This is a genomic window from Vibrio sp. D431a (assembly GCF_030248655.1).
Lineage (GTDB): Bacteria > Pseudomonadota > Gammaproteobacteria > Enterobacterales > Vibrionaceae > Vibrio > Vibrio alginolyticus.
This window is the reverse complement of record NZ_JAHGAP010000002.1, coordinates 112,460-438,751: the sequence shown is the minus strand read 5'-3', so window position 1 is coordinate 438,751 and position 326,292 is coordinate 112,460. Positions and strand designations below refer to the sequence as shown.

Sequence of the window (326,292 nt, the reverse complement as noted above, 5' to 3'; positions counted from 1 at the left end):
AACAGCAACAGCAACAAAAGTCTCAAAACGAAGGGAAAGAAGCGCAAGGACAACAGTCACAAAATCAGCAAGATTCTGAAAATAAAAAAGAAAAACAAAAAACGGAACAACATCAACCGCAACGAGATGACAAGCAAGTGAAGGATCAAGGTGAACCAATACAGGCTAAAGCGCATCCCGAAAAAATGCATCAGGATGATCCTGAGTTCCGTCGACTAGAAGCAGTAGAAAGTGCTCGCGACCCAAGCTTTTTGATCCGTGCGCAAATGCAACTTCAAGCGCAACAAAAACAACCTCCACAACAATCTCAAAAGGAGTGGTAAGCCTGTGATGAACAAAGGCGTAAAACTGGTCTTTATTTTTGTGGCCAGCCTAATATCCAGTTTCTCGGTGATGGCACAGACACTTCAAGCTAGTGTGAATAAAACACAAGTAGCCAAGAATGAAGTGATTAACCTCAGAATCATTTCAGATACTGAGCTCAGCTCAGACTCAATCGACTTCAATGTTCTAGAGAAAGACTTCTTCTTGGGTCAACCTCGTTATGGCCGCTCTAGCAATAACATTAACGGAAGAAAATCAGTGCGTACCGAGTGGAGTATCTCAATTGCACCAATGAAAGAAGGTGTTCTGACTATTCCAAGTTTTTCCGCTGATGGTATGAAAACGGAGCCGATCAAACTACGTGTCAACGCGAGCCAAACAGACCCCAATCTTGATGATCTATTTAGCTTCAATATTACGGTCGACAACAGTACGCTCTACCCTCAGCAATCTGCAACATTACGTATACAGCTTCTAATCAAAGCGGACACTCGACGCCTAGATAACCCACAAATAGTACCTCCGCAAATTGAAGGCATGAAGCTTGAGGCACTGGGTGGCTTACAGCAAAGACAGAAGATCTTAAATGGGTTAGAAGTAGCGGTCATAGAGCAGTCGTTTCGCCTAACGGCCAATCAACCAGGCACTTATACCTTGATAGGTCCTAAACTGACCGGTTCTTATATTTATGGCGACAGCTTGACGGGCTCAACCAAAATAATGCCTATCAACACCAAAGCGGAACGCATGCCAATCACGGTCAAACCGATTCCGAGCGAATTTAAAGGTGAATGGCTTCCTGCTTCAGCGTTAGAAATGACACAGAGCTGGCAAGACGATCAAGGTAATCTATTGTCGACTAACGCAATCAACACAGTAAAACAAGGCTCTTCACTCACTCGAACCATTCAAGTTAAGGCTCGCGGTACACAAGCCGAATATCTGCCACGAGTCAATATTAGTTACCCGAGTTCACTGCGCGTGTATCCCGAACAACCTAAGTTCGATAGCGCGAGAGATGGCACCGTTACCATGACGGTGAAGCAAGTCATTATTCCTACAGAGGCCGGGAAATATACCTTACCAGGATACGACTTGAACTGGTGGGACAGTCAAAATGATGAAGCGAAGAAAACAACGTTACCAGAGCTAACATTAGACGTAGAGAAAAATGACACTGGGCTAATCACGTTGCCGGAATCGCCTCTTTCAGCGCCTTTAGTGTCAGCCCCTAGTCCTGAATCAAGCGGCGATGTAAACAGTCTCTGGCGAACATTAACCTTTGTTTTCTTAGGGCTTTGGATAATGACATTGGGAATCGCTATTTGGGCATGGAAAAAGCGGTCAATAACAGCGAGTGGAACGGTTTCAAATACTGAACAACCACTTTGCATCGACGCGCTAAAAAAAGTCATCGAAGAGGGCGATGCTGCGAAAATTGAACGCTCTGTAAATGAGTATTTAACCACTCATCAAGACAGGTTAAACCCTGGTGACGTACAAGCAATTAAGCAAGAGCTTAATGCCATGAATCAAGCGTATTTTAGTGCCAACCAACAACCTTGGAGCCCTGATTCGCTGCTAGCGAAAATTCAAAACCTTGGCAAAGCAAACGTAACGAAAACCGACCACCAACTCGAAAAGCTATAAATAACTAGATAACAATGGCAGCTCTCATGAGCTGCCCATTCTCTTATCCGGCCAAATTTGCTTTAGCGGTTTTATCTAGAGCACCAACCGCCGCCCCTTCCCTATCAAGTTGCTCTTATGAACATAACTCACTCAACAAACACTTGGGGCTCGTATTCGTATCGCCTTACACAATTTCGCCCATGATTCTTCGCTTGATAGAGTGCCTTATCCGACAACTGATATAAATGGTCGAAATTAAAGTCTTTGCCTTTCGCTTTATAACAGGAGTAACCGACTGAAACGGTAAGTAACTCCCCTTCTGGGTTATGTCGATGCTTTATCCCCTCGCCCTCGATGCACTGACGAATGCACTCTGCTCTCAGTCGGGCCTCCTCTTGCTCAGAACCAATCATGAGCAATGCAAACTCCTCACCTCCGATACGGCAAAAAACTTCATCTTCACCTTTGGTATGATGATCCAAGATATAGCCAATTCGCATCAATGCGATATCGCCTTCGAGATGACCATAGTGATTATTGAATAAGCCAAAATGGTCAATATCAATCAGGATCAGGCCAAACGACATGTCGTCTTCACACTCTAGGGCACAATATTTTTGCATCACATGTTCTAACATGCGGCGATTACCAAGACGCGTCAAAGGATCGAGCTTAGAAAGTACCTCAAGCTGTCGATTGGCTTCCTCCAACTCTTTTGTTCGGTTCTGAACCTCCAGCTCTAAGTTTTCGTTTAATTCGCGAATCGCCTCTTGAGCTTGAGTACGTTGCAATACTTCAGCTAAGCTGGACGCGAACATACGAATCACTTCACGTAACTGAGAAGTTAACGGCGCACGTGTCAGCAAATTATCAACAGCGATAAAGGCGATAGGACCACTGCTATTTGAAGTCAATACCGTCATCGCAGCCCAACCAAAGCCAACAATATTACAGTCATGATAAATAGGCACTGATTCTTCAAATGCGACTTCGTTTGGCATTGAGCGAGCCAAATTTATAAGAGAGAAATCTTGGGTTTCGCCAAAGAAGTAAGATTCATCCACCACGTTACCTTGAATATCGGTACCCCACGTTCCTTGCATGTAAGAGCAATTTTCATCAGTTAAAAACACCGCCATTCGATCAATACCAAGATTTTTAATGGCGAAAGTGACGGCCGATTTGCATACTCCACTGACAGTAGTGCAACGTGATAACTCAACCATGCTTGAATGCAACATGCGTACGTTTTGTTCTTGGCGCTTACGAATGTAAATTTGAGAGAAGAGTGAACCAAACGAGTCCAACATCTGTTTTTGATATGCCGTTATCGGCTTACGATGAATAAAGTTATCTAGCGCGAACCACCCAAACGGTTCATTGCCATCGCGTAAAATCAACATCGCATTCCAGCCCTGCCCGATGACCTTGCCTGCTGTGTATATTGGCGCGTCTTCTACAATCACTAAGTTGCTCTCAAGGCTAGATAACGCGGTGATATACTCCTCGCTAAGTTGATGTAAATCGTATTGTGTGTGAAATTCATCAATCGTAATTCCTGACTCATCCGTGCCGTATGTACCACTGAAGCTGCGCTTTTTCATATCGAGAAGCATCAGTGTAGAGCGATCAAACCCAAGTCGTTCACGTAACGCTTCGACGGCTTTGTAGTACAAGTCCTTTAAAGAATCAGGATTAGAGATTTCGAGTGCAACTTGCTGAACTAACTTCATATTTTCGATAAAGCGCTCGCGTTGGCTAATCTCATCAACATATTGCGCTTCACGAATATCTCTGTGCCTGATCTCTTTCGAGGCATTTTTTTCAGCACGAATACATTGCCAACGCGCCGCTGCGAGCTGCATTGCGTCGTAACTTTCTTCATAGATATTATGTGCTGTGCGAGCATGTACAGATTGAATCAGTAGGTAGGTACGTTTGATAGGTGTGTTGTCGAGCATCATGATGTAACTATCACCGCCTAAATCTCGGGTGTGATTCCAGTTACAAGTGTTGATCGCCAGAGGTATGATGCTTTCAGAGGTATCAAACTGACTTGCCCACTCCCAGAATGTCTCAGGATAGTTTTGGGTTGGGTAAAGCTCTCCGCGAGAGAAGCTCATTGAATGACGAGGGTTAATTGAAGGATCTTCAAAAATAGCGAGGGCTTGAGGGGAGAACAGACTCTCTAAATGATCAAAGATTGCCTCCGCTAGCAACCGATGGTCCCTCGTTGAAGACACTTTTCTTGTAAAACTTCTTAAACTCACCCTACCAACCTAATCTACTTTTTTATCCTCGATAAAAAACTACTTAGGCCATGATATGCAATCAATACGTTCAAATTTGAGCTGTTAAGTCATTCGCAAAATTATCAGACTTAGTGTTACATTCGAGAGCTCTTCAGCACTTTTAAAGCCATGTTTCACATAAGTTACATGCTTTATAAACTGGGGAGGAAAGTTGTACTTATTTACAAGATTTTTGTGTTGGTAGATGTTTTAAGCCTACGACTTAAAAAGAAAAAGGCCCCTCATCAAGAGGGGCAAAGTTACCATCGCTTATAGTTATTTAGTTATGCTTGTAAATACGGTGGATTAACCGAAATCACCATTTACGTAGCCTTGAGTACGGTCGTCTTGAGGGTTGCTAAAGATCACTTGCGTATCGTTGTGCTCAACCAGTTCACCCATTAGGAAAAACGCAGTGCGGTCAGAGATACGACGCGCCTGTTGCATTGAGTGAGTCACGATAACGATGGTGTAGTTCTTCTTTAGCTCTTCCATCAGTTCTTCGATTTTGTGTGTCGCAATTGGGTCAAGTGCCGACGTTGGCTCATCCATCAGAATCACATCCGGCTCCATCGCGATTGTACGTGCAATACATAAACGTTGCTGCTGACCACCAGAAAGACCGAATGCGTGTGATTTAAGGCGATCTTTCACCTCATCCCAAAGTGCAGCACCGCGCAGCGAACGCTCTACCACTTCATCAATTGTCTTTTTGTCTTTGATACCTTGAGCACGTAAGCCGTAAGCCACGTTCTCGTAAATGCTCATCGGGAATGGGTTTGGCTTTTGGAATACCATGCCGACTTTGATGCGAAGGTCAGCAACATCAATGTTGCCGTAAATATCTTCGCCGTCCATCGCCAATTTACCTGTAATTTTCACGCCTTCGATTAGATCATTCATTCGGTTCAAACAGCGTAGAAGCGTTGATTTTCCGCAACCTGACGGGCCGATAAGTGCAGTTACTTGGCGAACTGGAATTGGTAAGTTGATCGATTTCAGTGCTTGGTTGTCACCGTAGAATAGGTCTAGGTTTTCAATATCAAATTTGTTCATTGTCTTAATCTCTTAATTCTTGAATTCGTGTCTTTTAACGTGCGTTCTTAATTAGTGTTGTTAGTAAGTTGCGGTGTTAAAACGTCTAGCAATCAGTTTCGTTACCATGTTGATCAAGAGAACAACCACGATAAGCACTGTTGCCGTACCGTAAGCCTGATTCCATTCTTCAACGGTAAACAGTTCGGTAGTCAGTTTGTATAGGTGAACGGTTAGCGTACGACCTGAATCCAATAAAGAATCCGGAATACGTGCAACCATACCTGCTGTCAGGAATACTGGAGCAGACTCACCAATGACACGACCAATACTTAGAATGACCGAGGTTAAGATACCTGGCATTGCGCTCGGAAGAATCAAACGCCAGATAGTGTAAATCTTAGAAGCACCGAGGCCATAAGAGCCTTCACGGTACGTTTGTGGTACTGCCATCAGCGCTTCTTCCGTTGTACGGATGATCACTGGCAGGATTAGGATACTTAGCGTCAATGCACCCGACAGAATCGAGAAGCCAAGGCCAAGAATCGCCACGAAGAAAGTCATACCAAACAGGCCGAAAATGATCGACGGGATACCCGCCAATGACTCGGTACAGAATCGGATGATTTTCACCAAACGACTGCCCACTTTCGCGTATTCGGTCAAGTAGATTGCCGTCATGATACCGAGTGGCGCTGCCACTGCGATAGAAGCGATAACCATGTAAATGGTCGCCACAATCATTGGGAAGATACCGTGCTCTTCACCTGTGCGCGTATAGTTATCAGTAATGAAGTTCCAATCTACGTGTTGTAGACCGTTTGATAGGATGTACCAGATAATCCAGAACAAAAAACCTACCGTTAGTGCTGCCGAGATCCAGACAAATGCGTTAAAGACATTATCTTTGAACTGGCGTGCTTTTTTCAGTTTTGCGCGATCCATAATAGTCACCTTTAACGAGCGATTACTTCGCTTTTTCTCGGTTTAGGTACAGTAGTACAGCGTTCAACGACATGATGAAGACCAGAAGTACTACACCTGTAGCGTAAAGTGCGTTCGCGTGAACACCACTTGCGTAAGACATTTCAATAGCGATGTTTGCAGTTAGTGTACGAGCCGAATCCAAGATGCCTTCTGGCATTGCCGGCGCGTTACCCATAACCATAATGATCGCCATGGTCTCACCTAATGCACGACCGATACCCAGTATCACACCTGTCATGATGCCTGAGCGAGCCGCTGGAACGAGCAACTTAAAGATGGTGTAGATTTTCGATGCGCCCAGTGCCAAAGAACCTTCTTTATAAGTACGAGGCACAGCGCGGATAGACGTTTCAGATACCGTAATTACCGTTGGTAGAATCATCACACCAAGAACAATGATACCGGCAAGGATAGTATTACCTGCAGGTACATCAAATACCTTCTGAATCAATGGAACGATAATAACCAGACCGAAGAAACCGTAGACCACTGAAGGAATACCGGCTAGCAGCTCAACCGCTGGACGGATGATGTCTGCTAATCGCTTTGGTGCGATTTCAGCGATAAAAATGGCGGTCAGAACACCAATTGGAACCCCAACAATGACAGCACCAGCCGTCGATACGATAGATGCCACAATCATGGTGGCGACACCGTAAAGCGCAGGTGGTAACCAGTTTTGTCCTAAGACAATGCCCGATACGCCTGCTTCTTGGAATGCCGGAATACTCTCTCGAACGATGAAGTATGCAATAACGGCCAATGAAACAATGCCGATTACGGCACTCGTTAGGAACAAGCCGTGGAAGATGCGCTCTTTCCAGTCTACACGACGCTTCTCGCGTAGGCCTGACTTGCTGATAGCTCTAGCGTCAGTATTCATAAGCTTTTCACTATTTGTTGCGATGGTCATTTAAAAATCTCACGGTTCTGGGCAATGCCGTTGAACACAATGGATAGAAAAGGCTCAGCCCGAAACGTTGGGCTGAGCAAACTTTAGAGTCCCGATGGGATTAGTTAACTGAGATGTAACCTTTTTGGTCAACTAGCGCTTGCGCTTCGTCAGTTAGCATCCAGTCTAGGAATTTTTGCGTTTCTGTTGATGGCTTGCCTTCTTTGTAAAGAACAAGGAATGGACGCGCTACTTTGTAAGAACCGTTTTTAACGTTAGCTACCGTTGCATCAACGCCGTCGATTGCTAGCGCATTAACAGTGTTGTCTACAGTACCAAGAGAAATGTAGCCGATTGCGTATGGGTTAGATGCAACCATTGTTTTCAGTGCGCCGTTACCGTTTGCAACTTGAGCACGTTGAGAGATAGCTGATACCTTCTTACCAGAAATCTTCATTTTTAGAGACATGATGTCTTCAAATGCGCCACGAGTACCAGAAGCTGTGTCACGAGTAATGGCTACGATTGGCTTGTCTGCACCACCGACTTCTTTCCAGTTTGATACTTCGCCTTTGTAGATTGCAGTCACTTGCTCGGCTGTTAGACCTGGCAGTTTGTTTTGTGGGTTAACAACCACTGCGATACCATCACGAGCAACCACTTCTTCGATTAGTGTTGATTCTTTTTCAGAGTCTTTTAGATTACGAGAAGACATACCAAGGTCTGCTGAACCATTTTTCGCTGCTTTTACACCAGCTGAAGAACCAGGACCTTGAACTTCGATAAATACGTTAGGGTTCTTCTTCATGTACGTTTCAGAGAAAACTTCCATCAGTGGAGTTACGCTGCTAGAACCCACTGCAGAGATAGTTTCTTTAGCAGAAACAGGAGTCACTGCCATTGCGCCTAGAAGTGCGATTGCACCGATTACTGTCTTTTTCATCACAATTTCCTTAAGTGGCTTTATTGCCGTTGTGTTTCACTTGAACGGTGCTCACTTTAGAATTTGAATATGACAGTTGTGTTTCACTTAGTTGAACCCTCTATGACACGTTGTCATTTCTAACTATTAATTCCGCGACTTATCCCTCTCTCAATTTGAACGTAACGTTTTTATAACGTTGCCTCATGTTCAAGATGATAACCCCATCGATTTTGGTACATTTCATAACAATTAGATATGAGTAACTCATTGATTTGACAAATATAACAATTAAAATCGAAATGCTTATTTATAAAAAAGATAATAATCAAACCGATAGAGGGTCAATCTCATGCGTCAATTTCTTAGTACGCTTTCTATTAAACTTCAGGTTTTTCTGCCTGTTCTATTCACAGTTATATTACTCATCATTGGACTGAGTGTCGGAATCGGTAAACTCGATCAAGCATTCAATAAGGTTTCGGCTTCCACCCATAAGCTAATCATTCACAAAGAGGAACTTAGCGGCATCGTAGACAACACTTACGCCATGCGCATCAAAGCCATTTATAGTCTATTTAGAGCCGAAGATGTTCAGTCTCTCAACCAAGAGCTTTCTGAGCGACAAAACAAAAACCGCGATTTTCTTAACTCCATCGACAATCTCCCTGGCGTTCAAAATGAAGTCAATGCTATGCGTAAGGCCATGAATCACTATGTTGATTTCACTCGCGGTACCATGACACCTCTGCTCACCACTAAACACTCTTCTGATTACACCACCTCTGATTTCAATCAAAAGTACGAATCTGCAATGGCTGAGTATCGATTAGCTGGCGAAGCGATGATCAACGCCATCGACAAACTATCTAAACAATTGAATCAAATCGTCACCGATGAAGTCGAAACGAATGGCGAACAACATTCAACCACGCTCACTTACAGCGCCGTCTCGCTTGCGGTGATCTTGAGTGCCGCTTCACTTATTAGTTGGGTACTCGCCAGCTACATCGTTGCGCCGATTCGTAACCTTCAAGTAACGATGCAGGAAGTCGCGAAGGGAGACCTACTAGTTAAGGCCGAAGCCATCGGGAAAAACGAAGTGTCTCAGCTGGCTCGAGATGTAAACCAGACCATAGAAAAACTGCGTGAAACTGTAAGCGCATTGGTTCGCATTAGTGAAGATGTGGCATCAGCATCAACCGAGTTAGCAACTGTTATGACTCAAAGCAGCGTCAACTCGGATCAAGAAAAGCAAGAAGTTGAGCAAGTAGCCTCGGCGATCAATCAGCTAGAGTCGACCGCAGCTGAAGTATCGACCAATGCACAAGAAGCTGATAGTGCATCAAATCAAGCACGTACGTTAACCTCACAAAGTATAAGCATGTTTGGGGAAAGCACTCGCGCAAGTGAAAAGATGGCGGAACAACTTAACGAAGCCGCTGCCGTCGTAACTTCGCTAAAAGATCAATCAGAACACATTGGTCGCGTGATCGAAGTGATTGAAGGTATTTCTGAGCAAACGAATCTACTTGCACTGAATGCAGCGATTGAAGCTGCACGAGCGGGCGAAAGTGGCAGAGGCTTTGCGGTAGTGGCCGATGAAGTACGTATGCTGGCAGCGCGAACTCAGGAGTCCACCAAAGAGATCCAAACCATTATAGAAGAGCTACAGCAACAATCTGGTCACGCAAATGAAAGTATGCATTTCAGCTTAGCGATGTTGTCAGACAACCAAGCTCTGACACAAGAAGTTAGCCAATCACTTGCTAATATCAGTAATGCTATCGCCGATCTGAACTCAATCAACACTCAAGTTGCGACCGCATCAGAAGAGCAGAAGCAGGTCACGGCTGATATCAACAACAACTTAACGAACATCTATGAACTAGTGAGCCAGAACGTCACTGGTATCACTCAATCAGCCGCGGCAGCGCAAGAGTTGTCTGGTTTAGCAGAAAACCAAAAACATCAGCTTAAGCAGTTCCAAGTTTAAATCTCTGAACAACACGATAAGTTCCAAAGGTTAGAAAAGAAAAAGCTCCGCACTGGCGGAGCTTATTATAAAGGCAAAGCTATCAACCCTTATTAACGTAATAATTATTATTCATCTGTCACTAACAAGAGAGAACTTTTGAAACTTGAGTTTAACGGATCTCTATTGAAAACCTCACCATTAGTCGTATCAAAAGTTGCAACATGCTTACCGTCGCCATTAGGTGTGTTGCTCCAGACATAACGCCCTAGAACATCATCTCCATCTGTCAGACTATAGCCGCTAGCAAACCCTGTACTATTTATGGCTGGGCTGTGGCAAGCTCGCTCAGTTAGAGATACCAGCTCTTTGATATTTGCTAGTCGCCAATTTTTTTTGTCTGCAAAATTGTGAAGAGGATGGTTGCCGTCCTTATTACGAATTTGTTTGGCTGTGGAGAGAGCGAGTTGCCATGACATTGTAGATCGCGTCCCCTGGCATTCTTGATTTCCTACATTCCATGTCATACCAACTGGACAGCGCATCCATGTAAGACCTGTTTTTAAGTCAGTTACGGTACCGTTATCAGAATATGTATAACGCGTGTTAGGTGCCGTTTTAGCAAAGTCAGTAGAACACTCTTGTGCAGCCATTGCAGTTTGAGAAGCCAAAGCAAGAGATAGTACAGTTATTAATTTCTTCATCTTATTGGCCCTTTACTGCTACTAGACGGATTGGGAATTGGTATGAGTCATCGGCGTCTGCACTTGTGTTGCTTGAGCGAATATCGACGAGTGAAATAGTGCCTCTATCTACGCCCCGAGAGATAATTGCAGGAAAATAAACCTCAGCATCAACGAGCTGTGATGATGTATTCACAAACGTAAAGTCGCTATGCCAAAACGCACCATACTCTAAATAAGGACTGCCTATCGTTTGCTGTGGGAAGTATTTAACATTGAAACCATACACGTTGTGTGGCGCATATTCCTCGTTCGGAGCGAACAGTGTTTGTTCACCAAAGTCTAATAAGTCATATGTTTCACGGTAAGTAGGCAAGCGCCAACCAGTGATTCCACATAACGATTGTTTGTTTATGTACTCAACATATTGGCTAGTGGTACAAACTTCATCACCAGCGTCTTTACAACCTGCAAGCTCTACATCTTTGCTAAATGGCTTAAATGTTTCAGACTCAAACGCAAATAGGCGATCTTTAAATTGAACCGAGCTCGCATCCGCACTCTTATTTTCCCAAACAAGACCAGTACGCTCGTCCATAGTACAAGCCCACTCAGTCGCATCTGCAGCTAAAGCTGCACCTTGTGAATCTAGCTTAACGAACTTAAAGCCAGCGCCTGTCGACGTTTGCTTGTCCTCTTTATCGAAGCCGTATTCCGCATCTTGACCAGGGTAAGACGCTTGAACCTCTGCTACGTCTGCTGCTCCTTCAGCAAAATAAAGAACGGCGCCCGTATCGTTACTACCAACCGTTTGTTCAGCAACCGCTACAATTTCTTCAGCAAATGCACTCACTTCCACTTCAGACAGAAGATCAGAGGCCAATGATTTACCCTGGTAGCTAAGGCTTTGAGCAAGCAGCGCTACGCCTTGGGTCATTTGTTGTGGCTGCATTGCAGCTAATAGTGCAACCGTGTTTTGCTCTAGCTTATCTAGCTCGCTGGCTTCTGCGTTAGACATTACCGTTCCAGACAGAGAAACACCGGCATCGGTGAGTTGTGCTTTCACAATCTCCTCAGCTTGAGCAACGGTTTTACCGTCAACCACAAGACCTGCGAGCAACGTTGTTACACCATTGACCGTGTTACCCGTTGCTAAGTTTTGGCCCGGAGCCGCAAGACGCAACGTTTGGTTCGAACCTTGATCAACTTGAGCAAGAATGGTGCTGGTTAGTACGTTTTTGTCGCTTGAAGTCATGCTAAATTTACCGGCATTATCCGTTTTAGCACTCGGCTCGGTCGTATCACAAACGTAGTTTTGGTTTAAATCGATGCACACTGGCGTATCAAGAAGTGTACCTGCAGAAACGATGGTGCCAGCTACATCATAGGTCGGTGCCGACGTGTCACCACCAGAACCTCCGCCACAGCCAGCAAGGGCTAGTGACATAGCAACGAAAGAATATTGAAACTTCATAGATTTTATCTTCTTTTGATTTTAATTAACGAGAGCGAATCACTCTCACCATTGAAAGCAGGAAAAGTCCTAACAAGGTCCAAGGCGAACCACTGCCACCTGAACCACCGCCACTGCTTTCTTTAGTGGTATCAGCACTACACTGATACTGAGCAAAGTGACTCACACCCCACTCTTTCAACACCCCAGAGTTCCCTGACACGCGGTCAGACACTTCGAGACGCCAAGTACCCCAACTCGGTTGACCGACAAGTGCTTGTAACTCCTCGTCATACTGAGCGGTGAAGTAACCTTTAAATCCTTTGGTATTGCTTGATTGATGGCTAAGTAGCACGACCGATTTGCCTTGTGGAGACACTAGCGTCACTTGCAGATCTTGCAGTGAGTCATGTTCGATGTTCAGGTAAACCGCAAACGAATCATCAATCGTGCGTGACTTGTCCGATAGCGTCTGAGAGAACAGTCTGTCGCCCTGCTCCGGTAAAGCGGAATTCACTGATTGAGGCTGGATATCAAGCTCTGGCGTACCATTAACCAGCATCACCTGTTCACTCCACTGGTGAGTCTTTAGGCCTTCAGCAAATTGATAATCCAATGAAATAGAGGAATCGAATTGCGTGCCACATGTTAGACCGCTTGGTAACGCCACCTTCATTGAGGTCAAGTCAGAAAGCGTTTCATCAAAGTCGAAAACAGATGCGTTGTTTAGCTTCCATTGCCCTTTGATGCTCGCTTCACGGCCAGTTTGGCTCAGGCTCAAACCAACGTCTTGACCTTGTGCGATGTATCGAGCGTCATAGCGAACACGAAGAGGCGCTTTAAGTAAGTTGTGTCTGTTGAAGCTGTCCGTCAGGAATTGGGCGTAGTCTTTATTTGGGAACAAGGTGTTTGCGGCAAACACGGTCGACTCCGCCAGATCATGCATTTTCACGCCACGACCAATGCCGTACATGCCTTCAAGAACAATGGCGTCAAACTCGCGGAACACCCTATCGGTATCATCACCGTATCGTTCAACCGATGCTTTAAGCGCTTGAAACAGCGGCGTTGACCATAGCTCGTCACCTAGTTCACCGCCCACACTGACGTGCGCTGGGTACTCTGAGCTCTCGAAGTAACGTGCTCTTTGGTTCCATAAGCTACGAGTTGTTTTGCGTGTTCCGAACACACCGTCCCAGTTGAACACCGTATCTAACTCGAATTCTTGACCACGACGCGAAGCATCCAAATATTGAATGCGGTAGCTCGCGCTGCCCGCCCAGTAATCAGCAAAACCCTCTGCGATAGCACCAGTGTGACCGTACGCCCAATCCGGTACGATTTGGTAATGAATGCCATGCCCAAGCTCGTGTATCACGACATCAGCATCGACTGCATCCGGAGAAACGCCACCGACACCCAGCATGAGTGCTTTCGGACCGTAATAGTAAGTAGAGTTATCTTTTGATAAACCGCGAGCATCAAAACGAAGCGGTTCGTCAAACAAGTCGTAAGTCAGGCTTGTCAGATATTGGATCGAGCTATCAAGATGATAAAAAGCCATCAACTGTGGGAACGCATTGTCACCAAACTCGGTGCTTTGCATCTCATCAACACTGTCAAACGCTTGAACTCCTTCTGCGCTGAGAAAGTCCAACGTATCGAGTACAGGCGCTTCACCAGGTGTTGGGGCTGCAAATAAACCCGTCGCATCCACTTGCTTTAATCTTGGGTTAGAGAGATAGAACTTACCGCCGGACTTTAAAACCTCAATCGACTTGGTTACGTACTCGATCGGCTGAGGGTAATCAGACAGTGCTGACCACGTCGATTCTGGTGCCGCTTGCTGTTGCATGGTGCGCAGATCTGGGTTGAATAAAGAAACCTCAACATCAACCAGACTTCCGGAGCTCAAAGCCGGTGGCTCTTGTGCTTGCAGTTGGCGAGGCGATTCCAATTCCATTGCAACCGTTGGTTTACCGTTGCGAATTATCGTATCTTCAAGGCTCTTAAACACTCGCACAACGTGATGATTTTTATCAGTTGTTACTACTAAGGTGCGCTGTGCTTGATATTCACCGTTTACCCAAACATCAAAATTGTAATGCTCACCAAGCTGAGACTGGGCTTTGTAACGGAACTTAAACTCGCCCGCTTCTGAGTAGTGGCTGTCTAGATAAGTTTTCGCTTGCGCTTCATTGGTCACCACAGAATCCGTTGAGGGATAATCCCACTCTGCAGCCAGCGCCGCAGGGGTACATGCAATAAGCAGTGAAAACGCCAATGGTTTTAGCTTCATGATTTCGTCCTAGAATTCGTATTTTGCAGTCAGCGTGAAGTAGCGCCCTGGCTCAGTTGAGTAACGCTTACTTTCCTCAACGATACCCGCTACGTCTTGGTATCGGATGTATTCTTTGTCGAATAGGTTGATGATGTTTGCGCTAACACGAAGGTCTTTGGAAACGTGGTAAGTTGCGCCAATATCAAACGTATTCCACGCACTTGTCTGCGCGCAATCTGTCGCTAGACCAAGCGTGGTCTGGCATTTAGGAACGCGATCCATTGCCGCGGCCCAGTTCCAAGCCACGTAAGCATTGAAGTCTTGGTTGGCGTATTTCAGTTGAGCGTTACCTTCGAATGGCGTAATGCTTCGAACGTATTCACCTTCCGCGTCTTTGCCATCTACGTAACCAAACTTGGTGCTGATGTTCCATCGCTTAGTGATCGCGTAACCCGCAGAAAGCTCTGCACCATACGTCTCGACACCATCGAGGTTTTGGTATTGTTTAATGTAATTACCATTGCTTGAGTCAAAGCCCGTGGTCACAACGTCGATGAAGTTTTCAAACTTGTTGTAGAACAAAGACGCATAGACATACGCACGACCGTTATCGAACTTGTTACCGATTTCAAATGAGTCGGAAGTTTCAGCTTCTAGATCCATGTTTGGTGCAATGACAAACGGCGTGAGCGGCACAAAGTCGTGGCTTACGAAGCCATACGCTTTATCGTATTCCGGAGCACGGTAACCATGGTTATAAGATACATAAGCAATGTTGTTGGCAAACATTTCACGAGAAACCGACAGGCTTGGAGATACCTCTGAGCTATCCATGTCTTTTAATGGGAAGCCGCCCACTTCACCCGCACCGTCTGGCGTGAGACGGTGCGCATCAAAGCGTAGGCCACCTGTGATGGTCCATTTATCCAGTTCCACCATGTCTCGAACGTACAAACCAATGTTATAAGCACGAGCAGGAGCGAAAGGTTGTTTGGTCGAAGGTGTTACTCCGTTCCAATCAATCTTGGAGTCGCTATCTGTGCGTTCGTAATAGTCAGTAGAAAGCTCGACACCGTAAGCCAATTGGTGCTCAGCATTTGCTCCATAAATCGTATTAGTGAAATCGCCACGGAAGCCAATTGTTTCGTCAATGAAGGTTTTGTGTTCCAGCTCGCGACGCTTGGTGATCAAACCATTGTGATCCACTTGGCGCATTAAACGGTTGGTGTCTTCCACCACTTCGGTGTGACGCCAGTAAACTTTGGTATCCAACTCTTCGAACCAAGTTGGATTAATCGGAGTCACCTCTGCACCAATATAAGCGCTGTACTCTTCTGTGGTTTCATCCTCAGCAAAGTCTTCAATATGCCAAATTCCATCAGGTTGAATGGACGGTGAACCCTCCAAACGCTCTTGGTTCTGGGTGTAGAGTTCCGCTTTGGCTTTCAACATCACCTCTTCATTGAAAAAGTGGTTGATCGTATAAGCACCGCTGTAACCATCGAGATCGCGGTTATACAAATCTTCATCAAAGTTACGTGTCTCTTGTCCTTGCCAGTATGAAACGTTAAACAAACTCTCTGTATCACCGGAACGGAAAGCTAGATTACTCGTGCCTTTGTACTTGTTGCTGATATCGGTGTAAGTACCGGAAACATCGGTGTAGAAGTCTTTGTCTTTTAAGAAATCACCCGGCTGACTGGATTCTAAAATCACCACACCGCCGATCGCGCCAGAGCCATGCACCGAAGAACTTGCCCCTTTAATGATTTGCAGCGATTCAAAATTGGATAAATCAAAAGTATCCCGCCCAACGGCATCATTAATGTCATTCGCACCGAAGCCATCCGCAGAACGAATGCCATCACGAACGATCATAATGCGGTTACCCGTCATACCACGGATGGTAATGTTTTGCGGACGTCCTGCACCGCCCGTCACGCTTACACCAGGTTCGTTACGCAGCACGTCATATAGCTCGGTCTCGCCTCTTTCTTCGATTTGCTCGTTTGTGATAACCGCGACACTACCTGCCACTTTTGACAATGGCTGATCGATTTTATTGGCGGTTACCACCACCTCTTCCATTGAGAAAACCTTAGATTCGGCGTGCACTTGACTGGCAGCAAGTACCGAAAGTACTGCCGCTGACACTGGGGTAAGCTTCATTTACTGCTCCGCTTTAGATGTTTTAATGAGTGATAGTAGAAATGCGTATTCTTTTGCTTGTTGTTCTTGCGCTTGTCGTGGGTCCATTTGGTGGCCCGAATTAAAATCAGTTTGCAACAAGTACGGCCCGTTGCGCTCACTTAACGCTGAAACTTTAGCGAGATACTTTGCGCCTTCCCAATATGGCACGCGCTGATCGATTAAACCGACTTGAACAAACATGGGTGGGTAAGCGTCTTTATGGATATTGAGAATCGGATCGTACGCCTTCATTAACGCCAATTGTTCAGGTTTGGTTGGGTTACCCCATTCGCCATACTGCTGTGTGGTAAGCGGAAGTGAGGTATCCGACATACTTGCAACCACATCAACAAAAGGCACTTTAAGTACGACACCTGAAAACAATTTAGGATCTTGATTAACCGCTCCGGCCACCAACGTGCCACCAGCACTAGAACCGATGGCGAAAACCTCTCTATTGCCACGTTCGAATGTTTGCAGCGCCTTCGCGGCCGCGACAAAATCACCAATAGAATTGGCTTTTCGCACACCACGGCCTTGCTCGTGCCATTCATCGCCAAAGTACCCACCGCCACGGACATGGGCGATAGCGTAAATCACCCCTTGGTCGAGTAAACTGATAACCTGAGGCATAAAGTACGGTTTCATCGTAAAACCATACGCACCGTAACCGTAAATCATCACAGGAGATTGTGGGTGCAATTTGTCTTTGCGATACGCCAAAGAGACAGGGACAGAAACGCCGTCGTGCTTAATAAAAATACGTTGGGATACATAACGCTGACTATCAAAGTCTTGGTAAGCATCTTGAGAGTACAAGGATTTATTCAGCGTTTTTACATCGAACTCTTCCCACTGAGGAGGCGTAGTCATCGACATGCTTCGGATACGAATTTTGTTTGATTCAAAATCGCCCAATGTGCTTAGCCAAGCGACATTACCATCGTGTTCCAATGGCAGTATCACTTTTTCCTGACCTTGGTAAGAATACACCGTCAATGTCGACAAGTTGTTTGGCTTACTAAGTGCCACAACTCCTGCATCATAAAGGTAGAACTGTTCAAGCGGCTCACGAGGATTGGTAAAGCGTTGCCATGTTGCGCCAAGCGGTGCGAGTTCGGCTTGGTAAAGGGCGAACTTTCCTTCCAGGTTGCTTTTAAGATAAATGTAACCTTTCGCCACATCCGCGTAATATTCCACACCCACTTCAGGCTTTCGCAATGAATCTGAGACAGTGCCCGTTTCTAGGTCGACAAGCTTCTGCTCTGTTGTTGACTCGTTGTTGCTTTGCAGCACAGCATAACGGCTATCTGCCGCACGATAGAAAGAAAGTAACCAATCTGACTTGGGTTCATTCCATAGGACTGTTTTTGCCAAAGATTCAGTGGAGATACGTAAGATCTGATGAGGTCGCTGGGTGCGCTTTTCTTTTGCAACGAGGAATGCCACTTTCCCGTTAGGTGACAACAATACGCCACTATCGACGTGCGTCGCCAGTTCCGTAGATTGACCGGAGAGTAAATCAACAACCACAGCACGATATTGTTCGCTGCCGTCGATATCTTCCGTGAAAAGTAGCGTGTCACCATTCACTTGCCATTGACCAAGTTGGTAGTACTGATGCGCAGATTGTCGTTCATCGAAATCGAACACCACGTTTTCTGGTGCATGTTGACTCGCACGGGATAATAGTAAGTAACGACCATCGCGACGCATTAGCGTCCACTCTCTTCCACTCACGATCGACCATGGCTTATCACCTTTGTCTGCCACAATGGTATCCCACTGCGTTAGTAGGTTTTTTGTCAACGTCTGATAACTTTTTTGGTGCTGTTCAGTTTTGTGGTTTTGTTCTGTTAGGTAGGTAAGAACTCGCTCATCTTTACGAGCATCATCTCGAAGCCAGTTGAAATCATCAGCAGCAAAGCCAGAACTAGAGGTAATTATGAGCCCTAAAAAAACATGAGTAAATTTCATATAGAGAGCGAATTCATTTATAGGATTAATACAATGGCGCGTATTCTGCCCTTAAATAAAAATGAGATCAATTATCATTTTCATAATCATGTGAGATTTTTATCTAGTGTGTGAGGAAAAACGTTTGCTTTAACCGAGGTTATAAAACTTAATAACTTCCTAAATTAGCGTTCTATGCTGTTTATATACAACCAGACAGATATAAAAGCTGACTAACGAGTGAGTATGGAAAGACGCTATTTCACCTAGCGACAGACATAAAAAATCCGAGTGCGAACACTCGGATTTTTAAGAACTAAAATCAATGGGAAACTACAGCAGCTTTTACTCTTCAGAGCTCGGTGCCGCTGGTTTTTTCTTAGGGATGAAGACATCATCACCCACAGATACGTTTTTGTAGAAGCTCTTGTCACGCTTAGCTGGTTTTTTCGCCGATTTTTTCGCTTGAGGGCGAGCTTTCTTTGCGGTCGCTTTCTTATTGCGGAAATCTGGTTTAGGTGGCTTAAGGCCTTTAAACTTACCTTTCAAATCTTCGAACAATGAAAACTCAAGATCTTGTTGTAGGTATGCTTCTACACGTTTAAAGCTATCCCAGTCTTTTGGACCAACAAGAGAGATTGCATCCCCTTTATTTCCAGCACGACCAGTACGACCAACTCGGTGTACGTATTCTTCGGTATGCTTTGGCATATCGAAGTTGATGACGTGTGTCACAGTTGCAATATCCAAACCGCGGGAAGCAACATCAGTCGTTACAAGGATCTTAAATACTGCGCGCTCAAACTGACTCATAATGGTGTTACGTTGAGTCTGGTTCAAGTTACCACTTAGTGCTACAGCCTTCAGTTTCTTTTCGTTCAGCTTTTCTGTTAGTCGCTCAGTATCATCACGCGTTGCCGTAAAGATAATAACTTGACGGTATTCAGCCTCAGAAAGAACACGATCTAAAATTGCCTCTTTATGATCTAGGTGATCACACAAGTAAAATTTTTGCGTGATATCTTTATGTTCTTCGTTAGAAACGCCGATAGCAATTCGCTTTGGCGCATTGAGCATTTCAGCCGCGATTTCATTGACGTCTGCATGATCTAATGTCGCAGAGAACATCAACGTTTGACGACGACGATGCTTGGCTGCTTTATGAATGCGACGAAGCTCTGGTGCAAAGCCCAAATCCAACATACGGTCTGCTTCGTCCAGAATTAGCGTTTCCAAACCATCCAGATAAAGCGAACGGTGCTCTAAGTGATCAGCCAAACGTCCTGGTGTCGCCACGATAAATTTCGGGTAACGACGCAGAGCTTTTACTTGATCGTTAAAGTTCTCACCACCCAAAATCAGTGCTGCTTCATAAGATAGGCCAGCTAGCATAGAACGAAGCTCACCATATACTTGTTTCGCTAGCTCACGAGTAGGAGCAAGGATTACCGCGCGAGGGTCTTTCGCAGAAAACGATTTTGTCTTTAAAGACTTATGAAGCATTGGCAATACAAACGCCAAAGTCTTGCCCGAACCTGTTTTCGAAGATGCCAATAGATCCTTGCCTGCAATCGCAACAGGAATCGCCTGCTGCTGAATGTCAGTCGCTTTTTTAAAATCGTAGTGTTTTAGGTTCTTCAACAATCGGTTGTCTAGGCCTAGATCTTTAAATTGCAAAGTATTCTCCAATAAATCAGTCAGCGTCTGAGCGCTCTGTAGTGTCGTTTCCGCTCTAACGCAGCAAAAAATAAAGCTCGGTATAATACCGCAAATCATAGGAGTATAGATAGAGATCACACAAACTAATTCCCTGTGGTAACGGTAAAACATCATTTGTGGCTCAGTTCAGAGTAAAGACTAGCCTTTTTGATGAGCAGCTGGACAGGAAGTTTAGAGAAAAGCCGTTCAAATATGCCTTCTATCCATCAACAAAACGACTTAAATAGCAGTTATTTGGGCCAATAAACTTTCATTTGTGTCAATATCGTCTAAATTATTGATATCAGGAACGTGGCAAATACACCTGCTATGAAAACTGTTGTGAGAACGAAATAAAGGATAGGTAGTTAAACTTTGTTAAGTTCAGGTAAAAGTTGACGTCAGGTACTCCATGAAATTCTTGGGTTTTTTTGACTTTTGCTACATCATGTACTGATAAAATGTAACCACATTTAACCTCGCTACTGTATAAAATAATAGTTAGTGGCGAGACTTTCACTATAAGCAAGGAGTTCTTATATGAACAAAACGTTGATCGCAGCTGCAGCAACTTCAGTACTTCTACTAGCCGGTTGTGCTTCTTCTGATGACGCAGCTACAGCAAATGCAGCAAAATTAGACGAACTAAGCAACCAAGTTAGCCAACTAAGCCAAGACGTACAAGCTCTTCAATCTGACGTTCAAAAATCAGGCGCAGCAGCAATGGCTGCTCAAGAAGAAGCTGAGCGTGCTAACGAGCGTATCGATAACATCGCTCAGTCTTACACTAAGTAAGATTTGATACCGCGTCTTAACGCCCGTTAAGGCGCGGTTATTTCGATAGGAACCCCATTCTGTGCAGCAATTGCTGCTTTAGCCTTCACGTTTTTCATACCGAATTCATCCAACCACCACTTTAACTCTTTCGGCACTTTCAGTTCATCTTTCTCGCCATTACTACGAGTCAAAGGCTCATGTGCTTCTAAGAACACACTTCTGTCAGGCTCAAGTGTCATTTTGATAGGCTGGTTAATGATGTTAACGTCTTCGCCGTTACGAACCTTGTCAAATAACCACTCAATGTCACTTGGGTCCATACGAATACAACCCGCGCTGACTCGCATACCAATCCCAAAGTCCTTGTTGGTACCATGAATTAGGTATTCGCCATTCCCGTAAGCTAAACGCAATGCAAACATACCAAGTGGATTATCAGGCCCCGCAGGAACAACGGCTGGTAGGTCAATGCCCTTTGCTTTGTACTCGGCACGAATAGAGGCTGGAGGAGTCCATGTAGGGTTCGGTCGTTTTTGGCTGATACGCGTTGTCATTACTGGGGTATCGCGCCCTATTCGGCCAATTCCGACAGGAAATACATGGACAATATTCTCTCCTTTCGGAAAGTAATATAAGCGCAGCTCGGCTAGATTAATAACGATACCTTTATAAGGTACGTCTGGGAGGATTAGCTGTGTCGGAATAGTAAGAACATGCCCCTCTTCTGGTAAGAAGGGATCCACGCCTTTGTTTGCGGCCATTAAACCTAGCATACCCACATCGTAGAGCTTAGCGATATTTGCCATGGTTTCGCCTTCTTGCACGACGTGGTTTTCAAGGCGACCAATTAAACGGCTTCCATCCTCTGGTAATTCGTACATCTTAGCGAATGATAGACCACTCACTAAAGATAACGACACAGATAGCAGGGTACGTTTTGCGAAACTCATTGATCGCTTTTTGCTAAGCATTTCACTCTATTCCTTGGCACTTTTAAAGAGCTGTAAGGTTATCTCTCTTTCTGTCTTGTGATCAACCATCGGCTTGTGATATTCCAGTAAAGAAAAGCCCTCCCAAGTCCAAGGTTTATGGATGTATTTGTTCGGTACACTTTTGATTTCTGGTACCCAGTGGCGCACAAATTCACCATTAGCATCGAACTTTTCGCCTTGGCTTATCGGGTTGAAAATACGAAAGTATGGCTGCCCGTCACAGCCCGTAGAAGCAGACCATTGCCAGCCACCATTGTTCGCTGCAAAATCGCCGTCCACCAGCTTACTCATGAAGTACGCTTCTCCCCATCGCCAATCAATATGTAAGTCCTTGGTAAGAAAGCTCGCGACAATCATACGTAATCGGTTGTGCATCCAGCCTGTTTGATTGAGCTGACGCATTGCTGCATCAACGATTGGGTATCCTGTTGTTCCTGTCTTCCATCGCTCAAAGGCTTTCTCATCATAGGACCACTGGATTTTATCCTCCCAATCGATAAATCCTTTGCCTTTGACGAGTTTTGGTTCGAAAACCAATAGGTGCTGATAAAACTCACGCCAAATGATCTCACTTAACCAAGTTGCTTTCCCCTCTGTAAGGTCATTTTGTTGATTTTCAGCATACAAACGAGCAATACACTGCCTGGGTGATAGCGCGCCAATCGCAAGGTATGGAGACAGTTGGCTAGTGCCATCGATAGCTGGAAAGTCTCGCTCGCTTTGGTACGCGTCACTGCGCTCCCGTGCAAATTCCCTAAGCTGTTTCAAAATATCATTAGTCGAAGCCAGCCAGTCTTCACTGGATTCTCGAGGATAGCTAAATGTGAAGCTTGAATTAAATCGAGCCGACTCTAATTGTTCGAGTACCTTTTTATTGAGTGGCGCTTGCTCGTGAGGTTTTACTACCGTCGGCATATGGAACTGCGTTAACCAAGCACGCTTGAATGGCGTAAATACCTTAAAATATTCGCCTTGCTTATTAAGAACCGTCGTTGGCGCGTGCACACATTTGTCATGAAACAGTTCAAATTCGATATCGTGAGAAGCTAACGCTTCACTTACTTGTGTATCGAGCTCTCGTTCGTTCACCTCATAGTGAATGTTTGCCATGACAGACGTAGCTTCAAGTGTTTCCGCCCACCCACTAATCACATCTGTACAAACGGAAAACGACGGCACCTCTTTGTACAAAAAAGGAATATTAAGGCTTTCAAGCTCCTCGTTAAGACAAGCTAAGCGACGAGCAATGAGGTCTGCCTGCATCGGCGCCATGTGATGCTCCCGCCACTGATCTGGCGTCGCGATAAAGCAAGCGACAACAGGCTGACCTGAATCCAATGCCGCTTTGAGTGCCGTGTGGTCTAACGTACGTAAGTCACGTCGAAACCATACTAAAATCATGGTAGCTCCTATCTTTTGTCTACTAAGTTAGGTGTAATTTCTCTATCACTTCAGAGCACCCCATCCGATCACCTAGTTGTGCGTGAAGCATTTTGATGGATGCCACTTGTTTAGCAGCTAGCGCTTTGTTGGAGAAAAGGTAGATAAACGAACCATTTTCAACGACCTCGTGATCTAGTAGACCAGAAACATCATCAACCTTATCGATCAAAGTCGTGTGATACCCTTGTTCACAAAGCTTCGCTGCTTGAATCCAACTCTCAGCTTCTCTGTTTTGTTCAAAGCTAATGAGCAGACACTTTCCTTTGGAAGCGGCTTTGTTTTCAGAATCGATAACAAGGGCAAGTCGAGTGATTAAACAAGTCTGAAATAACCCCACCTGCAAGGATCGCAACGATCCTTTTACCATATCTAGCGCATCAAATACTGGGCTAATAAACTGATCAATAACGAGTTTTAGTGGGTACTCTTTAAGCACAGAGGCAAGTAAACTCTCTGCTTTTCCTCGATTCAGGGTAGACAGCGCAAGCAGCATGTTTTCAACTTCTTCGAGTGTGCGAACCTCGTTTTTGACTTCGACATCGGCGCTTTTTCCTAGCAGCCCCTTCACTTTACCAATCGAAATCCCCTTCGCGAGCCAACTCTGGACTTCGCGAATCGTATCGAGATCTTGCTGGCGATAGAGTCTGTGTCCTTTTTCAGTTCTCTGAGGCTGGATCAAGTTGTATCTTCGTTGCCAAGCTCTCAGCGTAACTGGTTTTACACCCGTGATTTCTGCGACATCTCGGATCGCGTATAGTTTTTCTTCTGAACTACAAACCATAGCGTAATCTCATCTCCTGCGGATACGGTTCTAAAAACTTCTGTTTTGCTAAATACTCGTCTGGGTAAGTATTTAAGTAATGCTTAATCAATGTAAGTGGTGCTAGCAGAGGCAGCATTCCGATGCGGTAGTCGTGAATCACTGTCGCTAACTCTTCTTTTTCTTCTTTAGTTAGTGAGCGTTTGAAGTACCCTTGTAAGTGCATCAACACATTTGTGTTGTTTTTTCGGCTAGCCCGATTCGTTAACGCCTTCATCAGTCCTAAACGATACTCTTGGTAAAAGTCTTCAATTTCATAATTAGCGACATCGGCAACTAAGCGGCCAAGGGAGCGGTATGACTCTGGGTGGTGTGCCATTAACGTCAGTTTGTAGCGCGAATGAAAGTCGATGATTTTGCCACGAGTAGGCTCACCATCCATCGAGTCGTAAAAGTCATTTAGACAAAATACTCGAGTAATAAAATTTTCTTTCAATACAGGGTCGTTAAGTCTGCCATCCTCTTCAACAGGCAACCAAGGCATTTTTTGCATCAATGTTTGTGTATACAAGCCAACACCTTCTTTCGCAGCACTGTTCTTGCTGTAAACCTTGACTCGCTCCATGCCACAAGTTGGTGACTTGGCACAAACGATGTAACCACAAAGCTGCTCGCTTTGAAGTTCATCTACTTTATTGGCCGAGTAAGTGAGCATATTGTCGGTATGATCATTTTCTGGATTTTTGGTTTCAACCAATGCAACACGCTCTTCATTAGAAACAAGACGAATGGTTGGACGGGGTACTGGCATACCTACGCCGACTTCAGGGCATACCGAAATAAAGTCAAAATACGGGCTAAGCTCTTTAGTCACAAAGTTGCTCACCTTATGACCAGAGTCAAAACGCACTCGTTCACCCAAAACACACGAACTGATACCTACTTTGATTGAAGATTCCATGATGACGCATCCCTATACAAAAAGTTTTGTTGTATAACTTATAGCAAGCCTTTCCAGATTGTACAAGAAAATAAGTTGTACAATTTAATCGTTTTACTTCACTCGAAAGTATTTCGATCAACCAGCTTTCAGAAAAAAGTTTGGCCCAAAAACAAAGAATTTGTGCGCGCAATCGACAAACTGCTCAAAAGCAAATCGATTGCTCTTTTGGTTTCAACAGATTTAGTTATCAATAGGAGTTGCAGTTTCTAAATGCGTGGTTTTTGTGACTAAGCTCTCAAGGGGCTACTGTACGTCCCGATATTATTGCCTCAACGAAAACGAACAAGTTCAACAGAATTGGTAATAGCGTTCTATAATAGAGGCGTTTTATCAAAACAAAACTTTGGAGAGCACTTATGGCAACCCCACACATTAACGCACAACCAGGTGATTTCGCTGAAACAGTTCTGATGCCAGGCGACCCGTTGCGCGCTAAATACATCGCTGAAACGTTCCTAGAAGATGTGAAACAAGTTTGTGACGTTCGCAACATGTTCGGCTTTACTGGCACTTACAAAGGCAAAAAAGTTTCTGTAATGGGCCACGGCATGGGTATCCCGTCTTGCTGTATCTACGTACACGAGCTAATCGCTGAATACGGCGTGAAAAACGTTATCCGTGTAGGTAGCTGTGGTGCAGTACGTGACGACGTGAAACTAATGGACGTTGTTATCGGTATGGGTGCTTCTACAGACTCTAAAGTTAACCGTATCCGTTTCAACAACCACGATTTCGCAGCAATCGCTGATTACGGTCTTCTAGAAGAAGCGGTTAACCAAGCACGCGCTCAGGAAGTGCCTGTAAAAGTAGGTAACGTATTCTCTGCAGATCTGTTCTACACACCAGAAGCAGACATCTTCGAGAAGATGGAAAAACTAGGCATCCTAGGTGTAGACATGGAAGCGGCTGGTATCTACGGCGTAGCAGCTGACCTAGGCGCGAAAGCACTGACTATCCTGACAGTTTCTGACCACATCATCCGTGGTGAAAAACTAAGCTCAGAAGAGCGTCAGAAGTCGTTCAACGACATGATGAAAGTTGCACTAGAAACTGCAATCAACATCTAAGAACAAATAGTAAGTAATAATTTGCAGCCAGAGTTATGCTGGCTGCCCGAATTATCCCGAGGGGGCGATTGTGTCTAACGGCGAACTGCCAAAAGACGCAGATGGGTTACAACTCAACTTTTGTAAAACATTGGCGTGTGACAACTTTGGATTGAGTGATGCAAAGCGTTACGTTCTGCAACATGCGAACCCTAAGCGTCCGGCGATGGTATGCCGTGAATGTGGAGCTTTCCCCCCCTTACTTAATAATCGCGATGTCGTGAACGAACTTCATCGCCTGCGGCACGTCCACAGTGACGGGTTGCCTGCTTGCCGTAATGATGATTGCGACAACTTTGGACTCTCTGTCCACACTCACAAACACCTCTATCACGCTTTCGGTTACAGTGGCGATCGCCAACGTTACCGCTGTAAAGTGTGTCAAAGTACCTTTGTCGACAAGTGGTCTGGTGCCAACAAGAAGCTTCAATTTCAAGAGAACTTGATGGGTTTATTGTTTACGGGATATTCCGTACGAGAAATCTGCCGTAAGCTTAGTATTAACCCAAAAACCTTTTACGATCATGTTGACCACATAGCTAGCCGCTGCCGCCGCAAGCTGGCAACCATTGATGCGCGCTGGGTAAACCACGCAACGCATTATGAATTGGCCTCAAACTATATTGCATTGCAACCGAACAGCAATAATGGTGTGTATTGGATTGTTTCTGGCGAAGCGCATTCTGGCTATATTCTTTGCCAGCACGTCAATTATTCCGCTGATGAAGAGCCAATCGCAACGCTCGATCATAATCCTTACGATGAGGTGTCTCGTTTTGTTTCCCAGGAGTACGTAGCGGAAGCAAGTGAGCCGCTTGCGGAACCTTCTCATCACCTCAGAGAGCGAATTGACCAAAAATACCAAACAATTTTGGCTCGCGGTAACGTAGAAGACCCTCTTGGTAATCTATCTGTATTTCATTACCCTTCAAAAGGGGCATTAGTCCGTCCGCCATACACCTCGTATGCACACTATTTGCACGTACTTGATATGTGCTGCCCAAACAAACGTGTATCTCTATACATGCCTCAAGATCCCCTACTACGTTCAGCTGCACTGAGCGTTTGTTTACCTCGTATTAAAGAGAAAAGTGTCGACTTGATGTACGTAGAAGAGGACGCTAGTTGGGACATGAGCACTCCCTTTGGCAAAGTCGATATCGCCTATATGAGTTGGTGGCGCGATCGTTGGGCAATCTCTAGTCAAAACGAAAACCACAAAGGCATTTGCTACCTCGCTGGCGATCAAAATGAGCCTGAAAAATGGTTTAACGTTGCGACAACTCGTCATGTGAAGTTTTATCAAAACCGCTTTCAGATTCTTTTCGAAAGCTTCATTAACGAGCCACGTCGCAAATTACGACCTGCTGGTATTTTACCTCTTTTAGATATATTCAGAGCTTGGCATAATTTGTGCTATCAGGATAAACAAGGTCTTACCGCTGCACAAAGGTTGGAAGTCTCTGATGCACCTTTGACAATCAAACAGCTCCTATCGTAGCTATTCTATTGGTAATTTAGATGTAGTAATTAGGGGTTGTAACGGTATACATTACGGCCCCTGATCGTTTACCAAAACGTTATCCGCATCGCTTTGGTAAAGAAACATGCATCTAACCACTTAATATTAGGTGTGATTTCCAGTTCGATAGTCATGGATGTGAACGTTGGATAAAAACCAAATTCAGCTAGAAGATGATCTCACTAAGCTTAAAGGCCAAATAAAATCGGCCCCTAAACATACCTTTAATATTGCGCAGCAATATCGTATCCGCGCGGAACAAATTTTATTTGTGGACGGAGAGATCAAAGCCTTACTCATCATGGCGCAATGCTGTTGGTGCCTAATGGATTACCGACAAGGCTTAAAACTCGTCAAAAACGCTTACAGCAAACAAACACAGCTTGAAACCGACGATCATCTCCCGGAAATTCTCCATCTTTTTGCACTCCAATATTGGGGCCAAGCAAAGTATTATTCCGCGCAACAATATTGGATTAATGCGCTCGAACAATCTGCTCTTGTTGATGATGTTGAAATTCAAATCGAATCTCTAATTGGGCTTGGTAATGTATGGCGCATCACTAATGAACACCAACTTGCCGCTTCAACTCATGAGTTAGCCGTTAAAGTGGCAAACAATGTTCGTATTGCTTGGTTAGAAGGCAAAGCGCGCATCCTATTAGCTTGGGACTATTACTTACTAAATAAGTTTGTCGAGATGCTTACGGTACTGGATGGAGCAACCGAAGTATTAAAAGATCATGATGACAGTACGTGGCAAGCCGAGATCTGGGACTTTAAAGGGTTAGCACTGCTTGGACTAGAACGCCTTGATGCGGCCGAAGAAGCCACCCAAAAAGCCCACCAGCTCGCCATTGAGCATGACCTCGTTTGGATGAAAGCACACTCTTTTATTAGCCGAGCAAGACTTGAGCTTTTGCGCCAAAATACAGACAGCGCTGCCAAGTTGCTACTTGCAGCAGAAGAGTCTGCACTCAGTTTCGACCACGGTGAGCTACTCAGCCAAATTTGCTTCCAACAATCACGAGTCGCTGAAGAACAAGGTGACTTTGAGTCTGCGTTTAACGCGTTCAAGAAATACCGTAAGCACGCACTCAAAATGCTCAAAGAACAAACTCATCGAATCAGCATGGATAAAGCAAGAGGCTCTAAACGCCAACTAGAGCAGCGAGCACGTAAGCTGATCAATCATATTCGCTCTCAACACGAATACGACCCTGAAAAACAGTTCTCTAATGTCGTTTCTGAGACCTACTGGTGGGAACAGTTAGTTTTGTTTAAAACGGAGCTCAAACGCTCTAACCACGCCATCATTATGATTCAGCATTCAAACCCCGAAGTTCTCGATGTTTGTACCGAGCTCGTTCATGCATTGACAACCTCCAGCGACCTCATCTCGAGAATTTCCAGTAACAGGCTAGCAATGTTAATTGCAGAAAAAGGTCAAGCAGCAGAAGAGGTCTACCGCACTGTCCAAGCGATGTTAGACATCTATCCATGGAAGCGACGCGGAATCAAAGGCCCGAAACCGATACTGTATTTGCAAGATATCCTGACCTTCCCATTCACGTTAGAACAGCTCGAAGAAAGTTATATTGAGGTAATGAAGAATGGAACAACTGCTTAGCAAGGTGACTGACGCAGGTATCGATCCTTCTTCCGTTTCAGGTGAAGAAGCGATTACGCTATGGGAACACATAGGGTTACATATTGCGTCAACAAACCGAGAGAAAGCGCATTGCTATATCATTAGCGCCGAGTATCGAAGAGAGATCAAACAGCTCAACGACAGCATTAGTGAATTGAAACAAGCGCTTGAGTTGCTTGTTTTACCAGAAGATGTAGAAGATATTCTTTCTGTGAAAGCAAGCTTGAGTGAGCGTTTAGTTGAAGTAGGTGACTACAATGCGGCATTAACCGAGTATGTTGCTTCAACCAATATCGCCGTCGAGTACGGCTATATTGATGAGTACGTATTGGCCATTATTGGAATGGGTAATTTATGCGATGCCTATGGGGATCACCAACGTGCATTACGTTATTATCAAAAAATAGATGCTATCGATCACGCTATTGGCAGTCGATCCCTACGCCTTCGTTACAAGCTGTACATGCTTGCCTGTTATATCAGCTTGAACCGTACCGCAGACGCCAAAGAGCTGTTGAGTGAATGTGAAGAACTGAGCATTCTCGTCAGTGATAAAAACCTCGCCGCACAAATTCACCTCTACCGAGCCAAATTACATCGTCTGCAAGAAGACTACCCCAATGCGTTGCTGGCTATTTCGAATGTTCAGTATACAACGGGTAGTGCCACGACATACTGGTTATCCACGATGGTCAAAATTGAGACTGCGTATTGTCTAAACGGTGTAGGGCACACTTCTTTAGCTAATTTAACGTTGGACTCCATCAGTAAAAGGATTCAAAAGCAGCTATCTCCTATCGTTACTCAGCATTTTTATAACGCGATGAGTCAAGTTTACGCCTCTCAAGGGTTGTATCAAGAAGCATTAAATTGTGAAAAAAAAGCGCATAGAATCGAATCTGATCTTGTAAAACATATTCCGATCGGTGAGTTAGGGTCTGCTCAACTACGCCGACTTTCACGCTTTGAGTTACAACTCAAACTCATTTTGTCAGAGCTAGAAAACAAAGAACTAAAAGAAACCACCAAGCAGCATAAAAATACTGTTGCTCAGCTGCAGCAGGACGTCTTTACCGATCCACTTACGTCTTTACACAACCGACGCTGGTTAGAAGTTAAACTAAAAGATCTACTTCTGCACGATACTGCATTTGCATTGATGGTCATCGATATCGATCACTTCAAATCCATCAATGACGAACTAAGCCACTTGGTGGGCGACAAAGCGATCAAAAGTGTGTCACAGGAACTGGCGTCCTACTTCAGATTTAAAGGCGCATCGTGCGTACGATTTGGTGGTGAAGAGTTCCTCGTGATCCTTGAGAATACCCAACTGGAACGCGCAGAAATGCATGCCGAGAATTATCGTGAACGGATTTATCAATATGGTTGGGAGGATATTCTTGGTGAACGGGGGCTGACCGTATCCATAGGGATTACCTTGCATCGAGAAGGCGAGAATACTCAGCGAACTTTTTATCGTGCAGACAAAGCTCTTTATCGCGCCAAAGCCAACGGCAGAAACCAAGTCTGTACCGAACTTTAAACCATGCCCCGGTTGACATCTGGGGCTTTGTTATACTTTTTACTTATCCTTCCTCTATCACTTCACTGTTTGTTTAAATAAGTACTCAGCAACACCTTAACTGCCAATAAACATCAGTGGATACTTACATCGCATAAACATAATTCCTACATAAAAACCGCTTGATTCATCTGTAGTTAAGACAAATACTTAAATTGTTAATTTACGTAGATTTTCCATTTCGCAATAAGCACAGGTAGGTAAGATGTTTCTAGACTATTTTGCACTTGGGTTACTCATCTTCGTTGCTTTAGTGATCTTTTACGGAATCATTGTCATTCATGATATTCCATATGAAATCGCTAAAGAGAGAGAGCACCCGCACCAAGACGCAATTCACTACGCTGGCTGGGTCAGCCTTTTCACTTTGCATGCGCTGTGGCCATTTTTATGGATCTGGGCAACATTATGGCGCAAGGAACGCGGCTGGGGTTTTAAACAACTAGAACAAGAAACACACGACATTCATCACCGCCTTGAAGAACTCATCGATGAAGTCAACGAACTCAAAAACGAAGTATCGATGTTGAAACAACAAAAGATTCAGCAAAAGCCTTTGCCTGAACAAAGTAAAGAGGACGAATAATGGACTTATTGCTGATTCTGACTTACGCCGCTCTTTGTATTGCCATTTTTAAAATTTTCAATATTCCTCTAAACAAATGGACCGTTCCAACCGCCGTACTTGGCGGCGTAGTGTTAGTGGGCACACTCGTGCTGCTTATGAACTACAACCACCCATTTACTCAATTAGGTAACCAAGTGTTCCCGACTACGCCTATCGTCTCTGGCGTGCGTGGCCGCGTGGTGGAAGTGCCAGTCCAGGCCAACCAACCGCTCAAAACGGGCGATATTCTTTTCAAAATCGATCCTGTGCCTTTTGAAGCAGAAGTTGCTCGCCTTAAAGCGAAAGTCAAAGAAGCAAGCCAAGGTGCCCTGGGTTTAGAGTCTGATCTAAGAGAAGCAGAAGCTGCTGTATTGAAAGCGCAAGCGGACAGAGATAAAGCACAAAGGGAATTTAGCCGATATCAAAAGGGCTTTGATCGTGGCGCGTTTACTGAACAAGATTTGGATACTCGACGCCAAGCGTATAAAGCGGCAGAAGCCATGTTAGACGTTGCGATTTTGCAACAAGAACAAGCGCAAATCGCTCTGGACTCTGAAATCGGAGGCGAAAATACCCAAGTCGCGCAACTTCTTGCCGAGCTGCGTAAAGCAGAGTTTAACTTAGAGCAAACCGTCGTTCGTGCGCCAACCGATGGTTACGTTACGCAATTGGCTTTGCGTCCTGGTGTTATGGCTGTGCCGTTGCCACTTGCCCCGGCAATGACCTTCGTACATACCGAAGACATTACGTACACCGCGGCATTCAGACAGAACTCATTACAACGCTTGAAGCCAGGCTTTGAAGCAGAATTTATGTTCCGCGCAATTCCGGGCAAAGTGTTCCGTGGCGAAGTCATTGACGTGATTCCAGCCATTGGTGAAAGCCAAATTCAAGCGCGAGGCGCTCTTCTTGGGACTGATGCCTTGCGCACGAGCGGACGTGTTTTTGCGAAGCTGAAAATTACCGACGACTTGAGTGGATACCACCTACCAATGGGTACTGCGGTTGAAGTTGCAGTTTATTCAGACAGCTTTACTCACGTATCAGTGATGCGCAAAGTGCTTATTCGTATGAAGAGCTGGCAGAACTATTTATACCTCGACCATTAATGAACATATAGCGCATTCATTTATTGGTAAAAATAACATCAAACCGTGTAATCAGGGGCTGACGATCAGCCCCTGATTCATTCTAGCCATCCAGATAGATAGCATTCCCACTTTTATTAATATTCTGTATAATGCGCGCCTTATTTTTAATGCTTGCTAAAACCAAAGCCAGTCAAAGGGATGCGTGAATCAAATCACACATTTCCTGAAGAAAAATAGAGCAAACAATAAGCAGCTTGGTTGTTTTGAATATATGTTACACAATCAAATAACTAACGCTTTCCAACAATATAAATGAACGTTCTTTAAAATCGACTATTGAACTGAGGTTATCTATGAATCTTTCCGCTAAAACTGTTGTGGTTATTGCAATCGGTGCTGCTCTTTACGGTATCGGCGGCTTACCTATGTTTGGCATCCCTGTGTTTGCAAACACAACGCTAAAACCAGCAATGGCAGTATTAGCATTGTTCTCAGTACTATTTGGACCACTTGTTGGCTTCTTGGTTGGTTTTATTGGTCACTGGGTTACTGACCTATTTGCAGGTTGGGGCGTATGGCTCACTTGGGTACTTGGTTCAGGTATTGTTGGTTTGATTATCGGTCTATTCCCTTCTCTAACGCGCTACCGTTTGGAGAAAGGTGATTTCAATATGAAAGACTTCGCGTTATTCGTAGTACTTGCGCTATTAGGCAACGTATTTGGTTACGGTTGCTCTGCATTCCTCGACACGATTTTATACGCAGAACCGTTCACTAAAGTGTTTACCCAGCTTTCTATTATCGCGATCGGTAACACCATTCTTATTGCTATTGTTGGCTTCTTCATTCTTAAGTCTGTCGCTAAACGTAACAAGCAAAGCCGTAACTTAACAGAGGCTTAATGTCGAATGACAATCGAATTTTCTAACTTCTCTTTTAGATATGAGTCGCTGGACAAACCGACGCTAAAAAATATCAATCTAAGGATAGAGAAAGGAGAGAAAATCGTCATTATCGGTCCAAGTGGTAGTGGTAAATCTACCCTTGGGCAATGTCTTAACGGACTGATCCCACACGCAATCAAAGGGGAAACCAGTGGAACATTGACCATCAATGGTCAAGACACCGCCCCTTTCGACATGCACCAATACACTGAGCAAGTTGGCACCGTACTGCAAGATACGGACAGCCAATTTGTCGGTTTGAGCATTGGCGAAGACATTGCATTTGCGCTGGAGAACCAGCTAACTTCAAATATCGACATGTACCCATTGGTCAAAGCCACGGCCAAAATGGTCGACTTGGAACAGATGCTAGAACGCTCACCCCACGATTTATCTGGCGGGCAGAAACAGCGTGTTTCTTTGGCGGGCATTCTCGTCGATGATGTCGATATCCTTTTGTTTGATGAACCACTAGCTGCGCTTGACCCTAAAACGGGTAAAAAAACCATCGAGATCATCGATGATCTACACCGCGAAACGGGCAAAACCATCGTAATCATTGAACATCGTCTTGAAGACGTTCTGCATTGCTCAGTTGACCGTATTATCTTGATGGAAAGCGGCAAAATCATTGCCGATACAACGCCAGATGAAATTTTAGCGTCGCCTTTGCTAGAAGATTACGGCATCCGCGAACCGCTTTATATTTCAGCACTGAAAGAAGCAGGCTGCGCGATTGAGGGCGATGCAAAACCTTCTAGCTTAACTACCTTACCGTTGGAGCAATATAAACCGGCAGTACAAGCATGGTTTGATGGTTCAACAGCACAACCGCCCAAAACGCCAGCCGAGACTTTGCTTGAAGTCCGTGGCCTCACCTATTCTTACGACGGTGAGAAAAACGCGTTAGAAGACGTGAGTTTTGACATCAAGCGTGGCGAGTTTGTCTCTGTACTTGGCAAAAATGGCTCGGGTAAATCGACCATCACCAAACTGATTATGGGCGTTATTGAAGCGGATAGCGGCTCAATGAGTATGAATGGTCAAGATCTTAACGAACTGACCATCTTCGAGCGCAGCCAGAAAGTGGGCGTGGTGATGCAAAACCCGAATCACATGATTTCCCATCACATGATTTTCGACGAAGTGGCCTTCGGCCTCCGTAATCGTGGCGTTGAAGAGAAACAAATCGAAGCTAAAGTACTTGAAGTCCTTGAGCTGTGCGGTTTGAGCAAATACCGCCACTGGCCAATCGAAGCATTGAGCTACGGCCAGAAAAAGCGCGTAACCATTGCGTCAATTTTGGTATTGGAACCAGAGCTTCTGATCCTTGATGAACCGACGGCAGGTCAGGACTATCGAAACTACACGTCTATGCTGAGTTTCATCGAAAAGCTCAATCGCGAGTTGGGCGTAACCGTGATGATCATCTCTCATGACATGCATTTAGTGCTGGAATACACCACGCGCTCTATCGTGATTGCAGACAGTAAATTAGTCGCGGATGCACCAATGACGCAGGTATTCAGCAGTCCAGAGCTACTAGACCAAGCAAACCTCACCACAACAAGTCTGTTTGAGTTGGCTACGAAAGTTGGCATCGAAGACACCAATGGCTTTATGCAGCACTTTATCAATGTAGAAAAAGCGCACCGCCAACAAAAAAGCGACGACGTAAACCAACTAGAGAAAGCGGTGGCATGAAAGACAATAAGATGAAGTTTGGTATCAACTACATCGATACCCAATCACCACTTCATAAGTTGAATGGCATTACTAAGTTCTTGCTTTTCATTGCTTGGGTAACGGTGGTGTTGACCACATTTGACTTGCGAATCATCGCGCTGTTGATCGTGCTTGGTTTAGGCTTACTGAAAATGACCAAAGTGCCCTTTCATGTCTACAAACCGCTGTTATTCGGTACAGGCACGGTATTACTGATCAATGCCCTGTTTATGTTCGCGTTAGCACCGCAACAAGGTACTGAATTCATGGGCTCATCAACGGTTTTACTCTCGTTACCCGGTAATTACTCGCTCACTCAAGAGACGTTGTTTTACCTAGTAACAGTGACGTTGAAATACTTCAGCATGTTTCCAATCGCGTTGGTGTTTGTATTTACCACTCACCCGACGGAGTTTTCAGCCAGCTTGAACCGCTTGGGTGTACCTTACAAAATCGCCTATGCCGTAAGCTTAACGCTGCGCTACTTGCCGGAAGTGAAAAAGGACTTTGTTAACATCATGCACGCGCAACAAGCACGCGGAGTAGAACTGAGCAAGAAGGCTCCGTTGTTCAATCGTATGAAGAACGTCGCGAAGATTCTTGGACCTCTGATTTTCTCTAGTTTAGACAGAGCCGATCAAATCTCAAACGCGATGACGCTACGTGGTTTTGGCCGCCACTCCTCTCGCACTTGGTACAGCTTAAAACCACTGACCAAAGCCGATATGATCTGCATGGCTGGGATTGCGGTGATAGTGATTGCTGCGATCAGCAAGCGTGTGATGGACACACAACTGTTCTGGTATCCGTTTTAAATTCTGAAGCTTCAAACTGAACATAACGTGGTTAGTGTTGTGACCACGTTATCTTCCGTCTTTCCCCTCGATAACTCGCCTGTTGGCTTCTTGCTTGCAAGTATTCAAAAGAAGCGGTAATTTCAGCGGCTCGCTGATGTGCCAGAAAGTTGCTTATTCAAACGACCAACATGAACTAAACTCATCAGTTTTATCAGGGGCTTAATGATCAACTGCGCACTGCCTACAATGAAAAGCCAAGTACCACTTTCAATCAACGAATCATTCAAAAAGAAAAAGCTACCAATTAAAAACCAAATAGCAATGAGTAGGTCGTTTGCAGCACCTAACGCCTCATAGCGGCGCTGAATAACGATGTGACGGCTTCCTAGATCTAAATCCAACTCTCTGCCATGTATCTGCACTGTATAGCTCCCCTCTTATTGTTTCGCGTCAGTTATGCCCAAGTTATTTCGAAATACTTAGTTCTAAACCCTAACGGACGTGGCATGCATTGACAACCATTGGAGGGATTATCTATTTGCAATAAAAAGAAAAGGGCGCATAAGCACCCTTTTTAGCGAGTCTAATTGCAGGTATTCGCTTTAATGATTAGATAGTGAGTACCAACTTAACTCCACTTCAACAAGCGAGTTTCGTTGCCTTCTTCCGGCTTCGCTGGAATATTGAGTGACAACAGCAAGCTCACTGCTGCCATACCAGCGCCGATGTAAAATACGCTAGCAGGTGAAACCAGCCAAATCACACCAAACGTAACAGGTATTACAACCGCCGCAATATGGTTAATCGTAAACGCAACGCCCGCGGTCGACGCCATATCTGCTGGGTCGGCAATTTTCTGGAAGTAGGTTTTAATCGCAAGCGCTAACGCGAAAAATAGATGATCGACAACATACAATGCTGCCGCCCACTCAGCCGTTTGCACCAAACCGTACCCGACAAACACGAAGATCAAACCGACGTATTCAAACATCAACGCTTTGCGCTCACCTACAACGCCGATAAAACGGCCTATTCGCTTCGCAAACAAGAAGTTAAAGACATAGTTAATCAGGAACAGCAACGTAATATCTGCGGCGGAGTAACCAAACTTTTCTACCATCAAGAAACCAGCGAACACCGTAAAAATTTGACGGCGTGCTCCACTCATAAACGTAAGCGCATAGTATAACCAGTAACGTTTACGCAGGATGAGCTTCTTGTTCTGAGGCACTTTTGTCTTAAATTGTGGGAAGGCAAATGCCATCACCAAAATGAGCACAAAACCTAAACCACCAGCCATTAAATAGACCGTTTTAAAATCAAGTTTGAGCTGTTCGAGCGAAACCCAAATGGCGCCGTAGGTAAACAGAGAAGCCAAAGCTCCAACAGAAATAAACTTACCCAGCATTTCTGGCGCTTCTTCTTTAGATAGCCATTGTAAAGACAAAGACTGCTTGAGTGTTTCAAAGTAATGGAAGCCGGTGGACATTAACAAGGTTGTAAAAAGTAGACCGTACAAAGTGGGAAAATAACCTGTTAATGCCGTACCAAGCGTAAGCATCGCCAAAGATACGAGCATAAAGCGTTGCTCTCGGATAAACAGCAATACAAACACGGCGGTAAAGGCCAAAAAACCCGGAATTTCGCGCACACTTTGCAATAGGCCTATGTCGGCACCATCAAAGTTTGCTTTCTCTATAACAAAGTTGTTCAACAACGCCATCCAGGTAGAAAAAGCAATGGGCACGATAATGGAAATTAACAGGAGGAAATTTTGCGGCGTTCTCCAGCCGTGCGATGAGGTAGTCATGATGTTTCCTTGAAATATGAAGGCATCATCATAGCTTTAAATGTAACAAATTCGCAATATCATTATTATTTTCAACCCAGAGCAAGCTGATATGGCTGAGGAATATTGTTATGAAGATAAACATCGCACTCAATTCCTTGGCTAAGCGCGATGTTCAAGTATCAAGAGAACTAAAGCATGAGTAAATGTGCTCAGTGGCTTAATCAATGACTTTTACTGATAGGCGATTTTTAAATTCAAACACATGTTCTGGACACACATCCAAACAACGGCCACAGCTAATGCAGTTTTGATCCATAACTCGACGATCTCCCTCTTTCAAAGGCTGCCGAAGCACTTCTGGTTCTGGGCAAACGTAAAAGCAATCCATGCATTTGGTGCAATCTTCGCGCCGAACAGCAGTAACGCGCAACAGGCTTTTTCGGCCTATCACGCCATAGGTAGCCCCCAGTGGACATAAGTGCCCACACCACCCATGCTCAACCAAGAGTAAATCCAACACAAACACTAGGGCGATTAGCACCCAACCTGCGCCCATACCAAACACCAACCCGCGATGCAGTGCCGCAACTGGATCTAACCATGTCCAAAGAATCGCGCCAGATAGCGCACTGCCCAACATCAAAACAGGGATCAGCCAATAACGAATCACGGGAGACCAACGATAGCTCGCTTTAATGTTGAACTTTCGACGCAACCACGCCGCCAAGTCTGTCACGATGTTCAACGGGCACACCCAAGCACAAAATGCGCGCGGCGCCAAAATCGCGTAAAACACCACGACAATCACTACGCCTAACAACGCATTAAACTCCGGAACATGCCCTGTCGCCAAAGCTTGAAGCACGATTAACGGGCCACTTAACGGCACGGTATCGAGCAACATACTTGATGACAGATTACCAGTTAGAATTCCCAGCGTCGGCCCAGCCATAAATAGCGCAATGATGGTGAACTGACATAGCCGACGTAAAATCAAAAACCGATGCGCGCGCCACCAACCAAGCTTTTCAAGCGCTTCTTTGCCAGCATTTTGAGCTAAATTCTTTGCCATTACTTACCTCCTTTTAGCGATTCAAGCGCACCTTCCGGCACAGGCGTCTCACTAGGGAGGATATTTTCGAGTGGTTTGTCGAGCTCTTTCCAACCAAAATTGTAGTGGCTGCCTACTTTGCCTTTCGCCAAATCCGTCGGGACGACTTTAATAGCAGCGACATCCAACACGCACGCTTGTTCACACTTACCACATCCGGTACACACTTCGGAATTCACTGTAGGGATAAGTTTGGCGTGATAGCCAGTTCGATCGTTGTGAACCATCTCTAACGTGATGGCTTCATCAATCAGCGGACAAACGCGATAACAAACGTCGCATCGTAACCCTTGCCAGTTAAGGCAAGTTTCATGGTCAATAAGAACCGCTGTACCCATTCGAGCATCATCAATATCGGTTAGTTTCGGATCCAGCGCCCCACTCGGACAAGCGACAACACAAGGAATGTCTTCGCACATTTCGCAGGGAATATCGCGTGCAGTAAAGTAAGGTGAGCCAGTCGCGACGGGTGAAAGTAATGTCGCAAGTTTCAAGGTATCGTAAGGACATGCCTGAACACACAAGCCACATCGAATACAAGCTGATTCGAAATCGCCTTCCGGCAGTGCACCAGGCGGACGAATAGGCACACCTTTGGTTTCTCGAGCTTGGCTTTGTAGCGATTGTAAGCCCAATACACACGCAGCTGCGCCAACACCAGCCGCAGTTCGAGCTGTATCACGCAAAAATCGGCGCCGACTTTGCGATATTTTAGACTGAGAGGATTTCATGCTATTTCCTCAACAAAACTCCCTTATCAAGTTAAGCATAAATAGCCCTAAACGTGTCGTTTCCCTATACCTCATAGGAGGTAACCCCATCCTCTATTGATTCAAGTCAACTGACGCACAGTGCCGTCATCACAGTTTGACTAAATGCGTTTATTTACTGCGACATGAAATTCACCACGATACTCTGCAGTACGCACCATTCTCAGTACAATAATTCAACACCTTTGCAATCTATTCGCTCAATTCGATGATAAATCACTACTGAAAATTAAAAAAAAGACATCATAACAAGCTAATTTAAAAGGCATTTATCCATTAAACATAAAAAAATACTATCCAAATAAGAAAACTGTGGTTAGATTAAAAATTAAAACTAAAAAGCGAAGGAGAGAGGCATGGAAATTATCGTACGTCCAACGACCGTCGAAGACGCAGCGGCACTCGTAGAAATCTATTCACAACCAAAAGCACAGCGTGAAACCCTGCAACTCCCAAAGCCTTCGCTCGCGATGTGGGTGGAAAGATTGTCAAACATACCTGATGGTGTTTATAGCTATGTCGCTGAAATTGATGGTAAAGTCGTCGGTAATATTGGCTTTCACCACTCTCTACGTCCAAGAACGATGCACACGGCATCGTTTGGCATCGGAGTACATGATAGTTTCCACGGACTCGGTATTGGTAGCAAATTGATAGAAACAGTCACTGAACTAGCAGATAACTGGTTAAATGTGAGAAGAATTCAGATAGAGGTCAATGCCGATAACGACGCCGCCATTGGGCTTTATAAAAAGCATGGATTTCAAATTGAGGGTGAAGCGATTGACGGTTCCTTCCGTGATGGTGAATTCATCAATACCTATTACATGGCGCGCATCAGACCAGGCCAAAGATAAAACAAAGCCTCCTACTAATTGGAGGCTTTTCTTTTTAAACTTCGACTCACTTTCGTAAGTAAGCCAACGCTCTGCGAGTCAATGCTTCTGTGTAGGGATTGATCTTCCAGTGGTCAGAACTCCAACCTTTCACAAATCGCTGAAAGTCTGCCCAAGCCACAGCAAACAAAGGACGCCATTCACGCTCGACTTCATTAGGGTCAAGATTCGGTTGATAGACCATTAGCGAGTATTGCAACTGAGCAAAATACGTATCCAAAACCCAAACTTCCATCTCTGCACAACGTTCTGGCTTAACGGCGCTACTCATAAACAGTGCCACATCTTTCATTGCACACCCACATCCAACGTATTGAAAGTCAACCGCAGCAACGCTTGATTCTTCTTCATCAAAACAGAAGTTCGCCAATTTGGCATCACCATGTACTAGTGTTTTAAACTTAGCTTGCGAGAGCGTTTGATCAATCAATTGAGCCGCATTTTGTAGCTCAGTGTCTTGCAATGCTTCAAGCTCGTCGGGTCTGGTTGCTAAGTGCCAGTATGTTCCGGTATGCCACAACTTATCCGAACGAACATCGATGTATCGCGCATGAAAGTTCGCCAACCAAGTGAGGCAGGCTTGTAGATGCTCTAGCTGTGCATCTGTGATGACTTTTGGAAAGCCCACCTCGGCGAGATCTTCCATCACAATGAGCCATTCATTCTCCGATTGGAACGTTTTTAGACCTTGTGGTACTCGGCAGCGAGTATCCACCCCTCCGGAAAAATACTCATACCAATTCACTTCCACCTGATAAGAATGCAACTTTCTTTGATGAGAACGGTCCGTATTCCAGCCTCTAGGATGCTCTGAAGGCTTAGGGAGTTTTACATGCTTAATGATCACCGAACCAGTAGAATAAGTAACTCGGACTAACTCCCCATAGCCTCCCCATAGCGATTGTATGACTTCTACAGAGCGGTAATTACCGAGATTGAGTTCCTGGCCAATAGTTTGGTAGCGTTGGTGGTTGTTACTCATCATGCGAGCAGATGTGACCACGTTTGGTTCTTCTCCATATAGTGAATAACATATGGGCAAACTGGTTTGATTTGATAACCGAGTGACTCAATTTCTGGCAACACCGCTTCCATCATCACTTTTCCGTACCCCTTACCTCGCAGTGCTTCAGGAACAACCGTTGATGTAATGTGCATGACATTACCCTTAAGCTGATAAATCACCTTGGCTTTATAACCCTGCTCTAAATCAACCCAGAATGTACTATTCGTGGTCTCATGAGTTACTTTATGCATATCTTGCTCTCTAATTTTTGTTACAGATTGATTGAATCAAACTATATCACTGAATAAAATCGATACCATGCGAGAGTGCTGCTTCGCCTCACGCGATTACCTTCTTACATCAGGTACGACAATTATAATGAGAAATATGAGCCCAATTGCCAGAGACGGCAAGCTACCTCTGCAAAGCAAGAAGGCACCAGAACGTCAGGCAAGTACATTAAATAGCACCGATGCAATGGCAATGGTCGAACATGGCAGTGAAGTGAGCTTAAACGTCACCACCCCCGTTGGTACAAAGTTTATTACAACCAGCACATTTGTTGGCTGTCACTCAAATAATACTGCATTGATAGAGGTTCCGAACATCTCCGATGAAGACTTGAAGTTCTATTTTCAAGAAGGCTTTTGGATCAATGTAAAAGCCTACTCTCATCGAGGTGAAGGGGCCGTTATCCCATTTCGGGCCCAATTACAGCATCGACTAGGCGATCCGTACCCAATTTTGGTGCTAGACCTACCCAACACTATGCAGGTCTTTCAGCTTCGCAAAGAAGTGCGTTACGAAGTAAATTTGAGAGCGCGCGTTTGTTTAGAAGCCTATCGAACTGAATGCGAAATAAGAGATTTATCTCGTAGTGGCTGTCGTTTTGTAACATCACCAATGAGCCGGCCACTTCAGGTTGGTGACCACGTTTCATTGGATCTAACGATGCCCGGAGAGAGTCGTATGCTAGCGCCATTGCGAGGTCGTATTTGTAATTTACAAAAATCAACGCACTATGCTCGCTACGGAATGGAGTTTGATGAGGTTGGTAAAAACAACGCTAAAAACCTCCTCAGTCACCTCAAATTTGATGGTACTAAGCTCACACTAAAAAGATAGATTTGATAACCCCTATCGCTTATCAAGAAGCTTTGAAGTGCTAGAAAACAAGAAACCCCTTACTTTTCAGTAAGGGGTTTTTATTTACTAAGAATAAGGCAGTATCTTAGATAAGAGTCATGACTTAGAAGTCGTAACGTAGACCTAGCGCTAGCTCATCTTTTTCATCAGCGCCTTCGTTATCCATTAGATCGAAGTTGTATGATGCGTAGCCACGGAAGTTAGGCTTGAAGTAGTAAGTTACATCAACAGCTAGGTTTTCTACAGTATCTGCGTCTTCTAGTTCACCTTTGTTGAACGTAGAAGTGAATACAGTTTGACCCATAGTGTAAGCAGCGGCTAGTTCGTAGCCTTTGTAATCAAAAGTCTTACCTGCAACATCCATATCCGCGCCAGTGTAGTTACCAGCGAAGTAGAAGTCACCTACAGAGTATGCAGCTACCAGCATGAACTCATCGCTGTCGTTTTGATCTGCGTAACCAGCACCTAGTTCAAAACCAGTGTTAGCAAACGCGTAAACACCAGATAGAGAGAAGCCATCTTCCTCGTTGTCTGTAAAGCCTTGTGCATCTGTTGTGCGATCAGCAAAACGGTAGCTAGCGCGTACAGCTAGTTGCTCGAATTGGCCTTTGTAAGACAGCATGTTATCTGTACGGTCAGAAACAGGCAGTTTAAGTGCTGCTGTGTTACCGTGGTAAGCCATAATATCAGTAAAGTCAGTAAGAACCACTAGTGCGCCGTCGTTTTTACCGTAAGTTACTTCACCGTATTTGCCACCCAGACCCGCATAAGCGTAACGAGTTTCAAGATCACTATTGTTATCTACGGCACCTTCTTCTTTTGTTTTGAACTCACCTTCCCAAAAACCAACGCCGTATAGGTTTTCATTGATTTCCTGTTTGCCTAGGAAGTTAAGACGGATGCGAGTACGGTCTTCTGCCTTACCATCCATCATAGAAAGACGCGCTTCAGCGCGGCCGCCCATCTCAAGAGAAGTGCCATCTTGGTTGTATAGTTCTGAAGCGACAACTTGAGATCCTGATGCCATTAGCGCCACTGCTACAGCTAAAGTTTTTAATTTCATTGTTATTTTCCATATCATTGTTTTATATGTGTTTTCTCACCAGAAAAACAGGACTTTTCTGTACCAACGAGAAAACTGGCGGCATAGTAGCAGCTGTTATTTTTCACGCAACGTGTTGAATAAACAGCGCTTATAGAAGAAAACACCACTTAAAATGACGATATGAATACCTCTCAACCATCAAGTTATCGGTTGAGTTAAAAAAAATGTTCGCGTCAAAAAAAAATTGACGAAAAAAATGTAAAAACAATATCACAAAACGTGATATTGCCCGCAAAAAAATCTTGTTAACTGACTGTTTTAGATAGACTTATTGATAATAAATCCGATTATTACAAACAAAAAAATCCCTGAGCATTCACTCAGGGATTTAGAGATTTGATAAGTAGATGATGAATTAAAGCTTAAAGAAACTTAATTGCTCTTTCTGCTTCTCTGCAAGTAATGAAAGCTCAGTACTCGCACTTGCACTCTGGCTGATGCCCGCTACGTTTTGGTTTACAAGCTCCGACATGTTAACCACGTTGCGATTGATATCTTGCGTAACTTGAGACTGCTCTTCGGCTGCGGTTGCTACTTGCGTGTTTGAATCGTTGATGTTGGCGACTGACTCGGTAATTCCAACCAACGCTTCATTAGCTTGTTGCGTCAGCTCGTTGTTGCGGCTAAGCATATCAAGGCTGACTTGCATACTGTCATTCGCAAGCCCAGACTGCGCTTGAAGCTCTTCAATGATCGTTTGGATCTCTTGTGTCGAGTCTTGAGTACGCGCTGCTAGCATTCGTACTTCATCAGCTACTACCGCAAAACCACGACCAGACTCACCAGCTCGCGCCGCTTCAATCGCAGCATTCAATGCTAGCAAGTTGGTCTGCTCAGATACGCCGCGAATCACTTCAATAACATCGTTGATCTGTACAGATTGCTCTTTTAGACGCAAAACAACTTGCGCTGCATCGTTCAATGCTTGAGACATTTGCGCACTTGCTTCCGCACTTTCTTGGAAGATAGCCAAACCTGATTGAGCAAGTCCATCAGCTTCACGCGCGGTTGCGTCAGCAGAGGTCGCGTTATCACTCACATTATTCGCAGTGCTTGCAAGCTCGTTAACCGCAGATGCAACTTGCTCGATCTCCGCCAACTCTTGTTGAGCGTTCGCTTCCGCTTGCGTCATTACCGCAGCTAATTCGGTCGATGCAGATGCAACTTCCTCACTAATACGGGTTAACTGGTCCACAGTGTTGTATAACTGCTCTGCGGTTTGGTTTACATCTTTGCTCAGCTTAGAGATCTCATTGTCCCCATCGACATCTGCACGTACTGATAGATTACCCATTGCTAACTGACGCATCACTTCTTGCAGCTTTTGGATTGGTGTAACAATCATGCCAGATAGGAACCAAGCGCCTATCAATGAGAAAGCAAATACCGCTAAAACCGTCAACATAGCGTTATTTTGCACACGTTCATTTTGCTGATGACTTCTGATAGTAGATTGTTCAGCTTGCTCGTTTACATGCTTTGATAGTGTGTTAATTTGTTGGACCATTTCTCGGCCAACATTGCGATACTCTTTGACAAATGCACGGTACTCGCTATCCGATTTCAAACCTTGATCGTATTGGTTGAAGAAAGCAACTGAGCGCTCTGAATATCGCACATAGGATTCAATTGCTTGGCGAACTTTAACGGCATCGTCACGGAATAGGTTTCGGGCTTCAATTGCGCTTAAATCGGCATCAACTTGCTTTAAGCCTTCTTTCAATTCGGTTAGAAAATTCTCACGACGAGAAGCATCGTAAATAGCGTAAACCGCGCTTATGCGCAGAGGGTAAATTTGGTCGTCAATACTCGCCAATGTGTCTTTGTGAAAAACCAAAGATTCTTGGTTGGAAGCAATAACATCTTGCTCTGCTTGAAGATTGTTTTTAGTAATCCAAAGAGCAATAAACAAAACAATCGCGGTAAATAATACCGGAACCAAAATTTGCGTTCGTACTGACAAATTTTTCAGTGATAACTGCATGACAGGGCCTCAGTTGTATGCGTGATGTCTATATCCAAACAAACTCGAGCAGTGCTTATAACAACGTTACTTTTCGGCAGTTTGAATATCTATGCTTCCTTGCGACGGGATAAATCCCAGACGAATAAACAAGTGGCGAATATTAGAGGTCGATCACACTTTTGTCTAGTACAAAAACTCTCCATTTTCAATCTGTTATTGACAATATCCCGACAGTAGCGTCGGGATATTGTCGTTATGATAACTTATGATCACTTATGATGAGATACATTCACATTTAGGACGGTTTCAGCCTATTTTCTCAACGAATTGAGCTTAGCTTGAGCAAGGCCAAAAATGGTATCGATTGGATAAGAACCTTCATCGGTTGGCTCACCAGCAACTTTCCCCGTAAACAATTCGATAGCTTCAGTAACATGGTCAATCGCCCAAATATTAAACTCGCCTTTTTCGACTGCTTTCACGATGTCGGAACGAAGCATTAGATTGTGAACATTAGAGCGCGGAATAATGACTCCCTGCCCGTCATGACGACCTTTAATTACACACACATCATAAAAGCCTTCGATCTTTTCGTTTACGCCACCAATAGGCTGAGCTTGACCAAATTGATTCATCGACCCTGTTATCGCAATGTCTTGTCGGTTTGGTTGCTTTGAAAAAGCAGACACAACCGCACATAACTCAGCCATGCTGGCACTATCACCATCAACACCACCATAAGATTGCTCAAAGGTAATGGTTGTCGTTAATGGCACTCGTGCCGTTTTACCAAATACGGAAGATAAGTAGGCAGACAAAATCATTACGCCCTTAGAGTGAATACTGCCCCCCAAATCCACGCTGCGCTCGATATCGATAACATCCCCATCACCGTAACACGTCGTCGCTGTGATGCGATTCGGTGCACCAAACATGTAGTCACTAGTGCTCAATACCGAAAGTGCGTTCACTTGGCCTACGGCTTCTCCTTCGGTGCGAATCAGCGTTGTGCCGTTAATAAAGGTTTCCATTACGTTATCGCGTAATCGGCTTACTCGCATTTCTTGGTTATTGAGCGCCTCTTCAACATGCCCAATACGGATCATGTTGGAGTTGGCTTGACGAGCAACGTAGTTCGACTCTCGAAGCAAGTTGGCGATATTAGCCGAATGTAGAGATAGCTTGGATTGGTCGCCAGACAAACGTGAGCTGTATTCGATGATCCGAGCAATGGCTTTGCGATCGCAATGCAGCATATTGTTGTCATGCACCACGCTAGAGATAAAGCGCGCGTAATGCAGCTCAGACTCCGGCGTACGTTTCATTTCGTCTTCGAAATCTGCCGTCACACGGAACAACTCGCTGAACTCTGGATCGTAATGTTGGAGTAATTGGTAAGTTCGGTAATCACCAAATAAGATAATTTTGATATCAAGCGGAATCGGTTCAGGATCGAGTGATACCGCTCCCGTCAATGTGACTTCTTTTTCTAGAGACGTAAAACTCAATTGACGAGCACGCAATGCGCGCTTCAAACCATCCCAAACGTAAGGCTGTTCAAGTACTTTCTGAGCATCCATTAATAGAACGCCGCCATTCGCCTTATGCAAGCTCCCTGCACGAATCAGCGAGAAGTCGGTAAACACCGTTCCCTTGAAAGTGGCAGTCTCAATCGACCCGAAGAGTGAATGATAGTTGGGATTTTCTTCAACAACGATAGGAAATTCGCTGCTTTTACGGCTTACCAAGACATTCACTTTATAACGACGTGGCAATTTTTTATCCAAGGATGCCGTCGCAATTTCGCCTTGCTCGCCACTTTGGTCAAGGAAGATATCTGCGTTTTCAACAATATCTTTTTGCAGCTCAGTTAAGTAGGTTTTGATTTCGGAATATTGCGCGTAATCCACTTTGAGTTTTTTGATGAAGTGAGTAATCACATCAAGCGTCACTTCATCATTGAGCTTTTTGATTTTATCGCTGTATGTCTCTTCCCACTCCGTAAGCTCACGAACCATCGAGCGCAATCGCACTTCGAGTTCATCAATAGCATCGCTGAATTGCTCTTGTTCTTTTTTGCTTAGTACATCAAAAGACTCTTCCGTATGAAGCTCATCACCGTTCATGGCGACAAACTGATAATCCCCCTGCGTAGTCAGTGTTAGGCTGATGCCCTTTTCTTTTGCCTCTCGACTAATACGATCCAGCTCGTTTTGTTGCTTAGCTGCCAATTGATTTTTTAATCGCTCAGCGCGGCTAAAGTACATTTCATTGTCGAATGCTAGGGGTAAAGCATTTAATAATTTGCCCATTAAAGCTTCAATATCAACACGTAGCTTATTTCCGATACCACAAGGCAGCTTTAATACCTTTGGTGTACGGGTATCCTCAAAGTTCGCAACGTAACACCAATCAAACAGGGCTGCTGCATCGTGCTGGTGACGATTCAGATAGCGCAAGATCATGGTGCGTTTACCTAGCCCATTCTGACCAATGGCGTAGATGTTATACCCTTTCTCTTTGATGGACATCGCAAACTCGACCGCTTTTTGCGCGCGCTCTTGGCCCACGATTTCATCAATTGGAGGTAACTCCTTGGTCGACTTACATGGCATATTCTCTAGATCTGCTACAGAATATAGCTGCTTAGCTTCCAATCTTAGTATTGCCATATCCACTTCCTTTTTTCTTATTTTCGTTATTTGAGTGTAGAGATTATTTGCTTAATTTTAAGTGATTTACCTTCCACCCTAGATTGATTGGACATTTTATGAACACATAAGTGATATTAACACGCACTTGCAATTGATAATCAATTTCATTTAATATCTAAACAAATCAAATGTTGTGGAGATGGATATGAATATTGAGCAATGCTGGATGCGCTACTTAAAAGCGGAGCAACTGATGGAACAAGGCCATTGGCCAGAAGCTCATCGTTTATATGACGACGTGCTCAACAATCTACCCAACCACATTCATCTAGCGCTAGAAAATGCACAAACTAAACCTTGCCAGTTTGTATGTCTCATTACGGGGCTTAGAGATGCCAGCGTGACGCAATCAGAGATTCTCAACAAACTCGGCTTACAGCATGATGCGTTCTCAATACTCAATCAAACTTACGCGCTATTTCAATTTTTGCAGCTAGAGAGCCATGAACTGATTGAGCGCGTAGGTCACCTACTTGGTCAACAGAGCGAAGACTTGTTAGCTCACATGGCGGCATTTTGCTCTGCCCAACGTAATGCTCAATGGATGATAGAACTCGAGCACGTAACGCGCGCACATGAGCAGTTCTTACATTTGCAAGCAATGAGTTCGGCAAAATCTTCGCCTTCTCACCTGTATAATTAATCTAAAGCTCAAGCATTGAGGACAACTAGGTTTGTGCTGTCCATTACTTGAGTATCATTTGCTTTATCAACCACAAGGATCTGTGATGTCTTCTAAAACCATTCTTTCGGTGAACAACCTATCAGTCAGCTTTACGACAAACGATGGTATCGTCGATGCAGTAAAGAATGTTAGCTTCGATTTAAAAGCAGGCGAGACGCTGTCCATCGTTGGCGAATCTGGCTCTGGCAAGTCAGTATCAACCAATGCACTGATGAAACTACTGCCAGACAACGCTATTTTGCATGAAAGCTCATCCATCATGTTTGAGGGTAGCTCCATCTTGGATAAAACAGAGCGTGAAATGCAAAGTATTCGCGGTGATCGCATTGGCATGATTTTTCAAGAGCCGATGACCTCACTAAACCCGTACATGCGGGTGGGTATCCAAGTCGCTGAGGCCATCATGTGTCACCGCCCGGTCGACAAACGAACAGCAAAAGCAAAGGTGTTAGAGCTGTTTGAATTGGTTCATATGCCAAACCCAGAAAAAGCGTACAACAAGTACCCACACGAATTTTCTGGTGGTCAATTGCAACGTATCATGATTGCGATGGCACTGATTAACGAGCCCGATATTTTGATCGCCGACGAACCAACAACGGCGTTGGATGTCACGGTTCAAGCAGAAGTGTTGCACCTGATTAAAGAAATTCAGGCTCAGATGGGCATGGCAATCCTATTTATTACTCATGACTTAGGCGTCGTAAAACACTTTGCAGATCGTGTCATTGTGATGTGTAAAGGAGAAGTCGTCGAAGAAGGCGAAACGCAAACACTCTTCGAGGACCCAAAGCACGAATACACACGTATGCTAATCAACTCGATTCCTAAAGGCAGTAAGGAGCCTATTAGCGAAAGTGCTACACAGCTTTTAAAGGCCGACGATATACGAGTCAAATTCTTGGTAAAGTCGCATTTTATTGCGAGCAAGAATGAGTACTTCGAAGCGGTAAAAGGCATTTCTCTTGAGCTTAAACAAGGAGAGACCCTCGGGATCGTTGGGGAGTCCGGTTCAGGTAAGTCTACACTCGGCCGAGCTTTGATAGGTCTACTGCCCTCAACTGGCAAAATAGAATATAAAGGCCAAGATATGGCCTTGCTGACAAACAAAGAACGTTTTGAGCTGAAAAAAGACGTTCAGATGGTATTCCAAGACCCTTATGGTTCGCTTTCTCCTCGTATGACTATCGGCGAGATCATCACAGAAGGATTAACTGTCCACCAACCAATGTTGAGTAAAAAAGAACGTATGCAGAAAGCGCGCAACGTGCTCCGTGAGGTCCGCTTAGATCCCGCGTCCATCAACCGTTATCCGCACGAGTTTTCAGGAGGCCAGCGTCAGCGTATTGCTATCGCGCGAGCACTGATCCTTGAACCTTCGTTTATTCTGCTTGATGAGCCAACCTCTGCATTAGACCGCTCGGTGCAACTGACAGTGATTGACCTTCTGAAAGATTTGCAGAAAAAGCATAACATTGGCTACTTGTTTATTAGCCACGATCTATCAGTCGTCAAAGCCCTTTCTGATCGTGTTCTTGTCATGCAAAAAGGCGAGGTCATGGAACAAGGTACAGCCGAAAATATTTTCCAAAACCCTAAAAATGACTACACGAAAAAACTGATAGATGCCTCATTTGATCTTGAAAACAGTGAAAATCAGCACAATGCGGCTTAGGTTCATCACAGTTTCATATTCATAAACTAGGATTAAGAAAAGGTGATAAATTCATCTTGTCTTAAGAATGGCGTAGCTGCCTTTCGGTTTGGCCGCCGAGACTGGTTGGTTCAAGGGTCAGACTTAGTCAACCTGGCTCAAATACTGGCAAACAGTATGAATTGAGTTCCCCCAACCATGAAAAATGCCGCGACACTGTCGCGGCATTTTTTTATTCTCAGAAGTTTCTAACAACTAGGGCATTAAATCGACTCAATACCCATATTATGTAACGTAAATGCATACACGTCTGTGGTGAGGTCAATTTGCTTACTCAGCGGCATTCCTGCACCATGACCGGCATTAACATCAATGCGTATCAATACTGGATTAGCGCCTTGCTGTTTGTCTTGCAGCTCCGCAATAAATTTGTACGAATGTGCTGGCACAACTCGGTCGTCGTGATCAGCAGTTGTCACCAAGGTAGCAGGATATTGCACGCCTTCTTTTACATTGTGAACAGGAGAGTAACCAAGCAAGTATTGGAACATCGCTTCACTTTGCTCCGACGTGCCATAGTCATACTTCCAGCCTTCTCCAGAAGTAAACGTGTGATAACGCAGCATATCAAGCACGCCAACCGCAGGCAGCGCGACTTTGAATAGTTCAGGGCGTTGCGTCATACACGCTCCAACTAACAAACCACCATTAGAACCACCGCGAATCGCTAGGCGATCCGAGCTAGTGTAGTCGTTTTCAATCAGGTATTCCGCCGCCGCAATAAAGTCATCAAACACGTTTTGCTTTTGCTGCTGAGTGCCTGCGTTGTGCCAGGCTTTACCGTATTCACCGCCGCCTCGCATGTTGGCGACAGCGTATATACCCCCCAACTCTAGCCAGTTGGCTACATTGCCAGAAAACATTGGAGTAAGGCTGATGTTAAAACCGCCGTAACCATACAACATGGTTGGTGCTCTACCATCAAGTGCAATGCCCTTCTTGTATGAGATGATCATCGGAACTTGCGTGCCGTCTTTTGAGGTGTAAAACACCTGTTTTGATTCATACTCATTACGATCGAACGGTGCCTTTGATTCCTGAAACAGTGTCGATTCACCAGATTCGACATCAAATGAGAAAATCGTCGGAGGCGTCACGTAGTTAGTGAATGTGTAATAAAGTGTGGTTTCTTCTTTTTTACCCGCCAGACCATAAGCCGTGCCTTCTCCCGGCAATTGTACATCTCGAATCCACTCACCTTGGTAGTTAAACTGCTGCACTTTAGAAAGCACATCTACCATATAAGTCGCAAACAGATAACCGCCACCTTTGCTGATTTCTAACGGCTGTTCTTGTTCAGCAATCACGTCAGCCCATTGTTCTGTCTGAGTGTTGTAGCTGACAACTTTGCCATTCGGCGCGTCTAGGTTGGTGTAAAGCAGCAAGGTTGCGTCTTGGCTATCAATTAAGTAGGTGTCTCCTTGCGTTGTCTCGCGCAGCGTCACAATTGCCTGTAACTCAGACTGTAAATCAATATAAAACAGACGATTACCCGATGTAGATTCTGCGCCAGAGATAATGAGGAAGCGATCATCTGTCGTCGTCGTACCAGACACATAACGATGAACTTGCGTATCCAACTCACCAAAAATCACTTTATCTTCAGATTGAGGGGTACCAAGTTCATGATAATAAAGCTTGTGATGCTCAGTTCGAGCAGACAACTCGCTGCCTTGCGGCTTATCGTAGCTTGAGTAATAGAAGCCTTTGCTGCCCAGCCAAGAAATCGACGTAAACTTCGCATCAACAATCTCAGGCTCTAACTGTTCTTTGGTTTCCATATCAATGACAAAGATCTTACGCCAATCACTACCCCCTTCTGAGATGGAATACGCGACCAAACGGTAGTCTTTAGAGAAGCTGACTTCGCCAAGAGAGGTCGTGCCCTCTTCGGAGAAAGTATTTGGATCAAGGAAAACCTCGGCTTCTCCCTCGCCTTTACGTCGATACAATACGCTTTGGTTTTGCAAACCGTCGTTTTTGTAGAAGTAGGTGTAGTCACCACGTACAAATGGCTGGGAATATTTTTCGTAGTTTTGACTGTTCGCCACTAAGTCACGGATTTGTTGGCGGTACGGTATCTGACCAAGGAAATCGAAGGTGACCGAATTTTGACCCGAAACCCATTGTGCGGTTTCTTCACTGCGATCATCTTCTAACCAGCGATAAGGGTCGGCAATGTCGTGACCAAAATAAGTGTCCACGACAGAATCTTTACGTGTTTTTGGGTAATGCATAACGTCCGTGTTACTCCGTTGTTTTTATTAAGTTGTTTATCTTCAATCGTTTTATTGCGGTGATTACCTTAGAGCACCCAATTTTGATTTCAACGACATTGTTTTAAATCTATGAAGAACCTAGAAATAATGAGATATCGTTAAGTACCGGTCACGAATGTGCTCAATAAGCAGCTTCACTTTGTTCGGTGGTTGACGAGTAAACGGATACACCGCGTAGATACCCAACTTTTTACCTACTAGTTCAGGAAAAATATCCACCAGTTGGCCATTGCGAATATCATGATACACCAAGCATCGCGGGACGTAAGCTATACCATGGCCGCCCAGAGCGGCTTTACGTAATGCGGTCGCGTTATCAGTAGAAAAGCAGCCCGATACTTTGACGATGTAATTGCCATCTTCTCCTTTAAACTCCCAATCCGTTGCACCTGTGGTTTGGTAAGCGTATTGCAGACAATTGTGCGTGGTGAGATCAATCGGCTCGATCGGTTTCCCATTTTTCGCAATATAAGAAGGTGACGCGCATACCACCCATTGGGAATCGAGAATATGTCGTGCGATCAAACTAGAGTCGGCTAGGTAGCCAGTTCGAATGACTAAATCGTAACCATCAGCCACTAAATCGACAAAGCGATTATCCAATGACATGTCCACGGTCAGACCCGGATGAAGGTTACAAAACTCGGCAACAGCATCAGCAAGTATCAAATCTCCAGAGATACACGGCACGGACATTTTTATATGACCGCTCACATTCTCTCCAAAGCCTGCAACAGCATCCATAGCCTCCTGAGTGGCCTGCTTCACATTTTTAGCACTGTGGAGTAACACCTTACCTGCCTCGGTCAAGGTTAATTTGCGCGTTGTTCGATATAATAGCTGAGCCCCTATTTCTTCCTCCAACCTCGCCATTCTTTTGCTAACTACCGAATTTGTAAGGTTATTTGCCTCTGCAACCTTACTAAAGCTGCCAAGTTCGATTACTTGAGAAAATAGGATTAAGTCGTCTGCTCTCATACCATTATGTCACTTTTGGAATTAATTATTTTCATTATTTCCCTATATCAACAAAAAATAAAGGAGTAAATTCACGCCAAATTAACAAAACCATTACAACAAAAAGTCACCTCTACAGCGGATTGACACCGTTCGAGAAGTCAGCGTACGAAGGATGTACAAATGAGTGAAACCCTACTTGCCCTAGTGGCATTTTCGCCAATTGTTGTTGCCGCCATCTTATTGGTTGGTCTCAACTGGCCTGCTAAAAAAGCCATGCCTGTTGCGTTCGGTCTAACCGTCGCTATCGCACTAATGTTTTGGGATATGTCAGCCAATCGCGTACTGGCCTCCGTATTCCAAGGACTGGGCATTACTGTCTCTGTTCTATGGATCGTGTTTGGTGCCATCTTCTTGCTCAACACTTTAAAACACACTGGAGCGATCACCACAATCCGTAATGGATTTACCGATATTTCGGCTGACCGCCGTGTACAAGCCATCATCATTGCTTGGTGCTTTGGCTCGTTCATTGAAGGCGCATCTGGGTTCGGTACCCCGGCAGCAATCGCTGCACCACTACTGGTTGCAATCGGCTTCCCTGCGCTAGCCGCTGTCCTTATGGGCATGATGATTCAGTCTACGCCTGTTTCATTCGGCGCGGTAGGCACGCCTATCATCGTAGGTGTAAACAAAGGTTTAGACACCCATAACATCAGTGAGTCGTTGGCCGCACAAGGTGCAACGTGGGAAATGTACCTGCAAGATATCACAGCACACGTTGCTGTCATTCACGCAGTCGTAGGTACGATGATCCCGGTATTAATGGCGATGATGTTAACACGTTTTTTCGGCAAGAACAGAAGCTGGAGTGAAGGCCTGGATATTCTACCATTTGCGCTATTCGCTGGTGTCTCTTTCACCGTTCCATACGCGTTAACCGGCGTATTCTTGGGCGCAGAGTTTCCTTCACTTATCGGTGGTTTGGTTGGTCTGTCTATCGTTGTTACCGCAGCGAAAAAAGGCTTCTTAGTACCAAAGACTAAGTGGGATTTCGAAAGCGAAGACAAATGGCCTGCAGAGTGGTTAGGTTCGCTAAAAGTCGATCTAAACGACAATCCGGGCAAGCCAATGAGCATCGTAAAAGCTTGGGTTCCATATGTAATGCTGGCAGTTATTCTCGTCGCAAGCCGCGTAAGCCCTGAGCTGAAAGGCTTTGTACAAAGCGTAAGTTTGTCGTTCAGCAACATTCTTGGTGAGACTGGCGTTAGCGCTGCGATTCAGCCGTTATACCTTCCTGGTGGCATTCTGGTGTTTGTCGCACTACTTGCTGCAATGTTACAAAGCGGTAGTGTAAAGCCATTGCGTGAAGCGTTTGGCGAGTCAAGCAAAACACTGATTGGGGCGGGTTTTGTCTTGGTATTTACCATTCCGATGGTTCGTATCTTTATCAACTCAGGCATCAACGGTGCTGACCTAGCAAGTATGCCCGTCACAACCGCAAACTTCGCCTCTGACCTTGTTGGTTCTGCGTTCCCAGCGCTGAGTGCCACCGTTGGTGCACTGGGTGCGTTCATCGCTGGCTCAAACACGGTATCAAATATGATGTTCAGCCAGTTCCAATTCGAAGTGGCACAAACGTTGTCTATTTCGAGTGTGATTGTTGTATCACTCCAAGCCGTCGGTGCTGCCGCAGGTAACATGATTGCGATTCACAACGTTGTTGCCGCATCAGCCACGGTAGGTTTGCTTGGTCGAGAAGGCGCAACATTGCGTAAAACGATTATCCCTACGTTCTACTACATTGTAATGACAGGCATTATTGGATTGGTGCTGATTTATGGCTTCCAAATGACAGATGTCTTAATGAAGTAACGCGAAATGCAGGGTTTACAGCCCTGCCTAATTTGACACAGCTGTCTGCACTACTACCCCGACATGTTGATTTAGCTTGCTACATCAATTCCCCCGACAGCTGTGTCACCCTTTCCAGTTTGCATAACTGATTGAGTGATTTAATAAAATTTTTCAACCAATTATGTAAATGGGTTACCAACATCACCGATTCAAACGTAAGTGAACCATAGGTAACTATACTCATTTTGATGTCTTCACTGCTTTGCGATGAAGGCTCAACGAAAGAGCAAATTGCTCCACAACTTTGCTTAGAATAACCGCTAGGACACCATTATGATTATCTCAGCTTCTACTGACTACCGCGCTGCCGCGAAAGCCAAGCTTCCCCCGTTTCTATTCCATTATATTGATGGCGGCTCTTACGACGAACGCACGCTGAAGCGTAATACTGACGATTTAGGTGATGTCGCTCTTCGCCAACGCGTCCTACGCGATATGACAGATTTGAGCCTCGAAACCGAGATCTTCGGTGAGAAACTGGCAATGCCAATCGCGCTAGCTCCTGTTGGTCTAACTGGTATGTACGCGCGCCGAGGCGAGGTGCAAGCAGCAAAAGCAGCCGAGAAAAAAGGCATCCCATTTACTATGTCGACTGTTTCGGTTTGTCCGATTGAAGAAGTCGCACCTGCAATTGAACGTCCAATGTGGTTCCAGCTTTACGTGCTTAAAGACCGTGGCTTTATGAAAAACGTACTTGAGCGTGCAAAAGCAGCAGGCGTAACAACGCTGGTGTTTACCGTTGATATGCCAGTTCCTGGCGCACGTTACCGTGACATGCACTCAGGTATGAGTGGCCCTAACGCGGCCATGCGTCGTGTATTCCAGGCGATGCGCCACCCAAGCTGGGCGCTGGATGTGGGTCTACTTGGTAAACCGCACGACTTAGGTAACATCTCAACTTATCGTGGCGAACCAACAAAGCTAGAAGATTACATCGGCTGGTTAGGCGCAAACTTCGACCCTTCTATCTCCTGGAAAGATCTTGAGTGGATTCGTGATTTTTGGGATGGCCCAATGGTTATCAAAGGCATTCTAGATGAAGAAGACGCGAAAGATGCGGTACGTTTCGGCGCAGATGGCATTGTGGTATCTAACCATGGTGGCCGTCAGTTAGATGGCGTACTTTCAAGTGCTAAAGCACTGCCAAGCATTGCGGATACGGTAAAAGGTGATCTTAAGATCTTCGTAGACTCTGGTATTCGTACTGGTCTTGATGTCGTTCGTATGCTCGCACTTGGTGCAGACTGTACGCTTCTTGGCCGTTCATTTGTGTACGCATTGGCAGCACAAGGCGGAGCAGGCGTTGAAAACCTACTGGATCTGTACGATAAAGAAATGCGTGTAGCAATGACGCTGACTGGCGCTAAGTCTATCGCGGATCTTTCACGCGATTCGCTAGTGAAAATCCCATAATCTTTGCAAGCGAGCAAAACAGAAACGAAAAAACGAGCCAACAGTGGCTCGTTTTTTATTGCTCTTCAACCCGATAATTTGACGAGCAAGCTAGCTAACTTGGTGGACGTACTCGATCACGACTTGGTTTCCGTCGATAAACACGTTACTGATATCGCCATCCACCGTCACACGATTTTGTAAATAAACGGTACCAGATGCAGATAGGTCACGCTCCGTCAAAGACGGAATCACCTGACCAGGACGTACATGTAGCTGCTCGCATAGCTGTTTTACAAAACCTAGCGTCAGTGGAGAATTACCACGTAACAAGCCAGAAAACTCGTGTAGACTCAAACCAAGGCGCTTCGCCATTTCCATTTGAGTGATGTGCATTTTGGCTTTTTGTGACATCCAGATGTCGTAGAGCGCGTTTCGATCCAGCTCTGTAAATTCCATATCTGCCTCCGCTAATTCAAGAGCCAATACACTCTCACACTTACTTAAGATAAATGTTAGCGATAAGTCAGAGAAGTTATAATTGATCGTCCAAATATCAACCCTCAATCATTGGTAGCGTACCTCTGAACATGCATGAGGCGGTCGCTCAACAGAACATTGAGGTGACTCTCTTGTCATCGGAAGGAAAAGTCCATCTCGGACGGTTTAGACATAAGTAAATGATTTAAAGGAAATCACTGGGGTGAAGGAGTAATATCTGCTACCTTTCCTTCCATGGTTCACTAGAAATAAGTTACATATGCCACAGTGGTTTACCGAATTACAAAGCTACATTGAAACGTCTCATCAAAATTGGAGTGGGAGCGTCCTTTTCATTACGCTCGCTAGCTTTATAGCTTGGATAGCTTGGCGACTGATCCGCTCTCGCCTCGCTGCGCTCGTAGAGAAAACGCCCTTCCACTGGGATGACATGTTGCTTGATGCGCTAAAAGCGCCAGTCAGTACACTCATTTGGTGTTGGCCAGCAACCGTCTCTATCGGCATCATATTAGAGAGCGAGCTCAACGATAAAATAAACTGGTTAAGTACGCTGAAACTGATTTTAATCATCAGCATCTTCGTATGGACCGTTATGCGGCTCATTACCAATGTTGAAGAGCATGTTCTCGAACAAAAGAACCGAGATGAAACAACAGTACAAGCGATAGCTAAGGTCGCGCGCCTGTTCTTTATTACCGTCGGAATTCTAACCGTAATGCAGGCATTTGGTCTGTCACTATCGGGCCTACTTACCTTCGGTGGTGTTGGTGGTTTGATCGTCGGTTTAGCGGCGAAGGATTTGCTGTCTAACTTTTTTGGAGGTCTTATGATCTACTTCGATCGTCCATTTAAAGTTGGCGATTGGATCCGTTCTCCAGACCGACAAATAGAGGGGACGGTAGAACGCATTGGCTGGCGTATGACCATTATCCGAACTTTCGATAAGCGTCCACTGTATGTGCCAAACTCAGTGTTTAGCAGCATTGTCGTAGAAAACCCATCTCGCATGCTGAACCGACGTATCTACGAAAAAATTGGACTTCGTTACGACGATGCTGAAAAAATGCCGCAAATTATCACCGCGGTAAAAGAAATGCTGAAAAATCACAAAGACATTGATGCACGCCAAACACTTATCGTCAACTTCGATACATTCGGTCCATCATCATTGCACTTCTTTATCTATACCTTTACTAAAACCGTGAATTGGGTGAGATACCATGAGGTTAAGCAGGACATACTGCTTAAGGTAATCAACATCATTAAAGAACACGATGCAGATATCGCGTTCCCTACTCAGACGCTTAAGCTTGATCCTATACAAATGGTAAAAGCGGAAGAGCAAGAAGATCACGGCTTCTAGTTCTCACCAATACCCAAATAATCAAGCCCGCTGTGTTTAAGCGGGCTTTTTATTTTTCTTCGCATGAAGTGGTTATTGTTGCGTTAACACTATACGTGCATTCAGCGGTTGGATTGGGCGATTGTTTTTCCCCATTACTTCCGAAAAAGATTTTATCTGCTCAGGAGAAATAGTTTGTGCTTCTTTCATCACGAACCAACGTACACCTTCAGAGCATGGCGGTGTCGTTAGTGAGCCGTTAAAGCGGTAGTAGTCTTTATCACTTGGGATAAGGGCATCAGCATCAAATGGAACCTTGATGGTAACATCTTGATCTTTAGTTGGAATGTTAGCTAGCATCTTAGCTAGATCTGGGTTCGCGTCACCCAGTTTAAAGAACACCGCGACAACAGCTAGATGACCTACTTTGTCGGCATGCACAAAGTGTGCTTCTAGAGGGTATTCTTTACCATCCACATGGTTTTCAGATGGCGTATGGAAGTGGAACTGTTTCAACGTAAACTCTTTACCATCAATGGTGAGTGTGTTTTTACCTTCTAAACCAGTCTGTAAAGTGTGACCGTTGTTCAGCAGTGTGATTGCCTTACCTTCGTAGTCGAAATTCAATTTTTCTAGCTTCGCTTCGGTCGCCGATTCAATGTTGATTGGGCTCTGGTTTTGACCTTTTGCGCACTCAGATGCAAACTCACCCCAATGAGCTGGCCCATGGTTTCCCTCGTAGCCCCAGCTTGCTGCATAAGCTGTTCCTGTAAATACCAGTGCCAAACCTAGTGTTGTTAGTGACTTCTTCATCATTTTCCTTATTTCTGAAAGTTAAATTCCGTGAGAATAAAGCCATACTAATCTCACAAAATTAAGCAGTGACAGAGTGAAAACTATGATTACAAAAGATTTTTGGAATAGAAGCCTCTAATGATGTAATTGACATGATGCTCAAAATTGAACGTCAACGATTATTGAATCGGTGTAAGTACCTGCAGGAGGGGTCGTTTGGCTGGTTAGTATCTGCGCGCGATAATTATAATTCTGTGGAGTGATACCATCCGGAATGGAGCCGCCAGTATCGACGTCACCGTGTTCACGACGTTCAGAACTGGTGCCTCCCCAGCGCTCCATCGTTGATGACTTATAGATTTCATACTCCAAATAGTGACCACTAGAAATCATTCGCCGCTGACCGCCGGACGCATTTAGGCCGTCATTCAAGCCAATGGAGAAGGAACTATTCTTGGTACAAGTTAACGATATAACCTGACTGACTGGTTCAAAACCGGCCACTAATGGGGACGAACCAAAATCAATATCTGGCGCTGTGATCATACAATCAGGGGTCACTTGCAACTCAACCGTAATCACGCTTTGAGCGCTGCCATTGGCGCGGCCAATGCATACCCCTAGAACCCCGATACCCTTACAGTAATCCCAAATCCAGGATACGGTGATTTGGTCTTTATAAGTCCCAGCGGAAAGATTACTACCCACTCCCGTCCGAGCATAGAGCGGAAACTCGGCTTGAGTGCCAAACAACCCGAGTAAATCGAGTAACCCGATTTCAAAAAAATTGTAAGTTTGGCCGAATACATACTCTTGTGAAAGCCCTGGATCGCCAAAAATCTGATAGCTGAGCTCCGAACTCGGATCATCCTCATTTAATAGCAAACCATTATTTATACTGTTAAACGTTGCTGATACGTAGTCGCCACTTAACAAAGACACAAGTGTAGAAAAGTCACACGTAATCCCCGCATGAGGCTGAGCTGAGCTTTGCTGCTGAGAGCTTGAAACAGTAAACGAAGAAACATTGCCAAACAAGATTAAAGGTGCTGCCGCCGTGAGCTGACAAGCCATTGTCGAGCACGAGAAAAAGAGAAGTAGGCTAGCAAACCAGCTGCGCAAAATCATAGTGCGGTCTCTTCTTCGGCTTTGATACAAACCTGCTCAGGCAATGTTTGTATTTTTTGACTGTCACGCTGATACAACCCCTCAATAAACACTTTACATGGCGACTGTCCTTGAGGATAAAACTGAATATAGCGGCCTGGGTCAACGCCTTCAAAGTACGTAAAACCATCCCAACCAATTTGGCTTGTTAAGCCCGTTTCTGAGCGGCCATATGTACCAATCGGAAGGAACAAATGATTTTCGTCTACCACCGTCATGCTCAGTGCAATTTGTAGCTCTATTGGGAACTCTAACAGGTAGCCGTAGCCCGAATGTATCGAAGCAAACTGCTCTGTTGCAGAAAACGCAGCATTGGCAGGTAAATTAAGTGGATCGATTTCATATTTGGCGGTGTAATACGCCGTAGCCCAAGGAACAAGTAAGTAACCTTCATCATCTGTCACTCCGACAATTTGATTTTCATATTTAACCGGAATACCTTCAAAACCACTGGTGCTCACCACAGCGAAGCTGTCATACACTTCATTCGCTGGGAATATTTCTCCATCCAACGTAGAGACCGAACCTGCCATTTCCGCAAAATAATCATAGTCGCCACTGGTGCCATTTAACCCCGCTCTGAACTGCGCCCATGACGCACGGTAGGTCAAATCAGCCTGTTTACGGTTTTCTGGGTGTTCGTTAATATCATGCGCTAAATTGACGCCCCATCCACCTCGTATTGGCGCAAGGCGGCTGTAACCCACTCGCCCTCGCACATCGCCATCATCCTCTCTTTTCAGCGTTAGCCCCGAACTTCCCCCCAAAGAACTGAAAGGTAGAGAGAATTGCGCCAACGTAACACTCTGACCACCAATACTATGGTTGTAAGACAGGGACATATTGATATTAAAAGGCAGAGCGTAGCTATAAGTAAGATTTAGGGTACGTGAATCTGAGTCGGATTGTTGAATATCAAAGTACCCACCAGAAAGTGAGCCCCAATCTCCCAAACGGACTCCCATATTGATTTGTGATAGATGGCGCGACGCGAGTGAAGCGTCCTTGCCGTCATCGAGCATTTCGTAATTTGGTAAATGAGATAAGGTATAAAAGTCGGCTTGTTCTACTTGAGTTCGAGCAGCGAAGCTAAACCGCCGAGACTGATAACTATAACCTAGCGCATATGAGGTAGATTGATCCTGAAAATTACTCACACGAAACGAGGCATCCACCGTACCTAAATTGACAGCATTGGTGACAAAGCCCAGCCCCGCAACGATCAGGTCATCTTTTGCTTCGGCTTGAGCTTCTAATGTTAACCAATCAGTCATGCCATGACGCAGAGCGGTAACCACGCCACCGTCTCCATAGTCGTTAGATGCATTACCGAAATTTTCTCTGATCGCACCAATACTCGCACTGTAAGATGTAAATCCGGTCTTGAGTAGATCGGAAGAGAGAAAAAATGGGCTGGTCATGACCGTTTGCTTACCTTGAGCATCCGTTGCAATTACCGTTGCTTCCCCAGCACCAGAGAGCATTGGAATATCGTTAATAATGAAAGGACCGGGCCCAACATTCATTGAGTCAGTTTTAAAGCCATTGATAAACAAATCTAACGTAGTGGGCGCTGTGACCTCACCGTAAAATGCAGGTAACGGCGTCGTCACGACATCCGGACGCATAGAGAAATCATGCGACAACTGAATACCCGCCAGTCTTACTGGTTGGCTCCAAGATAAAGGGCGAACAATATAGTCCCCTACCTCTATACGAATTCGCTTCTCTTGATTGACGTACTCGTAACTCGTATCAAAACGAGTGTACTGGCTGCTTTGCTGGGACTGAACATCGCGATGAAAGTTAGATTTAAATATCCCGGTAGTAGAAAAAACGCCAAACTCAGAAAAGGCTCTGACTTCATGATTGATAGAAACCTCCTTTTGTCGGCTTTCGTTCTCGTACACACCAAATACGTTGTAGTTAAGCAGGCCACCACGCCCAAACTGAGCCGGGGAAAATCGCCCCATATCCTGCGCTGATAAATTCTGCATCGGTAACCAATTAGGCGGTACGTCAATTGCGAGTTGCAATGACGATTGCAAGTAACGCACGTTAACACCTGGGATAGACGTAACCTCAAGTCTCTCTTCGGTTCCAGGCAACGACTTGGCGGTAACCCCAACTGAAATGAGGTCCTCCCGGAGCAAAAAGAACTGATCGCCAACTCGCTCAACTTTCGCAACAAGCCCGGTTGCTCTTTGATTGATCACCAACTCCAGATTGAGGCTAATATTCTCAAACTTTTCTAATGAGAAATTTTCAGGACTCGGTAGCTCAGAGAAGTGGTTTGCTGAATTTGCACAAAGACCAATACTGCTCCACGTTACGCTAAGTAATACCAACCAAAAGAAAGCATTCATTGTATTAAATCTATTCATTATTGCTTCAATGGTATTTGGTAACGTTTACCTCCAATATTCGCGCTCAAACTCAAGGGTCTGACATTACTATGGGGAATAGACCAAACCTTATACTGTTCAGGAAGAATATAGCCAGCTAGTCCATCGGAAATAACGACAGGATCTTTATTTGGTAGGTTCAATTGTAAATTCACTAAGCGAACATGGTGTTTTCCTGAATTTTTAATGTGAACAAAACGCTGATTATTTTTCTTAATAAACTGTGCCTGTAAATCACCCCATAATTCACTGTCACGGTTTGGTTTTTGAGTATCAGTCAGCCCTTTCCCGTAAATAAACAAAGGTATCGAGTAACGCATTCGGACTTTTACAGCGAGTTCATTTTCCGTCAATTCTGTTTGAGGGTTTTGAGTTGGCGGTAATTCATCTATGATCACTCGGTATGCATACTCCTTACCTGCAGAGGCCTCATCTTGGTTGATGATGCGGATTAACTGCTTTTCACCTGGTTCAATTTTGACAAACGGAGGGGTTGCAATTAACTGGCTTTGACTTGAATAACTATCTTCTCCTTCGTTTTGTTCCCACTTAAAAATTCTCACCTGTAAATAAGAATCAACACTGCCTTTATTTACCATCCAAAGTGATGTTGCATTACTCTCCTCTGATATTTTGGGGTAAATTGGCCAAATTAATAATGAGTTAGCGTTGGCATTTGAGAAAAAAACAAAAAGGAAGGCTATTAATAATAGTTTTTTGAGTATGAATTCCATTTCACCCCTCCAAAGTTCACTTACCACTCTAATGTCAGCGTAAGCGTATCCATATAAATTCCAGCCATTTCATTCCCATTTATTGTCGCCTTTGCCCAGATAGGAAACTGAATATTATCTGGGTCTTGGTCAGTATCGACGGAATATTGCGTGTCAATATCAAGCACCTGCGTGTAATTTAGATCCTGGAACAAAAAGTAATCTACCGTTGTCGCTTCTTCACTGTGCTTTAGCTTACGTACACCATCCGATGCATTCATCCCGCCATTTACGGAAACATTCATCGTAATACCCGGAGTACAGCTTAATGTGAGTGATGAACTGTAAGTGATGCTGCCTTGTACTTCCGTCGCGTAAACTGAAGAATGCTCACCAAAATCTAACGTGCCTATTTGCCCGGCTTGGGTTGCGCTTTCTTCTTGTACTGCGCCGTTAATCAAACAACCTGTATCTACGGTGGCAGACACCTGAAAAGTTTGTGTCGCATCAGCCAGCACAGTTAAAGAGCACAAACTCATCGCGACAAGTGAAAAGCCCCTAACAACCAGCGTCACGTTTTACCAGCTTAGCGTCACACTGATGGTATCGGAGTATGTGCCGGCAATGCTGCTCGTACCGTAAGCTTTCGCAAAAAGCTCAATAGTTTGCGATGTTGCACTAGTAAATTCAGACAGAGCTACCGTCCCACCTTGTATAATTTGTGTGCTTCGGTCTGAGTCGGTAAACAACGTATAATCAATAAATTGCGCGCCATTTGACATCGCGTAGGTACCAACGGTCGCACTTGCATCATACAATCCGGTGCCCAATGTAAACGTCGGTGTCACACCGTTACTACAAAGCACTTCAATACCCGTCGCACTACCACCATTTACCACACCATCTTGTTCACTGAAGATTGCAGGCACGTCTCCAAAGGCAAGTGAGCCAAAGCCAACGCCAGAAGCTGCATCTACCGCATTATTTCCATTAATCACACAACCTTGTACAAGGTTAATTGAAACATCAATCGTACCGCTCACTGACGCTCCATTCGCTTGCCAACTAAATGAGGTTAAGAGCAGAGGCATCATCAGATAAAATCTTTTCATATAAAGCTCCATTTTTACATTCCACTGTATATCGGTAACCTTTTTATTAGTTATAGCTCAATTATGACAAACCAAATGCATATAAAATGTAAAACAATAAAAAGAAGCAGGATAAGGATAAAGACGAACGGAAAATAAAAACATTAAACTTAAAAATGACGATTTTTAAGCATGTAATGCTAAAAAATAACCACTAAAAACAAATGGTTATTATCTTATTCCAAATACAGAATCGACAATGAGTTAGAAGGTAGGGTGAAGTTGAGTGGAAAAAATCTAAAAAAAGTAGCAGAACGATACGAGAAGTTTAGAAAAGATTGGCGACCATTTCTTCCCGAAACAAAAATCTTCATGAAACAAAAATGCGCCCCAAAAAGGAGCGCATTTCTTACTTGAATAAGTTATTCCCAATCAAGAATAACCTTACCTGACATGCCGCTGCGCATTACGTCGAAGCCTTCTTGGAAATCGTCAATCTTGTAGTGGTGCGTGATGATTGGCGATAGATCCAGACCAGATTGGATCAGTGAAGCCATCTTGTACCAAGTTTCGAACATTTCGCGACCGTAGATACCTTTGATCACCAAGCCCTTGAAGATAACTTGGTTCCAGTCGATACCCATGTCTGATGGTGGAATACCGAGTAGTGCAATACGACCACCGTGGTTCATTGTGGTTAGCATTGAGTTGAATGCTGCTGGGTTACCAGACATTTCTAGACCTACGTCGAAGCCTTCTGTCATGCCTAGCTCAGACATTACGTCTTCTAGCTTCTCTTCAGCCACGTTTACTGCGCGTGTTACACCCATCTTACGAGCAAGTTCTAGACGGTATTCGTTCACATCCGTGATCACTACGTGACGAGCACCAACGTGCTTTGCTACTGCCGCTGCCATGATACCGATTGGGCCAGCACCTGTGATAAGCACGTCTTCGCCTACTAGGTCGAAAGAAAGTGCTGTGTGTACTGCGTTACCAAACGGGTCAAAGATAGACGCTAGATCGTCAGAGATACCTTCAGGGATCTTGAACGCGTTGAACGCTGGGATCACTAGGTATTCTGCGAATGCACCTTCACGGTTAACGCCCACACCAATCGTGTTGCGACATAGGTGAGTACGGCCGCCACGACAGTTACGACAGTGACCACACGTGATGTGACCTTCGCCAGATACGCGGTCACCGATTTCAAAGCCACGAACTTCCTGACCAATCGCAACCACTTCCCCCACGTATTCGTGCCCAACAACCATAGGCACTGGAATGGTTTTTTGTGACCATTCGTCCCAGTTGTAGATGTGTACGTCTGTACCACAGATAGCGGTTTTTTTAATTTTGATCAGAATGTCGTTATGGCCAACTTCTGGTTTATCAACCTCAGTCATCCAGATGCCTTCTTCAGGCTTTAGCTTTGATAATGCTTTAATTTTCATAATGTAACCTTAATTAAAGGCCCTATTGTCTAAGGCCTAGAATCTTAAATAAGACCCATGTCCTTACCAACTTGGATGAACGCGTCGATTGCACGGTCTAGTTGCTCGCGAGAGTGCGCCGCAGACATTTGAGTACGGATACGTGCTTGACCTTTTGGTACTACAGGGAATGAGAAGCCGATTACGTAGATGCCTTTCTCCAGCGCACGCTCTGCAAATTCTGCTGCTACTTTTGCGTCGCCAAGCATGATTGGGATGATTGCGTGGTCAGCACCACCCATTGTGAAACCCGCGTCTTCCATACGAGTACGGAAGTGTGCTGCGTTTTCCCATAGACGATCACGTAGGTCACCACTCTCTTCTAGTAGATCTAGAACGCGGAGAGAAGCGCTTACGATTGCTGGTGCAACAGAGTTAGAGAATAGGTATGGACGAGAACGCTGACGTAGCCAGTCAATCACTTCCGCTTTACCAGATGTGTAACCGCCTGAAGCGCCGCCCATTGCTTTGCCTAGCGTACCAGTGATGATGTCGATACGGTCAACCACGTTGTGGTGCTCGTGCGTACCTGCACCTGTTTTGCCCATGAAGCCAACAGCGTGAGAGTCATCAACCATAGTCAACGCGCCGTACTTCTCTGCTAGGTCACAGATAGCCGGAAGGTTTGCTACTACGCCGTCCATTGAGAACACACCGTCCGTTACGATAAGAATGTGGCGAGCACCTGCTTCTTTCGCAGCGATCAGTTGTTGCTCTAGCTCTTCCATGTTGTTGTTTGAGTAGCGGAAACGCATTGCTTTACATAGACGAACACCGTCGATGATTGACGCGTGGTTTAAAGCGTCAGAGATGATTGCGTCTTCTTTGCCTAGAATAGTTTCAAATAGGCCCGCGTTTGCGTCGAAACATGATGTGTAAAGAATCGTATCTTCTTTACCTAGGAACTTAGAAAGCTTCTGCTCAAGCTCTTTGTGGATGTCTTGCGTACCACAGATAAAACGTACTGAAGCCATACCAAAGCCGTGCTCGTCCATGCCTGCTTTACCCGCTTCGATAAGTGCCGGGTGGTTAGCAAGACCAAGGTAGTTGTTCGCACAGAAGTTTAGTACTTCTTCACCAGTAGAGATTTTAACAGCCGCTTGCTGTTGAGACGTGATGACACGCTCTGATTTGTAAAGGCCTTCCGCCTTTACTTCTTCGATTTGCTGCTGAATCTGTTGGTAGAATGCAGAAGACATTTGAAATTCCTTCCTAGTTATTTTGGCGAGTATTTACTCGTTTAGAATTAGGCTTAGCCTTTATGTGACGGGCGTCACGGGCTATCACTCATCAATTAATTGTAGTGTAATTCAAGGAAGGAGGAAGGATTATACCTTAAGGTGGAAAAGCATTAATGAATCCTAGGCACAAATTCGATTAATGCTTTTCTATGAGTTTGTTATAAAAGGAATTATAGCCAGGTAGGCTTAGCCAAAAGTGCTTCAAAGTCCTTAGCAGGTAATGGTCGGCTATAGTGGAAACCTTGTCCGAACTCACAGTTTAGGTTTTTCAGGTAATCCACATGACGCTGTTCTTCGATGCCTTCTGCGACGATCTTAAGATCCAGCGCTTTCGCCATTGCTATGATTACGTTCACAAGCTCGCGGTCTGAGTCGTTCTCGAACATATTTTGCATAAAGCTACGATCAATCTTTAAGCGGTCGAACGGAAACTTCTGCAAGTAACTCAGCGCAGAATAACCAGTACCAAAATCATCAATAGTAAGTTTGGTGCCTAACGCTCGTAAGTTATTAAGCATGTCTAATAGCTCAGAATCGTGATTGAAGAGGAGACTTTCTGTCACTTCAATATCGAACTTATCTGACGGAAGACCAGACTCCTCAACGCTGTGTTTAATAAACGTAAGTAAGCGCTCGCAGTACCTAAATTGAACACTAGAAAAGTTTACAGAAACAAACAACGGAGTCAGACTCTGCCATTGTGCCGCTTGTCGACACGCTTGTTGAATAGCAAACTCACCAATTTGATGAATTAAACCATTTTTCTCTGCAATAGAGATAAACTCTTCAGGGTTTACGAATCCGTACTTGTCATCATTCCAACGCATTAGCGCTTCTGCCCCTACGATTTTACCACTACTCAGCTCAATAATTGGCTGATAATACAGCTCTAACAACTGATTGGAGATCGCACTTCTCAGACGATTTTCCAGATCCAAATAGCGTTGCAAATCTTGGTTCATATTATGGTTATAAAAACAAAAGCCATCACGCCCATCTTGTTTCGCCCGATACATTGCCATATCTGCACATGCAAGAAGCTGCTCAGCGTTGTCTCCGTCATCCGGGAACACAGACATTCCGACGCTACTACTCAAGAAGAATTCATGGTTGTTCCAAACAAACGGATCGTTAAACGCCGAAAGTACACTTGAAGCAACTCGCTTTGCAGTATCATTATCAGGCAAATCAGGGATGACGAGTAAAAACTCATCCCCACCAATTCTCGCCAATAAGTCTGTTTTTCTCGCGACTTGATACAGTCGCTGAGCACTGAGTTTAAGGATTTCATCCCCAACAAAGTGTCCCATTGAATCGTTAATCTGCTTGAAGTGGTCTAAGTCGATGAACATCACCAAAACTTTAGACCCACTACGCGATGCCCTAATTAACTCCAAAGCCAATCGCTCGGAACCATAACTACGATTAGGCAAATTAGTTAATGTGTCATATTTAGCTTGGAAGGCGAGTTCTTTTTCAGACGCTTTTCGACGTTCAATTTCGTTCGTTAATTTTTTATTCTGTTGAGAAAGAATATCTTTACGCTTTTTTTCTTCCTCAAGCTTAATTTTCAATTCAATCCTATTATTGTTCGTGATGAATGCATAACATAAAGCAATGACGATCATAACGGCCAGAATACTCAAACCAATAATAAAGAGCCGTGATGTAAATATATCTCGTTCACTCAAAGGCTCGAACCACGCCATCAATTTAAAGTGATGTTTATCCACAGGCACTTCAAAGTAAATTTTTCCGTCTACAGCCTCAGAAACGAAATAGTTCTCATCCTTATTGTGAGAAGGTGTTTTATTTATGGTATCCCATACAACCATTTCCACGTCTTTTATTTTTAGCACCATTCGGCTATAACTATCTTCGTGTTCTTGGTTAGTAAGTTGGTCAATAACAATATTCTTATTAAGATCGGCAATTAAAAAAGCAACAGGCTTTCCGGAGAACTTAACTTGCTTAATGACTTGAATGCGAACGTCATCATTGTATCGCGTCGCACAAACCTCTTCGGGATGCCCGTGTTGAGTCATTAAGGTTTGTATGTCCATTTTGTGCTCGGCAAGGTTTTCAGATCCAGTGGTGACAATGGTGACTCCATCACTGCCTACCAGCGTGAGCTTCTTATAGATTTGGCTGCTATTAATTAGCTTACTGTCTATCTTCTCATCGAAGCGACGCTTTAAATTAATTAGACTGGCTCCTAATCCATACTCCATTGACATGCCAGAAGCTAAATTACCAAAGAATGTTTGTATTGTTTTATCTGTAGCTAGATTATCAACATCTTCACTCGCTATGGTAAATAAATTATCGAGTGTGCTTGCATAACTTTTTACTTTTAAATCTAGTTCTCTGTATTGAGATTCTTTTAACTTATTTTGACCTACGCTAGTCACAGTAATAAGCATAGCTAAGTAAATTGAAACTAATATTGCGCTTATTGTAATAAATCTTTTACTGGAAAATTTTTTAACGGCCTTATTCATCGGAGTTTCTTTTTATCTTCTATAAAGTAATCGTTATAAAAGTAGTAAATAGATGGATAGTATTTTTTTACTAGTTTTTCGTATGAACCGTCTTGTTTTATCGAGTCTAAATAACGATCAAATGCTTTGCGTAATTCAGGGGAATTTTTACGGAATGCAACAGCCATTTTTTGATTCTCAGATATAGGGCCAATGACTTTTATTTCACCCGGCCATTTTTCGAGGGCAATTAGCGTATCCGCAACATCTAATAATGTGCTTTCCGCATCATTTTTCATTATCGCTGGAACCATCTCATTAAGGAGACGCGCCCCATCAGGTAATATAACTTTTGCACCTGTGTCATATAAGTCATAAAGGTTAGGATCCAAGCAAGAATGTTCTAAAGCTAACACTTCGCGACCATCGATCAGCTGCTTGACGTTTTTAACATCTTCATCGACCGACCCACTTGGTTTAATCGGGCTCAGACTAGAGTCGGATCTGGAAACCAACCATACACCTGAAGGAAAATAATCTTGTGAAAAATCGACAACCTCAGAACGCCAATCAAGAATAGTAACGCCATTTGCGATCAAATCGCCTTCAATTGGAACACTTTCTCCGACAACAGCCTGCTTGTTGTGATATTGCACATTTTGCCCTGTCAACTTACCAACCACGTCGCTCCACTGTGCTGGAACATACTGGTACTGAACACCTAACGACTTGGCAAAACCTTTTATTATCTCTACATCCAAGCCAGTCAAAGTTTCCACTTCACCTTGTTCAATATAGGAGACAAAGTTAGCGTACGGGACACCAATGTGACGCAGTACACCGCGTTCACGGATTTGTTGTAAATCGTCTGACCAAGCGGCAGACGACGCAACAGAGGTAACCATGAGCGCCACCGTCGCTAAAGTTCTTTTGAATGTTATGACTGACATAATAATATCCTTACCTTTCACAAAGCGCCCAATAATGGGCGCTTGAGTGATAAACAACGATGTTAGAACGACGAGTAATACAAATTCGTCATCGCCACTACGAGCCCTTCCACATCTTGTTCGTCATGGAACAAATGCGTAGAGATACGCAGCGCGTAAGTATCAAAGTCATCATCCTTATGCAGCTTAAAGCTAGTCGTACGGATGATGTAACCATACTCTTCACGTAAACGATCTCGGAATTCCGTCAGTATCTCTTCATTAGTTACATCGGAGAACGGGTTAACCGTCGTTAAGCCACTGGTTAAGCCTTCCACGTTTGGTGAATACATTTTGGCTTGTGGCAAGTACTCTTGAAGCAAGGTTTTACATAAACTACCAAGGCTTACAACTCGCTCTTCGATACGGTCTCGACCAATCTCATCCCACATTTTGCAACTATCAACTAGTGCTTGTTTCGCAGGATAGTTATCGTTACCAATGTATTGCATTTGCAGCTGTTTACCTAGGTAATCAGCATGAGAAAGTGAGGAGTTGATCAACCATAACGGGTTCTCTCGGTCACTCCAATACTCATTCAAACGGTTACCGTTATCACGAACATACAGAATACCTGTCGCGCCCGGACCACACTGCCACTTATGACCAGATCCTGCATAGAAATCACAATCCATATCGTGGAAATCAAGGTCAAACATACCGACCGTATGCGCGCCATCAACAAGAGTAGGTACACCATACTCTTTTGCTAAAGCACAAATGGCTTTTGCTGGTAGCGCGGTTCCTGTTTTGTATGTGATATGAGAGAAAACAATTAGGCGAACGTTTTGATTCGCATCAAGCGCGTCTCGGAACGCTTGAATGTAATCTTGCTCAGAAACGTTTTCGGTACCAGTAAATACTGGTAGTTGAATTTCTACCACATCCACACCAAAACGATGTTTCGCTACGTTCATAGGTGATGTTGCAGCAATATGTTCATGGTGTGTCGTTAGAATCACATCACCTGGTTCAAAGTGTAAGCCATTAATGATCGAGCATAAGCCATCAGTAGTGTTGCGGCTGAGAATGATCTCTTCTGGGTTAGCACCAAAACCTGGTGCGACGTCTTTAACCATCTCTGAAACATAAGGCCAAGAGCCAAATTTGCCTTTCATGTCCCAAGGATATTTAGCCACCAGCTTGTTGTTATACTCGTAATCTTCAAGAACATGTTTTGGCATTGAACCTGTTGTACCAATGTTCATGTAAGTGGTTCGTTTGTCCAAAACGAACTGTCTTCGCACTTTACGCCAGAAGCGCTTATCATGTTTTCTACCTAGCCCGCGGCTGCTCCAATCAATTTTCTGTTCTCGTGCTTGAGCTACGCCTGAGAAAGCGGAAGCACTCACACCAGCAACAACAGCTCCTGTTGCGCCTTTCAGAAAATTACGGCGGCTGCTATTAGTCTGAATAGATTCCTTGTCTTTCATCTTTTTCAATCCTTGTCGGAAATTAGCCATATTATTAATTTTAAGTGCGTAACTATCTGTTACTAAAACATTATTACCCATTACAATCAGAGTTTAATTTTTTCCTCTGCCATTAAGTGACTTTAGTTCCAATTTTTTATCTTATTTGATGATATAAGCAACAGTTTGACCACAAATCTATAAACAACAATGTTCACATTAATATATTCGTTAATTTGATTATTCTTTATTGCGGACAATTCCACCAAATTCTTTATAAAACAATTATGAGCTTTGTTATAAAGTCATTAAAAATTTAACTTTGCGTTAATTTAAAAATATTCAGGCTATTTTAAGATTGGCGTCTATTCTTTTTATATCTTAACGATCTCAACATGTTAAGACTAAATAAAAGAAAGCTGATTTCGGATCGAGATATCAGTTTAAGACTATAAAGTGATACACATCACTCTATGACATAAACTCACCGCTCAACAGACATAAGTAAAACAGGTTTTCACTAATATGTGCTTGAGCGTACACCCTAAAAGAAGGAGGTCCCATGTTAAAAGGATTGCTATGCATTTCAGTTGCATCCGCTCTTGTCGCCGCCCCTAACGCGCTAGCAAAAACGGTAGAAATGACTGCTCTCAACACCAATGAGAGCGCTGGTACCATTGAGATTTCACAAAGTGATTATGGCGTTGTTTTTACGCCTCAATTATCAGGTTTGTCAGCAGGTGTGCACGGTTTCCATGTTCACACTAATCCATCTTGCGATAGCATAGAAAAGGATGACAAAACCGTATTAGGCGGCGCAGCAGGTGGCCATTATGATCCTAACAACACAGGGAAGCATGGCTATCCTTGGACCGATGACAATCATTTAGGCGACTTGCCTCCACTCTATGTGGACATGGACGGCAATGCCAATCAGCCCGTTGTCGCTCCTCGCCTAAAATTATCGGATTTAAAAGGTCGAGCGTTAATGATCCATGCAGGTGGTGACAATCACTCCGATCACCCAAATAAGCTAGGTGGTGGTGGCGCTCGCGTCGTATGTGGTGTTATTGAATAAACATTAACTTTATGTCTCACACTTCTCTTTAGATTGCGAGAAGTGTGAACTTCTGTTGATACTGAGAGGAGGTTGCATTGGTCTCAAGATAGCTGTGGTGAAGCATTAAGATCGATTGAACAATCTTCGTCCCGATCCCCAAAGAACCGCCCTCCGCTTCTTCCTCGATGTGATTGACGAAGGTAAAATGGATACGCGACTTATCCTCACTCAAATGCGCTTGGCAATGCACTTCTGAACCGATTGGGCTGTGGCGCAATGCATTTTCAAGCAGGTTCAATACCAATCGCTCCAATAGCCCCTTGTCACCCACGGTTTGGATTTCGCTATCGATATCCACTATCAATACCACTTCTTTACGAGAAAACTGGCTCTGCATCGTTTCAGCACATTCTGCCATCAAAGCGCCCAGATCTACGGGGCGGTACTCGTAATTTGGCATTGGAGCTTCTTTGCGTGCGGCGTCTAATAAAGAATGCAGTTGAGTTGAGAGCTTCTCACAATTTCGGAAAGCAACGTCAATCAAAGGATCGGATTCCGGATGTTGCAAACGCCACGTTTCCAAATAGCCCAGCACGCTCGATAACGGCGTTTTTAAATCATGACTAAGCTGCAACAAGCTTTGACGACGATGAGACGATTGATACTCCAACTGTAAAAACTGTTGCTGAATGTGCTTCGCCATCATCTGATAAGAGTGCGCAATCGGCACGAGCTCCGGCACTTGGTGAGTAAAATCAGGTTGCAGGCGGAAATCATGTTCGGCTTGCTGTTGAAGTTGCTTGGTCACACGCTCAATCGGGTTCAATAGGCTACGTTTCACCAGCACATAAGCCCCAAGAGCAAAGCCTAAAATGGAGACTAAGACCAATCCTGCCAGCGCGATATAAGGAGTATCGACTTGAGCATTGGCAATGGCGTCATGTCGGGTACTGCCAATCACCACGTAGAGATAACCGACCGTAGAGCCTAATTCCTCTATCGCGGCGACAGAAAAGACTTTGTGTTCACCACGATTACGTGGGTCTTCACCCAAAATAGGAAAAGGCTGGTCATTTAAGAATTGCTTAATGGGATTGAGATCCACCTTCCCCATGATCTCCGCCCCTTCCGGTGCTGCATGAGTGGTGATATTGCCTTGGCTATCGAGGAAGTAGATTTCAAAATCAGGGCCGATCAGCATGAGCGTGTGAAAAATCGACTTGAGCGCTTTAGGGTTGTAATCCGTTCCGATCATCAGCGGATTATCATCACGCATGTGGCTGGCTAGCTCTTTATGCAGGCTTTGCTTGGTGCGTAACTCAATGGTTTCTTTTTGCCAATTGTAAGTCAGTGCAATCACCACCGCCGCGAGACAGAACCACAAGCTAGTAAATACCACTAAGCGAGATTTGAAGCTCATCCTATCGCCTCCTTAAACAGCGGTGTTTTTGCAACACCCGTGATGATTGAAAAATGATGGTGAAAACAACTGCCGACTTACTGTCTTGGCTTGATGTTTTGACTTACTTTCTTGCATTAGTGTCTTGGTTGAAACTTATATCCAACACCCCACACGGTTTGGATGAAGTGATGATCAGAATCAGACAACGACAACTTGCTGCGTAAACGATTTATGGTGCTACACACCGTGTGGTGATAACCAGAATGACTGGTGTTCCAAACGTGATCGAGCAATTCATCTTTACTGTAGACTCTGCCCGGACGAGTCGCGAGAAACTGCAGCAAAGTAAACTCTGTCGCGGTGAGCGTGACATCCTTGTCGTTTAAGGATACTTGGTGCAACTCCGGAATGATTCTCAGCGGGCCAAAATCCATCGCATCATCGAGGACTTCATCTGCCACCTTTGCTTCAGCGGTTTGGCTGACTCTGCGCAGCACGTTTCGCACTCGTGCTTGAAATTCTAATACGCTAAATGGCTTAGTGATGTAGTCATCAACGCCTGCTTCTAAACCGTCAACCTTATCCATTTCACCGTCTCTGGCTGTCAGCATAAGCACTGGGCTCCAATCTTGTTGCTGACGCAAATAATGGCAGATGTCTAGACCATCACCATCTGGCAAACCTCGGTCAAGGATCAATAAATCAAAGGGTTGTTGCTGGTATTGCGTTTTAGCATCGGCGACATTTGTGGCTCGCGACACTTGGTGTCCCTGAAACTTAAGATGCATCTGAACCAGTTCTGCCAAATCATCGTCATCTTCCACCAACAAGATGTTCGCGACTAAATTGATTGCCTGTTGTTCCATGGTCCTTTCCTTGCCTTCGAGTATCCTCACTTTGCACATGACCGGAACAAATTAGAAATTCTTTCAAAAAAGGTTCCGATGACGCCATGAGGGATAAAGCGCTCGGCTACAAGCGCTTTGGAAAGGAGACGTCATCGGAGCCTGTGTTACTCGACTCGAGTGATGGTGACTTTCGCACCTGGGTTCAAGAAACGATGGTTCGCAGAAAGTGCTGAGTTTGCTAATCCGTCATCTTGGCTAACAACACCCGCATGGAATGCAACAACGTCATTACTGTCATTACGAGCGGCATTGAAACCCTCACCGCCACCTGCTGGGCCCGGAATGGTTGCAGCAAGTTCATCGTTCAGCTCTGTGCCGGAATCCCAAACGTTCATGCTCATTTCGTAGCTTTCACCCACTGCGAGCGATTTGAGCGATAGCCCCGTTTCGCCAACAAAGGCATCATTGGTATTCACGAACATAGACGCCACAGACAAGTAACCGTAACGACTAGGGTCAACCGTAATGGTGACTTCGTCCGATGCACCCGGCAACACCAATCCATTACCCGAAATACCTTGGTAAACACTGTCATTGCTGTTCATCAATTCAATCAGCTCGGCGTTACTACCGCCTTCAGCAAGATGCTCAAGTTCAACAGATGCGGCTTGTCCAATTTCAAACAATTGGTAGTCAGCATTGTGAGTGAGTACCGCGAGCGGAGACATAGGTTGATTCGCAGTCAAGTTCGCCACGTTGACGGTGTAGCGGTACGATTTCACTACGTCATTATCATCATCGCTTGGACAACCGGCGAGCAAGCCGACTGAAGCTGCTAATAGTAAGATTCTGTATTTCATACATCCCCCTTACTTCACAACGATTGTGATGGTTGCAACTGGGTTTAACCAACGATGGCTGCTGCTGTCTAGGTCACTGATGCCGCCGGTTGGATCGCTATCACCAAGGTTACCCGGATGCACGTGAACTTTGTCGTTAGTTACTGTTGCTTCAACGCCTGTGCCGCCAGTACCAAAGGTAATGAAAGGTGGGTTTGGCATGCTAGACGCAAGTTCATCGTTCGCTTCTGTACCGGCATCGTAACTTCTTAGCGTTGCTCGGTATGTACCCGCTTCCGTTGGGATCTTCCAGCTATCCAGACCGACAAAACCATCATTGGTTGGCAGCAACATCGCGCTCAGAGAAAGATAACCGTGGTCGCCACTGTCCAAGGTGAAGGTGGTTGCCACACCCGGATTCAAAATACCACCAGCAGGGTTCTCAACCACCGCACCACCAGCGTTACCAATCACACTAGCAAGACCAGAGATATCACCGCCTTCTGCCATTGCTTCTAGTTCTGGCGTTGCTGCTTGACCCGTTCTGAACATTTGAAGATCAGAGCCATGTGCAGCAACAATAAGAGGCGTAAAGTAGATGCCTTTGGTTGCGTTTGTCACGGTGATTTCCAATTCCGCCGCATTCACTGATGCAGAGCCTAGTGCCATAGCGACTGAAGTCATGACGAGTCCGAGTTGGGTACGTTTTTTCATTGTGATTCCATCCTTTAATGAGGGTTGAACTACCCAAGCCCATGTATACGGCTTTACTTCTTTGTTCGTGACTTGAGTAGGTTAAGCATTACGTTTCGAACGTTTTGCGTTCTTGCCTCTAAGAATGACGAGCAAATCTATCAGCAACTTCATCGAATTCTCATAAAATTCTCACAAGTTCTGTTCGAATTCTGTCAGCAGCACTTTTTTATTTATACTCAAGTAACCTCGAGATGCTTGGTTCAGCGAGGATGACTTGGTTTGAAGGCGAGGCAACAATTTGAAAATCTAGTGGTTCTAAATCGAAAATTGTTAACGAAGCATGCGAACCAAGGCAACTCGCCCTTCGGGAGCGTGCCACTGAAGCAATTTCTTCGTCAAACAACTTGGAAAGAGCTCGCTATTCCGCTTCGTTGTTTTCCTTGAACTTGAATCAGTGACAACGCTCTGAACCATGTATCTTGAAGTCACTTGAGTATATTCAGATATTTACACTTCGCGCTTTCCCCTCCTACAATGCGGTATTCTCTGTTTAAATCACGATTCTCACCATGATTCATAACGTTCTGTCTGCCTACTATGGCGAAATCTACGGCATCGCTTTTTTCAACCACTACTTGAGCCATTACGCCCAAAGTGAACAACAAACGCTGTGGCAAACCTTGATTGAAGTGGAAGAACTCACCGCAGAAAAGCTCAAACCTGTACTGCTGAAAAATGGGATGGATATAGAAAGTCGATACCAAGAGATGCTGGATAAAGGCTTGGAAGATGCAACCAAATGGATTGATTTACCATGGCAAGAGTTGGTGGCGACTCTTCTGAAATGGGTAGAACCTTATGAGGTCAAGTATCGAGAGTGGCATGAAGAAGTGAAAGCTTCACAGCAGTATTCAATCGCTGAGCGAGAAGCTATCGAGTTGATTGCAGACCACGAAACGGCCATTTATCACTGTTGGCAGCAATACCATACTGGTGAATCTGGCTTGCCTGAACTCAATGCATTTTTGGCAAAATATCGTTAAAGCGAGACAGTGACACTTGAACCTCGTGAAACCGTACCAGACAATATCGTTATTCCGCTGCGCAGAACTGAACAATTATGGTTAATCCAAAACTCATTGCCCTACTTCCTGATCTTGCTTCGTTTATCTTAGTGGTAAACGAAGGCAGTTTTACCGCAGCAGCCAAACAACTCGGCGTGACGCCATCGGCTTTAAGTAAGTTGATCACACGATTAGAGCAAGCGCTTTCGGTCAAATTGTTTGAGCGCACGACTCGTAAGTTGATCATCACTCAAGCAGGACAAAAGGTTTACGACCAAAGCATCGCAATGGTGAATGCCGCGCAGCAAGCCGTTGAGCTATCTGCGGAAGATCATGCCGAGCCAACAGGCGCACTCACAGTGGCAGCCCCTGAAGCATTTCTTAATTCGGTGCTTCAACCGTTTGTATTGCCATTCCTAGAACGTTATCCAAATATTCAGCTTAAGCTGCGTGCAGCAGATGGTGAGATCGATCTGTTCCGCCAAGGCATTGATGTCGCGTTTAAGCTCACCGACAAACCCGATGAGAATCTGGTACTCAAAGAGATCAGCAAGACCAATCTCGTTTTATGTGCCTCTCCAGATTACCTCACCAAACACGGTATGCCTGAGCACCCAACCGAGCTTGAGCAACACGACTGCATTTACCTTGCCGAGAACGACAAAGACAACATCTGGTCATTCTTTAAAGAGGAAGCCTTTCATTCGATTGCCGTGAGTGGGCGCTACGCCGTCAACCATTCTCAAATGCGCTTGAACGGGGTTAAGTCTGGCTTGGGAATTGGGATCTTCCATGACTTCGTGATCAAAGACGCGTTAGAGCAAGGGGAAGTGGTGGAGGTTCTGCCGGATTGGATGATAAAGAGTAACTACCACGGCGCTATCGCGATGCAGTATGCACAAACCAAATACATGCCTGCTCGTCTGCGCGTGTTTATCGACTTCGTTAAGGAGCATTTAGTCTCCGAGGACACTAACCATGCTTGAGGATACGAGCCATGTTTGAAGAGGCTAACCATGTTTAATGCCATTCATCACGTCGCGATCATTTGTAGCGATTACCCAAGGTCAAAACGCTTTTACACTGAAGTGTTGGGGCTAAAAGTCATTGCTGAAAACTATCGTGAAGCCAGAGACTCATACAAGCTTGACCTCGCTTTACCCGACGGCCGCCAAGTTGAACTGTTTAGCTTTCCGGGCGCACCAGAGAGACCGAGCTTTCCCGAAGCACAAGGGCTACGACATCTCGCGTTTTTGGTTGATGATGTTGAACAGGTGAAAGCCTACCTAGAATCGAATGACGTTGAAGTTGAGCCAATTCGTATTGACGAATTCACAGGCAAAGCATTTACCTTCTTCCAAGATCCAGATGGCTTGCCACTGGAGATTTACCAGAAATAAAAAGAGCCAGCACGTCGCTGGCTCTTTTACTATTCCATTCTTTGTCTGTTACTAATTCAACGCTGTTTTCAGCTTCTCAACGCGGTTGAACAACAGCCAATCCAGTGCGAGAACCGTAACAATCGCCAAACCGCCCATCGGAAACGCCAGACACAATATCACCAACGTTACTAAACCAAGTTTCCAAATGCCGTCTTGCTGAAACTTAGGTGGCGCGCCCAATGCGGCACTGCGACTTGGTCTACGAATCCACCACATCACCAAACCTGTGATTGAGATTAAGATGAACGCCAAACAGAACACTACGTTGAGTACTTTGTTCAATATACTCACATCACCTTGATGCAATGACACACCTGCCGCCATGAACTTGGCAAACAAACTGTAATCTTGCCATGTGACGTCCACCAACAAGCGACCGGAATATTGGTCAAAGTGGCTGGTGCGATCTTGTCTTGGGTCGGAGATATCGCCACCCATAGAGTTAGCTGCAACGGTGTAAACGCCCGTCTCAGAGCGCGGCAAAAACAACTTATAACCAGTGAAGCCCAACATTTCAGCCTTGAGGATGATATCATCAACAGAGAGCGCATCATGGCTGCCTGCGTATGCCATCTCTTCCTTCATGTTGGCATGATCATGAGCGGGCTTATCTTTCGATTCTGGCACAGCAGCGAGCTCTAAGTTCCATGGCATGTCTTCTGAAGCACCGTGGTTAAGATCTTTATGTGTCAGTGTGGATTCCGGTTTCTCACCCCATGTGTAATAGGTTGGGAAGGTATTCCAAGCTTGCACCATTTTCGCTCCCCAGATCCCTGCCCACGACAAACCTGAAATCAAAAAGAACAACAGTACAATCGACAGCACACCACCTAAATTCGCATGCAGGTCACGCATCAAAATTCGAGGGCCATTGTTAAGGCGAATTTTCAAAAAGCCGGCGCGGCTGGCGTTGTCTCTAGGTAACCAAAGGTACAAACCAGACACCAACAGCAAAATCCCCAAACTTGCGGCGATTTCAATTAAGCGGTCACCTAGGTCGCCGATGAGCAAGGTGCCGTGAATGCTGTTCATCAGTTCATAGATGCTATCACCACGATTAATGGTGCCTTGTACGTCTCCTGTGTAAGGATTTACTGCAACAATCAGAGAGCTGCCTTCTTGGTTTTGAATCGAGAATCGGTTGGCAATATCGGCCGTTTTAGCAGGTACAAATTGGGTGACATTAAAATCGGGATACGCCTGCTTTACGGTTTCTAATTGTGCAGAGACAGGAACCATTTGCTCTTGTGGTGAAACCTGTAATGTCGCTTCGTATCGAGCCAGTTCGATTTCATCATCAAACAACATCACCAACCCCGTTAGGGAAAGCATCAGCATAAATGGAATGACGAACAAACCTGCGTAGAAGTGCCATCGCCACGTCATAAAGTAGATGGATTTTGCGCGTGAGGCTTCCTTGAGTTGAGGCTTTGCCGAGTTTCTCAACATGTGTATTTTCCTTTTTTCATTGTTGAACACCCAAATTCAGCCAAACGCATCCTGCACATACACATTCGTATGCGGCGTTATTTGACTTAGATTTGGGAGTACCACTGCTCGAAGTGGCAGTGTTGCTAACTATATACCCAAGTGACTTCAAGATGCTGGATTCAGAGCGTTGTCATTGATTCGAGTGCAAAGAAAACAACGCTGTGTAATAGACCACTCTTTCCAAGTTGTTTGAAGCAGCAATCGGAGCAATGACACGCTCCCGAAGGGCGAGTTGTCTTGGCTTGTATACTTTGTTGTCGATATCTTGATTTAGACCCACTAGACCTTTAAATCGCCGCCGCGTCTACAAACCAAGTCATTCTCGCTGAACCAAGCATCTCGAGGTTACTTGGGTATCGTGTAATTGTTTTCGTTATGAGAAAAGGGAAACCGGCGGCGCTCTAGGAACTGGTGTTTCAAATCGCACACTTAGAGCCAAATAAGCGTAGCTGTCAGAAGTCACCAAGCTCTGTCTTGAAAGTATCGGTGTCGTTGGAAGTGTATCGTGATGAAAAGTCGAGAAGTGGCTAAACGGACAAGGCTTACCTTTGTGGCTAACCGAATTGTCGCCCTCTTCTATTTGAACCAATTCAAAACCGTTAAGCGTACATAGCGTCGCCCACACGCCCATGCTGTTACCATGAGCATTGATAACAGGCATCAGCGTCACTAGCACCCAACTGAGAGCACTAGCAAATAACATTGAGCGGTAAAAAGGAATTAATCTACGCATAACGGTGACTTAACAAATTTCACACAGCGTAACCAATTCTGAGTGGTAGCTCAAAAACAGGATCAATAAGTGCTTGCTACCTCACAGGTTTTCTTGAATGCATCGATTGACAGGCGCAAAAAAGCCCGCCGAAATGGCAGGCTGATAATGTGTTCATTCATTACTTAGAAATAACGCGTAACCCACTGCCACGAGCAAATGCTCCGCTCAGCAGATAATTAGCCGAACAACTTGCTCCAAATGCTTGGATTGCGCTTGTCGTGGTACTCTTCACGAAGACTATCGATTTCACGCAGTTGAGCTTTTGCTTCTTGTAGCTTGCCCGCATCAAGATCCGCTTCAATCTTATCTAGCGTTACCGTCAGTTTGTTAAAGCCTTCTAAGTAAGTATCAAACTTCTCTGGTGGGTAATTACCACGCTTAGATTGTTCAACAATCGCTTGCAAGCTATCAATCGCAGATTTCATGGTTTCGACATCAGATGCTTCTGCCGCCTGTTTGAATTCCATCTTCATCTGTTTCATGTTTTGTTTTAAATCAACCGCTTCTGCCATTGCGTATGTTGAGCCAAACGCAATCGCACACCCTAGGACTAAAGGACGTAACATTTTTCACTTCTCCATTTATAGTGCCGAATTCTGTGTCGGCTTTATTTACCCAAATAACCTACGCCATAAAAGGCGAAAAACTAGCTTATTTGAGTATTTCCGGGTCGCAGTGTAAAGCAATCTGGCGTCAGGTGCATACCTTAAATGTAATCAAGTTTATGCGTTGAGAATGCTGTCATATTCTGCAATTGGTTTACGGCCTCTCAAAGCTAAGAAAGACAAAAACTGCTGAGCGGTGTGAGTAATCACTTTCTTGCTATCAATACCCACTTTGTCCATTAACTCTCCAACCAACTCCAGATTACCAACATCGTGACAGAAGTGCGCGTCACTGCCCGTGGTGAAGAAAACACCGAGATCTTTCCCGATTTGTGCAATCTCGTGGCAACGGTCTACGCTGCCTACTCGGCTATTGCCCTTCAGAGTGGTGTTGTTAATTTCAATCGCGACATTGTGCTCTTTCGCGCACGCTAAAACGGTCTGAAAATCAAAGTCGAAATTTGGATTACCAAGATGACCGAGCGCATCAATACGGCCACTCTGAATGACATTAACAAGTGCTTCCGTGTGAGTTTGCTTGTTTGCAGGACGAAAAACGGGTTCATGAAAACTCGCGATCACCCAATCTAAGTTGCGGTCCACACTCAGTGGAATATCAATGTCGCCTTCGGTATTCATAATGTTAGATTCAACGCCACGAATAATCGCAACGCCTTCAAGAAAGCGAGGCAGAATTTTCTGGTTAGAGAAAAACCAGTAATGAGGCGCACCCGGCATTGATTCTGCGTGATCGGTCGTGCAGAACATATCCAGCCCGTTCTCTTTTGCCAACTTTGCATTTTCAAGCAAGGTACTGTACGCGTGACCACTGGCGTACGTATGTGTATGGGTATCAACTTTAAATTCCATCATCCACTCTCTTAGGTGAGCTATCTTGCGTGCTATTGTATACCTTCAGGCAACGCATCGTCAGCCCAAGATAAGCAAGAACCCTAAGCTTGCTCTTCACTAATGGCTTTTATCAAGGGTAAGGCTTTTTCCCATCCGTGATTAAACATAGAAACAAAGTCGTTGTGAGTATGAATGGTAACATTGAGTAGTAAACGATCGTTGTTGGTATCGATCTGGTAGATCTCTCGCGATCCGATCCACCTAGATGCTAGGTCAGCATCGAGTTGTTGACGATTATCCGGATTAAAAATGGCAACATGATGAAATTCAAGTTTTTGAAGCGGTAGCACCGTATCTATGATCGCCGTTGTCCCGCCCATATCTGGATCAAAAAAAGTGATGCCACCTCCTTCTTCCCAAGCTCCTTCAAATTGAGACTGCGGTGAAAAGGCTTGTGCCCAACGTTTATACAACTCAACATCGGTTAGCACTTCCCACACTCGTTGCGGTGTCGCCGAAATTTCGACGTAATAATTTAGCGTAAGCATGATTTCTCTCCCTGAACCTTTCTTGACGCTAGCCCATACTCAGGAAAAATCAAACCACACGACCAATTTATCTACCTGCCCCCTTCATTTTCCGACAGACTAGGAAGTTCTCGCTTGTAAACCGCCACTGCGATGCGCCGTAAAGCGAACCCAACATGTGTTCAGTATGATCGCGAGCACTATTAAACTCATCCCAATAATTTGACTTCGACTCATTCGGTCTTCAAAAAACAGGCTCTGCCAAACCGCAGTGAACAATAAGTTAGTAAAAATGAGTGGCGCAAGTTGAGAGCCACTGCTTGCCAGTTTATATGCTTTGGAGCGAAAAACTTGGGTGTTAATGATCATCAGAGACATCATACCGATACACAGCGTATTTGAAGAAATCTCAGGCGCCATAACACTCATATTAAGTAACACGTCGAAGTCGTTAAACAAAGTTAGCGGCAACAGAAATACGGCAGCAAAACCAAACGCCCAAAAGTTGATTTCTAGCGGCGACATATTTGTTTTACTCACTTTATATAACGTAAGCTGAGAACCAGAATTGAAGAGTCCACCAGCCAAGCCGAGCAATAAATCCGCTCGCCATGTAATCCCACTTCCACCGCCCGCCAACATAACCACACCAGTGAACGCCATTGCTAAAGCCGCCAATGTTGAAACACGAATGCGCCCCCTCATGAACAGCTTTTCGACCAAGGGAATAAATAATGGGCCAGTAGCAAACAACACAACCCCTTCAACGAGCGTTAACGTTTGTAATGACGCGATAAAGCAAAGTTGTGACAAACCGATACAAAGAGCACGCAATAAAATAGGCTTTAGCGTGCCCGCTTTAGGAAAGGTAAGGTTTTTCACACGAAGTAAGATAAGCAAGATAAGCGCAGGCACCAAAAAACGTAAGAAGCTAAATAGTGTGACGGAAAGTTCGCCTGACAACTGCTTTGCTAACAGTCCAGTAACAGATAAGCTTAACGTAGACATTAACATGAAAAGGATAGATTTATTTACAGCATTCATTCAATACTCCTTAATATATGGAGTATTTTAAAAGACATCACTTATAGTAAATAGCGAGTAATATTAACCATTGATGTAAGAAAAACTTACAGTTTAACTTATCTATCACCAGCTACGGTTTTTAAATTATGCGGAAACTAGTCCCCTTAAAGTCCATCTACGCATTTGTTGCAGTAGCTGAGTCTGGCAGCATGACAGAAGCAGCACATATATTAAGTGTGAGCCACTCAGCCGTAAGTCAGGCGATTAAATCGCTGGAGAGTCAAGTCAACAAGCCTTTGTTTGATCGCATAGGCAGACAAGTTCAACTCAATGCGGACGGTAAAAAGTATTACCGAAAGGTGGCACCCGCTTTAGAGCAAATTGTCGATGCAACGGAAGCACTCATCCAAGATCAGAACTTGCAGCGTGTTACGCTCAATATGGTGAATTCATTGGCTCTTCACTGGTGGATTCCTCGAATGTCAGATTTACAAGGGTTTGCTCCTCAATTAGACGTTCGTTTATCAAACCTGTCTGGCAGATTCAATTTAGAACAAGAAGGTATCGACGCGGCCTTGGTGCATGGAAATCCCGAAGAATGGCAGGATTACTACTGCGAAAAGCTCAGTGAAGATGAACTGGTTTTGGTGTGCAGTCCTGAATTGATAGCGAAGACAAAGGACTCAAACATCACTCAACTCTTAAAGCAATATCCCATCATTGAAGTTACTAACGAGCGAAGAAAAAATGACTGGAACGTGTGGCAGGACGCGACGGGTATCCAGCGACCTAAAAATAAAAAACCAATCACTTTTAACATGTCGATACAAGCCGTCCAGGCCACAACTCGTCGTTTGGGGTTATTGGTCACTCATCGCTTGTTTGTGAAGGATGACATCAAATATGGTCAGCTAATCGAGCTGGGTGAACCCGTCATTAACCCTCATCAACAGCTTTACTTTGTATGCCCGCCACACAAGCTAAAGCTTGAATCGTTTCATCTGTTGCGATCTTGGCTACAACAATCATTCAACTATTAGAAACTTTTGTTAAGCACATTCACTGAAAAACTAGTATAAAGTTAGAAGAGCACTTTTCATCCAAGGATGGTTTATGAAGCAGTATCAAATATGGCTAAGCGCACTCTGTTTTGCAGTATCTTTGAGTACGACCGCTGAAGTAGAAAATGATAACCGCCTTTCAGAACAAGGGATCTCCACGGCAATTATTGGGGGTCAGCAGGCTACCCAAAACCAACTTCCTTTTTTTGCACGTCTTATTCTACATAAAACTGGCGCTAATCAGTTTGCCAATATTTGTGGGGGAACCATTGTAAACGACCGCTTCATTTTAACTGCGGCCCACTGCGTAGAACCAAGCGTTTTTACTGATGGCTGGACAATCAACGATCTACGAGTGCTAGTCAAAAACCCTACGATGAATGACGTGTTTGTTGAAGAATTCAAAGATGTTCGCTCTATCACGATTCATCCTGATTATGTGCCTAGCGATTTATGGATTAATGACATCGCTGTCCTTGAATTGACTAGACCTATCACCGATAACGTCCAATCCATCACTTTACCGCAAGACTTTGGAGACTACAGCAGCAAGTCAGTTTATCAGATATTCGGTTTAGGTCAGACCTCAACCAATGATGAAAGCTCCCCTAACTATTTACGCTGGGCAGAAGTAAAACCCCTTACCGACACCCAATGCGCTTCGTTGGTAACAGGGTTTAACGCTCAGGAAAGTTTATGTGCGAATGGATTTCCTGAACGAAGCTACACTGGCATCTGTCGTGGTGACTCAGGCGGTCCTCTCACCTATCAAGACAATAATGGCATGTATCAGCAAATTGGCATTGTGAGCTACGGTTCTTCAGTTTGCGAATCCGCTGCGATTCCAAGTGTGTTTACCGAGATTTTGAACTATGCAACATGGATTGAGACCCAAACCAGCTCAGGTGTAAAAACCAGTTATAACGCCCTCTTAGCAAGTTCGGAAGATTATCATAGCGAAGGGGACTCTGGCTTTGAGCCTGTCGATACCAACACATCTGGCTTTGGTAACAACGGCAGCAGTGGCGGCGGTGCTCTCGGATCAGGGTTGATCATGCTTGGAGGCTGGTTTGGTTGGCTAAGACACCGCAGAAATTATTCGCGCTCCTAGTAGCGTCAACAAGACATCATAATATCTTGCGCTTAACGCGAGAGTTAATGATGTCTTCAATCATCTTTTGCTCTTTTTTCGCTTTTTCATAGTTCTGCTTAGTACGCCAACGTTCAAGCACTTTTTCTAACCCTTGAACGCGTGCGTGCTTGTGTTCTAGCGTTTTCTGTACAGATGCACATTCCGCTTGCATAACGGCTTGCTCTTGCTCGTGGTGACGAAGCATTCTTTGTAGCATTTGGTCAACACGATTAAAGTTCATCAAAGCCGCGCTCGTCAGCGTCGGGCCGGTTCGGGTTGATTGTCCAGCGTGGCCTTTCAACGCCGACAACTGTTCCAATTGCATTGAAAGATGGGAGTGACGCTGACGCATGGCATCAAGTTGTTGACCCACACGGTCACGCTGTTTTTCTTCCATTTGCTGTAACTTGCCTACGGCTTTTAACTTGGATTTCATTTCAGCCTTGTCACTCCCATTTGATTAAGCACTTTGAAAAAGCTGCGCGAGCTCGGTCAAACTGGTTGGGTAATCTACAGACTCGTTGGCAGCTTGTTGTAGATATGCACGCAAATTTGGATACATAGCAACAGATTGATCTAACTCAGGATCTTGTCCTGGTTGATAACCCCCTAATGGCAGTAACTCTTTAACCTGAAGGTAGTTGGAGTACATTTGACGGAAGTTATTCGCAATCGTGCTGTGTGCGTCCTGCGTACAAGTATTCATACAACGGCTAATAGACGCGTTGATATCTATCGCGGGATAATGCCCTTGCTCAGCCAGTTGACGCGATAAAACGACATGCCCATCTAAGATGGCGCGCGCGGAATCCACGACAGGATCTTGTTGGTCGTCCCCTTCTGCCAATACGGTATAAATTGCCGTTAAGCTACCATGTTGATTTTCACTGTTACCCGCTCGCTCTAGGAGTTGAGGTAATACGCTGAAGACTGAGGGCGGATAACCACGAGAAGCTGGAGGCTCACCGAGCGAAAGAGCGATTTCGCGCTGTGCCATGGCGTATCGGGTTAGAGAGTCCATCAGAAGTAGAACGTCTTTGCCTTGGTCTCGGAAATACTCTGAAACGCGATGACAAAGTAGTGTCGCTCTTAACCTCATTAGCGGGGATTCATCAGCAGGAGCCGCGATAATGATCGCTTTCTTGCGCGCTTCTGGGGTTAAGTTTCTCTCGATGAACTCACGTACTTCTCTGCCTCGCTCACCAATAAGCCCGACCACAATTACATCGGCCTCCGTGTTTTTGGTGATCATCCCCATTAACACACTTTTACCGACGCCACTGCCAGCCATCAAACCAATACGTTGGCCTTTGCCTACCGTCAATAGTCCATTAATCGCTCGCACGCCTACGTTGAGTGGTGTATCAACTGGGCGTCGCTTCAGTGGGTTAATCGGTTTTGGTTCAAGTGAAACTCGATCTCCCCCCTTAAGCGGAGCCCCATCATCTAACGGCTCACCTAAACCATTCAGTACGCGTCCTAACCACTGAGAGCTTAGCTGCACGGTACTGTCACCATCAAGAGGGATGACTTTTGCACCTGCAAACAGACCGCCTAAACGGCGGATAGGCATGAGGTAAGCAATAGTGTGTTCAAAGCCCACAACTTGCGCTTCGATCATATCGCCTTCCGCGGTTTCTACGAGACAACGCTGCTCAAGCTTAAACCGACACCCTACGGCTTGTAACATTAAGCCGTTTACTTTTATCAATCGCCCTGTTACGCGAGCAACAGGGATTGAATCGAGCGAAGCCAAGGCTTCGCTCAAACGCTCACTTAATAGTTCATGGCTTAGGGTATTACTCATGCTCAGACTCTACCTGTGGAATACTGACTTCATCCAAAAGGTGTTGCTTTACATTGTCCATACAGGCTTCCAAACGAGAGTCGCAGCTCGCATCCGCTTCTGCGTCATCAGTCACTAACTGACAGCCACCAATAGGAAGCTCCGTATTAGGGACCAGTTTCCAAGATTGCGGCAAATCAGCATTGATGTGAGTAATGCGCTCTAAATCTTGCGGATTTAAATGCACAGTTACTGTTTCCGCTTTACCAGGCATGGCAGACAATGTCTCGTCCACCAAAGCTAGGATCTGCTGAGGCATTAAAGTGAGCTCAGCACGAATCACTTGCTGAGCAACCTTTTGTACCAGTTCACAAATCATATGGCGTTGTTGCTGTTCTTTTTCATCTTGCCAACGAGAAAGGGCGTGAAAAAGTTCATTGACAGGCTTCGCCGCCTCCAAAAAGCCTTGCTTTCCAGACTGCTCACCGGAAACAAAGCCTTTTTGGAAACCTTCTTTTTGACCTTCCAACAGACCTTGTTGCTTGCCCTGTTCGATACCTTGGCGTAAACCTTCCTCATGTCCTTGTTGCAAACCTTGTTGAAAACCTTCTTCAAGTTGCTGTTGGATATCTATTTGAGGTTCTTGCCAGCCTTGGTTATCTAGCCCGAATTCGTCTTCGATAGTCTTAGGTTGCGCTAAAGGCGGAAAACGGTGTAAACGATACCCGCTCGGAGGCAATCGCATAGTACTTGATTTTGTCTCTAGCATGACCTTACTCCACCGTTGGCTCTTCATAGAGAAGCAGCTGAACTTCACCAGATTCATCCAGCTCACGTACCATTTGCATGATGTCTTGACGTGCTTTTTGAACTCGACTTAACGCAACAGCGCCGCGTGCGTCCATGTCATCTTCTAGCGCTTTCACCATACGTTGCGGCATTGAACGCTTAATAGCTTGTTGTAAGGTAATATCGGAACCTTTTAGCGCAACTGCCCACAACTCTAGCGGGATTTGCTGCACCAACATGTCCATAGTTTCTTCGCGTTGTCGGCCAAGAACCATAAAGTCGAACATGTTTTCTTCGATTGCATTAACAACATCTTCATCATGCAACTTCAGCATTTCCATCAATGAACCACGGTCACCTTCAAAGCGGTTAATGATATCTGCTGCTTGCTTAACACCTGATAACGGCGTGCTTTGACTTGCGGATACTTTTTCGATGCAACGCTCAACGAGTTCATGCAAATCAACGGCAACTTGATGATCGATATCTTGCAATTGAGCAATACGGAACAATATTTCGTCATGGTAATCTTGTGGCAAGTGCTTCAATACCGCTGAAGAGCTGTCCGCTGGCAAATACGCTAGAAAAATTGCTTGCATTTGTGGGTGCTCATTCACAATGAAACGAGCGAGAGTTTCTGCTTCCACCCACTGTAAGCGCTGCATATTGTTGCGAATTTCATCGCCATATAAGGTATTTAATAACCCTTTTGCCAAATCGTTACCCAACGCTTTGCGCAATGTATTAGATAGGTATTCCTTAGAGGCTCCTCGAATACCGCTGTGCTCACGGAAATCTTCAAAGAAAGTTTGAATAACACCACGAGCAGAATCGCTCTTAATGCCATTTAACTTCGCCATTGCACGAGTCACACGCTGGGTTTCATCACGGCTAAAGTGTTGCAAAACCTTCGCTGCGGCATCCTCGCCCATGCCTAATAGCACGAGCGCGGTTTGTTCAACATAACTAAGCGTCTGCTTTGATAGAACTGTGTTCATTGATGTTTACCCATTGTTTCAGTATTTCGGCTACGCGCTCTGGCTCTTCATTAGCAATAAGCTGTAGGTGTTTCAATTGAATTTCTAATGGCGAACCTGCTGGTGGTAGCATGTCGCTGTTTACATCTAAACCTGAAGAGGCTGAGATGCCTTTTTCAGATAGGCGGCGATCAAGTACTTCTTCATGCTCGCGTTCTTCACGCGTTTGCAAGTTTTCGTAGTCAGGCTCTTCCTGAGGCTCAGCAAAATTTAGCTCAGGCACAGGTTTATCAACGCCAGTCAGGTGCATGATTAATGGACGCAGTACGAAGAAGATCATCGCCAAGCCTAACAAGCCACCAATAACGTAGCGTATTGGCTGCTGTACTGTAGGGTCTTGCCACCACGGCAGTGCAGGAGGAGCATCAATTTCGATTGGGGTGAAGTTGAAACTCATTAAACTTAAGCTGTCACCTCGTGTGGCAGAGATACCAACAGCATCCATGATCATGTTTGAGATTTGCTCTTTATCGGCTTCACTCCACGCAACACCATCTGGCGAAGCTTTGGAGTTCAACAGAACCGAGACACTAAGCTTTTCTATTTGGCCTTGTTGGTATTGAGTACGACGAACACTACTACCTACAGCATATTGACGATTCACTTCAGATCGCGCATTCGTGTTTTGGCTGTCGTTCGTTTCCACTTCACCAGATCCTGTCACTGGCGGTTGGTTACTTAGAGAACCTGGAACACCCAACGCAATTTGATCAACCGAGTTGTTATGAATGGTGTGCTCATTACGCACAACCGGCGCGTTATCCAAAATTTCTTGTGTTTCTTCAACTTGGCTAAAGTCCAGATCGGCAGCGACTTGTACGCGGAAGTTACTCGGCCCCACAATCGGCGTAAGCATGTCTGCTGCGCGTTGGATGATCTGTTTTTCAACACTCTTCTGGTATTCAAGATATTTCGCGTTTACTTTACCGGCTTCCGCAGAAGCGACATCCGCACTAAGAAGACGGCCGTACTGGTCAATGACAGAAACAAATTCTGGCTTCATTGCCGTGACACTGCCAACCACTAGGTTAATGATCGCTTCAACTTGTTCAGGCTTTAAGTCTTCACCAGGTTTGAGCTCAAGCATGACAGATGCTGATGGATTCTCACTGTTTTGGCGGACGAATAGAGTTTGACGAGGTATTGCTAAATGAACACGCGCGTTCGCTACTGAGTTCAAAGACATGATAGTACGTACTAACTCACCTTCTAAACCATGACGATAACGCGCCGTTTCCATAAATTGGCTCGTACCAAGAGAGCTATCTTCCTTGAGCGAATCCAAACCTGTCGGCAGCTTAGCTTTAACACCTTTTGATGCAAGCAACATGCGTACCTTCGCAACCTCACCTTCTGGTACAAGAACTTGTCCATTTTGCTCTTGCATGCGGTAGCTTACGCCTTCGCTTTCTAATACCGACACAATTTCGCCGATATCAAAACGCTCTTGCTGGCTATAGAGCGGACGAAAGCTCTGCGAGGAACTCCATAGTGCAACCACAATAATCGCTGCAACAATCGCAGCTAACACCGCAGATAGCACTAAGTTTCTCTGACTGCTAGACCAGATTTGCTTCAGCTTCGTTGTCACATCGTCCATGCCGTTGGCAGTAGAAAATGTCTGTGCTGTGCCGGTAGCCATAGCTGTGTTTCCGGCGACTTGGGGGGTTAGTTCTGACATGAATTACACCGGCATCTTCATAATATCTTCAAATGAGGTCACGACTTTGTTGCGCACTTGCATCAAAGCATTAAAGGACAAGCTGGCTTTTTGGCTCGCGACCATTGCACCAACTAGGTCATCACTTTTTCCTGTTTCTACGGCCGTCATTTTTTGACTAGCCACTGATTGATGTTGATTCACTGTATCCAACACATTTGTCATCGCTTGTGAGAACGATAAAGGTGCGTTTAGTGATTGTTGATCTAAAGGATTTGCACTCACGATAAACTCTGGCGGCTGCACTTGTGCCTGCATCGCCTGCATTTTTGACAACATAAGTTGCTCTGCCGAGACCGCATGAGTAGGTTGACTTGCCATCTATTTTTTCTCCTATTAGGCAGCCGAGCCTAGTGCCGACTGTAAATCAATACCATGTTCTCGCATTGCTGCGAGCTTGTAGCGTAGCGCTCGAGTAGAGACTCCAAGCGCGTTTGCGGTTTTCGTTCGGTTTCCACCAAACTGACGTAACTTTTCCAAAATAAACTGATATTCAGCTTGCTTCTTCGCTTCTACATGACCAAAACTTGAAGTTGGCTCTGCTGTAGGAACTGACGCGACAAGCTCAATAGGCAGCATCAGGTCATGGGCTGTAATGTAATCACCATGACGCATGACCAAAGCGCGTTGAATGACATTTTCCAACTCACGAATATTGCCCGGCCAGTGATACTGACTCAGCGCACTAATCGCATCTTGGGATAGGTGACAGCGGCTACTATCTTGATACTTTTCAATAAAGAATTGGCTAATCGGTAGAATGTCCTCTTTTCTTTCACGCAAAGGCGGCCAGTGCAGAGGCAGCACATCTAATCGATAATAAAGATCTTCACGGAACGTGCCTTTTTGAACTTCCTCACGTAAGTCTTTGTTGGTTGCCGCAATAACACGAATATCGAGCTGAACGGCTTTATGGCTACCAACACGTTCTACTTCACGCTCTTGAAGGACGCGTAACAATTTCGCTTGAACCGCAGGTGACATTTCACCAATCTCGTCAAGCAGAATCGTCCCGCCATTTGCTTCTTCAAACTTACCGCTTTGAGAATTTGTCGCTCCGGTGAACGCGCCTTTTACATGACCGAATAGCACAGCCTCTAACATTGACTCTGGAATGGCGGCACAGTTAACCGCCACAAATGGACCATTGATACGCGGAGAGTGCTCATGCACATATCGCGCCAGCACTTCTTTACCCGTTCCCGATTCACCTGTAATAAGCACACTCGCGTTAGTACATGCTGCACGATGCGCCAATTGTAGAACTTGTTTGCTTCTCCAAGACTCTGCAACAATGTTGGCCATTGGCTTACCTAACGCTTCAACACGTTTAAGCAGATTAACCAACTGATTAGATTCAAATGGGCGTAATAGATAATCAGTAGCGCCCGCTTTCATCGTCTCAGCAGCCAAGATGCCTTGTTCTTGGTCGACAATCGCAATAACAACACCCGAATTTCGCTGCTTTTGGTGACACGCGACAAACTCACGAACACACATATCCGGCAGCGTAGAGCTCACTAAAGTGATTTCTGCTCGCTCTTCAAGCAAAGCGCCTCGACCAGTACGAGTGTGTTTCGCGGTGTAACCTGCATTTTGCAACACATCCAATACTGGTTGAGCAAGAGCTTCATTTGGCTCAACCAACAAAATTTTCGTTTTCGTCATCATTGAACCTTAACTTTCGTTTGTTGATTTTGTGATTGTAGATCTGGGTGGTGTTTCGTAGCCGTATACTCGTTGTCCCTCACTAAACGCAGGGTGACACGTCGGTTTTTTGCTTGGCCATTAACCGAGTTATTGCTGGCAATTGGGTAACGTGAACCATGAGCTCGTGTTTCGATCATCGACTCGTCGACCCCAAGCTCAATCAAAGCATTGGTGACTTGCTCTGCTCGAGTACGTGACACAGAAAGGTTCGTTAAACTTGAACCAACGTTATCGGTGTGACCGTCGATGAGGATTTTGGTCACTCGATCATCCACAGATACATAGCTATACAGCGCTTCTAGTGTTGCTTTCTGTCCACGACTTAACGTCTTCTGACCAAACTCAAATGAGAGCGCCATATCCCTTGCCTCTGAAAAAGACAATTTAGGCAATCGCGCGCGACACGCATTAAATGATTTCAATGCGTTTTGAATTTGAAGAGTAGGAATCACAATCTCTGAAACAGAGGAAGCATTACTTCCTTTAAGTGACAGCGTCACCCAACTACCCGAAGCAATTGAATCCATGAATTCTTCAGCGCCTTTATTAAAGATGAAACGCTGAGACGGCTTAGTAAATTCAAGGGAACCAAATTCTTTTCTATAAAGCTCATCACCCCAAGGAGCATTTTGAGTTGTTAAAGCAATCGTTTTCCATTTATTGTTTTCATATTCCATATCGGAAATAAAATAGAATTTATTATTAGGTTCCGCTAGGAAATAAAACTTCCCATAGTCTTTATTTGATTGCAACAAGTTGCATTTGAATTTATTTCCCTCATATGTCCATTTAGAGAGGTCCATAGGGATTGTTAAGACTTCTTCTGAATATGACACTTTTGAAAAAATAAAACTGATAACAATAATTGTGTTACAAATTATCAAACGGACATGATTCATGTATATCTCACATTCCCATGACTTAAACCGTTTAATTAAATATGCCACCAAGCCGAGAGAACTGGCATAGCTAATCATTTTAATTACCTATTCTGAATATTAAAATTGGTTACAAAACGCTCAAGAGAGCACGCTTAGCCTCCAACGGAAGCTTTAAGCATAAAAAACAGTATTTTATAATTTATTTATTTGAAATTGTTGTTACGCCATAAAGGCAATTTAAAAAATCTATAACAACTAAAACGCTCAACATTGTTATTTTATTTATTAAGCGATTTATAAAGAAAACTAACTCTTTTTAAATTTCATTAAAAGATTATGACTATATGAACAAAGCAACATGTGAACTAAAGTCACAATCTTAGAGTTTGGAGCTAAAAGATCATTAAAATTTCTGTGTAGACTACACGCCATTAAGTTAAAACACTTTCGATTGTTAACGCACGGTAAAATATAAATGAAAAATAGAGTTAGCGAGCCTATTTCTGATAGTCAACTACTTGATGTAGAATTATTAGGCAAACCTATTCATATCATTCGTGAGAAGCTCGATAATTTAATTTCAGAATCTTGCTCAAACCTTACGACTGAATTACAAAATTGGCTCAGCACAGGAAAAGTGGAAGCTAGCTTAACCTCAGTAGACTTGCACCGCTTTACATCGGTTGAGATGGACAAAGAGCAAACGTCGACCTATCAACATCAGGAAGGCGGCATGGTATTCATCCATGGTAACCCTCACACGCTAATAAAGTTGGCTGATAGATTTTATGGTGCAAGTGCAGAGCGTTCAGCCGCTACTCTGACGGCCAGTGACTTACGTTTACAAGAGCGCATCAGTCGAATCATCATCGGTTGGCTTGCTCCTGGTGAAATGTGGGACACGGGTGAGTATGAGACCCCTAGAGGAATTGGCATTAACGTTCAATTAAACATTGCGTTTGACGATCATCAAGGCTCAATTCATCTCAAGCTAGATGGTCATCTTATTCAAACGCTGATCGAGCAGCTTGAACTGCAACCTGATACCGATTTGTTTCAACCTTTCTGTCGTTCTTTAGAGACGACCCCCGTTCGACTGAACGTTGTTCTAAGTAAAAAGAAGATGCCTTTAAGTGATGTGGTTGGCTTACAACCCAACGATATTTTACCTATTGAGCTTCTTAACACGGTTCCAGTAAGCATTGGCAACCAATCTCTATTTACAGGTCGTATTGCCGAGCAAGACGGCCAACTTGTTTTGATCTTTAACCCTGATAAGGAACCGCAGCGATGAGCGAAGCGCTAGAAACTAATGCATTCGACGCAGAAGAACTGAACTTTGATGATTTTCAATTAGAAGACTTTGAAGCCGAAGATACGCTCCAACAAGAACCAGCCACTGCGGAACGTGACCTTAGCTTTTTCAAAAGCATTCCTGTCACAGTCACGCTGGAAGTTGCGAGTAAGGAGATCCCACTTGGGGACTTAATGAAAGCGGGTGAAGGCACGGTTATCGAGTTGGAAAAGCTCAATGGCGAGCCTTTAGACGTGAAAGTAAACGGTTCTCTTATGGGCCACGCTGAAGTTGTCGTTGTCAATGATAAGTATGGACTTCGTCTGATCGATGTACATGACTCTGCATTGAGTGGCGTTGGTCAATAATCTTAGGTAGGCATCACAATGAAAAATCTGAGCGCTTGGCACCGTTGGTTACCTCTTTTGGTATTGGTGTCACTTTTGTTTGCTTTCCCAACAATGGCGGCTGACAACGGCTTAACTATCTTGTCCGTTTCTGATGGCGACACACAACAAGAATACAGCGTTAAACTGCAAATTCTGTTGTTGATGACGGCGCTCAGTTTTCTTCCAGCATTTATTTTGATGGCGACGAGCTTTACTCGAATTGTCGTTGTCCTTGCGATTTTGCGCCAAGCTCTTGGTCTTCAACAAAGCCCACCTAACAGAGTGTTGGTCGGGATCGCTCTCGCATTGACGTTACTGATTATGCGCCCTGTCTGGAGCGATATTTATGAAAATGCGTTTCAGCCATACGACAACGGCGAAATCACGCTAATACAGGCTTTTTCTGTTGCAGAGAAACCAGTGAGAGAGTTCATGTTGGCACAGACGCACCAAAGCTCTCTTGAACAAATGTTACGTATTGCCAATGAGCCTCTCGACCAAAACGTTGAGGATATTTCATTTGCCGTTGTCTTGCCTGCATTTGTCATTAGTGAACTGAAAACCGCCTTCCAAATTGGTTTTATGCTTTTCATCCCGTTTTTGGTCATCGACTTGGTTGTCGCCAGTGTCCTGATGGCAATGGGTATGATGATGCTATCACCTTTGATTGTCTCACTTCCCTTTAAGTTGGTGGTATTTGTACTCGTGGATGGTTGGGCAATGACAGTTGGCACCTTATCTGCCAGCTTCGGTTAACTAGGAGCAGTTATGACCCCAGAACTAACCGTAACGTTATTTTCCGATGCAGTATGGCTGATCATTTTGATGGTTGCCGTATTGGTTGTTCCAGGCTTAATTGTCGGTTTGTGTATCGCCGTATTTCAGGCTGCCACACAAATCAACGAGCAAACACTCAGCTTTTTGCCACGTTTGCTCGTTACCTTATTAATGGTGATTTTTGCAGGTCACTGGATGCTACGTAAGATCATGGAACTGTTTGATTTCTTGTTCCACAACATACCAGGGATGATTGGCTAATGGCCATCACATTTGCAGAGCTCTCGGCGATACTCGGTCAACTCTGGTGGCCGTTTTTTCGTGTGGGAGCCGTATTTATTTCAATGCCTTTCTTTGGTGATGCGATTATTCCTGTTTGGGTTCGTACTTTACTGGCCCTCTCGATCGTTGTCATTACTGGACCGTTAATGCCACCCATGCCACAAGTCGAGTTATTCTCTATGACTTCCCTGTTCCTTGCTTTTGAGCAAGCTATTTGGGGAGTAATGTTTGGGTTAATTTTGCACATGCTCTTTAACGTTTTCACCATGCTTGGCCAGGTGATTTCTCTGCAAATGGGCTTAGGTATGGCGATGATGAATGATCCTATTAACGGGCTTTCTGTCGCCATTTTGGGACGCATATTTCTGATTTTCTCAACCTTGTTGTTCCTCGCGCTAGAAGGACACTTACTCGTCATAGATATCGTGATTCAAAGCTTTGTTGTTTGGCCAGTCGGATCTGGTATCACATCGCTTTCTCTGCAAGGTGTTGTCAACATTTTCGGTTGGATGTTTGCCTCTTCACTCGCTTTGGCTTTGCCCGCTATTGTTTCCATGCTTCTAGCCAACATCAGTTTTGGTGTAATGAACCGAGCCGCACCATCACTTAATGTCTATGCGTTAGGTTTTCCTATGACGATGCTGCTGGGTCTATTCAGCGTATTAATCTCAGTTTCTGGTGTTCCTGGTCGCTACACGGCGCTCGTTCACGACACCATTAGACACTTGAGTAACTTTATGTTGGGGGGAGCATGAGCGATCAATCTTCTCAAGACAAAACTGAAAAAGCCTCACCGCAGAAGGTAAAGAAAGCCCGCCAGGAAGGACAAATTCCTCGCGCGAAAGAGTTTACTACTGCGGTGATATTTCTAGCGGTGGCGCTCTACTTTTACTCTCAGCTTAATAGTATTTGGGAAAGCATGTCGGGTATCTTTCGCTACAACATGATGCTGACGCGAGCCGACCTAGAAAATCCTAAACAACTTGTCGAGCAATTGGGACAAAGTTTAGCGGTCATCATAGACATGCTATTACCATTGTTTACCGTCATTATTATCGTGACCTGTGGTAGTAGCCTTGTGCTAGGCGGCTGGATGTTCCGTCCCGCGAACGTAATGCCAAAGCTCAGCAAAATTAATCCTTTGAGCGGGATAAAGCGCATTTTTTCGACCCGCTCAGTGGTTGAGCTCTTAAAGTCGACGTTCAAAGTAGCGGTCATCTTCGGCATCTTATATGGCTACTTAGACAACCACTTACAGCCATTACTTGGCATGCAAAATCTCCCGCTCAGCCAAGGTTTTTCTCTAGTAATGTCAATTCTGTTTGAAGGCTTACTCTTAATGGGCTTTGCATTGTTGTTATTTGGGGTTATCGACATTCCTTATCAGCGTTGGGAACACCTAAAAGAACTCCGCATGACGAAACAAGAATTGAAAGAGGAATTTAAAAATAATGAAGGTCGTCCGGAAGTAAAGCAACGTATTCGTCAAATACAGCAACAGTTTGCGCGCCGTAAGATCGATAAAATGGTGCCGACGGCTGACGTGATCATCACAAACCCAACGCACTACGCAGTCGCACTGAAATACGAGCCTTCGCTTTCTGACGCGCCCTTTGTCGTCGCAAAAGGCGTAGACGAAACTGCTATGCACATTCAACGGATCGCCCGAGAAAACAAAGTGGAAATCATTAACTCCCCGCCACTTACCCGTTCGATTTATCACACGACGGCGATTGAACAAGCAATCCCAAGCCAACTGTACATCGCAGTGGCACATATTCTTACTTACGTTTTGCAATTGAAAGCCTTTCGTAAAGGTGAGGGAAAAGAGCCAATTCCTTTACCTCATTTTTCGATTCCAAAACATTTGCAGCACTGATTAACCCGCGTTTATCCAAGGACACGAAAGTATGCTTAACCGGTTAAAACAACTTCAAACATCAACCAAAGGCTACGTTGGCATTCCAATCGTCTTGCTAATGATATTAGCAATGGTGATTCTTCCTTTGCCTCCTCTGCTACTGGATGCGCTGTTTACCTTTAATATCGTCTTAGCAATCCTAGTATTGCTGGTCAGCACAACCGCAAAGCGACCATTAGATTTCTCTGTTTTTCCAACTATTTTGCTGGTCGCAACATTATTACGTCTCACATTGAACGTGGCTTCTACGCGAATTGTACTCCTAGAAGGACATAATGGTGGTGACGCAGCGGGTAAGGTCATTCAAGCATTCGGTGAAGTCGTCATTGGCGGTAACTACGTCGTTGGTATGGTGGTTTTCGTCATCTTGATGATCATCAACTTCGTCGTAATCACCAAAGGTGGTGAACGTATTTCTGAGGTTTCAGCCCGCTTTACGTTGGATGCTTTACCAGGCAAACAAATGGCAATTGATGCCGACTTAAACGCTGGCCTTATCGATCAGGAAACGGCTCGCTTACGCCGTAAAGAAGTCGCCAACGAAGCCGATTTTCATGGTTCGATGGATGGTGCATCAAAGTTTGTGCGTGGCGATGCCATCGCAGGTTTGTTGATTCTGTTTATCAATATCATTGGTGGTATCAGTATTGGTGTCTTCGAGCATGGACTCGCTGCGTCTGACGCCTTTAAAACTTATGCCCTACTCACAATCGGTGATGGTCTAGTTGCTCAAATTCCTTCACTACTATTGGCAACGGCTGCCGCGATTATCGTTACGCGAATTAATGATAGCGATAATGGCATGTCGGAAACCATGCAAAAGCAATTACTGGCAACTCCTGCAACGCTATTTACTGTCGCAGGTATTATGGCGGTAATCGGTATGGTACCGGGTATGCCACACCTAGCCTTTTTTGCGTTTGCTGGCGCATTAGCGTTCGCAGGGTGGCGTCAAACCAAGAAGCCAGTGCAAGACTCCCAGATCGAAGAGGTCGAAGCACTTTCACAAGCAATGCAAGACGATGATACACCGCTGACATGGGATGATATTCCTCACGTCCAAACATTATCACTTGCGCTTGGTTACCGACTCGTCCATCTAGTCAACAAAGAACAAGGGGCACCCTTATCACAACGAATTCGCGGTGTGCGTCGAAACCTTTCTGAACAAGTTGGCTTTTTATTACCTGAAGTTCGTATTCGTGACAACCTGAGCCTTAAGCCAAACCAATACACAATTTCTCTAAATGGCGAAGTCATTGAGCAAGGCTTTATTGAACCAGAGCGTTTAATGGCGATAGCGGTTGGCGAAACTTACGGTGAGGTAGATGGCATTTTGGGTAGCGATCCTGCTTATCAGTTGCCAGCTGTGTGGATTGAGCATCAAGATAAAGCAAAAGCACTTAATATGGGTTACCAAGTTGTCGATGATGGCACTGTTATTGCCACTCATATTAGTAAAATCATGAAGACAAACCTTGCAGAATTGTTTACGCACGACGATGTGGAAGCAATAACCCAGCGTTTGACACAACAAGCCCCGAAACTAGCAGAAGCATTAGCAGCAGCACTTAATCCAGCGCAGCAGCTGAAAGTATATCGTCAGCTTTTATTAGACCAAGTGCCACTAAAAGATATTCGCACGATTGCCAACACAATGTTGGAATCCGCGGAAAATACAAAGGACCCGATCCTACTTGCATCTGATGTGCGCTGTGCACTAAAGCGTACGCTTGTTAACTTAATTGCAGGACAAAAGAACGAGTTAAATGTCTACGCACTGTCTGATGAGCTAGAACAAATGCTACTAACTTCACTGCAACAAGCACAATCTTCTGGTACGGTAACACTAGATAGCTTCCCAATTGAGCCAAACATTCTTGGTCAGTTCCAACAAAACTTGCCATTGATCAGACAACAGCTTAAGCAACAGGGGCTGCCTCCGATCCTTCTCGTTATGCCACAGCTGCGCCCTCTTCTAGCGCGTTACGCTCGTACATTTACACAAGGGCTGGCAGTATTGTCTTACAACGAAATCCCAGAAAACAAACAAATCAATGTGGTAGGAAACCTTGGTTAATCTTATTTCAACACATGCGATGTACGAACATTTGGTTGGTCTCGCAGTACAACATATCGTCACGGATGACGATCAATTAGTCTTTGATGCTTTAAAACACAATGATGTCCAACACGCATGCCAAGCAATTAGGGAAGCTCAATCAGGAGAAGTAGAATTCCAACACCTGACGTTGAGATTTGGTATGCGTGGAGAACAAAGTGTCTATCAATTCAAACTCTCTGAACAAATGCAGTACTGCCTGGATTTGTTCAGTCTTTACCTTGCACTAAGACAAACACAATTTCAGTTAGAAGCCTTTCATCACGACTTGATTAGTAATGTTGTCGTGCCGATTCGCGTGGATGCATTACTGTGGGAGCCTGGGGTTTATTTCCTCGAACAGACGATTCAATTCCACTCTTCTGCTTTTCAACATGTGATTCCTTCTCTTCAAGCTGATGAAACGTTATGTGATCGTGATAAAGTCGCCACACTCACCAAAAAGTTAAAAGAGAATGCATATTCACTTTGGTTTGAAGTCGCGACATCGCAAGTGAACTTCGAGCGCGTCGCAGACTTTAGTCCCGATATGATCAAATTGTCAGTCACACTAGAGGATAAAGAAGAAAGACACGCTTTCCTACCTATTGCTAAGTTCTTAAGAAAGCATAAATATACTTGGGTTGCCGGACGTGTAGCGAGTCAAACGGAACTTAACCGCTATCGTTTATTGGGTGCCAGTTATTATTTTGGTTATTTCAGCGATATCCCAACCTCTCTCTCCTTTCAGTCTTTTGATGAGGAATAGTTGAAACTCAACCATTTATATTTAAAACAGCACGATTTATTCGTGCTGTTTTTTTATTTATAACGGATAACCACAAGATCATTGGGCAATAGTTTCTTTAACTTAACTAAAAATTTTAGGCTTATATGATGATTTTCCCGGTTTTCATGGAATACAAATCACTAAAAATCATCAATTTTTATCTTTTTTAGAAATTTTTTAATTTTCAAATTAATCATTAAAGCCGACCGACCGCCTCTAGTTAGTGACAAGGGAATATCCCGAGGCCTGAAAGATATAGTGACTAACTAAGGAGACTAAGATGGCTTTATCAATGCACACTAACTACGCTTCGCTTGTAACTCAAAACACAATGAACACAACAAGCGGACTTCTAAACACAGCAATGGAACGTCTAAGCACAGGCTACCGTGTGAACTCAGCTGCTGATGACGCTGCTGGTCTTCAAATTGCTAACCGTCTAGAAGCGCAAACACGCGGCATGTCAGTAGCAATGCGTAACGCACAAGACGGCATCTCTATGATGCAAACTGCTGAAGGTGCAATGGATGAAATGACAAACATCGTTTACCGTATGAACGACCTTGCTACACAATCGTTGAACGGTTCAAACAGTGCAACAGACCGTGCGTCTCTTAACAAAGAGTTCACACAGCTTACTGCAGAACTAAACAACATCGTAGACAACACTAAGTTCGGTGGTCAAAACCTTCTTAAAGGCGGCGGCTTCGGTGCAGGTGACGTAACATTCCAAATCGGTGCATCTTCTGCTGAAACATTGACTGTAAGCGCAAGCGCAGGTATCGGTGAAATCACTACTATCCTTGCTGATGCAGCAATTACAGATGGTATCGATGACGCGACTAAAGCAAAAGCAGCACTAGACAAAATCAGCGGCGCTGACGGTCTAGTAGAAAAAATTGGTAGCTCTCGTGCAGACTTCGGTGCGAACATCAACCGTCTTGAGCACACAATGGCTAACCTTGGTAACATGGTAGAAAACGTTACAGCATCTAAAGGTCGTATCATGGATACAGACTTTGCAGTAGAGTCTTCAAACATGACGAAGAACCAAATGTTGATGCAAGCAGGTACAACTGTTCTGTCTCAAACTAACCAGCTTCCAAGCATGGCAATGTCACTACTACGCTAATTACTTAGTTAATAGTGCGCTTAATTTAAATCGTCTTAATTATAAAGCCTTCCTATGGAAGGCTTTATTTTTATCTACGAATATAAATAGAGCTCGTATTATCTTTGTGAGATTCAGGCACTCTGAATCCGAATTTCAACATAATATTAAATAAAACCTTATTAAACAGTTCTAATTCTATCGTCTCTAATTTGCTTCCTATTTTACTATCTCTAAGTTCAGGAAAATTGAACTTAGCTTCCTTTAAGATACTAGCTATCTCATCAGAATTGATGCTCTGTTTACTTAATAGTTTTTTGTTAATGAACTCTTCATATGCACGAGCACATTTCATCAATCGCAACGCAAATTCATTCATAACTGACATTCTTTGAAACGTAAAAATTTAATTTTTAGTGAGAACACTTGCACATCGCACTATCAAAAATAATATCATAACGCAATTAATGCACTCTGTAAGAATTATCTGAATCAAGCTGAAGTAAAGGCTGAATATAACGTCTAATTAAAACATCTCTCCTAATTAGAACCGTCAATACAATTAAATATTTTCTTTGTTTAGGTCGCCTTTTCTTATAAGTAAATTACTTTTTCCATGGAGGAAGGCGGAACAAACAAGGTGGAAACACCACTTCCTCCCAAGAAAACAAAATAGCTTTAAACCTTTGTTTTAATTGAATTTAATATACGGCACGCATCTTGCCACTGATAATTAAACTAAGGCGTAGCATTCAAAGTATTCAAGCCAATAAGAGATGAGAGGAGCACACCTCATGAGTTCTTTAGACCCAGTAAAAATGGCAACCCAATTCGCACAATTGGACACAAACCCATTCAAAAACCGTTACCAAGCGCAAGCTAATGTGTACCAGTCACAACTGTCAGCTTTTAATAAAGTTGAAAGCGCACTACGTGATTTTCGTACTGCAATGAAAGAGATGAATAACAGCACAAACAGCATCATCAAAAACAGTGCGACACTCTCTCAAGAAGGTAACTTTACTGCAAACGCGGATGCTAAAGCGCTAACGGGTAACTATCAGATTTTTGTAGAAAAAGTGGCAACGGCGCATCAAGTATCTACAGGAATGCCTGCAGACCTTGAGGCGACGACAGAAGTACCAACAACTGGATCTTTAGAATTCACCATCAACGGTGAAACAATGACTCTAGACTTGTCCTCCGTTGATGTTAATGGTGACGGCACTGCAACGATCAGTGATTTAGCCAGTGCGATTAACAATCACACGGATAACCCTGGCGTTAACGCCACTCTAGTTCGCTCGAATGGTCAAACACACTTTATGCTATCGAGCACTGAGACTGGTGTCGAAAATAAGATCAACGTATCTGCAACGGGTACTGGCCAAGCGTGGTTTGAAGACGCCTTCACCAACCTCAAGCAAATTAACGCTCCGCAAGATGCGGTTATGTGGCTAGGTGCAAAAGACTCAGGCCTGAAACTAACCAACGCAAGTAATACTTTTGAAGGTGTCATCGACGGTGTTGACATTACCGTATCTAAACCGCAAGCCGCGGGAGATTCGCCAATCGGTTTAAAAATCGGAGCTGATAGCGAAGGCACTAAAGAACAACTAGATAAGTTTGTGGAAACCTACAATGCCCTTGTTTCGACTATCGATCAGTACACCCAAATTGGCGGTGAAGATCAGAAACGCGGCGTGCTCGCTAGCGACTCGACATTGCGTTCTATTGAGAGTCAGTTAACGGGGTTAATCCGAGGTGAACACAATGGTATGCGCCTAAGCGAAATCGGCGTGAGCCTAGACCGCAACGGTAAAATGAAAGTTGATCAAGAAAAGTTCAAAGAAGCTCAACAAACAAATAGCGCAGGCTTAGAGGCGTTGTTTAATGGGGATGACGCTTTGCTAGATTCTCTTGACGCGATGGTAGAGCCCTTCTTGAAGTTCTCATCAGGTACCTTCAGCACGCGTAAAGACGCAATACAGTCAAGCTTAGACCGAATCAAAGATAAACAAACCAATTTAGAGCGTAAGTACGAAATGTCGTACAACCGCTACCTCAAACAATTCACTCAAATGAATTCAATTATGACCCAAATGAACCAAACCATGTCCATGTTTAATGCTCAAAAATAAGACATTTGGTTCCAAATTTAGGAGAAATATTCATGCTTATGGATTCTGGTTACGATTCGTACCAACAAGTCGATCTCGACGCTCAAGCGGCAGCAGCAAATCCACACCAATTAGTCATCATGTTAATCGATGGCCTACTCGATGAAGTTGAACGTATTCGCGGCCACCTAGCCGCAAATCGTTTGGCCGAGAAAGGGAATGGAATCAACAAATGCATGAACATCTTGATTGGACTAACAAGTGCTCTAGATGATGAAAACGGCGGTGAAATTGCGGAAAACCTACGCCAGCTTTATGACTTCTGCCAAGTCGAACTTTATTACGCTAGCGTGCAAAACGATGCAAATCGCTTGGTTAACGTTGAGCGTGTAATGGGTAACATTCGTGAAGGTTGGATGAATTTTGGACAACAAGCATAAAGTATCGCCAGAGCGATTCCGTCATTTATCTCAGCTCATCCAGTTCGCCGCAAAAACGGCCGATTGGCATGCGCTCAAGCGGTACGACTTGCAGTTGCGAGAGCTTTTGATCAGTCACAAGCCTTTTTTGAAAGATCCTAAGCTTGCACCTGAAATCCAGCGAGCGAAAACAGTGCACGCTAATGCCTTCGCAGTATTAGAGAAGTCGACCAACGAGTTGAAAAAAGAGATGAACATGGTCAATGACCATCAAGAACGCGCTATGGCCTATCAATTAGCAATGACCATGGAGCTAACTCAATGATCATACCTTCTTCAACTCAGCACTCGGGTAATTCGCCAGCTAACAATGAGGGTCACATCAAGCAAGCGAACTCGGTACACGGCTTTTCTCATGGTTTTAAATCAGGGAACAAGCAGAATGGTGAGCAAGACTTTAACTCTGCGTCAGCGGTACCGAGTTTTCACCTTACGGCCTCTACTTTGAACAGCGCAAACAAAGTACAAAGTCATGGTTTTGATACTGATGACCGCTCAGCTTCAGATCCGGATGCCAACTTGACCAGTACACCAGGGTTAACAGAATCGACTGATCTTGCAGCGCAAGCTCAAGCTTTAACCCAGGGTATGATTACCATGGCAGAGAAGCAGGCTGAGAAACTAGGAAAAGCGTCATCTTTAATGACTGCGAGCGAAGTTAAGTCTGTTACTCAAGATTCGTCTAACGCTATGTTAAACACATCATCAAAACAAGATGTGAAGCAAAGTCTGCCGACTTCATCGAGTTCGCGTTTGCCTATCTCCGGTGCTGAGTTTCAAACTCTTTTGAATCAACCTGTTCAAGGGCAACCAACCGCATCTCTACTTCAAGCACAAGCTCCTACAACACAACCTGCACATTCACCGGTTGCGACGAGTCATGTTCAAGCTCAAGGCTCTGAGTGGGCAGCGGTGCGTGTTGATACCACTGCAGGAAAGTGGGGGGAGCAAATGATGCAAGTATTACATGATCGCGTGACGCTCCAAGCTCAACAAAATGTACAAGAAGCAAAAATCCGCCTAGACCCACCAGACTTAGGGAAATTGGATTTACTTGTACGTGTTGAAGGTGACCGATTGAGTGTCCACATCAACGCCAATGCCGCAGCAACACGAGAAGCTTTAATGCAAGTTTCGGAACGATTGCGTACTGAGTTACAAGAGCAAAACTTCGTTCATGTCGATGTCAATGTTGGCTCTGATCAAAACCAAGGTCGAAATGACCCACATGCAAACGAAGAAGACGCCAATATTTTCGCCGCACGAGAATCTGGTGCATTCCAAACCACGACAACAACTAACTATTCAGAACACTGGCTAAGCACTCAAGCTTAGTAAATCTTCGAGGAAAAAGGTTATGACCAAACAACAAATGATCGCCCTGTTTATCGCCATGATCATCACCAGTGCCCTCGTTTCGGCCGTCACAATTATTGGCGGAATCTGGTACTTAAACAAACACGCTCAAGAGTCACCTGACTCTGGTTCACTGATCGAAGACTCTCCACTGTCTTTTTTGGTCACAGAACAACCGACAAGCAAAGGTCCTAGCTTCCATCCTTTGGACAAAGTCGTTTTGACCGTTAAAGGCAAGAAACAGACTCACTTTGTGATGCTAGAACTGGCAATTGAGACACGCCGCCCAGAGCGTATCAAAGAGATCGATGAATACATGCCTATGGTACAAAACTCTCTATTAAAACTGTTTAGCGACAAAACGTTTGATCAGTTACAGCAAGCGGGTGCCATCGATATTCTGCAAGACGAAGTGAAGCAAACGCTTCTACTCGCTTTTGCTAAAACAGACATCGTCCGAGAAATCGACGATGTTTTGTTGACTAAATATGTTGTGCAATAACGGAGCACAACCATGTTAGACATGAATGTACAAGACACTTACACCACAGAAGAGGAAGTGACAACACCGTCACGACCAATTGATGAAAACGCATTGCTACAACGTCATCAGGTCATGGTAAAACGCGTAGTTAACCAGCTGCGCGTTCATGCCACTTCTCACTGTAGTATTGAAGATATGCAGCAGATAGGCCTTATCGCTCTAGTCGAGGCTGGACGCCGATATGGCGATGTTGACGATCCTCACTTTCCTGCTTTCGCCGTTTGTCGAGTTCGGGGAGCTATTTTAGACGAATTACGCCGACTAGATTGGCGTTCACGTAAGACTCGTCAACAAGCCCACGAGCTCAACGACGTGACTCGAGATCTCACTCGAACGTTAGGTCGAATGCCAACGGATGCCGAAATCATCCAGGCTTTAGGGACGAATGAGCAAGATTATTACAACCGTCAAAATGCCGCTCTCGCAGGCGAGATGCAAAGCCTTGATCAACTGATGGAGAGCAGCGGTGATAGCTACATTGGCGGACAATACGATGGCATGGAACATGAACATATTCGTCGTAGTTTAGACAGTGCTTTGGGTAAGTTACCTAAGCGTGATCAACTGCTCCTGACTCTGTTCTATCAACATGAACTCAACTTACACGAAATAGCTCTGGTATTGGATCTGACACCACCTCGTATATGTCAGCTTCACAAACAAGCGCTGAAACAACTCAACCAATTAATGTCCTCTTAGGAGTCACAAGATGCAAAAGTTTTTTGGAGTGCTCACTATCCTGGTGTGCGTCTTCGGTGGATATATGTGGGCCGGTGGTAGCTTAGGTGCTATCTGGCAGCCAGCCGAATTCCTTATCATTATTGGCGCCGCTGCTGGTTCTCTGATCATCGGTAATCCGCCTCATGTACTGAAAGAAATGCGTCGCCAAGTGCCAGCGACCATTAAAGGTCCAACAGAAGAGCATGAGTACTACATGGAATTAATGGCACTACTCAACAACTTGCTAGAGACAGCGAGAAACCGCGGATACAAGTTTCTGGATTCTCATATTGAGGCTCCGGAGCAAAGCTCTATGTTCCTCGCTTACCCGACGATCGCAGAAGATCATCGCCTAATTTCTTTCATTACTGACAATTTACGTTTAATGGCAATGGGACAGATGTCGCCTCATGAATTAGAGGGACTGCTAGAGCAAGAAATCGAAGCAATACAGAACGAAATGCTTTTACCTTCACGCTCACTACAGCGTACAGCAGAAGCACTACCTGGCTTCGGTATTCTTGCAGCAGTTGGTGGCATCATTATCACCATGCAAGCTATTGATGGCTCAATCGCTATGATTGGTTATCACGTTGCGGCAGCTCTCGTTGGTACATTCATTGGTATTTTCGGTTGTTACTGTGGCTTAGATCCACTAAGTAACGCCATGGCTCAGCGAGTAAAACGTAATATGACTGCTTTTGAGTGCGTTCGTGCAACCTTGGTTGCCTACGTAGCGAAAAAGCCGACATTGCTCGCCATTGACGCTGGTCGTAAACATATTCAGCTAGACATCAAACCAACATTCAACCAAATGGAGAAGTGGTTAGCTGAACAGGAGGGATAATGCAAAAACAAGAGCATGTAGTGTTCAAACGTGCCAAAGTATACAGCCATGATGAGTCGTCTCATGGCGGCGCGTGGAAAGTCGCGTTTGCTGACTTCATGATCGCCCTAATGGCGCTGTTTCTTGTACTTTGGGTTATGCAGGTGGTAGACAAAGAAGAGCGTAAAGCGATTGTTGCCCACTTGCATAGTTCAAGCGTATTCGACAAGAGTTACGGCAACCCATTTGATACGTCACAAAGTATTTCTCCTATCGACTTGGCACAGGACTCTTCTGTGCCAAGTAAACACAACTCCAACCATGTGGTAAGCTCCTACTTCAAAGGTGATGGGGATGGACCAGAAATTGATTCTTTGATTCCTGGTAACTTCGATACTCAAGAGCAACTTGCCGCACTAGCGAAAGTAATTGAGCAAATGACTGCCCAAATTAATGCGCAGGGAAATGTAAACGTCACGGTGACACCACAAGGTTTGCGTATCGTCCTTCAAGATGATTACAAACAGCACATGTTCAGCCGTGGTGGTGCAGAACTTACTCCTTTTTTTGAAGATTTACTGCTCGCACTAGCACCTGTATTTCATCGTGTTAACAACCCTCTGATCATCAGCGGACACACAGATGCAATTCCATTTAAAAAGCGTTTTGGTCGTCAATCTAACTGGGCGTTATCAGCCTCTCGAGCAGACGTAGCAAGAAATACGTTAGTTGAAGGCGGTATGCCGGATGATAGAGTAATGCAGGTAACGGGTATGTCAGATAGAGCGCTGCTTAATCCTGATGAGCCAGATTCTAGCGAAAACCGTCGTATTGAGCTGTTTGTTTTAACGACTCCTGCCGCTAAAGTGCTTGAGACCCTTTTTGGCAACCACCAAGAAAGCGAACTGCAAAAAGCGAAAGATAAGGCTGAATTCAACCAACCAGTCATTCGTCAAGAAGTCATCAATTACTCCGGCGATACCGCCACCAGCGAAGTAAAAATTCAAGAATTATAATCTTAAAAGGTCACCACTCTTTTGGTGACCTCTCTAACCAAAGCCTCTGTTACTGTGACTTTTTAGTTGAGTTCTATATGCACATAACATCATCCGAAAAAAGAAAAAGCGACTTACTAAAGAAAGCCTTTTTATGGCTCATTGTCTTCGATTACCTTTTATTGGCGTTTTTCTTAACTCAGCTATCAAGTATGACACTAAACAGCGGAACCATGATCAGCTTGTTACTTGTAGTTTATAACGTCTTACTTGTTTCGCTATGTTTTCAACGAACCAACAAGCAGGACTCTTACATTATCTACCCTGTTTTATCCGCAACGTTATTAGCATTTGTCTGCTTTCTTTACTTCTTTTTTTTAATTTAGCTCCCCGACTCGACCATTGATTTTATTTTTACTGCTTTTTCGAAGTGGTCGAGCTGATGAGTCTGAATCCACCACGTAGCCGCTTCCATCAACAGCTCTGGGTCGTCATTTTTATTAGCGAAAAACGCATAAAATGAGAGACCAACCAATTCACCTTTACTCGCGATCTTTTTGTCACAGACCTCTATAATTTTGTCTCTCAGCGAAGCTCTCATTTCTAATCCCTTAACCTAGTACATACTCACTAACCATACGGTTGAAAGAAATCAAATCAAACGAGCCTTTAATTTCAAAACGCACTCTTCCCACCTCACTCATGAAGAACTCGATTTCACAATCCAAATCAAAAGTACCAGAGGTCTCGATAGAAAATGCATTGATCTTACTGTAAGGCAAAGAAGTGTAATCCACTTTTGAGCCGGTAATCCCTTGCACATTTGCCGCTATCACTCGCTTGTTCGTAAACACCACTTGGTCACGAACTGTTTTAAAAGCAGCGAAAATAGTCTCACCATCAATCAAGAACTTAAGGAAGTCTTCTCTGGCATTAGAAACGTCAATCGGCTTAAGCTTAAATACAGAGGAATTGTCGAAATCAATCATAATTAATCCTTTGAGTGGGCGTTAGAACGAATTATCAACGTATCAGATAGCACCACTTTTGCCTACTCGCAACGCACGTTTCTGCTTGATTCGCCCAACAACAAAGCGTCACTCACTTCCACCCTTGCATCCATTGCTCAGAGTCTTTTAGGTCTTGCCAGTTCATCTCTCGGTCGCGTTTACTCATGACTGCCTCGATGACACATCTCACAACGTTACCATCTTCATCTAGTTCCATTTCTGTCACGACAAAATGCTTCTCTTTGTTTTTAGGTGAAATTGCCGTCCATTTACTGTGCAATAGTTTCTTAGGGTGGATTCTGTTCATCGCATTGTACCAATTTAACTACCATGTTGATGTATACGACTGAATACCAAGAGAGAATCAGATTTAGTTTTTGCAAACCGACAAAAGATAAAACCGCAAAAGAGATCACTCCCTTTCGCGGCTCTAACTACAATCCGACTAGGTCTTCTGACCATTCAGTCGAGGGTTTAGGTACTGATTTTGTAGCAACTGTAACCCTTTACCGACCAGAACAATCACTACCGCGCCAATCAGGACAGGCGTGAAGAGAAAACTCCATCCCTGCCCAGACGCCATGATCAAAATTGGATTTGCCCCCGCAGGTGGATGAGTGGTCTTCGTAATCAGCATCGCAGACACACCTAGCCCCGTCGCAATCGCGAGCGTGACCGGCGTGACGTCAACATACTGGCTAAACGCAATACCGATAGATGCCGTAATGAAGTGACCAATGATCACGTTTTTTGGTTGAGCGAGAGGGCTGCTAGGCACCCCAAACACCAGTACTGCGGTAGCACCAAATGGTGCCATCAGGAGTACAACCTCCGTCAGTGATACCTCAGCGTAGGACAATACGCCAATAGCCAACGTAGCGCCAAGCCCGGCAACCAACGATAAAATTAAATTATTCATAAACACCTCAAAGTAGACCGAATTGTCTACAAAATAAAATAGATAAATCTGTCTACCTTTGTCAATATGTGTTTATGGAACTTTTTGAGGACGTAGTTATGAACAAAAAGAAACAGTTATTGATCGACACAGCTTTGTCACTGTTTTATAAACAAGGCATCAACTCTATTGGCATCAATGAAGTCCTCAATGTTTCCGGCGTGGCTAAACGCACGCTATATAACCATTTTGAGAGCAAAGAAGCGCTTATCATCGCCGCATTAGAACAACGCCACCAAGTATTTATGGAATGGTTGGAGGAAAAGCTTTCTTCAGCACAAACGTGCGCGGAGGTGATCGATCAGTTATTTACAGCACTCAACGGCTGGTTTCATGGCTCTGAAGAAAAGTTGGGCGAGTTTCGCGGTTGCTTTTTCATCAATACGTCCGCGGAATTCAGTGACGACAGTGGCGAGATCGCAACGTATTGCCGCTACCATAAGCAGCAAGTCAGAGAGCTAATTCATCACTATCTCAAATCAGACAACGCTGCATTACTCGATGCCATTTGCATCATGAAAGAGGGCGCGATCACTACCGCTTACATGACGAAAGAGTACGACAACATCACGAAGAAATGCGTGACCATTTTGCACAAGCTTTAATGCGTTCAGGTATAGTCATTTGCGGATTAAGTATGCAAACCAAAGGCACCAATCGGTGCCTTTTGTTTCAGTTAGTCAGTGTACTTATAGCTCGTGCTCGGTACGTGCGATGATGTCGTCTTGAGCATCTGGTGATAGCGCGGTGAAGAAGGCTGAGTAGCCTGCAACTCGCACAACAAGATCACGATATTGTTCAGGGTTCTTCTTCGCAGCTAGCAAGGTCTCGCGAGAGACGATGTTGTACTGCACGTGCCAGCCTTTGTGGTGGTTGAAGAAGGTGCGAATCAACATAGAAAGCTTGAGCTTGTCCCCTTCAGACTCAACCGCTGCCGGGCTCAACTTCTGGTTAAGCAGCACGCCACCAAGGATCTTATTCGCTTGAATCTTACCAACCGAGTTGTATACCGCTGTTGGACCTAAACGGTCTGAGCCAGATGACGGGCTTGCACCTTCTGCCAGTGGTGTTTTCGCTTTACGACCGTCTGGCGTCGCCATGGTTGAAGCACCAAATGGGACGTTTGCCGAGATACTTGATGTACCTGCGTAGTAACCGCCGCCAATTGGACCACGCCCATGACGCGTATTAACGAACTGTTCTAGCTCATCAATGTACACTTGGTAAGCGTCTGCCAGTAGTTGGTCTACTGCGTCATCATCGTTACCGTATTTTGGTGCAAAGTTGATAAGACGTTGGCGAAGCTGTTCGTTCTCCATGCCGTCGAAATCTTCAGCCAATGCTTTTGCTAGCTGTTGTTGTGAGATAAGGGGCTGGGTGATTTGCGCGTCATCGAAAACAAGGTGCTTGATGGCAGCTAGGCTGTTACCCAAGTTTGCGATACCGACTTGCAAACCAGATACCCAATCGTATTTCGCGCCGCCTTCTTTCACGGTTTTACCGCGAGCCAAACAGTCATCCACTAGCGTTGAACAGAAGATGTCTTGTGCCTGCTGTTCAAGCACGCTGTCCACTACCGTATCAATCTCAATCGATTTACGGGTGTAGTAGCGGATTTGCTCTGCCCAAGAAGCTGTCACTTGCTCAAAGTTCTCAAAGTTACCTTTTGCTAATGACTTATCGTGTGGCAAGAAAGCTTTACCCGTTGTTGCATCCACACCTTCGTTCAATGAAGCTAGCAAGATACGAGCGAAGTTAATGAAGCTCATGCCCGTACAACGGTAACCCCATTTGCCCGGAACTGCGGTCTCGATACAGCCGATAGATGCGTAGTTGTAAGCGTCTTCTTTCTCTACACCAAGCTTGATGAATTCAGGAATAACAATCTCATCGTTGTTGAACGCTGGCATACCGAAGCCGCATTTAATCACTTCAATACAGCCCATTAAGAACTCTTGGTTTAAACCTTCATGGTAACGCACACTCAAGTTAGGTTGCGTCGAACGTAACTGACCACAAGATTCCAGAATCGCCCAAGAAAGTGGATTCACTGCATCTTCAGGCTCACCCTTTTCATTCAACTTCTGACCGCCGATACACACGTTTTGATACAGCGGAGAACCTGCCGATGCTTTTGAGTGTGCACCAGAGCGAATCTTGTTTACTTCAAGCAACTTCAACCAGCAGCTTTGTAAAAGCTCTAGTGCAAAGTCTTTTTCAATCGCGCCGTTTTCGATATCGCGAACATAAAATTCGTTTAGGAATTGGTCCATACGACCGAAAGAAACCGAGTGACCATTCGATTCGATTTGTAGCATCAACTGAACAAAGTAGCTCAATTGCAGTGCTTGCCAGAAGTTTTCTGGTGCGTGGCTTGCTACATGACAACAGTTTGCAGCAATGCTTTCTAATTCAGCTTTGCGCAGGGGGCGCGTCTCTTCTAACGCCATTTTTGCTGCTAATTCAGCGTAGCTCACCATGTGATCTTGAGTGGCAAGCAGTACGATTTCGACTGATTTGTAGAACTGCTCTTTCTTCAAGCCTTCAAAGGTCGAAACATCATTGTTAGCACGGTGCTGACGAACATCCTCTAGCAAACCGTTCATGCCTAGCTTCAAGATTTTCTCGTTATCCACCGCAAGGTGCGCGTCACCCGAAGTCATGTTGCCTTCGGCTTTAATGATGGTGCTGGCTAAGATTTCTTGCTGTTCATCAGTAAACAAACCATAACAACGGTCTTGAACGGTTTTACCGCGCCAATACGGTGTGATGCTGTGGATGCTTTGCTTATCTTCTTCAGTAACAGCAAAGCCTGCACCAGGACGGTCAGCTAGCTCATCAATTTCCGCTTCAATCCAACGCACTGTGTATTCTGGGAAAATAGGCGCAGCGCGTACTTTGCTCGCTTGGTTACCGACGATTAGCTCATCGTGTTTAATCCAAATAGTACGAGTGCGTAAGTGCTCTTGCAGTGCTAGCGCACGTTGAACAATAACAGGTTTGTCTTCGTTTGCTTGATAAGCACGAGTGTATGCCTCTGCGCGCTCGGTACAGACAGGTGGCGTTACGATATTTACCAGTGCCGATTTGTGCGCTTTGATACGCTCAGGAAGGTAATTCAGGTCCATAGTTAACCTCTTACAATCACGTTAAGTTGGGTGTTTTCGCTTGCGTATTGCATGGCGCTTTCTAGCAGTTCTGTTTTGTTTAATGGCTTGTCAGAACACTCGTAAGGCATATCGAGCAAACGGTATTTATTGATGCCGAGCGTGTGGTACGGCAGCAAGTGAAGTTCTTGGCAGCTCTCTAGTGAAGCCGCAAAATCGATGATGTCTTTCAACTCTTCGATGGTGTCATTGAACCCCGGCACAACGGGAACGCGAATCACAATGCGTTTCGCGATAGGTGCCAGTTTTCGGAAATTGTCTTTGATGCGTTTTAGTGAACCTTTCGCCCAACTAAGAAACTTTTCTTCATCGGTGTGTTTTAAATCTGCCAACCAACAATCGATATGCGGCGCGGCTTTTTCGACGTTCTTCCACGGCACATGCATGCACGATTCAATAGCGGTAGAGACTTGGTTGTCGTGCAGACGCTGCGCGAGTTCTGCTACCAAATCGGCTTGCATGAGTGGCTCACCACCGGAGAAAGTCACGCCACCTTGGCTTTGGTCGTAGAAAGGTTTGTCCTTCATTAAGGTGTCGAACAACATGTCTGATTTCGCCTCTTCACCGCAGACAGTCAGTGCTTGCGTAGGACAGACGTCTCGCAGCGCGATCAATTGGTCTTCTTTGATGGCTTTGCGATTGATGATGATCTGGTTGTCGATACGTTGAATACCATCACCCATCGTTTCACTACCCTCCGTGGTTAGAGTTGTGGCTTGATAAGCAGAAACGCACAGCTGGCAACCTTCCATACAGCTTCGCTGATCAAACAACAGTGAATGCTTTTCGCTGCGGCTTTCTGGGTTTTGACACCAAGGGCAAGACAAGCTGCATCCTTTAAGAAAAAGAATGGAACGAATGCCATCGCCATCATGGGTAGAGAATCGTTGGATATTGAAATACATCTCTGCTTGCCTCTTGGTCTGTGCTACCGCTGTGTACTTAATCCGTTTCTTACTGGTCAAGTCTTATCAGCGGCTTTTCTTTGTTCGAACTGAAAGCTTCATTTGAGCGTTTACAAGTTTCACTTAACTTTCATTTAATGAAATTATTATAGTTTCAAATGAAATTTCAATTGATCAAAATCAAGATCTCGTTCGATTGTCAGATCTATAGTGATCCCATCATCAAAACGAAGATTTTGTTTAAGGTAGAAACCATGATTGAACTTTATTTAGATACTGCTGATGTGGCAGAAGTAAAACGCTTTAACCAGTGCCTACCGCTAAAAGGCGTGACGACAAACCCAAGCATTTTGGCGAAGTCAAAACAGGGACTGAATGAAACCCTAGCAGGCATGCAAGAAGCACTTGGCGGGACACCTCGCTTTCACGCTCAAGTCGTGAGTTCAACCGTCGAAGGCATGGTGGCAGAAGCACGCCAATTGAATGAATTGCCTTACGATATGGTGGTAAAAGTGCCAGCAACAGAAACCGGCTTAGCGGCAATTAAGCTAATGAAAAAAGAGGGAATTCAGGTTCTTGCTACCGCTATCTATTCAGCTCAACAGGGTTTCCTTGCGGCACTGTGCGGTGCAGACTACCTAGCACCTTACGTAAACCGCATTGATGCGATGAACGGCAACGGTGTTGAAGTGGTCGCGGATCTTCAATTGTTGCTCGATCAAAACCAACTACCAGCGAAGATTTTGGCAGCCAGTTTCAAGAACACTCAACAAGCGATGGAAGTGATGAAACTGGGTATAGAAGCCATCACATTACCGACCGATGTGGCAGCACAAATGTTCACTCACCCAGCAGTAAAACCGGCGGTTGAGCAGTTCGATAAAGACTGGAAAGAGACGTTCGGCGAGAAACTTTCATTTGAAAGCTAATTAAAAGTAACAGCTAGACCTTTCAATGAATAATAAAGGGAATCTTAACTCACCCTGTGCGCCGGTGAGTTTAAGGTTCCCTTTTGTATTTCATATAAAGAGGTGAGGTTTACAGCAGTTCTCTATTGGTCAGTGACCAAAGGTACACGCGCTTGAGTAAACTGATTTTGAACCTCTTACGAATACCTCGTTTGGAATGGCGGAATCGGTTTGGTAGCGCAATGGCTTTCATCTCGGTTTTCATTTCTTTTCCATCCACCAACACAGTAGACCTCCGATGCAGTAAGCCAGCAGATCTTTCCAATCAAATGTGGCGCCCAAAATTACAGCCAGAGGCGATGAAGATTCGATACCAAGCCAAGCTGCGACCTGAAGCAATTGCCCCAACTCGACGGCAAACGCAATCAACACCACCAGTGAAACCATCCAGTTAACGGGCATGGAGAACAAGCTTGCAAGAAAGTAGTAGAGCCAAACCACAACCAGAACATCACCAAATGTCGGACGAATAAAGCTGTCTCGAACATAGAGCGCAATAACGACCAATGCGATAAAACACACCAAGCTTTTCAGTCCATTTTTTGCAGATAATCGCAGGTGGATAGCACACGTTTCTTCCACCATATCGCTTGGCTGCTCAGTGAGAATTGCTCGTTTAAACATCTTCATGATTCGCCTTTGCACTTTCTTCCGCTTTCTTATTTCGTGCGTACCAGTCGATGTTTCGTGTAATGACCATAGTGAAGCTCAAAATCGCGAAACACAGTAATGTCCCCATGACCAATGCGTAGCTTTCTGCTTGTAGCAAGCCAAACAGTAATCCGTAAAGAGTGAGCAAACACGCTCCAAATATCGCGCCGTGTTTGGTGTTGCTCAACATACCGCTCACGTACACACTTAAAAGCCAGGTCGATGCAACTGCCGACACCACATATGCCCAGTTAAAGCCGAGGTGTTCACTCATCGAAATCAGCAACAGATAGAAAAGTGCTAAAGCCAGACCAATAAAGCCGTATTGCACTGGGTGAACCGGACGCGCTTGGAACAGCTCCAGTAAGAAGAAACTCGCAAACACTAATGTGATAACCAACAGTGAATAGTTCACAGCTCGGTGAGACTTCAAATAGTGGTCCACGGGGTCAATCAAATCTACGCCCATTTGTCGCTGTTCAAGCTCGTGACAAGCGTGATTCGATGACAAACAGCTTTGGAACAGCTGCGCGATATTGGTTGAGAAGTTGTTGCTCGCCCACTGTGCATTAAATCCATCTTCAGATACCTCTGACGACACCGGTAAGTAATCACCGATAAAGCTTGGATGCGCCCATTTTGAAGAGAGCTCAACCGTTGTTTGACTGCCGATTGGTGTGACTTGAAGCTGCCCCATCCCTTGCAACAAGAAGTTAAGATCGAATGCCAAAGGTTGTTCTGCGTTTAGGTCTGCAAGTGTCAGAGTACTGTGGAAGCCTTGTGGTAACTGGTCTAACCCCGTTCCCGGTGCGACTTCGATGTTAGCACTCGCCATGGTCATGTCATCCAAACGAATTAATCCGCGGCTGTCTTCAATGCCAACCACTAGGCTCATGTTGTCAATATCAAGCCCATGCAACGCCGCGAGATCGTCTGCATCAAAAGCGCCTTTCAGTGCCACTTGTGCTTTGTATAAACGCGCACGGTAAATGCCTCGGTACTTTTCAAAACTGTCCAGATTCGCGCTCATATCAAAAGTGCTAGGTAAAAGAAATTTACGACGCTCTTTAATCTGTACTTTGTCATCTCGGTAACTGGTTTCGGTGTAGTTAACCATGATGAATGGACCAATGATGCGCTGCTCGCCGCTGCTACTGCGTGCGATGTCGTTTCTGACTTCATCTTGGCGATATGAGCGTTCTGAGATCAGCCCTGTGACCATTGAAAGCGGGATTTGCAGTAAGACAAACAAAAACAGCACGAAGGCGAACTTCGTGCCGAGTTGGTTATTGAGGATCTTTTTCATGTTTCATTCTCCATTTGCTGATGGAAGTAATCTAAATCAGCAATTTGGAGAACGAATGGAGCTAATGTGGAGTTTCTATGGAGTTGGTAAAATCAGGGTCACTTTCACGCCAGAATCGACGTTTTCGACTTGTAACTGACCTTTGTGCAGCTTGATCACTTGCTCAACAAAATTCAGCCCGAGCCCAGTGCTCTTAACGCCATTTTCCCGAGCGAGGGAGTAGAAGCGTTCCGTCAAACGCGACATCGCGTAGTCGGGAATGTGAGGACCTGAATTGAAAATCGACAGGCACATTTTCTCTTTCGCGACCTCAGCTTTCCATTCAATGCATCCCTCCGAATCAACAAAATCCAGCGCATTGTCCATCAAGTTAAAAACGGCTTGTTTCAGTAAGAAGGCATCACCAAGCACGGCGAGATGGTCATCAATTTGGATGTTGGCAATCACCGACTTTGCACTCAAGCGCGCATCCGCCGATTCAACCACTTCATTGACCATTTGTTTTAGCGAGATAGCTTCGACTTGCTCTAGCTCGGGGCGCTTTTCAAGACGAGCCAGTTCGAGCAACTTATCAATCAATGACTGCATGCGGTCGCTTTCTCGCTCAATGTTGCCAGCAAAGCGCGTGACCTTTTCTGCAGGCAACGGCATTTGCAATATTTCACTCGCGCCTTTAATCGCTGATAACGGGCTTTTCAGCTCATGAGTCAGCGTCTGTACGTACTCTTCCACATATTGTTTACCATCGAGTTGATTGCGCATCTTCTCTAATGCGTCGCTTAGCGTGCCGTACTCATAAAAGATACGAAATGTCGGCTTAGAGACCTTTTCACCTTCACCCATTTTGGTCGCGTAGTCTTCTAGCTTGTTCAGTGCTGAGTGAATTCGCCAAGCAAACAATGCCCCTGCCAATAGCACTAAACCACTCATCCACACCATCCAAAACAGCACATTGCGTTTAGAAAGATCGATGAAGGGTTGTACTGAGCGATTGGATTTTGCCACCGTCACGCTGCCAATGATTTCACCTTTGTGGTAAATGGGCGCAGCCACGTGCATAACGGTTGAGAGCGGATCTTTCGGGTCTTCGATGGTACTGCGCGCGCCGTATTGACCACGCAACGTGAGATATACATCGTTCCATTGCGAGTAGTCTTTGCCTACGTCTTGCTGCCAAGAATCCGCAATCACAATGCCTTGTTTATCGGTAATGTAAATTCGATGGTTAATCGCTTTTTTGCCAATTTCCCAAATGCGCGCTTGAGGCTCTCGCTGCCCATAAGCCGCTAGTAGTTTGGAGAAGCGACTTTCAGACAACTTTCCGTTCGCAACATCTTCTTCTGCCAATACTGCAAGCAAGTTCGCCATATCCACCAGCGTCTCTTCGGTGGTTTGACGCACGGTTGGCTTAAGTTCTTGGACGACCGTTTTGCTCACCATGTAAGCCGTCATTCCGACTAAGATGAAGTAGAGAAAAAACAGTCTGAGTCCAAGAGGGATCTTCGGCCAGCGATTCATCATTCACCTTTAATGCAGTAAAAGTAACCAAAGCCACGCTTGGTACAGATGCGTTCAGACATCTCAAACGGCTTCAACTTATGGCGAATGGCTTTGATGTGGGTATCAATATTGCGCTCGTACGCAGCTTCCGGCGCCATGTCAGCAGCGACCATAAGTTGCTCTCGGCTCAATACATTGGAAGAGACAGAAATCAGTTTATCGAGAATCTTAAATTCGACCGCAGTTAACCCAAGCATTTGCCCGCCAACACCGTAGTCGAAGTTCTGCGCAACTAAATCATGGTTCAAATGAGGTTGTTCTGGAACAGCTACAGGCTCTGGTTTGTCCTCCATCATTGGCGCTTTAGCTTTGATTCGAAGTTTAATGCGAGCCAACATTTCGCGCGGGCTAAATGGCTTAGTCACGTAATCATCCGCGCCAATTTCCAAACCGACTACGCGATCAATTTCATCGCTTCTTGCGGTGAGAAAGATTATGGGAATATCAGAAAACTCACGGATGGTTTTGCATAATTCAAAACCATTGCCATCCGGTAAGCCTACGTCTAAGACAAGTAACGCTGCGGAGTTGTGCTGCAAAAAAGCTAAGCCCTCTCCTGCTGTTGTAAACCACTCTGCGTGGTAGCCATCCATCTCTAATACATGAATCAGGTTCTCTGCGATAGCAGATTCATCCTCGATAATAAGGACGGTGGGTTGTTCGCTCAATGTCTTAGCCTCATTGACGGTGTTTATCTTTATGTTGGTATTATCACTTAATTTGGGGCCAAGGCTAGTGGATTGATGCAGCAAAGGCGCAGTTCGTGGATAATACTAATCAAACACACTTCTATTCAGCATAATAAATTTATCACTTAGATTAATGAGTCACCACAATTGTGAATACAATGATTTCAACCATTGATATGAACAGTGTTCATTTTAAACTCAAGTTATCAATTCGATTTTATTTAAAGGACAGTCACTGATGAAAAGAGCGCTAATCCCCCTGGCTTTACTGACTTTGCTCTCAGGTTGCGCCAGCATGTCTCCGGATGAGTGCAAAACGGCAAACTGGTACAACGTAGGTTATCAAGATGGCCGAGACGGCAACGATCCAAACATTATCAATAGCTATACCGAAGACTGTGGTGAAGCGGGTGTGACACCCGACCGAGCGAAATGGAAAGAAGGCTTTGATAAAGGCACTATCCAATATTGCTCACCAGACAATGGGTACACTGTCGGTATCGAAGGCAAAGAATATTACGGTGTATGCAGCAGCAAAGAGTTTATTGAGAACTACCAGTTAGGTCATCAAGAATATCAACGCCAGCAACGCATCCAACAAATCGATACTGAAATCTCGGTCATCGATAATCAGCTTGATGGCAATCCAGACAAAGATAATGCCAAGAGACTGAAAGAGAAGAGAAAGCGATTGGCTGACGAGCGTTCAAGCCTCTTGTCGCCAACCATCAACTTGAATCTGAATTTCTAAATCGATTGGATTTAGCTTCTAAAAATTCATGGCCCTAGCTCAGTTCTAGGGTCATGAATTGACTGTTCGGATCGAGTTCGTAATCCCCGAACGGCTCGCAGTACACAAAGCCATGCTTTTCATACAACAGGCGCGCTGGTTTAAAAAACTCCATCGAGCCCGTTTCTAAACTCAAGCGCTGCAAACCTTTTTGCTTCGCTTGCTCAATCACATGAATCAATAATTGAGATGCCACACCTTGGTTTCTTGCCGTAGGCGTGGTGCGCATGGATTTCAGCTCCGCGTGTTGGTCATCCAACTCTTTAATCGCCGCACACCCAAGCAGTTGCTCACCTTTCCATCCGGTCCAAAATGTCACTTCTGGCGCTTTGAGCTTATCTAAATCTAACGCATGCACGCTTTCTGGTGGTGACGTGGCGTACATGTCCTGTAAATGTCCTTCCAACAGCGCTATCACTTGCGGCCGTTCTAAATTGTCGATTTCAATCCTCATCTTTCCATCCTTGGTTTTTCCTAGCTAAAGCGGCTGTCTCATAATGTGTTGCGGTCCAACGGGGCCGCCGTGGTAAAGCTCATTGGTATCTTCAAACCCTGATTTTAAATAGCACTGATAAGCAGGTATGTTGCGGCAATTCACAGTGAGATAAAGCGCATCAAACTCGGGATAATGGCGTTTGGCGAAATTGGCAAACTGTTGAATGGCTCGCTTGGCGATGCCTTTGCCTTGATGACGATGATCCACCAGCAAAGCACGCACGCCTAAACTGTTTTTCGGGCAAAAATCGTATTTCTCGCTGTAAGCTGCATCAAATAGAAAAAAGCCAACCACGTCATCGTCCGCCAGAATCAGATGCGGAAGCTCTGTAGGTTCAAGACGCGTAAGCATTTCACCCACATCCGCGACCGTAAACTGCGATTGCTCTTCTAGCACGCTAAGTTCGCAAGTTTGTTCATGTCGCTCAGGCGAATACTTTTCAATGGTAATCATAATCTTCCTTGTTGTTTTTATGCTCAATTCATACAGGGTATGTCGTAAATAGAAATACCTGGTGTCGTATTTCCCACTCGCAGGCAAACGTTTAGCACTCTATTATCCTCGCCATTCGATAGAGAGGTTTCCATGTCCCGTTTTTTACTTTGCAGTTTTGCACTCGTCTTACTCTACCCTACTGCCATTGATTTGTATCTTGTTGGTTTGCCTCAAATTGCGTCAGATCTCAACGCCAGTGAATCTCAGTTGCATATTGCGTTTTCGATCTATTTAGCTGGCATGGCTACCACGATGTTATTCGCGGGAAAAATTGCAGACTCTGTGGGACGAAAGCCCGTTGCCGTCGTCGGCGCGATGATCTTCGTGCTCGCATCTTTTCTCGGCGGGATGGCCGAGCAACCAAACACTTTCTTGATTGCTCGCTTTTGCCAAGGCATCGGTGCTGGATCTTGCTATGTCGTTGCGTTCGCGATTTTACGCGACACGTTAGACGATGAACGCCGCGCGAGAGTATTGTCGATGCTCAATGGCATCACCTGTATCATTCCAGTGATCGCACCCGTGATTGGTCACTTGATTATGCTGAAATTTCCTTGGCCGAGTTTGTTTACCACAATGGCAGGAATGGGCATTCTCGTCAGTGTATTGGCCATTTTTGTTCTCAAGGAATCACTACCCAGCCAACAAGGTGAAGAGCAGACAGCGCCAGAGAGCCATCAAGAGACTTTCTTCGAACGATTTTTTATCAGTAGGCTGATCATTACTGCACTTGGAGTGACCACCATTCTGACCTTTGTTAACGCTTCACCAATTGTCGTGATGAGCATGCTTGGTTTTGATCGCGGTGGCTATTCTTCCATCATGGCTGGGACTGCGACGATCAGTATGTTGATTTCGTTCTCGGCGCCATTGGCATTGGGGATTTTTAAGCAGCGAACCTTATTGATGACCTCTCAAGTATTGCTCGCGTGTGCAGGCATCGTGCTCAGTGCTGCCCATTTCCATGATGGACAACCTTTTTACTATGTGTTCGGACTTGGGCTGATTTGCGCTGGCTTCGCTTGTGGCTTTGGCGTGGCCATGAGCCAAGCGCTCAGCCCATTCTCTCAACAAGCTGGCGTGGCGAGCTCACTACTGGGCATTGCTCAAGTTTGTAGTTCCGCGTTCTATATTTGGTTTATAGGTTTCATCGGCGTTAGTGCACTGAATATGTTGGTGTTTATCTTAGTGTTAGGTAGCGTAATCAGCCTTGCTCTAATACTATTGATTCCAAAGCCTGTTCACGATACCCATTATGAAGAAATCCCTAGCGCGACTTGATTTAAACTTACTGTTCACTCTGCAATTATTGCTGCAAGAGCAAAGCGTCTCGAAAGCCTCGAAAAAGCTGAACGTTACGCCCTCTACCGTAAGTAAGTCGCTCAACAAACTTCGTCATTGGTTCGATGATCCTTTGTTTGTCAAAACACCTAAAGGTCTTGCGCCAACGCCTTTGGCACAAAGCATGGAGCAAGATCTCGCAGAATGGCTGCAAATTGGCAGCCAAATTGCAGAAAAACGCAGCGATATTACGCCTAAAGGAGTGCGTTTTGATATCACGATTGAGTCGCCATTAGTGCTCACAGTGCTGGACAGACTCATCGTCGCTATCCACCAGCGATACCCTGAAGCGAAAGTAAAAACCAGTAACTGGGATTACGATTCACTCGACGCCATCATTCGAGGAGAGGCGGATATCGGTTTTACCGGCCGAGAGAGTCACCCGAGATCGAAAGAGTCGTTGGATCTTCTGCCGTATTTCTTGGATTTTGAGATTCTATTTTATGACCTGCCGATGGTGTATTTACATAAAGATCATCCGGCATTACAGCAAGAGTGGAATCTCGAGACCTTTCTGAGCTACCAACACATCAATATTGTTTGGGAAAAAAGTGAAACTTGGGCGTTGGATGAAGTATTAACGGAACTAGGGCTACAGCGCTCTATCGGGCTGACGATGTCCAACTTTGAGCAATCCCTTTTTATGGCAGCGCAGCCGACGCATGACATGATCACCACCGCGCCGCACTATTGCAAAAGTTACACAGAAAAGATGCATCTCGATTTGGTGTGCTTGCCAATTCCATTAGACCAAGCTCAACAAGACAAGTTACTGATTCCATTTACCATGATTTGGCATAAACGCAATGCGTACAATCCCAAATTGCTATGGTTGAAAAACACCATTAAGTCATTGTACAAACAACCTTCCCAACCACAGTAAGACTCAGGCTAAGGTCAGGTTTTCTCTGGTTATTTTTAATGACTTTCTTGCTCTGATAGCTATAACTAATCACTTTATCAACTAATAAAAATGTTCTTTTGGATCTACACTAGCTGTTCATTTACACGCTAAGGATCAAGGATGTCGACCTTTTTACTCACTGCCATTGCAATGCTGGCGTTCGCTGCCAATTCATTATTGTGCCGACTTGCATTGGCCGAAGGGTTAATTGATGCAGGAAGCTTCACTCTCGTTCGATTGATATCTGGCGCTGTTATCTTAATCGCATTGCTTGTCGTGAGAGGTCAGTGGAAAACCGATCGGCCAATGTCTCGCTTTCGCTTTTTTGCTGGCGTGGCGTTATTTGGTTACGCTGCCCTTTTCTCTTTCGCGTACTTACAACTGGCGACAGGAACAGGTGCTTTGCTTTTGTTTGGTGCCGTGCAACTTACGTTACTGGCAATCTATTGGTGGCAAGGTGAGCGCTTTCAGTTTCTCGAAATCATCGGTATCGGCCTTTCAATTGTTGGATTTGTTTGGTTGATGTTGCCATCTGCCACGCGCCCCGATATTAGCTCTGCACTTCTCATGTTGATTTCTGGCGTTTGTTGGGCTGCGTTTACTGCGCTCGGTAAACAAGCGCCTTCTCCAAGTAGTGGAATCACGTGGGGATTCATCGCAGCATCAATAATTGGCGTGCTCCTTTCGCCATTAATCTTGTCCTCAATCCACCTTTCTTTGAGCGGAGTGTTGCTCGCTATCGCATCTGGTGCCATTGCCTCTGGCCTTGGTTATACACTTTGGTACCAAGTCGTACGTAAGCTCTCTTTACTTCAAGCCGCCGTCAGCCAACTTTCCGTGCCAGCCATTGCTTTACTACTCGGCAGCATCGTACTCCACGAGCCTCTTTCACTGCATACTCTTTTAACCAGCGGCATCATTCTTGGTGGGATCGCTTTGGTTTTTTTATCTCGATCCAAAAAAACAAACGAACAATCGGCAAGCCGATAAAAAGTAATAACTTTCCCTCTCAAATACCCATTCATCATCTATGCTTTTTAAAGCAGTAAAGCTCATTGCAGATGGTACAAGTGGTCTGCTTTGGTACCAGGCGAAGAATATAAGGTGAGAATTGGCTCACACAATGCAGCGATTTTGTTTCAAAAGTGAGAATCATCACAGATCGCGAATTTGCTCGTTTTAGGCGTTTCACCAATAACGCCAAGGGCTAGCACGAGATCAAGCCAAATACGCACTTTTTGTTTTGACAAAGGGTTTACAAAGCACACTTTTTCACCCGCTATATTCCGCCCCCCGAATTTATTCAGAACAAGATTCTGATTATTCATATAAGAAATTCATCAACTTATAACGATAAGCCTGAGCAAACTTTGACACTATGAACGACAAAATAAAATTCGCTATTAAAGTATCGCTTAGCCTAACTCTGGCTTATCTGATCCCGTTTGCCATGGGTTGGCCGCAAGCATCGACGGCCGCAACCACAGTGATGCTGATTGCATCCACAGGCAGTCGTCGTGAATCCCTCGCCAAAGGTACCTTACGCGTGTTAGGTACATTGGTTGGTGCCGTGGTTGGCTTGTTACTGGTGGGGTTGTTTGCTCAAGATCGCTTGCTGTACATGCTGAGCGTGTCGGTTGTGGTCTCATTCATTTTTTACTTCCGTAATGCCTATCAAAAAGATCCTACGCTACTCATGCTGACCGGTGTGATGACGTTGATGATGTCCAATGGCGGTGACGCAGAAGGTGCGTTCCTTTATGGCGTTGACCGCGCCTATATGACGGTGTTTGGGGTGGTGGTTTACACACTCGTGGGAACTTTCTTATTCCCGACCAAAACAGAACAAAACCTAAGACAGCCCATCGAACAACTCAACCAAGCACAACGCGCGTTGTTCACCGCTATCTTGCAAAATTTCGAGCAAAAATCGGCAGGGCAAATCTCTCCTCAAGAAGGCGGAGAAGAAAATCCAGAAGCGGAAGAGCCACAACCTAGCGTGGACACTCTCATCGAACAGATGTTTGCCGCTCAAAATGCGCTCGAACAGCGTTTTGCCACGGTCAGTGTGGAATGCAGTGACGTGTCGGCCTACATGAAAGAGTGGCGCTTGGCAGTTCATTTGAACAAGCAGGTAACGCAACAATTGACCGTCGCGGCGCACAGCCACTTTAGCCACCAGCAAGACCGTGAAAGCATCAGCAACTTTGATCAAGCCGTGGCGGAAATTGACGCGCTATTTGATACCTGCCAACAAGTCTGGGACGAAAAAGAACCCGCTTATCGTGCCCAGGAACTCAAAGTCAAATACAACCAAGCGTTGCTTGAAGACGCAGCTCACCTAGAGAAAGGCTCTGCGCTTACGCTTGGTCACCTATTGGAACTGATGCATCAAAACTTGTCGCGTTTAGCGGAGAGCATTAGCTGTATTGACTCTGTGACGAACAATGTCTCCTTTGACGTGCCACTGCCGAAACCGAAAGGCAAGTTTCTATGGTGGGACGCAGAAAACTTTAAAACCGCGGTCAAAACCTTTGTCACTTATTGGGTTGCTGGACTGATTTGGATTTATTTCAATCCACCAGGCGGCTATTCATTCGTGGTCTTCTCGACCATGTTTATGTCTTTGCTGTCGTTCGTGCCTGTGCACCCAATTTTGTTGCTTGTGCTGTTCACTTTCGGCTTCTTGTTCGCGGTGCCTTCTTACGTCTTCATTCTTCCGCAATTGGATCTCGGGTTAGAACTTGGCCTGTTCATCTTTATCTACACCTTTATCGGCTTTTATCTGTTTAACGGGCCAGTGACGATTTTCTATATGATTGGCTTGTTTGTTCTTGGTTTAGACAACAACATGTTTTATCACTTCGGGATCCTCATGACGATCATGCTGTTGTTCTACATGGTGGTGTTCATGATTATTTTCGCGCACTACTTCCCGTTTAGCTCACGACCAGAACACCTCTTTTTGACCATAAAAGAACGCTACTTCCGACATACCCGAGAGCTGTTCACTACCTATCAACAGCAGTCCAGCTCGGTTATTACGCCGCTCAAACGGGCCTTGCACTTGGTGACGCTCAATGTCTCATCGAAAAAGCTCAAAGTCTGGGGTTCGAAAATCAACCACAAACACTTTGATAAAACCACGCCAGAAGCGATTGGCGCGTTTAGCAAAGCGTGTGATGTACTCAGTAATCACATCAACATCTTAATGGCCGCCGAGAAAAAGTTGATGGCCAATCCGCTGATTACTCAGCTTCGTCAACAACACCGCGATTCCATCATTCCTTTGATGGCAGGCGCTTTAGCCAGCCATCAAGCAACACAAGAACTCGACTCCGTATTCGACCAATACAGTCAGGATTACCAAACATTCGAAGATAAACTGGAAGATTTTTTTAGTGAGTTGGATTTATCTGACTACGCTTATTCAGAGATAGCCGGTTTTTATATCTTGCTGAATTTAAAACGGAACGTGTTCGAAGCAATCAAGCATTGCAAGCAAACCTACGAGGATATCGATTGGGTGAACTTACAACAGAAGCGTTTTTAAAGGTGGGGATATGATGCTTCCAAAACTAACCAAACCAAGCCTCGCCATACTTTCTTTGCTCGGACTCAGTGCGTGTACCACGGTAGGACCAGATTATGTTCATCCAAAGCAGGCGCCACTGCCAAGTGACTGGTCGGTGCAAAAAGCAGCCAAAGATACGCAGCAATCAGAGCAACAGCTACAACAATGGTGGCAGCAATTTAATGACTCAACTCTTAATCAGCTAGTTGAGTTGGCGAGCAAACAAAACCTCGATTTAGAAGCCGCAGGGCTACGAATTGTCCAAGCACGTTCATTGCTTGGTATTTCGACTGGCTTGCAATACCCACAAGTTCAAAGCGTGTCAGGAAACCTAGCGCGTGCCTACGTAAATGATCAGGGCGTGAATAACGCCACTTTGTCGTTTGATGCTGCTTGGGAAATGGATGTTTGGGGCAAGTATGCTCGCGGTATTGAGTCGGCAGAAGCGGGTTACTACGCATCCATCGCATCGTATCACGACATCATGGTCACCATAACCGCCGAAGTGGCGCGCAATTACATCAACTATCGCACATTCCAAGAACGTATTTTGCTGTCTCGCCGCAATATCGAGATTCAAGAGCGTGTCGTACGTATTACTCAGGTGCAGTTCGACTCTGGCAACGTTACAGAATTGGACGTTCAACAAGCTAAAAACCAACTCTACACCACCAAAGCAGCGTTACCGAGCCTCGAAGTGGCAATGAAGCAATCACGTACTGTGTTGGCTTTGCTACTGGGTCTGTTACCAGAAGAAGTAGATCGACTGCTACAGTCGGATGGGATGCACAAGCAAATCGCTGAGTACGAAGCCCAGTTCAAAGCGACGGGCAGAAAATCGGCGCTATCGGGCACCGACGAGCGTTCCATTGTGCCACGTCCACCGCTTTTGGATACGCAAGTGGATGCTAACTTAGTGATGCGACGTCCGGATTTGCAAGTCTCTGAGATGCAAGCTCGCGCGCAAAGTGCGCAGATTGGCGTGGCAGAAACCGCTCTGTACCCAAGCTTTTCGTTGTTCGGTTCCATCGGTATCGACAGTACGGTTCCCGATGGCAGCAGTTTCAGTTTTAGCGATTCGCTCACCATGGTGGTTGGCCCAACGTTCAGTTGGAACATTTTCCAATACGGACGCGTGAAAAATAACATTCGTTTCGAAGATGCTCGCTTCCAAGAAACGCTGACGAACTACAACAAAAAGGTACTGCAAGCCGTTAATGAAGTCACCAATGCAATCGAAGCATATGACCTGTATTTGCAGCAAAAAGATTTACGCTTGCAATCGGTCAACTCTTCCATTCGTGCGTTCAACATATCCATGACACAGTACGAAAACGGACAAATTTCATTCGAACGTCTGCTTAACTCGGTAGAAAAAATGACCCGTGCAGAAGACAGCTACGCAACGATCAAAGGTAATGTTGCGAACCAAGTTGTCGCGCTCTACAAAGCCCTCGGTGGAGGCTGGCAAACCCAAACAGGCAAACCTTTCATCAGTGAATCGATTGCCACGCAGATGACAGAGCGCACTGACTGGGGAAGTTATTTAAATGAAGAAAACCGCGTATTGCCGCCTTTGCGACTCGAAACTCCGGCTGAGACCAGTGATGAAAACAAAACGGAGGATCGGTAATGCCTCATGAACTCTCTTGGGGAGACGTTTACTTTTCTCCTACGCTACTCGTGCTCTTTCTCGCCGTCACGGCCACGTGGATAACGGTGATGATATTGAACAAGACACGTTTGTCTCGCTTCATCGCTTTTCCGTCTCTGACGTTTATTGCCATCATGGTCGGTTATGTGGTGGCCATCGACAGCTTTTATATTCAATTTTAGGTGCCAAACAAGATGAAAAAACTATTCGTAATCGCACTCAATCTTGTCATTCTTGGTGGCGCAGCTTGGCTCGGCTATCAAAAGTTTGAGGAATACTTTAATAACCCATGGACACGAGATGGGCAAGTGCGTGCTAACGTCATCAAAGTGGCTCCTCGCGTATCAGGCCCAATTGTAAATGTCGCGGTGCAAGACAACCAAGAAGTAAAAACGGGGGATTTACTGTTTGAAATCGACCCTGCGACTTACCAGGTTGCGTTATCTCAAGCCGAAGTAGCACTGGAGCGCTCCATTGTTAGCTCTCGCGGTAAAAAAATCGAATATGACCGCTTAAAAGACATTCGTGCCAAAGACCGTGGCGCAGTTTCTCATAAGGATCTGATTCGTCGTGAAATCGCTTACGAAGAATCGCTACTGCAAATCAAATCTGCAGAAGAACAACTAAAATCAGCACGCCTTAACCTCAGCTTTACCAAAGTTTATGCGACCGTCGATGGTTTTGTATCTAACCTCGATATTAGAAACGGTACGCAAGCGGTCGCAAACCAACCACTGCTCGCACTGATCGACAAAAACAGCTTTTGGGTATTTGGTTTCTTCCGTGAAAACCAACTTGCGCAAATCGAACCTGGCAGCCAAGCGCGTGTCACTTTGATGTCTCACCCAGACACGCCAATTGACGCGACGGTTGACTCGATTGGTTGGGGTATTGCGCCCAAAGACGGCACGGTCGGCTACAACCTTCTTCCAAACGTAAACCCTGTTTTTCAGTGGATTCGCTTAGCACAACGTATTCCGGTGCGAATCTCCCTACAAGAACTTCCTGAAGATGTTGATCTTCGATTCGGGCTTTCTGCGTCCATCATGGTGATGAAAGAGTCATCCGCAGACAGTGAACAATAACTAAGTGAGAAGAGCCATGGTCATTGGTAAAAACCTCAAAAACATTAATGAAGAAAACAACTTCTTCTATCTAACCTTAGCGCTAGTGATTTTGTTGCTAGGGAGTGCGATGGCACAAGTAGTAGGTGAAGGGACGATTGAACACATACTTCAGGCTTTCACGGTTCTGACGTTTATCGTCTGTTTTGCGAGCCTTCGCTTTGACAAAACCTGGTCTCGTTTCCTCTACAGCCTGTTTGGTGTTTGGGTTCTTGTGATTGTGATCAAGACCGTTTTCGACATCAGAGAGATGAATGTGGTGATGCTTGCCCTCACCTTTGCGTTCTTTTTCGGCACTTTTAAATCCATCGCAAGACAGATTCTTTTCACCGGCCATGTCAACAGCAACAAAGTCATTGGCTCGGTAGCGCTTTTCTTGCTGCTTGGTCTGATGTGGGCGATTGCCTACCTCATTCTGCTTGAGTTTTCGCCTGAAGCCTTTACCGGTATGGAAGCGATTTCTTGGGGGCAGAACTTCTCCAATGCAGCGTATTTCAGTTTCGTTACCTTAACCACGCTCGGTTATGGCGACATTAGTCCTCTAACACCACTGGCTCAAGTCGTGGTGTATTTAGAGGCCATCACAGGTGTTTTTTATATGGCGATTGTTGTTTCAAGTCTCGTCAGTTCTAACATTGATCATCAGGTAAACAAAAATGGATAAACAATCGGTAAAAATCGACAGTAAGCTTTTCATCAGTAATATGGTGGAATCGGCAATACGCATTGGCTTGATCTTTGTCTTGCTGATGTTTACGTACGACATCATCAAACCCTTCATCCTTCCGGTTATTTGGGGCGCTATTATAGCCGTCGCTTTAATGCCGCTTACCCAAAAATTGCAGCGTGTATATGGTGGTCGTAGAGGCTTGGCAGCCACAACCATTGCTTTACTTGGTATTGCCCTCCTTGTCACGCCACTTGTTATGGTATCAGGCTCCATTGTGGATGGTGCAACGCATGCGCTTGAAGTACTACAAAATGGACAAGTGAAAATACCAGGGCCAAAACCTTCCGTAGCGGATTGGCCTATCGTGGGTGATAAGCTCTACGAAGTGTGGACCCTATTCGCTACTAATCTTGAACAAGCTATTCAAACCTTTATGCCACAAATAAAGGCAGGACTCACATCTTTACTGGGTACACTGGGGGGCGTATTGGGAAGTTTACTGCTTTCAATCTTGTCACTTGCGATTGCAGCAGGTTTCATGACGTACTCTGAATCTGCAGCATCAGGCTTAAGAACCATCGCGATTCGAACCGCTGGTGAAAACGCAAAAAGCTGGACCACGCTTATCGCTGCGACAATTAAAAGCGTACTGCTTGGCGTAGTCGGTGTAGCGGCAATTCAAGCACTGTTGATCGGTGCTGGTTTCTTCGTATTTGGCGTTCCGGCAGCAGGTTTACTCACACTGCTTCTAATGATTTTATGTATCGCTCAGCTCCCGGCGTTGCTCGCAGTGCTACCTGTGATTGGCTTCATGTACATGACCCAAGACACCTCAACAGCAACCATGTTTACTGTTTGGGTCGTAGTTGCGGCTCTTTCTGAAAACCTGTTCAAACCAATGTTAATGGGACGTGGCGTCGACGTGCCAATGCCTGTGATTCTGCTCGGTGCCATCGGTGGTATGCTTTTCTACGGCATCGTTGGTCTGTTCTTAGGTGCCGTTATCCTAGCAATTTGGTATGAGTTATTTGTTTGGTGGTTGAGCATTGAGAAAGCACAACAGCAAGAAGAAATGGCAGAACAACAAGGCGCTTCTAATGACCAATCAGAGCCTGGACACGGTGCTGGCATTTAATAAATCAATAAGTTAAAAATAAATTTAATCTATAAGTTATGATATCAAACCGCTGCATTTCAGCGGTTTGATTCTATTTGGATCACAGTTTCGTCGTAATAAATGCGATAAAAATGACGTTCTTGTTAAATTTTCATACTTATTACACTTGGGAGTTGCAATCGGGCAATGAACGATGCACTCTCGATGACCACTAATTTGCTTAGGATAAAAACAATGAAATTGATCAAGCCTTTAACTTGTGCGCTTGCTCTCGCAATGAGTGGCATGGCATTCGCAGATGTAACCGTGAGTGTTCCTGACAACGTTTCAGTATTAGCGGCTAACGGTGAAAAAGCAGATCTTTCGGGTGGTTTTTTCGCCTCTGAGAGAACACTGACGTTACCTGATGGCCTTAACCAAGTCGTATTTCGTTTCGCCCCTTACTTCAACCAAGGTAATGACCGTTTAAGTGTTGAAAGCGATGTTATCGTTACACGATTTGACGCGACCAATGCCGAACTCACTCTACAAATGCCAGAATACCGCAACCTACGTGATGCGGAAGAGAAGATCAAAGACTTAGATTGGAAACTGGTTGATGATTCTGGCAACGCAATCGCGGTTGACCAGGACAAGTTGCTCAAACCGGGTATGCAAATCGGTCGTGATTACGTACGTGAAATCGAAGATTATAACCAAGCTGGCGGTGCAGCAGCCGTGGCTTTTGCTGGCGCAGCAACCATGCAGCCAGTCACGCTTCCTGCAAAGGTTCCTGCGGATATGAAGCAAGTGAGAGCAACTGCGGTTAAAGCGGATTCGACAGCTGAAGAGATGCTGCACTTCTGGTACCAAAAAGCAGACGCAGAAACCAAAGCTCGCTTTAAGAAATATGTTAATCAACAGTAAATCTGGTTAACTTTATCGATATTATAAAAGCCACTTCACGTGGCTTTTTTGATCAAAAATTAGGAAGCTTGGACAACTTTAGTATTGGCGATCAAGTCATGCAACAATCGTCGCTCCGGATGAAAGAACAACAATGCCAAATTTACCAACGGGATCCCCGGAATGAGCATCTCCAGCAAGTAGCTAATAACAAGCCTTAACCCTGCTGTAACTTTCGTTGCCTTACTATCATTTTTCATTACAACTTTAATACCAATCATGCGCATACCAATGGTTTGCCCATGACTCAATGCATTCCAGTTGATCATTAAAACCGTTGGTAAAGAAAGCAAGTAAAACGCCTGAGTTTCACGAACAAGCGTGAGGTTATCTGCTAAAGAGAGCTGAAAGTCGTTAAGAAAAGAGTTAATACTCAATGCGATGATTAACACGACCACCATCGCAAAGAGCAGGTCGATAAAACCAGCAATGATTCTCTGTTGCTTGCTCGCGATAAAAGCATACATGGACTTCAGTCACCTCAATGTAATTGGTTAAGCGAGAATGACTGAGTGTACAGACGCGCAATGGTGAGCGCAGTTTAGGTATTGCCAACATAATATTCAACTAAGAACATACTAAATCGCGATCGTATCTCAAAAGTAATCATTACATCTTGAGCATAACCGTATCAATTTAACAAAACGCTACCAGTAACGTTCGTAAATGATATTTCCCCCAGTTTGATGGCGATACTTTTCCAAGCCTAGCTCTTGTAAAACGGGCACGGTATCTTTGATCATTTGTGGATTCCCACACATCATGACAAAGCTACGCTGAGCTGAGAATGGCGCATCAGCGGCGTTGGACAGTAAACCCGATTCGATGAGTTCAGGAATTCGGCCTTGTAATTTACCGTCAACCACTTCCCTGCTGACTATCGGTATATACTTTAATCGGCCTTCATATCGTTGCTGAAGCTGTTCAATAAGGTATTTATAAACCAGATCTTTTTCGAAACGAACGGCATGAACCAGCACAATGCGCTCATTGTGAGGCGGTAGGTTTATATCATCCAGCAGCGACAAAAACGGTCCAATCCCCGTACCTGTAGATAGCAGCCACAGGTCATGAGCCTGTTTAGGAATAGAGTCATGGATTAAATCGCCATGTGCGGTGGCACCGACATAAATGCTATCACCAGATTTAAGCTTTTGGAGCCGTGGAGAAAGTTGTCCTTGAGGGTCGGCTACTATTAGAAATTCCAACCAATCGAATTGCTCGCTTGGCGCATTAACCACAGAGTAAGCACGGCTGATCGGCTTACCTTCATCATCAAGCAAAGCAAGCTTGGTGAATTGGCCAGCTTTAAATGAAAGAGGCGCGCCAGATATTCTCAAACTGAACAGCTCACCTGTCCAATCAATGCGTTTCTCAACTCTTGCGAGGTTGAAACCTTTGAGTTCAATCATGAGACACCTCCTATCTGGTTACTCTTAGTTAAACTTACGCCTTCAACTCGATTATGTAAAGTTTCTAGTTTACATAATCAAACCACTATTTCATTTCACATTTTAAAAACAATTTTATTACATATTAAATGATTACATCTAGAATAAATGCTCAAAGTGATAAGTCGCGTCGCAATTTGTGGCAAAGCAGATGAAAAAGGAGCAATAGAAATGGACACACTGTTAAAGGACTTTCCCGTTATCACAGAGATAAAAGTCGCATGGGGTGAAATGGATGCTCTGCAACACGTTAATAACGTGGTCTATTTTCGCTACTTCGAGACCGCACGTTTAGATTACTTCAACAAAATTAACCTGCTGGTCGACCTGCAGACCTCGCAAATTGGGCCAGTACTGAGCGAGACTCAATGCCGCTACAAATTGCCTGTTACTTACCCAGACACGCTATTAGTCGGTTCTCGCGTAATCGACATGCAAGAAGATCGCATCACAATGGAGTACCAAGTGCTGAGTAAGAAGTGGGGGAAAATTGCGACCATCGCGACCGCCACTGGTGTGATGTTTGATTTTAAGAACAACGTTAAAGCTGCGATTCCAGATCACGTTCGCCAGTCGATTTTAGACTTGGAAGGAACCGTGGGTAGTACGCATCATTTGGAGTAGCAAGAAACGAGAGATTAAAGGCGAGGTTCCCGACAGCGCTCCTTCATCGCTATCGGGAATGATGCTGAGGTACCATTCCAACTTACGCAATAAGAAAACTAGCGTCATTCTAATGAGCCTAAGTGAATCATTCGAAACCTCGCTAAACGTAACAGCAGCGCGACTCTTCCAGCCTACGCGATAAGAAAGCTACGTCATTCTAGCGAGCCATAGCGAGACTAAGAATCTACTTACCGCTTGCTGCAGACCATAAAGCCATGAATAAACTCAATACAATCTGAGAGTAGATTCTGAATCACGCTCGTTCCTCGCTGTTCAGAATAACAGTTCGAGTTTGGCTCTGAGTTCTACAAAACCATCTAAAAAAGCGATTCCAGACAAGCCTAAGTGACCATCCGGAATCTCGCTTGAGACGCATCAGCAGCGCGACTCTGCCAGCCTACGCGATAAGAAAAGCTACGTCATTCTAGCGAGCCATAGCGAGACTAAGAATCTACTTACCGCTTGCTGCAAACCATAAAGCCATGAATAAACTCAATACAATCTGAGAGTAGATTCTGAATCACGCTCGTTCCTCGCGGTTCAGAATGACGATTCGAGTTTGGCTCTGACCTCTACAAAACCATCTAAAAAAGCGATTCCAGATAAACCTATGTGACCATCCGGAATCTCGCTTTAGACGCATCAGCAGAGCGACTCTTTCAGCCTACGCGATAAGAAAAGCTGCGTCATTCTAGCGAGCCAAAGTGAGACTAAGAATCTACTTGCCGCTTGCTACAGACCATAGAGCCATGAATAAACTCAATACAATCTGAGGGTAAATTCTGAATCACGCTCGTTCCTCTCGGTTCAGAATAACAGTTCGAGTTTGGCTCTGACCTCTACAAAACCATCTAAAAAAGCGATTCCAGATAAGCCTAAGTGACCATCCGGAAAATCACTTTGGACGTATCAGTGGAGCGACTCTTCCAACCTACGCGATAAGAAAAGCTGCGTCATTCTAGCGAGCCAAAGCGAGACTAAGAATCTACCTGCCGCTTGCTGCAGACCATAGAGCGATGAATAAACTCAATACAGTCGTGAGGGTAGATTCTGAATCACGCTCGTTCCTCGCAGTTCAGAATGACGGTTCGAGTTTGGCTCTGAGCTCTACAAAACCATCTAAAAAAGCGATTCCAGATAAGCCTAAGTGACCATCCGAAATCTCGCTTGAGACGCATCAGCAGCGCGACTCTTCCAGCCTACGCGATAAGAAAAGCTGCGTCATTCTAGCGAGCCATAGCGAGACTAAGAATCTGCTTGCCGCTTGCTGCAGACCATAGAGCGGTTAGCAGAATGTCTCGATGTACAGCGCTTCCACCTTATCTCTGGCCCATTGCGTTTTACGCAGGAACTTCAGCGACGATTTGATTGAAGGATCTTTCTTGAAACAGTTCACACGAACGCGCTCATACATGCCATTCCAACCAAAGTGTTCAACTAGTCGGGTGACGATTTTCTCTAAACTCAACCCGTGAAGTGGGTTATTCGGCTGCTGTTGACTCATGCTATTGATCCGGTAAAGTGAAGTTGCGCGCTAATCTAACTCAAACTCGCCGTGCAACCTAATGTTTTAACCTTGAATTGGCCTACGACTCTCCCCTATAGTAGCCCAAACTTCTTAAAAGCCCTTTTCACAATGAAAGCCCTCAACGACCTCAATATTTTTGTCGAAACCGCGCGCCAAGGCAGCTTTTCAAAAGCCGCTAACAGCATGGACATGACACCTGCCGCCATTAGCGCATCGATTAAGCGTCTTGAAGGGCAAATCGGTTTCCCGTTGTTTGTGCGTTCCACCCGAAGCCTGCGTTTAACCTCAGAGGGCGAACTGTTTTTAGACAAAACCACGCAAGCGTTGGCAACATTGCAAGAGGGGTTGGATCAGATCTCAAGTGCGCGCGGGGAGTTGTCTGGTCAGCTGCACATTACTGCACCCTCCGATTTTGGTCGCAATATGTTGCTCGATTGGGTGGATGAGTTCATCGAACTCTACCCAAATGTTTCCATTAAACTAGAGCTGTCCGATAGCTTGACGGATATGTATACCAAGCCTGTCGATATTGCGATTCGCTACGGCGAACCGGCCGACTCCAATCTGGTCGTATTGGCATTGTGTGGGTCAAACGAACGGATATTATGTGCATCGCCAGAGTACGTAGCTACACATCCAGAACTCACCTCTCCTGCCGATTTAACGCAACACAATTGCTTGTGCTACATGGTCGCGGATTCGGTCTACAACAAATGGACGCTCACGCGTGGCAGCGAGAATGAACAAATCGTGGTCAGCGGTAACTTGTTGAGCAACGATAGTGACTTGCCACACCGGTTAGCGATCAAAGGCAAAGGCATTGCGAATAAATCATTGATGGACATCAGCCGAGACTTAATCGAGGGAAGATTGGTGCGAGTGTTACCAGAGTGGGATTGCGGCCCAGTGCCGCTCTACATGGTATGTGCCGATCGTCGATTATTGACGCCAACGATTCGGACTTTCCGCGACTTTATCCAACAAAAATGCTGCCAGCAACGCGCCAACGTGCTGGCAACCTTCTGTCATTAGGCGATAAATCGAAGAGGACGAATCTGGGTATATTCAACCCAATCGTTCTCTTCCAATGTTTCAAGAAACGTCGCCATATGCGGGCTTTGCAAATGCTTATCCAAGGCCTCTTGCGATGCCCAGATTTCTTGGAACATAAATAGGCCATCAACTTTTTCGTCGAGATACAACTCGTATTGGCAACAGCCTTCTTCTTTGCGAGTTGGCTCTAGTAAACCAGCAAGCAAATTCACCACCTGATCCTTACTGTCTGGATAGGCTTTCACTTCTGCGACTAAGTGGATCATCGTTTTATCACTCTTTTCCGATTTATATATTGATTACAAGGTTCTACGTCACCTGCAAGTAAGCTCGAATTAGATCTCGGTGAATACGGTTTCTGCGTCCCAGCGAGACTTTGGCGTTTTCGCGTTGAAGTCATCTTCCGCGTGGTAGCCAAGCGGCACGATTACAACGCTGGTGTAACCTTTTTCACGCAAGCCAAATTCTTCATCCAGCACTTTGGGATCAAACCCTTCAATTGGCACTGCATCGATTTCTAACGTCGAAGCACCCAGCAGCAACGTACCCACGTTAAGGTAAACTTGTTTCTCCATCCAATGGTTCGCATCTTTCAGATCAAAACGGTGCATGTTCACAAAGTAGCTACGACCACCGCGCACAGCCGCTTTCGCTTCTTCGGTTGGGAATCGGCCATCTTTTTCTTCTTGCGCCATTAGCGCTTCAATGTAGTCGTTATCAATGCCTGTTTTTGCACAAAACACCAATACGTGAGATGCGTTGAGAATCTTCGCCGCGTTAAACGCGTAATTCTCTTGCGCCGCTTTAGCGATGCGCTGTTTGCCTTCTTCTGTGCTTGCCAGAATGAAATGCCAAGGCTGGGAGTTCACACTCGATGGACTAAAACGAATCAGCTCTTTAACTGCGTCGATTTTTTCTTGAGGTAGCTTGCGCGTTGGGTCAAACACTTTCGTTGAGTAACGAGATTTTGCAGCTTGTACGATATCCATGAGGCTCTCCAGTTAATGAGTTTAAGCTGAGTAACAGCATAAACTCATGAGATAAAGGGAAAAACCGATTTCGATTAAAAACATTTTCAAAATAAATTTGAAAATAAAACGATAAGAAAGGCTTTGAGCGTTCTCACTGAACTTCTTCATCTTTTCGGCAATAATGCATGTTTGCTCGCAACCAAACTCAACTCATGCTGCCTCAAGATAACGTTATTACATCCTTTCTGTGCAAAAAGCTCGGTCACAATCACCTGAGAATTGCCGGCGAATATTGGCACATTGAGAAGTTGGTGGCCTTGCAATGCATGATGTTGAAAGAAGCGCCTGACCTCCAGGAAGGGCTGCTTTGGTGGAGTAAAAGTGTTTCATTATTCGACCGCCGTTTGTACGTCACATTTCAACATGGTGATGCCCAAATCCATCTGCAAGTCAAATGTAGAACGGCCGATATGCCAAATTGGGCGGAGTCGGTGTTTGGCTTGCTCAAAATGCAATTGGAAATGCTTGAGCTGAGCGAATCAATACAGGTACAAGTTCACGCCAACAATCCACTCGCGGCCGATATTTTTCTAGAGGAAACGCAAGATTCTAAAACGAGTTCAAACGTGTTTGACTTGGTGAAACATGTTTATTTGCTGCTTTCTCACCAGCCAATTGAGCAACCAGAATTACTGAGTGTTTTGAACGCCTTGTTCATCAAAAACAGCAATTACGCGCTCAAGTTAGAGCAAGCGGCAAGGCAACTGGGCGTCTCCAAACGCACCTTGCAACGTCGACTGCAAGAAAAGCAAATGAGCTACTCTCAATGCGTTGATTTCGCTAAAAGAAAGCAAGCACTCACTTTGCTTGCCGACACCCAACTCACAACGCAGCAAATCGCCTATCAACTCGGTTACGAAGAACCATCGAACTTTCACCGCACTTTTCGTCGTTGGTATCCGTTTTCACCTATGCAGTATCGCCAACAATGTTTGGATAACCGAACTCAGCTAAATCAGCAACCGATCCGCTTGTACTACGCCAAAGCCAATACCTTCGACGATAACCACACCGACCAACCTGTCGGCAAAATCTGGATGGAAGTGGACAATATTGCGTTTGAAAAAGTGGTCTCGGTAGAATGCCGTGACCGTGATGGCGCATGGCGGCGCTACCCCGCCTTCTTCGAGCGTTTTTTAAGTCATGGCACCGAACTATGGGCGACAACAGAGCTTCCTGTCGCACATCCACTGACCTTTAGACTGTGTTATGAAGTCGATGGTGAGCGCTACATTGATAACAACCACCAGCGTGATTACGTGGTCTCCAAGGGGCTTTTAATTGGCGCAACGGAATACATTGTCCCGACAAAACAACTTATCCAACTCGGTACACAGTACACCTTGTTTGTGGAACTCGCATGTAGATTAAAAGACGTGGCGAAGATCGATTGCTACGTGGGTGATGCGCCAGCTCCGCACGCAATGAGCCAAACTCAGAATACAGAAGATTACACATGCTGGGTACTGCAACTTCCCCTCCCCCAAACGGCTAAGCAGTGTCGATTCCGGCTCTATGATCATTCTGGTAATGAGTTAGCCAAAGACCATTACCCGATTCAATACCCAATTGTGCAACCACTCAGTTAAATATGTAGCACAGTTCAAATTCAGCACTTCGTGACATCATTTCACGTCTTTTTTGGCGTGAAATGACACTCTAAATCTCAAACCTTTGTTTTATCGTTTCCGCATTGCTGCATAACGGAGACAAAAACCGTGTTTGAAACCTTACCTAACCCTATGAATAAAATAAAAATACTTCCTCTAGCGATCGCCCTAGCTCTTTCTGGCTGTGGTAGCGATGAAACGACGCCAACCGATACAGGAAGCCACGTGGCATCTCCTGATTGGCAAGATCAGATCATTTACTTCTTGATGATCGACCGTTTTAACGACGGCGACAACACGCTTAACGATCAAGGTCAGAATGAGTACGATCCTACCTCAGACAAAAAATTCAGTGGTGGTGACCTTGTTGGTGTCAGCGACAAACTGGGCTACATCGAAGACCTAGGCGCTACCTCTATCTGGATTACACCGCCAGTGGCAAACCAATGGTGGGATGCAGAGCAAAACTACGGCGGCTACCACGGGTACTGGGCGCGCGATTTTCAAAAAGTGGATGAACACTTTGGTGACATGGAAAGCTACCAAGCGTTAGCACGCGAAGTGCATGCGCGTAACATGTTCTTAATTCAGGACATCGTGACCAACCATGTAGGCAACTTCTTCACCTACGATGATCCTTACAGTTATGATCCAAGCCTACCTTGCCAAGGCTTCCGTTTGATTAAAAATGCGCTACCCGCCGGGCAAGAACTGCCGTACCCACTCAACATGAACGAGTGTAAAACAGACGGCACAGGCAGCTACCACTGGACGCCGACCATCACCGACCACAACGATCCAGTACAAGAAAAAACCTGGCAGCTCTCTGATTTGGATGACCTTAATACGTCCGATCCTGAAGTACGCGCTTATCTAAAAGAGAGCTACCGAAAATGGATTCGCGAAGTCGGCGTCGACGGATTCCGTATCGATACGGTGAAGTTTGTTGAACATGATTTCTGGAATGACTTCCTACACGCCGACGATGGTGTGATGACGCAAGCGGTTGATACCGGTCGTGACAACTTCCTCACTTTTGGTGAAGTCTTCGAAACATCTACGCCTTACCACACCGAAGGCGAAGAGAAGATGCTGACTTACATCGGCGAAAGCGGCTCGCCGGAGCAGTTAACCTCGGTGTTGAACTTCCCATTGCAAGCAACCATGACTCGCGTGTTTGCAGCAGGACAACCGACCGATTACCTACGCTTCCGTCTTGAAAAAATGATGGCGATGTTCCCGAATCCATACATCATACCGAACTTCATTGATAACCACGATATGCCACGTTTTCTATCGCAAGGCAGTGTCAACGATATGAAGCAAGCTCTGATCACAATGATGGCGGTACCGGGCATCCCTGTGATTTACCAAGGTACAGAGCAAGCGATGTCAGCGGCGCGTGATGCGATGTTCGCCGGAGGGTACCGTGAAGATGGCAACTACGTAGACTCATTCGACCAAAACAGCGAGATGTACTTGTTCATCCAAGAGCTTGCTAAGTTACGTACCGAAAACAAAGTCATGACACGCGGCGAAATGAAAGTCATTGGCAGCGATAAAGCTGGTGCAGGTGTGTTCGCCTTTACCCGCACTTTGGATAACGACGAAGTCTTAGTGGTAATGAACACATCTAACTCCCCAATGTTGATGAACCAACTCGATGTAGAGCAAGCGGGCGGCACCGTCTTCCAACAACAAATCATGTCGAATTGGGCGGACGCTCCAGAGCAGTTAATCGCCGATGAAAACGGTCACGTAACCCTTGAGTTGCCAGCCAAGTCAGCAGTGATTTACTCAAAAACAAGCAGCAATCAATCTGTAGATACCCCAGACCTCAACATCCAACTAGCGCAGGATTGGGAAGGACAAACCATCACTGGTGATATTGTTATCGCGGGTAGTGCGAACGCCAACGAGAAGTTGAACCTCGTCGTCGATGGTAACTTGGAAACAGCGCAAACCATTACTGTAGGTGCTGATGGTCAGTTTAGTGTCACGCTGTCGACTCGTCATTTTGCGATTGGCGAGCAACAGCACCGCTTCGCGATTTATTCCACCGAGAAAAAAGCAGGCATCGAGGACGTGAATTTTGTCTCCAACCTAAGCTGGTCAAACACGCCGGACGACACCATTGATGACGCAGGCGATGCGCAAGATGGCATGGGCGGTCCTAACGGTAACTACTCGCTACCAACGGATCCAACGTTCGATAAAGATAACAGCCAACTCGCAATCAACAAAGCTGAGGTATTTACCGTTGGCAGTAACGTGCGCTTGACCTTCACTATGGACAAGATCACCGATACTTGGTTGCCACCAAACGGCTTTGACCACGTTGGTTTCACCATCTTCATTGATTTACCGGAAGAAGCGGCAACCAACCTAACGGAACTGCCTAAGATCAACGCTTCTATGCCAAGCGGAACATGGAGTCGCAATGCCGTGGTCTTCGGCTGGCAAAGTTCGATTTACAACACTCAAGGCGCAAACGCGACAACATGGGGTGAAGCGGTGACACCAGCACCAATGGTCACGGTAGACAAAGCCAACAACACCATTTCGATGGACTTTGCTAGCGATGCACTAGGCCGCCCAGATTCGCTCGATGGTATCCGCTTCTATGTCACGACTTGGGACTTAGACGGTCTTTCAGCAACTTACCGTCCGCTAGAGCAAGACAAAGGCCCTTGGAACTTCTCCGGTGGCGCATCGGATGAAAGTAAGATTTGGGACGATTTACCAATCATCACCTTGTCGGAATAAACCGTTAAATAAGACACCGCCCAGCGTTATAGCAGGGCGGTCATCAACAAAAGAATGCAGAAAGACACTTCTGCTCGTTTTTATTCTAGTTAAAGAACGATTTCACCCACAGCACCAGACTGTCCCAAAGCTGACCGAACCACGAGCCCTCTTCTACCGCTTGGCTGCTGACCAAGGGATAACTCGCCACGGTACTGTCATCGCTTTTCCAAACGACCTTACCAATCTCATCCCCTTGCGCTATCGGCGCAATCAACGGTTCATTTAACACCACACTCTTATCAAGCCCAGCCGTCATTGAACGAGGCAGAGTGAGATAGGCATCTTTAGCGAAGATCGCCTCAACTTGATTGGCATTACCCTTCCAAACGCGAACTTTAGACTCAACTTGGCCCTGCTTAGCAACTTGCTTGGTGTCATAAAAACGAAAACCATAGCTGAGTAGATTCTTCGATTGGCTGATCCGAGCCTGTTTACTTGGCGTGCCCATCACCACCGAGATAAGGCGCATTCTTCCTTCTTTGGCCGAGCTCACCAAGCTGTATCCGGCATTGCTGGTGTAGCCGGTTTTTCCCCCGTCGACATCAATGGAATTGTCCCACAACAACTTATTGCGGTTGTACTGCGTAATGTCGTTCCACTTGAAGACTTTCTCGCTGTATAGCGCATACACATCGGGAACATCGCTGATGATCGACTGCATGAGTCTTGCCATATCGGTTGGTGAGGTTTGGATGCCATCACTATCAAGACCATGGGAGTTCACAAAATAGGTGTCTTGCAGTCCTAATTTCTCCGCCCAACCATTCATCAAGGCAACAAAGCCGCGTTCACTGCCTGCAACATGCTCAGCCAGTGCAACGCACGCGTCATTTCCTGATTGGATGATCACGCCGCGCATTAAGTTCGCAACACTAATTTCATCTTTCGGTTTGATGAACATTTTAGAAGAACCGGGAAACTTGGCCGACCACGCGTTTTCGCTCACGGTGACAACATCATCCCATTTCAAACGCCCCGCTTTGATTTCTTGTCCAACTACATAAGCGGTCATCAACTTGGTTAAACTCGCCGGAGCAAGGCCTGCTCGCCCGTTATACTCGGCAATAATGGCACCGGATTGAAAGTCCATTAATACGTAGCCTTTTGCCTGTAACTGAGGTGGGTTGGGCGTAACAACGGCAAAAGTAGGTACGCTTATTAAACAAGTCACAATTGTCCATCGAGCCAGTGACACTTTCATCCGACTTCCTCCATGCTCTTACTTTGTCGCAACTCTATTGAGCATAGCTCACTCAACCAGTTGCACCAGTCGCTAATCGTTTCATTTTCTTGAACTTACATTGATTTGACCAAGGTATAGAACTGAAGAGGCAATTGGGAAATAGCGTTGGTTCTTCGCGCCATTCGCAGTAAAGTAGCGCTACCCCTCAATAAGGAAATAAAGATAACAATGAACGCTCAATCATTTATCGACGCAGGATTGCATTACACTCCCCACAGTTTTACCGTTCCTCTGGATTACCAAGACGCAAGCAAAGGCACCATTAGAGTCTTCGCCCGTTCGGTTTGCCTAGTTGGCGATGAAGAATCGACCAAACCTTGGTTGGTTTACTTTCAGGGCGGGCCTGGCTTTCCCTCTCCACGTCAAAACGGCAATAATGGCTGGGTAAAACGCGCCCTGCAAGAGTACCGAGTTTTGCTTCTCGACCAGCGCGGTACGGGCAACAGCAGCGTAATTAATCACCAGACGCTTGCTCACCTCACGCCAGAGCAACAAGCAGACTACTTGAACCACTTCCGAGCGGATAACATCGTGCGCGACGCGGAATACATTCGTGAGCAATTTGGCGTCGAAAAATGGGCGATCTTAGGTCAAAGCTTTGGTGGTTTTTGTTCCCTCACCTATTTGTCTTTGTTCCCAGACAGCTTGCTGCAAAGCTACATCACGGGTGGCGTGCCATCAGTCTCGCGTCATGCCGACGATGTGTATGAAGCCACCTTCAAACGCACCATGGAGAAAAACCAAGCATTCTTCCAACAATTTCCCAATGCACAGCAACTTTGCCAAAACATTGCGAATCACTTGCTAGAAAATGAAGAGTACCTACCAAATGGTCAACGCTTCACGGTGGAACAATTTCAACAAATCGGCATCAACTTTGGTGTGAGTGATACTTTCTTACCAACTTACTATTGGCTAGAAAGCGCGTTGATTGAAGTGAACGGCAAACCACAACTTCGTTATGAGTTCTTAAACGATATGTTGGCGCAGCAAAACTTCCAAACCAACCCGATCTACGCCATTTTGCATGAATCGATTTACTGTCAAAGCTTCGCGTCGAATTGGAGTGCGCACCGCGTTCGCCAAACCCGATCAGAGTTTAATTATGAATCTGGCAAGCCATTTTACTTTACGGGGGAAATGGTCTTCCCATGGATGTTCGACCAATACGTTAACCTCAAGCCACTAAAAGACACCGCAGAAATATTGGCAGCGAAAGAAGATTGGGCTGCGCTGTACGATCAAACACAATTGGCTCAAAACAAAGTGCCTGTCAGTTGCGCCGTTTACGCCGATGATATGTTTGTTGAAATGGATATCAGTCGAGAGACGCTCGCGTTAATACCAAATTCAAAAGCGTGGATCACCAATGAGTACGAGCACAACGGTTTACGTGCCGACGGTGAACGCATTCTCGATAGGCTCATAGCCATGGGTAAACAGACCGCAGCTGCGTTGAAATAAGCAGGACAGACGTTAGAAATACGCCTTTTTAGTATTTGATGAAAAGGCGTTTATAGCGGTTTATGAACAATGGCGATCAGTCATTCACTCTTTGTCCCTAAACCTTTATCCCTCACCACCTCATGTATAAAACTGCGACATGTCCTTTCCTTGTCAATTACTCCGGTGATTACTTGGTGCTTCTTGCGCCTAACTTTTTTGAAGGGCCCAAAACAGCATAAATTTAAACCAAAAGTATCGGCTCCAACCTACCTAACCCACTATAATTAATGCTTATAATTTGAACACATAGCGGCTTCACCTGCGGACATGCTCCCCCTATCAAAGACCGCCAGGCCCCGCCTACTCATAATATCCGTATAATTTGTCCGTATTTCCGACTGGTTTAGTCAGGTATACTTCGTGCCGCTAAAATTTTAAGGTCGTTGACCACCTGTATTTTTAAAGGAAACCTCATGAGTCAGTATGTAGTTTGTGCGCTGTACAAGTTTGTTGAGCTGAATAACTATCAAGAGCTACGCGAGCCATTATTTGCGTTGATGGAAAAACACCATATTCGCGGAACATTACTACTGGCAAGTGAAGGTATCAACGGTACTGTTGCATCTGATCGTGCAGGTATTGATACGCTACTGGAGTGGCTAAACAACGAACCTCGTTTGACTGGCACCGTATACAAAGAGTCGTATTCTGAGACCCAGCCATTCAATCGCACCAAAGTGAAACTGAAAAAAGAGATCGTAACATTAGGTGTTGAAGGTATAGACCCTCGCCACGTAGTGGGTACTTACGTGAAACCTCAAGAGTGGAACGATCTTATTGCTGATCCTGAAGTGTTTGTTGTCGATACACGTAATGATTACGAAATCGAGATCGGGACATTCAAAGGCGCTGTAAACCCAAATACTGAAACCTTTCGTGAATTCCCAGACTATGTAAAAGAAAACATGGACCCGGCAAAACACAAGAAAGTTGCGATGTTCTGTACCGGTGGTATCCGCTGCGAAAAATCAACGGCTTACATGAAAGAACAGGGCTTTGATGAGGTCTACCACCTAGAAGGCGGCATTCTTAAATATCTTGAAGAAGTTCCTCAAGAAGAGAGCATGTGGGAAGGCGATTGTTACGTATTTGACGGTCGTGTTGCAGTGAACCACCAGCTAGAAAAAGCAGATTACGATTTATGTAACGCTTGTCGTCTACCGATCACTGAAGAAGACAAACAGTCAGAATTGTTCGAGCAAGGCGTGAGCTGTCCAAAATGTCACGGCACACACTCAGAAGAACAAATTGCTCGATTCCGCGAGCGTGAAAAACAAGTTGTTCTTGCAGAGCAGCGAGGCGAGCAGCATGTTGGTGGTGAAAGTGCCAAGCAAAGAGAAGCCCGACGTGCCGCTAAGTACGCGCAAAAAGAAGCGCAGCGTAAACAAGACTAAGCCCAACTCTCCTTATATTTAGCGAGCTGCCGTAAGGTGGCTCGCTTTTACTACGCACCAATACTCTTTCAATACAATTTTGTATCCCTCACCAATACCTCTAGTTGATTGTCTCTTTTGCCTTCGGGTAGCCCCACCATTTCATCATAAGCACTTTGATGCACTAGAACCTGCTTATTTGCTTTGATATTCCTGCACTTCTTTTGCATCTCGATCAGGGAATGAGCCCTCAAAAAGATACCGTTGTCATCAGTGATAAATTGCGCTTCTCCATCAATCACGACAGATGCCTGGTACAATGCGAGATCAAGCGAATGAATGACCAATTTGTCTACATAGAAGTATTTTTGTAACTTACTCAATGGTATTGCCATGTGTCACCTCCCTGAAAGTTACCTCTACGTTTTGTAGAATAAAACCGATCATTGGATGAGATTTCTTCGGTTTACTTGCGTACAACATCGGAAACAAAGAGGATTCCGATGCAAACAATCAATGTCGTGTGGTTAAAGCGAGATTTAAGGCTGACTGACCATCAACCACTAACTCAAGCATTATCAACAAAGCACCCAACTGTGCTTTTGTATATTGTTGAACCATTGCTATTGAACAACCCACACTATTCTGAGCGCCACTGGCGATTTGTTTGGCAATCACTGCAAGACATGGATGAAACGCTCAAAGCGTATGGGCATCGAATCACGGTGCTGTTTGACGATGCCTTAGCATGTTTCCAATCAATTCAAGCGCAATATCAAATCAACGCTGTTTTTTCTCACCAAGAAATAGGACTCAACTGCACCTTTGAGCGCGACAAACAAGTTGCCGCTTGGCTGTATGAGCAGAACATCGACTGGTTTGAGTTCGAACACGGTGCTGTTATCAGAGGTGCAAAAAACCGGCAAGGTTGGGACAAACATTGGGACTCTGTCATGAGAGCCTCAATAAGCCCTATTGAGCTCCAAACCGACTTATTGCATTCATTGGATGCAGAAGCTCTCGGCTGTTCGTTTTCGCCACCATCATCCTGGCTATCAAAATGCAAAGGAATGCAAACGGGAGGAAGCCGGCTCGCTTGGAAAACACTAGAGGACTTTTTCCATCGTCGAGGTCGTGATTACTATCGAAGCATTTCTAGTCCCACAGCCTCACGCACAGCCTGTACTCGACTTTCTCCATATCTCGCTTGGGGTAACATATCTTTGCGTGAAGTGTATCAATACCTTTTGAAACACTGGCAAGTCGCTGGGTTTCGTCGCAGCTTAATTGCATTGTCTTCACGGCTTCATTGGCACTGTCACTTCATCCAAAAATTCGAATCGGAATACGACATGGAGTTTTACTGCGTTAATCGGGCTTACGAACCATTGATTAAACAAAGTAGTACTTTCGATGAAGAAAAGTTAGCAGCATGGAAATCCGGGCATACTGGCGTACCTTTGATTGATGCCTGCATGCGCTGTTTGCACCACACTGGTTACATTAACTTTCGCATGCGTGCCATGCTGGTTAGCTTTCTTACTCACCACATGAACATGGATTGGCGAGTAGGTGTAACGCATTTAGCGCAACTGTTTCTCGACTTTGAGCCCGGAATTCATTACCCACAATTCCAAATGCAAGCAGGAGTAACCGGGACTAACACAATACGTATTTATAATCCGATCAAGCAAGCCCAAGAACATGATCCTAACGGTACGTTCATCTACAAGTGGGTGCCTGAGTTACAAATGGTTCCTCCCCCTCTTTTATTCGAGCCCTGGACAATGACCCAGATGGAAGCTGTCATGTATCAGTTGCAGCCAGATAGCCGTTACCTTGCACCTATTATCGCACCAGACAACGCAGCTAAGGCAGCAAGAGAGCGCTTATGGACGTGGCGGAAACGAGCCGATGTGAAACAAGAAGGCAGACGAATTCTTGCGCGACATGTTAGACCCTCAAAAGAAAGTAGGACGCGATGATCATCTCTCAATCACAATGCGTACAAATGCAAACACACTCCAGGGAACCCGTTGTACCCTCAACTAGTAAGGAACACATTATGTTCAAACGTATCTTAGTTATCGCGGCGACACTGATGGCGACGTTATCTTTTATGCTGCCCGTCAAGGCTCATGAGCATGGCATGATGAAAGCCGATATTGTCGACGTTGCCGCTGAAAATGGCTCTTTCAATACGCTTGTTGCTGCGGTGAAAGCAGCGGGCCTGGTTGACACTCTCAAAGGGGAAGGCCCATTTACTGTTTTTGCACCAACGGATGACGCTTTTGCAAAACTGCCAGACGGCACAGTCGACATGCTCTTAATGCAGGAAAACAAAGACAAGTTAGTATCTGTTTTGACTTATCACGTCGTCCCAGGGAAAGTGATGGCTGCCGATGTTGTTAAGCTAGACAAAGCGACTACGGTTCAGGGGCAAGATGTGATGATTAAAACCATGGGCGATAAAGTCATGGTTAACGATGCAAATGTCATTGCAACCGATGTGAAAGCTAAAAACGGTGTCATTCACGTGATTGATACTGTCATCATGCCGAAATAACACCATTCAAAGGGCGAGACACTCCGCCCTTTAGACAGAACTTCTTCCACCCTTAGCACGATTCCTCTCCACTTATCCCCAACAAACCTCCACCCATTCACCATGACTATAAAAAAGATAAAAACAAAATTAAAATCAATGCCTTGCAAGACGACACTGCACAATATTGACGAGGTTAAGATATCGTTATCTTTCAATTTGAGAACAGGATTCCATGTCAGTGACGTTTACTTTTCCACATGTAAATTCTTAAGCTAAATTTTGGCTGCTCAATCACATTTCGGCAAACCATTCGAAAGGGTGGGACGCAAAGCTTCCGGTCTGTCTGCATTTAAAAATCTAAAAGAATGCTCATGATAGCGGGGTTACCATGACGCAGTGTTACAGAAGTCCAATTTCTGTAGCGTTGCTTTATGCTCAGCATGCGCCGGGGTGTGACACTAGTTTGTCAGCCATAACAGAGGACATGTGATGAAATCATTTCCAACCAAATCCGTACTCGCGTTAGCACTTGCAAGCATTAGCTCAGGTGCTGCGGCTCACGGTTATGTATCAGAAACCAATGGTGGTGTCGCTGCAAGTCGCTCGGCACTATGTAAGTATCCAACGCCAGATACTAACGAAAAAAATAATAACTGCGGTGCGATTCAATATGAACCGCAAAGCGTTGAAGGCCCTGATGGCTTTCCCGAAACAGGGCCTCGCGATGGTAAAATAGCGAGTGCCGAAACCGCTTTAGCAGCTGCCCTTGATGAGCAAACTGCCGACCGTTGGGTAAAACGCACTATTCAAGCAGGTACACAAACTTTTGAATGGACATTTACCGCTAACCACGTGACGCGCGACTGGAAATATTACATCACCAAGCCTGATTGGAACCCAAACGCTTCACTATCACGAGACTCTTTTGATCTAACTCCTTTCTGTGTCGTCGACGGCAATATGGTTCAACCCCCGAAACAGGTAAGCCATCAATGTAATGTGCCTACTCGCGAGGGATACCATGTCATCCTGGCAGTATGGGATGTTGGCGACACTGCAGCCTCATTTTATAACGTGATCGATGTGAAATTTGATGGTGACAGTCCCGTTATTCCAGATTGGAAGCAAGGCGGTCAAATTATTCCTACAATGGATTTAAATATTGGGGATTCAGTTTATACGCGCGTATTTGATCAAGCAGGTGAAAACGTGGCGTATAGAACTGAACTAGAAATTACCGATGCAGCAATGGGCCAAGCGAAAAACTGGTCTTACGCACTCGCGACTAAGCTAAACCAAGAACAAGCAAAACTGCAAGCCGGGCAGTATGCAGAGGACAAATTCACTCCTGTTTATGGTACTAATCCGGTGTATCTGCAAGCAAATAGCGGCCTTGAGCGAGTAGAGATCGGCTATAACATTGAAACTCCTGTTCCAGAATACTCACTCACAGTAGATGGCTTAGCAGACGAATATATCATTGAGTCAACACCGACAACGTTGGATCTGACACTAACTGCTGAAGGCGATTTAAATGCAGAACTCACCGTTTACAATCACCATCGCGAACCACTTGCAAGTTGGGCAAACGAAATGAAAGACGGCTCGGTAGAGGCGATATCGCTCGCTTTAAGTAAATCGGAGCCGGGTCACCATATGCTCGTAACACGTATTAAGGATAAAGATGGCAACTTGGTGGATCAGCAAACACTCGACTTTCACTTAAAAGAAGAGTCAGTTACTCCACCACCATCTGATGAGTACGATTTTGTCTTCCCTGAAGGACTATCTAGCTACACGGCGGGCACAAAAGTGCTTGCCAGCGACGGGGGCATTTATCAATGTAAACCTTTCCCATATTCTGGTTACTGTATGCAGTGGAAAGAAAGCGCAAATCATTACGAGCCTGGAATAGGTTCACACTGGGAGATGGCTTGGGATAAAGTCAACTAAATCACCCTTTGAACGTTACGCAAAAGAGCCTCACTATGAGGCTCTTTTATAATCAAATGCAAAAATGACAATTTTCCCGGTCTAAACCATGAACACCAGATAAACTAGTGAGATGCGCTCGCCCCTCAATCAGTCCCATTTCATACCCTTCTAGTAAAACGGATTGTCGCATTGATAAGCGCTGAACATGAAAATTATCTGGTGGGGCAATCACCCTAACATGTGTTCCTGGTGGAGGGTTACGAATAAACTCTAATGATTGATTATAGTTATCTGCACGTCTTAACATCGCATCCGCCATTTTGGGGTGCTCCGCAAAAAGTTTCTTCATCAGCCATGTGGTCTTAACTGGCTTTTTGGCATAATTCAGTGGGTGAGAGAGTACTACGGTTATGTCGCGAGCCCCTCGACGATAAGCCTCACGCACTGGGATAGAATCAGCGACCCCACCATCGGTATAACAACCGCCAGAAAAACAAGGGGTATGCTTGTAGGCAATCGGTAATGCTGTTGTCGCTTCAATCGCATGGTGAAAATTATCACGTGTCACGCGGTAATAATCTGCCTGCCCTGTATCTACATTTGTTGTCGCTGCGAGAAAAGGAACGCCATTAAACAGTTTATTTTCATCGACGGGATACAAGCGATTAGATTCTTCAAACAGCCACTTCACATCGATGAGGTCCCCACCTTTAACGAAGCGAGTTGGGTCAAAAAAGCGTTTGCTTGTGGCCAGCTTAGTAATGACGTTAATACTGCGATGCGGGTAGTCGGTCAAATACCCAATCAAATTTGATGCACCAGCAGATACACCGATTGCAAAATCAAACGGTTTATAACTCTGCTCTAAAAACGCATCTAACACTCCGCTTGCGAAGACGCCTCGCATCGCGCCACCTTCTACTACAATTGCTTTTGTTGCCATATTTCCCCCATTCTCCTTGCCAAAAGAGTAATGAAATTCGTGCAATCACAACAATTGAATATTCTTATTATTGAAATAGGTGAAGTCTATTTATTTCTCTCTTAGAAAATGAAAACTAAAGTTCAAAAAATCCGTACCCGTTAGAAATGTAATTGCGGGCTTAACCAAGGTGGCAAGGTCTAAGAGAAATCTAGGAGAAAACCGTTTTATAGGCTTCGCCCGCGCCATCAATGAACATTTGAGTACCAATAACCGCTAGAATTAAGCCCATCATTTTAGTCACAACATTTAGAGCACTTGGTCCAACCGCTTTGACCAATTTGTCTCCAAATAAAAACAGTACATAGGTGATCACACAAAGGACAGCGAAAGAAACGATAGTAATAATGGTTTGATCGAAACCACCCGCTGTCGCAAAGTTCATCGCGGTAGCAATCGTTCCAGGCCCAGCTAATATTGGCATCGCCAGTGGAGACACTGCAATACTCAATGCCGCCCGTTGCTGAGCTGGTGAATACGCCTTCTCTTTGGTTTTCTGATGCGTCGAATCACCTTGAAGCATGTTAAAACCTATCAAAAACACCAAAATACCGCCTGTTATTCGCAATGCATAAAGCGTGATACCAAACAAATCAAAAATTAACTTACCGGCAATAGAAAATATCGCGATGATAATAAATGCAATAAAAACCGAGCGAAGCGCAATGGAACGGATGGTTTCTTTATCTTCATCAGCAGTTAAACTCAAAAAGATGGGAATATTGGCGATAGGGTTCATGATGGCAAAGAAGCCCATAAACACCGTAACTGTATGAACAATGAGTTCTTTCATATTTTCCACTGCATTTAAATTATTGATTCTAAAAACAGTATATACGCTCTCAAACAGAACGAGTGGTGTATTCTCGATTCGCCTTCACACTTATGCGCCAAGCATTGTTTTTCTTTTGAGATAGTTTACCGACTCATCAAATGTCGCTAAGGTGAGTCTTCAGCCTTTACACGTAACAGGGGATGTTAAGTCACCATGAACAGCACGATTCAAACAATTCTCAATCACCGCTCAATTCGAAAATTCACCTCACAACCGATTGAGAGCGAACAATTAGATGCCATTCTTCAAGCCGGCCTTGCGGCGTCCTCATCAAGCATGTTGCAAGTCGTTTCAATTATCCGCGTGACCGACAAAGAAAAACGTACGCTATTAGCTCAATATGCCGGAAATCAAGGGTACGTTGAAAGCGCGGCTGAGTTTTTGGTGTTTTGTATTGATTACCAGCGCCACGCCAGTATCAACCCAGATGTTCAAGCTGATTTTACCGAGTTAACGCTAATAGGCGCTGTAGACTCGGGCATCATGGCACAAAATTGCTTGCTTGCGGCGGAGTCGATGGGACTAGGAGGTGTGTATATTGGTGGTTTACGAAACAATGCCCAAAAAGTAGACGAATTATTAGGTTTACCTAAAAATACCGCCATTTTATTTGGTATGTGTCTTGGTCATCCAGATCAAGCCCCTGAAGTAAAACCTCGCCTACCTAAGCATGTCGTGGTGCATGAAAATCAGTATCAAGACCTAAACTTGGATGATATTCAGACGTATGACCAAACTATGCAAAACTACTATGCAAACCGTTCGAGCAATCAAAAACAGAGTACTTGGTCGCAAGAAGTCACCAGTAAACTGGCTGGCGAATCACGTCCGCATATCCTGCCTTACTTAAACAGAAAAGGGCTCACTAAAAGGTGATGACTACAATACGATAGGATCAAAAAAGGCCTCTGAAGAGGCCTTTAGAATTTATCAGCAAAAACTTGCTTAGTTACCGCCTGAACCGCCTGATGGTGGAGCAACCGGATCAACTGGCTTACCAGGCTTCGCATCTGGAACTGGTGGAACGGTAGGTTTGATTTGGTCTACAGGCTTACCTGCAGCAATGTCTTTTTCAACCTGCTCAACAACGTTCTTCGTATCTTCTTCAGAGATTTCTACGTAAATCACTTCTTCAGAATCCGCGCCTGCTTTAGGGTAATGCGGGTATTTCGCAATCACTTCTTCTGCCATTGATTTTGCAGCTACAGCCACGGCTTCAGGTGCAGCTGTTGGGTTCGCTTTAATGATATCAGACACGATATTTGCCGTAGCAACTAGCTTCGTAGCAAGTTCACTATTGCCGCCTTCACTTTGAAGGTTAGCAACTACAGACTCTGTATCACGAAGGATTTCGTCAACTGTTTTACCACTTGCATTGATATCGATACCTAAATTGGCAAATACTTTTTCAGCAGTATCTGATGAGTATACCTCTCCGTCATCTAGAGAGTTAGCTACCAACGTTGTAAATGGAGAACCTGTAACTAAAGAGTCAGCTTGGGCAAGACCTTTAGGAATCTTGTAATCAGACGTAATAGGTTTTCCGTTAGATGCATCTACACTCTTATCAGTATGCTTCAATGTGAAAGTACATTCACCTGGTGCACTCACTACGTCGATATGGCTAATGCGAGCTTTACCAACCATGCCTTCATAGTTTGTTGTTAGCTCATCAGCCTGACCTTTTAAGTCTCCACCACAGTCATAAGATACTTCCATGCCGATAACAGCTGGGTCATAAGCCTGTACTGAGTATGTTTTTACCTCAGGATCGCTGTCACTACCACAACCTGCTACTAGTAGAACAGCAGCCACACTTGCCGTTAAAAGTTTGATTTTCAAAATTAGCTCCAATATTTGTTGTTATATCCGACCGCAACACGAAGCATAACGGCAGTTGCATATAGTGTAAATAGGATGCATACAACTTTGGCATGAGTTTTTTCACATTACTGCCTGTTTGCTTGTGCAAAATCATGCATTCATCTCAATAACGTTAAATAGACACAATTTTGTCATGTATTCGTCAGTATTTTTTCAAGTAACTTGTTGCCTTTATTGCAACCAGATGGATAATAGTTGACTATTTTTTGTGGGTCGGATTTTCACACCTTCATTAATGAAACTAAGAGCTCTAAGTCGCTAGCAGCCATTTGGAGTGTTTATTACACAAATAATTCTGAATGGACTCGCTTTCTAAAGGCTTAAAACTGCAGTAAATCATCAATATTGATGAAATGCAGTTCAATTAGAATGAATCAATTTCAGTCGGCAAACTTTCTTTCGGTAGTTATAAACCAATGAACACATTTAATAAATTTTTGGGGATATCAGTACTTCCTATCCTTCTTACAGGGTGTACTTTGCCTGGTAGCCACCTTTCGGTCAGTGACAAAACAGTCATGAGCACTGAATCGAGTGATATAGAGTCTCAGGTTACCGTTTATCCCTTAACTTTGGAGCGCGTAACGTCTTTAAATTCAGTGGACCCTTTTTCAAAACCAAACCCAGAGTTAGATATTGAAATCGCAAAATATGAATACGAAGTAGGACCTGGCGATATCCTAAATATCACTATTTGGGATCACCCAGAGCTAACGATCCCAGCGGGCTCATACCGAAGCTCAGCCGAAGCGGGTAACTGGGTGCATTCGGATGGCACGATCTTCTACCCTTACATAGGTGTCGTACATGTTGAAGGCAAAAACGTACGTCAGATTCGTGCAGACATTGCAAGCCGCCTTGCAAAATACATTGAGAGCCCACAGGTCGATGTAAGCGTTGCGGCATTTCGCTCTAAAAAGACTTATGTAACTGGCGAAGTTAACAAGCCAGGACAACAACCAATTACAAACATCCCCCTTACACTTCTAGATGCTGTGAATAGAGCTGGCGGACTGGCTGCCGAGGCTGATTGGCGTAATGCGACACTGACACGCAATGGCGTTGTTGAAAACGTCTCTTTGTATGCTCTGATGCAACAAGGCGATTTAACTCAAAACCGCCTTCTAAAGCCTGGCGATATTGTTCATATTCCTCGAAACGATGCGCAAAAAGTATTTGTTATGGGCGAGGTTAACGACCCGAAATTACTCAAAATTGATCGTAGCGGCATGAGCCTTACTGAGGCTCTTAGCAGCGTTGGTGGTATCAGTGAAATCTCCGCAGATGCTACCGGTGTGTTTGTCATCAGACGTTCAAAAGAAGAAGCTAAAATGGCGGACATTTATCAGCTAGATGTTTCTGACGCTTCTGCTTTGGTGATTGGTACTGAGTTTGATCTCAACCCTTACGACATAGTCTATGTGACGGCTGCACCTGTTAGTCGTTGGAATCGTGTGATTGCTCAGCTCGTTCCAACCATTTCCGGCTTTAATGAACTAACTGAAGGTGTACTACGAGTACGCACTTGGCCGTAAAACAACGTGCCGCAAGAAAATTATCTCTTGCGGCACGTAATCGATAGCTACTCAGCTCAATTGCGCAATATAAAGAAGCCAGCAATTCAGTTGAGATCATAAGCATACAACTTAAAGTAGGGTAAGCATTTGTTTTCTAATATTCTTGTCGTCTGTGTCGGTAATATTTGCCGCTCTCCAACAGGAGAGCGGCTTTTGCAGTCTTTACTACCAAACAAACATGTCGCATCAGCAGGAATCGCAGTAGATAAGAGCCATCTAACGGGAAAAGCTGCTGACGAGATGGCAACCACTATCGCGAACGAACATGGCGTAAGCTTAGATGGACACGAAGCACGACAATTAACACCTGAGCTTTGCGCTCAATACGATCTGATATTGGTTATGGAAAAAGGTCATTTAGAAGCCTTAACCAAAATCGCTCCTGAGGCACGAGGTAAAACGATGCTGTTTGGACAGTGGATAAATGAAAAAAGCATCCCTGATCCATACAGACAAAGTAGAGAAGCTTTCGAACATGCATATACGCTTATAGAAAAAGCAGCAAAAGCGTGGTCTCAAAAACTATAAGCCGCAAGGCTAAATAAACGCCAATGGCAAGGTATTTAAGAAGTTAAAGTAATGACAACACAAACTATTAAGCAATCACGTCAAGCCGACGATGAGATCGATTTGGGAAAGTTATTTGGGATCATTCTCGATGCCAAATGGCTCATTCTATGTACCGTAGTCCTATTTTCAATTATAGGCGTCGGCGTTGCCATTCTATCAACACCTATCTATAAAGCTGACGCTCTTATCCAAATCGAAAGTAAGAGTTCAGGTGGTATTTCAGCGATGGTTGGTGATATGGGAGAGCTGTTTTCAGCAGAATCATCAGCGACAACAGAAATAGAGATCATCAAATCTCGTATGATCTTGGGCGGTACTGTTGATAAGTTCAACTTAACGACTGTCGTTTCTCCAAACTACATGCCAATTATTGGTAAAGGCCTAGCTCGACTACAAGGTGAGCAAATCAGTCTGAGCGTTTCACGATTTAATGCTCCTTCTTACGCAGTTGGCGTTCCTTTAACTCTTGAAGTTATTGATTCTGAAAAACAGACGTTCAGGCTCTTAGAAGATGACAATAACGTCATTCTAGAAGGTAAAGTTGGTGAACTGCTTGAGAAGAATGGATACCAGTTTTTGGCGACTGAACTTGTGGCTCAAACTGGTGACTCATTCACGGTCAGCAAAATCAGTAAATTAGATGCAATTAATAAACTTCAAGAAAACTTATCGATTAGCGAACGTGGTAAGCAAACCGGGATTATATCTTTAAGCTTCTCTGGTGAAGACCGCGCTAAGATTCAAGATATCTTGAACGACATTAGCCAAAACTACTTCTTACAAAACGTTCAAAGAAATTCTGCAGAGGCAGAGCAAAGCCTCGAGTTCTTGAAAGGTCACCTCCCAGACATCAAAACAAAACTGACCGCTTCTGAAGACGTTTTAAATCGGTTCCGTCAAGAAAATGAATCTATCGATTTAGGCCTTGAAGCTCAGTCAACGCTGAAAGTAATGGTTGAGTTAGAAGCACAGCTAAATGAGCTTACATTCAAAGAAAGTGAGATCAGCCAACGCTTCACACAGGATCACCCAGCTTATAAGTCGCTACTTGATAAACGTGAAACACTACTAAAAGAGAAAGAACGTCTTAATAAACAAGTTCAAAAGTTACCGAAAACACAGCGTGAAGTTCTACGTATGACACGCGATGTAGAAGTAAACCAACAAATCTACATCCAACTATTGAACAAGGTTCAAGAGCTCAACATTATTAAAGCCGGAACAGTTGGCAACGTTCGAATCTTAGATAACGCTCAATCTTTCTCTAAGCCAATCAAGCCGAAAAAAGCGCTTATCGTTGTGCTAGCAACACTGCTTGGCGGTATGGCAGGCGTGGCTTTCGTATTAATTCGTGCAGCATTCCACCGTGGTGTGGAAACACCAGATCAAATTGAACAGATTGGCATGCCAGTTTACGCAAGCGTTCCAAAATCTATTCAACAACTGGAATTTGCAAACAAGCTTAAGCGCAACAAAGGCAGCAACAATGAGCTAGTCCTTCTAGCGGAAGCTAACCCAGCCGATCTTTCCATTGAGGCTCTACGTAGTCTTCGCACTAGCTTGCACTTTGCAATGATGGAAGCGAAGAATAACGTTCTTATGATTTCAGGTCCTGCACCATCTATCGGCAAAACATTTGTATCGACCAACTTTGCGGCCGTCGCTGCGAAAACCGGTCAGAAAGTGCTGCTTATTGATGCGGATATGCGTAAAGGTTATTTGCAGCAATGCTTCGGTCTACGCTGGGACAACGGTCTTTCTGATTACTTGAGCGGTAAGACATCCCTTAGCAACATCATTAAATCTACATCCATTGATAATTTAGATGTTGTGACTCGCGGCCAAGTACCACCAAATCCGTCAGAACTTCTTATGCACCCTCGCTTCAAGAGCTTTGTTGACGAGATGTCTGCACAATACGATCTAGTCATCATCGATACGCCGCCTGTACTCGCAGTTACCGACCCAAGCATTGTTGGCGCGCTTGCAGGAACAACTCTGATGGTCGCTCGTTTTGATCAAACGACTTTGAAGGAGATTGAAGTCGCGCAAGGTCGCTTCGAGCAATCAGGCGTTGAAGTTAAAGGTGTGATTCTCAATGCAGTTGAGAAAAAAGCATCTAACTCATACGGCTATGGATACGGCTACTATAACTACGCGTACAAAAGCGAATCATAACTTGAATTTAGATCGCTAATTAAACCAAATATGACAAAGCCCTGCTAGAAACAGCAGGGCTTTTTCTATTGCACTCTTAGTTGCTTGTACGTAATCAAACTAAGCAAGACAAAGAATATTGGGTCACTCCAACCAAAACCGACAAATACTCCGATAATGCCGGCATAGGTAGTAATCACTGCCCCTAAGCCATTAGTAATCAATAATGCTTTAAACAGCTGTTTCGCAGTATGCCCTGATTCCACATTACGTAACATCAAACTCACCGCTGCGATTCCACCTAAAAAGATCGAAGTATGCTGCGATAAAAACAGCGCGTACTGGTCGTTAATTTGTACTCCATACATCGGCCACATTATGGTTGGTACAAAAAACAACGCAAAAGCGAATACCGTATATACGACACCATGAACGGTTAGAAAAGTGCGGTTGGTCATCATCTCCTTATCCTCTAATAGGCCCTTGATTGAGCGTCGTTAACGGCACATTGATATCGAAAATTTGACCTCGTACTTCGACTACGCCCATTTTTCGTAAGCGTGCGGCATGCATTTCGAGATAAGCTTGCGCCGTGGCTTCATCTTCAAAAAGATAGATACCACCACCGAGTTTGTCTTTTTCGCTTTCCGTCCAGATTTTCCAAATCATGCCCGGCTCTTGGTTAATCGACTTAGCTAAGTCGACCAGAGCATTCGACATCTCGTCACCAAACGGACCATGAAATTCAAAATCAACTTGCAATAATTTCGCCATCTTGAGTCTCCTCTTCTTATTGACTCGTTTTCGATGACAAGATTATTACCTTTATAAAACTGACAGAAAAGTTCATAATTTCGCCATTAACTGTCTAAAAAATTGACTCATGAGACTAAAAACGACCTTAGAACAATGGCAAACGCTACAAGCGATTAATCAAGAAGGCAGCATTCAATCCGCAGCTTTACTGCTCAACAAGAGCCATACTACATTGATCTACTCGGTGAGGAAGTTAGAAGACCAACTTGGTATTCAACTTATCGAAGTACGAGGGCGCAAAGCGGGTTTGACAGAGCACGGCAAAACCATACTGCGTCGTGCACAATCCATGCTTGAACAAGCGCGGGAACTAGAAGTCATCAGCGAGCAGTTAAAAAGTGGGGTGGAATCTCAAATCACGGTCGCAGTAGATCATCTTTGTGACCCTTGTTGGCTTTATGCACCACTCAGTCAATTTTTGGAGGACAACAACACGACCTCCGTTCAAGTGGTTGAAACGTCACTGAGCAAAACAACCGAAATGGTCGTAAATGAGCTCGCTGACATCGCAATCATCAACTTACCGATAACCAACTACCCTGCCGAAGCATTTGGCGTAACAACCATGCTGCCTGTAATCGCAGCACACCATCCACTCGCTAAAAAGCCGCATGTTTCCATCGACGATTTTGCAACCACCAGCCAAATTGTCATCCGTGACTTAGGTGATTCAGACAAAACGAAAAGAGATGTGGGTTGGTTACGCGCACGTCAGCGTATTACCGTCGATAACTTCGACCACGCTTTTCACGCCGTAGAGCAAGGCGTTGGGTTTTGTCGGCTACCAGCGCACTTAGTCTCAGCCCGAAAGAGCGATAAAATTAAAGTATTGGAGCTCGAACACTCCCATCAATATCAAGTTGCGCTGCACCTCACTTTGCCCAAAGGAGCCAAAAGTGGTCCTGCGACTCAAGCGCTTTATCGTATTTTACTCAAAAGTGTAGAAACTCGAGTCTAGCAACAGTGGTATTGAGTTGAATCGCTAGTGTTATCGCCTATTGATTCTCCCTAAACATAGAGAAACGGCCATTTTGTGACGCTACACTCTCACAAAAGGTTGCACGAAGGATAGCGACCACCTACTATCACTCTGCTCATGCCTAAAGCACCCAACACTCGCGGAAAGAACTCGGTTCACGGCAATATCCTCACCTGCTTGGTTTAGCAGGCACAATCTGTTTTTACCTTCTTTTTAGCTTCTATTTAGGCGAGTGTGGAAGAAATAAGAAAGGTGAAATATGAACTCTACAAATAGCTTCTCGATCAATATCAATCAGCAAAAATCCATTGCTAAAAAAAGGCTCAAAGCTATCCGCCTATACGATGACGCCACGTTGGAGTTAGTTAAGCGATTTCACTCCAAACCAGAATCTTTGGCTCCCAATACAATTCAATTGGCTGACGTTCAACATGCACTCGCAAGAGAACTGGGCTTATCCAGTTGGAGTAAACTAAAAGCTCATGTCGAAGAGCTAGAAGCGCACAAACTAGCCATCAAAGAACAAAAACCGCCCCTAGATGCAAAAGTAAAAACGCTACACGTTCGTTGTGGCCACGACATTCAACAACAACTTAAAGCCAGCGGATTTGAAGGGACATTTTTAGCCCTGATCGATCCGCTTTGTATTGGCCCCATACCAGCAACACCACAGAACTTCCTTGCCATTCGTGCCCAATATGTCGTAGAGACTCTGCTGCCTGTGATGAAGCGTGAAGACTCGGTTCAAGATATAGTCACATTGGAACAATCAAACCTCGATCTGTTGCAAAGTGATGTATTTGAACGAATCGTCTTTTGGGTCGAACATGACAGTTATGATCAATTGATGCTAATTCGTGCTCTAACACAGTTAGAGAATGTAGAGAATAAAGTGATAGAGATCATTGAGTTGAACCAGTTCCCGGGCACTGAACGATTCATCGGCTTTGGGCAGTTGCCTGAAGAAGCTATTCGTTCTTGTTGGCGATACCGTAAACCTGTGACAGCAAAATTATTCAGTCAGGCTAAACGGTGTTGGCACGCTATTACATCACCGACACCTATTTCCATAGTTAATTTGATTCAGCAGCATAACCTGGATTGCTTGCCCAATATATTCAACGTGCTTAAACGCCATTTGCAAGAGTTACCTAATTCACAAACTGGATTGAGCTTGACACAACACCTCGCACTAAAGGTCTTGAGCTCACAAAATCGTTCAATTCCCATCAAAGATTGGTTTGAGCAATATCAACAACTAGAACCTCTTCCTTACCTAGGAGACGTGATGTTTTACGCGTTACTCCTCCCTCTAGCACAGTGTCAAACACCGTTGATCACGATTGAATCACGTGAAAGGCACTGGTGGGAACAAAGCGTCCGTATCACTGAGGCTGGCAAGCAGTGTTTGGAAGGCTTAATACGAGCGAAACAATGCTATTGGGTTGGAGGGATTAAGAATACCCGTCAAAGTTATTGGAGCTGGGATCACCTCCAACTAACTACACTTGCCAACCATCATTGAGTTGACAAATATGAAAGCATAAAGGGTTCGTTGGCTCTGATGAACACTCAATACTAAAGTATCCCTAAAGAAGCGACCGCTAGCCTGAATATAACTTAAATAGTTATGCAGAAATGCATCCACTCAAAGAGAGTATGCACTCTATCTCTTATTAGAATTTATTGTAAATCCTCTTTGTTATCGGTTGTATATTCGATAAAAGTGTTAAAATACAAACTTTTTATCCAGGCAATTCGTTAATATTTGGTTAAAATCCCATTTTTATTAGTGATAAAGTTCACATCTATTAACCATTTAGAGGATTATTCTTTCGTATTTTCTCACTCCGCTGCTAATCTGCTCGCCGCTTTGAAGTGAACTCAAGGTGCATAACTATAAGGAGTGTTCTCATGAATACCAAGAAACCGATGTCGCTTACCAGCCGCGTAATTTTAGGTATGGTTGCGGGTATCTTGACAGGATTTGCAATTCGCACACTTTTTGCCGACAACGGATTTGTCGACGCATACATTGTTAATGGATTATTCGAAGTTGGTGGACAGATCTTCGTTGCCAGCTTAAAAATGCTTGTTGTACCGCTAGTATTTGTTTCGTTAGTTTGTGGTACTAGCTCTCTCAAAGACCTTTCTACACTGGGTCGCATGGGTGGTAAAACCCTCGCTTTCTACGTTACAACAACGGCTATCGCGATTACGCTTGCTCTAACTATGGGTACTCTGTTCCAGCCAGGTGCTGGCGCTGACCTAACCGCAGCAAGTTCATTCAAATCAGCAGAAGCACCATCTTTGGGTCAAGTGATCATCGATATGTTCCCAACCAACCCTATCAGTGCGATGGCTGAAGGTAAAACCCTGCAAGTTATTGTGTTCGCGGTACTATTTGGTATCGCGATCAGCGCAGCAGGCAAACCTGGTGAACGTATTGCAGCGTTCTTCGCTGATCTGAATGAAGTGATCATGAAACTGGTCGCGATTTTGATGAACTTGGCGCCTTATGGTGTGTTCTTCTTAATGGCGAAGCTATTTACTGGTCTTGGTCTGGGCGCAATCGTCAATCTGGCAGAGTACTTCTTAGTACTGGCGGGGACGCTTGTCCTGCACGGCCTAGTCACTTACAGCTTAATGTTAAAAGGTTTCACTGGTCTAAATCCAATTACGTTCCTGCGTAAGATGGAAGACGCGATCATGTTTGCTTTCTCGACCGCATCATCAAACGCGACGATTCCAGTGACAATGGAAACAGCAAAGCACCGCATGGGTGTTGAGAACCGTGTATCATCGTTCACAGTACCGCTTGGTGCAACCGTGAACATGGACGGTACGGCGATCATGCAGGGCGTAGCAACTGCGTTTATTGCTCAAGCTTTCAATATTGATTTAACTATGGGCGATTACCTAATGGTTATCATGACGGCAACTCTGGCGTCTATCGGTACCGCAGGTGTTCCTGGTGTGGGTCTTGTCATGCTTGCTATGGTATTGAACCAAGTTGGTCTGCCGCTTGAAGGTATCGCGCTCATCATGGGTGTTGACCGTCTTCTTGATATGATTCGTACCGCGGTAAATATCACTGGTGACAGTGCTGTAACCGTCATCGTTGCAAAATCAGAGGGTGCATTGGATGAAGCTCGCTTCAACGACCCAATGGCAGGCGTAGCCGAAGAAGAAGTGCATCTTAAACGCGCTGACGCCTAAATCGTTCTACGATTACCATTCTGAAATTATATAGTCCTGTCTAAAAGAAAGCCCCGATGGAAACATCGGGGCTTTTGTTTTCTCCGCGTCTAGAAATACTCTTTCTAATCCGCCATCGAATTCAGCTTTTCTCTCGCTTGTTCTTCATGCTCGTCGGTGATGGCATTACCGACTGAGTTCGCGGCTAAGGTAAGTGCTGCCATGTCATCGGTAAAACCGACGCCAGCGAGTACGTCTGGCACCATATCTGTTGGTAGGACAAAGTATGCCAGCGCACCACCTAAAATCGCCTTATGGCGAACAGAGGTGTTAGAATCTGTCATCGCGAGCCATGATTTAATGCCCATTACGGCAATTTCTTCACCCGCTTTCTTAACCGACCCTTTCATTTTTCGCCAGAATGTTTTCTCATCTGGCGCTTGCATCGTTTGATCTTTGGCGTCTTTCGGCGCCGATTTTACAGACATTGTTGTGGTCATCGTTGCCTCCGAAATTTATGACTATGTCCAACATATTAATTAATCGAACCTGAACGCAAGATTAATAACAAGAAATGATAGTAAAGTGAAACACAGATAGAAAAATCCCCAAACCGAAGTCCGGGGATTATTGCATTGGAAAAAAGTCTTGCAAACCAAAAGGTTGAAGCCAAAAGCTTTGGGAACCAAGCTTTAAAAGCAGAATGCCCTATTGAGCAATCTTCTCCAATACACGCATCAGCATTTTGATACGTGGTTCGATAGACTCAAGCAACAAGTACTCTTGATCGCTGTGGAAGCCCGCACCGATAGGTCCTAGACCATCCAAAGTTGGAACGCCTAGAATCGCCGTGTTGTTTGCATCAGAGCCGCCACCCACTTCTTTCCAGTTGATGTCGATAGCCAGTTCACTTGCGGCTTCTTCAACTAATGCCATCAGGCTTTCCGTTTGCGCACTTGGCACCATAGAAGGTTTGTAAGCTTCACGAACCAACTCGATACTCACACCATCAACGAATGGTGTTTCCAGCATGCCGTTTAGCTTGCTGTCGACATCATCGTATTCTTCGTTGCTCCAGAAACGCACATCCACGATCGCTTCCGCGTGCTCCGGGACGATGTTCGCACCGTTGCCGCCAGAAACAATGCCGACGTTCAGCGTAGTACCAGATTCAAAGTTGGTCATTGCATTGACAGCCAGAATCCAATTCGCCATCTCAGTGATTGCGCTGCGGCCGTTTTCTGGCTCGTTACCTGCGTGAGCAGCAACGCCATTAAAGGTCATTTTGTAGCGAGCCATGCCTTTGCGCGCTTTCACTAAACCACCGTCTGCACGTGCGGCTTCCGCAACCAGCACATTCTTAGCGTTTTTCGCAACTGATTGAATCCAATCCACAGAGTCCAGAGAGCCCGTCTCTTCATCTGGGTTCATGCAGATAGCGATAGACAACTTATCCAACACCGCTTGGTCCAGATTGCGCATCGCGTATACGATGTTCAGCAAGCCAGATTTCATGTCCGAGACGCCCGGACCGTAGGCTTTCTCTGCATCTTGAGACATTGGACGAAGCTCAGCAGTACCCACAGGGAACACGGTATCCATGTGACCAATCAGCATTACGTCGATTTGCTCAGCTTCCGGCTTGTTTCGAACTTCAAGACCGATGCCCGCTCTGCCACAGTCGATGCGTTTTACGCTCCAACCTGACATCGCTTGGTACTTCTCTTCAAATTGAGAAGCGATAAACTCGATACCATCAGTCGTGTAAGTGCCACAATCCACATTAATCAGCGGACGTAGCTCTTCTAGATATTCATTTAGAGAGAATTGCATGACTCACTCCTAGACAAACAGATTCATCACTAGCATTGCGCCAAATGCGTTCAATACGGAAATCGCAATCATAATTGGGATATAACGACCTTCAGTACCGATAGGTCCCATAATTCGACCCATGTACTGAACCTGAGAGCCCATTAGGTAAATTGCAGGCGCAAGAATCGCAATGTGCGTGCCGTTCAGGATACCTTGGTCAAACAGTGTAATCACTACGCCAACCGCGCCGCCCATCGACATCCAAGCCCCGATCAATACCGCTGCTGCTTCACCCGGAAGACCAAACACTGCCATGATTGGAGAAAACACAGTGCCCATCAGATCCAGCGCACCAGTGATTTGCAGCGCTTTGATGATAACGAACGCCATTAATACGTTAGGAACCGTAGAGGTAGTCGCAATTACCCAACCTTTCTTAGCACCTTCAACGAAAATATCCGTCACCATTGGTTTTTTCGCTTTAACGTCACCCATTATGCCGTCTCCTCTTTTAGGTTCTCTGATTTGTTTTGGTCTTGCTTGTCTTCTTTACCTTCCGTCATGTTTAGGTAGATACGGAACAGGTTCGCACCAATGATCTTAAACGCGAACATCACCACAACCGCCAAACCAATAGAAGAAGTTACTGCTAGAGAGCCGTCAGCCATCGTCAACGTGAACAATACCGCACCCGATGAGAAGAAGTTCACGATGGTTGCACCCGCAGTGAACTGGAACATGGTAAATACGTCCGTTTCACGCTTAGTTAGGTGACCTTCATCTTTTAGTTGACGCGTCATAGCCGCACCTGCATCGGTACTTTGTAGAGAAGCAATTAAAGCCAGACCAGAGTTACCAGGGATACCCATTAGAGGACGTAGAAGAGGAGTAAGAAGCTTACGAGCGGCTTCAAGTGCACCGTAGTGCTCAAGTACGTTGATCATACCTAAGGCGAACATAACAGTTGGAATCAAAGTAAGTGCGAAAATGAAACCGTCACGAGCACCGCTACCACCAGTACCGCGAAGCGACGTTGTTGCAACTTGCACACCGTCAGCCGTTTCGGTGACACCATACGCCACCTTGCCGAAAGAGCCATTGAGCGTTGTAAAGTCGAATACACCGTACCATTCGCTAGATTGCATCAGGCCAGAAAAGAACACAACCGCAAACGCCAGAGCAACGTAGCACCCCAGTGTAACTTTACGCTCAGTTTGAACAGGAATTTTCATAACATTACCTACACATGTGGAACTTAACACATATGTTCACCTGAATAATGTGCTAGAGAGATGATCAAAATCAATCCGCCTGCCGAACATTATCGCGACTCAGTTATGAAGTTTTGTTTTATGATTTCAATCACAATTGAAAGATAATAAAAATTTGTGCTAACAATTAGGTATATTAATCTATGTCGATAGCTCACGACTTCTTCATCAACTCAAAAAATGATTCTGACGAATATTGCTTTCTACAACATTCATGACGTACTTCATACTTTGGCATTGAGGCAATATCGATTAACTCGAAAGTAACATTCAGCCACGAAATTTAGGTTAGGATGGTCCGGTCATATGTAAACGGCATAAACCAGAATTAACAGGACTATACGACCCATTGTTACGCTCACAATATAAAATAGCCAAATGGACACTCGCCCTCGTGCTTTGGGTGGTGATGATATGCTTAAGCCAAAATTCTGGTTTCTCGAAAAGCTGCCCAAAGGCTCACCAAATACAGAGTCAGCAAGATGAAAGCGTGAATTTATCACCATCTTGCGACCTTTCAGAAAAGTTGGTTCAAGCGTACCAACATCAGTTTGATCATATTCTTATTCCATTTTTTCTGTTTGCTTTGATTGTGGCGCTGCCGATGACAACCACAGCAATTCGCTATCTGGAATACACAGAACCGATACCGGAAAAGTATCGGGTTCACCTAAAACTTTGCGTGTTTAGAGAATAAAGCCAGCAAGGCGAGAGACCTTTCTGCCTGACTTTTGTACATATTTTATTCACTTCACATAACAAACAACGAAATTTAAAAGTTTTAGGAAATATTATGACATTCACTCGTACACTTTTGGCGTTAACGATGGCTATCGTACCTGCCGTATCTTTCGCATCAGAAAAGACCGCAGAACAAAAGCTAGAGGAAGTTACTCAGATACTAAAAGAAAACCCTCAAATTCTTGATTCATTGCACCAAAACCTTCAAGAGTACATTGCGTATCAACAGTCATTTGGCGACACCTTGAAGGAGGTTCGTCAATATCTAAGTGATGGCAAACATTCCTCTTTTGGTGCTGAAAACCCTGAGTTAACCATTATTAACGTAACAGACTACAGCTGCCCTTTTTGTAAACGTTTAGAAGGAGAGCTGGTCAAAGTTGGTAAGGAATATCCGCAGGTAAAAGTGCTTAACCTCAATGTCTCTTTTAAAGAACAATACGAGAAAAACGGCTACAACTCGGCAAGTTACGCATTAAATGTTTGGCAAAACCAGCGAGATAAGTACGAACAAGTGCATGAGTTATTGGTGAAAAAACCGGGCGCACATGACGCACGTTCCTTAAATCAAATCGCGAAAAAAACGGGGACAGAAGCACAGCTTGTCGACGACAAAGAGACCAAGGCGTTGCTTGATAAAAACTATCAGTATTTCACGCAACTTGGTTTACGCGGCACGCCCGCGTTGATCATTAATGATCAAGTCATTCCTGGCTATGTGCCGTTTGACGAGCTAGAAAAAGTCATCGACCAAGAACTGGCGAACTAATACAACAAAGCCCTTCCCTGATAACTCAAGGAAGGGCTTTTTCTATCTAGGCTTAAAACGAAGTTCTAACTACTTGTCGCGACCCACAAACGCCACAACGACTTTGTCATTGCCAAGCGAGCGAGAGAACACGTACGCGCCTTCTTGTTCAATTACTTGATGCTGACCCGCACCAATCGCTGGGTGCGCTTTACGGAACTGACCAAGAGTTTGCCAGTGTTTGAGCAGCGCTTGCTTCTCATCAGATAGCTTCCATACCATGTCAGAACGAGTGCCTTGGTGGAAATCGTCCGCGTAAGGACCAATGTTACGACCAACTTCATCACCATAATAAACCTGAACAGCACCAGGGCTCAGAAGCAGTGCATTCGCGGCGTTACGCTGCATACCGTAATCTTTGAAGCGAGAGAAGAACAACTCCGTATCGTGAGAAGACATGTAGCTCACTGGGTTGAAGTCTTTCTCATTGGCGATAGTATCTGCGTAACTTTGGTAGGTGTCTGCCATTTGGCTGAAACACGCCGCGCCTTTGTCTAATTTCTTCTGCATATCGAAGTTAATCAACGCGTCAAAGCCATCGTCAAAGTAAGGGCTGCGATAAGCGGTATGTCCCCATACTTCACCCATCATCCAGAATGGCTGACCTGACTTACCGTTCTCTTTACGCCACTGCTCAAGGCTGCTTGATGCCTCTTCTTTCAAGCGTTTCCACACATCGCCTTCAACGTGCTTCACCGTGTCGACACGGTAACCATCAATACCAAAGCGTTTCACCCAATCAGTTTGCCACTCAATTAGGTAGTCCGAGACGGTGTAATTGTCACGCTCCTCAACGCGAGTGCCAGGGTTATCCAATAGCCATTGAGCTGGCTTCACGGCTTTGTCTGATTCAGTGATAAAGTCTGGCAAACCCGCCAATGACATGGTGATATCACTGCTGCCCGGAACTGGGTATCCCGGTAGACCTGTTCTTACCCAGTCACCGCCCCACCATTTCGCCCAGTTTGGACTCTGGTAATCAATATTCTGGTGGTAGCTATGCCAGTTTTCGCCCGCTTTTGGTTTCCAATCCCCCCATTTCTTAGGTAGGTCAGCGTTTGGTTTTAACACCTCAATACCGTCAAATTGCAAATCGGCTAACGTTGAGTAACCAGTGTGGTTGATTACTGCGTCCATCAAGACTTTAAGGCCACGTTTATGTGCCTCTTCCACCAGCTTTTTAAGATCAGCTTCGTTACCGAAGTTCTCATCAATCTTGGTAAAGTCACGCGTCCAGTAACCGTGGTAAGCGTAAAATGGGAATGAGCCGCTATCGCCGCCGCCCACAAAACCGTGTACTTGCTCAACGATTGGCGACAACCAAATTGCATCTGTACCTAGGCTCTTTATGTAATCTAGCTTTTCGATCACACCTTTTAGGTCACCACCGTGAAAGGTACCAACCTCTTCTTTACCGTCTTTCTTGCGACCATAGCTGTTATCATTGCTGGTATCGGCATTGTTGAAACGGTCGACCATCACGAAGTAAATATTGGCATTACGGTAATCAAACGGTACTGCTTCTTTGGTTTTCTTCACTGGCTCTAGTAGCACCAAACCGCCTGAGTCTTTGCTTGGCGTCAGCGATACTTGCTGATCTTTTACTTCGACCATTTGACCAGAATAGGCATCACGCAACTTGGTGCCATCGGGGAAACTGTCACCCAGCGCGATGGTGACTTCGCCGCCTTGGTAAACCTCACATTGCACTTGTGGGATTGGGCGTTTGAATTCAGTCTTGGCGGCTTTCTTAGGTTCACGCTTGAAGCGTAGAGTTTTGGCTTCCGCATCAAAAGCAAAAGAGTAATCGCCAGTAAAACGGATTTTTAAAGGCAGTTCTGTTGGCTTTCCACAGTTCAGCGCGATAGGTTTGTTGAATTTGACCTTCTGACCATCAGGCGCGACACAGTCGCCTTCAATACCCGTGATTTTGAGCGTGTATCCGTCTTTGGTTAAGGGCACAACCAAAGGCTGCTCTGCACTTAACGGAAAGTCACGGCTGTTGGTCGTGGTAGCAATGGTGATGTTTGGCTCGGCGATGGCACTTGCCGATGCAAGCAATAAGGTAGTCGTAATCAGATTCAGTTTCATCGTTCAGTCCATTGGTTGCGCATAGGCGCAGTATTCGTGTTGTAGTTTTATTCACACTAATAGTAAATGGATGAAAAACTGAGCACATCATTCTGAAAAGCTACGCCCTAAAGCTTGTGACGCTTCACATTTTGCTTTTATGGGGGCGTAGTTCTACTTATGAGCAGGGTAAAAAGGAGTTTAAAGCTGAACGCTACCAAGGTTACGCATTTGTCTCATCGCCCAATTGACGCGGCTGATGGTGTAAGAAGTCTGAGGGTAAACTTTGATGCGATACGGATTTGGCAGCACCACCGCAAGCCTTGCTGCTTGGCGTGTTGAAAGTTGTTTAGCAGGAATACCAAAGTAGTTTTGCGCAGCGGCTTCCGCGCCATAAATACCTGGACCAAACTCCACCACATTCAAATACACTTCAAGAATGCGTTTTTTACTCCACATTGCTTCCATCAGCAGAGCAAAATAAAGCTCATACGCTTTGCGCACATAAGAGTGTGAAGGAAACAGAAACACGTTCTTTGCAGTTTGCTGAGTAATCGTGCTCGCACCGCGAGAGGGACCGTTCTCGCCAGACTCTGAGATCACTTTAAACAAGGAATCAAAATCCACTCCGTAATGGGTCGGGAACTTTTGATCTTCTGTCGCAATCACGGCCAGTTGAATGTGTTTAGAAATATCACTCAAAGGCACCCATTCATTTTGACTCTCTTCAGGAAATCCTTCAGGAGGAGAAATCATGCGGCTGATCTTCCATCCCCAAATTGGTGGATCGATGTATTTCACTATGCCAACGAGCATCACTGGTAAAAGCAAAAGCACCAATAAGATATTGAACAGAAGGGATTTAATCTTTCTCAAAGTCCGACCTAGCCTGATTTAATAAAACAATATGATGCAAGTATAGAGTATGCAGTCTGTTTATCGTTAGTGAAAACTTGGTCAAAAAAAGCCCGATTTACAATGTAAAACGGGCTTAGAATTTGATTAGACTAAATTATTTGTGCAGCTTGTAGAACACGGTTGAAAGTGGAGGCAAACGAAGCTCAAGTGATTGAGGCAGTGATTCACTTTCGACTTGTTCCGTTTTCACACTGGTCAGCATTTTAAAATCGCTTCCGCCGTATTTGCTGTCGTCCGTGTTCAGTAGCAGTTCGTATTGACCTGCATTTGGAACACCTAAACGGAAACGCTCGTGTGGTACGGGCGTAAAGTTGGTGATGATCAGAATACGCTCACCTTCTTTACTAATACGCTCGTGCGCTAGGATGCTCGCATCCGCTTCGTCTTGTAGACGCCACTCAAAACCAGCAGGAACACAATCTTGATCGTGCATCGCCGCTTCATTTCGGTACAAGTGGTTCAAATCTCGCATCAGCTTTTGAACGCCTTGATGACGCTCGTATTCTAGCAAGAACCATTGCAACTGATCATCGTGGTTCCACTCCGCCGTTTGACCGATTTCCGCGCCCATGAAGTTCAGCTTTTTGCCCGGTTGACCATACATATAACCGTAGTATGCTCTTAGGTTTGCGGTTTGCTGCCATTCATCGCCCGGCATCTTGTTGTGAATAGAGCCTTTGCCGTACACCACCTCGTCGTGAGAGAGAGACAAGACGTAGTTCTCGCTGTGCGCATAAACTAGCGGAAATGTGATGGTATTGTGGTGGTATTTGCGGTGAACAGGATCTTCTTTGATGTATGAAAGACTGTCGTGCATCCACCCCATATTCCACTTGAAGCCAAAGCCTAAACCACCCATAAAGGTTGGCGCAGACACACCCGGAAACGCCGTTGACTCTTCCGCAATCGTCATCGCATTCGGGAAGTGCTTGTACACTTCTTCGTTCATCCATTTTAAGGTTGCGATTGCGTCGTAGTTTTCGTTGCCACCATCAACGTTCGGGACCCACTGATCGTGGCTACGTGAATAATCGAGATAGAGCATCGACGCAACAGCATCGACACGAATGCCATCGATATGGAATTGTTCAAACCAGTACAGCGCATTCGAGACAAGGAAGCGACGTACATGTTCACGGCCTAAATCGTAAATGTAGGAGTTCCAATCTTGGTGCCAACCGCGACGAGGATCTGGATCATGGAACAGAGGCGTACCATCAAAGTTAGCTAAACCATGATCATCCGATGGGAAATGCGCAGGAACCCAATCCAGCACAACACCGATGCCTGCTTGGTGACACGCATCCACGAAGAATTTGAAATCATCAGGGGAGCCAAAGCGGCTAGTTGGCGCAAACAAGCCAACGGGTTGATAGCCCCATGAACCGTAGAATGGATGCTCAGACACAGGCATCAGTTCAACGTGGGTGTAGCCCATATCCACAAGGTATGGCACCAACTGCTCCGCGAGTTCGCGGTAGTTCAGGAAATCACCGTTCTCGTCGCGCTTCCATGATCCAGCATGTAGCTCGTAAAACGATAACGCTTCATCACGCTTTTGTGTCACTGCACGGTTTTGCCATTTCGCATCTTGCCATTGGTAACGCTTGTGATCGTAGGTAATGGATGCGAACGATGGGTATTGCTCAGAGTAGAAACCCCAAGGGTCTTGTTTGTGTGGCAACCCTTCCCCATTTGGCCCTTTGAGCTCAAATTTGTATTGTACCCCCTCTTCCAAACCAGGAATGAATAGGCCCCAGATACCGTAGTCTAAGCGTTGCATTGGATGACGACGGCCATCCCATTGGTTGAAGCAACCCACAAGGCTAACAGCCGATGCGTGTGGTGCATAAACAAGGAAACGAACACCGGAAATGTTTTCACCGCCACGTTCTAGCGTGACAAAGTGTGCGCCCATGTAGTGATACATGTCTTTTGGCGTATGCAGATGCTCGTACTCTTGGTAGATATTGTGGTACTGGTACGGGTCATCAATAATTTGTTCAACACCATTCCAATCGACCGCTAAACGGTAGTGGGTCAGGTGTAAATCGCGTTGCTCTTTTAAGATGAAACCGCTGTCGCCATCACGCTCAAGCGCCACGCGAGGTTCACCATTAACAAGCAGTTCAACCTTGTTTGCGCCCGGCATCCAAACTCTCAGCGAAGCTTCGTCGTCAATGAAAGGACCCAGCGCCGCAAATGGATCTGAGTAAGCCGCCTCAGCAAGCAGTTCGTATGCGCGTTCGTGTTGTTTCTTTATTTTCTTGGTTTTGGTGGTTTTCAAATCTTTCTCCCTAGAGCCAACATCCTTTTCAAGACCAGAGATCTGAATCAAACATCGGTTTCTCCACAGCCAACGTTGTGAACTCACAAAAAGACTCCGCTTCTCACGTTCGTTGCGTAAACGGCGTCAAAATACAAAAATGCCCGCTATTGTCGCGGGCATAATAACGGTACTTCATCCTAACGGATTGTGTTTTAGGAATGAGTGACCTAGACGGAACTTTCGTACCTCTGAGCTAACAAAATTGGTAATCAGCTCGTCCATCTACGTCACTCTAGGCATCTTACTTACTCGCCTGTGCGCGAACTTCAGTAAGGCGTTTAGAAATACGATTCACATCTTCACGGCTGAAGATTTCATCTAGGTTCATCGACAATTTACGACGCCAGTTTGGATACTCATCCACCGTGCCAGGAATGTTGACCGGTTGATCCATTTCTAGCCAGTCTTCAAGCTGAACGCTAAGCAGTGCAGAGTCACCCGCGGCTACGTGCAGTTGCAGCGCTTCGCTTAGGTATGAATCCATTGGCACGTACTGAGCATCATGACCAATGCCTTCTGGCAAATAGCCATGCCAGCGAACGCTGTCTAGAATGCCTTGTTTGCACTTCAAGCGGTCAGCGAATAGGCCTTCCAATTGCTGTTCATCAGGGTACAGACCAATCTCACGCCCCATCTTCAAGTCATCACAGTGCCAGAAACCACGTAGTGTTGGCATATCGTGCGTACACAGCGCAGCCATAGATTGCTCAGCGTAGTGCTTCGGAGAAATAAAGCCACCGTCGTCTTTTGATGTTTCGAAGAAGAAGACTTTGTACGAGTGAACACCGGCGTCACGAAGGATATCAACGATTTCATCAGGTACAGTACCCAAGTCTTCACCGATTACAGAACACTGATGACGGTGAGATTCCAACGCTAGGATTGCTAGCATGTCTTCCACTGGGTAGTACAGGTATGCGCCTTCTGTCGCTTTCTCGCCTTTTGGAATCCACCAAAGGCGAAGCAGGCCAAGTACGTGGTCGATACGCAATGCACCACAATGCTTCATGTTAGCACGTAGCAATTTGATGTAAGCGTCGTAGCCAGTCGCTTCTAAAACCTGAGGGTTAAGCGGAGGCAGACCCCAGTTTTGGCCTAGTGGACCAAGTACATCTGGTGGTGCACCGATGCTTGCATCCAATACTAGCGCGCCTTCATCAGCCCATGTTTCGCTGCCTGAATCTGCAACACCAACCGCAAGGTCGCGGTACAAACCCACAGCCATGCCTTTTTCTTCGGCTAGCGCTTGCGCTTCTTTGATTTGATCGTCTGCGATCCATTGCAGGTACATGTACAAGTGAACACGATCTTGGTTGTCCTTAATGTACTTCTGAGTACCGGCTGCGTCGAATGTGCGGTATTTCTCAGGGAATACTGGCCAGCCCCACATGTTTGCATCTTCTGCATGTAAATCAGCATGAAGTGCATCGAATGCAGCTTGGTGTAGCAAGCTGTCGCCGCCTTTTTCAACAAAGTCCAAGAAGGCACGAGCGCGATCAGTGTTCTTGTCTAAATGGCGAGCTTTAAACTCACTGAATAGCAACGGAAGAACGCTCATTTTTAGTTGCGAAACTTCGGTGTAATTCACCCAATGAGAGTCTCGCGCTTTTTGTAAACGTTGTTGGAACTCTGCACTACCGACACGTTGTTGTGCTTCTGCACTTAGCGCGAACTCAGGTACAGAGCTTACGTCGATGTACATGATGTTCAACCAACGACGAGAAGACGGGCTGTATGGGCTTGCCCCTTCTGGATTCGCAGGGAACAGCGAGTGAATAGGGTTCAAGCCAATGAAGTCACCGCCACGAGAGGCAATATCACTCACCAGTTGTTTTAGGTCGCCAAAATCACCGATGCCCCAGTTATGCTGAGTACGCAGTGTGTAAAGCTGGATACTAGGACCCCATAGCTTTTTGTGTTGGTTTAGATCGTCTTGTTTGAAACACGCTTTCGGCGTAATGATCAATGACATCTCGTAAGGTGTTTTACGACGCTTACGACTGATGATCAGTTTGTGATAACCCCAAGCCAAGTTCTTTGGCAATGCAAACACTAGAGGGCCACCCTCAGCACGCTCATCACGAACAATTTGGGACTGAAGATAGCCTTCAAGTACCTCTCCTTGTTCTGTTTCTAAACGCCAGCTGAATTCACTCTCACGAGCACTCGTACCTAGGTTTAGTTCCACTTCGACTGGTTCGCCGTCGCGTAAAACAAGAACAGGGGCTAGTACGTCTTTTTTATGTTTCTTTTCAGCAGAAGCCAGTAGTTTTTCATCACTGCTAGTATCGTAGCCAAGCGAAGCGAGCAAGCGGCGTAGCGTCTCCTCAGACACTTTCGCCTCATCTCCCCAAGCACTGACATAGCTATCAGCCAATCTCGCCATTTCCGCGACTTTCTTTAATGCTGTTTGTTCTTTCATCGCTTTCTCCGAAGGTAATACCAACACCTTCCATGTAGGGTTTTATTGTTATCAATAACTTCTTTTGGAAAATGACCAAAGGTAGCGCTTGGCTACCTTGGTCTTAACTAGGTTCTATTAGCGTTTCACCGCTTCAAGTTTCCAGATATTGTTCACGTAGTCGCGGATTGAGCGGTCTGACGTGAACTTGCCAACAAGGGCGGTATTAAGAATGGCCTTCTTCGCCCAGCCAGCTTGATCTTTATATTGTTCGCTCATGTCTTCGTGCGCTTTCACGTAAGATGCAAAGTCCGCAAGACATAAGTACGGGTCACCGCCGTCTAGTAGGCTGTCGTATGTGGCACGCAGTAAGCCCGGTTGGCCTGGTGTGAACTCTTCACCCAATAGCAAGTCCATTGACGCTTTGAGTAAGTGATCCGCATTGTAGTAATCAAATGGGTTGTAACCTTGAGCTTTCAGCGCTTTCACACCTTCAACATCTAGACCGAAGATGTAGATGTTCTCATCGCCTACTTCCTCACGAATCTCAACGTTTGCACCATCCATTGTACCGATAGTTAGCGCACCGTTTAGCGCCATCTTCATGTTACCTGTACCTGATGCTTCTTTACCCGCTAGCGAGATTTGTTGAGAAACGTCAGCCGCAGGGATAATGATTTCAGCCATGCTCACGCGGTAGTCAGGGATGAATACCACTTTCAGCTTGTTACCGATGCGAGGATCGTTGTTCACCTTGTCTGCAATCTTGTTGATTGCGAAGATGATTTCTTTCGCTAGGTGGTAACCCGGTGCTGCTTTTGCTGCGAAGAACACAACGCGTGGCGTACACTCAAAACCTGGTTCATTAAGAATACGGTGGTACAGAGACAGTACGTGTAGCAAGTCTAGATGCTGACGTTTGTACTCGTGCAGACGCTTGATTTGAACATCGAAGATTGCATTAGTATCGAGCTCGATACCCATGTTCTCTTTCACCCAAGTTGCTAGGCGTTCTTTGTTCTCTTTCTTCACTGCCATGAATTCTTTTTGGAATGTCGCGTCAGTAGCGTACTTCGCAATACCTTCAAGTTGCTCTAGTTTCGCTGGCCATTCTGGGCCGACTTTCTCAGTGATAAGCTGAGACAGACCTGGGTTACAGAACTTCAACCAGCGACGTGGCGTAATACCGTTCGTTACGTTGTGTAGACGTGTCGGGTACATTTCGTGGAACTCTGGGAATAGGTCTTTCTTAACCAATTCAGAGTGAAGTGCTGCTACACCGTTTACTGCGTAAGAGCCGATTACACATAGGTTTGCCATACGAACCATGCGGTGGAAACCTTCTTCGATGATAGAAAGCTTCTGTTGCTTCGCGACATCACCCGGCCACATTGCACGTACGTCTTGTAGGAAGCGGTGGTTAATCTCGTAAATGATCTCCATGTGACGTGGTAGCAGGTGCTGGATTAGCGACTCTGGCCATGTCTCTAGTGCTTCTGGAAGTAGCGTGTGGTTGGTGTACGCAAATGTCTTAGAGCTGATTTCCCAAGCCGCTTCCCAAGCTAAACCTTTTTCATCCATCAGGATGCGCATTAGTTCAGGAATCGCAATCGTTGGGTGTGTATCGTTAAGCTGGATAGTCTCTTGCTTAGGTAGATCCGCTAGCGAGTAGCCCGCAGCTTCGTGGCGACGTAGGATGTCACGTACAGACGCTGCTGAGTGGAAGTACTGCTGCATTAGACGCAGTGTTTTACCTTTCTCGTGGTTGTCGTTCGGGTAAAGCACTTTAGTGATGTTACCTGCGTCGATCAGTGCGTGCTGAGCTTCGAAGTAATCACCATTGTTAAAGCTTGCTAGTGAGAATGGTGCAATCGCCTGACATTCCCAAAGACGTAGCGGGTAAACCGTGTCTGATTCGTAACCCACAATTGGAAGATCCCAAGGCATTGCTCTTACTGTCATGCCTGGTACCCATTTGCGAACTTCTTTACCGTTCTCGTTAATCACTTCAACGTGACCGTAGAAACCGATCTCTTGCGCAAGTTCTGGACGCGCAATTTCCCAAGGGTAGCCTTCTACACCGCGCCATGCGTCAGGTGCTTCTTGCTGGCGACCATCTTTGAATGACTGTTTAAATAGACCGTATTCGTAATGTAAACCATAGCCGACAGTTGGGAATTCTTGTGCCGCACATGAATCCATGAAACACGCAGCCAGACGACCAAGGCCACCGTTACCCAATGATGGGTCGCGCTCTTCTTCTAGCAGATCAGTTAGGTTGTAACCCAGTTCAGCCATTGCTTCTGTTACTTGTTCATACAGACCCATGCTGATTAGGTTGTTACCCGTCAAACGACCGATAAGGAATTCTAGCGAAAGGTAGTTAACGCTCTTCGCACTTTTAATGCGTGGATCTTCTTCTGTCGCAAGCAAATCTAGAGTAGTAAATTCAGCCAGAGCATGCCCCATTGCTAGGTACCATGCGCGGCTGTCTGCGTTTTCAATCGTATGAGCGTAAGTTACAGATAGGTGTTTCTTTACGCTTTCTTGGAACGACTTCTTGTCAAATTGTTTTTGTTGAGTAGGTTTCATTACGAAATTCTCACGTCTTTTGGTAATTCATCTGCCATACATCGTGCATTTACCTCTGTGAATAAACATCCTCCTAATTCTCATCCTTTGAAGGAGGAGGGCTGAGGGCGTAGAGGGGGTACCATTGCTAGGTTAGTGATCCAAATCTCAACAAAGTGAACTTTGCACCAGTTCTTAGTGATTTTGATCACAATGGAATGTGAGAAAGGTTAAAACCCGTTCATGACGCTTTTTATAGTCCACTCATCTGATGATGTGAAAATTGTAATATCGGTCACATTAACTCGGTCAGCGTAGAAGAACTTTTCGTAATCTATGTGCAACGCGATCTTAACGCTAACGAAACAAACGATATTTAAGTGACGACAATCACAAATAAAGGGCGTAGTTGATGGTAAATCCATCAACCCTTGAGAATTAGGAAGTGGATCAAAGTAACGAACATTTCTGATGTCGTAACATCCCACTCAGCTCACAGGATTGTACGCTTTTTATACAAACTAGAATTAGGCGATGTGAGTTATTTCTAGTTTTAGCTAGCTTTTATATCTAAGTGACCGTATGGAATGGTTTTTCAGACGGACGCAAGCCCCAACAGTAGCGACATTATCCGGCATTCAAACAGTGTTTTTGATGCTGATGACATCATTCAGTAAGACGGCTTTCAAGGGGGCTTTACAAGAATGATCACGTTGCTGTCATTTGGGTATACATAAATAAGGACATAACTACTAATGTGGATTCCATCTAAGCTTACTCGACCAGGACGCCTGCACAATGCCATCGTGCGCCCACGAGTGTTGGACTTACTACAGCAAGCGCCTTACTACAAATTGGTTTTATTCCGATCCCCAGCAGGTTACGGAAAAACGACAATGGCAGCGCAGTGGCTATCCGATAAGCCAAACGTCGGTTGGTACAGCATTGATGACAGCGATAACGACGGCTTTCGCTTTGTAAACTATCTGCTTCAAGCATTAAACAAAGCCACCAACTTCAGTTGCGCTAACGCACAAAAACTGGCGGAAAAACGTCAGATCTCGTCTTTACGCTCCCTATTTAGCGAAGTATTCGCTGAAATGGCTGACTTTCATCAAGAGTGCTACGTGGTACTTGATGACTACCATTTAATCACGAATGATGAAATCCATGAATCCATGCGTTTCTTCTTAAAGCACATGCCAGACAACCTCACCGTTGTGGTAACCAGTCGTGCAGCGCCGCCTCTGGGCACTGCAAACTTACGTGTTCGTGATTTAATGATCGAAATCGGCAACGAGATGTTGGCGTTTGATACCGAAGAAACCACTCGCTTCTTTAACCAGCGTATCGCCGATGGTATTGATGAAGACATGGCGAACAGCCTAAGAACCTATGTTGAAGGTTGGCCATCGGCGATGCAGTTGATCGCATTACAAGCCCAACATCAAAACCGCACATTGGCACAAACTGTAGAGTCGGTATCGCAGTTCAATCACGCGCACTTGTGGGATTACTTGGTCGAAGAAGTGTTTGACTTACTCGATCACGAAACTCGTCACTTTTTAATGCAAGTATCCGTGCTTGACCACTTCAATGATGAGTTAGTGTTTGCCCTTACCCAACGCGAAGACGCACTGGGAATGATTGAATCGCTTAACCGTTACGGCTTATTTATTTACCCGCTCGAAGGGGAACAGAACTGGTTCCGGTTCCATAACTTATTTGGCGAGTTTTTATCTCATGAGCGCCAAGCTCGTATTCCTCAGCAAGAAAAAGATCTCCACCGCAATGCTGCTATCGCTTGGTTACAACAAAAAGCACCACACCAAGCGATTCATCATGCACAAAAATCGAATGATAAGGACTTAGTGGTAGAGATCCTAAACGAATTCGGCTGGAAGATGTTTAACCAAGGCGAACTCAGCACACTGGAAAGCTCAATTAACAAGTTGGACGATGATCTGTTGTTCAGCCACCCAAAACTTACGATGCTCCGAGCATGGTTGGCTCAAAGTCAGCATCGTTATAACCAAGTGGGCCACCTGCTTGAAGAAGCGGAAGAGGAACACAAAAAGCGTAACATTGCGTTAGATATTCATTATCAAGGTCAAGCAAACGCGTTGCTTGCTCAAGTGGCTATCAACAGTAACCAACCAGAAAAAGCTCTCGAATTAGCGGAGTTAGCGCTTAGCCAACTTGATAACACAATTTACCGTAGCCGAATTGTGGCGACTTCGGTTGTTGGTGAAGTTAACCACGTGCTAGGTAAACTAGACCGTGCTTTGCCGATGATGCAACAAACTGAAAAGCTAGCTCGTCAGTATCAGGTATATCACCAAGCGTTATGGGCAATATTGCAGCAAAGCGAGATTTTAATTGCACAAGGTTACGTGCAAGCTGCCTTTGAACTACAAGATTCCGCATTCCGTCTGATTGAAGATCAGCAGCTTCAGCATGTTCCTCTTCATGAATTTTTGCTGCGTATTCGCGCGCAAGTACTTTGGTGCTGGAACCGACTTGATGAAGCGGAAGAATGCGCGTACAAAGGTCTGCAAATTCTCGAAAACCATTCACCAAGCAAGCACTTACATAGCTATTCGATGTTGGCGCGTATTGCGATTGGACGCGGTGAATTAGACAAAGCAGGTAAATTCATTGAGCATATACAGCACTTGATGAAACAGTCGACTTATCACGTAGATTGGACTGCAAACGCTTCACTATCGTTGATTCTATTTTGGCAAGCGCGCGGGAATACCGATGCAATGCAAGAATGGCTCAATACTGCGGTTCGTCCTGAATCGGCATGCAACCACTTTTCTCAATTGCAATGGCGTAACATTGCTCGCGCCCACATTAACTTAGGCCAATATACCGACGCTCGTGCTGCGTTAGATTTTCTCCAAGGTGAAGCTCGTCGCACTAACCTAATCACAGATACTAATCGCAACTTAGTGGTTGAAGCGGTCCTTTCTGCTCGCCAAAAAGATGAGGAGCAAGCCAAGGCTCTGTTAAAAGAAGCATTAGTAATGACGAACCAAACTGGCATGGTCGGAAACTTCCTGATTGATGGTGCAACCATTGGCGGTCTGCTGGAGAAGTTGAGCCTCCGCCATGAACTGGGCGATCTTGAGCGTCACCGTGCTCAACAGTTAATGAAGGACATTTCATCGAATCAACGTAGCCGGTCGATTCACTTTGATGAAGACTTTATTGAAAAGTTGGTGAATCACCCTAATGTGCCAGAGCTAGTACGTACTAGCCCATTAACACAACGCGAATGGCAGGTTCTGGGGCTGATTTATTCAGGCTTTAGTAACGAGCAAATCGCACAAGAGCTGGATGTGGCAGGTACGACAATTAAAACCCACATTCGCAACCTGTACCAAAAGCTTAATATTGCTAATCGTAAAGAAGCCATTGTGACAGCTGAAAATTTGCTACAGTTAATGGGATACTGAACTGCTAGATAAACGGGTTAAAACGTAAAGTAAAACACAAGGGTTGACGTAACACGTCAGCCCTTTTTTATGACTGACAGAAAGAGAAGTGCAATTTGCAAAGCACGTAAGTAACGTTGTTCATATAAAAAAATAGCCAACCGCAATAATCGCGATTGGCTTATATTTAGTGTGAACAAATTGTATTCACTAACAACGTCAGTTGGCTAGGTGACCCTCGGCTTAAGAAGGGTCGAGCAGTATTATGCATTAATCATGCCAAAATGCAAAGACTTATTTTTGGGCACAAGATCTCATATAAGCTGGATTTATTCACGCGCAAATTATCAAAATGCAATTTTATAATGCAAATTGCAATTGCATAATGCAACCAAGATTGATAATTGATAGTAGAGTTAATCATCTCAAAAATGTAAACCAAGCATTAAAAGCTCGTTACGGCGGCATTGTCTCTTGGCGGGTAATAAAGATAGGCAATAGATTGGATATAAAACCAAGTAGTTACAGCACTATTTCATACTTTTTTCATCGCAATGTTTGTATACTCTCTGCCATCGAAACGACTTAGCATTAGAGCAATGAACTACTTAATTACTTTCTTCAAGGGAATCGCCATGGGTGCAGCAGATGTTGTACCTGGTGTATCTGGCGGCACCATCGCGTTTATCACTGGTATTTACGATACGCTGCTTGAAAGCATTCGACGCATTAACCCCTCACTTTTCTCTATCTGGCGAAAAGAAGGGGTTAAAGCCGCGTTTAATCACATCAACGGATTCTTCCTTATCGCTCTGTTTGCCGGCATTTTCACCAGTATTGCAACGCTAGCAAAGTTGATTACTTGGCTTCTTGACACACACCCGATCCCACTTTGGTCATTTTTCTTTGGTCTGATTTTGGTCTCTGTGTATCACATTATTCGTCAGGTTGAGCAACGCGATCTTGTCCGCTTTGTCATTCTGCTCGTTGGTGTCGGGTTTGCTTATAGTATTACTGTGCTCAAACCTTTACACATGGAACCAACGGCCATTAATACCTTATTCGCTGGAGCTATCGCGATTTGTGCGATGATCTTGCCGGGTATCTCTGGCAGTTTTATTTTGCTGCTGATTGGCATGTATGCTCCTGTATTAGCCGCAGTGAAAGGTTTTCAAGTCGATACATTAGCGCTATTTTTGTCTGGCTGCGTGATCGGTTTACTGTCCTTCTCTCACTTATTGTCGTGGTTACTACGCAAGTTCCGTGATTTCACCCTGATGTTTTTGACTGGATTAATGATTGGTACGTTGCCAAAGATTTGGCCATGGAAAGAAACCATCACTTGGCGCACCAATTCGAAGGGCGAACAAGTGCCATTGCTACAGCACAACCTATCACCATTTGAATTTGAACACGTGACATCACAACCTTCTCAGTTAGTACTTGCTGTCGTGATGATGCTTGCAGCCATTGCTCTGGTTTTAGGTCTAGAGAAATTCGCAGACTCAGATAAATAACTTTGGTATCAAACACATACTGAACCAAATAAAAACGGAGCCAATTGGCTCCGTTTTTATTTATTGGCTAAGGGCAAAACATCTCAATTGAAAACTCTGCTGTATTTGATGCAATAAAGTCCGTCGCGTTATAAGGAAGCTGGTCACCGAGGTATAACGCACAATTTACCGAGGTCACGAGTTGGCGAGCGGCGCATCTGTGCTACGATGCTCGTAATGTTAAGTGATAAATGCTGAACCTTAATGAAACTGTTACAAATCGCCGCTGTTTCAGCCGCATTAGTTGCGGGATTTTATGCCCCGACTCTAATAAAAAGCTTTTCTTCTTCCACTCAAAGCAAGTCAATAGATGAATACTGCTTTCTCTCTACAACCTCTTGCGTCCAAGAAAATGTTACGATGACGCTAAACTCAGAAACTGCTCAACCCTTGGTTCCTACCACTCTAAATGTTGAGTGGCATACAAGCGATGCTAAGCAACTCATCCTAAGTCTTTCAGGAAGAGAAATGGAGATGGGTGAGCCTAAGTTTTTGCTGAAGCAAATCGCTCCTGGCCAATATCAAGGTGACATCATTCTCCCGGTTTGCACGGAGGATGCAATGACTTGGGTTGGTGAACTCAGTGATGGAGAGAATACCGTTTACCCTGCTATAAAAATGCAAAGATAAGGAATCGTTATGAGCCACAATTGGTCCCTATTTCTCGTAGCTGCTTTCGCACTCGGGTTTGGCGTAAAGAGCTATTTAGATAATCAGAAAACGAAGCCAGAGCAAGTGGACAGTTCCACCTCTCAACAAACGGTATTGTTTGGGGAAAATAACCAAGCCGTCAATATCTTCGATGTGAATGACCCTCGCATCCGAGTCGTCTATTTTGGCTTTACTCGCTGCCCAGACGTTTGCCCAACTTCTCTTGCAATGCTGGCAGGAGCACTGAATCAAATTGACGACGCGCAAAAAGCACAACTACGCCCGATGTTCATTTCTTTAGACCCAGAGCGTGATGAGGCCGATGCATCAGCAAAATATGCCCATTACTTCCATCCAATGATTGAAGGCCTATCGGCACCACTTGATGTAACGACACCTTTGGCACACAACTATGGTGTCATTTTCCGCAAGACAGAATTGGAAGGCTCGGAACTAAAGTACACGCTGGATCATAGCTCTTACTTTTACTTCTTGAAGCCGGATGGCACGTTAATCACTAAAGTACCGCATACACTCTCACCGGCACCGATTGTTGAAGCCATTTCAAAACTAACGACCGAAGGCTCTTCAAATGACGGTTAAGTCAGTGCTGAAGCAATTTTTCAGTTTCCTAACTCAAACCAACCCCAATGTCGAACAAGACGTCGATACGATCATTGACGCCATTGGGGGGATAGAAAACCTGCTAGAAACTGGGGCATGCGCGACTCGGCTGCGCCTTACCCTCAGAGCGACGTCCGTCATCGATAAGAACGCACTCAAAAATCATGGCGCGCATGGCGTCGTGATATTGGATGATCGTCATGTCCAAATCATATACGGCTTAAAAGCCAACACGTATTCGCAGATTATGGAAGAGCGCATCACAAAACAAAGTTAATATTTTTGCAGTATAGCTACCCTCTTTAAAAAAGGGCGGCTATACTCTTTTGTCTTAATTAACTCACTTATTTATTAACCAACGAAGAGGACACGAGATGATTGTATTGAATAACACTAACTGGGCATCGCAAGGGTAACCCTAACAGCACCAACTCTGTGGCATAGCCACAACTCCCCTTCTCTGCCCGGTCTTCACCGGGGTCAACTCTATCCGAATTAGACCCTAATGCGATTTGTATTAAGGCGCTTTGTTGCGTCTGGGATAATTCAATAATGAATCAAACACATACTTTTTGTGACACATTAGTTTCAACTTCAAACCCTCTAAAACTATTGGGTTGGAAACCATTTTTTCAGCAACAACTGACATTAGACGATTACGACAACACTATCTTTGCTCGTGTAATTGCGCATCACCGAAGTGGTTATTTATTGGCAACAGAAACTGGGCAAGTTCATCTTAATGCCCACCATTCTTTACCCAATATGACCGTCGGAGACTGGGTAATCTTAAATGAAGATCAGCAATTTGTTCGCTTACTGGATCGCTTGAGCCTCTTTAGCCGCAAAGCCGCTGGCAGCAAAGTGGCAGAGCAACTTATCGCAGCCAATGTGGATACAGTGTTTATCGTCTGTTCCCTTAACGACGACTTCAATTTAAGTCGTATTGAACGTTATCTTGCCTTGGCTCATGAAGCCGAAGTCGAACCCGTCATCGTGCTTTCCAAAGCCGATTTGTGTGACAATACTGATGAACTAAAAAGCCAAGTACAGAAGCTCGACCCTCTATTAGCTATAGAGACAGTCAACGGCTTAGAAATAGAGAGTGCTTCTAAACTCATGACCTGGTGCAAAGAAGGACAAACCCTCGCTTTTATCGGTTCTTCAGGCGTTGGCAAATCAACTCTTGTTAATGCATTACTCGGGCAACAAGAACAGGCAACTGGGCATATTCGTGAAGACGATAGCAAAGGGCGACATACAACTACATCGCGCTCTATCCATCTATTACCTGATGGCGGCATCTTGATTGATACTCCGGGAATGCGCGAGCTTCAACTAGTAGATTGTGAATCGGGGGTCAGTGAGGCATTTTCTGACATTGAGGCTCTCGCTCAGCGTTGTCGCTTTGGTGATTGCCAGCATCAAACTGAGCCGGGTTGCGCAATTCAAACTGCGATTGAAAATGGCAAACTGGAAGTTCGTCGTTTCAATAACTATCAAAAACTATTGCGAGAACAAGCCTTTAACGGTGCGACTTTGGCAGAGCAACGAGCTCAAAGTCGACAATTCGGGAAACTCACTCGAAATGCCATGAGTGATAAGCGCAGGCGCCAACAAAGTTATTAATTTGTTGCGTTTGAGTTGTCAATAAAATCAAAGGAGACGAAAGTCTCCTTTTTAACAACTTTATTAAAAACCATTACTCATAACTAATGATAATTTTCAACATAAAAATCTTATTTAAATAACATTGAGCAAACATTTAATCCAAAAACAAACTAAAACTAGACACAAAATATTACCAAGCTAAGATATGTGATATTCAGCAAGAAAATGGCTGAATTTATAAAAACAGGATAATTGATAATCATGTGTCTTAGTGACCAGAAGCAATGCTCACCCCTTGTAATATAAGGGCATTATCGCCGTGTAATGATGGACTATTGCCCTGCCACTCTGGCATAAAATTGCAGGAATGATGTATGCAACACAACAGCCTCGTTGCCCGATATGCTCGTGGTAACCTCGTCGTCCAGATCCTTGTCGGTATCGTCTTTGGTATTTTGCTCGCGACAATTTCTCCAAGCCATGCCGAAAGCGCGGGATTAATTGGTAGCCTTTTTGTCGGTGCGCTTAAAGCGATCGCGCCAATTCTTGTGTTTATTTTGGTTGCCGCTTCAATTGCAAACCAAAAGAAAAACCAACACACTTACATGCGCCCAATCGTTGTACTGTACCTGATGGGTACATTCTTCGCGGCGCTATCAGCAGTGGTTCTAAGCTTCCTTTTCCCGACCAATTTAACGCTTGTCACCGGCGCTGAAGGTGCAACGCCTCCTCAAGGTATTGCTGAAATTCTACGCACATTGTTGTTTAAACTGGTCGACAACCCAGTAAATGCACTAGTAGAAGCAAACTACATCGGCATTCTTGCTTGGGGTGTGGGTCTGGGTCTTGCACTACACCACGCATCGGCAACAACGAAGGCCGTATTTGAAGATCTAAGCCACAGCGTGTCTCACATTGTGCGCTTTATCATTCGTCTTGCACCATTTGGTATCTTTGGCTTGGTTGCTTCAACGTTTGCGACAACGGGCTTTAGCGCACTAGCAAGCTACGCACACCTTCTGGCGGTTCTTCTTGGCGCAATGATGATCATCGCACTCGTTGTAAACCCAGCGATCGTGTTCGTTAAAACCAAACAAAACCCTTACCCACTTGTATTCCGTTGTCTACGTGAAAGTGGTGTAACTGCGTTCTTCACTCGTTCAAGTGCGGCGAATATTCCAGTAAACATGGCACTATGTGAGAAGCTAAAACTGGACGAGGATACATACTCAGTATCTATCCCTCTAGGTGCGACCATCAACATGGCTGGTGCTGCAATCACTATCACAACACTAACGCTTGCAGCTGTGCACACTATGGGTATCGAAGTTGATCTACTGACTGCGCTACTTCTAAGTATTGTAGCTGCGGTTTCTGCATGCGGCGCATCAGGTGTTGCAGGTGGCTCTCTACTACTTATCCCACTTGCGTGTGGCCTGTTTGGTATCTCAAACGACGTAGCCATGCAGGTTGTAGCGGTTGGCTTCATTATCGGTGTGATTCAAGACTCTGCAGAAACTGCGCTAAACAGCTCAACAGACGTTGTCTTTACGGCAGCAGTTTGTAAATCAGAGCAGCAAAAAGCTCAGTAAGACTGACAGAACAAAGAGAAAGGGGAGCCGATGATGGCTCCCCTTTTTTGTTTAATTGCGCTCAATTACTCGGTGACCAAAGCCACCTCTTCAATTGAGAAATGCTTACTTGGCTCAACAAACTCTTGCTGCGCAGCAATAGTTTGCAGCTCCCATTCGCCTGCATGGTACGTTGCACTTAACACCCCGTAGCATGCGTCATGACAATGTTGGAAAGCTTGCTTGGGAGACCAGCCTTTTAAGAGTCCCGCGGTAAAGATAGCTGAAATAAGATCGCCCACGCCAACAGGTTGTTTAGCAAACTCAAATTTAGGACGCTTCGCAAGGTAAATACCTTCTTGCGTAGCCAATAGCATGTTAAAGCTGCCATTTTCTAGGCAGTAAAGGTGCTTAACTAGCACCACTTTTGGACCTTTCTCTAGCGCACGTTGGCATGCGGTGATCGCATCGTCTAGTGAGTGGATTTCCATCTCAGCAAATTGACTTAGCTCGAATTGGTTCGGAACGATCACGTCCGCCATTGGCATCAAACGCGTTAGAAGATTTTCAGCAATGCCCGGAGCCACAATGCAGCCTTTGTCTGGCGCGCCCATCACAGGGTCGCAAACATAAAGTGCGTTCGGGTTCGCTTGCTTCACTTTCGTCACGGTATCTTCAACAGCAAGGCACTGCTCTGCGCTACCTTGGTAGCCCGTCAATACCGCTTGGCACTTTTCCAGCGCGCCGATGTTACCAAGTCCACGAACTAACTCGCTGATGTCTTCAGCCGCAAACGCTCGCCCAGTCCAGCCTTCTTGATACTGCGTGTGGTTAGAAAATTGAACGGTATGAATCGGCCATACTTCGAAACCCATGCGTTGCATTGGGAAAACGGCACTGCTGTTACCAGCATGACCAAAAGAAACATGAGATTGTATAGAGAGGATACCTTGCATAGTACCTTACCTCTTATTGTAGTTATCGATAGTTCAAAGACAGCGGCAAGCGCCAGTTTTGCGAAACCAGTAGTGTATCCGACAAACCAAGATTCTCTAACTCAATTCTCCTCAATATCTTCAGAGTAAGTTGGCGCGCTGGTTTTCAACACCATCTTCTTAATTTCCATTTTGTCTTTATTCAGTGCGATTTCTAGGGTATCTCCTTCCCTTATCCCGAGCTGAGCCAGGATTACGCTTGGAATGACTACGGCGGTGTCGTCACCGATTTTAACAGGTTGACTTATCATCTTTCGTCCTCCAAATGTCGAAAATGAGTTTTCACGTCATTGGATGTCTAGCCTCAAATACATTAAGCTGACTTGGATTTGGCGTAACATTTTAAAGACAAAAGAAAAGCCTCAATCTTGAGGCTTTTGGATAAGATAGGTTATGGTTGAAGGAAGTTTTGAGTGAAATCGAGCGCCTCTTTAGAAAGTTTTTTTTCGTTGGGCGATGTGCTTACCTGACCTTCTGCTGTTACCGTTGTCATGTTAGGCTGAAAATCTAGTGTTGATGCCTCCTCCCAAGCCTCGGAGGCTTCTTTACTCTCGTCATTCAACACCGCATTGAGCTCCTCTTCCGCAGGAAAATACGCTTCGCGTTTGTACACTTTGTTAAGGGCTCGAATAATAGAGTGCTTTCTCACCATTCCTGAGGCCAGCTTTCTTTGCAACGGCTTCGCTATGGACTGCAATCCAACGACAACATCAACACCAATATTGGTCGCCACTTCATCACGCAACGTACGCGCAGGTTGGTAGCCCATATTGGCAGAAAGAAACAGCCAAACGTAAGCAATTGCATTACCCGTTTTACCTTTATCCTTCCACGCTTCGCCAGCATGATACATCGCTTTAGCACTGCCACCTTCCGCGGCCCGTTCCAGCCAGTAGCAACCTTTAACCATGCTTTTTTCTGTACCAATGCCATTTAGGTAACATAAGCCGACTTGGATCTTGCCATCTGCACTGTCTTTTTCCGCCGCTTTCATAAACCAGTAAAGCGCATCTGCACTGCGTCCTGCACTATTGTCTGGTGAAAGCTGCCATTCCCCCATATAAATCATGGCATCAATGCAGCCTTCTTCGGCGGCAGTTTCAATCAGTTGGTTACCTTTTGGGATATTTTTTTCAGTTCCTCGACCAAAGACCAAGGCCTTGCCCGTCGAAAATTTCGCTTCGGTATCCCCTTCCATTCCCGCAATTGCGGTACGCCAGAAGTTTGCCTGCTCTTTTAAAATCACATCTTCGCGCATGCGTTCACTTAAGCGAACAATGCCGTACATCCCCGTCACATTGTCCAATTTAGCGGCTTTATCATACCAATACAGCGCTTGACGAATGTTGTCCTTTTCGGCTTCTTTCGCTAGAAATAAAATGGTGGGGATATGCCCGGTTTCTGCTTTGAACTCTCGCTCTTTACGCTCTTGCTCTCGCGCTTTATGCATCGCCTTTCGATAAGCGGCTTCGCGAGCTTTCCTCTCTGCCTCGAGTCTCTGTTTCCGCATCGACAACGAGATCATCCACACAAATATCAGGACGAGTGAAAGGCCAGTTGCCGCAATGGCAATGCCCATACTACTCATAAATAGCCTCTTTTGGTTTCAGGGCCCAATTCAACTCCCTTTCAGGGAAATCTTATGATTACGCGCCGACGTAACGCCGACTACCTTCATTATATAACGACCACTTAGCGAAAATCTGAAGCTTGCGAAGACTTAATGGCGGTATTTTATTCAACATCACTGCAACTTATTTTTAAAAGAAAAATATAGCCCTCATTTTTATAGAACTTAATCACGGTTTTGGGGCTGAGACATTCTCATCCCCTATCATCCCCCCTTACTCCTCCCATAAAAATTCACATTTTAATGATGTGCAGAACCTCTCACTATGCGCCTGTTTTATTATTTAATTTGTGAACAAAATCGACTGTGACAGAAAATTTGCACCTGTAAAAAACTTAACAGCCTGCTCTCACATTTTGCTGATGATTCAGTGTATTAGCATCTAATTGAACATTTCCTTTTTTGGCATCTGCCTTTCTAGCGTGTGCAAAACCTTCTTGATGATTGAGTCAGCGAAGGCAGCGCGCAGCTCAATATCAATTCAATAACAATGGATTTGTAAACGTGGACAATAAGACATTTAAATTATCAACAATTGCCAAAACCGTACTGCCTTTGATTTCCGTCGCGGTAATCAGCGGTTGTGGTAGTGATAGCACGAACGAAGATACGACGAACCCTGGCTCAGGCTTGTACCCTGCGGGAGAGAACGAAGTCGTCATTTATTACAAACGTGATGTAGCATCAGCTTCAACAGCAAGCGACTACGAAGGTTGGGGCTTGCACCTATGGAACGGTGAGGGCTGTACCAGCACAGATTTAGACGCAATGGGCATTCCGGGAACAGGAACGGATTGGTCTGCGCCACACCCATTCGATGGCATCAACGACACCTACGGTGCTTACTACGTACTGAAAATAAACCCTGACGCCTCTGACCCACACGAATGCATGAACTTCATTCTGCACAAAGGTGATGAGAAAGCGTTCGGCAGCGCAAACTCAAAAGTAGAGTTGACGAAAATCGGCGAATCGAAAGGTTTGTTTGGCTTCCACGGCAGCAGTGAACTTTACTACGAGCCAATAGAAGAGCGCCCTGTTGATATTGATGGTCAAAAAGCCCATTGGTTAGACGCCAACACCATCGCATGGGAAGCGGCGACCAGTGCGGATTCCATGAAGCTGTTCTACAGCCTTAGCAATGACATCAAAATGGATGAAGACAAGCAAATCTCTGGCGGTACAGCCGTTGAGCTGACAAAAGCTGGTGAGTTGTCTGATGGTCTGAAATCACGCTTCCGTCACCTTGCTAGCCTTCAAGCTGCGGGTATCGATGTCGATGACGCGACCTTGCGTACGATCCTGAAGTCACAAATTGTTATGGTGGCTTACAACGCAAATGGTGACGTCATTTCTGCAACTGAAATGCAAAAGCCGGGCGTTTTGGATGCGGTGTTTGCCGATTCCAAGGCAGGTAACGCGATCGGTCAAGAACTCGGTGCGATTGTGGAAGGCGGTGCCGCAACCTTCAAACTATGGGCACCAACTGCCCAAGATGTTGATCTGATAATCTACGATGAAAACTTAGCAGAAGAAGCGACCGTTGCCATGACGGAAGACCCAGCAACAGGTATCTGGGTTTCTGAGGCACAAAGCAACGTTGTCAACAAATACTATCGCTACCAAGTTAAAGTATACCACCCAACAACTGGCGTCGTTGAAACGCGTTTGGTAACAGACCCATATTCAATGAGCTTGTCTAAGAACTCACGATACTCGCAAGTGGTTGATTTAGATGATCCAAGCTTAATGCCTCAAGATTGGAAAAACTACGCACGCCCAACGGTTAAAAAAGACGAAGACCACGTCCTTTACGAGTCACACATTCGTGATTTCAGCTTTAACGACAGCAAAGGCACACCAAGTCTTGATGGCAAATATCTGGCGCTTACAGAACCTGAGCGTGAGTCTGTATCTCACTTACAAGCCCTGAAAGATGCTGGCCTAACAACGCTACATATCCTGCCTGCGTTTGATATTGCAACCGTGGATGAAGACGCTGACCAGCGAGTCGATATCACCGACACCGTGGGTAAACTTTGTGGCATCAAGCCAGAAGCCTCCATTTGTGAGACCGAAGATGACGGCAAAGTGATTGAAGAGGTATTAAATAGCTACGACCCAACAACGGGCAAAGCACAAGCGTTGATGAACGATCTTCGCATGCTAGACAGCTTCAACTGGGGTTACGACCCTTACCACTACACCGTGCCAGAAGGCAGTTATGCGACCGATCCTAACGGGTCTAAGCGTATTCTTGAGTTCCGCGAAATGGTTCAAGCGACGCATAAAATGGATCTGAAACTGGTCATGGACGTCGTGTACAACCACACAAATGCATCTGGTGTGAACGAAAAATCAGTACTGGATAAGATTGTCCCTGGGTACTACCACCGCCTAAACGTCAACACTGGCGGAGTCGAAAACTCAACCTGTTGTGATAACACCGCAACCGAGAACTTGATGATGGGTAAACTAATGGTTGACTCATTGATGGTATGGGCGGATGACTATAAAGTCGATGGTTTCCGTTTTGACCTTATGGGCCACCAGCCGAAAGATGTGATGGTTTACGCACTTGAAAAAGTCCGTGAAATTGATCCGAATACTCTGTTCTACGGCGAAGGTTGGGACTTCGGTGAAGTCGCGCAAAACGCTCGCTTCGATCAGGCGACACAAGTCAACATGGCGGGGACAGAAATCGGTACTTTCTCTGATCGTCTGCGTGACGCAGTTCGTGGCGGAAGCCCGTTTGATGGCGGTGTAGATTCTGAAGGTAAGCACCCACTTCGCTTTAACCAAGGCTTTGGTAACGCCGCTTATCCTAACGAAGAAACCAAAACTGACGCAGAGTCGGTGAATGGTCGTTTACACAACCAAGACCTGGTTCGTCTAGGTATGGCTGGTAACTTGGCTGACTACATCCTTCTTGATTACAAAGGCGAAACCAAACTGGGTAAAAACGTTGATTACAATGGTGCGCCTGCAGGCTACACAAAAGTGCCATCAGAGAACATCTCTTACGTGTCTAAGCACGACAACCAAACATTGTGGGATAACAACGCCTACAAGATTGCGACAGGCACTTCATCTGCCGAACGTGCACGTATGCAGGCTGTGTCCCTATCAACGGTGATGCTTGGTCAAGGCATTCCATTCATCCACATGGGTTCTGAGCTATTGCGCTCTAAATCCATGCAGCGCGACTCGTACGATTCTGGTGACTGGTTCAACCGTGTATTCTTCGACGGAAGCGACAATAACTGGAACGTTGGTCTACCACGTGAAGACAAAGACGGTGCAAACTGGGAGCTGATCAAAACCATCGTTGGTGACAGCACGGCGAAACCAGATTCAACCGACATCGAGCTGACTAAGCAACAATTCCTAGAGCTACTAAAAATCCGTAGCACAAGCGAACTGTTCCGCCTAGATACCGCGCAAGAAGTGATGAACCGTGTGGACTTCCGCAACGTAGGGAAAGACCAAGTGGAAGGCTTGATTGTGATGTCTATCGACGATGGTACATCAGCAGGTGCCGATTTAGATTCGAACTACGATGCTGTCGTGGCCGTTGTGAACTCAACATCAACTGAGAAGTCTTTCAAAGTTGCTGGCGCAACTGGTTTCGAGTTACATGAAGTTCAACAAAACTCTGCGGATGACATCGTGAAAGGTGCAAGCTTCACCAATGAAACGTTCACAGTACCAGCACTGACAACAGCGGTATTCGTGCAGCCACAAAACGGCGCACAAGGTGCTGGCCTACCAGTAAACACGGATAACAAAGACGTATCGAGCATTCCTCCTTACGGCGAAACCGTTGTTTACGTGAAAGGCACGATGAACGAGTGGTCTGATAGCAGTGATTGGGCGATGACCTTTATTGGCAACGGTATGTACTCTGTAACTGGCGTTCTTGAAGCTGGTGAACACGAGTTCAAATTCGCGGACTCTGGTTGGGCAAATCCAAACATCGGTTGTGATATTGCGAATATAGCTTCTGGTTCACTAGACTTAGGTTCAGAAGGTAACTGTAAGCTGTCTGTTGCTGAAACAGGTAAGTACAACTTCACTCTGAACGCGCTACATGTTCAAGATGAAAGCGTAGAAAAACCGGTCGTGTCAGTGACCAAGTCAGCAGATGCACCAACATTCGGTGAAACAGCACTTTACTTACGTGGCACTATCACTACATGGGATGCTCCAGCACAAGACTCAACTGCGAAGTTCAGCTATGTAGCAAATGACGTTTACTCGCTAGACATTACCCTAGCGGCGGGCAACTACGAGATGAAAGTTGCGAGCGCAGACTGGGCAGCAGACACCAACTTCGGTGGCGAAGGCAGTGTTGAGCTTGGTAAAGCGCTAACGATGGAAGTCGGTGGCGGTAGTGCAAACCTGAAAATTGCGATTGCAGAAGCAGGAAATTACAACTTCCACTTCAACGCGGCTGACAAGTCGGCGCCAATCGTGACGGTAACCAAAAACTAGTTTCATTTAAAAACATCCGTAATGAAAAAGGGGAAGCATCACGCTTCCCCTTTGTTTTATTGGCGTCACTAAATGGTGGATACCAAAATCAAAAAGGTGTTAGTTTCCCCAAATCTGTTCAACAAACTCAGGATGATCAATGAATGGATTACGATTGCCCTGAAAATCAAACACTTGTTGATTGCGATTTCGTTCTTTTTCACTAACGGGATCATTTTTGTGCCAACGCTTAAGCATGTTTAACACCCAAGGTTCAAAAACCGTCGAACTTGAACCATCAAGGACAGCATCCGCATTGCTTGAGTTACCTTCCCAATTACCTACAACATTTTCATAACGGGTCGCCATGTAGAAATAAGCACGGGCGAAGTCGCCCTTAAACTCATCAATCGGCTCAAACACCGTACCGAAGTAGCCCAGACTAGTGCTTGCTTGGCCAAGTTTAGAGCCATTACTAGACACGTAGGTCGCGGTGCCCACTTCACCAAATGGCCAATTACTGCGCTTCGCGTTTACATAACCATCAGTCGCAAACAAGTGATGACCGTCTGAGTTCATCGGCTCAACCTTACCGCCAAACCAGCTTTTCGGAAAAGAGTGCTCACGGTTGTAGCAATCCCCTTCCGTTTTGTATTGGCCACATTGGTCTGTGACTTTGGTAAAGCTTACTGTATCGCTAGCAGATGGCTTTTCAGAATACATATCGAGAATAGAGCCATCATTTTCGTAATAACGATCAATATCGGCATCTTTTACCAAGGCCCACACCGCAGAATAACCTCGGCTGGAGTGATTATTGATAATGTTAAACAGCGCCGTTTTTAGAGCGTAGCCCGTCTTACCAGATGCCGCTTGATAGTAACCATCAACCACTGGTGGGGTCGTGGTTGAGTCACCTAACGTAAAATCGGTGGTTTCACTTTTCGAGAATTCAGCGCCAGAAGCAAGAGTCTTATCTCCCTCAGTCAGAATGTACGACCCCGCGCCACTGCCACAACAAATGCCGTCACCATACTCGTCTTGAATCGTGAATTGGTAGTTACCGTCAGCTAAGCACATGCTCTTTTCAATGGTGATTGCTGACTCATATCCCTGACCAGAAAACAGTACTTCGGCTTGGTTATTTTTTAACATCCAGCTAGTTTCTGAACCATAATTATCTGTTGTGAGAGTCAAGACCACTTGGTGATCACTACAACTTTCTACAGGAGGTTGTGTACTCGTCTCAGTCGGTTGAAAATTATCGACGTAGACAACTTCTGAGCCATCAAAACTGGCTTCATCGTAAAAACGCAAACCGACGTTGATGGTCTTGTTCGAGCTCGCTGTGTAGTTGTGCGCCAGCTCTTGCCACTGGTTTACCTGCTGCGGATCTGAGTAATTGTGATAACCATCAACCACCAGACGTGCTTTTACATTTCCTTCGGTGTGATAAACCGAGACAGAAAACGGATAGGTTTTCCCTTGCTCCACATTAATGGTTTGCAAAAGGTCAGTGTTGCTTTGGGTACCTGTATTCACGACGACTTGAGCAGCCAGGCCGCCCGATTTGATTTGTTCGCTGCTTGGCGACACCGCGATGCCAGCGTCAATCACTGACCACTGCGTAGGTACATTGCCATTCCACTGTTCAAAGTCACCGTTGATAATTTGGCTATATGCAAACGGAGAGCTAACAGCAGCAAGGAGACAGAGGGAGTTCGTTATGGATTTCATTATACTTTTCCATTAGTTATATAAATCCCAAACACGATAAACATATTAGTGGGGCATAAGTAATCCTTCAGTCACATTTTTACGTTGCACAAGTGTTAATTTACTTTTTAATGTGCAGCTTATCTCACAAATATCCATCTGCTGAAAACAAACGCCAATACAAAAAGCGAAGCAACTTGTTGGCTACATCGTCGTAAAACCATTAAGGGAAAAGTAAAACAGACAGAAAAAAGCCAAGTGTGCGCCTATGGGGGTCAGCAACAACACTTGGCTTGTTTATAAGAAAGCTTGTGGTCAGCTCAACTGGTGAGCATCAATTCTGGATAATTCCTTAAGGTTTTACCGCAAAGAATCGTCCTTGTAGTGGCGACATCAGAATCTGATATTGACCATTGCTCGGAGTAATTTTTTCATTCGTGAGCAAATCCACCAACTCACCAGTACCAACACTCTCCTGAGTAAGAGTGACGCTTCTAGCGCTCTCTAAGGTATTTAGCGCAAACAAGACTTTGTCCGAACCAGATTGTTTCAAGTCCACATAACTGCCGTTACTCGCAACTAAATTCGTGCGTGACCCTTGATAAAGTGCAGGATGCGCATCGCGCATTGTCATCAGCGATGTCACATAAGATTTGAGATCGGCTTGGTTTGCATCAAGCGTCGCCGTCACGCCTTCAATTTTCGCACTGCTGCGCGCAACGTGATCATCGCACAAACCTTGAATGGCACAGGTGCTGTTGTCTTCTTTTGCGGCAAAACCATCCACTTGATCCCCGATTTCATCACCGTAGTACAACGTGATTGGCCCGGTGTACGCCGCTTGGAAAGCAAACGCGGCTTTATGGCGTAACCAATATTCTGCATCATTCACATCCGCCAAGTTTCCGCGCTGTAACAAGTCACCAAAGCGCACTAAATCATGGTTGCCGATCATCAAATTCGGCTGCGCATGTGTTGGATATTGGTTGTGTGTGCTGTAGCCGTTGTCTAACCAATCCACACCGCGACCACCCACGCCGCTCTCATTCACGGCCAAAGTTTCAACGATGCGATATCGCATAGGGAAGTCAAACGCAGAGCACAATGCTGGATCGCTGTTCGATCCATACGCCTCATTCGCAATCTCAGACTCCCCTTTCCAAATCTCTGCCACCATGTAACCCAACGGATTCACTTGATCGCCTTTGCTATTGGTGTACGTCACACTTTGTGAGGCTTCATCGACGGCTTTACGAAGTTGTGTCCAAGCGTCTGTCGGAACTTGATAGGCTTGATCTAAACGCCAGCCGTCAATCTTGAGTTCTTTGATCCAATACGTCGCCACCTCTTTGTAGAAATCGAGACTGGCTGGGTAATCCACGGGATTGCTTGAGCCTGAAGGCAACAAGCCGGAAGGCGAGGGTTTGATCAAACCATTCTTATGGTGGCCAAATACGCCATCAAAAAATACGTACAGACCGCGTTTGTGTGCTTCTTCGACTAAAGTTTTCGCGGTCGCTAAGTCACCAAATTTGGGGTCGATTTTAAAGTAATCTGTCGCAAAATAGCCGGTGGCGTCCAAACGATCCGCCCAATGATCTTGTCCTGCTATCTCTTCTGACTCAAAAACTGGCGTCAACCAAATCGCATTCATCCCTAAGTCTTGGATGTAATCGAGTGAATCAATCACTCCTTGCAAATCGCCGTTATGATGGCTGGTGCCATAACCTGTACCGTGACCAATGCTCGCATCACCATCCACAAAACTCTCTACCATGATTTGATAAGTACGAAGTTGGTTACTTTGCGCCATGACATTGGCTTGGCAAGCATAACTGGTATCCGGTAGCGGAGTGCTGCTATTAGTGTCGCCACCACCAGAAGAATTACACGCAGATAAAGCACCAATCACACTTAACGCAAGCAACGATCGAGACAGGCGATGGTTACGTAGGATATTACGCATTTTATTCTCCCTAACTTACTCAAATAAACTACGGAAATTTGAGTAATAAAATTAACCCCGACATGTGTTTCATGCAGGGGTTAATAAATAAAAATAGATTTTAAATAATTGAATGGAATATTATTGGCACTTATTTACCATGACATGAACAGGTTTGCCTTTTCCTTCAAACTGAAGACTCCATACATATTTACCATCTTCTTTAATATCAACCGAAGTATCCGTACCGTAACCACCAAATGTTAATGGTGTTAATTCACCAACGTTCATTCTATTACCTTTTGCGGTAAATTGTGGGAACCACAACTCGGTCGCATACTGCATTCTGTAGGAGCCTACTTTTTCTTGAACCACGGCTTGGTAGAAATTATTCCCTTTGTAGGTGTATTGACGCTGAGGCACGTGTTTCCAATCGGAATCCGCAAAAGTACCCACCACAAATAGTGGTTTAGAAATAGGTCCTTTCGCTGTGCTGTCTGGGTTGTCACACGCTTTCATGAAAGCAACCACTTCGTCTTGAGACATATTAACAACTGGCTCTGTGGCCGCTTCAGGTTCTGCCGTCGATTGACAACCTACTAAGGCAACAAGTAGGGCAGCAGCAAGAGAGGTCTTCATCATGTTCATTTCACGTAATTCCTTTTTAGTATATCCAAAGCAAAATAAACTCAACGGTTAAAAGAAATATTAATCGTTATTAAAATGGAAATATCAAACGCCAAATAAATATCGTCAGATTGCGAATTTAAATCACTTCGAGAAGTTTGTTTATTTCCTAAGTACAAAAAATAAGTTAGGAACTGCCATTAATTATTGATCCAACCTATATAAAAAACAAAGTAATAAAAATAATTATGTGAATAAGGTAACTCTATGTAGGGGTATTTTTATTGGTTTATTTTCTATGAAAAAGGTCAGCATTTCGCTGACCTTTTTTATCTGATTATTTTCTATTTACGGCTTTCACAAACACTTGTTGTGCACCTTCGATACCCAGCTCTTTTGCTTCATCAAGCAAAGTGAGCGCTTTCGGAATATCATTCGCTGCGACTGCTGCTTCAATGGAGCTGTAGTAGTAGCTAGTAAGGTCCGTACCTTGGGGAATGTTATCGTTTTTCGCAACAATCTTAGTATTCACGATATCATTCGCGGATACCGAAAAGCGGAACTGACCAAGTGGGCTATGTTTCGCTAGAGGGTCTGCAATATCTGGCGGCTGAGTGTGGCGCGCCATGGCGAAGGCTTTTGCAGGGTGTAAAACTTGTGTACTTCCTTTTAGATCGGCGGAAGTCGTGTAAACCAACACATGCAGATCGTTACCTGTCATGTCTGGAATCACATTGAGATCAAGTACGAATTTATCGTTGTCCAACAGTTTTGCTGGTTCATACTTAAACTTTGAAAAATCTGCTTGGTAAATGGTTTCTCCTGCCGAGTTCATCACTGCGACATTAGGAGCATAAAATTGAAGTTCCTTACTTACGAATGTCTCTAATTTGATATCGAGACTGCCACGGTTTCCTGGAAGAGCAAACGCTGCAATAGCGCCAGCACTGTTACCATCCAACAACATTTGGCTTTTATCAGTCAAAGCGAATTCAGTAACCACAGGCACGTTAAGCGGTACCCATTGAATATCACCCGATTGCGTGATCACTTGTTGCTGACCTTTTGGACTCATCTCTACTTGTTCTACAGACGCACAACCAGTAGCCAACATGCCCAGCAGTACGGGAGCAAGCCATTTTTTCATTACTGTCTACCTCGACTCTTTATTGTTTTTTAAATAAATACAGCCAGATAAGTTCTGGCTGTATCATTCTAGGACAATTTAGGACTTAGTGGTTAGATGATTACCACCAAGCTTCAGCTTGTACACCGAACTGGAACGTATCGTCTGAACGACCGTTGTCAAATGTGTTTGAGTTGTCTTCTTTGTCAGCCGTTAGGTAAGAAGCGTAAACACGGATTTCAGGACGAGCCCAGAAGCTAGAGCCAGCAGACCATGCTTGAGCAACAGTTAGCTTACCGTATTTGTTTTCTTCGCCGTCGTTATCGTCGATAGCGTAACCAGCTTCGAAAATAGTTTTGTGGTTGTCATCCCATTTGTACATTGGACGAACAACAACAGACATTGTTTCCCACTTGTCTTGGCCAGCCCACATGTCTTCACCAACACCGTACACTAGCTGGTGACCCATTTCCCAGCTGTCGCCCATGCCGATTACACCCCAGTTGATTAGGCGGTAACCAGATGCACCGTTGTCAGCTTCTGCGCCGTACCAGCTACCGTCGCCGTAGAATGCCATTGTTTTTGAGTAACCTTCAGTACCGTACTGAAGCACTGTTTTGTTGAAACCAGCGTCTAGACCTTGAGTCAATTCTGCTGTGAACATTACGCCGTTTTTCGCATCTTTAGTGCCGTTTGGCGCAGCGTCAGTTTCGTTAAGAATTGCGTAGTTCAAGCCCATTTCTAGAGAGCCGTTGTCCCATAGAGGAAGACCTGCGTAACGTACGTCTAGAGTGTTTACGTTTGTTGCGCCGCCATCGTTGCCTGGGTCTGCGATATCGCCGCGGTCGTTACGAACCCAAGCGAAAGAAACTTTACCAGGACCAGCTTCGATACCTTCAACACCAGCGCCCGCGCCAGAGATGTTCCAGTAGTAGAAGTCAGAGATATGAATGTCGTGACGTTGGTAGTAGCGTTTACCTGCCCAAAGCGTTGCTTCAGGAGCAAAGTTTAGTAGGCCTTTAGCTTGAACGTTGAACTGACGTAGTGCGAATTGTGCATCGTCTACACATTTCACTTCGCCGTTATCCAAACCACAGTTAGCAGAAGTGCTTTCCCAGTCGTTTGAACCGTTAGAAGTCATTGCAACCATAGAGTCTACGTAGAACGTTTTGCCGTTGTTGTTGTAAACTTCTTTACCTAGTTGAATCTCGCCGTAGATATCGCTTTCATTACCTAGACGACCGATCTTGTTCTTTTCGAATGTTAATTGTTGACCACCGTCAGCGTTCACGCCAACGCCAGCACGCATGTAACCGTGGAAATCCACTGCGAATGCAGAACCAGCAGCTAAAGTTGCAGCTACAGCAGCAGCAATTGCACTTACTTTTTTCATTCTTAACTCCATTAAGGGTATTTATAATTCTGTCTTCCCTGCTCACTCTTTTAGGTGAATATAGGCAGTAAAAACACACCTAAAGAAAGAGAGGTAAGATGGGAACGAATCCCCGTTTGTTTCAACAGTTGTGAGATTACCCGAGGCGTACAAGGATGACTTCCTCCGCCCTAAACTAATTTAAGGGGGATGAGAAGGGAGTAGAAAATTTACCGAATGGTGTTTTTTCGAGTCAGATCACCAATCTAGGGAGGAATTAGTAAGTTTGTTCGGTTTTGAGCCGCTACAAAGTGATAGCCATTTCATATTTTTGACTCTAAGCCGTCACATAAAGTAATTAAATTACACGAATATTTTTATATTTAGGGTGGTTGACCTTAGTAAGACAAAGTTTTTAACTTATAGTTTCCTAAAGGTAGCAATAAATATTAAATAAAGTATCTCCGATGACACGACTTCTCTCTCGCCCCTACCCCCTGGGCGCAACATTGAATAAAGAAGGCTGTAACTTCTCTATTCATGCTCCGGGCGTAAAAGACATTCAACTGGCATTGTTTGCAAACGATGGCAGCTACGAGCTTCACGGTTTACCGAATGAATACGCTGGCATACGTCATACTTTTATTCCAGATATTAAGCCGGGGCAAAAATACGGTTACCTTGTCTCCCACAAGGACGAGCCACTGTTAATTTCTGATCCGTACGCAAAATCAATAGATAAAGCCCTCCACTATCACCCTCCCTACTCTCCAGCCAAAAGTTTCGATATGCCGAAGTGCGTCGTTATCGAAGATGATTTTGACTGGCAAAACACGGATCACCCGCGTATACCCAGAGAAGAGATGGTATTGTTTGAGACGCACGTCAAAGGGCTTACCCAACGCCACCCAGAGGTTGAGGACAAGCTGAAGGGGCGCTATTTAGGTCTTGCATCACCTGAAATGCTGGCCTTTTACAAACAGCAAAACATCAACACGCTGCAATTGCTACCTGTCGCAGCATGCATGCATGAGCCTCATCTACTAGAGATGGAAAAGGTCAATTATTGGGGATACAACCCTTATCTCTTTATGGTGCCCGATCCGCGCTACGCAGAACAAGACGCCGTTACGGAATTAAAAACAACAATTCGCGAATTGCATAAAAACGGCATTGAGGTGATTCTCGACGTGGTTTACAACCACACTGCTGAAGGTGGTGAAGGGCCTACAATCTTCAACCTGAAGGCCCTCGATTCCCGTTTTTACATCAAACATGGCAACCACTTCGCCAATTACACCGGCTGCGGAAATACAGTGGATCTCACCTACCAACCAGCCTTAAACCTTGTGATGGATACATTGCGCTACTGGGTTAGCGAATTTAAAGTCGATGGCTTCCGTTTTGACTTGGCTGCAACGTTAGGTCGACAGGGCGATGATTACAACCCAGAAGCAGCTTTCTTTAAAGCCGTTGCGCAAGACCCAATTTTGCGTGAAACCAAATTGATTGCCGAGCCTTGGGATATTGGTCCAAATGGCTACCAAGTGGGTAACTTTCCATTTGGTTGGAACGAATGTAATGACAAACTGCGTGATATTTCCCGCAGTTTTTGGCGCGGTGATCAAGGCTATTTAAAAGAGTTTGCCACTCGATTAATGGGCTCTCGTGACATTTATAGTGCAGCGAACTGGCCATACAAACTCACCGTAAATTACATCACGTATCACGATGGCTTCACACTGCAAGATTTAGTGTCTTACAAGCACAAACATAACGAAGCCAATGGCGAAGAAAATCGCGACGGTCACGGCGACAATCGTTCAGAAAACTACGGTGTTGAAGGCGAGACCGAAAATCTGATGATCATCGCCACGCGTGAGAAGCAAAAACGCAACCTTATTGCTAGCTTGCTGTTTGCCTTCGGTATCCCACACATTCTCACTGCTGATGTTCTGTCTCACACCCAAGGCGGTAACAATAATGCCTATTGCCAAGACAACGAAACCAGTTGGCTGAACTGGGAAGAGACAGAACGTAAGCAACATTTCAAAGCATGGATGTCACAAATGGTCGCCAACCGAAATCAATACATGGTGCCATTTATCCGAGCTTTCAGTGGCGAAAACCGCAATAACAACCGCATTTTCTGGCGCCGAACAGACGGTCGCTTAATGGAGCACGATGATTGGAACCGTTTAAGCTCTGTCGCACTTCACCTTGGTATCGGTAAAGAAGGACAAGAGTTGGTCTACCTCATCAACCAAACTAACGCCACAGCGCGCTTTAAGCTCCCCAATGAGCGAAAGCAAGAATGGGTGACGATCTGTGATACAAACGTACGTAACCTCAACCCAGGACATGCTGAAGGCGAAGTCTTGCTGTCACCCACCTCGATGGTGATTTTGCACTATCAACCAAACCAAAGCACACCAAAAGGTGAGCAAACGCATAGCTAAATTATAAACGTTCCAAAAAAGGAAAGCCGATGCATCTCAGTGCTTCGGCTTTTTTGTTGGTTAGATGTGCCTAACTCATTATTCGCAAGGCGGCGCTAGGTGAATCAAAGCTAACCCACCCTGTGACGTCTCGCGGTATTTCTTGTTCATGTCCTTGCCCGTTTGGTACATGGTTTCAATCACCTTATCCAACGAGATCAAACATTTACTATTACGCTTTAGTGCCATGCGAGATGCATTGATCGCTTTCATTGCACCCATTGCATTACGCTCAATACACGGTACTTGCACTAAGCCACCAATTGGGTCACAAGTCATGCCTAGTGAGTGCTCCATGGCGATCTCGGCCGCAATACAAATTTGCTCATTACTACCACCACGCAGCGCGGTCAAGCCAGCTGCCGCCATAGAAGAAGAAACACCGACTTCGCCCTGACAACCTACTTCGGCACCCGAAATAGACGCATTAGTTTTGTACAAAATGCCAATCGCACCGGACACAGCAAGGAAGTCTTTAAGCTGTTTAGTATCAAGCTCTTTGATGAAGCGATGGTAGTACATCAATACCGCCGGAATCACACCCGCCGCACCATTAGTTGGCGACGTTACGACTTGTCCACCAGCCGCGTTTTCTTCACTCACAGCAAAAGCAAACAGGTTAATCCAATCCATGATTTCCATTGGATCGTTTTCGATTGCTGCATTTGCTTCAAGCTTTTTCAGCAAGTTTGGCGCACGGCGGGTCACGTTCAAGCCGCCATCCAAGATGCCCTCTGTTTCGAAACCACGCTCCATGCAACGCGTCATCACACGCCAGATCTGTTCTGCGCGTTGATTGATGGCTTCCATTTCCTGAAACGCTTGTTCGTTTTTCAGAATCATGCCGCCGAGGCTCATGCCGTTCTTCTCAGCCTGTGCCAACATTTCGTCCGCGCTGGAGAATGGGAACTCAACGTCTACGGGTGAAGTCGCACTGCCATTTTGCAGTTCATCCGCCGTTGCGATGAAACCACCACCGATAGAGTAGTAAGTTTCAAACCCAACCTGATTGCCATGCGCATCTAACGCAGTAATCGTCATGCCATTTTCATGCAGAGGAAGATTCTCTTCATGGAACAACATGTCCGTTTTGTAGTTGAATTCGATTTCATGACGGCCATCGACAGACATCATGCCCTCTTCAATCGCCTTGCGCATCGCTTTGTTTGCAGAAGCGATTTTGATGGTATCTGGTTTGTTACCCAACAGACCCAAAATCGTTGCACGGTCTGTATGGTGACCAATCCCTGTTAACGAAAGTGAACCGTATAAATCGACTTGAATACGAACCACTTTTGCCAAGTTCGATTCAATCAAACGAGTGAAGTGGTAACCCGCGATCATTGGACCATTGGTGTGAGAGCTAGAAGGGCCCACACCAATCTTGTAAATATCAAAGATGGACAGCATAAACTTACCTATTACGACAATGCAGCATAAAGCCAATCAGGGAGAACCATACAAGCAGCGATGGTCGCCACAGCGAACACCAACAGCCCGTAATGGCTTGCGGTTGGCTTTGCAAAAAGATGTTTTTGATTATTGATAAAGATTTGTTGCTCGGCAGTCACAGCGCCCCAACGACGACTCACTAACACACCAAACAAAAGGAAGACAAACGTACCAATTGGCGCGAACCACGGCCAAGCCACGTCGAGATACATTGCAGTAAACACCGCAATCACACTCATGATACTGCCAACGATCACGCCTTTTTCGTTGGCTTTCGACCAGAATAAACCAAGCACGAATGACCCCAAGCGGATACCAACGAAGATAGAAGTCAGACTAGCGATGGTTTTGAGTACCGATTCATTCGATACCGCGAGAAGAGCTGGCACTACCACCATGGCCGCAGCAAGCAAACTCATCTTTCTTGCGACTTTTTCGTAGTGCTCATCATCGGCATTTTTGCGAACGAAACGCTTGTAGATATCGAACGTCGCGACGGTCGCCATCGAGTTGTAGGTCGAGTCCAGCGTCGACATTGCGGCCGCCGCCAACGCGGAAATGATCAAACCAACGACGATTGGGTTAGTGTGGTTGAAGACGAAATCCAAAATCACTTCATTGCTGTTTTCAAACGATTGATCTTGATAGAAAACACTCAAAAGAACACCGAGTACCGCGAAGAACAAGTACACGAAAAACGCACCGTAACCACACAACAGCATCGACTTCTGCGCCGTCTTTTCACATCTCGTCGCTAACGTGCGTTGGATGATCAATTGGTTGGTGCCGTACACACTCAAATGCAAAAAGCTCACGGCAACCACGCCAGCCCAGAGTGTGGTATCTACGCCCAAATCAAAGTCTAAGTTGATGATATTCAGGTGATCACGAGAAAGGTAATCTGCCGCATTAATCTCTGTCATTAGAATGGCAAAGATGGCGATGCTGCCCGCTACCAATACTGCAGATTGCAACATATCGGTCCAGATAACCGTGGAAATCCCGCCCGCATAGGTATAGCAAGCGGTGAAAATACTGATGTAGATAATGGCTTCAGAAATACTGATAGGCAGAACTTGCACTAAGATCAGCGCCACGGCATACAAAATCACACCCGCAGAGATACATTGAACCACAATGAACACAATCGAGTTGATGGTTCTTGCATACACCCCAAAGCGGTGCTCAAGGTATTCATAAATCGAAGTCAAGCCCAGCTTATAGAAGACAGGCACAAAGAAAATGACAGTGAAAAAGATAACGATGGGATAGTTAAGGTGAATACTCATCGCTTCCATGCCAGAGCTATAAACCCAACCAGGCATCCCTACAAACGTCATCGCACTAATGTAAGTCGCAAGTATCGAAACACCCGCCGTAAACCAGCCAAATTGCTTTCCACCCGTGGAAAAGTCGCCACCATTGCTGTAGCGCTTATTCACTAAATAGCTGATTAGTATGGTAATTGCTACATATAACGCAATCACCACAAAACTTGAGTACGTAACCATTTTAAGGTTTTCCTAATTCTGGGTAGCTAATTATTATGCCCAGATATTACTGTAAAAAGGCATTTTTGAACGACAATCCCACTGTAAGTGTGATTATTATCACCAATATAGGCGAAAATGTATTCAAAATCGCCAAAAACGCCGATTAGTGAGATCCTTGTCACTAAAACCCACAAAATGGGTACGCATTCATTTTAAAATTGATTTTGATCACGGATCTAATAACCTTAAAAAAACTATGATTCACCCCGACACGAAATCGAAGATGATCCAAATAAGATCGTGTTCATTAAGTTTGAATAGCAACAAATCCTAAGTGAAATAGAGGTTTATCGGTCATGAATGCCAAAAGACACATGAGCGAAGTTCCTATGATTCAAAGGGTAGCAGCCTATCTAGCGATACTGGTTGGTTACTTTTTCTATTGTTATAACTTTGTAATTATTGACTACGTACGCCCATACATCGTTGAAGCGTATGATGGTATTAGCCTGTCAGACACTGCCCAGTTCTATACATGGCAGTCGGTTGGTGCACTTATCGGTGCATTGAGCTGTGCTTGGTTCGCAACAAAATTTGGTAAGAAATCCACTCTTATTACCATCACAGCCCTAAACGGTGGCGCAACGATCATCAATATGATGTTCACCGACTACACAACGTGGGCAGCAATGCGTTTCATCATTGGTTTGTCACTGGGTGGTTACTTCACCGTGGCAGTAAGCCTAATGATCGGCCTATTTACGCCAACGGTACGTGGTAAGTTGACGGCATTCGCGTCTTCTATGTTCTCTGTAGCACTGATGGTAATGGGTGCGTATGCAGCATTTATTGCAAGCATTGATGCACCATGGGAAAGCCTAATGCTTGTAGGTGGTATCCCACCATTGGCAGCCGCTGTGGTCATGATCTTTGTACTACCTAGCGACAGCAAAGTGATCGCTTACGGTGAAGAAGAGCAAGCAAAAGTAGAAGAATCAAATGCACCAGCGAAAAAAGGCTCTTGGGGCGAAATGCTAAGCAAGCCTTACCGTAAGATCACACTAACGTGTCTATTACTGGCTGGCCTTAACTTCTACGGTTTCCAATTCTTTGGTGGCTTCGTAACCACATACCTACGTGATGTACGTATGTTCGACGGTGCAACCATCGGTCTCATCTTCTCTATCTCAGCATTTGGTTCACTGTTTGGTGCGTGGTTCTGGGGTTGGGTAGCTGACAAATTCGGTCGTAAGGTGAACGCGTTTGGCTTCATCCTAGCGGGCATCATGGTTTCAATCTTCTTTGTTGCACCTGGCGACATGGTGATTGGCGGCCTAAACATGCTGGCTCTACTTGGTCTGATTTACAACTTCGGCCTGTCTTCTTCAGCGGTATGGGGTGGTTACTTCTCAGAACTGTTCCCAGCACACCTACGTAGCTACGGCGCGGCGCTATTCCACGGTGGTCGTATCCTCGGTATGTGGGCACCAATGGTACTTATCTTCATCCAAGAGCGTACCGACCTACAAACCGCAATGTGGGGTTCACCAATCGTATGGATCCTTGCTGGTCTTCTATGGCTATCACTGCCAGAGACACTAAAAGGCGGCGTGTTCGATAAGAGCAAAAAAGCCGAAGCAGCAAAAGCGTAACTGAATTTCAAAACTCCGGCTGGCTCCCCGGCCGGATGAAAAAACTTAATTTCGAGTCCTGTTCCCAAAGCCGACTCGACAGCAAATAAGAGAGTTTATTATGTCTAAATACCAAGAAGCGAAACGCGTTGTACGTGAATACTTCAGCGCAATGGAAAACGCAACTCACGAGAACGTGGCAGAAGTACTAAAGGCACACACTTCAGAAGATTACCTATGGCGTGGTGTTTACCCATTCCGTGAGCAACAAGGCGCTCAAGCAGCGGCTGACGTTTTCTGGGCTCCTTTGATGAAATCAATGACTCGCATGCAGCGTCGTCAAGACATCTTCATCGGTGGTGAGAACGAAGTAACATCAGGTGAAATCTGGGTAATGAGCATGGGTCACTTCATGGGTCTATTCGACGCTGAATACCTAGGCATGCGCCCAACTGGCAAAATCATGAACATCCGTTACGCAGAATTTAACTGTGTTGAAAACGGCAAGATCACTAAGACTGGCCTATTCCTAGACCTTCTAGGCGCGATGGACCAAGCGGGTTGTTACCCACTACCACCATCAACAGGTAAGCACTTCGTATACCCTGGCCCTCGTAACCACGACGGTCTACTGTTCGAAGACGCAGCACCAGAAGAAGGCGTAGCAACACTAGCACTAGTGAACAAGATGGTTGATGACCTATCTGCACTAAACGACAGCGGCGCTATGGGTTGCCCACCAGAAGTTCTTGAGAAGAGCTGGTCTAAAGACATGATCTGGTACGGTCCATGTGGTATCGGTGCGTCTTACACAATTCCTCGTTACCAACAGCAGCACCAATTGCCGTTCCGTAACAACCTGAAAGACAAGAAGTTTAACGGCCACGTATGTCGTTTCGCAGAAGGTAACTTCTCTTGTTTCTTCGGCTGGCCAAACCTATCTAACACGCCAATCGGTGGTTTCCTAGGTATGACAGGTGGTGAAGTACGCGCAGACATGCAAGTGGTTGACGTTTACTACCGTGACGGCGACAAGCTATCTGAGAACTGGGTACTGATCGACCTTCCTTACTGGCTAAAACAGCAAGGTCTAGACGTGTTCGAGCGTACTCAACAGATCCTAAACCCTTCTCTATAAGAAGTCCTAGGGGCGGATTGTCAACCCGCCTTTATGTTGCCTGAATCCCCTCTCGGTTCAGGTGACATGCTCCCAACTCGTGCCTCAAGGATGGGGCACAACCTCAAGATAGAACCCTTATTCAAAACGGGCATGAACGCACGGTGGCTTTCTGCGCCCTGAATAATGAGATTGATGATGAAAAAGTCGACCCTTTCTGCAGTGATTTTAGCAGCGCTTACTTCTAGCTCAGCCTTTGCTGCACACACTTTTGTTAATGACGCTGGCGACAGCCTAACCATCGATGGCCGTTTCGATCTTCGCTACCAAGACCGTGGCGGTGATGACAACGGCGAATGGAACAGCGGCAGCTCACGTTTCGGTTTGAAAGGCCAAATGGGTCTGGATAACGGCTGGACTGGTTTCGGTCACGCGGAATGGGGCTACAACTCTGGCGCGAACGGCGACAACATTTACGACCGCTTGCTATACGCAGGTGTTGATCACGAAAAATACGGCAAGATTGCTGCGGGTACTAAGCAGTGGTCTACCTTCTACGACGTAGCATGGTACACCGATTTAGGTCGTGTATTCGGTACTCGTGGCTCAGGTGTTTACAATCTAGCTGACTGGGGTATCGCATCCGGTGCTGGTCGTGCAGAAAACTCAATCACGTACCGTAATTCAATCAATGAAAAAGTGAGCTACGGCTTTACTTACCAAACCACGCGTGAAGATGTTGCTCTAGCAAGCAATGCGACAGCCTCATTGAAAAACGGCATGGGTGCGTCGATCACTTACAAACCGGTTGATGGCGTAACACTGGGTGCGGCTTACCATCAAAATGAAGTTGCGGATCTAGACGCAAGCGTGGTTGGCGTAGAAAACGGCGACAACATGCGCATCATGCTATTGGGCGCGAACTACAGCAACGGTGGCTTCTACGCGGGTGCGACTTTCCACGTTGGCGAAAACTGGGAAGCAGTGAGTCAAGGCGGTACGGACGTGATGTTCGATACCCTAGGTGGCGAAATCTACACTTACTACCACTTCGACAACGGCCTACGCCCAACGTTGAACTACAACTACATGGAAGATCGCGGTGACGAGACACAAGGTTATGAGCGTAACTTGCTGATTCCTGGTCTTGAATACCACTTCCAGAAGAACAAATTCCTAGTTTGGACTGAATACCAGTTCGACCTAGGTAAAGATCAGTACGATGGCAGCAAATTCGAAAACCGTGATGATCAATTCGCGGCAGGTATTCGCTACTACTTCTGATAATACTCATCGCTCACCACCTATACCCAAGTAACCTTAAGGTGGTGAGTGATGAAGTTCTTATCAACACTAAGCAAAGTTATCTTGAAGCCAAGTAGTCATCACTTCACTAATAATTAAAGGCTGCTCAAGCGTAGATAGATGCCCACACTCAGGGATAACATGAAGCGTGACGTTTGGGATGCATCTCTCCATGAGCAGATGATTGTCTAGCGGACAAAGCTTATCTTCTTTACCTGTTATCACCAACGTAGGAGCTTGAATGTCCGCCAATAAAGGTCGAGCATCCGGGCGAGTTGCTAACGCTTTAGCATGTGCTTCAAATGCCTCCAAACCTACATTGACCGCCATGCCTTCTATACGCTCAGTTAACGCTTTGTCTTGCAAACGGCTTGGATGAATCAGCACAGGCATCAGAGTGTCAGGCGTAATGCGTTCAAACTCACCACTTAACGCACGGCTAACCAGTACATCACGCTTTTGTGTCACCTCTGGCTTTTCATCTGCTGCATTGGTATCCATGAGGATCAAGCCTTTGACTCTGTTTGGCGCTTGACGGTACACCTCAAAGGCAAGAATCCCACCCATTGATAAGCCACCCAAGACAAACTCCTGCGGTGCGTCTTGCAACACTTTCTGCGCCAGCTGTTCCATTGACGGCAATGAGGCCAGCGTCGGGCATGAAGGCTCAACCCAACTTGGCAACGCTCGGTTGACTTCCTCAAACAATGTGCCATCACAAAGTAGTCCGGGTAGCCAAACTAACAAGGTGGGTTGCGTCATTTTATTCTCCTGCCAGCGGCTTTGGTTGATCAGACCCAAGAATGCAATACGTCAAACTATTACCACGCAAGTTCGTCAGTGAATAAGACGCACCTTCTGGAACATTCAGCACATCACCGCGCGTTAAAACAACACTCGCTTGTTCGCCTTGATGCGTGAGGACCACTTCAGTATCGCCATCAAAGTTGATAAGCACTTGTTTTTCTTCTCGGCAGTGTTGAGGAATCGAGCCACCTTCAGAAAGCTCATAAGCCATGATGCTCACTTCATCTTCACTCTTTACTTGGAAGTCATAACTCGCCAAAGGATGACCCGTTAAGGCGTATTGTTTCACGTTGCTTCCGCCGAAATCGCCTTTGATTTCACGATAATCTTTTTGCAGAGCGACAAATGGCATCATCTCTTCTGCGGTGTAGGTATCGAAGGTCGCGAGCTCTTCTTCGGTAAGCAGCGGCATCAATTCTGATTCTTGTGGCACCGGGTCGCCATTAATGGTGTCCACGAGTGTGCCATCGGCTTTGAGGTATAAACCATAACCTTGACTGTCTTTAATAACGTTTGGATGCCAAATAACGCCGCCACCTGAATCGTCGCCGCCAAGTACCGAGAACATAAAGCCGTAATCGCGGCCAACCACTTCAAATCCACGGAAGAGATTGGTTGGAATCGAGATGACGTCACCGTGAGACAACACCGCCTCATGCTCTCCATCGTTCCCCCAATAAAAACGGAACTGACCTTTGAACACCAAGAAAAGCTCGGCGGTACGATGAGAGTGCAACGAATTTTTGATGCCCGGCGGTTGGCCTGCGGCACCAATGTTAAAGCCCGCCGTATCGCGAATATGAACATGCTGACGACTGCTCTCTGCCACCCCAGCACCGATAATGCAAAAGTTATCTTTGAGATCACTGCCTGGCGTGCGCGCATCAATAAACGCACTCGTACCCGGAATCAGTTCCATGTAGCGGACCAGGTTATTATTCATTTTAGATTGTAGAGTCATTGTAAATCCTTGTTGTCCTTGTTTGGACCTAGCCTTTGAATTGTTAGTTACAGACCTAAAGGTCGCCCACCATCAACCGCGATGGTATTGCCTGTCGAGAAGGTCAAAACGTCTGCTGCGGCGTACACGGCTTGAGCGACTTCTTCATCATTGGCTAAACGCTTAAGCGGTGTGGATTGTTCTTGTTGATTACGCCATGCGTCATCCAAGCCTTTGACAAACTCAGTGTCGACAAGCCCTGGAGCAACAGCCAAAACGCGAACCTCGGGAGACAGAGCGCGAGCTAAAGAACGGGTCATGTTCTCCGCGGCAGATTTACTTGCACAGTAAGCAATGTTGCTCCCCATCGCAGTCTGTGCCGCGATAGAAGTAATGTTCACCACACAACCATTGGCTTGCTTAAGCCAAGGCTCAAACGCTCGAACCATGGCAAAAGGCGCACGGACGTTCACTTGGAAAATTTGGTCAAACAGCTGGTCATCTAAACTTTGCAAATCAGAGTGCGCGACGAATTTCGTCATCCCCGCACAGTTGACCAACAGATCCAGCTTGTCGCTTATTTCACTGACTTGATGTTTAAGCTGTTCAATCGCACTAGAATCTGCCACGTTCAATTTGAATGCTAGATGCTCGTTACGTGGCAGCGAGGAAAGCACATCCTCGGCCGCTTTCTGATTACTGTTGTAAGTCAGAATTACGCGATATCCCGACTCAGCTAGCTTGCGACAAATGGCGGCACCCAGTCCGCCACTGCCGCCTGTGACTAAGGCAAGTTTCGACATATTACGCCTCTTCCACTTTGCCTTTGTAACGGCGCACACGAATATCCGCTTGCTCTTTGTGGCCAGCAAAACCTTCGAGTGCACACAAGCGAGAGCAGTACTCACCAACTTTGAGCGACGCAGCTTCCGTTACACGCTGGTAAGTACAGGTCTTGATAAATTTACCTACCCAAAGACCACCGGTGTATCGCGCCGCTTTCTTCGTTGGCAGTGTATGGTTGGTACCAATACATTTATCGCCGTAAGAAACGTTGGTTTCACGACCTAGGAACAAGGCACCGTAGTTGGTCATGTTATCTAGGAAGTATTTAGGATCTTCCGTCATCACTTGAACGTGCTCAGAAGCGATATCGTCTGCCACTTCCACCATTTCTTCGTAGCTATCACACACAATCACTTGTCCGTAATCTGCCCACGCTTTACCCGCGACTTCAGCCGTTGGAAGAATGGTTAACTGACGTTCAATTTCTTTGATGGTTTCTTGCGCAAATGTTTCGCTATTGGTCAACAATACAGCGGGAGAGTTGTAACCATGCTCAGCCTGACCAAGCAAATCTGCCGCTGCTAATTCTGGGTCACAACCTTTCTCATCGGCAATGACTAGGGTTTCCGTTGGGCCTGCAAACAAATCGATACCAACGCGACCAAACAACTGACGTTTTGCCTCTGCTACAAATGCGTTACCCGGCCCTACAATCATATCGACTGGCGCAATAGTCTCCGTGCCCAATGCCATAGCTCCTACCGCTTGAACACCACCGAAGCAGTAGATTTCATCCGCACCCGCCATTGCCATCGCAGCGACAATCGCCACATTCGGTTGGCCATTAAACGGAGGTGCACAAGCAATAACACGTTTTACGCCCGCGACTTTCGCCGTCAGTACACTCATGTGAGCGGATGCAACCAATGGGTATTTTCCACCAGGGATGTAACAACCCACGCTGTTTACTGGAATATTTTTATGCCCCAGTACCACACCAGGCATGGTTTCTACTTCGACGTCTTTCATTGAGTCACGTTGAATTTGAGCAAAGTTTCGAACTTGTTGCTGAGCGAACTCGATATCATGACGAGTCGATTCATCAAGCGCATCCACACAGGCTTGGATTTGCTCTTCTGACAGGCGGAATTGCTCCGGCGACCAGTTATCAAACTTTTCAGACAACTCACGTACAGCGCTATCACCTTTCGATTCAATATCAGCAAGAATGTTTTCAACAATCTGACGCACTTTTGCGTCGTTTGATGCTGATGCTTCTTCAGTGATTCCGTTTTTTAAAATGCGTGCCATTGGGTTTCTCCTTGAACATTGAGGCTGACGAACGGTTACTTTTATACTTTTGGATACGAATGCAAAATCAGATTAAACACTTAATTAACATTTGACAAGTTAAGTCAACAAAACACAAAAACTATCTTTAAGCCTTTGTATTAATTAATTAAAATAAATAAAAGAAAGTAATAAGGACCTTGATTGAGTTTAATTTTTAATCAAAAATGAGTTTTAGATCACATCATTTTTACTCATCATTTACATTTCTCCGTGTTAGTTTTTGCATACCTTTGCAAAGGAGATAATCATGAGCAATTTTAAGCAACGTCTGACTAAAGAAACGCTATTAGGTACATTTGTTAAAACCCCTCATCCTCACATTATCGAGGTATTGGCACTGGCAGAGTTGCCTTTTGTGGTACTGGATGCAGAGCACGCACCTTTCGATCGTTCCTCGCTTGATCTGTGCATCATGGCGGCCAGAGCGAATGACCTCGCGTGCGTGGTACGAGTACAAGACAGCGCCCCTTCAACCATTTTGAACGCGCTTGACTGTGGCGCGGCGGGTGTACAAATTCCCCATGTTTGTACTGCTGAGCAAGCGACGCAACTGGCGAAAATCTGCCATTACGGCGAAGGTGGCCGAGGGTATGCTGGTTCCAGTCGAACAGCGCAATACGCCACTAAACCCATGGTTGAACACTTAAAAGACAGCCGTGCGAATACGATTGTCATTGCACAAATTGAAGACCCTCAAGGGGTCGAAAATGTTGAAGCGATTGCCAATGTTGAAGGTATTGATGCGCTCTTCATTGGCCAAGTTGATCTCACTGTCGCTTATGGTGCTGATAGCGTTCATGATGAGAAAGTCGCACAAGCAAGTATGCGAGTAATCGAAGCGGCCAGAGCCGCCAATAAACCTGTTGGCATGTTTGTCGCGACGGCTCAACAAGCTCGGGAATGGCGTGAACTCGGCGTTAGCTTCTTTTGTGTTGGGTCTGAACACAAAATGATCATTGATGGCTTCAAACAAGAGAGAAATGTGATGAATTCTTGAGTTTTCTCTGATATTTACGCCTTATCAATGTAATGCTCTAGACACAGAAATCCCCTAGCCCATACACTCAGCACGTATGAGCAGGTTCAATGGCCTTAAATAAGGAGTATCACCATTAAAGCGAAAGTAACTTCGATCGACGTCGCGAAGATGCTCGGCGTCTCTCAATCGACGGTATCTAGAGCATTCAGCCCGACTGCGAGTATTAGCGAGAAGAAACGCAAAATGGTGATGGATGCCGCAGCTAAGCTCGGATACACACCGAATGCCATCGCCCGAGGTCTGATTTCGAATCGTTCAGGCTTAGTGGCGATTGCGTTAGATAGCGAATCAAACCCAATGTACGACATGCAATCTCGTGCTTTGGCTGTCGAAATTCAAAAGCGAGGCGGACAAGTTGTGCTTTGCCCTATCGACAAGGACGACCTCGATCTCGCCATTTCACGCGCCATTGAATACCAAGTGGACGGACTCGTTATCGCAACCAGCCGTTTAACCTCACGCGCGTTTGCCCAATGCGAAAAGTTTGGCGTTCACTTAAGCTTGATCAACCGCTACGCCGAAGGCATTAATGCCAACAGCTCTGGTATTGATAACCGCTTGGCGGGCCAACAAGCTGCGGAGTATTTAACGCAGAAAGGCGCAAAACAGTGTGCTTATATCAGTGGCGATGCTGGCTCCATGACCAGTGAAGAGCGTTGGCTGGGTTTCTCTTCAAAGTTGCAAGAACTCGGCGCTCCATCACCAACGTTTATCCAAGCCAAGTACAGCTTTGAAGCAGGCTTAGAAGCAGCGAAAGCGATCTTGTCGCACACTAGCAAACCCGATGCAATTTTTTGTGCAAACGACATCCTCGCCATGGGTGTGATGGATGGCTTGCGACAAGCCGGAGCAAAGATCCCCCAAGACTTCTCTGTGATGGGTGTAGATAACATTCCGATGTCTGCATGGCCGAGCTATGATTTGACCACCATTGCTCAACCAGTCGACAAAATTGTTAAACGAGCGGTTGAAGATTTGATGAATCGAATCAACGGCAACCTGGATGCAACTGGCGAATACCTTTTCGAGCAAGGCACCTTGATCGAACGTAGTAGCACCATTTAATAAATCCATTTTTATTCATTCTTCATAAACAAAATGCCTTGCTTTCGAGTAAAGCATTTTCTGTGATCACGATTAAATTTTCACCAATCGTTATTTAATTCCTCATCAATTCATCAATCTTGTTATTGACTTGTTACTTTAATGTTTTATTTTGGATTCGTATGCAAAATGGATATGAATTGCTCAACTAATTTATAAAAACATAAAAAGTTGTGTGACTTGCCGACGAATGCCAATGGCAGGTCATACCAGAAACAAGGAAGAACGATGAAGAAAGTAATCCTTACTTCACTTACCGCACTGGGGCTTGCATTTAGCAGTATGAATACGTTTGCAACCAGTGTTATTCGTCTTGCTCATGACAGTCAAGAAACCTCTCCCGTACACAAAGCAATGCTCTATTTCGAACAAGAAGTGGAAGCTCGCTCAAACGGTGAGATAGAAGTTGAAATCTATCCGGCAAGACAACTAGGCGATGTGCGTGAGACGACTGAACTCGTACAGCAAGGCAACTTACAAATGACGTTTGGTGCGTCAGTTTTACTCTCTCCCTACGTCCCAGAGTTTAACGTGCTCGACGTGTTCTACCTTTTTGATAGCGAAGAGCAAGCACACAAAGCGCTCGACAGTGAGAAGATCGGACAACCATTGTTGAATGCTATGGAATCAAAAGGCTTTCATGGACTTGGCTTTATGGAGGTCGGCTTTCGTAGCGTGACCAACAACAAACAGCCAATTGATAGTATTGAGGACCTGAAAGGGCTAAAGATTCGCTCGGCATCTAACCCCACTCAAATAAGCGCGTGGAAATCTATTGGTACTGCGCCAACACCTCTGTCTTGGGGAGAAATTTTCACCTCGTTACAACAAGGCCTGATTAACGCTCAAGAAAGTGCTATCTACTCTATTTATGCCGAACGTTTTTACGAGGCACAAAAGTACCTCTCTTTAACTAACCATATATACACCAACTACGTGTTGTTCATGAACAAATCGTTTTGGGATTCACTGCCGGCCGCACAACAAGCGCTGATCAGTGAAGTAAGCAAAGAAACCATCGCAAAACAGCGTGAGCTCGCCGCGCAGCAAAACCAAGAAGTAATCAAAGAGCTCGAAGCAAAAGGCATGACGGTTAACATCGTCCCAGACGAGGTACGCAGCATCATGAAAGAGAAAATGAATGCGGCCGTGTACCAGGACTTGCGCAGTAAAACGGGTAAAGACTTGTTTGACAACGTGATGGCCGAGATAGAACGCCTATAACTCCCACTCTTTTGCACGATCTGGCAACAGGTCGTGCTTTCTCGTTTTGGAGGTGAACATGAAGTGGTTTCGCTTACTAGACAAATACCTAGAACCTACCCTTATCGTTATCGCGATCTCGACGATGACAACTTTACTGTGCTTGCAAATCGCACTACGCCTATTTGACGCAACGATCGCGTGGGCTGAAGAGCTGGCACGTTATTTATTCGTATGGGCGATGTACCTGAGCATCAGCTATTGTATCCGAGATGATCGACACATCCGCATTCGTGTGTTCATAGATAAACTTCCGGGCAATTGGACGCAATTCAGTTTGATTGTCTCTGATCTTATCTACCTTGCCTTTAGTGCCACTGTCGCCTGGTTTGGATTTAAGGTTATAAACCGCAGCCTGCAACTCGGTCAGATTGCACCCGCAATGGAAATTCCTATTGCGTGTTTGTATACCTCTGTTTTAGTTTGCGCACTATTAAGCTGCGCGCGCCTAGTGACAAGCATTTATCAACGTGTGAACGCGTGCTCCACCAGCAATGAACGAGTTCGCTTTTCTCGCCAACGCTATCGCCATATCAAAGCAAAGTATCGTACTTCTAACCGACTATTGGAGTTTAACGCATGACGTCTGCACTTTTGTTTGGCAGCTTTGGTCTGCTTCTGCTCATTGGCGTTCCGGTCGGTATTGCTCTGGCGGCAGCCAGTATGGTCGCGATACTCAGTCTGCCATTTCTTAACATCGAGTTTTTAGTCCAAGGGATGGTAACAGGGCTCGACTCTTTCCCTCTCCTCGCCGTCGTTCTTTTTACCTTGGCAGGTAACCTTATGAGCCAAGGAGGGATCTCAAAACGATTATTGCATGTGGCGGAGGTCTTCTTTGGCCACTTTACTGGCGGGCTTGGCATCGTGGCCATTGTGGCGTGTATGTTCTTCGCTTCCATCTCTGGTACAGGGTCTGCCACTGTTGCCGCTATCGGCCTGACGATGATTCCCTCGATGGTGAAGAAAGGCTACGACCGCAGCTTTGCAGGTGCCTTGATAGCCTCTTCCGGCGGGATTGGTGTCATTATTCCGCCTTCTGTGGTGATGATCGTCTACGCGATCACTGCTGAGGTCTCGGTCACCAAGATGTTCATGGCGGGCATCATTCCTGGCTTGGTCGTTGGTATGGTATTGATCGGCTACTGTCTGATTGTCTCCAAAATGCGGGGCTACACAGGTAACGAGCACAAAGCGACTTGGGCAGAGCGTCTTGATGCGCTAAAAGAAGCCAGTTGGGCAATGCTACTACCCGTTATCATTCTCGGTGGCATCTATTCCGGCATTTTCACGCCTACCGAATCAGCCGCCATCGGAGTTCTCTATGGCTTATTCTTTGGCATGTTTGTTTATAAAGAACTCAAACCAACGCAAGTGGTGAAAATCATTCTAGAGTCGTCACTGTTAGTTGGCGCTGTGCTCGTCATTGTGGGTGCGTCCGTGACGTTTGGCCGCATATTGACCCTAGAACGTCTACCGACCGAGATTGCTCAGTTCATTCTATCGATTACTGAAAACAAACTTCTGATACTGCTTTGCATCAATGTCCTGTTGTTGCTTGTCGGTACCTTTATGGAAACGCTGGCAGCCATTGTTATTCTCACGCCAATTCTGTTACCCATTACGTCAGCACTCGGCATGGACCCCGTTCATTTTGGGATCGTGATGATCGTGAACTTGGCCATTGGCTTTGTTACGCCTCCTCTGGGTGCCAACCTGTTTATGGCAAGTCAGGTAGGCAAAGTACCGATAGAGTCGCTCTCTAAAGCCATCATGGGCTGGATTGGTGCAATGATAGTGGCCTTGATGTTGATTACCTTCATCCCTGCCATCTCGCTATCATTACCTGCGCTTTTATCCTGATCGTTGCACTCATAGAGCGCTTATGACTGTTATAGCCACTAGATAAACACCTTTCTAGTGGCTTATTCGTTATTTACTTCCGATTTAATAAAAAGCCTTTAAGCATTCGTATGCAAAAGGAAAATTTGAAAGATATAAGGATAATTGACACCAAAATAGCTGAATGTTAGCGATAAAGTCTATTTGGGTGCCTTGATCTGCATGATTATCAGTTTTGGCTTAATCATTTGTTTCCATTCAAACAGATAAAAATAAATTAAGCGATTAAAAACAATAAGATATTAGGAAATTCATACAAAAAACTTTGACTTCCTTTCTTATTAACACGTCTAGATAAGAGATAGCTTCCATCTCTCCTGTACTTTTTTAGTTTATTTTCCGCTCAATTGTTAAAAATCTGATCATCAGCACGCTATTTAAACAATTGAAAAACAATCCGTTGACAAAATGGCAACATGATATATTTTGAATACGTAATCAAAACATAATTATTCAATTACGGAGGTGATTTATGGCCATGGTTGGCTTCGATGAAAAGTGGCGTGATTTTCCCGACTACATTCTTGGTATCACAAAAGAGATTTGGGAAGACCGAGGTTTAAACACCTTAGAACACTACTACTCTCCCGACATTGTTGTGCGTACTCCACTCTCTATCGTTCAAGGAAACGAAGGGGTGATCAGTGCAACAATGGCGACACTGGCCGAGTTTCCCGATCGCACGCTATATGGCGAAGACGTCATTTGGTCAGGCACCCCGGAACAAGGCATGCTTTCTTCTCATCGAATCATCTCTACTGCAACACACAGTGGCAACGGCTTCTACGGGCAAGCCTCGAACCGCAAACTTCGTTTCCGTATTATCGCAGATTGCCACGCTATCAATAACCAAATCAATGACGAATGGTTGGTTCGCGATCAAGCCGATATCGCGAAACAACTGGGTATGACGTCAGAAGAGTTTGCACGCCAACAAATCGAATTTGAAGGTGGCGTGGAATCAAGCCCATTTCCGTTCACACCTGAAGTCGACATTCCTGGACCTTATTTGGGCGTAGGCAACGACAACGAATATGGTCAGCGCTATGAAGCAATTCTCAGAAGCCTTATGAATGCCGAGTTCTCTATAGTACCGAAAGAGTACGACCGCGCTTGCATCGGCGAATACACTGGCGGTCAAAATGCCCTATCATACTCGGAAGTCGATCATTTTTGGATGGCACTTCGTGCGTCTTTCCCAAATGCTCAATTTACCGTTCACCATCGTATTGGCCGGGATGACGACATGATGTCACCACGCGCTGCAATTCGATGGTCTTTGCACGGTAAGCATGAGGGATACGGGATGTTTGGTAAGCCTTCAGGAAAAGAGGTTTACATCATGGGGATCAGCCACGCTGAGTTTGGCCCTTGGGGTCTTCGTCGCGAATTCACTTTGTTTGACGAGACCGCAATCTGGAAGCAAATCCTGCTACAACAAGGCTAACGGCTGACTAAACACTATTTATTAAAATCACAGACAGTAAGGAAGCAACATGTCACTCAACATCATCGAACAGTTCTACCAGAACTACTTCAAAGCCGCAGACATCGAGCAAAAACAGGCCGCTCTGCAAACTTTGAACCCTGACGTAAAATGGTGCGTGGCGCACCCTGTGAACGATCTTAATGGCCCAGATGCAACCCACGAATCTTTCCTCTCACCACTTGTGAATGCTTTGCCTGACGCCGAGCGCCGACCAATGATCGTAATGCACGGCGAATACGAAGGCCGCACTTGGTACAACTCTACCGGCTACTTTATCGGTACATTTGAACAACCACTGTTTGGCATCCCAGCAACAGGGAAAACACTCTACTTGCGTTACACCGAAATGGTGTGTGTGGAGAACGACCAAATCACCGAATCTTACATGATCCCAGACTTCATCGACGCGATGAATCAAGCAGGCTGCAACCCTCTTCGTAAAAGCTTAGGTCACGATGGCTTGGTTCCTTCTCCTGCAACTTCTAACGGTATTCAACAATCTGTTGTGTCTTTGGGAGAAAGTGAAAAGAGCGCCCAGCTGGTTGAAGATATGCTGTCTTGCTTGGGTCGTTTTGATGGCAAAGATCTTTTCTCGATGGATTTAGAAAACTACTGGCACAATGACTTCATGTGGTACGGCCCTGCTGGTATTGGTACTACGCGCGGTATCAAAGGTTTCCGTAACCACCATCAAGCGCCATTTGTGTTTGCCTTCCCTGACCGAAGTGTCGATATTGAGGTCAATTTTTTGGCCAAAAATGACTACGTATCCACAGGTGGTTGGCCACATATGCATGGTACTCACACTGGTCACAGTGGCTGGCTCGGTCTCGCCCCGACAGGAAAACACATCGAACTTCGCGTTATGGACATTTGGCGACGCGAAGGCGATTTACTGAAGGAAAACTGGGTGGCGATCGACATCGTTCATATCCTGCTGCAACTTGGCTATGACGTGTTTGCACAAATGAAAGAACAGTTAGAAGGACCTAATTATGCATGAGTTTGGCGCACTTAACTGGAGCATCCTTGGTGGATACATAGCCCTAACGCTAGTATTGGGTGCGGTGATTGGTAAGCGAGTAACTTCAGCTAGCCAATTCGCTTTGGGTGATAAGAGCATCCCTTGGTGGGCGATCGGTATTTCTGTCGTTTGTACTTACGTGAGTGCCATGTCTTTCCTTGGTGGGCCAGCTTGGTCTTACAAAGAAGGCCTGTCGGTTATCGCGATTCACCTCAATTATCCGCTGGTGATCTTCTTCATCGTGGCTGTGTTTATGCCGTTTTTCTACAACAACGGTTTAACCTCCATCTACGAGTATCAAGAACGACGCTTCGGTAAGGCTTCACGACTGACTTTGTCGTTTATCTTCCTTATCAAACAAGCATTGAGCTCGGCAGCCGTACTCTACGCGACAGCAATGATTTTAGAGTTCATTACTGGTATCGACGTGATGTACTGCATCATGATCGTCACTGCAATTGCCCTTATCTACACCGTAATGGGCGGTATCGCGGCTGTCATTTGGACCGATGTGATTCAAGCAGTAATCTTATTTATTGGCGCATTCATCATCATTGAAGCCGTTTGGAATGGCATGCCTGCTCCAATGACGGAGGTCATGGCAGAACTCAAAGCGAAAGGAATGACCGATGCCCTACAGACAAGTTTTAACCTAAGCCAAGTAACGACGGTATGGGCTGGCGTTATCGCAATGACGATGTTCCACACCACCGTGTATGGCGGTAACCAGATGATGGTACAACGTTGTATGGCCGCTAAAAGCATGGGCGATGCGAAAAAGGCAATGTTGATGATGGGCTACGTGGCCTTCTTTATTTACTTTGTCTTTATCTTGCTTGGCGTACTGTTCAACGCTTATTACGACGGTAAAGAGTTTGAAAACGGCAACACCATCATTCTTCATTATGCGAGTGAATATGGAATGCCAGGCTTGATGGGCATCATTGCCGCTGCGATTCTGGCGGCAAGTATGTCGAGTCTCGATTCCGCCTTTAACTCAATGGCGACCGTTTCTGTGGCTGACTTTTACAAACGCTTCTACAAGCAAAACGAGTCGGAAGAGCACTACTTAAAGGTATCGCGTTTCTTCACGGTGGCGTGGGCGATTTTGGTCATCATTCCAGCGATCATGTTTGCCACCAGCACAGGCTCGGTACTGGAAGTGCTGAGTAAGGCAGGCTCTTACTTTGTCGGTGCGAGCTTCTGTATGTTCGTCCTTGGTTTCTACTCAAAACACATTACGGAAAAAGGCTTGTTAATTGGCGTTGCTGCTAGCTTCTTGGTGATTTGGTATGTAGCCGTTGCGACCGATATTGCGTGGCCTTGGTATTGCGTGATTGGCGTGATTGTGAATGCCGTTGTCGCTTACATTGCTAGCCTTCTCCTGACGGGTAAACAAGATGAAATGCATCTTTACACAGTGAAAGGCCAGCAAGCGGAATATGCGCGTCTAAATAAACCAATCAAGGAAGATGGTTGGTATGTCGTTCCCGGCAAAATCGATGCTCCATGTTATGGCTTACTAGTGATGTTTGTATTCTCTCTCGTGATGCTTTGGGGGATCAACGCGTTTACCGACAACGCTCCTATGCTGATTAACTTTATGCGTGGCTGCTCTATTCTTGTCGCTACCGCTTGCATCGGATACATGGGGTATTCACTCCTCTCCCCAAAACGTAAAGTTGCAGTCAAACAAGCAAATTAATGTTCTTTACGTAGATACTGTACGTCCAACAAACGGACAGTATCTACGCTCTAGATCTAGTGCTAGCTCAAAGCAAACCAAATGGGTTAACCCACATTTTGCTTTTTAACACTCCAAAGCCATTATTCTACTTAGGATACCCTGTCAGAACATTTATGAATACGTACCTATTTATGCTAGTCTTATGACCTCAATTACTGGCAACTAAGTTTTATTCATGAAATCAATTAAACACGTAGTCACATCAAAAGATGTGGCAAAGATGGCAGGCGTCTCTCAATCTACTGTATCGCGCGTGTTTGTTCCGGGTAGCTCAGTATCCGAAAAGACCAAGCAAAAAGTCTTTGAAGCGGCTAAAGCCCTTAACTACCGCCCTAACGCCTTTGCACGTAGCCTGACCACAAACGAATCGAAATTGATAGGTTTGGTGTTTCCTGATGCGGATTACCCTATCCATATGAAAACACTGCAATTAATTTCCAGTGAGTTACAGAAAAAAGGTTATTCTGCCGTATTGATTCCATGGCAAGTGGATGAAGAAGAGGGTCACTCAATCCCAAATATCTTCCAGTATCGCGTCGATGGTGTCATTGCCGCTTCCGCAACCTTCAATAAGTCCCTTTATGAAGAATGTGAAGAGTTTAATATCCCAATTGTTCAATACGCACGAGTTGTTGAAGGTACTAGGAGTAGCTACGTTATCAGTGACAACTACGAAGCAGGCCAACAAGCCGCGCAACTTCTGCATAAAAGTGGCGTGAAGAACGCGGTTTATTTGACGGGAGAAGTGCCAACCTTTACGAATGACGAACGCCAAAGCGGCTTCTGCTCTGAATTTGAAGACCTAACCGGCAAGACGCCACGCATCATTGAAGCCAGTTATGACTACGCGAGCTCACTTGATAAAGTCCGTGCCATACTGGCAGACAAAAATCGGCCTGAAGCGGTGTTCTGTGCAACCGATAACCTTGCGATGGCGGTCATGGATATCGCTCGTATAGAATGCGGGTTGAGCATTCCTCAGGACTTACAAGTCATTGGCTTTGATAATATTCCTCAGACAGAATGGTTAAGCTATCAATTAACCACATTCCGCCAGGATTTCCGTCGCCTCGCTCGCGAATGCGTGAAGATCATTGTTGATCAAATTAATACGAAAAACGGAAGCCTAGTAAAAATGATGGTGCCAGTGAAGTTAATCGAGCGACAGACAACAAAAGCTTAAATAGCTATAGCCAGCCATTCGGTTGGCTTTTTTATGTGCCTCTGACTCCCAAACGGCTCATTTAGTGTTGTCAGTATTAATGAACCCATGTATATTTGTGAGCCATTACACTATATGAACCAAACAAAAAAGGCTCATAATCCTTATGACCACGTATCTTTACACTCGTTATTCGCCAAAAAATCGAGCTTACCAAGAGCACCTTAATACTCTAAAAGCTTTTGCACCCGAAGCTCAGCATTTTGAGGATAAGGTTCGTGGTTGCATGCCTCCAACCGAGAGAGAGGCATTCTTACGACTGCTCGATTCCGTCAGAGCTGGGGATACGATTGTGCTCTGGTGGCTGACCGCATTTGGTCGCGACTTTAGTCAAGCATTGAACACGATAAAAATGCTACTCGATAAAGGGGTAACATTGAAAACCGTATGTGAATCAATAACTTTTGAGCCAGGTTCTGTTCAAACTCAAACACTACTCACAGTGTTATCTGGATATGGGAAAGTGCAGACTGAACATCGCCTGTTTGCCGCAGAGCAAGGGCGACAGGCCATTAAAGAGCAGCCAGAATTATGGAAACAGAAGTTTCGCGGCCGCCCCGCAAACAAAACCAAACACCAACAGATCGCAACGTTACTGCTAGAAGGCTACACATTGCAAAACGTAGCAGAGCAATGCGAAGTCAGTCTATCGACTGTGAAGCGGGTCAAAGCAAAGCTAAATGAAGTGGATGACGAAGGCGGCTTAAGATCACGACGCCAAAAAGGTTGTTTGAATGGAGACCAGTCATGAGTCGCCCAATCAACTTTCATACTATACTACTCGCCTGTCTTATTATTAGCGTTGGCCAGTTGAGCATGGGGCTAGTCATGCCCTCTTTGCCATGGATAGCAAAAGACTTTTCCATCTCCCTCGACCAAGCTCAACTACTTGTGAGTATTTATTTGCTCGGCTTCGGCCCCTCTCAATTTATCTACGGGCCAGTGTCAGATGCTTTAGGACGAAAAAGAGTATTACTTACCGGTTTACTCATCGCGATGTCTGGTCTGCTGATAATTATTTTCTTCAGTGACACATTTACAGGGATGGTGATGGGGCGCTTTTTACAAGGGTTAGGTACAGGATGCTGCGCGGTACTCGCGAGGGCGTCGACTCGAGATAGATTTAGCGGGGATGAACTCCCAGTGGCAATGTCTTACATCGCCATGGCGGCTTCAATCACGCCACTTATTGCACCTGTGATTGGCGGCTTTATCAACTTCCACTTCGGTTGGAGTATGGTGTTTATTTCTCTATTGGGCTATGTCTCGCTGGCCTGGGTAATCATCGCCTTTAAGTTCACAGAAACCATCACAAAACGTTCTGTCATTCCGTCACCCCGAAAAATGTTACTCCAATACAAGAGCTTACTTACGTCTCGTTACTTTATGAGTTTCGCCAGTATCAGTTGGTTAAACTTCAGCTTAATGATTACGACAGTCTCTGTGATGCCATTTATCATGCAAGATCAAATTGGCATGACCTCCGCTCAATACGCGATGTGGGCGCTCATTCCCGCTTTGGGTATGTTATGTGGTACCACGATTTGTAACCGAGTAAGGCCAATTATTGGCAATAAAAAAATGCTGCTTTGCACCCCATTTCTTCACCTCGCTGCCGCAATGTGGTTATTTTTCTGCCCTGTTGAGCCTCTATTTCTGATGCTAGGACAGCTATTAATGATCTTGGGTAATGGTATTGCCCTACCTTGTGCACAAGCGATGGTAATGCAACCTTATAAAAAGCAAGCAGGTGCCGCAGCGGCAATGTCTGGTGGTGGACAAATGGTCGTCTCCTCATTGGTCAGCTTAACTCTGGTGCAGCTTGGATTGAGTCAAGCATGGCATCTAGCGATCGTTATCGTAATATTTGCATCGCTTACCTTCACCAACATTCAACGTGGCTTTAGTGCAGAGCAACCTTCAGAACAATAACAAAAAACATACTATTGTCCTTATAGCTACAACAAATCGTATAAACTTAAATTTAGGAAAAGTTGGCGGATACTAACATGATGTTGCATTTAAGAATGGGCGCCTTAACACTCGCCACATTGATATCCGCTGGTACTGATGCGAGCGCCAACGAGAACTGGCAGTTCGAGCGTGACAAGAATGGAATCACAATTTACTCCCGAGAACATAGTGACGGTTTAGTTGAGATCCGTGCCCGGATGTTCACACCCACCAGCTATGGTGCATTTTTAACGCTACTGGAAGACAGTGACAATATCCCGAACTGGATTGACAATGCCAGTCATAGCCGGGTTTTAAATCAGATATCGGCCACCGAGAACATCGTTTACACCCAGTTTAAAGCACCATGGCCTGCCAAAAATCGGGATATGGTCACCTACTCAAAGTACTGGGTCGATGAGCTGGGATTCACCATAGAAATCAAAAGCGCACCTGACTCATATCTTGCTGAACAAAATGGTTATGTTCGAATTCGCTCGGTTGATGCGACTTGGGAGTTACAAAAACTCACAAACGATACAACACTAGTGGAATACAAGGCGTTTGCTGACCCCGGAGGTCTATTGCCAAACTGGCTGATCAACAAACTCTCAAAAGAAAGTGCATGGGCGACATTTAGTAATTTAAGAAAAGAGTTACCTGAATATCAGCAATACTCTCATCCTCAAATAGATGAGTAAGCGTCGCTCTTCCCACTCGCTTTTTAATGCGGTACATAATAATAACAAAAGGCGGCATTGCGCCGCCTTTTCTACTCAATGTGTTACTGCTGTGCAACCGTTACAGGTTTAGTTGCACCGCGGTAATCAAACTCAAAACCAATACCTTGGTCTGTCACGTCCATCGTCATACCACCAACAAGCTCGCCTTGTAAGCTTTTGACAACATCATCCGGAACCGGCTCCCCTGTGATTGACGACGCACTCTCTAACACTTCCAAAATACGCTCTGAATCAAAATCAAAGCTGAACAAGCCATTTGGAGAAAGTGATTGCGCCATCACTTCTTTGCTTGCTTCCGCAGCACTATCACCACTGTAAAGGGTGAAATGGTTTTCGTTTAGACGAGCAAACACGTCCACCTTCATGCCAGTATGCATTTCTAATAGGTCACTGACATTAACAGGTTGGTTATCCGGTTGAATTTGCAATTGAGCAAGTTCAGGAACGAACATTTGCGCAGTTTGAATAAGCATCATTGGATCATTGGCAGAAAGAGACAACATACCATCTAGCTGGCTAAATACTTCACCATGCTGAGCATTAGTATCTACTTTGATATCAAACATTTGCAGGCTTAACCCTTTAAGGCCGTTAACCATGCCTGACCCCATGCTTACAGCGGCTGCTGGATTCTGGCCGCCCATCTCTTGCTGCATTTGTGTCAATAAAGAGCATTGGTATTGAGGCTGAGTCAAGTCAGCCCAAATCTGACCAATCGATGGCGCTAGCGTATTAATGTCTAAGCCAAGCGCCATACTAAAGAAACTCTTATCACTTTTAGACTCTGCCAATACACCACGAATCGACTTGAGCGCATCTAGAATCACTTTATTGTTGGACTCAACAACAAAAGAACCTTTAATGAACGCCTGATCGCCTTTCATCTTGTATTCTGCAAACGCGACGGACTGAGGCCAGTTTTCTGCAACTTGAGTAAGCTCAGTATGGCAGGCTGGTGAACGCATTTCCTCAATAGTTGGTTCAGGATCTATTGCATCCAACGTGCTGATTTGACGAGCAAACATATTGCCATCTTTCGTCGTCAAACCTTTAATCACTTCGCGATGATCAAAGTAACCAAAAGAGTTGTTGTTTTCACCGTATTTGGCTTGCAACACCTCAAGACGTCCACTCTCAGCAATATTTTGACTTGGTGCTTCAAGCCCTAATGCCATTTTAATCGGGTTTTGAACGCCCAGTTGCGGAACATCAACCGTTAACGTAAGCACGTTATCAACCACGGCTACAACCAAGCCAATACCGTCCTGCGGGTCAATTGAATCAGTCATCTCGTAACGACGATACTCGACGTCACCAAGCTTAACCAACTCATGCTTAGCGCCGCTCATCTGCTCTTCATGATCCAGTGTTTTCCATAACGCGGCAGGGTCTTCAATATCCACTTTGTACACGGGTACCATACCAATTGTGTACAACACAGGATTAATGTTTTCCCCGGTGCCCAAATAAGCTTTTAATGTTTCTGGCGACGCAGCACTCTCTAGGTATCCATCGAATAAGTTAACTGCAAACTGCTGTTGTGGAGACAGTGGTTCATCGGCAAAAAGTTCTGCAATCGAGCCTTGATTCGCCGTACCGAATGCGTTCATGTATTTATAATGGTTAAAAGGTTCTGTCTGATACGTCACCATAAGTGAATCTGCAGGAACTTGCGTTAACAGTGAGCCTGCATCACTCGCGGTAGTATTGTTTTGGTACAGGTAGCCAGCGCCCCCTGCTGCTGCGACCACTGCTGTAGCCAATAGTAGTTTTTTCACGACCAACTCCGTTGTCATAGTTATGTGTTCCTAAACGAAATGTAACGCTTAGGTTTAAAGCCAATGAATAGTGCTTTATATCAACCGCTATCATAAACAAGTTATCGATGTAATGAATGTCGGTTTGATAAATTATCCAACATTTATAAGGCAAACCGTGAAGTAAGTTGAATTGCGTGCGGATGCTATTGGCAATATTCACAATCCAATTTCTCGGATAACCGCCTTAAAAATCATAATATTCAGTTAAATGAAGCGATTTGGAGTAATTACGACCAAAATCAGCAGAATATTAAATCTTTATTGAGTCTTTTATCTAATATCTGAAAACGCCTCACGACCTGACACTTCTTTCCAATTTGCCTCTGGCGGTCCCTACTCGTTTTCCTTACATTCCTACTAACTCAGTGACGAGACGTATACCAAATACGAGCAATAGAAGACGATGAAAGACCAGTTGACGATCTCTATATCAACTATCAATGGCTCAAGACATTGGTACTTCAGTAAAAGGATGCAACGTAACATAAAAACGTTTTTCGTTTTTTTTGTTGTTGCTCTGGCCGCGACCGTAATCTTAATTCATCACTTGTACACTCGCGTTGATAATGCAGCGTTAAAACAAGCTGAATTGACAGAGCATTCACGCACCATGGGTGAAGAGCTCAGCACACTGAAAACACTTAAATCAGAGCTAGAAAATGACCTTTCAGAACGGGAAGAACGGGTACAACTTGTTTCGGAACGTTTGGGTGAATTAGAGAAAGTGCTTGGGGTTGGAGAACATACCTCGACAAATAACTTGGATGCTAGGCTCGATGCGGCGGCGATAACCTCAAACGTTCGCATGGTGTTATTAAACCAAATACCAAGTGGTTCTCCAGTCGGCAAGGTACGGCTATCTTCCGGATTCGGTAAGCGTATCCATCCGGTGACAAAAGTTGCCAAGATGCATCGTGGGCTCGATTTTGCCGTAAATATCGGCACCAAAATTTATGCCCCTGCCGATGGGGTAGTGGAAGTCACCCGCCGCAGCAATAAAGGCTCTGGTAACTTCCTCAGGCTGCAACATTCTTTCGGTTTTTCGAGTTCTTATTCGCACTTGAAAGCGTTCAAAGTAAAAAGTGGTCAGTTCGTCAAAAAAGGGCAGCTGATTGCAATTTCCGGCAACAGTGGGCTCTCTTCTGGCCCTCACCTGCATTACGAGGTGCGATTTGTTGGGCGAGCACTGAATCCGAAACCATTTGTCGATTGGAGCCTTAATGATTTCGAAGACATTTTTACTAAGGAGCGAAGAATACGATGGGAATCTTTAATCAAAACAGTGGAACAACGAGTAGCTCAGCAGCTTCAACTCTCATCGCCAAAGGCTGTTCTCTTAGCGGAGAACTCAAAGTAGAAAACGATGTCCAGATTGATGGCATCGTCGATGGTCAAATTAACGTGGAAGGCACTCTCGTTGTCGCAGAAAGCGGGCGAGTAAACGGTGAAATCTACGCTAAACAGCTGATCATTAATGGCATGATGGACGGAAACTGTCACGCAGAACACATTCAAGTGCTTGCCAAGGGACGCGTAAGCGGTAGGATCTGGAGCAATAACCTCAGCATTGAACCTGGTGGCAAATTCTTTGGTGAAGCAGCCGAATTACCTGAAAAGGAAGTGGTAACGTTAAAGGGTAAGGCTCAAGACAGTGCGATCACAAAAGAAAACAACACCAACAATGAAAAGCGACTTGCGCGTAAATCAGCATAAAAGCTTTGATTAAAGTGCTTAAAAAAGACGGCTTTCACGCCGTCTTTTTTATTACTATTGCCACGATTTTCGTCAGAAACTACGTGATTATTCGGCCGGATTTAAAACCATCACCGAGCGTTTTGCTTGTGGACCAAAAGCTGATTTTGCATGCGCTTTCACTTCATCTAACGTCACACTTTTAGCCACTTTCTCAACGTCAAGTAACACATCGACGCCGTAATCATGCACCAAATAACGAGTATATGCCCATGATCTCTGTGCTGGGTTGTCATCCAATCCTTGCATCGCGACTGCCAGTTGTTTCGCGGCCGTATCCACTTCTTTTTGGGTAATATTTGACGCTAAATCATCAAACACTTTGCCCAGTTTACTCTCTAAAAGAGCCACGTCTTTGGGCTCGACTTGAGACTCCAAAAGCCAATCAGAGATGGGTTCGCGATCTTGTGTCATGGTGTAAATGCTTGGGCTGTAATCAAGGCTAGACTCTTCTCGCACAATATCCAAAACACGCGCATTACTAATACGTTGCAAAATATCTTCGATAACCGTGTCTCTTGCCGTACGTTGGTAATCGCTCGTATTAGTCAAACGCATTACATACAACGATGAAGGTTCATGCCCATCCGCAACCACAGTTCGCTCCGGCACTTCCGGGTTAAACGCAACGCGATAATCAATCGAACGACTAGGTTTCATTTCGATAGAGGCCACATACTTACGCAAAAGTGGTGTAATTTCTTCCGGCTCTACGTTTGCAACAATAACCATCTTAAAACCATCATTGGTTTTGAAAAGTTGCTCATGCACCGCTAGTATCTGCTCGGAAGTCACTTGTTCAACATCATCACTGGACACTATACGATGACGACTCCCCGGCAAATAAGAATTGCCGTTTGCTTTTTGAATCAGTTTTCCCATCGGTGATTCAAAAAAAGCGCCGCTCTGCTGTTTAAACTCTTGCTTCGCTGCCGCCATCTGGCGCTCGTCGACTTTAATCTCCGTCGCTAGGTTGTATAGTCCATTCAAAGCATCGGTTAGGTGCGTATTTGGCGCCGTAATTTGCGCTCCGTGACTGGTCGCATCAAGCATCGCGCCAAGCGCAATGTTGTTTTTGCGTAAGTAGCTATCTAGCTCTGAACCAGAAAATGCCCCTAACCCACTGCGTATTGCCGTTGTTGCTGCGATTTCATAAGCGGCATACAACGTCGGATCAACAGCGGCTTTACCACCTTGGCTCGCATAGTAAATATACGCTCGACCACCCGCTTTAGTATCTTTTTGGAACCACACTTCGACACCGTTTGATAGCGTATAGACTTGAAAACCACCCGCTTCCTGACGCATGCTCGTGATGCTGCCTTCCTGGGTAGGCTTTAAGAATCCATCCACTTTGTCATACATCTCTAACGGTTTTTCGCCAGTTTGAAGATAGGCACTGTTTAGAGCGGCAAATACACCATTGAACTGTTCTGACGTTTCGCTTTTCCCCAAACCAATAAAAAAGCTTGGCTGCTGAGATAACAAAGCCGTCAATTGTGTGTTAATGCTCTCTAAATTCTCGTTGTTGATGAATTCTGCCAAACTCTGGGCATAATTCTCTTTTGATTGGCTGACACTGTCTTGTCCAATTTGAAAAACACGTGCTTCTGCGTAACTGTTTGGCTTACGCTGACTCCAATCTGAATCAATATTTGCAAGTTCACCTTGCCAATTTGACATAACGCTATCTAACTCGGATTGAGTCGCACCATAATCTCTCAACGACGCCAAGGTACGAATGAAAGTCTGGTGCATTTGTTCGCGGCGATCTGGTGCAAACGAAATCCCTGCCGACATCATACGCTGATAGTTAGAGTAATAGGGCTCTGCATAAGCGTATTGAAAAGGTTCAGCGGCATCACTGAGTACACGGATCAAACGCTGTTGAATGAGTTGTGTTGCGACTTCATCACGCCACACTTCATGTTGTTGCTCAATCGTCGTGCCGCCACTTAGACCACGCTCAATCACTAAATGAAGACTGGGTGATTCCATCGTGTTACTTGGCAAGATTCTGTTTTCGTTGTTCACTCGAATATCACGGCGCTTCTCTATTACCGTATCCGAGGTACTTTCCCAGTTCGAGAACTTGCTTTTGATAATCTTGGACAGTGAATCTACGTCGATATTACCAGTCACAATCAACTCGGCATTTTGTGGCTGGTACCATTTGTCGTAAAACGCCTTTAACTTACTTGAGGAAGCATTTTGAATCGCTTCGCGAGTACCAATTGGGTCATGCTCACCATACATAGTGCCTTCAATCGAGGCTTGGTAAGCATGCATAGAAAAGGACTTATCATCCGGATTAGCACGTCGCCATTCCCCGAGAATCACCCCTTTTTCTTTCTCTACTTGCTCAGGAGCAAACTCAAGCCCGTTACCGATATCTCTCATCCACTTTAGGGCATCTTCTAGCTTCGTATTATTCGCAAGGTCAAGTTGGTAAGACGTTTGCTGATAACTGGTAAAAGCGTTGATATCAGCGCCAAAGCTACCACCAGATTGCTCGAAAAGTTTGACAACGTCGTTACCGGTAAAATGCTCACTACCATTAAACGCCATATGCTCAACAAAGTGAGCGTAACCCTTTTGAGAGGATGTTTCTTGGAATGAGCCGATATTCATCACCAAACGGACCGAGACTTCTTGGTCTTCTGTTGGATAAAGATGGTATTTCATACCGTTCGATAACTGGTCCACGTGCCAGTTGGCGTCAGGTTGAATCGGCGTCGACTGTTGTATCAGAGCACACCCTGACACTAATAACGCGGGGACTAACAATATACTGCGCATAACGATTGCCCATAACAATGATTAAGCTAATCAATATATATCCGGTGCTATAACCTTCACATTTTTAATGGATTATCAAATACGCAAATGTGATAAAGATCACCATTTATTGAAATGAATTCTCATTTACAAAAATCGACAAATCCTTACTTTACAAATACATAAATAATATCATCCCAAATCCTTTTGCTTATTTGATGTAAAACTCAAATTCGCGACATGGAGTCAGTATTTATTTTGAGCAATAAAATATAATTATTGAACAGATTCGAATCTGACTTTCTGCTGCATATTCAACAGCGCAGAGAGCACTGATGAGAATAAAAACACAACTACTATTATTCAAAGATCTATTATTCGCTTTATGTTCAAAAATCTATCATTAAAAAACAAACTGGCAATCTCTGCCAGTGCCGCCATCATTCTAGGGGGAGTGCTGGTAGAGGGGCTGTCTTTTCGAGATTCATTAAATAGGCTCGATGTCGAAGTCGCACAGCGACTAGAAAGCACTAGCGCATCTTACAATCAATACGTAAAGGACTGGCTACTCTCTAAAGAGCGCGCACTAACTTCACTCTCTTCTGATTCAGAGAAACGTTCTCTGGTTACGCATTTGAAACAAGTCCGAGACTCTGGCGCGTTCGATAACGTTTTCCTCGCTTACCCGGACGGGTCACAAGACAACGCTAATGGGGTGGTTTTGCCACCAGGTAATAACGATCCTCGTAAGTGGGGTTGGTATACCAATGCAATCGCCAACCCATCGAAAGTCTTTATGGATAACCCAACCGTCGCAGCAGCCACGGGGGCTAACGTCGTGTCGCTCGGTAAAGCCCTGCAATTGCATGGTCAAACCGTCGTTCTGGGTGCTGACGTAGAGATCGGTGATATCCTGAACAGCCTGAACCAAGTGATCCTACCGGGTGAAGGTTATATGTTTATTGCCAATGAACAGGGCAATATTTTCACTCATAACAACGGTAAACTGCTGAATCAACCGGTTAGCAAGCTAGGCCTCAACAACAACGACATTACGTCTGCCGCACGTTCAGGTACAGAGCGTCGCGTCTCTATTAACGGCACCGAATATGTGATTTACGCGCGCCACATAGAGGGTACCAAGCTCACAACAGTGACGGTGTTAGATCAAAACTCGTTGGTTGCCCCACTCTACGATGCTGTTTGGGATCAGATCATCGCAACCACCATCGTCGTCGTTATCTGCGTAGCTTTGTTTAATCTGCTATGTAACATCTTGTTCCGTCCGCTCTACAACGTTTCGAATGCGCTTGCACAAATCGCAAACGGTAGCGGCGACCTAACTCAACGCATCAAAGTAGAAAACCGTGACGAAGTTGGTGAGCTGGCTGAAAACTTCAACCAGTTCGTTGAAAGTTTGCAGCAACTTATTGGTCACATTCGTCACCAAGCGGAAGAACTGAGCCAACAATCGGAGCTGAGCACGAATCGCGCGAATCAATCGGTTTCCGATCTGAACCATCAGCAACAAGAAATCACGATGGTGGCGACCGCTGTGACTGAAATGGCATCGGCAACGCAAGAGATTGCAGCACATGCAGAGCAGACGGCTAAAGCCGCTCAAGACTCTTCAGCGAGCACACAAAATGGTCATGAGTTAGTGATCAACTCCAAGTCATCCATCAACAATTTGTCTTCTGAAGTCAACCAAGCGAGCGTTGTCATCGGCGAGCTCAACCAGCACGCGCAAGACATCTCAACCGTACTATCAACGATTCGAGACATCGCAGAACAAACCAACTTACTGGCTCTGAATGCGGCGATTGAAGCGGCGCGTGCAGGTGAACAAGGTCGCGGTTTTGCCGTTGTTGCAGACGAGGTTCGCGTGCTATCACAACGCACACACACCTCAACCGAAGAGATTCGCTCGACGATCGAGACTTTGCAGCAAACCACACAACGCGCTGTGACCATCATGGATACAAGCTCTCAGCTCGCGCAAGGTTCGGTGGAAGATGCAGATCGCGCAGCACTGGCTCTGGATGAAATCAACGCAGCCGTTGCGCTGATCAGCGATATGGCAACGCAAATCGCGACCGCCGCCGAAGAGCAAACGCACGTAACCAATGAAATCACGCAAAACGTCACGTCCATTAAAGATGTGACCGATCACTTGGTAGTTGGTGCCGAAGAATCGATGAATCAATCTGCTGAGCTGAAATCGCAAGCTGAGGATCTCAACTCGAAAGTGGCAACGTTTAAACTGGCTTAAACGCCACATTAAGGACACTCTTAAAAATAACAAACCCCGCTAGCAACTTTGTTACTAGCGGGGTTTGTTTTTATGGATCGACGTTTTTATTGAAGATAGCTTTCGAAAGACGTAAACCTACACCGCCACACACATCGGCGTGCCTGAGATTGGGTCGTTAAATACTCTCGCTTGTAAATCAAACACCGATGCCAACATACCTTCTGTCAGTACCTCTTGCGGTGTTCCCTGCGTGACTAACTGACCTTTTTCCAACACCACCAAATGATCGCAGTAACGGCACGCTTGGTTTAGATCGTGCAGCACTACGACCACTGTTTTGCCTTTGTCGTTCATCTGCCTCATGAGTTTCATCAGCTCAACTTGGTGAGAGAGATCCAAGTAAGTGGTTGGCTCATCAAGCATCACTACGTCGGTATCTTGCGCCATTACCATCGCAATCCACGCCCTTTGCCTTTGACCGCCAGACAGCGATTCAACTGGCTTGTCAGCAAACTCAATCACGCCAGTATCTTGCATTGCTTGCTCGACTAAGGTCTTGTCTTGTTGACTTAACCGGCCCCAATGAGAGAGATAAGGCGAGCGGCCATATTCGACCAGTTTTCTGACGGTAATACCTTCAGGACTGACAAGAATCTGCGGCAGCAAAGACAACGAACGCGCCAAGCGTTTATCCCCGTAGCTGCTTAGTGGTTTGTCGTCATACAACACTTGGCCAGAAGCGGGTTTATTGATGCGTACCAAGGTTTTTAATAGTGTCGATTTACCGCAACCATTTGGACCAACTAGTGCGGTAATTTTACCTTGAGGAATCGACAAAGAGAGATCTGGAATGATGGTCTGTTTGCCGTACGCGACGGATAAGTTCTGCGTTCGTAACATGCTTACCAACCTCTATAACGATACAAAAGAAAAATGAAATATGGTGCGCCAATAACAGATGTCAGCACTCCCGCTGGTAGCTCAATTGGCGGCTGTAAGCCTCTCGCTAAACCATCGGCGCAAATCACCAACAAAGCGCCAAGGGTTGCAGCGGCTGGAATCAACAACTTGTGGTTGTGGCCAAACAGCAAACGCGCAAGATGCGGCGCAAGCAGGCCAACAAAGCTGATCGTGCCTGCCACAGACACACTGATACTCGCCAATAGCACGGCAGCAATCAACGCAATAATTTGGATCTGTCTTGGTTTCGTGCCAAGTGTAGTGGCGCTTTCTTCTCCCAGTCCCATAACATCTAGCCGCCAAGCCAGCCAAAACGCCAATGGTAGTAGCAGCAATAAAGCACTCCAAATAAACGGCACTTGTTGCCAGTTTCGTCCCCACAAACTGCCGGTTAGCCATACCATCGCCGTGTTGATTTCAATAGGGTGCACAATCAGAAGAAAATCGATACCGCTGGCTAAAAATGCGCTGACAGCAACACCAATCAGCGCCAAACGTGCTGGTGTTGGTTTCGACCAGTAAGCCAGCACAGCAATAAAGCCAGCAGCAAGCAAGCCTCCCGACATGGCGACCATCGGCAACATTGCCACTGGCGCATTCGGATACAGCACCAAACAAGCGGTAGCCGCCAGTCCTGCTCCGGCGCTTATCCCCATTAAATCTGGTGAGGCAAGTGGATTACGGATGACGCCTTGAACTAAAACGCCTGACAGCCCCAACCCAGCGCCCACGCCAATGGCGAGCAACATTCTCGGTAATCGATATTGGTGAATCACAAAGTCCGAGTCAGAGAAAGAAAACAGCAATGCAAAAACCTGTTGAGCCGACATGTTCGCCGCGCCAACAAACAGCGTGAGAGAAGACGCAATCAGCAACAATCCAACTAATGCAAACAGTTTGGTTTGATTCATCATGATGATTTCCTCATTGCAATCGCGATAAAGCAAGGTGTGCCCAACAGCGCGGTAATCACGCCCACTGGCGTTTCAGCCGGAAAGGCAATCGCGCGTGATAAAGCATCTGACCACGTGACCAATGCCGCGCCACACAAGGCGGAAACCGGAATGAGAATGTGATAGTTGTGACCAACAATCGGGCGTACCAAGTGCGGCACTAACAACCCGACAAAGCCAATTGGTCCAGCAATCGCTACGCTAGTTCCTGCCAACAGCACAACCGCTAAACCACTGATTAATCGCGTAAGACGAATGTTACCACCCAACCCGACAGCAACTTCGTCCCCCAACGCGAGTAAATTTAAGTTTCGCGCTAAGCCCATGGCGAGCACCAAACCTAAAGTCGCAAAAGGCCACAGTTGCTGCCACTGCTCAGAATCTACCGCGGAGAGTGAACCCGTTAACCAATGCAACACGCTGTAAGCCATGTCATCCGCCAAAATTACCGACGCACGAGTTAACCCTATCAGCAGTGCACTGATGGCAATGCCCGCTAGCACTAAACGCAATGGGTGAGAACGCGCGGAGAAAAAACCGCCCAACAACATGACCGCACCACCACTTAGTAGCGCGCCGAGTACTGCGTTGATGATTGGGTTCAATTGACTAAAGAATGGTACGCCGATGGACGCCAAGGCCATAAAACACGCCGCACCTGCATTAATGCCGAGAATGGATGGCGACGCCAAAGGGTTACGAGTCAATCCTTGCATCAGCACTCCGGATACCGCAAGCGAAGCGCCAATTAATAACCCAGCATAGGTACGAGGCGCACGCAGCGTCGCGAGGATTTGATGCAGCATATTGCCCTCATCAAACGCAAACCAATAGCTTGTCAGATCATTAACGCTCAAAGAAAAGTTGGACCAGCCAATCATTGAGGCTGCATAGCCTGAGAGCGTACACAACGCCATAGCACAGACAAACAAGCTCGCTTTCCAATGCGATTTGCTAACCGAAGACGCGCTTTCCGAGCTTATCGCCGAACTCATGAGCGCTCCAATAACGCTTCAAGATTGCGGGCAATTTCTTCCGCAGCCAACATGCCGCGATTTAACGACCACAGTTCAGGAGATACCTCAACAAGTTGCTGTTTTTTCGCAGCGGTTAGCAGCTTAAATAATGGGTTTTTGCGCCACTCATCCACAATATTTGGTTGAGAGTAAAGTCCAACTAACAACCAATCAGGGTTGGTTCTTAGTAAAAGTTCGAAACTGGTTGGGATATACGCTTTTTGCTCAGATGGAGCCAGCGGGCTTTGGATGCCCAGCGTACTCAAAACGCCCCCAGCGTAAGAAACCGGGCTATGCAGCCACATCCCTTTGTCAGAAACCACACCAAACTGAATGGTTTCTTGTGTCGCAAAATGCTGTTTGAACTCCGCCATTGTCTGTTTGTGCTGCTCAATTCGTTGTGTCATTTTCGCTTGCTTGCCAATCGCAACCCCGATTTTCTGTGCAGATTCGAGGTTTTCTTTATACGTCTCTCCACGGCTTTTTAACAGCAAGGTTGGCGCAATTCGCTGCAAATCTTGATAAATCGCGCGATGACGTTCGGCATCGGCAATGATCAAATCCGGCTTGAGCACCGCAATCGCCTCTAAACTCGGTTGTGAACGCATGCCGACCGATTGCCAAGGTTCAATCTTGGCGCGAACAGCAGGGATGACTCGTGTGGCATCGTTGTCATCGGCGACGCCTACAGGTGAGACATCGACTGCCGCTAATGCATCGACAAACGAAAATTCTAAAACCACAATACGTTGAGGTATCGCTTCTAGCTCAAAAGTGCCTTGCTCATCTTGCACGCTGCGCACCTGAGCACTTGCGGAAAATGACATAAAAACTGAGCTCAACAGCATCAGCAAAACGGTTGAAAAGTGTTTGATCGTAAATTGTTTTTTATTTTTCATCTTGCTTTTTTCCAGTGCTAAGTGTTTTCCAGTACCTAAGATCGGCAAAGTCGCCAAGGTAAATTGGCGACTTTTCTTTTCAAACTCGGTGAACGAAACGCTTAAAACTGATAGTTCAGATCCAGTGTGTAAGAGCGTCCCGGAGCTGGGTACCGACCAACTGGGCTGGTATCAATCCCACGGAAGTAATACTCCTCGTCAAACAAGTTGTTTACTGCAACATTCATGCGTAACTTGCCTTTGTCGTCTTTGTATAAATCCGTACCTAAGTTGAAGTTCCACACCATGTAAGACGGCACTTTGCCCGTTGCACCTGTTGCGTCTTCGGCACTGGTGTTGGCGTTATCGGTATACGAATCACTGAAGTAGAAGCCCGATAGCGTGGTGTCCATGCCGTAAAACGCGTAGGTCGCATCCCAACCAAGTTGATGTTTAGAGGTGTAAGGCAGCTGGTTACCTTTATTCGCACCCTCTTCTTCAAGCGTGGCATCGAGGTAGTTGTAACTTGCGCCCAAGCTCAGAGCAGGTAGAACTTCAGGCACGTAACGAGCAGAAAGTTCTAAACCTTGGTGAAGTGTTTTTCCGATGTTATCGAAGGTCTGCGTTGAGCTTTGCCATTGCAGTTGGTCTTCAAAATCGATGCGATAAAGTGCAGCGTTAAAACTGGTCGCATCTTGGGTGTAACGCGCGCCGACTTCGTAGTTCCAAGCCAGTTCGCTCCCTTCTTCACCCAAGCCTCGGATGTAGGCAATTTGTGGCGCACGAAGTGATTTTTGCGCGTTCGCATACGTCACCCACTGATCAGTTAAGTTGTATGCCACCGTCAAACCTGGCAACCATTCCGTCACGGTGTTGTCTGCTGTTTGTTTTTTACCACGATCGGTAAACGTCATTCGAACCGACTCAACACGCAACCCAGGCGTTACCTTCAATGTATCATTGAACAAACCAATTTCGTTGCTAACGTATCCAGCAAACGCGTCCGTATCTAAATGCCAATCACGCGGAACGCTGGTTGCACCACCGGCGATTGGAGTCTGAGTGAGTTTGTAGTCGATGTCTTCGTTAACATAACGGGTACCCACGATCCAGTTTTGAGTAACGGATTTACCTTCGCCAAAGTACATCGCCATTTTTGGCTCTATACCATACACGGTAAATTCACGTGGAGAGGTACGAACGTCCGTCGCTGGCAAAGCCGGATCAGCCCAATGGCCACCCGCGCTGTTAAAGCCCCACTTGAAAAGACGCTCTGACTTATGGCCAAACGTTAGCACTTCTAGCTCAGCACTGTCGGCAAATGGCAAATCGTGGATGTACTTAACACTCCAGCGTGTCGACTTACCTTCATAATCATCGTAAGGACGTTTCGATTGGTGACGATCTTGTTCGTAGTCTTGTGGCGAAAGTGCGCCCGGCATTTGCGTTTCAGCATCGTAACGTTGCAGGAATGCTTGAATCTCTTGAGTGTCACTCAATAGCCACTGTGCTTTAGCTTGAAAGTTCTTCACGTCCGTATCGGAATGTTCACGGAAGCTTTCACCTTTTAGGAAGTTACCTTCCAACTGCAGTGCAAACGTGTCGCTTAACCAGCCGCCCGTGCGCAGGTAAAAATCATTCAGCGGCGCATCACCGCCATCAAACACGGTAAGGCGGTTACTGATTTCAGTTTGCCACGTGTGTGGAATCGGTTTGGTCACTAAGTTGATCACACCACCGACGTTGTTTGGGCCGTACTGTACTGCGGCACCACCGCGTACAATGTCAATACGATCAAGCATCGACAGTGTTGCTGGGAAGATAGACTGACCAGTGTGACCATATGGCGCAAGTGTTAGCGGTACACCATCCATCAAGAACTGAGCATGACCACTACGGCTTGCTTTCAAACCACGTACGGAAATGTTAGGCAATACGCCCGTTCCGCTTTCATCCTGAACTTTAATACCCGGCACGCGCTGTAGCGCGTTATCAATCGAGCCTGCGGCGGTTTTCTCGATTTGATCGCGGGTAATGACGGTACGAGCACCTGGGTACTCTTTGACGTCTTCAATTTCAGATTTACCAATCACGCTACCAGTGACAACGACGGTTTCCATCGCGGTAGTTTGTTCTTTTTTAGCAGGAGCGGCAACCGCGCTCATGGATGTGGCAGAAGCGATTGCAATCGCAAGCACACTGTAAGTGGTAGACAAACCAGCACGTACACGCACTTTACCATCCAAATTCTGGTAAGACATTAAGATCTCCTTTGCGAGAAATTGAGCCTCGGGCAGAATACATCCCGTAGGCTCTCGGGGCTAAACATCCTCAATATGAGGAAAAAATCGGCTAACAGGCGCTAACTACGCACAAAAAGCCTAGAACTGATATCCGTAGCTGAGCATGAACTCGGCTGGTGCGCCGTAGCCAATCTGGTTTAAGCCAGACGTGCCGTTTGTTGCGCCAAGAATGTATTTCTCATCCAAAATGTTGTAAGCGTTCGCTTGGATTTTATGACGACCAGTGGTGTACGCCGCCATCAAATCCACCGTTGTGTAATCGCCAAGTGCGACAGCTTCGTCGTTACCTGCGTAACGGTCGCCCACGTACTTCACACCACCGCCTAAACGCCAGTTGTCATCCAATTGGTAAGTGCTCCAAAGAGAGAACAAGTGGTCTGATACATCGTTCGGCTTTTTGCCTGTGGCTTTGTCTTCCGCGTCCAAGTAGCTGTAACCCACAGAGATGTCCCACTGTTTGGTGATTTGACCGCGAGCCTCTAATTCAATACCTTGGTGACGCACTTCAATTTTATCGATCACATCGCCGTCCACGTTAGTTTGTGGTTGCTCTTGATCAATCTGGAACAGTGCCGCATTCAACATTAATGCGTTATCCAAAAGGTACGCTTTCGCACCCACCTCTTTTAAGTCGGTGTGGAAGAATTCCGCCAATTTTGGATTGATGTAGATACCAGCGTACGGTAACTGCCAAGAGCGCGCTAAACTGGCGTATACGGATGTGTCGGAATTGATGCGGTATACCAAACCAGCACGGTAGCTGACTTTGTCATCATCCAATTTTTCCTTATCTGAGCCCGCTTTTTGTTGTTCGAGTTCCATCGAGTCGTAACGCACGTTACCGATCAAAGAAAGGTCACCCCACGTATAGACGTCTTGCACATACAAACCTGTCGTGGTGGTGGTATTGTCACGAAATGGCTTAAAGCCCGGATCAGGCGTTGGACCAACGACTGGGTCGTAGATATTTTGCGGAGGAAGCGTTTTGTCACTTGCCAACGTTAGGTCGATATCGATCTGGTTGAAATCTGCACCCACCATCAATTGATTGTCCCTGGTTTCCCAAACCAACTCAGATTGTAAAGTGGTCGTAGTACGTGGATCGTAACCAAAGTTGTTGACGGTTTGAGACACTTCATTACCCGTCACTTTGCCCTGACGCGTGCCTTTTTGCTCAAGTTCGATATGGTTGAATGCCGCTCGGTTGTTCCATACCCATTGATCATTCAGACGCCATTCGTAATCCACCGCAATACGGAGACTGTCTGACTCCTGATAGTCGTTTGTGCCGCCAAAGTAAGTGCTTACTGGCAAATCAACTGGCTTGCCATTTTTTGATGGCACACCACGATACGGCACTAGTTCTTGATGGGCGTATTCCACGTCAATATCAATGGTGTGACCTTCCGCTGGTAACACACGAATGGTCGGTGCAATGAAGAAATCGTTTGAATCAACATGATCAACGTACGAGTTGGCTTGACGGTATTCCAAGTTAATACGCCCGTTGACCTTATCTGTAAACGCCATTGAGCTGTCGACCTGACCAACATACTGGTTGTTGCTGCCTACACTACCGTTTACGTGAGTAAAATTCTCACCGTTAGCGCGTTTCGTCACCAAGTTGATGATGCCCCCAGCCGAACCACGGCCATACAAAGCACCCGCAGGGCCTTTCACAATTTCAACGCGTTCAACGTTCGCTAAGCTGCGGTAAGACTGCAACGTACCGTCATCTCGCAAGCCATCACGGTACATATCGTTGAGTGAATCAAAACCACGGATCATGAACTGATCGCGGCTGCCTTCGCCCAAGGTGTTATTGACCCCGGCTACCCCATCTAGCGCATCCACTAAACGCACCGCGCCTCGGTCTTGCATTTCTGTTTTCGTTACTACGGATACCGCTTGTGGCACATCAAGCCATTCCACATCGGTTTTGGTGCCTGATTGAGGCATGTGTTCAGCATAACCTTCGTACTGATGACCGAAGACTTGAATCGTTTCAGTTGCTGATGGGGTTGAGTTCGTCTCTTCTGAAGCCACTGCGCTTGGTGCTACTAATGAAGAACCAATCGCGACCGCCAAGGGGGTCAGGGTCAATAATTTATTCATTCCATAATTCCGTTTAGTTGTTATAAAGCCAACGGATGGAAATAAGAACAAATATTATTTCTATTTGCAATATTAATTTTATGCTCTATATTTATTTACCCTAAAAACACAACTAACAACAAAAAACCAAATATCATAACAATAAACACTAAAACTTCTGCCCTCCGTCTCGAGAGAGGCACATTGGAAGACGACCGTGAGCGACTTTATCAACGTTAGAAGAAAATGTTAGAAAATTAGGAAAGCTCATGAAATCTACGATGATTATCGTAAGTCATGTCGTTAACGATGCAGTCACTCACGGCTTTGTGCCTGCAGCTAAAGCGATGGACCTTCACGTCGTTCTTATCACCGACCACAAGCTAAGCCATTTAGAGCTGGCGAGTCGTGATAGTCACTTTAATCCGGATACCATTCTAGAATGTGATGTCTTCAACCCATTAGAACTCATCGAAACCATCACGGAGCATGAATTAAAGCCAGACGCTATTTTCAGCAATAGTGATCACTTACAAACTTCCACCGCCATCTGCGCGCAATTTTTTGGTCTACCGGCCAAAGATTGGTCTGTCACGTTAAAGGCCAAAAACAAACACTTAACTCGACAAGTGTTGAATGAAAAAGCCCTACCCAACACACAAAGCTGTTTGCTGCACCGCCATTCGAATGTGGCATTAGGCATGGCCTTCCCTGTCGTAGCAAAACCCAAAGAAGGCGTGGCGAGTTTGGATGTGCAGCGCTGTGACTCCCAAAGCGAGCTCGACGCATACTGCGATGCGTTTTGGCAAAAACACCCAAACGCCGCCATTCTGGTGGAGCAATTCCTTCAAGGGCCTTTGGTTACGCTCGAAACTCTGGGAGATGGTGAGCGCCTTATCGCCGTGGGCGGTTTTGATGTGTCGCTCTCAGAGCCGCCTTACTTTATCGAAACAGCCGCAGACTGGAACGGACCAAACGGCATTGCTCACCGAGAAGCTTGCTTGGCTCAACTGAAAGCGTTCGGCGTTGGTTTTGGAGTTTGCCACAGCGAATTTATCATCACGGAAAACGGCCCAGTTCTGGTGGAAATTAACTACCGCAGCATTGGGGACGGTCGCGAATTCTTGCTCAACAATCTCGCTCACTTCGGCTGGTTTAGCACGATTTTGGGTCTGCATCTGGGTCGAAGATTGGACGGCGATTACCAAATTCATGGTTCAGCGCACGTGCACTACGTAGTTGCGGGACACAGTGGTGTGATTGACGGAGGTTCGACGTCGTTCATCCAACACGATGACGATATCATCACCCAGCAACAGGTACTAAAAACCGCTGGAGAACACTTCCAACAGAGTTATTCCAATAAGGATTATCTCGCCCGAATTTCGATTGTCTCACCATCAGGGCGAAACCTCGACCAAGCGCTGCAGAACGCGCTTAGCAATTTCGATCTCGCTCCGACTCGTGAGGTGGCAGCATGAATGACAACGCTTTGTATCTAACGCAACGATTGATCGACACTTGCTTGCGCGAAGACATGTTTGGCATTTTGTCGAAGGCCAAGTTCAGTAGAGACGCGCCAAAAGGGGTAATTGTTCCTCAAGACGAGCAAGTCTGGCTGATATTTGCCAACTCTGATTTCACGTTGTATTTACCTGTTGCGCCAACGTATTACATGCAGCACTGGCGCTACGGTCACGCCAATGACGAAACACCACCAGGTTGGTGGGTGGAGAAAAATGGCCAAGTCGAGCATCAACAGCATTACAAAGAGTGGATTGCGCTACTAACGACACTGGCGCATGAGAGCTCTCACGAATTATTAGCGGGATATCTTCAAGAACTGGAATGCGCAGAGAAACACAAAGCACTGTGTGACCAAGCGTTTCGTCACCACACCGACCACATTTCTCAACCAATATCCAAGCTTGGCTCTTGGCATCAAAAACTGCTGCTTGCCGACCAGATCGCTTCTTACCTTGACCACCCGTACTATCCAACTGCGCGTGCGAAGTTTGGTCTGAGCGATGAAGACCTTGCTAAGTACGCGCCCGAGTTCGCACAAAGCTTTGCTCTGCATTGGATTGCGATTGAAAAATCACTGGTGACATTAACCAGCGAACAACCTGATTGCTGGCCGACGATGGAGCAAGTGGGGCTTCCTGCTGATTTTGCACTGAGCCACGTACTGTTCCCTGCGCATCCGCTCACCCTTCGCTCTTTAGAAGCCTTACCCGAAGGCATGATAGAAGCGCCGTTGACGTACCTAGACGTGACGCCAACGCTTTCCGTTCGTACTGTGGTAGTCAACGACGCGCCGCATATTCACATCAAAGTTCCGCTGATCATGCGATCGCTAGGCACGAAAAACATTCGCTTAATCAAGCCTTCAACACTGTATGACGGCCACTGGTTTGAACGCCTACTCAGCCACCTTGAACAAACGGACGCCGACTTAAACACTCGCTTGTTCCATTGCAACGAAAAGCACGGTGGACACGTCGGCGAGGATAAAACCTTCGCGTACATCGTACGTGAGTACCCACTTACTCATTGCGAAGACAAAGCGTTAGTTCCGGTTGCAGCACTGGCTAGCCCAATGCCTGACGGTCGCTTGTTTTTAGAACATTTGGCGGAGCAGTACTATCAACAAGATACGCTGGCTTGGTTCCAAGATTACGTCGACCTATTATGCCAAGTGCACCTCACCTTGTGGCTTCGTTATGGCATCGCATTGGAGTCCAACCAACAAAACGCCATCGTTGCATTTGATCAACAGGGCAAAATGACGCTCGCGATGAAAGACAACGACGCAGCGCGAATTTGGCCAGAGCGCTTCCACTTTGCAACAGAGCATGCAGCCCAAAAACACGGCGCAGGAACAATTCCAGTGGATTGCGATGAACTGCTCGACCAACGCATCAAAGTCGACAATGAATTGGCGCTCGGTCAGATGTTTACCACCATCACATTACAACTGGATATTGCAGCGATTGTAGAAGCCATGGCAGCGAAGGGCATTGCCTCTTCAGCATCGCTTTACGCCATCGTGGCCAAAAGCATTGCTGAGCAACTCAACCGATTGGAAGGCGAAGGGTTAGAAACAAAACTGGCACGCGAGTTACTGCAAGAGGCACCTGATTTATACGCCAAGTACTTGTTGAGTTCTGGCAGTTTGCTCTCGAAAGAAGCCTCTGGCGCGAGTGACATCAATAAGTTCTATGGTTTGTCGGCTCCGAACTTCTTGCTGCTTTCTAGCGAAGAAGCGCAACGCGCCTACTTAGAAGCCATCAAAAAAAGCGTACGTTAAACGATTATGACCAAACTCATCTACAGTGTGTTGTTGTGCCACTTTATCGCTGCGTTTGCCGCGTTAGGTATGCCGCTATTTCTACCCGTCGTGTTGCCAACGTTAGGCGCAAGCATTGATGCAGACTGGGCAGGGGTATTGTTTATCCTACCTACGTTTTGTACTGCGTTGGCGGCGCGATTTTGGGGCAGCTTTGCCGATCGCTATGGTCGCCGCCGCTCACTCTTGCGTGCGCAACTTGGCCTTGCAGCAGGGTTTGCGCTATGCGGCTTGGCAGACAACCTCGCCATGTTTGTGTTTGGTCTTATTGTTCAAGGAACCTTTGGCGGCACCATGGCCGCCTCAAACAGCTACTTATCTAGTCAAATTAAAGAAGCCAAAACACTCGGCAAGTCACTTAATAAAACCCAACTATCTGCTCGCTTGGCGCTGATCGTTGCGCCCATTGGGCTCGGCTGGAGCTTGTCAGAGACCAACCCGCTCAACGCGTACCTGTGGTTATGCGTTTTGCCTTTAATTGCGATGGGCATCACGCTAACACTGCCAGCGGATAAACCCGCCGAACAAAACCTCGAAAAGCCAAACTCAGAATCTCAGCAAGAACAACCTGTTGCGCAGAAAAACGCAATGCATGCCATTCGTTGGATCTTCTTTGCTCAGTTCGGGTTTGCGTTTTCTATGGTGGTGACCTTTCCTTATTTCTCGTCGTTTGTGCAGCAATATGGCATCACTAACCACGCATGGATCGGTTTTTTGTACGCACTGCCGCATGGTGTCTATCTGTTGCTGGCAGGCAAAATCCACGTGTTGTCAGATGGGCTGAATCGCCATCAACCGCTGCGCACGTTGTGGCTTGGGTTTGCATTGCTTGCCGTGAGCTCTGCCTTGCATTTGATTGCATCCGAAACCGCACTCATTGCTGCGAGAATTATCTTCGGCATCGCGATGGTGTGTTGTTATCACGGATTGCATCAGCATCTTGCGAGCAATCTGGATCGCAAACTCAGTGGCAAAGTATTTTCTCGCTTTGATGCCATGTCCAAATGGGGTGGCGTGGCAGCGGGATTTTGCGCTTCTTTCATTTCTAGCTTGGGGCTACTTGAGGTTCCTTTCCTACTTTCTGCGATAGTCAGCGTAATCACCTTGATCGCGCTGGTTCTCCATTCAAAATTTGGAAATCAACATGTTACAAACTCAATCCTCTCAGACTAGCGAGTTGCGCGCGCATGAGGTGCAGCTCAACCGTGAGAAAGCCCAACTCAACACGATAATGGGTGTTCTTAATTGTTACTTACGTGAATTTGCGCTACCGAATCAACAAGTGGAATGGCACTACCAATCGACATCGCTACCCCAAACGTTAAAACGCAACTATCCCGCTAAACAGCGGATAGCCGTTCATCTTTCTCAACAAAATGGCGTGTTGGTTTTGCCGATTCACTACGCGAGCAAACTGGGCAAAATCAAATTGGCAGAACTGCCTTGGGCGAAAATGCCGGGATCTGGTTGGGCGAAATTGGATGCCACGCAAACTCTTACGCTTTTGCTTAACTATCTCAAGCAGGTATTGGCGATCCCGTTTAACCATGAGCTGATCGAACAACTGGAAAATAGCGTGTTGGTTACCGAGCAGTTTCTCAACGTCGCGCCCAAATCGCATCACAACGAATTTATCGCTTCGGAACAATCTCTGATTTGGGGGCATACTTTCCATCCGACCCCGAAAAGTCGTTCGGGCGTCAACATGGATGATCTCTTGGCGTTTTCTCCAGAAGTCGGCGCGCAAGTCCCGCTGTACTGGTTTGAAGTGGATACGTCCTTACTTGATGTGCTGAGTTCCGACGGAGAAGCCAACCCTGCTCAGCACATGCTACAACAGCTCGCGCCACAACACACCACCAGCAATGGGAAGACCCTCTACCCTTGCCATCCTTGGGAAAGCTACACCATTTTGAGCAACCCAAGCGTGAAGCGTGCCATTGAACAAGGCAAGATCACGCCACTGGGTTTAGGTGGTGAAAAGATGCAGCCAACCTCTTCAGTTCGTACCCTCTACCACCCAGACATGGACTGGTTTGCGAAATTCTCCATCAACGTACGATTAACCAATTGCGTGCGCAAAAACGCGTGGTACGAACTCGACAGCGCCGTGCAGCTCACGTCGATTCTTAAACCAATTAGAGAAAACGAACAGTTGCACAACCCCGTATTTAAAGTGATGACGGAGCCTTACGCCACCACGTTGAATCTAGAAAGTGTCGCTGAGCGCAATTGGGACGACAACACCAAAGCGCGCGAATCGTTTGGGATTTTGTATCGCGAAAATTTCTCGCTGAGCGAAGTCGACATCTTAAAACCAACCCTCGCAGGCGCTCTGTTTGCTTACGACAAAAACGGCAACAGTTGCATTGCTCAACGCCTTAAAAACAAAGCGCGTACAACGCAAAATCGCTATTCCGACATCGCGACACTGTGGTTTGAACGCTATTTGCATTGCCTAATTCCAGGTGTGTTTAACTACTACTTCAAACACGGGGTGGCGTTTGAGCCGCATTTGCAAAACACCTTGATTGGCTTTGAACAAGAGATGCCGTGTTGTGTTTGGATTCGTGATTTGGAAGGCACCAAGTTACTGCCGGAGTTCTGGCCAGCAGAAACTTTAACTGACTTGTCTGAACGCGCGCGACAATCGGTTTACTACAGTCGCGAACAAGGCTGGAATCGCATCGGATACTGCACCTTTATCAACAACATCAGCGAAGCGATTTTCTTCATCGCAGAAGGTGACGAGCCACTAGAGCAAACGCTATGGAATGCGGTGCAAAGTGCCATTGTGCGTTGGCAATCAGTGAATGGAAAACAGCCGGAACTAGAAGCGTTGCTGAATGGCGGTCACTTCCCGAGCAAAAATAATTTCACCACGCGTTTGATGCAAAAAGCCGATAAGGAGTCGGGCTATACCCAAGTCGCCACGCCTTGGCAGCAACACGAAAAAGGAGCGCAACATGTCTAATTCCCTCTCTCTACCGACACTCGTTTGCCAACAAGTTCACACACTCGCACAGCAGCAAAGTCAACCCTTGTGCGCATACGTGTATGACCTAAGCGCCTTAGAAGAACACATCAAACAACTGCGTCACGTTTTGCCGAGAAATGTCGAGCTATTTTACGCAGCCAAAGCCAATCCATCGGGCCCGATTCTTAAAACGCTCGCGCCGTATGTCGATGGTTTTGAAGCGGCATCTGGCGGGGAGTTGACACACCTCCACCAGCAACAACTCGATAAGCCATTGATCTTCGGTGGCCCCGGAAAAATGCTAAGTGAATTGCAACAAGCGATTGAGCTTGATGTTGATGCAATTCATGTCGAAAGCCTCACCGAGCTACAACGCATTGGAGCACTAACCGAGCGCCTCAACCGCCCTGCTTCGATCTTTTTGCGTATGAACATTGATATCGGCGACATCACGCTCAGCAAGTTGGCGATGGGCGGCAAGCCGACCCCTTTTGGTTTTGACGAGTCCGAACTGAGCAATGCTTTGATGTTGCTGCGCGATTTCCCGCAAGTGTCACTCAAAGGATTCCATTTTCACTTGATGTCGCATCAGCTCGATGTTGAACGTCACTTAGCGTTAATGCAGCGCTATTTCCAAGTCGTGAAAGCGTGGCAACAAGAGTTTGAACTCGGTGAGCTGATGATCAACTTGGGCGGCGGCATGGGGATTAACTACCAAAACCCTAAGCAACACTTTCCGTGGATGGAGTTTTGCGACAAGTTGGAATTCCTCATAGCCAAAGAGCAAGTGCAAGACTGGACACTGCGTTTTGAATGCGGACGTTTCATCACGGCGGCATGCGGTTATTACGTGATGGAAGTGCTCGATATTAAGCAAAATCTTGGCGAAAACTTTGTCATCGCGCGCGGGGGAACTCACCACTTCCGCACGCCAGCGGCGCAGAGTCATGACCATCCATTCGTCATCCTGAAAAGCGAGCAACACCATGAGATTTCTCATCCAATTCAGCATGCACAAGCGACCTTTGTCGGCCAGCTTTGTACGCCCAAAGATGTGCTGGCACGCAATCAACACGTCGCCCACGTCGATATTGGTGATTACGTTGTGTTTACCTTAGCGGGCGCCTATGCGTGGAACATCTCCCATCAAAACTTCTTGATGCATGAACCGCCGATCTTCCACTATTTTTAAACGGCATACTTCGCTTCATTCAAGCCCCAATCATTGGGGCTTTTTTATTCCACTCGGCACAAATTCATTGCCATTAACCGCTTTGCGAAATAGCAATAATGCGTTTTATCAGCTCGTCGGGTTCCATCTTGGGATTGCGGTAAAAACGGAAGATTTCCGAGTTTATCGCTTGCTGGGCAACCGGATTGACCGCCATCGAATCAATCATACTCGGCACAGCGAGGTTGTGTTTAACGCCGTAGTGAAAGTCTTGATATGACTGGACCTGACACGGATTAAAATCGCTGATGTCGATATCGGTACGTACCGGAATCGAGCCTTTTACCTTATTGAACTTAGCTTGAAACTCGACGTCTGCCAGCGCGCTTGCGGTTTGCTGAGCCGCCTCGGCAGAAAACGACTTGCTCGACATAAACACCAAGCTGTCCATGTTGTAGAGGAATACACCATCGCTGTCAGGCGTTGGGTAACAGCCGACCTCTTGCGGAACTGAGACTTGATTGGCGAGCAGTTCACCCAAAATCCAATCGCCGCCGATTTGAAACAGCGCCTGACCGTCGGCTAGCGCTTGGGTCGCCGTATCCCACTTACTGTCGGGTAATTGGTTGTCGATCAACAAACTCAGGCGGCGAAATTGCGTCAACGCTTGGCGCAGGGTATCACTGTCGATGCTGTCTCGCTCAAGTTTAACCATTGCATTGGTGTAGAACTCAACGCCGCCAGTGGAGATCACTAAGTTCTCGAAAAGTTGGGCGACTTGCCACGGCTGCTCACCGACCGCGATTGGCACGATGCCATTTTGCTTCGCAAGCTCCATGGCGGCGAACATCTCTTGCCAATTTTTCGGCGCGGAAAGATTCAGTTGTTTAAGCAGCTTGTGGTTGACCCACAACCAGTTCAAGCGGTGCAGCGTAAGTGGCAGGGCGATATAGCCGTTTTGTGTTTTATTGATTTCGATAGACAGCGGGTAGAGCACCTCGTCCCAGCGCTGCTCATCCGCTACCGCGTTGACGTTGTGCAAAATACCGATGGCATCCCACGCCTTAATACTTGGCCCTTCGATTTGCGCGAAGCTCGGTGGATTGCCCGCCAGCGCGCGAGCTTGCAGTACCGTCATTGCGCTGTCGCCACCACCGCCTAGCACCGGGCTTTGCAGCAGCTCAATATCGTGCCGTTTTAGCTGAGCTTTGAGTGTTTGCAGCGCTTGCTGTTCGCCGTCAGAAGTCCACCAATGTAAAAACTCTACCCCTTGTGGCGACTCCGCGTGAGCAACGCAAGGGGCGAGCAACAGTGGGAACAAGAATGCCAGTTTGTTCATAGTCAGTCTCTCGGGAAAGTCAGCGTGGCGCAGAGGCCGCCAAACTGAGAATGGCTCAGCAACAAGTTGCCGCCATGAGCCTTTGCAATACTCTGTGAAATGGTTAACCCCAGCCCACTGCCTTCTTTATCGTTGCTAGCGCGGAAGTACGGCTGGCAGAGCTTTTCAAGTAATAAATCGTCAACACCGTCACCGTGATCTTCAATGTCAATCTGGATCGACTCTGGGCTTTCACTCAGCGTAATGTCCGCTTGATGGCCGTATTTGAGCGCGTTATCGACCAGATTCTGAATGCAGCGCTTAATCGCTAACGGTTTGCCGGCAAAGTGGGTGCGGATTTCACCGTGGATGCGAATCGTGTCCGGCGCATCGGCGATATTGGCGGAAATGTGCTGAATCAGTTGGGTGAAATTGATCGGCTCGATTTCCTCGTGGATATCGGTCTCTTTAATGCATTGCAATGCGCCTTTGACCATCAAATCTAGGTCGTTACTCAGGCGGATAAAGCGTTCTCGGTCGGCGTCGTCATCCAGCATTTCCGCCCGTAGTTTTAGGCAAGCAATCGGCGTTTTCAGATCGTGGGAGATGGCGCTGAACAGCATCTCGCGGTCTTTAATGTGGCTGTCGATGCGTCGATTCATTTTGTTAAACGCACGTACCGCCGCTTTCAGTTCGTTACTGCCGCGCTCAGAGACTTCGGGCACGTCTAATCGACTCGACATAAGGGTCGCGGCTTTTGCCAGCTCTCGAATGGGTTGAATTTCTTTGCGAACGATAAACCAGGTACACAGCAACAGCATTAGCGCGGACAGCAATAGCGTCAGCCATTGGCGCAGCTCAAAATAGTTAGTCTCTAGGTTGATGTAAGGCGCGGGTAGCACCGCCGCGAGATAAAACCATTCGTTCTGCGCGACTTCGACCTGCATCACCAGAATGGGTGGATTGAGGTCACCAAACGAAAGCGAATAATGCGCCCACAATAGTGGCAATTCATCGATAGGTAGCTCGTTGTTGAACACTTTGAGTTTGTCACGCTGGGTGAACTCCACCTCGATATTAGGAATGCCGCTCAGCTCGCTTTCTAATACCTCGCGAACTTGGTTGATGACCAACGTTTTGCGCTCGCTCTCTGGCAGTGGGTCGACATCAATTTGGTGATTGTTGAGTGAGACGAAAAAGCGCGTGCCTCCCATGTTGCGCAGTTGATTGAGGACCAAGTGGCGATATTCCGAAGGGAGGGTTTGAAAGAAGGCGATGGTAGAAGAAGCGCTCAGTGCTAAGCTTTTGACTGTGGTGGTCAGGCCCTCTTTATCGCGTTCGCTGGCGTGTTGATACCAGATAATCCCGGATAATACCTGCGCCAGAATGATCACCAGCAACAGGAACGCACTGGTGCGAACGACCAGTGATCCCGTCCAGCGTTTAATTCTCATAATGCACGTCCGTGGTCAGCATGTAGCCTTTGTTGCGCACCGTTAGGATCAGCGAACGGTCTTTATCTTCAAGGTGATGACGCAAGCGGCTGATCTGCACGTCAATGCCGCGTTCAAACGGGTCGGCATCGCGTCCCCAGATCTCGCGCGCAATGTCATCGCGAGATAATATTGATTGCGCGTGGTTGACGAACAAACCGAGCAGCGACAAATCCGCGCCACTCAGTTGCTTAACCTCGCGGCTAGCAACGTGGGTCAGTTGCCGGGTTACGGTATCTAATAACCAATCGTCAAAACGCACTTTACGCGTCAGTTTGCTATTGGCGGTCGATTGGCTGCGTCTCAGAATCGTTTTGATGCGCGCGAGCAGTTCACGCGGACTGAATGATTTGGTGATGTAGTCGTCAGCGCCCATTTCTAGCCCTGCGACTCGGTCGGCTTCTTCAGTGACGGCGGTCAGCATGATGATCGGGATATCGGAGTTTTTGCGCAGTTTCTGGCACAGGGTAAAGCCGTCTTCACCGGGCATCATAATATCGAGGATGATCAAATCAGGATGGTGATCGTTGAGCAGTTGCCACATCACGCCGCCGTTTTCCGCGCAAAGCACTTCAAACCCTGCGCGGCCAAGGTAATCCGACAACGCTTCGCGAAGGTCGAGGTTGTCATCGACGACCAGTATCTGCTTGTTTTCCATCCTACTTTCCCTGTGTCCGTCCCTGTGACTGCCCCTGAGCTTGGCGCTGGCCAATATGATGCATTCTTAAACGCACATTCACAATCGAGCCGATTACAATTTTCACTTCTCGGTGTAAGAGATTTGTAAGCGGCCACTTACAAACTGATTGCCTTTTGTAACCTTAGGCGCCGCCTTGCTCGCTATGATCATCCTGACCTAACGTGAAACAACATGACCTGAAGGCATCAGGTCCTACAACACTGGCATTCGTCAGGAGGAAACCATGTTTGCAAGTATATTTGGACAACTACAAAAAATAGGGCGGTCGTTGATGCTGCCTGTAGCGGTGTTACCGGTGGCCGGCTTGATGCTGGGTATTGGTAACGCGGGCTTTGCGTTTATTCCAGACGCGGTCAACAAAGTGATGCTCGCTGCCGGTGAAGGCGTGTTCGGCAACATGCAGTTGATGTTTGCGGTCGGTGTAGCGCTCGGGTTATCAAAAGGCAATGACGGTGCGGCTGCGCTCGCTGGCTTAGTTGGCCTAATTATTATGAACGCATCGCTCGGTATCGTGACTGGCCTGCGCGGCTTAGAAACTGACGCCACCATCATGGGCGTTGAGACGCTGCAAACCGGGGTGTTTGGCGGCATCTTTATCGGTGCGGTCGCGGCAATCATGTACAACCGCTTCTACAACATCAAACTGCCGGAATATTTGGGCTTCTTCGCGGGTAAGCGATTTGTGCCCATTGTCACCGGTCTATCGGCGATCGTCGTTGGTGCGATTCTCGCGTTTGCATGGCCACCTGTCGGACAACTTCTTGATGCATTCTCTCATTGGGCAGCGTACCAAAACCCGGTACTCGCGTGGGCGGTTTACGGCGCGGGCGAACGTTCATTACTCCCTGTTGGTTTGCACCACATCTGGAATGCGCCGTTCTTCTTCGAAGTTGGCAGCTATGTAGACCCAGAAACCGGCAAAGAGTTTACTGGTGAGCTCACTCGCTTCTTCGCAGGCGATAAAACCGCAGGTTATCTGTCTGGTGGCTTTATGTACTCCATGTGGGCGCTACCAGCAGCGGCACTGGCGATTTACCACTGCGCGTCTCCAGAGCGTAAGAAAATTGTCGGCGGTTTGATGATGTCTGCGGCGTTGACCTCTTGGTTAACTGGTATCACAGAGCCAATCGAATTTACCTTCCTATTCGTCGCACCAGTGCTGTACGTAATCCATATTTTCCTCACCGGTATTGCGTTTGCGATCACTGCATTTTTGGAAATCAAACACAGTACGGACTTTGCGCACGGTGCGATCCAGTTCTTCCTTTACTACCCAATGTCGACCAACGCGTGGATGTTCATCATCATCGGTCCAATCTGGGCGACGTTGTACTACGGCTTGTTCCGCTTCCTAATTGTGAAGTTGGATCTAAAAACGCCGGGCCGTGAAACCGACATTGCAGAAGTGAAGATTGCCGGACAACCTGATGAAATTGCGGTGGATGTAGTGGCTGCATTGGGCGGTAAAGCCAATATCAAGTCAGTCGATGCGTGTATCACCCGTCTGCGTGTCTCGGTGAAAGACATTGCCAACGTTGATGTTGCTAAGCTAAAAGCGCTCGGCGCGCGAGATGTGTTAGTGATTGGCGACAGTTTACAAGCGATTTTCGGTACGCAGTCTGACTCAATTAAGTCAGAGGTGCACAGCGTACTCGCCACCTCCTGATCTTACCTCCCCCAATCTAGGTAAGATTTGCCAACCTCCTTGTGAGGTTGGCTTTTTCGTTTTCGGAGTAAAAAAAGCGAAGCCAATAACCAGCCCTACTTCGCCGCCGCGTGGGTTAAATTGCCCAGCACGCCGCTGATTTTGTTCAATACCTCGTCGCAGCCTTCAATATGATGGCGCTGTTTTAAATACATCGGATCGTTGTAAGCTAACCACGTTTTGCCTTCAGCATCTTCATACACCAACACTTTTTGGGGTAAATCGAGCGCCACTTCCTGCGCACAGATCATCAGTGGCGTGCCCACTTTAGGGTTTCCAAACACGATAACTTCAGTTGGTCGCAACGTCATATCGACTTTCGTGGCATTCTCTTGATGGTTAATGCGTGCAAAGACGTTCAACCCTTTTTCTTGCGCGATAGCGACAAATTTATCCGCCGTATCTTTTGCTGAATGTGTGCTCGCAACGGTTACCACGCCCTCACCAGCCAACGCACTCAATGACGTCAACGCCACGACCAACCCGATGATTACTTTTTTCATTTGTCGTCCCTTCCTCTCTCTGAGTCGAAAACTAGATATAGAAAAACCAAGTGTAGGAAAACTATAGAAGTCAGATTCCGCTATCGCGAATTGTACTCTACCCACTCAAGAGTCGACCGTGTAACACGGATAAATTGATTCAGATTAATAAAGCATTAACTAGCCGAGCATCAAAAGCGTGAAATACGTAACATTTGCAGCCTATTTTAGTAAGAAAGAGAAAAGTAGTGACACGCGATCAATTTGAGTTATTAGCACCCGGTGGTGATTTAGATTCCATCAAAGCCGCCATTGCCGCTGGCGCCGATGCAATTTACTGTGGGCTCGACCGCTTCAATGCTCGTAACCGAGCGACCAACCTCACCTTAGATAACTTAAATGGCGTGTTAACGTTGGCCCATCAACACAGCTGTAAGATTTTCCTAACGTTGAATGTGCTGATTTTAGAAAGTGAAATTCCAGCGATTGTTCGCTTGCTCAGCCAACTGAACACCACCAAAATCGATGGCGTGATCGTGCAAGATCTCGGTCTGGCCTACATTCTCAAACATCACTTTCCCGATTTGGATGTGCACGCTTCAACGCAACTAAACACGCATAACGAAGGCCAGATCCTCTTTCTCAACCAGCTCACCGCAAGCCGAGTAAACTTATCTCGCGAACTTAACATCGATGAAATAAAACATCTGGCGCAATTTGGTCGCGAGCACAACGTAATGATGGAAGTGTTTGTCCACGGCTCATACTGCATCGGATTCTCCGGAATTTGCTACATAAGTTCCGCTCGCAATGGTGCATCAGGTAACCGTGGACGCTGCAGCCAACCTTGTCGCGAACAGTACGAAACGACCAAAACGGGCAACAACTACCCACTCAATATGAAAGACAATTCCGCCTTTGGGGACTTGGAAGCGCTTGCCGATGCTGGCGTGTATTCATTAAAAGTGGAAGGACGAATCAAGAAATCGCACTACGTCTATACCGTGGTCGACAATTGGCGCCAGAAAATCGATCGCTTGTGCGAGGGTTTGGAACTCTCTGAAGACACAACCGAGTTGTACACGGTGTTCAACCGTGATTTCTCCAACGCATTTTTGCAAGGTGATTTCGGCAAGGCGATGTACATCGACAACCCGCGCGACCACGCTGTAAAGCATTTTTCGAAGGTTTATCAATGCCAGTCTGCTGATGATGTGCAAGCGGTGAAAAAGAAACTCTACGACGACAAAACCGCGATCATTGAGAAAGTGGCAGAGCAAACCAAGTCGTTCGATGTCACTTCGACACAAGTATCCGGCAGCAGCTTGAAAGGGTCGATTGATGTACCAACTCTGCCAGCGTTACCTCAACCAGAACCTCGCCAAGGTGCGCCAAAATTATCGGTTCTGCTCTCGTCAGCACAAGAAGCCATGCTGTGCGAATACCGCGACATTGATGTTTACTATCAATTACCAATGGGATTGTCTGGTGAACTGAGCGCGATGATTGAGTTGTTCCAAGCCAACCCAATGCTCAAACCTTGGTTCCCTGCCATTTTGATTGGCGAAGACTACCAAGCCGCGCGCGTATTTTTGGAAACCATCCAACCTGAGTTGTCGATCACCAACAACTCAGGCGTCAGCATGATCGCAAAAGAGCTCGGCTTAGGCTGGGTGGCAGGCCCACAAATGAACACGGTGAACTCATACGCGTTTAAATGCCTTCAAGACGAGTTCGCGGCAAGTGGCGCGTTTGTTTCTAACGAGCTGAATATGAAGCAGATGCGCCATATCAAGCGTCCGAAAAACATGCGCAGCTTCTACAGCATTTTTCATCCAAATACCCTACTCACGAGCCGCCAATGTTTGTTCCAACAAACCGAAGGATGCCGTAAGGTGAAGGTCAACAAAGGTTGTTTGAAACGCTGTGATAAACGCACGTCTATCATCAACTTAAAAGACAATCCTTACGTGGTGCAAAAACAGAAAGGCAGCCACAATTCAATCTACAGCGAGCACAACGTCTTAAACCTGCAAGTGCTGCACGATCTGCCGCAATTGTTTACCGATGTGTTGATCGATCTGCGTGATATCCAGACCGAAACGAAAGTCTCAGCAAGCAAACCTGAGTTGATTGACGCGCTCTTAGCTCTACTTGAAGATCACAGTGAACAAGCCGTCCAAACGCTGAATGCCATGATTCAACCAACAACCAACGCGCAGTATTTGAAGGGGTTGTAGGCGGTACTTGAAAGTTAAACAACGCATCCACTCTCAACATATCTTGAACACACACAGTGCACTGACTACAATAGCGCACTTTTTACGGAATTTAGGTCACACAAAATGACAGACACAGCTAAACCAGCTCTACCAGATCGCCTAGCGGGTAACCCACGTAGCCCATTCTTCATCAAAGAATGCTTCGAGCACCAAATCGGTATTCGTATCAACGGTCAAGAGCGTACTGACGTAGAAGAATACTGCATCAGCGAAGGTTGGGTAAAAATTGCTTCTCCTAAAGCAAAAGACCGTTTCGGTAACCCAATGCTAATCAAGCTTAAAGGCGAAGTTGAAGCGTACTACGTGTAAGCTGACCACGCTGAATGTATTTGAAAGCTCGAGTTTGACTCGGGCTTTTTTAATGCCTGTCATATCCCTTCCTCATTTAATCTCTTCCCTCTTCTTTTCAGTACAAAGTAGGGTCTGTTTATCTTTCGAGATTAAGTTTTGTTCGAGATAAAATCGTTTTAGGCGAGGCAAGGAGTTGTAGCCTAGCATCCTAAGTAAATACTCCTTAACAAAGCATAGAACGATTTTAGCCGAACCCTTTGGGCAGCGTTTGTTGGTCATTTCTCCTGCGTTATCAGCTTTTTCATGTAGGCTAACTACACATCAAAGCTTCTGCCTTGCACAAATACCCAACAATTCGCTGCAAAAATCAGCTCGAAAGGTCAACAGACCTTAAACTCGATGTAAATCGCTGTTTTTATCTAATTGTTGTCTAAAGTTTCTAGAGAACTAACTGCAATAGTGATTGCCAAAAGAAACGACACCTTTTGAATACAGGGAGAGGAAATGGAAAGCCCACTTGTCACACTCAAACACGCCAGCAAAAGCTTTGTTGATGGCAAAGAAACACATCGCGTGTTAGAAGGCGTCGACTTTACGTTGAACACAGGAGCGAGTGTTGCGCTAACGGGCGCAAGTGGTAGCGGCAAAAGTACTTTACTCAATGTCATCGCTGGCTTTGAGCCACTTTCCGAAGGTGAGTTGTGGTTAGATGGCGATAACACAGCGGCTTGGAAAGACCCACAATGGAGCCAATTTCGACACCAAAAACTCGGTGTTATCTTTCAGCAATTCAATCTATTAACGCCGCTCAACGTGCAGCAAAACATCGCCTTCCCTCTGCATTTGAATCAGCAGAAATGGAACGACTGGTGCGATTATTTGGTCGAGACTCTGGGCATCAGCCAACTGCTCGATAGACATGTTTTTACCCTTTCCGGTGGTCAACAACAACGAGTCGCTATTGCGCGCGCCTTAGCACACAAACCTAAACTGCTACTTGCTGATGAACCCACAGGTAACCTTGACCAAAAAGCAGGGTTAGAAGTGATGAAACTGCTGAGTGAAATCACCACCCAAGGCAATACCGCCGTGCTCTTGGTGACCCACAGCCATGAATGCGCTGAATTTATGAAAGCACGGCTGCGATTGGATAACAGTCAGCTACAGAACAGCCATCAAGTAAACAAACATGAGCTTCACCATGAAGCAAACTAAGCCATCAAACAACAGATTCACTCATACTCGACTCGCCCTGAATCTGTTTGCAGCGCACTATCGGCAGGCGCCACTGCAAGCCGCCGCAATTCTGATCGGTATCGTGTTGGCTGTGACCTTGTTTGTTGCGGTGCAAGCCATCAACCTCAATGCCAAGCGCAGTTATGCGGAGTCTACCGAGCAGCTTAGCGCACAAGCTCAGAACGTAATTATTCCACCAGCAGGGCAAAACTACCTGCCCGAATCGCTCTACTTCACCCTTAGACAAAACGGACTCAGTACAGCGCTACCTGTAATCGAAGGGCGAGTGAGAGACGAACAAGGTCGACGCTGGTCAGTACAAGGTAGCGAGTTGATTGCCGCTATCTCTTCACGTTCTCGCTATTCATCAGATAGTGAACAGAACGTGTCTTTGTTCGATAGTGCTTTACCTTTGCCTGAGCTTTTAGCCGGCAAGCCAATCGTGATGATGAGCCAATCTCAACATCAAAACTTAGGAGAGGTAGAAACCCTAACTCTGGACGACATTCCAACCCAAGTGGTGGTGCTACCTGACGAATGGCAGTTAGGTAGCCGAATGTTGATGGACATTGGCTTTGCCCAGCAACTGCTCAATAAACAAGGACAGCTCAGTTACATTGCGGTTTTCCATTCGGGTGATAAAGGGAATAAAGACACGCAAGCAAATTGGCAGAACCTTATTGGTGAGCAAGGACAATGGATTGCCAATAATCAAAGTACCGACCTTGGTTCGCTGACCGACAGCTTTCACCTCAACCTCACGGCAATGAGCTTACTCGCGTTTTTAGTCGGGCTGTTCATCGCTTACAACGGCGTAAAGTACAGCTTGCTTAAACGCAATCGGCTGTTAGTGCAAATTCAACAAGCGGGTGTTGCGCCGAGCATTGTGTTCTCTGCGCTGTTAGTTGAACTCACAATTCTCGTTACCATCGGCGCTTCCCTCGGTTTTGTATTGGGCATGCAGCTTAGCCACTGGTTACATCCGACCGTGGCACTGACTCTAGAACAACTTTATGGCGCGACACTGCTGCCCGGCACTTGGCAGTGGCAATGGTGGGCGCAAGCCCTGCTACTCACGTTAACCGCAACCCTATTGGCATGTTGGCAGCACTTTAAACAGCGAGTGCGCCAGCCGCTTTCCTCTCATGGCGGATTTTATCAAGCGCCGGAAGCCTCTAACGAAAACCAATTGTTCGTGATAGGTGCTGCGTTGACGGCTCTCGCACTCGCAGGGTTATGGCTGAGTGAGCATCATCGCTTTACCATGGCGTGGCTCGGCGTGCTTGTGGTGTCGATTCCTTTGTATCTACCTAAAACACTCAGCGTCTTAGCCAATTGGTGTGAAAAACGCACCACTTCCGGTTTGATGCAGTATCTGTTTGCTGAGCTGCGCGAGCTGATTTCTCCGCTTTCTCTCGCCATGATGGCGCTGCTACTCGCCGTTACTGCCAATATGGGGATGAACACGCTAGTGGGTAGCTTCGAGTCCACCCTAAAACAGTGGTTAGAACAAAGGCTGCACGCCGATATTTACGTCAGTCCTGCGCAAGGAGAAATCGCTGATATAGAGCACGCGTTAGAGCAGTTTGACAATGTTGAGACCGTCTACAAGCAATACTATGTCGACGATAACCTGCAAGGCTTACCGATTTTGCTTGGTACCAAAGACAAAGACACCTTAGAGCAAACCATGGTGTTCAAATCGCATTTGGAGAACTTCTGGCAGCGTTTTTACCAAGGTGAGTCAGTCGCGATCAGTGAACCAACCGCGGTCAAACTGGGTTTATCACTGGGTAGCGAGCTCACGCTTGATGCCGTTCCAAATAAGAACCTGCTTGTGGGTGCGATATTCCATGATTACGGCTCACCCAATGGTGAAGTGTTATTGGCTCCCAAATTATGGCAAGAGAGCGGCTTTACCGACCTGCCAACAAGCCTTGGCATTAAAGTCTCAGGTGACCCACAAATCGTATACGAGCAACTGCGCGAGCAATTGAATCTGCACCCAAGTCAGCTCTACGATCAGGCGCAAATCAAATCCATCGCGTTGGATATTTTCTCGCAGGCCTTCGCCATTACGCGCGCACTCAACGGCGTAACTTTGATGGTCGCGGTAATTGGTCTGTTCAGTGCTTGTTTTATGTTGCTCGACGCGCGCAAAGCCGCCATTGCAAGGCTGTATGCACTTGGCGTTAGTCGTCGTAAATTAATGACCATGGTGGTCGGACAGATCGTCGCTTTGGTCAGTTTTACTCTGGTTATCGCCCTGCCCCTCGGAGCCATGGTGGGTTACGTGCTGACAGACATCGTCACCTTACGCGCTTTTGGTTGGAGCTTAAATTATCTGTGGAATTGGAGTGACGCCCTCAGCATTGCGGCGATCACCATCTTAGTGGCAGTGATCGCAACCTTGATTCCGCTGTGGCGATTGGTCAGTAAGCCTGTCGTATCCAGTTTGCAAAGCGAGGTGTTGTGATGGTTCGATTGGCAAGCAAACTTACTCTACTCATAAGCAGCTTATTCCTGTTCGGTTGTGAAGATCCCCAACAACAAAATATGGGCACGTTGCTGGGCAGTGGATATACGCAAAGCGAGAGCAACCTATTCACCCCCGTAGAAAAAGGGAATGAACTCACCTTCCCGGCAGACCATCAAGCGCACCCGAATTTTCGTCATGAATGGTGGTACTTAACCGCTAACTTAATTGATGAAGATGGCAACCCACTTGGCGTCCAGTGGACACAATTTCGCTTTGCTGCTGCGCCGCCAACTGGCGAAGATGACGTAAAGAAAACCGAATGGCAAGCTCAACAAATCTACATGGCGCACAGCGCAGTCACGACCGCGGACAAACACTACGCCGATGAAAAATGGTCGCGCGATCAAACATCCCTCGCTGGCGTCGACACTTCACCATTTCGAGTTTATCTCGATGATTGGCAGTGGACCTCTTCAACCACCGACCTCTTCCCTGCCACATTGAAGGCGAACTCCGAACAGTTTGGCTATTCGCTGACGCTTACCAGCAGCGCACCTTATCAAAAGCAAGGCGAGCAAGGTTACAGCACCAAAAGCGCCGATGGTCAGGTGGCTTCGTATTACTACAGCCAACCGTTTATTGATGTGTCCGGTGAGGTCACGATCGACGGCGAAACCCATCAAGTGTCGGGCAAAGGTTGGATAGACCGAGAGTGGAGCTCGCAATTCTTACTCGACTCACAACAAGGCTGGGACTGGTTTGCCCTAAGGTTGAGTGACGACACCAACTTGGTGGTGTTCCAATTGCGTGATTCTAAAACCGGATCATCCAGTTACTCCAGTGCAAGGCTGATGCAGCAAGATGGTTCTGGCATCGCTATCCCACAGAAAGACATTCAGTTAGAGGCAACCAATCAAACAGAAATCCAAGGGCGAAAGTATCCAACCCAGTGGCAGGTGTCGATTCCTAAGCAGCAAATCGAGCTTACCGTTTCTGCACTCAACCCGAACGCGAAAATGCCGCTTTCTGTGCTTTATTGGGAAGGCCCAGTACGTATTGAGGGCTCTCATTCTGGGACAGGTTATATGGAGCTAACAGGGTATTGAAATATTGCGCGGGAGCCCCAATTATTCTGCTAGAACAAATACTGGCAACCAAGTCATACACTGATTGAAAGGAAATATGATGAACCCAATTATCGCCTTGCTGAAAGAGAACAACATCAGCGATGAACAGATCAACGAAATCTTCCAGACTCTGACGCAAAACCCGCTCGCAGCAATGGCAACCATCAGCCAACTAGGTCTGCCACAAGAGAAGCTACAAATGCTGATGGCGCAAGTGATGCAAAACCCTGCGCTAATCAAAGAAGCCGTAGACGAGTTGGGATTGGATTTCTCAAAGGTTGAAGAAGCAAAAGAGAAGCTTCAAAGCCAAAACCAAGGCAACTAAGTCTTAATCATTTAGCGCTGAATATAGAAAAGGCCGTTAACCCGAGCATGTGGGTTAACGGCCTTTTTTGTTCCTACTTTGTTGTTGACTACTTTTCTGTCAGCTAATTATTAGCGATTTAAAGACGCGAATTGTTCTGCTGTCATGCCGTAGTAAAGCTTGTCGTCGAAGCCATGCTCTCGTTTGTAGTAGTCTTTCTGACGGCCTTCTTGAGTAAAACCATTTTTCTCTAACGTCTTGTAAGAACCAGCATTAGAAGCGTAGCAATCGGCACTGACTTAATGGGCGTTTAGCTCAGTAAAGCCAATGTCGGTCATCATTTGGCAAGCGCGAGTCGCAACGCCTTTACCCCATGCACAAGTTGGTAATTGATAACCTACTTCGTAGTTGCCAGTTAAGAACATCACTGCGGTCACTGCACACATTCCCATGTACTGGCCTTGTTGGTCACGAATCACGAACGTTGGGCTATCTGGCCAAACACTGTCTTTAATCGCTTGTGCCGTATTTTCAATAATAGGGCCAAAGAAACCCTCATATAGGCTGTTGTCAGCAGGTGCGAAGAACAGATACTGATTGACCTTATCATCGTTCAACATCTCGATAATATCTTGTAGATCAGAGCCTTGAATCAGTTGGATAGTCAACGATTCGTTAAATGGGATGGCTTCGCCTTGTTTTAGTTTTTGATATGACATGTGTTACCTCGTTATCTGCTGAAAATAGTAGCTCAGCGGATAAGAGAAAAATTGGATTTTTGCGACAACTTTCGGGCTGATTAGCAATGAATTACGACTCAAAGTCGCCATAGATATCGATGGTTAAGTCGCGCTTTTTCAAGTATTTGCTCGGCGTTTTTCTTAGCTGCTGTTTGAGGGTACGAATTAAATGCGATTGGTCACTGAAACCAAATTGCTGGGAGAAGCTCGCCCAATCAATCGCCTCTTGTTGCTTGTAGAGGGTCAAAATCATCTGCTCCAGACGTGCCATTTGTTGATACTGCTTAACGCTCAACCCCACCACTTGTTTGAAACTGCGCTCAAGCGTTCTTCGAGAGCAGGCGCACTGTTTGGCTATCTCATCAATATCCATCGCTAACTCAGGTGAGCGTAGCGCTTGAGCATCCATCACGGACACCGCTTTTTGTGACGCCAAAAACGGTTTGGTGCAACAAGGTTCGATATCTAACGAATCTAGATGTTGTTTGATGTAGTTCAGCAAACATTGCGGTGAATCTTGCAACTCTAGCAGCCATAACCCCTGTTGAAAGCGCTCATCAAACGCCGCGTTGAGCCAATCAAACCATTCGCATTGGTTAATTGCTGCAACTTGGGATGCATCACTAAACCGTGATTCAATGGCATACAAACCCTCTGGACGAAAGGTGATACCAATACGCTTGATGGGAGCCGTATCTTCCAACAGCAGCAAATGTTCGTTAGCCGTTAATAAGTGGCAGCCTTTGCCAGCAAGCTTTGTGTCTCCCGTATCGTAACTGTAGTCTTGCTCTGATGGCGTAAAGAGTAAGTGAGCACGCGGGTTTGGAATAAGGTGCGGCTTGGGGTCAATGACTTCACCCTCAGGCACTTCCAAGTACCAAATTTGATGAATAAGCCATTCGTACTCTGGCAGAGACTGTTTCCAAGCGATCATGATTGTCCTAGCGGTTAGTAAAGATAATAAGCGCAACGTTTTTGCTTAAACACCAGCTCGTTGAGTGTGACTGATTGACGCGCATCTCGCCACGCATTTCTCACCCTGCTCCCTTGCAAGCTTGTTGGATTGCGGTAGGCTTTGAGCAGAGAATACAAGCTGAAAAGAACAAGGAAATCCCCCGATGCGCGTCGACTACCACCAACGACTGGTTCCTGTGATTCGTTATTTAGAACAACACTTTAATGAACCGCTCAACCTACCAGAAGTGGCCGCGCTGGCGAACCTTTCCCCTTATCACTTTCATCGCACCTTCAAAGCCGTGCAAGGCGAAACACTGGCCGACTTCATTCGACGTTTACGTCTAGAAGCCGCCGCCGATGACTTGTTCAAATCCAAGCAACCGGTATTGAACATTGCCCTAGAGTACGGATTTTCTAGCTCACAGAGCTTAGCCAAAGCCTTCAAACAACATTATGGCGTCACACCTACAGCCTTTCGTGACTGCGAAAACTATCAGCAATTTTCTGAATTAGCACGAAACAGCAAGATTGGACACACGTTGCGCAAGAATGGAAACGAAGTAACACCAAGCGATTCATATACTGGCTCTGAACTCACCAAATGGAGCACGACAATGGAAACGCAAAACTTTGAAAAAGCAAAACTGGCTTACATTCGTGTAAACGGCCCTTACGGCCAAGGCTATGAAGAGCCATCAGGTCGCCTGTATCAATGGGCAGGAATGAAAAGTTTGGCAGGCAATACCTGCATCTTCATCTACCATGACAACCCAGAAATCACGCCAGACGAGAAGTGCCGTACTGATATCTGCTTGATGGTGCCAGAAGATACCGAAGTTCCGAAAGGCATTGAACTGCAAGACTTCCCCGGCGGTCAATATGCCGTGATGCGCCAGCACATTACTGACCCGAGCCAATACTCAAAAGCGTGGGATGATGTCATGAGCAAAGTGATTGAATCCGGTATTGAGAACGACGATCGTCCTTGCTTTGAACTTTACCACAGCTTTGACCCACAAACGCACCATGCAGACGTTAGCTTCTGCACTTCCATCAAATAAACCAAAAGCCTGCATCGTTGCAGGCTTTTTCATTTCTTACTCTGGTTGCTTAAATCCGTTCTTCCAAACGCTGTTTATCTTTTAATCCAATTACTTAGAACACGAACGAATACCTCAGTATTTTCGTGATCCTACTTCGCGTTTTGACCACGCGCGTTCATTTGCTCGGCTGAGTTGGGATTCATTTCACAGATTATTCATGAAGCGAACCTAGACTGAAAAAATTCCATCGACCCCGTTCGACCTACAACGCTAGGCACAATAAAAACTAGGTACTACAGCACCTCTAGGACATTCCATGAAGAAGAACTTACTTGCCATTGCTCTTGGTAGCGTAATTGCGCTGACTGCTGCCCCATACTCTATCGCGGCTAACGATGCTGCTATCCAATCTTCCGCCGACTACTCACAGATCGTCACCAAACGTCAGGTTGTCGACCAACTGCTGAATGACGCGGTACAAGCATTCAAATCCCCTGCGCGTATCTCGCATGCGGGTTTTACCGCCAAAATGCCGAGCAACATGGAGATTGTTACCGACCGCTTACTAGAAGCCTACAAACTTGAGCCGTACCGCACTGACCTACTGATTTCTGCGGCAAACGCACAGATCTACAACAAGAATGCAGACCGCGCGATTGAACTATTTGAACAAGCTCTTTCTGTCGCACCAGACGATGTGGATTTGCACGCTTACTTAGCGGTATGGCAACGCTTTGAGGGCAACCAAGCAGAATCAGCGAAACACATGGCGACGCTCATGAAGCTCAATGCAGGTAAAGCGGCAGATATCCAACGCATCTTCGACACCGTAGACCGCGTACTTGCAACGCCACTAAAAGAGAAAGCCGATAAAGGCAAACTGGATGACAAAGGCGCTATAGTCACGTTGGGATACGCGCTGAACCCAGATGGTTCAATGCATCAAATCTTGGTTGAGCGTCTGGAAACCACGCTAGCAATGGCGAAAGCAAACCCAGACGCGTTGATCGTGTTGACGGGTGGTGTACCGAAGAACCACAAAACCGAAGGCAAATTAATGGCAGATTGGCTGATTGAAAAAGGCATCAGCAAAGATCGCATCATTGAAGAAAACTACGCCACCAGCACGGTAGGTAACGCCCTATTCAGCAGCTACGCATTGGCGCGTCATAACATCAAGCACGCGACCATCATCAGCTCAGCGAGCCATGTGCGCCGTGGTCAAACCTTGTTTGAAATCGCAAGCTGGCAAACTGGCCCGCAAGACATCACTTTTGACACAGTGAGCTATCCAGACAAGCCACTGAAAGACTTAGCCAAAGCCAGCGATGGCGAATTGCTTGGTATCTACCGCGATGCACTGCGTACCTACGGTATGTGGAGCTACCGCTCTTACCCGCTAGAGTCACGTTAAGTATCCTCGACTCATACCAATCAAAAAAAAGCCTGCGTACTTGCAGGCTTTCTTGTCTTTGTAACGTGGTAAGAACCGCTTAAATCGCTTCGCCGTTTACCGTTACTGCTACATCAATGTTGCCACGAACTGCGTTTGAGTATGGGCAAACTTGGTGTGCAATGCGCGTTAGCTCTAGCGCTTGTTCTTGTGGCATGTCTAGCTCTACCGCTAGGCTCACTGTTAATGCAAAGCCGCCGTTATCGTTCGGACCAATGCCCACTTCCGCTGTTACGGGTGCACTTTTCAGGTTTACTTTACCTTCACGTGCTACATGCAGAATCGCGTTAGAAAAACATGCCGAATAACCCGCTGCAAAAAGCTGTTCTGGGTTAGTTGCTGCGCCTGTGCCGCCCATTTCCTTCGGGTATGACAGCTCTAGATCGAGAAGACCGTCATCAGTTTTTACTTGACCATTACGACCAGCCAAAGCGGTAGCTTGAGTTTTGTATAGAGTAGTCATGCGAGTGTCCTTCTCAATTTAAGTTGCGCACAATTTAATTGCTTGCAATCTTATATCGAAGTAAAGATCGTTTGCAACTATATTGTGCACAATTTATTTTATGACTCTCTTTCCCTGTGAGCAGGTAGGCAACGCCAATGAGCCAGTGTTACACCGACAACACCATGACCGACGACGATAAACTCTTACTCGAAAACCAAGTCTGCTTCCCGCTCTACAGCGCAGCAAATGCAGTGATCCGAGCGTACCGCCCGTTGCTGGACGAGCTTGATCTGACTTATTCGCAGTACTTAGTGATGATGGTGTTGTGGGAGAAAGATGGTGCCAGTGTGAAAGAGTTGGGGTCACAACTGCATTTGGACTCAGGCACACTCACACCGCTGCTTAAACGCTTAGAAGCAAAAGGCTATGTAGAGCGTGGTCGCAGTGAAACCGATGAACGCGTTCGCGTACTCAACCTAACCAAGCAAGGTCGTGACCTTAAAGAACAAGCTAAGTCGGTGCCAAATGCCATGATGTGTAAAATCACATTAGAGCTGGATGAAATGATCATGCTGAAGAAGCTGTGCGGCAAAGTGCTCGACAATCTGAGCTAACAAGATAGAAGCATCCGCTTCACCACTTCCTATTAGAAAGAGCCTGCCGAGATGCAGGCTCCTTCGATCTTAGTTAGACGATCTACTCAAAGTAATCATCGGTATTCTCTATTGCTAATCTGCCTTCATCTTCAATAAAACCTATCAAAGCAAACTCATCTACATCGGATATGCCTATCAAGTGAAATAGGAAATGGCTATCAATAGGATAGTTACAAGCGATTTTCCTTAAACACACTCCGATGAGAATATACTTTCCGAAAGCAACAACAGCTCAGCTTAAAACATTCAAAGGAAAGTAAATTATGATTAATACTCAAATCAAACCATTTGCAGCTACAGCGTACAAAAACGGTGAATTCGTTGAAGTAACAGAACAAGACGTTCTAGGTAAATGGGCAGTATTCTTCTTCTACCCAGCAGACTTTACGTTTGTATGTCCAACAGAACTGGGCGACCTAGCAGACCACTACGAAGAGCTACAAAAACGTGGCGTAGAAGTTTACTCAGTATCAACTGACACACACTTCACTCATAAAGCATGGCACGACAGCTCAGACACAATCGGTAAGATTCAGTACTACATGCTTGGCGACCAAACAGGCAACATCACAAACAACTTCGGTGTGATGCGTGAAGGTCAAGGTCTTGCAGACCGTGCAACGTTCCTAATCGACCCAGAAGGTACTATCCAAGCAATGGAAATCACTGCTGAAGGTATCGGTCGTGACGCAGAAGACCTACTACGCAAAGTGAAAGCAGCTCAATACGTAGCAGCACACCCAGGCGAAGTTTGCCCAGCAAAATGGAAAGAAGGTGAAGAGACACTAGCTCCATCACTAGACCTAGTTGGCAAAATCTAAGCCACTGAAATTTAAGTTCTAATCAGTTCCGATTTCCTTTTTCTGATTAGAACTGAATTAGAGAGCACTTCAGGTTAGATACCTTGACGACCTTCTGCCTGATTTGCTCTCTCCCCCTCAGGTTTTATCTACAGTAACCACTTTTTAGTTTTAATTAAGGTAGTAACAACTATGTTAGACCAAGCGATCCAACAACAACTCAAACAATATCTGGCTAATGTAAAAGAAGAAGTTCGTTTAGTGGTTAGTCTAGATGAAAGCAAAGCATCGAATGACATTTTGTCTCTAGCGAACCAAATCGCAGAGATGAGCGACCTAATCACCGTTGAACGTGACGACAACGCAAGCGCACGTAAACCAGTGATGGCGGTAACTAACCCAGCTAAAGGCACAGCACTACGCTTTGCAGGCTTGCCAATGGGTCACGAATTTACCTCTCTAGTATTGGCACTGCTTCACTCTGGCGGTCACCCAATCAAACTAGAACCAGAAGTGATTGAGCAAATCGCAGCACTAGACAAAGATCTAGACGTAGAAATCTTCATTTCACTGTCGTGTCAAAACTGTCCGGACGTGGTTCAAGCGTTCAACATGATGGCGGCAATCAACCCGAAAGTAAAAGCAACCATGATCGACGGTGGCTTGTTCCAAGATGAAGTGAAACAACGCGACATCATGGCAGTACCAAGCGTATTCGTGAACGGTGAGCTATTCGGTCAAGGTCGTATGTCTCTGACTGAAATCCTAAACAAAGTGGATGACGGCGCGAGCGAGAAAGCGGCGAAAGCACTGAGCGAAAAAGACCCATATGACGTACTTGTTGTCGGCGGTGGTCCTGGTGGTAGCGCAGCTGCACTATACGCTGCTCGTAAAGGTATTCGTACTGGCGTTGTTGCTAAGCGTTTTGGTGGTCAGGTTATGGACACCATGGCAATTGAGAACTTCATTTCGGTAAAACGTACTGAAGGTCCAAAACTAGCAACTGACTTAGCAGAACACCTAAAAGAATACGACGTAGACGTCGTGACTGAGCAACAAGCTGAGAAGCTAATGGGCGCAGCACACACAGAAGATGGTTTGATTCACATCCAACTTGAAAGCGGCGCAACGCTGAAGAGTAAGAGTGTCATCCTAAGCCCTGGCGCACGCTGGCGTGAAATGAACGTTCCGGGTGAGCAAGAGTACCGCAACAAAGGTGTCGCGTACTGCCCACACTGTGACGGCCCACTGTTCAAAGGCAAGAAAACCGCAGTTATCGGTGGTGGTAACTCAGGCATCGAAGCAGCTATCGACCTTGCAGGTATCGTAGAACACGTAACGGTTCTTGAATTCGCAGACGTACTTCGTGCAGACCAAGTACTTATCGACAAAGCGAACTCACTACCAAACGTAGACATCATTACGATGGCGCAAACAACAGAAGTAGTAGGCGACGGTACTCGCGTAACAAGCTTGAAGTACAAAGACCGCAACACAGATGAAATCAAAGAGATTGAACTGTCAGGTATCTTTGTTCAAATCGGTCTAGTACCAAACACAGAATGGCTAAAAGATTCAGAAGTAGCCCTATCTGAGCGCGGTGAGATTGAAGTCGGCAGCCGTGGCGATACTAGCCTAGAAGGTGTGTTCGCAGCCGGTGACGCAACAACCGTTCCTTACAAACAGATCATCATTGCGATGGGTGAAGGTGCAAAAGCAAGCTTAGGCGCATTTGACTACCTAATCCGTAAGCAAGGTTAATCTCCAATTTCTTGAGCATAAAGCGCACGGTGCTGTGTTTTCTTCCCCGGAAAACCAATCGGGGCACCGTGACAGCGATGAGTAACAAGAAATACAATCAAAAAACCTAGAAGCCCAAAGACTTTGCCAGCAGATATTAACTGCTGGCTTTTTTGGTTTGGGGAGAGGTGTAAGCAAATCTCTCAGCGCTCCGAGTTCAAACTGGAGGGAATGGCTCTACAATCACGGATAATTCAGTTCACTCCACCAGCATCACAACGCGCTGCGAATAGATTCTGAATACTCGCTTAGGCTCTTGCAGAATGACGCTGTTCGTTTAGCGTTCTCTCCCCGTCATTCCCGCGAACCTAGGTGAGACTCGGAATCTACTCACCGTAAACTCGATCGAAAATGAGTAGCACGAACAAACAAAAGTTGAAACAAGGTTGCAAGCACCTTACCCAACATTCAACCAGCAACCCCACCTAACCTCCCCTTGTATCAAACTCCGAAGCTCTCAACACGCAGAGCTCAAAAGGGAGGAACTGGTTCTGTGCTCGCGGATAGTTCAATTCACAACGCAACATAACAACACACTGAAAGTAGATTCTGAATACTCGCTTAGGCTCTTTCAGAATGACGCTCTTCGTTTAGCACTCTCTTTCCGTCATTCCCGCGAACCTAGGTGAGGCTGGGAATCTACTCACCACAAACTCGATCGAAAATGATTAGCAAGAACACGAACAAACAAAAGGTGAAACAAGGTTGCAAGCCCCTAACCCAGCTCTCAGATTCAAAGCACCAAACCCACCGAATCTCTCAATGTATCCAGATCCAAAGATATCAACCCTAAAAAATTTTAAAAAAGCCCTTTACCTCAACTTTACTTGAGGTTTTAGCATATTCATCGTTGGCTAGAAAATGACAAAAAGGAGCACCTCATGATCCAACTAGAACATATTAACTTAGTCGTGAAAGATATCCCTGAAATGCTGAAGTTTTACCAAACTGCATTTCCACATTGGTACGTGCGTGATGAAGGTAAAGGCGAATGGAGTGGCAAACCAAGAAACTGGCTACATTTTGGCGACGAGTATCAATACATAGCCATGAGTGACCACGGCGAAGGAGAAAACCGCGAGTTGAGCGGGCACCAAGTTGGGCTAGCGCATTTTGCTTATGTGACCAACAACGTCGATGCAATCATCAAAAGACTAACCGATGCAGGTTATCCGATTGCCCAACCTGGGGCTGATGAGCCATACCGCAAGAATGTGTATTTTGTTGACCCTGCCGGTTTTGAGATTGAATTTGTTGAATACCTGGCGGATGACCCAAAACTTCGTAACCTGACAAGCTAAAAGAGATGTAAATAATAAAACGCCAGCAGATAGTGACTGCTGGCGTTTTATTTTTTATCTATCGGGCTTCTTTATCTCATTAGCGCTGTTTGGCAAAAACCTGAGTCCAGTAATACCCGTAGCTTGCAGAGTGATTTTCGACAAGCGACGCGCCCATCTGATCGAAATCCGCACTCATGATATTGAGGCAGTGACCTTCACTCGATAACCAAGCATTCACGACGGCGTTAATGGTGCTTTGCCCTACGGCGACATTCTCACCAATGGCGCTCCAAGCATAACCCGTTGCGTTAACTCGATCTGACATTTTGCTGCCATCAGAGCCTGTGTGGCTCATGAAATCGCTGTTCGCCATATCGCTTGAATGTCGATAAGCGGCGCTTTCCAAATCGTAGCTCCAAGTCAGGGCCCCTACAGGTGGCATGGTGGTTGCGCCACACTGTTGTGTAGTAGAGCGGGCGCTGTTGACCGCTGCAAGCATCTGCTCGGCAAATGTGCCTTGTGACGATGTGGAACCTGTGTTTTGTGAGCCGCTTTCTGCTGGGGCTGACGACTCCCCATCGCCGCCACATGCGCTGAGAAGTAGGGCCAAAGCAGGCACTAAGATCTTAGTTGGCATTGTCTTTCCTTTATGAGTGACGAAGAGCAAACTGCGCTTTTCGATAATAACGCCCAATAAACTAACAAAAACCAATAAAAGCACCATATAGCTTAGGGGTTTTTAACCAAAGACTCACATGAAGTTTTCAATCGCCTTGGTTCGGTCGATAAATCGGCAACGTTTCAGCCCAAGTATGGAATGGCGTTTCATCCATATCCTGTATTGCTTGAGTGATAAAATCGATGAACACCCTAACTCGGGCAGGCACATATTCCCGGTTGGCATAGAGAAGATACACGCCATTTCCTGCTTGGCGCATGCTCGGAAATATCGGCACTAAACGCCCCGCTTTAAGCCAGTCTCTCGCGATAAAATGAGGGATCTGAGTTAATCCTAAGCCTTCTGCGCAAAGCTCTGCCATGGATTCACCGTCATTTACAATGTAGTTTCTTTCGGGGTCATATTCACTCGCACCGTCTGGTTCTGGCATCCGAATCGGCAACAGTTTCCCCGTTTGTTTAAAACGAAAACGAACCCAAGAATGGTCATTGAATACATCCGGGCCACTCGGAACACCATGGCGCGCTAAGTAATCCTGACTGGCACAAATGATAAAATCGATAGGGCTCAACTGACGCACAATCAATTGACTATCGTGAACGACACCAGAGCGAATCGACACATCAATACCTTGCTCAATAATATCAACGTAGGCGTCATCGTAATGAATATCGATAGTGATGTTAGGGTAGCGGCGGCAAAACTCTTTTAATAAAGGACGAATATAGAGGCGACCGTACGAGACTGGCACATTAATCTTAAGCTGCCCTGAAAGCGCATCATTGTGACTTTTTAATGAATCCTCACATGCCGCCAGCTCTTCCAGTACAAACCTAGCAGTATTTGCGTACCGACGACCAGCTTCTGTCAGGCGGCTCTGTCGCGTAGAACGTTGAAAAAGCTGTATACCCAAATCGCTTTCGAGACGATGTATGGCTTTGCTCACGGTCGAAGGGTCAGTGCCATACACTTTGGCAGCCGCAGCAAAACTACCGCCATCTAAAGTGGCAATAAAAAATCGTAGGGACCGTATCTTATCCATATAACCAATGAACTCTATTCATGAATTTTATTCACTTTAGTAAAGACCAAGTGGCTCTTCAATCACTAATTAGCCTAAATATAATGGACCTCAATAACTTGATGCTCTGTTAGCGAGGAAAAAAACATGGGTAAAAACGGATTGAAGAATGCACTACAACTATTGATAGCGACACTAGTCCTATTCTTTGGGGTGCTTCAAACAGCACATGCCGCAGATAAACGAATTGGTATTCTGGTTTACGATGGCGTACTGACCTCTGATGTTACTGCGCCTTTAGAGGTTTTTGGCGTCGCAAGTCGTCTCACCTGGTTTAGTGATTATGACGTGCTCACCATTTCCGTCTCCGATCAGAAAACCATCACCACTGAAGAAGGATTAAAAATTGGTGTGGATGCTTGGATTGGTGATCTGCCGGAACTCGACGTACTGGTTTTAACATCCAGCTATGACATGGATGCACTAATCGAAAATAAAGATCTCATTCACTTTATTAAAACGACATCAAAGGCGGCAGATTGGATGGCAAGTAATTGCTCTGGCGCGTATTTGTTAGCCGAAGCTGGCCTTTTAAACGGTAAAAAAGCAACAACTTGGGCCGGAGGTGAAAACGGCTTTCAAAGAGATTACCCTGCTGTCAAAGTACAAGTCGACCAGAATTTTGTCATTGATGATGGCGTTATCACTTCGAACGGTAGCCTAGTTAGCTATCAAGCTGCTCTTAAGCTACTTCACCTTATGACTTCAGAGTCTAAAGCTCAGGAAGTCGCAGATGCCATCCAGTACTCACGCTTTTCCAACCAACCATTTTAAGCGTGTAAGAAAGAAATCAGAGTCACCCTTCGATATTTGGAAGGTTAACTCTTCGAATTTGTCTTCCTAATCGAACAACCCTTTTTATCACTGTAAAAGCGATAAAAAGGGTTGTCGTTCATCTGGCAGACACAACGTGCTCTCCAAACTTTTTATCTTAATGCTATGGAAAAACATAAACGTTACGAAGCACTGACGAAAGATCGATACCAAGAGATCTACCGTCTCGCGTATTGGTTATGCAAAGATCACCACCTTGCTCAAGATTTAGCGCAAGAAACCTTTCTGAAAGCGTGGCGATTCTTTGATAAATTAAATGACCCCAACGCCGCGAAGTCTTGGCTCATTACTATTTTGCGTCGTGAGAATGCTCGGCGCTTTGATAGAAAACAGTACGATTTTGTCGACATTGATGAGTGTGCAATACAGACAAAAACCTACCCTGGCAGTGACTACGACATGGCCCAAGATTGGCTTCAAAAACAAATGATGATTCTCGAACCCAAATACCGAGAGCCGTTGCTCTTGAGCTTAGTGGCTGGGTTGAATCATGATGAAATTGCCCAAGCCTTGAGGCTCAACCACAACACAGTGGCGACTCGATTATTCAGAGCGCGTAATCAGATCATCGCACAGAAGGAGAGTCATTAAGACACAAAAAGTAGTCAACCATGTAAACTAACTGGCTATGCTCCGGTCTATTTCATAAGTCGTTACACAACTCGACGCTTTAACGCTTTACATCAAGCGCGACTAGATGAACACTTCTTGTCAAAGTACAATAACAGCCGACATAGAGTAGAGTCAGTAAAACATTATGAGTAACACGACGGCGAAAAAGCCGAATCCCTTATTTGAAATCCTTTTCAACGTATTTATCCCTTCCTTCATTTTGATGAAGTTTAGTGGCGATGAGCATCTAGGGACAGCAATGGCGCTGGTTGTCGCTTTGCTATTTCCTATCATTTATGGCGGTATGGACCTTGTCCGTAACAAGAAATTTAACTTTATTTCTGCTCTGGGCTTTATCAGTGTTCTACTAACTGGTGGCATCGGCTTGTTAGAGCTTGATACACGCTGGTTAGCACTAAAAGAAGCCCTGATTCCTGGCCTGATCGGTTTAGCGGTTTTGGGTTCAACGTTTACCCGCTACCCGCTGATGCAGAAGTTAGTACTGAATGACACAGTGTTGAACCTCGCGTTGATTAACCAACGTTTAAAAGAAAATGATAAAACCGATGCGTTCGAACGTTGCCTTATGTCTTCTAACTACCTGTTTGCAAGTACTTTTGCGTTCTCATCTGCAATGAACTACTTCCTTGCGACTTGGATTGTGACTAGCCCTTCTGGTACTGCTGCCTTTAACGAAGAGTTAGGAAAAATGACGCTGTACAGTTACCCAATGATTGCCATCCCAAGTATGTTGATGATGTTCGGTATTTTTTATTACATTTGGCGTCAAGTACGTGCGATGACATCGCTCGAAACAGAGCAAATCTTCCATCTAAAATAGCCCCATCATTACAAATAAACCCATAAAAAAGGGAGGATTTTATCCTCCCTTTTCTCAACAGGCTCACTGTAATTCACAGCGTCAAAATGATTTTTCCTGACACTGCAGACGAGCGTCGCTCAACCATTTCAATCGCTGTTTGAAAGTCCTCTAACGGCAGATCATATGCAACGTTTAACTTTATTTCGCTGCTAATAAAGTGTTCTAACATTTCAGCAAACACCGTCTTTCTCCCGCCTTTACCTACCGATTCTTCCCAATACCGCAAAAAGAATGTACTAAAGTCGATGTTGTTGGCCTTCATCGATTCAAAAAACTCAGGCGTATAAGGCGTTAACGACAATGTTCCGTAGTTGATGTATTGGCCGTTTTCTTTCATGGTACGAATAAGATCCGTGCCAGCGTCACCACCTATCGCGTCCAGAGCGACCGTTGGTTGTGGCAGTTGGCGCGTTTGCAGCTGCGCTTGTAAGTCTTTCTTCGCGTCCAACACTGGAATGGTATCGTACGGATACTCGTCTCGCTTTGAGGTCACAGCAATCAGTGCAAAACCCAGTGAATGGGCGAGCTGGGCAAATATCTTACCGATCGCTGACCCTGCTGCATTGATGATCACCACATCGTCTTTGTTCAACTTAGCTACTTTAGTGGTGATCACCCACGCGGTTAACGCGTTGATGTACAACTGGCAGGCATAGCCGTTCTCCAAACGTTCAGGTAGCGGAAAAAGATTCTCGGGCGAAGCATCTATGTAGTATTGCCAAGTCCCACTCATCGCCACCAACACTTTTTGCCCAACTTGAAGGTCAGTTTGACCGACTGCACTGACTTCCACCACACGCCCAACCGCTTCAAATCCCGGCACGCGAGGTGGTACGTGAACGCGGCGGTATTGCCCAACACCATGAATGGAAAGCAAGTCACTTGGGTTAATGTTTGTAGCTTCGAGTCTCACCCGAACCTTGCCCTGAGCAAGCGGTTTGAGGGGCTCTTTTTCCAACGACAGCGACGTTTTTGGTTGACCAAAACAGAATTGATTCACTCGAGTATTTATCGTTGGTGCCATTGTTATTCATACCATGTAATTGAAATTCAAAAAGGAAGTTTCGTAACTTCTACTCAAAAGCATTAAGTGAAGTCGAAACTCTGTATTTCTACCTGCGCGATGCGCCGTTCACTCTAAACTGTTGTGGCGTCATATCAAAATAGGCTTTAAATGCTTTGATGTAGGATGAGTCGTTTTGATAACCCACTAGGTCTGCAATGGCTTGGATTGGCAACGATTCATCTAACAAAGAAAGCGAGTAAATTAGCCGAATTTGTTGCCGCCAAAGCAGAAATGAAGTATTGAATTCCTTGGCGAACAACCGTGATAAAGTGCGCTCAGACGCCCCAATTTTCTCTCCCCAGTCTTTTAGCGAACAGCTCAACGCGGGCTCGTCGGTCAACTGCTCGAAAATCAGTTTTAGTCGTCTGTCTTGTGGTAGCAATAACTGAAATGTCTGCACGTTGCGTTTCAAAATTTGATCATGCAACACCGCCAGCAAATGCAGCACTTCTTCGTGGCTTGTCTCACCTTCACACTGTCTGCGGATCTCTTGTAAAAGCTCATTTAAAAACGGCGTTAAAGCAATGGTTCTCACTTGTGGCTCGTACGTTGCGCCAAACTCAGGGTTGAGGTAAATGCCAACAAATATCGTATTGCTTAGAGCAATCGACTCGTGTTGAACACCCGCAGGAACAAATAACGCAGAGGTGTGCGGAACCAAATGCTGATAATGCTCAGTTTGTGTTTGCAATAACCCTTTGATAGGAAAGATGATTTGATGCCAAGTGTGTTGATGCAGCGCATCAGTGTAACCTTTTGGCATGTCGATGGTTTTCACTAAAACAGGAGAATGGGGATTCGCGGCCATCATCTCATTGGAGGTGACGACGCCTGACTTCGAATCAATTTGGCGAGCTAGCATTGTTAGTTGTCTTTTCATCCCTATACCGACACAAGTTTACTAGGCTATCATGCTCCGCATCGCGAATGAAGGTAAACACTTTATCTCTCATTCAAATAATAAGGAGGTTACATGAAGAAAATCGGCGTCGTAAAAGCTGTGCTAGCAGGGAAAACCGTCCCTTATGCTCATGGTGCGCAAAGCGCAATCAACAAACAAGTGCTGCCTGAGCGCCAGCATGCAACAGAGCTCGGTTTTATCAGTGATGAGCAAGGTGATCCGCGCTTTCATGGTGGCATTCAAAAAGCGCTTCATATTTACCCAAGCGAACACTACCCAATCTGGCAACAAGAATTAGGCGAAAGACCAATTTTCCAATCCGCCGGCGGCTTTGGCGAAAACATCAGCTCCGAAGGCGTCACCGAATCCACGATTTGCTTGAAAGATAAAATTCGCATCGGCTCAACACTACTGGAAGTGTCGCAAGGTCGTATGCCTTGTTGGAAACTTAACGTACGCTTTGACCAACACGACATGGCGAGAAGACTGCAAGATACGCTTCGAACAGGCTGGTATTTCCGAGTGCTGGAAGAAGGCGATATCGGTGCAGGTGACGATATTATTCTGTGTGAAAGACCTTATCCAGAATGGCCATTGGCTCGCATCATGGGTGCGGTTTTCACTGGCTGTTTAGATAGAAAAGAACTCACTAAGCTGTCTGAGCTGCCGTTAGTCGAGTCTTGGGGCAAGCTGGTCGAGCGCCGTCTAGAAACTGGTGAAGTCGAAGATTGGGAAATGCGCTTGATTGGCCCAACTGCCGTTAATACTCAAAAGTAAAATTTGTAAGCCATGCTCTGAACCGACTATGCCGTCAAGAGCGTGTTTTTTGTTTTACTTCGCACTCGGGGCTGGGCGTTTCGACTTACCTTGAAACTGCTTAATGCTCTTCTTAGCATGAGTTCGACGGTTGGCTTTTTTATCGCGTGGCGCGCGTTTGCTCTCGCCAGTTGATGGCTTATCCGTTACTGGAAAACCTGCCAGATCTTGCACTGGTAATGCACGTTGAGTCAGGTGACGAATCGCGCTTAGTGCGTCCATTTCACCATGACAAACCAATGACACCGCCACACCTTGTTCGCCTGCGCGAGCGGTGCGTCCTACTCGGTGAACATAGGTTTCTGCATGCATTGGCAGTTCAAAGTTGATCACTACAGGCAATTGCTCAATGTGAATGCCGCGCGCTAGTAGATCGGTGGCAATCAACACCTGAATTTGCCCAGATTTAAACTGCGCCAGTGCTTCTTCTCGCTCTGCTTGGCTCTTGTCACCATGCAGTGCATTGGTTGAGATGCCCGCTTTATTCAGCTTTTTCGCTAAGCCATCAGCATTCTCTTTCGCACCAATAAAGACTAACGCCTGAGTCCACGCGTTTTTTTGAATCAGTTCAATCAATGCCTTGGTTTTACTGCCTTTATTGACCATGTACAACGTTTCAACGATGTCTTGATTCGTGCTGTTTTCTTGATGCGCTGTGACTTGCTTTGGTGCCTGCATAAGCAGCTTCACTTTACTCTTCAACTCATCTGAAAACGTTGCCGAGAACATTGCGGTTTGGCGCTGATTGGAGGTTTGCATCGCGATGTTTTGAACATCAGGCCAAAAGCCCATATCCAACAGACGATCCGCTTCATCCAACACTAGGTAATGGATATTGCTTAAGTCTAAACCGTTGTTTGCCAGATCAACCAAACGACCTGTCGTCGCGACAAGGATATGAGGATTTGTCGCTAGCGCCTGCTGTTGTTGCTCTTTATCAACGCCGCCACACAAACACACTGCGTTGAGTTCAAGAACTTGACCAACTTGGTTAATTGCTTCACTCACTTGCATTGCCAGCTCACGAGTTGGCACAAGAATCAGCGCTTTTTGCTCTGGATTGACACCCAGCTTTTCCAACAAAGGCAAACCATAAGCAAGGGTTTTGCCGCTGCCTGTATTTGCCAAAGCCAATAGATCTTGACCAGCCAACAGCTCAGGAATGGCCAACGCTTGAATATCGGTCGGTTTCTTGAAGTCTTTTGGCAGTGCGTGAATCAGCTCAGAACTCAATGAGAGAGTAGAAAATGGCATTAACGAAAACCTTGTACTTTGGGTTGAAGAAGCAATAAAAATAATGAAGATGCGGTAAAACGCAGGCGCGGACTTTACCACAATCTGCTAGGTGAACCATCCTATTTTAGGCGCTTAAACCAAGCGGCGCCTATGCAAATCGTCAGAAAACTAAAAAGCGCAAAAAAGCCGTTAGTCTGTACTGCCACAGAGCTAACGGCTAAAAACCCTTGAAGAGAACGCTTCGTCAGCCTTTCACTGCGGCTGAAAAGAAATGTGCAGTTTATTAAAGCACAGCTTTACGATTCGGTAAGAACACCTCACCCAACATACAACGAACCGAGCCACCACCAATAGATTCTATGGTAGAAACGTCGAATGGCAGCAATTTACCGTGCGTTGCCAATTGCTTTCTTTGTGCAGGTGAGAATGCATCGTACGCCGATTGCGACATCGCAATCACCTTGTCGCCGTTGATCGTTTCCAGTTGCAGAATGTTACCGCAGAACTGGTTCATCTGATCAAGCGAAATTGAGATGACTTGCTTGTCTTTGGCGAGTGACTTCATTACAAAACGACGCTCAAATTCTGGGATCACTTCGTCACAAATCACGCAAAACTGTTCGCCAACCGCCATCATCACATTGGTGTGATAAATCGGCGCACCAGACGGCAAACGAGTTTGGAAAGAAATCACTCGTTCATAGCCAATACGATCGGCGTAATCTTCTAAAACCAGACGATCACAACGTTGTGAGAGTGCGGCGTAGACCGTTTTATTTAGGTGGTCAAACACCATCACACCCGTGCTTTCTAAATACGCTTGCTCGTCAAGATATTCAGTTAGACTGCTGCGTCGATGAACTTCTCGCCCTGCTTGCGCTAGTGCTGCTACAAGCGCATCGGGACGTACTTCTTTTTGACGGTTTTCACAGGCCATTGGAAAGGTGTACAACGTGCCATCTGGCGTAGTGCTAAACCAATTGTTTGGAAATACCGCGTCTGGCGTCGCAACATCTGAAGTTGGATAATCAAACTCAACAACTTGAACGCCCTCTTGACGCAGCGTTGCAACCATACTCGCGAACTCGGCCATTACTCGACGTGAGACTTCTTCTTGGCTGAGTGACACTTTATGTTGGAACTCATTATCTTGTGCGGTTTCTTCATTAAAACGAAACTCTTTCGGTGGCACCATCACTACGCAGTTTGCGGTTTGGCGCTGAGCACTTTGCGTGCTTTCTTCTTTCCCATTAGCAAATTGGGTCACTGATTCGTGTAATAGCATCCAATACATTCCTTATCACTAGAATGAGGAGATTGTAAATTTATTGTTAACTTCAGTTTTGCTGTTTTCACAATTAATTTAATTATCTAGAAGTAATTTTCACTGAACTTAGCTTATTTCTCCCGAAATTTTATTGTCACTATGCAGGTTTAAGGTTTTATGGCATCGCGATGAACATGCGAAGAATTCATCATAAGAATCAGAACCATAGACAACCACACCCATAACCAACTAGTTACATTTAAAACACAATCGGTTAGACTATTTTTTCGCCCCTCTCGTCAATCCGTCTGCTTTCTCGAGAGCAGCCAAAAACCCTTATACACGCGGCTTCGTCCAAAGCTGCGTGAATCGATGGATTTAGCCACCCCAAATGGCACTGTTTTAACTTTAGGATGAGTTATGTTTAAACGATTTGAAGGCTTTACAGAGCCGTTCCCCAAATCCACACCAGATCAGCCTCCTTCAGGGATGCTCGCTTTTTTACGTTATTACACCCGCGGCTACGAAAAGCCTTTGATCATCATGTCTTTGATGGCCACGATTGTTGCTGTCGTTGAAGTTATGTTGTTTGGCGCGATGGGACAATTGGTTGATTGGTTGTCCACCAGCAATCCAGAAACGTTCTTGCAAGACAATAAAGCAGATTTGATTTTTTACGGAACCTTATTGTTGGTTGTCATGCCCATTTTGGTGATCGTGTATTCGTTGCTCGTTCACCAAACATTATTGGGCAACTATCCAATGTCTATCCGCTGGCTTGCACACCGGTATTTGCTCAATCAAAGCTTAAACTTCTATCAAGATGATTTTGCAGGCCGAGTTGCAACTAAAGTCATGCAAACCTCATTAGCTGTGCGCGAAACCGTGATGAAAGCTATGGATGTATTTGTTTATGTTACGGTTTACTTCACCAGTATGATCATTATGTTAGCGACGGCAGACTGGCGTTTGATGATCCCAATGATCGTCTGGCTGCTCGCTTACATCGCTATCCAAATCTATTTTGTCCCTAAGCTCAAAGACGTCGCTTCAGCGCAGGCCGATGCTCGTTCGACAATGACAGGATGCATCGTCGACAGCTATACCAATATTCAGACGGTCAAACTGTTTTCTCATAGCCAGCGCGAAACCCAATATGCTGAGCAAGGCATGAAGGGATTTTTGAATACGGTCTATCGTCAAATGCGCCTAGTGACCGGCTTTGACGTTGCTGTAGAGATCTCAAACTATATTTTGGTGTTTTCCGTTGCTGCTTTATCGATTTACCTGTGGTTGGATAGTGCCATCAGCGTTGGCGCGATTGCGATTGCTGTTAGCCTTGCATTACGCGTAAATGGTATGTCGATGTGGATTATGTGGGAAGTTGGCGCCCTCTTTGAAAACATGGGAACCGTTGTCGATGGAATGAAAACGCTTTCTAAGCCTATTGATATTAAAGATAAACCAGGCGCAAAAGACTTGGTTGTCACTGAAGGAGGCATTCACTTTGATAACGTCAGCTTCCATTACGGTGAGAACAAAGGCGTAATTAGCCATCTCGATCTCAACATCAAACCAGGAGAGAAAGTAGGCTTGGTTGGGCGCTCCGGCGCCGGAAAATCGACTTTGGTGAACTTGTTACTTCGTTTCCACGATGTCGAAGACGGCAGCATTAAGATCGATGGACAGAACATCTCAGAAGTCACACAAGACTCTTTGCGTTCAAAGATCGGTATGGTGACCCAAGATACTTCTCTGCTACACCGTTCAATTCGTGACAATATTTTGTATGGCAATCCAGATGCGACAGAAGAAGATTTGCTGAAAGCCACTAAGCAAGCGCATGCCCATGAGTTTATCGAAACTCTGACCGACCCATTTGGTAATGTCGGATACGATGCGCAAGTTGGTGAACGTGGTGTGAAACTGTCTGGCGGCCAACGTCAGCGTATCGCAATATCTCGTGTGCTACTCAAAGATGCACCATTGCTGGTATTGGATGAAGCAACATCGGCTCTGGATTCAGAAGTCGAAGCGGCGATTCAGGAAAGCTTGAATGAATTAATGCAAGGGAAAACGGTTATTGCTATCGCTCACCGATTATCGACCATCGCACAAATGGATCGCCTCATCGTGCTAGATAAAGGCAGCATCGTTGAACAAGGTTCTCATCAAGAACTCATTGCGAATAACGGCATTTACGCCCAGCTTTGGGCGCATCAAACTGGCGGATTTATCGCTGAAGAACTAGACAATCAACACGCTTCTTAACGAGTGATAAGCTCAATAAAAACGGCGCTTTAAGCGCCGTTTTTTATTTTAATCCATGGCTAGATGCTCATATAGCCATTGTGGTTTCTCATATATGAAACACTCTCCATGATAAAGCTCACACTTTTTCTGCTAATATACCGCCTCGTTGCGTATCCATTGCAATGAACACAATACAGAGTATTGAGCCGTCTTCATTTGTCATTTCACTTTTTGAGAAACAGCTATACTCAATAGATGGCTTAGTTATTATATTAACAATAAGGTAATTAGCTTATGTGTAAATGTGGTTCAATGCAGATCGTACAACTCAAACCAAGTTGGGCTGACAAGCTATTTGGCTACTCAGAAAGATGGAAATGCCAACTTTGTTGTAAGATCTACCGCATCTAAAATTAAAAATAGAATCTTAGTTTTTCTAAGAAAAAGCAGTGGCCCGACAATGATTGTCGGGTTTTGTTTTTCTGAACATTCATTTTTTGTCCCTTCTCTACAAGACTACTCATCACGGCAAAACCTAGCATCTTAATGTGACTTAGGTATAGAATCAGGCCCACTTATTCTTTCCGATATTCATATATAACTGGTCACTATGAACAAAAGTTTGCTAACGAATGTCCTCGCTATCGCTTTGATGGCTGGAGGTCATCAATTACAAAACGACTATCTTTGGTATGCAGGGCTGTTTGCGTTCTCAGGCGCCATCACCAACTGGCTTGCCATCCATATGCTGTTTGAGAAAGTGCCTGGATTATACGGTTCTGGCGTGATCCCCGCGCGATTTGAAGAGTTTAAACTGGCTATCAAAAACTTAATGATGGAACAGTTTTTTACTGAAGCGAACATTGACCGATTCTTGAATAAAGAAATGGCGGGCGGTGTGAACATCGATCTTCAACCAGTAATTGAGAAAGTAGATTTAAATCCAGCATTTGATTCCCTAGTGGAAGTAATTGAAGGCTCTCAGTTTGGTGGCATGCTAGCGATGTTTGGCGGCTCGGAAGCGCTACAACCCATGCGCCAACCTTTCGTCGAAAAGATGCAAGAATCCATCATTGAGTTGAGCAAGAGCGATAACATCAAAGAAGCACTGAAAGAGCAATTCGAATCTCCTGCAATGATGGATGAGATAAAGCAGAACATTGAAGGTATCATCGATCAACGTTTAAGCGAATTAACACCGGCATTAGTTAAAGAAATGGTGCAAAAGATGATCAAACAACACCTTGGCTGGCTAGTCGTTTGGGGCGGTGTTTTTGGTGGTTTAATTGGCGTTATCAGCACCTTTATCGGGGCATAATCGCTCACCGATTTATTAAAAAGGAGCTTCGGCTCCTTTTTTATCTTGAAAAAATAATACGCCAAGTCACGCTAAATAATATGCTCAACACATTAGCGCTACGGTCATAGACATCAGCCTCGCCTAACCAAGGAGCTCGGGATTAACACCAAATCCCGTTTTATGTTCTTCTATGACCACTTCACTACGAGTTTGAATCACGCCCGGAAGCGTGCCTAACTTGCTCGACATAAACTCCTGATACGCTTTCATGCTCTTAACACGAACTTTTATCATGGTATCGAAATCTCCAGAGAGCGAGTAGCACTCTTCAATTTCAGGCATCAATTCCACCGCTTTCGCAAACTTTTCAAAAATAGAAAAACTGGTTTGGTCTAAACGAATATGGATGAATACTTGCACATCCAGCCCCAACTTTTCCGCATTCAACTCCGCATGATAACCATTGATATACCCTTCTTTTTCTAGCCGCTTTACACGATCAGAACATGGAGAAGTCGTTAAGTTAATCAGCTTTGCTAGTTCTACAACTGGAATTCTGCCTCTCGAATGAAGCACTCTCAAAATATGTAAATCAATCCGGTCCAATTGATAACTCATTAACCCACTTCCTTGTAACCACTTAGAAAGCATCACATTAATCGTTGCTCAAACAATTGCAAACCATCAAATGCACAGCATGTGAAATTCAGCAGAGAATAACCAGAAAACAACGAAGGAGGGAAAGAGCTATGATTATTGCCGCTCACTTAGTAGCCGTGAAGTGAAGAGAAAAAGCAACCTAGCGGCTCCCGCGGAGTCGCAAATTTGAAAGCGCATGACACGCCTGTATAGATATGTCGTTCGGGCAACGCCGCCCTGTTTAGCCATTAATCATGGCTATCACTCAGAGTTAGAGTGCGGCCGATGTATGCCGTGTAGGATGTGGAACAACCTCTCCAATTGCACGATGATTACAACAACGGCAGTAGTATTGAGGCTCCATCTCGTAATAATGTTCACCTGATACAAATTTCGCCATCAGCTGTGTAAAACTCACCATTTTGCCTGTTAACGAGTCAACAGACTGAGGCTCGCAACGCTTCATAATCACTTTATGTTGCGTTGATTTTCTACAAGCTGCGCAATATATATCCGGCATTTCTCTTCTCCCTACTTTTTCGTCCTACTGACAATTGACATATTTTGTTCAAAATAATTCCACAATTAAAAAGCTCCTTTAATTTTTTGTGCCCTATCTTCAAAAAATTGAACGAAAGTATCAAAAAACTGAGACATTGGTCAGACCTCAACTTTTGTACCATCAATATGAGCAAACGTGCTTATGTGTGTAATAATACGACACATTACACATAAGCAATTGTTCGGGCTTATTATTTAGTAAGGCGCATGACAACTTTACAGCTGGCTAGATCGAGCTTTCGAGACGCCTTGTTATCTCGATTTACCCCGCAAACCAGTTGCTAGCAGCTATAGCCGTCTCATCAAGGAAGAAATGCATGACGATACAACCGATTCTCACTACCGAAAGACTCGTCCTCCGGCCATTCAATATCGATGACTGCCAACAAGTGGCTTTACTCGCTGGAGATAAGCGAATTGCCGACATGACAGCAAACATCCCTCATCCTTATGAGCGACCGATGGCGCAAGCATGGATAGATAGGCACGATCCGATGTATCAGCAGCATCAAGGCGTGGCGTACGCTATTACCTTACGAAACACTGAGGAGTTACTTGGTGCGGTGAGTTTACCGCGTATAGAAGAGGGATATGTCGGATGATCATCCATGAAACTTCACAAAATCTGCCCAAGAACAACCCTTTCTTGCTAGGAACTGTATTGTTGTCGCTGTTCTATTTTTCCTACCTAGCAGACAAGATCGTCGAGTTTGGACTCGTAGCACTCACAATAATAGGATTGAAACTGCTCTCAACGTACTTCACGCGCCGCGCGTTCAATCCTAAAACGCTAGATATCGATGCAAGCACCAACACCTTGAAGTACCGCCAGGGCTCAACGGTTTACTTCCGTCTACCTCTTGATGACATTGTCAAAGTCCAAATACAGAAAGAGTTCTTCTCTAGCAAAAGTTTGATGCTCTACACAGTCAACGACGCTTACCAAGTGCCGAATTCAGACAATTTCGATTCTCTACAGTTAAAGGATTTAATGAAACAACTTGAAGAGAGAATTGATGATCAATCTCGCTAAAACGAAAAGAGAAGACATTCTAGAATGTTGCCAATTTGGTCTCTAAATAGAAAGACAAAAAAGCCAGCAATAACGCTGGCTTTTCTCTGTATTAGTCTTGTGCGACTTTCACGCGAATTTTGCTTTTTTCTACGTTCGTCAAATTCAGTGCTTCAAGAGCAGAAATGGCTTCTGCTTCGTCCGGCATGATGACAAAACCGAAGCCTTTCGACAAACTCGTGTCTTGATCAAGCACTAGCGAACACAGTTCTACTTTGCCGTACGCTGAGAATAATTTGCGGATATCTTGCTCGGTCATGTGACGAGCCAAGTTTCTTACTAAAAGTTTCATAATGAACCTAGTTGGTTTGATAACGGTTCGATTCTCTCAGTTTCTCTCTGGCAAACCAAGTGAATAATATGACGGCGTTGACTAGATCATTCTAAGTACATCTGTTTAAATGATTTTCCGTTCATTTTTCACCCATAGGAGAGTCGGCATGGAAACGAAACGTCTCAAACTCATCCCTGCTTGTTTAGAACGAGCCGAAGAGGCGCATCAAGCTGTCGTTCGCAGCCAAAAAACTCTCGAAGTCTATCTGCCGTGGGTACCTCATGTGCTGACATTAGAAGCGATGATAGAAGGGACAGAGAAAGCCATCGCAAACTTTGAAAACTTCGAAGAAGAGCTGCGTTACTACATCATTGAAAAGGAAAGCGATCGCTTACTGGGTGCGGTCGGCTTGATGATTCGAGATCCCGACGTACCGTCCTTTGAGATAGGTTATTGGTTAGATAATGCTGCCGTTGGCAATGGTTATGTTGCTGAGGCTGTGCTCGAAGTTGAGCGCTATGCGTTTGATGACTTGGGCGCAAAGAGAATCGCAATTCATGCTGATAGCACCAACCAAAAGAGCAGGGCTGTAGCCGAGCGCTGTGGTTATGAGTTCGAAGGTGAGCTCAGAAACGAACGTCTGACTACATCGGGAGAGCTGAGTAACACCGTTATTTACGCCAAAATTCGTCGCGACTAACACTCCAATCTAACCGAGCAATGCTAAGCTCTGATCTCAAGCTACCGCCACTAACGTTAATTAAGTTTCAGATAAAACAAAGCCCGCTAAAATAGCGGGCTTTGTGTTCATATACGGGAAGTTACTAGTCTAGTTCAACCAGTTTTTTCTCGAACGACTGGTGTTGGTCTAACACGTCTTGCGCAGCACCGCCCGTTGCTTTACTTACCACAATGATGGCAAGCGTAGAGAAGATGATGCCCGGTACGATTTCGTACACATCAAACCAACCGCCAGTTAGCTGCTTCCAAACCACGATAGTGATACCACCAACAAGAATACCTGCTAACGCGCCGTTACGGTTCATACCGCTCCAGTAAAGGCTAAGTACAACCGCAGGACCAAATGCCGCACCAAAACCAGCCCAAGCGTAAGATACAAGACCAAGTACTGAGCTATCAGGCGTCATCGCTAGGAATAGCGCAACAAGCGAAATAACGATAACACCGATACGACCAATCATTACGATTTCTTCAGAAGACGCTTCTGGCTTGAATACTTGCTTGTAGAAGTCTTCTGCAAGCGCTGAAGATGAAACAAGGAGCTGTGAGTCAGCGGTACTCATTACCGCCGCTAGGATTGCGGCTAACAACATACCCGCAACGACAGGATGGAATACTGCGTTAACCAATAGCATGAAGATCTTCTCACCGTCTTCTAGTTGAGTACCCGGATGACCCGTAACCCAAACCAGACCAACAAGACCAACAAGCATTGCACCGACCATAGATAGTGCCGTCCAAATCACTGCGATACGACGTGCAGTCGTTAGATCTTTGTTTGAACGAGACGCTTTAAAACGCGCTAGGATGTGTGGCTGACCAAAGTAACCAAGGCCCCACGCCGCTAGAGAGATAATGGCAATCGCAGACAATGGTTCGCCTTTCGCGTCATTCCATAGCGTTGCAAGTTCTGGGTTGATGTCATGTAGATCAGAACTTAGCTGACCTAAACCACCGTCCATTACCGCTATAGGAACAATCATTAGCGCAGCCGCCATTAGCAGACCTTGCACTAAGTCAGTCCAAGATACCGCTAGGAAACCACCGAATAGTGTGTAAGAAACGACACACACCGTACCGATGATAACAGCGTAGGTGTAATCTAGACCGAATACCGTCTCAAACAGTTTGCCCCCTGCGACCAAACCTGAGCTGGTGTAGAAAAGGAAAAATAGAAGAATGAAAAACGCAGAGATTGTCTGAATCAGTTTCGACTTATCGTTGAAGCGACGTGACAGGAACTCTGGCAACGTTAGCGCGTCAGTTTGGATACTGTAGGTACGGAGGCGTTTTGCACTGATGAGCCAGTTTGCCCATGTACCAAGAAGTAGACCGCCGGCTAACCAGAAGGCCTCGATACCCGCAGCGTACGCATAGCCAGGCAAGCCTAGCAGCAACCAACCACTCATGTCTGAAGCACCTGCAGATAATGCAGCAGGCCACGGACCTAGGCTACGGCCACCTAGGAAGTAGTCAGATGAATTGGAAGTCCTCTTATACGCGTAAACGCCAATAGCAACCATAATCAGTAAATACGCCACAAAAGTGGACGTGATAGCAAAGCTATTTTCTATCATTAGATAGTCCTCGTTATAATTATTTCCTTCCTTGCCTGCCCTGATATTTTACCGTCTCAGCAATACATCAGAGTATAAAAAACCAATCTGGACCGGCTCTCAGTCCAGTTACTCCAGATTGGCATTACAAGTCAGGTTAGTGAGTTTCGTTCCCCAACTCGAGTAGAGTTGCGTTACCACCCACCGCGGTAATATTTATCGTTCGAGTGCGCTCAGTAATGAAGCGCAACGAGAGATGAGGATCATGAGCCAATTTCGGTGACTCTAAATCCGTTTCAGAAACTAAGCCGACGATTGCACCGTCACGCTTAGCTAGTTGAAGATTGAGCGCATGCTCAACCTGTGAACGCCCAACATAACCCACACTACGTACATCGCTCTCAAGCAACGGGGCAGACGCATCGTACGCAACAACCTGGACTAAGTTAGATGGGAAGTTTGCCAACGCTACAGCTTGCTTAACCAGTTGGTTTAGCTCTGCATTGTCACTGCAAACGACCACACTGTTGCCTGCAATTAAGGCACAGGTGATCATCGCAAAAGCACTGTATAACGCATTATCAGCAGGCTCGATGTTGTTTTCACAAATCACCAAAGCCACACCGCGTCCTGCGGCATACAGTTCGTTAGTTTCCCCTGTAGGGCCAACTAACTGGTGAGTTTCTGCAAGAAGAGTTGATGCTTGTTGCAAGTGGTAAGAAACCACTTTGGCAACGGTAGACTGCTGCCCTTCTAGTGCAGATTTAAATGCCAGAACATGCTCGCATTTGTAATCAAAATCAGTCAGATTCCACTGCTCCCACGCAGAGAATGCATCTTTAAAATAGGTGATCTGATGAACCATAATGCGACTCCTTATGCGTTTTCTGCTTGAGCAAGAAGATGTTGAGTAAAGCGGAATAGGTAGTGTGGACCACCAGCTTTCGGGCCAGTACCCGACAAGCCTTGACCACCAAACGGCTGTACACCAACCACAGCGCCAACTTGGTCTCGGTTGATGTAGCAGTTACCTACTCGAGCATGTTTCTCAATCCAACGGTACGTGGTTTCGTTACGGCTATGGATACCCATCGTCAAGCCAAAACCCGTTTTGTTGATCTGCGCAACCACGTTCGGTAATTCAGACGCTTTAAAGCGAATAATGTGCAAGATTGGACCAAATTGTTCTTCTTTCAGCACATCGATGCCCGAGATTTCAAACGCACTTGGTGAGACAAAGTCACCATGCTGGCACGATTCATCCAGCTGTAGCTGAGCGACTTTAGTCTGTGTTTTGCTCATTTGCTCAAGGTGAGCGAGGAGTTTTTGTTTTGCATTGCTGTCGATAACCGGACCAACATCTGTTTTGTGTAGGTAAGGTAAACCAACATGCAGTTCATTCATCGCACCCTGAATCAGGTTGATCATACGGTCTGCTACATCTTCTTGTACAAATAGAACACGAAGGGCAGAACAACGCTGACCAGCAGATGCAAACGCCGAACGAATCACATCACGCACCACCTGCTCTGGCAATGCAGTACTGTCCACAATCATTGCGTTTTGGCCACCTGTTTCCGCAATAAACGGAACCGGTTTCGCGCTGCGCTCCGCGAGCGTGACGTTAATGCGTTGCGCCGTTGCCGTTGAGCCAGTGAATGCCACACCAGCAATAGCATCATGAGAAGTCAGTGCATGACCGATCTCAGCGCCGCGACCAGTAAGTAACTGAATCACACCTGCAGGGAAGCCAGCATCAAGCATTAATTCAATAGCACGAGCGGCAATTAAGCTTGTTTGCTCAGCAGGTTTTGCAACCACAGTGTTACCTGCAATCAGTGCTGCCGTTACCTGACCAAGGAAGATAGCCAACGGGAAGTTCCAAGGGCTGATACACACAAACACACCAAGACCTTCACGGCTAGAAATGCGTTTCACACCGTCAAAGCCTTCTAGCTCAAATGGCTGTAGGTTTTGCGCTTGTTTCGCGTAATAACGACAGAAATCCACTGCTTCACGAACTTCATCAATACTATCGTGAATCGTCTTGCCCGCTTCTTTGTGACAAATCGCCACCAGCTCAGCCAGATTTTCTTCCATTAAGTCAGCAAGCTTTTCTAAACAAGCCGCTTTTTGCTCAACAGGAACACCTTTCCAATCAGAGAAAGCACTTTGCGCCGCATCAATTGCAGCGGAAACGTGATCAAGAGTTGCAAATGCCACTTTGCCGACTTCCATTCGGCGATCGTATGGTGCGGTGATGATCTCAGCCGCATTTTCCTTGATCATGCTTTCGGCAAAGCGTTCACCATTGATCATCGGGCCTGCAACCCACTGGTTGTCCATGAAGCTTTCGACCTGAGCTTCAAATGGCTTCGCTTCACTGTCGATGTCAATGTTGACGCCATATGAGTTCTTACGCTCAGGGAAAATATCGGCAGGCAATGGAATTTTGTCGTTGTGTAGCGTGTCAAAACCCGTCAACACATCCACAGGGTGATGGGTCAACTCATAAATCGGACAACGCGCATCAACTAGACGGTGTACAAACGAGCTGTTCGCACCATTTTCAAGCAGACGACGAACCAAGTACGGAAGAAGATCAGCATGGCTACCGACAGGAGCATAAATACGTACTGGCTGACCGTACATTTTCATAACATGGTTATACAGTGAATCACCCATACCATGCAGGCGCTGGAACTCGTATTCTTTGTGCTCCGCCATGACAGCAATTGCCGTAACTGTGTGAGCATTGTGGCTTGCAAATTGTGGGTAGATATTACCGCGAACACCTTCGCTAAGTAGGAAACGAGCACAAGCTAGGTATGCAACGTCCGTCGCTTCTTTGCGAGTGTATACTGGGTAATTTGCATAACCCGCTTGTTGAGACCACTTGATTTCGCTGTCCCAGTACGCGCCTTTAACCAAACGCAGAGGAATAACGTCACCTTGCTCTTTTGCGAGTGCATTTAGCCACACCAAGACTGGTAGCGCACGTTTTGAGTAGGCTTGAATAACCAAACCAAACTTGCCCCAACCTTTCACAAGATCGCTACGGTACACTTTCTCAAATAGCTTCAGAGAAAGCTCAAGGCGATCCGCTTCTTCTGCATCGATTGTGATTGCAACGTCGACTTCAATTGCACGTTTCAATAGCTGCATTAGTGAGTCATACAACTCTGTCATTACACGTTCTTCATTTGCGACTTCGTAGCGCGGGTGTAATGCAGAAAGCTTGATGGAAATCGAAGGCGCAGGGCTGGTGTCGTTACCGTAAGTCTCGCGACCCACCGCTTCGATCGCCATTAGGTAATCTTTGAAGTACTTGTTCGCGTCCGCTGTAGTTAACGCCGCCTCACCTAACATATCAAATGAGTAGGTGAAACCTTTGTCGCGCATTGGACGACCGTTCTTTTGCGCTTCTTCGATCGTACGACCACGAACAAACTGGTGACCCATGATCTTCATTGCCTGATACATGGCTTTACGAATCACAGGCTCAGAGAATTTATTTACCAGACGGTTTACAGCCTGACCTGGGCTCTGGGTGCCTTGCTCACCAAGACCAACCACTTTACCTGTTAGCATGAGGCCCCATGTTGATGCGTTAACAAACACAGAGTCAGAGTTTTTCAGGTGAGATTTCCAGTCTGCGACACTCAACTTATCTTTAATCAAAGAATCTGCTGTCGCGGCATCTGGGATGCGCATTAATGCTTCTGCAAGACACATCAGCAAGATACCTTCTTGAGTATCTAAGCTGTATTCCAGCAATAAAGCATCAATCATCTGGATTGACTTCTTATCGGCACGAATGGCTTCGATAAGGTGGGTCGTTTGGGTAGTGATCGCCGATTTTTCATCCTCTGTCGGCGTCGCTAGTGGCAATAGTTGCTCTAGCCATTGAGACTCGTCCACCATATATAATGGCGAGATCAGTGACCACAACTTATCAAGCGGCTGCCCGATAAATTCCGGTGTCAACACGTTCGTAGCTGTAAACATGTGTGTTCCTCAATCTCACTCCTCGAAAACCGCTTCGAGGATTATCAATGGCTGGCAGTGTATTTTGAGGCCGATAAGAATACTTGTCAAAAACTACGACATTTTTGCCAAAAACTCGCTTTTATAACAAAACATCCACATAGTCACATTCAAATAGGTAATATTTTGTGTTGTAAATTTTAATTTTTTCATTGCATTCACAACAAAATATCAAGAATATCAATAAGATTTTTGTGAAGAGCTCGTTCTAAGAGAAAATGTAGGATCAAGTGGCATATCAGCCACTGCAAAGAACAGAGAATTTAAAAAAACGAGAGATAGGTCACGTGAATAAAACATAAAAAAACCATGCATAGTGCATGGCTTTATTCTAATTGATGATTATTTGACCTAAAAAACGCATTGTTATCCAACTTGTTTTTTATAACGGGAAGGTGATATTCCCTGTAAGCGAGTAAAAGTATGAGTAAAAGTACTCTGGCTTGAGAAGCCAGTAAACTCGGCAATTTGCCCTAAAGAAAGGTGCCCTTGCTCGATTAATTCACGAGCCATGTCGATTCGCTTTCCGAGAACATATTGATGAGGTGTAATCCCCATCTGCTCTTTAAACAAGCAATGGAACTGACTTTCCCCAAGAAACACTCGCCCGGCCAATTGAGCCACACTAATCTTATGACTCAGGTGCTGCTCAATGTAACGATCAATCGCCTCCAAATCAAAGCGCGACTCTTTTCGACTGGTCTCAAATGCCGAGATATGGCGCTGCATTAACGCAATCACAGTGTCGTTACACGCACGACTTAACAGCAGGTCATCCGGATGGTTTCGCATTTCCTGAACCAACATCTGTATCAGCTTCTGAATTTGACTATCTAACTGGAAGTAGACATGGTCTCTCTCCAGGTTATTGATTTTTTGAAGCATTTCGGGATCATCATTTGTCGGTTTGGGCATATTCAGCACCAAAATATCCGATTGATTGATGACGCCACCGAAAGCATGATCAGAGCATGCGGTGACCACACAACCTTGACCAGGGCCGACAAGATTACCTCGCCCGCGCACTTCAAATTCGGCTTGCCCTTTTAAACCAATCACGATCTGCGTATAAGAATGATCGTGGCAATCCATATAAGACGGAAGTGTGATCAGCTCCGCCGGCTTTGGCAGCATAATCTCTTGATATGAAAGGATTTTTTGGTTATCTGAATCACTCATTTTAAACAGTCGTCTTTACACGGTCAGCTTACGTCTTCGCATCATATACCTTCTTTGTTGGGTTGCAACTTTTACCCAACTCAATCGACAAGATCAAATCAGCATGCTCAAGTTCATTTACATGATCATAGTTCCGGAACGATGATCATGCGAGGTTAATTTACGGTCAGTGAGCAACCAATTTTATTAACAAAAACGGATAGATAGGCAACACCTTACGTATACATAATCAATCAATGTAAAGATCCTTATTACCGAACAATCTGTTATTTTGTAAAACACCGTGCTCCATATTAGATAACTCGTCCCTGAAACGGATCGAAACCCACTCTTAAACTCAACATAGAGGGATTTCCCCCCTTACTAATATGCTTCTGATTCAATACATTAGTTATCGAGCTTTAAGATGCATACGATCTAAAGCTCTCGGTATCTCATTGATACCTCTAACTTACTTAGCAGACCCTCGCTAGGTAATTTAGAACCTCTTCTACACGTCGACAAGATTATATCTTGTGTTGCCAGCCCGTCTTCAGGCTGGCTTTTTTTTTCGCTTCTCAACAATGAAAACAATGGCATAAGCTGATATCATAGCGTTTGTCTCACTGTCCCTCTCATATGCTTAGGTGCTGCTCTTTCGCTCACAAGTGATATGAACGTCAACCACATTACAACTGAGTTGTAGGAAGCATGATCAAGGACGATACGAGTTGTAAGCCGAACATTAGGCGGACATCCGTGAGCGCACATATCTGTAATGAAACAGACCATTTTCCCAATTAAACTCTTCGTTCCATTTCGTCGTTGTCTATGACTACCTGACGAAAACATCGAACACCTTGAATTTAATTGGATTGAGCGCCAATCAACGAACGTGTTCTAGCAACGTAACTGCCTACTTGGCAACATCAATACGAGCCATGTAACACGGACGTCTCTGTATTGGTAAAAGCAGTATGTAGTGAGTCCTTTTGTGAATATTTCAGTCGATACCATAGAACAATCCCTCCTTAAACAGCTACCAGGTTGTTGGGGATGCAAAGATAAAGATTCGGTATTCCTATACGTAAACCAGGAATACGCAGAACTGTTAGGGCACACGTCGCCCGAGGAGTGCTTGGGTAAAACTGATTTTGATATGGCCAGCCCAACCACTGAATGCGCGCAAGAATTTCAACGCCAAGATAAACATGTTCTCGAAACTGGCGAGTCACTAAAAATTCTGGATATCCACCCTTATCCAGATGGCCGCTGGCGAGCACATATATTTACTAAAACACCGTGGCGAGATGACAAAGGCGACATCGTAGGCACCATTTTCTACGGAAGGGAACTCACCGACACCGCCGTGATTGAAGTCGGGTATTGGGTTTGTCGTGCAATCAGTACCAACCCAAATCAACAATCCATCTTTCGTTTTTCTGACTTACAACCAAAACCAGAGAAGCTCACATGCCGCGAGCAAGAAACGCTTTTCCTCTTGCTCTATGGCAAAAAGCCTCAATTTATCTCTCAGGTCATGGGCATATCAACAAAAACCGTTGAAGGTCACGTCGCACGCTTACGTAATAAGTTTGCAGCGAACAGCAAGAACGAGCTAATAGATAAAGCAATGGAAGCAGGCTACGGCTCTGTTGTACCCAAAACGCTGCTTAAGCATCAATTATCGGTTGTGTTGAATGGAGAGCGATAATTCGCATCGCTTCTACCTACAAAAACACCGCCCCAATTCGGCGGTGTTTGTTTATTCATGAGGGACCATAAGCCTATGGCGCTAGACGATCAATGTCCCAACTTCCATCATGCTGGGAGAAAAGAAAACGATCGTGAAGGCGATGTTCGCCACCTTGCCAAAATTCGATGCTCTTTGGTTTTACGCGAAAGCCACCCCAAAAGGTTGGTACTGGTATTTCACCCTTAGCAAACTTCTGTTTTAGCTCTAAAAACTTACCTTCCAACACACCTCTGGCAGAAATACGGCTACTTTGTTTGCTCGCGATTGCGGCCAACTGGCTCTCTTTAGGACGAGAAGTAAAGTATTTCATATTCTCTACGGCGGTAAGCTTTTCAGCCACACCAGTAATATGAACTTGGCGCTCTAACGGATGCCAAGGGAAGTGCAAACTAATATTGCTGTTATGCTCTAGCTGCTGGGCCTTGCGACTGCCTAGGTTTGTGTAAAACACAAAACCATCTTTGTCGACGTTTTTCAATAGAACAATGCGTTGAAACGGCATGCCATTTTCATCAACCGTTGCAACTGTCATCGCAGTCGGGTCCGTTAAACCCGCTTCAACTGCTTGCTCTAGCCACAGATTAAATTGATCAATAGGATCAGCTTTCAAATCTTTACGACGCAGCCCACCTTTGGTGTACTCACGACGAATATCAGCAAGTTCCATCTTTACTCCTTCACTCGTTTTTGTCGATTGTGCTCCCGATACTGAGGAAATACAAGGACATCATTGTGCTTGTTATCGTTGCCGCTCACAGCATCACAGTGCGTCATTTGATACCATGACACAAAAAACCAGTGAGCCGATCGTGAACTTACTCAACCCCAAAGCCCTACGTCATTTTTTACTGCTACTGTGTGCCGTTGGCATTTCAGGGCTTGCGCTTACTCATCATTACGCAACTCAATACCAACATGATCAATGGCAACAAAAGCTAGAGAGACAAGCCGCGCAAGTATCACAAGAAGTGGACTACGAACTGGCAAAGTTTGAACAGATACCAAACCTATTAAGTCACGACCCAAGACTACTCAAAGCAGTAGAGCGCGGAACGCCCTCTCAAGAGCTCAACCTACTGTTATCAGATTGGTTGAAGCAAAGTTTGGCCGATACGATTTACGTTCATGACCGCACCGGGTTAGTCATTGCCTCAAGTAACTTTCAGCAAGAAGATACGTTTGTTGGCTCTAGCTTTAGCTATCGCCCCTATTTTAAAAATGCGCGACGCGGTGAGCCCGCTCAATACGTTGGATTAGGCGTGCGCTCGAATAAACGTGGGTACTTCTTCTCATCTCCGCTGTGGGTAAATGAGGAAGTCGTTGGCGTGATCACAGTAAAAGTGAACTTGGAGCAATTAGAACAGCGCCTTTCGCAAACCACGACTGACGTACTCATTACAGATAAACACAATGTCGTGTTTATGAGCAATTTACCAGACTGGCGCTATCGTGCACTTTTCCCACTGTCATCGAGTGCAATAATTGAACTTACCGAAACGCGTCAATATGGCGATACCTTGCCCGAATATTTTGGTGAGTTGACGGCACACAGTGGTGTCACGGAGTTTGATGACAATCAATTGCTTCTATCACCAAATTACCTCGCATACGCAACACACTTATTGGATAAAGGGTTTCGCGTCGTTGCCTTAATTAACCACAACAGCGTTCTTGCCGCCGTTTTACAGGCCGATATCGTCTTCCTGATCTTATATGCGCTCATTGCTCTAATTGCGTTAGCGTGGTTCCAAACCCTAGTTAACAAAGCACGCCTTGCCCATCTCAATGTGAGCCTAGAAGAAAAAGTAGTGCAACGGACACTAGTTCTGAGTGAAGCCAACCAAAAACTACAACAGACCATCCGCCAATATGAGCAAAGCCAACAAGAGCTTAAACAAACACAACAAGAACTGACGCAAGCCGCGAAATTGGCACTGTTGGGCGAGCTATCAGCCAGTATTAATCATGAGATAAATCAGCCACTTTCCGCACTAAGAACCTATACCGAAAACTCGCAGCGTTTGTTGGCAATGGAAAAATACCCAATGGTCGCTGACAATTTGGGCAAAATGCTGACACTCAATGACACCATTTCGGAAGTCATTGCCCGCTTAAAAGTCTTTACTCGGAAAGCCACGCACGATTCACACAATGAAATCTCAGTACTGCACGACGCGGTACATACTGCCACCAGCATTTTGAGCAACAAGCTTATTAAGCAAGGAGTAACACTAAAAGTTCCGGCCATCGACTATGATGTGAAGCTGGCCATTCACAGCGTTGAATTAGAACAAGTGCTGATAAACCTCTTCCACAACGCCGCACAAGCGATGGAAAACCACTGTATCGATCCGCAAATATCCATTGCTGTTCAGTGTCATGATGACAGTTGCGACATTCTTGTTTCCGATAACGGACCAGGGATGTCAGACGAAGCCCTAGCAAAAGTGTTCGACCCATTTTTTACGACTAAGCCGGAGGGTCTTGGATTAGGTTTAACAATCTCCAAGCGGATTATAGAGAGCTATCACGGCTCCCTCTGTGCCTATAAACATCAGAACACAGAACAACAAGCAGGAGGGATGACCTTTATCGTGACGCTACCAATAGTCAATCAGAATAAACGTACCCCAGAAGTGGAAAACGACTATGAATAACCCAGTTTTCTTTGTTGATGACGAACCACACATTCGTGATGCCGTGTCTCAAGCCCTGCTGATTGAAGGTATAGACGTCACCTGCTTACCAAACGCAGTAGAAGCCTTACGCGTAATCGACTCAAATACGCCTGCGATTATCATTACCGATATCCATATGCCCGTGATGGATGGCTTGGAGTTTATGCGAACTTTGCGAAGCAAAAACGATCACTTTCAATTCATCGTACTTACTGGACATGGAGATGTGAAAACCGCGGTAGATGCGATGAAAAGCGGCGCGTACGACTTTCTAGAAAAACCGTTTTCAACGGAACAGCTCATGAAATCGCTCAACAATGCCAGCGATAAACTGAACTTGTTGCAAGAAAACATCTGGCTTAAGAAAGAGCTCGACATGCAAACTCATGTTGGTCCGAAAATGATTGGTCACAGTAAGGCCATGGTTAGTATTCGTCGCGCCTTAATCAGTGCGCCTACAAGCCAGCCGCTCATTTTTGTAGGTCAAGATGGTACAGGTCGCCGGCTCGCCGCACAATTTGCCCACGACATACATGCAACACCGGATAGTGAGCTAATCGCCGCTTCTGGTGAAGACCTCTATGAGCTTTCATTAGAAGCGCTCGACAAAGCCATACACCGCTTAAGTGAAGGAAAACGCCACTGCAGTTTGTACTTACATAGCGCAGAGCATGTATCATTTGAGCAATGGGAATACTTGTTCAAGCACCCAAAACTTGAACGTGTTTTTGGCGCGACCACCCAAGCCGAGCCGCCTCTAAAATCCCTGGCGACTCTAATTCACTTACCGACGCTCGATGAAAGAAAGGAAGATATAGGGCCTTTATACAAGCACTTTGTGCGCCACACCGCGAGCCGATATCAGTTACAGCCACCACATATCAGCCTAGAAGAAGTCAAACACCTCACCAATCTCGAATGGCCAGAAAACGTTAAGCAGCTACGCCAATTTGCTGAACTTCGTGCCCTCAAGCCAGATACTTTTAGAATGGAAGATTGGAATAGTGAGAAAAGTCTTGAAATTCAGAGTATGACTCAGCGCACAGAATACTTTGAATATTGCTTGTTATTCGATGCATTGCAAAGACATCGCGGCAGACTCAAAGAGGTTCAACTAGAATTACAGGTATCACGCAAAACCTTGTACGACAAACTAAAAAAACATCAGTTGGATAAAGCCAAGTTCAAGGCGTAATAGCTATACTCCGGCGCTAATTATGCTTTTGTTTGATTTAGAAAGTGTAAGAAAGCTCATTTGAAGAGAGAATAACCCTCTTCTCATATTTTATTAGCCGAGCATGCTGACATGATCGGTTAATAATAATAAGATCAAAAAGATAATCCGTAATTATATAAGCAGGGACTGTGATGAGCCGAGATAACTACAACAAACTCAACGATGAAGAGTTGGATTTTGTTGATGACAAAACTGCAGCATTGCTCCTCAATACCCCCAACAGCGCGCGTTTTATGCTCTGGGTTATGGTTCTATTTTTCATTGCAGCAATAGGTTGGGCATCTTGGGCTGAAATCGACAAAGTCACGGTTGGTCAAGGCAAAGTGATTCCCTCCTCACAGATACAAGTAGTCCAAAACTTAGAAGGTGGCTTAGTCAAAGAAATCTTGGTCAAAGAAGGTCAGTTGGTTGAAAAAGGCCAACAGTTACTGCTTATCGACGACACCCGCTTTCGTTCGGATTTTCGTGAACGTGAGCAACAAGTTGCCAACCTTACCGCATCTGTGCTGCAACTATCCGCTTCTATTAACAGTGTTGCCGTTAATCGTGATTTTGAAACGGAAAACTGGCGTCAAAGTGTACTACTTGATTACGGTAAACTGACCTTCCCACCAACCTTGGAAGAGACTCGACCTCAACTCACACAGCGTCAAAAAGCAGAATATCGCGAAGATCTAGATAATTTACGCAACCAACTTTCTGTTATTGACCAACAAGTGCAGCAAAAGCAGCAGGACTTGGTAGAGATCCAAGCACGAGTAAGGAACTTGCGTCAAAGCTACCAATACGCGAAAAAAGAACTCGATATCACCAAACCTTTGGCAGACGAGGGCGTTGTTCCTCGTATTGAACTGCTCAAATTACAGCGCCAAGTCAACGATACCCGTCGTGAAATGACGTCCAGTGAGCTCAAGATTCCCGTATTGCAATCAGCGATTCGAGAATCCATGCTCAACCGTATTGATGTTGCACTCAAATTCCGCTCTGAACAGCAAGAGAAACTCAACAGCGCCCAAGACCAGTTATCTGCCTTGGTTGAATCAGCGGTGGGCTTGGAAGATAGAGTAAACCGAACGGTTGTGAATTCGCCAGTAACAGGCAAAATCAAAACACTGAACATCAATACTGTCGGTGGTGTTATCCAACCTGGTATGGATATCGTCGAGATCGTACCAACAGAAGACACACTATTGGTAGAGGCGAAAATTGCGCCAAAAGACATCGCATTTTTACGCCCAGATCTTCATGCTATCGTGAAATTTACAGCTTACGACTTCACAAAGTACGGCGGTTTAGAGGGAGAGTTGGAACATATCAGCGCGGATACCACTCAAGATGAAGAAGGCAACAGCTTCTACATTGTTCGTGTACGCACCGAAAAAACAAACTTTGGTCAAGATGCAGATTTACCAATCATTCCAGGAATGACAGCATCGGTCGATATCATCACAGGGAAGCGAACCGTTTTGGAATATCTACTTAAACCGATTTTAAGTGCCAAAACGAACGCCTTGAAGGAGTAAACCACATTAAGATACTCGCGATAGGGAGTATTGAGCGATAAGTGATTAAATAAAAAGCACTTATTTCTCACTGACGAACTCTCTAGAAGAGTATACTTGTGATACGAGTCGAATATGCGATCCAATTTGCAGCGTAAAGTTACATTATTAATCAGCTTAAGTTGTTTGTCGTTCCAACTTGGTGCGCTGAACAGTAAAGAACAACGATGGGTCAATACGGTCACAGCGGTGTACGGCGAACGTGCGGGATTGCGCGTAAATACATGGCGAAAGAACCTCGACTTATTTAAACAATTAGAGACTCATGAACAGCTCGCTGGCGTTAACGACTTTTTTAATCAGCTGTATTTCGTTGACGACATAAAACTGTGGGGAAAGACAGATTATTGGGCTACGCCACTCGAATTTTTAGGGAGTAACGCAGGAGACTGTGAAGATTTCACTATTGCTAAGTACTTCTCTTTACTCGAGCTAGGAATACCAGATTCAAAGATGCGTTTAATATACGTAAAAGCCATCGAACTGAATCAGTTTCACATGGTATTAGCTTACTACCCTACCCCAAGTTCTGAGCCGCTCATTCTCGATAATATCAATCCTGACATTGTCCGAGCCTCTAAGCGTAGCGACTTGCTACCGATATACAGTTTTAATGGTACAAACCTGTGGTTGATGAAGTCATCTGCTAGCACTGGAGAGCTAGCAGGGAAAGCATCACGGTTGAGCCTTTGGAATGACTTACGCTCGCGCGAACGTAAGTTGCAGTTAAATAAACCTAAAATTAACTATGACGAGTGAGAAACATGACCCTATATAAGAAGCTTGTGGTGGGGATGGTTACGGTCTTTATACTCTTGTTGGCATCAGTATTCGTAATCCAATTCAACACGACTCGAGACAGCTTGGAGCAACAGCAACGTTCAGAGGTCAACAACACTATTAACACCGTAGGTTTGGCACTGGCTCCTTACCTAAAGGACAAAGATAAAGTCGCGGTTGAGTCCGTGATTAATGCTCTATTTGACGGCAGCACCTACTCCGTTGTTCGTCTTACAGCATTAGATTCTGACTACCAGATCGTGCGTACTTACCCAGTTAAACCAAGTACGGTGCCACAATGGTTTATCGACATGAATCTATTTAAAGCGATTCACGATAAGCGTGTTGTGACCAGTGGTTGGATGCAGCTCGCCGAAGTAGAAATCATTAGCCACCCAGGCGCAGCTTACGAGCAGCTCTGGCAAGGTTTTATTGGCTTGCTGTCTGTATTCAGTGTTATTTTTCTAGCTGGTTTAGTGGCAATTTCATACATCCTACGTCGCTCGCTAAAACCATTAACGGCCATCGTAAATAAAATGCATGAAATCGCGAATAACCAATTTGGTGAACCGCTTGCTCGTCCAAGAACCAAAGATCTTATCGCGGTGGTAGATGGCATTAACATGATGTCTGCTCAAATCGAGCTATCATTCAAAGAGCAAGCCAAAGAGGCGCAACGTCTGCGTGCTCAGGCTTACCTCGATCCTATATCTAAATTGGGTAACCGCTCATTCTACATCAACCAAATCGACCAATGGCTTGCAGAGCAAACGCAAGGGGGTATCGCGCTACTCCATGCTGAATACATTGGGGACATTTACGAGACCAAAGATTACCAACGCGCAGATGCCCACGTTAAAGAACTGTCTCAACGTTTGAAAAACACCATTGATGTACCGGGAGCCACTATTGCTCGCTTGTCTAGTGATGAGTTCGGCTTGCTTTTCCCTCATATGGATGAGAGCGAGTTACGCATTTTATCGGACAGCATCGTCAATTGTGTGAACGGCCTAAATACTGACCCAACAGGCTTAGCAAAACCTAAAGCGTCACTAGGGGTTGCACACAGCAAAGATCAGAAAACGCGCTCTGAAATCCTCTCGATGGTGGACAACGCACTATCGAAAGCCAAAGCGCAACCAGACAAGCCATACGGCTTCATTGGCAGTGATACACCTTCTAGTTTGATGGGTAAACAGCAATGGAAAGCGTTGGTTGAAGAAGCCATTCATAGTGATTGGGTTAAATTCCGTTTCCAAGCTGCGAAAAACACATGGGGTAAAGTATTCCACAACGAAGTATTTTCAAGCATCGAAAAAGATGGTGAAACGTATCGTGCGAATCAATACCTATTCGCACTAGAACAGTTAGACGCCACCAACATCTTTGACCAGTATGTCATTGAATCAATGATTAAGATGCTAGAAAGTGGTGAACTTAATGACCCAGTCGCGATTAACATCGCGCAAAGCAGCTTGTCTCAACCATCGTTTATTCGCTGGACAACTAGCATGCTGGAAAAACACGCCAAAGTGGCCTCTAAGCTACACTTTGAAATTCCAGAGGAATGCTTTATCGATCAGCCTCACCACACAGCACTGTTATGTAATGCCATTCGCCAATCAGGTGCTGAGTTCGGCGTAGATAACTACGGACGTAACTTCCAATCTTTGGAATACATCCAAGAGTTCCGCCCGAACTATGTGAAGCTCGATTACCTATTCACACACAACTTGCACGACGAAAAACAAAAATTCACGCTAACGTCGATCTCTCGTACTGCCCACAACCTTGGTATTACGACTATCGCATCGCGTATCGAAACTCAAATCCAGTTGGATTTCCTCACTGAACACTTTGTTGAGGTATTCCAAGGATTCATCGTCGACAAGGAATAAAAAGGTTTATCAACGATGAAAGACCCTTTACTGAATTCGCTCATCTACGTTAGCCGTTACTATGGGTTAGCTAACTCGCCAGAAGCGCTAGTCAACGGACTACCGCTATCTGACGGTAAACTGACCCCATTTTTGCTACCAAGAGCAGCGGAAAGGGCCGGATTGGTTGCCAAGGAAAACCGCGCAGAGCTGGAGAGCATCTCCAGCCTAATTCTGCCGGCAATCTTAGTTCTTAAAGGCGGTGACTCTTGCGTTCTCAACAGCATCAATATGGAGAAACGCGAGGCCGAAGTCACCACCCTAGAAAGTGGAATGGTGCCGATCTCTATTCCATTAGAAGACCTACTTGAGCAATACACTGGTCGGTACTTTTTAGTTAAAAAGCAATTCCGTTTCGATGAGCGCTCTCCCGAAGTGCTCAAAACCAACGAAGGCCACTGGTTCTGGTCAACCTTGTGGCAGTCAAAACGCATCTACCGCGATGTTTTAATCGCATCACTTCTCATCAACCTCTTTGCGGTTGCCGCTCCGCTATTCACTCGCTTGGTGTACGACAAAGTGGTTCCGAATCTTGCGTTTGAAACCCTATGGGTACTAGCAAGTGGCATCTTTGTCGTGTTCCTGTTCGACTTCATTCTCAAGTCGCTGAGAAATTACTTCATTGATGTGGCGGGCAAGAAGTCTGACATTCTGATTTCATCCAAACTGTTCAGCAAAGTGATGGGGATTAGAATGGAATCGAAGCCGCCTTCGGTCGGTGCCTTCGCTCGCCATTTACAAGAATTCGAATCTATTCGAGAGTTTTTTACTTCAGCGACCGTCAGTGCTCTCATTGATTTGCCTTTTGCCATTTTATTCTTAGTGATTATATGGCTAATGGCTGGCGATCTTGTGTATGTACCGATGGTGGGCGTGGTCATTTTGATTATTCACTCGCTACTGATACAAGGGCCGCTGCGCCGCTCCATTGAGGAGGGTTCACGCCTAGCATCGCAAAAATATGCCAATTTGATAGAGAGCTTGGCTGGGTTAGAAACCGTAAAAATGCTCAGTGCGCAAAGCCAATTCCAATACCGCTGGGAAGAGGCAGTTGCGCACATGGCGAACTGGAATATAAAAAGCCGCCGAATTACGGATAGCATTCAAAACGCGGCAGGTTTTGTGCAGCAAAGTAGTAACGTAGGGATGATCATCCTAGGCGTTTACTTGATTGCAGAGGGCGACTTAACCATGGGTGGTTTGATTGCCGCAACCATGCTTAGCGGCCGCGCGATTGGTCCTTTGGTTCAGTTATCCTTACTCTCTACGCGCTACAACCAAGCGAAGTCTTCTATGACAATTATCAATCAAGTCATGGAAATGCCGGATGAACAAGAAGAAGGTAAACGTTACATTCACCGTCCAATAGTACAAGGCAAAATTGAACTTGAACGCGTGACCTTCCACTACCCAGATTCACCGGTGGCGTCGATTCGAGATTTGAGCTTGACCATTAACCCAGGCGAAAAAGTAGCGATCATAGGCCGTATCGGTTCGGGTAAAACCACGTTAGAGCGTCTCATCATGGGCTTGTATCAGCCGACGGAAGGTCATGTTCGCATTGATGATACCGACATCGCACAGCTGCATCATGTCGACATTCGCCGTAATATTGGTTGTGTGCCGCAAGATTCGAATCTGTTCTTTGGTTCTATCCGCGACAACATTACGCTAGGTCGCCCATTAACCGATGACCGTGACGTACTAGACGCAGCGAATCGTGCCGGTGTTACTGCGTTTACGCAATCTGACCCAGCGGGCTTAGAACGCCAAGTTGGTGAAGGTGGAGCAATGCTTTCGGGTGGTCAACGTCAAGCAGTCACGATCGCTCGTGCATTTTTGGGTCGTCCTCCTGTTCTACTAATGGATGAACCAACCAGTGCGATGGATAATCGCTCAGAGATGCACATTAAACATCAATTAGCACAGTTGAAACCTAGTGAAACGCTGATTCTGATTACGCATAAAACGTCTATGCTCGACATCGTTGATCGCGTAATTGTGATGGAAAAAGGCAGCATCATTGCAGATGGCCCTAAAGCGCAAGTGCTGAACGATTTGAAACAAGGCAAAGTGCGTGCGGTTAGCTAGCCTGAATTCACATTGATAAAAGACAAGGGCCCCGTTTAACTTGTGTTTAACGGGGCTTATTTTATTGGGAGCCCGAGATATTTAAGTTCTTCAAGCGCGACCCAAACGAGTACAAGGCCAACAATCACGAATAAAATCATAATCGCCTTTTCATCTTCTTCCATTTTTCAACGCCCTAAAAGCTATTTCAATTAATACACCTTAGGTTATCAGGACAAAAGTCATATTCAGCTCGTTTATAAGGAACTAGCGTCATAGAATGTCGGATATGGGATACAGCTCAAAGATTGCTCTTTTCAAAATCACGTCAGCTTTGGTTGAATATAAGTAATAAAGCCAAAGAGTTCGCAATGCTCACTAAGTCTTTGATTAACCAATATAGTACTCTGTAGTACCTCAACACAGAGACAAATGGTGTAAAGAAAAATTGTGATTACTTACAGCAAAAAATCAGCTATAAAAGCCGCTTTCTAGATATCGTCGAGATGAAGAAATGAATGATTGGATCCAATTAGAGCAAGTGAGCCAGTATTTCACTACGGGCTCCCTCGGTTACAAACTATTGATGGGCATTTTTGTCCTGATCGCGTATCGCATCCTGAAGAGGATTGTAAATAGAGCCATCCTAAATTTGGCAACAACGAAAGGTGTAAAAAAGGCTCGTTTGAGTTTTATTCAGCGCTGTTTCAATGTCGCGCTGCTATTTTTGACCGCCTCTATTTTTGCCATTATCACAGGTATTGGCTATGGCGATGTGTCTTTGTTCCTATCGTCCATTTTTGCCGTATTAGGTGTGGCGTTTATTGCGCAGTGGTCAATTCTGAGCAACATCACTGCCAGCTTTTTGATCTTTTTTGTCTTCCCATACCGAGTGGGTGACCGAATTAAAGTCGTAGATAAAGATGAAGACATCTGCGGTGAGATTCAAGAAATCAGTATGTTTCACGTGTTAATTAAGCACGACAACGGAAACTTAATCACTTACCCAAACAATCAGATTTTGCAAAAAGCAGTGCTAAAGCTGGCGAAAAACAAGCCAGAGCCAAGTAAAGTAAAATCTCGGATTTATACTCGCAGAAAGAAATAACCCACTAAAAAGCCGATGTATCTACATCGGCTTTTTAATGCACTTCTTTTTAAGTTTTAGTGTTGACCTCAACTTAACTTGAGGTTTTAGCCTTAGTCGCACGATTAAAAATCAACAATGAAAAAAGGAACCATTGTGTCCAAAATTGCGATTATTTATTTCTCTAAAACCGACGTTACTGGTCAGCTTGCTCGCGCGATTGCCGCAGGCGTTGAACAACAAGGCATTAAGCAGCAAGATGACTGTGAAATCCTCTCTCACCGAATTGAAGGCAATGAGATTATTGAGGGACGTTTTGTGAACCCTAAACTAATGGATGAACTTGCTGAGTGTGATGCGATTATCTTTGGCTCACCGACCTATATGGGCGGTGTAGCAGCGCAGTTTAAAGCATTTGCAGATGCAAGCAGTGAATCTTGGTATTACCAAAAATGGGCGAGCAAAATCGCGGCTGGCTTTACCAGTGGTGGGGCAATGAATGGCGACCAATCTTGCACATTACAATATCTACAAACGCTCGCTAACCAACACGGCATGATGTGGATCGGGTTGGATAAGATCAGCAATTCTGGGGAGCAAAACCTGAATCGTTATGGTGTACAAGGTGGTATTGTTGCACAAGGTGGTGAAGGTGGTCAGTTGCATGCTTCTGATGTTGCAACGGCGGAGTATCTTGGCAAACGAGTCGCTATGCTCGTGAATAAGCTATCCACTCGCTAACAATAAAAAGAAGCCCCGTAAGATACATCTTCGGGGCTTCATATTTATCGCTTGTTTTGAGCGCTACTTCTTGATGTAGAGGTCTTTCGAGTAGATACGACCTTCTACGTTGTTCTTGGCAAAACCGCCAACCGTAGGACGAACCAAACGTGCTTGCATGTAGTAATAGATTGGCGCGATAGGCATATCTGTCGCCAGCAACTGTTCAGCTTGGTCGTAAAATCCTTGGCGTGCTTTCTCATTGGTTGCAGCCAATGCACTGTTCATCGCGTTGTCGTACGCTTCACTGCTGTAACGTGCAAAGTTACCCGAAGAACCTGAGCGAAGTAAGCTCAGGAAAGTAGACGCTTCATTGTAATCACCACACCAGGAAGCGCGCATCACATCGAAATTGCCTTGTTTACGCGCCACTAAGTACGACTTCCACTCTTGGTTTTCTAACTCCACGTGTGCACCGAGATTTTTTTGTAGCATCGACGCTATCGCAACCGCGATCGATTTGTTTGCCTCACTGGTGTTGTACAGCAATTTAAAATCGAGCGGCTTGTCTTGGCTGTAACCCGCTTCTTTTAACAACTGACGCGCTTTCTCGTCACGTTGTTGCTGACTCCACTTACTGTATTCAGGCGGCGTCGCATCAAACCCTGCGGTGTACTGATGCGCAAAAGTATAAGCAGGAAGGTTACCCACTTGCGTGACACCATTCGTAATCACATCGCGCATGATGGAGTACGACACCGCTTGGCGCACTCGCACATCATCAAATGGCGGACGAGTGGTATTGAACGCGTAGTAATACGTACACAATAATGGCACCACCGTGTAAGCCTGCTTGTAATCTTGTTTAAGCTTCTGCGCCATATGAGTCGGCACATCTGACGTGATATCCAGCTCTCCTGCCGCATAGCGATTGATAGACGCGTTTTGGTTTTCAAACGGAATGTAAGTCACTCTGTTTAGATGCGTATCTGCGCTGTCCCAGTAACTTGGACTCTTAACCAGTTCAATGCGCTCATTCACGACCCACTTATCCAATGTGAATGCACCGTTGCTAACAAATTGGTCTGGATCGCTCCACGGCTTGTCGCGGTTTTCCACTGTCGCTTGATGCACTGGCATCATGGACGTGTGCCCAGTCATAGCAACAAAGTACGGCACTTGACTGTCCAACTCAAAACGTAGGGTGTATTTATCCACTGCCTTGATACCGAGATCGTCCAAAGGCTTTTTGCCCTCTGCTACATCGGCGATGTTTTTGATCTTGGTGAGTTTGAGATACCAAACATTTGGAGAAGCGGTTTTCGGATCTACCGCTCGGCGCAGTGAATAGACAAAATCATCCGCTGTCACAGGCTCGCCATTCGACCATTTCGCGTCTTTGCGCAAGTGAAAAGTAAAGGTTTGGTTGTCGTTGGTTTCCCATGATTCTGCCACACCGGGAATAATGTTTCCGTCACGATCTTGAATCACAAGCCCTTCAAATAAGTCACGAATCACATGCATTTCTGGCAGACCTTCGGCTTTCGCTGGGTCAAGCGTCGCCGCCTCTGCGTCATTCGCACGTACTAAATGCTGTTCTGCGGCAAGTTGAATGCCTTTAGGTAAGGTCTCCGCAGCAACTGATGTAGCAAGAAAAGGGGTGAATAAAGAGGAAATCAGCAACGCCGTTGAATGTTTTTTAAAATCCATATCTTTTTTCGTTCTCCTAACGCGTCTTGTGAAGCAAGTGCCACAATTAACATTTCAACCGTTGACGAGTTTAAACGGTTCAGTTTAGCTAGGTGTAATTAGCTTAGATATTGATACTACTTCATCAATCAGGAGATTACGGTGAGTCTAATTCCAAGAACGGAAAGAGCGGCATTTTTAATTCGGCCAACATCATACGGTCAATCCGTGCTTGGTGCGCCATTACTGTATTTTCCGGCTCAAGTCGAAAGTGCTTCGCGAGGTTTGATTTTGGCAGGCACTCACGGGGACGAGACGGCCTCGATTGCAGGTTTGTCCTGCGCGCTAAGAAGCTTGCCTGCTGATAACTTACGACATGATGTGATTCTGTCAATGAATCCGGACGGCAACCAACTAGGCACACGCGCAAATGCAAACCAAGTGGATCTCAATCGCGCGTTTCCAACCCAAAATTGGACTGAGCATGGCACAGTGTATCGATGGAGCTCTCACACACCCGTTCGAGACGTACAGGTGAAAACTGGCACTAAAAACCAACTAGAGCCTGAAGTTAGCGCATTAATTAACTTGATTGAACTGCGCAAGCCAAAGTTTGTGGTGTCGTTTCATGAACCGCTTGCGTTTGTGGATGATCCCAAACATTCCGACCTTGCCAAATGGCTCGGCGAGCAGTTTCAACTGCCAATCGTTGACGATGTCGACTACGAAACACCCGGCTCATTCGGCACTTGGTGTAGTGAACGTGATTTACCTTGCATCACGTTGGAGTTACCAGCGATTTCTGCCGATCTCACCATTGAAAAACATCTCTCTGCTTTTATTGCTTTGCTGAGGCACGATCCGGATCTCTAGTCCGCTGTTAAACAAGCGATCATGTGAGGATCTGTTTGATGTCGGTACTGATATCGCTGATCAACTGACGGGCACTGTCGTCTCTTTGCTGAACCAAGATGATAAACAGCAAATCGGTGATCACGTTTTGCGCGGTACGCGAAGCAATGGATGAGCTGCGATGTTCCGTTTCATTGGCAATCGTATCAAACGTAATATCGGCAATACCGCGCAAGCGACTTCTTCCAGGCGCAGATAACGCAATCACCTTCGCGCCCTGCTCTTTTGCCGCTTCTGCCGCGACGAGAATTTCTTTGCGCTCACCCGAAAACGAGATTGCGATCTGAACATCTTCTGGAGAGAGCGTGCGGGCAACAGCAATCTGCACGTGGCTGTCTTGTTCAGAAAGCGCCGTAATACCAAGTTTAAGCAGTTTAAAGCTTAAATCCTTCGCGGTCAGTGCAGAGCCCCCAATCCCGACCACTTGCACTCGACGCGCTTCACTCAACCATTTCACCGCTTGGTGACACGCTTCGTAAGACAGCGTATTGGTGGTTTGAAACATAGCGTCGGTTTTCGCTTTCACCAGTTTCTGTGAAATAACCGCAATGGGGTCGTCAGCCAAAATATCACTGTGCAGCGGTGTCGACTGCATCGCATGCTTACGGCCAATCTCTTCATTCAGAGCTAATTTAAACTCGCTGTAACCTTTAAAGCCGATACGCTGAGTAAATTTCACAATGCTCGATTGACTCACTTTTACTTGCGCCGCAAGTTCTTGGCTAGTGAGCAGCGCCGCCTTTTCTGCGTTTTCAACAATCCAATCGCCAACCAAACGACCACTTTGCGAAAGCTGAGTACGCCTCGCGACTATCCTATTGATAACTGACACAACAAAAACCTCAAAAATTTTAAATAAATTATTCCAAAACAGAAATAATAGGCGTTTGATTTAACCCCCTGATTATTCTAACCAAGACAGTTAATCCCGGATGTAATAGACGTATATTTTCTCTCATTATTCCAAATTTCTCCTGCATAAAGAATAACCTCAAGTGTGATTTTTATCACCAAACCTGAATATTTTATTCCATAAAATCGCCCTCAGATTGAACATTACGAAGAGTGCAAAACATGAAGATTGATTTAAGCAGATTGGTGACAGAAAGCCGTAACCCAGCCAGTGCCGAGATCGATACGCTTTCGACCATCGAGATGCTGCAAGTCATTAATGAAGAGGATCAAAAAGTCCCGCTCGCGGTAAAAGCGGTGCTACCACAAATTGCAGAGACAGTTGACGCAATTACCCAAGCTTTTGCAAATGGTGGCCGTTTAATTTACATGGGAGCTGGTACGTCAGGCCGCTTAGGCATTCTTGATGCAAGCGAGTGTCCTCCTACCTACGGCACGCATCCAGATATGGTGATTGGCTTAATTGCTGGTGGACATCAAGCGATTTTAAAAGCGGTAGAAAACGCAGAAGACAACGCGAAAATGGGTCAAGACGACTTAAAAGCACTTCACCTCACCAAGCATGACGTGGTTGTAGGCATTGCAGCGAGTGGCCGTACACCTTATGTACTAGGTGGTTTGGACTACGCTAAATCCATCGGAGCCACGACCGCATCTATCGCCTGTAATCCAGAATGTGCCATGGCAGAAGCGGCCGACATCGCGATTCTGCCGATAGTTGGCGCAGAGGTTGTCACTGGATCTTCTCGCATGAAAGCCGGCACCGCACAAAAACTGGTGCTAAACATGCTCACGACAGGCGCAATGATTCGTAGCGGTAAGGTATTTGGCAACTTAATGGTGGATGTAGAAGCCACTAACGCCAAGCTCATACAACGCCAAACCAACATTGTTGTGGAAGCAACCGACGCATCAAAAGAAGAAGCAGAGCGAGCATTAAATGCCTGCGGTCGCCACTGCAAAACCGCCATCTTAATGATTTTGGCCGATTTGGATGCCGAACAAGCCAAATCACGCCTCGCCGCGCACAACGGCTTTATTCGCGCAGCACTAAATAATAACTAAATAATCCGAGTTCTGAAGGATAGACCCTATGGCAAAAATAACTTCAAACACAGTATCGCAGTTGCTGTCCGCAGTGGGTGGCAGTAGCAACGTAAGCAAATGTGGTAACTGTATGACGCGTTTGCGTTTATCGCTCGCCAACAATGGCTTGGCTGATCAATCAGTTATCAAGCAAATTCCCGGCGTAATGGGTGTGGTGGAAAGCGATGAGCAGTTTCAGATCATTCTCGGTCCCGGAAAAGCTCAACAAGCGGCTGAGATGATGAATCAATTGATCGACAGCTTAACCTCTGGTGACAGTGAAGAAGCAGATATGCCGCAACAAGATCTTTCTGCCGTCGCAGCCGAGCAGAAAAAACAGATGAAGAGTAAGCAAACCAGTGCGGTTCAGCGTTTTTTAAGCAAGTTTGCCACTATCTTTACGCCGTTGATCCCAGGCTTTATTGCCGCTGGTTTGTTGCTAGGTTTTGCGACGTTATTGGAACAGATGTTTGTTCTCGACCAGACACCAAGCCAGTTTATGTTGGATTTGATCGCCTACATGAAAGTCTTTGGTAAGGGTCTGTTTGCTTTCTTAAGTATTCTGATTGGTTACAACGCGCAGCAAGCGTTTGGCGGCTCTGGTGTTAATGGTGCCATTCTCGCCTCTTTGTTTGTGCTGGGTTACAACCCAGAGGCTACATCCGGCATTTACTCTGGCATGAACGAGTTTTTCGGCTTTGCGATTGATCCGCGCGGCAACATTATCGGCGTACTTTTAGCAGCGATCATCGGTGCACAAGTCGAGCGTAAGGTTCGTCAATACATGCCAGATGATCTGGACATGATCTTAACGTCCGTTATCACTCTGTTGATCATGGGTGCGGTAACCTTCTTGATCATCATGCCGATCGGCGGCGAGCTGTTTAAAGGGATGTCTTGGTTGTTCCTCAACTTGAACGATAACCCATTAGGCGCTGCAATCTTGGCAGGTTTGTTCTTAATTTCTGTGGTATTTGGCATCCACCAGGGTTTTGTTCCAGTGTACTTCGCATTGATGGAAGCACAGGGCTTTAACTCGCTATTCCCTATCCTGGCGATGGCAGGTGGCGGTCAGGTTGGCGCGTCAATGGCGCTGTATTTCAAAGCCAAAAAAGACGCTCTACTGCGCACCCAAGTTAAAGGCGCTATTATTCCGGGTCTTCTAGGCATTGGCGAACCATTGATTTACGGCGTGACATTACCACGCGTAAAACCATTCGTTACCGCTTGTATTGGTGGTGCTGCGGGCGGCTTCTTTATCGGTTTAGTTTCTTACCTTGGCTTACCAGTTGGTCTTAATACGGTGTTTGGCCCGTCCGGTATCGTGGCGATTCCTCTCATGACATCTGAAAATGGCATCTTCCCGGGCATGATGGTGTTTGTTGCCGGACTGCTTATCTCTTACATCGTCGGCTTCCTCGCGACTTACTTCTTTGGCTGCAAAGACGTCGATTTAAGCTAAATCATTCTTCCCCTATAGGAATGGACTAGCTCGCGCCCTTGGCAAACAAGGGCGCACCCTCTCTCTACTTCACGACAATTTTTCTTATTCCGTTACTCGGAAGAGGCTTTGTCGTACCTAAAACAATAGAAATGAAAGGTCGTTAATCATGAAAAAGCACATTTTGGCTCTACTTCTCCCTACATTGATGGCATCAAACGCAATGGCAGCGCAGCTGTATCAAGCGGAAGATGGGTCAGTTTTAAATATTTACTCTCGTCTTGGTTTCAATGTCACCAGTAAAAATGACGAGCACGGCGATGCAAATGGCGAGTTTGATGGCCGTATTGGTTTAAACGGTTCACAAACCATCAACGAGTACGCGTCGATCATCGGCCAAGCGCAATACCAAGTGGGTGCAGCTGAATACGCAAACCAAGTAAACGACAAACCATCTCTGACTGCACGTTATGTATGGGCGGGTATTGATGCGAAAGATTATGGTCGTATTACTGGTGGTCGCGTGGCATCTGGATTGATTATGTTTACCGACATTGGTGATGTGTTCGCCTCTTCCGATGTTTCTATGGCGCGCCAAGCGAATAAAGTCGACAAAACCGCGACGCAAGTTTTCCGTCAAGATGGCACGCTGCAATATCAAAACAGCCTAGGTAATTTCGACTTTTCTGTCGCGTACATTTTAGGAAACAACACTTCTGAGCTCGACTACGGTTACAACGCTGCACTGCGTTATACGCTAGACATGGGGAATTTGGGTACCTTGGCGCCAGTGGTGGCGATGCAGAAAAATAAAGGTGATGCACGTGAAAGCAACGACACCGATTACACATTCTGGGGCGCAGGTACGCGTTACTACCTAGGTGATTTGATGTTGGGTGCGTTGTACTCGGAAGATGAACTAGAAGGCTATTACTCACAAACCAGCACCGACAAAGTGATGGAATTGACGGCGGTTTACAGTGTAAATGACAAATGGGCACTGCGTGCTGGTTATCGTTCTTTAGAAAACAGTGATGGTGACGAGCTAGAGCTGAAAGATACAACGCTAGAAGTGCAATACAAACTGACGCCTCGTTCTTCTATCTACACAAACTACGTTGATCGTAACGGCTCGCGTGGCTACAGCAATGGACAAGAAGTCTCGTTTGGCGGTGCGCACGCAGACGAAAGCTACTACCACTTAGGTCTGCGTTACGAGCTGTAAGCACGATACTTAATGTAAGTTAGCTGAATCCATGAGCTTCTTCTGTGTCCGGTCAGTAGTTATTGCCTTTAATGCTGATTTGAAGAAGCTCACCCTCGTAATATGTTTTCTTCGTTACCTGTTTTGACCAACACGCCTGCATCAGGAAAACTGGTGACAGTGTTTTCGCATTCCTTTGCTTCCTCAATTGTTGCTAAGTTTGTTGTCGCTATTCGCCGACAGAATATATGTTCCTAAAGTGTTCGATGAACGCTCGCGTTCTTCTTGGTAAGTGCTCACGTTTTGGGTAAAGCAGATAAAGCGGCAAAATCGCATCCGTTTGCCATTCTGGCAGCAAACTCACGAGTTTTTCTTTTTGTGCAGGGTCGAGTTTAGCCAGTGCAAATTCATCTAACATGGCTACACCACAGCCAGCCAAAGTAGCATCCAACATGGACTGGACAAGATTAAAACTCAGCATACTTTCTAACTCAATGCTGCACTGCTGTTGAGTTTGCTTATGCGTAAACGTCCACTTGTCTAACACCAAGTCACGACTTTTATAAAGGATGTGCTCTAAGTCACCAAGATCCTCTGGCGTACTTACATTTGGTTTATCAGCTAAATACGAGCGATGAGCGATCGGTTTACAGTGTAAAGTGCGTAGCTGATGGCCGACGTATCCCTCTGGGGGAGTATCGGTAAAGTAGAATGCGATATCAAACCCAGCCTCAATCAAGTCGAGAGGTGTCTCTGTGAAGATCACTTCGACGCTCACTTGTGGATGTTGCAATCGAAACTCGATCAATGTTTGGCTGAGTAACGCAGCTCCGAAAGAAGCGGACGCCGCTATTCTCAATTTTCCCGATACGATCTCGTTTGCCATGACTTGCTCATTGATCTGCTCAGCGCCTTCGAGCAGTTGCTTTACCTGCTGATAAAACCGCAAACCATCGTAGGTCAAATTAAACTGGCGCGTAGTTCGCTGAATAAGCTGCATCGACAATATGTCTTCAAGCTGTTTAAGTTGCCGACTTACATGCGCATTCGAACAATTCAGTCGCTTTGCTGCACCAGCAATACTCCGTTCCTCACACAAAGCGACGTAAAGTGGTACGTAGCTGAGCCATTTTATTTCCATACAGTAATTCTGAATCTCTAAAATCAAACTACTGGAAATAATAGAAAGCCTCTAAACTCTGTACAACCTAAATTTGAAAGGATGAGTTATGAGTGTTTTCGACACGTGGTTAAAAGGTCAAGTCGTTAAAGATCACATCACTAATCCCAATATCATCGTTGGCGATTACAGCTATTACTCGGGCTTCTATCATCAAAAAAGCTTCGAAGAGCAAGCGGTACGCTACTTGTTGGGTGACCCCGTCACACTTCAAGAATGGCAAAGTAGAGAACCCGATAGCATCGACAAATTAATCATTGGCAAGTTTTGTTCCATCGCTTCTGGAGCCACCTTCATGATGGCAGGAAACCAAGGTCATCGCATTGACTGGATTTCGACCTTCCCCTTCTCTCCTGAAGAATTTGGAGAAGGCGTACAAGACGGTTTCGAGCGTGCCGGAGATACAGTGGTGGGGAATGATGTTTGGATTGGCAGTGAGGCGATGATCATGCCCGGAGTAAACATCGGCGATGGAGCCGTCATCGGAGCACGCGCCGTAGTGACGAAAGACGTGCAACCTTATTCTGTGGTGGTTGGAAACAACCAAGTCGTACGTCAACGATTTAGCGATAAAGAGATTGAAACTCTACTCAATATCCAATGGTGGAACTGGCCAATAGAACACATTAAACAAGCAATGAAAGTAATGTGTAGCAGCCAAGTCGGTGCGCTTGCGGACTACTATCAAGAGCACATTGTCGATTTGTAGATAAAAAAAGCCCACACATCTTGTTGCGACGTGTGGGCTCAGTGAGTAAGAAAGCTTAAACCGCAGCGACGTCCTCTTCTTCCAAGTTCGCCGAAACTTTAATTTCGTATTGATTGAAACGGAACGAACAACCGCCATGAGTGCGCTTTGTCGTTACCTGCTCGTCGCCAAACAGCACCGTCACGCGAGTGAAGACACGCTCTTTGGCTTCGACAATATTTTCTTCTAACGCGACTTCAAAGTCGTGTTCCGTTTGTTCTAGCTTTTGCTTTATCGCTTCAAGCTGCTCGTTGTTTTGTGTTTTCATCACGTCAATCTGAGCTTGTTCTTCGTCGGTACGTTCGGCTTTAGGACGTTTCTTAAATTCGAGCTCTTTACGAATCACATCCATCGTTCCTTCTTGAG

Annotated in this window: 278 protein-coding genes, 3 pseudogenes and 1 riboswitch (1 of these 282 running past the window's edge); of the genes and pseudogenes, 143 read left to right on the top strand and 138 right to left on the bottom strand. The window is 45.6% G+C overall.

Features of this window, described 5'->3' with window-relative positions:
- A pseudogene (locus KJB35_RS04205) lies at positions 1–323 on the top strand (hypothetical protein); the annotation flags it as partial.
- Positions 324–327: 4 nt separating this feature from the next.
- Positions 328–1,974 carry a BatD family protein gene (locus KJB35_RS04200; RefSeq protein WP_054579336.1) on the top strand — a complete coding sequence of 549 codons (1,647 nt, stop codon included), beginning with the start codon at positions 328–330 and terminating at the stop codon, positions 1,972–1,974.
- A gap of 128 nt (positions 1,975–2,102) precedes the next feature.
- Here KJB35_RS04200 and KJB35_RS04195 read toward each other — a convergent pair whose 3' ends face one another.
- The 5 genes from KJB35_RS04195 to KJB35_RS04175 all read right to left on the bottom strand — a co-directional run bounded on the left by KJB35_RS04195 (position 2,103) and on the right by KJB35_RS04175 (position 8,104).
- Complete coding sequence (locus tag KJB35_RS04195; protein WP_085569367.1) at positions 2,103–4,226, bottom strand: GGDEF domain-containing protein; 2,124 nt, start codon at positions 4,224–4,226, stop codon at positions 2,103–2,105.
- A gap of 327 nt (positions 4,227–4,553) precedes the next feature.
- Positions 4,554–5,303, bottom strand: a complete 750-nt coding sequence (gene pstB / locus KJB35_RS04190; RefSeq protein ID WP_005375156.1) for a phosphate ABC transporter ATP-binding protein PstB — start codon at positions 5,301–5,303, stop codon at positions 4,554–4,556.
- Positions 5,304–5,363: 60 nt separating this feature from the next.
- Positions 5,364–6,227 carry a phosphate ABC transporter permease PstA gene (pstA, locus tag KJB35_RS04185; protein ID WP_005383923.1) on the bottom strand — a complete coding sequence of 288 codons (864 nt, stop codon included), beginning with the start codon at positions 6,225–6,227 and terminating at the stop codon, positions 5,364–5,366.
- 22 nt (positions 6,228–6,249) lie between these two features.
- On the bottom strand, positions 6,250–7,182 hold the full coding sequence (pstC, locus tag KJB35_RS04180) for a phosphate ABC transporter permease subunit PstC (RefSeq protein WP_005375154.1): 933 nt from the start codon (positions 7,180–7,182) through the stop codon (positions 6,250–6,252).
- A 100-nt stretch (positions 7,183–7,282) separates the two neighbouring features.
- Positions 7,283–8,104: a phosphate ABC transporter substrate-binding protein gene (locus KJB35_RS04175; RefSeq protein ID WP_005375153.1), complete on the bottom strand. Its 822-nt coding sequence runs from the start codon at positions 8,102–8,104 to the stop codon at positions 7,283–7,285.
- Positions 8,105–8,435: 331 nt separating this feature from the next.
- Between KJB35_RS04175 and KJB35_RS04170 the strand changes: the two genes are divergently transcribed.
- The gene (locus KJB35_RS04170; protein ID WP_213885216.1) at positions 8,436–10,079 is read left to right on the top strand and encodes a methyl-accepting chemotaxis protein; all 1,644 of its coding nucleotides are present in this window, start codon (positions 8,436–8,438) and stop codon (positions 10,077–10,079) included.
- Between the two features lie 107 nt (positions 10,080–10,186).
- Here KJB35_RS04170 and KJB35_RS04165 read toward each other — a convergent pair whose 3' ends face one another.
- The 6 genes from KJB35_RS04165 to KJB35_RS04140 all read right to left on the bottom strand — a co-directional run bounded on the left by KJB35_RS04165 (position 10,187) and on the right by KJB35_RS04140 (position 20,310).
- Positions 10,187–10,762 carry a DUF1566 domain-containing protein gene (locus tag KJB35_RS04165; RefSeq protein ID WP_053307911.1) on the bottom strand — a complete coding sequence of 192 codons (576 nt, stop codon included), beginning with the start codon at positions 10,760–10,762 and terminating at the stop codon, positions 10,187–10,189.
- 1 nt (position 10,763) lies between these two features.
- Positions 10,764–12,215 (bottom strand): DUF1566 domain-containing protein, encoded by a 1,452-nt coding sequence (locus KJB35_RS04160; RefSeq protein WP_213885217.1) that lies wholly within the window; start codon positions 12,213–12,215, stop codon positions 10,764–10,766.
- Positions 12,216–12,240: 25 nt separating this feature from the next.
- The gene (locus tag KJB35_RS04155) at positions 12,241–14,493 is read right to left on the bottom strand and encodes a proprotein convertase P-domain-containing protein (protein WP_213885218.1); all 2,253 of its coding nucleotides are present in this window, start codon (positions 14,491–14,493) and stop codon (positions 12,241–12,243) included.
- A 9-nt stretch (positions 14,494–14,502) separates the two neighbouring features.
- Positions 14,503–16,644, bottom strand: coding sequence for a TonB-dependent hemoglobin/transferrin/lactoferrin family receptor (locus KJB35_RS04150; RefSeq protein WP_213907568.1), 2,142 nt, complete (start codon positions 16,642–16,644; stop codon positions 14,503–14,505).
- Positions 16,645–18,642 carry a prolyl oligopeptidase family serine peptidase gene (locus KJB35_RS04145; protein ID WP_085569372.1) on the bottom strand — a complete coding sequence of 666 codons (1,998 nt, stop codon included), beginning with the start codon at positions 18,640–18,642 and terminating at the stop codon, positions 16,645–16,647. It lies immediately after the preceding gene.
- 324 nt (positions 18,643–18,966) lie between these two features.
- Positions 18,967–20,310 carry a DEAD/DEAH box helicase gene (locus KJB35_RS04140; protein ID WP_017820508.1) on the bottom strand — a complete coding sequence of 448 codons (1,344 nt, stop codon included), beginning with the start codon at positions 20,308–20,310 and terminating at the stop codon, positions 18,967–18,969.
- 549 nt (positions 20,311–20,859) lie between these two features.
- Between KJB35_RS04140 and KJB35_RS04135 the strand changes: the two genes are divergently transcribed.
- On the top strand, positions 20,860–21,114 hold the full coding sequence (locus tag KJB35_RS04135; protein WP_005375145.1) for an Lpp/OprI family alanine-zipper lipoprotein: 255 nt from the start codon (positions 20,860–20,862) through the stop codon (positions 21,112–21,114).
- Between the two features lie 26 nt (positions 21,115–21,140).
- Here KJB35_RS04135 and KJB35_RS04130 read toward each other — a convergent pair whose 3' ends face one another.
- The 4 genes from KJB35_RS04130 to KJB35_RS04115 are packed head-to-tail and all read right to left on the bottom strand — an operon-like array spanning position 21,141 to position 25,252.
- Positions 21,141–22,067 (bottom strand): L,D-transpeptidase family protein, encoded by a 927-nt coding sequence (locus tag KJB35_RS04130; RefSeq protein ID WP_005375144.1) that lies wholly within the window; start codon positions 22,065–22,067, stop codon positions 21,141–21,143.
- Positions 22,068–22,073: 6 nt separating this feature from the next.
- Positions 22,074–23,489, bottom strand: a complete 1,416-nt coding sequence (gene phrB / locus KJB35_RS04125; protein ID WP_213907567.1) for a deoxyribodipyrimidine photo-lyase — start codon at positions 23,487–23,489, stop codon at positions 22,074–22,076.
- 22 nt (positions 23,490–23,511) lie between these two features.
- Positions 23,512–24,312 (bottom strand): MerR family transcriptional regulator, encoded by an 801-nt coding sequence (locus KJB35_RS04120; protein ID WP_064369639.1) that lies wholly within the window; start codon positions 24,310–24,312, stop codon positions 23,512–23,514.
- The gene (locus KJB35_RS04115; protein WP_017635475.1) at positions 24,302–25,252 is read right to left on the bottom strand and encodes a DUF523 and DUF1722 domain-containing protein; all 951 of its coding nucleotides are present in this window, start codon (positions 25,250–25,252) and stop codon (positions 24,302–24,304) included. The genes KJB35_RS04120 and KJB35_RS04115 overlap by 11 nt, the downstream gene beginning before the upstream one ends.
- Positions 25,253–25,650: 398 nt before the next feature.
- On the opposite strand from KJB35_RS04115, the gene deoD reads away from it, so the two are divergent.
- From deoD to KJB35_RS04070, 9 genes are all read left to right on the top strand, one after another.
- On the top strand, positions 25,651–26,361 hold the full coding sequence (gene deoD, locus KJB35_RS04110) for a purine-nucleoside phosphorylase (protein WP_005375140.1): 711 nt from the start codon (positions 25,651–25,653) through the stop codon (positions 26,359–26,361).
- A gap of 70 nt (positions 26,362–26,431) precedes the next feature.
- Complete coding sequence (locus tag KJB35_RS04105) at positions 26,432–27,901, top strand: hypothetical protein (protein WP_005383936.1); 1,470 nt, start codon at positions 26,432–26,434, stop codon at positions 27,899–27,901.
- Between the two features lie 166 nt (positions 27,902–28,067).
- The gene (locus tag KJB35_RS04100; RefSeq protein WP_205391371.1) at positions 28,068–29,552 is read left to right on the top strand and encodes a hypothetical protein; all 1,485 of its coding nucleotides are present in this window, start codon (positions 28,068–28,070) and stop codon (positions 29,550–29,552) included.
- Positions 29,536–31,119 carry a GGDEF domain-containing protein gene (locus KJB35_RS04095; protein WP_054574921.1) on the top strand — a complete coding sequence of 528 codons (1,584 nt, stop codon included), beginning with the start codon at positions 29,536–29,538 and terminating at the stop codon, positions 31,117–31,119. Before KJB35_RS04100 ends, KJB35_RS04095 begins: the two co-directional genes overlap by 17 nt.
- A 244-nt stretch (positions 31,120–31,363) precedes the next feature.
- Entirely contained in the window at positions 31,364–31,744 is a 381-nt protein-coding gene (locus tag KJB35_RS04090; RefSeq protein ID WP_005375135.1) for a DUF3302 domain-containing protein, read from the top strand.
- On the top strand, positions 31,744–32,874 hold the full coding sequence (locus tag KJB35_RS04085) for an HlyD family secretion protein (protein ID WP_205391370.1): 1,131 nt from the start codon (positions 31,744–31,746) through the stop codon (positions 32,872–32,874). The genes KJB35_RS04090 and KJB35_RS04085 overlap by 1 nt, the downstream gene beginning before the upstream one ends.
- A gap of 335 nt (positions 32,875–33,209) precedes the next feature.
- Positions 33,210–33,758 (top strand): ECF-type riboflavin transporter substrate-binding protein, encoded by a 549-nt coding sequence (locus KJB35_RS04080; protein WP_005375133.1) that lies wholly within the window; start codon positions 33,210–33,212, stop codon positions 33,756–33,758.
- 6 nt (positions 33,759–33,764) lie between these two features.
- On the top strand, positions 33,765–35,504 hold the full coding sequence (locus tag KJB35_RS04075; protein ID WP_047104520.1) for an ABC transporter ATP-binding protein: 1,740 nt from the start codon (positions 33,765–33,767) through the stop codon (positions 35,502–35,504).
- Positions 35,501–36,340 (top strand): energy-coupling factor transporter transmembrane protein EcfT, encoded by an 840-nt coding sequence (locus KJB35_RS04070; protein WP_005383942.1) that lies wholly within the window; start codon positions 35,501–35,503, stop codon positions 36,338–36,340. The genes KJB35_RS04075 and KJB35_RS04070 overlap by 4 nt, the downstream gene beginning before the upstream one ends.
- Positions 36,341–36,462: 122 nt before the next feature.
- Here the strand turns inward: KJB35_RS04070 and KJB35_RS04065 are convergent, their stop codons facing one another.
- From KJB35_RS04065 to napG, 4 genes are all read right to left on the bottom strand, one after another.
- Positions 36,463–36,744, bottom strand: coding sequence for a YrhK family protein (locus KJB35_RS04065; protein WP_025768568.1), 282 nt, complete (start codon positions 36,742–36,744; stop codon positions 36,463–36,465).
- Positions 36,745–36,950: 206 nt separating this feature from the next.
- On the bottom strand, positions 36,951–38,132 hold the full coding sequence (locus tag KJB35_RS04060; protein ID WP_005375129.1) for an MFS transporter: 1,182 nt from the start codon (positions 38,130–38,132) through the stop codon (positions 36,951–36,953).
- A 199-nt stretch (positions 38,133–38,331) separates the two neighbouring features.
- Positions 38,332–39,186 carry a quinol dehydrogenase ferredoxin subunit NapH gene (gene napH / locus KJB35_RS04055; RefSeq protein WP_213907566.1) on the bottom strand — a complete coding sequence of 285 codons (855 nt, stop codon included), beginning with the start codon at positions 39,184–39,186 and terminating at the stop codon, positions 38,332–38,334.
- Positions 39,186–39,956, bottom strand: coding sequence for a ferredoxin-type protein NapG (gene napG / locus KJB35_RS04050; protein WP_064376387.1), 771 nt, complete (start codon positions 39,954–39,956; stop codon positions 39,186–39,188). Before napG ends, napH begins: the two co-directional genes overlap by 1 nt.
- A gap of 395 nt (positions 39,957–40,351) precedes the next feature.
- Between napG and KJB35_RS04045 the strand changes: the two genes are divergently transcribed.
- Positions 40,352–40,852, top strand: coding sequence for a GNAT family N-acetyltransferase (locus KJB35_RS04045; protein ID WP_017820512.1), 501 nt, complete (start codon positions 40,352–40,354; stop codon positions 40,850–40,852).
- 46 nt (positions 40,853–40,898) lie between these two features.
- Here the strand turns inward: KJB35_RS04045 and KJB35_RS04040 are convergent, their stop codons facing one another.
- Together KJB35_RS04040 and KJB35_RS04035 are read right to left on the bottom strand one after the other, a co-directional pair.
- Complete coding sequence (locus tag KJB35_RS04040) at positions 40,899–41,876, bottom strand: phosphotransferase (RefSeq protein WP_155396143.1); 978 nt, start codon at positions 41,874–41,876, stop codon at positions 40,899–40,901.
- Entirely contained in the window at positions 41,873–42,148 is a 276-nt protein-coding gene (locus tag KJB35_RS04035) for a GNAT family N-acetyltransferase (RefSeq protein ID WP_017635482.1), read from the bottom strand. The genes KJB35_RS04040 and KJB35_RS04035 overlap by 4 nt, the downstream gene beginning before the upstream one ends.
- A gap of 127 nt (positions 42,149–42,275) precedes the next feature.
- On the opposite strand from KJB35_RS04035, the gene KJB35_RS04030 reads away from it, so the two are divergent.
- Positions 42,276–43,022, top strand: coding sequence for a flagellar brake protein (locus KJB35_RS04030; protein WP_042521645.1), 747 nt, complete (start codon positions 42,276–42,278; stop codon positions 43,020–43,022).
- Positions 43,023–43,146: 124 nt separating this feature from the next.
- On the opposite strand, the gene KJB35_RS04025 is transcribed toward KJB35_RS04030, so the two are convergent.
- From KJB35_RS04025 to KJB35_RS04015, 3 genes are all read right to left on the bottom strand, one after another.
- On the bottom strand, positions 43,147–44,106 hold the full coding sequence (locus KJB35_RS04025; RefSeq protein ID WP_171344177.1) for a porin: 960 nt from the start codon (positions 44,104–44,106) through the stop codon (positions 43,147–43,149).
- Positions 44,107–44,503: 397 nt separating this feature from the next.
- On the bottom strand, positions 44,504–46,132 hold the full coding sequence (locus KJB35_RS04020) for a methyl-accepting chemotaxis protein (protein WP_005375120.1): 1,629 nt from the start codon (positions 46,130–46,132) through the stop codon (positions 44,504–44,506).
- A 293-nt stretch (positions 46,133–46,425) separates the two neighbouring features.
- Entirely contained in the window at positions 46,426–48,786 is a 2,361-nt protein-coding gene (locus KJB35_RS04015; RefSeq protein ID WP_005375118.1) for a Lon protease family protein, read from the bottom strand.
- 187 nt (positions 48,787–48,973) lie between these two features.
- Here KJB35_RS04015 and KJB35_RS04010 point away from each other — a divergent pair, with 187 nt between their 5' ends.
- Both KJB35_RS04010 and KJB35_RS04005 read left to right on the top strand, forming a co-directional pair.
- Entirely contained in the window at positions 48,974–49,471 is a 498-nt protein-coding gene (locus KJB35_RS04010; RefSeq protein WP_005375116.1) for a hypothetical protein, read from the top strand.
- Between the two features lie 85 nt (positions 49,472–49,556).
- Positions 49,557–51,188, top strand: a complete 1,632-nt coding sequence (locus KJB35_RS04005) for an ABC transporter ATP-binding protein (protein ID WP_238842797.1) — start codon at positions 49,557–49,559, stop codon at positions 51,186–51,188.
- A gap of 242 nt (positions 51,189–51,430) precedes the next feature.
- Here KJB35_RS04005 and KJB35_RS04000 read toward each other — a convergent pair whose 3' ends face one another.
- Both KJB35_RS04000 and KJB35_RS03995 read right to left on the bottom strand, forming a co-directional pair.
- Entirely contained in the window at positions 51,431–53,464 is a 2,034-nt protein-coding gene (locus KJB35_RS04000) for a prolyl oligopeptidase family protein (protein WP_238842796.1), read from the bottom strand.
- A gap of 120 nt (positions 53,465–53,584) precedes the next feature.
- On the bottom strand, positions 53,585–54,484 hold the full coding sequence (locus tag KJB35_RS03995; protein WP_005375112.1) for a LysR family transcriptional regulator: 900 nt from the start codon (positions 54,482–54,484) through the stop codon (positions 53,585–53,587).
- 162 nt (positions 54,485–54,646) lie between these two features.
- Between KJB35_RS03995 and KJB35_RS03990 the strand changes: the two genes are divergently transcribed.
- Both KJB35_RS03990 and lldD read left to right on the top strand, forming a co-directional pair.
- A complete protein-coding gene (locus tag KJB35_RS03990; protein ID WP_005375111.1) occupies positions 54,647–56,338 on the top strand; it encodes an L-lactate permease in 1,692 nt (563 codons plus the stop codon).
- A gap of 315 nt (positions 56,339–56,653) precedes the next feature.
- Positions 56,654–57,793, top strand: a complete 1,140-nt coding sequence (gene lldD / locus KJB35_RS03985; protein ID WP_115386802.1) for an FMN-dependent L-lactate dehydrogenase LldD — start codon at positions 56,654–56,656, stop codon at positions 57,791–57,793.
- A gap of 90 nt (positions 57,794–57,883) precedes the next feature.
- Here lldD and KJB35_RS03980 read toward each other — a convergent pair whose 3' ends face one another.
- Positions 57,884–58,231, bottom strand: coding sequence for a helix-turn-helix transcriptional regulator (locus tag KJB35_RS03980; RefSeq protein ID WP_005375109.1), 348 nt, complete (start codon positions 58,229–58,231; stop codon positions 57,884–57,886).
- Positions 58,232–58,532: 301 nt separating this feature from the next.
- Between KJB35_RS03980 and KJB35_RS03975 the strand changes: the two genes are divergently transcribed.
- On the top strand, positions 58,533–59,636 hold the full coding sequence (locus tag KJB35_RS03975; protein ID WP_005375107.1) for a mechanosensitive ion channel family protein: 1,104 nt from the start codon (positions 58,533–58,535) through the stop codon (positions 59,634–59,636).
- 72 nt (positions 59,637–59,708) lie between these two features.
- Here the strand turns inward: KJB35_RS03975 and KJB35_RS03970 are convergent, their stop codons facing one another.
- The 11 genes from KJB35_RS03970 to KJB35_RS03920 form a co-directional block, all read right to left on the bottom strand.
- On the bottom strand, positions 59,709–60,428 hold the full coding sequence (locus KJB35_RS03970; protein ID WP_115386803.1) for a carbonic anhydrase: 720 nt from the start codon (positions 60,426–60,428) through the stop codon (positions 59,709–59,711).
- Positions 60,429–60,569: 141 nt separating this feature from the next.
- Positions 60,570–61,538 carry a spore coat protein U domain-containing protein gene (locus KJB35_RS03965; protein WP_115386804.1) on the bottom strand — a complete coding sequence of 323 codons (969 nt, stop codon included), beginning with the start codon at positions 61,536–61,538 and terminating at the stop codon, positions 60,570–60,572.
- Complete coding sequence (locus KJB35_RS03960; protein ID WP_372051726.1) at positions 61,535–63,961, bottom strand: fimbria/pilus outer membrane usher protein; 2,427 nt, start codon at positions 63,959–63,961, stop codon at positions 61,535–61,537. The genes KJB35_RS03965 and KJB35_RS03960 overlap by 4 nt, the downstream gene beginning before the upstream one ends.
- Positions 63,961–64,716 (bottom strand): molecular chaperone, encoded by a 756-nt coding sequence (locus tag KJB35_RS03955; RefSeq protein ID WP_064369625.1) that lies wholly within the window; start codon positions 64,714–64,716, stop codon positions 63,961–63,963. Before KJB35_RS03955 ends, KJB35_RS03960 begins: the two co-directional genes overlap by 1 nt.
- Positions 64,717–64,736: 20 nt before the next feature.
- Positions 64,737–65,234: a spore coat U domain-containing protein gene (locus KJB35_RS03950; protein WP_017820521.1), complete on the bottom strand. Its 498-nt coding sequence runs from the start codon at positions 65,232–65,234 to the stop codon at positions 64,737–64,739.
- A 39-nt stretch (positions 65,235–65,273) separates the two neighbouring features.
- Entirely contained in the window at positions 65,274–65,819 is a 546-nt protein-coding gene (locus KJB35_RS03945; RefSeq protein WP_021035866.1) for a spore coat U domain-containing protein, read from the bottom strand.
- 389 nt (positions 65,820–66,208) lie between these two features.
- Complete coding sequence (gene tdh, locus KJB35_RS03940; protein WP_033906709.1) at positions 66,209–67,240, bottom strand: L-threonine 3-dehydrogenase; 1,032 nt, start codon at positions 67,238–67,240, stop codon at positions 66,209–66,211.
- Between the two features lie 44 nt (positions 67,241–67,284).
- The gene (locus KJB35_RS03935; protein ID WP_065275482.1) at positions 67,285–68,478 is read right to left on the bottom strand and encodes a glycine C-acetyltransferase; all 1,194 of its coding nucleotides are present in this window, start codon (positions 68,476–68,478) and stop codon (positions 67,285–67,287) included.
- Between the two features lie 212 nt (positions 68,479–68,690).
- Positions 68,691–71,021, bottom strand: a complete 2,331-nt coding sequence (locus KJB35_RS03930; protein ID WP_213903430.1) for a bifunctional diguanylate cyclase/phosphodiesterase — start codon at positions 71,019–71,021, stop codon at positions 68,691–68,693.
- Positions 71,018–71,950 (bottom strand): transporter substrate-binding domain-containing protein, encoded by a 933-nt coding sequence (locus KJB35_RS03925; protein ID WP_017820522.1) that lies wholly within the window; start codon positions 71,948–71,950, stop codon positions 71,018–71,020. The genes KJB35_RS03930 and KJB35_RS03925 overlap by 4 nt, the downstream gene beginning before the upstream one ends.
- A 62-nt stretch (positions 71,951–72,012) precedes the next feature.
- Positions 72,013–73,422, bottom strand: coding sequence for an aminotransferase class V-fold PLP-dependent enzyme (locus KJB35_RS03920; RefSeq protein WP_025768582.1), 1,410 nt, complete (start codon positions 73,420–73,422; stop codon positions 72,013–72,015).
- 541 nt (positions 73,423–73,963) lie between these two features.
- Between KJB35_RS03920 and KJB35_RS03915 the strand changes: the two genes are divergently transcribed.
- Positions 73,964–74,479 (top strand): superoxide dismutase family protein, encoded by a 516-nt coding sequence (locus KJB35_RS03915; protein WP_017635497.1) that lies wholly within the window; start codon positions 73,964–73,966, stop codon positions 74,477–74,479.
- A 28-nt stretch (positions 74,480–74,507) separates the two neighbouring features.
- Here KJB35_RS03915 and KJB35_RS03910 read toward each other — a convergent pair whose 3' ends face one another.
- The 4 genes from KJB35_RS03910 to KJB35_RS03895 form a co-directional block, all read right to left on the bottom strand.
- Positions 74,508–75,881, bottom strand: coding sequence for a HAMP domain-containing sensor histidine kinase (locus KJB35_RS03910; RefSeq protein ID WP_213907561.1), 1,374 nt, complete (start codon positions 75,879–75,881; stop codon positions 74,508–74,510).
- A gap of 116 nt (positions 75,882–75,997) precedes the next feature.
- Complete coding sequence (locus tag KJB35_RS03905) at positions 75,998–76,729, bottom strand: response regulator transcription factor (protein ID WP_017820525.1); 732 nt, start codon at positions 76,727–76,729, stop codon at positions 75,998–76,000.
- A gap of 146 nt (positions 76,730–76,875) precedes the next feature.
- Positions 76,876–77,571 (bottom strand): spondin domain-containing protein, encoded by a 696-nt coding sequence (locus tag KJB35_RS03900; RefSeq protein WP_213907560.1) that lies wholly within the window; start codon positions 77,569–77,571, stop codon positions 76,876–76,878.
- A gap of 9 nt (positions 77,572–77,580) precedes the next feature.
- Positions 77,581–78,264: a spondin domain-containing protein gene (locus KJB35_RS03895; RefSeq protein WP_005384002.1), complete on the bottom strand. Its 684-nt coding sequence runs from the start codon at positions 78,262–78,264 to the stop codon at positions 77,581–77,583.
- 551 nt (positions 78,265–78,815) lie between these two features.
- On the opposite strand from KJB35_RS03895, the gene KJB35_RS03890 reads away from it, so the two are divergent.
- From KJB35_RS03890 to KJB35_RS03880, 3 genes are all read left to right on the top strand, one after another.
- Entirely contained in the window at positions 78,816–79,289 is a 474-nt protein-coding gene (locus tag KJB35_RS03890; protein WP_176311332.1) for a hypothetical protein, read from the top strand.
- A gap of 77 nt (positions 79,290–79,366) precedes the next feature.
- Positions 79,367–80,296: a LysR family transcriptional regulator gene (locus KJB35_RS03885; RefSeq protein ID WP_042601221.1), complete on the top strand. Its 930-nt coding sequence runs from the start codon at positions 79,367–79,369 to the stop codon at positions 80,294–80,296.
- Positions 80,297–80,326: 30 nt separating this feature from the next.
- Entirely contained in the window at positions 80,327–80,710 is a 384-nt protein-coding gene (locus KJB35_RS03880; RefSeq protein ID WP_176311333.1) for a VOC family protein, read from the top strand.
- 51 nt (positions 80,711–80,761) lie between these two features.
- Here KJB35_RS03880 and KJB35_RS03875 read toward each other — a convergent pair whose 3' ends face one another.
- The 6 genes from KJB35_RS03875 to KJB35_RS03850 all read right to left on the bottom strand — a co-directional run bounded on the left by KJB35_RS03875 (position 80,762) and on the right by KJB35_RS03850 (position 86,046).
- Entirely contained in the window at positions 80,762–82,201 is a 1,440-nt protein-coding gene (locus tag KJB35_RS03875; RefSeq protein ID WP_213907559.1) for a PepSY domain-containing protein, read from the bottom strand.
- Positions 82,202–82,616: 415 nt separating this feature from the next.
- Entirely contained in the window at positions 82,617–82,976 is a 360-nt protein-coding gene (locus KJB35_RS03870) for a hypothetical protein (RefSeq protein ID WP_080276971.1), read from the bottom strand.
- Positions 82,977–83,194: 218 nt separating this feature from the next.
- A complete protein-coding gene (locus KJB35_RS03865) occupies positions 83,195–83,584 on the bottom strand; it encodes a cytochrome b562 (protein ID WP_021035869.1) in 390 nt (129 codons plus the stop codon).
- A gap of 156 nt (positions 83,585–83,740) precedes the next feature.
- Positions 83,741–84,493, bottom strand: a complete 753-nt coding sequence (locus tag KJB35_RS03860) for a phosphatase (RefSeq protein ID WP_170960403.1) — start codon at positions 84,491–84,493, stop codon at positions 83,741–83,743.
- 83 nt (positions 84,494–84,576) lie between these two features.
- Positions 84,577–85,023 carry an SRPBCC domain-containing protein gene (locus KJB35_RS03855; protein ID WP_053303872.1) on the bottom strand — a complete coding sequence of 149 codons (447 nt, stop codon included), beginning with the start codon at positions 85,021–85,023 and terminating at the stop codon, positions 84,577–84,579.
- 99 nt (positions 85,024–85,122) lie between these two features.
- The gene (locus KJB35_RS03850) at positions 85,123–86,046 is read right to left on the bottom strand and encodes a DMT family transporter (protein ID WP_176311335.1); all 924 of its coding nucleotides are present in this window, start codon (positions 86,044–86,046) and stop codon (positions 85,123–85,125) included.
- A 128-nt stretch (positions 86,047–86,174) separates the two neighbouring features.
- Here KJB35_RS03850 and KJB35_RS03845 point away from each other — a divergent pair, with 128 nt between their 5' ends.
- Positions 86,175–87,068 carry a LysR substrate-binding domain-containing protein gene (locus KJB35_RS03845; RefSeq protein WP_158173234.1) on the top strand — a complete coding sequence of 298 codons (894 nt, stop codon included), beginning with the start codon at positions 86,175–86,177 and terminating at the stop codon, positions 87,066–87,068.
- A 73-nt stretch (positions 87,069–87,141) separates the two neighbouring features.
- Positions 87,142–88,200 (top strand): trypsin-like serine protease, encoded by a 1,059-nt coding sequence (locus tag KJB35_RS03840; protein ID WP_206958283.1) that lies wholly within the window; start codon positions 87,142–87,144, stop codon positions 88,198–88,200.
- 16 nt (positions 88,201–88,216) lie between these two features.
- Here KJB35_RS03840 and fliJ read toward each other — a convergent pair whose 3' ends face one another.
- The 8 genes from fliJ to KJB35_RS03800 are packed head-to-tail and all read right to left on the bottom strand — an operon-like array spanning position 88,217 to position 96,240.
- Complete coding sequence (gene fliJ / locus KJB35_RS03835; RefSeq protein ID WP_005384016.1) at positions 88,217–88,657, bottom strand: flagellar export protein FliJ; 441 nt, start codon at positions 88,655–88,657, stop codon at positions 88,217–88,219.
- Positions 88,658–88,681: 24 nt separating this feature from the next.
- Positions 88,682–90,028 carry a flagellar protein export ATPase FliI gene (gene fliI, locus KJB35_RS03830; RefSeq protein ID WP_005375057.1) on the bottom strand — a complete coding sequence of 449 codons (1,347 nt, stop codon included), beginning with the start codon at positions 90,026–90,028 and terminating at the stop codon, positions 88,682–88,684.
- A complete protein-coding gene (fliH, locus tag KJB35_RS03825) occupies positions 90,021–90,776 on the bottom strand; it encodes a flagellar assembly protein FliH (protein WP_005375050.1) in 756 nt (251 codons plus the stop codon). Before fliH ends, fliI begins: the two co-directional genes overlap by 8 nt.
- Positions 90,777–90,780: 4 nt before the next feature.
- Complete coding sequence (locus KJB35_RS03820) at positions 90,781–91,794, bottom strand: flagellar motor switch protein FliG (RefSeq protein ID WP_005375048.1); 1,014 nt, start codon at positions 91,792–91,794, stop codon at positions 90,781–90,783.
- The gene (gene fliF, locus KJB35_RS03815; protein WP_005384024.1) at positions 91,763–93,514 is read right to left on the bottom strand and encodes a flagellar basal-body MS-ring/collar protein FliF; all 1,752 of its coding nucleotides are present in this window, start codon (positions 93,512–93,514) and stop codon (positions 91,763–91,765) included. The genes KJB35_RS03820 and fliF overlap by 32 nt, the downstream gene beginning before the upstream one ends.
- 3 nt (positions 93,515–93,517) lie before the next feature.
- Positions 93,518–93,874 carry a flagellar hook-basal body complex protein FliE gene (gene fliE / locus KJB35_RS03810; protein ID WP_005375045.1) on the bottom strand — a complete coding sequence of 119 codons (357 nt, stop codon included), beginning with the start codon at positions 93,872–93,874 and terminating at the stop codon, positions 93,518–93,520.
- A 15-nt stretch (positions 93,875–93,889) separates the two neighbouring features.
- Positions 93,890–95,221: a sigma-54-dependent Fis family transcriptional regulator gene (locus KJB35_RS03805; protein WP_031778880.1), complete on the bottom strand. Its 1,332-nt coding sequence runs from the start codon at positions 95,219–95,221 to the stop codon at positions 93,890–93,892.
- Positions 95,221–96,240 carry an OmpA family protein gene (locus KJB35_RS03800; protein ID WP_213907558.1) on the bottom strand — a complete coding sequence of 340 codons (1,020 nt, stop codon included), beginning with the start codon at positions 96,238–96,240 and terminating at the stop codon, positions 95,221–95,223. Before KJB35_RS03800 ends, KJB35_RS03805 begins: the two co-directional genes overlap by 1 nt.
- Before the next feature lie 379 nt (positions 96,241–96,619).
- Between KJB35_RS03800 and KJB35_RS03795 the strand changes: the two genes are divergently transcribed.
- From KJB35_RS03795 to lafA, 9 genes are all read left to right on the top strand, one after another.
- Positions 96,620–97,438 carry a FliM/FliN family flagellar motor switch protein gene (locus tag KJB35_RS03795; protein ID WP_182016681.1) on the top strand — a complete coding sequence of 273 codons (819 nt, stop codon included), beginning with the start codon at positions 96,620–96,622 and terminating at the stop codon, positions 97,436–97,438.
- Entirely contained in the window at positions 97,435–97,806 is a 372-nt protein-coding gene (gene fliN, locus KJB35_RS03790) for a flagellar motor switch protein FliN (protein WP_005375038.1), read from the top strand. The genes KJB35_RS03795 and fliN overlap by 4 nt, the downstream gene beginning before the upstream one ends.
- 18 nt (positions 97,807–97,824) lie before the next feature.
- A complete protein-coding gene (fliP, locus tag KJB35_RS03785; protein WP_005375037.1) occupies positions 97,825–98,583 on the top strand; it encodes a flagellar type III secretion system pore protein FliP in 759 nt (252 codons plus the stop codon).
- Between the two features lie 12 nt (positions 98,584–98,595).
- A complete protein-coding gene (gene fliQ / locus KJB35_RS03780; protein WP_005375036.1) occupies positions 98,596–98,865 on the top strand; it encodes a flagellar biosynthesis protein FliQ in 270 nt (89 codons plus the stop codon).
- Positions 98,865–99,641: a flagellar biosynthetic protein FliR gene (fliR, locus tag KJB35_RS03775; protein WP_005375027.1), complete on the top strand. Its 777-nt coding sequence runs from the start codon at positions 98,865–98,867 to the stop codon at positions 99,639–99,641. Before fliQ ends, fliR begins: the two co-directional genes overlap by 1 nt.
- Positions 99,638–100,765 (top strand): flagellar biosynthesis protein FlhB, encoded by a 1,128-nt coding sequence (gene flhB, locus KJB35_RS03770; RefSeq protein ID WP_005375025.1) that lies wholly within the window; start codon positions 99,638–99,640, stop codon positions 100,763–100,765. The genes fliR and flhB overlap by 4 nt, the downstream gene beginning before the upstream one ends.
- A gap of 31 nt (positions 100,766–100,796) precedes the next feature.
- Positions 100,797–102,887 (top strand): flagellar biosynthesis protein FlhA, encoded by a 2,091-nt coding sequence (flhA, locus tag KJB35_RS03765; protein ID WP_005375024.1) that lies wholly within the window; start codon positions 100,797–100,799, stop codon positions 102,885–102,887.
- A 19-nt stretch (positions 102,888–102,906) separates the two neighbouring features.
- The gene (locus KJB35_RS03760) at positions 102,907–103,677 is read left to right on the top strand and encodes an EAL domain-containing protein (RefSeq protein ID WP_005375023.1); all 771 of its coding nucleotides are present in this window, start codon (positions 102,907–102,909) and stop codon (positions 103,675–103,677) included.
- A 301-nt stretch (positions 103,678–103,978) separates the two neighbouring features.
- Positions 103,979–104,830 carry a lateral flagellin LafA gene (gene lafA, locus KJB35_RS03755; protein ID WP_005375019.1) on the top strand — a complete coding sequence of 284 codons (852 nt, stop codon included), beginning with the start codon at positions 103,979–103,981 and terminating at the stop codon, positions 104,828–104,830.
- Between the two features lie 70 nt (positions 104,831–104,900).
- On the opposite strand, the gene KJB35_RS03750 is transcribed toward lafA, so the two are convergent.
- A complete protein-coding gene (locus KJB35_RS03750) occupies positions 104,901–105,188 on the bottom strand; it encodes a hypothetical protein (protein ID WP_005375016.1) in 288 nt (95 codons plus the stop codon).
- A gap of 415 nt (positions 105,189–105,603) precedes the next feature.
- Between KJB35_RS03750 and fliD the strand changes: the two genes are divergently transcribed.
- From fliD to KJB35_RS03705, 9 genes are all read left to right on the top strand, one after another.
- On the top strand, positions 105,604–106,950 hold the full coding sequence (fliD, locus tag KJB35_RS03745) for a flagellar filament capping protein FliD (protein WP_031781075.1): 1,347 nt from the start codon (positions 105,604–105,606) through the stop codon (positions 106,948–106,950).
- 32 nt (positions 106,951–106,982) lie between these two features.
- Positions 106,983–107,369 carry a flagellar export chaperone FliS gene (gene fliS / locus KJB35_RS03740; RefSeq protein WP_005375014.1) on the top strand — a complete coding sequence of 129 codons (387 nt, stop codon included), beginning with the start codon at positions 106,983–106,985 and terminating at the stop codon, positions 107,367–107,369.
- Complete coding sequence (locus tag KJB35_RS03735) at positions 107,353–107,673, top strand: hypothetical protein (protein ID WP_005375013.1); 321 nt, start codon at positions 107,353–107,355, stop codon at positions 107,671–107,673. The genes fliS and KJB35_RS03735 overlap by 17 nt, the downstream gene beginning before the upstream one ends.
- Entirely contained in the window at positions 107,670–108,743 is a 1,074-nt protein-coding gene (locus KJB35_RS03730; RefSeq protein ID WP_065275489.1) for a flagellar hook-length control protein FliK, read from the top strand. The genes KJB35_RS03735 and KJB35_RS03730 overlap by 4 nt, the downstream gene beginning before the upstream one ends.
- Before the next feature lie 22 nt (positions 108,744–108,765).
- On the top strand, positions 108,766–109,266 hold the full coding sequence (gene fliL / locus KJB35_RS03725; RefSeq protein WP_104976426.1) for a flagellar basal body-associated protein FliL: 501 nt from the start codon (positions 108,766–108,768) through the stop codon (positions 109,264–109,266).
- 12 nt (positions 109,267–109,278) lie between these two features.
- A complete protein-coding gene (locus tag KJB35_RS03720) occupies positions 109,279–110,007 on the top strand; it encodes a FliA/WhiG family RNA polymerase sigma factor (RefSeq protein ID WP_005375008.1) in 729 nt (242 codons plus the stop codon).
- A 10-nt stretch (positions 110,008–110,017) separates the two neighbouring features.
- A complete protein-coding gene (gene motA / locus KJB35_RS03715) occupies positions 110,018–110,875 on the top strand; it encodes a flagellar motor stator protein MotA (RefSeq protein ID WP_005375006.1) in 858 nt (285 codons plus the stop codon).
- The gene (locus tag KJB35_RS03710; protein WP_005375003.1) at positions 110,875–111,870 is read left to right on the top strand and encodes a flagellar motor protein MotB; all 996 of its coding nucleotides are present in this window, start codon (positions 110,875–110,877) and stop codon (positions 111,868–111,870) included. Before motA ends, KJB35_RS03710 begins: the two co-directional genes overlap by 1 nt.
- Positions 111,871–111,947: 77 nt before the next feature.
- On the top strand, positions 111,948–112,235 hold the full coding sequence (locus tag KJB35_RS03705) for a hypothetical protein (RefSeq protein ID WP_005375002.1): 288 nt from the start codon (positions 111,948–111,950) through the stop codon (positions 112,233–112,235).
- Here the strand turns inward: KJB35_RS03705 and KJB35_RS03700 are convergent.
- The 4 genes from KJB35_RS03700 to KJB35_RS03685 form a co-directional block, all read right to left on the bottom strand.
- On the bottom strand, positions 112,232–112,450 hold the full coding sequence (locus KJB35_RS03700) for a DUF6500 family protein (RefSeq protein WP_017634431.1): 219 nt from the start codon (positions 112,448–112,450) through the stop codon (positions 112,232–112,234). The genes KJB35_RS03705 and KJB35_RS03700 overlap by 4 nt on opposite strands.
- A gap of 10 nt (positions 112,451–112,460) precedes the next feature.
- Positions 112,461–112,838 (bottom strand): PH domain-containing protein, encoded by a 378-nt coding sequence (locus KJB35_RS03695; RefSeq protein ID WP_005386881.1) that lies wholly within the window; start codon positions 112,836–112,838, stop codon positions 112,461–112,463.
- A 112-nt stretch (positions 112,839–112,950) separates the two neighbouring features.
- Positions 112,951–113,166: a TIGR02450 family Trp-rich protein gene (locus KJB35_RS03690; protein WP_005374999.1), complete on the bottom strand. Its 216-nt coding sequence runs from the start codon at positions 113,164–113,166 to the stop codon at positions 112,951–112,953.
- A 138-nt stretch (positions 113,167–113,304) separates the two neighbouring features.
- Positions 113,305–113,778, bottom strand: a complete 474-nt coding sequence (locus KJB35_RS03685) for an HPP family protein (protein WP_064354938.1) — start codon at positions 113,776–113,778, stop codon at positions 113,305–113,307.
- Between the two features lie 98 nt (positions 113,779–113,876).
- Here KJB35_RS03685 and KJB35_RS03680 point away from each other — a divergent pair, with 98 nt between their 5' ends.
- Entirely contained in the window at positions 113,877–114,422 is a 546-nt protein-coding gene (locus KJB35_RS03680; protein WP_025768600.1) for a TetR/AcrR family transcriptional regulator, read from the top strand.
- A gap of 84 nt (positions 114,423–114,506) precedes the next feature.
- Here KJB35_RS03680 and KJB35_RS03675 read toward each other — a convergent pair whose 3' ends face one another.
- A complete protein-coding gene (locus KJB35_RS03675) occupies positions 114,507–116,945 on the bottom strand; it encodes a formate C-acetyltransferase/glycerol dehydratase family glycyl radical enzyme (RefSeq protein WP_213907557.1) in 2,439 nt (812 codons plus the stop codon).
- 2 nt (positions 116,946–116,947) lie between these two features.
- Positions 116,948–117,889 (bottom strand): glycyl-radical enzyme activating protein, encoded by a 942-nt coding sequence (locus KJB35_RS03670; protein WP_182016675.1) that lies wholly within the window; start codon positions 117,887–117,889, stop codon positions 116,948–116,950.
- 254 nt (positions 117,890–118,143) lie between these two features.
- On the opposite strand from KJB35_RS03670, the gene KJB35_RS03665 reads away from it, so the two are divergent.
- Positions 118,144–118,818 (top strand): fructose-6-phosphate aldolase, encoded by a 675-nt coding sequence (locus tag KJB35_RS03665; protein WP_031778878.1) that lies wholly within the window; start codon positions 118,144–118,146, stop codon positions 118,816–118,818.
- 109 nt (positions 118,819–118,927) lie between these two features.
- On the opposite strand, the gene KJB35_RS03660 is transcribed toward KJB35_RS03665, so the two are convergent.
- The 5 genes from KJB35_RS03660 to KJB35_RS03640 form a co-directional block, all read right to left on the bottom strand.
- The gene (locus KJB35_RS03660; RefSeq protein WP_258644613.1) at positions 118,928–119,062 is read right to left on the bottom strand and encodes a hypothetical protein; all 135 of its coding nucleotides are present in this window, start codon (positions 119,060–119,062) and stop codon (positions 118,928–118,930) included.
- Positions 119,059–119,487 (bottom strand): DUF2809 domain-containing protein, encoded by a 429-nt coding sequence (locus tag KJB35_RS03655; RefSeq protein WP_065275495.1) that lies wholly within the window; start codon positions 119,485–119,487, stop codon positions 119,059–119,061. Before KJB35_RS03655 ends, KJB35_RS03660 begins: the two co-directional genes overlap by 4 nt.
- A complete protein-coding gene (creD, locus tag KJB35_RS03650) occupies positions 119,474–120,814 on the bottom strand; it encodes a cell envelope integrity protein CreD (protein ID WP_213907556.1) in 1,341 nt (446 codons plus the stop codon). Before creD ends, KJB35_RS03655 begins: the two co-directional genes overlap by 14 nt.
- Before the next feature lie 75 nt (positions 120,815–120,889).
- Positions 120,890–122,332: a two-component system sensor histidine kinase CreC gene (creC, locus tag KJB35_RS03645; RefSeq protein ID WP_104980176.1), complete on the bottom strand. Its 1,443-nt coding sequence runs from the start codon at positions 122,330–122,332 to the stop codon at positions 120,890–120,892.
- Positions 122,332–123,042, bottom strand: a complete 711-nt coding sequence (locus KJB35_RS03640; RefSeq protein WP_053307945.1) for a response regulator — start codon at positions 123,040–123,042, stop codon at positions 122,332–122,334. The genes creC and KJB35_RS03640 overlap by 1 nt, the downstream gene beginning before the upstream one ends.
- A 259-nt stretch (positions 123,043–123,301) precedes the next feature.
- Here KJB35_RS03640 and KJB35_RS03635 point away from each other — a divergent pair, with 259 nt between their 5' ends.
- Positions 123,302–123,814: a DUF2799 domain-containing protein gene (locus KJB35_RS03635; RefSeq protein WP_005374970.1), complete on the top strand. Its 513-nt coding sequence runs from the start codon at positions 123,302–123,304 to the stop codon at positions 123,812–123,814.
- Between the two features lie 34 nt (positions 123,815–123,848).
- On the opposite strand, the gene KJB35_RS03630 is transcribed toward KJB35_RS03635, so the two are convergent.
- The gene (locus KJB35_RS03630; RefSeq protein ID WP_005386911.1) at positions 123,849–124,307 is read right to left on the bottom strand and encodes a GNAT family N-acetyltransferase; all 459 of its coding nucleotides are present in this window, start codon (positions 124,305–124,307) and stop codon (positions 123,849–123,851) included.
- Between the two features lie 24 nt (positions 124,308–124,331).
- Positions 124,332–124,802, bottom strand: coding sequence for a GNAT family N-acetyltransferase (locus KJB35_RS03625; protein ID WP_054579371.1), 471 nt, complete (start codon positions 124,800–124,802; stop codon positions 124,332–124,334).
- A gap of 132 nt (positions 124,803–124,934) precedes the next feature.
- Here KJB35_RS03625 and KJB35_RS03620 point away from each other — a divergent pair, with 132 nt between their 5' ends.
- The 10 genes from KJB35_RS03620 (at position 124,935) to KJB35_RS03575 (ending at position 136,134) form a co-directional block, all read left to right on the top strand.
- On the top strand, positions 124,935–126,125 hold the full coding sequence (locus KJB35_RS03620; protein ID WP_213907555.1) for an MFS transporter: 1,191 nt from the start codon (positions 124,935–124,937) through the stop codon (positions 126,123–126,125).
- Positions 126,100–127,068: an HTH-type transcriptional regulator YidZ gene (yidZ, locus tag KJB35_RS03615; RefSeq protein ID WP_238842833.1), complete on the top strand. Its 969-nt coding sequence runs from the start codon at positions 126,100–126,102 to the stop codon at positions 127,066–127,068. Before KJB35_RS03620 ends, yidZ begins: the two co-directional genes overlap by 26 nt.
- Positions 127,069–127,209: 141 nt before the next feature.
- Positions 127,210–128,079, top strand: a complete 870-nt coding sequence (locus tag KJB35_RS03610; RefSeq protein WP_238842831.1) for a DMT family transporter — start codon at positions 127,210–127,212, stop codon at positions 128,077–128,079.
- A 388-nt stretch (positions 128,080–128,467) separates the two neighbouring features.
- Entirely contained in the window at positions 128,468–130,642 is a 2,175-nt protein-coding gene (locus KJB35_RS03605) for an FUSC family protein (RefSeq protein WP_161440751.1), read from the top strand.
- 10 nt (positions 130,643–130,652) lie between these two features.
- Complete coding sequence (locus KJB35_RS03600) at positions 130,653–132,296, top strand: TolC family protein (protein ID WP_238842830.1); 1,644 nt, start codon at positions 130,653–130,655, stop codon at positions 132,294–132,296.
- Complete coding sequence (locus tag KJB35_RS03595; RefSeq protein WP_005374946.1) at positions 132,296–132,499, top strand: DUF1656 domain-containing protein; 204 nt, start codon at positions 132,296–132,298, stop codon at positions 132,497–132,499. Before KJB35_RS03600 ends, KJB35_RS03595 begins: the two co-directional genes overlap by 1 nt.
- Before the next feature lie 12 nt (positions 132,500–132,511).
- Complete coding sequence (locus KJB35_RS03590; RefSeq protein WP_047102391.1) at positions 132,512–133,402, top strand: HlyD family secretion protein; 891 nt, start codon at positions 132,512–132,514, stop codon at positions 133,400–133,402.
- Positions 133,403–133,418: 16 nt separating this feature from the next.
- Complete coding sequence (locus KJB35_RS03585) at positions 133,419–134,105, top strand: potassium channel family protein (protein WP_017634413.1); 687 nt, start codon at positions 133,419–133,421, stop codon at positions 134,103–134,105.
- Positions 134,098–135,246, top strand: a complete 1,149-nt coding sequence (locus tag KJB35_RS03580; protein WP_137283008.1) for an AI-2E family transporter — start codon at positions 134,098–134,100, stop codon at positions 135,244–135,246. The genes KJB35_RS03585 and KJB35_RS03580 overlap by 8 nt, the downstream gene beginning before the upstream one ends.
- A gap of 216 nt (positions 135,247–135,462) precedes the next feature.
- Positions 135,463–136,134 carry a DUF2057 domain-containing protein gene (locus KJB35_RS03575; RefSeq protein WP_017634411.1) on the top strand — a complete coding sequence of 224 codons (672 nt, stop codon included), beginning with the start codon at positions 135,463–135,465 and terminating at the stop codon, positions 136,132–136,134.
- Positions 136,135–136,193: 59 nt separating this feature from the next.
- On the opposite strand, the gene KJB35_RS03570 is transcribed toward KJB35_RS03575, so the two are convergent.
- A complete protein-coding gene (locus KJB35_RS03570) occupies positions 136,194–136,640 on the bottom strand; it encodes an RDD family protein (RefSeq protein ID WP_005374936.1) in 447 nt (148 codons plus the stop codon).
- A 180-nt stretch (positions 136,641–136,820) separates the two neighbouring features.
- The gene (locus KJB35_RS03565; RefSeq protein WP_005374935.1) at positions 136,821–137,585 is read right to left on the bottom strand and encodes a ferredoxin--NADP reductase; all 765 of its coding nucleotides are present in this window, start codon (positions 137,583–137,585) and stop codon (positions 136,821–136,823) included.
- Between the two features lie 210 nt (positions 137,586–137,795).
- Between KJB35_RS03565 and KJB35_RS03560 the strand changes: the two genes are divergently transcribed.
- Positions 137,796–138,248 carry a thioesterase family protein gene (locus KJB35_RS03560; RefSeq protein ID WP_005374933.1) on the top strand — a complete coding sequence of 151 codons (453 nt, stop codon included), beginning with the start codon at positions 137,796–137,798 and terminating at the stop codon, positions 138,246–138,248.
- 1,327 nt (positions 138,249–139,575) lie between these two features.
- Here KJB35_RS03560 and KJB35_RS03555 read toward each other — a convergent pair.
- Complete coding sequence (locus tag KJB35_RS03555; protein WP_005374929.1) at positions 139,576–139,794, bottom strand: VF530 family DNA-binding protein; 219 nt, start codon at positions 139,792–139,794, stop codon at positions 139,576–139,578.
- Positions 139,795–139,926: 132 nt separating this feature from the next.
- On the opposite strand from KJB35_RS03555, the gene KJB35_RS03550 reads away from it, so the two are divergent.
- Positions 139,927–140,850 (top strand): LysR family transcriptional regulator, encoded by a 924-nt coding sequence (locus KJB35_RS03550; protein ID WP_053303892.1) that lies wholly within the window; start codon positions 139,927–139,929, stop codon positions 140,848–140,850.
- On the opposite strand, the gene KJB35_RS03545 is transcribed toward KJB35_RS03550, so the two are convergent.
- Both KJB35_RS03545 and KJB35_RS03540 read right to left on the bottom strand, forming a co-directional pair.
- Positions 140,847–141,137, bottom strand: a complete 291-nt coding sequence (locus KJB35_RS03545; protein ID WP_005374925.1) for a putative quinol monooxygenase — start codon at positions 141,135–141,137, stop codon at positions 140,847–140,849. The genes KJB35_RS03550 and KJB35_RS03545 overlap by 4 nt on opposite strands.
- A 69-nt stretch (positions 141,138–141,206) precedes the next feature.
- On the bottom strand, positions 141,207–141,860 hold the full coding sequence (locus KJB35_RS03540) for an oxygen-insensitive NAD(P)H-dependent nitroreductase NfsB (RefSeq protein ID WP_005480118.1): 654 nt from the start codon (positions 141,858–141,860) through the stop codon (positions 141,207–141,209).
- 167 nt (positions 141,861–142,027) lie between these two features.
- Between KJB35_RS03540 and KJB35_RS03535 the strand changes: the two genes are divergently transcribed.
- Both KJB35_RS03535 and KJB35_RS03530 read left to right on the top strand, forming a co-directional pair.
- Complete coding sequence (locus tag KJB35_RS03535) at positions 142,028–143,491, top strand: helix-turn-helix transcriptional regulator (RefSeq protein ID WP_213907552.1); 1,464 nt, start codon at positions 142,028–142,030, stop codon at positions 143,489–143,491.
- A gap of 129 nt (positions 143,492–143,620) precedes the next feature.
- The gene (locus KJB35_RS03530; protein WP_213907551.1) at positions 143,621–146,278 is read left to right on the top strand and encodes an alpha-amylase family glycosyl hydrolase; all 2,658 of its coding nucleotides are present in this window, start codon (positions 143,621–143,623) and stop codon (positions 146,276–146,278) included.
- Between the two features lie 85 nt (positions 146,279–146,363).
- On the opposite strand, the gene KJB35_RS03525 is transcribed toward KJB35_RS03530, so the two are convergent.
- A complete protein-coding gene (locus KJB35_RS03525; RefSeq protein ID WP_005374901.1) occupies positions 146,364–147,521 on the bottom strand; it encodes a D-alanyl-D-alanine carboxypeptidase family protein in 1,158 nt (385 codons plus the stop codon).
- Between the two features lie 210 nt (positions 147,522–147,731).
- On the opposite strand from KJB35_RS03525, the gene KJB35_RS03520 reads away from it, so the two are divergent.
- Positions 147,732–149,027, top strand: coding sequence for an alpha/beta fold hydrolase (locus KJB35_RS03520; protein ID WP_213907549.1), 1,296 nt, complete (start codon positions 147,732–147,734; stop codon positions 149,025–149,027).
- A gap of 455 nt (positions 149,028–149,482) precedes the next feature.
- A complete protein-coding gene (locus KJB35_RS03515) occupies positions 149,483–150,463 on the top strand; it encodes a rhodanese-related sulfurtransferase (protein ID WP_047102398.1) in 981 nt (326 codons plus the stop codon).
- A gap of 68 nt (positions 150,464–150,531) precedes the next feature.
- On the opposite strand, the gene KJB35_RS03510 is transcribed toward KJB35_RS03515, so the two are convergent.
- Positions 150,532–150,837, bottom strand: coding sequence for a DUF6482 family protein (locus KJB35_RS03510; protein WP_005374898.1), 306 nt, complete (start codon positions 150,835–150,837; stop codon positions 150,532–150,534).
- Between the two features lie 108 nt (positions 150,838–150,945).
- Here KJB35_RS03510 and KJB35_RS03505 point away from each other — a divergent pair, with 108 nt between their 5' ends.
- The 3 genes from KJB35_RS03505 (at position 150,946) to gbpA (ending at position 154,943) form a co-directional block, all read left to right on the top strand.
- Complete coding sequence (locus tag KJB35_RS03505; RefSeq protein ID WP_213907548.1) at positions 150,946–152,427, top strand: cryptochrome/deoxyribodipyrimidine photo-lyase family protein; 1,482 nt, start codon at positions 150,946–150,948, stop codon at positions 152,425–152,427.
- A gap of 80 nt (positions 152,428–152,507) precedes the next feature.
- Complete coding sequence (locus tag KJB35_RS03500; protein WP_213907547.1) at positions 152,508–153,008, top strand: fasciclin domain-containing protein; 501 nt, start codon at positions 152,508–152,510, stop codon at positions 153,006–153,008.
- 272 nt (positions 153,009–153,280) lie between these two features.
- Positions 153,281–153,381, top strand: a riboswitch (cyclic di-GMP riboswitch).
- Between the two features lie 98 nt (positions 153,382–153,479).
- On the top strand, positions 153,480–154,943 hold the full coding sequence (gbpA, locus tag KJB35_RS03495) for an N-acetylglucosamine-binding protein GbpA (protein WP_064369594.1): 1,464 nt from the start codon (positions 153,480–153,482) through the stop codon (positions 154,941–154,943).
- 52 nt (positions 154,944–154,995) lie between these two features.
- Here the strand turns inward: gbpA and KJB35_RS03490 are convergent, their stop codons facing one another.
- Both KJB35_RS03490 and KJB35_RS03485 read right to left on the bottom strand, forming a co-directional pair.
- The gene (locus KJB35_RS03490; RefSeq protein ID WP_213907546.1) at positions 154,996–155,868 is read right to left on the bottom strand and encodes a patatin family protein; all 873 of its coding nucleotides are present in this window, start codon (positions 155,866–155,868) and stop codon (positions 154,996–154,998) included.
- Between the two features lie 190 nt (positions 155,869–156,058).
- Complete coding sequence (locus tag KJB35_RS03485) at positions 156,059–156,700, bottom strand: MarC family protein (protein ID WP_005374889.1); 642 nt, start codon at positions 156,698–156,700, stop codon at positions 156,059–156,061.
- Positions 156,701–156,895: 195 nt separating this feature from the next.
- Between KJB35_RS03485 and nfsA the strand changes: the two genes are divergently transcribed.
- Positions 156,896–157,618 carry an oxygen-insensitive NADPH nitroreductase gene (gene nfsA, locus KJB35_RS03480; protein WP_005384597.1) on the top strand — a complete coding sequence of 241 codons (723 nt, stop codon included), beginning with the start codon at positions 156,896–156,898 and terminating at the stop codon, positions 157,616–157,618.
- A gap of 69 nt (positions 157,619–157,687) precedes the next feature.
- Here nfsA and KJB35_RS03475 read toward each other — a convergent pair whose 3' ends face one another.
- Positions 157,688–158,584, bottom strand: coding sequence for a hypothetical protein (locus tag KJB35_RS03475; protein ID WP_158155515.1), 897 nt, complete (start codon positions 158,582–158,584; stop codon positions 157,688–157,690).
- A gap of 458 nt (positions 158,585–159,042) precedes the next feature.
- On the opposite strand from KJB35_RS03475, the gene KJB35_RS03470 reads away from it, so the two are divergent.
- From KJB35_RS03470 to KJB35_RS03460, 3 genes are all read left to right on the top strand, one after another.
- A complete protein-coding gene (locus KJB35_RS03470; protein WP_017820139.1) occupies positions 159,043–160,161 on the top strand; it encodes a polysaccharide export protein in 1,119 nt (372 codons plus the stop codon).
- 129 nt (positions 160,162–160,290) lie between these two features.
- Entirely contained in the window at positions 160,291–160,731 is a 441-nt protein-coding gene (locus KJB35_RS03465) for a phosphotyrosine protein phosphatase (RefSeq protein WP_025768627.1), read from the top strand.
- A 51-nt stretch (positions 160,732–160,782) separates the two neighbouring features.
- Entirely contained in the window at positions 160,783–162,951 is a 2,169-nt protein-coding gene (locus KJB35_RS03460) for a polysaccharide biosynthesis tyrosine autokinase (RefSeq protein ID WP_005374875.1), read from the top strand.
- A 65-nt stretch (positions 162,952–163,016) separates the two neighbouring features.
- Here the strand turns inward: KJB35_RS03460 and KJB35_RS03455 are convergent, their stop codons facing one another.
- Positions 163,017–163,388, bottom strand: coding sequence for a hypothetical protein (locus KJB35_RS03455; RefSeq protein ID WP_017634450.1), 372 nt, complete (start codon positions 163,386–163,388; stop codon positions 163,017–163,019).
- A gap of 7 nt (positions 163,389–163,395) precedes the next feature.
- A complete protein-coding gene (locus KJB35_RS03450; protein WP_005374871.1) occupies positions 163,396–163,704 on the bottom strand; it encodes a monooxygenase in 309 nt (102 codons plus the stop codon).
- 109 nt (positions 163,705–163,813) lie between these two features.
- On the opposite strand from KJB35_RS03450, the gene KJB35_RS03445 reads away from it, so the two are divergent.
- From KJB35_RS03445 to KJB35_RS03435, 3 genes are all read left to right on the top strand, one after another.
- Positions 163,814–164,704: a LysR family transcriptional regulator gene (locus KJB35_RS03445; protein WP_033906667.1), complete on the top strand. Its 891-nt coding sequence runs from the start codon at positions 163,814–163,816 to the stop codon at positions 164,702–164,704.
- Positions 164,705–164,984: 280 nt separating this feature from the next.
- Entirely contained in the window at positions 164,985–166,250 is a 1,266-nt protein-coding gene (locus KJB35_RS03440; RefSeq protein WP_213907545.1) for a DUF1835 domain-containing protein, read from the top strand.
- A 389-nt stretch (positions 166,251–166,639) separates the two neighbouring features.
- Entirely contained in the window at positions 166,640–167,944 is a 1,305-nt protein-coding gene (locus KJB35_RS03435) for a dicarboxylate/amino acid:cation symporter (protein WP_017634452.1), read from the top strand.
- A 104-nt stretch (positions 167,945–168,048) separates the two neighbouring features.
- Here KJB35_RS03435 and KJB35_RS03430 read toward each other — a convergent pair whose 3' ends face one another.
- From KJB35_RS03430 to KJB35_RS03415, 4 genes are all read right to left on the bottom strand, one after another.
- Positions 168,049–168,423 (bottom strand): YkvA family protein, encoded by a 375-nt coding sequence (locus KJB35_RS03430; RefSeq protein WP_053303903.1) that lies wholly within the window; start codon positions 168,421–168,423, stop codon positions 168,049–168,051.
- A gap of 208 nt (positions 168,424–168,631) precedes the next feature.
- Entirely contained in the window at positions 168,632–169,756 is a 1,125-nt protein-coding gene (locus KJB35_RS03425) for a M20 family metallopeptidase (RefSeq protein ID WP_053303904.1), read from the bottom strand.
- A gap of 9 nt (positions 169,757–169,765) precedes the next feature.
- Entirely contained in the window at positions 169,766–170,233 is a 468-nt protein-coding gene (locus KJB35_RS03420; protein ID WP_053303905.1) for a YjiG family protein, read from the bottom strand.
- Positions 170,233–170,970, bottom strand: coding sequence for a nucleoside recognition domain-containing protein (locus KJB35_RS03415; RefSeq protein WP_005374846.1), 738 nt, complete (start codon positions 170,968–170,970; stop codon positions 170,233–170,235). The genes KJB35_RS03420 and KJB35_RS03415 overlap by 1 nt, the downstream gene beginning before the upstream one ends.
- Positions 170,971–171,418: 448 nt before the next feature.
- Here KJB35_RS03415 and KJB35_RS03410 point away from each other — a divergent pair, with 448 nt between their 5' ends.
- The gene (locus KJB35_RS03410; RefSeq protein ID WP_049872671.1) at positions 171,419–171,706 is read left to right on the top strand and encodes a hypothetical protein; all 288 of its coding nucleotides are present in this window, start codon (positions 171,419–171,421) and stop codon (positions 171,704–171,706) included.
- 96 nt (positions 171,707–171,802) lie between these two features.
- The gene (locus KJB35_RS03405) at positions 171,803–172,519 is read left to right on the top strand and encodes a DsbA family protein (protein WP_005374842.1); all 717 of its coding nucleotides are present in this window, start codon (positions 171,803–171,805) and stop codon (positions 172,517–172,519) included.
- 69 nt (positions 172,520–172,588) lie between these two features.
- Here the strand turns inward: KJB35_RS03405 and KJB35_RS03400 are convergent, their stop codons facing one another.
- The 5 genes from KJB35_RS03400 to KJB35_RS03380 all read right to left on the bottom strand — a co-directional run bounded on the left by KJB35_RS03400 (position 172,589) and on the right by KJB35_RS03380 (position 182,868).
- The gene (locus KJB35_RS03400; RefSeq protein ID WP_213907544.1) at positions 172,589–174,649 is read right to left on the bottom strand and encodes an alpha-amylase; all 2,061 of its coding nucleotides are present in this window, start codon (positions 174,647–174,649) and stop codon (positions 172,589–172,591) included.
- A 180-nt stretch (positions 174,650–174,829) separates the two neighbouring features.
- Complete coding sequence (gene mtgA, locus KJB35_RS03395) at positions 174,830–175,504, bottom strand: monofunctional biosynthetic peptidoglycan transglycosylase (RefSeq protein ID WP_054865800.1); 675 nt, start codon at positions 175,502–175,504, stop codon at positions 174,830–174,832.
- A 136-nt stretch (positions 175,505–175,640) separates the two neighbouring features.
- The gene (glgB, locus tag KJB35_RS03390; RefSeq protein WP_213907606.1) at positions 175,641–177,884 is read right to left on the bottom strand and encodes a 1,4-alpha-glucan branching protein GlgB; all 2,244 of its coding nucleotides are present in this window, start codon (positions 177,882–177,884) and stop codon (positions 175,641–175,643) included.
- Between the two features lie 232 nt (positions 177,885–178,116).
- On the bottom strand, positions 178,117–180,297 hold the full coding sequence (gene malQ, locus KJB35_RS03385; protein WP_005374838.1) for a 4-alpha-glucanotransferase: 2,181 nt from the start codon (positions 180,295–180,297) through the stop codon (positions 178,117–178,119).
- 117 nt (positions 180,298–180,414) lie between these two features.
- Positions 180,415–182,868, bottom strand: coding sequence for a glycogen/starch/alpha-glucan phosphorylase (locus KJB35_RS03380; RefSeq protein WP_005374836.1), 2,454 nt, complete (start codon positions 182,866–182,868; stop codon positions 180,415–180,417).
- 734 nt (positions 182,869–183,602) lie between these two features.
- Between KJB35_RS03380 and malT the strand changes: the two genes are divergently transcribed.
- The 7 genes from malT (at position 183,603) to sstT (ending at position 192,324) form a co-directional block, all read left to right on the top strand.
- Positions 183,603–186,311: an HTH-type transcriptional regulator MalT gene (malT, locus tag KJB35_RS03375; protein ID WP_005374834.1), complete on the top strand. Its 2,709-nt coding sequence runs from the start codon at positions 183,603–183,605 to the stop codon at positions 186,309–186,311.
- Between the two features lie 578 nt (positions 186,312–186,889).
- Complete coding sequence (locus KJB35_RS03370; protein ID WP_031778872.1) at positions 186,890–187,807, top strand: DUF368 domain-containing protein; 918 nt, start codon at positions 186,890–186,892, stop codon at positions 187,805–187,807.
- A gap of 243 nt (positions 187,808–188,050) precedes the next feature.
- A complete protein-coding gene (locus KJB35_RS03365; RefSeq protein ID WP_025768641.1) occupies positions 188,051–188,476 on the top strand; it encodes a hypothetical protein in 426 nt (141 codons plus the stop codon).
- 9 nt (positions 188,477–188,485) lie between these two features.
- Positions 188,486–189,100: an SCO family protein gene (locus KJB35_RS03360; RefSeq protein WP_213907543.1), complete on the top strand. Its 615-nt coding sequence runs from the start codon at positions 188,486–188,488 to the stop codon at positions 189,098–189,100.
- Positions 189,090–189,398, top strand: coding sequence for a PTS transporter subunit EIIB (locus KJB35_RS03355; RefSeq protein ID WP_132936249.1), 309 nt, complete (start codon positions 189,090–189,092; stop codon positions 189,396–189,398). The genes KJB35_RS03360 and KJB35_RS03355 overlap by 11 nt, the downstream gene beginning before the upstream one ends.
- Before the next feature lie 275 nt (positions 189,399–189,673).
- Positions 189,674–190,750, top strand: coding sequence for a ribosome small subunit-dependent GTPase A (rsgA, locus tag KJB35_RS03350; RefSeq protein WP_132936248.1), 1,077 nt, complete (start codon positions 189,674–189,676; stop codon positions 190,748–190,750).
- Positions 190,751–191,106: 356 nt separating this feature from the next.
- Complete coding sequence (gene sstT, locus KJB35_RS03345) at positions 191,107–192,324, top strand: serine/threonine transporter SstT (protein ID WP_005374821.1); 1,218 nt, start codon at positions 191,107–191,109, stop codon at positions 192,322–192,324.
- 65 nt (positions 192,325–192,389) lie between these two features.
- On the opposite strand, the gene pdxY is transcribed toward sstT, so the two are convergent.
- The 3 genes from pdxY to KJB35_RS03330 form a co-directional block, all read right to left on the bottom strand.
- Positions 192,390–193,259, bottom strand: a complete 870-nt coding sequence (gene pdxY, locus KJB35_RS03340; RefSeq protein ID WP_213907542.1) for a pyridoxal kinase PdxY — start codon at positions 193,257–193,259, stop codon at positions 192,390–192,392.
- Between the two features lie 101 nt (positions 193,260–193,360).
- Positions 193,361–193,549, bottom strand: a complete 189-nt coding sequence (locus KJB35_RS03335) for an AbrB/MazE/SpoVT family DNA-binding domain-containing protein (protein ID WP_017634469.1) — start codon at positions 193,547–193,549, stop codon at positions 193,361–193,363.
- A gap of 140 nt (positions 193,550–193,689) precedes the next feature.
- The gene (locus tag KJB35_RS03330) at positions 193,690–194,886 is read right to left on the bottom strand and encodes a tetratricopeptide repeat protein (protein ID WP_104976397.1); all 1,197 of its coding nucleotides are present in this window, start codon (positions 194,884–194,886) and stop codon (positions 193,690–193,692) included.
- Positions 194,887–195,432: 546 nt separating this feature from the next.
- On the opposite strand from KJB35_RS03330, the gene pulA reads away from it, so the two are divergent.
- The gene (gene pulA, locus KJB35_RS03325) at positions 195,433–199,422 is read left to right on the top strand and encodes a pullulanase-type alpha-1,6-glucosidase (RefSeq protein WP_193837789.1); all 3,990 of its coding nucleotides are present in this window, start codon (positions 195,433–195,435) and stop codon (positions 199,420–199,422) included.
- 99 nt (positions 199,423–199,521) lie between these two features.
- On the opposite strand, the gene KJB35_RS03320 is transcribed toward pulA, so the two are convergent.
- From KJB35_RS03320 to KJB35_RS03300, 5 genes are all read right to left on the bottom strand, one after another.
- The gene (locus tag KJB35_RS03320) at positions 199,522–201,138 is read right to left on the bottom strand and encodes an endonuclease (protein ID WP_149191704.1); all 1,617 of its coding nucleotides are present in this window, start codon (positions 201,136–201,138) and stop codon (positions 199,522–199,524) included.
- 331 nt (positions 201,139–201,469) lie between these two features.
- Positions 201,470–203,083 carry an alpha-amylase family glycosyl hydrolase gene (locus tag KJB35_RS03315; RefSeq protein ID WP_017820115.1) on the bottom strand — a complete coding sequence of 538 codons (1,614 nt, stop codon included), beginning with the start codon at positions 203,081–203,083 and terminating at the stop codon, positions 201,470–201,472.
- 120 nt (positions 203,084–203,203) lie between these two features.
- Positions 203,204–203,710, bottom strand: coding sequence for a hypothetical protein (locus KJB35_RS03310; RefSeq protein WP_042522205.1), 507 nt, complete (start codon positions 203,708–203,710; stop codon positions 203,204–203,206).
- 316 nt (positions 203,711–204,026) lie between these two features.
- A complete protein-coding gene (locus KJB35_RS03305) occupies positions 204,027–204,836 on the bottom strand; it encodes a MalM family protein (protein WP_005374786.1) in 810 nt (269 codons plus the stop codon).
- A 100-nt stretch (positions 204,837–204,936) separates the two neighbouring features.
- On the bottom strand, positions 204,937–206,208 hold the full coding sequence (locus KJB35_RS03300; RefSeq protein WP_005374784.1) for a maltoporin: 1,272 nt from the start codon (positions 206,206–206,208) through the stop codon (positions 204,937–204,939).
- A 446-nt stretch (positions 206,209–206,654) separates the two neighbouring features.
- Here KJB35_RS03300 and glgX point away from each other — a divergent pair, with 446 nt between their 5' ends.
- On the top strand, positions 206,655–208,646 hold the full coding sequence (gene glgX / locus KJB35_RS03295) for a glycogen debranching protein GlgX (protein WP_005374781.1): 1,992 nt from the start codon (positions 206,655–206,657) through the stop codon (positions 208,644–208,646).
- A 78-nt stretch (positions 208,647–208,724) separates the two neighbouring features.
- Here glgX and KJB35_RS03290 read toward each other — a convergent pair whose 3' ends face one another.
- Both KJB35_RS03290 and KJB35_RS03285 read right to left on the bottom strand, forming a co-directional pair.
- Positions 208,725–210,095 (bottom strand): L-serine ammonia-lyase, encoded by a 1,371-nt coding sequence (locus KJB35_RS03290; protein ID WP_149191703.1) that lies wholly within the window; start codon positions 210,093–210,095, stop codon positions 208,725–208,727.
- Between the two features lie 11 nt (positions 210,096–210,106).
- Positions 210,107–211,648, bottom strand: coding sequence for a sodium:solute symporter (locus KJB35_RS03285; protein WP_149191702.1), 1,542 nt, complete (start codon positions 211,646–211,648; stop codon positions 210,107–210,109).
- Between the two features lie 338 nt (positions 211,649–211,986).
- Here KJB35_RS03285 and KJB35_RS03280 point away from each other — a divergent pair, with 338 nt between their 5' ends.
- The 3 genes from KJB35_RS03280 (at position 211,987) to KJB35_RS03270 (ending at position 215,662) form a co-directional block, all read left to right on the top strand.
- Positions 211,987–213,282 (top strand): MFS transporter, encoded by a 1,296-nt coding sequence (locus KJB35_RS03280; protein ID WP_039840592.1) that lies wholly within the window; start codon positions 211,987–211,989, stop codon positions 213,280–213,282.
- A gap of 100 nt (positions 213,283–213,382) precedes the next feature.
- On the top strand, positions 213,383–214,399 hold the full coding sequence (locus tag KJB35_RS03275; protein ID WP_005374772.1) for a nuclear transport factor 2 family protein: 1,017 nt from the start codon (positions 213,383–213,385) through the stop codon (positions 214,397–214,399).
- Between the two features lie 177 nt (positions 214,400–214,576).
- Positions 214,577–215,662 (top strand): porin, encoded by a 1,086-nt coding sequence (locus KJB35_RS03270; RefSeq protein WP_017634480.1) that lies wholly within the window; start codon positions 214,577–214,579, stop codon positions 215,660–215,662.
- Positions 215,663–215,731: 69 nt separating this feature from the next.
- Here KJB35_RS03270 and KJB35_RS03265 read toward each other — a convergent pair whose 3' ends face one another.
- From KJB35_RS03265 to hisD, 4 genes are read right to left on the bottom strand one after another with little or no spacing between them, the layout of a single operon-like run.
- Positions 215,732–216,445, bottom strand: a complete 714-nt coding sequence (locus KJB35_RS03265) for an alpha/beta fold hydrolase (protein ID WP_285358677.1) — start codon at positions 216,443–216,445, stop codon at positions 215,732–215,734.
- 1 nt (position 216,446) lies between these two features.
- Entirely contained in the window at positions 216,447–217,451 is a 1,005-nt protein-coding gene (locus KJB35_RS03260; protein ID WP_005374765.1) for a cupin, read from the bottom strand.
- 47 nt (positions 217,452–217,498) lie between these two features.
- Positions 217,499–218,233 carry an SDR family NAD(P)-dependent oxidoreductase gene (locus KJB35_RS03255; RefSeq protein WP_005383422.1) on the bottom strand — a complete coding sequence of 245 codons (735 nt, stop codon included), beginning with the start codon at positions 218,231–218,233 and terminating at the stop codon, positions 217,499–217,501.
- Between the two features lies 1 nt (position 218,234).
- Positions 218,235–219,527 (bottom strand): histidinol dehydrogenase, encoded by a 1,293-nt coding sequence (gene hisD / locus KJB35_RS03250; protein WP_005374756.1) that lies wholly within the window; start codon positions 219,525–219,527, stop codon positions 218,235–218,237.
- Between the two features lie 289 nt (positions 219,528–219,816).
- On the opposite strand from hisD, the gene KJB35_RS03245 reads away from it, so the two are divergent.
- The 12 genes from KJB35_RS03245 to KJB35_RS03190 all read left to right on the top strand — a co-directional run bounded on the left by KJB35_RS03245 (position 219,817) and on the right by KJB35_RS03190 (position 233,010).
- Positions 219,817–220,566 (top strand): HpcH/HpaI aldolase/citrate lyase family protein, encoded by a 750-nt coding sequence (locus KJB35_RS03245; RefSeq protein WP_005383427.1) that lies wholly within the window; start codon positions 219,817–219,819, stop codon positions 220,564–220,566.
- Positions 220,567–220,716: 150 nt separating this feature from the next.
- Complete coding sequence (locus KJB35_RS03240; protein WP_005374746.1) at positions 220,717–221,673, top strand: LacI family DNA-binding transcriptional regulator; 957 nt, start codon at positions 220,717–220,719, stop codon at positions 221,671–221,673.
- A gap of 267 nt (positions 221,674–221,940) precedes the next feature.
- Positions 221,941–222,936: a TRAP transporter substrate-binding protein gene (locus tag KJB35_RS03235; RefSeq protein WP_005374744.1), complete on the top strand. Its 996-nt coding sequence runs from the start codon at positions 221,941–221,943 to the stop codon at positions 222,934–222,936.
- Positions 222,937–222,994: 58 nt separating this feature from the next.
- On the top strand, positions 222,995–223,558 hold the full coding sequence (locus KJB35_RS03230; protein WP_005374742.1) for a TRAP transporter small permease: 564 nt from the start codon (positions 222,995–222,997) through the stop codon (positions 223,556–223,558).
- On the top strand, positions 223,555–224,835 hold the full coding sequence (locus KJB35_RS03225) for a TRAP transporter large permease (protein WP_005374740.1): 1,281 nt from the start codon (positions 223,555–223,557) through the stop codon (positions 224,833–224,835). The genes KJB35_RS03230 and KJB35_RS03225 overlap by 4 nt, the downstream gene beginning before the upstream one ends.
- A gap of 511 nt (positions 224,836–225,346) precedes the next feature.
- A complete protein-coding gene (locus KJB35_RS03220) occupies positions 225,347–226,321 on the top strand; it encodes an ester cyclase (RefSeq protein ID WP_005374738.1) in 975 nt (324 codons plus the stop codon).
- 49 nt (positions 226,322–226,370) lie between these two features.
- Complete coding sequence (locus tag KJB35_RS03215; RefSeq protein WP_005383441.1) at positions 226,371–227,366, top strand: ester cyclase; 996 nt, start codon at positions 226,371–226,373, stop codon at positions 227,364–227,366.
- Entirely contained in the window at positions 227,359–229,092 is a 1,734-nt protein-coding gene (locus KJB35_RS03210; protein WP_151515258.1) for a sodium/solute symporter, read from the top strand. Before KJB35_RS03215 ends, KJB35_RS03210 begins: the two co-directional genes overlap by 8 nt.
- Positions 229,093–229,309: 217 nt before the next feature.
- Complete coding sequence (locus KJB35_RS03205) at positions 229,310–230,317, top strand: LacI family DNA-binding transcriptional regulator (protein ID WP_005374731.1); 1,008 nt, start codon at positions 229,310–229,312, stop codon at positions 230,315–230,317.
- 145 nt (positions 230,318–230,462) lie between these two features.
- A complete protein-coding gene (locus KJB35_RS03200) occupies positions 230,463–231,107 on the top strand; it encodes a recombinase family protein (RefSeq protein ID WP_138939488.1) in 645 nt (214 codons plus the stop codon).
- Entirely contained in the window at positions 231,104–232,288 is a 1,185-nt protein-coding gene (locus tag KJB35_RS03195) for a multidrug effflux MFS transporter (RefSeq protein ID WP_213907538.1), read from the top strand. Before KJB35_RS03200 ends, KJB35_RS03195 begins: the two co-directional genes overlap by 4 nt.
- Before the next feature lie 77 nt (positions 232,289–232,365).
- Complete coding sequence (locus KJB35_RS03190) at positions 232,366–233,010, top strand: START domain-containing protein (protein ID WP_158173281.1); 645 nt, start codon at positions 232,366–232,368, stop codon at positions 233,008–233,010.
- Positions 233,011–233,093: 83 nt separating this feature from the next.
- On the opposite strand, the gene KJB35_RS03185 is transcribed toward KJB35_RS03190, so the two are convergent.
- Positions 233,094–234,848 (bottom strand): hypothetical protein, encoded by a 1,755-nt coding sequence (locus KJB35_RS03185; RefSeq protein ID WP_213907537.1) that lies wholly within the window; start codon positions 234,846–234,848, stop codon positions 233,094–233,096.
- A gap of 427 nt (positions 234,849–235,275) precedes the next feature.
- Between KJB35_RS03185 and KJB35_RS03180 the strand changes: the two genes are divergently transcribed.
- Both KJB35_RS03180 and KJB35_RS03175 read left to right on the top strand, forming a co-directional pair.
- On the top strand, positions 235,276–236,229 hold the full coding sequence (locus tag KJB35_RS03180) for a M23 family metallopeptidase (RefSeq protein ID WP_053307982.1): 954 nt from the start codon (positions 235,276–235,278) through the stop codon (positions 236,227–236,229).
- On the top strand, positions 236,133–236,585 hold the full coding sequence (locus KJB35_RS03175) for a polymer-forming cytoskeletal protein (protein WP_080773744.1): 453 nt from the start codon (positions 236,133–236,135) through the stop codon (positions 236,583–236,585). Before KJB35_RS03180 ends, KJB35_RS03175 begins: the two co-directional genes overlap by 97 nt.
- A gap of 87 nt (positions 236,586–236,672) precedes the next feature.
- On the opposite strand, the gene KJB35_RS03170 is transcribed toward KJB35_RS03175, so the two are convergent.
- On the bottom strand, positions 236,673–239,423 hold the full coding sequence (locus tag KJB35_RS03170; protein ID WP_213907536.1) for a pitrilysin family protein: 2,751 nt from the start codon (positions 239,421–239,423) through the stop codon (positions 236,673–236,675).
- Positions 239,424–239,787: 364 nt separating this feature from the next.
- Here KJB35_RS03170 and KJB35_RS03165 point away from each other — a divergent pair, with 364 nt between their 5' ends.
- Entirely contained in the window at positions 239,788–241,674 is a 1,887-nt protein-coding gene (locus tag KJB35_RS03165; RefSeq protein ID WP_025768674.1) for a methyl-accepting chemotaxis protein, read from the top strand.
- A 117-nt stretch (positions 241,675–241,791) separates the two neighbouring features.
- On the opposite strand, the gene fecE is transcribed toward KJB35_RS03165, so the two are convergent.
- The 6 genes from fecE to KJB35_RS03135 all read right to left on the bottom strand — a co-directional run bounded on the left by fecE (position 241,792) and on the right by KJB35_RS03135 (position 249,881).
- The gene (fecE, locus tag KJB35_RS03160; protein WP_054575393.1) at positions 241,792–242,556 is read right to left on the bottom strand and encodes a Fe(3+) dicitrate ABC transporter ATP-binding protein FecE; all 765 of its coding nucleotides are present in this window, start codon (positions 242,554–242,556) and stop codon (positions 241,792–241,794) included.
- 2 nt (positions 242,557–242,558) lie between these two features.
- Positions 242,559–243,530: an iron ABC transporter permease gene (locus KJB35_RS03155; protein WP_017634500.1), complete on the bottom strand. Its 972-nt coding sequence runs from the start codon at positions 243,528–243,530 to the stop codon at positions 242,559–242,561.
- The gene (locus KJB35_RS03150) at positions 243,527–244,486 is read right to left on the bottom strand and encodes a FecCD family ABC transporter permease (protein ID WP_373417389.1); all 960 of its coding nucleotides are present in this window, start codon (positions 244,484–244,486) and stop codon (positions 243,527–243,529) included. The genes KJB35_RS03155 and KJB35_RS03150 overlap by 4 nt, the downstream gene beginning before the upstream one ends.
- A 74-nt stretch (positions 244,487–244,560) precedes the next feature.
- Positions 244,561–245,484, bottom strand: coding sequence for a Fe(3+) dicitrate ABC transporter substrate-binding protein FecB (locus tag KJB35_RS03145; protein ID WP_053308093.1), 924 nt, complete (start codon positions 245,482–245,484; stop codon positions 244,561–244,563).
- A gap of 101 nt (positions 245,485–245,585) precedes the next feature.
- Complete coding sequence (gene pvuA / locus KJB35_RS03140; RefSeq protein WP_017634503.1) at positions 245,586–247,724, bottom strand: TonB-dependent siderophore vibrioferrin receptor PvuA; 2,139 nt, start codon at positions 247,722–247,724, stop codon at positions 245,586–245,588.
- A gap of 120 nt (positions 247,725–247,844) precedes the next feature.
- Positions 247,845–249,881 (bottom strand): TonB-dependent siderophore receptor, encoded by a 2,037-nt coding sequence (locus tag KJB35_RS03135; RefSeq protein WP_149191698.1) that lies wholly within the window; start codon positions 249,879–249,881, stop codon positions 247,845–247,847.
- 248 nt (positions 249,882–250,129) lie between these two features.
- Between KJB35_RS03135 and KJB35_RS03130 the strand changes: the two genes are divergently transcribed.
- From KJB35_RS03130 to KJB35_RS03110, 5 genes are read left to right on the top strand one after another with little or no spacing between them, the layout of a single operon-like run.
- Positions 250,130–251,341: an acetyl-CoA carboxylase biotin carboxylase subunit family protein gene (locus KJB35_RS03130; RefSeq protein WP_149191697.1), complete on the top strand. Its 1,212-nt coding sequence runs from the start codon at positions 250,130–250,132 to the stop codon at positions 251,339–251,341.
- Positions 251,338–253,170 carry an IucA/IucC family protein gene (locus KJB35_RS03125; protein ID WP_149191696.1) on the top strand — a complete coding sequence of 611 codons (1,833 nt, stop codon included), beginning with the start codon at positions 251,338–251,340 and terminating at the stop codon, positions 253,168–253,170. Before KJB35_RS03130 ends, KJB35_RS03125 begins: the two co-directional genes overlap by 4 nt.
- A 6-nt stretch (positions 253,171–253,176) precedes the next feature.
- Positions 253,177–254,382, top strand: a complete 1,206-nt coding sequence (locus KJB35_RS03120) for an MFS transporter (RefSeq protein ID WP_285358657.1) — start codon at positions 253,177–253,179, stop codon at positions 254,380–254,382.
- A complete protein-coding gene (locus tag KJB35_RS03115) occupies positions 254,354–256,183 on the top strand; it encodes an IucA/IucC family siderophore biosynthesis protein (protein WP_285358654.1) in 1,830 nt (609 codons plus the stop codon). Before KJB35_RS03120 ends, KJB35_RS03115 begins: the two co-directional genes overlap by 29 nt.
- The gene (locus KJB35_RS03110; protein ID WP_285358652.1) at positions 256,176–257,378 is read left to right on the top strand and encodes a type III PLP-dependent enzyme; all 1,203 of its coding nucleotides are present in this window, start codon (positions 256,176–256,178) and stop codon (positions 257,376–257,378) included. The genes KJB35_RS03115 and KJB35_RS03110 overlap by 8 nt, the downstream gene beginning before the upstream one ends.
- A 73-nt stretch (positions 257,379–257,451) precedes the next feature.
- On the opposite strand, the gene KJB35_RS03105 is transcribed toward KJB35_RS03110, so the two are convergent.
- Genes KJB35_RS03105 through KJB35_RS03095 form a run of 3 tightly spaced genes read right to left on the bottom strand, consistent with a single transcriptional unit; the run spans position 257,452 to position 260,826 of the window.
- Entirely contained in the window at positions 257,452–258,696 is a 1,245-nt protein-coding gene (locus KJB35_RS03105; protein WP_024700884.1) for an ABC transporter substrate-binding protein, read from the bottom strand.
- Between the two features lie 2 nt (positions 258,697–258,698).
- Positions 258,699–260,129, bottom strand: coding sequence for an ATP-binding protein (locus KJB35_RS03100; protein WP_262591105.1), 1,431 nt, complete (start codon positions 260,127–260,129; stop codon positions 258,699–258,701).
- Positions 260,119–260,826 (bottom strand): response regulator, encoded by a 708-nt coding sequence (locus KJB35_RS03095; protein WP_005383484.1) that lies wholly within the window; start codon positions 260,824–260,826, stop codon positions 260,119–260,121. The genes KJB35_RS03100 and KJB35_RS03095 overlap by 11 nt, the downstream gene beginning before the upstream one ends.
- A 265-nt stretch (positions 260,827–261,091) precedes the next feature.
- Here KJB35_RS03095 and ptsG point away from each other — a divergent pair, with 265 nt between their 5' ends.
- Positions 261,092–262,534, top strand: a complete 1,443-nt coding sequence (gene ptsG, locus KJB35_RS03090) for a glucose-specific PTS transporter subunit IIBC (RefSeq protein WP_025500127.1) — start codon at positions 261,092–261,094, stop codon at positions 262,532–262,534.
- Between the two features lie 95 nt (positions 262,535–262,629).
- Here the strand turns inward: ptsG and KJB35_RS03085 are convergent, their stop codons facing one another.
- Complete coding sequence (locus KJB35_RS03085; RefSeq protein WP_017634511.1) at positions 262,630–263,076, bottom strand: DUF302 domain-containing protein; 447 nt, start codon at positions 263,074–263,076, stop codon at positions 262,630–262,632.
- Between the two features lie 227 nt (positions 263,077–263,303).
- Between KJB35_RS03085 and KJB35_RS03080 the strand changes: the two genes are divergently transcribed.
- The 6 genes from KJB35_RS03080 (at position 263,304) to KJB35_RS03055 (ending at position 270,795) form a co-directional block, all read left to right on the top strand.
- On the top strand, positions 263,304–265,295 hold the full coding sequence (locus KJB35_RS03080; protein WP_213907530.1) for a U32 family peptidase: 1,992 nt from the start codon (positions 263,304–263,306) through the stop codon (positions 265,293–265,295).
- A gap of 105 nt (positions 265,296–265,400) precedes the next feature.
- The gene (locus tag KJB35_RS03075; RefSeq protein ID WP_005374689.1) at positions 265,401–265,646 is read left to right on the top strand and encodes a DUF3297 family protein; all 246 of its coding nucleotides are present in this window, start codon (positions 265,401–265,403) and stop codon (positions 265,644–265,646) included.
- A 486-nt stretch (positions 265,647–266,132) separates the two neighbouring features.
- Positions 266,133–266,843 carry an ABC transporter ATP-binding protein gene (locus tag KJB35_RS03070; RefSeq protein WP_182016050.1) on the top strand — a complete coding sequence of 237 codons (711 nt, stop codon included), beginning with the start codon at positions 266,133–266,135 and terminating at the stop codon, positions 266,841–266,843.
- The gene (locus tag KJB35_RS03065; protein ID WP_238843151.1) at positions 266,830–269,340 is read left to right on the top strand and encodes an ABC transporter permease; all 2,511 of its coding nucleotides are present in this window, start codon (positions 266,830–266,832) and stop codon (positions 269,338–269,340) included. The genes KJB35_RS03070 and KJB35_RS03065 overlap by 14 nt, the downstream gene beginning before the upstream one ends.
- A complete protein-coding gene (locus KJB35_RS03060) occupies positions 269,340–270,449 on the top strand; it encodes a lipocalin-like domain-containing protein (protein WP_213869410.1) in 1,110 nt (369 codons plus the stop codon). Before KJB35_RS03065 ends, KJB35_RS03060 begins: the two co-directional genes overlap by 1 nt.
- Positions 270,450–270,528: 79 nt before the next feature.
- On the top strand, positions 270,529–270,795 hold the full coding sequence (locus KJB35_RS03055; RefSeq protein WP_038135740.1) for a DUF2999 family protein: 267 nt from the start codon (positions 270,529–270,531) through the stop codon (positions 270,793–270,795).
- Positions 270,796–270,905: 110 nt separating this feature from the next.
- Here the strand turns inward: KJB35_RS03055 and KJB35_RS03050 are convergent.
- A pseudogene (locus tag KJB35_RS03050) lies at positions 270,906–271,493 on the bottom strand (GNAT family N-acetyltransferase).
- Between the two features lie 91 nt (positions 271,494–271,584).
- Entirely contained in the window at positions 271,585–272,448 is an 864-nt protein-coding gene (locus KJB35_RS03045) for an AraC family transcriptional regulator (protein WP_064376333.1), read from the bottom strand.
- A gap of 184 nt (positions 272,449–272,632) precedes the next feature.
- On the opposite strand from KJB35_RS03045, the gene KJB35_RS03040 reads away from it, so the two are divergent.
- Together KJB35_RS03040 and KJB35_RS03035 are read left to right on the top strand one after the other, a co-directional pair.
- Positions 272,633–273,532, top strand: a complete 900-nt coding sequence (locus tag KJB35_RS03040; RefSeq protein ID WP_213907528.1) for a GyrI-like domain-containing protein — start codon at positions 272,633–272,635, stop codon at positions 273,530–273,532.
- A 298-nt stretch (positions 273,533–273,830) separates the two neighbouring features.
- Entirely contained in the window at positions 273,831–274,928 is a 1,098-nt protein-coding gene (locus KJB35_RS03035; RefSeq protein ID WP_104980250.1) for a YdcF family protein, read from the top strand.
- 79 nt (positions 274,929–275,007) lie between these two features.
- Here KJB35_RS03035 and KJB35_RS03030 read toward each other — a convergent pair whose 3' ends face one another.
- Entirely contained in the window at positions 275,008–275,430 is a 423-nt protein-coding gene (locus KJB35_RS03030) for an organic hydroperoxide resistance protein (RefSeq protein ID WP_005374640.1), read from the bottom strand.
- A gap of 137 nt (positions 275,431–275,567) precedes the next feature.
- On the opposite strand from KJB35_RS03030, the gene KJB35_RS03025 reads away from it, so the two are divergent.
- The 4 genes from KJB35_RS03025 (at position 275,568) to KJB35_RS03010 (ending at position 279,969) form a co-directional block, all read left to right on the top strand.
- The gene (locus KJB35_RS03025) at positions 275,568–276,026 is read left to right on the top strand and encodes a MarR family winged helix-turn-helix transcriptional regulator (RefSeq protein ID WP_005374637.1); all 459 of its coding nucleotides are present in this window, start codon (positions 275,568–275,570) and stop codon (positions 276,024–276,026) included.
- A 305-nt stretch (positions 276,027–276,331) separates the two neighbouring features.
- Entirely contained in the window at positions 276,332–276,889 is a 558-nt protein-coding gene (gene ahpC, locus KJB35_RS03020; RefSeq protein ID WP_005374632.1) for an alkyl hydroperoxide reductase subunit C, read from the top strand.
- A 171-nt stretch (positions 276,890–277,060) separates the two neighbouring features.
- Positions 277,061–278,629, top strand: coding sequence for an alkyl hydroperoxide reductase subunit F (gene ahpF, locus KJB35_RS03015; RefSeq protein ID WP_005374617.1), 1,569 nt, complete (start codon positions 277,061–277,063; stop codon positions 278,627–278,629).
- 920 nt (positions 278,630–279,549) lie between these two features.
- The gene (locus KJB35_RS03010; protein WP_005374615.1) at positions 279,550–279,969 is read left to right on the top strand and encodes a VOC family protein; all 420 of its coding nucleotides are present in this window, start codon (positions 279,550–279,552) and stop codon (positions 279,967–279,969) included.
- A 79-nt stretch (positions 279,970–280,048) separates the two neighbouring features.
- Here KJB35_RS03010 and KJB35_RS03005 read toward each other — a convergent pair whose 3' ends face one another.
- Entirely contained in the window at positions 280,049–280,588 is a 540-nt protein-coding gene (locus tag KJB35_RS03005) for a CAP domain-containing protein (protein WP_053303948.1), read from the bottom strand.
- 127 nt (positions 280,589–280,715) lie between these two features.
- Complete coding sequence (locus KJB35_RS03000) at positions 280,716–281,672, bottom strand: LysR family transcriptional regulator (RefSeq protein ID WP_017820076.1); 957 nt, start codon at positions 281,670–281,672, stop codon at positions 280,716–280,718.
- 126 nt (positions 281,673–281,798) lie between these two features.
- Here KJB35_RS03000 and KJB35_RS02995 point away from each other — a divergent pair, with 126 nt between their 5' ends.
- From KJB35_RS02995 to KJB35_RS02985, 3 genes are all read left to right on the top strand, one after another.
- Positions 281,799–282,485 carry a DJ-1/PfpI family protein gene (locus tag KJB35_RS02995; RefSeq protein ID WP_005374612.1) on the top strand — a complete coding sequence of 229 codons (687 nt, stop codon included), beginning with the start codon at positions 281,799–281,801 and terminating at the stop codon, positions 282,483–282,485.
- 120 nt (positions 282,486–282,605) lie between these two features.
- Positions 282,606–283,136, top strand: coding sequence for a sigma-70 family RNA polymerase sigma factor (locus KJB35_RS02990; protein ID WP_255209459.1), 531 nt, complete (start codon positions 282,606–282,608; stop codon positions 283,134–283,136).
- A gap of 166 nt (positions 283,137–283,302) precedes the next feature.
- Positions 283,303–283,998 carry a VC0807 family protein gene (locus tag KJB35_RS02985; protein ID WP_053303949.1) on the top strand — a complete coding sequence of 232 codons (696 nt, stop codon included), beginning with the start codon at positions 283,303–283,305 and terminating at the stop codon, positions 283,996–283,998.
- A gap of 73 nt (positions 283,999–284,071) precedes the next feature.
- Here KJB35_RS02985 and KJB35_RS02980 read toward each other — a convergent pair whose 3' ends face one another.
- Positions 284,072–285,064 carry a zinc-dependent alcohol dehydrogenase family protein gene (locus tag KJB35_RS02980; protein ID WP_053303950.1) on the bottom strand — a complete coding sequence of 331 codons (993 nt, stop codon included), beginning with the start codon at positions 285,062–285,064 and terminating at the stop codon, positions 284,072–284,074.
- A gap of 88 nt (positions 285,065–285,152) precedes the next feature.
- Positions 285,153–285,968, bottom strand: coding sequence for a helix-turn-helix transcriptional regulator (locus KJB35_RS02975; protein ID WP_053303951.1), 816 nt, complete (start codon positions 285,966–285,968; stop codon positions 285,153–285,155).
- A gap of 111 nt (positions 285,969–286,079) precedes the next feature.
- Between KJB35_RS02975 and KJB35_RS02970 the strand changes: the two genes are divergently transcribed.
- A complete protein-coding gene (locus KJB35_RS02970; protein WP_053303952.1) occupies positions 286,080–286,784 on the top strand; it encodes an MOSC domain-containing protein in 705 nt (234 codons plus the stop codon).
- Positions 286,785–286,838: 54 nt separating this feature from the next.
- On the opposite strand, the gene KJB35_RS02965 is transcribed toward KJB35_RS02970, so the two are convergent.
- Together KJB35_RS02965 and KJB35_RS02960 are read right to left on the bottom strand one after the other, a co-directional pair.
- A complete protein-coding gene (locus KJB35_RS02965) occupies positions 286,839–288,077 on the bottom strand; it encodes a DEAD/DEAH box helicase (RefSeq protein ID WP_053303953.1) in 1,239 nt (412 codons plus the stop codon).
- 265 nt (positions 288,078–288,342) lie between these two features.
- The gene (locus tag KJB35_RS02960) at positions 288,343–289,344 is read right to left on the bottom strand and encodes an arginine deiminase-related protein (RefSeq protein ID WP_033906610.1); all 1,002 of its coding nucleotides are present in this window, start codon (positions 289,342–289,344) and stop codon (positions 288,343–288,345) included.
- 402 nt (positions 289,345–289,746) lie between these two features.
- Between KJB35_RS02960 and KJB35_RS02955 the strand changes: the two genes are divergently transcribed.
- Entirely contained in the window at positions 289,747–291,597 is a 1,851-nt protein-coding gene (locus KJB35_RS02955; RefSeq protein ID WP_053303954.1) for an ABC transporter ATP-binding protein, read from the top strand.
- 592 nt (positions 291,598–292,189) lie between these two features.
- Positions 292,190–292,897, top strand: coding sequence for a DUF445 domain-containing protein (locus KJB35_RS02950; protein WP_005383549.1), 708 nt, complete (start codon positions 292,190–292,192; stop codon positions 292,895–292,897).
- Between the two features lie 123 nt (positions 292,898–293,020).
- Here KJB35_RS02950 and KJB35_RS02945 read toward each other — a convergent pair whose 3' ends face one another.
- Both KJB35_RS02945 and KJB35_RS02940 read right to left on the bottom strand, forming a co-directional pair.
- On the bottom strand, positions 293,021–293,497 hold the full coding sequence (locus KJB35_RS02945) for an Lrp/AsnC family transcriptional regulator (RefSeq protein ID WP_005374595.1): 477 nt from the start codon (positions 293,495–293,497) through the stop codon (positions 293,021–293,023).
- A gap of 292 nt (positions 293,498–293,789) precedes the next feature.
- On the bottom strand, positions 293,790–294,038 hold the full coding sequence (locus KJB35_RS02940; RefSeq protein ID WP_005374593.1) for a hypothetical protein: 249 nt from the start codon (positions 294,036–294,038) through the stop codon (positions 293,790–293,792).
- 358 nt (positions 294,039–294,396) lie between these two features.
- Between KJB35_RS02940 and KJB35_RS02935 the strand changes: the two are divergent.
- A pseudogene (locus tag KJB35_RS02935) lies at positions 294,397–294,672 on the top strand (GNAT family N-acetyltransferase); the annotation flags it as partial.
- Positions 294,673–294,677: 5 nt separating this feature from the next.
- The gene (locus KJB35_RS02930) at positions 294,678–295,112 is read left to right on the top strand and encodes a hypothetical protein (RefSeq protein WP_017820067.1); all 435 of its coding nucleotides are present in this window, start codon (positions 294,678–294,680) and stop codon (positions 295,110–295,112) included.
- Between the two features lie 91 nt (positions 295,113–295,203).
- On the opposite strand, the gene KJB35_RS02925 is transcribed toward KJB35_RS02930, so the two are convergent.
- The gene (locus KJB35_RS02925) at positions 295,204–295,443 is read right to left on the bottom strand and encodes an RNA-binding protein (RefSeq protein WP_151515234.1); all 240 of its coding nucleotides are present in this window, start codon (positions 295,441–295,443) and stop codon (positions 295,204–295,206) included.
- A 148-nt stretch (positions 295,444–295,591) separates the two neighbouring features.
- Between KJB35_RS02925 and KJB35_RS02920 the strand changes: the two genes are divergently transcribed.
- A complete protein-coding gene (locus tag KJB35_RS02920) occupies positions 295,592–296,125 on the top strand; it encodes a GNAT family N-acetyltransferase (RefSeq protein ID WP_017820066.1) in 534 nt (177 codons plus the stop codon).
- Positions 296,126–296,249: 124 nt separating this feature from the next.
- Here the strand turns inward: KJB35_RS02920 and putP are convergent, their stop codons facing one another.
- From putP to KJB35_RS02900, 4 genes are all read right to left on the bottom strand, one after another.
- On the bottom strand, positions 296,250–297,743 hold the full coding sequence (gene putP / locus KJB35_RS02915; protein WP_005374582.1) for a sodium/proline symporter PutP: 1,494 nt from the start codon (positions 297,741–297,743) through the stop codon (positions 296,250–296,252).
- Between the two features lie 136 nt (positions 297,744–297,879).
- Positions 297,880–298,587: a 1-pyrroline-5-carboxylate dehydrogenase gene (locus tag KJB35_RS02910; protein ID WP_006740880.1), complete on the bottom strand. Its 708-nt coding sequence runs from the start codon at positions 298,585–298,587 to the stop codon at positions 297,880–297,882.
- 11 nt (positions 298,588–298,598) lie between these two features.
- Entirely contained in the window at positions 298,599–301,730 is a 3,132-nt protein-coding gene (putA, locus tag KJB35_RS02905; RefSeq protein WP_213907526.1) for a bifunctional proline dehydrogenase/L-glutamate gamma-semialdehyde dehydrogenase PutA, read from the bottom strand.
- Between the two features lie 405 nt (positions 301,731–302,135).
- On the bottom strand, positions 302,136–302,948 hold the full coding sequence (locus KJB35_RS02900) for an AraC family transcriptional regulator (protein WP_025768702.1): 813 nt from the start codon (positions 302,946–302,948) through the stop codon (positions 302,136–302,138).
- 973 nt (positions 302,949–303,921) lie between these two features.
- Between KJB35_RS02900 and KJB35_RS02895 the strand changes: the two genes are divergently transcribed.
- Complete coding sequence (locus tag KJB35_RS02895) at positions 303,922–304,641, top strand: PAS domain-containing protein (protein WP_017820063.1); 720 nt, start codon at positions 303,922–303,924, stop codon at positions 304,639–304,641.
- A 73-nt stretch (positions 304,642–304,714) separates the two neighbouring features.
- Here the strand turns inward: KJB35_RS02895 and pdxH are convergent, their stop codons facing one another.
- Positions 304,715–305,350, bottom strand: coding sequence for a pyridoxamine 5'-phosphate oxidase (pdxH, locus tag KJB35_RS02890; protein WP_005374570.1), 636 nt, complete (start codon positions 305,348–305,350; stop codon positions 304,715–304,717).
- Positions 305,351–305,465: 115 nt separating this feature from the next.
- Here pdxH and KJB35_RS02885 point away from each other — a divergent pair, with 115 nt between their 5' ends.
- The 8 genes from KJB35_RS02885 to KJB35_RS02850 all read left to right on the top strand — a co-directional run bounded on the left by KJB35_RS02885 (position 305,466) and on the right by KJB35_RS02850 (position 316,775).
- A complete protein-coding gene (locus KJB35_RS02885; RefSeq protein ID WP_213907525.1) occupies positions 305,466–307,340 on the top strand; it encodes an ATP-binding protein in 1,875 nt (624 codons plus the stop codon).
- On the top strand, positions 307,333–308,556 hold the full coding sequence (locus KJB35_RS02880; RefSeq protein WP_017634536.1) for a sigma-54 dependent transcriptional regulator: 1,224 nt from the start codon (positions 307,333–307,335) through the stop codon (positions 308,554–308,556). Before KJB35_RS02885 ends, KJB35_RS02880 begins: the two co-directional genes overlap by 8 nt.
- A gap of 173 nt (positions 308,557–308,729) precedes the next feature.
- On the top strand, positions 308,730–310,121 hold the full coding sequence (locus tag KJB35_RS02875; protein ID WP_005374562.1) for an HlyD family type I secretion periplasmic adaptor subunit: 1,392 nt from the start codon (positions 308,730–308,732) through the stop codon (positions 310,119–310,121).
- 114 nt (positions 310,122–310,235) lie between these two features.
- Complete coding sequence (locus KJB35_RS02870) at positions 310,236–310,919, top strand: transglutaminase-like cysteine peptidase (protein WP_005374561.1); 684 nt, start codon at positions 310,236–310,238, stop codon at positions 310,917–310,919.
- A gap of 5 nt (positions 310,920–310,924) precedes the next feature.
- Positions 310,925–312,838 carry an EAL domain-containing protein gene (locus KJB35_RS02865; RefSeq protein ID WP_005383568.1) on the top strand — a complete coding sequence of 638 codons (1,914 nt, stop codon included), beginning with the start codon at positions 310,925–310,927 and terminating at the stop codon, positions 312,836–312,838.
- Positions 312,839–312,853: 15 nt separating this feature from the next.
- Positions 312,854–314,968 carry a type I secretion system permease/ATPase gene (locus tag KJB35_RS02860; RefSeq protein ID WP_005374556.1) on the top strand — a complete coding sequence of 705 codons (2,115 nt, stop codon included), beginning with the start codon at positions 312,854–312,856 and terminating at the stop codon, positions 314,966–314,968.
- Positions 314,969–315,461: 493 nt separating this feature from the next.
- Positions 315,462–316,055, top strand: a complete 594-nt coding sequence (locus KJB35_RS02855) for a mechanosensitive ion channel family protein (protein ID WP_042522270.1) — start codon at positions 315,462–315,464, stop codon at positions 316,053–316,055.
- Positions 316,056–316,190: 135 nt separating this feature from the next.
- A complete protein-coding gene (locus KJB35_RS02850) occupies positions 316,191–316,775 on the top strand; it encodes a flavodoxin family protein (protein WP_053350133.1) in 585 nt (194 codons plus the stop codon).
- Between the two features lie 63 nt (positions 316,776–316,838).
- Here KJB35_RS02850 and KJB35_RS02845 read toward each other — a convergent pair whose 3' ends face one another.
- Positions 316,839–318,464, bottom strand: coding sequence for an ABC transporter substrate-binding protein (locus KJB35_RS02845; RefSeq protein WP_054578583.1), 1,626 nt, complete (start codon positions 318,462–318,464; stop codon positions 316,839–316,841).
- 141 nt (positions 318,465–318,605) lie between these two features.
- Here KJB35_RS02845 and mpaA point away from each other — a divergent pair, with 141 nt between their 5' ends.
- Positions 318,606–319,316, top strand: coding sequence for a murein tripeptide amidase MpaA (mpaA, locus tag KJB35_RS02840; RefSeq protein ID WP_053350131.1), 711 nt, complete (start codon positions 318,606–318,608; stop codon positions 319,314–319,316).
- 19 nt (positions 319,317–319,335) lie between these two features.
- Here mpaA and KJB35_RS02835 read toward each other — a convergent pair whose 3' ends face one another.
- Complete coding sequence (locus KJB35_RS02835) at positions 319,336–320,187, bottom strand: SIS domain-containing protein (protein ID WP_005383578.1); 852 nt, start codon at positions 320,185–320,187, stop codon at positions 319,336–319,338.
- A gap of 242 nt (positions 320,188–320,429) precedes the next feature.
- On the opposite strand from KJB35_RS02835, the gene murQ reads away from it, so the two are divergent.
- The 3 genes from murQ to KJB35_RS02820 all read left to right on the top strand — a co-directional run bounded on the left by murQ (position 320,430) and on the right by KJB35_RS02820 (position 324,019).
- A complete protein-coding gene (gene murQ / locus KJB35_RS02830; RefSeq protein ID WP_017635657.1) occupies positions 320,430–321,332 on the top strand; it encodes an N-acetylmuramic acid 6-phosphate etherase in 903 nt (300 codons plus the stop codon).
- 28 nt (positions 321,333–321,360) lie between these two features.
- The gene (gene murP, locus KJB35_RS02825) at positions 321,361–322,815 is read left to right on the top strand and encodes a PTS N-acetylmuramic acid transporter subunit IIBC (RefSeq protein WP_025500819.1); all 1,455 of its coding nucleotides are present in this window, start codon (positions 321,361–321,363) and stop codon (positions 322,813–322,815) included.
- 148 nt (positions 322,816–322,963) lie between these two features.
- Positions 322,964–324,019: a porin gene (locus KJB35_RS02820; protein ID WP_213907524.1), complete on the top strand. Its 1,056-nt coding sequence runs from the start codon at positions 322,964–322,966 to the stop codon at positions 324,017–324,019.
- A 208-nt stretch (positions 324,020–324,227) separates the two neighbouring features.
- Here the strand turns inward: KJB35_RS02820 and KJB35_RS02815 are convergent, their stop codons facing one another.
- Positions 324,228–325,139 carry a LysR family transcriptional regulator gene (locus KJB35_RS02815; protein WP_213907523.1) on the bottom strand — a complete coding sequence of 304 codons (912 nt, stop codon included), beginning with the start codon at positions 325,137–325,139 and terminating at the stop codon, positions 324,228–324,230.
- A gap of 88 nt (positions 325,140–325,227) precedes the next feature.
- Here KJB35_RS02815 and catC point away from each other — a divergent pair, with 88 nt between their 5' ends.
- Complete coding sequence (catC, locus tag KJB35_RS02810; RefSeq protein ID WP_065275564.1) at positions 325,228–325,887, top strand: type C chloramphenicol O-acetyltransferase; 660 nt, start codon at positions 325,228–325,230, stop codon at positions 325,885–325,887.
- Between the two features lie 55 nt (positions 325,888–325,942).
- On the opposite strand, the gene KJB35_RS02805 is transcribed toward catC, so the two are convergent.
- Positions 325,943–326,292 carry the final stretch of a DUF342 domain-containing protein gene (locus KJB35_RS02805; protein WP_065275565.1) on the bottom strand. It continues 1,330 nt past the right edge of the window, so the window shows 350 of its 1,680 coding nt (coding positions 1,331–1,680); the start codon falls outside the window, past its right edge; the stop codon is at positions 325,943–325,945.

What these genes read in the sequence shown, in the direction of transcription:
- pstB (WP_005375156.1), bottom strand. Translation starts at nt 5,303, where the DNA reads ATGAACAAATTTGATATTGAAAACCTAGACCTATTCTACGGTGACAAC.
- pstA (WP_005383923.1), bottom strand. Translation starts at nt 6,227, where the DNA reads ATGGATCGCGCAAAACTGAAAAAAGCACGCCAGTTCAAAGATAATGTC.
- pstC (WP_005375154.1), bottom strand. Translation starts at nt 7,182, where the DNA reads ATGACCATCGCAACAAATAGTGAAAAGCTTATGAATACTGACGCTAGA.
- KJB35_RS04175 (WP_005375153.1), bottom strand. Translation starts at nt 8,104, where the DNA reads ATGAAAAAGACAGTAATCGGTGCAATCGCACTTCTAGGCGCAATGGCA.
- KJB35_RS04170 (WP_213885216.1), top strand. Translation starts at nt 8,436, where the DNA reads ATGCGTCAATTTCTTAGTACGCTTTCTATTAAACTTCAGGTTTTTCTG.
- KJB35_RS04165 (WP_053307911.1), bottom strand. Translation starts at nt 10,762, where the DNA reads ATGAAGAAATTAATAACTGTACTATCTCTTGCTTTGGCTTCTCAAACT.
- KJB35_RS04160 (WP_213885217.1), bottom strand. Translation starts at nt 12,215, where the DNA reads ATGAAGTTTCAATATTCTTTCGTTGCTATGTCACTAGCCCTTGCTGGC.
- KJB35_RS04155 (WP_213885218.1), bottom strand. Translation starts at nt 14,493, where the DNA reads ATGAAGCTAAAACCATTGGCGTTTTCACTGCTTATTGCATGTACCCCT.
- KJB35_RS04150 (WP_213907568.1), bottom strand. Translation starts at nt 16,644, where the DNA reads ATGAAGCTTACCCCAGTGTCAGCGGCAGTACTTTCGGTACTTGCTGCC.
- KJB35_RS04145 (WP_085569372.1), bottom strand. Translation starts at nt 18,642, where the DNA reads ATGAAATTTACTCATGTTTTTTTAGGGCTCATAATTACCTCTAGTTCT.
- KJB35_RS04135 (WP_005375145.1), top strand. Translation starts at nt 20,860, where the DNA reads ATGAACAAAACGTTGATCGCAGCTGCAGCAACTTCAGTACTTCTACTA.
- KJB35_RS04130 (WP_005375144.1), bottom strand. Translation starts at nt 22,067, where the DNA reads ATGCTTAGCAAAAAGCGATCAATGAGTTTCGCAAAACGTACCCTGCTA.
- phrB (WP_213907567.1), bottom strand. Translation starts at nt 23,489, where the DNA reads ATGATTTTAGTATGGTTTCGACGTGACTTACGTACGTTAGACCACACG.
- KJB35_RS04120 (WP_064369639.1), bottom strand. Translation starts at nt 24,312, where the DNA reads ATGGTTTGTAGTTCAGAAGAAAAACTATACGCGATCCGAGATGTCGCA.
- KJB35_RS04115 (WP_017635475.1), bottom strand. Translation starts at nt 25,252, where the DNA reads ATGGAATCTTCAATCAAAGTAGGTATCAGTTCGTGTGTTTTGGGTGAA.
- deoD (WP_005375140.1), top strand. Translation starts at nt 25,651, where the DNA reads ATGGCAACCCCACACATTAACGCACAACCAGGTGATTTCGCTGAAACA.
- KJB35_RS04095 (WP_054574921.1), top strand. Translation starts at nt 29,536, where the DNA reads ATGGAACAACTGCTTAGCAAGGTGACTGACGCAGGTATCGATCCTTCT.
- KJB35_RS04090 (WP_005375135.1), top strand. Translation starts at nt 31,364, where the DNA reads ATGTTTCTAGACTATTTTGCACTTGGGTTACTCATCTTCGTTGCTTTA.
- KJB35_RS04085 (WP_205391370.1), top strand. Translation starts at nt 31,744, where the DNA reads ATGGACTTATTGCTGATTCTGACTTACGCCGCTCTTTGTATTGCCATT.
- KJB35_RS04080 (WP_005375133.1), top strand. Translation starts at nt 33,210, where the DNA reads ATGAATCTTTCCGCTAAAACTGTTGTGGTTATTGCAATCGGTGCTGCT.
- KJB35_RS04075 (WP_047104520.1), top strand. Translation starts at nt 33,765, where the DNA reads ATGACAATCGAATTTTCTAACTTCTCTTTTAGATATGAGTCGCTGGAC.
- KJB35_RS04070 (WP_005383942.1), top strand. Translation starts at nt 35,501, where the DNA reads ATGAAAGACAATAAGATGAAGTTTGGTATCAACTACATCGATACCCAA.
- KJB35_RS04060 (WP_005375129.1), bottom strand. Translation starts at nt 38,132, where the DNA reads ATGACTACCTCATCGCACGGCTGGAGAACGCCGCAAAATTTCCTCCTG.
- napH (WP_213907566.1), bottom strand. Translation starts at nt 39,186, where the DNA reads ATGGCAAAGAATTTAGCTCAAAATGCTGGCAAAGAAGCGCTTGAAAAG.
- napG (WP_064376387.1), bottom strand. Translation starts at nt 39,956, where the DNA reads ATGAAATCCTCTCAGTCTAAAATATCGCAAAGTCGGCGCCGATTTTTG.
- KJB35_RS04045 (WP_017820512.1), top strand. Translation starts at nt 40,352, where the DNA reads ATGGAAATTATCGTACGTCCAACGACCGTCGAAGACGCAGCGGCACTC.
- KJB35_RS04040 (WP_155396143.1), bottom strand. Translation starts at nt 41,876, where the DNA reads ATGATGAGTAACAACCACCAACGCTACCAAACTATTGGCCAGGAACTC.
- KJB35_RS04035 (WP_017635482.1), bottom strand. Translation starts at nt 42,148, where the DNA reads ATGCATAAAGTAACTCATGAGACCACGAATAGTACATTCTGGGTTGAT.
- KJB35_RS04030 (WP_042521645.1), top strand. Translation starts at nt 42,276, where the DNA reads ATGAGAAATATGAGCCCAATTGCCAGAGACGGCAAGCTACCTCTGCAA.
- KJB35_RS04025 (WP_171344177.1), bottom strand. Translation starts at nt 44,106, where the DNA reads ATGAAATTAAAAACTTTAGCTGTAGCAGTGGCGCTAATGGCATCAGGA.
- KJB35_RS04020 (WP_005375120.1), bottom strand. Translation starts at nt 46,132, where the DNA reads ATGCAGTTATCACTGAAAAATTTGTCAGTACGAACGCAAATTTTGGTT.
- KJB35_RS04015 (WP_005375118.1), bottom strand. Translation starts at nt 48,786, where the DNA reads ATGGCAATACTAAGATTGGAAGCTAAGCAGCTATATTCTGTAGCAGAT.
- KJB35_RS04010 (WP_005375116.1), top strand. Translation starts at nt 48,974, where the DNA reads ATGAATATTGAGCAATGCTGGATGCGCTACTTAAAAGCGGAGCAACTG.
- KJB35_RS04005 (WP_238842797.1), top strand. Translation starts at nt 49,557, where the DNA reads ATGTCTTCTAAAACCATTCTTTCGGTGAACAACCTATCAGTCAGCTTT.
- KJB35_RS04000 (WP_238842796.1), bottom strand. Translation starts at nt 53,464, where the DNA reads ATGCATTACCCAAAAACACGTAAAGATTCTGTCGTGGACACTTATTTT.
- KJB35_RS03995 (WP_005375112.1), bottom strand. Translation starts at nt 54,484, where the DNA reads ATGAGAGCAGACGACTTAATCCTATTTTCTCAAGTAATCGAACTTGGC.
- KJB35_RS03990 (WP_005375111.1), top strand. Translation starts at nt 54,647, where the DNA reads ATGAGTGAAACCCTACTTGCCCTAGTGGCATTTTCGCCAATTGTTGTT.
- lldD (WP_115386802.1), top strand. Translation starts at nt 56,654, where the DNA reads ATGATTATCTCAGCTTCTACTGACTACCGCGCTGCCGCGAAAGCCAAG.
- KJB35_RS03980 (WP_005375109.1), bottom strand. Translation starts at nt 58,231, where the DNA reads ATGGAATTTACAGAGCTGGATCGAAACGCGCTCTACGACATCTGGATG.
- KJB35_RS03975 (WP_005375107.1), top strand. Translation starts at nt 58,533, where the DNA reads ATGCCACAGTGGTTTACCGAATTACAAAGCTACATTGAAACGTCTCAT.
- KJB35_RS03970 (WP_115386803.1), bottom strand. Translation starts at nt 60,428, where the DNA reads ATGAAGAAGTCACTAACAACACTAGGTTTGGCACTGGTATTTACAGGA.
- KJB35_RS03965 (WP_115386804.1), bottom strand. Translation starts at nt 61,538, where the DNA reads ATGATTTTGCGCAGCTGGTTTGCTAGCCTACTTCTCTTTTTCTCGTGC.
- KJB35_RS03960 (WP_372051726.1), bottom strand. Translation starts at nt 63,961, where the DNA reads ATGAATAGATTTAATACAATGAATGCTTTCTTTTGGTTGGTATTACTT.
- KJB35_RS03955 (WP_064369625.1), bottom strand. Translation starts at nt 64,716, where the DNA reads ATGGAATTCATACTCAAAAAACTATTATTAATAGCCTTCCTTTTTGTT.
- KJB35_RS03950 (WP_017820521.1), bottom strand. Translation starts at nt 65,234, where the DNA reads ATGAGTTTGTGCTCTTTAACTGTGCTGGCTGATGCGACACAAACTTTT.
- KJB35_RS03945 (WP_021035866.1), bottom strand. Translation starts at nt 65,819, where the DNA reads ATGGAGCTTTATATGAAAAGATTTTATCTGATGATGCCTCTGCTCTTA.
- tdh (WP_033906709.1), bottom strand. Translation starts at nt 67,240, where the DNA reads ATGAAAATTAAAGCATTATCAAAGCTAAAGCCTGAAGAAGGCATCTGG.
- KJB35_RS03935 (WP_065275482.1), bottom strand. Translation starts at nt 68,478, where the DNA reads ATGTCTTCTGCATTCTACCAACAGATTCAGCAGCAAATCGAAGAAGTA.
- KJB35_RS03930 (WP_213903430.1), bottom strand. Translation starts at nt 71,021, where the DNA reads ATGAATAAGGCCGTTAAAAAATTTTCCAGTAAAAGATTTATTACAATA.
- KJB35_RS03925 (WP_017820522.1), bottom strand. Translation starts at nt 71,950, where the DNA reads ATGTCAGTCATAACATTCAAAAGAACTTTAGCGACGGTGGCGCTCATG.
- KJB35_RS03920 (WP_025768582.1), bottom strand. Translation starts at nt 73,422, where the DNA reads ATGAAAGACAAGGAATCTATTCAGACTAATAGCAGCCGCCGTAATTTT.
- KJB35_RS03915 (WP_017635497.1), top strand. Translation starts at nt 73,964, where the DNA reads ATGTTAAAAGGATTGCTATGCATTTCAGTTGCATCCGCTCTTGTCGCC.
- KJB35_RS03910 (WP_213907561.1), bottom strand. Translation starts at nt 75,881, where the DNA reads ATGAGCTTCAAATCTCGCTTAGTGGTATTTACTAGCTTGTGGTTCTGT.
- KJB35_RS03905 (WP_017820525.1), bottom strand. Translation starts at nt 76,729, where the DNA reads ATGGAACAACAGGCAATCAATTTAGTCGCGAACATCTTGTTGGTGGAA.
- KJB35_RS03900 (WP_213907560.1), bottom strand. Translation starts at nt 77,571, where the DNA reads ATGAAATACAGAATCTTACTATTAGCAGCTTCAGTCGGCTTGCTCGCC.
- KJB35_RS03895 (WP_005384002.1), bottom strand. Translation starts at nt 78,264, where the DNA reads ATGAAAAAACGTACCCAACTCGGACTCGTCATGACTTCAGTCGCTATG.
- KJB35_RS03890 (WP_176311332.1), top strand. Translation starts at nt 78,816, where the DNA reads ATGATTCATAACGTTCTGTCTGCCTACTATGGCGAAATCTACGGCATC.
- KJB35_RS03885 (WP_042601221.1), top strand. Translation starts at nt 79,367, where the DNA reads ATGGTTAATCCAAAACTCATTGCCCTACTTCCTGATCTTGCTTCGTTT.
- KJB35_RS03880 (WP_176311333.1), top strand. Translation starts at nt 80,327, where the DNA reads ATGTTTAATGCCATTCATCACGTCGCGATCATTTGTAGCGATTACCCA.
- KJB35_RS03875 (WP_213907559.1), bottom strand. Translation starts at nt 82,201, where the DNA reads ATGTTGAGAAACTCGGCAAAGCCTCAACTCAAGGAAGCCTCACGCGCA.
- KJB35_RS03870 (WP_080276971.1), bottom strand. Translation starts at nt 82,976, where the DNA reads ATGCGTAGATTAATTCCTTTTTACCGCTCAATGTTATTTGCTAGTGCT.
- KJB35_RS03865 (WP_021035869.1), bottom strand. Translation starts at nt 83,584, where the DNA reads ATGTTACGTCCTTTAGTCCTAGGGTGTGCGATTGCGTTTGGCTCAACA.
- KJB35_RS03860 (WP_170960403.1), bottom strand. Translation starts at nt 84,493, where the DNA reads ATGGAATTTAAAGTTGATACCCATACACATACGTACGCCAGTGGTCAC.
- KJB35_RS03855 (WP_053303872.1), bottom strand. Translation starts at nt 85,023, where the DNA reads ATGCTTACGCTAAATTATTACGTCGAAATTTCGGCGACACCGCAACGA.
- KJB35_RS03850 (WP_176311335.1), bottom strand. Translation starts at nt 86,046, where the DNA reads ATGAATGCTGTAAATAAATCTATCCTTTTCATGTTAATGTCTACGTTA.
- KJB35_RS03845 (WP_158173234.1), top strand. Translation starts at nt 86,175, where the DNA reads ATGCGGAAACTAGTCCCCTTAAAGTCCATCTACGCATTTGTTGCAGTA.
- KJB35_RS03840 (WP_206958283.1), top strand. Translation starts at nt 87,142, where the DNA reads ATGAAGCAGTATCAAATATGGCTAAGCGCACTCTGTTTTGCAGTATCT.
- fliJ (WP_005384016.1), bottom strand. Translation starts at nt 88,657, where the DNA reads ATGAAATCCAAGTTAAAAGCCGTAGGCAAGTTACAGCAAATGGAAGAA.
- fliI (WP_005375057.1), bottom strand. Translation starts at nt 90,028, where the DNA reads ATGAGTAATACCCTAAGCCATGAACTATTAAGTGAGCGTTTGAGCGAA.
- fliH (WP_005375050.1), bottom strand. Translation starts at nt 90,776, where the DNA reads ATGCTAGAGACAAAATCAAGTACTATGCGATTGCCTCCGAGCGGGTAT.
- KJB35_RS03820 (WP_005375048.1), bottom strand. Translation starts at nt 91,794, where the DNA reads ATGAACACAGTTCTATCAAAGCAGACGCTTAGTTATGTTGAACAAACC.
- fliF (WP_005384024.1), bottom strand. Translation starts at nt 93,514, where the DNA reads ATGTCAGAACTAACCCCCCAAGTCGCCGGAAACACAGCTATGGCTACC.
- fliE (WP_005375045.1), bottom strand. Translation starts at nt 93,874, where the DNA reads ATGGCAAGTCAACCTACTCATGCGGTCTCGGCAGAGCAACTTATGTTG.
- KJB35_RS03805 (WP_031778880.1), bottom strand. Translation starts at nt 95,221, where the DNA reads ATGACGAAAACGAAAATTTTGTTGGTTGAGCCAAATGAAGCTCTTGCT.
- KJB35_RS03800 (WP_213907558.1), bottom strand. Translation starts at nt 96,240, where the DNA reads ATGATTAGCTATGCCAGTTCTCTCGGCTTGGTGGCATATTTAATTAAA.
- KJB35_RS03795 (WP_182016681.1), top strand. Translation starts at nt 96,620, where the DNA reads ATGAAAAATAGAGTTAGCGAGCCTATTTCTGATAGTCAACTACTTGAT.
- fliN (WP_005375038.1), top strand. Translation starts at nt 97,435, where the DNA reads ATGAGCGAAGCGCTAGAAACTAATGCATTCGACGCAGAAGAACTGAAC.
- fliP (WP_005375037.1), top strand. Translation starts at nt 97,825, where the DNA reads ATGAAAAATCTGAGCGCTTGGCACCGTTGGTTACCTCTTTTGGTATTG.
- fliQ (WP_005375036.1), top strand. Translation starts at nt 98,596, where the DNA reads ATGACCCCAGAACTAACCGTAACGTTATTTTCCGATGCAGTATGGCTG.
- fliR (WP_005375027.1), top strand. Translation starts at nt 98,865, where the DNA reads ATGGCCATCACATTTGCAGAGCTCTCGGCGATACTCGGTCAACTCTGG.
- flhB (WP_005375025.1), top strand. Translation starts at nt 99,638, where the DNA reads ATGAGCGATCAATCTTCTCAAGACAAAACTGAAAAAGCCTCACCGCAG.
- flhA (WP_005375024.1), top strand. Translation starts at nt 100,797, where the DNA reads ATGCTTAACCGGTTAAAACAACTTCAAACATCAACCAAAGGCTACGTT.
- KJB35_RS03760 (WP_005375023.1), top strand. Translation starts at nt 102,907, where the DNA reads ATGTACGAACATTTGGTTGGTCTCGCAGTACAACATATCGTCACGGAT.
- lafA (WP_005375019.1), top strand. Translation starts at nt 103,979, where the DNA reads ATGGCTTTATCAATGCACACTAACTACGCTTCGCTTGTAACTCAAAAC.
- KJB35_RS03750 (WP_005375016.1), bottom strand. Translation starts at nt 105,188, where the DNA reads ATGAATGAATTTGCGTTGCGATTGATGAAATGTGCTCGTGCATATGAA.
- fliD (WP_031781075.1), top strand. Translation starts at nt 105,604, where the DNA reads ATGAGTTCTTTAGACCCAGTAAAAATGGCAACCCAATTCGCACAATTG.
- fliS (WP_005375014.1), top strand. Translation starts at nt 106,983, where the DNA reads ATGCTTATGGATTCTGGTTACGATTCGTACCAACAAGTCGATCTCGAC.
- KJB35_RS03730 (WP_065275489.1), top strand. Translation starts at nt 107,670, where the DNA reads ATGATCATACCTTCTTCAACTCAGCACTCGGGTAATTCGCCAGCTAAC.
- fliL (WP_104976426.1), top strand. Translation starts at nt 108,766, where the DNA reads ATGACCAAACAACAAATGATCGCCCTGTTTATCGCCATGATCATCACC.
- KJB35_RS03720 (WP_005375008.1), top strand. Translation starts at nt 109,279, where the DNA reads ATGTTAGACATGAATGTACAAGACACTTACACCACAGAAGAGGAAGTG.
- motA (WP_005375006.1), top strand. Translation starts at nt 110,018, where the DNA reads ATGCAAAAGTTTTTTGGAGTGCTCACTATCCTGGTGTGCGTCTTCGGT.
- KJB35_RS03710 (WP_005375003.1), top strand. Translation starts at nt 110,875, where the DNA reads ATGCAAAAACAAGAGCATGTAGTGTTCAAACGTGCCAAAGTATACAGC.
- KJB35_RS03705 (WP_005375002.1), top strand. Translation starts at nt 111,948, where the DNA reads ATGCACATAACATCATCCGAAAAAAGAAAAAGCGACTTACTAAAGAAA.
- KJB35_RS03700 (WP_017634431.1), bottom strand. Translation starts at nt 112,450, where the DNA reads ATGAGAGCTTCGCTGAGAGACAAAATTATAGAGGTCTGTGACAAAAAG.
- KJB35_RS03695 (WP_005386881.1), bottom strand. Translation starts at nt 112,838, where the DNA reads ATGATTGATTTCGACAATTCCTCTGTATTTAAGCTTAAGCCGATTGAC.
- KJB35_RS03690 (WP_005374999.1), bottom strand. Translation starts at nt 113,166, where the DNA reads ATGAACAGAATCCACCCTAAGAAACTATTGCACAGTAAATGGACGGCA.
- KJB35_RS03685 (WP_064354938.1), bottom strand. Translation starts at nt 113,778, where the DNA reads ATGAATAATTTAATTTTATCGTTGGTTGCCGGGCTTGGCGCTACGTTG.
- KJB35_RS03680 (WP_025768600.1), top strand. Translation starts at nt 113,877, where the DNA reads ATGAACAAAAAGAAACAGTTATTGATCGACACAGCTTTGTCACTGTTT.
- KJB35_RS03675 (WP_213907557.1), bottom strand. Translation starts at nt 116,945, where the DNA reads ATGGACCTGAATTACCTTCCTGAGCGTATCAAAGCGCACAAATCGGCA.
- KJB35_RS03670 (WP_182016675.1), bottom strand. Translation starts at nt 117,889, where the DNA reads ATGTATTTCAATATCCAACGATTCTCTACCCATGATGGCGATGGCATT.
- KJB35_RS03665 (WP_031778878.1), top strand. Translation starts at nt 118,144, where the DNA reads ATGATTGAACTTTATTTAGATACTGCTGATGTGGCAGAAGTAAAACGC.
- KJB35_RS03660 (WP_258644613.1), bottom strand. Translation starts at nt 119,062, where the DNA reads ATGAAAACCGAGATGAAAGCCATTGCGCTACCAAACCGATTCCGCCAT.
- KJB35_RS03655 (WP_065275495.1), bottom strand. Translation starts at nt 119,487, where the DNA reads ATGAAGATGTTTAAACGAGCAATTCTCACTGAGCAGCCAAGCGATATG.
- creD (WP_213907556.1), bottom strand. Translation starts at nt 120,814, where the DNA reads ATGAAAAAGATCCTCAATAACCAACTCGGCACGAAGTTCGCCTTCGTG.
- creC (WP_104980176.1), bottom strand. Translation starts at nt 122,332, where the DNA reads ATGAATCGCTGGCCGAAGATCCCTCTTGGACTCAGACTGTTTTTTCTC.
- KJB35_RS03635 (WP_005374970.1), top strand. Translation starts at nt 123,302, where the DNA reads ATGAAAAGAGCGCTAATCCCCCTGGCTTTACTGACTTTGCTCTCAGGT.
- KJB35_RS03630 (WP_005386911.1), bottom strand. Translation starts at nt 124,307, where the DNA reads ATGAGGATTGAAATCGACAATTTAGAACGGCCGCAAGTGATAGCGCTG.
- KJB35_RS03625 (WP_054579371.1), bottom strand. Translation starts at nt 124,802, where the DNA reads ATGATTACCATTGAAAAGTATTCGCCTGAGCGACATGAACAAACTTGC.
- KJB35_RS03620 (WP_213907555.1), top strand. Translation starts at nt 124,935, where the DNA reads ATGTCCCGTTTTTTACTTTGCAGTTTTGCACTCGTCTTACTCTACCCT.
- yidZ (WP_238842833.1), top strand. Translation starts at nt 126,100, where the DNA reads ATGAAGAAATCCCTAGCGCGACTTGATTTAAACTTACTGTTCACTCTG.
- KJB35_RS03610 (WP_238842831.1), top strand. Translation starts at nt 127,210, where the DNA reads ATGTCGACCTTTTTACTCACTGCCATTGCAATGCTGGCGTTCGCTGCC.
- KJB35_RS03605 (WP_161440751.1), top strand. Translation starts at nt 128,468, where the DNA reads ATGAACGACAAAATAAAATTCGCTATTAAAGTATCGCTTAGCCTAACT.
- KJB35_RS03600 (WP_238842830.1), top strand. Translation starts at nt 130,653, where the DNA reads ATGATGCTTCCAAAACTAACCAAACCAAGCCTCGCCATACTTTCTTTG.
- KJB35_RS03595 (WP_005374946.1), top strand. Translation starts at nt 132,296, where the DNA reads ATGCCTCATGAACTCTCTTGGGGAGACGTTTACTTTTCTCCTACGCTA.
- KJB35_RS03590 (WP_047102391.1), top strand. Translation starts at nt 132,512, where the DNA reads ATGAAAAAACTATTCGTAATCGCACTCAATCTTGTCATTCTTGGTGGC.
- KJB35_RS03585 (WP_017634413.1), top strand. Translation starts at nt 133,419, where the DNA reads ATGGTCATTGGTAAAAACCTCAAAAACATTAATGAAGAAAACAACTTC.
- KJB35_RS03580 (WP_137283008.1), top strand. Translation starts at nt 134,098, where the DNA reads ATGGATAAACAATCGGTAAAAATCGACAGTAAGCTTTTCATCAGTAAT.
- KJB35_RS03575 (WP_017634411.1), top strand. Translation starts at nt 135,463, where the DNA reads ATGAAATTGATCAAGCCTTTAACTTGTGCGCTTGCTCTCGCAATGAGT.
- KJB35_RS03570 (WP_005374936.1), bottom strand. Translation starts at nt 136,640, where the DNA reads ATGTATGCTTTTATCGCGAGCAAGCAACAGAGAATCATTGCTGGTTTT.
- KJB35_RS03565 (WP_005374935.1), bottom strand. Translation starts at nt 137,585, where the DNA reads ATGATTGAACTCAAAGGTTTCAACCTCGCAAGAGTTGAGAAACGCATT.
- KJB35_RS03560 (WP_005374933.1), top strand. Translation starts at nt 137,796, where the DNA reads ATGGACACACTGTTAAAGGACTTTCCCGTTATCACAGAGATAAAAGTC.
- KJB35_RS03555 (WP_005374929.1), bottom strand. Translation starts at nt 139,794, where the DNA reads ATGAGTCAACAGCAGCCGAATAACCCACTTCACGGGTTGAGTTTAGAG.
- KJB35_RS03550 (WP_053303892.1), top strand. Translation starts at nt 139,927, where the DNA reads ATGAAAGCCCTCAACGACCTCAATATTTTTGTCGAAACCGCGCGCCAA.
- KJB35_RS03545 (WP_005374925.1), bottom strand. Translation starts at nt 141,137, where the DNA reads ATGATCCACTTAGTCGCAGAAGTGAAAGCCTATCCAGACAGTAAGGAT.
- KJB35_RS03540 (WP_005480118.1), bottom strand. Translation starts at nt 141,860, where the DNA reads ATGGATATCGTACAAGCTGCAAAATCTCGTTACTCAACGAAAGTGTTT.
- KJB35_RS03535 (WP_213907552.1), top strand. Translation starts at nt 142,028, where the DNA reads ATGTTTGCTCGCAACCAAACTCAACTCATGCTGCCTCAAGATAACGTT.
- KJB35_RS03525 (WP_005374901.1), bottom strand. Translation starts at nt 147,521, where the DNA reads ATGAAAGTGTCACTGGCTCGATGGACAATTGTGACTTGTTTAATAAGC.
- KJB35_RS03520 (WP_213907549.1), top strand. Translation starts at nt 147,732, where the DNA reads ATGAACGCTCAATCATTTATCGACGCAGGATTGCATTACACTCCCCAC.
- KJB35_RS03515 (WP_047102398.1), top strand. Translation starts at nt 149,483, where the DNA reads ATGAGTCAGTATGTAGTTTGTGCGCTGTACAAGTTTGTTGAGCTGAAT.
- KJB35_RS03510 (WP_005374898.1), bottom strand. Translation starts at nt 150,837, where the DNA reads ATGGCAATACCATTGAGTAAGTTACAAAAATACTTCTATGTAGACAAA.
- KJB35_RS03505 (WP_213907548.1), top strand. Translation starts at nt 150,946, where the DNA reads ATGCAAACAATCAATGTCGTGTGGTTAAAGCGAGATTTAAGGCTGACT.
- KJB35_RS03500 (WP_213907547.1), top strand. Translation starts at nt 152,508, where the DNA reads ATGTTCAAACGTATCTTAGTTATCGCGGCGACACTGATGGCGACGTTA.
- gbpA (WP_064369594.1), top strand. Translation starts at nt 153,480, where the DNA reads ATGAAATCATTTCCAACCAAATCCGTACTCGCGTTAGCACTTGCAAGC.
- KJB35_RS03490 (WP_213907546.1), bottom strand. Translation starts at nt 155,868, where the DNA reads ATGGCAACAAAAGCAATTGTAGTAGAAGGTGGCGCGATGCGAGGCGTC.
- KJB35_RS03485 (WP_005374889.1), bottom strand. Translation starts at nt 156,700, where the DNA reads ATGAAAGAACTCATTGTTCATACAGTTACGGTGTTTATGGGCTTCTTT.
- nfsA (WP_005384597.1), top strand. Translation starts at nt 156,896, where the DNA reads ATGAACAGCACGATTCAAACAATTCTCAATCACCGCTCAATTCGAAAA.
- KJB35_RS03470 (WP_017820139.1), top strand. Translation starts at nt 159,043, where the DNA reads ATGAACACATTTAATAAATTTTTGGGGATATCAGTACTTCCTATCCTT.
- KJB35_RS03460 (WP_005374875.1), top strand. Translation starts at nt 160,783, where the DNA reads ATGACAACACAAACTATTAAGCAATCACGTCAAGCCGACGATGAGATC.
- KJB35_RS03455 (WP_017634450.1), bottom strand. Translation starts at nt 163,388, where the DNA reads ATGACCAACCGCACTTTTCTAACCGTTCATGGTGTCGTATATACGGTA.
- KJB35_RS03450 (WP_005374871.1), bottom strand. Translation starts at nt 163,704, where the DNA reads ATGGCGAAATTATTGCAAGTTGATTTTGAATTTCATGGTCCGTTTGGT.
- KJB35_RS03445 (WP_033906667.1), top strand. Translation starts at nt 163,814, where the DNA reads ATGAGACTAAAAACGACCTTAGAACAATGGCAAACGCTACAAGCGATT.
- KJB35_RS03440 (WP_213907545.1), top strand. Translation starts at nt 164,985, where the DNA reads ATGAACTCTACAAATAGCTTCTCGATCAATATCAATCAGCAAAAATCC.
- KJB35_RS03435 (WP_017634452.1), top strand. Translation starts at nt 166,640, where the DNA reads ATGAATACCAAGAAACCGATGTCGCTTACCAGCCGCGTAATTTTAGGT.
- KJB35_RS03430 (WP_053303903.1), bottom strand. Translation starts at nt 168,423, where the DNA reads ATGACCACAACAATGTCTGTAAAATCGGCGCCGAAAGACGCCAAAGAT.
- KJB35_RS03425 (WP_053303904.1), bottom strand. Translation starts at nt 169,756, where the DNA reads ATGCAATTCTCTCTAAATGAATATCTAGAAGAGCTACGTCCGCTGATT.
- KJB35_RS03420 (WP_053303905.1), bottom strand. Translation starts at nt 170,233, where the DNA reads ATGGGTGACGTTAAAGCGAAAAAACCAATGGTGACGGATATTTTCGTT.
- KJB35_RS03415 (WP_005374846.1), bottom strand. Translation starts at nt 170,970, where the DNA reads ATGAAAATTCCTGTTCAAACTGAGCGTAAAGTTACACTGGGGTGCTAC.
- KJB35_RS03410 (WP_049872671.1), top strand. Translation starts at nt 171,419, where the DNA reads ATGATATGCTTAAGCCAAAATTCTGGTTTCTCGAAAAGCTGCCCAAAG.
- KJB35_RS03405 (WP_005374842.1), top strand. Translation starts at nt 171,803, where the DNA reads ATGACATTCACTCGTACACTTTTGGCGTTAACGATGGCTATCGTACCT.
- KJB35_RS03400 (WP_213907544.1), bottom strand. Translation starts at nt 174,649, where the DNA reads ATGAAACTGAATCTGATTACGACTACCTTATTGCTTGCATCGGCAAGT.
- malQ (WP_005374838.1), bottom strand. Translation starts at nt 180,297, where the DNA reads ATGAAAGAACAAACAGCATTAAAGAAAGTCGCGGAAATGGCGAGATTG.
- KJB35_RS03380 (WP_005374836.1), bottom strand. Translation starts at nt 182,868, where the DNA reads ATGAAACCTACTCAACAAAAACAATTTGACAAGAAGTCGTTCCAAGAA.
- malT (WP_005374834.1), top strand. Translation starts at nt 183,603, where the DNA reads ATGTGGATTCCATCTAAGCTTACTCGACCAGGACGCCTGCACAATGCC.
- KJB35_RS03370 (WP_031778872.1), top strand. Translation starts at nt 186,890, where the DNA reads ATGAACTACTTAATTACTTTCTTCAAGGGAATCGCCATGGGTGCAGCA.
- KJB35_RS03365 (WP_025768641.1), top strand. Translation starts at nt 188,051, where the DNA reads ATGAAACTGTTACAAATCGCCGCTGTTTCAGCCGCATTAGTTGCGGGA.
- KJB35_RS03360 (WP_213907543.1), top strand. Translation starts at nt 188,486, where the DNA reads ATGAGCCACAATTGGTCCCTATTTCTCGTAGCTGCTTTCGCACTCGGG.
- KJB35_RS03355 (WP_132936249.1), top strand. Translation starts at nt 189,090, where the DNA reads ATGACGGTTAAGTCAGTGCTGAAGCAATTTTTCAGTTTCCTAACTCAA.
- rsgA (WP_132936248.1), top strand. Translation starts at nt 189,674, where the DNA reads ATGAATCAAACACATACTTTTTGTGACACATTAGTTTCAACTTCAAAC.
- sstT (WP_005374821.1), top strand. Translation starts at nt 191,107, where the DNA reads ATGCAACACAACAGCCTCGTTGCCCGATATGCTCGTGGTAACCTCGTC.
- pdxY (WP_213907542.1), bottom strand. Translation starts at nt 193,259, where the DNA reads ATGCAAGGTATCCTCTCTATACAATCTCATGTTTCTTTTGGTCATGCT.
- KJB35_RS03335 (WP_017634469.1), bottom strand. Translation starts at nt 193,549, where the DNA reads ATGATAAGTCAACCTGTTAAAATCGGTGACGACACCGCCGTAGTCATT.
- KJB35_RS03330 (WP_104976397.1), bottom strand. Translation starts at nt 194,886, where the DNA reads ATGAGTAGTATGGGCATTGCCATTGCGGCAACTGGCCTTTCACTCGTC.
- KJB35_RS03320 (WP_149191704.1), bottom strand. Translation starts at nt 201,138, where the DNA reads ATGAAATCCATAACGAACTCCCTCTGTCTCCTTGCTGCTGTTAGCTCT.
- KJB35_RS03315 (WP_017820115.1), bottom strand. Translation starts at nt 203,083, where the DNA reads ATGCGTAATATCCTACGTAACCATCGCCTGTCTCGATCGTTGCTTGCG.
- KJB35_RS03310 (WP_042522205.1), bottom strand. Translation starts at nt 203,710, where the DNA reads ATGAACATGATGAAGACCTCTCTTGCTGCTGCCCTACTTGTTGCCTTA.
- KJB35_RS03305 (WP_005374786.1), bottom strand. Translation starts at nt 204,836, where the DNA reads ATGAAAAAATGGCTTGCTCCCGTACTGCTGGGCATGTTGGCTACTGGT.
- KJB35_RS03300 (WP_005374784.1), bottom strand. Translation starts at nt 206,208, where the DNA reads ATGAAAAAAGTAAGTGCAATTGCTGCTGCTGTAGCTGCAACTTTAGCT.
- glgX (WP_005374781.1), top strand. Translation starts at nt 206,655, where the DNA reads ATGACACGACTTCTCTCTCGCCCCTACCCCCTGGGCGCAACATTGAAT.
- KJB35_RS03290 (WP_149191703.1), bottom strand. Translation starts at nt 210,095, where the DNA reads ATGCTGTCCATCTTTGATATTTACAAGATTGGTGTGGGCCCTTCTAGC.
- KJB35_RS03285 (WP_149191702.1), bottom strand. Translation starts at nt 211,648, where the DNA reads ATGGTTACGTACTCAAGTTTTGTGGTGATTGCGTTATATGTAGCAATT.
- KJB35_RS03280 (WP_039840592.1), top strand. Translation starts at nt 211,987, where the DNA reads ATGAATGCCAAAAGACACATGAGCGAAGTTCCTATGATTCAAAGGGTA.
- KJB35_RS03275 (WP_005374772.1), top strand. Translation starts at nt 213,383, where the DNA reads ATGTCTAAATACCAAGAAGCGAAACGCGTTGTACGTGAATACTTCAGC.
- KJB35_RS03270 (WP_017634480.1), top strand. Translation starts at nt 214,577, where the DNA reads ATGAAAAAGTCGACCCTTTCTGCAGTGATTTTAGCAGCGCTTACTTCT.
- KJB35_RS03265 (WP_285358677.1), bottom strand. Translation starts at nt 216,445, where the DNA reads ATGACGCAACCCACCTTGTTAGTTTGGCTACCCGGACTACTTTGTGAT.
- KJB35_RS03260 (WP_005374765.1), bottom strand. Translation starts at nt 217,451, where the DNA reads ATGACTCTACAATCTAAAATGAATAATAACCTGGTCCGCTACATGGAA.
- KJB35_RS03255 (WP_005383422.1), bottom strand. Translation starts at nt 218,233, where the DNA reads ATGTCGAAACTTGCCTTAGTCACAGGCGGCAGTGGCGGACTGGGTGCC.
- hisD (WP_005374756.1), bottom strand. Translation starts at nt 219,527, where the DNA reads ATGGCACGCATTTTAAAAAACGGAATCACTGAAGAAGCATCAGCATCA.
- KJB35_RS03245 (WP_005383427.1), top strand. Translation starts at nt 219,817, where the DNA reads ATGAGCAATTTTAAGCAACGTCTGACTAAAGAAACGCTATTAGGTACA.
- KJB35_RS03240 (WP_005374746.1), top strand. Translation starts at nt 220,717, where the DNA reads ATGCTCGGCGTCTCTCAATCGACGGTATCTAGAGCATTCAGCCCGACT.
- KJB35_RS03235 (WP_005374744.1), top strand. Translation starts at nt 221,941, where the DNA reads ATGAAGAAAGTAATCCTTACTTCACTTACCGCACTGGGGCTTGCATTT.
- KJB35_RS03230 (WP_005374742.1), top strand. Translation starts at nt 222,995, where the DNA reads ATGAAGTGGTTTCGCTTACTAGACAAATACCTAGAACCTACCCTTATC.
- KJB35_RS03225 (WP_005374740.1), top strand. Translation starts at nt 223,555, where the DNA reads ATGACGTCTGCACTTTTGTTTGGCAGCTTTGGTCTGCTTCTGCTCATT.
- KJB35_RS03220 (WP_005374738.1), top strand. Translation starts at nt 225,347, where the DNA reads ATGGCCATGGTTGGCTTCGATGAAAAGTGGCGTGATTTTCCCGACTAC.
- KJB35_RS03215 (WP_005383441.1), top strand. Translation starts at nt 226,371, where the DNA reads ATGTCACTCAACATCATCGAACAGTTCTACCAGAACTACTTCAAAGCC.
- KJB35_RS03210 (WP_151515258.1), top strand. Translation starts at nt 227,359, where the DNA reads ATGCATGAGTTTGGCGCACTTAACTGGAGCATCCTTGGTGGATACATA.
- KJB35_RS03205 (WP_005374731.1), top strand. Translation starts at nt 229,310, where the DNA reads ATGAAATCAATTAAACACGTAGTCACATCAAAAGATGTGGCAAAGATG.
- KJB35_RS03200 (WP_138939488.1), top strand. Translation starts at nt 230,463, where the DNA reads ATGACCACGTATCTTTACACTCGTTATTCGCCAAAAAATCGAGCTTAC.
- KJB35_RS03195 (WP_213907538.1), top strand. Translation starts at nt 231,104, where the DNA reads ATGAGTCGCCCAATCAACTTTCATACTATACTACTCGCCTGTCTTATT.
- KJB35_RS03190 (WP_158173281.1), top strand. Translation starts at nt 232,366, where the DNA reads ATGATGTTGCATTTAAGAATGGGCGCCTTAACACTCGCCACATTGATA.
- KJB35_RS03185 (WP_213907537.1), bottom strand. Translation starts at nt 234,848, where the DNA reads ATGACAACGGAGTTGGTCGTGAAAAAACTACTATTGGCTACAGCAGTG.
- KJB35_RS03180 (WP_053307982.1), top strand. Translation starts at nt 235,276, where the DNA reads ATGAAAGACCAGTTGACGATCTCTATATCAACTATCAATGGCTCAAGA.
- KJB35_RS03175 (WP_080773744.1), top strand. Translation starts at nt 236,133, where the DNA reads ATGGGAATCTTTAATCAAAACAGTGGAACAACGAGTAGCTCAGCAGCT.
- KJB35_RS03170 (WP_213907536.1), bottom strand. Translation starts at nt 239,423, where the DNA reads ATGCGCAGTATATTGTTAGTCCCCGCGTTATTAGTGTCAGGGTGTGCT.
- KJB35_RS03165 (WP_025768674.1), top strand. Translation starts at nt 239,788, where the DNA reads ATGTTCAAAAATCTATCATTAAAAAACAAACTGGCAATCTCTGCCAGT.
- fecE (WP_054575393.1), bottom strand. Translation starts at nt 242,556, where the DNA reads ATGTTACGAACGCAGAACTTATCCGTCGCGTACGGCAAACAGACCATC.
- KJB35_RS03155 (WP_017634500.1), bottom strand. Translation starts at nt 243,530, where the DNA reads ATGATGAATCAAACCAAACTGTTTGCATTAGTTGGATTGTTGCTGATT.
- KJB35_RS03150 (WP_373417389.1), bottom strand. Translation starts at nt 244,486, where the DNA reads ATGGCGTTGTGTACGCTCTCAGGCTATGCAGCCTCAATGATTGGCTGG.
- KJB35_RS03145 (WP_053308093.1), bottom strand. Translation starts at nt 245,484, where the DNA reads ATGAAAAATAAAAAACAATTTACGATCAAACACTTTTCAACCGTTTTG.
- pvuA (WP_017634503.1), bottom strand. Translation starts at nt 247,724, where the DNA reads ATGTCTTACCAGAATTTGGATGGTAAAGTGCGTGTACGTGCTGGTTTG.
- KJB35_RS03135 (WP_149191698.1), bottom strand. Translation starts at nt 249,881, where the DNA reads ATGAATAAATTATTGACCCTGACCCCCTTGGCGGTCGCGATTGGTTCT.
- KJB35_RS03130 (WP_149191697.1), top strand. Translation starts at nt 250,130, where the DNA reads ATGAAATCTACGATGATTATCGTAAGTCATGTCGTTAACGATGCAGTC.
- KJB35_RS03125 (WP_149191696.1), top strand. Translation starts at nt 251,338, where the DNA reads ATGAATGACAACGCTTTGTATCTAACGCAACGATTGATCGACACTTGC.
- KJB35_RS03120 (WP_285358657.1), top strand. Translation starts at nt 253,177, where the DNA reads ATGACCAAACTCATCTACAGTGTGTTGTTGTGCCACTTTATCGCTGCG.
- KJB35_RS03115 (WP_285358654.1), top strand. Translation starts at nt 254,354, where the DNA reads ATGTTACAAACTCAATCCTCTCAGACTAGCGAGTTGCGCGCGCATGAG.
- KJB35_RS03110 (WP_285358652.1), top strand. Translation starts at nt 256,176, where the DNA reads ATGTCTAATTCCCTCTCTCTACCGACACTCGTTTGCCAACAAGTTCAC.
- KJB35_RS03105 (WP_024700884.1), bottom strand. Translation starts at nt 258,696, where the DNA reads ATGAACAAACTGGCATTCTTGTTCCCACTGTTGCTCGCCCCTTGCGTT.
- KJB35_RS03100 (WP_262591105.1), bottom strand. Translation starts at nt 260,129, where the DNA reads ATGAGAATTAAACGCTGGACGGGATCACTGGTCGTTCGCACCAGTGCG.
- KJB35_RS03095 (WP_005383484.1), bottom strand. Translation starts at nt 260,826, where the DNA reads ATGGAAAACAAGCAGATACTGGTCGTCGATGACAACCTCGACCTTCGC.
- ptsG (WP_025500127.1), top strand. Translation starts at nt 261,092, where the DNA reads ATGTTTGCAAGTATATTTGGACAACTACAAAAAATAGGGCGGTCGTTG.
- KJB35_RS03085 (WP_017634511.1), bottom strand. Translation starts at nt 263,076, where the DNA reads ATGAAAAAAGTAATCATCGGGTTGGTCGTGGCGTTGACGTCATTGAGT.
- KJB35_RS03075 (WP_005374689.1), top strand. Translation starts at nt 265,401, where the DNA reads ATGACAGACACAGCTAAACCAGCTCTACCAGATCGCCTAGCGGGTAAC.
- KJB35_RS03070 (WP_182016050.1), top strand. Translation starts at nt 266,133, where the DNA reads ATGGAAAGCCCACTTGTCACACTCAAACACGCCAGCAAAAGCTTTGTT.
- KJB35_RS03065 (WP_238843151.1), top strand. Translation starts at nt 266,830, where the DNA reads ATGAAGCAAACTAAGCCATCAAACAACAGATTCACTCATACTCGACTC.
- KJB35_RS03060 (WP_213869410.1), top strand. Translation starts at nt 269,340, where the DNA reads ATGGTTCGATTGGCAAGCAAACTTACTCTACTCATAAGCAGCTTATTC.
- KJB35_RS03055 (WP_038135740.1), top strand. Translation starts at nt 270,529, where the DNA reads ATGAACCCAATTATCGCCTTGCTGAAAGAGAACAACATCAGCGATGAA.
- KJB35_RS03045 (WP_064376333.1), bottom strand. Translation starts at nt 272,448, where the DNA reads ATGATCGCTTGGAAACAGTCTCTGCCAGAGTACGAATGGCTTATTCAT.
- KJB35_RS03040 (WP_213907528.1), top strand. Translation starts at nt 272,633, where the DNA reads ATGCGCGTCGACTACCACCAACGACTGGTTCCTGTGATTCGTTATTTA.
- KJB35_RS03035 (WP_104980250.1), top strand. Translation starts at nt 273,831, where the DNA reads ATGAAGAAGAACTTACTTGCCATTGCTCTTGGTAGCGTAATTGCGCTG.
- KJB35_RS03030 (WP_005374640.1), bottom strand. Translation starts at nt 275,430, where the DNA reads ATGACTACTCTATACAAAACTCAAGCTACCGCTTTGGCTGGTCGTAAT.
- KJB35_RS03025 (WP_005374637.1), top strand. Translation starts at nt 275,568, where the DNA reads ATGAGCCAGTGTTACACCGACAACACCATGACCGACGACGATAAACTC.
- ahpC (WP_005374632.1), top strand. Translation starts at nt 276,332, where the DNA reads ATGATTAATACTCAAATCAAACCATTTGCAGCTACAGCGTACAAAAAC.
- ahpF (WP_005374617.1), top strand. Translation starts at nt 277,061, where the DNA reads ATGTTAGACCAAGCGATCCAACAACAACTCAAACAATATCTGGCTAAT.
- KJB35_RS03010 (WP_005374615.1), top strand. Translation starts at nt 279,550, where the DNA reads ATGATCCAACTAGAACATATTAACTTAGTCGTGAAAGATATCCCTGAA.
- KJB35_RS03005 (WP_053303948.1), bottom strand. Translation starts at nt 280,588, where the DNA reads ATGCCAACTAAGATCTTAGTGCCTGCTTTGGCCCTACTTCTCAGCGCA.
- KJB35_RS03000 (WP_017820076.1), bottom strand. Translation starts at nt 281,672, where the DNA reads ATGGATAAGATACGGTCCCTACGATTTTTTATTGCCACTTTAGATGGC.
- KJB35_RS02995 (WP_005374612.1), top strand. Translation starts at nt 281,799, where the DNA reads ATGGGTAAAAACGGATTGAAGAATGCACTACAACTATTGATAGCGACA.
- KJB35_RS02985 (WP_053303949.1), top strand. Translation starts at nt 283,303, where the DNA reads ATGAGTAACACGACGGCGAAAAAGCCGAATCCCTTATTTGAAATCCTT.
- KJB35_RS02980 (WP_053303950.1), bottom strand. Translation starts at nt 285,064, where the DNA reads ATGGCACCAACGATAAATACTCGAGTGAATCAATTCTGTTTTGGTCAA.
- KJB35_RS02975 (WP_053303951.1), bottom strand. Translation starts at nt 285,968, where the DNA reads ATGCTAGCTCGCCAAATTGATTCGAAGTCAGGCGTCGTCACCTCCAAT.
- KJB35_RS02970 (WP_053303952.1), top strand. Translation starts at nt 286,080, where the DNA reads ATGAAGAAAATCGGCGTCGTAAAAGCTGTGCTAGCAGGGAAAACCGTC.
- KJB35_RS02965 (WP_053303953.1), bottom strand. Translation starts at nt 288,077, where the DNA reads ATGCCATTTTCTACTCTCTCATTGAGTTCTGAGCTGATTCACGCACTG.
- KJB35_RS02960 (WP_033906610.1), bottom strand. Translation starts at nt 289,344, where the DNA reads ATGCTATTACACGAATCAGTGACCCAATTTGCTAATGGGAAAGAAGAA.
- KJB35_RS02955 (WP_053303954.1), top strand. Translation starts at nt 289,747, where the DNA reads ATGTTTAAACGATTTGAAGGCTTTACAGAGCCGTTCCCCAAATCCACA.
- KJB35_RS02950 (WP_005383549.1), top strand. Translation starts at nt 292,190, where the DNA reads ATGAACAAAAGTTTGCTAACGAATGTCCTCGCTATCGCTTTGATGGCT.
- KJB35_RS02945 (WP_005374595.1), bottom strand. Translation starts at nt 293,497, where the DNA reads ATGAGTTATCAATTGGACCGGATTGATTTACATATTTTGAGAGTGCTT.
- KJB35_RS02940 (WP_005374593.1), bottom strand. Translation starts at nt 294,038, where the DNA reads ATGCCGGATATATATTGCGCAGCTTGTAGAAAATCAACGCAACATAAA.
- KJB35_RS02930 (WP_017820067.1), top strand. Translation starts at nt 294,678, where the DNA reads ATGATCATCCATGAAACTTCACAAAATCTGCCCAAGAACAACCCTTTC.
- KJB35_RS02925 (WP_151515234.1), bottom strand. Translation starts at nt 295,443, where the DNA reads ATGAAACTTTTAGTAAGAAACTTGGCTCGTCACATGACCGAGCAAGAT.
- KJB35_RS02920 (WP_017820066.1), top strand. Translation starts at nt 295,592, where the DNA reads ATGGAAACGAAACGTCTCAAACTCATCCCTGCTTGTTTAGAACGAGCC.
- putP (WP_005374582.1), bottom strand. Translation starts at nt 297,743, where the DNA reads ATGATAGAAAATAGCTTTGCTATCACGTCCACTTTTGTGGCGTATTTA.
- KJB35_RS02910 (WP_006740880.1), bottom strand. Translation starts at nt 298,587, where the DNA reads ATGGTTCATCAGATCACCTATTTTAAAGATGCATTCTCTGCGTGGGAG.
- putA (WP_213907526.1), bottom strand. Translation starts at nt 301,730, where the DNA reads ATGTTTACAGCTACGAACGTGTTGACACCGGAATTTATCGGGCAGCCG.
- KJB35_RS02900 (WP_025768702.1), bottom strand. Translation starts at nt 302,948, where the DNA reads ATGAGTGATTCAGATAACCAAAAAATCCTTTCATATCAAGAGATTATG.
- pdxH (WP_005374570.1), bottom strand. Translation starts at nt 305,350, where the DNA reads ATGGAACTTGCTGATATTCGTCGTGAGTACACCAAAGGTGGGCTGCGT.
- KJB35_RS02885 (WP_213907525.1), top strand. Translation starts at nt 305,466, where the DNA reads ATGACACAAAAAACCAGTGAGCCGATCGTGAACTTACTCAACCCCAAA.
- KJB35_RS02880 (WP_017634536.1), top strand. Translation starts at nt 307,333, where the DNA reads ATGAATAACCCAGTTTTCTTTGTTGATGACGAACCACACATTCGTGAT.
- KJB35_RS02875 (WP_005374562.1), top strand. Translation starts at nt 308,730, where the DNA reads ATGAGCCGAGATAACTACAACAAACTCAACGATGAAGAGTTGGATTTT.
- KJB35_RS02870 (WP_005374561.1), top strand. Translation starts at nt 310,236, where the DNA reads ATGCGATCCAATTTGCAGCGTAAAGTTACATTATTAATCAGCTTAAGT.
- KJB35_RS02865 (WP_005383568.1), top strand. Translation starts at nt 310,925, where the DNA reads ATGACCCTATATAAGAAGCTTGTGGTGGGGATGGTTACGGTCTTTATA.
- KJB35_RS02860 (WP_005374556.1), top strand. Translation starts at nt 312,854, where the DNA reads ATGAAAGACCCTTTACTGAATTCGCTCATCTACGTTAGCCGTTACTAT.
- KJB35_RS02855 (WP_042522270.1), top strand. Translation starts at nt 315,462, where the DNA reads ATGAATGATTGGATCCAATTAGAGCAAGTGAGCCAGTATTTCACTACG.
- KJB35_RS02845 (WP_054578583.1), bottom strand. Translation starts at nt 318,464, where the DNA reads ATGGATTTTAAAAAACATTCAACGGCGTTGCTGATTTCCTCTTTATTC.
- murQ (WP_017635657.1), top strand. Translation starts at nt 320,430, where the DNA reads ATGAAGATTGATTTAAGCAGATTGGTGACAGAAAGCCGTAACCCAGCC.
- murP (WP_025500819.1), top strand. Translation starts at nt 321,361, where the DNA reads ATGGCAAAAATAACTTCAAACACAGTATCGCAGTTGCTGTCCGCAGTG.
- KJB35_RS02820 (WP_213907524.1), top strand. Translation starts at nt 322,964, where the DNA reads ATGAAAAAGCACATTTTGGCTCTACTTCTCCCTACATTGATGGCATCA.
- KJB35_RS02815 (WP_213907523.1), bottom strand. Translation starts at nt 325,139, where the DNA reads ATGGAAATAAAATGGCTCAGCTACGTACCACTTTACGTCGCTTTGTGT.
- catC (WP_065275564.1), top strand. Translation starts at nt 325,228, where the DNA reads ATGAGTGTTTTCGACACGTGGTTAAAAGGTCAAGTCGTTAAAGATCAC.